Annotated in this window: 407 protein-coding genes, 19 tRNA genes, 1 other RNA gene, 4 pseudogenes and 1 riboswitch (2 of these 432 cut by a window edge); of the genes and pseudogenes, 234 read left to right on the top strand and 197 right to left on the bottom strand. The window is 54.0% G+C overall.

Annotated elements, in window-relative coordinates; genetic code table 11:
* From thrC to JR346_RS04300, 10 genes are all read left to right on the top strand, one after another.
* Window positions 1-975, top strand: partial view of a threonine synthase gene (thrC, locus tag JR346_RS04255; RefSeq protein WP_205483508.1) — the 3' portion only. Its footprint begins 459 nt before the window's first position; only the last 975 of its 1,434 coding nucleotides appear in the window; its start codon lies off the left edge, out of view; its stop codon occupies window positions 973-975.
* Window positions 976-1,112: 137 nt separating this feature from the next.
* Window positions 1,113-2,168 carry a 3-isopropylmalate dehydrogenase gene (locus tag JR346_RS04260; protein ID WP_204876803.1) on the top strand — a complete coding sequence of 352 codons (1,056 nt, stop codon included), beginning with the start codon at window positions 1,113-1,115 and terminating at the stop codon, window positions 2,166-2,168.
* Between the two features lie 78 nt (window positions 2,169-2,246).
* Window positions 2,247-3,350: a branched-chain amino acid aminotransferase gene (locus JR346_RS04265; RefSeq protein WP_205483510.1), complete on the top strand. Its 1,104-nt coding sequence runs from the start codon at window positions 2,247-2,249 to the stop codon at window positions 3,348-3,350.
* A gap of 211 nt (window positions 3,351-3,561) precedes the next feature.
* The gene (locus JR346_RS04270) at window positions 3,562-4,335 is read left to right on the top strand and encodes a fumarylacetoacetate hydrolase family protein (protein ID WP_204876801.1); all 774 of its coding nucleotides are present in this window, start codon (window positions 3,562-3,564) and stop codon (window positions 4,333-4,335) included.
* A gap of 45 nt (window positions 4,336-4,380) precedes the next feature.
* Window positions 4,381-5,898, top strand: coding sequence for a glutamate--tRNA ligase (gltX, locus tag JR346_RS04275; RefSeq protein ID WP_205483512.1), 1,518 nt, complete (start codon window positions 4,381-4,383; stop codon window positions 5,896-5,898).
* Between the two features lie 359 nt (window positions 5,899-6,257).
* A tRNA-Gln gene (locus JR346_RS04280) sits at window positions 6,258-6,329 on the top strand.
* A 24-nt stretch (window positions 6,330-6,353) separates the two neighbouring features.
* Window positions 6,354-6,426 (top strand) — tRNA-Glu (locus JR346_RS04285).
* A 246-nt stretch (window positions 6,427-6,672) separates the two neighbouring features.
* Window positions 6,673-6,745, top strand: a tRNA-Glu gene (locus JR346_RS04290).
* A gap of 122 nt (window positions 6,746-6,867) precedes the next feature.
* On the top strand, window positions 6,868-8,778 hold the full coding sequence (locus JR346_RS04295) for a dynamin family protein (protein ID WP_240334017.1): 1,911 nt from the start codon (window positions 6,868-6,870) through the stop codon (window positions 8,776-8,778).
* The gene (locus tag JR346_RS04300; RefSeq protein WP_240334018.1) at window positions 8,771-10,495 is read left to right on the top strand and encodes a dynamin family protein; all 1,725 of its coding nucleotides are present in this window, start codon (window positions 8,771-8,773) and stop codon (window positions 10,493-10,495) included. The genes JR346_RS04295 and JR346_RS04300 overlap by 8 nt, the downstream gene beginning before the upstream one ends.
* Before the next feature lie 98 nt (window positions 10,496-10,593).
* Here JR346_RS04300 and JR346_RS04305 read toward each other — a convergent pair whose 3' ends face one another.
* The gene (locus JR346_RS04305) at window positions 10,594-11,301 is read right to left on the bottom strand and encodes an IclR family transcriptional regulator (RefSeq protein ID WP_204877202.1); all 708 of its coding nucleotides are present in this window, start codon (window positions 11,299-11,301) and stop codon (window positions 10,594-10,596) included.
* A 217-nt stretch (window positions 11,302-11,518) separates the two neighbouring features.
* On the opposite strand from JR346_RS04305, the gene leuC reads away from it, so the two are divergent.
* The 6 genes from leuC (at window position 11,519) to JR346_RS04335 (ending at window position 18,139) form a co-directional block, all read left to right on the top strand.
* Complete coding sequence (gene leuC, locus JR346_RS04310; RefSeq protein ID WP_204876799.1) at window positions 11,519-12,940, top strand: 3-isopropylmalate dehydratase large subunit; 1,422 nt, start codon at window positions 11,519-11,521, stop codon at window positions 12,938-12,940.
* A gap of 37 nt (window positions 12,941-12,977) precedes the next feature.
* On the top strand, window positions 12,978-13,577 hold the full coding sequence (gene leuD, locus JR346_RS04315) for a 3-isopropylmalate dehydratase small subunit (protein WP_205483513.1): 600 nt from the start codon (window positions 12,978-12,980) through the stop codon (window positions 13,575-13,577).
* A 246-nt stretch (window positions 13,578-13,823) separates the two neighbouring features.
* Window positions 13,824-15,146: a UDP-N-acetylglucosamine 1-carboxyvinyltransferase gene (gene murA, locus JR346_RS04320; protein ID WP_205483522.1), complete on the top strand. Its 1,323-nt coding sequence runs from the start codon at window positions 13,824-13,826 to the stop codon at window positions 15,144-15,146.
* A gap of 5 nt (window positions 15,147-15,151) precedes the next feature.
* The gene (locus JR346_RS04325) at window positions 15,152-15,931 is read left to right on the top strand and encodes a 1-acyl-sn-glycerol-3-phosphate acyltransferase (RefSeq protein WP_205483524.1); all 780 of its coding nucleotides are present in this window, start codon (window positions 15,152-15,154) and stop codon (window positions 15,929-15,931) included.
* Complete coding sequence (locus tag JR346_RS04330) at window positions 15,932-16,984, top strand: NAD(P)H-dependent glycerol-3-phosphate dehydrogenase (RefSeq protein ID WP_255521933.1); 1,053 nt, start codon at window positions 15,932-15,934, stop codon at window positions 16,982-16,984.
* Window positions 16,985-17,020: 36 nt separating this feature from the next.
* Window positions 17,021-18,139, top strand: a complete 1,119-nt coding sequence (locus tag JR346_RS04335; RefSeq protein ID WP_205483526.1) for a D-alanine--D-alanine ligase family protein — start codon at window positions 17,021-17,023, stop codon at window positions 18,137-18,139.
* A gap of 71 nt (window positions 18,140-18,210) precedes the next feature.
* On the opposite strand, the gene JR346_RS04340 is transcribed toward JR346_RS04335, so the two are convergent.
* Window positions 18,211-18,768 carry a DUF3515 family protein gene (locus tag JR346_RS04340; RefSeq protein ID WP_240334019.1) on the bottom strand — a complete coding sequence of 186 codons (558 nt, stop codon included), beginning with the start codon at window positions 18,766-18,768 and terminating at the stop codon, window positions 18,211-18,213.
* 117 nt (window positions 18,769-18,885) lie between these two features.
* Here JR346_RS04340 and JR346_RS04345 point away from each other — a divergent pair, with 117 nt between their 5' ends.
* The 5 genes from JR346_RS04345 (at window position 18,886) to JR346_RS04365 (ending at window position 25,797) form a co-directional block, all read left to right on the top strand.
* Window positions 18,886-20,073: a hypothetical protein gene (locus tag JR346_RS04345; RefSeq protein ID WP_205483528.1), complete on the top strand. Its 1,188-nt coding sequence runs from the start codon at window positions 18,886-18,888 to the stop codon at window positions 20,071-20,073.
* 41 nt (window positions 20,074-20,114) lie between these two features.
* Window positions 20,115-21,158: a thiamine-phosphate kinase gene (gene thiL / locus JR346_RS04350; protein ID WP_205483530.1), complete on the top strand. Its 1,044-nt coding sequence runs from the start codon at window positions 20,115-20,117 to the stop codon at window positions 21,156-21,158.
* Window positions 21,151-22,002 (top strand): DAK2 domain-containing protein, encoded by an 852-nt coding sequence (locus JR346_RS04355; protein ID WP_205483533.1) that lies wholly within the window; start codon window positions 21,151-21,153, stop codon window positions 22,000-22,002. Before thiL ends, JR346_RS04355 begins: the two co-directional genes overlap by 8 nt.
* A 29-nt stretch (window positions 22,003-22,031) precedes the next feature.
* Complete coding sequence (locus tag JR346_RS04360; RefSeq protein ID WP_205483540.1) at window positions 22,032-24,791, top strand: DEAD/DEAH box helicase; 2,760 nt, start codon at window positions 22,032-22,034, stop codon at window positions 24,789-24,791.
* 439 nt (window positions 24,792-25,230) lie between these two features.
* Window positions 25,231-25,797, top strand: coding sequence for an RsmD family RNA methyltransferase (locus JR346_RS04365; RefSeq protein ID WP_205483542.1), 567 nt, complete (start codon window positions 25,231-25,233; stop codon window positions 25,795-25,797).
* A 97-nt stretch (window positions 25,798-25,894) separates the two neighbouring features.
* Here JR346_RS04365 and JR346_RS04370 read toward each other — a convergent pair whose 3' ends face one another.
* Window positions 25,895-26,476, bottom strand: a complete 582-nt coding sequence (locus JR346_RS04370; protein WP_205483545.1) for an LURP-one-related/scramblase family protein — start codon at window positions 26,474-26,476, stop codon at window positions 25,895-25,897.
* A gap of 136 nt (window positions 26,477-26,612) precedes the next feature.
* Between JR346_RS04370 and coaD the strand changes: the two genes are divergently transcribed.
* The 5 genes from coaD to mutM all read left to right on the top strand — a co-directional run bounded on the left by coaD (window position 26,613) and on the right by mutM (window position 29,945).
* A complete protein-coding gene (gene coaD, locus JR346_RS04375; protein WP_370592596.1) occupies window positions 26,613-27,176 on the top strand; it encodes a pantetheine-phosphate adenylyltransferase in 564 nt (187 codons plus the stop codon).
* 233 nt (window positions 27,177-27,409) lie between these two features.
* Complete coding sequence (locus JR346_RS04380; protein WP_205483549.1) at window positions 27,410-27,898, top strand: DUF177 domain-containing protein; 489 nt, start codon at window positions 27,410-27,412, stop codon at window positions 27,896-27,898.
* Between the two features lie 25 nt (window positions 27,899-27,923).
* Window positions 27,924-28,127, top strand: coding sequence for a 50S ribosomal protein L32 (rpmF, locus tag JR346_RS04385; protein WP_204876773.1), 204 nt, complete (start codon window positions 27,924-27,926; stop codon window positions 28,125-28,127).
* Between the two features lie 13 nt (window positions 28,128-28,140).
* The gene (gene rnc, locus JR346_RS04390; protein ID WP_205483551.1) at window positions 28,141-28,851 is read left to right on the top strand and encodes a ribonuclease III; all 711 of its coding nucleotides are present in this window, start codon (window positions 28,141-28,143) and stop codon (window positions 28,849-28,851) included.
* A gap of 134 nt (window positions 28,852-28,985) precedes the next feature.
* Window positions 28,986-29,945 carry a bifunctional DNA-formamidopyrimidine glycosylase/DNA-(apurinic or apyrimidinic site) lyase gene (mutM, locus tag JR346_RS04395; protein ID WP_205483559.1) on the top strand — a complete coding sequence of 320 codons (960 nt, stop codon included), beginning with the start codon at window positions 28,986-28,988 and terminating at the stop codon, window positions 29,943-29,945.
* Between the two features lie 72 nt (window positions 29,946-30,017).
* On the opposite strand, the gene JR346_RS04400 is transcribed toward mutM, so the two are convergent.
* From JR346_RS04400 to JR346_RS04410, 3 genes are all read right to left on the bottom strand, one after another.
* Window positions 30,018-31,082, bottom strand: a complete 1,065-nt coding sequence (locus JR346_RS04400; protein ID WP_205483561.1) for an NAD(P)-dependent oxidoreductase — start codon at window positions 31,080-31,082, stop codon at window positions 30,018-30,020.
* Complete coding sequence (locus JR346_RS04405; RefSeq protein ID WP_205483564.1) at window positions 31,082-33,760, bottom strand: alpha/beta fold hydrolase; 2,679 nt, start codon at window positions 33,758-33,760, stop codon at window positions 31,082-31,084. Before JR346_RS04405 ends, JR346_RS04400 begins: the two co-directional genes overlap by 1 nt.
* A gap of 100 nt (window positions 33,761-33,860) precedes the next feature.
* Window positions 33,861-34,892 carry a 3-oxoacyl-ACP synthase III gene (locus JR346_RS04410; protein ID WP_204876761.1) on the bottom strand — a complete coding sequence of 344 codons (1,032 nt, stop codon included), beginning with the start codon at window positions 34,890-34,892 and terminating at the stop codon, window positions 33,861-33,863.
* Between the two features lie 309 nt (window positions 34,893-35,201).
* Between JR346_RS04410 and smc the strand changes: the two genes are divergently transcribed.
* Window positions 35,202-38,657: a chromosome segregation protein SMC gene (smc, locus tag JR346_RS04415; RefSeq protein ID WP_205483566.1), complete on the top strand. Its 3,456-nt coding sequence runs from the start codon at window positions 35,202-35,204 to the stop codon at window positions 38,655-38,657.
* 109 nt (window positions 38,658-38,766) lie between these two features.
* Here smc and JR346_RS04420 read toward each other — a convergent pair whose 3' ends face one another.
* On the bottom strand, window positions 38,767-40,116 hold the full coding sequence (locus tag JR346_RS04420; RefSeq protein WP_240334020.1) for an MFS transporter: 1,350 nt from the start codon (window positions 40,114-40,116) through the stop codon (window positions 38,767-38,769).
* Window positions 40,117-40,260: 144 nt separating this feature from the next.
* On the opposite strand from JR346_RS04420, the gene ftsY reads away from it, so the two are divergent.
* The 10 genes from ftsY to trmD all read left to right on the top strand — a co-directional run bounded on the left by ftsY (window position 40,261) and on the right by trmD (window position 50,337).
* Complete coding sequence (ftsY, locus tag JR346_RS04425) at window positions 40,261-41,349, top strand: signal recognition particle-docking protein FtsY (RefSeq protein WP_204876756.1); 1,089 nt, start codon at window positions 40,261-40,263, stop codon at window positions 41,347-41,349.
* A gap of 525 nt (window positions 41,350-41,874) precedes the next feature.
* Window positions 41,875-42,105, top strand: coding sequence for a GNAT family N-acetyltransferase (locus tag JR346_RS04430; RefSeq protein ID WP_205483568.1), 231 nt, complete (start codon window positions 41,875-41,877; stop codon window positions 42,103-42,105).
* Window positions 42,106-42,157: 52 nt separating this feature from the next.
* A complete protein-coding gene (locus JR346_RS04435; RefSeq protein ID WP_204876754.1) occupies window positions 42,158-42,985 on the top strand; it encodes an exodeoxyribonuclease III in 828 nt (275 codons plus the stop codon).
* Between the two features lie 458 nt (window positions 42,986-43,443).
* A complete protein-coding gene (gene ffh, locus JR346_RS04440; protein WP_205483570.1) occupies window positions 43,444-45,021 on the top strand; it encodes a signal recognition particle protein in 1,578 nt (525 codons plus the stop codon).
* Between the two features lie 150 nt (window positions 45,022-45,171).
* Window positions 45,172-45,657 (top strand): NUDIX hydrolase, encoded by a 486-nt coding sequence (locus JR346_RS04445; RefSeq protein ID WP_205483572.1) that lies wholly within the window; start codon window positions 45,172-45,174, stop codon window positions 45,655-45,657.
* Window positions 45,658-45,787: 130 nt separating this feature from the next.
* A complete protein-coding gene (locus JR346_RS04450; protein WP_205483575.1) occupies window positions 45,788-47,674 on the top strand; it encodes a hypothetical protein in 1,887 nt (628 codons plus the stop codon).
* Window positions 47,675-48,007: 333 nt separating this feature from the next.
* Entirely contained in the window at window positions 48,008-48,436 is a 429-nt protein-coding gene (rpsP, locus tag JR346_RS04455; protein WP_204876748.1) for a 30S ribosomal protein S16, read from the top strand.
* Between the two features lie 2 nt (window positions 48,437-48,438).
* Entirely contained in the window at window positions 48,439-48,681 is a 243-nt protein-coding gene (locus tag JR346_RS04460) for an RNA-binding protein (protein WP_204876746.1), read from the top strand.
* Window positions 48,682-48,918: 237 nt separating this feature from the next.
* Window positions 48,919-49,509, top strand: coding sequence for a ribosome maturation factor RimM (gene rimM / locus JR346_RS04465; RefSeq protein WP_205483577.1), 591 nt, complete (start codon window positions 48,919-48,921; stop codon window positions 49,507-49,509).
* Complete coding sequence (trmD, locus tag JR346_RS04470) at window positions 49,510-50,337, top strand: tRNA (guanosine(37)-N1)-methyltransferase TrmD (RefSeq protein WP_205483580.1); 828 nt, start codon at window positions 49,510-49,512, stop codon at window positions 50,335-50,337.
* A gap of 85 nt (window positions 50,338-50,422) precedes the next feature.
* Here the strand turns inward: trmD and purU are convergent, their stop codons facing one another.
* On the bottom strand, window positions 50,423-51,304 hold the full coding sequence (purU, locus tag JR346_RS04475; protein WP_240334021.1) for a formyltetrahydrofolate deformylase: 882 nt from the start codon (window positions 51,302-51,304) through the stop codon (window positions 50,423-50,425).
* Window positions 51,305-51,674: 370 nt separating this feature from the next.
* Between purU and rplS the strand changes: the two genes are divergently transcribed.
* The 10 genes from rplS to JR346_RS04525 all read left to right on the top strand — a co-directional run bounded on the left by rplS (window position 51,675) and on the right by JR346_RS04525 (window position 59,725).
* A complete protein-coding gene (gene rplS, locus JR346_RS04480; protein ID WP_204876743.1) occupies window positions 51,675-52,022 on the top strand; it encodes a 50S ribosomal protein L19 in 348 nt (115 codons plus the stop codon).
* Between the two features lie 13 nt (window positions 52,023-52,035).
* Window positions 52,036-52,698: a signal peptidase I gene (gene lepB / locus JR346_RS04485; protein WP_205483581.1), complete on the top strand. Its 663-nt coding sequence runs from the start codon at window positions 52,036-52,038 to the stop codon at window positions 52,696-52,698.
* Between the two features lie 91 nt (window positions 52,699-52,789).
* Entirely contained in the window at window positions 52,790-53,542 is a 753-nt protein-coding gene (lepB, locus tag JR346_RS04490) for a signal peptidase I (protein ID WP_204876741.1), read from the top strand.
* Window positions 53,539-54,297: a ribonuclease HII gene (locus JR346_RS04495; RefSeq protein ID WP_204876740.1), complete on the top strand. Its 759-nt coding sequence runs from the start codon at window positions 53,539-53,541 to the stop codon at window positions 54,295-54,297. The genes lepB (JR346_RS04490) and JR346_RS04495 overlap by 4 nt, the downstream gene beginning before the upstream one ends.
* A gap of 2 nt (window positions 54,298-54,299) precedes the next feature.
* The gene (locus tag JR346_RS04500; RefSeq protein ID WP_204876739.1) at window positions 54,300-54,635 is read left to right on the top strand and encodes a DUF2469 family protein; all 336 of its coding nucleotides are present in this window, start codon (window positions 54,300-54,302) and stop codon (window positions 54,633-54,635) included.
* 295 nt (window positions 54,636-54,930) lie between these two features.
* Window positions 54,931-55,314: a YraN family protein gene (locus JR346_RS04505; RefSeq protein ID WP_205483584.1), complete on the top strand. Its 384-nt coding sequence runs from the start codon at window positions 54,931-54,933 to the stop codon at window positions 55,312-55,314.
* 2 nt (window positions 55,315-55,316) lie between these two features.
* On the top strand, window positions 55,317-56,855 hold the full coding sequence (locus JR346_RS04510) for a YifB family Mg chelatase-like AAA ATPase (protein WP_205483587.1): 1,539 nt from the start codon (window positions 55,317-55,319) through the stop codon (window positions 56,853-56,855).
* A gap of 47 nt (window positions 56,856-56,902) precedes the next feature.
* The gene (gene dprA / locus JR346_RS04515) at window positions 56,903-58,138 is read left to right on the top strand and encodes a DNA-processing protein DprA (protein WP_205483589.1); all 1,236 of its coding nucleotides are present in this window, start codon (window positions 56,903-56,905) and stop codon (window positions 58,136-58,138) included.
* A complete protein-coding gene (locus JR346_RS04520; protein ID WP_205483591.1) occupies window positions 58,135-59,157 on the top strand; it encodes a tyrosine recombinase XerC in 1,023 nt (340 codons plus the stop codon). Before dprA ends, JR346_RS04520 begins: the two co-directional genes overlap by 4 nt.
* Before the next feature lie 61 nt (window positions 59,158-59,218).
* Window positions 59,219-59,725: a DUF3145 family protein gene (locus JR346_RS04525; protein ID WP_205483593.1), complete on the top strand. Its 507-nt coding sequence runs from the start codon at window positions 59,219-59,221 to the stop codon at window positions 59,723-59,725.
* A 55-nt stretch (window positions 59,726-59,780) separates the two neighbouring features.
* Here JR346_RS04525 and fabF read toward each other — a convergent pair whose 3' ends face one another.
* From fabF to aceE, 5 genes are all read right to left on the bottom strand, one after another.
* Entirely contained in the window at window positions 59,781-61,046 is a 1,266-nt protein-coding gene (gene fabF / locus JR346_RS04530; protein ID WP_205483595.1) for a beta-ketoacyl-ACP synthase II, read from the bottom strand.
* 106 nt (window positions 61,047-61,152) lie between these two features.
* Window positions 61,153-61,395, bottom strand: coding sequence for an acyl carrier protein (locus JR346_RS04535; protein ID WP_204876729.1), 243 nt, complete (start codon window positions 61,393-61,395; stop codon window positions 61,153-61,155).
* A 259-nt stretch (window positions 61,396-61,654) separates the two neighbouring features.
* On the bottom strand, window positions 61,655-62,680 hold the full coding sequence (locus tag JR346_RS04540) for a beta-ketoacyl-ACP synthase III (RefSeq protein ID WP_204876728.1): 1,026 nt from the start codon (window positions 62,678-62,680) through the stop codon (window positions 61,655-61,657).
* A gap of 16 nt (window positions 62,681-62,696) precedes the next feature.
* Window positions 62,697-63,614 (bottom strand): ACP S-malonyltransferase, encoded by a 918-nt coding sequence (locus JR346_RS04545; RefSeq protein WP_205483598.1) that lies wholly within the window; start codon window positions 63,612-63,614, stop codon window positions 62,697-62,699.
* A 394-nt stretch (window positions 63,615-64,008) separates the two neighbouring features.
* Window positions 64,009-66,699, bottom strand: a complete 2,691-nt coding sequence (aceE, locus tag JR346_RS04550; protein WP_204877196.1) for a pyruvate dehydrogenase (acetyl-transferring), homodimeric type — start codon at window positions 66,697-66,699, stop codon at window positions 64,009-64,011.
* A gap of 488 nt (window positions 66,700-67,187) precedes the next feature.
* On the opposite strand from aceE, the gene JR346_RS04555 reads away from it, so the two are divergent.
* The 5 genes from JR346_RS04555 (at window position 67,188) to gndA (ending at window position 69,819) form a co-directional block, all read left to right on the top strand.
* The gene (locus JR346_RS04555; protein ID WP_205483599.1) at window positions 67,188-67,595 is read left to right on the top strand and encodes a DUF3052 domain-containing protein; all 408 of its coding nucleotides are present in this window, start codon (window positions 67,188-67,190) and stop codon (window positions 67,593-67,595) included.
* Window positions 67,596-67,698: 103 nt separating this feature from the next.
* Window positions 67,699-67,771, top strand: a tRNA-Val gene (locus tag JR346_RS04560).
* Between the two features lie 48 nt (window positions 67,772-67,819).
* Window positions 67,820-67,892: transfer RNA gene (locus JR346_RS04565), tRNA-Val, on the top strand.
* An 85-nt stretch (window positions 67,893-67,977) separates the two neighbouring features.
* On the top strand, window positions 67,978-68,157 hold the full coding sequence (locus tag JR346_RS04570; protein WP_204876723.1) for a hypothetical protein: 180 nt from the start codon (window positions 67,978-67,980) through the stop codon (window positions 68,155-68,157).
* Window positions 68,158-68,334: 177 nt separating this feature from the next.
* A complete protein-coding gene (gene gndA, locus JR346_RS04575; protein WP_204876722.1) occupies window positions 68,335-69,819 on the top strand; it encodes an NADP-dependent phosphogluconate dehydrogenase in 1,485 nt (494 codons plus the stop codon).
* Between the two features lie 106 nt (window positions 69,820-69,925).
* Here gndA and epsC read toward each other — a convergent pair whose 3' ends face one another.
* The 3 genes from epsC to msrA all read right to left on the bottom strand — a co-directional run bounded on the left by epsC (window position 69,926) and on the right by msrA (window position 72,271).
* A complete protein-coding gene (gene epsC / locus JR346_RS04580) occupies window positions 69,926-70,510 on the bottom strand; it encodes a serine O-acetyltransferase EpsC (protein WP_204876721.1) in 585 nt (194 codons plus the stop codon).
* 168 nt (window positions 70,511-70,678) lie between these two features.
* Complete coding sequence (gene cysK, locus JR346_RS04585) at window positions 70,679-71,614, bottom strand: cysteine synthase A (RefSeq protein ID WP_205483601.1); 936 nt, start codon at window positions 71,612-71,614, stop codon at window positions 70,679-70,681.
* A gap of 129 nt (window positions 71,615-71,743) precedes the next feature.
* Window positions 71,744-72,271 carry a peptide-methionine (S)-S-oxide reductase MsrA gene (gene msrA, locus JR346_RS04590; RefSeq protein ID WP_205483603.1) on the bottom strand — a complete coding sequence of 176 codons (528 nt, stop codon included), beginning with the start codon at window positions 72,269-72,271 and terminating at the stop codon, window positions 71,744-71,746.
* 144 nt (window positions 72,272-72,415) lie between these two features.
* Between msrA and JR346_RS04595 the strand changes: the two genes are divergently transcribed.
* Complete coding sequence (locus tag JR346_RS04595) at window positions 72,416-73,306, top strand: Nif3-like dinuclear metal center hexameric protein (protein ID WP_205483605.1); 891 nt, start codon at window positions 72,416-72,418, stop codon at window positions 73,304-73,306.
* 88 nt (window positions 73,307-73,394) lie between these two features.
* Here JR346_RS04595 and JR346_RS04600 read toward each other — a convergent pair whose 3' ends face one another.
* Window positions 73,395-74,159 carry a YaaA family protein gene (locus JR346_RS04600; RefSeq protein ID WP_205483608.1) on the bottom strand — a complete coding sequence of 255 codons (765 nt, stop codon included), beginning with the start codon at window positions 74,157-74,159 and terminating at the stop codon, window positions 73,395-73,397.
* 42 nt (window positions 74,160-74,201) lie between these two features.
* Here JR346_RS04600 and rnpB point away from each other — a divergent pair.
* An RNA gene (rnpB, locus tag JR346_RS04605) (RNase P RNA component class A) lies at window positions 74,202-74,571 on the top strand.
* A gap of 126 nt (window positions 74,572-74,697) precedes the next feature.
* Here the strand turns inward: rnpB and def (JR346_RS04610) are convergent.
* The 4 genes from def (JR346_RS04610) to orn form a co-directional block, all read right to left on the bottom strand.
* Window positions 74,698-75,270, bottom strand: a complete 573-nt coding sequence (def, locus tag JR346_RS04610; protein WP_205483610.1) for a peptide deformylase — start codon at window positions 75,268-75,270, stop codon at window positions 74,698-74,700.
* Between the two features lie 14 nt (window positions 75,271-75,284).
* Complete coding sequence (locus JR346_RS04615) at window positions 75,285-76,442, bottom strand: acyl-CoA dehydrogenase family protein (protein WP_204876702.1); 1,158 nt, start codon at window positions 76,440-76,442, stop codon at window positions 75,285-75,287.
* Between the two features lie 80 nt (window positions 76,443-76,522).
* A tRNA-His gene (locus JR346_RS04620) sits at window positions 76,523-76,595 on the bottom strand.
* A 239-nt stretch (window positions 76,596-76,834) separates the two neighbouring features.
* Complete coding sequence (gene orn, locus JR346_RS04625; protein ID WP_205483611.1) at window positions 76,835-77,458, bottom strand: oligoribonuclease; 624 nt, start codon at window positions 77,456-77,458, stop codon at window positions 76,835-76,837.
* A gap of 130 nt (window positions 77,459-77,588) precedes the next feature.
* On the opposite strand from orn, the gene mptB reads away from it, so the two are divergent.
* Window positions 77,589-79,154, top strand: coding sequence for a polyprenol phosphomannose-dependent alpha 1,6 mannosyltransferase MptB (gene mptB, locus JR346_RS04630; protein WP_205483613.1), 1,566 nt, complete (start codon window positions 77,589-77,591; stop codon window positions 79,152-79,154).
* Between the two features lie 172 nt (window positions 79,155-79,326).
* On the opposite strand, the gene JR346_RS04635 is transcribed toward mptB, so the two are convergent.
* Together JR346_RS04635 and JR346_RS04640 are read right to left on the bottom strand one after the other, a co-directional pair.
* Window positions 79,327-79,399 (bottom strand) — tRNA-Arg (locus tag JR346_RS04635).
* Window positions 79,400-79,490: 91 nt separating this feature from the next.
* Complete coding sequence (locus JR346_RS04640) at window positions 79,491-80,171, bottom strand: hypothetical protein (RefSeq protein WP_205483615.1); 681 nt, start codon at window positions 80,169-80,171, stop codon at window positions 79,491-79,493.
* A 335-nt stretch (window positions 80,172-80,506) separates the two neighbouring features.
* Here JR346_RS04640 and JR346_RS04645 point away from each other — a divergent pair, with 335 nt between their 5' ends.
* The gene (locus JR346_RS04645) at window positions 80,507-81,820 is read left to right on the top strand and encodes an LGFP repeat-containing protein (RefSeq protein WP_205483617.1); all 1,314 of its coding nucleotides are present in this window, start codon (window positions 80,507-80,509) and stop codon (window positions 81,818-81,820) included.
* Window positions 81,821-81,824: 4 nt separating this feature from the next.
* On the opposite strand, the gene JR346_RS04650 is transcribed toward JR346_RS04645, so the two are convergent.
* Entirely contained in the window at window positions 81,825-82,460 is a 636-nt protein-coding gene (locus JR346_RS04650; protein ID WP_205483619.1) for a DNA-3-methyladenine glycosylase I, read from the bottom strand.
* Window positions 82,461-82,679: 219 nt separating this feature from the next.
* Here JR346_RS04650 and JR346_RS04655 point away from each other — a divergent pair, with 219 nt between their 5' ends.
* From JR346_RS04655 to JR346_RS04670, 4 genes are all read left to right on the top strand, one after another.
* Window positions 82,680-83,330 (top strand): single-stranded DNA-binding protein, encoded by a 651-nt coding sequence (locus JR346_RS04655; protein ID WP_204876689.1) that lies wholly within the window; start codon window positions 82,680-82,682, stop codon window positions 83,328-83,330.
* A gap of 171 nt (window positions 83,331-83,501) precedes the next feature.
* Window positions 83,502-85,181, top strand: a complete 1,680-nt coding sequence (gene ettA, locus JR346_RS04660; RefSeq protein ID WP_205483621.1) for an energy-dependent translational throttle protein EttA — start codon at window positions 83,502-83,504, stop codon at window positions 85,179-85,181.
* Window positions 85,182-85,680: 499 nt separating this feature from the next.
* The gene (locus JR346_RS04665; protein WP_370592597.1) at window positions 85,681-86,736 is read left to right on the top strand and encodes an ABC transporter substrate-binding protein; all 1,056 of its coding nucleotides are present in this window, start codon (window positions 85,681-85,683) and stop codon (window positions 86,734-86,736) included.
* A 3-nt stretch (window positions 86,737-86,739) separates the two neighbouring features.
* Complete coding sequence (locus tag JR346_RS04670) at window positions 86,740-87,798, top strand: FecCD family ABC transporter permease (RefSeq protein ID WP_370592598.1); 1,059 nt, start codon at window positions 86,740-86,742, stop codon at window positions 87,796-87,798.
* Window positions 87,799-87,898: 100 nt separating this feature from the next.
* On the opposite strand, the gene JR346_RS04675 is transcribed toward JR346_RS04670, so the two are convergent.
* Window positions 87,899-88,789 (bottom strand): acyl-CoA thioesterase II, encoded by an 891-nt coding sequence (locus JR346_RS04675; protein ID WP_204876683.1) that lies wholly within the window; start codon window positions 88,787-88,789, stop codon window positions 87,899-87,901.
* 84 nt (window positions 88,790-88,873) lie between these two features.
* Between JR346_RS04675 and JR346_RS04680 the strand changes: the two genes are divergently transcribed.
* Entirely contained in the window at window positions 88,874-89,584 is a 711-nt protein-coding gene (locus JR346_RS04680; protein ID WP_205483625.1) for a hypothetical protein, read from the top strand.
* 37 nt (window positions 89,585-89,621) lie between these two features.
* On the opposite strand, the gene JR346_RS04685 is transcribed toward JR346_RS04680, so the two are convergent.
* Window positions 89,622-90,050: a globin gene (locus tag JR346_RS04685; protein ID WP_204876679.1), complete on the bottom strand. Its 429-nt coding sequence runs from the start codon at window positions 90,048-90,050 to the stop codon at window positions 89,622-89,624.
* A gap of 109 nt (window positions 90,051-90,159) precedes the next feature.
* Window positions 90,160-92,706, bottom strand: a complete 2,547-nt coding sequence (gene pepN / locus JR346_RS04690; protein ID WP_205483627.1) for an aminopeptidase N — start codon at window positions 92,704-92,706, stop codon at window positions 90,160-90,162.
* A gap of 206 nt (window positions 92,707-92,912) precedes the next feature.
* On the opposite strand from pepN (JR346_RS04690), the gene JR346_RS04695 reads away from it, so the two are divergent.
* Both JR346_RS04695 and JR346_RS04700 read left to right on the top strand, forming a co-directional pair.
* Window positions 92,913-93,401 carry a ribose-5-phosphate isomerase gene (locus JR346_RS04695; RefSeq protein ID WP_205483629.1) on the top strand — a complete coding sequence of 163 codons (489 nt, stop codon included), beginning with the start codon at window positions 92,913-92,915 and terminating at the stop codon, window positions 93,399-93,401.
* A 102-nt stretch (window positions 93,402-93,503) separates the two neighbouring features.
* Window positions 93,504-94,406: an Fpg/Nei family DNA glycosylase gene (locus JR346_RS04700; protein WP_205483632.1), complete on the top strand. Its 903-nt coding sequence runs from the start codon at window positions 93,504-93,506 to the stop codon at window positions 94,404-94,406.
* 99 nt (window positions 94,407-94,505) lie between these two features.
* Here JR346_RS04700 and JR346_RS04705 read toward each other — a convergent pair whose 3' ends face one another.
* Entirely contained in the window at window positions 94,506-95,981 is a 1,476-nt protein-coding gene (locus JR346_RS04705; protein WP_204876658.1) for an LssY C-terminal domain-containing protein, read from the bottom strand.
* A gap of 98 nt (window positions 95,982-96,079) precedes the next feature.
* Window positions 96,080-98,707: a valine--tRNA ligase gene (gene valS, locus JR346_RS04710; protein WP_205483634.1), complete on the bottom strand. Its 2,628-nt coding sequence runs from the start codon at window positions 98,705-98,707 to the stop codon at window positions 96,080-96,082.
* 238 nt (window positions 98,708-98,945) lie between these two features.
* Between valS and JR346_RS04715 the strand changes: the two genes are divergently transcribed.
* Both JR346_RS04715 and JR346_RS04720 read left to right on the top strand, forming a co-directional pair.
* Entirely contained in the window at window positions 98,946-99,734 is a 789-nt protein-coding gene (locus JR346_RS04715; RefSeq protein ID WP_205483636.1) for an SDR family oxidoreductase, read from the top strand.
* 1 nt (window position 99,735) lies between these two features.
* Window positions 99,736-100,446 carry a sirohydrochlorin chelatase gene (locus JR346_RS04720; protein ID WP_205483639.1) on the top strand — a complete coding sequence of 237 codons (711 nt, stop codon included), beginning with the start codon at window positions 99,736-99,738 and terminating at the stop codon, window positions 100,444-100,446.
* 100 nt (window positions 100,447-100,546) lie between these two features.
* On the opposite strand, the gene JR346_RS04725 is transcribed toward JR346_RS04720, so the two are convergent.
* Both JR346_RS04725 and pdxY read right to left on the bottom strand, forming a co-directional pair.
* Window positions 100,547-101,446 (bottom strand): type IV toxin-antitoxin system AbiEi family antitoxin domain-containing protein, encoded by a 900-nt coding sequence (locus JR346_RS04725; RefSeq protein ID WP_205483641.1) that lies wholly within the window; start codon window positions 101,444-101,446, stop codon window positions 100,547-100,549.
* Window positions 101,447-101,655: 209 nt separating this feature from the next.
* Window positions 101,656-102,507 carry a pyridoxal kinase PdxY gene (gene pdxY / locus JR346_RS04730; RefSeq protein ID WP_205483643.1) on the bottom strand — a complete coding sequence of 284 codons (852 nt, stop codon included), beginning with the start codon at window positions 102,505-102,507 and terminating at the stop codon, window positions 101,656-101,658.
* A 297-nt stretch (window positions 102,508-102,804) separates the two neighbouring features.
* Between pdxY and JR346_RS04735 the strand changes: the two genes are divergently transcribed.
* The 4 genes from JR346_RS04735 to JR346_RS04750 all read left to right on the top strand — a co-directional run bounded on the left by JR346_RS04735 (window position 102,805) and on the right by JR346_RS04750 (window position 104,270).
* Window positions 102,805-103,302, top strand: a complete 498-nt coding sequence (locus JR346_RS04735) for a hypothetical protein (protein ID WP_205483645.1) — start codon at window positions 102,805-102,807, stop codon at window positions 103,300-103,302.
* Window positions 103,303-103,462: 160 nt separating this feature from the next.
* A complete protein-coding gene (locus JR346_RS10490; protein WP_205483647.1) occupies window positions 103,463-103,657 on the top strand; it encodes a ParA family protein in 195 nt (64 codons plus the stop codon).
* Window positions 103,658-103,761: 104 nt separating this feature from the next.
* Complete coding sequence (locus JR346_RS04745) at window positions 103,762-104,049, top strand: hypothetical protein (RefSeq protein WP_205483649.1); 288 nt, start codon at window positions 103,762-103,764, stop codon at window positions 104,047-104,049.
* A gap of 26 nt (window positions 104,050-104,075) precedes the next feature.
* A complete protein-coding gene (locus JR346_RS04750; RefSeq protein WP_204875650.1) occupies window positions 104,076-104,270 on the top strand; it encodes a plasmid partition protein ParG in 195 nt (64 codons plus the stop codon).
* A 256-nt stretch (window positions 104,271-104,526) separates the two neighbouring features.
* Here JR346_RS04750 and JR346_RS04755 read toward each other — a convergent pair whose 3' ends face one another.
* The 3 genes and pseudogenes from JR346_RS04755 to JR346_RS04770 form a co-directional block, all read right to left on the bottom strand.
* Entirely contained in the window at window positions 104,527-105,027 is a 501-nt protein-coding gene (locus tag JR346_RS04755) for a hypothetical protein (protein ID WP_205483652.1), read from the bottom strand.
* Window positions 105,028-105,237: 210 nt separating this feature from the next.
* Window positions 105,238-106,440, bottom strand: coding sequence for an MFS transporter (locus JR346_RS04760; RefSeq protein ID WP_205483654.1), 1,203 nt, complete (start codon window positions 106,438-106,440; stop codon window positions 105,238-105,240).
* A 54-nt stretch (window positions 106,441-106,494) separates the two neighbouring features.
* Window positions 106,495-107,027, bottom strand: a pseudogene (locus tag JR346_RS04770) (7-cyano-7-deazaguanine synthase).
* A 625-nt stretch (window positions 107,028-107,652) separates the two neighbouring features.
* Between JR346_RS04770 and JR346_RS04775 the strand changes: the two are divergent.
* Together JR346_RS04775 and JR346_RS04780 are read left to right on the top strand one after the other, a co-directional pair.
* Window positions 107,653-107,837: pseudogene (locus tag JR346_RS04775) on the top strand (transposase); the annotation flags it as partial.
* A gap of 355 nt (window positions 107,838-108,192) precedes the next feature.
* Window positions 108,193-108,456: a hypothetical protein gene (locus JR346_RS04780; protein ID WP_204875661.1), complete on the top strand. Its 264-nt coding sequence runs from the start codon at window positions 108,193-108,195 to the stop codon at window positions 108,454-108,456.
* A 2,372-nt stretch (window positions 108,457-110,828) separates the two neighbouring features.
* Here the strand turns inward: JR346_RS04780 and cobA are convergent.
* Window positions 110,829-111,896, bottom strand: a complete 1,068-nt coding sequence (gene cobA, locus JR346_RS04785) for a uroporphyrinogen-III C-methyltransferase (protein ID WP_205483662.1) — start codon at window positions 111,894-111,896, stop codon at window positions 110,829-110,831.
* Between the two features lie 152 nt (window positions 111,897-112,048).
* Window positions 112,049-114,703 carry a nitrite reductase large subunit NirB gene (gene nirB / locus JR346_RS04790; protein ID WP_205483664.1) on the bottom strand — a complete coding sequence of 885 codons (2,655 nt, stop codon included), beginning with the start codon at window positions 114,701-114,703 and terminating at the stop codon, window positions 112,049-112,051.
* A gap of 158 nt (window positions 114,704-114,861) precedes the next feature.
* On the opposite strand from nirB, the gene nirD reads away from it, so the two are divergent.
* Window positions 114,862-115,197: a nitrite reductase small subunit NirD gene (gene nirD, locus JR346_RS04795; protein WP_204875667.1), complete on the top strand. Its 336-nt coding sequence runs from the start codon at window positions 114,862-114,864 to the stop codon at window positions 115,195-115,197.
* A gap of 199 nt (window positions 115,198-115,396) precedes the next feature.
* Here the strand turns inward: nirD and JR346_RS04800 are convergent, their stop codons facing one another.
* Entirely contained in the window at window positions 115,397-116,080 is a 684-nt protein-coding gene (locus JR346_RS04800) for a GNAT family N-acetyltransferase (protein ID WP_255521009.1), read from the bottom strand.
* A 136-nt stretch (window positions 116,081-116,216) separates the two neighbouring features.
* On the opposite strand from JR346_RS04800, the gene JR346_RS04805 reads away from it, so the two are divergent.
* From JR346_RS04805 to ndk, 5 genes are all read left to right on the top strand, one after another.
* Window positions 116,217-116,663 (top strand): bifunctional precorrin-2 dehydrogenase/sirohydrochlorin ferrochelatase, encoded by a 447-nt coding sequence (locus JR346_RS04805; protein WP_204875669.1) that lies wholly within the window; start codon window positions 116,217-116,219, stop codon window positions 116,661-116,663.
* Window positions 116,664-117,213: 550 nt separating this feature from the next.
* On the top strand, window positions 117,214-120,507 hold the full coding sequence (gene ileS, locus JR346_RS04810; RefSeq protein WP_205483666.1) for an isoleucine--tRNA ligase: 3,294 nt from the start codon (window positions 117,214-117,216) through the stop codon (window positions 120,505-120,507).
* Window positions 120,508-120,509: 2 nt separating this feature from the next.
* Window positions 120,510-121,937, top strand: coding sequence for a folylpolyglutamate synthase/dihydrofolate synthase family protein (locus tag JR346_RS04815; RefSeq protein ID WP_370592599.1), 1,428 nt, complete (start codon window positions 120,510-120,512; stop codon window positions 121,935-121,937).
* Between the two features lie 41 nt (window positions 121,938-121,978).
* The gene (locus JR346_RS04820; RefSeq protein WP_370592600.1) at window positions 121,979-122,374 is read left to right on the top strand and encodes a DUF4233 domain-containing protein; all 396 of its coding nucleotides are present in this window, start codon (window positions 121,979-121,981) and stop codon (window positions 122,372-122,374) included.
* Between the two features lie 141 nt (window positions 122,375-122,515).
* A complete protein-coding gene (gene ndk / locus JR346_RS04825) occupies window positions 122,516-122,929 on the top strand; it encodes a nucleoside-diphosphate kinase (RefSeq protein WP_205483670.1) in 414 nt (137 codons plus the stop codon).
* A gap of 116 nt (window positions 122,930-123,045) precedes the next feature.
* Here the strand turns inward: ndk and JR346_RS04830 are convergent, their stop codons facing one another.
* On the bottom strand, window positions 123,046-123,690 hold the full coding sequence (locus JR346_RS04830) for a vitamin K epoxide reductase family protein (RefSeq protein ID WP_205483672.1): 645 nt from the start codon (window positions 123,688-123,690) through the stop codon (window positions 123,046-123,048).
* 583 nt (window positions 123,691-124,273) lie between these two features.
* Between JR346_RS04830 and JR346_RS04835 the strand changes: the two genes are divergently transcribed.
* From JR346_RS04835 to JR346_RS04895, 13 genes are all read left to right on the top strand, one after another.
* A complete protein-coding gene (locus tag JR346_RS04835) occupies window positions 124,274-127,645 on the top strand; it encodes an Rne/Rng family ribonuclease (RefSeq protein WP_205483674.1) in 3,372 nt (1,123 codons plus the stop codon).
* A 346-nt stretch (window positions 127,646-127,991) separates the two neighbouring features.
* Window positions 127,992-128,303 carry a 50S ribosomal protein L21 gene (rplU, locus tag JR346_RS04840; protein WP_204875678.1) on the top strand — a complete coding sequence of 104 codons (312 nt, stop codon included), beginning with the start codon at window positions 127,992-127,994 and terminating at the stop codon, window positions 128,301-128,303.
* A 51-nt stretch (window positions 128,304-128,354) separates the two neighbouring features.
* Complete coding sequence (rpmA, locus tag JR346_RS04845) at window positions 128,355-128,612, top strand: 50S ribosomal protein L27 (RefSeq protein WP_204875680.1); 258 nt, start codon at window positions 128,355-128,357, stop codon at window positions 128,610-128,612.
* Window positions 128,613-128,816: 204 nt separating this feature from the next.
* On the top strand, window positions 128,817-130,376 hold the full coding sequence (obgE, locus tag JR346_RS04850) for a GTPase ObgE (protein ID WP_204875682.1): 1,560 nt from the start codon (window positions 128,817-128,819) through the stop codon (window positions 130,374-130,376).
* 168 nt (window positions 130,377-130,544) lie between these two features.
* Entirely contained in the window at window positions 130,545-131,660 is a 1,116-nt protein-coding gene (gene proB / locus JR346_RS04855; protein ID WP_205483881.1) for a glutamate 5-kinase, read from the top strand.
* A 68-nt stretch (window positions 131,661-131,728) separates the two neighbouring features.
* The gene (locus tag JR346_RS04860) at window positions 131,729-133,018 is read left to right on the top strand and encodes a glutamate-5-semialdehyde dehydrogenase (RefSeq protein ID WP_205483676.1); all 1,290 of its coding nucleotides are present in this window, start codon (window positions 131,729-131,731) and stop codon (window positions 133,016-133,018) included.
* Window positions 133,019-133,221: 203 nt separating this feature from the next.
* Window positions 133,222-133,470, top strand: coding sequence for a hypothetical protein (locus JR346_RS04865; protein ID WP_204875686.1), 249 nt, complete (start codon window positions 133,222-133,224; stop codon window positions 133,468-133,470).
* Window positions 133,471-133,563: 93 nt separating this feature from the next.
* Window positions 133,564-134,265, top strand: coding sequence for a nicotinate-nucleotide adenylyltransferase (gene nadD / locus JR346_RS04870; RefSeq protein ID WP_255521934.1), 702 nt, complete (start codon window positions 133,564-133,566; stop codon window positions 134,263-134,265).
* A 151-nt stretch (window positions 134,266-134,416) separates the two neighbouring features.
* Window positions 134,417-135,481: a hypothetical protein gene (locus JR346_RS04875; protein ID WP_205483678.1), complete on the top strand. Its 1,065-nt coding sequence runs from the start codon at window positions 134,417-134,419 to the stop codon at window positions 135,479-135,481.
* A 60-nt stretch (window positions 135,482-135,541) separates the two neighbouring features.
* On the top strand, window positions 135,542-135,991 hold the full coding sequence (rsfS, locus tag JR346_RS04880; RefSeq protein ID WP_205483680.1) for a ribosome silencing factor: 450 nt from the start codon (window positions 135,542-135,544) through the stop codon (window positions 135,989-135,991).
* A gap of 83 nt (window positions 135,992-136,074) precedes the next feature.
* Window positions 136,075-136,147, top strand: a tRNA-Ala gene (locus JR346_RS04885).
* Between the two features lie 322 nt (window positions 136,148-136,469).
* Window positions 136,470-136,820, top strand: coding sequence for a DUF2200 domain-containing protein (locus tag JR346_RS04890; protein ID WP_205483682.1), 351 nt, complete (start codon window positions 136,470-136,472; stop codon window positions 136,818-136,820).
* A 295-nt stretch (window positions 136,821-137,115) separates the two neighbouring features.
* Window positions 137,116-138,315: a class I SAM-dependent methyltransferase gene (locus JR346_RS04895; protein ID WP_205483684.1), complete on the top strand. Its 1,200-nt coding sequence runs from the start codon at window positions 137,116-137,118 to the stop codon at window positions 138,313-138,315.
* A gap of 100 nt (window positions 138,316-138,415) precedes the next feature.
* On the opposite strand, the gene JR346_RS04900 is transcribed toward JR346_RS04895, so the two are convergent.
* Window positions 138,416-138,793 carry a DoxX family protein gene (locus JR346_RS04900; protein ID WP_205483686.1) on the bottom strand — a complete coding sequence of 126 codons (378 nt, stop codon included), beginning with the start codon at window positions 138,791-138,793 and terminating at the stop codon, window positions 138,416-138,418.
* Window positions 138,794-139,086: 293 nt separating this feature from the next.
* Between JR346_RS04900 and JR346_RS04905 the strand changes: the two genes are divergently transcribed.
* Window positions 139,087-140,838: a hypothetical protein gene (locus JR346_RS04905; RefSeq protein WP_205483689.1), complete on the top strand. Its 1,752-nt coding sequence runs from the start codon at window positions 139,087-139,089 to the stop codon at window positions 140,836-140,838.
* 191 nt (window positions 140,839-141,029) lie between these two features.
* Here JR346_RS04905 and JR346_RS04910 read toward each other — a convergent pair whose 3' ends face one another.
* Window positions 141,030-141,308, bottom strand: coding sequence for a hypothetical protein (locus JR346_RS04910; protein WP_205483691.1), 279 nt, complete (start codon window positions 141,306-141,308; stop codon window positions 141,030-141,032).
* A gap of 68 nt (window positions 141,309-141,376) precedes the next feature.
* Here JR346_RS04910 and JR346_RS04915 point away from each other — a divergent pair, with 68 nt between their 5' ends.
* The 10 genes from JR346_RS04915 (at window position 141,377) to JR346_RS04960 (ending at window position 151,109) form a co-directional block, all read left to right on the top strand.
* Window positions 141,377-141,808: a hypothetical protein gene (locus JR346_RS04915; RefSeq protein ID WP_205483693.1), complete on the top strand. Its 432-nt coding sequence runs from the start codon at window positions 141,377-141,379 to the stop codon at window positions 141,806-141,808.
* Window positions 141,809-141,886: 78 nt separating this feature from the next.
* Window positions 141,887-142,957, top strand: coding sequence for an App1 family protein (locus JR346_RS04920; RefSeq protein ID WP_205483695.1), 1,071 nt, complete (start codon window positions 141,887-141,889; stop codon window positions 142,955-142,957).
* A 664-nt stretch (window positions 142,958-143,621) separates the two neighbouring features.
* Window positions 143,622-143,846 (top strand): glutaredoxin-like protein NrdH, encoded by a 225-nt coding sequence (nrdH, locus tag JR346_RS04925; protein ID WP_204875719.1) that lies wholly within the window; start codon window positions 143,622-143,624, stop codon window positions 143,844-143,846.
* A gap of 101 nt (window positions 143,847-143,947) precedes the next feature.
* Entirely contained in the window at window positions 143,948-144,424 is a 477-nt protein-coding gene (nrdI, locus tag JR346_RS04930) for a class Ib ribonucleoside-diphosphate reductase assembly flavoprotein NrdI (RefSeq protein WP_240334033.1), read from the top strand.
* The gene (nrdE, locus tag JR346_RS04935; protein ID WP_205483697.1) at window positions 144,382-146,562 is read left to right on the top strand and encodes a class 1b ribonucleoside-diphosphate reductase subunit alpha; all 2,181 of its coding nucleotides are present in this window, start codon (window positions 144,382-144,384) and stop codon (window positions 146,560-146,562) included. Before nrdI ends, nrdE begins: the two co-directional genes overlap by 43 nt.
* 191 nt (window positions 146,563-146,753) lie before the next feature.
* A complete protein-coding gene (locus JR346_RS04940; RefSeq protein WP_205483699.1) occupies window positions 146,754-147,242 on the top strand; it encodes a MarR family winged helix-turn-helix transcriptional regulator in 489 nt (162 codons plus the stop codon).
* Between the two features lie 123 nt (window positions 147,243-147,365).
* Window positions 147,366-148,340 (top strand): class 1b ribonucleoside-diphosphate reductase subunit beta, encoded by a 975-nt coding sequence (gene nrdF / locus JR346_RS04945; RefSeq protein ID WP_204876578.1) that lies wholly within the window; start codon window positions 147,366-147,368, stop codon window positions 148,338-148,340.
* A 298-nt stretch (window positions 148,341-148,638) separates the two neighbouring features.
* Window positions 148,639-149,505: a GNAT family N-acetyltransferase gene (locus JR346_RS04950; protein WP_205483701.1), complete on the top strand. Its 867-nt coding sequence runs from the start codon at window positions 148,639-148,641 to the stop codon at window positions 149,503-149,505.
* On the top strand, window positions 149,502-150,191 hold the full coding sequence (locus tag JR346_RS04955; RefSeq protein ID WP_205483703.1) for a lipoate--protein ligase family protein: 690 nt from the start codon (window positions 149,502-149,504) through the stop codon (window positions 150,189-150,191). Before JR346_RS04950 ends, JR346_RS04955 begins: the two co-directional genes overlap by 4 nt.
* Window positions 150,192-151,109, top strand: coding sequence for an SOS response-associated peptidase (locus JR346_RS04960; protein WP_205483705.1), 918 nt, complete (start codon window positions 150,192-150,194; stop codon window positions 151,107-151,109).
* Window positions 151,110-151,212: 103 nt separating this feature from the next.
* Here the strand turns inward: JR346_RS04960 and JR346_RS04965 are convergent, their stop codons facing one another.
* On the bottom strand, window positions 151,213-151,722 hold the full coding sequence (locus JR346_RS04965) for a GNAT family N-acetyltransferase (protein WP_204875729.1): 510 nt from the start codon (window positions 151,720-151,722) through the stop codon (window positions 151,213-151,215).
* Between the two features lie 169 nt (window positions 151,723-151,891).
* Here JR346_RS04965 and JR346_RS04970 point away from each other — a divergent pair, with 169 nt between their 5' ends.
* The gene (locus JR346_RS04970; RefSeq protein ID WP_205483707.1) at window positions 151,892-152,737 is read left to right on the top strand and encodes a fumarylacetoacetate hydrolase family protein; all 846 of its coding nucleotides are present in this window, start codon (window positions 151,892-151,894) and stop codon (window positions 152,735-152,737) included.
* Window positions 152,738-152,879: 142 nt separating this feature from the next.
* Here JR346_RS04970 and JR346_RS10370 read toward each other — a convergent pair whose 3' ends face one another.
* On the bottom strand, window positions 152,880-153,206 hold the full coding sequence (locus JR346_RS10370) for a hypothetical protein (protein WP_304621687.1): 327 nt from the start codon (window positions 153,204-153,206) through the stop codon (window positions 152,880-152,882).
* Window positions 153,203-153,514 carry a helix-turn-helix transcriptional regulator gene (locus JR346_RS04980; protein ID WP_204875733.1) on the bottom strand — a complete coding sequence of 104 codons (312 nt, stop codon included), beginning with the start codon at window positions 153,512-153,514 and terminating at the stop codon, window positions 153,203-153,205. Before JR346_RS04980 ends, JR346_RS10370 begins: the two co-directional genes overlap by 4 nt.
* A 150-nt stretch (window positions 153,515-153,664) precedes the next feature.
* Here JR346_RS04980 and JR346_RS04985 point away from each other — a divergent pair, with 150 nt between their 5' ends.
* From JR346_RS04985 to JR346_RS05005, 4 genes are all read left to right on the top strand, one after another.
* Window positions 153,665-154,249 (top strand): DUF5808 domain-containing protein, encoded by a 585-nt coding sequence (locus JR346_RS04985; RefSeq protein WP_205483709.1) that lies wholly within the window; start codon window positions 153,665-153,667, stop codon window positions 154,247-154,249.
* 198 nt (window positions 154,250-154,447) lie between these two features.
* Complete coding sequence (thrS, locus tag JR346_RS04990) at window positions 154,448-156,475, top strand: threonine--tRNA ligase (protein ID WP_205483711.1); 2,028 nt, start codon at window positions 154,448-154,450, stop codon at window positions 156,473-156,475.
* 148 nt (window positions 156,476-156,623) lie between these two features.
* Window positions 156,624-158,408: an RNA-directed DNA polymerase gene (locus JR346_RS04995; RefSeq protein WP_205483713.1), complete on the top strand. Its 1,785-nt coding sequence runs from the start codon at window positions 156,624-156,626 to the stop codon at window positions 158,406-158,408.
* Window positions 158,409-159,411: 1,003 nt separating this feature from the next.
* Window positions 159,412-160,646 (top strand): IS3 family transposase gene (locus JR346_RS05005; protein WP_370592601.1). Its coding sequence is split into 2 segments (ribosomal slippage): window positions 159,412-159,703 and window positions 159,703-160,646, totalling 1,236 coding nucleotides; the frame shifts between segments, so codons are not numbered across the junction.
* A 185-nt stretch (window positions 160,647-160,831) separates the two neighbouring features.
* Here JR346_RS05005 and JR346_RS10615 read toward each other — a convergent pair.
* The gene (locus tag JR346_RS10615; protein WP_205483885.1) at window positions 160,832-161,239 is read right to left on the bottom strand and encodes a transposase family protein; all 408 of its coding nucleotides are present in this window, start codon (window positions 161,237-161,239) and stop codon (window positions 160,832-160,834) included.
* Between the two features lie 82 nt (window positions 161,240-161,321).
* Here JR346_RS10615 and JR346_RS05015 point away from each other — a divergent pair, with 82 nt between their 5' ends.
* From JR346_RS05015 to JR346_RS05040, 7 genes are all read left to right on the top strand, one after another.
* Entirely contained in the window at window positions 161,322-161,528 is a 207-nt protein-coding gene (locus JR346_RS05015; RefSeq protein WP_205483887.1) for a type II toxin-antitoxin system Phd/YefM family antitoxin, read from the top strand.
* A 9-nt stretch (window positions 161,529-161,537) separates the two neighbouring features.
* Entirely contained in the window at window positions 161,538-161,780 is a 243-nt protein-coding gene (locus tag JR346_RS05020) for a Txe/YoeB family addiction module toxin (RefSeq protein WP_205483717.1), read from the top strand.
* 74 nt (window positions 161,781-161,854) lie between these two features.
* Window positions 161,855-163,153, top strand: coding sequence for a carboxylesterase family protein (locus tag JR346_RS05025; RefSeq protein ID WP_205483719.1), 1,299 nt, complete (start codon window positions 161,855-161,857; stop codon window positions 163,151-163,153).
* A 171-nt stretch (window positions 163,154-163,324) separates the two neighbouring features.
* Window positions 163,325-163,774 (top strand): hypothetical protein, encoded by a 450-nt coding sequence (locus tag JR346_RS10495; RefSeq protein ID WP_255521935.1) that lies wholly within the window; start codon window positions 163,325-163,327, stop codon window positions 163,772-163,774.
* A gap of 20 nt (window positions 163,775-163,794) precedes the next feature.
* On the top strand, window positions 163,795-164,409 hold the full coding sequence (locus tag JR346_RS10500) for a hypothetical protein (RefSeq protein ID WP_255521945.1): 615 nt from the start codon (window positions 163,795-163,797) through the stop codon (window positions 164,407-164,409).
* A 442-nt stretch (window positions 164,410-164,851) separates the two neighbouring features.
* Window positions 164,852-165,307 carry a 23S rRNA (pseudouridine(1915)-N(3))-methyltransferase RlmH gene (locus JR346_RS05035; protein ID WP_205483721.1) on the top strand — a complete coding sequence of 152 codons (456 nt, stop codon included), beginning with the start codon at window positions 164,852-164,854 and terminating at the stop codon, window positions 165,305-165,307.
* 44 nt (window positions 165,308-165,351) lie between these two features.
* Window positions 165,352-165,921 (top strand): HIT domain-containing protein, encoded by a 570-nt coding sequence (locus JR346_RS05040; RefSeq protein WP_204875753.1) that lies wholly within the window; start codon window positions 165,352-165,354, stop codon window positions 165,919-165,921.
* Between the two features lie 3 nt (window positions 165,922-165,924).
* On the opposite strand, the gene JR346_RS05045 is transcribed toward JR346_RS05040, so the two are convergent.
* Window positions 165,925-166,923: a hypothetical protein gene (locus JR346_RS05045; protein ID WP_205483723.1), complete on the bottom strand. Its 999-nt coding sequence runs from the start codon at window positions 166,921-166,923 to the stop codon at window positions 165,925-165,927.
* Between the two features lie 103 nt (window positions 166,924-167,026).
* Between JR346_RS05045 and JR346_RS05050 the strand changes: the two genes are divergently transcribed.
* From JR346_RS05050 to JR346_RS05095, 10 genes are all read left to right on the top strand, one after another.
* Window positions 167,027-168,313: a Mur ligase family protein gene (locus JR346_RS05050; RefSeq protein WP_205483889.1), complete on the top strand. Its 1,287-nt coding sequence runs from the start codon at window positions 167,027-167,029 to the stop codon at window positions 168,311-168,313.
* Window positions 168,314-169,042 carry a type 1 glutamine amidotransferase gene (locus JR346_RS05055; RefSeq protein ID WP_205483725.1) on the top strand — a complete coding sequence of 243 codons (729 nt, stop codon included), beginning with the start codon at window positions 168,314-168,316 and terminating at the stop codon, window positions 169,040-169,042. It abuts the gene before it with no gap.
* A 74-nt stretch (window positions 169,043-169,116) separates the two neighbouring features.
* Window positions 169,117-169,875, top strand: a complete 759-nt coding sequence (locus JR346_RS05060; protein WP_205483727.1) for a YebC/PmpR family DNA-binding transcriptional regulator — start codon at window positions 169,117-169,119, stop codon at window positions 169,873-169,875.
* 50 nt (window positions 169,876-169,925) lie between these two features.
* Window positions 169,926-170,582 (top strand): crossover junction endodeoxyribonuclease RuvC, encoded by a 657-nt coding sequence (gene ruvC, locus JR346_RS05065; RefSeq protein WP_205483891.1) that lies wholly within the window; start codon window positions 169,926-169,928, stop codon window positions 170,580-170,582.
* A gap of 88 nt (window positions 170,583-170,670) precedes the next feature.
* Window positions 170,671-171,297: a Holliday junction branch migration protein RuvA gene (gene ruvA, locus JR346_RS05070; RefSeq protein ID WP_205483729.1), complete on the top strand. Its 627-nt coding sequence runs from the start codon at window positions 170,671-170,673 to the stop codon at window positions 171,295-171,297.
* A 36-nt stretch (window positions 171,298-171,333) separates the two neighbouring features.
* Window positions 171,334-172,365 (top strand): Holliday junction branch migration DNA helicase RuvB, encoded by a 1,032-nt coding sequence (gene ruvB / locus JR346_RS05075; RefSeq protein WP_205483731.1) that lies wholly within the window; start codon window positions 171,334-171,336, stop codon window positions 172,363-172,365.
* 136 nt (window positions 172,366-172,501) lie between these two features.
* Window positions 172,502-172,909 (top strand): preprotein translocase subunit YajC, encoded by a 408-nt coding sequence (gene yajC, locus JR346_RS05080; protein ID WP_205483733.1) that lies wholly within the window; start codon window positions 172,502-172,504, stop codon window positions 172,907-172,909.
* Window positions 172,910-172,993: 84 nt separating this feature from the next.
* The gene (secD, locus tag JR346_RS05085; RefSeq protein ID WP_205483735.1) at window positions 172,994-174,691 is read left to right on the top strand and encodes a protein translocase subunit SecD; all 1,698 of its coding nucleotides are present in this window, start codon (window positions 172,994-172,996) and stop codon (window positions 174,689-174,691) included.
* Complete coding sequence (secF, locus tag JR346_RS05090) at window positions 174,681-175,748, top strand: protein translocase subunit SecF (protein ID WP_205483737.1); 1,068 nt, start codon at window positions 174,681-174,683, stop codon at window positions 175,746-175,748. Before secD ends, secF begins: the two co-directional genes overlap by 11 nt.
* 335 nt (window positions 175,749-176,083) lie before the next feature.
* Window positions 176,084-178,381, top strand: a complete 2,298-nt coding sequence (locus JR346_RS05095; RefSeq protein ID WP_205483893.1) for a bifunctional (p)ppGpp synthetase/guanosine-3',5'-bis(diphosphate) 3'-pyrophosphohydrolase — start codon at window positions 176,084-176,086, stop codon at window positions 178,379-178,381.
* A gap of 134 nt (window positions 178,382-178,515) precedes the next feature.
* Here the strand turns inward: JR346_RS05095 and JR346_RS05100 are convergent, their stop codons facing one another.
* Together JR346_RS05100 and JR346_RS05105 are read right to left on the bottom strand one after the other, a co-directional pair.
* A complete protein-coding gene (locus JR346_RS05100; RefSeq protein ID WP_205483739.1) occupies window positions 178,516-179,262 on the bottom strand; it encodes a hypothetical protein in 747 nt (248 codons plus the stop codon).
* Window positions 179,263-179,371: 109 nt separating this feature from the next.
* Window positions 179,372-180,655: a DUF349 domain-containing protein gene (locus tag JR346_RS05105; RefSeq protein ID WP_204875772.1), complete on the bottom strand. Its 1,284-nt coding sequence runs from the start codon at window positions 180,653-180,655 to the stop codon at window positions 179,372-179,374.
* Window positions 180,656-181,025: 370 nt separating this feature from the next.
* Between JR346_RS05105 and hisS the strand changes: the two genes are divergently transcribed.
* From hisS to JR346_RS05255, 30 genes are all read left to right on the top strand, one after another.
* Window positions 181,026-182,375, top strand: a complete 1,350-nt coding sequence (gene hisS, locus JR346_RS05110) for a histidine--tRNA ligase (protein WP_204875773.1) — start codon at window positions 181,026-181,028, stop codon at window positions 182,373-182,375.
* Window positions 182,376-182,459: 84 nt separating this feature from the next.
* Window positions 182,460-184,235 (top strand): aspartate--tRNA ligase, encoded by a 1,776-nt coding sequence (aspS, locus tag JR346_RS05115; RefSeq protein ID WP_204875774.1) that lies wholly within the window; start codon window positions 182,460-182,462, stop codon window positions 184,233-184,235.
* A 91-nt stretch (window positions 184,236-184,326) separates the two neighbouring features.
* Complete coding sequence (gene dtd / locus JR346_RS05120; protein ID WP_205483741.1) at window positions 184,327-184,764, top strand: D-aminoacyl-tRNA deacylase; 438 nt, start codon at window positions 184,327-184,329, stop codon at window positions 184,762-184,764.
* Complete coding sequence (locus JR346_RS05125; protein WP_205483743.1) at window positions 184,764-186,161, top strand: replication-associated recombination protein A; 1,398 nt, start codon at window positions 184,764-184,766, stop codon at window positions 186,159-186,161. The genes dtd and JR346_RS05125 overlap by 1 nt, the downstream gene beginning before the upstream one ends.
* 291 nt (window positions 186,162-186,452) lie before the next feature.
* Complete coding sequence (locus JR346_RS05130; RefSeq protein ID WP_205483745.1) at window positions 186,453-187,601, top strand: hypothetical protein; 1,149 nt, start codon at window positions 186,453-186,455, stop codon at window positions 187,599-187,601.
* 380 nt (window positions 187,602-187,981) lie between these two features.
* Window positions 187,982-188,614, top strand: coding sequence for a 30S ribosomal protein S4 (gene rpsD / locus JR346_RS05135; RefSeq protein WP_205483747.1), 633 nt, complete (start codon window positions 187,982-187,984; stop codon window positions 188,612-188,614).
* A gap of 191 nt (window positions 188,615-188,805) precedes the next feature.
* Window positions 188,806-189,261: a DUF948 domain-containing protein gene (locus JR346_RS05140; RefSeq protein ID WP_370592602.1), complete on the top strand. Its 456-nt coding sequence runs from the start codon at window positions 188,806-188,808 to the stop codon at window positions 189,259-189,261.
* The gene (locus tag JR346_RS05145) at window positions 189,261-189,731 is read left to right on the top strand and encodes a peptide chain release factor 4 (RefSeq protein WP_205483751.1); all 471 of its coding nucleotides are present in this window, start codon (window positions 189,261-189,263) and stop codon (window positions 189,729-189,731) included. Before JR346_RS05140 ends, JR346_RS05145 begins: the two co-directional genes overlap by 1 nt.
* A gap of 53 nt (window positions 189,732-189,784) precedes the next feature.
* Window positions 189,785-192,469: an alanine--tRNA ligase gene (alaS, locus tag JR346_RS05150; protein ID WP_205483753.1), complete on the top strand. Its 2,685-nt coding sequence runs from the start codon at window positions 189,785-189,787 to the stop codon at window positions 192,467-192,469.
* 3 nt (window positions 192,470-192,472) lie between these two features.
* Window positions 192,473-193,012: a Holliday junction resolvase RuvX gene (gene ruvX / locus JR346_RS05155; RefSeq protein ID WP_240334023.1), complete on the top strand. Its 540-nt coding sequence runs from the start codon at window positions 192,473-192,475 to the stop codon at window positions 193,010-193,012.
* Entirely contained in the window at window positions 193,009-194,214 is a 1,206-nt protein-coding gene (mltG, locus tag JR346_RS05160; RefSeq protein ID WP_204875795.1) for an endolytic transglycosylase MltG, read from the top strand. The genes ruvX and mltG overlap by 4 nt, the downstream gene beginning before the upstream one ends.
* 10 nt (window positions 194,215-194,224) lie before the next feature.
* Window positions 194,225-195,145 (top strand): shikimate dehydrogenase, encoded by a 921-nt coding sequence (locus JR346_RS05165; RefSeq protein WP_205483755.1) that lies wholly within the window; start codon window positions 194,225-194,227, stop codon window positions 195,143-195,145.
* A gap of 133 nt (window positions 195,146-195,278) precedes the next feature.
* On the top strand, window positions 195,279-196,493 hold the full coding sequence (gene aroC / locus JR346_RS05170) for a chorismate synthase (RefSeq protein ID WP_205483757.1): 1,215 nt from the start codon (window positions 195,279-195,281) through the stop codon (window positions 196,491-196,493).
* A gap of 3 nt (window positions 196,494-196,496) precedes the next feature.
* Window positions 196,497-197,108 (top strand): shikimate kinase, encoded by a 612-nt coding sequence (locus tag JR346_RS05175; RefSeq protein ID WP_204875812.1) that lies wholly within the window; start codon window positions 196,497-196,499, stop codon window positions 197,106-197,108.
* Window positions 197,105-198,208, top strand: coding sequence for a 3-dehydroquinate synthase (aroB, locus tag JR346_RS05180; RefSeq protein WP_205483759.1), 1,104 nt, complete (start codon window positions 197,105-197,107; stop codon window positions 198,206-198,208). The genes JR346_RS05175 and aroB overlap by 4 nt, the downstream gene beginning before the upstream one ends.
* A 169-nt stretch (window positions 198,209-198,377) precedes the next feature.
* Window positions 198,378-198,941 (top strand): elongation factor P, encoded by a 564-nt coding sequence (gene efp, locus JR346_RS05185; protein WP_204875816.1) that lies wholly within the window; start codon window positions 198,378-198,380, stop codon window positions 198,939-198,941.
* Window positions 198,942-198,955: 14 nt separating this feature from the next.
* The gene (gene nusB / locus JR346_RS05190) at window positions 198,956-199,366 is read left to right on the top strand and encodes a transcription antitermination factor NusB (protein ID WP_204875818.1); all 411 of its coding nucleotides are present in this window, start codon (window positions 198,956-198,958) and stop codon (window positions 199,364-199,366) included.
* Window positions 199,367-199,677: 311 nt separating this feature from the next.
* Window positions 199,678-200,247 carry a bifunctional pyr operon transcriptional regulator/uracil phosphoribosyltransferase PyrR gene (gene pyrR, locus JR346_RS05195; RefSeq protein ID WP_205483761.1) on the top strand — a complete coding sequence of 190 codons (570 nt, stop codon included), beginning with the start codon at window positions 199,678-199,680 and terminating at the stop codon, window positions 200,245-200,247.
* Between the two features lie 5 nt (window positions 200,248-200,252).
* Window positions 200,253-201,242 (top strand): aspartate carbamoyltransferase catalytic subunit, encoded by a 990-nt coding sequence (locus JR346_RS05200; RefSeq protein ID WP_205483763.1) that lies wholly within the window; start codon window positions 200,253-200,255, stop codon window positions 201,240-201,242.
* A gap of 11 nt (window positions 201,243-201,253) precedes the next feature.
* Window positions 201,254-202,555 (top strand): dihydroorotase, encoded by a 1,302-nt coding sequence (locus tag JR346_RS05205; RefSeq protein ID WP_204875824.1) that lies wholly within the window; start codon window positions 201,254-201,256, stop codon window positions 202,553-202,555.
* 20 nt (window positions 202,556-202,575) lie between these two features.
* Window positions 202,576-203,097 carry a hypothetical protein gene (locus tag JR346_RS05210; protein WP_240334024.1) on the top strand — a complete coding sequence of 174 codons (522 nt, stop codon included), beginning with the start codon at window positions 202,576-202,578 and terminating at the stop codon, window positions 203,095-203,097.
* A 44-nt stretch (window positions 203,098-203,141) separates the two neighbouring features.
* Window positions 203,142-204,302 (top strand): glutamine-hydrolyzing carbamoyl-phosphate synthase small subunit, encoded by a 1,161-nt coding sequence (gene carA / locus JR346_RS05215; RefSeq protein ID WP_205483765.1) that lies wholly within the window; start codon window positions 203,142-203,144, stop codon window positions 204,300-204,302.
* A gap of 16 nt (window positions 204,303-204,318) precedes the next feature.
* Window positions 204,319-207,624 (top strand): carbamoyl-phosphate synthase large subunit, encoded by a 3,306-nt coding sequence (gene carB, locus JR346_RS05220; protein WP_205483767.1) that lies wholly within the window; start codon window positions 204,319-204,321, stop codon window positions 207,622-207,624.
* Window positions 207,621-208,487 (top strand): orotidine-5'-phosphate decarboxylase, encoded by an 867-nt coding sequence (gene pyrF, locus JR346_RS05225; RefSeq protein WP_205483769.1) that lies wholly within the window; start codon window positions 207,621-207,623, stop codon window positions 208,485-208,487. Before carB ends, pyrF begins: the two co-directional genes overlap by 4 nt.
* Before the next feature lie 112 nt (window positions 208,488-208,599).
* Complete coding sequence (mihF, locus tag JR346_RS05230; protein WP_205481872.1) at window positions 208,600-208,914, top strand: integration host factor, actinobacterial type; 315 nt, start codon at window positions 208,600-208,602, stop codon at window positions 208,912-208,914.
* Window positions 208,915-208,932: 18 nt separating this feature from the next.
* Window positions 208,933-209,505 (top strand): guanylate kinase, encoded by a 573-nt coding sequence (gene gmk, locus JR346_RS05235; RefSeq protein ID WP_204875835.1) that lies wholly within the window; start codon window positions 208,933-208,935, stop codon window positions 209,503-209,505.
* A 186-nt stretch (window positions 209,506-209,691) separates the two neighbouring features.
* Window positions 209,692-210,081 (top strand): DNA-directed RNA polymerase subunit omega, encoded by a 390-nt coding sequence (gene rpoZ, locus JR346_RS05240; protein ID WP_240333873.1) that lies wholly within the window; start codon window positions 209,692-209,694, stop codon window positions 210,079-210,081.
* A gap of 24 nt (window positions 210,082-210,105) precedes the next feature.
* Window positions 210,106-211,359 carry a bifunctional phosphopantothenoylcysteine decarboxylase/phosphopantothenate--cysteine ligase CoaBC gene (gene coaBC / locus JR346_RS05245; RefSeq protein WP_205481873.1) on the top strand — a complete coding sequence of 418 codons (1,254 nt, stop codon included), beginning with the start codon at window positions 210,106-210,108 and terminating at the stop codon, window positions 211,357-211,359.
* A 41-nt stretch (window positions 211,360-211,400) separates the two neighbouring features.
* Window positions 211,401-212,606 carry a methionine adenosyltransferase gene (gene metK, locus JR346_RS05250; RefSeq protein WP_204875841.1) on the top strand — a complete coding sequence of 402 codons (1,206 nt, stop codon included), beginning with the start codon at window positions 211,401-211,403 and terminating at the stop codon, window positions 212,604-212,606.
* 10 nt (window positions 212,607-212,616) lie between these two features.
* Complete coding sequence (locus JR346_RS05255) at window positions 212,617-214,776, top strand: primosomal protein N' (protein ID WP_239478535.1); 2,160 nt, start codon at window positions 212,617-212,619, stop codon at window positions 214,774-214,776.
* Between the two features lie 9 nt (window positions 214,777-214,785).
* On the opposite strand, the gene JR346_RS05260 is transcribed toward JR346_RS05255, so the two are convergent.
* Window positions 214,786-215,883, bottom strand: a complete 1,098-nt coding sequence (locus JR346_RS05260) for a glycosyltransferase family 1 protein (protein WP_205481874.1) — start codon at window positions 215,881-215,883, stop codon at window positions 214,786-214,788.
* On the bottom strand, window positions 215,880-216,764 hold the full coding sequence (locus JR346_RS05265; protein ID WP_205481875.1) for an alpha/beta fold hydrolase: 885 nt from the start codon (window positions 216,762-216,764) through the stop codon (window positions 215,880-215,882). The genes JR346_RS05260 and JR346_RS05265 overlap by 4 nt, the downstream gene beginning before the upstream one ends.
* Before the next feature lie 319 nt (window positions 216,765-217,083).
* Here JR346_RS05265 and leuS point away from each other — a divergent pair, with 319 nt between their 5' ends.
* The 6 genes from leuS (at window position 217,084) to holA (ending at window position 225,172) form a co-directional block, all read left to right on the top strand.
* A complete protein-coding gene (leuS, locus tag JR346_RS05270) occupies window positions 217,084-219,576 on the top strand; it encodes a leucine--tRNA ligase (protein WP_370592605.1) in 2,493 nt (830 codons plus the stop codon).
* A gap of 152 nt (window positions 219,577-219,728) precedes the next feature.
* The gene (locus JR346_RS05275) at window positions 219,729-220,598 is read left to right on the top strand and encodes a DegV family protein (protein ID WP_204875847.1); all 870 of its coding nucleotides are present in this window, start codon (window positions 219,729-219,731) and stop codon (window positions 220,596-220,598) included.
* 175 nt (window positions 220,599-220,773) lie between these two features.
* A complete protein-coding gene (locus JR346_RS05280; protein WP_204875849.1) occupies window positions 220,774-221,646 on the top strand; it encodes a helix-hairpin-helix domain-containing protein in 873 nt (290 codons plus the stop codon).
* On the top strand, window positions 221,646-223,199 hold the full coding sequence (locus JR346_RS05285; RefSeq protein ID WP_205481876.1) for a ComEC/Rec2 family competence protein: 1,554 nt from the start codon (window positions 221,646-221,648) through the stop codon (window positions 223,197-223,199). Before JR346_RS05280 ends, JR346_RS05285 begins: the two co-directional genes overlap by 1 nt.
* Window positions 223,196-224,125, top strand: coding sequence for a ComEC/Rec2 family competence protein (locus JR346_RS05290; RefSeq protein ID WP_205481877.1), 930 nt, complete (start codon window positions 223,196-223,198; stop codon window positions 224,123-224,125). The genes JR346_RS05285 and JR346_RS05290 overlap by 4 nt, the downstream gene beginning before the upstream one ends.
* 72 nt (window positions 224,126-224,197) lie before the next feature.
* Complete coding sequence (gene holA, locus JR346_RS05295; protein WP_240333874.1) at window positions 224,198-225,172, top strand: DNA polymerase III subunit delta; 975 nt, start codon at window positions 224,198-224,200, stop codon at window positions 225,170-225,172.
* A gap of 125 nt (window positions 225,173-225,297) precedes the next feature.
* On the opposite strand, the gene rpsT is transcribed toward holA, so the two are convergent.
* Both rpsT and JR346_RS05305 read right to left on the bottom strand, forming a co-directional pair.
* Window positions 225,298-225,564, bottom strand: a complete 267-nt coding sequence (gene rpsT / locus JR346_RS05300; RefSeq protein WP_204875857.1) for a 30S ribosomal protein S20 — start codon at window positions 225,562-225,564, stop codon at window positions 225,298-225,300.
* Between the two features lie 221 nt (window positions 225,565-225,785).
* Window positions 225,786-226,355: a type II toxin-antitoxin system PemK/MazF family toxin gene (locus JR346_RS05305; RefSeq protein WP_205481879.1), complete on the bottom strand. Its 570-nt coding sequence runs from the start codon at window positions 226,353-226,355 to the stop codon at window positions 225,786-225,788.
* A gap of 181 nt (window positions 226,356-226,536) precedes the next feature.
* Here JR346_RS05305 and lepA point away from each other — a divergent pair, with 181 nt between their 5' ends.
* Window positions 226,537-228,393: a translation elongation factor 4 gene (gene lepA, locus JR346_RS05310; RefSeq protein WP_205481880.1), complete on the top strand. Its 1,857-nt coding sequence runs from the start codon at window positions 226,537-226,539 to the stop codon at window positions 228,391-228,393.
* Window positions 228,390-229,634: a radical SAM family heme chaperone HemW gene (gene hemW, locus JR346_RS05315; protein ID WP_370592566.1), complete on the top strand. Its 1,245-nt coding sequence runs from the start codon at window positions 228,390-228,392 to the stop codon at window positions 229,632-229,634. Before lepA ends, hemW begins: the two co-directional genes overlap by 4 nt.
* A gap of 88 nt (window positions 229,635-229,722) precedes the next feature.
* Here hemW and JR346_RS05320 read toward each other — a convergent pair whose 3' ends face one another.
* Together JR346_RS05320 and JR346_RS05325 are read right to left on the bottom strand one after the other, a co-directional pair.
* Window positions 229,723-230,139: a DUF4870 domain-containing protein gene (locus tag JR346_RS05320; protein ID WP_239478536.1), complete on the bottom strand. Its 417-nt coding sequence runs from the start codon at window positions 230,137-230,139 to the stop codon at window positions 229,723-229,725.
* A gap of 159 nt (window positions 230,140-230,298) precedes the next feature.
* The gene (locus tag JR346_RS05325) at window positions 230,299-231,165 is read right to left on the bottom strand and encodes a DUF3097 family protein (protein ID WP_205481882.1); all 867 of its coding nucleotides are present in this window, start codon (window positions 231,163-231,165) and stop codon (window positions 230,299-230,301) included.
* A gap of 179 nt (window positions 231,166-231,344) precedes the next feature.
* Here JR346_RS05325 and hrcA point away from each other — a divergent pair, with 179 nt between their 5' ends.
* From hrcA to JR346_RS05385, 12 genes are all read left to right on the top strand, one after another.
* Window positions 231,345-232,364, top strand: a complete 1,020-nt coding sequence (gene hrcA / locus JR346_RS05330) for a heat-inducible transcriptional repressor HrcA (protein ID WP_205481883.1) — start codon at window positions 231,345-231,347, stop codon at window positions 232,362-232,364.
* A 52-nt stretch (window positions 232,365-232,416) separates the two neighbouring features.
* Window positions 232,417-233,544 carry a molecular chaperone DnaJ gene (gene dnaJ / locus JR346_RS05335; protein ID WP_205481884.1) on the top strand — a complete coding sequence of 376 codons (1,128 nt, stop codon included), beginning with the start codon at window positions 232,417-232,419 and terminating at the stop codon, window positions 233,542-233,544.
* A 12-nt stretch (window positions 233,545-233,556) separates the two neighbouring features.
* On the top strand, window positions 233,557-234,321 hold the full coding sequence (locus JR346_RS05340) for a 16S rRNA (uracil(1498)-N(3))-methyltransferase (protein WP_204875869.1): 765 nt from the start codon (window positions 233,557-233,559) through the stop codon (window positions 234,319-234,321).
* Between the two features lie 132 nt (window positions 234,322-234,453).
* Window positions 234,454-235,560, top strand: a complete 1,107-nt coding sequence (locus JR346_RS05345) for a PhoH family protein (protein WP_370592567.1) — start codon at window positions 234,454-234,456, stop codon at window positions 235,558-235,560.
* Window positions 235,561-235,565: 5 nt separating this feature from the next.
* Entirely contained in the window at window positions 235,566-236,072 is a 507-nt protein-coding gene (ybeY, locus tag JR346_RS05350) for an rRNA maturation RNase YbeY (protein WP_204875870.1), read from the top strand.
* A gap of 3 nt (window positions 236,073-236,075) precedes the next feature.
* Entirely contained in the window at window positions 236,076-237,341 is a 1,266-nt protein-coding gene (locus JR346_RS05355) for a hemolysin family protein (RefSeq protein WP_205481885.1), read from the top strand.
* 211 nt (window positions 237,342-237,552) lie between these two features.
* Window positions 237,553-238,641, top strand: coding sequence for a GTPase Era (locus JR346_RS05360; protein ID WP_205481886.1), 1,089 nt, complete (start codon window positions 237,553-237,555; stop codon window positions 238,639-238,641).
* Between the two features lie 103 nt (window positions 238,642-238,744).
* A complete protein-coding gene (locus JR346_RS05365) occupies window positions 238,745-240,214 on the top strand; it encodes an LCP family protein (RefSeq protein ID WP_205481887.1) in 1,470 nt (489 codons plus the stop codon).
* A gap of 303 nt (window positions 240,215-240,517) precedes the next feature.
* Window positions 240,518-242,236 (top strand): 2-isopropylmalate synthase, encoded by a 1,719-nt coding sequence (leuA, locus tag JR346_RS05370; RefSeq protein ID WP_239478574.1) that lies wholly within the window; start codon window positions 240,518-240,520, stop codon window positions 242,234-242,236.
* 106 nt (window positions 242,237-242,342) lie between these two features.
* Entirely contained in the window at window positions 242,343-243,119 is a 777-nt protein-coding gene (recO, locus tag JR346_RS05375) for a DNA repair protein RecO (RefSeq protein ID WP_205481888.1), read from the top strand.
* Window positions 243,109-243,885: an isoprenyl transferase gene (locus JR346_RS05380; protein ID WP_204875884.1), complete on the top strand. Its 777-nt coding sequence runs from the start codon at window positions 243,109-243,111 to the stop codon at window positions 243,883-243,885. The genes recO and JR346_RS05380 overlap by 11 nt, the downstream gene beginning before the upstream one ends.
* 37 nt (window positions 243,886-243,922) lie before the next feature.
* Window positions 243,923-245,008, top strand: coding sequence for a quinone-dependent dihydroorotate dehydrogenase (locus JR346_RS05385; RefSeq protein WP_205481889.1), 1,086 nt, complete (start codon window positions 243,923-243,925; stop codon window positions 245,006-245,008).
* Between the two features lie 74 nt (window positions 245,009-245,082).
* Here JR346_RS05385 and JR346_RS05390 read toward each other — a convergent pair whose 3' ends face one another.
* Window positions 245,083-245,712 carry a DUF3043 domain-containing protein gene (locus JR346_RS05390; protein WP_205481890.1) on the bottom strand — a complete coding sequence of 210 codons (630 nt, stop codon included), beginning with the start codon at window positions 245,710-245,712 and terminating at the stop codon, window positions 245,083-245,085.
* A 56-nt stretch (window positions 245,713-245,768) separates the two neighbouring features.
* On the opposite strand from JR346_RS05390, the gene JR346_RS05395 reads away from it, so the two are divergent.
* From JR346_RS05395 to JR346_RS05415, 5 genes are all read left to right on the top strand, one after another.
* Window positions 245,769-247,172 carry a dipeptidase gene (locus JR346_RS05395; RefSeq protein WP_205481891.1) on the top strand — a complete coding sequence of 468 codons (1,404 nt, stop codon included), beginning with the start codon at window positions 245,769-245,771 and terminating at the stop codon, window positions 247,170-247,172.
* 130 nt (window positions 247,173-247,302) lie between these two features.
* The gene (locus JR346_RS05400; protein ID WP_205481892.1) at window positions 247,303-247,662 is read left to right on the top strand and encodes an iron-sulfur cluster assembly accessory protein; all 360 of its coding nucleotides are present in this window, start codon (window positions 247,303-247,305) and stop codon (window positions 247,660-247,662) included.
* A gap of 313 nt (window positions 247,663-247,975) precedes the next feature.
* A complete protein-coding gene (gene coxB, locus JR346_RS05405; RefSeq protein WP_204875894.1) occupies window positions 247,976-248,893 on the top strand; it encodes a cytochrome c oxidase subunit II in 918 nt (305 codons plus the stop codon).
* Between the two features lie 11 nt (window positions 248,894-248,904).
* The gene (gene ctaD / locus JR346_RS05410; RefSeq protein ID WP_204875896.1) at window positions 248,905-250,617 is read left to right on the top strand and encodes a cytochrome c oxidase subunit I; all 1,713 of its coding nucleotides are present in this window, start codon (window positions 248,905-248,907) and stop codon (window positions 250,615-250,617) included.
* A gap of 4 nt (window positions 250,618-250,621) precedes the next feature.
* Complete coding sequence (locus JR346_RS05415) at window positions 250,622-251,023, top strand: cytochrome c oxidase subunit 4 (RefSeq protein WP_204875898.1); 402 nt, start codon at window positions 250,622-250,624, stop codon at window positions 251,021-251,023.
* 1,086 nt (window positions 251,024-252,109) lie between these two features.
* Here the strand turns inward: JR346_RS05415 and JR346_RS05420 are convergent.
* The 4 genes from JR346_RS05420 to JR346_RS05435 are packed head-to-tail and all read right to left on the bottom strand — an operon-like array spanning window position 252,110 to window position 256,436.
* A complete protein-coding gene (locus JR346_RS05420) occupies window positions 252,110-253,801 on the bottom strand; it encodes a cytochrome bc complex cytochrome b subunit (protein WP_205481893.1) in 1,692 nt (563 codons plus the stop codon).
* Window positions 253,802-253,803: 2 nt separating this feature from the next.
* Window positions 253,804-254,895 carry a ubiquinol-cytochrome c reductase iron-sulfur subunit gene (locus JR346_RS05425; protein WP_204875902.1) on the bottom strand — a complete coding sequence of 364 codons (1,092 nt, stop codon included), beginning with the start codon at window positions 254,893-254,895 and terminating at the stop codon, window positions 253,804-253,806.
* 51 nt (window positions 254,896-254,946) lie between these two features.
* Window positions 254,947-255,741 carry a c-type cytochrome gene (locus tag JR346_RS05430; RefSeq protein ID WP_204875903.1) on the bottom strand — a complete coding sequence of 265 codons (795 nt, stop codon included), beginning with the start codon at window positions 255,739-255,741 and terminating at the stop codon, window positions 254,947-254,949.
* A 56-nt stretch (window positions 255,742-255,797) separates the two neighbouring features.
* Entirely contained in the window at window positions 255,798-256,436 is a 639-nt protein-coding gene (locus JR346_RS05435) for a heme-copper oxidase subunit III (protein WP_204875904.1), read from the bottom strand.
* Between the two features lie 175 nt (window positions 256,437-256,611).
* Here JR346_RS05435 and trpD point away from each other — a divergent pair, with 175 nt between their 5' ends.
* On the top strand, window positions 256,612-257,679 hold the full coding sequence (gene trpD / locus JR346_RS05440; protein WP_370592568.1) for an anthranilate phosphoribosyltransferase: 1,068 nt from the start codon (window positions 256,612-256,614) through the stop codon (window positions 257,677-257,679).
* 61 nt (window positions 257,680-257,740) lie between these two features.
* Here the strand turns inward: trpD and JR346_RS05445 are convergent, their stop codons facing one another.
* A complete protein-coding gene (locus JR346_RS05445; RefSeq protein WP_205481894.1) occupies window positions 257,741-258,103 on the bottom strand; it encodes a DUF3054 domain-containing protein in 363 nt (120 codons plus the stop codon).
* 277 nt (window positions 258,104-258,380) lie between these two features.
* Here JR346_RS05445 and JR346_RS05450 point away from each other — a divergent pair, with 277 nt between their 5' ends.
* On the top strand, window positions 258,381-258,719 hold the full coding sequence (locus JR346_RS05450) for an RNA polymerase-binding protein RbpA (protein ID WP_204875912.1): 339 nt from the start codon (window positions 258,381-258,383) through the stop codon (window positions 258,717-258,719).
* 86 nt (window positions 258,720-258,805) lie between these two features.
* Here the strand turns inward: JR346_RS05450 and JR346_RS05455 are convergent, their stop codons facing one another.
* The 16 genes from JR346_RS05455 to JR346_RS05530 form a co-directional block, all read right to left on the bottom strand.
* Window positions 258,806-259,543, bottom strand: coding sequence for a polyprenol monophosphomannose synthase (locus JR346_RS05455; RefSeq protein ID WP_204875915.1), 738 nt, complete (start codon window positions 259,541-259,543; stop codon window positions 258,806-258,808).
* 138 nt (window positions 259,544-259,681) lie between these two features.
* Window positions 259,682-260,752 carry an amidohydrolase family protein gene (locus tag JR346_RS05460; protein ID WP_205481895.1) on the bottom strand — a complete coding sequence of 357 codons (1,071 nt, stop codon included), beginning with the start codon at window positions 260,750-260,752 and terminating at the stop codon, window positions 259,682-259,684.
* A gap of 18 nt (window positions 260,753-260,770) precedes the next feature.
* On the bottom strand, window positions 260,771-263,614 hold the full coding sequence (locus tag JR346_RS05465) for an RNA helicase (RefSeq protein ID WP_205481896.1): 2,844 nt from the start codon (window positions 263,612-263,614) through the stop codon (window positions 260,771-260,773).
* 116 nt (window positions 263,615-263,730) lie between these two features.
* Window positions 263,731-264,579 (bottom strand): twin-arginine translocase subunit TatC, encoded by an 849-nt coding sequence (gene tatC, locus JR346_RS05470; protein ID WP_240333876.1) that lies wholly within the window; start codon window positions 264,577-264,579, stop codon window positions 263,731-263,733.
* Between the two features lie 107 nt (window positions 264,580-264,686).
* Entirely contained in the window at window positions 264,687-264,956 is a 270-nt protein-coding gene (gene tatA, locus JR346_RS05475) for a Sec-independent protein translocase subunit TatA (protein WP_204875928.1), read from the bottom strand.
* Window positions 264,956-265,318 carry a hypothetical protein gene (locus JR346_RS05480; protein ID WP_205481897.1) on the bottom strand — a complete coding sequence of 121 codons (363 nt, stop codon included), beginning with the start codon at window positions 265,316-265,318 and terminating at the stop codon, window positions 264,956-264,958. The genes tatA and JR346_RS05480 overlap by 1 nt, the downstream gene beginning before the upstream one ends.
* An 86-nt stretch (window positions 265,319-265,404) precedes the next feature.
* On the bottom strand, window positions 265,405-267,261 hold the full coding sequence (locus JR346_RS05485) for a WYL domain-containing protein (RefSeq protein ID WP_205481898.1): 1,857 nt from the start codon (window positions 267,259-267,261) through the stop codon (window positions 265,405-265,407).
* Window positions 267,262-267,313: 52 nt separating this feature from the next.
* Window positions 267,314-267,712, bottom strand: coding sequence for an FKBP-type peptidyl-prolyl cis-trans isomerase (locus tag JR346_RS05490; RefSeq protein WP_204875933.1), 399 nt, complete (start codon window positions 267,710-267,712; stop codon window positions 267,314-267,316).
* A 37-nt stretch (window positions 267,713-267,749) separates the two neighbouring features.
* Window positions 267,750-268,832, bottom strand: a complete 1,083-nt coding sequence (locus tag JR346_RS05495; protein WP_204875934.1) for an FKBP-type peptidyl-prolyl cis-trans isomerase — start codon at window positions 268,830-268,832, stop codon at window positions 267,750-267,752.
* Between the two features lie 89 nt (window positions 268,833-268,921).
* The gene (gene pafA, locus JR346_RS05500) at window positions 268,922-270,358 is read right to left on the bottom strand and encodes a Pup--protein ligase (RefSeq protein WP_204875936.1); all 1,437 of its coding nucleotides are present in this window, start codon (window positions 270,356-270,358) and stop codon (window positions 268,922-268,924) included.
* 54 nt (window positions 270,359-270,412) lie between these two features.
* The gene (locus JR346_RS05505) at window positions 270,413-270,613 is read right to left on the bottom strand and encodes a ubiquitin-like protein Pup (protein WP_370592458.1); all 201 of its coding nucleotides are present in this window, start codon (window positions 270,611-270,613) and stop codon (window positions 270,413-270,415) included.
* Between the two features lie 40 nt (window positions 270,614-270,653).
* Window positions 270,654-272,243 (bottom strand): depupylase/deamidase Dop, encoded by a 1,590-nt coding sequence (dop, locus tag JR346_RS05510; RefSeq protein WP_204875946.1) that lies wholly within the window; start codon window positions 272,241-272,243, stop codon window positions 270,654-270,656.
* Window positions 272,244-272,247: 4 nt separating this feature from the next.
* Window positions 272,248-273,924 (bottom strand): proteasome ATPase, encoded by a 1,677-nt coding sequence (gene arc, locus JR346_RS05515; RefSeq protein WP_204875947.1) that lies wholly within the window; start codon window positions 273,922-273,924, stop codon window positions 272,248-272,250.
* Between the two features lie 54 nt (window positions 273,925-273,978).
* On the bottom strand, window positions 273,979-274,998 hold the full coding sequence (locus JR346_RS05520; RefSeq protein ID WP_205481899.1) for a tRNA (adenine-N1)-methyltransferase: 1,020 nt from the start codon (window positions 274,996-274,998) through the stop codon (window positions 273,979-273,981).
* A gap of 107 nt (window positions 274,999-275,105) precedes the next feature.
* Window positions 275,106-275,471, bottom strand: a complete 366-nt coding sequence (locus JR346_RS05525; RefSeq protein WP_205481900.1) for a hypothetical protein — start codon at window positions 275,469-275,471, stop codon at window positions 275,106-275,108.
* A gap of 13 nt (window positions 275,472-275,484) precedes the next feature.
* A complete protein-coding gene (locus tag JR346_RS05530) occupies window positions 275,485-276,249 on the bottom strand; it encodes a site-2 protease family protein (protein ID WP_205481901.1) in 765 nt (254 codons plus the stop codon).
* A gap of 161 nt (window positions 276,250-276,410) precedes the next feature.
* On the opposite strand from JR346_RS05530, the gene JR346_RS05535 reads away from it, so the two are divergent.
* On the top strand, window positions 276,411-277,268 hold the full coding sequence (locus JR346_RS05535; protein ID WP_205481902.1) for a PAC2 family protein: 858 nt from the start codon (window positions 276,411-276,413) through the stop codon (window positions 277,266-277,268).
* 56 nt (window positions 277,269-277,324) lie between these two features.
* On the opposite strand, the gene mshC is transcribed toward JR346_RS05535, so the two are convergent.
* The 3 genes from mshC to JR346_RS05550 all read right to left on the bottom strand — a co-directional run bounded on the left by mshC (window position 277,325) and on the right by JR346_RS05550 (window position 279,932).
* A complete protein-coding gene (mshC, locus tag JR346_RS05540; protein ID WP_204875955.1) occupies window positions 277,325-278,614 on the bottom strand; it encodes a cysteine--1-D-myo-inosityl 2-amino-2-deoxy-alpha-D-glucopyranoside ligase in 1,290 nt (429 codons plus the stop codon).
* A gap of 91 nt (window positions 278,615-278,705) precedes the next feature.
* A complete protein-coding gene (locus JR346_RS05545; protein WP_205481903.1) occupies window positions 278,706-279,536 on the bottom strand; it encodes an undecaprenyl-diphosphate phosphatase in 831 nt (276 codons plus the stop codon).
* 87 nt (window positions 279,537-279,623) lie between these two features.
* On the bottom strand, window positions 279,624-279,932 hold the full coding sequence (locus JR346_RS05550) for a hypothetical protein (RefSeq protein ID WP_204875959.1): 309 nt from the start codon (window positions 279,930-279,932) through the stop codon (window positions 279,624-279,626).
* Between the two features lie 53 nt (window positions 279,933-279,985).
* Here JR346_RS05550 and JR346_RS05555 point away from each other — a divergent pair, with 53 nt between their 5' ends.
* Window positions 279,986-280,228: a DUF5703 family protein gene (locus tag JR346_RS05555; protein WP_204875960.1), complete on the top strand. Its 243-nt coding sequence runs from the start codon at window positions 279,986-279,988 to the stop codon at window positions 280,226-280,228.
* A gap of 109 nt (window positions 280,229-280,337) precedes the next feature.
* Here the strand turns inward: JR346_RS05555 and JR346_RS05560 are convergent, their stop codons facing one another.
* Both JR346_RS05560 and JR346_RS05565 read right to left on the bottom strand, forming a co-directional pair.
* Window positions 280,338-281,303, bottom strand: a complete 966-nt coding sequence (locus JR346_RS05560; RefSeq protein ID WP_205481904.1) for an L-lactate dehydrogenase — start codon at window positions 281,301-281,303, stop codon at window positions 280,338-280,340.
* 434 nt (window positions 281,304-281,737) lie between these two features.
* Window positions 281,738-281,823, bottom strand: a tRNA-Leu gene (locus JR346_RS05565).
* A gap of 303 nt (window positions 281,824-282,126) precedes the next feature.
* Between JR346_RS05565 and pepN (JR346_RS05570) the strand changes: the two genes are divergently transcribed.
* The gene (gene pepN / locus JR346_RS05570) at window positions 282,127-284,781 is read left to right on the top strand and encodes an aminopeptidase N (protein ID WP_205481905.1); all 2,655 of its coding nucleotides are present in this window, start codon (window positions 282,127-282,129) and stop codon (window positions 284,779-284,781) included.
* Between the two features lie 141 nt (window positions 284,782-284,922).
* On the top strand, window positions 284,923-286,086 hold the full coding sequence (locus JR346_RS05575; RefSeq protein ID WP_205481906.1) for a hypothetical protein: 1,164 nt from the start codon (window positions 284,923-284,925) through the stop codon (window positions 286,084-286,086).
* Between the two features lie 96 nt (window positions 286,087-286,182).
* Here JR346_RS05575 and JR346_RS05580 read toward each other — a convergent pair whose 3' ends face one another.
* From JR346_RS05580 to JR346_RS05595, 4 genes are all read right to left on the bottom strand, one after another.
* The gene (locus tag JR346_RS05580) at window positions 286,183-287,391 is read right to left on the bottom strand and encodes an LCP family protein (RefSeq protein WP_204875972.1); all 1,209 of its coding nucleotides are present in this window, start codon (window positions 287,389-287,391) and stop codon (window positions 286,183-286,185) included.
* 150 nt (window positions 287,392-287,541) lie between these two features.
* Window positions 287,542-287,799, bottom strand: a complete 258-nt coding sequence (locus JR346_RS05585; protein WP_204875981.1) for a type B 50S ribosomal protein L31 — start codon at window positions 287,797-287,799, stop codon at window positions 287,542-287,544.
* A gap of 204 nt (window positions 287,800-288,003) precedes the next feature.
* Window positions 288,004-288,873 (bottom strand): RNA methyltransferase, encoded by an 870-nt coding sequence (locus JR346_RS05590; RefSeq protein WP_205481907.1) that lies wholly within the window; start codon window positions 288,871-288,873, stop codon window positions 288,004-288,006.
* 82 nt (window positions 288,874-288,955) lie between these two features.
* Window positions 288,956-289,741, bottom strand: coding sequence for an ABC transporter ATP-binding protein (locus JR346_RS05595; protein WP_204875986.1), 786 nt, complete (start codon window positions 289,739-289,741; stop codon window positions 288,956-288,958).
* Window positions 289,742-289,829: 88 nt separating this feature from the next.
* Here JR346_RS05595 and serB point away from each other — a divergent pair, with 88 nt between their 5' ends.
* Window positions 289,830-290,759 (top strand): phosphoserine phosphatase SerB, encoded by a 930-nt coding sequence (gene serB / locus JR346_RS05600; RefSeq protein WP_205481908.1) that lies wholly within the window; start codon window positions 289,830-289,832, stop codon window positions 290,757-290,759.
* A 202-nt stretch (window positions 290,760-290,961) separates the two neighbouring features.
* Here the strand turns inward: serB and JR346_RS05605 are convergent, their stop codons facing one another.
* Both JR346_RS05605 and JR346_RS05610 read right to left on the bottom strand, forming a co-directional pair.
* Complete coding sequence (locus tag JR346_RS05605; RefSeq protein WP_205481909.1) at window positions 290,962-291,702, bottom strand: SDR family oxidoreductase; 741 nt, start codon at window positions 291,700-291,702, stop codon at window positions 290,962-290,964.
* A gap of 49 nt (window positions 291,703-291,751) precedes the next feature.
* Window positions 291,752-292,462, bottom strand: coding sequence for a beta-ketoacyl-ACP reductase (locus JR346_RS05610; protein WP_205481910.1), 711 nt, complete (start codon window positions 292,460-292,462; stop codon window positions 291,752-291,754).
* Between the two features lie 326 nt (window positions 292,463-292,788).
* On the opposite strand from JR346_RS05610, the gene JR346_RS05615 reads away from it, so the two are divergent.
* From JR346_RS05615 to JR346_RS10620, 5 genes are all read left to right on the top strand, one after another.
* Window positions 292,789-293,268: a DUF3099 domain-containing protein gene (locus tag JR346_RS05615; RefSeq protein WP_204875993.1), complete on the top strand. Its 480-nt coding sequence runs from the start codon at window positions 292,789-292,791 to the stop codon at window positions 293,266-293,268.
* Window positions 293,269-293,270: 2 nt separating this feature from the next.
* Window positions 293,271-293,513, top strand: a complete 243-nt coding sequence (locus JR346_RS05620; protein ID WP_204875994.1) for a hypothetical protein — start codon at window positions 293,271-293,273, stop codon at window positions 293,511-293,513.
* Window positions 293,514-293,535: 22 nt separating this feature from the next.
* Window positions 293,536-294,501, top strand: a complete 966-nt coding sequence (locus JR346_RS05625) for an SURF1 family protein (protein WP_205481911.1) — start codon at window positions 293,536-293,538, stop codon at window positions 294,499-294,501.
* Window positions 294,502-294,623: 122 nt separating this feature from the next.
* A complete protein-coding gene (locus JR346_RS05630) occupies window positions 294,624-295,352 on the top strand; it encodes a metal-dependent hydrolase (RefSeq protein ID WP_204875996.1) in 729 nt (242 codons plus the stop codon).
* A 782-nt stretch (window positions 295,353-296,134) separates the two neighbouring features.
* Window positions 296,135-296,332 carry a replication initiation protein gene (locus tag JR346_RS10620; RefSeq protein WP_205481912.1) on the top strand — a complete coding sequence of 66 codons (198 nt, stop codon included), beginning with the start codon at window positions 296,135-296,137 and terminating at the stop codon, window positions 296,330-296,332.
* 457 nt (window positions 296,333-296,789) lie between these two features.
* On the opposite strand, the gene JR346_RS05640 is transcribed toward JR346_RS10620, so the two are convergent.
* From JR346_RS05640 to abc-f, 3 genes are all read right to left on the bottom strand, one after another.
* Entirely contained in the window at window positions 296,790-297,389 is a 600-nt protein-coding gene (locus JR346_RS05640) for a hypothetical protein (protein WP_205481913.1), read from the bottom strand.
* 753 nt (window positions 297,390-298,142) lie between these two features.
* On the bottom strand, window positions 298,143-299,048 hold the full coding sequence (locus JR346_RS05645; protein ID WP_205481914.1) for a replication protein RepA: 906 nt from the start codon (window positions 299,046-299,048) through the stop codon (window positions 298,143-298,145).
* 711 nt (window positions 299,049-299,759) lie between these two features.
* Complete coding sequence (abc-f, locus tag JR346_RS05650) at window positions 299,760-301,358, bottom strand: ribosomal protection-like ABC-F family protein (RefSeq protein WP_204876000.1); 1,599 nt, start codon at window positions 301,356-301,358, stop codon at window positions 299,760-299,762.
* Window positions 301,359-301,545: 187 nt separating this feature from the next.
* On the opposite strand from abc-f, the gene JR346_RS05655 reads away from it, so the two are divergent.
* The 3 genes from JR346_RS05655 to JR346_RS05665 are packed head-to-tail and all read left to right on the top strand — an operon-like array spanning window position 301,546 to window position 303,536.
* On the top strand, window positions 301,546-302,136 hold the full coding sequence (locus JR346_RS05655) for a biotin transporter BioY (protein WP_205481915.1): 591 nt from the start codon (window positions 301,546-301,548) through the stop codon (window positions 302,134-302,136).
* Between the two features lie 15 nt (window positions 302,137-302,151).
* On the top strand, window positions 302,152-302,925 hold the full coding sequence (locus JR346_RS05660; RefSeq protein WP_205481916.1) for an energy-coupling factor ABC transporter ATP-binding protein: 774 nt from the start codon (window positions 302,152-302,154) through the stop codon (window positions 302,923-302,925).
* On the top strand, window positions 302,922-303,536 hold the full coding sequence (locus JR346_RS05665) for an energy-coupling factor transporter transmembrane protein EcfT (RefSeq protein ID WP_205481917.1): 615 nt from the start codon (window positions 302,922-302,924) through the stop codon (window positions 303,534-303,536). Before JR346_RS05660 ends, JR346_RS05665 begins: the two co-directional genes overlap by 4 nt.
* 143 nt (window positions 303,537-303,679) lie before the next feature.
* Here the strand turns inward: JR346_RS05665 and JR346_RS05670 are convergent, their stop codons facing one another.
* Window positions 303,680-304,258: a TetR/AcrR family transcriptional regulator gene (locus JR346_RS05670; RefSeq protein WP_204876007.1), complete on the bottom strand. Its 579-nt coding sequence runs from the start codon at window positions 304,256-304,258 to the stop codon at window positions 303,680-303,682.
* Between the two features lie 88 nt (window positions 304,259-304,346).
* On the opposite strand from JR346_RS05670, the gene JR346_RS05675 reads away from it, so the two are divergent.
* On the top strand, window positions 304,347-304,832 hold the full coding sequence (locus JR346_RS05675; RefSeq protein ID WP_205481918.1) for a flavin reductase family protein: 486 nt from the start codon (window positions 304,347-304,349) through the stop codon (window positions 304,830-304,832).
* 55 nt (window positions 304,833-304,887) lie between these two features.
* The gene (locus JR346_RS05680) at window positions 304,888-306,216 is read left to right on the top strand and encodes an NtaA/DmoA family FMN-dependent monooxygenase (RefSeq protein ID WP_204876018.1); all 1,329 of its coding nucleotides are present in this window, start codon (window positions 304,888-304,890) and stop codon (window positions 306,214-306,216) included.
* A gap of 51 nt (window positions 306,217-306,267) precedes the next feature.
* Here the strand turns inward: JR346_RS05680 and JR346_RS05685 are convergent, their stop codons facing one another.
* Window positions 306,268-306,771 (bottom strand): nitroreductase family protein, encoded by a 504-nt coding sequence (locus JR346_RS05685; protein ID WP_204876020.1) that lies wholly within the window; start codon window positions 306,769-306,771, stop codon window positions 306,268-306,270.
* A 247-nt stretch (window positions 306,772-307,018) separates the two neighbouring features.
* Between JR346_RS05685 and JR346_RS05690 the strand changes: the two genes are divergently transcribed.
* Window positions 307,019-308,146 carry an SGNH/GDSL hydrolase family protein gene (locus JR346_RS05690; protein ID WP_205481919.1) on the top strand — a complete coding sequence of 376 codons (1,128 nt, stop codon included), beginning with the start codon at window positions 307,019-307,021 and terminating at the stop codon, window positions 308,144-308,146.
* A gap of 97 nt (window positions 308,147-308,243) precedes the next feature.
* On the opposite strand, the gene JR346_RS05695 is transcribed toward JR346_RS05690, so the two are convergent.
* The 5 genes from JR346_RS05695 to JR346_RS05715 form a co-directional block, all read right to left on the bottom strand.
* Window positions 308,244-308,585, bottom strand: coding sequence for a metal-sulfur cluster assembly factor (locus tag JR346_RS05695; protein ID WP_204876024.1), 342 nt, complete (start codon window positions 308,583-308,585; stop codon window positions 308,244-308,246).
* 9 nt (window positions 308,586-308,594) lie between these two features.
* Window positions 308,595-309,350: a Fe-S cluster assembly ATPase SufC gene (sufC, locus tag JR346_RS05700; protein ID WP_204876027.1), complete on the bottom strand. Its 756-nt coding sequence runs from the start codon at window positions 309,348-309,350 to the stop codon at window positions 308,595-308,597.
* 108 nt (window positions 309,351-309,458) lie between these two features.
* A complete protein-coding gene (gene sufD / locus JR346_RS05705; RefSeq protein WP_204876028.1) occupies window positions 309,459-310,706 on the bottom strand; it encodes a Fe-S cluster assembly protein SufD in 1,248 nt (415 codons plus the stop codon).
* Window positions 310,707-312,164 carry a Fe-S cluster assembly protein SufB gene (sufB, locus tag JR346_RS05710; protein WP_204876030.1) on the bottom strand — a complete coding sequence of 486 codons (1,458 nt, stop codon included), beginning with the start codon at window positions 312,162-312,164 and terminating at the stop codon, window positions 310,707-310,709. It abuts the gene before it with no gap.
* Window positions 312,165-312,243: 79 nt separating this feature from the next.
* The gene (locus JR346_RS05715) at window positions 312,244-312,987 is read right to left on the bottom strand and encodes a metalloregulator ArsR/SmtB family transcription factor (RefSeq protein ID WP_204876032.1); all 744 of its coding nucleotides are present in this window, start codon (window positions 312,985-312,987) and stop codon (window positions 312,244-312,246) included.
* Window positions 312,988-313,104: 117 nt separating this feature from the next.
* On the opposite strand from JR346_RS05715, the gene JR346_RS05720 reads away from it, so the two are divergent.
* The 3 genes from JR346_RS05720 to JR346_RS05730 all read left to right on the top strand — a co-directional run bounded on the left by JR346_RS05720 (window position 313,105) and on the right by JR346_RS05730 (window position 316,035).
* Window positions 313,105-314,121, top strand: a complete 1,017-nt coding sequence (locus JR346_RS05720; protein WP_240333878.1) for an ABC transporter ATP-binding protein — start codon at window positions 313,105-313,107, stop codon at window positions 314,119-314,121.
* Between the two features lie 4 nt (window positions 314,122-314,125).
* A complete protein-coding gene (locus JR346_RS05725) occupies window positions 314,126-314,890 on the top strand; it encodes an ABC transporter permease (protein WP_240333879.1) in 765 nt (254 codons plus the stop codon).
* Window positions 314,891-314,952: 62 nt separating this feature from the next.
* Window positions 314,953-316,035, top strand: coding sequence for a heme A synthase (locus JR346_RS05730; protein WP_204876035.1), 1,083 nt, complete (start codon window positions 314,953-314,955; stop codon window positions 316,033-316,035).
* Between the two features lie 105 nt (window positions 316,036-316,140).
* On the opposite strand, the gene JR346_RS05735 is transcribed toward JR346_RS05730, so the two are convergent.
* Both JR346_RS05735 and JR346_RS05740 read right to left on the bottom strand, forming a co-directional pair.
* On the bottom strand, window positions 316,141-316,644 hold the full coding sequence (locus tag JR346_RS05735) for an MmpS family transport accessory protein (RefSeq protein ID WP_204876036.1): 504 nt from the start codon (window positions 316,642-316,644) through the stop codon (window positions 316,141-316,143).
* Window positions 316,645-317,011: 367 nt separating this feature from the next.
* Window positions 317,012-317,965: a heme o synthase gene (locus JR346_RS05740; protein WP_205483901.1), complete on the bottom strand. Its 954-nt coding sequence runs from the start codon at window positions 317,963-317,965 to the stop codon at window positions 317,012-317,014.
* A 499-nt stretch (window positions 317,966-318,464) separates the two neighbouring features.
* On the opposite strand from JR346_RS05740, the gene tkt reads away from it, so the two are divergent.
* The 5 genes from tkt (at window position 318,465) to pgl (ending at window position 325,191) form a co-directional block, all read left to right on the top strand.
* Window positions 318,465-320,576 (top strand): transketolase, encoded by a 2,112-nt coding sequence (gene tkt, locus JR346_RS05745; RefSeq protein WP_205481922.1) that lies wholly within the window; start codon window positions 318,465-318,467, stop codon window positions 320,574-320,576.
* Between the two features lie 131 nt (window positions 320,577-320,707).
* The gene (tal, locus tag JR346_RS05750) at window positions 320,708-321,808 is read left to right on the top strand and encodes a transaldolase (protein ID WP_205481923.1); all 1,101 of its coding nucleotides are present in this window, start codon (window positions 320,708-320,710) and stop codon (window positions 321,806-321,808) included.
* A gap of 113 nt (window positions 321,809-321,921) precedes the next feature.
* Entirely contained in the window at window positions 321,922-323,457 is a 1,536-nt protein-coding gene (zwf, locus tag JR346_RS05755) for a glucose-6-phosphate dehydrogenase (protein WP_240333880.1), read from the top strand.
* Window positions 323,454-324,437 (top strand): glucose-6-phosphate dehydrogenase assembly protein OpcA, encoded by a 984-nt coding sequence (locus tag JR346_RS05760; RefSeq protein ID WP_205481924.1) that lies wholly within the window; start codon window positions 323,454-323,456, stop codon window positions 324,435-324,437. The genes zwf and JR346_RS05760 overlap by 4 nt, the downstream gene beginning before the upstream one ends.
* A complete protein-coding gene (gene pgl / locus JR346_RS05765; protein ID WP_205481925.1) occupies window positions 324,430-325,191 on the top strand; it encodes a 6-phosphogluconolactonase in 762 nt (253 codons plus the stop codon). The genes JR346_RS05760 and pgl overlap by 8 nt, the downstream gene beginning before the upstream one ends.
* A gap of 157 nt (window positions 325,192-325,348) precedes the next feature.
* On the opposite strand, the gene secG is transcribed toward pgl, so the two are convergent.
* The 13 genes from secG to uvrA all read right to left on the bottom strand — a co-directional run bounded on the left by secG (window position 325,349) and on the right by uvrA (window position 340,598).
* A complete protein-coding gene (secG, locus tag JR346_RS05770; protein ID WP_205481926.1) occupies window positions 325,349-325,600 on the bottom strand; it encodes a preprotein translocase subunit SecG in 252 nt (83 codons plus the stop codon).
* A gap of 174 nt (window positions 325,601-325,774) precedes the next feature.
* On the bottom strand, window positions 325,775-326,554 hold the full coding sequence (gene tpiA / locus JR346_RS05775) for a triose-phosphate isomerase (protein ID WP_204876061.1): 780 nt from the start codon (window positions 326,552-326,554) through the stop codon (window positions 325,775-325,777).
* Between the two features lie 152 nt (window positions 326,555-326,706).
* Window positions 326,707-327,930, bottom strand: coding sequence for a phosphoglycerate kinase (gene pgk, locus JR346_RS05780; RefSeq protein WP_204876063.1), 1,224 nt, complete (start codon window positions 327,928-327,930; stop codon window positions 326,707-326,709).
* Window positions 327,931-328,028: 98 nt separating this feature from the next.
* Entirely contained in the window at window positions 328,029-329,033 is a 1,005-nt protein-coding gene (gap, locus tag JR346_RS05785; protein WP_204876069.1) for a type I glyceraldehyde-3-phosphate dehydrogenase, read from the bottom strand.
* 488 nt (window positions 329,034-329,521) lie between these two features.
* Entirely contained in the window at window positions 329,522-330,493 is a 972-nt protein-coding gene (whiA, locus tag JR346_RS05790) for a DNA-binding protein WhiA (protein WP_204876081.1), read from the bottom strand.
* Between the two features lie 116 nt (window positions 330,494-330,609).
* On the bottom strand, window positions 330,610-331,623 hold the full coding sequence (gene yvcK, locus JR346_RS05795) for a uridine diphosphate-N-acetylglucosamine-binding protein YvcK (RefSeq protein ID WP_205481927.1): 1,014 nt from the start codon (window positions 331,621-331,623) through the stop codon (window positions 330,610-330,612).
* Entirely contained in the window at window positions 331,623-332,504 is an 882-nt protein-coding gene (gene rapZ, locus JR346_RS05800; RefSeq protein WP_204876086.1) for an RNase adapter RapZ, read from the bottom strand. The genes yvcK and rapZ overlap by 1 nt, the downstream gene beginning before the upstream one ends.
* Window positions 332,505-332,602: 98 nt before the next feature.
* Window positions 332,603-334,666, bottom strand: a complete 2,064-nt coding sequence (uvrC, locus tag JR346_RS05805; RefSeq protein WP_205481928.1) for an excinuclease ABC subunit UvrC — start codon at window positions 334,664-334,666, stop codon at window positions 332,603-332,605.
* 122 nt (window positions 334,667-334,788) lie between these two features.
* A complete protein-coding gene (locus tag JR346_RS05810) occupies window positions 334,789-335,460 on the bottom strand; it encodes a 1-acyl-sn-glycerol-3-phosphate acyltransferase (protein ID WP_205483902.1) in 672 nt (223 codons plus the stop codon).
* A 184-nt stretch (window positions 335,461-335,644) separates the two neighbouring features.
* Entirely contained in the window at window positions 335,645-336,259 is a 615-nt protein-coding gene (locus tag JR346_RS05815) for a hypothetical protein (protein ID WP_205481929.1), read from the bottom strand.
* Window positions 336,252-337,232 carry a hypothetical protein gene (locus JR346_RS05820; protein ID WP_205481930.1) on the bottom strand — a complete coding sequence of 327 codons (981 nt, stop codon included), beginning with the start codon at window positions 337,230-337,232 and terminating at the stop codon, window positions 336,252-336,254. Before JR346_RS05820 ends, JR346_RS05815 begins: the two co-directional genes overlap by 8 nt.
* Window positions 337,222-337,719 (bottom strand): hypothetical protein, encoded by a 498-nt coding sequence (locus tag JR346_RS05825; protein WP_205481931.1) that lies wholly within the window; start codon window positions 337,717-337,719, stop codon window positions 337,222-337,224. The genes JR346_RS05820 and JR346_RS05825 overlap by 11 nt, the downstream gene beginning before the upstream one ends.
* Before the next feature lie 5 nt (window positions 337,720-337,724).
* Window positions 337,725-340,598 carry an excinuclease ABC subunit UvrA gene (gene uvrA, locus JR346_RS05830; protein ID WP_205481932.1) on the bottom strand — a complete coding sequence of 958 codons (2,874 nt, stop codon included), beginning with the start codon at window positions 340,596-340,598 and terminating at the stop codon, window positions 337,725-337,727.
* Between the two features lie 132 nt (window positions 340,599-340,730).
* Here uvrA and JR346_RS05835 point away from each other — a divergent pair, with 132 nt between their 5' ends.
* A complete protein-coding gene (locus JR346_RS05835; RefSeq protein ID WP_239478540.1) occupies window positions 340,731-341,411 on the top strand; it encodes an MBL fold metallo-hydrolase in 681 nt (226 codons plus the stop codon).
* A 114-nt stretch (window positions 341,412-341,525) separates the two neighbouring features.
* Here JR346_RS05835 and JR346_RS05840 read toward each other — a convergent pair whose 3' ends face one another.
* The 4 genes from JR346_RS05840 to JR346_RS05855 form a co-directional block, all read right to left on the bottom strand.
* A complete protein-coding gene (locus JR346_RS05840) occupies window positions 341,526-343,235 on the bottom strand; it encodes a formate--tetrahydrofolate ligase (protein ID WP_240333882.1) in 1,710 nt (569 codons plus the stop codon).
* 165 nt (window positions 343,236-343,400) lie between these two features.
* Window positions 343,401-345,146 carry an ABC transporter ATP-binding protein gene (locus JR346_RS05845; RefSeq protein WP_205481933.1) on the bottom strand — a complete coding sequence of 582 codons (1,746 nt, stop codon included), beginning with the start codon at window positions 345,144-345,146 and terminating at the stop codon, window positions 343,401-343,403.
* 12 nt (window positions 345,147-345,158) lie between these two features.
* Window positions 345,159-346,841, bottom strand: coding sequence for an ABC transporter ATP-binding protein (locus tag JR346_RS05850; RefSeq protein WP_204876102.1), 1,683 nt, complete (start codon window positions 346,839-346,841; stop codon window positions 345,159-345,161).
* Window positions 346,842-346,930: 89 nt separating this feature from the next.
* Complete coding sequence (locus JR346_RS05855; RefSeq protein ID WP_205481934.1) at window positions 346,931-347,467, bottom strand: hypothetical protein; 537 nt, start codon at window positions 347,465-347,467, stop codon at window positions 346,931-346,933.
* 124 nt (window positions 347,468-347,591) lie between these two features.
* On the opposite strand from JR346_RS05855, the gene JR346_RS05860 reads away from it, so the two are divergent.
* Complete coding sequence (locus tag JR346_RS05860) at window positions 347,592-350,189, top strand: RNA helicase (RefSeq protein WP_205483904.1); 2,598 nt, start codon at window positions 347,592-347,594, stop codon at window positions 350,187-350,189.
* 90 nt (window positions 350,190-350,279) lie between these two features.
* Here JR346_RS05860 and JR346_RS05865 read toward each other — a convergent pair whose 3' ends face one another.
* Together JR346_RS05865 and JR346_RS05870 are read right to left on the bottom strand one after the other, a co-directional pair.
* Entirely contained in the window at window positions 350,280-350,624 is a 345-nt protein-coding gene (locus tag JR346_RS05865; RefSeq protein ID WP_205481935.1) for a hypothetical protein, read from the bottom strand.
* Window positions 350,625-350,859: 235 nt separating this feature from the next.
* Window positions 350,860-351,438, bottom strand: coding sequence for a hypothetical protein (locus JR346_RS05870; RefSeq protein WP_205481936.1), 579 nt, complete (start codon window positions 351,436-351,438; stop codon window positions 350,860-350,862).
* Between the two features lie 108 nt (window positions 351,439-351,546).
* Here JR346_RS05870 and JR346_RS05875 point away from each other — a divergent pair, with 108 nt between their 5' ends.
* Both JR346_RS05875 and JR346_RS05880 read left to right on the top strand, forming a co-directional pair.
* Window positions 351,547-352,953, top strand: coding sequence for an alpha/beta fold hydrolase (locus JR346_RS05875; RefSeq protein ID WP_205481937.1), 1,407 nt, complete (start codon window positions 351,547-351,549; stop codon window positions 352,951-352,953).
* Between the two features lie 92 nt (window positions 352,954-353,045).
* Window positions 353,046-354,320: a hypothetical protein gene (locus tag JR346_RS05880; RefSeq protein WP_205481938.1), complete on the top strand. Its 1,275-nt coding sequence runs from the start codon at window positions 353,046-353,048 to the stop codon at window positions 354,318-354,320.
* A 54-nt stretch (window positions 354,321-354,374) separates the two neighbouring features.
* On the opposite strand, the gene JR346_RS05885 is transcribed toward JR346_RS05880, so the two are convergent.
* The 4 genes from JR346_RS05885 to JR346_RS05900 form a co-directional block, all read right to left on the bottom strand.
* A complete protein-coding gene (locus tag JR346_RS05885; RefSeq protein WP_240333883.1) occupies window positions 354,375-356,162 on the bottom strand; it encodes an ABC transporter permease subunit in 1,788 nt (595 codons plus the stop codon).
* 118 nt (window positions 356,163-356,280) lie between these two features.
* Complete coding sequence (locus tag JR346_RS05890) at window positions 356,281-357,807, bottom strand: ABC transporter substrate-binding protein (protein WP_205481939.1); 1,527 nt, start codon at window positions 357,805-357,807, stop codon at window positions 356,281-356,283.
* 39 nt (window positions 357,808-357,846) lie between these two features.
* Window positions 357,847-358,521, bottom strand: a complete 675-nt coding sequence (locus tag JR346_RS05895; RefSeq protein WP_240333884.1) for an ATP-binding cassette domain-containing protein — start codon at window positions 358,519-358,521, stop codon at window positions 357,847-357,849.
* Entirely contained in the window at window positions 358,518-359,195 is a 678-nt protein-coding gene (locus JR346_RS05900; RefSeq protein ID WP_204876118.1) for an ATP-binding cassette domain-containing protein, read from the bottom strand. The genes JR346_RS05895 and JR346_RS05900 overlap by 4 nt, the downstream gene beginning before the upstream one ends.
* 62 nt (window positions 359,196-359,257) lie before the next feature.
* On the opposite strand from JR346_RS05900, the gene JR346_RS05905 reads away from it, so the two are divergent.
* Entirely contained in the window at window positions 359,258-360,619 is a 1,362-nt protein-coding gene (locus JR346_RS05905) for an MFS transporter (protein WP_205481940.1), read from the top strand.
* 82 nt (window positions 360,620-360,701) lie between these two features.
* Here JR346_RS05905 and JR346_RS05910 read toward each other — a convergent pair whose 3' ends face one another.
* The 7 genes from JR346_RS05910 to coaE form a co-directional block, all read right to left on the bottom strand.
* Entirely contained in the window at window positions 360,702-361,904 is a 1,203-nt protein-coding gene (locus JR346_RS05910; protein ID WP_205481941.1) for a TerC family protein, read from the bottom strand.
* 305 nt (window positions 361,905-362,209) lie between these two features.
* Window positions 362,210-362,509 (bottom strand): hypothetical protein, encoded by a 300-nt coding sequence (locus JR346_RS05915; RefSeq protein WP_205481942.1) that lies wholly within the window; start codon window positions 362,507-362,509, stop codon window positions 362,210-362,212.
* Window positions 362,510-362,518: 9 nt separating this feature from the next.
* Window positions 362,519-362,974, bottom strand: a complete 456-nt coding sequence (locus JR346_RS05920) for a hypothetical protein (protein ID WP_205481943.1) — start codon at window positions 362,972-362,974, stop codon at window positions 362,519-362,521.
* A 438-nt stretch (window positions 362,975-363,412) separates the two neighbouring features.
* Window positions 363,413-363,574: an NINE protein gene (locus tag JR346_RS10625; RefSeq protein ID WP_205481944.1), complete on the bottom strand. Its 162-nt coding sequence runs from the start codon at window positions 363,572-363,574 to the stop codon at window positions 363,413-363,415.
* Window positions 363,575-363,732: 158 nt separating this feature from the next.
* Window positions 363,733-365,886 (bottom strand): excinuclease ABC subunit UvrB, encoded by a 2,154-nt coding sequence (uvrB, locus tag JR346_RS05930; RefSeq protein WP_204876128.1) that lies wholly within the window; start codon window positions 365,884-365,886, stop codon window positions 363,733-363,735.
* 634 nt (window positions 365,887-366,520) lie between these two features.
* The gene (locus JR346_RS05935) at window positions 366,521-368,383 is read right to left on the bottom strand and encodes a BCCT family transporter (protein WP_205481945.1); all 1,863 of its coding nucleotides are present in this window, start codon (window positions 368,381-368,383) and stop codon (window positions 366,521-366,523) included.
* A gap of 142 nt (window positions 368,384-368,525) precedes the next feature.
* Window positions 368,526-369,140, bottom strand: coding sequence for a dephospho-CoA kinase (gene coaE / locus JR346_RS05940; RefSeq protein WP_240333885.1), 615 nt, complete (start codon window positions 369,138-369,140; stop codon window positions 368,526-368,528).
* Window positions 369,141-369,230: 90 nt separating this feature from the next.
* Here coaE and JR346_RS05945 point away from each other — a divergent pair, with 90 nt between their 5' ends.
* The gene (locus JR346_RS05945) at window positions 369,231-369,914 is read left to right on the top strand and encodes a YigZ family protein (RefSeq protein ID WP_205481946.1); all 684 of its coding nucleotides are present in this window, start codon (window positions 369,231-369,233) and stop codon (window positions 369,912-369,914) included.
* Window positions 369,915-370,043: 129 nt separating this feature from the next.
* On the opposite strand, the gene rpsA is transcribed toward JR346_RS05945, so the two are convergent.
* From rpsA to polA, 3 genes are all read right to left on the bottom strand, one after another.
* Window positions 370,044-371,519, bottom strand: a complete 1,476-nt coding sequence (rpsA, locus tag JR346_RS05950; RefSeq protein ID WP_204876134.1) for a 30S ribosomal protein S1 — start codon at window positions 371,517-371,519, stop codon at window positions 370,044-370,046.
* A 310-nt stretch (window positions 371,520-371,829) separates the two neighbouring features.
* The gene (locus tag JR346_RS05955; RefSeq protein WP_204876136.1) at window positions 371,830-372,462 is read right to left on the bottom strand and encodes a GNAT family N-acetyltransferase; all 633 of its coding nucleotides are present in this window, start codon (window positions 372,460-372,462) and stop codon (window positions 371,830-371,832) included.
* Complete coding sequence (polA, locus tag JR346_RS05960; RefSeq protein ID WP_205481947.1) at window positions 372,463-375,285, bottom strand: DNA polymerase I; 2,823 nt, start codon at window positions 375,283-375,285, stop codon at window positions 372,463-372,465. It lies immediately after the preceding gene.
* A gap of 132 nt (window positions 375,286-375,417) precedes the next feature.
* Here polA and JR346_RS05965 point away from each other — a divergent pair, with 132 nt between their 5' ends.
* From JR346_RS05965 to JR346_RS05975, 3 genes are all read left to right on the top strand, one after another.
* Complete coding sequence (locus tag JR346_RS05965; protein ID WP_205481948.1) at window positions 375,418-375,906, top strand: PaaI family thioesterase; 489 nt, start codon at window positions 375,418-375,420, stop codon at window positions 375,904-375,906.
* Window positions 375,907-376,054: 148 nt separating this feature from the next.
* A complete protein-coding gene (locus tag JR346_RS05970; protein WP_204876140.1) occupies window positions 376,055-377,320 on the top strand; it encodes a dicarboxylate/amino acid:cation symporter in 1,266 nt (421 codons plus the stop codon).
* Window positions 377,321-377,442: 122 nt separating this feature from the next.
* Entirely contained in the window at window positions 377,443-377,595 is a 153-nt protein-coding gene (locus tag JR346_RS05975) for a hypothetical protein (protein WP_205481949.1), read from the top strand.
* A gap of 138 nt (window positions 377,596-377,733) precedes the next feature.
* Here JR346_RS05975 and JR346_RS05980 read toward each other — a convergent pair whose 3' ends face one another.
* From JR346_RS05980 to pyk, 3 genes are all read right to left on the bottom strand, one after another.
* A complete protein-coding gene (locus tag JR346_RS05980) occupies window positions 377,734-378,339 on the bottom strand; it encodes an ANTAR domain-containing response regulator (protein ID WP_204876142.1) in 606 nt (201 codons plus the stop codon).
* A 930-nt stretch (window positions 378,340-379,269) separates the two neighbouring features.
* A tRNA-Leu gene (locus JR346_RS05985) sits at window positions 379,270-379,351 on the bottom strand.
* A 129-nt stretch (window positions 379,352-379,480) separates the two neighbouring features.
* Window positions 379,481-380,950 (bottom strand): pyruvate kinase, encoded by a 1,470-nt coding sequence (gene pyk / locus JR346_RS05990; protein WP_205481950.1) that lies wholly within the window; start codon window positions 380,948-380,950, stop codon window positions 379,481-379,483.
* A 324-nt stretch (window positions 380,951-381,274) separates the two neighbouring features.
* Here pyk and JR346_RS05995 point away from each other — a divergent pair, with 324 nt between their 5' ends.
* Window positions 381,275-381,859, top strand: a complete 585-nt coding sequence (locus JR346_RS05995; RefSeq protein ID WP_205481951.1) for a flavodoxin domain-containing protein — start codon at window positions 381,275-381,277, stop codon at window positions 381,857-381,859.
* An 11-nt stretch (window positions 381,860-381,870) separates the two neighbouring features.
* Here JR346_RS05995 and JR346_RS06000 read toward each other — a convergent pair.
* Window positions 381,871-382,122, bottom strand: a pseudogene (locus JR346_RS06000) (hypothetical protein); the annotation flags it as partial.
* Between the two features lie 536 nt (window positions 382,123-382,658).
* On the opposite strand from JR346_RS06000, the gene JR346_RS06005 reads away from it, so the two are divergent.
* The gene (locus tag JR346_RS06005; protein WP_205481952.1) at window positions 382,659-383,399 is read left to right on the top strand and encodes a hypothetical protein; all 741 of its coding nucleotides are present in this window, start codon (window positions 382,659-382,661) and stop codon (window positions 383,397-383,399) included.
* 104 nt (window positions 383,400-383,503) lie between these two features.
* Here JR346_RS06005 and JR346_RS06010 read toward each other — a convergent pair whose 3' ends face one another.
* From JR346_RS06010 to hisI, 20 genes are all read right to left on the bottom strand, one after another.
* Entirely contained in the window at window positions 383,504-384,121 is a 618-nt protein-coding gene (locus JR346_RS06010; RefSeq protein WP_205481953.1) for a DsbA family protein, read from the bottom strand.
* Between the two features lie 128 nt (window positions 384,122-384,249).
* Window positions 384,250-385,536 carry an ATP-dependent Clp protease ATP-binding subunit ClpX gene (clpX, locus tag JR346_RS06015; protein WP_205481954.1) on the bottom strand — a complete coding sequence of 429 codons (1,287 nt, stop codon included), beginning with the start codon at window positions 385,534-385,536 and terminating at the stop codon, window positions 384,250-384,252.
* A 213-nt stretch (window positions 385,537-385,749) separates the two neighbouring features.
* Window positions 385,750-386,427 carry an ATP-dependent Clp protease proteolytic subunit gene (locus JR346_RS06020; protein ID WP_239478542.1) on the bottom strand — a complete coding sequence of 226 codons (678 nt, stop codon included), beginning with the start codon at window positions 386,425-386,427 and terminating at the stop codon, window positions 385,750-385,752.
* A gap of 32 nt (window positions 386,428-386,459) precedes the next feature.
* Complete coding sequence (locus JR346_RS06025) at window positions 386,460-387,083, bottom strand: ATP-dependent Clp protease proteolytic subunit (protein WP_204876156.1); 624 nt, start codon at window positions 387,081-387,083, stop codon at window positions 386,460-386,462.
* Window positions 387,084-387,310: 227 nt separating this feature from the next.
* Window positions 387,311-388,066: an ABC transporter ATP-binding protein gene (locus JR346_RS06030; protein WP_205481955.1), complete on the bottom strand. Its 756-nt coding sequence runs from the start codon at window positions 388,064-388,066 to the stop codon at window positions 387,311-387,313.
* Window positions 388,063-389,130 (bottom strand): iron chelate uptake ABC transporter family permease subunit, encoded by a 1,068-nt coding sequence (locus tag JR346_RS06035; RefSeq protein ID WP_204876159.1) that lies wholly within the window; start codon window positions 389,128-389,130, stop codon window positions 388,063-388,065. Before JR346_RS06035 ends, JR346_RS06030 begins: the two co-directional genes overlap by 4 nt.
* Entirely contained in the window at window positions 389,120-390,106 is a 987-nt protein-coding gene (locus JR346_RS06040; RefSeq protein WP_204876167.1) for an ABC transporter permease, read from the bottom strand. The genes JR346_RS06035 and JR346_RS06040 overlap by 11 nt, the downstream gene beginning before the upstream one ends.
* Before the next feature lie 91 nt (window positions 390,107-390,197).
* Window positions 390,198-391,211 carry a siderophore ABC transporter substrate-binding protein gene (locus tag JR346_RS06045; RefSeq protein ID WP_240333886.1) on the bottom strand — a complete coding sequence of 338 codons (1,014 nt, stop codon included), beginning with the start codon at window positions 391,209-391,211 and terminating at the stop codon, window positions 390,198-390,200.
* A 354-nt stretch (window positions 391,212-391,565) separates the two neighbouring features.
* On the bottom strand, window positions 391,566-392,873 hold the full coding sequence (tig, locus tag JR346_RS06050; RefSeq protein WP_205481956.1) for a trigger factor: 1,308 nt from the start codon (window positions 392,871-392,873) through the stop codon (window positions 391,566-391,568).
* A gap of 123 nt (window positions 392,874-392,996) precedes the next feature.
* Window positions 392,997-393,071 (bottom strand) — tRNA-Pro (locus tag JR346_RS06055).
* Window positions 393,072-393,332: 261 nt separating this feature from the next.
* Window positions 393,333-393,418, bottom strand: a tRNA-Leu gene (locus JR346_RS06060).
* A 32-nt stretch (window positions 393,419-393,450) separates the two neighbouring features.
* Window positions 393,451-393,521, bottom strand: a tRNA-Gly gene (locus JR346_RS06065).
* A gap of 775 nt (window positions 393,522-394,296) precedes the next feature.
* The gene (gene lgt / locus JR346_RS06070; protein WP_205481957.1) at window positions 394,297-395,178 is read right to left on the bottom strand and encodes a prolipoprotein diacylglyceryl transferase; all 882 of its coding nucleotides are present in this window, start codon (window positions 395,176-395,178) and stop codon (window positions 394,297-394,299) included.
* Window positions 395,175-396,026: a tryptophan synthase subunit alpha gene (gene trpA / locus JR346_RS06075; protein WP_205481958.1), complete on the bottom strand. Its 852-nt coding sequence runs from the start codon at window positions 396,024-396,026 to the stop codon at window positions 395,175-395,177. The genes lgt and trpA overlap by 4 nt, the downstream gene beginning before the upstream one ends.
* The gene (gene trpB / locus JR346_RS10375) at window positions 396,026-397,351 is read right to left on the bottom strand and encodes a tryptophan synthase subunit beta (protein ID WP_240333887.1); all 1,326 of its coding nucleotides are present in this window, start codon (window positions 397,349-397,351) and stop codon (window positions 396,026-396,028) included. Before trpB ends, trpA begins: the two co-directional genes overlap by 1 nt.
* Before the next feature lie 51 nt (window positions 397,352-397,402).
* Window positions 397,403-398,227, bottom strand: coding sequence for an indole-3-glycerol phosphate synthase TrpC (gene trpC, locus JR346_RS10380; protein WP_240333888.1), 825 nt, complete (start codon window positions 398,225-398,227; stop codon window positions 397,403-397,405).
* A gap of 130 nt (window positions 398,228-398,357) precedes the next feature.
* Window positions 398,358-398,624 carry an HGxxPAAW family protein gene (locus JR346_RS06085; protein WP_205481959.1) on the bottom strand — a complete coding sequence of 89 codons (267 nt, stop codon included), beginning with the start codon at window positions 398,622-398,624 and terminating at the stop codon, window positions 398,358-398,360.
* Window positions 398,625-398,744: 120 nt separating this feature from the next.
* On the bottom strand, window positions 398,745-399,356 hold the full coding sequence (locus JR346_RS06090) for a Trp biosynthesis-associated membrane protein (protein ID WP_205481960.1): 612 nt from the start codon (window positions 399,354-399,356) through the stop codon (window positions 398,745-398,747).
* Window positions 399,357-399,359: 3 nt separating this feature from the next.
* Window positions 399,360-400,922, bottom strand: coding sequence for an anthranilate synthase component I (locus JR346_RS06095; RefSeq protein WP_205481961.1), 1,563 nt, complete (start codon window positions 400,920-400,922; stop codon window positions 399,360-399,362).
* A 111-nt stretch (window positions 400,923-401,033) separates the two neighbouring features.
* Complete coding sequence (gene hisI / locus JR346_RS06100; protein ID WP_205481962.1) at window positions 401,034-401,426, bottom strand: phosphoribosyl-AMP cyclohydrolase; 393 nt, start codon at window positions 401,424-401,426, stop codon at window positions 401,034-401,036.
* 138 nt (window positions 401,427-401,564) lie between these two features.
* On the opposite strand from hisI, the gene JR346_RS06105 reads away from it, so the two are divergent.
* Complete coding sequence (locus JR346_RS06105) at window positions 401,565-402,224, top strand: TIGR03085 family metal-binding protein (RefSeq protein WP_204876178.1); 660 nt, start codon at window positions 401,565-401,567, stop codon at window positions 402,222-402,224.
* A gap of 78 nt (window positions 402,225-402,302) precedes the next feature.
* On the opposite strand, the gene hisF is transcribed toward JR346_RS06105, so the two are convergent.
* From hisF to pnuC, 8 genes are all read right to left on the bottom strand, one after another.
* On the bottom strand, window positions 402,303-403,064 hold the full coding sequence (gene hisF / locus JR346_RS06110; RefSeq protein WP_205481963.1) for an imidazole glycerol phosphate synthase subunit HisF: 762 nt from the start codon (window positions 403,062-403,064) through the stop codon (window positions 402,303-402,305).
* A 105-nt stretch (window positions 403,065-403,169) separates the two neighbouring features.
* The gene (gene hisG, locus JR346_RS06115) at window positions 403,170-404,015 is read right to left on the bottom strand and encodes an ATP phosphoribosyltransferase (RefSeq protein ID WP_204876182.1); all 846 of its coding nucleotides are present in this window, start codon (window positions 404,013-404,015) and stop codon (window positions 403,170-403,172) included.
* An 18-nt stretch (window positions 404,016-404,033) separates the two neighbouring features.
* Complete coding sequence (locus tag JR346_RS06120) at window positions 404,034-404,297, bottom strand: phosphoribosyl-ATP diphosphatase (RefSeq protein WP_204876184.1); 264 nt, start codon at window positions 404,295-404,297, stop codon at window positions 404,034-404,036.
* 156 nt (window positions 404,298-404,453) lie between these two features.
* Window positions 404,454-404,927 (bottom strand): 6,7-dimethyl-8-ribityllumazine synthase, encoded by a 474-nt coding sequence (gene ribH, locus JR346_RS06125; protein ID WP_205481964.1) that lies wholly within the window; start codon window positions 404,925-404,927, stop codon window positions 404,454-404,456.
* Window positions 404,928-404,990: 63 nt separating this feature from the next.
* A complete protein-coding gene (locus JR346_RS06130; protein WP_370592571.1) occupies window positions 404,991-405,659 on the bottom strand; it encodes a GTP cyclohydrolase II in 669 nt (222 codons plus the stop codon).
* Entirely contained in the window at window positions 405,656-406,978 is a 1,323-nt protein-coding gene (gene ribB, locus JR346_RS06135; RefSeq protein ID WP_205481965.1) for a 3,4-dihydroxy-2-butanone-4-phosphate synthase, read from the bottom strand. Before ribB ends, JR346_RS06130 begins: the two co-directional genes overlap by 4 nt.
* 37 nt (window positions 406,979-407,015) lie before the next feature.
* A complete protein-coding gene (ribD, locus tag JR346_RS06140) occupies window positions 407,016-408,089 on the bottom strand; it encodes a bifunctional diaminohydroxyphosphoribosylaminopyrimidine deaminase/5-amino-6-(5-phosphoribosylamino)uracil reductase RibD (protein WP_205481966.1) in 1,074 nt (357 codons plus the stop codon).
* A gap of 9 nt (window positions 408,090-408,098) precedes the next feature.
* Entirely contained in the window at window positions 408,099-408,803 is a 705-nt protein-coding gene (gene pnuC / locus JR346_RS06145; protein ID WP_205481967.1) for a nicotinamide riboside transporter PnuC, read from the bottom strand.
* A 98-nt stretch (window positions 408,804-408,901) separates the two neighbouring features.
* A riboswitch (FMN riboswitch) is annotated at window positions 408,902-409,054 on the bottom strand.
* A 252-nt stretch (window positions 409,055-409,306) separates the two neighbouring features.
* Here pnuC and JR346_RS06150 point away from each other — a divergent pair.
* Window positions 409,307-409,723 carry a hypothetical protein gene (locus tag JR346_RS06150; protein ID WP_204876194.1) on the top strand — a complete coding sequence of 139 codons (417 nt, stop codon included), beginning with the start codon at window positions 409,307-409,309 and terminating at the stop codon, window positions 409,721-409,723.
* A gap of 52 nt (window positions 409,724-409,775) precedes the next feature.
* On the opposite strand, the gene JR346_RS06155 is transcribed toward JR346_RS06150, so the two are convergent.
* The 15 genes from JR346_RS06155 to zapE form a co-directional block, all read right to left on the bottom strand.
* Window positions 409,776-410,564: a hypothetical protein gene (locus tag JR346_RS06155; RefSeq protein ID WP_204876196.1), complete on the bottom strand. Its 789-nt coding sequence runs from the start codon at window positions 410,562-410,564 to the stop codon at window positions 409,776-409,778.
* Between the two features lie 15 nt (window positions 410,565-410,579).
* Window positions 410,580-411,440 carry a hypothetical protein gene (locus JR346_RS06160; protein ID WP_205481968.1) on the bottom strand — a complete coding sequence of 287 codons (861 nt, stop codon included), beginning with the start codon at window positions 411,438-411,440 and terminating at the stop codon, window positions 410,580-410,582.
* A gap of 11 nt (window positions 411,441-411,451) precedes the next feature.
* Window positions 411,452-412,117 carry a ribulose-phosphate 3-epimerase gene (gene rpe / locus JR346_RS06165; RefSeq protein WP_204876198.1) on the bottom strand — a complete coding sequence of 222 codons (666 nt, stop codon included), beginning with the start codon at window positions 412,115-412,117 and terminating at the stop codon, window positions 411,452-411,454.
* Window positions 412,118-412,214: 97 nt separating this feature from the next.
* Entirely contained in the window at window positions 412,215-413,921 is a 1,707-nt protein-coding gene (locus JR346_RS06170) for an RsmB/NOP family class I SAM-dependent RNA methyltransferase (RefSeq protein WP_240333889.1), read from the bottom strand.
* A complete protein-coding gene (fmt, locus tag JR346_RS06175) occupies window positions 413,918-414,853 on the bottom strand; it encodes a methionyl-tRNA formyltransferase (protein WP_205481969.1) in 936 nt (311 codons plus the stop codon). The genes JR346_RS06170 and fmt overlap by 4 nt, the downstream gene beginning before the upstream one ends.
* Window positions 414,853-415,458, bottom strand: coding sequence for a peptide deformylase (def, locus tag JR346_RS06180; protein WP_205481970.1), 606 nt, complete (start codon window positions 415,456-415,458; stop codon window positions 414,853-414,855). The genes fmt and def (JR346_RS06180) overlap by 1 nt, the downstream gene beginning before the upstream one ends.
* Before the next feature lie 54 nt (window positions 415,459-415,512).
* Entirely contained in the window at window positions 415,513-416,484 is a 972-nt protein-coding gene (locus JR346_RS06185) for a PD-(D/E)XK nuclease family protein (protein WP_240333890.1), read from the bottom strand.
* A 123-nt stretch (window positions 416,485-416,607) separates the two neighbouring features.
* The gene (locus JR346_RS06190; protein WP_205481971.1) at window positions 416,608-417,804 is read right to left on the bottom strand and encodes a CapA family protein; all 1,197 of its coding nucleotides are present in this window, start codon (window positions 417,802-417,804) and stop codon (window positions 416,608-416,610) included.
* 256 nt (window positions 417,805-418,060) lie between these two features.
* Window positions 418,061-418,132: transfer RNA gene (locus tag JR346_RS06195), tRNA-Val, on the bottom strand.
* A 1-nt stretch (window position 418,133) separates the two neighbouring features.
* Window positions 418,134-418,207: transfer RNA gene (locus JR346_RS06200), tRNA-Cys, on the bottom strand.
* A gap of 41 nt (window positions 418,208-418,248) precedes the next feature.
* Window positions 418,249-418,321: transfer RNA gene (locus JR346_RS06205), tRNA-Gly, on the bottom strand.
* Between the two features lie 421 nt (window positions 418,322-418,742).
* Window positions 418,743-418,818, bottom strand: a tRNA-Gly gene (locus JR346_RS06210).
* 137 nt (window positions 418,819-418,955) lie between these two features.
* A tRNA-Val gene (locus JR346_RS06215) sits at window positions 418,956-419,027 on the bottom strand.
* Between the two features lie 27 nt (window positions 419,028-419,054).
* Window positions 419,055-419,127: transfer RNA gene (locus JR346_RS06220), tRNA-Gly, on the bottom strand.
* Between the two features lie 205 nt (window positions 419,128-419,332).
* Window positions 419,333-420,391 carry a cell division protein ZapE gene (gene zapE / locus JR346_RS06225; RefSeq protein ID WP_240333891.1) on the bottom strand — a complete coding sequence of 353 codons (1,059 nt, stop codon included), beginning with the start codon at window positions 420,389-420,391 and terminating at the stop codon, window positions 419,333-419,335.
* A 245-nt stretch (window positions 420,392-420,636) separates the two neighbouring features.
* Between zapE and ybaK the strand changes: the two are divergent.
* Window positions 420,637-421,132, top strand: a pseudogene (gene ybaK / locus JR346_RS06230) (Cys-tRNA(Pro) deacylase).
* Between the two features lie 48 nt (window positions 421,133-421,180).
* Here ybaK and JR346_RS06235 read toward each other — a convergent pair.
* Window positions 421,181-422,443, bottom strand: coding sequence for a S9 family peptidase (locus JR346_RS06235; protein WP_205481973.1), 1,263 nt, complete (start codon window positions 422,441-422,443; stop codon window positions 421,181-421,183).
* Between the two features lie 199 nt (window positions 422,444-422,642).
* Between JR346_RS06235 and msrB the strand changes: the two genes are divergently transcribed.
* The 3 genes from msrB (at window position 422,643) to JR346_RS06250 (ending at window position 425,006) form a co-directional block, all read left to right on the top strand.
* Window positions 422,643-423,059, top strand: coding sequence for a peptide-methionine (R)-S-oxide reductase MsrB (msrB, locus tag JR346_RS06240; protein ID WP_205481974.1), 417 nt, complete (start codon window positions 422,643-422,645; stop codon window positions 423,057-423,059).
* 171 nt (window positions 423,060-423,230) lie between these two features.
* Entirely contained in the window at window positions 423,231-424,499 is a 1,269-nt protein-coding gene (locus JR346_RS06245; RefSeq protein WP_205481975.1) for an HRDC domain-containing protein, read from the top strand.
* Window positions 424,500-424,574: 75 nt separating this feature from the next.
* Window positions 424,575-425,006, top strand: a complete 432-nt coding sequence (locus JR346_RS06250; protein WP_205481976.1) for a Rieske (2Fe-2S) protein — start codon at window positions 424,575-424,577, stop codon at window positions 425,004-425,006.
* A gap of 514 nt (window positions 425,007-425,520) precedes the next feature.
* Here the strand turns inward: JR346_RS06250 and dxs are convergent.
* Window positions 425,521-427,521 carry a 1-deoxy-D-xylulose-5-phosphate synthase gene (dxs, locus tag JR346_RS06255; RefSeq protein WP_204876224.1) on the bottom strand — a complete coding sequence of 667 codons (2,001 nt, stop codon included), beginning with the start codon at window positions 427,519-427,521 and terminating at the stop codon, window positions 425,521-425,523.
* Between the two features lie 199 nt (window positions 427,522-427,720).
* Here dxs and JR346_RS06260 point away from each other — a divergent pair, with 199 nt between their 5' ends.
* Window positions 427,721-428,338, top strand: coding sequence for a mismatch-specific DNA-glycosylase (locus tag JR346_RS06260; protein ID WP_205481977.1), 618 nt, complete (start codon window positions 427,721-427,723; stop codon window positions 428,336-428,338).
* 119 nt (window positions 428,339-428,457) lie between these two features.
* Here JR346_RS06260 and acnA read toward each other — a convergent pair whose 3' ends face one another.
* The 3 genes from acnA to JR346_RS06275 form a co-directional block, all read right to left on the bottom strand.
* The gene (gene acnA / locus JR346_RS06265; RefSeq protein ID WP_205481978.1) at window positions 428,458-431,142 is read right to left on the bottom strand and encodes an aconitate hydratase AcnA; all 2,685 of its coding nucleotides are present in this window, start codon (window positions 431,140-431,142) and stop codon (window positions 428,458-428,460) included.
* Window positions 431,143-431,417: 275 nt separating this feature from the next.
* On the bottom strand, window positions 431,418-432,893 hold the full coding sequence (locus tag JR346_RS06270; protein WP_205481979.1) for a class I SAM-dependent RNA methyltransferase: 1,476 nt from the start codon (window positions 432,891-432,893) through the stop codon (window positions 431,418-431,420).
* Window positions 432,894-432,924: 31 nt separating this feature from the next.
* Complete coding sequence (locus tag JR346_RS06275; RefSeq protein WP_205481980.1) at window positions 432,925-434,883, bottom strand: APC family permease; 1,959 nt, start codon at window positions 434,881-434,883, stop codon at window positions 432,925-432,927.
* Window positions 434,884-435,026: 143 nt separating this feature from the next.
* Between JR346_RS06275 and JR346_RS06280 the strand changes: the two genes are divergently transcribed.
* Together JR346_RS06280 and JR346_RS06285 are read left to right on the top strand one after the other, a co-directional pair.
* Entirely contained in the window at window positions 435,027-435,701 is a 675-nt protein-coding gene (locus JR346_RS06280) for a TrkA family potassium uptake protein (protein WP_205481981.1), read from the top strand.
* Window positions 435,702-435,721: 20 nt separating this feature from the next.
* Window positions 435,722-436,378 (top strand): TrkA family potassium uptake protein, encoded by a 657-nt coding sequence (locus JR346_RS06285; RefSeq protein ID WP_204876238.1) that lies wholly within the window; start codon window positions 435,722-435,724, stop codon window positions 436,376-436,378.
* Window positions 436,379-436,387: 9 nt separating this feature from the next.
* Here the strand turns inward: JR346_RS06285 and JR346_RS06290 are convergent, their stop codons facing one another.
* From JR346_RS06290 to dut, 4 genes are read right to left on the bottom strand one after another with little or no spacing between them, the layout of a single operon-like run.
* Complete coding sequence (locus JR346_RS06290; protein WP_205481982.1) at window positions 436,388-437,095, bottom strand: DUF3159 domain-containing protein; 708 nt, start codon at window positions 437,093-437,095, stop codon at window positions 436,388-436,390.
* A 45-nt stretch (window positions 437,096-437,140) separates the two neighbouring features.
* Window positions 437,141-437,635: an asparaginase gene (locus JR346_RS06295; protein ID WP_205481983.1), complete on the bottom strand. Its 495-nt coding sequence runs from the start codon at window positions 437,633-437,635 to the stop codon at window positions 437,141-437,143.
* 10 nt (window positions 437,636-437,645) lie between these two features.
* Window positions 437,646-438,404, bottom strand: a complete 759-nt coding sequence (locus tag JR346_RS06300; protein ID WP_205481984.1) for a DUF3710 domain-containing protein — start codon at window positions 438,402-438,404, stop codon at window positions 437,646-437,648.
* A gap of 50 nt (window positions 438,405-438,454) precedes the next feature.
* Window positions 438,455-438,901 carry a dUTP diphosphatase gene (gene dut, locus JR346_RS06305; protein ID WP_205481985.1) on the bottom strand — a complete coding sequence of 149 codons (447 nt, stop codon included), beginning with the start codon at window positions 438,899-438,901 and terminating at the stop codon, window positions 438,455-438,457.
* 162 nt (window positions 438,902-439,063) lie between these two features.
* Here dut and JR346_RS06310 point away from each other — a divergent pair, with 162 nt between their 5' ends.
* Complete coding sequence (locus JR346_RS06310; RefSeq protein WP_205481986.1) at window positions 439,064-439,624, top strand: DUF3093 domain-containing protein; 561 nt, start codon at window positions 439,064-439,066, stop codon at window positions 439,622-439,624.
* A gap of 94 nt (window positions 439,625-439,718) precedes the next feature.
* Here the strand turns inward: JR346_RS06310 and JR346_RS06315 are convergent, their stop codons facing one another.
* Window positions 439,719-440,018, bottom strand: a complete 300-nt coding sequence (locus JR346_RS06315) for a DUF4193 domain-containing protein (protein ID WP_204876253.1) — start codon at window positions 440,016-440,018, stop codon at window positions 439,719-439,721.
* A gap of 397 nt (window positions 440,019-440,415) precedes the next feature.
* Here JR346_RS06315 and sepH point away from each other — a divergent pair, with 397 nt between their 5' ends.
* Window positions 440,416-441,933 (top strand): septation protein SepH, encoded by a 1,518-nt coding sequence (gene sepH / locus JR346_RS06320; protein WP_205481987.1) that lies wholly within the window; start codon window positions 440,416-440,418, stop codon window positions 441,931-441,933.
* A 51-nt stretch (window positions 441,934-441,984) separates the two neighbouring features.
* The gene (locus JR346_RS06325) at window positions 441,985-442,995 is read left to right on the top strand and encodes a hypothetical protein (protein ID WP_205481988.1); all 1,011 of its coding nucleotides are present in this window, start codon (window positions 441,985-441,987) and stop codon (window positions 442,993-442,995) included.
* 87 nt (window positions 442,996-443,082) lie between these two features.
* Here the strand turns inward: JR346_RS06325 and JR346_RS06330 are convergent, their stop codons facing one another.
* From JR346_RS06330 to JR346_RS06340, 3 genes are all read right to left on the bottom strand, one after another.
* Entirely contained in the window at window positions 443,083-444,312 is a 1,230-nt protein-coding gene (locus JR346_RS06330) for an alkaline phosphatase family protein (RefSeq protein ID WP_205481989.1), read from the bottom strand.
* 1 nt (window position 444,313) lies between these two features.
* Window positions 444,314-444,898 (bottom strand): DUF5998 family protein, encoded by a 585-nt coding sequence (locus JR346_RS06335; protein WP_204876262.1) that lies wholly within the window; start codon window positions 444,896-444,898, stop codon window positions 444,314-444,316.
* A 148-nt stretch (window positions 444,899-445,046) separates the two neighbouring features.
* The gene (locus tag JR346_RS06340; protein ID WP_205481990.1) at window positions 445,047-447,803 is read right to left on the bottom strand and encodes a bifunctional GNAT family N-acetyltransferase/acetate--CoA ligase family protein; all 2,757 of its coding nucleotides are present in this window, start codon (window positions 447,801-447,803) and stop codon (window positions 445,047-445,049) included.
* A gap of 148 nt (window positions 447,804-447,951) precedes the next feature.
* Here JR346_RS06340 and JR346_RS06345 point away from each other — a divergent pair, with 148 nt between their 5' ends.
* The 4 genes from JR346_RS06345 to JR346_RS06360 all read left to right on the top strand — a co-directional run bounded on the left by JR346_RS06345 (window position 447,952) and on the right by JR346_RS06360 (window position 453,077).
* Window positions 447,952-448,269: a PadR family transcriptional regulator gene (locus JR346_RS06345; protein WP_205481991.1), complete on the top strand. Its 318-nt coding sequence runs from the start codon at window positions 447,952-447,954 to the stop codon at window positions 448,267-448,269.
* Entirely contained in the window at window positions 448,266-449,411 is a 1,146-nt protein-coding gene (locus tag JR346_RS06350; protein WP_205481992.1) for a hypothetical protein, read from the top strand. The genes JR346_RS06345 and JR346_RS06350 overlap by 4 nt, the downstream gene beginning before the upstream one ends.
* A gap of 126 nt (window positions 449,412-449,537) precedes the next feature.
* Complete coding sequence (locus tag JR346_RS06355) at window positions 449,538-452,162, top strand: DNA topoisomerase (ATP-hydrolyzing) subunit A (RefSeq protein WP_205481993.1); 2,625 nt, start codon at window positions 449,538-449,540, stop codon at window positions 452,160-452,162.
* A gap of 123 nt (window positions 452,163-452,285) precedes the next feature.
* Window positions 452,286-453,077 carry a mechanosensitive ion channel family protein gene (locus JR346_RS06360; RefSeq protein ID WP_205481994.1) on the top strand — a complete coding sequence of 264 codons (792 nt, stop codon included), beginning with the start codon at window positions 452,286-452,288 and terminating at the stop codon, window positions 453,075-453,077.
* A gap of 70 nt (window positions 453,078-453,147) precedes the next feature.
* Here the strand turns inward: JR346_RS06360 and JR346_RS06365 are convergent, their stop codons facing one another.
* Both JR346_RS06365 and JR346_RS06370 read right to left on the bottom strand, forming a co-directional pair.
* The gene (locus tag JR346_RS06365) at window positions 453,148-453,573 is read right to left on the bottom strand and encodes a GNAT family N-acetyltransferase (protein WP_240333892.1); all 426 of its coding nucleotides are present in this window, start codon (window positions 453,571-453,573) and stop codon (window positions 453,148-453,150) included.
* A 33-nt stretch (window positions 453,574-453,606) separates the two neighbouring features.
* The gene (locus JR346_RS06370; RefSeq protein WP_205481995.1) at window positions 453,607-454,062 is read right to left on the bottom strand and encodes a hypothetical protein; all 456 of its coding nucleotides are present in this window, start codon (window positions 454,060-454,062) and stop codon (window positions 453,607-453,609) included.
* A gap of 173 nt (window positions 454,063-454,235) precedes the next feature.
* On the opposite strand from JR346_RS06370, the gene JR346_RS10385 reads away from it, so the two are divergent.
* A complete protein-coding gene (locus JR346_RS10385; protein ID WP_240333893.1) occupies window positions 454,236-454,439 on the top strand; it encodes a hypothetical protein in 204 nt (67 codons plus the stop codon).
* A complete protein-coding gene (locus JR346_RS10390; protein ID WP_240334039.1) occupies window positions 454,426-454,704 on the top strand; it encodes a type I restriction endonuclease in 279 nt (92 codons plus the stop codon). The genes JR346_RS10385 and JR346_RS10390 overlap by 14 nt, the downstream gene beginning before the upstream one ends.
* A gap of 367 nt (window positions 454,705-455,071) precedes the next feature.
* On the opposite strand, the gene JR346_RS06380 is transcribed toward JR346_RS10390, so the two are convergent.
* Complete coding sequence (locus JR346_RS06380; RefSeq protein ID WP_205481996.1) at window positions 455,072-456,106, bottom strand: malate dehydrogenase; 1,035 nt, start codon at window positions 456,104-456,106, stop codon at window positions 455,072-455,074.
* 52 nt (window positions 456,107-456,158) lie between these two features.
* On the bottom strand, window positions 456,159-458,261 hold the full coding sequence (locus JR346_RS06385; protein ID WP_205481997.1) for a type IIA DNA topoisomerase subunit B: 2,103 nt from the start codon (window positions 458,259-458,261) through the stop codon (window positions 456,159-456,161).
* Between the two features lie 220 nt (window positions 458,262-458,481).
* Between JR346_RS06385 and JR346_RS06390 the strand changes: the two genes are divergently transcribed.
* Window positions 458,482-458,676 (top strand): hypothetical protein, encoded by a 195-nt coding sequence (locus tag JR346_RS06390; protein ID WP_205481998.1) that lies wholly within the window; start codon window positions 458,482-458,484, stop codon window positions 458,674-458,676.
* 180 nt (window positions 458,677-458,856) lie between these two features.
* On the opposite strand, the gene JR346_RS06395 is transcribed toward JR346_RS06390, so the two are convergent.
* Both JR346_RS06395 and JR346_RS06400 read right to left on the bottom strand, forming a co-directional pair.
* Entirely contained in the window at window positions 458,857-460,194 is a 1,338-nt protein-coding gene (locus JR346_RS06395; protein ID WP_204876278.1) for an RNA polymerase sigma factor, read from the bottom strand.
* Window positions 460,195-460,456: 262 nt separating this feature from the next.
* Window positions 460,457-461,373 carry the 3' portion of a DUF4192 family protein gene (locus JR346_RS06400; RefSeq protein WP_204876279.1) on the bottom strand. The gene runs 535 nt beyond the window's last position, so the window shows 917 of its 1,452 coding nt (coding positions 536-1,452); its start codon lies beyond the right edge, outside the window; the stop codon is at window positions 460,457-460,459.

Below are 461,373 nucleotides of genomic sequence, written 5' to 3' on the forward strand. Positions count from 1 at the left end.
GCTGAGTACGCTATGCGCGGTCGCCGTGGTATTCGGGTATTCATGCTGACTCCTAAAGACCGCATGACCCCTTTTCAACAGGCACAGATGTTTGGTCTTGATGACCCCAACATCTTCAACATTGCCCTCGACGGTATGTTCGATGACTGCCAGGACATTGTTAAAGCCATCGCCAGCGATGCGGATTTCAAGCGTGAACACCGCATTGGTGCCGTGAACTCCATCAACTGGGCACGCCTCTTGGCTCAGGTGGTGTACTACGTCTCGAGCTGGATTCGCATCACCGAAAGTAATGACCAGAAAGTCTCATTCTGCGTACCCACGGGCAACTTCGGCGACATCTGTGCCGGTCACATTGCCCGCCAGATGGGTTTGCCTATCGACCGACTGATTGTGGCAACCAACGAAAACGATGTGCTCGATGAGTTCTTCAAAACCGGTGACTACCGAGTACGCTCATCTGCCGAGACTTTTGTGACCTCAAGCCCCTCCATGGACATCTCACGCGCATCCAACTTTGAACGTTTCATCTTTGATGCACTCGATCGCGATGCTGATCGTACCCGTGAACTCTTTGGCGAAAAGGTCAAAGCCGGCGGTTTCGATCTGAGCCAGGACGCAGTCTTCACTGATCTGAAACAGAAATTCGGTTTTGTATCGGGTAAATCAACCCACGCTGACCGAGTGAAAACCATTCGCGACGTACACGAGCGCCTGGGGGTATTGATTGACCCCCACACCGCCGACGGTATCAAGGTTGCCCGCGAACTCAGCAACGAAATTTCAACCCCCATCATCTGCTTGGAAACTGCTCTGCCGGTGAAGTTCGCCGAGACTATTTCTGAGGCAATTGGCAGCGAACCTGAGGTTCCTGAGCGTTTTGCTAACGTCATGAAGGCTGAACGTCACGTGGTTGATCTTCCCAATGACGCTGAAGCAGTGAAAAAGTACGTGGCGGAGAACGCTGCTCGCTAGAAGGCCATAGGCTCGGCTCGTTAACACCGTGAGCGCCAACCAGCGATTGTTGGTTGGCGCTCACGGTGTTTGTTCATCATCTGAACATTTATGTCACAGTGTGGGCAAAAGGGTGTGGTGGGTATTACGGTTGAACCATGACTGAAACTCGCTCTCTCAATCTTGCAGTAATTCCCGGTGACGGCATTGGCCCGGAGGTTGTGGCTCAGGCGCTACGTGTGCTTGAAAAAGTTGCCTCGAAAACCGGGCTTGATCTTGCCCACACCGAATATCCTCTGGGGGCTGAACACTGGCTGGCAACGGGGGAGACCTTGACCGAAGAAACCATGGAGAAGCTAGGCACCCATGATGCGATTCTTTTTGGTGCGGTGGGCGCAGATCCGCGATCATCCACCATCCCTTCTGGTTTGATTGAGCGTGAAATGCTCCTGAAATTGCGTTTCACTTTTGACCACTACATCAACCTGCGCCCCTCCAAGCTCTACCCGGGGGTGACTTCGCCGCTGAGTAACCCCGGCGGTATTGACTTCGTCGTGGTACGCGAGGGCACCGAAGGTCCCTACGCCGGCAACGGTGGGCGTCTGCGTCCTGATACTGACCAAGAAATTGCCACCGAGGTGTCTCTGAATACTGCTCACGGTGTGGAGCGTTTGATTCGTTATGCTTTTGAGTTGGCGAATTCACGTGAGAAGAAGAAACTTACCCTGATTCACAAGACCAACGTGCTCGTGAACGCTGGTAAGCTGTACTCGCGCTATTTCAACGCTGTTGCCGCGGAGTACCCCGATGTTACGGTAGATTATTTGCACATTGATGCCGCTACGATTTTTATGACCACCGACCCGGCACGTTTTGATGTGATTGTTACCGATAACCTTTTTGGTGACATTATTACTGACCAAGCAGGTGCCATCACCGGTGGTATTGGCTACGCGGCGTCAGGCAACATCAACGCCTCAGGCACTTACCCCTCGATGTTTGAACCTGTTCATGGTTCAGCTCCCGATATTGCCGGGCAGAACATCGCTAATCCCACAGCAGCAATTTTGGCAGCCGGTATGCTCCTGAACCACCTGGGGTACACCGAGCAAGCCCGAATGATTGAAGACGCTGTGGAGAAAGATCTTGCTGCGAACGTGGCGAGTAGCCGTTCAACGATCGAGGTTGGCGACGCTATTCTTCAAGCTCTTTAAGGCTTTTTGCAAGAAGTAAAAACGCCCTCTCAGCTTTATCTCACAATTACCTATCCGCCCACCTCACAGAGGACAAAAATGACTGCATCATTCAGCCTTGAACGCAATCCCAACCCTGCCAGTGAAGAAGCTCGCGCGGAAATTTTCGCCAACCCCGGTTTTGGTGATTTTTTCTCAGATCACATGGTTTCGATTGAGTGGAACGGGGACTACCGTACCGGTGGCGAATGGGGCGAAGCCAAGGTCATCCCCTACGGTCCGCTCAGTCTTGACCCCGCGTCCTCAGTACTGCACTACGGACAGGAAATCTTTGAGGGTCTCAAAGCCTACCGTCACGCTGACGGTTCGGTGTGGACCTTCCGCCCCGAAAAGAACGCTGAACGTTTCAATCGCTCGGCTCGCCGTATGGCTTTGCCCGAACTGCCCCCTGAGCTTTTCATCGAATCTATCAAGCAGTTGATTGCGGTAGATGCACAGTGGATTCCTACGGGGGAGGGTGAGGCTTTTTACCTGCGTCCTTTCCAAATTGCTACTGAGAAGTTTTTGGGGGTACGCCCCACCCGCCAGGCACGGTTCATGGTGATTGGGTCACCTGTTGGTAACTACTTCGGTACTCCGTCACCGGTTGATATCTGGCTCTCCACCAACTATTCCCGTGCTGCTGAGGGCGGCACCGGCTTCGCCAAATGCGGCGGTAACTATGCCGGTGGAATGGTCGCTCAGATCGAGGCTGAGAACAATGGTTGCAAGCAGGTTATCTTTACCGATAAGAACCACGGGCACGCCCTTGAAGAGCTCGGCGGTATGAACGTTTTCTTTGTCTTTGGACCGGAGAACAAGATTGTCACTCCTGAGCTGACTGGCACCATCCTTGAAGGCGTTACTCGTGACTCAATTCTGCAGCTGGCACGCGATCGGGGGATGACCGTTGAAGAACGTCGCGTTACTTTAGATGAGTGGAAAGACGGGGTTGCCAGCCGTTCTATCACCGAGGTTTTTGCCTGCGGCACCGCCGCTGTCATCCAGCCTATCGGCAAGCTCAAAGCTAAGGGTTTTGAGATTCCTAATGCTGCCGGTGAAGGCACCAACGGTGAGATCACTATGGCAATCCGCGAGGAACTCGTTGGTATTCAGACCGGTCTGCGCGAAGATAAGCACGGTTGGCTTACCCAGCTCATCTAAGGTTTGAATAGGGCGTAGATCGTTTTTCTCATCAAGGACGAATAGGCGTCAGTGCCAGGGTAGCTCCTCACTAGATGCGAGGAGCTACCCTTTATTTTCGCTCGGTGGACGCACAGCCCAATAACCCTCAGCTGAGGTAAGAGGTAAACCCGGTGGTTTTGGGGAGGAGAGGGTTAGCCCCAGCGTGCCAAAACGCGGTAGCCTAGTGTGTATGCGCATTGCTCGATTTACCGCTGAAAATGAACTGTACTACGGCCTGGTTGACGGTGAACCCGGCGAGGAGACACTGACTGCCTTGGCAGGGGATCCCTTCTACGGTGGTATTCAAACCACCAATAAGACTTTTGAGATTGCAGATGTACGTCTGCTTTCGCCCATTATTCCCCGCTCCAAGGTGGTGGGAACTGCCCGCAACTGGCACGACCACGCTGCTGAGCTGGGTAATGAGGCACCTACCTCACCGCAGTTTTTCATCAAACCTAACACCGCTGTGGTGGGTCCCAATGACCCCGTGACTCTACCCGAGTGGAGCGAGGCTGTCTCTTTTGAGGGTGAACTTGCTGTGGTCATTGGTCGCATTGCCAAATCGGTGCCGGTTGAACGCGTCCCCGAAATTATCTTTGGCTACACCGTGGCAAACGACCTCACCGCACGTGATGCTCAGAAGACTGACTTGCAGTGGACGCGCGCTAAAGGCTTCGACGGTGCTTGCCCGCTGGGCCCCTGGATTCAGACCGAACTCGATACCGACGATCTTTCCATTACCACTTGGGTTGATGGTGATATTAAGCAGGAGGGCACCACCGCAGAGATGATCTTCTCGGTCGCCGAGGTGGTTGCTGCTGCATCAGAAATGTTCACTCTCTTGCCCGGCGACGTCATTCTTACCGGAACCCCGGCAGGCGTTGATCTGATTGATGAAGGCGCCGAAGTGGAAATTGAAGTTGAGGGTATCGGCTCCCTGGTCAATACCTTCCGCCGCTAAAAACTTTTATTCACTGATTGTTACTGAAAGCATTGATATAAAGCTATGACTGATTACGCGTTGAACCTGAAAGATCCCCGCGAAACCCGCGTTCGCTTTTGCCCCTCACCCACTGGCACCCCTCACGTGGGTTTGATTCGTACTGCCCTTTTTAACTGGGCGTACGCGCGTCATACCGGCGGCAAGTTGATTTTCCGTATTGAAGATACCGACGCTGCCCGCGACTCTGAAGAGTCCTTCAACCAGGTGCTCGATAGCTTGCACTGGTTGGGTATTGAGTGGGACGAGGGCGTTGGAGTGGGCGGTCCCCACGAGCCCTACCGTCAGTCCCAGCGCATGGATAAATATGCTGAGGTCGTAGAGAAGCTCAAAGAAGGCGGTTACGTTTACGAGGATTTCTCAACCCCTGAGGAAGTAGAAGCCCGCCACAAAGCCAAGGGCGAAGATCCCAAGCTGGGCTACGATAACTTTGGCCGCGACCTCACCGAAGAGCAGAAGGCAGCTTACCGCGCCGAGGGTCGCGAACCCGTACTGCGTTTGCGTATGCCCGATGAAGACATCACTTTTACTGACCTGGTACGCGGCGAAATTACCTTCCGCGCGGGTTCTGTGCCTGACTTCGTCGTAGTTCGCGCCAACGGCAAGCCTCTCTACACCCTGGTTAACCCGGTGGACGATGCTCTGATGGGCATTACCCATGTTCTGCGCGGTGAAGATTTGCTCTCATCAACTCCCCGCCAAATCGCTTTGTACCGTGCCCTGGTTGAGGTGGGTGTTGCCTCCTATATTCCTGAGTTCGGTCACCTGCCCTACGTGATGGGTCAGGGCAATAAGAAGCTCTCAAAGCGAGACCCCGAATCTAACCTCTTCTTACTGCGCGATGCCGGTTTCATCAAGGAAGGCTTGCTGAACTACCTGTCACTGCTGGGTTGGTCGCTCTCCTCTGACCAAGACGTTTTCAGTATCGATGATCTTGTAGCTAACTTCGATATCAAGGACGTTCTGGGCAACCCGGCACGTTTTGATGTGAAGAAGGCTGAGGCTATTAACGGCTCGCACGTGCGTTTGTTGGATGCTGAAGACTTCCGCAACCGCCTAGTACCCTACCTGCGCACTGCGGGCATCCTCTCAGCGGAGACCTTTGAGGCGTTGACCGCCCGCGAGCAGGAAATCTTGACTGCTGCTGCTCCGCTAACCCAAGAGCGTATGCAACTGCTGGGTGAAGCCCCGCAGCTGCTCGGCTTCCTGTTCAAGAAGGACGAAGAGATTGTTGTTGCTGAGGACGCAGCCAAGCAGCTCAAAGAGTCGGCTCCGCAGGTTCTTGAGGCGGCTATCTCGTCCGTAGAATCCTTGGAGGACTTCACCGCTGAGGGCATTCAGAGCGCCTTGCGCGAATCCATTGTTGATGGTTTGGGTATCAAGCCTCGTTTGGCTTTTGGTCCTGTGCGTACTGCTATTTCAGGCGAGCGCATTTCACCCCCGCTCTTTGAATCTATGGAGATTCTGGGTAAAGAATCTTCACTGATTCGATTGCGGGCACTGCTGATTCAGCTGCAGGCATAGGTTCTAACGGCAGAAAACAACATCAGAAATTAGCGTGGTGGTAGCTCTTGAGAGCTGCCACCACATTTGATATCCGCCACCTTCTGAGTAGAGCGAGGACCCTTGAGATGAGTTCACTGCCCCCCCCCCCCGAGGCACCCCATAAAGTACCAAAAATGGGTGTTTTGGGGCTCTGGGAAAAAAGTTTTGAAAAAGTTTTTGCCAGTTTCACCTTGAAATATCAAGGTTTTTTGACTGTTCGGCGTAAAATGTGACGACTGTCAATGGTTTTCGATTTGCGTGGCTAAAAAACCTCGCGTAGAGTTATTACTCGTTGCGGTGATGACAGTGAGAAATCGAAAAGCATCACAGTAGCGTAATGGGATATGGTGTAATTGGCAACACTACGGTTTCTGGTACCGTCATTCTAGGTTCGAGTCCTGGTATCCCAGCGGACATTTTCTTGAAAATGTTTCGGCCCCATCGTATAGCGGCCTAGTACTCCGCCCTCTCACGGCGGCAACACCGGTTCAAATCCGGTTGGGGTCACAGACTAAAAGCTCTCAGGTATTACACCTGGGAGCTTTTGTGTTTAGAGAGTTTTGCCCCTTGGGGTTCTGTCTGTGGGCAGTTCACCTTTAGGTGCATGATTCACCTCGCGACAAGGGGTGAATCATGCATTAAAGGGTGAATTGCTTGTTTTGTTGACAGAGATGCATGTCACCAACTCTCGATTTGTCTACGGGATGCTTACTGTGTAGACTTTTATCTGTTGCTTCTTCTCAGAAGTTGCACGGCCCCATCGTATAGCGGCCTAGTACTCCGCCCTCTCACGGCGGCAACACCGGTTCAAATCCGGTTGGGGTCACAGACTAAAAGCTCTCAGGTATTACACCTGGGAGCTTTTTTCTTGCCCCAAAATATCACCACCCTTAGTAATGCTTGCTGAAAACGCCCCTCAAACTCTTTGTTTCGTGCGAAAATGGGGGAGTGGAGAACAACAATCAAAAACATAACGCCCATGAGAGCGAACCAACTCGCCTTGATCTGCCGCTCAATGACGAGTCACAGGATCAGCTAACCGAGGTTATTTCGTCTCTCGAGCTAGCCTCCGACCTCTCTCAGTCCTGGGCTGTAGAGCACTCTGCTGCCGCACCGGTCGATGAAAGCGTCGCCGAAGACCTGCGTCAGGTGCGAACTGCAACAGTAGTTGTCAAAGACCTTAGCTTTCCTCTAGAAACGACGGATGCACCCGGTTACCGTACCCAGTTACGTAAAACGGCGACGCAACTCGATGATTATGTTTTGCCCAAACTTGCTTCTGTGGATTCCCCACTGACGGTGGTGATCGGCGGTTCAACGGGCGCGGGTAAATCAACTTTGGTCAACACCCTCATCGGTAAGCCTGTTACCCGCTCGGGGGCTATCCGTCCCACGACGCGTCAGCCAGTTTTATTGCACCGTCCTGAAGATGCGGCGGCTTACGCTCCCGAGCGCATTCTGCCGCATCTGGTGCGCGTCCACGCTGAAAACGGTCGTTTGCCCGGTGCAGACCCGCACACCGGTGTCGATCAGCTCATAATGATGCCCGAAGAAGAGATTCCTGCTGGCATTGCACTCATTGATGCCCCCGATATTGATTCGGTCTCTGAAGATAACCGCCGTTTGGCGAAGCAGCTTCTCTCGGCTGCTGATTTGTGGTTGTTCGTCACCACGGCTAACCGCTATGCGGACGCTGTGCCCTGGGAACTGTTGAATGAGGCGGCAACCCGCGATATTACGGTTGCTGTGGTGCTCAACCGCGTCCCTGAGGGGGGTGAGGACGAAATTGAAGAGGATCTACGGCGCATGCTTGCAGATGCGGGTATTGAGGCTGCTTTCTTGATGACCGTCATTGAGCAAGAGCGCGATGAGCAGGGGCTGATTTCACCCGCCTCTGTTGTTCCTTTGATTTACTGGTTGCGTGAGCTGGGCGCTGATAGCGCTCAACGTTCGCAGATTGCGCGTAAGACCCTTGAAGGTGCCTTGCGCTCGATTGCTGCCCAAACCCGGTCTTTGCAAAAGGGGCAGAGCGCCCAGTATGCAACAGCCCAGCATCTGCGTACTACCGTAGGCCGTGCTTATGAAGATGCGTACGCAAATATTCACGCAGCAACCCAAGATGGTTCTCTGCTGCGGGGTGAGGTGCTCTCACGCTGGCAAGATTTTGTGGGAACGGGCGAGTTTTTCCGGTCATTGGAGACCAGCATTGGTCGTTTGCGCGACCGCATCGCAGGTTTCTTCAACGGTCAGCCTACCCAGGCTGCCCCGGTTGAAGAGGCTCTTGAAGTTGGGCTGCACGCCATTATTCTTGAGGAGGCAGCCAAAGCTGCTGAAACTTCTCAGCGTCGGTGGCTTGATGAACCCGCCGGACGCGCCCTGTTAGCAGGAGATGACCTCGGTCAGTTGCACGAGGGATTCTCCGGTGAGGTTGCCGAGAGTATTCGCGCTTGGCAGCAGGACATCATGGATCTGATTCAGCGTGAAGGCGCTGACAAACGCCAGAAGGCGCGTTTCATGTCTTTGGGTCTGAACGCAACCGCTGTGGTTCTTATGGTAGCGGTGTTCTCGATGACAGGTGGCTTGACCGGTCTTGAAGTGGGCATCGCAGGTGGCTCGGGTGTTGTCGGGCAGAAACTACTGGAAGCTATTTTCGGTGAGGACGCAGTACGCCGTATGACCAAGGCAGCGCGTGAGAGTCTTGAGGCACGCATCCGCGAGGTGCTTTCTACTCACCAACAGCGTTTTGATGCGCGTCTTGATGCCGTAGACTTGGGCCCCGAACCTGCTGTAGTAGAGCAGGCTGCCGGTAGCCTTGAAATTGTCAGTGACTCGATGACCGCAGGAGGCACCCGTGGCTAAGGTTGAAACGGAATCAAAGATGACTGCGCTCTCGCGCTCAGTGGAGCAGGTTCAGGTTGCCTGGGAGCTGGGTCAAGGACGAGTTGACCCTACCGTGCTGGTTGATGTTGAGCGGGTGCTGGAGCGTACTGCTTCGCGCCGTGAGCTGTCAGCTGAACACACTGTGATTGGCTTTTTCGGTGCAACGGGGTCGGGTAAATCTACCCTCTTTAACGCTGTTGTGGGCAAAGAACTCGCCCGCTCTGCCGCTCGCCGGCCCACCACGTCCACCGCCCAAGCCGCTGTCTGGGGCGAGGCAGGCAGCCAGGAGTTACTGGACTGGTTGCAGGTTAAGAACGCAACCGTGATGGACAGTAGTGGGGACGATGCCGCTCAAGCTCTCAACAGTGCGCAGGTACCGGTCACCACTGGCTTCTGGAACAGGGTGAAAACTTCGGTTGGTCGTGGTTCCACTGAAACTGCTCAGGGCGGTCTGATTCTGTTAGATCTGCCCGACTTCGACTCGGTAGAGGCGTCTAATCGCACTCTCGTTGAGCGTATGGTCTCTATGGTTGATGTGTTGGTGTGGGTGGTTGATCCCCAGAAATACGCCGACGCTGTTATTCACGATGACTTCATTGCACCGCTGGCTGAGCACGGCGGCGTCATGTTGGCGGTGCTCAACCAGGCAGATCGACTGGATGAAGCAGAGATTCCTCATGTGCTGGACTCGTTGAAGCTTTTACTCGCACAAGACGGTCTCACCGGTAATTTGCTGGCACCTCCGCTGGCGGTCTCGGCAATGACCGGGTACAACATCGCTAAGTTGCGGGAAACTCTTGGACGCGTGGCGGTTGAAAAATCCGCCGCGGTGGCACGTATCGGTGCTGATGTTGAGACCGCCCGTGCGTCCTTAGCAGCTCACGATGGTGGGGGAATTCCAGGTGGTATTACCGGCACCAGTACCCGAACTCTTGAGAACAAACTCTATGAAGCATCGGGAGCGCCCCAGGTGGTCAAAGCAGCCGGAGACGCCTACAAACTGCATGCGGCGCAAAGTACGGGGTGGATTCCTACCCGCTGGTTACTTAAGATGCGTAAAGATCCGCTCAAACGCTTGCACCTTCACGAAGATCACTCGGGTGAACCCCTCTCGAAATCCTCCCTGCCTCCCCTGAATCCCTCGCAGAAAGCGGCGATGAGCTCGGCGCTACGCAGTTTTGCAACCTCTAGTGCCCAGGGAACGGGAGAGCCGTGGAGTCACAGTATTCGCGATGCTGCCCGCAGCCGCGAAGCTGAGCTACCCAATGCCTTAGAACGTTCGATTGCTCGCACCAACTACCGCGCCACCAAGAAGCAGTGGTGGTGGCAGCTCTTCAACGTTATTCAGTGGTTGGGTATTGCCGCGGCTTTGGTGGGCTTACTCTGGCTCACCGGTATCTTCGCTGCCCAGTACTTCCAGATTCAACTGCCGCCCCCGCCGTATGTGGAAGGATTCCCCTTCCCGTTGCCGACGCTACTGGTGATGACCGGTTTGCTGCTAGGCATTGTTATTGCGGCATTGGGTAGAGTGTGCGCAGCAATTGGGCACAAAATCTATGCTCGTAAGATTGAACGGCAAATTTTTAGCCACGTGAGCGACACTACTCGTGACTACGTGGTAGAGCCGGTTCGCAAGGAACTGGAGCGGCGCGAAGCCTATGTAGATGCCCTCTACAACGCTCGCCTGAGCAACTAAAACCGTTATACAAAGCCGGGGTGAGATCAGCCTAAAAACTGATTTCACCCCGGCTTTTTATCGCAGCGGTGTCTATTAGAGCTACCGATAGAACTGTTTTAGTTGCGCAGTGCCTCGGTCAGCTGAGTAGCTGCCTCGCAGACCACCTCAGCGTGCAAACGTCCGGGCTGGCGGGTGAGACGCTCCATCGGCCCCGAGATAGAAATAGCGGCGACGACCTTACCCGAAGGATTTCGTACGGGCGCTGACACCGAGGCTGTACCGCGTTCGCGCTCGCCAATAGACTGCGCCCATCCACGACGGCGCACAGCAGCCAGCATGGTCGCTGAGAAGCGCGCATTGCGTAGACCCTCTACCAAACGAGAGTGATCTTCCCACGCCACCAAAATCTGAGCCGCTGAACCAGCCTTCATCGACAGCTGAGTACCTACCGGAATGGTATCGCGCAGACCAATCGGACGCTCGGCTGAAGCCACGCACACACGCCAATCACCCTGGCGCCTGAAAACCTGGGAACTCTCACCGGTCACGTTACGCAGGTTATTGAGAATAGGACCGGCTGCAGCAATCAGACGATCTTCACCTGCTGCCGAAGCAAGCTCACTCATACGCGGACCCAAAGTAAAACGTCCTTGAATATCGCGCGCTACAAAACGGTGGTGGGCTAAAGCAACCGCGAGTCGGTGGGCGGTAGGACGCGCTAACCCGGTTGCCTTCACGAGCTGAGAGAGAGTAGCAGGGCCAGCTTCAAGACAATCCAAAATATAAGCAGCTTTGTCTAGAACACCGACGCCCGAAGAGCGCATGCTAGCGGTGTCTTCGAGGTCAGCTGCAGAAGGGGCTACTGGCGTAGCAAGCGGTGGTTGAGCGGCGGCTTGACGCTGGGCGAGGTGCTGGTACGGGCGTGAGTTCATAGAACCATGATGCAGTCTCATATTATGATATGCAAGTTCATTCTCTGGAAACCACTTTATGTTTCAGCGACTATAGAACAGAAGAGAACTCATCACACTGGAGGCAAACATGGCAGGTGGCACCACAACAGCACCTCGCACCCTGGCTGAAAAAGTCTGGGACGCACATACCGTCGTCCGAGGAGAAAACGGAAAACCCGACCTCCTCTACATCGACCTGCACCTCATCCACGAAGTCACCTCGCCCCAGGCATTCGAGGGTCTGCGCCTAGAAAACCGCCCCCTTCGCCGTCTCGATTTAACGATCGCCACCGAAGATCACAACACTCCCACCGAGAATATCTTCTCGACCATCGCAGATATCACCTCGCGCACCCAGATTGAAACCCTGCGCAACAATGCAGAAGAGTTCGGCGTCCGCATCCACTCCCTGGGAGATGCTGAACAGGGCATTGTGCATGTGGTGGGCCCCCAGCTGGGTCTGACGATGCCCGGCATGACCGTAGTATGCGGTGACTCCCACACCTCAACCCACGGTGCCTTTGGTGCGCTCGCTTTCGGCATTGGCACCTCAGAGGTGGAGCACGTCATGGCAACCCAGACCCTTCCTCTTGCTCCTTTCAAGACCATGGCTATCAACGTTGAGGGCACCCTTAAGCCCGGCGTTACCGCTAAAGACATTATTCTTGCGGTTATTGCCAAGATCGGTACCGGTGGCGGTCAAGGCTACGTGCTGGAATACCGCGGTTCAGCTATTGAATCCCTCTCGATGGAGGGACGCATGACCATGTGCAACATGTCGATTGAGGCTGGTGCTCGCGCCGGAATGGTGGCACCCGATGAGACTACCTTCAACTATGTCAAGGGTCGCCCGCATGCACCCACCGGTGAAACCTGGAACCAGGCTGTTGACTACTGGGAGTCCCTGAAAACTGATGAAGGTGCCACCTACGATGCAGAAGTTTTCATCAACGCCGATGAACTAGAGCCTTTCGTCACCTGGGGCACCAACCCCGGTCAGGGTGTGCCTCTCTCACAGGCGGTGCCTTTCCCCGAAGAGTTTGAGGATGAGAACGAGCAGAAAGCTGCCGCCCGTGCCCTTGAATATATGGACCTCAAAGCGGGCACCCCTTTGAAAGAGGTTCCCGTTGATGTGGTCTTCTTAGGGTCCTGTACTAACTCGCGTCTTGAAGACCTCCGCGCCGCAGCTGAGATTGTCAAGGGACAGAAGCTGGCTGAGAATGTTCGTATGATGGTGGTGCCTGGCTCCGCTAAGGTGCGTGCTGCCGCAGAAGCAGAGGGAATCGACCAAATCTTTAGGGACTTCGGTGCAGACTGGCGCTTTGCCGGTTGCTCCATGTGTCTGGGGATGAACCCCGACCAGCTGGCACCGGGGGAGCGTTGCGCGTCCACCTCGAACCGCAATTTTGAAGGCCGCCAGGGCAAGGGCGGACGCACCCACCTGGTCTCCCCGTTGGTAGCAGCAGCAACCGCTATTCGCGGCACGCTCTCATCACCTGCAGATTTATAAGAACGTCACGGAACTGAAAGAGATAAAGGATTCTTTGATGGAACCGATTATTAAGCACACCGGTATTGGCGTTCCGCTACGCCAATCAAATGTTGATACCGACCAGATTATTCCCGCGGTGTATCTCAAGCGCGTTACTAAAACTGGTTTTGACGATGCCCTCTTTGCTGGGTGGCGTAAAGATGAGAATTTTATTCTCAATCAGGAGCCGTACAAACGCGGTTCAGTGCTGGTAGCAGGCCCTGATTTTGGTACAGGTTCATCGCGTGAGCACGCTGTCTGGGCGCTGAAAGATTACGGTTTCAAGGTTGTCATCTCAGCCCGTTTTGCAGATATCTTCCGCGGTAATTCCGGCAAACAGGGTTTGGTTGCAGCTCAGGTAGCTCAGGATGATATTGAGTTGATCTGGAAGCAGATTGAGAACGAACCCGGCACCGAGATTACTGTCGACTTGGAATCAAAGACCGTACAGTGCGGTGCCCTGACCGTACCTTTCCAGATTGATGATTACGTGCGCTGGCGTCTCATGGAAGGTCTCGATGATATTGGATTGACTCTGCACCATGAGGACGCGATTATCGAGTTTGAAGCGAATCGTCCGGCGTGGTTGCCGCGTACTTTGTCTGCACAGTCCTAAGTAAAAACCAACGAGGTCAGAACGCTTTTTTATAGGCACTCTGACCTCATTGTGTGAGTCGGTGTGAGCGATATATACCCATATTAAGTACGGGAATTTAATGTCGGTAGATTATGCTTATAGTGCTAGGCTATTTGATAAGACGTATTAGCTTATTCGCACGGCCATACAAGAGAATTTCTTATTCAACACGCTTCTGCCTTCGTGCGGTGGCGTGTTTACAGGCTTATAAACGATTGGATTTACATGACCAGCGCACTTCGTATCGAAGGTGGTACTCCGCTGACCGGTGAGGTCAATGTTCGAGGAGCCAAAAACCTGGTTCCCAAGGCGATGGTTGCCGCTCTGCTCGGCTCTACCCCCTCAGTATTGCGCAACGTACCTGAGATTAAAGATGTTCAGGTTGTCACCTCACTGGTTGAACTTCACGGTGTCGCTGTGACTCTCGATAAGAGCACCGGGGATCTCACCATGGATCCCTCCAATGTGTCGGTAGCTCAGCACGCTGATATCGATGCTCACGCTGGTGATTCACGCATCCCGATTTTGCTTTGTGGTCCGCTCTTGCACACCATCGGTGAGGCGTTTATTCCTGATCTCGGTGGTTGCCGTATTGGTGATCGACCCATTAACTACCACCTGCGCGTTTTGGAAGAATTTGGTGCGCAGGTTGAGAAACTACCCACCGGTATCTCTATGAAAGCACCTGCTGGTGGTCTTAAGGGCGCTTCTATTACTCTGCCGTTCCCCTCTGTGGGTGCTACCGAGCAGGTTCTGCTGGCAGCCACCATGGCAGAAGGCAAGACTGAGCTGAAGAACGCGGCTATTGAACCTGAGATCATGGATCTCATTGCTGTTCTGCAGAAGATGGGTGCCATCATCACTGTTGAGACTGACCGTCAGATTATTATTGAGGGCGTTGCAGAACTCAAGGGCTACAACCATGTTGCACTGCCTGACCGCAACGAGTCAGCATCATGGGCATCAGCAGCTCTTGCTACCGGTGGCGATATCTTTGTACGCAATGCGTCGCAGAAAGATATGAGCACCTTCATTAACGTTTTCCGCAAGCTCGGTGGCGGTTTGGATATTCGTGAAGACGGTATTCGTTTTTACCACCCCGGCGGCGATTTGAATCCCCTCTTTGTTGAGACCAATGTACACCCCGGTTTCATGACCGATTGGCAACAGCCCCTAGTGGTTGCGATGACCCAAGCGCAGGGTGTCTCTGTGGTTCACGAAACCGTGTACGAGAACCGTTTTGGTTTTACGGACGCGCTGGTTCGCATGGGCGCAACGGTACAGCTGCATAAAGACTGCTTGGGCCCGACTCCCTGCCGTTTTGGCCACAAGAACTTTAAACACTCCGCAATCATTACCGGTAAATCACAGCTGCACGGCGCTGACATTCACGTGCCGGATTTGCGCGGTGGCTTCTCGCACGTCATTGCAGCCTTGGCAGCTGAAGGCACCTCCAATGTCACTGGCATACAGGTTATTTCACGCGGTTACGAGCACTTCGTCGACAAGCTCACTGATCTCGGTGCGAGCTTCGAGGTTGTAGGCTAAAGACCATGGCTTCATCATCAAAAAAGAGGCAGCTACCCGAACTCAAACCCACCAAGTGGGGAGATATCGTTTACAAGGTTGCGGGCAACATCGTTCGACCACTTTACAACCTGGTGATTGATATTGAGTTCCGCGGACAGAACAAACTACCGCGAGGCGGGTTTATTGTTGTTGCTAACCACACCAGCATGGTAGATCCGATTACCGTAGCCTACCCCATGTTCATCAAGGGTGCGTTGCCTCGTTTTTTGGCGAAAGAATCCCTGTTCCATGCCCCTGCTTTGGGCTGGTTGATGCGTACTATCGCGCACGTTCCGGTGTCACGCGGGTCAGTGGACGCACGTAAATCCTTAGAAACAGCACAAAACATTGTTGATGCTGGCGGTTCGATTATTATCTACCCTGAGGGTACTCTGACAACAGATCCTGACGGATGGCCGATGAGCGGACGCACCGGTGCGGCACGCCTCGCCCTGGCAACCGGTGCGCCGGTGGTGCCTATTGCTCACTGGGGTGACCACGAATTCTTGCCCTATAGCGGTAAGCCCGTATTCGGTAAGCGCCACCGCGCAGTGGTCTCTATCGGCGACCCTCTGGATTTTTCTGACCTTGTAGATAAGAACGGATCGTCTAAGCCAACCCGCGCCCAGCTCATGGAGGTCACCGACCGCATGATGGATTCAGTGACCGAGCTGCTGGCTGATATTCGTGGCGAGGAAGCACCGACCGGACGCTGGAACCCCAGCACCGGCGTCCGCGAACCCCGTATAGAAGGCGGTCGCTAAGTGACGGCACTATCTACTGAAAAAGTAGCTGTCATGGGCGCAGGCTCGTGGGGCACTGCCTTTGCCAAAATTGTTGCTGACACGGCAGCCCAAACCCAGCAAAATCTCACCGTGAGCCTGTGGGGACGCAACGTTGAGGCAATGGCGTCCATGAGCGCTAGCGGTATCAACGAGCGGTATTTTCCTGAGGTTCAGTTGCCTGCGGGCATCGAGTACACCTCTGACACGGCAGCTGCCCTGAAAGGTGCAGGTATTGTGGTGTTGGCGGTGCCAGCGCAATCTTTGCGCGAGAACCTGAAGAACTGGGGCACCCAGATTGAACCCGGTGCCGTGCTGGTGTCACTGGCAAAGGGTCTAGAAGGCGGCACCGGCTACCGTATGTCCGAGGTCATCACCGAAGTTCTCACCGAGCTCGGCAACCAGAATGTAGTTCAGCGCGTCACGGTGCTGTCAGGGCCCAATCTTGCCCGCGAAATTGTGCAGGAAGAACCCACCGCGTCCGTAATAGCTGCCCCCGACGAACCCACAGCAGCACGCGTTGCTACAGTGTGCGCTAACGGTTATTTTCGTCCCTATACCAACACTGATATTGTGGGCGTTGAAATTGGCGGCTTGGTTAAAAACGTTATCGCACTGTGCGTTGGCATGTGCGAGGGCAAAAACTACGGGGACAACTCTAAAGCCTCCGTCATGACCCGCGGACTCGCCGAAACCACGCGCCTAGCGTTGGCTCTTGGTGGCAAACTAGAAACTATGAGTGGCCTGGCGGGTATGGGCGATCTCATCGCAACCTGCTCGTCCCCACTCTCACGTAACCACACCGCCGGCAAACTACTGGCACAGGGAATAGACCCCGACCAACTGGGTACCGTCATGACCCAAACCGCTGAGTCCGTGAAAACAGCCCCCGTGGTTGCCCAACTCGCCCATCGACTGGGCATCGAAATGCCCATTACTGAGGCGGTAGTTGCCGTGTTATCGCACAAAATTACTGTGGATGAACTCGCCCCCGCGCTACTGGGGCGCACCCTCAAGTCTGAGGCGAACCACTAAGCGACTTTCGATACCGAAGAAAGAGTAAACATTTTTATGACCAGTGCAACCAAGCCAACCGTAGCCCTGCTGTGCGGTGGTCGTTCATCAGAGCACTCCATCTCACTCATCACCGCCTGCGGTGTACTGGGAGCCATCGACACCGAAAAATACAACGTTCTACCGATCGGTATCACCCGCGACGGTAAGTGGTATCTCACCACCGAAGAGCAGCTACGCGAACTCACTCGTCGGGATGCGCTTGCTAGTTTCCCGGAAGGCGGTCAGCAGGTTTTCTTGCCGCTGGGAGCAGGGGATTCCCGCCTGCGCGTCATTAATGAGGACGGTTCGCTGAATCATTCAGAGTCAGTAGACGTGGTTTTTCCGCTGCTACACGGTCCCTTCGGCGAAGATGGCACCCTGCAGGGTCTGCTTGAAATGGCTGACCTGAAATACGTGGGCTGCGGCGTTACCTCGTCAGCTGTTGCGATGGATAAGCATTTCATGAAGGTCGCTTTTGAAGCTGCCGGTTTGCAGGTTGGCCCCTACGAAGTCATCACCAAACGCCAGTGGCTACAGAACCCGGAAGCTGCGCGTACCCGCATTGAGAGTCTTGGCTTTCCTGTTTTCGTCAAACCTGCCCGCGCGGGTTCTTCCTTCGGTATTACCAAAGTGGATTCCGTAGCAGAACTTGATGCCGCCATTGAAGAAGCCCATAAGTTCGACCCCAAGCTCGTTGTTGAAGCCGGTATCGTGGGCCGCGAAGTCGAATGCGCTGTGCTTGATAGCCTCAACGGTGCCCAGCCACGAGCGTCCTACCCAGGCGAAATTGTGGTGACCGATGAAGAACACGGCTTCTACGACTTTGATGCCAAATACGTTTCAAAAACCTCTGCTACCACCCAATGCCCGGCAGATTTGCCGATTGAGGTCTCAGAGCGTTTGCGTGAGCTTGCTGTTGCAGCTTTTCTATCAGTTGATGGTGAGGGGCTATGCCGCGCTGACTTCTTCTACACTCAAGATGGAAAGCTAATCATCAACGAGGTCAATACGCTGCCCGGTTTCACTCCCATTTCGATGTACAAAACCATGTGGGAGAACTCCGGTATTAACTACTCTGATCTTATTGATGAGCTGATTGAATTAGCACTGGCCCGACCGCTGGGTTTGCGCTAAATCTTTGAACAAGATTAAACATAAAAGCTGCCTCACTGCGAACAACAATGAGGCAGCTTTTATACATTCATCTAAGAACCGGTCACATCATCAGCACTGAGGCACTGTTGGGTTTGTTCAATCTGTGCAACAGCGGAGTTAAGGCTGGTGAGCAGGGTGGACGATGCAACTTCGTCGGCATTAAAAGTAACGGTGATTGCGGGGGCTCTGCCGAAGGTGGTAGCCGTCCAGGTGCCTGTAGCTGTTTGCTCAGAGGAGCGCAATGTTTCGCTCACCCCAGCATCTGCGGGGACGCTCGTGTCCTGAGGTTCAGATTCTTTAAGGGGGTTGAGAATCCAATCGACCCCATTGACTTCAGCACACGGGTCAGTCACCGGCTGCTCAATGTTCACCCCGCACTTGACAATAATTGCAGCCGGATCGCCCCAGGCTGTAGTAGCCTGCGCCGTGGTCTCGCGCTGGGTAAAACCCATCAGTTCTTGGGGCATCGCCACCATTGCTTTGGCGCAATCCGGGTGGGCGGCGTCCGGTGCTGCTGTAAGGTTCACCGGAGACGAACACGCCACCAGACAAAGAGCGGTCACACCGGTGAGTGGGAACAAACGAGAGAGAAAAGATGAAGTTGACACCCTTTCATCTTAGGCGATGACAAACGGTGCCGGTGTCGAGAAAGGGTGATGCGTGCTATTGAGTGTTCAAGAGATCAGCCGGTAAGCTAAACAACATCAATTGATGAAAGAGAGAATATGCAACGACGTTTGATCCAGTACAGCCTTCCGGTCTGGGGCGCAGTAGCAGCCCTATCACTGCCGGCAAGTGCTGCATACGGTGATGATGCCGTGATTCCCTCTCAATTTTCGGTGGGGGAATTGCTCTCTGCACCGCAGACAAATGGTGCCGCGGATTTAAGGTTTAGGGAGCTTGTCGCGCAGCCCACGGTCACCGCCGAACCGTCGCAGGTACCATCCGTTACGCAGGAGCCTATAGCACCGCCTTCATCTTCTGATACCCCTGAAGACCCCGTCGCTCCGGTTGATCCAGGGGAATCGGCAGAACCCTCACCTGACCCCTCAACACCGGCAGACCCCTCACCGAAGTCTCCTGAACCTGAGGTGCCTGATCCTGAAACGCCCGCGCCATCAGAGCCAGAGCAGCCCTCACCAGAACCTGAATCACCGGAGCCTACGCCCACGCCCGAGCAACCTGACCCGTCACCGGAGTCACCCATCATCGGTGGAGCAGCTAGCGTTGATGACTCGGGCGGTGATAATCAGGTGCCACCGGCAGATGACGAATCAGCTGAGGCACAGCCCGACGGGGAATCTGACACCGTGCAGCCCTCCAACCGAGAACCAGGGGTCGTCGATGGGTCAGATAATACGCCCTCCCTAGAGGTTCCTGGGAGAGCGCAGAATTCGACCTCTGATTCTCAAAGATCGCAGGGCGCTACGGGGAAACTCGAAGACACTTTTGCCGGACGGGGTGAAAACAGGCAGAGTTCAAGCTCTGATTTTTCATCAGCCTTGCTGGGCGAAATCGACTCTACTGAGAGGCAGTTGAGCTCCGGAGAAATCTTTGGCGTACACTTTGAGAACCCCGTAGAAGGCATTGAAGGACGCGTGCGTGCTGATGAGCCAACAGATGCAGCGATGAGCAATCTCTTGAGGATTCCTGGGGCTGAGGACTGGGTAGGCGACTACCTTCAGCACAGCACTAAAAACAAAGACAAAGTAGCAGCTGCCGGTAATAATCTTGGTGTTTCGGGTGCAGACGGGGCAAATGCTCAAGCAGGTACCGTTGAAAGCTCCGGCACTATCACCCGCGGGGTCTCCGTCATTCCCGGTGCTGGGCCGCTCTTGCTCTTTACCGGTATTGCGGTGACAATCATCTCCGTCATTGTGCGGCGGTTCGCGCAGACCAATAACGGTAACTAAAATTGTGAGGACGATTGGCTCACACGTGAAAGGGGCGGTACATGGCGCAGGTCAGTGACTTTTCGGAGCAGGAGATCATCGCGGCATTCGCCCCGCAGCTGAGCGCTCACAACCAGCGTGCCCAGGAACGGTCTCAGGTGCTAGTGACGGGACCGGGGGATGATGCTGCTGTACTTGATTTGCGCGGGGCACTGACGGTGGTTACCACCGATACCCAGACTGAGGGGCAAGATTTCAGGCTTGAATGGTCAAGCGGTGCCATCACCGGCGGATACGATGTGGGGTGGAAGGCAGCCACCCAGAACCTTGCCGATGTTGCCTCGATGGGTGCGCAACCTGCGTCCATGGTGGTTTCGCTTTCGTTGCCACCTCACACACCCCTAGAGTTCGTTACTGACTTCGCGAAAGGGCTTACGGACGCCTGCGTGGCGATGGGTGCGACTACCTGCACTATTGCTGGGGGAGATATTGGTGGATCCACTGAAATATCGGTGACGGTTACAGCGTTGGGTACTACCTTGCACCCTGTTTATCGAAGCGGGGCGCGCCTAGGGCATATTCTTGCCGTTGCAGGGGAGCTGGGCACCGCCGCTGCTGGGTTAGAGCTTTTGGATTCCCCCCTCTCGAATCACGTCTTTGAGACAAACGCCCGTGCCTGCGTGAGCGCCCAACAGCGTCCTGTTGCACCGCTGGCAGCCGGAGTAGCTGCGGCGGGTAAAGCCAGCGCAATGATGGATATTTCTGATGGGCCGTTGCGAGATGCCGCGCGCATTGCAGCGGCTTCACAGGTGAGCCTGAATTTTTCTTCCCAGGCGTTAGAGCCTTTTATTGCACCTTTGGTTCCTGTTGCCAAGCTCTTGCAAGATACTGATGAGGCTCTTGAGCACGGAACACCTTACGAGCTAGCCCAAAAATGGGTGCTAACCGGCGGTGAAAACCACGGGTTGCTGGCTACTTTTTCGCGGGTAGATGAGATGCCTGCTGACTTTGTGCAGGTGGGCACCTGTTTTGCGTATGATAAAAATCAGCCCGTCACGGTAGACGGGGCAGTCTACGCGGGTCAGGGATGGGATCATTTTGAGTAACTGGTGGAAGACATGGCTTGAATCAGCTCAGCGCGTCATCAGCGAGCGCGAGCAGCAGCTTAACGCCATGAATGTTTTTCCTGTTCCTGATGCTGATACTGGCACTAATCTGCGCTTGACCTTGCAGGCTGCCGGTAGCGGTCATACTGCGGTGGAATCTGCCCGTGCAGCATTATTGGATGCGCGCGGTAATTCGGGGACGCTGTGGAGTATCTGGTGGTCGGCGGTAGCTGGCGAACTTACCCAGGACCGGGACGAACTACCCACCCAACAAGCCTTGGTGGAGGCCTTTCTTGCCGGTGCTTCTGCTATGCGTGAGGCACTGACAGAACCTGTTGAGGGAACCATGCTCAGCGTCGCTGATCGCCTGGCAGAGGGCACGGTCACGGATATGTCATCCGCTGTAACGGCAGCTCGGCAAGCAGTTGCTCTTACCTCTTCGCAGCTCAAAGAACTAGCCGGTACTCAGCGGGTCGATTCAGGCGCTTTGGGCTTTCTCTACGTTTTTAGTGTGCTCGCTGAACTTTATACGGGCGATTCGGTAACTGAGGAGATCGATAAAGATCATCTTTCTAGCGGCGAGATGCCACAAACAGCCTCGTCAGGGCGCGACTCATCTGCTGCCCTTGAAGTCATGGTGAGCGTGCAGGCAGACGCTACCTCCATGGCGATTGCCCGTAGCCAGCTAGCACAAATGGGCGATTCCCTCAGTGTGGCTCTCGCTGACTCATCAGCAGACCCTCTGCTCTGGGCAGTACACCTTCACACTGATGACCCCGGTGCCGTGCGCCAAGCTCTTGAAGACACAGGCACCCTGAGCAACTGGCGCACCACCGCTCTCTAAACCTGAACCACAGAAAGAACGATGTAGCCATGCTGGATGCACCCGATACCGAGGCGCTCTTCACGATTCCCGACCCCGAAGGTCCAGCCTCCTCACGTTCTGCCCGCGCCAAGCGTCCTGACAAGGGCAAAGCTGCTTCTTCGCAGAAAAAGCGAACAGCAACAGCGCGTACCCCGCGCACAGCGAAAACCACGGACGGCACCCAGCAAACCGCACCGGCTACCTCCGCCTCAACACCTGAGAAAAAAGCGCCGGTCAAGAAAACCCGCTCACAGAAAACCTCACCCCGCACACCTGCCAGCGATAACACCCGACAGCAGGTACAAAAAATCAAAGCGCAGTACAGCAGCGAAAAACGCCTAGAAAATGAGCCACTCACCACCTATTTACATCACGCCACTGCCAAAAGCATCTCTACCCACATAGGCTGCAAGACAGTGGGGGAGCTGCTCGAATACTACCCGCGCAAATACCTACCCCGCGGGGAACTCACCAGTTTCGCGCAACTCATCGAAGGTCAAGACGTCACCTTGCTCGCTAAAGTGCTCAGCGTCAGCACCCGCTCTATGCAATCGCGTCGTGGATCCATCACCGAAATCGTTATCACCGACCAACTCACCGATGATGATACGACCGCATCCACCGGTGGATGCGGCGTGCAGGGCGGACGCTCCACCTTTACCCCTGGTGGCGGTGCAACCAACCCACGGGTGACAGGCAGCGCCTCTGGCTACTCCGACACCTACGGGGTCCCCAATGACGTTTTCTTTGACTTTCCACCGACTCACGCACCACTAGGGCACTGGGGCACAGGCAACTTCACCCGCAACCAATCACAGATGACCCTCAGTTTCTTCAACGCCTGGACGGCAGCACGAGAAATTCACCGCGGCGATCACGTCATGTTCTCAGGCAAGGTCGGCACCTATCGAGGTGAACTCACCCTCACCAACCCTCACTTCGCCGTACTCACCGGCGACGAAGTACCCGAACGTGCGTCCGCAGAAGCCATCGAACGCGCCAAACACCGGGCAACAGCTCCCATACCCGTCTACAAAGCACCGGCAAAACTACCTACCGACCGCATTGCTGCAGCCATCGAGCAAGTACTCGATAAAGCGCCCCTGCGCGAGCTAGAAGACCCCGTGCCCGCCTCTATTCGCCGTGCCCGCAAGATCCCCTCGCTTGCATGGACCTACCGTGCCCTTCACACTCCAGATACTGAAGAGACGTGGAGGGCAGCCCACTACTCTTTGCGGTACCGCGAAGCATTTATTCTGCAAATTGCCCTGGCACGCACCCGTGCTGCCCGCAAAGCCCACCAGACTGTTGCCCGACCCGCTCTCGAACAAGGGTATGCTCAGAAACTGCTGGAGCTATTGCCCTATGAACTGACTGTAGGTCAGCAGAAAGTAGGGTCGCAGATTGCCTCTGATTTAGCGTCTGAAACACCCATGAACAGGTTGCTGCAGGGAGATGTAGGCTCGGGAAAAACAGTGGTTGCCTTGCGTGCCATGTTGCAGGTAGCAGATAACGGCGGTCAAGCTGCCATGCTAGCGCCCACCGAAGTACTGGCTGAACAGCACTACTATTCGATTCTCGATATTTTGGGACAGCTTGCTACCAGTAAGCCGGGCACCGCTGGGGTGCGTGTAGTACTGCTTAAGGCGTCTATGCCCGTCAAAATCAAGAAACAGACCCTGCTGGAAATGGCATCGGGGCAGGCTCACATTGTGATTGGCACCCATGCCCTCTTAGCCGATGCGGTTCAGTTCGCTGATTTGGGCATGGTTGTGGTTGATGAGCAACACCGGTTTGGTGTGGAGCAGCGCGACGCTCTGCGCGGTGCTGACGGGGCACTCCCGCACCGGCTGGTCATGACAGCTACCCCTATCCCACGTACTGTGGCGATGACAGTTTTTGGTGACCTTGATACCTCGGTGCTCGATCAGCTACCTGCCGGACGCCAGAAAATTACTACCCACGTGGTTCCTCTTGCTGAGAAACCTACCTGGCGAGAGCGTCTGTGGCAGCGTGCCCGCGAAGAAGTTGATGCTGGTCACCAAGTTTACATTGTGGTTCCCAAGATCGGTACTGGTACGGCTGATGAGATGGGCAGTGATGGGACGGGGCAGACTCTTTTAGGGGAGGATGCGCAGGAGAAATTACGTGAGCCGCTCACTTCTGTGGCGTCGATGCTTGATGAGCTTTCGACTGTTCCTGCTCTACGCGGTGTACGTATTGAGGGCTTGCACGGTCGTATGGATACGGCGGTGAAGTCTGATGTGATGCGCAGGTTCGGTGCCGGTGAGGTTGATGTGCTTGTTTCAACCACGGTTATTGAGGTGGGTGTGAACGTTCCGAATGCTACATTGATGGTGATTATGGATGCGGACCGCTTTGGTATTTCTGGGTTGCATCAGTTGCGCGGGCGTATTGGGCGTGGCTCTTTGGCGGGTACGTGTTTGTTGGTGACTAAGCAGCCGGCGGATGGGGTTTCGCGTGAGCGTCTTGCTGCGTTGGCTGCGTCGACGGATGGTTTTGAGTTGTCGAAGATTGACCTGGAGCAGCGGCGTGAGGGTGATATTTTGGGTGCGGCGCAGTCGGGGAAGAAGTCGACTTTGAAACTTTTGCGTGCTTTGACTGATGCGCCGTTGATTGAGAAAGCTCGGGAGGATGCTCAGGGGTTGGTGGATGTTGATCCGACGTTGGCGGGGTATCCGGATATTGTGCGGACGTTGGAGCGTGCTTTGGATGATGATGCCGAGGCGTTTTTAGGACGCGGCTGAAAATTCCGAGCGAGCGAGGAAATAAATTTTCAGCCGCGTTAGCCGCCGCTAGTCAAGACTCACGAGAATGGCTAGAACCGGTGCTGGGACGACCTATTAGTGATGAGTGCTCGATTACTATGCGCCAGCGGAAAGAAAAAGTTAGCCGCGTTAGCCGCCGCTGGGCAGCTCTTTTGAGAATGGCTAGAATCAGCGCTGGGTTGACTTATTTAATGCGCGTGTTTGGTGACTACGTTCGAGCGAGGAAATAAATTTTCAGCCGCGTTAGCTGCCACTTGTTGTGTGGTGTGTGTGGGCGTGGGGTTGATGTGTTTGGTGTTTGAGTTTTTGCAGTGTGCTTACTCGCTTATAGAGTGATGACACTTTTGAGGGGCGGGCGGTTTGGGGTCTGGGTGTTGTAGATTATTGCTGTCTTGTTGTTTGGCGTGAGGAGTGTTTGATGAGTCGTATTGTTGCTGGTGTTGCTGGTGGGTTGCGGTTGGCGGGTGTGGCGGGGGATAACACGCGTCCGACGACTGATCGGGTGAAGGAGGCGCTTTTTTCTCGGTTGGAGAGCTACGGTGTTGTTGAGGGCGCTCGCGTGCTTGATGTTTTTGGTGGTTCGGGTGCTTTGGCGTGTGAGGCGCTCTCGCGAGGGGCGGCGTATGCGGATGTTCTTGATGTGTACCCGAAAGCGGTGGCTACCTGTGAAAAGAACCTTGCTGCGGTGTTGAAGGCTGTGCCGGATGCAGGTGGGCGCGTACACAAGATGACTGCGCGTTCCTTTGTGGCTCACTATTTCAGTGAGCCTTTTGATCTGGTTTTCTGTGATCCGCCGTATGCGATGACTAACGAGGAGCTGTCGGAGATTCTTGAGCTACTCACTCCTCATCTAGCAGTGGGTGCTGTTGTGGTGTTGGAACGCTCTACTCGCAGCGATGATCCCCTGCCTCCGTCGGGGTTGGAGGTTTTCGCGTCCAAAAAGTATGGCGAAACGACCCTCTGGTACGTAGAACCTGCTGCGTAATCGGTCGATCATCTCAGTCTGTGGAAAGAACACCATGAGAAAAGCCGGTGGGGTAGCTATATCACGATAGCTACCCCACCGGTCTTTTTTCGCTAAATTACTTTTTGGCTTTAGCTCTGATGAGATCGAGTGCCAGCACGGTGCCGAAGATTGCTAGACGCACATCTGCCGGGGCCTGCGGATCGAGCTTAAGCTGGTATTTACTGCGACCCAGCAGTCCCTTACCCAGCCCTGCCCATGCGCGTGATACTTGCGCGGCACGGTGGTTATTGACCATCACCGCAAAATCAAAGCTAAGGGGGTTGCCCTCTAAGGTGAGGGTGAGGTTCTGCGCCATCTCAACGGTTACTTTGGTTTTGAAGAGGGTGAAGTTTTGCACCACGGACGCTAGGTGCTCACCGTTGCCTTTGTATATCTCAAAGCGGTCGCGCCCCAATGTCACCTCATCATTCACCTTGAGGTAGACCAGACCGTCGGGACCCAAAAGATCAAAATAGCGGCTGCCCATTACCATGCGGGATACTGAGTCACCCTGGGTTTTGAACTCACCGAGTACCTGGTCGTTAGCAGAAAGCAACTGGAAATCGTTGCTCATAAAACCGCTGGTCTGCTGAAAGATGAGAGAATTTTCGGTGAGTAGCGCCGGGAGGTTCTGCTGGGGATGGGGTGCTTCGGTCATGATGACACTCCTCGTTCTTGGGTGCAGGTACTAGCTACCGTCAGCGATATTCATCGCTCACGAAACGTTGTATGTGTGTAGTTTACCTGATGCAGTGTGACCTCTAGCGCAAAAATAGCTAAGAGGGAACTAACCGGTGAATCATATTCTATTGGCAGGTAAAGCCTCTCAGCAGTTGAGTGCTTATCAACCGCACGCGAGACCTAAAACCCTGTACCCTTATTTTATGCAGTTAGTAGTGTGCCCCGGCTCTTTTGACCCCATTCACAACGGTCACGTTGAAATTATTACCCGCGCCGCCAAAACCTATGGTTCTGTGCTGGTGGCGGTTGCTCACAACTCTAAAAAGAACTACCGGTTCTCTTTGGACGAGAGGGTTCAGATGGTGCGCGATACCTTTGAGTACCTTGATGGGGTAACAGTGGAGGCGCTGCCACCAGATGTTCTGCTCGCTGACTTTGTGCGTTCCAAGGGCTCAAGTCTCATGGTCAAGGGGTTACGCAACGTCGCGGATTTTGAGTACGAAGCACCGATGGCATCTATGAACCGCCATATCTCAGGGGTTGAAACCTCCTTTGTGGTGGGTGACCCCAAGTGGACTCACCTTTCATCGACCATTGTTAAAGAGATCGCTTTCTACAAGGGGGATGTAACAGCCTTCGTGCCACGCTCGGTGCAAAAAGCCTTCGGGCAACTCTGAAATCAGCCCCGCCGCGTCCGCTCACATCACAATCACCATACGCTCGCAGTGAGCTTAAACCCACAGTTCACCGCATTGATTGATAAGGTTTAACGTGGAATGCTTGTACTACCTGCAATTTGCATCTAAAATTGTAGGTTGGTTCTAAAATTCGTCAGGAGTTCGTCATTTCACGAAAAAATTCATCGCCCCTGGAGATCTCGGTGCGAGAGCTGAGTCATCGACCGGGAGCTATGGAAGCGCTCGATGAAGTAGTTCCAGCGCCAAAAGATTTTGGCAACGCTCTCATTGGGGCGGAAGAAGGCAGCGACATCAATCTTGATGTTCGCCTTGAATCCGTTGTAGATGGTATTCTGGTAAGCGGTGTTGCCACCGTGGATGTACACGGTGAGTGTAGCCGATGCCTTGATTCAATCGACTATGAAGTATCTGCCGATGTTCAAGAGCTCTTTGTCTTCGAGAAGGCACCCGCTGGTGGCCCCGAAGATGAAATTGATGAACAGTACGCTGTAGAGGACGATTCAATCGACCTTGAGCCTGTACTGCGGGACGCAGTGATTCTTCAGCTGCCGTTCCAGCCCGTTTGTCGGGAAAACTGCTTGGGCTTGTGCTCTGAGTGCGGATTACGCCTCGAAGATGACCCCGAGCATCACCATGAGGTGCTTGATTCTCGTTGGAACGCCCTAGCCGGGTTGTTCGACGAGAAGACTAAGAACTTATAAGTTATTTAAGAGAAAAGAGATAGCTGTGGCTGTTCCCAAGCGGAAAATGTCCCGTGCTAACACCCGCGCACGTCGTTCACAGTGGAAGGCATCAGTGCCTCAGCTGGTAAAGACCATCGAAAACGGTCGCGTAACCTACAGCCTGCCTCACCAGGCTAAGGTTGTTACCGATTCAACCGGTAACGCACTGTTCTACGAGTACAAGGGCCGCAAGGTCGCTGACGCCTAATTCTTAAGCGTCAATGACTGACTCTGTACATAGAGCTTTTTTGCAACGTCTCGGCGTCGATATCGACGCCGAGACGTTTGTGCTTGCGCTGACACACCGCTCATATTCTTTTGAGAACAACGGTGTGCCCCATAATGAGCGCCTGGAGTTTTTGGGCGACTCTGTTCTTTCACTGGCTGTAGCTGAAGAGCTGTACCGTCGTCTGCCCGATGTTCCTGAGCGTGAGTTGGTATCGCGTCACCATGCTGTGGTGTCTACTCGTACTCTGGCGCAGATTGCCCGTTCACTCGGTTTGGGTGAGCACATTCTTTTGGGCAAGGGTGAGAAACAAAGCGGCGGCGCGAATAAAGATTCTATTCTCGCTGATACACTCGAAGCGATTTTTGGTGCTGTGTATATGCACCAAGGACGTGAAGCGGCACGTGATTTAGTCTTGCGTTTGACCGGCGATTTGTTGGAGGACGAGCAGGTTTTGGGTGCCGGTGCCGACTGGAAAACATCTGTTCAGGAGCTGGTGGCTCACCAGGGGCTGGGGGAGCCCAGTTACCGGGTTGATGGTGTTGGCCCCGACCACGAGCGTCGTTATACTGCGGTTTTGGTAGTTGCTGGCGAAGACATCGTTGCTAGCGGCGGTGAAAGCAGCAATAAAAAAGAAGCTGAGCGAGAAGCTGCCCACCGTGGTTTTGAGATTCTCAAACAGCGCTTTGGAATCAACCAATCCTAAAAGTTGCAAGGCAATGACACCAGCCAACAGAAGCGTGGCGGGCTCTGAGAAAGAGAGCTTGCTGCGCTTTTGTTGTATCTTGAAGAAGAACTTATGGTAGCGATCATCAAGAGAAAAGATAGGTGGGGTTTGTCATGCCTGAATTACCCGAAGTTGAGACGGTGCGTGCCGGGGTCGCTCATCATGTGCTGGGTGCCTGCATCGAGTCTGTGACGGTACACGATGCCCGTTCTGTGAGACGTCATACCGGTGGCTCTGTTGATTTTGTTCGCGTGTTGGAGGGAACCTTCATTGTGGATGTTGCCCGCCGTGGCAAGTACCTGTGGCTGCTCTTGGCAGAATCAGCGCAGGGGGACGCGCGTGCCCTGCCCGGGTTGGTGGTGCATCTGGGAATGAGCGGTCAGTTGCTCATTAAAGATTCAACTTTTGCTCCTGATAAGCATCTGAAAATTACTCTGGATGTGCTGTTACCTGATGGGGCAGCGATGCAGCTTCGGTTTGTGGATCAGAGAATCTTCGGTGGGATGTTTCTTGATGAATTAGAACCCACTACCGACGTGGAGGGTACCTTGATTCCTGCTGCGTCGCGGTCTGAGCAGCAGCTACCGGTGATTCCGCGGGCGGTTGCTCATATTGCTCGTGATCCGCTGGATTCTCATTTTTCTTACGCTGAGGTGCGTTCTCGAATGCTGCGTACTTCTTCTGGTGTGAAAAGGTTACTGCTGGATCAATCGGTGATTTCGGGGGTGGGCAATATTTATGCTGATGAGGCGCTGTGGCGGGCGAAGCTACACTATAACAAGCCCTCTAAAACGCTCACCGCCGCGCAGACTCGTGAACTTTTGGACGCAGTGACCGAGGTTATGCAGGCAGCATTGGTCGCCGGTGGCACCTCTTTTGATGCTCTCTATGTGAATGTGAACGGTCAGTCCGGTTATTTTGACCGGTCGCTCAACGCCTATGGTCAGGCGGGTAAGCCCTGTAGCCGCTGCCTTGAATCTGGGCGAACATCGATCATTGTGCGAGAACCTTTTATGAACCGCAGCTCCTACCGCTGCCCCCACTGTCAGCGCACCCCGCGACAACCACGATAGTGCCCTCCAGCTATAGAGAGAACAGGAGCACCACCGCCATGGAGGCGGTGCTCTTGCACTTTAATACTTGATTTATGCGCTGTAGCGCCCTCGATAAAAGCTGCGCAGGCGCTCGTAGCCCTCTTCAATAGAAACAGCGGGATCCCATTGTAAAAGTTCGCGGGTGGTGCGCTGGTCAAACCAGTGGGCGGTCGATAGCTGCTCAGCCAAGAAGGCGGTCATGGGCGGCTCGTCCTCGCCGGGCTTAACCTCCCAGACCTTCTCAATAACCCAACCGGCAGCATAGGCTGCCTTAGCGGGCACCGAGCGCTGAGGTGCAGGCACACCTGCCGCATGAGTAAAACCCGCCAGAATCTCAGCAACAGTGCGCGGCTGACCATTGGTGACAACCAACGGCTGACCGTGAATATGCTCAAGACGCTGGTAGGCGGCAAGAACAGCGTCCACCGCGTTGTCAATATAGAGTGTGTCTATCAGGGCTGTACCACCGCTAAGTAACGGCAAACGACCGGCGGCGGAGCGCTCAATCAACCGCTCCACCAGCTGGGTATCACCGGGGCCCCAGATCAGATGCGGACGCAAAACACCGACCCGGAAGTCATCGGCATCAGCCTCTAGAGCCAGTTTTTCGGCGTACGCCTTAGAACGGGCATAATTACCCCGGGCGTGATCAGGGTCAGCTGGAGTGTTACCCTCACCTACCAGCGAAGAACCTGCGTGCGCCACCGACGGTGAAGAAATGTACACAAACTTCTCAACGCCGTGGTTTTTAGCGGTCTCCAAAAGGGTGCGGGTACCAATAACATTGGCTTCCAGGTACTGATCCCACTGACCAGAAACCGAAACCTTCGCCGCGATGTGAATAACACCATCAACATCTGCCATTGCCTGATCAACAGCATGAAAATCAGAAACCGAACCGCGCACCTGGCTCAAACGCTCGCGCACCGACTTAGGCAGCAAAGCAGCCAAGCCCGCGTCCGAACGCTGGAAAACACGCACTTCAAAACCCTCGCGCAAGAGCTTCAGAGCCACCTCGCGTCCGAGCATACCGGACGCGCCGGTCACGAGTACCCGCTCGCCACGAGCGTCAGCAAAAGAATCTTCGGTGAGTGAATGCAAAGAAATAACAGACATTATGCGAGCTTCGCTTTCTTGCCGCTGAGAATTTTATCTGCCCACTGAGCCAACAGGGGGCGATCAATCTTAGAATTGTGGCGAACATCGGTGGGGTGTTCATCCACGACCAAAACCGCTGCGAGATCAACACCGGTATGCTCAGCTACTGCCGAGCGCACCTGCTGAGTCAGATCAAAAGGTGCCTGACCTGCGGGCATCTTTTCGTGCGTCTCAACCACTGCCACGGGAGTTGCCGTCCCCGAAGGTCCCACTGCCACTACAGCAGCACGCTTGATACCTGCCACCGTTTCAGCAGCAAGCTCAGCAGCTACCGGGGTGAGTACCCCCTGCCCGGTAACCATAACGTGGGCTAGACGACCCTCAACCCACAGACGGCCCTCAGCATCGAAGTGCCCCACATCGCCAGTGCGATGCCAGCCCGGGTTCTGAATGGAAGTTTCCTCCGTCACCCAGAGAGTGTCGTAGCGGTCTTTGACGTGCGGGGCGCTGACCACAATCTCACCGGTTATGCCCGGCTCCTCGGTTAGCTCTGCTGCGGGCACACCGTGCGCATTAAGGGGAGCGAGACGAACCTGGGCACCGTAGACAGCAGTACCTACGCAGACGCCGTTACCGGCACCAACCATGGGAGTAGTGTGCAGCTCGTTCTCGCCGTCATCGTGGGCAGCCAAAATAGTTTCAAAGCTGACATCGGTAATGGGCAGAGCCTCAGTCATGCCGTAGGGGGTGTGAAGTGAAGCCGAGGGCAGTAGCTGCTGTACTTTCTCCAGCAACGGCAGCGGAATAGGCGCACCTGCCGAGAGCAACAGATTCACCGAGGAGAGCCCCTGACGTTGGGCGGCGGTCAGCTCATCGGCTGTTGCCACCACATTTACGAGAGCTGCAGGGGAGGCAAAAATGGCGGTTGCATCAATGGCCGCGGCAGCGGACGCCAGCGCCGAAGCCGAGAGGGTCTTGGGTTTGGTGACATCCATCTTGGGGGTGACCGAGGTGCATCCTAGACCGGGGCCCAGCAGAGCAAAAGGCGCGAACCCGGCAACCAAACCGGTACCAGCTTTTAGACCGTAGGTGTTTTTAATAGCATCGCGCATACCAGCCATTTGACGGTGGGTGTAAACAACGCCCTTGGCCGGGCCTGTCGAACCGGAGGTGTAGAGCACCGCAGCATCAGCATCGGGGTCAGCTTCTTCTACCTCGAAGAGTGAAACGGGCGCGAAATCTGCTATTGAACCCAGGGCACCAAGAGCCTTCAGAGCGGGTGCAGGCAGGGCGTCCGCACTGATGCGAGCACCGGGCCAGCCCAGAGTTTTTGCTGCAAGCAGAGCAGTTTTAATACCGACGATAAAATCGGGTTGGGCGCCCTTGAGGGCACGAGTTAGACCCTTGGCACCCAAACCGGTGTCTGCAACGACCACGACAGCACCAATTTTGAGGCAAGCGTACAGTAGCGCAGTGAGGCGTGAACCCGGAGGCACCATGAGGTTGATGCGGTCTCCGCGCTTGACACCCAGCTGGCTCAGACCGGCAGCTAGGCGGTTTACCTCTGCTGCCAACTGCGCCCAGCTCTTTTGAGCAATCACTTCAGTACCATCGCCTCCCATATCAACCACGGCAAGGCTGGAATCGTTACTGCGAGCGGTAATCTCGCTGAGCATTGATAGGTAGTTGGCAGAACCGTGCAAGGGCGCGCGTGCTTGGGTGTGCGCCTGGCGGTGGGTTTGTTCATCGACAAAGTGCTGGGTTAACCAGCTCATGATGGGGGAGGCGATATCTTCGTCCTCAGCCACCAGGTGAGATGCGTTCTCGTAGCGGTGTACCTGGGCGTGAGGCATACGGCGTATCAGATCCATCATGTACTTGCGCTGGAAGACCGGGTCCTTAGTGCCCCATTGGAAGAAAGCAGGAACGTCCAGAGTTTTAATACCCTCAGCGATCTTCACCATAAAGGGGTGTGACTTGGTGCCGGGATTAAAGGGAATATCACCCACGAAATGCTGGATGGCGGCGCGCCTGGATTCGGTGCGGTAGGGGGCACGGTAGGTGGCGCGTACGTCCTTGGGTAATCCTCCCTGGGTAAGACCCAGCGTGACGTCCAAGAAAGCGGTGGTCTTTGAGGTACCGAAGGGATGGAACTTGGGTGCCAAGGCTAGACGCAGGGCAGCGGGCAGTTTTTCGCGGTAGTCGTGGAAGACGCCGGTGTTGGTGAGCATGACACCGCGCACCAGATGACGGTGAGCCAAAACCCAGCCCAAAGAGATGAGACCGCCCCAGTCGTGGGCGAGGGTAACTACCGGCAATTGAGTATCATCAAGACCAACAGCGGCGGTGAAGTCTCCTAAATCAGCCAGACGATCTTCAAGCGAACGCACCAAGCCTGTGCGTTCTGAAAAGCCCATATCAATCTGGTCAACGGCAATAACGCGCCAGGGACGCTCAGCGTCGGTTGCCGCGGCGATGACGCTACGCCACAGATATGACCAGGTAGGGTTACCGTGAACGCACAGAATCGTGCCTACATACTCTCGACCCTCTAGGGCATCAATGTTATCGAGGTAGTGCCAGGTGCGTGAAGTGCCAGCAGCCTCAACGGGCGCGGTTGATTCAACGGTGAGAGTTTTTGACCAGAGAGGGTTTATTCCGGGCCAGTATGAAGCATCAAAGGGAATCTGTGCCATCAGCAACTACTTTCAAACTATCAATGGAACGTCAAACGTGACCTTCAATGCCTGGGGCGCAGGCAATGGGCAGCGTTCTGAGCTAAAAATGGGGGGGAGCTTACCAAATAATTTCGGTGAGCGCGGTGTTCAGACCGGAGCCTACACCCAGGCAAAGAATGCGGTCACCCTTTGAGTAGGTGGGTGCCTGCTGTGCGAGAGTCATGGGCAGAGCTGCTGATGCCACGTTGCCCCAGGTGGGGAAGGTCAGCGGCAGCTTCTCTCGGTCAAGGTCGACAGCCTCAATAATGGCGTTAGTGTGGGCGTTAGAGACCTGGTGGGTCACAATTGAATCCATGTTTGACCAGTCCCAGCCTTCATTCTGAGCTTCGCGCCATGCTTCGGCAACCAGCTGCAGACCGTGCTTGAGTAGACCTGCTGCATCCGTTTGCATGCCCTGGTCAGCTTCGCCACCGATGCACAGGTTGCGGTGCTCGGTGCCCGCGCGTGAAACGGTGCCCACAATCTTGTGACCTTCAGGATGCGCGTTGCTGGGACCGATAACGGCAGCAGCGGCACCAGAACCCAGGGTGAGGGTGGCGAACTGCGCCAAAACGTCATCGCGGGTGGTATCGGGCTTGCTCAGAATACGCATGGCGGTGCGGTGCCAGGGCGAGGGATCTTCGGCAGCAACAATCAGCGCGTACTTAACAGAACCGGCATCAATCATGGATGAGGCGACGGTCATTGCGTTTACAAAACCAAGACAAGCGTTGGTGATATCGAAATCTAGAGCATGGCGCGGTAGATCGAGGCGGTCGTGAATACCAACAGCTACAGCGGGTTCGAGGTTGTCACGGGTAACAGAAGCGTTGATAATCAGACCAATCTGATCTTTAGTAACACCTGACTCTGCGATAGCTTTTTCAGCAGCCGCCACAGCGCCGTCTTCAAAATGCACACCATCAGCCCACGCACGTCGTTCTTTGATGCCTGCCAAACGCTCTAGAAGACCTTTGGGCAGACCCAAGCGCTTGTAAGTATCTGAGAGCTGGTCTTCAAAGAAAGAAGAGGGAACGACCTCGGTGGGAATCTCGTGAGCAATTGCTAGTAACGAAGCATTCGAGTGGCGGATATCGGAATTCTGAGTCAAGGGGCTACGCTTTCGTACCGTGAGCTGGGGGTTTCTGTAGATAAACCTGCAGAAACGATGGCGGGGTGCATTTATCAAAAAAATGCATAAGTAGCTATTAGTTTAGTTCCCTTTGACCCTCAGCGTACGGATTTCACCCTCGGGGCAATATCACAGGGCGTTTTGTGTACTCGCACTTGCAGAAAGTCTCGGTGGGGTGTCTGTGCGGTAGTATTGCCTGCCACCTGCGGTACGGTTAAGGGGCAGTTTTCTTCTGTAGTTCTCATCAAATATTCTGATTCCTCGTGAAAGTTAGAGGCCTGAGCTAGTATGCATGTGCGTTCTGTGACCATTCGCGGTTTTAAATCTTTTGCTTCGGCTACTACTTTTGAGTTTGACCGTGGGCTGACGGCTGTGGTGGGTCCGAATGGATCGGGCAAGTCGAATGTAGTGGACGCGCTGAGCTGGGTGATGGGCGAGCAGGGCAGTAAATCGTTGCGCGGCGGCACCATGCAGGACGTTATTTTTGCCGGCTCTGGTGAAAGAGCGGCGCTGGGTCGTGCCCAAGTGGTGCTAACCCTCGATAATTCTGATGCTAGCTTGGAGTTGCCCACCGACGAGGTAACAATCAGTCGCACGATGTTTCGATCGGGCGGGTCTGAATACGAGATTAATGGTTCGCCCGTCCGGCTGGCGGATGTTCAGGAACTCTTGGCGCGCGCTGGCATCGGTAAACACATGCATACCGTGGTGGGGCAGGGGCAGCTGGAACGCTTTCTGACTGCCAGCCCCGATGAGCGTCGTACCCTGATTGAAGAGGCAGCGGGCATTACAGTTTATCGTCGCCGACAAGATCAAACCGCTCGCCGGTTGGATTCGATGCGAGAGAACCTCACCCGCGTTGAAGACTTGACCCGTGAGCTTGAAACCCAGTTAGAACCCTTGGGGGAGCAAGCAGAAGCAGCCCGTGCAGCCGGTGAAGTGCAGGCGCAGATTCGCGCCACTCAGCGGCAGTTACTGACTGTTCAAGCCCAGAATCTTCAACAGCAGGTACTCAACGCGCGCACCGCCTTATCGGCATCGGGGCAGGAGCATGAGGCGGCGGCTAAAACAATTGAGTCCTTGCAGAGCCAAGACAGTGAGATTTCCCAGCACATTGTTGATACCCAGCGGCAAATAACCGCTACTGAATCGCGAGTACACACCTACCGGGGGCTTCACCACCAGGTGCAAGCAACCCAAGCACTCGCTCGCGAACGCAGCCAACAGCGTGCTTTTGAAAGTGAGCCTTACGAACACGCCGTCAATCGTGCTACAGCTTTTTACACGCTGACTACTAGCGAGAACCTTGAAGCGTCTTGGGCTAGCCATGACGCCCGCGAACGCTTGGAAACCGCACGCATCATCACCGCTCTTGCCGAGACAGAGCAGGTAACTGCCCAGCAGCGTGTGGACACCGCCCACACCGCGGCTAAAGAAGAGGCAGCCGCCCGTTCGCGTGCTTTAGAGCAGGTTGCGGCTGCACGCGCCCGCACTGTTCGCGCCGCCGATGAACTTCAGGAGCGCCAGCGAGAGTTATCTGATGTGCAAGAACTCATCACGCACGGCGATCACACCCTGTCGCAGCAGCGTGAAGCCCACCGGGCACTGAAGGTAGAACTAGCTGAAGCTCAACAGGCAGCTGAAGACGCGCGGATTGCCAGGACGCGCGCAGCAGAAGAAGTCACTGACTGCGCCGCCCAGCAGGCACGCATCCATCAGCACCATGTTGCTCTCACAGCAGAAATCAATACCCTGCAACGCACCGTTGGTTCCCGTAGCCAAGCAGCCAATGCGCCTGAATCCTACTCACAGCTGTACACCGAATACACGGTGGAACCGGGATGGGAGCCAGCCCTCGCCGCAGCACTTCACGGCGCTGACGAAGCCTGGTTAGCTCCCGATACACGCCTTTATTCTGATGAAGAACACCTCTCGCAGGTGTACCTGCCCATCGACCTATCTACAGCTGATAACTCAACGCCTCCGCCTGCTGAGTTTCAGCCCCTGCTTCAACTGGTGACAGCCAACCAGCGCGTCAGACCGATGCTCGAAGCAGCTTTAGCCCACACCTACGCTGTAGCAACAGTTGAAGAAGGACTCGAACTCGTCACACAGCGCCCACACACGCTCGCCTATACACTAGAAGGAACACGAATTAGCCGCTGGTCAGTGCTCTATACCCACCAAACAACCAGCCTCACCGAACTCTCAGCGGCTCTTTCTTCCGCGCGTGCCCAGCACGAAGAATTGCAGCACAAAATCACTGCCGCAGAAGAAAAGCAAAAACAACTGGTAGCGCGCAAGCAAGAGGCGGTAAAAGCCGAGAAAAAGTCTGCACATACCGTGGGCGTTCTTACCACCCGCGTCCACGAATCAGAACGCGCCATCTCTGGTGCTAAAGCGCGTCTTGAAACACTGGACCAAGAACTCACCCGCCACACCCACCGGGTCAAAACAGCCACCGAGAGGCACAGGGCAGCTGAAGAAAAACTGACCGCCGCCCGTGCCCAGCTCGACGTGCCTAACAGCTCATCACCTGCTGAAATCGAGCACTTAGAACACGCCCTAATGACAGCTCGCACCCGCGCAACCCGCGCGTCAGCAGCCCTCTCTGCCGCCTCCGCCAGATACGATGCCACCAGCACCTCAGCCCAACTCAGCGCTACCCGCCGCGACGATGCCCGCCAGAACCTGCACACAGCCCAGCAACAATTAGCGGACGCGCTCGCCCAGTACCAGGGCAACCAACGGCTAAGGACACAAGCAGCAGAGACCTTGGCGAAAACTGAAGTGATGACCCGCGTCCTCGAAAAAGCCCGCGCCCACGAAACCCATCATCTTGAACAGCTTCGCGCTCGCAGTGAAAAACTTGCTGTGCAGCGTGAAGATATCACCTCACAGCTGACCATTGCCCGTGCCCACCAGCAGGCACATGACACCGAGAAAAACCAACGCTCAATCCGCTTGGCAAAGCTCGAAACCGCTCTGGACGAATTAGCGAGGCGTGTTTATGAGACGCTTGCTCTTGAGATCAGTCAGCTCTTGCAGGATTCGCCGGTAGAAAACGATGAAATGCAGATAGCGACCGATCTTGAAAAGCTCAACTCTCAGCTTGAAAAGATGGGGGTCACTAACCCGCTGGCACTTGAAGAGTACACGGCGCTGAGTGAACGCCACCGTTATCTTACGGACCAGCTGAGCGATTTGAAAGCGTCGCGGTCTGATTTGCGTTCCATTATGAAAGATGTGAACACCCACATTACCGATGCTTTTATGAGCGCCTTTAAGGATGTCAGCGCCGCCTTCACCGATGCCTTTTCAGCTCTTTTCTCAGGCGGCGAAGGAACCCTGGTGCTCACAGACCCCGCGGATGCCCTTAACACCGGGGTAGAGGTACACGCGCGTCCAGCCGGCAAAAAGGTCAAGCGACTTTCCCTCCTTTCGGGTGGTGAGCGATCACTTGCGTCACTGGCATTTGCAGTGGCGCTGTTCAAGGCGCGCCCGGCACCTTTTTATGTGCTGGATGAGGTTGAAGCTACCCTCGATGACCGTAACTTGGGGAGGGTGCTGGAGGTTATAGATGACTTGGCAGAACAATCCCAGGTATTGATGATTACCCATAAAACTCGTTCTATGGAGGCAGCTAACTCCCTCTACGGTGTGAGTATGCGCGAGGGCGTATCACGCGTGGTGAGCCAGAATGTTGATCGTATTCGCCAGTTGCTCAACAGCGCTGGAGCGTAGCCACAAAAAATGGCTGTGCATACGAGAAAAGGGGGTAGGTTCTTCAAAGAACCTACCCCCCTTTTCTTGTGTGTGCTTCACCAGTGGCAGGGGGCGGTAGTAGTAGCGGCTAACGGCCGGTGTAGCCTTCGTCCGCCAGATGAACGGGGAAGGTAGGTTTGCGCAGGGGGCTCCACACGAAAGCGGCAATAATCATGAGAGCGCCGGAGACACCAAATGCCCACCCAAAACCGAGTGAGTCGGCGATAGCGCCGGCAAGAATGGGGCCAATAATCTGACCTACGTCGGCAAACATCTGAGCATTTGCCAGGGCGGCACCACCGGATCGTTTGTTGCCGATAATATCTGCTAGGGACGCCTGCATCGCAGGGGCGAGAATGCCGGTGCCGATGCCGGTGAGCACCGAAAGGGCAATGAACCAGAGAGCGTTGGGTGCCAGACCGAAGAAAACGGTAGCAGCACCGGCAACCAAAAAGCCCGCAAAAATGTAAGGACGGCGGGCACCGCGGTCGCTGTAGCGTCCGGCGATATTCTGCGAGAGGGCGTTACCGGCGGCATAGGTTGCCATCGAGACACCGGCGAGCATTGCTGCCTGGTTATCGAGGTTGCCGTTTTCACCGTACATGAGAGTAACCACTGCCAGCGCCGCCAGGGGCACCAGCGAAACTCGAATACCGAAAGCGGCCCAGCCGATAGCGAAGTTACCAAAGAGAGCCGAACGGTAGTTGCTGAACCCCAGAGCCTGTTTGAAGGTCAGCGGCGGGTTGGACTGCGCCCGCAACATGGTGGTGGTCATACCCGTGTCTTTGAGTTTGAAGTAGATAAAACCTGAGGCGATAAAGAGCATCAGCGAATAAAAGATAAAGGGCAGACGCATACCCAGGGGAGCAGCTAGCGCCCCGGCAACCGGGCCCAAAATATTGCCCATCAAAAAGGACGTCGCGTAGTAGCCACTGACACGTCCGCGAATCGTGGGAGGGGCAAGACGTACCAGCAGAGCCATTGCCGAAACGGTGAACATGACGGAGCCAATACCACCGAAGGCGCGAAAGAAAAGAAGAACCCAAATATTGGGGGAGAAGGCAGTACCTAATGACCCCAACGCCACAATGAGCAACCCAGCTATGTAGATAGGACGCTCGGTGAACTTCTCAATAAGTTTGCCAGAGGTCGGGGCGAACAGCAGACGAGTGGTTGCGAAAATTGAAATCACTACACCAGCAACAGCTGTTCCTACACCGAAGGTCGTGGCGTAGCGTGGCAGAACCGGGGCAATCAACCCAAAGCCCAGCGCAATAAGGAAGGACGCGATGAGCATGACCTTAATCTGCTCAGGAATCTTAACCTTCACCGGCAACGGCGCTTGCCGATCGGCGGGGGGAATAACAGGTATGACACCGGTTTCAGGGGGAACAACAGACATCGAATTAGTGTCGAGCGGTTCCGTATCTTCTTTCATCGTGCGCAGGCACCTTCCCACAGTATGTAGTTGCTCAATAAACTAATAATTATCAACTCTACGCCTTGCTAAAAAAATTCCAATTACCGACCAAAATAAGTCTGAGCCGGTGCAGGGGGAACATTCTGTGGCAAGCTAGAGAGTATGAACGATACCCTGACCTTAGTTTTGTACATTGTGCTGGGCGTTGCGGTACTGGGCGGTTTGCTGGCTGTGCTATTGCGCGGCCCGAAAGCGCCTCCCGGGGGTTACCCCACCACCCGCGACCCCAATGATCCCGCTGAAGAAACGCCCACTACCGAGCGTCCATCGCCCGTTGCTGGTCGTATGGTTCGCCTGCGCGAGCGTCTTTCACGCTCAAACTCGATGCTGGGCAAAGGTCTTCTTGCTCTTCTCTCTCGCGACCGCATTGATCAGGATGTGTGGGATGAGGTTGAAGAAACTCTGCTCATGGCTGATCTGGGCGCTGAGCCTTCCCAGCGTTTGGTAGAGGCTTTACAGGCACGCGTCCGGGTTGAGGGCACTGAGAACCCCGCCCACGTGAAGCAGATGCTGCGTGAAGAATTGCTGAAGGTCGTAGACCCGTCCCTTGACCGCTCGCTGGCACTTGACGGTGCTGACGGTAACCCCGGTGTTGTGCTGGTGGTAGGTGTCAATGGTGTTGGCAAGACAACCACCGTAGGTAAGCTAGCCCGCGTTATGGTGGCAGAAGAGAAGAACCTTCTGCTGGGTGCCGCCGATACCTTCCGTGCAGCGGCAGCCGATCAGTTGCAGACCTGGGGCGACCGCGTGGGCGTTGAGACCGTGCGCAGCGATAAGGAGGGTGCAGATCCCGCATCGGTTGCTTTTGAGACCATCAAGGTCGGTAAAGAACGCGGGGTTGATACCGTGATGATCGATACCGCCGGACGCCTGCAGAATAAAGCAGGGCTGATGGACCAGCTGGGCAAAATCAAGCGTGTGGTTGAGAAAGAAGCTCCTGTTACCGAGGTGTTGCTGGTCATTGATGCAACCACCGGTCAGAACGGCATGGTGCAGGCGAAGGTCTTTGCTGAGGTAGTGAATATTACCGGTATCGTACTGACTAAGCTTGATGGAACTGCTAAGGGCGGCATCGTAGTTGCTATCCAGGAAACCCTGGGTGTACCGGTCAAGCTGGTTGGTCTGGGCGAAGGCCCGGACGATTTGGCACCTTTCAATGCTGAAGAGTTCGTGGACGCGCTGATTGACTAAAGCTACATACACCGCTTTTTGAAGGTGGGTGTCGGCTGTTTCCTCATCATGTTCAAGTGACATAGTGGGCAGACAGACGACACTCACTTTTTCTTAGCTGGGGAAGAAAACTATCCTCAGCAACTACGTGTGAGCAAGAGGGACGGGGCGTATGCCCGTTCTCAGATGTAGACGCGGTGCCGAGCGCATTATTTCTTTTGTTGAGAGTGTCAGCACTGTCTCAACGACAGTTCACCACAAAGTGCAGCTAGAAATGCTTGCAGAGTACGAATTTGAGGACAGGCTTTTTAGCATTTTTACCCGGCCCGTGGAGTAACGTACCCAGCAAGTACCTCCTAAGATTTAAGAAAGAGAGATTACCGTGTTCACACGCGGGGTAAGCCTTATCGAACACCACGAAAAGGTTGTGGGCGTGCTCTTTGGCTCACCGGTGCCCACAGAACTAACAGAGCCTGCAGATGGCGCTGGGTATTGCTACAGCAGTGTAAGAGCACTCTCACCTCGCTGCTGAGAAGCACCTTGTACGTGGCCCCCTCGCTGTGCTTGATGACTACGCCGGGGCAGGGGCTGGGCAAGGCACCCATTGCGTCCATCGCCCGTTTGGGATGGGAACACGGGTTCAGTCATCTGACAGCTTCCGTTGAAGATGCCAACGAAAAATCACTGGCTATGCACCGGCACCTGGAAGCAGAAAAAATCGGCAGTTTTGAACGTGATAACCGCCCTTATTCGGTAGTCGCTTTCGACCTTGCCTAGAATCTAGCTGCTCTACCCGGTACGCTGATGGGCACTGGGTAGAATGGTGAGCATGAAACTTATCTCCTGGAACATTGACTCACTGAACGCCGCCCTCACCAGCGATTCACCGCGCGCCCTGCTGTCCCGCGAAGTCTTGCGCACCGTCACCAACCACGAACCCGACGTCCTTGCTATCCAGGAAACCAAGCTCCCAGCCAAGGGCCCTACCAAAAAGCACCTCGAAGTGCTTGAGGATTACTTTCCCGGCTACCAGATTGCCTGGGTATCTTCAGATGAGCCCGCCCGCAAAGGCTATGCCGGAACCATGTTCCTCTACAAGCCCGAGCACACGCCAACGGTGACCTACCCCAAGATTGAAAGCCCCACCACCATGGACGCCGAGGGACGCATGATTACCCTCGAATTTGAGGATTTCTACGTCACCCAAGTCTACACCCCCAACGCCTCCGACGGGCTGAAGCGCCTAGCCGACCGCCAGGTATGGGATACCCTCTACGCTAACTACCTTGCAACTCTGGACGCACGCAAACCCGTACTGGCTACCGGCGACTTCAACGTAGCCCACACTGAAATCGACCTGGCAAACCCCAAATCCAACACCCGCTCACCAGGCTTCACCATCGAAGAACGCGAGGGCTTTACCAACCTGCTAGCCAAGGGCTTCACCGACACCTTCCGCCACCTGCACGGGGACGTCACCGGCGCCTACACCTGGTGGGCACAGCGCTCGCGCACCTCAAAAATCAATAACACGGGCTGGCGCATCGACTACTGGCTGGTCTCTAATCGTGTGGCAGATAAGGTCACAAAGTCAGAGATGATTGACTCGGGCACCCGCCAGGATCACACCCCGATTCTGCTGGAGATTGAGCTGTAAAGTATTGCCAGGGAAACTCTCTTGATGATCAGGGCTAGGGTGCCTTATCGCATCCTAGCCTTCACACTTTAAGAACCCTCTTCGCGGACTCCTCACGGTACAACACGTCATCAACTTGCCGTGAAGTGAAGCCACCGAAAGGGGGTGGCTATTGTGTCTAAGGGTAAGAGCAAAAATAGCTCGGACCAACCGCGAATGGATTGCGCCCATCGCAGATTTAGTCCGAGCTATCGCTCAACTCGTTGACTCCCTATCACGCCTTTTCAACCAGTAATAAAGAATCCAATAGCAAGGGGTGAATCTCATGCCTGCAAGCATGGGGCGGTTGCCAGCGTAACTGGCACGTTGTTAGCCTGTGTCTTCGCGTCTGCTCACCCGATGCGATATTGTTAGAAGTTGACTTATAGACCAGCGGGCTTTGCTCCGAAATCCCAAGCGATGAAAGTAGATCACGTACCGTGTTCAATTCACTCTCAGACCGGTTGACAGCAACCTTTAAGAACCTCCGCGGCAAGGGCCGCCTGACCGAAGCTGATATTGATGCAACAGTTCGCGAGATTCGCCGTGCGCTGCTCGATGCTGACGTCGCGGTTCCTGTGGTTCGCGAGTTCACCGCTGGTGTTAAAGAACGTGCCCTAGGCACTGAGGTTTCAGAGGCTCTGAACCCCTCCCAGCAGATTGTCAAGATTGTTAACGAAGAGCTCGTTAAAATCTTGGGTGGTCAGACTCGCCGCATCAATATGGCGAAGACCGGCCCGACCATCATTATGCTGGCTGGTTTGCAGGGTGCCGGTAAAACCACTCTGGCAGGTAAACTCTCGCACTGGCTCAAAGCGCAGGGGCACACCCCCATGCTGGTGGCGTCCGATTTGCAGCGCCCCAACGCGGTCAACCAGTTGAAGGTGGTAGGCTCGCGCGCGGGAGTTCCCGTCTACGCTCCTCACCCCGGCGTTACCAGCGAGTTTGATACCGTTACCGGCGACCCGGTTCAGGTAGCCCGCGACGGTGTCGCTGAAGCTCGCGCTAAACTGCACGACGTCGTTATCGTCGATACCGCGGGTCGTTTGGGTGTTGATGCAGAGCTGATGGCTCAGGCACGCAATATCCGCGACGCTATCAACCCTCACGAAGTTCTGTTCGTCATCGATGCGATGATTGGTCAGGACGCGGTGAACACCGCTAACGCCTTCAACGAGGGTGTAGATTTCACCGGCGTGGTGCTCTCAAAGCTCGATGGCGATGCCCGCGGTGGTGCAGCGCTGTCAGTAGCATCAGTAACCGGCAAGCCCATCATGTTCGCCTCCACCGGCGAGAACGTCACTGACTTCGAGCAGTTCCACCCCGACCGTATGGCATCGCGCATTCTTGATATGGGTGATGTGCTCTCACTCATTGAGCAGGCGGAGCAGACCTGGGACAAGGCTGAAGCCGACCGTATGGCGCAGAAGTTCGTCGATCGCGAAGACTTCACTTTTGAGGATTTCTTGGCGCAGATGCAACAGATCCGCAAGATGGGTTCCATGAAGAAGCTGCTCATGATGATGCCCGGCGCTGCGCAGATGCGCCAGCAGCTAGAGGCATTTGATGAGCGTGAAATTGACCGTGTTGAGGCAATCGTCCGCTCGATGACCCCCCACGAACGTGTGGCACCCAAGATTATTAACGGTTCGCGTCGTGCTCGTATTGCTAAGGGTTCAGGCGTTACCGTTTCTGAGGTTAACCAGCTCATGGAACGCTTCGCTCAGGCACAGAAGATGATGAAGAAGTTGGCTAACGGTCAGATGCCCGGTATGCCCGGCGGTATGCAGGTTCCCGGTATGGCAGCAGCCGGTGGTGCTAAGAAGAAGAACGCTAAGGGCAACAACAAAAAGAAGAAGGGCTCGGGCAACCCTGCCAAGCGCGCTCAGCAGGAGCAGGCAGCGCAGCAGAAGGCCCAGGCGGCTAAGGGTTCAGCATTTGGTCAGCAGAACAACCAAGACTTCGATATGAAGGACATGAACCTGCCGAAGGGTTTTGAGAAGTTCCTGGGCAACTAGGTTTTGAACTGGCACTTGTGAAGTTTTGGTAGGTGCTGAGTCAAGCGTGTTTGAGGTGAGGGGCGCGTTGATCGTTGGATCATCGCGCCTTTACTGTTCTCAGGGCGTAATGTAGTTTGTGATAACCGCTATGTGTGTAAGGAGCGCGCCGTGAATTCTTATCTTCCGCAGGATGAATTGGTGAAGTTCATTGAGAGCTTACCGACCCGTCGTTTGGCAGCTGCTGCTTTGATTCGCGATGAGAAGGGGCGGACGCTCGCTGTTAAGCCTAATTACAAGGACGGTTGGACGATGCCTGGCGGCACCGTTGAGGCAGGCGAGTCGCCTAAGGTGGGATGCTTCCGCGAAGTTATTGAAGAGGTCGGTTTAGATTTGGAGCCCGGTAGGCTCTTGCTCCTATTCCACGGGTTGCAGATGGGTATCTGGGGCGACTCCACCTACTACATTTACGATGGTGGCATGATTGACTCGTCGGCGCAGATTACCTTGCAAGAAGAGGAACTCACCGAGTACCGCTGGGTAGCTGAAGAGGATCTTGATGATTACTTTTCAGCTAGTTTTACCTACAATCTTAGGCAGTGTTACCGGGCGCTTGAAACTGGGTGCGTTGTTGAACTTGATAGCAGCATCGCGTAATAAGGGCTATCTGGCTTTATATAATTGATACTGACTGCGCGGGGTGTGTGCGCCGCGTGAGAAGTAACGGTACACGCCCGTCTTAGTAGGTAGTGTCATAAAAAATTTGAGTTAAGGAATACGTATCAATATGTCTGATCATTACTCTGAACCACTTTCAGGGGATGATAGTGCGCCTGTTTACGAAACCTCATGGGCTCGAATTAGCCTTGATTTCGGACCGCGCGGCTATGAGCTGGCAGAAGAGATCGCAGGTGAAGAGGATCAGGGCGATCCTGCAGAACGTATTCGCCGTGAGATTCAGCAGATGATTGAGGCTGTGCGTGGTGCCGATTCAATCTCTGAGTCTGAGTTTATTGAACTCGATAATATGGAGCTCACGGCTGAGGTTTTTGAGCAGCTGTGTGATGGTGTGAGCCCCGAGGAGCTTAAAGAGCTAGCTGGTGAAGTTGAGGGGGCTACGGATGCTGAACCGACGGAACCGGAGGCGGACGCTCGTCCTGGGGAAACCGAACGCGCAGATAACTCTGAGGAGACTTTGGGCGAACCTCTCAGCGAAGAAGAAGCACGTGCTGAAGAAGAGATGGAGCGCCGTATCACCGAGGCTACGGCTGAGGATGTGGTACGTGAGCTTTTGCTTGCTGCTGTAGACCTTCCGCAGTTGATGGTTTATGAAGCAGATGAAACAACCGTTAACGTGTACGTACTGTGCGTTAACGAGAACGATGAATGGGTGACCGCTGAGGTCGATGAGAAAGGCAGGATCGCTCCTGGTTTGGCGTTTGAGAGTTTCGCTGCCGAATTGATGGAGCTACTTCCTGCCCGCGGCGGTATTTGTGCAGAGCAGGATTCCTATTCGTTTTCTGTGCCGGTGACTGAGCTGGGCGAAGAACTGACCGTTGACGCTGATTCAACCTGCGCTGCCCTGGTTGAAATCAGTATGGACGAGCTTACGCAGCAGGTTCCGCAGCTTCTACTGACGTGTGCCTTAGAGGCAGCGCCTTCGAGCAACGGGTGGGTCTTACTGAGCGCTGACTACATGACTTTGGCTCTAGTCATTGATCAGTTGAGCCGACCCGCTGTGGTGGTGGCGAGCACTGATAACTCCCATCAACTCAGTTTTGTTCTACCCGGTGGTTTCAATCCCACTTTTGATGAGGGTAGCGTGGGTGAGTGGATGCAGGGGGTTGTTGGAACCCCTAGCGCCGATATTTCGGGTGTTCTTATTGATTTGCACTGGGGTGCCAATAAGGTACTCACCCGCTACCTGCCGCAGCGTTCGGTAGCCTTGGATACCTTATGGGCTCTGCCCGGTTTGCTCCCTGATCCGCTGAGCTACGTTCGTTTGGATGATGAGATTGAGAACCTGACGTGGATCTATAACCTGGATGACACCGAGTCTAAACGCCTGCGTAACTACATTGAAGATACCGGGTCTGATACCGGTATGGAATCAGTTTTGCAGTTGCTGGGGTACAGTGTTGAGGTTGCCCGTGTGGCGGATGCGCGTGCCGACATGACGCACATGCCTGGGTACAGGGCGTTCGCCCCAGATGCTGACGAAGAGGACGATGTTCCTGGCAGTGAATCTTCGACGCTTGCATTCGTGAGTGGTGAGTCACATAAGAAACCCGGTATGTTGGATGGCGTAGCTCAGCTGGGCGCTTCGGGTATTTTGGCTTTGATCGCTGCTCGTCGCCGCACTCAGGGGGTTTCCTCTCAGAACGCTGCTCTAGCGTCAGCTGCCTTAGCGAGCGCGGGTATCTCCGAAATTGTTATGGCACGTACCCTTGAAAAACTCCAAAAAATTAAAGGTGAACAGAAGGCGGGGGAGTCCTCCGTCCAAACCCCGTCACGCCACGGCAAGGCTGCTGGGAACAGGGGAGCGGCGCGTGTCCGTGACTTTTTAGATTCCAGCGAACTGGGCGAAAAAGCTCACCGTGCTGGTAGTGAAGCCAAAAAACGTACGAGGGAGCAAACCCAGAAGTTCTTGCGTAAGTTCTTTGGGCAAGAGTAAGAGACTGAGCTGCTCTGGGGGTGTAAGCCCGAAAACAGGTAGGGGAGATTCTCCCTTAACTGCATGATTCACCTCATGGGCAGAGGTGAATCATGCAGTTAAAGGTGACTCGCGCTGGGTATGGTTGCTGTCCCGCATACATCACACTATTTTTAAACCGCGTCCGCCTAGATTAAGTGAGTAGGCTCTGGCATACTATATGTTTGTACCCAGTGCGCTCGGCCCCTCTCACCGGGCGTTCATTGTGTCCACAGAGTTTTTGTGATTGGCCCGCCCCACGGGAGCAAGAGCAAATAACTCGACTATTTATATGAAACAGGAGAGTCCACTACAGTGGCTGTTAAAATTCGTCTGAAGCGTTTTGGTAAGATCCGCGATGCCCGCTACCGCGTTGTTGTAGCTGATTCACGCACCAAGCGTGATGGCAAGGCTATCGAAGAAATCGGTATCTACCACCCGACTGAGAACCCCTCACGCATTGAGATCAACTCAGAGCGCGCACAGTACTGGCTGTCAGTAGGTGCTCAGCCTACCGAGCAGGTAGCAGTTCTGCTCAAGCTGACCGGCGACCTGCAGGCTTCAAAGGGTGAAAAGGCAGAGAACACTGTCAAGCCCGTTGAACCCAAGCCCGAATTTGTTGTTCCCGAAAAGGGTTCAGTAATCCTCCCCGAAGCTATCACCCCCAAGGCTGAAGCTAAGGAAGAGGAAGCTCCCGCAGAAGAGGCTGCTGAAGAAGCAGCTTCAGAGGAAGCAGCTGAGTAATCATGTTGGCTGATGCTCTCGAACACTTGGTTCGGGGAATCGTTGACAACCCCGACGACGTTGAGGTTCGCGCCCGCGCAGGGCGACGGGGCGAAACCCTAGAGGTTCGCGTAAACCCCAAAGACCTCGGACGCGTCATCGGCAGGCAGGGACGCACCGCCAACAGCGTGCGCACCGTCGTCAACGCCATCTCCGGCGGCGACCACGTCCGCGTGGATGTCATCGACACAGACCGCCGACGCTAACTGAAATAGCTTAAAGACCCCGGTTACCTCACGGTAGCCGGGGTTTTTGTTGTCTAGGCAACCTAATGGTGCAGGATTAGTCGCTGATCGAAAGTGCCCCTTTGATACAACTCAAGGGGCGCTTTGGGGTGTGAACTCATATTTGCGGTTTGCGCCGGTACGTTCTTTTGAACCGTGCTTTAGCCAGTAGACTGGTTCTAGTTCAGCATTCTGACGTTTGTGAGGAGACTCTTTTACATGCAGGTACTTGTAGCTCGCATCGGTAAGCCCCACGGTATTCGTGGTGAGGTCACCGTTCAGCTGTTCACCGATAACCCCGAGGAACGTTTTGCAGCCGGTGAGACCCTGCAGATTCGCGACTTCGACCCCACCAGCCCCGTAGGTTCCCTGCTGCCGGCGGGGGAGTTGACGGTCGCGTCCGCCCGGTGGAACAAAAAAATTCTTGTGGTGAAGTTCAACGAAGTCACCAGCCGCAATGACGCTGAGGCGCTGCGCGATAGCTACCTTGAGTTCGACTCTTCAACCGATACCAACGAAGACAGCTTCTACGAGCACGACCTCATCGGTCTGCCTGTCTACCGTATCGCAGATGTACCCGAAGGTGAACTGCCTTCCGGCGACGCTCTGGGTAAAGTCACCGGGTTGCAGACCATGCCCACCCAAGATCTTCTGCTCTTTGAACTGGCTGTCAATGGCGAAGAAGTGATGATTCCCTTCGTGGAGGAACTGGTACCTGAACTCGATCTCGACGAGGGATTTGTGCTCATCGACCCGCCCGCCGGGCTCATTGAAATGGCGCTCGATGATGAAGCACCCGAGGATGAATAAGTGCGCTACGACGTTGTAACGATTTTCCCTGAATACCTAGAGCCACTACGCCTCTCACTCTTGGGCAAAGCGCAAGAGACCGGTCTGGTGAAACTCAATCTTCACAACCTGCGCGACTTCGCCTTTGACCGCCACAAAACTGTAGATGACACCCCCTACGGTGGTGGTGCGGGCATGGTTATGAAACCCGAACCCTGGGGGCTGGCTCTCAACAGTATCTTGGAAGACGCTCAAACAGTAACAGGTGAGGGTAACCCCTGCGAAGGGGCGGACGCGCGTCCGTTGCTGGTCGTGCCCTCACCGGCAGGTCAGGTGTTTGATCAGGCGCTTGCCTATGAGTGGGCTGAGCAAGAGAAACATATTGTTTTTGCTCCTGCCCGCTACGAGGGCATTGATGAACGAGTGCTGGATTGGGCGCAGGAATCCTTTAGAGTTCTACCCGTGTCTTTGGGTGACTACGTGCTTTACGGCGGTGAAGTTGCCGTGATGGCAATGATTGAGGCAGTGACGCGGCTGATTCCCGGTGCTATGGGCAACCCCGAGTCTTTAGAAGAAGAATCGCACACCGGCGGCTTGCTAGAGTATCCGGTCTACACCAAACCAGCTACCTGGCGCGAGCGCACGGTACCCGATGTGCTGCTGTCGGGTAACCACGCAGCCATTGCGCGGTGGCGTCGTAACCAGCAGATTGAGCGTACCTTCGCCCGACGGTTCGACATGATCGAGAATTACCCAGAAACTAACTGGGACAAAAAAGACCGCGCCCTGCTTAATGATTTGAGAGCCCAACGCAACCGGGCGGCGAAAGAAGCTCGACGGTCTGCTTAAAACGCGAGATCCTGATTGTTTGCCGAGATCCTGATATAAAACAGGATTTCGGCAAACAATCAGGATCTCGGCGGTTAAAAACCGTTTAGCGTAGGACGACGGTGCGTCCGCCCTTGAGGATGACGCGCCCTTCACAGTGCCAGCGCACAGCGTCCGCCAGAGCTTTAGTTTCAGCGTCGCGTCCGCGGCGTACTAGGTCTTCGGGGGAGTAGGTGTGGTCGATGTTGATGACTTCCTGGGCGATGATCGGGCCCTCGTCAAGTTCTGAGTTGACGTAGTGGGCGGTGGCACCGATGGTTTTTACACCGCGCTCAAATGCCTGGTGGTAGGGCTTTGCCCCCTTGAAGGAAGGCAGGAAGGAGTGGTGGATGTTGATAACGCGCCCCTCCATCTTGTCTGCCAGGTCGTTGGAGAGAATCTGCATGTAGCGTGCTAGCACCACCAGATCAACGTCGAGGCGGTCTACTACATCGAGCAGCTGAGCCTCAGCGTCCGCCTTGGTATCAGGCGTGACGGGAATGTGGTAGAAAGGCACTCCGTTCCATTCGCTGAGGCGTTGGTGATCGCGGTGGTTAGATACCACGCCCACAATTTCAATGGGCAGATCACCGGTGCGGGTGCGGTAAAAGAGGTCATTCAAGCAGTGGTCTGCTTTTGACGACATAATCAGCACGCGGCGCTTTTCGCTCTTGTAACGTAGTTCGTAACGCATGGAGAAGTCAGGGGCAATTGCGTCTATCTCAGCCTTGATCGCATCGTAAGCGGCGGACGCGCCATCGAAAGGTGCTGCTTGAACACGAATGAAAAAATGCCCGGTGCGCAGATCATCGAACTGCTGCAAATCGATGATGGTGTACTTGTGCTTGAGGAAAACGCCGGTTAAGGCGTACACAATACCAATTGTTTCGGGGCAGTCGAGGGTGAGAATGAGCTCTTCGTCTTGGTTAGCTAGTAGTGCTGAAGCCACGGTGGGTGCCTTTCGCGAAATGAATTCTTGTGTGTTAAGGCTACACTGGGCACCTTGGCACCGGCTCCGCACCGCTATAAAGGGTGATGAAGCTATCACGCTTGTTAGTAAATATTATCGGCAGTTATCTCTGGTGAAGACAGGGCACACATGGCATAATTAAACCTTGTGTTCTTTTGTGGGTATGCCCCTGCCGCAGGGGGAAGAGCAGCCACAGCACAAAAGAACCTTGTGCTCGCTGATAGAGCGGGTGCAAGTAGATAAGCCTCTTCGGTGCAATATTCAGTCTTCAGCTTTGGCTGACATAGACACTGTGCCGTCGCATAATGAGATTGTTTGACCTGCGGCAGATGACTCATGGAGAAACTCAATGCAGACTCTTGACTTTATCGACAACAAGTCACTTCGCAACGATGTGCCCGACTTCGGTCCCGGTGACACCCTGAACGTACACGTCAACATTGTTGAAGGTAACCGTTCACGTGTTCAGGTTTTCAAGGGCTACGTTTTGGGTCGTCAGGGCTCTGGCGTTCGTGAAACCTTCACCGTGCGTAAGGTTTCATTCGGTGTTGGTGTAGAGCGTACCTTCCCGGTTCACTCACCCGTTATCGAAAAGATCGAACTGGTAACCCGTGGTGACGTTCGTCGTGCGAAGCTGTACTACATGCGCGATCGCCATGGTAAGGCAGCTCGTATCCGCGAGAAGCGCGAAAACTAATTCTTTAGTTTTTATGGATGATGCCAAGATTTCTTCGGCAGAACCTGTAGGCACCAGGCGCCAGCCCCTTGTAAGGGGTTGGCGCCTGGTTGCTATGGCGGTGGTTCTTGCTTTTGCTGCGCTGGTCGCGCTGCGTACTTTTGTCATCGATGTGTATTTCATTCCGTCGGAGTCTATGCAACCACTGGTTAATCCGGGGGATCGCATTTTGGTGCAGCCTATGGACGCGCAGCAGCTACAGCGTGGGGATGTCATCGTGTTTGATGGTGCGGGTTCTTTTGCCCCTTATGTTTCGGGTAGTCCCTGGTTGAAAAACCCTCTCAAAACTGCCGGTCAGTGGGCTGGTTTGGTGGGCGCGGAGAGCGTGTACGTTAAACGCGTGGTGGGTGTAGGTGGTGACACCGTGGAGTGTTGCGATGCTGAGGGGCGTTTGCTGGTCAATGGTGAGCCGCTCAACGAAGCGTACGTGTACCCCGGCGATCAGCCCTCTACCATCGACTTCTCGGTGCAGGTACCGGCAGGGCGCATGTGGGTGATGGGTGATCATCGTAGCGCATCTGTAGATTCACGCTCATTATTGGGAGTCCCCGGTGGTGGCATGATTAGTACCGATAAAATTATCGGTAAACTCACCCGTATTTTCTGGCCCCTAGAGCGTGCCCAAACTTTAGAATAAAACCCATGAGAAGATTCCAACGCCCGCAGTGTGCATGCGTTGCGAACCGTGATGATTGACCCTAGCGATGAGAAAGATAGTTGGTTTTTCGATGTCTGTAGAACCCGGTGCCGGAAGCATAGCAGCCGAGAAGAAAGCGAGAAAACCGTTTCTTACTCGCAGTAAGAAGAAAGCCCTTGATAACAAACCCCAGTCGTTGGGTGAACAGGTCAAGGAGATTCTGCTGATTATCTTCTATGCTCTGCTGATTGCTTTTGTCTTGAAAAGTTTTGTTGTACGAGGATTCTTTATTCCATCGGGGTCGATGGAGAACACTCTTGAGGTCAACGATCGCGTGTTTGTGAATCGTGCTGGCGCTATGTTTGGTCAGGCTGAACGCGGTGACATTATTGTCTTTGAAGACAAAAAGGAGTGGATACCTGATACCGGTGCTTCGCAGGGCGCTATTCGCAATGCTCTTGCCTTTATTGGTGTGCTTCCTGATGCTTCTGAGAACTACCTGGTAAAACGTGTTATTGGTGTGGGGGGCGACCGGGTGCAGTGTTGCTCTGCTGACGGCAAAGTAACCGTCAATGGTGTTGCTATCGACGAGACCTACGTTAAGGAAGGCGTAAACCCTTCCGATGTGCCTTTTGATGTGATTGTTCCTGAGAACTCTTACTTCGTGATGGGTGATAACCGCTCGAATTCAGCAGATTCTCGCTATCATATTGAAAGTAACACTGCTTTTATCAATGACAGCGATGTGGTGGGTGAGGTTTTTGTGGTGGCGTGGCCCCTCAGTAGCTTCACCTTGATGAATGGGGATTCAGAAGTCTTTGAGCCGGTTTCTGCGGGTTCATGATTAGCGGAGCGACTTTAGAGACAGAAGGCGAGCTATTCGCCCGGGGTTACACCAGCATCGCGGGAATTGATGAGGTAGGACGCGGTGCCCTTGCCGGGCCTGTGTCTGTAGGCGTTGCTGTGGTGACGCCCCAACATACTCTCGATGTTGAGGGACTCATTGATTCTAAGGCTCTTAAAGAATCTGTGCGTCAGCAGATGGTACCTCTCATACAGCAGTGGGCGGTGACGGGGGTAGGCTCTGTGAGTGCTGCCGAGATTGATGTTTTGGGTATGACTGCCTCTTTACGTCTGGCGGCTCACCGGGCGATGCATCGGGTGCTAGCTGCTGGGGCGCGTCCTGATGCGGTCTTATTGGACGGAAAGCACGACTGGTTCACCGAACCCGAAACTGATCTGCTGACCGGGTTGACCCCGTCTGATGAGTTCTATCAGCACAGTGTAGACCAACTCTGGGGTGGGGATAGACTGCCGGTTTTACCGGTGCAGACTATCATCAAGGGGGATTTTACCTGCGCTTCAATTGCCGCCGCGTCAGTGGTTGCTAAAGTCAGTCGAGATACATATATGGAGTCTTTGGCAGATCAGTACCCCCAGTATGGGTGGGCAAAAAATAAGGGCTACGGCAGTCAAACCCACCGGCAGGTACTTCAAGAACACGGAGCCACCGTTGAACATCGCCTCTCGTGGAACTTGGGCATTATGCCCGAGCAAACCCGTCAAGCACACATTCAGCGAGCGAAAGGAATGATTTAATCATGAGCGGTGAAGACCTTGAGAAATATGAAACTGAAGCTCAGCTCGAATTGTACAAAGAGTATAAAGAAGTCTCATCGCTCTTTAGCCATGTGGTTGAGACCGATCGCAGGTTTTACCTGGCAAACTCTGTCACGGTAACTCCGCAGGCGAGCGAGGGCGGACTTTATTTTGATGTGAAGATGACGGACGTGTGGGTGTGGGATATTTTCCGCAAAAATCGCTTTGTGAAGGCTGTACAGGTCTATTCTGTCAAAGACGTCAATGTTGAAGAACGCAGTGACCAGCAGGATTTCACGATGCCAGAGGTACCTGATTACCCACCCTCTGATGCTTAGCTATTACCTGTAATATGCAGAGGGAAAAGCCCGGTTCAGTCTATGACTGAGCCGGGCTTTTTGCTGCCCTGCTTCGTTGGCAGGTGGCGCTTTGATCGCACGGTAAAGGCAGGTTATCCACAATCGTAAGTTGTGGACACAACTCAACTGTGGACACAAAAACCTGTGGATAGCTCAAAGACACCCCAAGATATCCACAGATTATGGGGTTTGCTTGACCGGGCTATGGAGAATACGCCACTAATAGAACAAAGGAATAGCAAGAACTCACGGCGGTAGCCAAGGGAGACAAAAGATGGTCAGAAGGCACATACAGGTAGGACGATGGGGCGAAGATATAGCCGCTGCCGCGCTTGAGATCAATGGTTACACCATCATCGAACGCAACTGGCGACCGGAACCCATCGAGGGCATAGAAACGGTGCGCGGTGAGGTCGATCTGGTTGTTCTTGACCCCGAGCTTAACCTGGTCTTTGTTGAAGTAAAAACCAGGTCAACAGCTGATTATGGGCACCCTCTGGAAGCAATCAACCGCACCAAATCTCAACGGCTCAAATTTCTGGCTTACTCATGGTGCAGTACCCGAGAGACCACTGATTTCACAGGTCTTCGCATCGACGCGGTAGCTATCACAGGCACGCCCAAAGAATTTACCTTTGACCACCGAAAGGCGGTCTAACTATGGCTTTTGCACGGACTTTTTCTGTCGCTTTGATGGGTATCACCGGTCATGTCGTTGAGGTTGAAGCCGATATCTCCACAGCGCTTCCAGGCTTTTTGCTGTTGGGTTTGCCCGACGCCGCCCTCAACGAAGCTAAAGATCGGGTACGGTCTGCCGCTAAAAACTCCGGGATTTCCCTACCCAGCCACAAAGTAACGGTGAATCTGACTCCGGCTACCTTGCAGAAGAAAGGCTCCGGGTTCGATTTAGCGATGGTGGTTGCTGCCCTGCAAGCGGCGGGGGAGCTGCAACCTAGCGGGCAAACAATGTTTCTGGGAGAGCTTGGATTAGACGGCACTTTGCGTGCTGTACCCGGTGTTCTCCCTGCAGTTAAAGCTGCGGTAGACGCCGGTCACCACCGAGTCGTTGTACCCGCCGCTAATGCTAAAGAAGCTGCTCTGATACCGGGAGCCGAGGTTAGCGGATTCTACTGTCTTGCCGAGGTGTTTAGGGCGCTGGGCGCCGATGCTGATACTCTCACCTTTCCACCCCAAACCCAATCGACGCGTCCGGCTGAGACTTCCACCGAGCTGCTAGTACCCGACATGGCAGATGTTGCAGGTCAAACAGAAGGACGCATGGCGCTAGAAATCGCCGCCGCCGGTGGGCACCACCTTCTGCTCAACGGCCCACCCGGCTCGGGTAAAACCATGCTCGCTGAGCGTCTACCCGGTATTTTGCCTGCACTCGATGATGCCTCAGCGATGGAAGTAACCGCCATCCACTCACTGGTATCGGGAGGGTACGGTCTCACCGAACTCATGCGTACCCCACCTTTTGAAGCTCCGCATCATAGCGCATCCGCGCCGGCAATCATTGGCGGCGGTAGCGGAATCCCCAGACCGGGCAGCATCTCTAAAGCCCACCGTGGAGTACTTTTTCTTGACGAAGCACCGGAATTCAAGCGCACCGTGCTCGACACCCTACGCCAACCTTTAGAAAACGGGGAAATCATCATTGACCGCTCTGGAGCGCAAGCCACCTACCCGGCACGGTTTCAGCTGGTACTCGCCTGCAACCCTTGCCCCTGCGGTCTCAACACCGGCAGAGGGCTTGAATGCACCTGCACTGCCCGTGAGCGACGCAGCTACTTCGGCAAACTCTCCGGCCCTTTGCTGGATCGCATCGACTTACACATCACCGTTCCCAAAGTCTCCTCAGCAGAACTCGCCCAGACCGGTTCCAACGAATCCAGCGCGGCAGTAAAAGAGAGGGTAAGCGCAGCACGGGCTGCCCAACACGAACGCCTAGCACCCTTCGGCTTGCTCACCAACGCAGATGCCAACGGCAAAATCCTACGCGGGGCACTCAAACTCGATAACAGGCTCACCCAAGAACTCTCCACCGCTATGGACCAAGGCAAACTCACCGCCCGAGGCTACGACAGGGTGCTGCGCACCGCCTGGACGCTTGCCGACCTCGACGGCGCAACAACACCGGGTAAAGACCACCTCAATCTCGCCCTCTACTTCAGAAACCTCTCAACACTGGCGCGCTAACCACCCTCAGCGCCTAAAGCAACCTCCCACGGAAAAGAACCACCACTATGAAACCAACACCCGAAACCACCACAAACAGCACTCAACGCGCCCGAGCAATCATCATGCGAGCGGTCGAACCCCAAGACCACATCGCCCACGCACTCATCGAATCCCAGGGCGTAGAGAAAACCGCACACATTCTCTCAGGAAGAGAGAAACTGACCTCGCACCTCACCGAAGAACTTATCGGTGATACAACCCTTGAACCTGAGCAGTTCTTCAAACAGCTCACCGACCGCATTGAACGCTGTGGGCGCAAGCTCAGCACCTACAACCCAGATCATGAACTCCACTTCGCCCCCAAAATCGGGGCATGGCTGTGTACACCAGAAGATGATGACTGGCCCCAATCCCTCAACGACTTCGGCTACGCCACTCCCTTCGCCCTCTGGGGCAGAGGCGACCGCAACAGACTCAACGAGCTTAAAGAAGCGCGCTCGCTAGCAGTGGTGGGTTCGCGCGATATTAGCGCCTATGGGCGTTCAGCAACCCAGCACCTTGCTGGTGAACTTGCCCAGGCAGGGCTGACCATAGTCTCCGGCGGCGCCTTCGGTATTGACGCGGTTGCCCACACCAGCGCTCTTGCCACGGGAACCTCTCAACTGCCTACGGTTGCCCTGATGGCAGGCGGGCTAGATTCTCTCTACCCCAAGCACAACGAAAACCTGCTACATCAGGTCATCGAACAGGGGCTGATTCTTTCAGAAGTACCGATGGGTCTTGCCCCTACCCGGTGGCGGTTTCTCCAGCGAAACAGGCTCATCGCAGGTCTATCCCGCGGCACTATTATTGTTGAAGCCCGCTGGCGATCGGGGGCGCTCAACACTGCAAACCACACCCTAGAACTAGGGCGCACCGTATACGCGGTACCTGGCTCAATTTTCTCGCCCAGCTCAGAGGGCTGCCACCGTCTGCTCAAAGACGGTCTTGCTACCGTGCTCACTAATGCCCAAGACCTCATTCAAGAGATGACGCAGAGCCTGCCAGTACAGAGTTCAGCCTTCCCCGAGGCTAACCTAGGCGATGCCACAGACACTCTTGATAGCACTGAACGCTTTGTGTGGGACGCTCTACCGGTTCGCAGAACTATGAGCATCGAGGAACTCAGCTCTACCACCTCTCTTCCTGCACGAACTCTCATGGTTACTCTCAGCAAGCTGCACGCGCACTCACTGGCAAGCCAAGATACCGCCACACTACAATGGAAGAAGAAAATACCGGCAAGGACAGGGACAGCATGAGAGACCAACAACCAACCCCTGACCGCGAAACGCCAGAGATCACTGACTCCGATCTGCCAGATACCCTAGTACTCACCGACGGGCCCCTTGAATATAATCGAGCCTACTCGCAGGTGATTGCTGAGTACACCCGCTATCTCACCTATGAGAAGCACCGTTCACCCGAGACCATCAGATCTTACACCTCTGATCTCACCGCTTTTCTTGCCTACTGTAACCGGTACGGGGTGAGCGAATTACGCGTCATCACCCGTGATCATTTACGCGACTGGTTGGCGAGCCTACACCGCCACCACGCTGCCAGAAGCACCATGGCGCGGCGCGCGTCCTGCCTTCGTTCCTTCTTTGCCTGGGCAGAAGAGGAACAGCTGATTGACGTGAACCCCGCCCGCACTCTCAGCACCCCGGCTAAAGACCGCTACCTTCCTGAGGTACTGAACAACGACCATATGCAGCAGCTGCTGAGAGACGTCGAGAGGTCTCTACAAGAGAACCCCCGCGATGCGCGCACCCTGCGCCTGGCAGCCGTGGTGGAGCTGCTCTACACCACGGGTATGCGCATTTCTGAACTTACGGGCCTTAACCTGGGCAGCATCGACCGCACCGCCTATACGTTGCGCGTCATAGGTAAAGGCAATAAAGAGCGGATCGTTCCTTTCGGTCAACCTGCGATGGACGCGCTAGAACAGTGGGTGAGAGCAGGCAGACCCCAGTGGTTTACGCCCGGTAACGGCAGCGTGCAAGAGGCCCTCTTCATTGGTCCGCGCGGTAAACGGGCAAATCCCCGTCAAATTCGTGAAGATATCAACCGTTTGCTCGCGGGGCTAGAGAACACCACCGCCAGCGGCGCCCACATCTTCAGACACACGGCAGCTACCCACCTGGTAGATGGAGGCGCAGATATCCGCACCGTCCAGGAGCTACTGGGACACACCAATTTAGCCACCACCCAAATCTATACCCACGTTTCTATTGATAAGCTTGCTGGTAGCTATTCAAAAGCCCACCCCAGGGCGTAATGGAGAACACGGGCAAAGCCCCGAAACTGCGGTAGACCACTGCTGAAAGGTGCGAGAAAACATGAAGCATGCAACCGGTGGGTACATCTTTATCCACGCGGCACCGTATGCTCTGTGCCCGCATATTGTCTGGACGCTGCAGCACCTCATGCAAGGCTCCCTCATCGTTCAATGGAGCGAGCAGCCGCTCCAAGCCGGTACTGTAGCGACGACCATCCAGTGGCAGGGCGATCAAGGAGATTCTGCCCGTTTTGCATCCGCCCTTTTTACGATCGGCAATATTTTTTTCGAGGTTACAGAAAACGCTACTGCAACAAGTGACGCTAGCCGGTTCATGCACACCCCTAGTCTCGGAATCTTTCACGCCCACACTGATATTGCCGGTAACTTCGTAGTGACAGAAGAACAAATTAAACACGCCTATGAACAGGCAGGGGACGACCCCCAGCTACTGTTGCACCATTTCGAGGTAGCGCTTGGGCAAGCGTGGGATCTCGAACTTGAACCCCTGCGTTCTGCCGCGAGTACACTCAGCTCAGTGCCTCTCTTACGTTCCCACAGGGCATAAAAATACCCGGCTGCACTAACAACCGGGTATTTTTGCGTTCTTGAGTGTCGCAGACTTAGACACTCTTGAAAGCTACTACAGCGTTGTGACCGCCGAAACCGAAAGAGTTCGAGAGAGCGGCAATATTGCCGTCGGGCAACTGACGCGGGGTGGTGACAACGTCCAGCTCAATCTGCTCATCCTTGGTCTCAAGATTGATAGTTGAAGGAGCGGTACGGTGATGCAACGCCAAAACCGTGAACACTGCTTCAAGAGCTCCTGCAGCGCCCAAGAGATGACCGGTCATCGACTTGGTGGCTGATACAGCAACATTGTCAGTGTGCTCACCAAAAACTTCACGCAGGGCGGTAGCCTCAGGAATATCACCCACAGGGGTAGAGGTCGCGTGGGCATTGACGTGAACAACCTGATCCACCGCAATGCCGCCCTTCTCCAGTGCCTCACGCAGGGCACGGGTAGCACCCATCGCCGCGGGGTCGGGAGCGGTAATGTGGTAAGCGTCCGCTGAAACGCCGGTACCTGCGAATTCAGCATAAATACGTGCACCGCGTGCTTTCGCGTGCTCCTCGGATTCAAGAATCAAAGCAGCGGCACCTTCGCCCATGATAAAGCCGTCGCGGTCAGTATCGTAGGGACGTGATGCGGCGGCGGGATCATCATTGCGGGTGGAGAGAGCCTGCATCTTTGCAAAAGCAGCAATAGTGGTAGGGTGAATTGCCGCTTCAGTACCGCCAGCAATGACCACATCAGCCTTACCCGAACGAATCAAATCAAGTGCTAGATCCAACGCTTCGGTTGAAGAAGCACACGCTGAAACAACGGTCTGAGCGGACGCGCGTGCCTTCAAATTCATCGACACCGCAGCAGCAGCGCTATTGGGCATCAGCATGGGAACAGACATGGGTAGCAGACGGCGGGGCCCCTTATCGCGCAGAGTGTCCCAGGCATCCAGCAGCGTCCAAACGCCGCCCATACCGGTACCAAAAGCTACGGCGGTGCGCAGGGGATCTATACCGTCAGCTGCCTCAGCGTCATCAGCGCCGAACCCTGCGTCCGCCCACGCTTCACGAGCAGCAATAAGAGCAAACTGCCCCGATGGGTCAAGGCGCTTAGCCTCAACCTTGCTCAAGCGTTCTGACTCAAGCGGGTCAATAGCGGTCTTAGCAGCAAAAGTAACGGGAAGTTCGTATTGTTCAACCCACTCTTCAGTGAGTGTACGTACACCGGAGACACCCTCGAGGGCATTCTGCCAGGTAGTAGGTACATCTTCGCCAATGGGGGTGAAGGCACCAAGACCGGTGACCACAACTTTTTGAGACATTGTCAGTTACGCTTTCTGGGGTAGAGGTTCGTTGTCATCTCGCGCGGGCGCATATATTGATGGGCGCGAGATGGTTTGTCTCGCGCCCATGAATCGGTGAGGCTAATTAGCTAGCGTTCTCGATGAAGTTCACTGCATCGCCCACGGTCTTGAGGTTCTTGACTTCCTCATCGGGGATGGTGACGTCGAACTTTTCTTCAGCGTTAACAACGATGGTCATCATGGAGATTGAGTCGATGTCGAGATCTTCAGTGAATGACTTGTCGAGCTGAACGTCAGCAGTCTCAACGCCGGTCTCTTCGTTAACGATTTCTGCCAGACCTGCGAGGATTTCTTCTTTGCTAGCCATTACGGCTCCTTTGCTTTTATGCGGACGCCGCTGGGCGTCGCAGTTTTTCTCGTGATGATTCGGTGTTGCTGTCAGTTTCAGAAAGTTCTGAGCCCGGCAGCTTCATGAATCGGTGGGGTGACTTGGCGGGATAAACCGCACCAAGAACCCTTACGCTTATGAGTTTATCCCGTGTCTTGGTGAAGTTACGGAACATACGCTCACGGTTACTTTGAAAATTATAGTGGTATTTTTCAAAAAACGTGAGTTGAGGAATGCACTAGGGCAGTACAACGACCTGAGCTGCAAAAGCAAGACCTGCACCGAAACCAATCTGCAGGGCGAAGGTGCCTGAGAGCTCGGGGTTTTCTTCTAACAGGCGGTGAGCTGCCAAGGGAACGGATGCTGCCGAGGTGTTGCCAGCATTGACAATATCGCGGGCTACAGCAACAGTGTCGGGTAGCTTGAGGGTCTTTACCATCTGGTCAATGATACGTTCGTTCGCCTGATGGGTAATGAGCGCACCCAGCTGATCTGCGGTAATACCAGCGGTATCCAGAGCCTGCTGAGCAACCTTAGCCATTTCCCACACTGCCCAACGGAAGACCGATGGACCGTCTTGACGCATAGTCGGCCAAATCTTCTCACCCTCCTGGACGGGGTTCGCAATAAAGTCGCGGTTGCGAATCTCAAGCAGAGAATGGGTCATGCCCACAGTCTCAAAACGGCTGCCATCTGAACCCCAAACGGTCGGTGCAATACCGGGGGTATCTGATGCACCCACCACGGCAGCACCCGCGCCATCACCTAGTAAGAACGAAATGGTGCGCTCGGTATCGTCGATGAAATCTGAAAGTTTCTCAACGCCGATGACCAGAACATTGCGGGCAGTACCCGCCTTGACCAGAGCATCCGCCTGGGCGATGCCGTAACAAAAACCGGCGCAAGCTGCTGAAATATCGTAGGCAGGGCTTTTAGAGCCAATAGCATCAGCCACTAGAACTGCCAGTGAAGGGGTAGCGTGCGGGTGGGTGATGGTTGAAACGATAACTGTGTCTATATCATCACCGGTTAGTGAAGCTCTCTCTAATGCGTCCTTGGCTGCGTCCACCGCCAGATCGGTGATTGACTGGTTTTCATCGGCACGGTGGCGGGTAACAATGCCGGTGCGCTGTCTGATCCACTCATCGGAGGAATCAATCTTCTCTACCAAATCATCGTTGGCGACAAGGGTGTTACCGCGTGCGGCACCGTAGCTCAGAATACGTGAGTAGGTGGAGGGTTCTGCCTGTCGTAGGGTTGTCATGGGTACTTTCTTCTTTCTACTTCGCAAAAAATTCGAGAGCTGAGGTGAGATCATCGGCGGTGTTGACCGCAAGACCGGGAGTGCCTTTCATTCCACGCTTGGCAAGACCCACAAGGGTACCGGCAGGAGCAAGCTCAACCACAGCTTTGATAGAACGCTCGCTCAGCGTTGCCATGCACAGATCCCAACGCACCGGGCGGGTCACCTGAGCCACCAGAGAATCTAGCGCTGCCTGACCGCTGGCAACCGGCTGACCATCAAAGTTAGAGAGTAGAGGAGCTACGGGCTCTGACGGGGTAATACCCTGGGCAAAAGCTGCCAGAGGAGCCACCGCGTCCTGCATAAAAGCAGTATGAAAAGCACCAGCAACCTGCAGAGGAATTACACGGGTACGTGCCGGAGGATTCTCAGCGAAGGCTTCGAGGTTCTCCAGTGAACCAGCGGCTACAATCTGGGACGCGCCGTTGGAATTCGCAGGGGTCAATCCGGCATCCTCGATTGCTGCGCGAACCTCATCTTCTTTACCACCCAAAACCGCTGACATACCGCTGGGGGTTGCTGCCGCAGCAGCTGCCATGCCCTCAGCGCGCACCTTGATGAACTTCATGGCTTCTTCTTCAGTCAGGACGCCAGCAAGAGCCGCCGCAGTAATTTCACCGACGGAGTGACCGGCGTAGACAACCTGACTTTCATCGAAACCTTCACGCTGTTTGATTAGCGAACCGGTAACAATACCGGCAGCGACGATGAGCGGCTGCGCGATAGCGGTGTTGCGAATGGTTGCTTCGTCGGCTTCGGTTCCGTAGCGAATAATATCTAAGCCGGAGGCATCCGAGAGGCGCTCGAGGTGTTCTTTCACGCCCTCTTCTTCGAGCCAAGGGGTGAGGAAACCGGGTTTCTGTGAACCCTGTCCGGGGCTGACCAGTGCAATCATTGCTATCACTTTCGTGCAGTGCGAATTTTAAAAAAATGCTTCTGCGTTCGATTCTACAGAGCATTTTTTGTACAAAAGCACGAAAAACTTCAAAAAATGCTGGGAAAGTCCAAAAACTCTTGCACACCCGCCTCTCAAGCCCGCGTCCCCACCCCGTATGACCAGGTTCTGCTCACCTGTGACCACGCTCCGCTCCAATGACTGCTTTGATTGTGGTCTCACCTGGGCACAGCGTGGTCACTTCATCAAGTGGGGAAGGACGCAAGATAGGGCAGGGGGCGCAAGAGTAGAGAGAGTGGACGAGGGCTCCGTAAGGCATGCAAAAGGCGGTGTTTTTATCTTCTGAGGAAGATAAAAACACCGCCTCTTAGCTCAAGGTGAGACTCAGCCTAGCCTATGCGTCGCCGCCTGCGTTACCTGAGGTACCTGCGTTGACGTCATCCAGTTTGTACTGCTCGAATGCCTTGGCAGGAATGTCGGCGGAGATTTCGCCGCGCTTTGCCAGCATCTGCAGCGCACGAACCGCGATGGAGTGCGAATCGATGTGGAAGAAACGACGCGCGCCGGCACGGGTGTCTGAGAAGCCCCAGCCATCTGCACCGAGGGTTGCGAAATCGTTGGGTACGTACTGGCGAACGGGATCCATGAGGTCTGACGCGAAGTCTGATACCGCAACGATCGGACCGGTTGCGCCTTCCATCTGCTGAGCGATGAAAGGAGTGGGGTTCTCCTTGCCTGAGGTGAGGAAGGAGGTTTCCTCAGCTTCCAGGCCGTCGCGGCGCAGCTTGGTCCATGAGGTGACTGACCAAACGTCGGCTGATACACCCCAGTCCTCAGCCAGCAGCTTCTGAGCTTCGAGAGCCCAAGGAACAGCAACACCTGATGCCAGCAGCTGGGTACGAGGACCATCAACCTCTGACTCGCTGACGCGGTAGATACCGCCAATCAGACCTTCAACGTCGAGGTTCTCGGGCTCAGCCGGGTGAACGATCGGTTCGTTGTAAACCGTGATGTAGTACATCACGTTGTGGTCTTCGTCCTTAGTGCCGTACATCTGCTCGATGCCGCGCTCAACGATGTGAGCCAGTTCGTAGCCGTAGGCAGGATCGTAGTGAATCACTGCGGGGTTGGTTGAAGCCAGGATCGGTGAGTGACCGTCCATGTGCTGCAGACCTTCACCGGTCAGGGTGGTGCGACCTGCGGTACCACCGATGATGAAACCGCGTGCCAGCTGGTCACCAGCAGCCCAGAAAGCGTCACCGGTGCGCTGGAAACCGAACATCGAGTAGAAGATGTAGACAGGAACCATGGGTACACCGTGGGTATCGTACGAGGTGCCAGCGGCGGTGAGAGCTGCGGTGCCGCCCGCTTCGTTAATACCAACGTGGAGAATCTTACCCTCGGGTGATTCCTTGTATGCCAGCATCAACTCGCGGTCAACTGCAGTGTAGTTCTGGCCGTTGGGGTTATAGATCTTCGCGGTCGGGAAGTAGGAGTCCATGCCGAAGGTACGAGCCTCATCGGGGATGATAGGCACAATGCGATCGCCGAAGTCCTTCTCGCGCATGAGGTCCTTGAGCAGGCGGACGAAAGCCATGGTGGTGGCTGCCATCTGCTTGCCGGTGCCCTTCTTCGCTCCCTTGTATGCCTTCTCGCTGGGCAGGGGGATTTCCTTCTGCTCGTTGAGGCGACCGGGGATGAAGCCACCGAGCTCCTTGCGGCGCTCCATGAGGTACTTCATCTCGGGTGAATCGGGATCAGGGCGGTAGTAGGGAGGATTGTAGAGATCCTTCTCCAGTTCCTCATCGGTGATGGGAATGTGCAGACGGTCGCGGAAGATCTTGAGATCGTCCATGGTCAGCTTCTTCATCTGGTGGGTAGCGTTACGACCCTCGAAGTGAGTACCCAGACCGTAGCCCTTGACAGACTGAGCCAGGATGACGGTGGGCTTGCCCTTGGTCTCCATCGCGCGCTTGTAGGCTGCGTAGACCTTGTGGTAGTCGTGCGCACCGCGCTTCATTGCCCAGATTTCCTCGTCGGTCATATCTGCAACGAGTTCTTTGGTTTCGGGTGAGCGACCGAAGAAATGCTCACGAATGAAGCCACCGGATTCAGCCTTATAGGTCTGGTAGTCACCGTCGAGTGCTTCGTTCATGATGCGAACGAGCTCGCCACTCTTGTCTTTTTCGAGCAGGGCGTCCCACTCGCGTCCCCACAGTACCTTGATGACGTTCCAGCCAGCGCCGCGGAAGTACGCTTCGAGCTCCTGAACAATCTTGCCGTTACCGCGAACGGGACCGTCAAGACGCTGCAGGTTGCAGTTCACGACGAAGGTCAGGTTATCGAGCTTGTCGTTAGCTGCCAGCTGCAGCGCACCGCGTGACTCGGGCTCATCCATTTCGCCGTCGCCCAAGAAAGCCCAGACATGCTGTTCTGAGGTGTCCTTGATGCCGCGGTTGTGTAGGTACTTGTTGAACTGTGCCTGGTGAATAGCGTTCAGGGGACCAAGACCCATGGACACGGTTGGGAACTGCCAGAATTCAGGCATGTTGCGCGGGTGCGGGTAGGAAGGCAGGGCGTTGCCTTCTTTAGTCTTTTCCTGGCGGAAACCGTCGAGCTGCTCTTCGGTCAGGCGACCTTCGAGGAAAGCGCGAGCGTAGTTACCGGGGGAGGAATGGCCCTGGAAGAAAATCTGGTCGCCACCGCCGGGGTGGTTGCGTCCGCGGAAGAAGTGGTTGTAACCAATTTCGTACATGGTTGACTGACCGGCGTACGAGGAGATGTGACCACCCACGCTAATGGTTGACTTCTGGGCACGCTGAACCATGACGGCTGCGTTCCAGCGCATGATAGCGCGGTAGCGGCGTTCGATGGCTTCATCGCCAGGGTATTCGGGTTCCTGGTCAACAGGAATGGTGTTCACATAGTCTGTGGTGGTGACCAAGGGAACTTCAATGCTCTTATCGCCTGCGCGCTGTAGCAGTGAGCGAACGATGAACTGGGCACGCTCAGTGCCGTGCTCTTCAACCAGTTCGTCAAAAGATTCAATCCACTCGCCGGTTTCTTCGGGATCAATATCTTTCATCCCGTGGGTGAGTGCGCTGAGGACGTGGTCATTCGTTGATGAGGGAGCCACTATCCAACCTCTCTTGTGTTGATCTTGTACCTTGACTTGTTCCCCGCAAAAACAGGGCTAGCCGTGCGTACCTTTGCGTATTGGAGCCTTTAGGTAGAAAGTACCCAATACATTCCCTTCTATGTTGTCATATTCGCGCTTATTTATCGCCCTGAGTGGACAGATTATGCTGACCGCAAGCTGTAATTTTTCACTCATTGAAGGTAAAGACTTTGAGAAAATCCTCAGCTTTTAGCCGTGTTTAGTTGATTAGCGGCAAAAACCTGTGTTGAGTTATCTGTGAAACTGAACCGGATACCTCGGTGGTTTTGATTGATGTTTTACGAGAACGCGCCGCGTGTGCTTTCAGTGGTGGAGCTGCTTTGCTTGCTGCTGGGTGTAGGCGGTGTAGATACAGTTGATTGCTGACCGTGTTGTTTTTATTTTTGGAGGCTTGTGTGAGTGAGACCTTGGTAGCCGCTGAGGCGGTAAACCAACTTGGTTTCAAGGGCGGGGATCTCGTCCAGGAATTTGGGTACGACGAGGATATCGACTTTGAGGTGCGTGATGCTCTTGAGGATTTGATTGACGCTGACTTGCTTGAAGAAGATGAGCACGATGTTGTAGATGGTGTTCTGCTGTGGTGGCGTGAAGACGATGGGGATTTGGCAGACGGGTTGGTTGATACCCTCTCTGATCTCGATGATTCGGGTGTTGTGTGGTTGATGACCCCCAAGTCAGGACGCGCGGGTCACGTTTCACCGGCTGATATTGCCGAGGCTGCCCCTTTGGCGGGGTTGCACGTGACAAAGCCTGCTGCGGTCTCAAAAGACTGGGCTGCTACCCGTTTGGTGATGAAAAAATAACCCTTCACCAACCTGTGGTGCATAACACTACTTTTCGATTTGCGCAGGTTTTAGAACCTGTGTATAGTTTTTCTTCGTAGTCGCGAACAAGTGATTACGGAATGGGTCTTTAGCTCAGCTGGTAGAGCGCCACGTTTACACCGTGGATGTCATCGGTTCGATCCCGGTAGGACCCACTCAGTTACCTTTTGCAGGTAGCTGATGTGAAAATAAAATTTCATATTGGGTCTTTAGCTCAGCTGGTAGAGCGCCACGTTTACACCGTGGATGTCATCGGTTCGATCCCGGTAGGACCCACAAAGTAAGCCTCGATTAATCGGGGCTTTTTTGTGTCTAGAATAAGCGCTGTTACGATTCATGCTGGTTATGAGGGGAAGAAGCGATGAAAAAGTTTAGACCGCGAAACTTCACCGCTGTCGGGCTGTCGATCACCTGGCTTTTGATTTCTCTTTATTTCATCTCACAGGGGCTGATGGTGGGGATGTGGTCGGTCTTTGCCGTGATTGCCCTGTGCATTGGTGCTGCTGCTGTGTGGGTGCTTTTTAACGACACTGTGGAATAAATTCTCTGCCGTAGGGCGAGCGTAGGGTAAACGCAACGCAACTGTGTGCTGATGCGCGTCCGGCAAAGTGGCTCAGTGGCGTTCAGCGTTTGCGCCAGGCGGTGTGTGAGATTCTCGATGCGTGAAATCACCACAACAAATCATGCGATGCATCCTAAACCTGCGTACTCTTGAATCATGGCTGAAAATACTACTGCACGTAAAGCACAGATTGGTGTGACAGGTCTTGCCGTTATGGGCGCGAACCTTGCACGTAACCTGGCACGCAACGGTTACACTGTTGCCCTTCATAACCGTTCTCTTGAAAAGACCGACGCGCTGTTGGCTGACCACGGTGATGAGGGCGATTTCATTCGTACCGAGACCCTCGCAGAACTCGTGGACTCACTCGAATCGCCCCGTCGTATTCTGATTATGGTGAAGGCGGGTGCCCCCGTTGACGCTGTGATTGACCAGCTGGTTCCCCTGCTCGATGAAGATGACATTATTATCGACGGCGGTAACTCACACTTCCCCGACACTATCCGTCGTGAGAAGGCGCTGGCTGAGAAGAACCTGCACTTTGTAGGTGTGGGTGTCTCAGGTGGAGAAGAGGGCGCCTTGTGGGGGCCTGCAATTATGCCCGGTGGTTCAGCGAAGTCTTACGAGTCGCTGGGGCCCATGCTTGAGAAGATTGCCGCGAAGGCTCCTCAGGATGGTGAGTCCTGCTGCGCTTGGCTCTCCACCGACGGTGCTGGTCACTTCGTGAAAATGGTTCACAACGGCATTGAATATGCTGATATGCAGGTTATCGGCGAAGCCTACGACATCCTGCGTTCAGTCGTTGGTCTAGAGCCGGCTGAACAGGCAAAGATCTTCCGCGCTTGGAACGAAACCGATTTGAGCTCCTACCTGATTGAGATTACCTCTCAGGTTCTGGAACAGGTAGATACTGAAACCGGCAAGCCCCTGGTAGACGTTATCGTTGACCAGGCTGGTCAGAAGGGCACCGGCGGTTGGACCGTTCAGGCAGCTATTGATTTGGGTACCCCCATTACCGGCATTGCTGAGTCTGTTTTCGCTCGCGGTCTTTCATCCTCAAACACCGCAGCTCGTGTTGAGGCGCAGAAAGAACTTCCTGGCGGTCTGATTGCTACCACCGGTGTTGCCCACGGTGATCCGGAGTTCGTTGAGGACGTCCGAAAGGCACTCTTCGCCTCTAAACTCGTTGCTTATGCGCAGGGTCTGGACATGCTCGAAGAAGCAGCACACCAGTACGGTTGGGACTACAAGCTCGATGTTGTGGCGTCCCTCTGGCGTGCAGGCTGCATTATTCGTGCAGAACTGCTGGGTGAAATTATGGATGCTTACAAGGGTGAAGACACCCCCGCTAACATGTTGTTGGCACCGGGCTTCAAATCCCTCATGGAAGAGCTCGTACCGGCGTGGCGTCGCGTTGTTGCCAAGGCAACCGCACTCGGTATTCCCGTGCCTGTCTTTGCCTCCTCACTGTCATACTACGACGGTCTGCGCCGCGACCGCCTACCCGCAGCCCTGATTCAGGGGCAGCGCGATTACTTTGGCGCCCACACCTACAAACGTGTGGATAAAAAAGGCGATTACCACGTGATGTGGAGCGGTGACCGCAACGAAGTCAACGCGGCGGACGTTCACGTTCACTAATCACTTCATCCACGCAAAAAGCGGTACCTCTTGCACTAAGAAGTACCGCTTTTTTGCTTTCAAATTCTCAAGAAAATACAGCTTCGAGAAAAAGAGAGGGAAAATATTAGATCCACATTGCCGGGTCGATGTACTCCACAGCATCTACCAGAGGCTGTTTTTTCTCGGGAGTGCGCGGACGTGAGCTGGCGGGAATACCGGTGATGATGGAATCTTCGGGGAAGTCGCTAACCACCACGGCGTTAGCACCAATGGCAGAGCCAGCACCGATGACTACAGGACCTAAGACCTTCGCGCCGGTGCCGATGGTGACCCGATCACCGATGGTGGGGTGGCGCTTGATCTTTTCCAGCGAGCGTCCGCCCAGGGTGACCTGATGATAGAGCATAACGTCATTGCCAATTTCAGCGGTTTCACCGATAACAATGCCCATACCGTGGTCGATGAAAAACCGTCTACCAATAGTTGCGCCGGGGTGAATTTCAACGCCGGTGATAAAGCGGCTGAACTGTGAGAGGGTACGCGCGAAGAACTTGGTGCTCTCCTGCTGCCAGAGACGGTGGGCAAGGCGGTGCATCCAAATAGCGTGCATGCCCGAGTAATTGAGAATAATCTCGATGTTGCCTCGTGCCGCGGGGTCGTTCATACGAACTGTTGCTAAGTCTTCGCGAAGGCGCGCTACGAAGCTCACTGTACTCTCACTTTCATGGGTGGGGCAGGTAACACTCTATCGTTTACCACCACTACAACAGCGTATACCCGTTCAGTATTCCGCCGATGGCTCAAGAAACGATAAAAAGGGGGCGTACCCCACCTGACGGTGATGGAACGACCCCTTTGAGAAAGGTAACCGACGGAATTAACCGCGGATATCCTCATACAGAACGGTGGAGATGTAACGCTCACCAAAGTCGGGAACAATAGCTACAATCAGCTTGTCTTTATTCTCTGACTTTTTCGCTTCTTCCAGCGCCGCCCAGACTGCTGCACCGGCTGAGATACCGCCCAAGATACCCTCTGAAGCACCCAGCACACGGGCAGTGGCAACTGAATCTTCGATAGTTACATCGGTGACTGCATCGTAGATGTCACGGTCAAGGTTATCGGGAACGAAGTTTGCACCCAGACCCTGAATCTTGTGAGGACCAGCCTTGCCCTCGGTGAGCAGCGGTGAATCCTTAGGCTCAACGGCGATAACCTTGATTTCTGAATTCTGCTCCTTGAGGAACTTGCCAGCACCTGAAACGGTACCGCCGGTGCCCACACCCGCAATGAAGATATCAACTTTGCCTTCAGTTGCTTCCCAGATCTCAGGGCCAGTGGTCTTGTAATGAACAGCAGGGTTAGCGCCGTTATCGAACTGCGAGGCAAGAATTGCGTTTTCGGTGGTAGCAACGATTTCTTTCGCCTTCTCTACCGCACCGCGCATACCCTCAGCACCGGGGGTCAGCACAATGTCAGCACCAAAAGCACGCAGCATGACGCGGCGCTCGGTAGACATAGTCTCGGGCATAGTCAAAATGACCTTGTAACCACGAGCCGCACCCACCATAGCAAGAGCAATACCGGTGTTACCTGAGGTACCTTCAACAATGGTGCCACCGGGCTTCAGCGCACCTGACTCCTCAGCAGCATCAACAATTGCCGCACCAATACGGTCTTTGACTGAGTTAGCGGGATTGTAGAACTCCAGCTTGACAGCCACGTTACCGGGCAAATCCTTATCAAGGGTGTTCAGACGAACAACGGGGGTACCGCCAATAATTTCGGTGACATTGTTATACATCTTTGACATAAGTTTTGATCCTTTTATTCACTAGCTAGTAGCGTCAGCGGTTTCTTTCTAGTCTAGGTTAAAGACGCTGCCAGGTCAGGGGGTACGACACATTTCGTAAAACCCTACCCCGTCGCGTCCGCACCGCACCTAGGACGCACGCAAATACTGGGCGTAGCGCTTGCGGGCTGCTGAAATCTTGGGGTTAATAACTGCCATGCAGTAACCGGTATAAGGGTTACGGGCATAGTAATTCTGGTGGTATTCCTCAGCCTCATAGAAAATCTTGAGTGGCTCAACCACCGTGACAATGGGAACATCCCAGATGCTCGCTGCGCGTTCTTTAGCGCGCTCAAAAAGCTCGCGTTGCTCATCGTTTTCATACATCAACGCCGAACGGTACTGCGAACCGGCATCGTGACCTTGACGATCCCGGCTGGTGGGATCATGGGTTGTAAAGAAAATATCGAGCACCGTATCAGCATCAATCACTGACTCATCAAACTCTAACCTGACAACCTCGTAGTGCCCCGTTAAACCGGTGCACACCGAACGGTAATCGGGGTCTGGCGTATCTCCGCCAGCATAGCCACAAATACTGGCAGTAACGCCCTCAACCTGACGGAAAACCGCGTCCACGCACCAAAAACAACCGCCACCCACAACAAGACTTTGCACTGTCTAACCCCGCTTTCATTCTCTGCTTCGTTCACATGGTGTACAGGTGCCCACCGCAACTATTGAACCTAACGATACTCAGCATCAGTTTTATTTCGCTGCGACGAGCAGACACCCGGCACAAGCCCTACTAAAGTAGGGAATATGAAAACACCTACACTCGCTGATGTACTCGATGCTTTTGAAACACTGTACCCCGCCCACCTTCAAGAAGACTGGGACGCCTCAGGGCTAGTTATAGGTCGCCGGGATGCCGAGGTCAAGAAGATTCTCTTTGCAGTGGACGCCATTGGCGCTGTTGCTGAAGAAGCCGTAGAAACCGGCGCTGATTTGATAATCACTCACCATCCTCTACTGCTGCGCGGTGCCTCCTTCTTGCCCGATACCGACTACAAGGGCAACATTGTACACACCCTCATCGAGAACAAGTGCGCGCTGCTTGCCGCCCACACTAACACAGACAGCGCCGTAGACGGGGTTAATGAGGCACTCGCCCAAGCCCTCGGACTCACCGACGTGAAGGTACTCACTGACGAAAAAACACAAACCCTCAACGGCGCAGAACACACTGTAGGCATTGGAAGGGTCGGCACGCTACCTCAGACGACAACCCTCAAAGAACTAGCGGATGCGCTCGCTCAGATTCTGCCCGCCACAGCCGGCGGGCTGCGCGTTGCCGGCTCAGCGGAGGCACCTATTCAGCGTGTTGCCCTGTGCGGGGGAGCAGGCGACTCCCTCTTTGGCGCCGTTGAATCAAGCGACGCCGACGTTTACATCACCGCCGACCTACGCCACCACCCGGCATCAGAACTCCGCGAAAAATCACGACTGGCACACCAGAAAACTATCAACCTCATCGACTGCTCCCACTTCGCCTCAGAATGGGTGTGGCTAGCCACCGGCGCTCGCCGCCTGACAGAAGAACTCACCGCACGAGGCTTTGCCATCGAAACTCAAGTCTCTACCCTCAACTCAGACCCCTGGGACTTCAGAATCTCCACCGGTGAAGTAGAAGGTTCAGCCTCGACCCTTTAAACCGACCAACGCCACTCAACACAAACAGACCCTCGCGCGAAGAAAATAGTTCTTCACGCGAGGGGCTGCCTACAAGTAGCTCTCGCTCCTATTCAGGAATCACCAGGGTCAGCACACCGGGCTTCTTCTCAGCGGGCTCCACCAGCTCAACCTGCCACTGCTCACCCACAGCCTCCGCCAGCTCACGCGCGTCCGCAAGCTCCACCAATCCATTGACCACAAGATACCGAGCCAGCTCACCGCGATAATGCTTCGCCATATGAGAGACCACCTTACGGCTACCGTCATCAAACAACCGCTCCACGCGCACCTGCACAGTCCGCGCTGAGGGAGTCACCCACGCCTTAGAGTACGCCGCTGAACGACAATCAACCATCAGCTCACCAGCAAACCCACCATTCAAAGGAGCCAATTCAGAACGCCAAAACTTCGCCAAATCGCCCACCTGAGGCAACTTCACACCCATCGAGAGACGATACGCCGGAATCACATCATCCAAATGCACCGCACCCCACAGAGCAGACACCACTAACACACTCTCAAAAGCTACCTGACGCTCAGCATCACTCATTGACGCAACATTCAAAGCCTCAAACAACACACCCGTATACACCCGCCACGCCTCATGCGCAGGCTCCTCAAACACCCGGGTATTCCGCTCAACCTCAGCAGACAAAGACGCGCCCACCTTCAACATCGTCAGCGCATCCACCTCACCAGAAACCTGCCTCAACACCTCAGCCACAGACTCACGCGCCGGAATCAAAAACGGAAAACTCAACGCATCAACATCAACCGGCTCACCCGCAAGCGCCGCACACTTACCCTCCGACGGAGGCAACAAAATCTTCATACCCCAACCCTACCAACCTGTAGTACAGTAGAACACTGAACACGGGATGCTCAGGCAATCGCGCGACGCAAACACGTCTCGAGGAAAGTCCGGGCTCCACAGCACAGGATGGTGGATAACATCCACTCAGGGCAACCTGCAGGCCAGTGCCACAGAAAACAAACCGCCCACCGGATCACGGTAGGTAAGGGTGAAAAGGTAGTGTAAGAGACTACCAGTACCCCAAGCGATTGAGGTAGCTCGGTAAACCCCATCCGGAGCAAGGTCAAACAGAGCATGCTCGAAGGTAGTGCGCCTAATATGCTCGGGTAGACCGCTTGAACCCCACAGCAATGTCGGGTCTAGATGGATGATTGCCCCCACCCTTCACAGAAGGTGGCGACAGAACCCGGCTCATCGAGCATCCCGTGTTTCATAAACTTTTCTATATAGACTTTCTTTTAAAAAGTTACTCCGCCCGAAAGTGCCACATCAAGGGTCAAAAACACCCTCCCGTGGCACTTTCAAGCGGAGTAAAAACAAAAAGCGACAAAAACCCTTAGTGACCGAAGGGATCAGGGTCAATACCGGGCGTCCACGAGTTACCATCAACCGTCCAGCCCTCTTTCTTCACGACCTTCTTAGCACGCGCAGTCCACTTTTTATTCAGGCGATTCACGTAGAGCTTGCCGTCCAAATGGTCAGTTTCATGCTGCATAACGCGCGCGAACCAACCAGTCGCATCAAACTTCACAGGCTCACCAAACTCGTTGAAACCCGAAACAGTCACCCACTCGGCACGCTTGAGAGGAAAACCGTAACCGGGGAAAGAAAGGCAGCCCTCTTCTTCATCCTCATCAGGCTCAGCCGCAGAAATCTTACCCAGAGTCAACACAGGGTTCACGATGCAACCGCGCGGAGCAACCCCGTCCTCATTCTCAAAGACATAAGTAAAAAGACGCAGCCCCGCGCCCACCTGGGGCGCCGCCAGACCTACGCCGTGCGAGGCGTCCATCGTTTCGTACATATCAGCAACCAGCTGCTTAAACTCGGGGTCATCAAAGTCAGTAACCGCGCGGGCAGGCTGATGCAACACGGGATTACCGTGAATAATAATAGGCAAAATAGTCATGGTAAGAATCTTTCTTAGACGAGAAGGTCAGCGCCAACGGTATCGCGCAGGATCTCGTTAGTACCACCAAAAATAGTGAGCAGGCGGGCTGCGAGGAAAGCCTGGGCTACAGGGTGCTCCAGAATGTAGGCGTAACCGCCGAAGAGCTGTAGTGCGCGGTCGGTCACGTGGGTAGCCTTCTCGGACGCAAAAATTTTCACTTTGGCGGCATCTTCAGCAGTGAGCTCACCGGCATTGAAAGCATCAATAGCGTGAGCCAGGTACAGCTCGGTAACCTCAACATCGGTCATGAGATCTGAAATCTCAAAGCGAGTGTTCTGAAAATCAGCAACACGAGAGCCGAAGGCCTGACGTTCTTTGACGTACTCGATGGTCGCTTCAACGGTGGCGCGAACGGTGATGGCTGATGCGGCGGCGATGGCAAGGCGTGCCTGGGGCAGTTGTTCCTTGACATAGAGCAGACCCCTGCCCTCTTCACCAATGAGGTTCTTGGCGGGAACCTTCACATTGTCAAAGAAAAGCTCAGCGGTGTCTGATGCGCGAACGCCCATCTTATCGAGCTGGTTGCCGGCGGTGTACCCCTCTGTTTTTTCAACGAAAAACAGCGAGAAAGACTCAGCGCCGCCGCGTCCGCCCGTAGAACCATCGGTGCGTGCTAACACAATGGCAGCGTCACCCGAAATACCGGAGCCGATAAAAGTTTTCTGGCCGTTGAGAACGTAATACTCACCCTCTTTAACGGCGGTGGTACGTGCTGCTCGCAGATCAGAACCTGCACCTGGCTCGGTGAGCGCACAGGAGGTCACGAGAGCGCCCTCAACCATGCGCGGCAGCCACTGTTGCTTCTGCTCGTCAGTGCCGTACGCCAAGAGGTAGGGGAGTACGAGATCCTGCTGCAGGTGAACAGCCAGTGCAAAGCCGAAGCAACCGGCGCTGGCAAGCTCCTCGGTGAGCACCGTCTGAAAACGGTAATCTGGCATCTCAGCACCACCGAACTCTTCAGGAATCGCCAAGCCCAATACACCCGCTTCACCCGCTGCCTTCCATACAGAACGGGGCATCATGTGCTCCTGATCCCACTGCGGATAGTTCGGGGCAACCTCGCGCGCCACGAATTCGCGGGCAACTTCACGGAACAACTCGTGGTCTTCTGTGTAAAAGCGGGTCTTCATGGCTCTCCTAGAGAAAATAGCTGCTGAGGGTAGACAAAAGGGCCGTTATGGAAACTACCATAACGACCCTTTATCTTCGGGGTGATCGACGGGGGTTGAACCCGCGACCTCCTGGACCACAACCAGGCGCTCTGCCGACTGAGCTACGACCACCATATCTGCTAAAACACCGATGAAAATTTCTTTTCTTCTGCGTTTGGCAGCGAGTAATACTCTACCCAAGTTTTACCCCGGTGACAAATCGAGAACGAGGTTTTTTCAGTGACTGTCGCCACTTGTGCTGTGTAGGGCTGTTGAGTCGCCGGTTCGCGGCTGATCCAATAGCCGGGCGGATACATTCCCCGCCCCTGATTTCTGGAGAGGAGCGGATACGTCCGCAACCGTAAGCCGTTCTAATCACCCAAAGGCTGACGGGTCTGCGCCACCTGACGGGCAACCTCCTGCGATGTTTCGCTATCAGGCCCCGGTGCCTCCACAAAAACGGTGCCACGGTAGTAACGCAACTCATCAATAGAATCTCGGATATCACCCAGCGCACGGTGATTACCCGTCTTTGCAGGAGCGTTCCACAGCGCCTTGGGGAACCAGCGGCGGGAGAGCTCTTTAACGGTTGAAACATCAATGACGCGATAGTGCAAGTAATCCACCAGCTCAGGCATATCACGCACCAAGAAGGTCTTGTCAGTGCCCACGGAATTGCCGCCCAGAACAGCCTTGCGGGGTTCAGGCACATACTTCTTGATGTACTCAAGAACCTCACGCTGGGCGTCCTGCATGCTCATTCCGCCCTCAAGTTCATCAATCAGACCTGAAACCGTATGCATATTGCGCACAAAATCGTCCATCTGCTCAACAGCAGCAGGGTCAGGCTTAATGACTAGGTCAACGCCCTCACCCAAGATATTCAGCTCGCCATCAGTTACCAGTGCTGCAACCTCAATCAAGGCGTCCTGCTCAAGAGACAGCCCGGTCATCTCGCAGTCAATCCACACAATACGTTCGTTCAATTCACTCATATATATAAACCTACCGTGTGAAAACCCCAAAGGCACCCCATAAAAGTCACCAAAATTTAACTTTTACAGGAAAGCGAACGTTAGACTTAAGCAATCTAAGACAGCATCGACTTTATAAGGCTAGGAGCCTATGCTTTCCCAGCGCACCACGGCACCACGCGAGCCACGCATCACCCGCTTTAACCGCGTGCAGCTCAACTACGTGACGGGTTCACCGACCCGAACGATTATTTTTGGCACCATCGGTTCACTGCTGATGATGTTCGGCTCATTCGGCGTCGGCTGGCTCGCGGCAGCATCACCGCTGAACACGGTCGGCTGGATTGCAAACATCCGCTATAACGTACCCGGCCTTGTGACCTCGGTAGTGCTCGTTGCCGTCGGCGGCATGATGATGACCCGTGAGTGGCTGCGTCTTTCGCAGAAAATGCCGCTGTGGGACGCCGGGAGTAAAAAATGGACGTGGGCGGCAATTATCGCCTGGTCAACCCCGCAACTCTTTGCCTTTCCGCTTTTTAGCCGCGACATGTTCTCCTATTTTGCCCAGGGGCGCGTCATGCAATCGGGGCTCAACCCATACGAATACGGCGTTAGCTCAGTCAATAACTTCTTTCAATACGGCGCCGACCCCATGTGGGCTGAATCCCCACCACCCTACGGTCCGGTGTTCTTATGGATTGAACAGACCGTGGCAACCATCGTCGGGCAAAACGTTGATGCTGGAATCTACTTCTTTAGATTCATCGCAGTTTTAGGGTGCCTACTCATTGCCTACTACACCCCAAAACTAGCGCAACTTCACGATATCAACCCCACCCGTACCCTGTGGCTCGTTGTCGCCAACCCACTCTTTATCGCCCAGTTCATCACAGCAGGTCACAATGATGCCCTGATGACCGGCCTCATGGTGGCAGGCGCCTACCATGCAGCCCGCTGGCGCAACTGGAAAGGTGGTCTTACCGGCACCGTGCTGGTGACCCTCGCCGTTGCCATCAAGCCCCTCGCCCTCGTCCTGCTGCCCTTCATCGGTCTTTTATGGGCAGGACGCGCCGCCTCCTGGCCACGTAAGTTCAGCTACTGGGCACTCGTAGGCACTATCTTTCTGGCGCTCATGGCATTCATGGGCTGGCTCAATGGTCTTGGATTCGGTTGGATCGGTGCCCTCTCCACTACCGGCGGCCAGCACATCTGGTACGCACCCAGCGGTGGTCTCGGCATCTTCGTAGGGGACCTCGCGCACAACCTCACCGGCATAGACAATGCAACCGTCCGCGACGGCATCGGCAGCATCGGCAAACTCATTGGCATGTTCCTGGCCGTCATGATCATGTTCCGCGGCAAAGACGAAGACCTACTGCGCAGGGCAGGCTTCGCGCTCGCCTGCGTAGTAGCATTCAGCCCCATGGTGCAATCCTGGTACCTGCTGTGGTTCATTCCGTTCCTCGCAGCATCGGGCATCCGCACCGGCCACCAGCTGGACTTCTACTTTCTGACCACCCTGTTCTTCATGATTTACGCAATCGTTGACCAGCTCTCAGTTTCACCCTACCTCGACACTTTTGACATCAACATGGCGCGACTGATTGCAGGCGTCACCACCCTCGCCTACTCCGCTTACTTACTCTTCGTTGACCCCGCAACACGAAGAGTGCTCAGAAGCAAACGCAGGCAATCGGTCTTTGATCTGATCATCTAGCAGTGCCGAGAAGCAACAGAAGCGAAAAACCCGTTGTCTATAGCCATAAAAATGGCTATAGACAACGGGTTTTGATTCTCCCAAAATTTTTTCAAAAAGATGACATGACTACTTTTTAGGCTCTGACTGGGCACAAGAAAAACTATTTACCCTAGTCAGAGCCTGTATTGCGTGCCCCAGGAGGGAGTCGAACCCCCGACCAAGAGATTAGAAGGCTCCTGCTCTATCCACTGAGCTACTGAGGCAGGCGGTGCTTGCAAAAAGCACCACTTGCTTATAATACAGATTTTTTGCTGACTTTTCCTCTTAGGCAATTAGGGAGAGTGAGCGTGCGATTTAACCGCCGATGATTTCAGCATCCGAGGGGTTGCCTTCTTCACCAGCTTCGTACCCGTTGCTGGTATTTTGACCTGTGCGTACGTTGCTTTCCTCTGCGGGGGAGAGCTTCGCATCTGCACCACCGGACGCTGCTCCCGAATCATAGTTCGCGGGGTCGAAGGGGTCGTACCCGTTTGCCCATGCCCCCAAATCTTGTGCGTCGCATTCACTAATGACAGCTACCCACGCCTCTTCGGTGTATTCCATTGAGCTATCCCATACATCGGCGGTGCAGGTGCCACCACCATCACGGTACTGTTGAAAAATTGATGGGGCATGAAGTTCAGAAGCAAGAGGAACAGCGATGCTTTCGCCCTCTGTGCTCTGACCCGTTTCACTAAGAGGTGCGGTGGTTGGCAGTGTGTGGTTGTCATCAATACCACCCAGAGCGGTCTGTTGAGGCAAAGGAATCATTGTTTCGCTCTCACCATGCGTCACCTCTGAGACGGTTGGCTTCTGCGAAGATGTGTCAGAAGCAACCGCGCTAGATGAAGCGGTTGCGCGTGCTGTCTCAGAAGCTGATGACGAGGACGTGGCATGAGGTGCTGCTGATTCACCGGCGGGAGAATCCTCTGAATGAGAAGAACACCCCATCAACAACAATAATGACGTAGCTAATACGCTTAATTGTTTTTTCATGAAATTCCTTAAGAAAAAATTAATATAAATTAATAATAATCGTCGTTAAAAACGTCATTATTCTTTTTGTGGGGAGTATAAGATGGCTATGCCTCCCTGCAGGATTTGTTTATCGTACACATACTACAAGGAAAAGCTTCCCCCTATGTACCGTGCTCCTTTCTTACGCCGCCTGAGTGCGTTTGCTCTAGCTACTGGATGCGCACTAACCAGCGTTATAATCCCCGAAGCACAAGCCTCAGCTGCTGTATCATCCAAGACCCATACCGCCTACGGGCAGTTCTGTTTACGCTGATGGCATTGACTGGAATAAACCGGTAGGTGTTGTCTATTACTTGGACGGTGATTATTGGGAAAGTAACCAGTCAAAGGTTTGGGACTATGGCAACCACGCTTTGACATCAATGGCTAAAATCGCCCAGTCGAAGAACATGGTTTTTGTTCCCGTTGTATCGCCCGATAAGAATAAAGCCGGTGATGGTATTACATGGTGGGAAAGCGCTGATGCGCACGGTGACTGGTTGAGAGGTTTTGCAAATTGGTTCCAGAATACTCACGGTATTGACCGCTCCAACGTCTCGGTTCTGGGCTATTCAGGTGGTGCTGAGTTTATCACCCTAGAGCTCAATGCTGACCGTCAAGAATCCTGGCGTACCGGTGGTGGCAGCATTATCGTCGGTGACGGCACTCCGCGCGGTCAGCAAACCACAACTTCAGCACGGTTCAAAGCTCTACCACTGGATTTCTACGTGGGCAACCGTGACGGTAAAGGTGCAACCTGGCCCGCGACCTGGTCGGCATGGGGAGCTGCCCACGCAGGCGCAACAAGCTACCGCGCAGCAGGGTTCTCCAATGTTGAAGTAAACGTGGTTAATGGTGACCACTACCAGTATGACTTTGCTGGTTATCTTGCTGAGTCTTTCCGCGAAGCTAATGCGTCCCGTCCCACCATGACCGTGCACAAAACCGCTATCAGCGAATGCTACGCAGCTGGTGGGGGAGGTTCACGTTTTGGTCAGCCTACGAGCGGTGAAATTCCTATTCGCGATGGCGGGTACGCTCAGCGATTTGGTGCCCACTACACCATTTACTGGCACGAAAGCGTCGGAGCTGCCCCTGTGAATTTCGCGGGCGGTATCGGTTCTTGCTACGCAGTTGAGGGCTTTGAAAACGGGCTCCGTTTCCCCACAGGCGCTGAGCATGGTTTACTCGGTGGCACCGTGCAGAAATTCACCATGCTGGGTCGCGGTACGAATGCACTCTACTGGAGCGCAGACCACCAGCGCGTACACAAGGTTTGGGAACACGGTGCTATCGGCGCCCGTTTTACAAGCGGTAGGGCAACTGCCCGCTACGGCTTCCCCACAACTGATGAGTTTGCTCTGAGTGCAGGTGGTTACGCTCAGAAGTTCCGGTTGAACAACGGGTACGAATCTCTCTTTGTGTGGTCTGCCCAAGCAGGGGTAAAAATCATCAACGCCAACGGTGGACTTTACTGGTACTGGAAGAACCGGGGATACACCTCAACTTTTGGTCTTCCGATCAGTGATGAAGTCGCCCACGCCGATGGTCGAGTGACCCTAGATTTTAGCAAGGGGTACCGCCTGACATGGTTCCCCAACGGAAAAATCACTCAGAGCCGAATCTAAGGTTCTACCCTAGCCCTAGCCCTCCCGGAATATTTATTTTGTGCGGGGCAGGCATTCCGTGTTTCAGTAGATTCTCACCCTGCGATGTACGGGTGCGGACGTGCTGTTGAGAAATTAACAAACCGCAGGCTTGAGCCAGTGAGCAGGTAAGAACGGGACTCATACGCTGCAAACCGCAGTCTTTAAGAAAGTCTGAGAACTCGTCGGTGAGGATGTGTGTTTTGGGTAGGGACGCATCATCTTCACAGACAACCAAGGGGTCGGGAAAACGCGCTAGAAGTTCACTAGGCAGGTGAACAGAGTGTTCTACCAACATCGCTGCGTTATGAATGCAGGCTTCAATCTTTGCCCGATTCCTGATGATGGAACTATTGCCCAGTACTTTATCGGTATCAGCGTCACCCCACTGCGCTAACTTCTTGGGATCAAAACCAGCGAATACTTTTGTGAATGCCAGTCTGAAACTGAGCACAGTGCTCCACTGTAAACCCTGTTGGAAAATAAAGAGACACATGTGCTCAAAGATCTGGCTCTGCTGGAGGGGAACGCAGGACCACTCCTCGTGATAGTAAGTCTGGGTGGTGTTGTCGCGCACCCACGGTGGGAGTCTTACGGAATCTTGTATTTCTAAAGTCTTCATACCTCAAAACCCTAAAGACAGATAATTTTTAGAGGCAAGAAAAACATGAAACTGTGGATAGAAACCCTGTGGATATACAAAATTGAATAATTAAAAGCTGTGGATATAGAAAAATATGGGGGAGTTATCCACAGATCTGACGGTTAACCTTGAGCTGCGCGAGAGGTGAGGTTAGAAAAGAATTACCCGCTCACTCCACCTATTTTCAAGGAACCTGTCATGAGTGAAACCATCATCGTTCGAGCATTCGCGGCAACAGCCCCCGTTCTCAAACACACTCCCAACGGTGCGCCAGTCACGAACTTTCGCATCGCGTCCACCCCGCGCTGGTATGATCAAGCAGCGGGGATGTGGCGAGAAGCCCCCACCAACTGGTACACAGTGAACGCTTTCAGGGCGCTGGCGCAGAACGTCGCCCGCAGTATCCGTGTGGGGCAGCCAGTGATTGTGTCGGGTCGTCTCAAAATTAAAAAATGGGACCGCGAAGACGGCACTACCGTCACCAACGTTGAAATTGATGCTCAAGCGGTGGGGCATGACCTTAACTTCGGTACAGCAGGTTACGAGCGATCCGTTGAACGCCGCTATGAGGGTCAAGACCAGATACCATCGCAGGGTCAGCCACCAGCGCAGAATGATTCTGCTAGTGCTTCTTTAGAATCATCACAGCCCCAGGGGCACCAGCAGAATACCTATGATGCCTCTAGCCGCGCCTCTGACGACGGGTTCGCTCACAGTGGCGTGACCACCAGTTACCCCCGCAGTGATGAGAACAACGGCGTGCAGGCGCCAGATAGCCTAGCGGGTTTCGGTGAACTGGTTGAAGACACCCACCAGGCGCGAGAAGCTATTACAACAATGACTGCCTAGCTCGTGGTGGGCAATGTGCTATTTGCACAGCCGGTGCGCAGGAAAAACACCTGCGTACCGGTGCCTCGCAGAAACCACCGCTAACTCGCACCGATAAAAAATAACGACATGAGCTAGCCACCGTGCCCCCCCCCAACCCAAAATTTGACCACACACGGTAGCCTTAAAGGTATGGCTGAATTTATTTACACGATGACGAAAGCCCGCAAAACTGTGGGCGACAAAGTCATTCTCAACGATGTATCAATGTCGTTCTACCCCGGCGCCAAGATTGGTATGGTCGGCCCGAACGGTGCGGGTAAGTCAACCATCCTGAAAATTATGGCTGGTATTGACATTCCCTCCAACGGTGAAGCTCGCCTCTCAGAGGGCTACAGCGTTGGAATTCTGTTGCAGGAACCGCCGCTGAATGAAGACAAAACTGTTCTCGGCAACGTCCAAGAAGGCGTCGGCGAAATCTACGAAAAGATTGTTCGCTACAATCAGATCTCAGAAGAGATGGCAAACCCCGATGCCGACTTCGACGCGCTCATGGAAGAAATGGGCAAGCTGCAGGAAGCAATTGATAACGCTAACGCTTGGGACATCGACTCCCAGCTTGAGCAGGCAATGGATGCGCTGCGTTGCCCTCCCGGGGACATGCCCGTTACCCACCTCTCAGGTGGTGAGCGTCGTCGCGTAGCACTCTGTAAGCTGCTGCTACAGAAGCCTGACCTGCTGCTGCTCGATGAGCCTACTAACCACCTTGACGCTGAGTCAGTGCTCTGGTTGGAGCAGCACCTGCAGTCCTATGAGGGCGCAGTTATTGCGATTACCCACGACCGTTACTTCCTGGATCACGTTGCTGAATGGATCGCTGAAATCGACCGCGGTAATCTCTACCCCTACGAAGGTAACTACTCCACCTATCTTGAAAAGAAGCAGGCACGTCTGCAGGTTCAGGGTAAGAAGGACGCGAAGCTTGCTAAGCGCCTGAGTGAAGAACTTGAGTGGGTACGCTCTAACGCTAAGGGTCGTCAGGCTAAGTCAAAGGCACGTTTGGCTCGCTACGAAGAGATGGCTGCTGAGGCTGAGAAGACCCGCAAGCTAGACTTCGAGGAAATCCAGATTCCCCCGGGACCGCGCCTGGGTAACCTGGTTATCGAAGCTGAAAACCTGCAAAAGGGCTTTGATGGTCGCTCACTGATTAACGGCCTTTCTTTCTCGCTGCCCCGTAACGGCATTGTCGGCGTCATTGGTCCTAACGGTGTTGGTAAATCAACCCTGTTCAAGACCATCGTTGGTCTTGAGCCTCTGGACGGTGGAAACCTCAAGATTGGTGAAACCGTCAAGATTTCCTACGTTGACCAGAACCGCGCCAACATCGACCCTGAAAAGACCCTCTGGGAAGTAGTCTCTGACGGACTCGACTACATTCAGGTCGGTCAGGTCGAAATGTCATCACGTGCCTACGTCTCAGCCTTCGGCTTCAAAGGTCCCGACCAGCAGAAGAAGGCAGGTGTGCTCTCCGGTGGCGAGCGCAACCGCCTCAACCTGGCATTAACCCTCAAGCAGGGCGGCAACCTCTTGCTGCTCGATGAGCCCACCAACGACCTCGACGTTGAAACCCTCACCTCGCTTGAAAATGCCCTGCTGGAATTCCCCGGTTGCGCCGTCGTCGTCTCCCACGACCGCTGGTTCCTCGACCGAGTTGCCACCCACATCCTCGCGTGGGAGGGCACCGATGAACAGCCTGATAACTGGTACTGGTACGAAGGTAACTTCGAATCATACGAGAAGAACAAGGTGGAGCGTCTTGGCCCTGACGCGGCGAAACCGCACCGTGTGGTTCACCGTAAGCTCACCCGCTAGCGTTCCCTGGCTTTGCGGTTCACTTTCCGTCTGCAAACAAGACAGAATTGTGATTCCTGGTGCGGGAAAATTACTTCCGCACTCGTTCGGATTTTCCTGCCCCAGACCGCAAGCTCACTCGCTAAAAGCCTCTAGGCTCTTAGCGATCTAGCCACCAGCATAGCCACCTGCACCAACTGGCGCAGGTGGCTGTGCTGTACCCGCCACATGGTGTATGCGTCCGCCCATACTCTGCGTAGCAGGCTCAGCGTCAGCGCTGGCAGCTTGGGGATATGCCCGTTTCTTCGCCCCAGCGGATGACCCCAAATAGAGAATGAAAGTTTGACTTTATTTAAGGTAAGGGTATCCTTAGTGGTTGTGCTCCCTGGGCATCGGCACGGGCAAGAATCTTGCCCGTAACATCAATACTCGGTATGAACAAGTAACCGGGGATCAGCTCAGGGAACCGTCATATTCTAAATAACAATTAACCTTCTGGCGGAGAAACCCCATGAAATTTATGAGCCCCAAGTTTCTGGCTCTTGCAGCAACCTCAGCGCTTCTGGTGACTGGCTGTGGAGCATCTGAAGAAGTGCCCAGCTCTGAAGCGTCTAAGCCCGCAGCTAGCGCAGCAGGCGACGGTAAAACCAGCTACCCGTTGACTATCGAGAACTGTGGCGTTGAGACCGTCATTGAAAAAGCACCTGAGCGTGTGGTTTCTCTTGACCAGAACTCCACTGAAATCTTGCTTTCCTTGGGTTTGGCTGATCGCATGGTAGGTACCGCCTCATGGACAGACCCGGTGCTTGATAGCCTGGCATCTGAGAACGAGAAAGTACCTCGGCTGGCTGATAACGCACCCAGCTTTGAGGTGCTGATGGACGCTGATCCCGATTTCGTTACCGCGTCCTTTGGTCGCCACTTCAACACCGGTGGTGTTGTAACCCGCGACCGTTTGGCTGAAACTGAGGTGTCTTCTTACCTGTCGCCGACCGACTGCGATCAGGGGCAGAGCATCAACGGTGGTGGTAAGCGAACTGTAGCGCTCACGGAGGATGTATTGTTCCAGGAAATCCGCGAGATGGCCGAGATTTTCGATGTGCAAGAACGCGGTGAAGAGCTGATTACCGACCTTGAGCAGCGTGCGGATGCTGCCCTGGAGGGTGCTGATTTTGATGACACTTCAGTAGCTTTCTGGTTTGCTGATACGAAGACCCCTTACATGGCAGGTGGCAAGGGTTCAGCGCAGATGCTGGCACACGAAGCTGGTATGACTAACGTCTTTGAGAGCGAAGTGGATGACTGGCCCGCTGTGACCTGGGAAGCTGTTGTAGAGAAGAATCCTGAGGTTTTGGTTCTTGGTGATTTGAAGCGTGACCGTTTTCCCGGTGACCGTCTGGACGATAAGATTGAATTCTTGAAGAATGACCCCCTGACTCAGCAGATTGACGCGGTTAAGAATGAGAACTTTATTGCGTTGCACGGTGCTGAGATGAACCCCTCGATTCGTTATGTTGACGGTCTTGAGAAGATTGGCGACTGGTACGAGAATAACCAAGAGAATGTAGGCAAGTAAGCTGTGGCAGTAACTACCCTCCTGCCCGTTTCGACTGCACGACGCAAACATTTCGCCGGGCGCTGGTTCTTTTTGGCGCTCGGTGTGGTGGCGCTGGTGGTGTCGGTGTTGATTTCCATTACTTTGGGCAGTGCTGATATTTCGATGGTGAATGTGCGCGATATTGTGACTAACCATGTGGGGCTGACCGAGATTCCGGTGCGTTTGAGCGAGGACGCGATTGTGTGGGAAGACCGCTTGCCGCGTGTTTTAGTGGCTGCGGCGTGTGGTATCGGTTTGTCACTGTGTGGTTTGTTGTTGCAGTCGTTGTTGCGTAACTCTTTGGCTGACCCTTATATTTTGGGTGTTTCATCGGGTGCTTCGACGGGAGCGGTAGTGACCGGCATGTTGGGGCTGGGTGGGGGAGCGATTGGGCTCTCTGGTGGCGCTTTTATCGGTGCGTTGATTGCTTTTGCGGCTGTATTGGTGATTGCGAAGTGCGCCAGTGGTGATAATTCTGCATTTATTCTGGCGGGTGTGTCATCAACTCAGCTTTTTTCGGCTCTGACCTCGTTGATTATCTTCGCGTTTGCTGATTCTGATGAGGCACGCGGTGTGATGTTCTGGTTGTTGGGCTCTCTAGAAGGCGTGCGCTGGAACCAGGTCTATCTTTCGGTGGCTGTTGCTGTAGCGGCGCTGGTGCTGTGCCTGGCTTTTACCAAGACCCTAGACGTTATGACTTTCGGTGAAGACATGGCAGGGGCGCTGGGCGTCAATACGACGGTAGTTCGGATGCTGTTGCTTACCAGCACGGCTCTGGTGACTGCCGTTTTGGTGAGTGTTGCCGGGGCTATCGGTTTCGTGGGTCTTGTTATTCCCCATATTGCCCGTCTTATCTGCGGTTACCAACACCGTCTGCTGGTGCCTTTTAGTGCCGTTTTTGGGGCGATTTTTATGGTGTGGGTTGATACTTTCTCTCGCATTATCTTTGCCCCTTCGGCGTTGCCTATTGGCGTGGGCACAGCGATTGTAGGTGTGCCTGTGTTCATTGTGATTTTGTTGCGTAAAAAAGCGAGGGTCTAAGCATTCACACTAGGCACTAATTACGAATAAAAATCCCCAGAGAGTCTCTAGACTTTCTGGGGATTTTCCTTTTGAGACTTATAGCTGCTGAGGTTTACGGCTACTTGAACTCGGGTAACCGTAGCAGGGCTTCTTGGGCGATGGTCGCTACGTGCCGTCCGTCGCGGGTGAAGACAGAACCAGTGGTGAGACCGCGTCCGCCCCTTGCTGCTGGGCTTTCGTAGGCAAAGAGCAGCCAGTCATCGGCAGCGACATCGTCGTGAAACCAGATGGAATGATCGAGTGAGGCTACCTTCATACCCGGCTGCAACCAGAACTTGCCGTGGGCGCGCATGATGGGTTCCATGATGGTGTAGTCAGAGGCATACGCTAGGGCTGCTCGATGCGCCACCTGACGTGACCCCAGGGGTGCGATAGCTTTGATCCACACCATATTGGTGGTTGAAGGTGAGGTCTCCGAGCCCAGGTAGAGCGGGGTGCTGACATGCCTCAGGTCGAAAGGACGCTCGTGGGCAACTGCCTGTACCATGGGGTGTTCAATACCAGCAAGAATCTGCGCGGCGGTGGGCAACGATTCGGGGTTGGGCACGTCCTTAGGCATAGTGACCGCGTGCTCTAACCCGCGGGCAGGTTCCTGAAAAGACATGATGGTAGAGAAGATGGGGGTATCTTCTTGGTAGGCGTGGACGCGGCGGGTAGAGAAAGACCGCGTATCGCCCAGTTTCTGCACCCCGTAGCTCAGCGGCTTGTCGATGCTACCTGCTTGCAGAAAATAGGCGTGAAGGGAGTGTACCGGGCGGTCTTCTTCAACGGTTGCTGAGGCTGCCATGAGCGATTGCGCCAGTACCTGCCCGCCGTAGACGCGCGGAGTTTCGCGGGCGAGGGTTTGGGCGCTGAATGCGGCGTCGTCGTGGCCAGTGGATTGAGTGGTTTCGAGGGTGAGCATGGTGCTCAATGCGGTATCTACGGTTGGAGCTGTGTGATTGCTCATCTTCTCAAGGCTTTCTGACAGGTAGTAAGGTGGCTAGGGTCAAAGATTTTCACTGATATAAAAATCCCTCCTCAAAGGAACACTATGCAACACCCCGAACATTCCCAGCAGGCTGCATCAGTTTCGGTTTCGAGCGTTTCCGTAACGCCGTACGTGAAATTTACGGGTAAAGCGGATCCGCTTGATCTGGTAACTTTTCTTTCGCGTGCACGGGCGGTGGATCCTCAGGCTGCGGTTCACCTGGTGGGGCGGGGTAAGGTATTGGGTGCTTACGTGGCTGCTCTGTCACCTGCTACCTTGCTTGATATGATGCCCACCGTTCTTGGGTTGCGGGCAATGTCTCTTGCCGAAGAAGCCCAGATCAACGCAGTGGTTGATGCCGGTGCTGTTCTGGATCGACTTGCTCGCATTGAGGACGCCGGTTTGCGCCTGGCAATGCCTCCGGTGACCGTTAGCGCCGCGTGGGCGGGCATTGCCCCACCGGTGAGTGGCTGGGAGCTGGTCTCCGGCGTCCGTGCTGAAGACCTGCGTCGGGCAGCCAAAGCGGGTATGGACGCAGTTGATAAGGCACTGCCTGCTAACCCCGGTCACGCGGTGGTAGACACTGTGCGTTCGCGGATTTGGGCGTCCCCATTGGAGGGGCTGGAAGAACTCACGGTACCCTCAGGCTGCGCGTTTGCTGCCGAGGTGCTGGGCTTTTTGCCCTCAAAGTTTGAGGGGGAGATTCCCGTGTACACCCACCAAGGGTGGGTGCGACTCAACGCCCCCGGTGGGTTTGTACTCGCGCGCGTTTAAGACCTATGCCCCAAAATTTTGCGCCCGGCTAAGAGAATTAGGCGCGGTTCTGCATGGAGTGAGCGGCGCGTTCAAAATAATCCCACATCTGGGCATCGTGCAGGGGTGATAAATCGAGGGTGTCCATTGCGTTGCGCATGAACCTCAACCAGGTATCGCGTTCAGCTGCGCCAATAGCAAAAGGCATGTGACGCATCCGCAAACGAGGGTGCCCCCTGTGTTCCTGGTAGGTTTTTGGCCCGCCCCAGTACTGCTCCAAGAAGGTGCGTAAACGCCATTCTGCGCCGTCGAGATCACTCTCAGGGTACATTGCCCTAAACTCGGGATCATCGGCTACCTGCCGGTAGAACTCGCGCACCAGTTTCTCGAAGACAGGCGCTCCGTCGACCTGCTCGTAAAAGCTGGTGGGCTGCGCCCGCAACTGTTCCTGGGAGAGTGCAGGTGCAAGGTTAGTATTTTCGCTCATGCTTCCACTGTATGCCCTGTGCTGCCGCCCCTTCAAACACTCAACCTGCGACCCTTTGCAAAAAAGTGCCGCAGGTTGAGTCAATGAACTGGCGAGAACCCCTTGTGGTTTAGAGGGTATCTGCCGCCTGAACCTTGAGCGCGCGCACTACGCCGTCGCGATTCTCAGCGATCTGACGCTTGAGACCTGCCGCGTCATCGCCCAAAGAGTTCAAGAACTCTTCAGTTCGGGTCAGCAGCTGCTGCGAGGGCAGCGCACCGGGGTACATACCGGTGATAATCTGCGTTGAGATTTCGTGGCTGCGTTCGCGCCAGAGACTCTCGATGGTCTCAAAATACTTGTCGGTGTACTGCTCAAACAGGGCATCATCGTTGCCCTGGTAGAAACCAGCAATTGCTGAGCGCTGCACAACGTTGGAAAGCTCACCGGTTTCAACAACCTGCTGCCACACCTTAGCTTTAGCCTCAGCGGTGGGAATAGCAGCGGACGCGGTTGCCGCCGCCTGCTGACCGTTCGAGGTGTTATCGGCTTCACGCTCAGCATCAATATCAGCCGGGGTGAGTCTGCCACCGGCAGCCAGGGAAGTCACCAGAACCCAGCGCAAATCGGTATCGATCTCACGCTCAGCAAGGGTCTCTTCACCCTCAAGCAGTGCCTTGACTCGATCAAGCTGCTCTTCGGTGCGGGCAAGACGCGCAAAGGAACGCAAGAACTGCAACTGGTTATCAGAACCCGGCTCTGCTTTGAGGGTAATCTCCCACATCGCCTCAGCGGCGCGCTCGCGGGTTTCATCAGCCGATTCAGGATTGATATATGAGCGCAGTGCCAGCTCGAAGTTACGCAACTGAACCATCACAGCAGTTGAGTTGGTTTCTTTACCCAGGTTGTTCAGCACCAGATCGATGTAACGGCGGGCGGGGAAGTCACCGTCGCGGGTGGCATCCCACAGCGCACCCCAGAGAACACCGCGGGCAACAGAAGAATCCAGATCCTTCAGATGTGAAATAGCGGTCTGTTGGGAGTCTTCGTCAAGGCGCAGCTTAGCGAAGGTCAAATCTTCATCGTTGAGTAGCACGAGATCGGGGCGCGGCTTACCAGCAGCTTCGCTCACCTCGGTGGTTTCGCCATCGACATCAATCTCAAAGCGCTCGGTACGGGTCAGGCTCACACCGTCGTAGTTGTAGAAGCCCACCACCATACGGTGCGGACGCAGAGTCTCGTAGCCTTCTGCGTAGCTCTGGCGAATAGTGAGCGAGGTGATGTAATCGTTCTCATCTTGCTCAAGCTCAGCGGTCAGAGTATTGACACCGGCAGTCTCAAGCCACTTGGCGCTCCACGCGCGCACGTCGCGTCCGCTAGTTGTCTCTAGCTCATCAAGCAAGTCATCGAGTACGGTGTTACCCCAGGCGTGCTTATCGAAGTAGACCTTCAACGCTGCCATAAAGTTCTCCTGACCAACCCATGCCACCAGCTGGCGCAGCACAGAAGCACCCTTGGCGTAGGTGATACCGTCAAAGTTCACCTGAACATCGTGCAAATCGTTGATCTCGGCAACAATGGGGTGGGTGGATGACAGCTGATCCTGACGGTAAGCCCAGGTCTTCTCTGACGCTGAGAAAGTAGCCCACGCCTCGGAGGCGAAACGGGTGTTTTCAGCCGCTGCCAGGGTAGACATGAACTCCGCGAAAGACTCGTTCAGCCACAAATCATTCCACCACTTCATGGTCACCAAATCTCCAAACCACATGTGTGCCAGCTCGTGCAACACTGTAATCGCGCGGCGCTCAATCATCGCCTCGGTGGTCTTTGAACGGAAGATGTAGTTCTCTAAGAAGGTAACCGCACCGGCGTTCTCCATTGCACCTGCATTGAACTCGGGCACAAAGAGCTGATCGTACTTCTCAAAGGGGTAGGGGGTCTTGAACTGCTCCTCGAAGAACTCAAAACCTTGGGCAGTCAGTTCAAAAATGTCATCAGCGTCAAGGTAAGGCATCAGCGACTTGCGCGCAAAAACGCCCAGGGGAACCTCGCGTCCTTCTGAATTGGTCAGTGATGAACGAGTGGACGCGTAGGGGCCAGCGATAATCGCTGTGATGTAGGAAGAGATGCGGGGAGTGGGCTTGAAAAACCAGACCTTCGCCTCGTCCTTTTCTTCAACACTGGTTTCAGGCTGGTTAGATACCACGACCCAGTGAGCAGGAGCGGTCACAATAAACTCGAACTCAGCTTTGAGATCGGGCTGCTCAAACACGGGGTAGACACGGCGAGAATCGGGCACCTCAAACTGCGAGTACAGGTAAACTTCACCGTCTACGGGATCAACGAAACGGTGTAAACCCTCACCGGTATTGGTGTACAGCATATCCGCATCAATAACCAGCACATTCTCATCAGCCAAAGACGGCAACTCAATACACACACCATCAGCCAAAGAAACATCGAGCGCCTTACCATTGAGTTCAATCGAACGCACCGAATCAGTAATGGCATCAATAAAAGTAGAAGCACCAGCCTGAGCCGTAAAACGCACCTCAGTACGCGAACCAAAAACCCGCTCACCGCGCGTTAGATCAAGCTCAACCTTGTAGCTGGCAACATTCTTGATAACCTCAGCGCGCGCAATAGCCTCTTCACGCGTCAAATTCATACCCGGCATACAATCCTTCTTCTGTGAACAAAATGAAACAAAAATCAAACCCACGCGCTACCGGCAGTCACTTACACCCACACCACTATCTAGCATAGAATCATTACAGTGACAGCTCTGCACCCGTGCTCTATCACACACTTTAGCGGGCGCAGCGGTCATATAAAAATTAGGGGCACCCCTAAACACCGCGCAAAAACAAGGAGAGAGACCTAGTGCGAGTTCACATTGCAACAGACCACGCAGGGCTAGACCTCAGCCGCTACCTCGTAGAATCCCTCACCGAAGCGGGCTACGAGATGGTAGACCACGGCCCCACCGAATACGACCCCCTCGATGATTACCCCAGCTTCTGCATCAACGCGGCGCTCGCGGTCAAAGCAGACCGCGATGCAGGTCTCGACTCACTGGGTATCGTGCTCGGTGGCTCAGGCAACGGTGAGCAGATGGCAGCCAACAAGGTAGAGGGAATCCGTGCTGCTCTTGCCTGGAACCAAGACACCGCAGCCCTCGCCCGTGAGCACAATAACGCTCAGATGGTTGCTGTGGGCGGACGTCAGCACGATAAAGAGGAAGCGCTGGAGATTATCAAGACCTTCCTCCGCACCGAGTTCCCCGGCGACGAACGCCACGTACGCCGCATCAACCAGATGGGCGAATACGAACGTACCGGCGCTATCGCAGGTAAAGACATCAACGCCTAACCCCTTGAACATCTGAGACACCGGTGTGTACCTGCCCGTCCTATCGGGTAGGTACACACTCTTTAAACCTCACGCAAACCATCACCAGAAAGCTCTTGTTTTATGCCCGAAGGTCATTCCATCCACCGCCTTGCCCGGCAGTTCAACGACGTTTTTGTCGGCGCGTCAGTGCAGGTGACCAGCCCCCAGGGACGTTTTAGCGCAGGAGCTGCCCTCCTGACAGGGCACCGCATAACCGGTGCCTACGCCCATGGCAAGCACCTCTTTATCGATTTTGAGAACGAGCTGACTCTCAACGTGCATCTGGGGATCTACGGGGCATGGACCTTCGGCGGTGATGAACACTTTGCCGGTGCATCTTCTATTGGCGCACCCCGAAAGATCGGCGAGCGCGAGGTACCCAGGGACGCGAGCGCCCCCGAAACGCCAACCGCGGGTTACGACGGGCCGCCCGAGCCCAAGGCAACGGTTCGTGCTCGTGTGGTGTCAGAGCACGGTTGGGCTGATCTGGTGGGGCCCACGGTATGTCGCACTCTGACCCAGCAGGAAGTGGCGGCGGTGCGCGCAAAGTTAGGGCCAGACCCACTGAATCAGGACGCGAATCCGCATGCCTTTTACGCAGCGGCACGTAAAACTGCTCGCCCCATTGGGGTGGTTCTGATGGACCAGAAAATGATCTCGGGCGTGGGTAATATCTTCCGCGCTGAATCGCTGTGGCGCCAAGAAATTGATCCTCTGCGTCCGGCTAAAGAGCTTACTGATGCCGAACTTGAAAACCTGTGGATTGATAACAAGCATCTGCTTGAAATTGGGGTGCGCGTGGGCAGGATTATCACCACCGAACCGGCTGATCGCCCCGGTATACCCGAAGACGAAGCCTGGCCTGAGCATGCTAACTATGTCTATATGCACCAGGGGCAACCCTGCCTCCGGTGTGCGACAACTATTCGTGTTGAAGAAGTCGCCGGGCGCAAACTCTACTGGTGTCCCGGCTGCCAGCGCTAGTGCGTCCGCTCTCTTTTAAACACTGCTGCCCCTTACAGAGACGTTTCTGCGAGGGGCAGCAGCTTGTATACCCAGCAGCTCCCTTAGCGGACGCGGTTGCTACCGTGGCTTGTGTACGAGCTTGGTGGCGCGCACCTTGAGTCGCTCTAAACGGCGTGAGCGGGTGACATTGTGGGTGTAGTTCACAGCCCCGTCTGAGGTGTACTCAATCATTGCGAAGACCTGGCTAGCTAACAGAACGTACACGGTGAAAATACCGTTGTAGTTGAAAGCCTCACGCAAGAGCAAGATAGAAGTCAGAGCAATGGATACTGCCAGCAACGCCAGAATAACCTTGCGAGAACGCTGCCTACCGCGTAGCACGCCTGCTGCCAACAGAATATGTATTGCTGAGAGGGCAACCAACCCCGCTACCAGCGACCCATTAAAGAGCTCATCAGGGTGAACGGTGTGTGTCAAGACATCCAGTAGGTCCTCGTAGGAGCGAACACCCACCTCAGTAAGTACCTGCAAAAGACGCAAGATGCCGTTAGCAAACTGAAGAGCTGCACCAATGATGACGAACGCTGATGCGAAAACGGTGCTCAGAGGAATCTGCTCCACCAGTTCCCAGGGTTTGCGATGATGTGAATAGCGAGATTCGGGGGAGAGATCGGGAATCTTCATCTCTTCGGTAATCACATCATCGAGTTCCAAAATTGGCAGGTTGCCGTCGGTGATGATGTTATCGCCGCCGCCATTACGTGAATGATAACCGGCAGAGAAATCCACAATAACGTCGTGGTATGCCTCTTCGTTGGCAAAGAGCACGGTTTCCACCAGATAGTCACGTTCTTTATCGGTGTCAGCATCAATCTTGTGCGTGACCTGCAGGGTGAAGAGCGAAAGACCCACCGCGCGGTCAAAGGTAGCAGCTGCCACCCAATCAACTTCAACACCGCCGGGGAGCTTCCAGCCCGGTGGGGTCTTCCAAAAACGCACATGGTGACGTTTTGACGGGTTGCCGTCCACTTCTTGCTGATAGGCAAAATCTTCTTTGCGGTCAAAGAGATACAGCGGAGAAACCGGCGCGGTGGGGTAGGGCTGCCTGCGCAGGGTATTAATAATAATGCGCCAAGAACTAGCCAGGGTTACCGGCTCAGCCCTCAACCAACCGGCACGACGCATGGCACGGTGAACATCCACCGATTCACCGCGTACGCCCAAATTTACGGGGTCTCCCAACAGACCGTCACCGGTTTGGGTTCTGCCAATAAAGTAGGCGGGCACATACAGCGCTGTGAGAATACGGTGTAGGCGCGGCAAAATCATGTACGCCGCAACGCCCCACAAGAGCAAAATCAGCGGAATAGACGACCAGCTACTATTATTCAGCGCTGTGTAAAGAGTGATAACAGCCAGCCACATCGAAGCAAGCCCGGCGAATGCAAAGTATGATTTGTCGATCCACCCATTGAGCGCCCTGCGTCTACCCACACCGGGTAAATGCTTGTGCCCGGGTTTTAACGGTTGATGGGTATTGCCGCGGTAGACGGGGTACCCCTCCACCTGGCGAATATCAAACCGTTCAGCCATAAGTGTTCCTTTACCAAAGATACTTGGTGCCCCCTGCAGTGTGCAGGGGGCACCAAGTCAGTTACTGTACCGCCGGTCAGCGCCGACAAGTATGAGGTTTACGCCTCTTCAGGCTCAACCACCAGTTCAACATCGCTCACCGTGAGTTCGGTGCCATCAGCTTCAACGAGTACCAGCTCGGTCACGTTGCCCGCTGCCTTCAGATCGCTTTCGCCAGCTTTAATGCGGGCAATCGCGTCCGCAGGTGCAGTAATGGTTGCAACCTTGACCTTGGTACGCTGCTTGACCTTAGCCTCAGACTTAGACTTACGCAGACCGCCCAACGCTTCAGCGACAGTGCGCAGAATTTCTGCGTCTGCACCCTCGGTAAGAGCCACGTAGCCCTCAGTGGTTGGCCAGGACGCCCGGTGTACAGAACCCGCACGCCACCAGCTCCAGACCTCATCGGTAGTGAAGGGCATGAAGGGCGCGAACAGGCGCAGCAGGGCGTCCAGCGTGGTTGCCAGGGTAGCCAAAACAGATGCCTGTTCAGCCTCACCGTGAGCACCGTAGGCGCGGTCTTTAATGAGCTCAACGTAGTCGTCAGTGAAGGACCAGAAGAAGGTCTCGGTGATCTGCAGAACCTTGGCGTACTCGTAGTTTTCAAAAGCGGTTGTTGCTTCTTCAACCAGAGCTTCCAGGCGAGCCAGCAGCGAACGGTCAAGCTCATTGGTGACCTTAGCCGCTGAGTCAGCGGTGAGAATCGAATCCTGGGTTGCGCCCAGGTTCAGCACGAACTTCGACGCGTTGAGCAGCTTAATCGCCAGGCGCCGGCCGATCTTCATCTGACCTTCGTCGTAAGCGGTGTCTGCACCCAGACGAGCGGACGCTGCCCAGTAACGCACTGCATCCGAACCGTACTTCTCGAGCACTTCGTTCGGTACTACCACGTTGCCCTTAGACTTTGACATTTTCTTGCGGTCGGGGTCAAGAATCCAGCCAGAAAGGGCGGTGTTGTGCCAGGGCACCGAACCAGCCAGAGTCTCGGCGCGTACCACGGTCGAAAAGAGCCAAGTACGAATAATATCGTGACCCTGCGGGCGAAGATCCATGGGGAAGGTCTTGGTGTGCAAGTCTTCGTTCACGCCCCAACCGGTAGCAATCTGCGGGGTCAGTGAAGAGGTTGCCCAGGTATCAAGAACATCGGGGTCTGCGACGAAACCACCAGGCACACCACGCTGATCTTCGGTGTAACCTGCGGGAACTTCGGACGCGGGGTCTACCGGCAAATTGGCGGCATCGGGCAGAATCGGGTTCTCGTAATCGGGCTCGCCCTCAGCATCAAGCGCGTACCAGACGGGGAAGGGAACACCGAAGAAACGCTGGCGTGAAATCAGCCAGTCACCGTTGAGGCCCTCAACCCAGTTTTCGTAGCGTGAACGCATGAAGGTCGGGTGCCAAACCATCTCGCGACCGCGCTCAATGAGCTTTTCGCGGCGGTCGGCGTCGCGTCCGCCGTTGCGAATGTACCACTGACGTGAAGCAACGATTTCAAGGGGCTTATCGCCCTTTTCGTAGAACTTGACGGGGTGGGTGATCTTCTTGGGTTCGCCCTCCATCTCGTTTTCTTCAACGAGCATCTCAACAACAGCTTTCTGCGCTGAGAAAACGGTTGCACCTGCCATACGTTCGTAGCGGGCGCGTCCAGCCTCATCAGTGATCCACTCGGGGGTTTCAGACGAGAAGCGACCGTCGCGACCAATGAGGGCGCGGGTCTCCAGCTGCAGTTCACGCCACCAGGTCACGTCGGTGGTGTCACCGAAGGTACAGACCATTGCGATACCGGCGCCCTTATCGGGCTGCGCCAGGGGGTGAGCCTTAACCTCAACCTCAACTCCAAAGAGAGGGGAGGTGACGGTGGTGCCAAACAGAGGCTGGTAGCGCTCGTCATCGGGGTGAGCAACCAGGGCAACACAGGCGGGCAGAAGCTCGGGGCGAGTGGTCTCAATCCACACCTTTTCACCGTTAGGGCGGTGGAAGGAAATGCGGTGATAGGCGCCCTCGCGCTCCTTATCTTCAAGCTCAGCCTGAGCTACAGCGGTGCGGAAAGTAATATCCCACATCGTCGGAGCTTCCGCCATGTAAGCATTGCCCGCCTCAAGATCTTTCAAAAAAGCGAGCTGCGAAACCTTGCGAGAATGCGCGTCAATAGTGCGGTAGGTGCGTGACCAATCAACCGAAAGACCGAGGGTAGTAAAGAGCTTCTCAAAAACCTTCTCATCTTCGGTGGCAAGCTCTTCACACAACTCAATGAAATTACCGCGAGAAATACGCGGCCAGTCGCGCTGGTTCTTCGCGGGCTTCTCGGGAGCGGTGAAATCAGGATCGTAAGCAACCGCAGGGTCACACAAAACACCGTAGTAGTTCTGCACACGACGCTCGGTGGGCAAACCGTTATCGTCCCAACCTAGGGGATAAAAGACGTTCTTGCCGCTCATACGCTTATAGCGTGCCAGCACGTCAGTCTGGGTGTAGGAAAACATGTGACCCACATGCAAAGAACCAGATGCGGTCGGCGGGGGAGTATCGATAGAGTACACCTGCTCACGCGTGGTGTTCTCATCAAATGCGTAGGTATTCTCAGCCTCCCAACGCGCAGTGAGTTTCTCTTCAAGACCCTCAAGACCGGGCTTGGTCGGAACATTGATGGTTACGGGCGTGTCTGTGCCCAAAGTATTATCAGCCATGTCTGCCATTCTCTCATGTATTAGCACCAGACGCTAAAGAATTGCCCCCGGCGTCCCTCTCAACCTGAACCAGCAACGGTGTGACCAGGTTCTGCCATTTTCTCCCATGAATAAGAGGAGTTTTGAGCAGAACGTGGTCACCAGTGAACCTCAGACGGTCATACGAGCACGTGCTCAAACAGGGGCAGAAGGCATAGACTGAATACAGACACCAAAAACAGCAACAAGGAGCGCTCACATGATTCCGGAAAATCCCTTCACCCCCGAAAACTCTCGTGGCAAAATAGCGGTCGTGACCGGCGCATCCTCAGGTATCGGCCGCGCAACCGTTGAGCAGATGCGCGCCACCGGCTGGACGGTCTACGCCGCAGCCCGCCGAGCCGACCGCCTCGAAACCCTCGCACAAGAAACCGGCGCTATTGCCCTAACCCTTGACACCACCGACACGGACGCCGTACGTGAGACAGCCCAGCGTGTTTTACAAGAAACGGGCGGACGCCTGGACGCACTGGTGAATATCGCCGGCGGCGCTCGCGGTGCTGATACGGTGGCAACGGGCAGCGCCGAAGACTGGCAGAAGATGTACGAGGTGAACGTTCTGGGCACCCTCAACATGGTGCAGGCTTTCTTACCGGCACTGCGCGATAACAGCGAGGGTACGGTGCTGAACTTGACCTCCACAGCAGCCGAAGCTGGCTATGAGGGCGGTGGCGGATACAACGCCTCGAAGTTCGGTGAACGCGCTCTCACCGAAGCCTTGCGTCTGGAAGAAGCTGAGAACAACGTGCGCGTGATTGAAATCCGCCCCGGTATGGTACACACCCCCGAGTTTTCAAAGCTGCGTTTGGGATCTGATGAGGCAGCCGCTAAAGTCTACGCGGGCGTTGAAAAGCCCCTGCTTGCAGAAGACGTAGCGCAGACTGTCGTTTTCGCCCTCAACGTTCCCCACCACATCAACCTCGATCACATCACCATGCGCCCGGTTGCTCAAGCAGCCCAGTACAAGGTGATTCGAAAGGGCATCTAAGATGATTCACGTTATCGCAACTTCGCACGGCACCGATAATGTTCAGGGGCGTGAGTCTATTGATCTGATTCGCGGTCAGCTGGCTGAAGCCTTAGAATCTGAGTTCCCCGGTAGGTATCAGATACATGAGGCATACGTCGATGTTCAAGCCCCTGCCCTTGACGATGTAGTGACCGAGTTCAGCTCAAATGATGAGGTCATCATCGTACCCTTGCTACTGTCTACCGGTTTTCATACTCAGGTTGATATGCAAAAAGCTGCGGACGCATGCCCGGCAACGGTTCGTATCGCGGCAGCTTTGGGACCTTCAGCTGCCCTGGCTAAATTGCAGCGCACCCGCCTTGAAGAGGTGGGCTACCTCGGGGGAGAGCCCCTTGTCATGGCAGCAGCCGGGTCATCTCGCCCCGATGGACGCGAGGCAGTAGCCCTACAGTCTGAGGTACTGAGCACTCTGCTCTCGAACTTTACCCCGCACGGTTTTGTTGCCAAGATTGACCCAAAAATTGGGGATGTAGTCGCTGAACATGCCCCCGAATTCATCTCCTCCTACCTGATGGCACCGGGCTTTTTTCAGAATCTTCTGCACAAACTCGATGGTGCATCAGAGGACTTCTCGGTGGCTGAGCCGCTGGTGGTTCCAGGTGATACTGACGCTGCCGCTATTGTGGCAGGCGTTGCCGCCCAGCGTTTGCAGGAGGCACTCGCGTCCTAAATCTTACGCTGAGACTATTCACCTTTAAATGCACGATTCACCTCTGCCCTTGGGGTGAATCATGCATTTGAAGGTGAACGGTGCCAGGTTTTTGCCCACTTCACCGCTGACCGAAAGCCTTTTTGAGCTTAACGATGAGGCGGTAGGGATGGTTCATCACCTCGTCCCAATCTGTGCGTACCACCGTAAAACCTTGCGCTCTGAGGCGCTCTTCGCGCTCATTCTGGGCACGGAAAATTTCTTCACGTTCACCAAAGATCTGCCCGTATTTAATGTTCCCATCGAACTCTAAAATGACCATGAAATCCCACCAGAGAAAAACAGGGCGGTAGTTTCGCCCCATGACCGTGAGCGTGACCTGTTCTGAGGGAGTGGGCAATCCTGATTCTTTGAGTAAGAGTCGGGTGATGCTCTCACCTGCGGATTCGCTGTGTTTGCTCATGGCAACAGATACGGCTCGTGCGCGGGCTGCACCTGCTCCTTGAACGCTAGTCAGCGCGTGGGCGAGCGCGTCCTGGTCGGTTCCAGTGTATAAGGCGCTGTCTGCGAGCGTCACTGATTCTCGAAATGGCCATATTCTGGCGCAGTCTACGACCGTTTCAAGAATAGGTGTGAGCTGTAGACCGTTGGCGTCGACGGACGCGATCTTTTGTCGGTAATGGCGAATCACATTCAGCGCTTTTGAGGGGCTTTTGCTGGTGCCGATGATGTTAACCTGCTGGGCAACTCGGATATTCACCAGTCCGTGGAATGCCACCGCGGAGTCATGAGAAAAGACTGGTGTAATTTTCGCTGTTTTGCTGTAGGCGGTAATCTCGGCTAGGTAACCTTCTGAAGGTTTGAGCGAGTCCCACCAGAGACGCGGGGCGTAGGCGCTACGCCTAATTTTTATGACCTGACCGTTTTTGACTCTTATGTCGAGTGCGCTTCTGCCGATACCGCGCTGGTCAAGTTCTGCCGCGGTGAGCACAGCGTTTTGTATGGCCGTGATTCTGTTCATGGTTCAAGTGTGAAACAGATGCAACTTTCATGGGGTAAAACCTTGAAATCTGTGGATAACTCCGGGGTTTTAAAAGTTATCCACAGGATTTTTGTACACATGACGCAGTATTCACAGGAACACGACGGGTTGCCTTTAGATGCATGATTCACCTCTGTAGTAGAGGTGAATCATGCAACTAAAGGTGAATCACGGGCGGATGCCCTCCATTAGCGCACGCGCTCGGCGGTGAACTTTTGAGAGGGGGCTACGTAGGATTCTTGCGATTCGATGAGCTGAAGTTCGCGCTGTCCGGATGCCAGGGTATTTCTGAGCAGTTCGTAGACGGACGCTGTGGTCAGCTCTAGGGCTTCTTGCAGGGACTTACCTGAGGCGAAGTGCGAGGCGAAGAGTGCTTGGGTAACATCACCGGAGCCGTTTGCCTTGAGGGGCAGACGGTCGGTGGTGATGAGCCAGGCTTCGTCACCTGAAACAGCCAGCATCTGAATGAAGTTTTCGGGGGTATCGGGGGTCTGTACTGAGGTGACCAGTACGGTTTTCGGTCCGATTTCCTGTGCCTTAGCTACGGATTCGAAAACATCATCGAGAGTTTCGGGTGAGGTGTTGGTGATGAAGCCCAGCTCGAACTGGTTGGGGGTGATGATGTCTGCGTGCTGAATGACGCGGTCACGAATGAGTTCCTGAACCTCGGGGGAGACGAAGCAGCCGCTGGTAGCATTGCCCAGCACCGGGTCGCAGGAATAGAGAACCTTGGGATTTTTCGCGCGTGCCTTAGCGACGGCGTCCAAGATAGCGTCGCCGATAGATGAGCCGCCTTGGTAGCCGGAGATAACCAGTGCGGTATCGTCCAAACCACCGCGTTCTTCAATGCCTGTGACGATTTCGCGCACGTCATCGCCTGAGACGAGCGGCCCGCGCCAGGTGCCGTAGCCGGTGTGGTTTGAGAAGAGAACGGTGTTGACGGGCATGACTTCGTGACCCATGCGCTGCAGGGGGAACACGGCTGCCGAGTTGCCCACGTGACCGTAGGCAACAGCTGACTGAATAGAAAGAATACGCATAGTGCTATTGTGCCATGCACCACCGCGCCCCCGGTAACAGTGGTTACGGTATGAGATGCATCGCATCTAAGGATCTGCACTAAAACTGTGCAGCGCTATATCCACGAACTCATCAAAAACCGGTTACTGTCTGTGGCGCGGGCAGGGAAGTCCGCGGCGTTCTCTGAGACTGAAGCTAATGAGGCTCCTATCTACACCCTTCTGGTGTCAGGGGGTAAAAATGTCCACCTCTTAAGAACTTTTAAGAAATCTGTTAAATCCTTAAAGGACAACACCAAAAATTTTCCTCTAACAGCGGTGGTTGAGTCTACTGCTGACCGTTGGGCAGCTACCGAGCGTCTCAAGAAAGAGGTTTTGGATCTACGGAAGGTACCTACTGTACTTCTTATGAAGCACCTAGGTAAGATTTTTGCCGCTGGATGGTGTGTACAAGATGTCATTCGAGCTTTAGAACAGGATCCTGAGGGGATTGTTTACCAAACACGGGGTGCCGGTGGTATGCGCTCAATCTTGGCTTGGCTGCATATTAGGGTCAATGCCTGGAAGCACGATGATGGTACTTTGCCTCCTTCTCCTACTCATATTCGGCGCAAGCAGGCTGAGGCTGAGCGTGAGCGTCTGATTGCGCAGCAGAAGCAGATTCTTGAGGAGATGAATAGGCCGAAGGTTGTGCCTGTACGGGGTCTGAGCCAGGTGCGGTTGATGCGTGAGTATTTGAAGGTGAAGAGGTTTAAGGGGGCTGTGGAGGCTGCACGGTTGTACCCTGAGCAAGCTCAACTAGTAGAGGGTAGTTAGGCTACCTGGGTTTGATGCTCTAAGGAGCAGTGGCATGCTGCTCATCGTGTGCAAAGTAGTTCCTATAATGCCTTGGACAAGCGCAAATGCAAAAATATATAAACATAAATCTGTATAGCTGTACTTACAGTAAACTGCAAAAACAGCTATACTGATATACATGACCTACTACATTGGCATACTTAACAGCAAAGGCGGCGTGGGGAAAACAACCACAGCCATACACCTAGCTCAAGCCCTAGCCCCTCAACACTCAGTAGAGCTTTGGGACGCTGATCCTCAAGGATCAGCAACCGACTGGGCCTATACCACCGAAGAAAACGGGGCCCGCTACCGTTTAGTGTCACCTCAGTAAACCACCGCGAAATCACCCGCAAAACAAGCACCGCCGACTTCGTTCTCATCGACACCCCACCGGGAAACAGCCAAGTCCTTGACGCGGCAGCTAACCGCAGCACTATGCTCATCATCCCCACCAAACCAGCAAGTCTTGATATGGCACGAGTTTGGACCACCCTTGATTCCATCCCGCCCACCTTGCCAGCTATCGTACTGCTGACCCACGCCAACCCCAGAACAATTAGCTACCACCAGGCCCTAGAAGCCTTGAATGAGGCTAAGATCGCTGTTTTCGATACCCCTATCAAGACCCTAGAGGCTATTAAGAACAACGCTAATACCTACCCTAAAGACCTGGCAGGTTATGAGCAGGTCGCTGCTGAACTACTGAACCTAGTTGGAGAGTAAAACATATGAGTGAGAAGAAGAATTTAATGACCCGTGCGGCTGTGCCTGCATCGGTGGCTAAGGCTGATTTTAAGAAGTCTTTTGCGGCAGGGGATTCTGGGCCGAAGAAGCAGTTGACTGTTAAGTTGGATGAGGTTCGGCATCGGAAGTTGAAGGTGTATGCGAGTGAGCGTGGGATGACGATTACTGAGGTGGTGAGCGGGTTTATCGATAGCCTGTAGTTCTGTATGTATAGAAAGCTGTTTATCTGCTTATACAGATAAACGGACGTAACCTGAAAAATTTCGATTTGACAAGATTATGAGGCTTATTCATTAGGAGTTCCGCAGGCTCACGTTTGCTGCCGACCCTCTCGCCTGGTGTACGTCGCTCATTAGGAGATTCGCGCTATTGCCAAGCCAGTAGTTTTACTGTGAGTCTACTGCACCTACCCTTATGAATAAGCCCCTCATATATTTTTGCCTTTAATTCCCACCTTTATCTTCTACCCTCTGCTTTTCCGTTGCGCATCTCCTCTATAATCAATTTGTAGTCATCCATCCATGATAGGTCACTATTTTCGTTGATTCCTAATTGAAGAGTAAAATTATCTTTAGTACTAATCTCAAGGCATTTTTTATTTTGTCCAGCATCGAGAAAAAGAGTGTTCCCTCTTCCCTTTTTTCCTCGATTGCCCCACTCCCTGCCGAGCGGAGTAGCATCCTTTATGCTAACAGAGACAACAGAGTCATTTGGTATTCGTACTTTGGGGAAAGGGAAAAGACGAGAATCAATGTATTTGTCATAAACTTTGACATACACACCCGCTTTCCAGTATAGATAAAAGGAAGTAATAGATAGAAAGATAAATAAATTTATCAACAAAGATGGTTCATTGCCTTGCGCCAAATGTATAGTGTAGAATGCTGCGGGAATAAGTATAATTAGCACTCCTGAAATGCGATAAAGAAGTTGAACGGATGAAAGCTTGTATACCATAGTGTATCAACACCTAGTTTCTTTATTTATAAATTTGAAAACGAAGTAATCAGCAATTACCATCGTGAGGGAAAATGTCCATAATCCCATAATAATACCTAATGTTTGTCCATTAGGTTCAGCATACATATTGTAAGGATTAAAAGGCCACCTTGTTTTTTACAAAATGTTAATCGAAAAGATTCGAAAATATAAAGAAGAGAAACTGCGTCATGCAATCGCACCAGTGGACCTCCTGTAGCCGTATGCTGCAATTGGGATTATTAAGAATGATAACACAGATATTAGTACTAAAGAATTTATAACGCCTATCCAAAATGACAAAAACCCATAGAATAAGGTCGTGGTTGGAATGGTCAGAGATCCAAGAAAAGAGCGGGCTACGGTTACACTTTGCATTTTTTCAGGTTTGATGATTTTTGATCGCAAGGTGTAACCTGAAATAGATATTGCGACAAATATTGCGCCTAGTAAAATCTCGTGAATAACAACAAAAAAAAGATGGCCGCTATTTAAAATATTTGGTAATAGGGTCACTAATAATGTGGGCGGCAACAATAAGCATGATATAAAAATAGAAATATTGTATATTTTATTAATTCTATTTTCAACTAAGTAGGTAAAGGCTAGGGTGGATAGAGCACCCAGTGAAATCAATAACCCTATTAGTTCTGCGGGTAGATTATAAATATCTGCAATTAAGATATAGTATCCAGTTCCATATGCTGCCGTTATTGAAGAGAAAGCTAGCGTGGTAAAAGTTAAAAACAGCAAAGGGGTGTTTTTCTTGATTTCTTGGAGTCCGTTTTTAAGAGAGGCTTTGCTGTGGATTTCTGTTTCTATTTTCTCGGTTATAACTGATTTCTGGTACAGGAAAGGGAATGTTCCAAATAAAAATATAATTACTCCAGAAAGTCCTAGCCCAAAGGGTCCTGAAGTCTTTTCAACGATGTATCCGGCCAGCAACGGGACAAATATTTCACAAATAGTGGAAACTCTATACAATAAAGAGTAATGCTTACCGATTCCTTCAGAAGGAATGACCTTTTGGATATATGACTCTCGTGAGAAATTAACAAAAGCTCTACCTGCAACTGCAAAAATTAATAGTAAAATATAGCTATAGAAACTGAGAAAACCGAAAATATATAATATAAAAATTAGTATGTAAGAAGCGCCGGTTAATGCGTATCCTTGAAATAAAGTAGATTCTACGTTTTTTGAGTGCGATAATTTGGTAAAAACCAGTGCAGTTAAGAACATTATGATTTCAGGTATTATTCTCAATATCGAGAATTCTACCGTGGTAACTTCAATAGAATGAATTACTGTAAACAAGGAAGCTACGGTAAATAGCTCTTTACCTGAAGACTCGCCAAACCATGATAATATTGATTTATTTTTATGATTCATTTTTTAAAAAGGGTGGGGCATGATATTAATCTGCCCCACCTGGTATATTAGTATTTACGCAGGAATCTTAATTAATTTTTTGGCTTCGATTCGATCTTTGCAGGGCTCACAAACACAACATTCGCTAGTTGAGCTTACAGCACAGCTCCATGTGGCATCGATGTCCATACCAAGGTTGACACCACGCTGCATAACTTCCGCTTTAGTCATCTCTAGGTAAGGAGCAACAACTTCAAATTTTTTCCACCTTGTTCCATCGTGATTGCTTCAGAAAGCAAATTGAAATATTCAGTATTGTTATCAGGGTATGCATCCCCTTTGTGGACAGCATAATAAAGCTTTTCCGCTCCCTGGCAGATGGCGGCAGAAGCCGCTAGCGCTATAGCGATTCCAGAACCAAATGGCTTCACGGTATTAAAGATTACTTTTCGCATAACTACAGGAGCCGGGTCTCCATACAGTGCTTGTAGAGCGGGCAAAATATTCACAAAATGGTTCTCAACCCCAAGTTTTGCAGCGGTTTCCTGTGCGTAGTGTCGTTCCGCTTCAGCTTCAAATTCACCTGCATTAAAGGTAAAGGTGATCACCTCATGCCCCTAGTCTAGCAAATCGTATAGAAGGCTAGTCGAATCGGGGCCTCCGGAGAATAGCAATGCTACCTTGCTCATGTGTATCTCTTTTCTGTGATAGTTACAAAAATCTTATGTGATTTTCATCTATTTTATGGGCTGTGTCTCAGAAGTTCAAGGGCTCGTCCTGGTTTTTAAGGAGGAAGGAAGATAAAAGCTACGGCCCCGTATCTGGCCCTCTCGAAATACCAACACCCCACCCAACTCGCTGAAGACGCCTCCGCTCCTGAAACCTCTGCTCAGCCTCCACCTCCACACGCTGCTTCCGCTCCGAGGGCATCTCCAACACGCGCGTTGGCTGTTCACCACGATTAACTACCACAGAATCCGTCACAGCAACCCAACCAGCCACCCCAAACCAGGTGAAACTAGAAGCGTAAGTAACCGGTCTGCCCCACACACGGCTTCAATGCCCCCAGCCAACACAACAATGGTCAGGGTGCGTCGCCACCGAGGCGGGAACCGGCTCACAAACCATCGCTAATAGAAGCACGATCCAAAGCCAAAGGAAGACGGACTGCGAGATTCGTGAACCACCGGTTACTACCGCACCATAACCCGCAAAACACAAAGGTGCGAAGTAATGACCGAAATTTACCTCGGACTAGACGTCGGCAAAACCACCCACCACGCTACAGCCCTGACCACCACAGGAAAGAAAAACTGGGACAAACCCCTACCCAATCGGAACCCAAAATCCGAGAATTCCTTGAAAAACTATCAGCCCAAGGAACCGTTCTACTGGTAGTGGACCAACCTAAAACAATCCACTAGCCGAGGTGGAATCCAACCTGATCTCTGAACGCACCCGGGCAGGACTTGCTGCAATGAAAGCTAAGAATGCAGGTAATGGCGCGGGTCCCGGTCGGCCTTTGAAGTTATCGGTTGCTCAACGGGGGCAGTTGGTGCGGATGCGTTCGGAGGTGAATCCCCAGACTGGCAGAGTGTGGAGTCTGCGGGAGCTCGCAGCTTTCTTTGGGGTGGGAGTATCGACAGTGGTGAGGTGCCTGGAAAAAGAAGATGTCTGGGGGCTATGACTTTGAGCTCTGTGTCTGCTCTCTTCGCTCAATAACCTACAGCGGAACCGCTGCTGTCTGTTTTAGTGTCTACGTGCTGGGCAAAAATGCTGGCCAACTCATCTGCTAACCCCCAAACATCGCTAGGAGCACCAGGCGCCCTCATCTCTGATTACATGCACTTCGCCCGCTGGTACTACAACCACAAACCCCATCGCGAATGGGACGAGCACGACTACACCCGACACAAGCGATTCATCAAGTTCCAAAGCCACGCCAAAGCCCAAGCAGAACGCAAACGCCAAGAGCACCTCAAGAAGCTACCCCCAGCTATCAAAGGACTCATGACCCTAGAGCACGAAGAAGACTAAGCAACCAAACAACACCACCACCCAAAAGCAAAGAACAAGCACAACCAAGCAAGCCACATACAGACCACAAGCCACTAAGAAAGAACCAGAGCACTACCCAAGAACACCCACCACCACTAAACTAGAAAACAAGAGAAAAACAACAGACAGACACGGGAGCAAAGAAGATAGAGCTTATTACCGCCTGCAGTAAGTGAAGCGAGAGATGAACCAAGGCGGCTTCTTCCAAAAGTTGGTGAGGTCTAACGTTCCCCTACGGCAAGCAGAACGTGCCTTAGCGCAGATAGAGGCCCAAGCTCCAAGTAAAGCTGAGGTTCAAGAAGCTAGTAACTACGTGCAAAAAGTAGAAGATCAAGTAGCGGTAGCTCAAGAACGAACCCATCAGGCTAGAAGTACCTTAGGGGATGCTCCTGTATTAGCTGGTGTTTCTCCTGCAGTGCTTGATGAGCGCGGCATCATTCATGAACCCAACTATGAGCAAATCACAGCCCAAGCTACTGCTCAGCAACAGGAAGCGGTGCAGACCTTGAGGAAGCTTCAAGTTCCTGGGAAGGTAGCTGCAGTATGGTCTTATCATGCTCGGATGCATAAGATCATAGAGACTGCTAGTAGAAGCCGAGAGCGTATGGGCAGAGAAGAGCAAAGAGCTACCCGGGAGCCAAGTAGAGAAGGTCCCTCTTTAGGACGATAGCGGGCGGGGTCGATCATACTAGTCGTGTATTTTGTCTTTCCACCTGGTAGGCAAGGCAACTTATAGCCTTAGCGCTCTTGTAGGCTGTCAAGGGTGCCGGTGGCGTCGCTGAGGCGATTCGCGTACCGCTCACCCTTGGACAACTTATAAGCGCTAAGGCTAGGGCGCTGCCTGTTCCCGGTGAAAGGTAAAGAATGAACAATAGGTAGCGGTAACAGGGTGGGGCAGAGCCTAGAGCAGTAGAAGGAAATCATAAATGTACTGGGCAATTACTGTTCCTAGAGGTTTCCCACACTATTTAGGGAAGAAACCTATGACTTCTGATTGCCTTGTTTCTTCTCCATCCAACCTAGCCCCTGTGAAAGACCTACTAAGCCTAAAAGTCCGAAAGCAACCACTACACACCACGTCACTACCGAACCAAGAATGCTCCAGCCGCCAAGACTTCCTAGATAGACAGCAAAGACACCCAGAAAATAAGCAACTATCAAGAACACCACTGCAATAACTATTGAGCTTGGGTCCTTCTTCTTTTCTCCTTCGCGCCTTATTTTCTCTGCATCTCGGATAACGATTTCTTCAAAAAATTGCGTGTGCTTTGCTCATAGCGGGAACCTCTTTGAACATCTCTATATTTTTCTCTGCAATCTCCTGTAAGGCCTTCACTTTTTTGTTGTGGAGTAGGACAGCTCCAAAGAGTGGTATGGGAGTAGCAAGAAGTGAGTAACACCACTGGGGATTTCGACTAAAAGATTCTTGAGTTGTTCGATCATTCTTAGTCATCTTCTGTAGGTTCTTTGTTCAAAGGGTTCTTCTAACCCTATTGTGCCGAACCTGTGCAGCACCCTGGATACTGGAATATTTGTTCAGGTGTATGAAAAGAGGGTATTCCTCCCCTGTCCTGTAACAAGCTAAAGTTCTGTGTGCATCTCACTGCGATGGTTACTCGTACAGTGATTTTTATACCTCAGATGGAAGCTGTTATGGGCAAACTGGCTGTATCAAAAACGTCTCTACGGTAGTTTTGCACCAGGTCGCAACAATATCTCTCCAAAATATCCCGCCGTGATGCCCGTCAGTAAAGGGTAAGAAGAAAACAGATGCAGTACAGTAGGTAGCAACAGAATTTTTAAATAACGAAAGTCCCTCCGCCAAGAGGGGCTTTCCGTAAGAACATTGATGACCATCTTCCGCCAAGTTGCTGGTCATCGGTGAGAAAACAACCATGTTGCATATACACAAGAGGTTTCTCTAATGCCTAGTGTACCAGTGCAAAGTAGGAATAGCGCAAGAGCCCGGGCTAACGCCACACTTTTTGATCTCATCACAGTCCCGTCCCATCGGGTACCCATTTCTCCTGATAACGCTCTACCCTGGCGCAGATATACGGCTCAAAAGTACCTAGCTAATCTTTCTGCGACCAAAGCAAAAACAGCTCAAAAAATTATTGACTACATCAGCTACCGCTACCGCTTAGGCGAATATACAGCCCAGTTCACTTATGCAGAGATCGCATCGCATCTAAGGATCTGCACTAAAACTGTGCTGCCTGCTAGCCGCGCCGCGCGTCCTGACCCTGAGCAGGGACGAGTCACCTTTAAATGCATGATTTACCCCTGGGCTAGAGGTGAATCATGCATCTAAAGGTGAATGACGCGCACACCCGGCGGGTAGCGCAGAATTATGCCTTAGCGTCCCGCCCCTCACTCAGCGCCAGCTGCAGTAGGGCGTCGCGGCGGGCGGATTCGTCCGTGCCACTGGCGTAACCGGCGTCCACAACGCGCCCGATGACAGTAATCGCAGGCGGACGCAGATCTGCCAAATCCTCGGCAGCCCGCTCCAGCGTGGAGTAACGTACCCGCTCACCCTCGCGGTAGACGTTCTCAAAAGTACCTACCGGGGTACGAGCTTCAACGCCGCGTTCTAGCAAACCGGCAACGGTGTGGGGGAGCGTGCGAACACCCATCAACAACGAAATGGTACCGCCCGACGTCACAAAGCCAGCCAACAAATCCAACTCAGCATCGGTGAGTTCGGCGTGCCCCGAGACCACCGTAAACATGTGCGAGACCTTGCGCAGGGTCATAGGCACCCCAGCAGATGCTGGCACAGCAATCGATGAGGTTACACCCGAGATCACCTCAACCGGCACCCCTGCGCGCTCGCATGCGTACAGTTCTTCGGTACCACGTCCGAAGACGTAAGGGTCACCGCCCTTAACACGTGCCACGTTCTTACCTGCTAGCGCGTAATTAACCATCATCTGATCAATCTGACGCTGCGGCACCTTATGTTCACCGGGCACCTTGCCCACATCAATGATTTCAGCTCCCGGTGCCCACAGCTCAATGTCAGTCACCGGTGCCAGGTGGTCAATGAGCACCACATCTGAGGACGCCAGCGCCCGGTGGGCTGCGACCGTCATGTACCCGGCGAGACCGGGACCCGCACCTATCAAAAAGACGGTGCCAACGGTGCCAATGGGATCTTCAGTATCAACGGTAATCAGCGTACCGGGCAGGGTCTTTGCTAGGGCTGTGCGCCAGGAGGGGAACGCGTCCTGATCATTCTCAGCTACGCAGATAACGGCGAGTACGGGGCGCAGGGCAGCGGCGGGCACCAGCGCCTGGGGCGTGGGGCACTGAATAATAGAAGCCGCATCTTTATACTTGTGGGCTACGCGGGCGGTTCGCTCAGCATCGCCGGCAAGCAGCACCACAGCTCCTGAGGTTTCAAGATGAAGGTACACGAAAATCTCTCTATCTTCCCTTTGACGGGAATACACATAGGTCTCACAGCAAAAGCGCACGCCCACCCCACCCTCTTAGTTAAAGAGGTGATGAGGTGGGGCATACACTTTATCTAGAACGGGACAGATACATCACAGTATGCGCGTGCCGCTTAGACGGGTGCGCCTACCGGAATTTTTGCGCCGGTAATCAGTACCGGTGCGTTTTCTTCTTCAGCCTCAGCGGCAGCCAGTTCTTCGGCGGTTGCCGGGCGAATCTGATCGCGCTCTAACACATAGAGACGTGAGGCATCGTCAGCGACCTCGGGCTGGTTCACAAAGGAACGGAAGCGGCGCATACGCTCGGGGTCGTTGAGGGTCGCAACCCACTCGTCCTCGTAGTGGTCGATATGGTATTGCATGTCAGCGTCCAAATCAGCGCAGATACCCAGCGAGTCATCAATAATCACAGCACGCAGGTGTTCCATAGCGTCGCCGAACTTTTCATCCAGATCCTCGGCCCAGCGAGCGGTACGCTGCAACTTATCGGCGGTGCGAATGTAGTACATGAGGTAACGGTCGATGTACTTGTAAGCGGTTTCCTGATCCAGGTCTTTGGCAAAGAGACGACCGTGGGCAGGGTTAGCGCCACCGTTACCGGCAAGATAAAGGTTCCAACCGTTGGTGGTTGCAATCAAACCGACGTCCTTGCCCTGAGCCTCAGCACACTCACGGTTACAACCCGAAACACCCATCTTGAACTTGTGCGGGGAGCGCAAGCCCTTGTAACGGTTCTCAGTATCAATAGCCATCTGCACAGAATCCTGAACACCGAAACGGCACCAGGCGCTACCAATGCAGGACTTCACGTTACGCAGGGACTTACCATATGCCTGACCCGACTCGAAACCAGCATCTACCAGACGCTTCCAAATCTCAGGCAGCTGCTCCAGGCGAGCGCCGTACATACCGATGCGCTGGGCACCGTTAATCTTGGTGTACAGACCGAAATCACCGGCAACCTGAGCAATAACAGCCAGCTTAGCGGGGGTAATTTCACCACCGGGTATACGCGGAATCACACCGTAGGTGCCGTCCTTCTGCATGTTCGCCAGGTTGCGGTCATTGGTGTCCTGCAAGGTGCCGCGTCCGCCATCCAGCGCGTAGGACTTACGGGTTGAGGCAAGAATGGACGCGACGGTGGGCTTACAGATCGCGCAGCCGTCCTCACCCTGACCAAAGCGCTCAAGGACGGAATAGAAATCATCCAGATCGCCCACAATACGCACAGCCTCAAACAGCTCAGCGCGGGAGAAACCGAAGTGCTCACACAGAGCATTAGAAACGGTCAGACCCATCTTCTTCATCTGCTGATTGATGGTCTTCTGAATCATCGGAACACATGAACCACACTGGGTACCAGCAGAGGTCGAGGACTTAATGGAACCTACATCCTGGTGACCGTCAATAATTGCCTGACGCACAGTGCCAAAATCGATGTTGTTACAAGAACACAAGATAGCGTCATCGGGCAACTCAGTATCGGGCACACCGTCGCCGCCACCGGCAGCAGTCAAGAAAGCTGCCGGCTCAGCGGGCAACTCGCGTCCCAGCAGGGGCTTGAGCGAATCAAAGGGATCAGTATCGCCCACAAAAACGCCACCGAGCAAAGTCTTAGCGTCAGAGCTGGTCACAATCTTCTGGTACATACCGCGAGCCGGGTCAGCAAACAGAACCTCAAGCGCACCGGGAGTGGTCGCACGGCGGTCACCGAACCCAGCAACCTGCACGCCATCAAACTTCAGCTTGGTCGCAACATCAAACTCAGAAACAGTCTCATTACCGCCCATCAGGTTCTTTGCAACAACCTCAGCCATCTGGTTAGCCGGCGCCACCAGACCCCAGGTGCGACCCAGGATGCAGGCGACTTCACCGATTGCCCAAATGTGCTCGTCCTCTTCAGAACGACAATCGGGGGTGACCAGCAGACCGCCGCGCTCGCCGACGCTCATCTCTGCTTCGCGTACTAGCTCATCGTTGGGGCGAATACCCGCTGCGAACATGACGATGTCAGCGTCGATTACGCGAACATCTGCTTCATCGCCCATACCGTTTGCTACTGACACCGAGGTGACCTCGCCACCGGTGCGGTTGATGGTAGAAATGAACGCGCCGGTCTCAACACCAATGCCGGTTGCCTCAATCTGGGCGTTAACAGCGTGACCACCGCCCTGATCCATCTCTAGAGAAAGCAGCCAGGGGGCGACGTCCAAAATGGTGGGTTCAGCGCCCAGGTGTTTGAGCCCCTCTGCCGCTTCAAGACCGAGCAGACCGCCACCTACAACGATGCCCTTGGGGGCGCGTCCCAACTTTTCAGTCAGGCGAGCAACCTCAGACACTACGGTGCGTACATCGTCAATAGTGCGGAAAACGTGAGCTGCCTCAGAACCGGGAATGGGGATTTTCACTGCGCGTGAACCGGTAGCCATAATCAGTTCGTCGTATTCAAAAATTTCACCGGTAGTGGTGGTGACGGTGCGTGCCTCACGGTCGAGGGTGGACGCGCGGGTGTTGAGCTTTAGCTCAATGCCGGGTGTGTTCCACAGCTCGGTGTCGCCTAAGGTGAGGTTTTTATCAACGTCATTAAAAATCTGTTCAAGTGCTACGCGGTCGTAGGGCACGTAGGGTTCATCCATGAGAACTGTGACGGTATCTTGTCCCAGGCCCTGCTCGTTGATGGTACGTACAAAACGCCAAGCAGCGGGGCCGCCGCCCACTACGAGAATCTTTCGACCGGAGTGAGGTTCTTTCACCTGAGTATTAACCATGTGTGTTTAGCCCTTGCGTGTAAGTGCCCGATAAAAAATGTGGGATTCTGTGGGCACATCATTTATTTAGTATCAATAAGGCGATAATACCAAGTCTGCCTGTAGGTATCAGTCATACTGGTGGGTGAAAGCATCTCACACGTGAAGGAAAAATAACCATGTCCCACAAGGTAACCCACCGCATTTGCTCGCTGAATGATCTTGAAGAGAACTGGGGTGAAGTGGCTTTGATCGGTGATCACCAGTACGCAATTTTTCGCACTCACGATGACCGTGTTTACGTCACTGACCACCAAGACCCCAACAGCGGTTCTTTGGTGATTGCCCGCGGAATTGTAGGGGAGAAGGACGGTAAACGCACCGTTACCTCACCGCTGTACAAAGAGATTTATGATCTTGAAACCGGTGAGTGCCTCTCGGGTGCTGATTATGTTTTGCCGGTGTATGAGGTTGAAAACAAGGACGGCGAAATCTTCGTATTGCTTGATGCGTAAAGCTCTTTGATGCAAAGCCTCGGCGGGTGGTCTTCACCTGTCGGGGCTTTTGTCTGCGTCAAAACGGTTCTAAATTTACTTGAGGTGTGTCTGACCCAGTGCTTAACAATCTGTCATAGGGTTACGGGCACCCAATTCATGCGATGAAGTGTGGTGATGCGTGGGAATCTGTGGTTTTGAGGGGGATCGTGATGGGGTCTTAGAAGGTCAGCGTCATGTCATACCAGCGAGCGCCGCCGTGCGCGGAATCTGATACCCCGTCAAGCTTGAACCCGAAGTTCTTGTAGTAGTCGATGAGTTCTTTCTTGCAGGTCAGAATGACGCCGGTGCGCTTTTCTGCGCGTGCCTGTTCAATCAGGCGTGAAAGCAGAATAGCGGCATAGCCATGCGAGCGCATCGCCGGTATAACGTTGAGACCCAAAATAGTTTGGTAGGCACCGTGGCGGGTGTGGGCGGCGGGGTTGGTAAACAGCTCATCAAAAATTATGGGGGAGTTGGTGACCATGCCGTCAATGAAACCGATGATTTCCCCGTCTGCTTCGAGTACCCAAAAGTGGTTTCCGAAGACGTTGAAGCGCGAGGTGAGGATCTCTAGAGAGGCTGCTTCGGCGGCGGGGAAACATTCCGCTTCAATTTCAGCTAGGCGGTCAATGTCGGTGTCAGCTGCCTGACGCAGTTCCAATGTTGGCTCGTGTTCCTCCGCCGGTGCTGGGAGGTCTGCGTCCGGGATGCGGTTTTCTTGTGTACGCGCTTCATCGAGAGCTGTCAGCGATTGACCGCCCACACCCCAGTTATCGCGGGGTATTTCGTTGAGCATGACCCACACTGAAGATTCCTTGGTGCCGGTTATACGGGCATAAGTGATGGTGAGTTCAGTAATCAGGCGGTTTTGGTGGCTTGGTCTAGGCTAGAGGCGTAATTGACGTTGATTAGTGGCATGAGTTGGCTCCCAGAGTGCGAGTGTTGTTGTGCTTCATGGTAGCAGTGCGAAAGGTAAGGGTGTATTAGTGTTACCCGTCATGCTGAATCTGAGTGGACGCCCAGTGCTGGTGGTTGGCGGCGGTATGGTGGCTACCCGGCGCGTGGGGGTCTTGTTGGCTCAGGACGCGCGGGTAACAGTAATTGCCCCGCAGGTTAGTGAGGAGCTGGCTCAACACGCTGACAGCGGGCAGATCGTGTGGGAGCAAAGAGGTTTTGAACCAGGCGATGTTGCGGGCAACGTTCTAGTGCTTGCCCTGACTGATAACCCAGCGGTGCAAGAGGCGGTGCGCAGAGCCTGCGAGATAGCTTCGACCCTGTGCCTGGTGGGTGGTCACCCTCGTTCCTCGACCCTGTGGTTTATGGCTCACCGGCTGTTAGATGGGCTCACGGTTGCCGTGAGCGCAGGCGGTAACCCGCGCCGCGCTCAAGAAACAGTCGAGAACTTAGCCCGGCATATCAAAGCATCGAAAAGTTCAACACGCTAAAAAATTTATCTGTAATTTAGGTGAATCTCATCATCGCCTACCCGGCGGTTTCACCCCTATATGGGGTGGGGAATAGGGCGCGGGCACAAGATATAGTACTCACACCCCTGTAATTACCTCGGTGAGTTCAAGACCAGTGCAAATACAGGGTACAAAGCGTTAGACACGCCCCTCTTTGCCCCCTAAAATAGAAAGCAGTTGCAAAGACCCGGCTATCACCGGCGAGCAATTCGGAAGAAAAGGCCGTACCTGCTTCTCGCCCACGAATCGTTGCGACGAGGGTGAGTCTTAGCGGAATAGATACAGTCTGAGTAGAACCGAACGGGTAAGCCCGAAACAGCAGTCATGAAGCGACTGATAATGCTTTGTGCGCGCACCCCTCAAGGAAACTCTCACGTGCCTTGAGGGGGTTTGCGCACCTAAGAGCGAATTATCAGTAAGCAAGGTGGTACCGCGCCGTGCGGTCAACCCAACCTACCTGGTTGGTCCGTTGACACCACGCGTCCTTGCACTCCCTTTGATGAAATAGTTACGAGACTAAGGGCGTAAAGTGACCATTCAGCCTATCTATCCCAAGGCAAGCGCTACCGGCGCGGGCGACGTTGTTGCGTCGCCGAAGTTCCCGCAGCTTGAAGAAGCTGTTCTTGAGTACTGGAAGAAGGATTCAACCTTCCAGGCTTCTATTGACAACCGCGATGCCGAAAAAGACGGCGAGTTCGTGTTCTACGACGGCCCTCCCTTTGCTAATGGTTTGCCCCACTACGGTCACCTGCTGACCGGCTACGTTAAAGATTTGGTGGCACGCTACCAGACCCAGCGCGGCAGTCGCGTTGAGCGTCGCTTCGGTTGGGACACCCACGGTCTGCCCGCTGAGCTTGAGGCAATGAAGCAGCTGGGTATGACCGATAAGCAGCAGATTCTTGAGATGGGCATTGATAGTTTCAACGCTGCGGCTCGCGAATCGGTGCTCAAGTACACCAATGAGTGGGAAAAGTACGTGACCCGCCAGGCACGCTGGGTCGATTTTGAGAACGACTACAAAACTCTGAACGTCGAGTACATGGAATCAGTGATTTGGGCGTTCAAGCAGCTGCACGAGAAGGGGCTGACCTACCAGGGGTTCCGTGTGCTGCCTTACTGCTGGAAAGATGAAACCCCGCTGTCAAACCACGAACTGCGTATGGATGATGACGTCTACAAAGACCGTCAGGATCCCTCAGTCACTGTAGCTTTCACCATCACCGCTGATACTTCTTTTGCCAAGAACCCCGAGGTAGTTCAGGCTCTTGAGGGTGCAGAGGCGCTGGCATGGACGACCACCCCCTGGACTTTGCCGACCAATCAGGCACTGGCTGTTGGACCTGAGGTCGAGTACGTTCTGGTAGCTGCTGAGGGCGATTTTGCCGGACGTAAGTTCTTGATTGCCCGTGATTTGCTCGGTAGCTACGCCAAGGATCTCGGTTTTGAGGACGCAGCCGCTGCGGCTGAAGCCATCACCGCAACCTTCACCGGTGCCCAGCTGGAGGGCGTGCGCTACGCGCCCTTGTGGGACTACTTCACCGACACCGAGAAGTTCTGCACCGAGAAGGCATGGCAGATTCTGGTGGCAGACTACGTGACCACCACCGACGGTACTGGTCTGGTTCACCAGGCACCTGCCTACGGTGAAGACGACCAAAAGGTCTGTGAAGGCTACGGCATCCCGGTTATTCTCTCCATCGACGAGGGCGCTAAGTTCCTTGACCTGTTCAAGGACGAATCCCTGGCAGCAGGTGTTCCGCTGGCAGAGATTGCTGGTGCCCAGATTTTCGACGCTAACCGCACTATTATCAACGTGCTCAAGAACGACTCAGCGCTGATCCGCGAGAAGTCCTACGTTCACTCCTACCCCCACTGCTGGCGTTGTCGCACCCCCCTGGTCTACAGGGCGGTTACCTCCTGGTATGTCAAGGTTACCGACTTCAAAGACCGCATGGGTGAGCTGAACGAAGATATCAACTGGATTCCCGAAAACGTTAAGCACGGTCAGTTTGGTAAGTGGGTTGCTAACGCCCGCGACTGGTCGATTTCCCGTAACCGTTTCTGGGGCTCGCCTATTCCGGTGTGGGTCTCCGACGATCCCAACTACCCGCGCATCGATGTCTACGGTTCCTTGGCTGAGCTTGAGGCTGATTTTGGGCGTCTGCCGCTCAATGACGCGGGGGAGCCCGATCTGCACCGTCCCTTCATTGATGAACTGACCCGCCCTAACCCCGATGACCCCACCGGTAAATCCACCATGCGCCGTGTGGAGGATGTGCTGGATGTCTGGTTTGATTCGGGTTCCATGCCGTTTGCCCAGGTTCACTACCCCTTTGAAAACAAGGACTGGTTCGAAACTCACAATCCGGCTGACTTCATCGTGGAGTACATCGGTCAGACTCGCGGATGGTTCTACACCCTGCACATTCTCTCGACCGCCCTCTTTGACCGCCCCGCTTTCAAAAATGTGATTTCTCACGGTATTGTGCTGGGTTCAGATGGTCAGAAGATGTCGAAGTCCCTGCGTAACTACCCTGATGTTTCTGAGGTTCTGGATCGCGATGGTTCGGATGCGATGCGCTGGTTCCTCATGTCATCACCCATTCTGCGCGGCGGCAACTTGATTGTGACCGAGCAGGGCATCCGTGAGGGCGTCCGCCAGGTGATGCTGCCCCTGTGGAACGTCTACCACTTCTTCGCTCTCTACACCAATAGTGCCAACAACGGTGCCGGTTACGAGGCTCAGCTGCGTTTCACTTCAGAGAACGTGATGGATCGCTTTATCTTGGGCAAGACCCGCGAGCTGGTCGCAGATGTTACTGCCGCTATGGATGACTACGACGTGTGGAACGCTTGTGAAGCCCTGCGTACCTACGCCGACACCCTGACCAACTGGTACGTGCGTCGTTCACGCGAGCGTTTCTTTGATGAAGACATCGTAGCGTTCGATGTTCTGTACACCGCACTGACTACCGTCGCCCAGGTAGCAGCGCCCCTGCTGCCGCTGATGAGCGAAGAAATCTACCGAGGTCTTACCGGTGAGCGCTCCGTTCACTTAGTTGACTGGCCTTCCACCGAACAGTTCACCGACGAATCTGAACTCATTGAACTGATGGAAACCACCCGTTCCATCGCCTCGGCGGGTTCTGCTTTGCGTAAGTCAGTGAAAATTCGCGTGCGTCAGCCCCTGAATACCCTGACCGTAGCGGTTGCCGGTGGTAAGAAGCTGGCAGGAATCTTTGAAGGCATTATTGCCTCCGAGCTGAATATCAAGCAGGTTGAATTGTTGGACGCTGCCGACGTGAGCCCCGCCGACTTCGGTATTTCCCAGCAGCTCAAGGTCAATGCCCGCGCTGCTGGTCCGCGTCTGGGCAAGCAGGTGCAGGTTGCCATCAAGGCATCGAAGTCAGGTGACTGGAAGGTCGCTGAGGACGGTGCCGTCGTTGTCGGTATCAACTCCGGTGATAACTTCGCCCTGGTTGAGGGCGAGTACGAACTCGAAACCGTTGTCGCTGAGAGTGAAGGCACTGCCGAACGCGCAGTTTCAGTGCTGCCCGGTGGCGGCTTCTTGGTGCTCGATACCGCTCTGACCGATGAGCTGGTGGCTGAGGGGACCGCCCGCGATATGATTCGCGCTATCCAGCAGGCTCGTAAAGACGCAGATTTCAACGTTTCTGACCGCATTGTTGTCACCGTCAAGGCACCTGCTGCTGAGCTTGATGCCCTCCGCGCCCACGAAGAACTCGTGGCCGGGGAAACCCTGGCGAATGCGCTGGACTACGTTGAAGCATCCGAAACCGCTATCGAGGTAAAGAAGGCATAACTTTGTCAGAATCAAACACCGGTGTGTTTGAGTCTCAGGCTCCCGGCACCGGTCTCAGCGCCGGGAGCTCAGCCGATTCTGGTGTAGAAGCCGTCTACGCTGATCTGCTGGCTCGCGCACCCGAAAACAAAATGGCACCGCGATTAGATGCCATGCAACGCGCCGTTGAAATTTTGGGTTCGCCCGAAAAGGCTGCCCCGGCTATTCACATCACCGGCACCAACGGTAAAACCTCGACCGCTCGCATGATTGAGCGTCTGCTGATGGCGCACGATATTCGTGTGGGGCGCTACACTTCACCGCATATTTCTAAAGTAACCGAGCGCATCAGCATTAACGGTGAGCCGGTTGCTGACGATACGTTCGTGCGTATCTGGGACGAAATTTCCCCCTACCTGGCTATTGTTGATGCTGAATTAGAGTCTGAAGGCGCACCGCGCATCACCTATTTTGAAGCACTCACCCTCTTGGCGTTCGCCATCTTCGCGGACGAGCCGGTGGACGTCATGGTGCTTGAAGTAGGCATTGGCGGGTTCTGGGACGCTACCAACGTGGCAGATGCTCAGGTCTCGGTCATCGCCCCCATCAGCTATGACCACACCGATATGCTCGGGGAAACTCTTGCTGAGATTGCTACCGAAAAATCGGGCATCATCAAACCCGGTGGGTTCCTCATCTCAGCTGCCCAGAAGCCCGAAACCGCAGAGGTTTTGCTGGAACGCGCGCAGGAGGTGGGCGCGTCCTACCGTTTTGAGGGAGTCGAATTCGCCCCCACCGACCGTAAACCCGGCGTGGGCGGTCAGATGATTTCTCTGCGCGGTTTGGCAGGCGAGTATGAAAATATTGCCCTGCCCCTCTTTGGTGACTACCAGGCAGATAACGCCGCACTTGCTCTGGCTGCGGTGGAAGCGTTTTTGGGCGGGGGAGAAAAGCCCCTGAACATTGATGTGGTGCGTGACGGATTTGAAGCGGTGACCTCACCCGGTCGCCTTGAAACCATCGCCACCAAACCCACCGTGGTAGTTGACGCCGCGCATAACCCCCACGGTATTCGCGCCTCGGCTACCGCCTTCAAGGAGTCCTTCAACTTCTCTAACGTCTACCTCGTAGTGGGTGTGTTAGGGGAGAAGGACGCGCTGGGCATCTTTGAGGCACTGCGTGAAGAATACCGCGACTCCACCGACTTTGCGGTCAAAATCTTTGTGACTGCTTCAGCGTCAGCGCGCGCTATTGAAGCGACGCGCCTGGGCGAAATCGCGTTGGATGCGGGTTTTGACGGGAACGATATCACTGTTTTTGAGAAGCTACCCGATGCCGTGGGTGAAGCCATGGAATCAGCCGGCGCTGAAGATAACAGTTCAGCGGTGTTGGTAACCGGTTCCATCACGGTAGTGGGCGACACCATTGTGTTGCTAGGGGAGGGTGCCTAATGGCAAGACTTACCAAAAAACAGCGTGAATGGTACCCAGGAATGAAAAGGGCGCCGCGCTCTGTCAAGGTCATGTTCGCATCCACCGTTCTCACCCTAGAGGCACTGGTTGCGTTCTTTGCTACCCTGGCAGCTTTTGGCACCTTCTACAACAGCGAAACCTGGGTTAAGGTCATCGTGTGGATCGTTGGGTTAGCCCTGGTAGGTGCCTTTATTGCCGCCCCCGCCTTTTTGAGCAAAAAGTGGGGCTACACCGTTGGGTGGGTGCTGCAGGTGCTGCTGATTCTCTCATCGCTAGTGGTATCTATGATGCTCTTCATCTCGGTCTGCTTCGCCCTGTGCTACTGGTACGCCGTTTCTAAAGGTGAACAGATAGACCGCGAAAACGCAGAACGCGCTCGCGCTCAGGCTGAGTGGGAACGCAATAATCCCGCCTAGTTGCTGCTAAAAGCTCAGCAAAACCCGTTTGCCGGTGGTGTCTTTCATTTACAAAGGTTGTTCGCCAGCAAGCGGGTTTTTCTGTGCTCTACCGGTTAGAGTAGTGTGTGACATATTAATGGATCAACGGTAGGTGAAAATATGACTGAACGTACCCTCATTTTAGTAAAGCCCGATGGCACCGAGCGTTCTTTGACCGGTCAGGTGCTTTCTCGTTTTGAAGCTAAGGGCTACACACTGGTGGAGCTGAAGATGCTGACCCCCAGTACGGAGTTGCTAGCTGAGCACTACGCTGAGCACGAGGGTAAGCCCTTTTACCAGCCTCTGATTGACTTCATGAGTTCTGGTCCCGTAGTTGCAGCAGTCTTTGAGGGCGAGCGCGTCATTGAGGGTGCTCGCACGATTATGGGTCCCTCGGATCCCACCGTGGCACCGGCAGGAACCATTCGTGGCGACCTCGGACGCGACTGGGGTGAGGACGTACAGAAGAATCTGGTACACGGTTCTGACTCACCTGAATCTGCGCAGCGAGAAATTGGTATCTGGTTCGGCTAAACTGGGCGGATTTTTTAGAAATAGAAGTGCCCCGCGTCCTTGAGAGGTTCTACTCGATGAGTAAATCGCTCAAGGATGCGGGGTCTTGTGTTCTTCGTGGAGGTCTTGGGTATCTCTTAGAAGAGGTTAACAATCTGCTCGAAGAAGCGAATCACAATGATTCCAAAGAGCAAAAGGTAGATGAGTGCCGTGGTGAACCATGACCATGCACCGGCAATTCTGCGGACGCGCTCGGGCGCGGGAATCAGTCCGTTGGTGAGGTTGCGGGCAGTGACAAAGATGAAGATGGGAACGGTCATCAGCCACACCAGCATGCAGAAGAGGCAGAGGGCGTTGATGATGAAGGTGGTGTTGTACCAGAGCCACAGTATGAAGCCCATGGCGAAGGTGACGCCCAGCTGGGTGCTCCACCAGAACCAGGGGCGAAAGCGTCCACCCGCTAGCAGACCCGCGCCGATGGTTGTAACGATGGCGAAGCCTACGATGCCGATAAAGGGGTTGGGAAAGCCGAACACCGCTGCCTGGTCGGTTCGCATGACGGTGCCGCAGTTGAGCAGGGCGTTCAAATCGCATACTGATTGGTGGTTGGCGTCCATATAGATTTGCAGGCGCTCCCACACTAGGGTAGCTGAACCCGCCCAGGCGATGATGCTTGCGATGAGTAAGAGCGGTCCGAGGGTGCGATCTGCCCGATCGCCCAATTCTTGCAGCGATTCCTCGGCAATGATTGTTTCTGGTTCTGTACTGACGTCTAAGTTCACGGGGGTCTCTTAACCTTGTTAGGGGCTTAATGCGCTCAGCACCGGTTTCTACGTCTGTAGCGCAAGTGGCGGAGGCTTTTTACTCTGTTTTCTTATCCTACTCGCTTCAATGACGCTCATTGGATCCGAAGGGTGTAACCTTCACGGATACTGGGAACTTACCGGTGCGCAACACAAAATGGCGGGGCAAGTAGCTGACCTGGGTTGTATGCGCTATATCGTATGAGATAATGGCTAGCGGTAGCTCTATATACCCACCTGTACATAGTAGTTCCCCAGCGATAGCTCACCCGATGCTGCAACGCGCCGCCACCTTCACTATTTTCTAAGGTGCGCGAAGGCTGCAGAGACAAAGTCCCTCACACGAGGTGAAGGGCTCGGCAGTAGCACGCTGGCTTTGCCTTAATGTAGATCGCCAGCGTGCGGTTGAAGCTATATAAGAGGTAGGCGCGTCACCAGTAGCTGGTGGCTTGAGCTTACCTCTGCGCAAAGCAACATAGGTTTTTAGCGAGTGAAGACGCGAAAGCGTTCTTCAATGCGGCAGTTGCTGTAGGTGGCGGCGAGTGCCGCGGGAGAAACATAGATGAGTGAAAACAACTTTGAGGTTGTTGATAATGCCACTGCTGCGGAAGACTCTGCCGATGAGCAGATTACTGGCGGCATCAACCCCGTATCGAGCGATGAAGCGAATCAGGGTGCTGAGCGCAAAAAGAGCGGCAAGCATGCTCAGAGCACCGAATCTGATGTAGCTGAGTCTGCTGTAGCCTCTGAGGACGCACCGGCTAAGCGCACCCGTCGCCGTACCCGCAAAAATTCAGAGGCGCAGCCGGTAACCGAGGCATCAAATACTGATTCAGCTAACACCGCCACCGAGCAGAAAGAAGCTCCGCTGAACCAGACCGCCGAGAACAAGGTGGACGAGGCTCCCTCTACTTTCCGCGTCCAAGAGGTTGCTGAAGATACAGAAGAATCAAAAGCCGAAGGCTCACAGGCTGATGCTACCCCCGATGTCGCCGAGAAGACCGCTGATCAGGGCGAAGAGAAAGCAACCCAGCAGGAAAAAGCAGAGCAGAAACCTGCCCCCAAACTCGTGGTTGATGCCTCAAACCCTGAGAACGCCCACGCCTCAGAGCTTGCTGAACTCATTAACGAGACCGAAGCCGCTGAGACTCAGGCCGAGAAAACCCAGCGCGAAATTCAGGCTGAAAAACTTGCTGAGCTGACCCGCGCAGCGGCTAGCTCCCTGCTTTTCCACGAACCTGAAATCGACGAGGTACTCGAAAAAGCCCGTGCAGAACGCAAAGCCCGCCAGGAAAAGCTGGAAGCTGAGCGCCGTGCTCGCCGTGCCCAGGAGCTCGCCGGCGAGGCAGAAGTAACCTCACGCCGTCGCCGTCGCCGTCGTCGCGGTGAAGAAGACATGGAAATCGACGGTGGCTCCACCGATGATCCCGAGAACACTGTCACCAAGGTACGCGCACCCCGCGTTGCTGACTCTCACACCGGCGGTAACCGTGTTGCCGGTGTGCGCGGCTCCACCCGCCTTGAAGCCAAGCGTCAGCGCCGCCGCGAATCACGCGCCACCGGTCGCCGCCGTCACATCATCACCGAAGCAGAGTTTTTGGCACGTCGCGAATCAGTCGACCGCCAGATGATTGTTCGCCAGAAAGATGATCGCATTCAGATTGGCGTGCTCGAAGACGGCGTCCTCGCCGAGCACTTCGTGTCTAAAACCCAGCAGGACTCCTTGATCGGTAACGTCTACCTGGGCAAGGTACAGAACGTTCTGCCCTCCATGGAAGCCGCCTTCGTTGATATCGGACGAGGGCGCAACGCCGTACTCTACGCCGGTGAGGTCAACTGGGACGTCTCAGGTCTTGACGGTGCACCGCGCAAAATCGAAAACGCGCTGAAAGCCGGCGACTCCGTTCTCGTGCAGGTCACTAAAGACCCCGTTGGTCACAAGGGCGCTCGCCTGACCAGCCAGGTCTCACTACCCGGCCGCTACCTGGTCTACGTACCCGGTGGCTCTATGACCGGCATCTCCCGTAAGCTGCCCGATGTTGAGCGTGCTCGCCTGAAGAAAATCCTCAAGGACAAGCTGCCCGATGGTGCTGGCGTCATTGTACGTACCGCCGCTGAGGGAGCTTCTGAAGAAGAGCTAACTAACGATATTAACCGTCTGCGCGTGCAGTGGGAAGAAATCCAGAGCAAATCAACCTCTAACAAGGTGCTTGCCCCGGAGATGCTCTACCAGGAGCCTGATTTGACCATCAAGACCGTACGCGATGTGTTCAATGAAGACTTCACCTCGATGGTGGTTCAGGGCGATCACGCTTGGGATTCCATCGAAGCCTACGTTACCTACGTTGCTCCCGATCTTTTGGATCGTTTGCAGCGCTGGGATAACGAAAAAGACCTCTTTGACCACTACCGCGTTGAAGAACAGCTGCACAAGGCACTGGACCGCAAGGTTTACCTGCCCTCAGGCGGTTCCTTAGTAATTGACCGCACCGAGGCGATGACCGTTGTTGACGTGAACACCGGTAAATTCACCGGTAGTGGTGGCAACCTTGAAGAAACCGTCACCAAGAACAACCTTGAAGCAGCCGAAGAAATCGTGCGCCAGCTGCGTCTGCGTGACATCGGTGGCATCATCGTCATCGACTTCATTGACATGGTTCTTGAATCTAACCGCGACTTGGTACTGCGCCGTCTGGTGGAGTGCTTGGGGCGTGACCGCACCAAGCACCAGGTTGCTGAAGTAACTTCACTGGGGCTTGTGCAGATGACCCGTAAGCGCATGGGCACCGGTTTGCTTGAGGTTTTCTCGGAATCCTGTGAGGCATGCGCCGGTCGCGGTCTGCTGGTTCACGACCAGCCCCTGAAAGGACGCGTGGGTGGAGCCTCAGATTTCATGCACCGTTACGATCGCTTCGATCGCGAAGATCGCAAGCGCTTCCGTAACCAGAAAGCACAGCAGCACCGTCAGAATCACGAGACTGAGCAAGAGCACGGTGATCCCCAGGATCAGCAGCGTTCACAGTCCCGTAAGGCTGCTTTGGCTACGATCGCGGCAGCGTCACTGGCTCACGAAGAAGAAAATGCTGAGCAAGAGTCAAAGTCAGTGCGTAAGCGTAAGCGCCGTAAGAACAACCGTCGCACCGATTCAGATGCACCGGCATCTGAGAATGAGATTGTGGTAACCCTTGGGGACGAAGTTATTGAGCTGCCCCAGGGTCACAAGAACGATGATGACGAGGTGGAGGGCGAGCAGGGTGCCTTCACCCTGGAATCCTTGGCTCAGGTTTTTGAGGGCAAGGGTGAAAAGCCTCGTAAGAAGGAGCGCCGCGAGGTTGATGCTGAGAAGCTGAACGAGAATTCAGATGCGTCAGCTGACGTTGATCTTGATGATCGTTTCACGCAGAACTCCGAACGTTTCGAGGCTATTCGCGCAGGTGAGGCACGTGCGCGTGCATCGCAGAAGGCAGGTCGTCTTGCCGATAACGCCCGTGAGGGCGGTCGCCCCGACCGCTCAGAGCGCGAGGGTAATAGCAACCGGGGCGAGGGACGCAAGCGTCGTAACCGTCGCGCGTCCTCAGATGCCGTCAAATACGTGCAGCCGCAGGACGCCCCGGTAGTGACCGGTGTAACCGGTGTAACCGGTGTAGCTACTCCGGGTGCTGCCGGTGAGGTTGCCGAACCCCTTGTTGAAACCTCAACGCAGGCGGCAGTTCAGGCTGAGATTGCACCGACCGCTACCAAGCCTAAGCGTCGCAGTCGTCGTGCTGTGAGCGCTGGCGCAGGTAGCCAGGTTAAGACTGACGTTGTAGCTCAGGCGCAGGGCGTCTCAGTGATTACTGAGAAGGTCGAGTTTGCGCCTGCCACCGAGGCAGATGCGCCGGTTATGCTTGGTGTTGGTGTTGCCGCTGACGAGATCAAACGCGAAGGCAAGTAAGCACTAATAAGATTCCCCCCCCGTGGTTCACGAACCACGGGGGAATCTTTTATCAAAAGATGGGGGAGTGCCCCAGTTCACTGCCGGGTTTGCTTGCTCTGAAGGCTGTCTTAACGTAACCTTGAGTGCTGGTGCTGTTTTCACAAGCAAACGTTAGCGTGAAGGCAGTGGAACCTCGAAAGACTTGTTTTCAAATCACAAAGGTTCAGCCATTTCCGTGAGTTTCGGTTTCTCATCTACCTCACCTACTTCTTGCAAGTGCGTGCGGTAAGTACACGTTTTTGGTACGAGGTATCAGAACTTACGGTCATTGTTAAAAAAGACGTCAAGAGAATTGAGTTCCCAAGTGTCATACGCAATTGTTCGCGCTGGTGGCCGCCAGGAAAAGGTCTCCGTTGGAGACATCATTACCCTTGATCGCATCGCTGGCGAAGCTGGTAGCACCATTGAGCTGCCCGTTCTTCTGCTCGTTGATGGCGGCAAGGTAACCGCAGATGCTAAGACCCTGGCATCAGCCAAGGTAACCGCTGAAAAGATTGAGGACCTCCGTGGTCCGAAGATCGTTATTCAGAAGTACAAGAACAAGACCGGCTACAAGAAGCGTCAGGGCTTCCGTGCAGATCTTACCAACGTCAAGATCACTGCGATCAACGCATAATTTTCTGTACAATCGGTTTTATTCAATCTTTTACTTGTAAGGTAGGCACTAATGGCACATAAGAAGGGCGCAAGCTCCACCCGCAACGGCCGTGACTCAAACCCTCAGTACCTCGGTGTTAAGCGCTACGGCGGTCAGACTGTTAACGCAGGCGAGATTCTCGTTCGTCAGCGTGGCACCCACTTTCACCCCGGCGCTAACGTAGGCCGTGGTGGCGACGATACCCTGTTCGCTTTGGCAGCAGGCACCGTTGAATTTGGTACCCGTAAGGGACGCAAGGTTGTCAACATTCTTGCAGCAGCTGAATAATTTATTCTAGCGGCACGCTAAAGAGGGTGAGCACATGAAAGATGTGCGAGCCCTCTTTCGTTTTAACAGAAACCTCTGATTCGTTCTGGCAGCGATGCAGTGCGGGCAGCGGTGAGGGGCTGAATCTTCCCTGATACCTACTTGTGAGTATCGTAAGGTTTGTAGAGAAAAGTTTTTTTGTTTTATAAGGAGAATGCGCCCAGTATGGCAAACTTTGTAGATCGCGTTGTTTTGCACGTTTCTGGTGGGCACGGTGGTCACGGTTGCGTGTCTGTACGCCGTGAAAAGTTTAAGCCGCTGGGTGGCCCCAACGGTGGTAACGGTGGCAACGGCGGAGATGTAATCTTGCGCGTGGACGGTCAGACTACTACCTTGTTGGAGTACCACCACAGCCCCCACCAGCATGCCCCCAATGGCGATATTGGACGCGGCGACATGCACCACGGTTTTAACGGTGAAACCTTGGTTTTGCCGGTGCCTGAGGGAACCGTTGTTAAAGATAAAGAAGGCAATGTTCTTGCCGATCTGGTCAAGATCGGTGACGAGTACCTAGCTGCCCAGGGTGGCTACGGTGGCTTGGGCAATGCGGCTCTTGCTTCAAATAAGCGTAAGGCACCGGGTTTTGCTCTCTTGGGCACCCCCGGCGATGAGCGTGATGTTGTGCTTGAGGTTAAATCAATTGCTGATGTTGCCCTGGTGGGTTACCCCTCAGCTGGTAAGTCTTCGCTGATTGCGGCAATGAGTGCGGCCCGCCCCAAGATTGCTGATTACCCCTTCACCACCTTGATTCCTAACCTAGGCGTTGTTGAGGCTGGCGATACCCGCTTTACCGTGGCGGACGTCCCCGGTCTGATTGAGGGTGCGTCTGAGGGTAAGGGCTTAGGTCACCGCTTCTTGCGCCATGTGGAGCGCTCATCGGCGCTGGCGCACGTCATTGACTGTGCTACCTTGGAGCCTAACCGCGACCCCATCACCGACTATGAGGTCATTGCTAATGAGCTTGCCAACTACGAGGTTGATCCCACTGCCGGTGTTCCTGTGCCCCTGCACGAGCGTCCGCAGCTGATTGTATTGAACAAGATTGACGTGCCCGAGGCACGCGAGTTAGCTGAGTTTGTTCGCCCCATGTTTGAAGAGCGCGGGCTACGGGTTTTTGAAATCTCGACCGCTTCACACGAGGGTCTGCGTCAGCTGAGCTTTGCGATGGCTCAGTTGGTTGCTGAAGACCGCGCTGAGCAGGCTAAGCGTGAAGCTGCTGCACCCGTTGTTGAGGTTGAGGTTATCAAGCCCAAGAGCATGCGCGGCAAGAAGAAGCAGGAATTCACCATTCGCCGTGAAGAGCGCAACCTTGAGCCTTTGTTCCGCGTCATTGGTGAAAAGCCCGAGCGTTGGATTCAGCAGACCGACTTCAATAACGATGAAGCCGTGGGTTACCTAGCTGACCGCCTGGCACGTTTGGGCATTGAAGATCAGCTCTTCAAGATGGGTGCTCGTGCCGGTGACGCTGTAGTGATTGGTGAGCAGACGGACGCTGTAGTCTTCGACTGGGAGCCCACGATGGTGGGCGGCGCTGAGCTATTGAGTTCACCGCGTGGTACTGACGCTCGTCTGGAAGAGCTCATTCGCCCCACCCGCGCTGAGAAGCGAGTGGAGTACAAGGAGCGTATGGACGCGAAGACTGCGGCTCGTGATGAACTGGAGGCTGAGCGTAAGGCGGGTATCTGGACAGAGTCTGTTGACGCTAAGCGCCAAGAAAAGAACTAATTTAGCGGCGGTATCTGCGATCACTAGACAGTAGAATGACTACCGTCCCCCTCTTCTTGATAAGAGGTGGGGCGGTAGTTTTTTTGTGGGTGGAGGAGAGAAGTTGTGGCAGAGGAAAAGCAGCAAGTAGATAAAAGCGCCCGTAAAACTCACGGGGTTTCACCGGTGATGGAGCGGGAGCACATGCCGCGCGCACAGCGCATTGTGGTCAAGGTCGGGTCATCATCGCTGACATCGGTGGAGAACTCTTTAGATGAGTTAGCGATTGCCACTATTTCTGATGTGTTAGCAAAGCTCAAGCGCTCTAACCCTCATGTTGAGCTGGTTTTTGTGTCCTCCGGCGCTATTGCCGCAGGTCTTGCGCCTTTGGGGCTGAAACGACGCCCTAAGGATTTAGCAACCCAGCAGGCTGCTGCGTCTGTGGGGCAGTCTTTGTTGATGACCCGCTACACCGATATTTTTGCCCGCTACGGAGTGACCGTCTCGCAGGTTCTGCTGACCGTTGAAGATCTCATTGCCCAAGATCGTTACACCAATGTACACCGCCAGTTAGAGCGTCTGCTGGATTTGGGGGTTATGCCCATTGTGAATGAAAATGACGCGGTGGCAACGGCTGAGCTTAAATTTGGCGATAATGACCGCATCGCAGCCCTGGTGGCTCACACTGTCAAGGCTGATGCCTTGGTGCTGCTTTCTGATGTTGATGCGCTCTATGACAAGCATCCGGATGAGGGGGGCGTCCGTGTGCACACAGTATCGTCTCCCGATGCTCTTGAGGGGTTGAGCATCGGGGCTGCGGGTTCTGCTGTGGGTTCAGGGGGAATGGCAACCAAAGTCATGGCGGCTTCTCTGGCTGCTGCCTCCGGCATTCCCGCCTTAGTCACCAGCGCCTCTAAGGCGCGAGAAGCTCTGGCGGGGCAGGACGTTGGCACCTGGTTTTACGCTACCGGTACACGTCGTTCTACCCGTATGCTGTGGCTGGAACACCTCGCTGATGCCCGCGGGGCTATTATGTTGGATGCTGGTGCGGTGGCGGCGGTAAAGCGTCGTAATTCTTTGCTGGCGGCTGGCATCACCGGGGTGGAGGGTGCCTTTGAGGCGACCGAGCCGGTGAACCTGATAGATATGCAGGGTACCGTTATTGCCCGTGGGTTAGCAGCCTACGATGCAGCTTCTATGCGTTCTATGGTGGGGTTGCACAGCCGGGAGATTATCGATCAGCTTGGGGATGAATTTGATGGCACGGTGGTTCATGCCGACAATATTGCCCTGGTCACAAGCTAGAGAAAACCATCCCTTTCTTGTACTGTGAACCACAGAGGATTATTTGAACGTGCAAAGGAGCGCAAGCCATGACCGAACAGCCCAACACCACCCTTCCCCTTGACACGCTCAAGGCAGTGACCGATATGGCGTATGACGCGCGGGTGGCTTCGCGGGTGCTCGCAAAAGCTGACACGGACTGGAAGAATATGGCGCTTGAAGCCATTGCCCGTCAGCTGGAGAAGAAGAGCGATGTTATTGTTCGGTCAAACGCTGAGGATCTAGAGCGCGAAAAGAAGGTGGGCATGAGTGATGCTATGCTCGATCGTCTTAAACTCGATGTGCACCGTGTACAGCAGCTAGCTGATGCGATGCGCGAGTTGAAGACGCTGCCTGATCCCGTAGGCGAGGTAGTGCGCGGTTCAACCCTGCCCAACGGTTTGCGCATGGTGCAGTCCCGCGTACCGATGGGCGTGGTGGGAGCTATTTACGAGGCGCGCCCTAACGTCACGGTGGATATCGCCGGTCTTGCTATCAAATCGGGTAATGCCGTGATGCTGCGTGGTGGTTCTGCTGCTGCTCGCACTAATGAGACTCTGGTGAACCTCATTCGCAATGCCCTTGATAAAACCTCCCTGCCTATGGACTGTGTGCAGAGCGTTGATGAATTTGGTCGCGACGGCGCCCAAGCCCTTATGATGGCTCGCGGTGCCATTGACGTGCTGATTCCTCGCGGTGGACGCGACCTGATTCAGACCGTAGTGCGTAACGCCCAGGTGCCCGTTATTGAAACAGGGGAAGGCAACTGCCACATCTTTGTTGATGTCTCAGCAGATAGCGATGCGGCAGCTAAGATTCTGGTCAATGCCAAGGCTCAGCGCCCCGGCACCTGCAACGCCGTTGAAACTCTGCTTCTTGCCAAAGGCGCTAACGCCGCCACCAGCGTCCTGGATGCTCTGGTGAAAGCCGGTGTGCGCCTGCACGTTGATGATGCAAGCCGTCTGCTGCTGCCCGAAGACGCGGACGCGGTTGCCGCAACTGAGGAGGACTGGGCAACCGAATACGGTTCACTGGATCTCGCCGTCAAAACTGTAGCGAACCTTGACGACGCTATCCACCACATTCGCCAGTACTCCACCGGCCATTCAGAGGCGATTCTCACTGACTCCGTGAGCAACGCCGAAACCTTTATTCGTGAGGTAGACTCAGCGGCAGTTTACGTGAACGCCTCTACCCGTTTCACCGATGGCGGTCAGTTCGGTCTGGGCGCAGAAGTGGGTATCTCCACCCAAAAACTGCACGCCCGCGGTCCCATGGGACTCGAACAGCTCACCACCACCAAATGGGTTGTGCGCGGTGATGGCCATACCCGCCCCTAACTCCGCCACAGCACGAACAGAACAAGACACAGCACGAACAGAACAAGACACAGCACGAACAGAACAAGACACAGCAACAGCAGCAACCGGCACCCAACGGGCAAAGCCCTTACAAAACCGGTAGCATTAGATACAACTGTTAAAAACACCCCACACCGGGGTACACACACTTTATATCAACAACCCCTGACAGGAAAACTGACATGGTTAACACACTCATTCTGGCTGCAGGCGAAGCAGCAACCGAAGGTCACCACGAACGCGTCCTCTACGGCGTGCCCACCTACTGGTTTGGCATTGCTTTCGGCATCGCATTCCTGGCGATGTTCCTCATTACCATCTCATTCTCAGGTCGCGGCGTCGTCCGTTCACACCACGCCCAGAACCACCTCGATGCCGATGAGCGCCACGCCCTGAACGAATACAAGGGCAAGTACTCACACACTCGCTAAGAGCTACCCACCTCAAGCTCACGGCGGCGCACCTGAACCACACACAAGGCGCGCCGCCTTTTTCATACCCCACACAACAAAGGCACCCACACAGTGAACCCCCAACCGCGCTCAACCATTGGCTCACTTACCCTTCTTGAAAAAACTGAGGGACGCATCCGCCTGGGCATCATGGGCGGAACCTTCGACCCCATTCACCACGGTCACCTGGTCGCTGCCAGCGAAGCCGCCGCAGTACTGGAACTTGACGAAGTCGTCTTTGTACCCACCGGCAAACCCTGGCAAAAAGAGGGCTCACGCACCGTAACCGACGCTGAACACCGTTATCTCATGACGGTTGTTGCTACCGCAGCTAACCCCCAGTTCACCGTCTCTCGCGTTGATATTGACCGCGGTGGCTTCACCTACACCATCGACACCCTGCGCGACCTCAAAGCCCAACGCCCCAACGCAGACCTCTTCTTCATCACCGGCGCAGACGCCATGAACCATATCATGACCTGGAAAGATGCCGAGGACATGTGGGACCTCGCCTACTTTGTAGGGGTCACCCGCCCCGGTCATGAACTGCAGCTACCTGCTCTCCAAGACACCAGCAAAGCAGCACTGCTTGAGGTGCCTGCGCTCGCTATCTCCTCCACGGATGTGCGCGATCGCGCGGCAGCCGGCATGCCGGTGTGGTATCTGGTGCCCGACGGCGTGGTGCAGTACATCAACAAGTACGAGCTGTACACCGCTGATAGCGATGATGACCACCGTTATCTTTCGGGCTTGCCTCTGCAAGATGGACGTTAAAGAAAAAGTATGCCCACTGTCAGCATGGGGCGTGTGAGATAAAATTTTCCAAGAGTGTAATCCAGCGATTAGAGGAACACTGTGCCTGAGAATGAACTAGGGGGCTGACGCCTACCTGTACGAACCGTTTATTGCCGAAGACGGTACTGTGGTGCCGCCGCCCACGCGTCCGATGGGACCGCGTCGTTTAGCGCGCTACCGTGATGATGCCGCTGAGTATCTGCGTGCGGTGAAAAACGGTGACCCTTTGCCCGATGAACCCGTAGCTTTTATGGGTAGTCTGGACGATCTGTCGCAGGCACCGGTTGTCGCTGACACCTCAGAAGAGATCAAACAGCGCTTTGCTGAGTTTGCGGCTCAGGGGTCGATGACTGAAAGATCGAGTGAAGCTGCCGCGGATGATTCATCTCCTAAGGCGAAATTGGCGGTAGAAAGCTCCCCAATCGCAATATCGGGGGAGTCTGACTTTATGGTTGAGCAAGCCCCCGCAGAGCTTGCTGTAGAGTACCAGCCGCTGAATGTGACCACCCCGTGGGCTGCACACGTAGCATCAGCTGCAGAAACTACTGATGAAGCTGCTGTCAACAACTTGGCTCACGACAGTGCTGATACCGTCGCCGACAGTAATGATAGCCTCGATACTAATGCGGGTGCTGAGATTCAGAGCTCTCTGCTTGAGACAGACGGAGACCTAGAAGCAGAAACCGATGCAGAGGCGCAAAGCGTTCAAGAACCTGTGGCAGTAGCTAATGCGGTAATGACCCGTGAGCAGGACGCGCCCGCCCCTGACGGTGAAGACTCCGCTGCGTTTGAATCCCCAGCTGGAGAGCCTTCTGCTGATGCGTCTGATAAGGAAATCACCGAGTTCACTGACGATGAGCTAGCCCAGCTTTCAGCGGCTGATGAAGAACCAGAGCCCTCTGCCGAGCCTGAGCTTGAGGAAGATTCTGACGATGAGATTCAGTTAGAGCAAACAACCTCTGCGCAAGATACGGATGAGAAGACTCCCTCTGAATTTTCGGTGAGCGCATTGGCGCAGACCACCAGGGGAGCGAAACCCCGTAATATCGCTTTCGCTGATGATTACAATGCCTCAGAACAGCAACCCTATATTTACCCCGGTGAGCAAAAAGGTTCCATGCTGTGGCTGTGGGTTGTGCTCATTGTCATCGTGCTGTTGATGGTTGGCGCTTACTTTTTCATGAATAATGGCTAAGAGCCTTGTTTTTGGTTTTCGAACCAGCACATGAGCGAATAGGTTTTTTGAAAGGAACACATGGCTGCGGCTAAAGAATCAATTGAAGCCCTGAAGGTAGCTGCCCGCGCGGCAGAAGATGCACAGGCAACTAACCTTTTGGCGGTCGATGCCTCAGAGCAGATGGGTCTCATTGACGGCTTTTTGGTGGCGAGCGCGCACAATGAGCGCTTGGTCAACGCTGTTGCTGACAAGGTTGAGGACGCCTTGCGCGAAGAACTGGGTTTGAAGCCTGTTCACCGTGAAGGTCGTGCGTCCGGACGCTGGATTCTGCTTGATTTCGCTGACATTGTGGTGCATGTGCAGCATGAAGAGGATCGCGCTTTCTATGCTTTGGACCGTTTGTGGGCTGAGGCTGCTCGTATTGAACTCGGTGTGGAGAGCGAAGCTGCTGTGGCTGAGGTAGAGACCGAAGCTGAGGCCACCAAGATTATTACTGATGATGATGTGGTGGGTGAGGAGGGGCGCTAAGTCTCGATTTGCAAAACGCACAATGATGCGTTTATTATAGATGAGTCGGTTACGACCCCCAAAAGGTTTGTAGCCATTCATAGGGGGGTATGGCGCAGTTGGTAGCGCGTCTGCATGGCATGCAGAAGGTCAGGGGTTCGAATCCCCTTACCTCCACTTTCTGATAAGGGCAAACGTTCACGATGTTGATATTTCGTTGATACGTTTGCCCTTTTTAGTCCCCAAAAGAGCGCTCAGTGAAGATCCCCTGAATAGATTGGGTACGCCGGCGGAGTCAGCTAGCATTGTGACACTGTGAGGTGTCGCGGTCGAGGTTAAAGCTGACAAGCCCTGATGACTCTGCTGATTTCAAGGTTGCTTTCAAGCAGGTTGTAGCTGACTTACCCACGATTTGAAGCAGTGAAAAAATACCTGCTTTCTGCGGACAGCGTACCTGGGATACTGGCTGGGACGCGGCGTCCTGTCTTAAAATGGGACTATGAGTCACCGTATTTTTTCTACGGCAGTAGCTGATGTTTACCCTAACTATGTGGCAAAAGCGGAGCGTAAGGGTAGGAGTGAAGCGGAGGTTCGCGAGATTTTTTGCTGGCTGACCGGACTGACCGATGCTCAGCTGCAGACTACACTTGATGAGAAGAAGAGCTTTGAGGACTTCTTCGCCGAGGTAGATCTCAACCCCAACGCAGCCTTGATTACCGGTAGCGTGTGCGGGGTTAAGGTACAGGAGGTTGAAGACCCCCTCATGCAGAAAATCCGCTATTTGGATAAGCTCATTGACGAACTCGCCAAAGGCAAGGCGATGGAGAAAATTCTACGGACGCCGAAATAAATCAGCGCTGAGTGAGCTCCTCACCGATTTCGAAGAGCAGAGATTCGGTTTCCGACTGGTGTGATCCCACTAGTTGAACAGAAAGAGGTCATTCTTTATCATCAAAACCCTCGCTGTGGCAGGGGCACGTGCCGAGGCGGACACGCATGCCCCTGAGTGGGACGTCCAGAGGCCGCGTCCCCGGTTTTTGCTAGTAGCATCTACAACCCCAAGTGCTGTTTTCTAGCTTAGCCTTTCACCCCGTACACCCAGGGGAGAAACTGAGGCGATGTTCAGCGCGTGAGATAATAGGGGAGTGCATACATCAACTGTTGAAAACCTGCGAGCGCGAGCTGAGACTCTCGCCAGTTCCCTGGATCGTCTGATTAATGCGGACGCCGCCTACGCGGCAGATGCCGACGTTCTTATTCTGGAGGACGCGAGTTTCGCCCTGACCCTGTGGGCTGTTGCCCGGGTACTTGACGCTCATCAGGATACCGAGATCAGCGCGTCCACTTCATTCGAGGGTAGAAGCCCAAAAGTGTTCGTTCGCAACCGCTCCTATGCTACGAGCCTCGCCCTGCACGAGCTGCTACAAGAAGTGGGCTGCCGAGATAGCGTTGCCATTTCGGGTATCGACGCGCAGGGGAAGATTTCCGTTGAGACGCTCGCCCCCGTAGATTTTCTGAACTACCACAACTTTCACGGCACCCTTGCGATGGGCAAACTACCCAAGTCGCACGGTGCGCTCGCTGATATGGCGCAGGCTTTTTCGCAGTATCTTCTTGCCAGCGGTGGTGCGGTGCCTTCTGCCCGTCTAGTGCTGGGTGGCAACACCAAGCATATGAGCATTACTTTTAATGAGACCCTGGGCAGGTTCTTTGCTCAGGTGCGGGGCCTACGCGGCAAAGGAAAGAATCGCTGTTTAGAGGCAAGTGAGCCACTGCCGTGTGCTGAAAGCTCACAGGGGGTGAAGCAGCAGAGTATCTCTTTGCGGGGTTTTGGTGGGGTTTTCTCTGGTGCTAAGGCTGATTGCGGTGGGCAGCTGTTGGCGCAGGTAGCCTGCGATGTGCTGGATGCGTGGCGGGGGAGCGCGAGCGTGCTTGATTTCGGGTGCGGCAACGGTTCGGTAACAGTGCAGCTGCTGGAACACTCTTCCCAGCTGCAGAGTGTTACCGCAACAGATATTGATAGTGATGCTGTTCGCAGTGCTATTGCTAATGTGGGCGGGGATTCTCGCGTGAGTGTTACGTGGGATGACGCGGCTGCCCGCTTACCCGATGCGGCTTTTGACCTGGTGTTGTTGAACCCGCCCTTCCATGATGGTACGGCGGTTGATATGACGCTGGTTCGCCCCCTGCTGGCAGCGTCTCATCGGTTGCTGGTGCCCGGTGGAACTTTGTTGGTGGTGTACAACTCTCATGCCCGCTATCGTGGCGTGATTGAAGATTTATTCGGCGCAAGCACGCAGGTGATGCGCGATAAAACCTTTACCGTGGTGAGGGCAACCCGCTAGCTCATCTTTCTTTGCACGGCGGAGGGTTCACTTTAGGAATTGAGGGCATAAAAATGGGGGTTCGGCACTAAGCCACCCCCCCCATTTTTAGTGAGAAGTTTTACTTCTTGGTTGCTAGGTGTAGCAGACCGCCGATGATGGAGAGGTTCTTGATAGCCGAAATGGTGTGGTTGGTCTTTTCAGCGCCGTCTTCCATTGACCAGAAGGGGTGACCGATGACGGTGGTGGGAACCAGCATGCCTGCCAGCACTACGGCTGAGGTGCGAGGGGCAAGGCCGAGGGCGAGGGTGGTACCCAAGGTCGCCATGGTGATGCCTGAAAGTTTTGCAACCTGGGTGCCTTCTACGAGCAGGTTGTACTTTTTGGCTACTGATGAGACTGCTCCGCCAATATACTCGGCGTTTTCTACCTGGCTTTTACCGCCGAGGAGAAAGATGCTGGCAAGAGCAGTGCGGGATGCTAACTGTGACAAAATCATGAGATTTACTTTCTAAAGAAAACAATTTGATATTTCCAACTCTACACAAAAATTTTAGTGTTCATGGGCAGTCCATGGGTAGTCCCCTCTGGTAAACGGGGTGAAATATCTTACGAATGCTCGATGCAAGATGGTGGGGCGGTGCCTTTTTCGAGTTGTCTACGCTCTTGAGAGGAAGTATTACCTAGAAATGAGTGGAATCTTGGTGGCTCGTGATGCAAGCTACAGGTTCATAGTGCTCTTGATACTATGGAAGCCAAGGCACCCACCCCTTCACGTTAAGGAGTAATAGCATGCAAGACCCCCAGAAACCGACCACAGAAACCACACCCGAACCCCGCGCGTCCGCTCAACCCACCGGCAAACCCCGCCCTCAGGGCAGTAAAGAAAAAGAAACTGCCGCCCAAATAAACCCTAAGAACTCAAAACTCTCACCGCAAGGCACGCAGAAAACCACTGACTCTGTAGGAGCTGCCAGCTGGATAGGTACCCTGGCTGTTCTCATCTTTCTCTGCCTTGTACCGGTCATCTGGTTTCGGGGTTTGGGCGTCCTGGCTTTCACCGAAACTATCCTGCGCGAATGGACCCACGTCCTGCTTCTGATAGCCCTGCCCCTTATCATTGGGCTGTACGGATGGAACCGCATCGAAAACCGTAAAAAGAAAGTAGCTACCAAAGACCGCGGAAACGACCGCCTCCTGAAAAAGTTCTCGTCTCTTACTCTGGCATCTGCGGTGATTACCGTTCTCGGCGGCGCCTACACCTACGCCGTACACCCCTATCTCGTCGCTCAAAAATACACATCAGACACCATCACCACCGAAGAGACCACCAGCTACGCCGATCGCGCGCCCTGGATTGTCGCCAACAACTACGCCCAGCGTGACCAGGGCGAAATCATCGGTGATCGCGAAGACGTTCACTACGTACCCGCCGACCAAGACGCCTCAGCAACCGCTGGCAACGGCACCGGCAAAGGAACCTCCCGCTACACCGTCTTGGTCAAAGAACGCGGAATACTAGGCACCGGCGGTTACGAAGCCGTGCAAACCCTGACCATGCCCACCACCGGCACCATCCCCGCCGATGCCTCCACCTTCTGCCCCATTCCCGATAGCATGACCAAACGCCTCAATACTGTATGGCCCTGGCACTCCCTACGCTGGTCAATCCACGCCAAGGCACCTCTCGCCCACTTCGACGAAGACGATGCCTACGGCTACTGCACCGACGACAACCAGCCCCTCATTATCGTGCCCCTCTACTCCTACCAGGGCTTCTGGAACACCACCACCGCCCCCAACGGAGCCGCCCTCTACAGCAAAGACGGCGTAGAAATACTCACCCCCGAACAGCTCACCGAACACGGCATCGAAGGTCCCACCTACCCGCGCTCGCTGGCTGAAACTCAGCGCAAATCAATCAACGCCGGTGGCACCCTAATGCAGTGGCTGGGTTCCAAATACGGTTACGATCTGACCGATACTGATGACGAAGACGCGAACGCCGGCAACCCTGCCGAGTTCACCATGATCTCACCGACCGATAGGGCACTTGAATATGTCTCCCCGCTGACCCCGCGCGGTTCCTCACAATCCATCACCGCGATCTCCAGCGTGCCCGCCCAGCAAGAGAGCACTACCCGCGCACCTTTGACCATCAACACCTCCACAGACCTGCCCGCTACTTCAACGCTGGTGACCGCCATCAAGGAATCCAGTGTTGCTGGCGATAACGCCTGGACTACCCGCTGGTCAGCCGGCATGACCACCTACGAAATTCTGCCCGCTCGTGACGGCCACTGGGCAGCATCCATCGGTCAGGGTCAGGCTGTGTCTTACCGCGCTGATATTGCCCCTGACGGACGCGTAACTGTCGTAAATTCCGAAACCGGGCAGCGTTCACAGGAGGCAGAGGAGCAAAGCACATCTTCAATCACCCTCGACGCTGGTAAACCCCTGAACGAAATGAGCGAGACAGAACTACTCGATCTCATTCAAGATGCCACCGGCGAACTGCAAAGAAGGCAGGCTAATAGCAACTAATCAAATCATCACGTGTGAGAAGTCCCAGTCTTCATCCTGTTCCAAGATTCCCTGTCATCACCACGGTAGGGGTCAAAGAAGACGGAAAACCCTCCCTCTTGATAAAGACATAATTTAGTGAAAGATTCTTCCACTCTCTCACCGAGGGCGTGGAAGAATCTTTTATATAGAACAGCATTACTCACTCACTGCTAGAACAGCTCCAGGCCAAGGCTCGCGCCTCTGCCACCAATATGGCACATCAAGCTGGTAGTCCAGTTACCACCACCCACCGCAAACTTAAAGACCTCAAAAACTCCCGCACCATCGCCTACATCAACAGCCCACCCCGACACCATCAAACTCGTCGAATCAGGCAAAATCGACCTCACCCCCCCAGCACCGACAAAATCCACGTCAACAACCTCATCCTCGTCACCACCAACAAAAACGCCCTCTAACCCACCAACCCCACGCCCCGGAACAACCACCCCACCACCTCACAAAAACCACCCCCACATTTACCCAAAACCAAGCCGAACACGATATATTCATATACATGTCAAACAAAATCACACTCACAACCTCAACCCTAGCCCTCGGCGCACTCCTCACCGGCTGCGCCCACACACTACCCACCGGCATCGCCCTCGAAGAAACCGACTCCTTCGACCACCGCGACGACATCATAGTCTCCGGCGCCATCCACACCGAAAACGGCAAAACAGCACCTGGCAACATCCGCGTCACCGTAGAAGGCGAAACCTTCGAAGGCAACGAAGAAACCTTCAACGGCAAACAAGCCTTCTACAAACTCACCGCCAACAACACCGCCGACCTCCACGGCAAAACCTACTGGGTCACCGTACAAGCCGAAGACCCCGAAGCAGAAGTAGAATGCTTCATCAAAGACACCGGCATCACCCACCCCACCCACGTCTCAGAATCACACGGAACCGGCAGCGCAACCTGCCGCCTCGTCCACAACTAAACAAAACCCACCACCACAGCCGCCGAGCCCACTAGCCCGGCGGCTTTACTACACCACCCACCGCCCACAAGGAAACCCATGAACACCCACCCCATCCAAACCGCTGCCCACAAAGCAGACAACATCGCCTACCGCATCGGCACTCGCATCCACCGGTGGCGCGAAAACCGCGCTCGCGATAAAGGATTGGAAGAGGTCATGGTAGCTAACCCCGGATACGGCTCAACCTCATGGATCCGCATCATCGGCAGGGCACTCTACAAAACAGACGGATTCGAAGAAATTATCGACTCAATGGTGCATAACGACACCGCCCAAGGCGCCATCCGCGGATGGCGCTCCTTCTCATCCATCGCCATCTCCCACGCACCAGTCACCGTCACCATCGACGGCAACACGATCTACTACCTCACCACCAACAAAGGGGGAGTCCTCGACGAAAAAATCGCTGTACAACTCGAACCCGGCATCCACACCATCACCCTACAAACCCAACGCTCCCAACCCGCCGAAACTGAAGTCTTCATCGTCCCTGACAACCAAAAAATCGGAATCCTCTCAGACGTCGACGACACCGTCATGGTCACCGCCCTACCCCGCCCCATGCTCGCCGCCTGGAACTCCTTCGTCGTCGACGAACACGCCCGCATCCCCACCCCCGGCATGGCAGTACTCATGGAACGCCTCACCAAAGCACACCCCACCGCCCCCATCATGTACCTCTCCACCGGCGCCTGGAACGTCTCACCCACCCTCACTCGCTTCCTCTCACGCAACGGCTACCCCAAAGGCACCTTCCTCCTCACCGACTGGGGCCCCACCCCCACCCGCTGGTTCCGCTCAGGCGCAGACCACAAAGTCCGCGAACTCACCCGCCTCGCCCAAGAATTCCCCCAGATGAAATGGATCCTCATCGGCGACGACGGTCAACGCGACCCCGACATCTACAACGGCTTCGCCGTCCGCTACCCCCAAAATGTCGCCGCAATTCTCATCCGCAACCTCACCACCGGCGAAACCATCCTCTCCAAAACCACCCGCGTCTGGGCAGACAACCGCGCCAAAGAAATCACCCACGGCGACCTCTGGGAAGAAGCCAACGACGGCGCGACCTTCTCACAAGCACTCAAAGAAAAAGACCTACTTTAAACCCCACCACACACCCCACAGTGTTCGTAGGCGCTTTCTGATTTCACTCTCACCGTTGTCAAAAACGCTGGTTTTCGGTCGCGGTGTATGTGGCGGACGCGCCTGTGAGCGTTTTGTGTTTGGTGTACTGAGACTCCCACGAATTTCAGACACACCGAGGGGATAAAACGAGAAAATTTAAGGGTCAACGGAGGTTAAATACCTCAACCTCAAGAGATGCTTTAAGGTCAAAAGCCCGAAATTCTGCGGGAAATTCACAGGGTAAATGGGGGTCTTAAAAGCAAGCAAATCTTGTGTGATTAACAGGTCATAGATACCTCGCGTGGGGCGAACCGATACAACAGGCATGTGGATAACTTGCCGATTGCGGGGCTTAACCCGTGCAAACTCGCCCCAGAGACTGGATCTCACCTTGTGGATACTGCCCAGAAAACGACTCAACCACACTATCTAGGGGGTCTGCCAAAGATTAGCCACTAGATGTAGTATTGATACCTGTTGCGTACCCTCCACCCGGTGGTAGCGCACCAGCGCCATGAAACGGCGCAGACTCGGCTCTGCACCGCTGATGGTAGCCACTAAGCCTCGCAGCTTACCCACAAGATTTTGACTACGAATAAGCCGGCACACCTATCACAGTGTGCCAACTCTAAGGGAGATAACAATGTCAGTTACGGTGTACACCAAGCCCGCATGCGTTCAGTGCAACATGACTTACCGTACCCTGGACAAAAACGGCATTGAGTACAAGGTCGTTGACGTGACTGAAGACGCCGCGGCTCTGGCGTACATCAAAGATTTGGGCTACATGCAGGCACCCGTCGTTGTTGCCGGTGAAGACCACTGGTCAGGTTTTCAGCCCGATAAGATCAACGCGTTAGCTGCCTAAAGCAAAGCGCCGCAGTCATCGCCATTGTCTGGCTACGGCGAGCTTTGACTCCTGCTTTTTATCAATTACCTCAAATATCTCGAAAATTCACGGAAAGAGTTGTGTTTGCTGTGATACAGCGTGCAGTTCAGGCCCCACAAGATCCCGCCGAACCCCTGGTGGTGTACTTCTCCTCGGTCTCAGAAAACACGCACAAGTTCGTGCAGAAAACCGGAGTGAGGAACCTGCGCCTACCGCTTACAGCCAAGGACGAAATTCCGCAGGTTAACGAACCTTACGTGCTGTGCATACCCAGCTACGGGCGTCCTAACGGCAGCGGATCAGTGCCACCTCAGGCAGTGAAATTTTTGAATAACGCAGAGAATAGAAAACATCTCACCGGCGTTATGGGAGCAGGAAACACAAACTTTGGCGATCTCTACTGCGTAGCAGCAGATATAGTCGCCGCTAAATGTCAGGTGCCGATACTCTATAAATTCGAGTTGATGGGCACCACCGAAGATGTCACCAAAGTACAAGAAGGATTGAAAGAATTTTGGACGAAAAACTCCTTTCACACGTCGTTAGCACAGAGCTAGGGCACGAAGACCTCTCAACCCCCGAAAAGTTCCAGGGATTGGGATACCACGAGCTGAACGCTATGCTCAACCTCTACGACGAGAACGGTCAGATTCAGTTTGACGCTGACCGTCAGGCAGCTCGCCAGTACTTCTTGCAGCACGTTAACAACAACACCGTTTTCTTTCACGACCTGGAAGAAAAAATCGACTTTCTCATCAAGAACCAGTACTACGAGAAAGAAGTTTTCGAGCAGTACAGCTTTGACTTTGTGAAGTCATTGTCAAAGCAGGCGTACGCCAAGAAGTTTCGTTTTCCGACCTTTTTGGGCGCGTTCAAGTTCTACACCTCCTATGCGCTGAAGACCTTTGACGGTCAGCGTTACTTGGAGCGTTTCGAAGACCGAGTGGTCATGGTTGCTCTGCTGCTCGCTGAAGGCAACGAGACTCTGGCTCAGGAACTGGTTGAAGAAATTATCTCAGGACGCTTTCAGCCGGCTACCCCGACCTTCCTGAATGCGGGCAAAAAGCAGCGCGGTGAACTGGTTTCTTGCTTCTTGCTGCGCTTTGAAGACAACATGGAGTCCATCGGTCGTAACATCAACTCGGCGTTGCAGCTTTCTAAGCGTGGCGGCGGCGTAGCTTTTGCGCTCACCAACCTGCGCGAATCGGGCGCGCCCATCAAGAAGATTGAGAACCAGTCTTCAGGTGTTATTCCCGTGATGAAACTTCTTGAGGATTCCTTCTCCTACGCGAACCAGCTGGGCGCACGTCAGGGCGCAGGTGCTGTTTACCTGCACGCTCACCACCCCGATATTTACTCCTTCTTGGATACCAAGCGTGAGAACGCTGATGAGAAGATTCGCATTAAGACCCTCTCGCTTGGTGTTGTGATCCCCGATATCACTTTCGAACTGGCTAAGCGCAACGAAGATATGTACCTCTTCTCGCCCTACGATGTTGAGCGCGTCTACGGTGTGCCTTTCTCAGATATTAACGTTTCTGAGAAGTACTACGAGATGGTTGATGATGCGCGCATCCGCAAGCAGAAGATTAACGCTCGCGAGTTCTTCCAGACCCTGGCTGAGGTGCAGTTCGAATCGGGCTACCCCTACGTCATGTTCGAAGACACCGTCAATAACGCTAACCCCATCGACGGTAAGATCATTATGTCGAACCTCTGCTCAGAGATTCTGCAGGTTTCAGAGCCCTCAAAGTTCAACGATGACCTTTCATATGAGACCGTGGGTAAGGATATTTCCTGCAACCTGGGTTCACTGAACATTGCGCTGGCGATGGACGGGGGAGACCTTGCGAAGACCGTTGGCACCTCCATCCGTGCGCTGACCGCTGTGTCAGATCAGTCAGATATTCGCACTGTGCCCTCTATTGAGCGCGGCAACAAGATGTCTCACGCTGTGGGCTTGGGGCAGATGAACCTGCACGGTTATCTCGGTCGCGAGCACATTCGCTACGGTTCAGAAGAAGCGTTGGATTTCACCAACATGTACTTCTACACCGTGACCTACCATGCGATTCGTGCATCCATGGAAATCGCTAAGGAACGCGGGGAAACCTTCGTCAACTTTGAGAAGTCTGATTACGCATCAGGCAAGTACTTCGAAAAGTACATTGAAGGTAGCTGGGAATTCACCACCGAGCGTGCCCGTGAACTGTTCGCTGGCCACTTTGTACCCGGTGTTGAGGATTGGAAGCAGCTAGCTGCAGATGTAGCTCAGTACGGCATGTACAACCAGAACCTGCAGGCTGTTCCGCCGACCGGTTCAATCTCGTATATTAACGGCTCAACCTCATCGATTCACCCGATTGCCTCAAAGATTGAGATTCGTAAAGAGGGCAAGCTCGGGCGTGTTTACTACCCCGCACCCTACCTCACCAACGATAACCTTGAGTTCTACGAGGACGCCTACGAAATCGGTTACGAAAAGATTATCGACACCTACGCTGTGGCAACCCAGCACGTTGACCAGGGTCTGTCTTTGACTCTGTTCTTCCGTGACACTGCGACCACTCGCGATGTTAACCGCGCACAGATTTACGCGTGGCGTAAGGGCATCAAGACCATCTACTATTCACGTATTCGCCAGATGGCGCTTGAAGGTACAGAGGTCGAGGGTTGCGTCAGCTGCATGCTCTAAGCGATTAAGTATAGGCTGAGCGGACGCGTCCGCCCCGCTGATGTACAGGCACCTGCTTTCTCCTGCGATGGGGGAGGGTGGGTGCCTTTTTGCTTGCCTGTGGCGGGGTGCGGTTGAGTTCTGCGGATGCCCCGTGCTATTTTTATATAAAAAAACTTATCAGGCAAACTGATTATCTTTGGGTGGGGCTGATGAAAAATTTTTCACAAAAGGACGCGGCAAACCTCCATGTGGCGGTGTTTAAATTACATCGACGGTTGCGGGCTGAAACAGCAACCATCACCCAGCTCAGTGAACACGAAGAAAACGTGCTGATGGCACTGCACTACACGCCGGGGCTAACCAACGCTGAGCTTGCGCGGCACGAGCACATTACTCCGCAGTCGATGAATAAAATTACAGCAGCTATGCTCAAACACGGAGTGCTGGAATCTCAGAAGAACGTTCATGATAAGCGCCGTAAAGAGCTTCTGCTCACGGGGCAGGGGAGGGAACTCGCTGAGTCGGTCGCCCAACAACGAGCGTTGTGGTTGGCTGCAACCGTGGGGCAGGAGTTCGAGCCGGAAGAAGCCCAGCAGCTCGCGCGCGTCCTGCCTTTGCTGCATCGTCTGAGTGATAAAAAGCAGATGCAACAGCACAAATTTATTCCGGTTGCGCCACCTCTTGAGACCGAAATTTAAGTGAGGTTTTACTAGCTCTCTGAGGTGGGAAAAGCAACGGCAAAGTGACACAATAGTAAGATGATGCCAGCGTTCTACATTTGCTAGAACACCCCCAAACGTCAAGGAGTTTTACCGCTGATGATGAGCGAAAAGGTCAAGCTAGTTGACCACGTTGAAGCAATCAACTGGAACCGTATTGAGGATGAAAAAGATCTTGAAGTTTGGGACCGCTTGACTTCGAATTTCTGGCTACCCGAGAAGGTGCCGCTGTCTAACGACGTGCAGTCATGGAAGACTCTGACTGAAGAAGAGAAGCAGCTGACCATGCGCGTCTTCACCGGTCTGACTCTGCTTGACACGATTCAGGGTACCGTTGGTGCGGTTTCTTTGTTGCCGGATGCGGTCACCGCTCACGAAGAGGCTGTGTACACCAACATTGCGTTCATGGAGTCAGTTCACGCTAAGTCGTATTCTTCGATTTTCTCGACCCTGTGCTCGACTAAGGAAATCGATGAGGTTTTCCGCTGGGCTTCTGAGAACCCGCACCTTCAAAAGAAGGCGCAGATTGTGATGAAGTATTACCAGGGTAATGATCCGCTGAAAAAGAAGGTCGCATCAACCCTGCTGGAATCTTTCTTGTTCTACTCAGGTTTCTACCTGCCCATGCACTGGGCATCACGCGCTAAACTTACAAACACTGCCGATTTGATTCGTCTGATTATTCGCGATGAGGCTGTGCATGGTTACTACATTGGCTACAAATTCCAGCGTGGTCTTGAGAAGGAAAGCCCTGAGCGTCAGCAGGAGCTCAAGGACTACACCTTTGACCTGCTCTACGAACTGTATGAAAACGAAGTGCAGTACACTCACTCTCTCTACGATTCCGTGGGATTGAGCGAGGACGTCAAGAAATTCCTGCACTACAACGCTAATAAGGCTCTGATGAACCTAGGCTACGAGGCGATGTTCCCCGCAACAGTCACCAACGTTTCACCCGCGATCCTCTCGGCGCTCTCACCGAATGCGGACGAAAACCACGACTTCTTCTCAGGCTCCGGCTCATCCTATGTGATTGGCAAAGCAGTTAATACTGAGGACGAAGACTGGGACTTCTAAATTCCCTAGTCAGCTTGGGTTTTCCTGGTTGATTCTAGCCGGTGATTCCGGGGTTTTTGGCTCGGTTTCGGTGTTGGGGTTTATCCTGTTTTGTTCTTAACTGTGGTCAAAACTATGGTCAAACTTCATAGCTGACCACAGTTAATCTAGGCGTCTAGAAACACAAAAAGGCCCCTCACCACACCCCAGTCTAGGGGAGTGGTGAGGGGTAATTTTTTTTAGTGCATCTCTTCCATGCTCACCCACTTGCACCGGGTGGCATTTTCACCCGGTCCCGCGGGTAGGTAAAATTGACCTCATGACTTTACCCACCCCGTCCGCTATTACCTCTTATCAGCAGGTTCGCCGCGTCCTTGACGCGCAGCTTGAGGCTGATTTTTGTTTGCCCGCGGGCGCTATTGCCTCAGCATTTGAGAGGGGCAAGGAGTTGCTCACCGCGCCACGCCTCGACCTAGAGAAAATGGCTCGGCATCGTCGTTGGTGGACGCGCAGTCACTTCGAAATGCGCTTGGGCAACTACCGGGGCGTGACTTTGCTGTGCGCCACGCATCCGCGCGTCTTGCAAGAAGTCACCCAGCTGTTGAGCGGGGATGCCGGCAACTGGGTGGGGGACTACTCAAAGCTCCACCGCGTCAACGACTTTCTGAGCCCCTACGCCCTGCAAAGCTCGGGCACGGCGCTCTTTTTCACCGCAGGACGCGCACTTTTTGATGCACCCGCCCGGCAAGAACCAGCGGGGTACACTTTTACTTGGCTGACCGCGCCCCTGATTGAAACATTCCGAGGGGATGCGCGTTTCGCCAACGCGCTAGGTTTCAGCAAAGACCGTCCAGATACCCAAGTGCTCGCAGCTTTTCACGGGGGCACACCGGTTGCTATTGCCGGTGCCAGCGCTGACTCTCAGCTTGCACGGCAAATCGGTATTGATGTGCTCCCTCAACACCGCGGCAAAGGTCTTGCCTCATATCTCGTTGAACGTTTGGCGAGGGAGGTTCTTACCGCCGGTTTTGTGCCTTTCTACGGCACTTCGCCCTCACACATTCTTTCGCAAAAAGTAGCTCTCAACGCGGGTTTTGAGCCTGGCTGGTATGAATACGTGTCAACCAGCCTGTTGGAGGTTCACACCGATGACCCTGCTGACGGTCCGGAGGGTAGGCAGGCATGAGTCTTGATGTTCTCAGAGACTTTATCGCACCCGGTGAGCAGGTAGATGCCTACGCCCGCAGCTTTCAGCTTCTGCGCGAAGTGGGAGCGGGCGAACGCGGTGCGACGGTGCGTCTATATCAGCCGCAACCGGTGGTTGCTTTCGGGCGCCGCGATGAGCTGAATCCAAATTTTGCTCAAGCCGCTGATGCCTGTCGTGATCACAGTTTTGAGCCCATCGTTCGTAAAGTAGGCGGTCACGCCGCCGCCTATCATCAGGGGTGTTTAGTGATCGATCATTTTCACCCCACGCGCGATGCGATTACCGGCAATAATGAGCGGTTTAGTATTTTTGGTCAGATGTACGCGGACGCGCTGGCAAGTGTGGACGTGCCCGCGGCTGTGGGTGAGATTCCGGGGGAGTACTGCCCCGGTGAGTACTCGGTGTACGGTATTCACTTTGATGGGCGCAAGACTAAACTGGTGGGCACCGCGCAACGAGTGGTGGCGGGTGCTTGGTGGTTTAGTGCGGGCATCGTGGTAGAGGGCGCGGCGCAGCTGCGAGCTGTTACCACTGATGTTTATAGCGCTTTGGGTCTTGAGCTGAATCCCGCAACCGTGGGGGCTGTTACCGATATTAACCCGCTGGTTGCCATTGAGGATATTGAGGATGCGGTGCTTGAGGCTTTTGCCGGTGAGGGGTTTTAGATGTGCGGTCGTTATGCTCTGAACTTTGACCACGGCGTTTATCTTGCGGGCGTGCCCTTAGAACACGAGATTCGCAATTTTAACGTTGCACCCACTCATACTGTGCCGGTTATTGTGGAGCGTTTGGCTCCTCCTGAGTTATTTGCTGACGACAGCGCTCAGGTGGGGGAGCGCGTCCGCCTGGACGATTCTGCACAAGAAACAGTGCGTGAAATTCACTTTGCCAGGTGGGGTTTACTACCAAGTTGGGCGAAGGACGCGAGTTTCGCGGCGAGGGCTTTCAACGCTCGCTCAGAGACAGTGCTGAGTAAACCGACTTTTCGTGCGGCGGCTGTGCGTGGGCACTGTGCTATTCCGGTCAGCGGGTACTTTGAGTGGAAAACTGAAACCACAACCGCCGGTAAAACCCAGAAAACGCCCTATTTTATTCACCGCGCAGACCGCGAGCCTATTTACTTCGCCGGTCTCTACGAGTGGTGGAAAATCACCGATGCTGAAGCGCAGAGACCAAATTCTCGTTTTGCTGGCCAGGCGGGGCAGTGGCTCTTGAGCTGTTCAATGATCACCATACCTAGCCCCGATGAGCTGGACGCCACCGAGGCAGCTGATAATGATACTGAGGCCCTTGCTCTTATGGATCTTGGAAATCTGCATGACAGGTTGCCAGTGCCCTTGAGTGAGAAGTCTTTGGGGGTATGGCTACGTTCCGGAAAGGTATTGGGGCTTGAGGGCGAGACTGCTTTGGAGGGGGTCACCGTTCAATCTTCGGCGGTGGACGCCTTGGCGCAGGTTCTTCAAGATGCCTACCGTCAGGCCCGGAACTGGCGTATGCATCCGGTCTCAATGGAAGTGGGCAATGTAGCCAACAACGCGCCCCATCTTATTGAGCCGGTCGAAGATTTATTGAGTGGGCTCTGACTTTTACCTACGCCCCGTCTATGCTTCTCCGAAAACCTGCAGAATGAAAACCGCCCCGCCACTTTTTGATTACAGGGTGGCGGGGTGGTTCTGTTAAAGCGCTTTAGAAAGGATCCTCTTCTGTGGGGAACCAGCGTCTGAAATCTAGGGTGAGGTAGAGGGCGAGCGCTGCGGCGTTGCCTTCGTCGATGTGTACGAAGAATTCTTCGTGACCGCTTTTGTTCAGCACTTCGCTGGTGGCTGCAATGAGCTGTTCCGCGAGGCCTTCGCGGCGGCGTGATGAGGCGGTGAAGAGTTCGTAGATGGTGGGGGTGTTGTCGGGACCCACCATGTCGTTGCGGTTTTTGAGGGTGAGCGCTGCTGCTACGATCTGCCCGTTGTCATCGACGACAACGGGGGAGGCTTCAGCATAGAATTCACCGAATTCACCGGCGATGATTTTTTCGATTTTTTCTTGTGCCTGCTCTTGACTCCACAGGTCGTTTGATTCGTAGGATGCGAAGTAGAGTCGCGCGAGGCTGGGCGCGTCTTCTACTTGTGCCGGGCGCGTGACGATAGTCTGCTCGCGAGGACTGATTTGGGTGTCACCTACTAAGGTGATCCTTCCGGTCATGGTGTTCTCCTTCGCATCAGTGAGATGGCTTTCACCTAAGATTACTGGTTTTGTACAGATGTACAAGCGGTTTCACGCAATCTTTACCAAATATTTATGCAGCGTGTCACATGCTAGTGATCGAAATGTTAGTCTAAAAGAATCTAACGCCATCGTTGAAAGGGTTGTTATGAACTGGGCGCAAATGACCGATGAAGGCAGCGAGCGCGCTGTTTTTTCTACCGAAGGTTCTAGCTTTGTGTTTGAAGATTCCCTAAAAGATTTGCTGCTAGCGGGTGTGGCTCAGGGTATTGTGGACGCGGCTACTGCCTGTGCCGCCGGAGGGCAGCAGCGCAAGCCTCTTGAATCTAGCGAGCTAACCTTGCCGGTGCGTCCTGGTAAAACTCTTTGCATCGGTTTGAACTTCAGTGATCACGCGCAAGAAGTCGGTCAAGAGTTGCCCACTCACCCCACCATTTTCACGAAGTTTGATAACGCGCTGATTGGCGTAAATGATGATATTGAGTTACCTGCTGCTGACCTCTCTACTCGCAGTGACTGGGAGGTAGAGCTTGCCGTGGTGGTGGGTCGGCGCGTCCGCCGAGTCAATGAAGCGCAGGCGCGAGAGGCTATCTTTGGTTACACCGTGGCAAACGATATTTCTGTGCGTGACTGGCAAGGGCGTACGAGCGAGTGGTTTCAGGGTAAGAACTGGGATCGTTCGACTCCGCTGGGTCCTGTTATCGTTCCGGCGCAGCAGCTAGATGTTGAGGGCGGTCTTGCGATGCGGTGTACCGTGGATGGGGTAGCGCGGCAGGACGGCAGCACCAGAAGTATGGTGTTCTCGCCCGCGCAAGTGCTTGCCTATATCAGTCAGTTTATGACCCTTGAACCCGGCGATATCATTCTCACGGGAACTCCTGCCGGCGTGGGGGTGTCATTGCGCCCGCGGGCTTGGTTGGCACCGGGGCAGGTTGTTGAAACCGAAATTGAGGGCATCGGCAAGCTCGTTAATCGTTGCATCGCCGGTCAGTAACGCAACCTAAACTTTCGTCTCAGGCACCTGAATATGTAAAAGGGCGACACCCACCTTGCTTATCAAGGTAAGGGGTGTCGCCCTTATGCTCATGACCTCAATGGTTGTCTGTGTGTTTAACCAAGGAAGGTGTTAGAGGTATTTAGGCTGCGTGTTCGCAGGTTGAGCAAGCGCAGTTGTTGCAGATGCAGTTAGCGCAAGCGTCGTTGCAGTCGCCACATTCGCAGGTTGCGTGGTTGCAGGTAGTGCAGGTGCAGTTCGCGCAGTCGCAGGTTGCACACAGATCGTTGCAGTCGCCACATTCGCAGGTGGCGCACTCATCGTAGTGACCGTCGTGTTCGCGGTGTGCGTGACCGTCGTGCAGGTAATCAACGTGATCCAGATGGATTACAGCTTCGTGGCCGCATGAGGGGCCGTGGGTGTGTGCGTGCTCTTCTGAGTGGATGTGTTCTAGGGTTGCGGTGCTCATTGCATCTCCTTGGTGTGTTCGTGTACATCGGTCACAATGTGGCTGATGTGGTGGTCGGTGAGTTCGTAGAGGGAGGTTCGCCCCTGCACTTCTCTGGTAATCACATGAGCTTCTCTGAGGATTTTCAGGTGATGTGAGACGAGCGGTTGTGAGACCTCTAGGTGTTCGGTGAGCTCACTGACGGTATGCGGTTTATTGACAAGGCAGTGCGCGATTGAAATTCGAATTGGATGCGCCAGTGCTGCAAAGATTGCCACTGATGCTTCGTATTTGGTTTCCCAATCGTTTTTTTCGCCCTGTTGTTCCATAAATAGAACTTTATATAAAGAAATCTTTATACACAAGGCTTTGAGGGGATTTTGTATAAAAAATTCTTTATGAGAATGAGTTGCGTTTTCTCTTGTAGGGCAACTTGTGCATCTGTGATTGTTTTAAGTGATACAGATTTTGGGGTGGCCATGAAAATTACAATCCACAACAACTCGTCTCTGCCCGTTTACCAGCAACTCCACCATCAGGTGGCGGACGCGGTAGCCAGGGGAGAACTACAGCCGGGGCAACCGCTACTGTCGGTACGGGCACTGGCTAAACAGCTGGCGGTCAATCCGGCAACCATCGTGAAGGCATATAACCTCCTGAAAGAGGAAAGCATTATCGAAAGCCGCCCGCGGGGGAAAACAGTGGTTGCCTCCAAGGAAAACAGCCCTGCCCCCAAGATGATGGGAAGCTGGGAAGAAAAACTGCAGCAGGTAATTGCACTTGGACTAGCAGAGGGTCTAAGCCCCGAGCGCATTGAGCGTTCTGTGCAGGAGCTTGCAGACCGCAGAAGAATCGACATTACCCAGCTGGAGCTACCTGACACCACCGAGCACTACAAGTGGGGCTTTATCTACATCAACAAAGAAGACCCATCGATCTTCGTACCCAAAGCAATCGGTTACGGCTGGAGCCTAAACTTCGGCAACAAATGGGCGTGGGCAGTTCTGCTAGCTCTGACTGCGCCAGGAATCATTATTGTGCTAGCGGCAACAGTTCTCACCTAGCTAGCAAAAGGACACGCTCCGCACTACCTGCGCCACCGGCATGTAATCCTGCGGGGGCGCGTCCGCCCGTCCGATACTAAAAACTAGTAGAATAGTCACTGTTCTGTGCCCTCGTATCGCACGGAAAATCTGCACCGAGCAGATCAAACGAAGGTTTGCCCTTTGTACGGGTGAACACCACACACTTGAGGAGACACTGTGTCTATTGAAATTACCGTTGCTGGCGAATCACGTTCGGTTGAAGCTGGCACCACCGCCGCTGAGCTTTTCGCTGAAGACCGCGAAATTGTTGTGGCGCGTGTGAACGACGTGCTAGTTGACCTTTCCCACGAACTGACAGCTGGCGACACCGTTGTTCCGGTAAGCATCAATGAGCCGGAGGGTCTCAACGTGCTGCGCCACTCCGCTGCGCACGTGATGGCGCAGGCTGTACAGGAATACCGCAAGGACGCCAAGCTCGGCATCGGTCCCTACATCACCGACGGTTTCTACTTCGACTTTGACGTTGACGAGCCCTTCACCCCCGAAGATCTGAAAAAGATCGAAAAGAACATGGTGAAGATTATTAAGAGCGGTCAGCGTTTTCAGCGCCGCGTTGTCACCCACGATGAGGCTGTCGCCGAAATGGCAGATGAACCCTACAAGCTTGAACTCTTGGCGCTCACCCAGGGCCCCGGTTCTGGCGCGAACGCTGCTGAGGGCGCGTCCGTTGAGGTAGGCGAAGGCGACATCACTATCTATGACAATGTGAACGCTAAGACCGGTGAGATTATTTGGAAGGATCTCTGCCGCGGCCCGCACCTGCCCAACACCAAACTGATTGCTAACGGCTACGCGTTGATGCGTGCCGGTGGCGCTTACTGGCGCGGTTCAGAGAAGAACCCCATGCTGCAGCGCATCTATGGTACCGCTTGGCCCACCAAGGACGAACTGGTTGCCTACAAGGAGCGCATTGCTGAGGCTGAGCGTCGTGACCACCGCCGTCTGGGCGAAGAGCTTGATCTGTTCTCTTTCCCCAAGACCATTGGCCCCGGTTTGCCGGTCTTCCACCCTAAGGGCGGTATCATTCTGCGCGAGATGGAAAACTACGTGCGCACCCGCCACATTGAAGAGGGCTTCCAGTACGTGAAGACCCCGCACATCTCCAAGGAAGATCTCTTCTACACCTCCGGTCACCTGCCCTACTACGCGGACGGCATGTTCCCCGCCATGGAGGACGAGGGCCAGGCATACCGCCTCAAGGCAATGAACTGCCCCATGCACAACGAAATCTTCCGTTCACGCGGCCGTTCCTACCGCGAGTTGCCCCTGCGTTTGTTTGAGTTCGGCACTGTTTATCGTGACGAGAAGTCCGGGGTGCTGCAGGGTCTGACCCGCGTTCGCATGATTACCCAGGACGATTCACATTCCTATGTTACCAAGGAGCAGGCACCGGACGAAGTCCGTCACCTGCTGAAGTTCATGCTGTCTCTGCTAGAGGACTTCGGCATGACCGACTTCTACCTGGAGCTTTCAACCCGCGACACCGAGGGCGATAAGAAGGACAAGTTCATCGGCACCGACGAGCAGTGGGAAGAAGCAACTGCTGTTCTTGAGAAGGTTGCGGCAGAGACCGGTCTTGAGCTGGTTGCTGACCCGGGTGGTGCTGCTTTCTACGGCCCCAAGATTTCTGTTCAGGCCAAGGACGCGATTGGCCGCACCTGGCAGATGTCTACCGTTCAGTACGACTTCAACCAGCCCAAGCGCTTCGGCTTGGAGTACCAGGCATCTGACGGATCCCGCCAGGAGCCGGTCATGATTCACTCGGCGAAGTTCGGTTCGCTGGAGCGTTTCTTTGGTGTGCTGACTGAGCACTATGCGGGTGCCTTCCCGGCGTGGTTGGCTCCGGTGCAGGTTGTGGGTGTTCCTGTGGCTGAGGCCTTTAACGATTACATGGGTGAGGTCGCGGCGAAGTTGCAGGGTTACGGTGTACGCGTTGAGGTGGACTACGGTACTGACCGCTTCCCGAAGAAGATCCGCACCGCGTCCAAGGAGAAGGTACCCTTCATCCTTATTGCCGGTGGCGAGGACGCAGAAAACGGTGCAGTCTCATTCCGCTTCCGCGACGGCTCACAGGAAAACGGCGTGCCCGTGGACGAAGCGGTGAAGAGGATTATGGAGCACATCGAGTCAAGGAATAATGAGGAGCCGAAGACTTCATTAATTGAAATTTCCGAGAAAGCGTAGGCTTCATCACTTATAATTGGATAGCACAACATGACGGCAGGGCTGCACGGTGAGTGCGGTCCCGTTTATTTGATGCATTTTACCCATACTGAATTATTACTTATAAGAACTGATTTCTAAAAAAATAAAAATAAGGCTGGAAAATCCAATGTACTCATCAATTTTAAATACAAAAAATTTAGTTAAATATGGTTATTATCAAATACCCAGAAACAAACCAAAAAAGGATTCTTATGGTAGCTTAGATGCTATTTACTCTCCACTGTTTAACCTAAATGAATTCTATAAATGGATTGAGCTTGAGCTTGAGGGGATTGAGAATGGTCCAAGAAATCTCAAGGACGTTGAAAGTAGTCTCAAATTGCATACAGAAGCTATTGAATTCACCATAGCCAAATCAGAGTTTACACGCAGGCTTTACAAATATCCTAATTTATATAGTTATGTAAATCTAGCTAAATATATAGAGATTAAAAAGGAATATTTTAGTGAATTATTTATAGAAGATGTAAACTCAACTTCTAAATATTTTAATTCCGGTATTACATTTAATCAAAGTAAAAACATTGAACAAAGCAATCTGCAGATTGGTAAAAAAATACTAAGTTTAGATTTATCAAATTTCTATCATACGCTCTATACGCACAGCATTGAGTGGATGCTGCATGAAAAATCTATTGCAAAAGCTAACCGTTCACATAAGAAATCGGATATTGAGTCTAAGGTAACTGTTGGAAAATATTTGGATATATTAATTCAAAATTGTCAGTATAAAGAAACACATGGTTTGCCTACCGGTACTATGGTATCTCAGGTTATCTCTGAAGCGTATATGGCAAAATTTGATCAGAAGATGAGAAGTTTAGGTAACAACTATTTCTCAAGATATGTGGATGATTTTAAATTTGCTTTTAATAGTGAAGCAGAAAAAGAAAAATTTCTGGTGGATTTCCATAAAATATGTAATGAACATGGAATTTTTGTCAACAGCCAAAAAACTCAAGAGTATAATTTTGATGAAATAGAAATTAATAGTAAAAGCGAAATTTTTAAGCTTATAAATGATCTGGAATGTACTAAATCGAATAAAAAACTAAGAATTGCAATAAATAATATTATAGATATTGCAGTTTATGAACAGGGAAAGGGCAATAAGGGTACATTAAAATACTTATTTTCGTGCTTAAAATTGATTTCTAAAAAATCTGGATGGGAGAAGGCAGAAAAAATATTTTTTTATGCAGCAAATTATAACCCTGAATCAATATTTGAAAGGCTATTAGACCTTTCCGTTAAAAACCCGGAACAAGCAACAAGGATGATGTATTTTACAAACAGTCTTAAGGAGCATGGGGTAAGCAAAAAAACAATAAAAAAAGTTTCAAAAAAATATTTTAAAAAGAATGCTACTGCAATAACACAGCAGCTAAAATTCTTAATATTTAATAAATATAGCCATGAACTATTGCAGTTGCTTACGTTCTTTGTTGAATTCAAGATTAAATTCCCGTTTCCAGAAATAGATTTGGATGTAATTTCTGCATCCGATCTTGACGACTTTAATTTGATAATGTTAATTGCCTTGTATCGAAAATCTAAAGATTATAAAGAGGATCAGCTGGTAAATCTAATATATAATATTTTCGAAAAGGTTGATAAAGTATATTCGGAAAATAATTTAAAGTATATGACAAGAGCACACTGGTTGCTTAGATATTATGTATTTTACTTATTTAAAAATTATGAAGATTTAAAGTCGGCCTGTGATGATTGCTTACGTATCCAGAAAGTTAAAAAGAATAGTTCAGATAATTTTCAATCTGGAATAGATTCAGGGTACGTTTTCTCATGTTCTAGCGATAAAGTTACAGTGTTCTATAAAAATATGTTGGATTTTGATATTAGGTTATTTTCTAAAAAACTTATTAAATAAGACATTAGAATATATTCGTTTGTTTCTGCACTCTAATAAATATTCTTATTTGTGTTGTGGTTCTTATTTATAAAGGCATACAAGGTAGAATTTATGTAGTGGAAATATGAGCTGGCTGAGCGTTGCCTGATTTGCTTTGTTGGTGCTGGTTTATCAGGTAAGTAAACTACTCGCAGGACTTCGTGTCATATGCTGATTTTTGGGCTGTGAGGCTAACCTTCATGGTTGACAAATTATTCCAAGGTTACTTTATGGAAATCTTGGTAGAAGAAGTAAATAATTAACTTTAGTATGAGTTATATCTCTTCTTGATAGAAGGCTACTAGGTTTTTCTGTGGTATAAAAAGTACTCAGCTTTAGCGGGAAATACACTGAAAATGTGTATTTCCCGCTAAAGCTGAGTACTTTTTGGTTTTCTTACCACTGGGTTTGGTCCACACCCACCCATCCAAATTCAAACAACAAGCACCGGCATGACCAACACCAGAACCCGAACTATCAAAAGACACAACCACCACACTCGGCATCTCCACCAACACCCTGCACCACTGGCACAACAACGCAGCCCTTGACACCAGCAAAGAATCCACCAACCAGCCCACTCTGCCATCTGTGCCTCCAACTGCCGAACAGATTCAAAGAACCGGCCACGCACCAACTCAGCCCCCTTTACGCACCATCCACGCTCTCAGCCAGAGCATTGAGGGTTATTCATAATGGGTACTCGCAACCAAAAACACCAACCCCCGCACCAAAAGAAAACACCCACCCATACACCCCAAGCAGCTGCCTGAAACCAGAATCCAAAACACGCCACATCTTCACCTACGCACCCACACGCTCCATCACCGACTGCAGCCGATTCAGCACCCTATTATTACGCCTGCACTCAGCACTAAGCCTGACCCCTAGGTAAACGCTTAGCCGAAGTGACCAGCCCCAGACCCACATAATGAAGTGTCCCAGGTTTTGTTCCGTTTGAGTAGATGGGAAAATCTGGAACATGCCGAAGAAATTTGATCAGGATGCCAAGGATCGGGTGCTCCGCCTTGTTGAGGACCGCATCCTGGCGGAGGGGATCTCCATGCAGGAAGCGTGCAAGATCGTGGCCCCGAAACTGGGTGTCTCGTGGCATACTGCCCGGCAGTGGGCTCAGGCGGCCCGTCGCGAAGGCAGGGCAATTGATCCTTTACCTGAAGATCTCGTTGCAGAGGTGGCCAAGCTGCGTCGTGAGAATCAGGAGCTTCGCGACACTAACGAGTTGTTGAAGGCCGCGTCAGCTTTTTTCGCCTCAGAACTCGACCCCAAACGTCGGAAATGATCCAGTTCATCGATGAACACCGGGATCGTTTCACAGTCGAGTTCATCTGTCAGAGGTTGAAGAGCAATCGGCAAGGTGGCTTCATTTCCTCACGCGGATACCGTCAGTCAAAAGCCCGGGGATTAAGTGCCCGCAGCCTTCGCGAGGCCGCATTGACAAGGCGTATTGCCGAGGTTCATGAAGAAAACTACGCAGTCTATGGTATCCGCAAGATGTGGCATGCTCTACGCCGTGAAGGAATCGACATCGGCCGTGAGCAAACCGCTCGCCTGATGCGCCTTGCTGGAGTCAGTGGGAAAGGTAAAGGCCGGTTGCCTGTGACAACTCGCAGGTCCAAGGACTCGGATAATCGCCCTGACTTGGTAGGCCGTGATTTTCGTGCCCCTGGGCCGAATCGGTTATGGGTGGCTGACATTACCTACGTCCGTACCGGTAATGGGTTCGTCTACACCGCTTTTGTCACCGATGTGTACTCCCGCAAAATTGTCGGATGGGCATTATCAGATACGATGCGCACGGAAGCGTTGCCACTACAAGCACTCAACCAGGCGATTGTATGCGCAAAGGAAACAACGGGACTGATTCACCATTCAGACCACGGCTCGCAGTATGTGAGCATTGTCTATAATGAGCGCCTTGCTGAGCATGGAATCACTGCCTCTACTGGGACAGTCGGTGACTCCTACGACAATGCTTTGGCTGAGAACGTCAACGGTTCTTACAAAAATGAGCTTATTCATAGGCGGTCGTGGACTGACGTGGTTGATGTTGAGATTGCGACGTTTGAGTGGGTCTTGTGGTGGAACGAATCACGGCTTCACCAAAGTCTCGGTTACCGTACGCCGATAGAGGTAGAAGCAGGGTTTTGGACTGGCAATCCAAATCACGAGAGAATAGAAATCAAGGCAAATGCCTAGGAACAAAACCCGGGGCACTTCATAACCCTTATCCGCCAAAGTCGTCTCATCCAGATACTTCCCCAGCTCCGTGAGCTTTGAAAGCATAAGCATCATGCCTAGCCCCAGGCACCGGATCAGTGATAGCAAGAAGCTTTCCATCGAGGGTACAGATGATCCGGTGATTGAAGCCAGCTCGTTTGTGTTTACCTGAGAAGTTTATTTTTTCGCAAGGGATACGCCAATTCCAAGCGGGAACGAGTGTTCCGTGGCTTACCAGTGAACCTGGTGCATCTAGTGCTTGTTTCAGTGACTGGATCAGCAGCCTCATGAATCTTCACCAGTGCTTTTTCTCTTCTGTTGATAGTCCTTGAAACTGTTGGCTGAGAGACGTTGAAGAACTCTGCTAAGAGTTGACGGTGAGGTCGTTGTCGGTGGTAGATCAGTGTCAGGGTGAGAGCTTGGGTTAGGGTGAGTTTTCTGGGTTTTTGTTGGGTTTTCTCTAGGCGAGGTGGGTGTGGAGTGTATCGAATAGGGTGGTGAATTGCTGGTGGGTTAGGTCTGTTGTGGGGCTTGTGGGGCGATGGTCTTTTCTGGTTTGGCTTTGAGAGTATTTGTGATGGTTTATCCTCATGGTTGCCTTCTGGTGGGGTCGTTGTCTAGTTGGTGGGGGTTTGTGTCCTAACCCCCTTATGAATAAGCCTCGATGTTGATGATTTTGAAGAAGTCGTTATTACCCGAGCAGGGCGTGAACCCGCTGTTATTATCTCGCTGGCAGAATACGAGTCCCTCAAAGAGACCGCCTACCTACTCAGAAGCCCGGCGAACGCTCGTCGCCTCCTTGATTCTATCGACGAGCTAGAAAGCGGTAGCGGGTCAGCGCATTCACTGATTGAGAACTAGCTGCAAACCATGGAACTCATCTGGAGCGAAAATGCCTGGGAAGATTACCTATGGTGGCAGGTGCAAGACCGGAAAACCCTCAAACGAATCAACGCCCTACTCAAAGATATCCAGAGAAACGGCAATGAAGGTATCGGCAAGCCAGAGGCTCTACGCAATAACCTTTCGGGATATTGGTCAAGGAGAATCACGGATGAACACAGGCTTGTCTATAAAATTGTGGGTAGCTCAGTGCGGTACCACTATTCATAAAGTCTCGTAACGGATGCCCTATAACCGCATGGAGCGGCTCTAGCTGTCTACTCGGCACGGCTACACTTGTCACTATGTTCTTCACTATTTCCGCTGGAACCACCACTATTCATCCGCACCGACGCGGAAGTGTCCTTGAAGTGCTCGGTATTCCTTACGCCAGGGCACAGCGTTTTGAGTACCCGCAACCTGTTGCTTTCGAGAGTTTAGAGAGCACTTTTGATCCATCTCAGCCTGCACCGGCTGCGCCACAGTATGTGCGTGGCGGAGGGCAACCCGATATCCGTCAGTCGGTGCTCATCAGTGAAGACTGCCAAAACCTCTCTGTCATTATGCCCGATGACCTCAACCCCGGCGAGCAACTGCCGGTCATGGTGTACTTTCACGGCGGTTCCTATGTAGTCGGCAGTGGTGACGGTGCCCGTTATAACCCCGACAAACTCATCAATGAACACCGCGTCATTATGGTGCGCGTGACCTACCGCCTCGGTATTTTGGGTTTCCTCGGCGGCACCCCCGAGCGTCCCGCCAACCTGGGTCTGCTTGACGCGCGCGAAGCCCTACGCTGGATCAAAAAGAACATCTCCCTCTTTGGCGGAGATCCCGACAACATTACAGCCTTCGGTCAGTCAGCAGGTGGTGATTTGGTCTCTCGACTCCTCATCGCTGAAGGAGTTATTGACGAAGAACTGATACACCGGGCAATTATTCAAAGCGCACCCATTGACCTCATCATCGGCAAAGAGAAGATGGCAGGTGCCATGCTCACCGCTGTGAGCCAGAAACTACCGGTGGACGCGCCCCACGAGGAATACGGTGCGCTGGCTTATAAGATGCAGGTTCAAAATCCCTTCCGTTTTGGTCTGGAAAGGTCAATGATGGCGTTCGGCACTCAGCTGGGGCACTACCCGCTACCTGCCGCCCATGATCTTGACGCTGCCTACGAGAAGGTTGCGGCGCGCGTCCGTGTGCTCATCGGTTCGAACGAGCGAGAATCAGCCTACTTTCTTCCCCGGAAAGTACCCCGCTGGGCTTTCGTTGTCACTGAGCCTGTTATTAGAAACTTCTCCTGGCGCATGTACGCGGTCGCTGCCCAGCGTTTTGTGCGCCGTCACCGGGAATCAGGGGGAGAAGCCACCCGCTACTACCTGCGAACGGGTTTTCCCAGCCACCGCATGGCGTCCGTACACTGTGCTGAACTGGGGCTGCTCTTTGATAACCCGTCATGGAAAGGTTCTGATCTCTTTGGTGGCCTCTACCCGTGCGAACGCGAAGATCAAGCCCGCGCACTACGCAACATCTGGGCAACTTTCGCAAAAACAGGGAAGGTGCGCACCGATTTAGCGCAACAGGGAAGACTCGAATTCAGCTAAATACCGCCACCGTCATAGCTGCCGTACATCCAAAATGCGCCCCTACACACAGCAGGGTCTAGGGCAGGCACTTTCGGTGTGCAGCGCAGTAGAGGCGGGTACCTGGGAATAAACTGCCTGCTTAGGTTGCTGTACCTGCGACATACATACCGACCTAACGAGGCTATTTTCGTGGGATCACCCCTTTTTGAACCGTTCACCGTTCGCTCAATGACCACTCGTAACCGCCTGTGGGTGCCGCCGATGTGCCAGTACTCCGTTGATAAAGAAGACGGTATTCCCACCAGCTACCACACCCACCATTACAACGCATTATCGCGCGGTGGCGCAGGTGCAATTATTGTTGAGATGACGGGCATTGAACCTGCAGCACGTATTAGCCCCAACTGCTTGGGTCTGTGGAGCGACGAGCACACTGAGGTGCACAAAAACATTGTGGACGCTATTCACGCCGGTGGCGCTAAGGCGGGCGTTCAGATTGCCCATGCCGGTCGTAAGGCATCAAGCGTTCCAGAGCGTGTTTCGCGTGACGGCGGTTCTTTGAAGGAGGACGAGGGGGTTGGGAAACCTTTGCTCCTTCGGCTCTTGCTTACCCCGGTCTTAAGCAGCCAACCGCACTGACTATCGAGCGTATTGACGAACTGGTTGAAGCCTACGGTGCGGCTGCGGCGCGCGCTGTTGAAGCCGGTTATGACTTCCTCGAAATTCACGGCGCTCACGGTTACTTGCTCACCCAGTTCCTGTCACCGCTGTCAAACAAGCGCGCTGACGAATACGGTGGCTCGCTGGAAAACCGTGCCCGCATGATCCGCCGCGTAGCACGTGCCATGCGTGCGTCCATGCCTGAAGAGATGCCCCTGCTGGTGCGCCTGTCAGCTACCGAATACCTAGAGGGCGGCATTACCGTTGAAGAAACCGCCCAGGTTGCCAGCTGGTTGAAAGAAGACGGTGTTGATATGGCAGATATTTCAACCTCGGGCAACTACCCGGCTGAGATCCGCGTTTTCGCTGGTTACCAGTCGCACTTTGCAGCCCAGGTCAAGCACAATGCTCAGATTCCCGTCGCTGCTGTTGGCATGATTAACTCACCGAGACTAGCTGAGTATCTGGTCGGCTCTGAACAGGCTGATGTTGTATTGGTCGGACGCGAGGCCCTGCGTAACGCGTCCTTCGCCTTGGAATGGGCGCGGGAAATGAAAGAAAACGTTGACTACGCACCCGGTCAGTATGCCCGTGCCTGGAATACTCGGCGCTAGCCTCTAACCCAGCACCGAGAGTGCAAAAAGTGGCATATTTCACCTAAAACATGTCACCTTTTGCATTCTCGGTAATCAAGATAAGATGATGAAAAAAGATTACTGTGACTTTCATTTATTTTTTCATAGTGGATGTGTAAAGTTTTCAGTCTTGCAGGGGATAGAATATTTTTTCACCCGCTGTGATTTTTTATTGAAGAAACCTTGCGGTTGGCATGAAACAACAGAAGAACCGGTGGCACAGAGTAACGCTCAGGTGAGTCGCAAGACATGGGGAATAACGGTTACCGCTGATTCAGCGGTCTTCTGTTGAGGGCATGTTGCTTACAGGCAAAGATGATTGTGAAAAGTGAAAATGGTGGGCACTCCCATTGTGAACACTACTTTTGCCTTTCTTTTAATGGCTCTTCACTTCAATACTTTTCGAGAGGAACCCTTTTTTGTGACTATCAAGATTATTGCTATTGGCAAGAAGCACGAGAAGTGGGTGAGCGAGGGGATTGACCGCTATGAGAGCCGTTTGCGCAAGCCGTGGGATATCACCTGGACCTACCTACCGCATTCTTCACTTGCCGAAGAGCAGGCGCGGGCTGAAGAGTCGAAACGTATTCTCGATAAGGTCAGCAACGGTGACTACCTCATTCTCTTAGACGAGCGGGGTAAAAATTTGAGCTCACCAGAATTATCAGCTCTGCTCAACAGTTACTTGGGTTTCAAACAGATTATCATCGTGATCGGTGGCGCTTACGGTGTTGATGACTCTGTGCGCCAGCGCGCTAACACGGTGTGGAGCCTGTCGAAGCTGGTTTTCCCGCATCAGTTGGTGCGTCTGATTCTGACGGAGCAGATTTACCGGGCAGGCGAGATCGCTCATAACCGCCCTTACCACCACGTATAGACTCTTGAACGGGCAGTTGGCTGCGCTTGCTTTAGACTGTTGGTATGTCTGAAAACCTCGCTGGTGAAAACGCTGCCGTTACTGTTGATGATTTCGAGTTGCCCGGTGTTCCTGACGCCTTTCAGCGTTTGTGGACCCCACACCGTCGTGCCTACGTGAAAACCGGTCAGCAGGATTACACGGTACATTCCTGCCCGTTTTGTGCTGCCCCAGAGCGTACCGATGAAGAATCGCTCATTGTGTACCGCGGCGAGCACGCCTACGTGGTTTTGAATCTTTACCCCTATAACCCAGGGCATTTGTTGGTGTGCCCGTATCGCCACATTCCAAACTATGACAATGCCAGCGCTGAGGAGACTGCCGAGATCGCGGCTCTCACCCAGCGCGCCATGAAGGTCATGCGCGGGGTCTCTAAAGCTGACGGTTTTAATATCGGCATGAATCAGGGCAAGGTTGGCGGCGCTGGAGTCGCAGCCCACCTGCATCAGCATGTTTTGCCTAGGTGGTCTGGTGACACCAACTTCTTGCCCATCATTGCGGGTACCAAAACCATGACCCAGACTCTGGATGAGATCCGTACCCTGCTTGCTGAGGGCTGGGCTGACGAGTCTTAGTTTTTAAAAGAGTGAGGATTGGCTCAGCGGCTGTTCGCTCGGTTGGTGGTGGGGTAGAAGTGCCCGGTTGCTGAGCTCTGTGAGGTTAACTAAAAAGGGCAGAGCCGGGTCACCGTGATGAACGGTCAAGAATTTCCCCGTGGCACCGCTGACGTAGAAACCACACTCACGATCTACCAGCGTAGGTAGCGCATTGAGCCATCCGGCTTTGAGAGCTGAATAGGTGCTTTCCATCGCCGAGGAGGGCTGCCACGGTTGGTCAATAATCTGATCCTCAGTGATGAAGTCTTCAAAGAGAGCGGCTTCTTGCAGGCTCCAACGGGCGAGCGCGACGGCTTGTGAGTGAGCTTTTTCCACTCGGTCGTGGGGTAGCGGTGAGCACCATGCCTTGTATTTGGCTCGCGCTTGTTTTGCCTGTACTAGCCCTGTTTCTTTGCTGATGAAGTCTTCCCAGATGCGTACTTGTGCCCCGTCATTGGCGTGACCGATGAAGGTGGCAAATGCCACGGCTTGTTCGTCGAGTCGGCGGGGGTTGGAGTGGGCGCTGGCAGTGCCGATTTTTGAGGTTCCGTCGGGAAAGGTTGCGATGTAGAGCCAGTGGTCTAAGGATGCGTAGGCTTGGGCTGCCGGGAGCAGGCGTGCCCCGCGGTGGATGCCGTGCATGGCTGAGAACTCGTCGAGAGCTATGCAGCGGGAGCATTGTTTGCCGGTGGTGATGGGTGCTGTGTTGGGGCAGGGGCGATGTTCGAAGCCGACGTATTGGTGGGATGCTTGTGCGTAACCGGCGCAATAGCGGTTGGTGCTCAGACCGGTTGCTTGAAGGTCGGTTTTTATGGTTGAGAAGCCCAGAAAAGCGCCAGGCGTTAGCGGTACCTGGGTAAGGGCGCCGGTGGGGCGCACGTCCTGAGTGGTTTCAAGGACGAGGGTGGGCGCTCGGTCGACCCATTTGAGGTCGCGAAAAATTACCGGGGTAGCGTTGTCAGTAAAAAGTAGGTTATGCACCGATTAAGTCTAATCCACGGTCAGGGATGAGCACCTGCCAGGAACATAGCCGGAGGGTGTAGGGGAGGGAGAACCTCAGCACGATTTTTCTTCACCCTGTAAACTGGTGTGCATGTCTAGACCTCTTATTCGACTTGTGGGTCAGGGTGTTCGTTACGCGAGTAGGTTGCGTGGTGGAGGTTCTGCTTTCCCCGGTCTTGTGATGGAAAAATTTCACCCCGGTTTTGTAGCTGAGGCGTTGGCGACTTTGCCGCGCGGCGTTGTGGTGGTCTCGGGTACTAACGGTAAGACGACCACTACCAAAATGGTGGTGCAGTTGCTGGAGTCTCAAGGGTTGAAGGTTTTTACCAACCGTACGGGTTCTAACTTTGTGCGCGGCGTGGCGGCTGCTTTGTTGGGTGAGATGAGTCTGACCGGCAAGCTGGATGCTGATATCGCTGTTCTTGAGCTTGATGAAGCGCATGCTGTTCATTTTGTGAAGATGGTCAAGCCTGATTATGCGCTGTTGTTGAACGTTTTGCGCGATCAGTTAGATCGTTTTGGTGAGATTGACACAACCCGCCGTATGCTCTCAACCGTTGCTGCGGCAACTACTGGCACGGTGGTGCTCAACCGCGAGGATCCGCGCATTCATCGTATTGCTGATGACGTTGCCACCGGTACCAATATTGAGTATTTCGGTCTGAGCCCCAAGTTACGGGCGATGTTCCCCTCTGATGATGAGATGCGTTCGGGAGTTACTGCCAGCGAGCAGAATCTCCCCGAGGCTAAGGTCGCTCTGGCCGATTTTGCGGGCACCTGTTCAACCTTTGATATTGAGGGTGAAGAGGTCATAGGCGAGGTCAACCTCTATGGTGTGTACAACATCTTTAATGCAGCTGCGGCGATGGCGCTGACCCTCGAAGTGATGGGTGCGGACGCGAACCGTTCGGCTCTGATTGCTGAGTTGGCAAAGATTGCCCCGGCTTTTGGTCGCGGTGAGACCCTCAATGTAGAGGGGCAGACCCTGCAGTTGCTGCTGGTGAAGAATCCTTCGGGTTTCCGCCTCTCCTTGGCTTCAGCAGATGCCAAGGATTACGCCACTATGATTGCCATTAACGATGCTTACGCTGATGGTCGCGATGTTTCGTGGTTGTGGGATGTTGATTTCCACTCCCTCGAAAACGGCGGGGTTGATATGGTGACCGGTGTGCGTGCCTACGATATGGCGCTGCGCTTGGAGCACGATGACGTTACCGTTGCCCACATCGACGAGAACTTAGAATCAGCCTTGGCGACCTTTATCAAGAACTCTGCGGGTAAGCCCATGCGTATTTTCTGCACCTACACCGCCATGCTTGCCCTGCGTAAAGAGCTTGCGAAGATTACCGATGTTGAGGAGATTTCCTAAATGACTCAGGCTCGAAAATCTCTGAAAATTCTTCAGCTGTACCCCCAAGACATGAATATTTATGGGGACTGGGGCAATACTCTTTCGCTCTCTCGTCGCGCGCAGGCGCACGGCTTTGAGACCGAGATTGTTGATTACAACCCCGGTGATACCTTCCCCGAAGACGCTGACATTATTGTGGGCGGCGGCGGTCAAGATTCAGGTCAGACCATTATTCAGGATGACCTGCTTGCCCTGGGCAATACCCTCAAAGCTCAAGCAGAGGCGGGTACACCCATGCTGGTGATTTGTGGTCTCTACCAGCTCTTCGGCAAAGAGTTTCGCACCATTGGCGGCGAAAATCTCAAGGGTATCGGCATCTTCGACCTGCACACCGTCGGCGGTGAAGAGCGCCTGATTGGCAATATCGTTGAGGAATCAGAGGAATTCGGCACCATTGTGGGCTACGAAAACCACTCAGGGCTGACCTACCTGGGCGAAAACGTCAAACCGCTGGCACACGTCACTAAGGGCGAGGGCAACAATACCGAAGACTCAGGAGAGGGCGCGCGCGTCCATAATGTTGTAGGCTCCTACCTGCACGGTTCGTTGCTTCCTAAAAACCCTCGCATTTCTGACTTTTTGATTGAAAAGGCGGTCTTGAACAAGTACGGCGAGTTTACTCCTGCCACACTTGATGATTCTGTGATTGAGAGGGCGCGTGCGTCCGCCATGGAACGCCCCCGCTAGCGGTTCGGTACAATAGATAACTGTGAAAAAGACTCGCTTCTAGCGGGTGAAAGACTGAGATAAAAGGAGATTCCATGTCGGGTCACTCCAAATGGGCTACTACCAAGCACAAGAAAGCAGCCATCGACGCTAAGCGCGCTAAGGCTTTCGCTAAGTACATTAAGGGTATTGAAGTTGCCGCACGCATGGGCGGCGCTGATACCTCAGCTAACCCCGCGCTTGACTTGGCAGTGTCAAAGGCTAAGAAGAACTCTGTTCCTAACGACAACATTGACCGCGCTATCAAGCGTGGTGCTGGTCTGACCGGTGAAACCATTGACTACACCGAAATTATGTACGAGGTACGCGGCCCGCAGGGTACCGCTCTCTACGTTGAGTGTCTGACTGATAACCGCAACCGTGCAGCGGCAGAGGTTCGCACCGCGGTGACCCGCAACGGTGGCACCCTGGCTGACTCAGGTTCTGTTGCTTTCATGTTCGAGCGTAAGGGCGTTGCTGAGGTTACCAAGATTGACGGTCTGACCGAGGATGACGTCTTAATGGCAGTGCTGGACGCCGGTGCTGAAGAAGTTATCGACGATGGCGATGTATTCACTGTGGTTTCTGGTCCCTCAGATTTGCCCGAAATCCGTAAGGCTCTTGAAGAAGCTGAGCTGGAATACAACAATGATGATCCCGTATTCCGCCCCACTATGAACGTTGATTTGGACGCTGAAGGCGCTAAGAAGTTCCTCAAGCTGGCGGACGCTCTCGAAGAGCTTGACGATGTTCAGAACGTCTACTCCAACGCTGATATTTCAGACGAAGTAGCTGCAGAACTCGACGCTGAATAAAATGTAAAGGATGTGAAGGCTTGCCTTCTTCCCATGTTTTCAGGCGCCCGGTGGGTGAGCATGAAGCTCGCGTTCCGGGCGCCGCCCGTATCTTAGGGGTTGACCCCGGTTTGACGCGGTGCGGTTTTGGGGTGGTTGATATGACTGCCAACCGCAAGGCGTATTTTGTGGATGTGGGGGTTGCTGGAACCGCTGCCGCCCAGCCTCTTGATACCCGCGTCCACACTATTTTTGAGGCTGCTGGGCAGTGGCTTGATGCCTATAAGCCCGATGCCTTGGCAATTGAACGTATCTTTGCTCAGGAGCAGGTGAATACTGTGATTGGTACCGCCCACGCTTCGGGTGTGGTGATTGCTGCGGCTGCTTCGCGGGGTATCCCGGTTTTCTTTCACACTCCGTCTGAGGTGAAAGCTGCTGTGACGGGTTCTGGACGCGCCGATAAGCCGTCGGTGCAGCGCATGGTGGCGCGCATTCTGGGTCTGGAGACTCTGCCTAAACCTGCGGACGCGGCGGACGCGCTGGCGCTTGCTATCTGTCATGGCTGGCGTGGTGGTGGCATCGGTTCTGGCATCAACATGGCGGCAACTACTCAGACTCACCAGGGCTCGCGTCCATCTGCTGCGCGGGTGCGTCGCATACAGAACCTTACTCCTGCCCAGCAGGCGTGGGCTGACGCTGAAGCCAAAGCCCGCCGTGCGGGGCAGTAGATGGGCGCGGAACAGGTGAGCAAACGGGTAGCTGCGCTGTGTGTGGCTGAGTGGATTTTCGAACATATTTTCTAATAGTATGGGTTCTATGATTGCTTCTTTGACCGGCCGCGTGGTACACGTTGGTCTTGATTCTGCCGTAATTGATGTCAATGGCTTTGGCATGCTGGTGAATGCCCCTGCCCGAGTGCTTGCTTCTTTGCGTACCGGTGAAACGGCAACGGTTCTCACCACCATGATTGTGCGTGAAGATTCCATGACTCTTTACGGTTTTTCTGAACCTGCTGAGCGGGCAGTTTTTGACCTCTTACTCTCAGTCTCAGGTGTGGGGCCGCGTATCGCTTTAGCTGCGCTAGGCATTCACACTGCTCAAGATATTGAGCGGGCGGTAACAATGGGTGATGATAAAGCTTTTACTAAGGTGCCCGGCATTGGTCCTAAGGGTGCCCGCCGCATTGTTTTGGAACTCGCGGGTAAGCTGATTCTTTCGGGCGAAGACCAGTCTGCCGATCGACTACCGCTGAATACCGGTATCGTCTGGAAGCCTCAGGTTATTGATGCCCTCATGGGGTTGGGGTGGAGCGAGAAGGACGCCACCGCGTCCGTCGATACCTTCATTCAGCATGAACCGCAGGCTGAGACCATGACCGTTGCCCAGGCACTAAAAGCAGTGCTTGCGACTTTAGGCTCTCAGCATTCGCTGGGACGTCACTAATTTTTTTCAGCCTTTTACGAAAGATCACCAGTTTCTATGAGTTTTGATTCCGCAGCTGAGATTCCCGGTCAGCGTCTTGTTGCCATGGAGGAAGAGCCAGAAGAGAAGATGATTGAGGCGGCGCTTCGCCCCAAGTCGCTGGACGATTTTGTGGGGCAGAAGCGGGTGCGTCAGCAGCTTTCTCTGGTGCTTGAGGCGTCAAAAATGCGCGGACGCTCCGCCGACCATGTTTTGCTGTCGGGGCCTCCCGGTCTGGGTAAAACAACTCTGTCGATGATTATCGCCGCTGAGATGGAGGCACCGTTGCGTATTACGTCCGGACCTGCCATTCAACATTCGGGTGATTTGGCGGCTATTCTTTCGTCCTTGACCCCCGGCGAAGTTCTCTTTCTCGATGAAATTCACCGCATGAGCCGCCCAGCCGAAGAAATGCTCTATATGGCGATGGAGGATTTCCGTGTAGATATTGTGGTGGGTAAGGGTGCCGGTGCCACCTCTATTCCTCTAAAGTTGCCTCCTTTTACCCTGGTGGGCGCTACCACCCGTGCAGGTTTGTTACCCGGTCCCTTGCGTGACCGCTTTGGTTTTACCGGTCACCTTGAGTTCTATTCGGTGGACGAGCTACAGCTGGTCTTGCGCCGTTCAGCGGGGCTTATGGATATGCAGATTTCTTCTGAAGGGTTCGCCGAAATTGCCGGACGTTCCCGTGGCACCCCGCGTATTGCCAACCGCCTCTTGCGTCGTGTGCGAGATTGGGCGCTGGTTAACGGCATTGATTACATCAACGCCCACGATGCTGCTGCCGCTCTTGATATGTATGAAGTGGATGCGCGCGGTCTTGATCGCCTTGACCGCGAGGTGCTCGAAGCCCTGATTCACAAATTCGGTGGTGGCCCTGTAGGTCTTTCTACTCTTGCTATTGCGGTGGGCGAAGAAACTGAAACTGTTGAAACGGTGGCTGAGCCCTACTTGGTGCGTGAGGGGTTGATTGGTCGTACACCGCGCGGACGCGTGGCTCTACCTGCTGCCTGGGAGCATTTGGGCTTAGAGGCACCCGATTTACCCTAGCCTAGGGGCACCACTTTCTCAATAGACAGCTTCAAGCCGTGACTTTACTGAGGTTTACCTTAGTGGCGCGTTTGTTCTGGGCTAGACCGGTACGTCTACTAGTATGGGATTAATTGTTTTTTGACGTTAGGTTTCTATGAATTCGGGTTCTTCATCCAGCGCAGTTTTCTATATTCTCATGCTGGTGCTGATGGTGGTCTTTCTCTTTATCCTGCCGGCTCGCCGTGCGAAGGCTCTGCGGGCACAGATTCAGCAGATGCACGACAGTTTGCAGGCGGGTACCCAGATTGTAACCGTGGCGGGCATTTTTGGAGTGATCCAAGAGGTTAATAGGGATTCTCAGTTTGCTTTGGTTGAGATTGCACCCGGCACTGTGGTCAAGATACGTTTGGCGGCTATTGCTGAAATCGTTGAGACCGGCGCTCCCCATGTTCAGTCTGCCGTTCAGATTTCTTCCGAGCAGCCCGCATCAGCTGTGGAGTACCCGGCATCGGGTGCATCTGAGAGCTCGCGCGTAGCCGATAACGAGCGTCCGCAACAGTAAAGATTTTTCTCGCACGCAAGTAGCACATCCGGTGCTGCTTGCGTGCTTTAGTATTGTGAGCACACAAGAAGGAGTAGTGGGGGTATGACCCGTAAACTCTCTCATGCTAGAAACACTCTGGTGGGTATGTTTTTAGTAATCGCCGCTGTGGTGGGCGGAATTTTTGCTACCACAGCATCGGGTGGCTCCTGGTCGCCCAAGTTGGCGCTGGACCTTTCCGGGGGCACCCAGTTGATTCTTGCACCGCAGGTTTCAGGTTCTGATTCTCAAGAGGTGACAGAGGAGCAGCTTGAGCAAGCGGTTGATATTATTCGTCAGCGTGTGGATGGCTCAGGTGTTGCTGAAGCTGAGGTTACTACTCAGTCGGGGCAGAACGTTGTGGTGTCTTTGCCGGGTGCGCTTGATAAGCAGACCCGTGATTTGATTCAGGCATCCGCGCAGATGTCTTTCCGTTCGGTATTGCAGGCGGGGGCACCTACGGCTGTTGCTGAGGAAAGTCGTTTGTCGGAGGATCAGTTGCCTCAGCCTGCGGGGGAGCCTGAGAACGGTTCAGACCCTAACTGGATCAGCGCTGATTTGTACCGTCAGTTTGAGGCTTTGGATTGTGCCGCTGTTGCTAACGAGGACGCCGAAGCACAAAACCCTGAAAACGCGATTGTTGCCTGTGCAACCGATGGCACTGAGAAGTACATTCTGGGCCCGGTGGAGCTTAACGGTACCGATATTAAGAACGCATCCTACGGTCAGGTACAGTCTGCTCAGGGTTTTGCGACCGGTCAGTGGGGTGTGAATATTGAATTCACCGATACTGCTCGTGAAGTGTTCCGCGATATCACCACTCGTATGGTTGGTATTGGTGCTACTACCCCCGGTAGCCCCCGTTCTCGTTTTGCGATTTTGCTTGATGGCAAGGTGCTTTCTTCACCTTCATCTAAGGCTATTATTGCCGACGGTCGCGCGCAGATTACCGGTAACTTTACTGAAGAGAGCGCTAAGGCGCTGAGCGAGCAGCTTAAGTATGGTGCTTTGCCCATTAGCTTTGCTATTCAGTCTGAGCAGCAGATTTCAGCAACCCTGGGTACCGACCAGTTGAAGTGGGGTCTGTTAGCGGGTCTGATTGGTCTGGTGTTGGTCTTCATTTACTCAATTTTCCAGTACCGCCTGGTGGGTCTGGTTAATATCTTCTCCATCATTGTCGCGGCTATTTTTTCGCTGGCTTTGATTGTTTTGCTGGGCAACCTGATGAACTACCGTCTGTCATTGGCGGGTGTTGCCGGTTTGATTGTGTCGATTGGCTTGATGGCTGACTCCTTCATCGTCTACTTTGAACGTATTCGCGATGAGATTCGTAGTGGCAGAACTATTGCCGCAGCGATTGATCACGGTTGGCAACGTGCCCAGCGCACTATTTTGGCGTCGAAGGCAGTGAACCTACTGGCTGCGGTTGTGCTGTACCTGGCGTCGGTGGGTAACGTTCGTGGTTTTGCCTTTACTCTGGGATTGACCGCGATTTCTGACCTGGTAGTGACCTACCTGCTGATTCACCCGCTGATTGTTCTTCTGGGCAACACCAGCTATTTCAAGAACGGTGGGCGTTTCTCAGGTATGGATCCGGTGGCGCTGGGCGCTACTCCGTTGTACCGAGGTGCCGGACGCGTCCGCACGCCCGATGAAGCGCCGCTAGAAAGCGCGGCAGAGCGTCGCCGGGCTGCACGTTTGGCAGCTGAACAAGAAGCTCTAGAAGCTGACAAGATGAAGGCAGGTGGCAACCGTGGCGAATAAACTAGCTCAATTTGGTAATGATCTACATTCGGGGCAAAAGTCTTTTGGGTTTGTTGCCAACCGTAAAAAATGGGCTGTGCTGGCTCTACTGATTGTGGTGGCGGCTGCTTTGGTGCCGGTACTGCGCGGTGGCTTCAACCTTGGTATTGAGTTCCGCGGGGGTTCAGAGTTCACTGTTTCCTCCGTTCAGCAGACTGCCCCTGCCATCGGTGAAAATGCCATCTTTACAGCTGCACCCGAAGCGTCAGATGTACGTGTTACGAACATCGCCCCCGGTACTATGCGTGCCCAGATGAGCGAGCTGACTGACGATCAGACGCTTGCTGTTGCGTCATCCCTACGCGATGCCTATGCGGTGAGTGATGCTGAGGTGACCTCATCCTTTGTTGGCCCAACCTGGGGTGCTGATGTAACCCGTCAGGCGCTGTGGGGTTTGGTCTGGTTCGTTACCCTGGTCATGGCTGGTATGGCGCTTTACTTCCGCACCTGGAAGATGGCAGTCTCAGCCATTGCCGGTCTTATTTTCACTGTGGTTACCACCGTCGGTCTTTACGCACTGATTGGTTTGGAGATTACCCCTAGTGCAATTATTGGGTTCCTGACGATTCTCAGTTACTCGTTGTACGACACGGTGGTGGTCTTCGATAAAATTCGTGAAAACACAGCCCGCGCGTTTGAAGGTAAAGACAAGACCTTTGGTGAGCAGATTAACCTGGCTATCAACCAGACCCTGGTACGTTCCATCAACACCTCGATTGTTGGTTTGCTGCCGGTGGGGTCGATTCTTTTCATTGGTTCGCTGATGCTCGGAGCGGGTACTCTCAAAGACCTCTCGTTGGCTCTTTTCATCGGTATCATCGTGGGTACCTTAGGTACTCTTTTTGTTGCTGCACCGGTTTATGCGTGGCTGCGCCTGGGAGAGAAGGCTATTGTCGAACACGACGCGCTGGTTGAAAAGCACCGCCGCGGCGAGATCACAGAAGAACACAATGAGCAGCCGGTTACTCGACCTGAAGCAACCATGCAACGCATCGAGGTAAACAACATCAATCTGTAAAAGTCAAAGGTGAGGAACGCGGCATTACGTCGCGGTGACTTTAACGTAGCGGTATATCCCGCCGACCCATCAATGAGGGTTCGGCGGGATATACCGTTTAAAAACGCGACTTTGTGGGGAATAGAGGCACAACAGCAGCTATTGATCGAAGACCTTACACAAAAGGTTCAGACTTTCTTGGCTAGAGCGGGGCACTTTGACACATTCGTTCGCGCGATTGCTTAGAATAAATCTACACACCATGCCATCGAAAGGAGTTGACCGTGTCTGTTCAAGAGAACTCGAGTCAAAATTTGGGTAGGGCAAAGAAGCCTACCCGCGGCTCCCATCGAGTGATGTCGGCAGGAGAGCGCGTCCCCACCCGCCTTGTTTTCCCGCGAGTAAACCCACAGAATGCGTCCGCGCGTCACTATTCGCCGGTGTTGGCGCCGGTGATCCGTACGGTGAAGAAATACCACCCGAACGAGGACTTGGATGTTATTCAGCGTGCCTTTGAGGTTGCTGATAAGTACCACCGCGGGCAGAAGCGTAAGAGCGGGGATCCTTATATTACTCACCCGGTTGCGGTAACCACTATTTTGGCGGAGCTTGGTGCTACCGGCCCGCTGCTGGTGGCTGGATTGCTGCACGATACCGTTGAAGATACTGAGTACACTAAAGAGCAACTGACGGCTGACTTTGGTGAGGAAATTGCACTGCTGGTTAACGGTGTGACTAAGCTCGATAAGGTTGATTACGGTGTGAATGCGCCGATTGAGACTATTCGCAAGCTGATTATTGCCATGACCCAGGACGTGCGTGTGCTGCTCATTAAGCTGGCGGATCGTCTGCACAATGCCCGTACCTGGCGTTTCGTCTCGCCCGGTTCTGCGGCAAAGAAGGCAGAGGAAACCCTGAAGTTTTATGCTCCGCTGGCGCATCGGCTGGGACTGAACACTATTAAGTGGGAGCTTGAGGATCTTTCTTTTGCGGCGATGTCACCTGATGTTTATGCCGAGCTGGTAGAGATGGTAGGTGAGCGCACCCCGCAGATGGAAAAGCATTTAGCGGACGCGCGCATCACGATTGCGAACCGTCTGACGGATACGGGTATTGAGGCTCAGGTTACTGGAAGACCCAAGCACTTCTATTCGATTCACCAGAAGATGGTGACCCAGAATAAGAACTTTGATGATATCAATGATATTTTGGCTGTTCGTATTCTGGTGGAGGACGAGGACGCATGCTACAGCGCGCTGGGGCAGGCGATGAGTATTTGGCCGATTGTTCCGGGGCGGTTTAAGGATTATATTCGTACTCCGAAGAATAATCATTATCAGTCTTTGCATATTACCTTGATTGGTCCTGGCGGTTTTCCGCTGGAGGTGCAGATTCGCACCTATAAGATGCATGAAGAGGCTGAGTACGGCCTTGCGGCGCATTGGCGGTATAAGGCTGCTTCGCGCGGTGAGTCGCTTGAGGCGAAGAAGGAGCCGGACACTCATACGCAGTCGATTAACATCGGTATTTTGCAGAGTATTGCTGAGATTTCGAGTTCTAACCCGGATTCTGAGAAGTTCTATGAGATGTTGGCTGACACTCTGGATACCGATGAGATTGTGGTGCTGACACCTCAGGGTAAGCCTATTGCTTTGCCTGCCGGTTCTACACCGGTGGATTTTGCTTACGCTGTGCATACTGAGGTGGGGGAGAAGACGGTGAGTGCCCATGTCAATGGCAAGATGGTGCCCCTGCACGCTCAGTTGGTGTCAGGTAGCACGGTGGAGATTACAACCAGTAAGTCACCAACTGCCGAGCCGAGTGAGGATTGGCTAAAGTTTGTTAAGTCCTCTCGTGCTCGCACGAAGATTCGCCAGTACTTTGCTAAGGGGCGTCGTCTGGAGGCGATTGATAAGGGTAAAGAACAGCTGACGAAGGCTATGCGTCACCATGAGTTGCCTTTACAGAAGATGATGACTCAGAGCCTCATGACGCAGGTTGCTCATAAGCTGAACAAGAACGATATGGCGACTCTCTACCACTCTGTAGGCGAGGGGACTGTCTCTACCCAGGACGTCATCGATCACTTGGTGTCTCTCTACTACGGTCATCAGGGTACACCTGAACCTGAGGTAGACGAGTTCGACGAGGTCATGTTTGGTAGCCCAACCACACTGGAGAACAGTAACAACGGTGTGATGGTAGCGGGCGCGGATTCTGTGATGACCCGTATTGCTCGTTGTTGTAGCCCTATTCCGCCCGATGAAATTGTTGGTGTGGTGACTAAGATGCAGGGTATTTCTGTTCACTGCAAAGATTGCACCAACGTTGCGAGTGAGGAGAGTGCTGCTCGTTCGGTCGAGGTCAAGTGGGCGCCCAACAGCAACACAACCTACCAGGTACGTCTTCAAATTGAGGCGCTTGATCGTCGCGGTTTGATTGCTGATATCACCAAGGTTTTTGCGGAGCAGCGAGTAAACGTGGTTGATATGCGAACTGCTACTACCCGTGACCGTGTTGCTATCTCAACGTATCAGTTGGATATCAGCGATAGGTTCATGGTGGAGCACCTCATTAACGTGTTGTTGAATGTCAAGGGTGTTTACAGCGCCTACCGCCTCACCGGCACGCGTCCTGAGCATGTTCATGCTTAGGTTTGTGGCATCCTAAAAGCTGCGTGTTGTTCACTCTCATTAAAGAGGCCCCCACTATTGGCTACCTCGCCGGTGGCGGGGGCTTTTCTGATTGCTCAGAGACACGTAGGTTGGGCGTTGTCGATGATTGCCACCTATCTCGTGTCTAGGGTAGAGGCAATTTTTTCGGCAATGAGTAGGCGTGCTAGACCTTGCTTCTTATATTTGAGGTAGGGCGTCTGTCGCAGATAAAATCGCACTTTTTCAACCGTACAGCCGAGAACTCCGTGTGCGAGGATATACGGCACAACAGCCTCACTGGCATCGGGGTCGTAGATGAGCATATCTGCCACGGTACGCAGGGGAGTGGCGCATCGTATGCCGTTGAAAGTCAGATCGTCGTAGAGATGAAAGTTGATTTGGTGGGCAATGATTCCTTTGCGTTCGAGCATTCCTATGTTGGCGCGGCGGTGGCGGTTGAAGTCAATGTGTACTACTGGGCAGGCGGTGGTGAACCCCCATACCCAGCTGGCTGTTGAGCGCGAGATGCGCCCATCATAGAGACTAAAAACCTCAGGAAATTGCAGAGAGACCGCAAGGGCCCTGTGGCGGGCAGTAACGGTGGTGTTTTGTTCCACGTAGATGCTTCCGTGCAGATGAACCAGCCCTAGCTCTCGGGCAAAGACGTCATGTTCTTCAACTGCTATTCCGGCACTTGCTAGATTGACTAAATCGTCGAGGCACAGCTGACCAAGAGAACTTTCAAAGGTGCTGTGGTTGGTGGCAATAGTGCTGGGTGTTGAGGGCGGACGCCAGTGGGCAACCTGGGCTTGTGCGCTATGGGTGCCTGCTAGCAGGGGGTAGGGCAGTGCGGTCAGTAGAGAAGTTCGTGTGTGGTTCATGGTGTTCAATCTACAACAGACGGGCATAAAAAATCTCGCACTGCCTCAGAGCCTGTGGATAACTCTGTAACAGTGCGAGATAAAGCCTAGTCAGCTATGTTTTTAGCGTTTAGGCATTGAAGTCAGATGATGATGCCTGCAAGGTTGCCAGCCACTGACGGCGAGCTTCAAGTGCTTCTTCAGCTTTCTTGATTTTGTTGGCGTTGCCGGTGGCGCGCGCCTTTTCAAGGTCAGCTTCAAGACCTGCGATGGCTTCTTCAAGCTGAGTCAGCATGGAGTTAGCGCGTGCTTTCTTCTCGGGGTCGGTCTTTGACCATTTAGCCTGCTCAGCGCCGTTGATTTCGTCCTGAATCTTACGCAGCTCACCCTCAACGCGACGTACTGCGTTGCGGGGTACCTTACCTGCTGCGTCCCAGCGGTCAAGAATGGGTTCAAGCGCTGCTTTTGCTGCCTTGATGTCGGTGACGGGCAGAATAGCGCGTGCTTCTTCGAGCAGACCTTCCTTGACGGCGAGGTTAGCTTCGAACTCTTTGTCGAGTTCAGCGTTAGCTGCGGTGCGCGCGTCGAAGAACTTGTCCTGAGCGGCGCGGAATCGTGCCCACAGTGCGTCGTCCTCTCGACGTGATGCGCGGGGAGCTGCTTTCCAACGATCCATCAGATCGCGGTACTTGGTAGCGGTTTCAGCCCAATCGGTGGAGCTGGAGAGCACTTCAGCTTCTTCAATCAGTGCTTGCTTGGCTTTCTTCGCCTTAGCGTTTTGGGTGTCAAGCTGCGAGAAATGAGCGCGTCGTGCTTTGTCGAAAGAGGTGCGGGCGGCGCGGAATCGTTTCCACAAATCGTCCTCTACTGACTTCGCCAGGTGAAGGGTGCGCTGAACCTGCTTCCACTCTTCAAAGAGCTCGTTCATGCGGTTGGAGGAGTTCTTCCAGTGGATGCTGGCTTCGTCCTGAGCTGCGATGGTTTCAGCTTCGGCAACGATGGTTTCACGGGCTTCAATAGCCTTAGCGCGCTTGGCTTCTGACTCAGCTTTTTCTTCTTCTGCGCGTGCTGCAATCTTAGCGGTCAGGTTGGTCAGGCGCTCAGTGAGCTTGGTGTAGTCACCTACCATGTCACGCTTGGCAACCTGGGTTGCAAGGTGCTCAACCGCTTTCTGGGTGTCAGCTGCGGGAGCTTTATTTTCGACGCGAGCTTCAAGTAGAGCAACCTGCGCCTCTACGTTCTGGAACTTGCGGGCGAAGTAAGTCAGTGCTTCGTCTGCGCTCTGCGCTTCGGGAACCTGACCGACCACGAAGTCTTCGCCTTCAACAATGACGAAAACGTGGTTGTCGTCAGAGACGCGGCCGAACTTGCGGGCTTCTTCGAGGTTTACAGTGTCGTCGGATTTAGTAGTCACCGCTATAACTTTCTTGCTTGAGTGAACTGGAAAATAAGTTGCAGGTTTGTGGTTGTTTATCTGCAAAAACTTAGACTGCCGGTCACCATCGATGGGTTGAGGTTAAACCGGCAATTGATTTTAGTGTACTGAAGCGAGGGGCAGGTGTGCATCTTTGACACTGTTAAACAAGTGTGCGCTTGGAAAGGCGGTGAGAAGGGCTGAGGGTTATTGTGACCAATTCCAAGTGTTGAACTTGCGCGCGTAGGAGGTGTGCAGGTTGGGTGCGGTGCGCTGTTTCCAGTAATGTTAGGTGTAAGTGTGCGTTGGTCTCTGGTGGCTGGCGCGAGATTTTTACTGGTGTACCACCTTTTTTATGAGGAGATGACTCATGGCGCGTAAGGCTTCACTGTCTGGCTTTCCCGAGCACTTACCGGCTGAACGTCTGGTCGAAAACTTTGTGCTAGATACTTTGCGTGAGACCTTTGAGCTTCACGGATTTTCGTCGATTGAGACTCGCAGCGTTGAGACTGTTGAGCAGTTGCTGCGTAAGGGCGAGATTGATAAAGAGGTGTACGCTGTTTCACGTTTGCAAGAGGACGAGAGTGAGCGTGGCAAGAAGGAAAAGCTGGCGTTGCACTTTGATTTGACGGTGCCTTTTGCTCGTTATGTGGTGGAGAACGCCGGGTACTTGAACTTCCCGTTTATGCGTTATCAGATTCAGAAGGTGTGGCGCGGTGAGCGTCCGCAGGAGGGTCGTGCGCGTGAGTTCACTCAGGCTGATGTTGATGTAGTGGGCGATGGCGTCCTGCCTTTCCGCTATGACGTTGAGCTGGCGCTGGTAATGGTTGATGCCCTCTCGAAACTGCCTATTCCTGAGTTCAAGCTGCGTATTAATAACCGTAAGCTCTCTGAGGGGTTTTATAAGGGCATTGGGCTTGAAGATACTGCCGGTGTTCTGCGTTCGATTGACAAGATTGACAAGATTGGGTCGGACGCAGTTGCTCAGCTTCTCAAGGACGAGCTGGGTGCAAGTGATGAGCAGGCACAGGCTGCTATTAAGCTGGCGCAGATCAAAACCGAGGACACCTCTTTTGTTGAGCAGGTGCGCGCTTTGGGTGTGAACCATGAGCTGTTAGAGGAGGGCCTGACCGAGCTGAGCGAGGTTATTTCTGAGACTGCTAAGCGTGCCCCCGGTCGAGTGCGGGCTGATCTGTCAATTGCTCGCGGCCTTGATTACTACACCGGCACTGTCTACGAGACGGTGCTGGTGGGTCACGAGCAGCTGGGTTCCATTTGTTCCGGCGGTCGCTACGAGTCTTTGGCCTCTAACGGCAAGCGCACCTACCCCGGTGTGGGGTTGTCGATTGGTGTTACCCGCGTGGTAGCACGCATCCTTTCGCAAAACCTAGCAGAAGCATCTCGCGGTGTGCCTTCGGCAGTCTTTATTGCTTTGACTAACGATGAGATGTGGTCAGCAGCCCAGGACGTTGCTGATGCCCTGCGTACACGCAAGATTGCCTGTGAGGTTTCTGCAACCGCAGCGAAGTTCGGCAAGCAGATTAAGTACGCTGAAAAGCGTGGTATTCCTTTCGTGTGGTTTATCAACGAGAAGGAAGGTCAGCTGGTTCACGAGGTCAAAGACATTCGTACCGGTGAGCAGGTAGAAGCTGATCCCACTGCTTGGATGCCCCCGGCAGAGGACTTGCAGGTGCGCGTCCGCCCGGTTGTTGCTGAATAACACCAGCTTTCACTAGAAGTTTTATACATTATTGAACGTGCCGCCTCCGACAAAGAATCGGTGGCGCTAACGAAAGGACTATGAGTGCTACGCACACATACCCTCGGTGAACTAACTGCCGAGAACATTGGTGAGACCGTGACCCTAGCTGGTTGGGTAGCTCGCCGCCGCGACCACGGTGGTGTGGCTTTCGTCGATCTGCGCGACCGTGAAGGTGTCACCCAGGTTGTCTTCCACAATGAAGCTGACTTTGAGCACCTGCGTAATGAGTACGTGCTGAAGGTAACCGGTGAGGTTGCTAAGCGCCCCGAGGGCAATGAGAACCCCAACCTGACTACCGGTGAGATTGAGGTTATGGTCAAAGAGGTTGAGGTGCTGAACACCGCAGCGCCCCTGCCCTTTCAGATTGATGAGCACGTTGAGGTGGGTGAAGAGGCTCGCCTGAAGTACCGTTACCTCGATTTACGCCGCCCGGAGCCTGCGCGTCTGATGCGTTTGCGTTCGGATGCTAACCGCGCTGCTCGCGAGGTTCTGGCGGGGGATCAGTTCACTGAAGTTGAGACTCCCACCCTGACCCGTTCAACCCCTGAGGGTGCGCGTGACTTCTTGGTGCCCGCCCGTTTGGCGCCCGGTTCTTGGTACGCATTACCCCAGTCACCCCAGCTCTTCAAGCAGCTGTTGCAGGTGGGCGGTATCGAGAAGTACTACCAGATTGCTCGCTGCTACCGAGATGAGGATTTCCGCGCTGACCGTCAGCCTGAATTCACCCAGCTTGATATCGAGGCGTCTTTCGTTGATCAAGAAGACATCATCGATCTCGGTGAGCGCATTGTTGAGGCTGTATGGAACCTGATTGATGTGAAGGTTCCCCGCCCCATTGAGCGTATTACCTACAAGGACGCGATGGAGAAGTACGGCTCTGACAAGCCTGACCTTCGCTTTGGTCTTGAACTGACCGAGCTGACTGACTACTTCAAAGACACCACCTTCCGTGTATTCAAGGCTCCTTACGTGGGTGCTGTAGTGATGCCCGGTGGCGCATCTCAGGCACGTCGCACCCTCGATGCTTGGCAGGAATGGGCTAAGCAGCGCGGTGCTAAGGGTTTGGCGTATGTTTTGATTCAGGAAGATGGCGAACTGACCGGTCCTGTCGCAAAGAACATTACTGAAACTGAGCGTGAAGGTTTGGCTGCCGCAACCGGTGCAAAGCCCGGCGACTGCATCTTCTTTGCAGCCGGCGATGCCAAGTCCTCCCGTGCTCTGCTGGGTGCGGCTCGTGTTGAAATCGGTCACCGTACCGGTCTTATCAAGGACGGCAACTGGTCATTTGTGTGGGTAGTAGATGCGCCCATGTTCGAACCTGCTGCTGATGCTACTGCCTCCGGCGATGTTGCCTTGGGTAACTCAGCTTGGACTGCTGTTCACCATGCTTTCACTTCGCCCAAGCCCGAGTTCATGGATTCGTTCGACTCTGAGCCCGGTGAAGCACTTGCTTACGCCTACGACATTGTGTGCAACGGCAACGAAATTGGTGGCGGTTCAATCCGTATTCACCGTAAGGACGTTCAGGAGCGTGTCTTCAAGGTTATGGGCATCTCTGAAGAAGAAGCTCAGGAGAAGTTCGGCTTCTTGCTGGACGCTTTCTCCTTCGGCGCGCCTCCCATGGGCGGTATCGCTTTCGGTTGGGACCGCGTCCTGCAGCTGATTGGCGGCACCGACTCTATCCGTGACGTCATCGCCTTCCCCAAGACCGGTGGCGGCTTCGACCCGCTGACCGCAGCGCCCGCGCCGATTACCCCGGCTCAGCGCAAGGAAGCTGGCGTTGACTTCAAGCCGAAGAAGGATGAAGACAAGAAGTAGTCTTCTCATTGCGTAACTCTAGCGTCGCTGATGTGTAGCGGCGCTAGAGTTGTTTAAAGATTGTTTTTATTGTTGCGAGGGTGAGGTAGAGATGAAGGTTGTTCTGCAGCGGGTTTCTAACGCTAGCGTTGAGGTGGATGGTGCGGTAGTGGGCTCTATTGAAGGAGCCGGCTTGCTGGCTTTAGTGGGTATTACCCACGCTGATGGGCAGCGTGAGGTCGCTAAACTTACCGAGAAAACCCTCAATCAACGCATTTTTGCCGGTGAGAAGTCGGCTGCTGATATCGGTGCTCCTCTTTTGGTGGTTAGTCAGTTCACCCTCTATGCAGATATGAAGAAGGGGCGCCGCCCGTCCTGGTCACAGGCGGCTCCGGGGGCTGTGTCTGAGCCGATATATGAGGCCTACGTTCAGGCGCTCCGCGATGCCGGGGCGCAGGTTGAAACTGGAGTCTTTGGTGCCGACATGCAGGTGAGTTTGGTGAATGATGGTCCGGTGACCCTTCTGCTGGATTCTGAGGATTTGCTCTAATGGCTGATCTGTTCGATGCGGTAGACGATGATTCGACTGAATCTGAGGTTCGCAGGGTGCGTGCGCCTTTGGCTGTGCGTATGCGTCCGCGGGTGCTTGATGAGATTGTGGGGCAAAAGCATCTTTTACGCCCCGGTTCTCCCTTGCGAGTATTGGCGGGGGAGAAGGGGCGTGCCACCGCTGCCCAGTCGGTAATTTTGTGGGGCCCGCCCGGTATCGGTAAAACAACTCTCGCCAACGTGATTGCCCGCTCTGGTGGGCGCAAATTTGTGGAGCTTTCTGCTATTACCGCCGGTGTGAAAGATGTGCGCGCGGTGATGGAGCAGGCGCTGCAAGACAGAGATTTTCACGGTATTTCTACCGTGCTGTTTCTTGATGAGATTCACCGTTTTACGAAAGCCCAGCAGGATGCCTTGCTGCCGGGGGTTGAGAACGGGTGGGTGGTGCTGATTGCGGCAACCACGGAGAATCCTTCTTTTTCGGTGATTTCACCTTTGCTCTCGCGCTCTGTGTTGTTAACTCTCACCGCTTTAGAAGATGATGATATTGCTGACCTTTTGCAGCGAGCTGTGACCGATAGACGCGGACTCTACCGGTCGGTATCATTGAGTGATTCTGCTCGGGAACATCTGGTGCGAGCTTCAATGGGGGACGCTAGGCGCGCGCTCACTTCGTTGGAAGCTGCCGCTGCGGTTGCGCTCGAAGAAAGCTCCGACCATCAAAGCTCTGAGGTACAGCAGGAGAGTGTTCCTGAGATTACTCTGGAGCACGCTTTGGAGGCTTTGAACCAGGCGGCGGTGCGCTATGACCGTGCGGGAGACCAGCACTATGACATCACGAGTGCCTTTATTAAATCTATTCGTGGCTCTGATGTGAACGCTGCCTTGCACTATTTGGCGCGCATGATAGTGGCGGGGGAGGATCCACGGTTTATTGCCCGCCGCTTGGTGGTGCATGCGAGTGAAGATATCGGTATGGCTGATCCTACGGCACTGACGGCGGCGGTGAGCGCGGCGCAGGCGGTACAGCTGATCGGTATGCCTGAGGCGCGGTTGAATCTTGCCCAGGCAACTGTGCATCTGGCGACTGCACCCAAATCTAATGCGGTGTATCGGGCTATCGATGCGGCGATTGCCGATGTGAAAGCTGGGGGAGCTGGTTCCGTCCCGCTGCATCTGAGGGACGCTCATTATCAGGGTGCGGACGCGCTGGGGCACGGTCGCGGCTACATCTACCCGCACGATGAACCGGCAGCGGTAGCCGCCCAACAGTACCTACCCGATGAGCTGATGGGTACTGTATATTACGTTCCTTCCCGCTACGGAGCTGAGAAAATATTGGCAGAGCGGCTGGAGAGGCTGGAGGGTTTCTTGCGGTCGGGAGTGCAGCTCATATAGTGGGCAATAATTTATCCCTTGGAAGATGCGTTAGGTGTATGAAATATATCATTCAATAGTTTGAAGGGGCTGATTTGGAGACTATAATGCCTAGTCAAAGTTGGGTTAGGCAGGTTTGTGCTCTTGATGGTGAGTAATATTTTAACTTTTTTCTGCGGATATGCCTATAGATTGCGGGGGATTAGGATAATATGAGTGTTTGGGACTGAATTCAGCATGAAGTGAAATTCATGGATCTTTAGCTGTTGAGTTCCACAAGTTTTTATACCCCACCATACACTTTGAGGAACTATGACTCAGAATATTTCACGCCGTAGCTTGGCGAAGGGTGCCGCATGGGCGGCTCCTGTGGTAGCTGCAACCTCTACCATTCCTGCATATGCGGCTTCAAAATGCCCCCCCAATATAGATGTTGAGGTCGATAAATACTTCCAGGTGTACGCATCAACGTTGCCTGATCTTTCAAATTCAAGATGGCGCTTCTGGTGGACTGACGCAGCTCCTTCAAATGGTTTCCTACATCAGACAACAATCTCAGGTCAGTATGAGGGTGATGCCATCGACTTTGCTGCAAATCCATTTGTTTTCGAGTTTGCGCAGAAGAACGTAGACACCTCACCTGTTGTAAATAATATACTTGGTGGTCGTACTGGTCTTGGCAACTTCTCTGGAATTACTGTCCCAAGTATCTACCCTGCTTCAGGTGAATGGAATATTAACAATGGTGCTCCCGAGGGTGCAGAAGCCCGCATGGTAGGAGACTGCTCTGGCGCCAAAAACGCTCGTCAGCGTGATGTTTCACACTCTTCTTCCTTTGTGAAGTTCTACTCCTCTGATGGCTTTTATAAGCCGGAAGGTGTAGCTGCGGGAGAAGAAACCGGTATATGTGTGGGTGATGCCCTAACGTGGACATTGGCCGTTGAACCGGATACTGCTTACTATAATAATCTGCTAGTTGGTGGAAAACCACAGGATATATTGAATTCTCATTGGCGCGGTGGTGGACAGGATGGTGGACGTGTGTATACCGCTTTAGGTCTGCGCCCCATAGGTTTCCGTCCCCCTACTTATGTAGATATTAAGAACGCTCCCCAATTTTCAAATGTAGATGAAACTTGTCTACAAAATGCTTACCTCAAGCGTGTTGCTCGCTGGAAAGTTACCAAGGAGGGCCTAAGAGGATTGACGGTTCTCTTCACCGGTTGGAACACTCCTAATAACGGCTTGATTCAGAATTTAACTTACTCGGGTGATGCTTTTGTGTGGTCGAACGAGATTGGTAATTTTTACTTCACTCTAAACCCTGAGCGTACTGGTCGTGCATTTGCGATAAACGGTGCTTACAACAACGCTCTTGATTTCTTCGAGAGTACATATCGTGGCGTATCTTGGCGCGATGGTACAGCTTACGAAATTCGTCTACGTGACGGCATTTTCTAAAAATATTTTGGTTAATCGAAAAATGACGAAGATGGTTCCCTGCTTGAAGTGCAGGGAGCCATGTTTGTATATTTTTGATGTGAATGTTAGCAATCCCACCCGATTGGGTGCTGATGTCTTCTTCCTAGAAGCGAGAACTGCCCTGTAAAGTTAATTCTCGTAACTGGCAAGCGCACCAAAACGCGCGCGTCCACTCAAATGTTTCTTTATAAAAGAGGCGTGGGAGGGCTCGTGATCACCGATGCGTTGTAGTTTTTGGCTGCGGCTGCCAAGACTCTCCACCGCACGAACACGTGTGCGGCACAAGAGGAGGCCAGATTACAAGACAAATAATGCCTCACGCACCGATTTGTGAGGCGTTAACCGCTTGAAAGGCAATTATGGCTAAGCAGAATCGCACCCGCCGTACCGTACGTCACTCGCGTGCGCTCGGCATCGCACTGACCCCCAAGGCTGAAAAGTACCTGGAGCGTCGCCCGTATGGCCCCGGTCAGCACGGTCGCGCGCGTAGGAAAGCTGACTCAAACTACGCTACCCAGCTGAAAGAGAAGCAGCGTCTGCGCGCACAGTACAACATCCGCGAAGCACAGATGCGTCGCGCATACCTCGAAGCGAAGCGTATCGAAGGTCAGACCGGTAAGAACATGGTCGAAATCCTCGAAACCCGCCTCGACGCACTTGTACTGCGCTCAGGTTTCGCACGCACCATTGCAGCGGCACGTCAGCTCGTTGTACACCGTCACATCATGGTAGACGGCGTACGCGTTGACTGCCCCTCATTCCGTGTGAAGCCCGGTCAGCTCATTCACGTTCACCCCAAGTCAGAGAAGATGGCTCCCTTCCAGGTTGCAGCAACCGGTGCACACCAGGACGTGCTGCCTGACACTCCCGCTTACCTGAACGTTGAAATTGAGAAGCTGCACGCTAAGCTTGAGCGTTCACCCAAGCGCGAAGAGATTCCCGTGATCTGTGAAGAGCAGCTCGTGGTTGAATACTACTCACGCCTGGCGTAATCGCTAACCTAGTGGCCCGCGCCCCTCTGGCAACAGATGGGTTCGGGTCGCTAGTTATTTAAGAGACGATATTCTTCACGGTCGGCGCTAAATGGTGTGTGCCACCACGAAGGACTCTTAACTACGAAACTCAAAGCCCTTACAGTAGACTGTTATCAGTTCGTTATCTTTTAGTCGTTATGAGGTTCATTGTGAGTGCTCCCGAGGCAGCAGTTATAGTCCTAGCGTTTATCTCAGTGGCGCTAACCGTTGCCCTAGCTATTCCCCTGTGGAAGCTCGGCAAACTCTTTGATGAACTCACCCATACTGTCAAAGACCTCAATGCGAACACCACCCCGCTTATCGACGAGGTGACCCGCACTGTTGCTACCACCAACTCACAGCTTGAGAAGGTTGACGGCATCACCTCTAACGTCTCTGATGCTTCAGCTAATGTTTCAGCGCTTTCTTCGCTGGTTGCTTCAACGGTGGGTCAGCCACTGATTAAAGTCGCTTCTTTCTCTTACGGTCTGCGTAAGGCAGTCAAGGGCGATGATGCAGGCTCCAACCCCACCGCTACAGGCAGTACCGCAGCTGGCGCGTCTGCTCGCCCCACCGGTGAATCAGCTGGCTTTACCCAAGCCCCTGGTCAGGGCGGCAGTATCTAATGGGATTTCTCAGAACAGCGGCGCTGCTAGCCGGGGGCGCTATCGCAGGCTACTTGGCCTCCCAAACTCAAGAGCGCAGAAAACACGAAACATCTACAGAGCTTGAGCGTCAAGAGCACTCCGCTCAAGAACTTCTGACGCAAAGGCAGGCGAACATGGCAAAGTTCTTCGACTCGCCCCTGGGTAAGCCCCTGCAGCCCTATGCACTGAAAGCTGTAAAGTTCGCGGCTACGGTCAAGCAGGGAATGAACGAACGCGAGGAGCAGCTAAAAACCAAGTTTGATGCTCACGTTGAAGACGTGCGCCCCGGCTCTCTCGATGGCTGGGAGGAAGAACCCGGCAACCGTCCGTTAGAGTCAGCCGAACCCGGCGACTACCTCGAATCTGAAGTGGTTGAAGTCGATTCAGCAGAGGGCATCCGCCAAAGAATGGCGCGAGATACGCAATTAGGCAAAGACTTCTTCGCGTAATAGTCTTGAGTACACATAAGTTTTGATGATCGAAGGTAAGGAAAAACTTCTTCATGCTTTCACAGGAAATCTCCAAGCGCTGGACTGAGTTCTTTGAAGCTCGCGGGCACACCTCTGTTCCCTCAGCATCGTTGGTCTCACACGAGCCCGGCGCTATGTTCACTATCGCCGGTATGGTGCCTTTCATTCCCTATTTCTTGGGCCGTGAAACTGCACCCTATTCGCGTGCTGTTTCGGTGCAGAAGTGTATTCGTACCTTAGATATTGAAGAGGTCGGTAAGACTGCCCGCCACGGTACCTTCTTTCAGATGGCGGGTAACTTTTCGTTCGGTGACTACTTCAAAAAAGAAGTTATTCCCTGGGCCTATGAGCTGCTGACCTCATCCGTTGAAGACGGCGGCTTTGGTCTGGACGCTAACCGCCTGTGGGTCACCATTTACGAGGGTGACGATGAGGCCTACGATATCTGGACTAAGAGCGTAGGATTCCCCGCCGAACGTATTCAGCGCATGGGCATGAAAGAGAACTACTGGTCAACCGGCCAGCCCGGTCCTGCCGGCCCCGACTCCGAAATCTTTTACGACCGCGGCCCCGAGTACGGCAAAGAGGGCGGCCCCGCAGCGGACGATGACCGCTACATTGAAATCTGGAACCTCGTGTTCATGCAGTACCAGCGTGGCGAGGGTACCGGCAAAGACAGCTTTGAGATTCTGGGCGAACTGCCCAAGAAGAACATCGATACCGGCTTGGGCGTTGAGCGTCTAGCTATGCTCTTGCAGGGGGTTGAGAACTTCTACGAGACCGACCAAGTGCGCCCCGTCCTCGATGCGGCGTCCAAGCTCTCGGGCAAGAAGTACCACGGCTCAGAGTCATCCGCTGATGAGGGTTATGAGGACGACGTGCGCATGCGCGTGGTAGCTGACCACATTCGTTCCTCACTCATGCTCATTGCCGACGGTGTTTCACCGTCAAATGAAGGACGCGGCTATATTCTGCGCCGTCTGATGCGTCGTGCTATTCGCGCTATGCGTCTGCTGGGCGTTACCGAGCCCTGCCTGCCCGTTCTCTTCCCTGCCTCCCGCGATGCGATGAAGGGCGCTTTCCCTTACGTTGCAGATGACTTCGAGCGTATTTCACGCATTGCCTACGCAGAAGAACTCGCTTTCTTGCGCACCATTGAATCTGGTACTGAGCGCCTTGAAACTGCCGTGAAGGCGGCCAAGAGCGGCAACGCTGTTGTCTCAGGTGAAGAAGCATTCGCCCTGCACGACACCTACGGTTTCCCCATTGACTTGACCCTCGAAATGGCTGAAGAAGCTGGCGTGAAGGTCGATGAGAAGCAGTTCCGTGCTCTTATGCTGGAACAGCGCGAACGTGCTCAGGCAGATGCCAAGGCAAAGAAGGGCTCACACGCTGATCTTTCTGCCCTGCGCCAGTTGGCAGACGAGCGTGGCTCAGTCTTCACCGGCTATGACGAACTACACACCGAGACTGTGCTGCGTGCCCTGCTGGTAGATGGTGCCACCGTACCCGCTGCTAAAGCAGGGGATAAGGTCGAGGTTGTTCTTGACGAGACCCCCTTCTACGCTGAGGCAGGCGGTCAGGCAGCAGACACCGGCAAAATTACCGGCGACGGTTTCACCATTGAGGTTCACGACGTTCAGCAGCCTGTCAAGGGTCTGAGCGTTCACCGCGCAACTGTGCTTGACGGCGAAGTCGCTGCGGGTACTTCTGTGACTGCTCAGGTTGATGTGCAGCGTCGCCGCGATGGCGAAAAAGCCCACTCGGCAACACACATCGTTCACGCAGCCCTGCACCAGATTCTGGGTAACGAAGCAACCCAGCGTGGCTCCTTCAACAAAGAAGGCTACCTGCGTTTCGACTTCGCATGGAACGAAGGTTTGTCAGAGTCAGCGAAGCAGGAAGTCGAAGAACTTTCAAACCTCGCTATTCGCGACAACCTGCAGACTGTTACCCGTGAGATGTCACTTGATGAAGCAAAGGCCATGGGCGCTATGAGTCTCTTCGGCGAGAAGTACGGCGACACCGTGCGTATGGTCGAAATTGGTGGCGAATTCTCCCGTGAACTCTGTGGTGGTACCCACGTTGATTCGTCAGCTCAGATTGGTTCGCTGACCCTGCTCACCGAGCAGTCCGTTGGTTCAGGTAACCGTCGTGTTGAGGCACTCGTTGGTTTGGATTCCTTCAACCACTTGGCTGCTGAGCGCACCCTGGTCAACCAGCTCACCGGTCTGATGAAGGTTCAGAAATCAGCTGACCTGCCCGCTAAGCTCACCGAGACTCTCGACAAACTCAAGCAGGCTGAAAAGGAACTCGAAAAACTGCGTAAGGAGAAACTGCAGGCTGAAGCCGGCAAGCTGACCGAAAAGGCAGAAATGATTGGCTCCGTGCGCACCCTGCTGCATAAGGCGGGTGAACTCTCAGCCAACGAAGTACGAGATTTGGCTATTGACCTGCGTTCACGCTTGGGCGAAGACGCAGCAACTGTTGCTGTCACCGGCGTCAGCAATGGACGCCCCGTCATCATCATTGCTACCAACCAGGCAGCCCGCGATGCAGGTATCAAGGCAGGCGCACTCGTGCGCGTTGCAACCGGCGTCCTCGGTGGCGGCGGTGGTGGCAAGGACGACCTTGCTCAGGGTGGTGGGCAGGACGCCACTAAGATTGACGCAGCATTTGCGGCTTTGCGCGATGCCATCACGGCGGCAGGTGCCTAAAGCGTGAGCTTCACACGCGGGGTACGCATCGGTATCGACGTGGGCAATGCCCGGGTCGGCGTCGCTGCGTGCGACCCAGACGGAATCCTAGCAACCCCCCTCAAGACCCTGCGCAGAGACCTGAAGAAGAACTCAGATCGACGGGTGCTGCGCAAACTGATTGAGGTGCATGAGGCAACCGAAATTTTTGTGGGTCTGCCCAAAACCATGTCAGGTGGTTCTAGCGCATCCACCGAGATGGCAGAAACATACGCTCAGGCTCTGGCGAATGAGCTAGCTGCCGAAGGTAACCCCCTGCCTATCTATCTCGTTGATGAACGCCTGACCACGGTGAGCGCCCACCGATCTCTCCACGAAGCAGGAGTTTCATCACGAAACTTTAAGGCTGTGGTGGATCAGGTTGCAGCCGTCAATATTTTGCAGTTCAGTCTTGATACTCTCAAAGCGGATCGCTCTTTACCTGGATACTTGGTAGAACCACGCGAAGTATCAGCCGAAGATTCCCCCCACCCTACTCGCGAACGAAACGGAGAACCCGAGTGACTAAGAATCCGAGTTCTTACGGTGCTGACAACGAGCCAGACAGCCTCTCTGATCTTCTGGCACCAACCGACGCTGAAGAACAGGAAGGAATCGTCAGCCCGCTCATTGAACACAGTGAGCGCCGCGATGACGAACGTCGCCGCCGCAGGGCACGCAGCCGTAACTTCATGATTACGGCCATGCTGGTTTTCGGTGTTGCTATCGTCTTGGTCATTGCTACCCTGGCACCGCAGTACGGCTGGTTCAAGCGCAAGGACTTCGCCGGTGAGGGTAACGGCACGTCCGTGAGCTTCACCGTCAACGAGGGTGACCCCATTGGTGTTATTGCCGCCAACCTTGAAGAGGCGGGTGTGATTGCGGATGCTGGACGCTTCGTGGAGACCTACTCAAAAGAGGCTGCCAAGAAGTTCATTCAGCCCGGCGAGTATGAGATGCAGCAGGAGATGAGTTCTTCAGCTGCTATTTCTGAACTGGTGGGGGAGCAGAACGCAAATTCCGTCTATATCGCGCTGCAACGCAACCTGCGAGCTGACGAGGCGTATCAGGTGATTGCGGATGCTGCCGGTGTTGATGTTTCTGAGGTTAGCCGCTACGACAAAGAAAGGTCACGCTTCGGTATTCCAGAGAAGTTTCCCTCCTTAGAAGGGTGGATTCACCCGGGCGAGTACCGCTTTGAAGAAGGCACCACCGTTGAGGAAATCCTTCAGAGCCTGGTGGATCGTACTCGCAGTGAGCTAGAAAAAGCGGGCATCACTGGCGATGAGGAAATCTTCCACGTACTTACCGTAGCCTCCATTCTTGAGTTTGAGGCTCTGGAACAGGACTACAAAGCTGTTGCCGGTGCCATTGAAAATCGTTTGGATAACCCAGAGGGTGAAACCAGCGGTTACCTGCAGTCTGATGCTACCGTTGCCTACGGCTTGGGTAAGAAGACTTACCACATCACCACAGCTGAAAAGAACGATGAATCTAACCGCTACAACACCTTCTACCACAAGGGTTTGCCGGTAGGTCCCATTGGCTCTCCCGGTAGCCTTTCAATTGAGGCGGCATCGAACCCCGAAGATAATGACTACTACTTCTGGGTTACCGTTGATTTGAACACCGGTAAGACTCTCTTCGCTGAGACCTATGAAGAGCACCTTAAGAACGTAGAAGTTTACGAGCAATGGTGTTCAGATAACCCCGGTAAGTGCGTCTAAAATATTGAATATGACTATTCACAACTGCCCCAAGGCTTATGTCTTGGGGCATCCTATTTCCCATTCCAAATCACCTGATCTGCACAGGGCAGCCTACCGGGTACTGGGGGAGCAGCTTGAGTACGAGCGCCAAGAGACAGATGCCGTGAGCCTTCCTTCGGTGTGGCAACAGCTCACTGGTGCTTACGATGTACGCGGTTTTTCTGTCACGATGCCCCTTAAATCTGCGATCACCGACCACCTCGATGAACTCACCAACTTTGCGCGTGCTGTGGGCGTTGTCAATACGGTTTTTTGGCGTGATGGCAAAGCATGGGGACACAATACGGATGTATCAGGCATTGTGAATGCTCTCAACTATGCAAAGGCGCTGGTTCACCGAGAGAGCGTTCCCGCTATCTTGGGTGGGGGAGGTACTGCCACTGCCGCTGTAGCGGCCCTACGCTTCATGGGTACTGAGAGCATCGATATTTTCGTCCGTGATGAAACCCGCGCCAGTGCGGTGTCAGAGGTTGCACAACGTCTGGGCGTGAAAACTAGTTTCAAACCCCTAGAGAGTTTTGCGACCGCTTATCTGCGTTATCCCACGGTTGTCTCAACCCTGCCTGCCGGAGCCGCTGACGTTTTCGCTGACGATATTGTGATGCCCCTTGATGATGCTGTGCTGCTTGATGTTAGCTACCACCCCTGGCCTTCACCCATTGCTTCGGCTTTTGAAAGCGCTGGCGGTACCGCTGTCTCTGGGTTAGAGATGCTCATGTATCAGGCGGTGGATCAGGTCAAACTGTTTACCGGGCACACTCTGAATGAGCGCCTGCCGCGCGAGGAAGACGTCATTAATGCCATGTGCCGGGCGGTCGGTTTACCCCAGCGTCAGCTGCCTGCTGTGCAGGTGTACGACGGTTCGGCTCTAGGGCAAGTGGACGCTTAATAACTTTCATATCATGGCGTCAGCTTGAAGTCCCCTAGTTTTTTTGGAACTCTTGAACTATTGAGAACAGCTGAAGACTGATATATTGCCGTGCCCTGCCCGGTAGTACACATAAAGATTGCGAGAAAATAATATGTTGCGTTGGCTAACAGCCGGTGAATCGCACGGTGAAGCCCTCATCGGCGTTATCGAAGGCGTGCCTGCCGGGGTTGAACTTACCTCGTCGATGGTTCAGGACGCGCTGGCTCGCCGCCGTCTGGGCCACGGGCGCGGTGCCCGCATGAAGTTTGAGCAGGACGCCGTTCGCATCTTGGGCGGTGTGCGCCACGGCAAGACCATGGGCGGCCCTGTTGCCATTGAGATTGGAAATACCGAGTGGCCTAAGTGGAAAGACGTGATGAGCTCAGATCCAGTGGACCCGGCGCTTCTTGAAGGTCGTGCGCGCAACGCAGCGCTGACGCGTCCGCGTCCAGGCCACGCGGATTTCACCGGTATGCAGAAGTACGGCTACGATGAAGCCCGCCCGGCGCTAGAACGTGCGTCCGCCCGTGAAACTGCTACCCGTGTAGCGCTCGGTGTTGTAGCAGCTCAGATTCTCAAAGCACTGGGTGTTTCATTGGTGAGCCATACCGTAGGCGTTGGGGGAGTTAACACCCCGATCGATGCGCCCAAGCCTGCTCCCGGCGACGTCCCTGTTTTGGATACTGACCCCTTGCGTTGTTTCGACGAGACCACCAGTAAGGCAATGGTGGTCAGGGTTGAAGAGGCAAAGAAAGACGGCGAAACTCTCGGTGGTCTTGTAGAAGTTCTCGCCTATGGTCTGGCACCGGGGCTGGGTTCTTTCGTTCACTGGGACCGCCGTTTGGACGCTCGGCTTGCAGCTGCCCTCATGGGCATTCAGGCAATCAAGGGCGTTGAAGTTGGCGATGGTTTTCTGACCGCAGATCGCCCCGGAACCCAGGCACACGATGAAATCGAAATTGGCGAAAACGGTATCAAGCGCGTTACTAACCGTGCAGGCGGCATCGAAGGTGGCATGTCCATCGGTGATTTGCTGAGAGTACGCGCCGCGATGAAGCCCATTGCTACTGTGCCTAAAGCGCTTTCTACCATTGACACGACCACCGGTGAACCTGCTAAGGCTCACCATCAGCGTTCCGATGTGTGTGCGGTACCGGCTGCCGGTGTAGTCGCAGAGGCAATGACCGCCCTGGTGCTGGCTGATGCTTACATGGAAAAGTTCGGTGGTGACTCTATCACCGAGACACGTCGCAACCTCGATGCTTACCTGGCGGCAATTCCCGAGTCGTTGGCCTGGGAATCAAACGTTGCCGGTGGGGATGCATAGAAAATGACGTCACCTGCGCGAAGATCTCGCGCGGACTTTATTGATCCGCAACAGGTTCGCGAACTTCAAGAAGAATTTGCTGACAGGCATCGCCCCATCGTTATTATTGGGCCGATGGCTGCCGGTAAGTCGTACATCGGTATGCATTTAGCGCGCTTTTACGGCTACGAGTTTATTGACAGCGACCAGGTACTGGTGGAACGCTACGGGGCTGTTCCCGACATTTTTAAGAAGTACGGCGAAGCTGGTTTCAGGCAACGCGAGGCAGAGATTATTCGTGAAATCTTGGAAAATCCTGCCCACCGTAACACCGTTCTCTCATTGGGTGGGGGAGCTGTCATGACCCCAGCCGTAGCTGAGCTCTTGGCGCATGAGACGGTTATTTATATCTCTATTGACGTAGCGACCGTAGCTCCGCGCATTGTAGGAAACAAAAACCGTCCGCTATTGCAACCCAACCCGGTTGAAAAATGGCAAGAAATCTTTGCCGCCCGCCGCGGACGCTACGAATCGTTAGCGTCGTTTACCCTCAACGCTAGCGGTTCACAGACCATCACAGACATGACTGCGCAGATTCAGCAGTTTGTTCTGAGTACACGAAAGGCAAACTCATGAGTGCCGAACACGAGATAACGACTATTTCGGTCACGGGTAACCAGCCCTCAGAAAACTACGACGTGTTGGTGGGGCATAATCTACTGGCTCGAATCCCCGAGATTTTGGGTCAGCGTACCCAGCGTATTCTGGTGATTCACCCGCGTGCCTTGCGATCAACCGGTGAACTCGTGATGACCGACTTACGTAAGGTCGGGTTTGAGACCTTTAGCGCCGAAATTCCCGATGCTGAAGAGGGCAAACATGTTCAGGTTGCCGCTTTTTGCTGGCAGGTACTGGGGCAGAATGATTTCACCCGCACGGATGCGATTATCTCCGTCGGTGGCGGTGCTGTCAGCGACCTTGCCGGCTTTGTAGCTGCTACCTGGTTGCGCGGCGTGCGTGTTGTACACATACCTACCACTTTGCTGGGTATGGTGGATGCGGCAGTGGGCGGAAAAACCGGTATTAACACTGCTGAGGGTAAGAACCTGGTGGGTGCTTTCCACCCGCCCGCTGCTGTGCTGTGCGAGTTGGGTACCCTGCGTACCCTGCCCGAAAACGAGCTACTCACTGGGATGGCAGAGGTCATCAAGTGCGGTTTTATCGCAGATACTGAGATTCTTGACATCATCGAAGCTAACCCCGAAAAGCTCAAAGACTCACAGTCTGATGTGGTGCGCGATCTGATTGAGCGAGCTATTCGAGTCAAAGCTGCCGTGGTCTCTGAGGACCTCAAAGAATCGGGTAAACGTGAGTTCTTGAACTACGGTCATACTTTTGGGCATGCTATTGAGTTCAATGAGCGCTATCAGTGGCGTCACGGTGCAGCCGTGGCTGTTGGCATGGTCTTTGCTGCCGAACTTGCCCTTGCCGCAGGACGCCTGGATGAAGCTACCGTTGATCGAACTCGCCGCATCTGCGAGCTTCTGGGACTACCCACTAGCTACCGTGGTGACCAGTGGAAGAAACTGCTTGAAGCTATGCGTCGCGATAAAAAATCCCGCGGATCCCTGCTGCGCTTTGTAGTTCTTGACGCACCGGGCAAACCGCGCATTATGGAGGTTCCAGACGACTCGATTCTTTTTGCCACCTACCAAGAAATCGCGTCTGAGATATAAACACGGTACACCAAGAGTGGTGTCTCCTGCCCTGTATATTACAGCTGGTGACATCACTCAATAAGTTGGCGCAGAACACGTCAGCCAAGGGCTTACTTCTAGTGCTCCACCCGTTAGAATTGCTTACGTTCATTTGTTTTTTGAAAACCCCATACTAAAGGAGAGTCGGTTGGCAACTACCAGTGACATCAAGAACGGCGTTGTTCTCAAGATTGACGGCCAGCTGTGGTCAGTCCTCGAATTCCAGCACGTCAAGCCCGGTAAAGGTGGCGCTTTTGTGCGCACCAAGCTGCGTAATGTTACCTCCGGCAAGGTTGTAGACCGTACTTACAACGCTGGCGCAAAGGTCGAGACCGCAACCGTTGACCGCTCAGATTACCAGTACCTCTACCAGGATGGCGATGACTACGTTTTCATGGATCTGAAGACATACGATCAGATTTATGTACCCGGTCTTGTAGTGGGCGATGCAGCTAACTACATGCTCGAAAACCAGAACGCAACTATCGCTATGCACGACGGTTCACCGCTCTACATCGAGCTTCCCGCCTCAGTTGTACTCGAAATCACCTACACCGAGCCTGGTCTTCAAGGCGACCGCTCATCAGCAGGCACCAAGCCCGCGACCGTTGAGACCGGCGCTGAGATTCAGGTTCCCCTCTTCGTTGAACAGGGCACCAAAATCAAGGTTGATACCCGCACCGGTGACTACCTCGGTCGCGTCAACGACTAAGGGTAGTTTTTCATATGAATTCACGAACTAAAGCACGCCTGCGAGCACTCGAAGTGCTCTTCGAAGCGGAGCAACGGGGCGATACTGTACTCGATACCCTCGTGCGACGCCGCGCGCACACCTCTGCGCAAATTTCTACTTACTCAGAACAAATCGTTCGTGGAGTAGTGGAACACGACGAAGAAATTCGTGAGTACATTGAAACCTACTCCAAGGGCTGGAGCGTTGATCGCATGCCCGATGTAGACCGCACTATTTTGCGTATTGGCGCATGGGAACTACTCTTCAACGACGATGTTCCTGATGCCGTAGCAATTTCTGAGGCAGCCGGTTTAGCTCGAGTTCTCTCGACTAACGACTCGCCAAAGTTTGTCAACGGTTTGCTGGATCGACTACGTCAGGTTAAACCCACCCTGCTTGCCTAAACGGCACCTATACCTCACCGCGAACACAGCATTGCTGAGTGTGCGTTCGTCCTTGGGGTTCTAAGAGCGCAAAAACATTGAGGGGTCGGGTTATTCATTGCATTGTGATGAATAATCCGGCTCCTTTGTGCTACCTAGGGTGCTTGATGAAGAAGAACACCGTGTGCCCAAGAATGATAGCGCGAGGTGTAAGCGATTTTTGTAGCTCACAGGTGTCATACGGACGCGAAAAGGTGGCTGACATGGTAAGTTAGGCATCAAGCAAGCAACCTTTAAGTCCGTCCTGAGAGGCGGGGAAGGAGGCCGGCACTATGACTGACACCGGTGTATCAACTGAGCCCCGAGTGATTCTCACAGCAGCCGACATTGATCGAGCATTGACTCGAATCTCATTTGAGATTATTGAAACGAATAAGGGAACCCAAGATGTCGTTCTCTTGGGCATCCCCCGTCGGGGGTTTCCGATTGCCCAGCGCCTGGCAGAAAAAATAGCTGCTAACGATTCTTCTTTTGATATCAGATCTTCTTTAGGACAGTTAGATATCACCATGTACCGTGACGATTTGCGTTCTCACCCCGGCAAATCTCCCGAGCCCACGCGACTTCCTACCGGTGGCGTTGACGGTAAAAAAGTAATTCTTGTAGACGATGTGCTCTACTCGGGTCGTACGATTCGTGCGGCTCTTGACGCTCTCAACGATTTCGGTAGACCGGCACTTGTGCGCTTGGCTGTGCTCGTTGATCGAGGGCACCGTCAGCTACCGATTCGTGCCGACCACGTGGGTAAGAACCTGCCCACCTCGTCCGATGAAAAGGTGCGAGTAGTTCTCACTGATATTGACGGTGACAATGACCGCGTAGAAATCTCACAGGGGGAGTAGGGCATATGCGTCACCTTCTTGATACTAAAGACCTCACCAAAGACGAGGCACTGAATATTCTCGATACAGCTGATTACATGGCTGAGGTCGGAACACGAGAGGTCAAGAAGCTCCCCGCGCTTCGCGGTCGCACTGTGGTCAATCTGTTCTTTGAGGATTCCACCCGCACTCGACTCTCTTTTGAGGCAGCAGAGAAGCGTCTCTCAGCAGACGTTATCAATTTCTCAGCCAAGGGCTCATCGGTGTCTAAGGGCGAATCACTCAAGGACACAGCCCAGACCTTAGCTGCTATTAACGCTGATGCTGTGGTTATTCGCCACTCAGCATCGGGTGCTCCTCAGCGTTTGGCAGAGGCAGGGTGGATTGACGCTCCTGTGCTCAACGCGGGCGATGGCACTCACGCCCATCCTACCCAGGCACTCCTAGATGCCATGACTTTGCGCCAGTTTAAGTCTCAGGTCACCGGTGAGCCAACCCGCGGTATGGATCTAAGCGGTATGCGTGTAGCCATTGTGGGCGATATCTTGCACTCTCGCGTGGCACGTTCAAACCTGTGGTTGCTCAATACCTTGGGCGCTGAGGTTATTTTCGTCGCGCCGCCCACCCTGTTACCGGTGGGTGTAGAGAACTGGCCCTGTGAAGTTTTTTACAACTTTGATGATGCTCTTGAAACCCGTCTGGACGCGGTTATGTTGCTGCGTATTCAGAGCGAGCGTATGCATGCTGCTTTCTTTCCTTCCGCTGAAGAATATTCCCGTCTGTGGGGTTTGACCCCCGAGCGTTTTGCTCAGCTGGACGCGATGGAACATGAAACCGCCGTTCTGCACCCCGGCCCCATGAACCGCGGTCTTGAGATTAGTGCTGTTGCCGCTGACTCTGAGCGTTCGTGGGTGCTGCGCCAGGTATCTAATGGCGTGTCGGTGCGCATGGCGGTGCTATACCTTCTGATGACCGGCGGTAGCGCCGACGACTTTTACCCTCACGCATCACACTAAGGAAGATGACTATGAGCGAGAAATTTTTAATTAAGGGTGCTTCCCTCTTGGGCGAAACCACCGCCGATTTGCTGATTGAAAACGGTGTAATTGCCCGTGTGCGTGAGAATCTTGACGCTGATGGTGCCACTGTTATTGACGCCGAGGGCCTGATTGCTTTGCCCGGTTTAGTGGACATTCACACCCACCTGCGTGAACCCGGTCAGGAAGACGCCGAGACAGTAGAGACCGGTACTCAGGCTGCAGCTTTGGGTGGTTACACCGCTGTATTCGCGATGGCTAACTCTAACCCGGTGGCTGATACCGCAGGCGTGGTGGAGCAGGTTCACGCCTTAGGCAAGGCATCTGGCTGGGTTGATGTTAACCCGGTGGGCGCTGTCACTGTTGGTCTCAAGGGTGAGCGTCTGTCTGAAATCGGGGCTATGGCTAACTCCCGTGCTCAAGTTCGCGTTTTCTCAGATGACGGTATGTGTGTGTGGGATCCTGCCTTGATGCGCCGCGCCCTTGAATATGTCAAGACCTTTGACGGTGTTATTGCCCAGCATGCCCAGGAGCCCCGCCTCACCGAAGGCGCCCAGATGAACGAGGGTACCGTCTCAGCTGAGCTGGGTCTGGCAGGCTGGCCCGCAGTAGCTGAAGAAGCTATCATCGCTCGTGACGTACTTTTGGCTGAGCACGTGGGATCACGCGTCCACATCTGCCACCTCTCCACCAAAGGCAGCGTCGATATTATTCGCTGGGCAAAGCAGCGTGGCATCAATGTCACTGCCGAAGCGACCCCTCACCACCTGATTCTGACCGAAGAAATGGTACGAACCTATGACCCGGTCTACAAGGTCAACCCGCCCCTGCGCACCGAAGAAGACGTCATGGCTCTGCGCGATGCAATTGCCGATGGCACTATCGATGTCATCGGTACTGACCACGCCCCGCACCCCACCGAAGCTAAAGAGGTGGAGTGGGCGTGTGCGGCTAACGGCATGACAGGTCTGGAACAGGCGCTCTCTGTCATTCAGATGACCCTGGTTGATACCGGCAAGATTACCTGGGCTGATGCAGCTCGTATTATGAGCACCAAGCCCGCCGAAATTGGTTTGGCACATGAGCAGGGACGTCCGCTGGCAGAGGGAGAGCCCGCCAACCTTGTGCTGGTAGACCCCGCAGCCAAGCGCGTCATTGACCCACATGCTCAGGCAACCAAGGGCAAGAACAACCCTTATCGCGGCATGGAGGTACCCGGCAAGGTTCAGGCGACTTTCTATAAGGGTCATCCCACCGTGCTCGACGGAAAACTTGCTACACCCAACCGCTAAGACCAGGGGAGACCGTCGTCGTGGAAACTAGGCTTATACTCACCCTCATCTGCATCGGAATTGTGATTGCGGTGTTCTCACTGATGTGGCTGGGATGGAGAAACCGCCAACGCCGCCAAGAAAACCTACCTACTCTTGCGGTGGTGCCCGCCGGCTATGACCAACGTGCTTCAACGATTGGCGTACCTGGCACCTACGTTGCCACCACCGTCATGGGAGACTGGCTTGACCGAGTGGCGGTACACAGCTTAGGTGTTAAAGCTAAAGCTACCGTGTTGGTCTACGAGGACGCGCTGATTATTTCTCGCGAGGGTGCTCATGATCTTTTCATACCCGTCACCGATATCATTGCGGTACGTACTGAGGCTGGCATGAGTGGAAAGTTCGTTGAGAAAGACGGGCTCGTGATGGTCTCTTGGCAGCACGGTCAGGCAAAGCTCGATACCGGGTTCCGAACCCAGTTCGCTGAGCATAAGCCCATGCTGCTGCAAGAGATTTGCACTATCGCACCGCACGCGGCCCAAGAACTGCCCTCCCTATAAACCACACACTTATACTCATTTTTGACACAGAAAGAAAAGGATTCATGGCTACAAATTCAGCACAGAAGCTGGCGCTTCTAATCCTTGAAGACGGAACTGTATTCCGTGGCGCCGCCTACGGTGCAACCGGTTCAACTCTCGGTGAGGCTGTGTTCTCCACCGGCATGACCGGCTACCAGGAAACCCTGACAGACCCCTCCTACGCCGGTCAGATTGTTGTACAAACCGCACCGCACATCGGCAATACCGGTGTTAACGAGGAAGACGCGGAATCTCGCAAGATTTGGGTTGCTGGTTATGTGGTACGCGATGCCGCCCGCCGTGCCTCCAACTGGCGTAGCGAGCGCACCCTCGATGAAGAACTTATTGAGCAGGGCATCGTGGGCATTCAGGGTATTGATACCCGCGCCCTCACCCGTCACCTGCGCTCAGCTGGTTCGATGCGTGCCGGTATTTTTAGCGCAGACGCTGCGCAGCGTCCTGAAGCAGAACTGCTCGACGAGGTCAAAAACTCTGTACCGATGGCTGGTCGCGCCCTCGCTGATTCAGTATCAATCGATGAGGCGTACACCGTTGAACCCAAGAACTTCGGCTGGGATTCAGAGCCCCAGGCAACCCTCGTTGCTGTCGATCTGGGCATCAAGTCAATGACCCCCGAGCGTTTTGCTGAGCGCGGTGTGCGTGTTCACGTGGTGCCTGCTTCTTCAACTCTTGAAGATATCAACGGCTACAACCCTGACGGCGTATTCTTCTCGAACGGTCCTGGCGACCCCGCTACCGCCGATACCCAGGTGCAGCTTCTGCAGAGCGTTCTCAAGCAGGGCACTCCCTTCTTTGGCATCTGCTTTGGTAACCAGCTACTGGGTCGTGCCCTTGGCTTTGGCACCTACAAGTTGCCTTTCGGTCACCGCGGCATCAACCAGCCCGTGCTCGATAAGCTCACCGGCAAGGTAGAAATCACCGCCCAGAACCACGGTTTTGCTGTGGACGCGCCGGTTGAAGGCACCGTACAGGCACCCGAAGCTGAATTCGGCACCGTTGAGGTCTCACACGTTGGTCTGAACGATCAGGTGGTTGAGGGCTTGCGCTGCCTAGACATTCCTGCCTTTAGTGTGCAGTACCACCCCGAAGCGGCGGCAGGTCCTCACGACTCTGCCTACCTCTTTGACCGTTTTATTGACCTGATGCTCGAGAAGAAGAACTAAGAGAGAACCTCACACTATGCCACGCAGAAAAGATTTGAACAGTATTCTTGTTATTGGTTCTGGCCCCATTGTTATTGGTCAGGCAGCTGAGTTCGACTACTCGGGTACCCAGGCACTGCGCGTGCTCAAAGAAGAGGGCGTGCGCGTCATCCTGGTGAACTCCAACCCGGCTACCATTATGACTGACCCTGAGTTTGCTGATGCCACTTATATTGAGCCGATTACCCCTGAGGTGATTGAGAAGATTATCGCTAAGGAAAAGCCGGACGCGATTTTGCCGACCCTGGGCGGTCAGACCGCGCTCAACGCCGCGATTTCATTGGATGAAGCGGGAATTCTCGATAAGTATAAGGTTGAGCTGATTGGTGCGAACATCGAGGCAATCAACCTGGGTGAAGACCGCGAGGCGTTCAAGGGCGTTGTAGAGCGCGCTGGTGGCGAGTCAGCGCGCTCGGTAATTGTTCACACCATGGAAGAAGCGCTGGAAGCAGCCAAAGAACTCGGATACCCCATGGTGGTGCGTCCTTCATTCACCATGGGCGGTTTGGGCTCAGGCCTTGCCTACAACGAAGAAGACCTCTACCGCATCGCAGGTGCAGGTATTCAGTACAGCCCCACCAGCGAGGTTCTGCTCGAAGAATCAATCCTAGGCTGGAAAGAATACGAGCTAGAGATGATGCGCGACACCAACGACAACGTGGTGGTCGTTTGCTCGATCGAAAACTTTGACCCCGTAGGCGTACACACCGGTGATTCCATCACCGTAGCCCCCGCGCTGACCCTCACCGACCGCGAATTCCAGAAGCTGCGCGATATCGCAATCAACGTGATTCGCGAAGTTGGCGTCGACACTGGTGGTTGCAACATTCAGTTCGCGATTGAGCCCAACACCGGTCGCGTGGTCGTTATCGAGATGAACCCCCGCGTCTCACGTTCATCAGCTCTCGCCTCCAAAGCAACCGGCTTCCCGATTGCTAAGATCGCAACCAAACTTTCGCTGGGCTACACCCTGGATGAAATCCCTAACGATATCACCCAGAAGACCCCGGCGTCCTTCGAACCTACCCTCGACTACGTCGTGGTTAAGGTTCCCCGTTTCGCCTTTGAGAAGTTTCCCGCAGCTGACCCGACCCTGACCACCACCATGAAGTCAGTGGGCGAGGCTATGGCACTGGGCCGTAACTTCACCGAAGCACTGCAGAAGGCGATGCGCTCGATGGAGCAGAAGAACTCGTCCTTCTCTTTCGTCAAGCCTAAGCTGACCGAAGCTGAACTTACCGAGCTGATTGAAAAGACGAAGACTCCCACTACCGAGCGTATCTACCAGGTGCAGCAGGCTTTGCTTGCCGGTGCAACCATTGAGCAGATGTACGAAGCAACTGCCATCGACCCCTGGTTCTTGGACCAGCTGGTACTGCTCAATGAGGTTGCCGAAGAGGTTTCTTCTAAGGCTGGGCATCTGGATGCTGACACCCTGCGTCTTGCTAAGCGTCACGGTTTCTCTGACGCTCAGATTGCAGAACTGACCCTCAACTCAGAAGCCGTGGTACGCGGTGTTCGCCACGCTCTGGGTATTCGCCCGGTCTTTAAGACCGTTGATACTTGCGCAGCTGAGTTCGAGGCATTCACCCCCTACCACTATTCCTCCTATGATGCTGAGGACGAGGTAGTACCCCACGAAAAGCCTTCCATTATGATTCTGGGTTCGGGCCCCAACCGCATTGGTCAGGGCATTGAGTTCGATTACTCCTGTGTGCATGCCTCACTGGTTCTGCGCGAGGCGGGCTACGAGACCGTCATGGTTAACTGCAACCCCGAAACTGTCTCAACGGATTACGATGTGTCAACCCGTCTCTACTTTGAACCGCTCACCCTCGAAGATGTACTCGAGGTTGTTGAATCAGAACGCCGCACCGGTGGTTTGATGGGCGTGTTTGTACAGTTGGGTGGTCAAACCCCGCTGAAACTTGCTAAGGCTCTTAAAGAGGCTGGCATTCCAATTCTGGGTACCACCCCCGAAGCAATCGATCTTGCCGAAGACCGCGGGGAATTCGCGCGCGTCCTTGAAGAAGCTCAGCTGATTTCACCGAAGAACGGCACAGCCTTCACCTTCGAATCGTCCAAGAAGATTGCCGATGAAATCGGTTACCCCGTGCTGGTACGCCCCTCCTATGTGCTGGGTGGACGCGGCATGGAAATCGTGTATGACGAAGCTCAGTTGGCACGTTACCTTGAAAACGCTACTGAGGTTTCGCCCTCACAGCCCGCTCTCATTGATAAGTTCCTTGAGGACGCCATCGAAATCGACGTGGATGCTCTCTACGACGGAGAAGACATGTACCTCGGAGGCATCATGGAGCACATCGAAGAGGCAGGTATTCACTCCGGTGACTCAGCGTGTACGCTGCCCCCGATTACCTTGGGCACCGACATCCTTGAACGAGTCAAAGAAGCAACCTTCAAGATTGCTCAGGGCGTGGGTGTCAAGGGTCTGATTAACATGCAGTTCGCGGTTGCTTCAGATATTCTCTATGTCATTGAAGCTAACCCCCGTGCATCGCGTACCGTTCCTTTCGTTTCTAAAGCAACCGGTGTGCAGCTGGCGAAGGCAGCGGCACTGATTGGCGTGGGTAAGACCATTGCTGATCTGAAGGCTGACGGTGTTTTGCCGAGCAAGATGGACGGCGCATCCTTACCCGATGAGACTGCTATTGCGGTCAAAGAGGTTGTACTACCCTTCAACCGTTTCCGCACCCCCGAGGGTATTGTGGTTGATTCACTGCTGGGCCCGGAAATGCGTTCAACCGGTGAGGTCATGGGTCTTGACCGCTACCTCGATACCGCTTTCGCCAAGGCCCAAACAGCAGTGGGGGCCAAGCTACCCACCGAAGGCAAGGTCTTTGTGTCAGTGGCTAACCGCGATAAGCGCAGCACCATCATCTATGTGAAGATGCTAGAGCAGCTGGGCTTTGACATTGTTTCCACCGGCGGCACCGCTGCTGTGCTCCGCCGCAACGGCGTTATTTCGCAGGTTGTACCTAAGATCGGTGAAGAAGCTGAGGGTGAGCCCTCAATTGTCGATATGATTCGCGAGGGCGAGATCAACCTGATTTTCAATACGCCTTCAGGTGGTCAGGCTCGCGGTGATGGCTACCAGATTCGCGCGGCGGCAACCAGTATCGGTTGCCCCATCGTCACCACTATCTCTGAATTTGGTGCGGCGGTTCAGGCAATTAACGCTCTGCGCGAGTACAGCTGGGACGTCATGAGTTTGCAGGAGCATGAAGCTCAGCTTCTTGACTCAGTCGAGGCACGAGCATGAGCAATCCGTCAGTAGAAAAGATGCCTTTCGGCGATCGGCTGGCAACAGCCATCAGCGAGCGCGGTTCTCTGTGCGTGGGTATTGACCCGCACGCCCAGTTGTTGGAGCAGTGGGGACTGCCCGATAACGCTGAGGGTCTGCGAGCTTTTACTGAGGCTGTGGTTGAGGGGTGCGGTGACCACGTTGCAGCCTTCAAGCCGCAGGTAGCTTTCTTTGAGCGCCATGGAGCCGCTGGCTTTCAGGTGCTTGAAGAGTTGTTCACCGAGGCGCGTGTACGAAATATTCTGATTATTGCTGATGCCAAGCGCGGTGATATTGGCTCAACGATGAAGGCCTATGCTGATTCATGGTTGGGTAGTTCACCGTTAGCTACTGACTCTGTGACGTTGAGCCCCTATCTGGGTTTTGAGTCTTTGCGTCCGGCACTAGATGCAGCTGATAAGCATCAGCGTGGCACCTTTGTATTGGCGCTCACCTCAAACCCTGAAGGACGCTCGGTACAGCATGTCGGAGGCACAGCGTCCGTAGCCCGTTCTATCATCGAGCAAGCTCATGCTGAGAACGAGCGTAGCAGCTGGTACCATATGGGCTCATGTGGTCTGGTGGTGGGTGCTACTGTGGGGCAGGCGCTTGTAGATTTGGAGATTGACCTCTCCAGCTTCAACGGGCCCATTTTGGCACCCGGTTACGGTGCGCAAGGTGCAACAGCTGCTGACCTGTATTCTGTATTCTCAGGAATTGAGAAACAGGTACTGGTGAATTCGAGCCGTGGCGTTTTGGCGCACGGTCCAAACACCGATTCTTTGCGCGAAGCTGCCGAAGCGTCGCGCGAAGATCTCTTGACGGTTTTGAACGCCGCCTAAAACTATTGCATAACCTATCTTGTGCGAAAGTGTCCCTGATGAGCCGATATCAATCGGTGAATGGGGAACAGGGACGCTTTCGCGATAGAGATATTTTTTACTTGGGGTAAAGATGATTATTAAGCCACTCACCAATGAGCAGCGAGCCGAAGCAAGAGCGAAGGCTAATATTTCACGTGCAGCACGAGCTGCCGTCAAAGAAGATTTAAAACAGCGCAAAATAACTGTTGAAGAAGTTCTTGAGCGGTCGAAATCTGACGAAGCGCTGAGTAGACTGAAAGTAGTGGATTTGCTTCGCTCTATCCCCAGCATTGGCGAGATAAAGGCTGAGGCTATCATGGCAGAACTCAATATTGCGTCTTCGCGGCGACTGCGTGGATTAGGCATTCACCAGCGTCAGGCGCTCATTGATTACCTTAATCGCTAACACACAAGGTGGTAACAGATGGCAGAGAAAACAGCACCCAAACTAACAGTACTTGCAGGCCCTACGGCTGTGGGCAAGGGTACCGTTTCTGCTTACATTCGTAAGAACTACCCGCAGGTGTGGTTTTCTGTATCTGCTACTACTCGCGACCCTCGCCCGGGTGAGGTTGACGGCGAGCACTACTATTTTACTTCTGAAGAAGCATTCGATGCGATGGTTGATAACCGTCAGATGCTGGAGTGGGCTGTTGTTCACAACTCTTACAAGTACGGCACCATGCGCACCATGGTTGAGGATGCGTTAGAGGCAGGCAAGCACGTTTTCTTGGAAATCGATATTCAGGGTGCTCGTCAGATTCGTAACAACATGCCCGACGCCCAGTTCATTTTCTTGGCTCCTCCGAGTTGGGAAGAGCTGGTGAACCGTTTGGTTGGTCGTAACACCGAAACTAAAGAAGAGCAGGCAGCTCGCTTGGAGACCGCTAAAGACGAGCTAGCTGCTGAGGTCGAGTTCGATGAAACCGTTATCAATGATGAGGTTGAGCGCGCCGCAGAGGAAATCATCGCCCTGATGGGTCTGAACAAAAAATAGGGTTTTCTCATGCCGATATGCCCTGTGAATTGCTCAAGGCACGTGTTCTTGGTGCGGCTCACAGGGCTTTTGCGTGCCAAAATCCTGCGAACAGGCTATAGTTGATATTTAGTTTTGGCTCCGCTTATGGAGTTCTTGAAAGAAGCGGTACTCACCGCATTTTTACCGACAATTTTTGGAGTTTTCGTGGCTACTGCTCACAACGAAGAAGGAATCATCAACCCCAGTGCTGATGCCCTGATTGAGAAGGCTGAATCAAAGTACGGTTTGGTGATTTTTGGTGCGCGTCGTGCTCGCCAGATCAACGCCTACTACTCGCAGCTTCACGACAATCTCTACGATTTTGTAGGTCCCTTGGTGGATAGTGAGCCTAACGAGAAGGCGCTGTCTGTTGCAATGCGCGAAATCAACGAGGGTTTGATTGAAGCTAACCACGTGACTGATTCAAAGTTTGATGAGAACGGTCAGATTATTCACGAAGCTATGAGCGCTGACTTCTTCCCCGGTGATGTATACGGTGAAGAATTTGTTGACGCACCGGTGGTTGAGTTCGTAGACGCACCGGAATCAGAATAATTTTCTGCTAGAGACATTACTTTTATGCGTATTGTCGTTGGTATCGGAGGGGGCATTGCTGCGTATAAGGCAACAATGCTCCTTCGTCTATTTTCTAAGGCGGGGCATGAGGTTATTGCGATGCCTACCGCTGCCGCCCTTGAGTTCGTGGGTAAGCCTACGCTTGAGGCACTCAGCAGCAATGAGGTGTCGGTCTCTGTTTTTGAGCGGGTGCCCCAGGTTAATCACGTTGCTCAGGCTGAGCAGTGCGATGCGGTAGTGATTGCCCCTGCAACCGCTGATCTCATGGCTCGGTTGGCGATCGGACGCGCGGATGACCTGCTCAGTGCCACCGTGCTAACCACTCACGCCCCGGTGATTCTTGCTCCAGCGATGCACACGCAGATGTGGGAGCACCCGGCAACAGTCAAGAACGTTGAGACGCTGAGGTATTTTGGCTATCACGTGATTGACCCCGCCGTGGGGCGTTTGACGGGCCCCGATTCGGGTGTGGGCAGAATGCCCGAACCCGAAGATATTTTCGCTCAGGCGCTGGAGATTATTAGTTCTGACGGAGGAGTGCTCGATGCCGCTGCCCCCGCTCAGCCTCAAGCCGGTGACCTGGCAGGACGGCGCGTCCTAGTCACCGCAGGAGGAACCCGTGAGCCGCTCGATCCCGTGAGGTTCTTGGGTAATCGTTCTTCTGGCAAACAGGGGGTTGCTATTGCACAAGCTGCGGTGGCGGCCGGTGCGCACGTCACCCTGATTGCCGCCCATATGGAGGTTGAGCCTCCAGCTGATGTGCGCGTCATCAAGGTGTCTACCGCCGATGAACTGCATCGCGAGGTGCTGGGAGAACTCAATACCTACGATGTGCTGGTCATGGCAGCGGCGGTTGCTGATTTTAAGCCCGCCCAGTTTGAGGCTTTCAAAATCAAGAAAACTGATGATCCTCACCAGGTACCGACCATAGAGCTGGTGCGTAACCCCGATATCCTCAAAGACGCGGTGGCACAGCGCGGCACAGGTTCTCTGCCTGCCACTATTGTGGGTTTTGCCGCTGAAACAGGGGATGCTACGACGTCAGCCCTCGAATTTGGACGAGCGAAACTTCAACGCAAGGGCTGCGATTTACTCGTGGTTAATGAGGTAGGCGAGACTAAAGGCTTCGGGCAAGATACCAACGAGATTTTCATTTTGAACCGCCGCACAGATGACGTTGTCAATGCCTCTGGCAGTAAGTATGACGTAGCGGTGACTCTCATGCGTAGTATTGCGCAACAACTCAATAATAATTAATCATTGCCCGCTTGACGGGTACGGAATGTACAGTGGTGAACGTGAGTAATAATCAGCATTTGCGCCTCTTTACCAGTGAGTCAGTCACTGAAGGCCACCCCGATAAAATTTGTGATCAGATTTCAGACGCCGTTCTTGACGGTCTGCTGACAGTAGACCCCACATCAAACGTCGCCGTTGAGACGATGGTGACCACTGGCCAGGTTATGGTTGCCGGTGAGGTAACCACTAAAGGTTACGTTGATATTCCCTCGATTGTGCGCAAGACAATCCTAGATATCGGCTATAACTCCTCAACCCACGGTTTTGACGGCCAGTTTTGCGGTGTCTCCGTCTCTATTGGCGAGCAGTCCCTAGATATCAACTCTGGCGTCTACAACTCCCTTGAGGTGCGCCAGAACACGGCGAAGGATGACTACGATACCCAGGGCGCTGGTGACCAGGGCATCATGTTCGGTTACGCATCGAATGAAACTGATGTCTTGATGCCAGCCCCCATTTGGGCAGCTCACCGCCTTTCGGAACAGCTGACCAAGGTGCGTAAAAACGGTACTCTTGAGGGTCTGCGTCCTGATGGTAAAACCCAGGTCACGTTGGCTTACGACTCCAATCACGTACCCGTTGCTATTGACACTGTGGTGGTTTCAACCCAGCACGCTGCCGACTACGACCTCAAAGACCTTGAAAACGACGTGCGTGAGCAGGTCATCTCACCGGTTCTTGCAGGCATTGACCTCGATAGCTCACAGGCAAAGTTCATCATTAACCCTGCCGGTCAGTTTGTGCAGGGCGGTCCCGTAGGCGATGCCGGCTTGACCGGTCGCAAAATCATCGTTGATACCTACGGCGGTATGGCACGTCACGGCGGCGGTGCTTTCTCGGGTAAAGACCCCTCGAAGGTTGACCGTTCAGCTGCCTACGCTATGCGTTGGGTTGCCAAAAACGTAGTTGCAGCAGGTCTCGCTGACCGCGCTGAGGTACAGGTTGCCTACGCTATCGGTCAGGCCGCACCGGTGGGTCTTTACGTTGAAACCTTCGATACCGAAAAAGTTGATCCGGTGAAAATTGAGAAGGCAATCCGCGAGGTCTTTGACCTGCGTCCGCTGGCGATTATCAACGAGCTCGATTTGCGCCGCCCCATCTACGCTAAGACGGCAGCGCACGGTCACTTTGGGCGCACAGAGCCAGAGTTCACCTGGGAGCGCACAAACCGCGTAGATGCTCTCACTCAGGCAGTCGGCGCATAAAATAGAACCCATGGGTTCACAGAAAAATTCAGGATCCCTGCAAACAGATCTGTTGCAGGGATTTCCTGAACTTAAAGCACCAGCACTTGACACCGAGGTTGAGTTGCCGGTGGCGCGCGTCCAGCTGGATTCGCATATACCCCACCTCGACCGGCTTTTCGATTACGAGGTGCCCGAACACCTAGATGCCAGCGCCACGGTGGGCGCGCGCGTCAAAGTTAAGTTCTCTGGGCGTGAGATGCAGGGTTTCATTCGAGAGCGTGTGGCTGAGTCTTCCGTCCCCACCCGCATCCTACCCTTGCGCACGGTTATTTCACCGGTGCCGGTAGTCGGTCCCGAAATTTTTGACTTGGCGGACGCGGTGGCTCAACGTTGCAGCGGTACGGTTGCCGATGTTCTGCGTTTGGCTGTGCCGCCACGGGTAGCGAGGGTCGAAGATTGCTTGATTGCTACCGCGCAGACAACCCCTGAAACTCACGAGAGCCAAGAAGCTGAGAGCGATTCTGAAGCTGAGACAGCGCCGCCCGCTACGGTGTTTGACCTAGATTCGCTCTGGCGCGAGCCAGCAGAAGTAACAGCCCCTGCTACCTCAGCTTTTGATGCTTACACTCACGGCACTGAGTTTATAGAAGATCTCGCTGCGGGTGCTTCAGCCCGGGCGGTGATGACCCTTTTACCTGCCACCGGTGAATATCGTTGGGAATATGCTATGGCACAAGCTCTGCTCACTGTTCGAGCAACAGGACGCGGTGCTATTGGCGTGGTGCCCGACCAAAAAACACTCGCCCGCTTAGAAGATGCGCTCGATAGTTTGGGTGCCTCTGAGCACTTTGTCCGCCTGACCGCAGCAGATAAGCCCTCTCAACGCTACGAGAACTTCTTGAAAGTGCTCACCGGGGAGGTGCGGTTAGTGGTGGGCACTCGCTCTGCCGCCTATGCACCGGTTCATAACCTGGGCTTTGTGGCATGCTGGGATGACGCCGACGCTAACTTTATTGAGCCGCGTGCGCCCTACTGCCATGCCCGCGACGTACTTTTACTGCGTGCTGCAGCCACTGATGCAGCCGCCTTATTTATGAGCTACTCCCTGAGCAGCGAAAGCGCACGGTTGGTACGCACCCGCTGGGCAACCTATGTGGGTGCTGAGCGTCCTGCCGTGCGTGAGGCAACCCCTCGCGTCCTTACTGTGGGCGATGATTACCAACTGGCAAAAGATCCTCTTGCCGCTATTGCCCGCATTCCGCAACTTGCCTATAATTTGGCTCGTTCCGCCCTTGAGACGGGCCCGGTGCTGGTGCAGGTGGCGCGCTCTGGGTACGTTCCCAATCTGGCCTGCCAGCGCTGCAGAATGCCGGTGCGCTGTACCCACTGTTACGGGCCGGTTGCCGTGGGCAAGCGCGGGGGAGCACCCGAGTGCTCGTGGTGCGGTCGTGGAGTTCACACATGGGCTTGTAACGAGTGCGGGTTCACCCAGTGGCGCATGAGCTCAGTGGGGGCATTGCGTACCGCCGAAGAGCTAGGCAGGGCATTTCCTCAAGTACCCGTGATTTCTTCAGCAGGAGAACACATCAAAGCTGAAATCGATGACGAGCCAGCCCTCGTGATCGCCACCCCCGGTGCCGAGCCAGTGGCACCAAAAGGTTATGCGGCCGCCCTCTTGTTGGACGCTGATCGCATGATTCAGCGAGACTCTCTGCGAGCACCCGAAGAAGCCCTGCGACGCTGGTTCAACGCTGCTGCCCTGGTGCGTCCTTTTTCTGAAGGCGGACGCGTGGTGTCTACCGCCAGCGATTCGGTGGCTTTGCAAGCACTGGTGCGGTGGGACCCGGTGGGCTTTGCGCTGGATGAACTTAACCAACGCGGGGAGCTGGGACTGCCACCTGCCATGCGGACGGCGGCGGTCACGGGTGAGCCAGCTGCGGTACACGCTTTCATGCAGTCCTTGAACATTCCTGAAGGTGTGAGAGTTGTGGGACCCACCCCTTTAGACGATCCACGAGGGTTCTACGAGGAAGAACCAGAGACTACGCTGGTACGCGCCATTCTCTTCTTCTCCTACAGCACGGCGACCATGGTGACCCCCATGCTCAGGTCAGCACGCGCGTCCGCCTCAGCTCTGAGGCTACACCCACCGGTGCAAATTCGCTGCGATGGGCTAGATATTCTCTAGTCCTTAGGGTTAGAGATCTTTGATAACTCGCAATAGCGTCAGCGCTGAATTCTGCCAGGAATAAGCCGCTGCGTCCTCTAAACCATTAAGAACCTGCGTGCTTTGAATATCGGTGTCTTCTAGCCAGCGCACATGCTGGGCAAAATCTTCGGGCTGATCGGCGGCAGCGAAGAAAGCGTGCGGAGCTATTTCCCTGAAAATGGGAATATCAGAAATAACGACAGGGCAACCAGCCGCCAGGGCTTCTACCACCGGCAGACCGTAGCCCTCGGCATGGGAGGCGGTGAGCAGGGCTGCCGCAGACGATAGCATATACCGGTAATCGCTCTCATCCACACCGTTATGAAAGGTGACGTTGGTGCCAGCCAGAGCACTCAGATGCATATGGTCTGCGCTATTAATCTTCGAGAGCAAATGCAGCTGATAGTCCGGCAGCAACTTCATTGCTTCCACCAAAGTTTCTACCCCCTTATAGGGCATAAAAGACCCCATGTAGAGCAGGTGCTTAGTGCGTCGTTCAGCCCGTTCGATGGCGGTGTCAGCACCGATGATAGAACCGGGCTGCGGAGCGTTAGGCACAATATGAACCGGTCGCTTTGTCAGCTTGTGCTCAGCGATCTGAGCTGCCGTGGTCTGGCTGACCGTTACCACCGCATCTGCCCGGTTAAGCAGCTTACGCTGCGGTTCAAAAGAAGTGTGGAAAGCACGCCAGCCCCAGCGAACGGTCATCGGTAGAAAACTGGGAGGAGTCGGGTAATCGTAGTAAATCAAATCGTGCAGGGTCAGCAGCAGCTTAAATTTACGCCCCACAGAACCAATAGTTTGCATGGGGGAAAATACGACATCGGGAGAGAACTTGTTAAGCTGACGCGCCGCTAAAAGCTCTAAAGAGCCGGTGGGTGAGCAAATTTTAACGTGCGGTACATCAGGGAGCATCTTCAACTGCGCCGGATCAGAAATCGCCATAACCAGCTCAAAACCGGCAGGGACCTCTGGGTGTTTTGTATCAACCAGATTCTTGAGCGCATCAATGAGGGACGCTGTATAGCGAGAAATCCCGTCATGGTAGTCAGTGCGGGTATAGCGGGCGTCAATAATGAGCTTCACAGCGCGTCCTTCACAAAATCTTTAATCAGAGTTGCCGCCCGTTGGGGGGTCTCATAGTGAATAAGATGACCTACCCGTTCAATGACGTCCATGCGGCCAAGGTTTAAAGAAGTGTACATGGCGAGTGCTGTCGCAAGCGAACCTAAATCATCATCTTCTGCGACAATCATCTGAGTGGGCATCGGAACGGCAGGGGCATAGTAGGCAGCGGTTTCGCTGATGGACGCTCGATACGCCTCTAGGACTGTGGCGCGGCTGCTGAAAGAGCCAAAGTGAGCATCGTGTTGGGCATCAATGAAATCGCGTAGCTCGGGGTTTTTGGTACGCATCATAAATCGGCTGGACGCGCGGGTTACAGGTGCCAGCCGTAGCCAACCGAACCCCAGTTTTTCGGGAAGACGCGCGCCTACGCTGTAGTAGCTTGACGCAAGAACAGAGACAACCTTTTGTTGCCCTTCGAGCGCAGGTTCAGAAATCGGGTTGATGAGACTCAGTTTCTTGGCGATGCCAGGGCGACTTGCTGCGGCATAGGTACACACGATAGAGCCAAAAGAATGCCCCACCAAAACCTGCGGCGGTGAGCTCAAAGTGGCGATGAACTCCACCAACCAGCTAGCGTATGTTGAAATAGAATGCTGAGCGTTGGGAATGGACTCACTCACCCCAAAACCGGGCAGATCAGGTATCACAACGTGAAAACTCTGAGAGAGTTTCTGAGCAATGAGTTCTAGCCCGTGGTGATCGCCGCGAAAGCCGTGTACCAGCACCGCCAGCGGGTTCTTTTCGCTACCATAGACCCAGTAGTGGGTTTCAGACCCCAAGACCTGCACGCTGCGCTGACTACCGCGGTCTATTGACTGCATAACCGGTTCGAAAACCACGGGTGCCTCCTTGGCGAGAAACCTTGTCTCTAAAAAATAGGCGCAAGCGAACTCAACTGCGCACGAGTACAAAGCATCAGTTTACTCGCAAACCACGAGCTACCGGCAGCGGGGCGCAAACGTTTAGTGTACTGATGCACTGAGGTATCTGTGGTCTACCTCGTGAGAAGATATTTAGTTCCTGCTCGCCCGAACACGATAGACTATAACCACTTCATAAAAGCCCCGGTTGGGTAGCACTGTGCTTTCTATCTCGATAGACGGTCAGTCCTACATTTTTCAACACGGGATTTGATGACACACAACGTATATGTAAGGAATTGCCTTGTCTCACGAGACAGAAATGAACGGCCCCTCCTACGACTTCAAGACTATTGAAGCGAAGTGGCAGCCCTACTGGGAAGAAACCGGTGTCTACGCACCCACCAATGACCCCGCCAAAGAGAACCGCTACGTGCTCGATATGTTCCCCTATCCCTCGGGTGACCTGCATATGGGGCACGCTGAGGCATTCGTTATTGGCGACGTCAACGCTCGTTTCTGGCGTCAGCAGGGCATGGATGTTCTGCACCCCATTGGTTGGGACTCCTTCGGTTTGCCCGCAGAAAACGCGGCAATCAAGAACAACACCCACCCCAAAGAGTGGACCTACAAGAACATTGAGACCCAAGCTAACTCCTTCAAACGCTACGGTATCGCCGTTGACTGGGACCGCCGCCTGCACACCTCAGATCCCGAGTACTACAAGTGGACGCAGTGGCTCTTTCAGCAGTTCTACAAAAAGGGCCTAGCTTACCGTAAGTTCTCCAAAGTGAACTGGTGCCCCAAAGACCAGACCGTTCTTGCTAACGAGCAGGTCGTTAACGGCGAGTGCGAGCGCTGCGGCACCGCCGTAACCAAAAAAGATTTGAACCAGTGGTATTTCAAGATCACTGAGTACGCCCAGCAGCTGCTGGACGATATGAAGGAGCTCGAAGGTCACTGGCCTGAGCGCGTCCTTGCTATGCAGAAAAACTGGATTGGTCGCTCAAGCGGTGCCGAGGTGAACTTTGTGGTTGCTGCCGGTGGTGGCAAAGAAGAAACCAGTATTCCGGTGTTTACTACCCGCCCCGATACTCTCTACGGCGCAACCTTCTTTGTGGTGGCAGCGGACTCTCAGCTAGCACTGGACTTGGTGGCTGAAGACCAGCAGGACGCTTTGGAGACTTATCGCGAAGAGATTAAGGCGCTCAGCGATATTGAGCGTCAGTCAACTGAACGCGAGAAAACCGGTGTCTTTACCGGTCGTTACGCCGTTAACCCGCTGACCGGTGCTGAATTGCCGATTTGGGCTTCTGACTACGTGCTGGCTGACTACGGTACCGGCGCTATTATGGCTGTGCCCGCCCACGATCAGCGTGACCTGGATTTCGCGAAGAAGTTTGATATTCCGGTGATGAGTGTTCTCGATACTGGTGAAGACGATCCGGCAGAGACCGGTGTTGCTACTGCCGGTGAAGGTACGCTCATCAACTCTGGTGAGCTTACCGGTCTGTCAAAGGCTGAGGGTATTGCCAAGGCTATTGAAATCATCGAAGCTGCAGGCACTGGCGAGGGTAAAACCATCTACCGTCTGCGCGACTGGTTGCTCTCACGCCAGCGTTTCTGGGGCACACCCATTCCCGTAATCCACTGTGAAAAGTGCGGCGAAGTGCTGGTGCCCGAAGAACAGCTGCCTGTGTTGCTTCCCGATAACCTCAAGGGCGAAGATTTGGCGCCCAAGGGTCAGTCTCCTTTGGCGGCAGCTACCAACTGGAACAATGTGGAATGCCCCGAATGCGGCGGCGAAGCCAAGCGCGACTCGGACACCATGGACACCTTCGTGGATTCCTCCTGGTACTTCTTGCGTTACGTTTCACCCGGTTATGACCAGGCTCCCTTCGATCCCGAGCAGATGAAAAAGTGGGGGCAGGTCGATATGTACGTGGGCGGTGTAGAACACGCTATCTTGCACCTACTCTATGCACGATTCTTCACCAAGGTCATTCGCGATTTGGGTCTAATTGAACACGGTGAACCCTTCAAGGCACTGATGAACCAGGGGCAGGTACTCAACCAGGGCAAGGCAATGTCTAAGTCTTTGGGCAACGGTGTTGACTTGGGTGAACAGCTCGATATCTTCGGCGTGGATGCGGTACGTACCACCATGGTGTTCGCGTCCCCGCCCGAAGATGATGTCGACTGGGCAGATGTTTCCCCCGGCGGTGCGTCCAAGTTTTTGGCGCGTGCCTGGCGCATTGCCAGCGATGTCACTAGCGAGATGGGGGCGGACGCGTCCACCGGTGATGTTGCCCTGCGTCGCATTACCCACCGCACCCTCAATGACGCTGCTCAGCTGGTTGAAAGCGGTAAGTTCAACGTGGTGGTTGCTAAGACCATGGAACTGGTGAACGCTACTCGTAAAACCATCGACTCGGGTGCCGGCGCAGCGGATCCGGCAGTACGTGAAGCTGCTGAGGCTCTAGCGATTCTGCTTTCTCTCTACGCACCGTATGTTGCAGAAGATATGTGGCATACTCTAGGCTATGACGCTCCCGTGCTCACTGCTGGCTGGCCCACCGTTGACCCCGCTTTGCTGGTTGATGATACTGTCACCGCCGTGGTGCAGGTCAAGGGCAAGGTCAAAGACCGCCTAGAGGTTGCTAAAGATATCTCCGCCGCTGACCTTGAGAAGCTGGCGCTGGGATCTGAGACGATTCAGAAGGCGCTGGCTGGAGCAGAGATTCGCAAGGTGATTGTTCGTGAACCCAAGCTCGTGAACATTGTGATTTAGTCACCTGCTATCAAAAACAGTAAGGAGGGGCAGAATCTGTGCTATAAGGCAGGTTCTGCCTCTGCTGTGTACTGGGGCGCTGGTTCTTGCTCATATCGAGGTTACGGGTAGTGAGGGAGGCAGGTAACTGGCAACCATCTTAGAATAGTTCTATGCCTAAGATCGCCGTTGTTACCGATACCGCCTGCGCACTACCGTCTGAGACTGTGCAGGAGTTTACTGCCAGCGGGAGGTTTGCACAGGTTCCCTTGCCGGTGAGTGTTGGCGGTGCAACGGTTGCGGAGGCTGATACTTCTGAGCGCATCACCCTCGCCCACATTCAGGGGGAACCTGTCACCACCTCAGCACCGGGGCTGGGCGCTCTCCTCCGAATCTATGAAGATTTTGAGGCACAGGGATTCGATGCCATCTTTTCGGTGCATCTTTCGGGCGAGCTTTCGAGTACCGTTCAGGTTGCCCACACAGCTGCACGCAACATGAAAATTCCCGTCTACGTCATTGATACTCGTACCGTGGCAATGGCTCAGGGGCTGGTGGTTGAGCAGCTGATGCGCGCCAGCGCCCTGGGGCTAGAGGCACCCGTACTTGCTGAGTACGCTATGGACGTTGCCGATAACACCCGTCTCTTCTTTTACGTACCCACCCTCGAAGCACTGCGACGGGGCGGACGTATACACCCCGCTCTCGCGACCGTGGGGCAGATGTTCCAAATTAGACCGGTGGCAACGGTGGACGACGGCAAGCTGGTCTATCTTGAACGCCCCCGCACCATCGCCCGTGCTAAAGCCTCTTTAGTACACTATATTCAGCGCGAATCGCAGCGTCCCCGAGATTTCTGGATGCCTGAGGAAGGTCTACTAGCACCAAAAGGCAAAGTTGTCGCTGTTCACTACAGCGGAAATACAGCTGAAGCACACCGGTTTGTCGAAGAACTTAACGCGCCCCAGGCAACCGTTACTCCGCTGCCAGATGTTCTGGCGGCACATACCGGGGTGGGCGTGCTTGCTGCGGTCACTTACTAAGCCGCGTATCTTTCAGCTTGAGAGAAAATGGGGGTGAATTTTCCACAGTAAAAAATTGTGGACACACAGCAATTGTGGACACCCACAGGTGTGGATACTACCGTTTAGAGGCGGGGTATCCACAGATTTTCAGCTTTCTCTGGGCACACCGAGAATCTAGATTTATTCTGGGGGCATGAACCAAGAACCCCTAGAACCTCACGACTCCACGGACGCGGTCGCACAGCTGCTTGCTAGACGGCGGCAAGCTGCGGGGCGCGTCCGCCCGGACTTCACCGGGTCTCGCAGCGCCCACCACTATGAACAGCTCGCCGACTCAGAAGAGGGCATTCAACCTCAACCACTGCGACGTAGCGTAGTGCGCTGGCGACCGCCGGCACTTCCAAAAGTGCTCATTGGTTCAGTGGTGGCAATCAGTGCGGTAATTATTGGTTTTACTCTCAGCACCCCGGAAGATTCTCAGTCGGTATCCCTCACGCAGCAGGTATTAGAGACCCAACCACCTTCAACAGGTGATGTGATGAGATCTACTTCGGAACCTGACCCTGCCACCGCCGAGAGGGGAAACTCTGCCCAGCTTGTGCAATCTGGCGAACAACCCCTACTAGTACACGTCACAGGTGCGGTGAACTCTCCGGGGGTTTTTGAGCTACCAGCTGGTGCTCGTGCTATCGAGGCAGTGGAGAAAGCCGGGGGAGTAACCTCTGAGGCTGATACCTCAACGGTTAATTTGGCTGCTCCGCTGACCGATGGAACTCAGCTTTATGTTCCGGTAATCGGTGAGCAGGCGCGTCCTGAGCAGCCCGTTTCTGCCAAGGTGCCCGAAACAAGGAACACCAATTCAGCTGCTGTTGGGCAGAAAATTAATATCAACACAGCTACCAGTGAAGAGCTGCAAACCCTGCCCAGCGTGGGACCATCCACCGCCCAAAAGATTATTGACTGGCGGCAAGCCAACGGCAGTTTTCAGCTGCCCGAAGAACTAGACCAGGTTAGCGGCATAGGGCCCGCGACGCTAGAACGCCTACTGCCGCTGGTGACCGTCTGATGTTCGCCCTCACATCTGCCCCATCTAAAGCTCGGAGCAAGAACGAACATGCCCGCGCTAAACCGCGAATCATTGACGTACGGCTGGTACCCGCTGCCCTGAGCGTATGGCTGGCAACTGCAATGGTGCTTGCACGCCCGCAGCTGGTTGTTTTTCTAGTAGTTGTGACTGCTCTGAGCGCAGCTGCCGGAATGGCGCACGGTGTACCGGTCACCATTACGTTTGCAGGTCTGCTGACGCTGGTGCAGCTTGCCCTTCTGAGCGTCAACGGCACCGTGGCAGATGCACGCCACCTTCAGGCGGCACACGGCGAGCTGGTACGAATCGAGGGTGTCGTAACAGCCAGCGAACACGTCAATCATTCTGCGCGAACTACCGTGCAAGTTCTAGCCTTACACCGCGGGCAGCACCTTCACGCCCCGCACCGCGAAATTTCTTTGACGGTCTTCACCCCACAGATCCTTCCCCAAGCCCAGAAAGTGAAGCTCACCGGAGTCTTAGAGATCCAAGGTTCCTACCTCAGGTTAAGCTCTGCAACGGCTGTGCCCCTCGCTTCATGGAGCGGTGTAGCACTGGGCAAGCAGGTACAGAATCCCATCGACCGTTGGCGTAACACAATGCGAGAAACAACCCGTCATCAGGTATCAAGCATTCTTAACGATGACCAAACGGCTCTCGTCTTGGGCATGACGTACGGCGATGACGCAGGCATGCGCGAGAAAACCAAGACCAGTTTTCAACAGGCTGGGCTCACTCACCTCACCGCTGTCTCTGGAGCAAATATTACCCTCATGTTCTTATTGGGGTACAGACTGCTGCAGTGGCTAAGAGCTGGCAGAAGTTTCTGCATCGTTGCCGGCGTGACGGTGATTATCGCTTACGTCCTGATGGTGGGGCATGAGCCTTCAGCCCTGCGGGCTCTCACGATGGGTCTCTTAGGAGCTAGCGCCATGCTTTTGGGCACAGGACGCTACTCACTGCCTTTATTATCAAGCGCTGTTATCATCAGCTTAGTAGCCCGTGCTGATTATGCCCTCAACTTTGGTTTTGCTCTTTCTGTCAGTGCTACTGCCGCGCTGATTCTGCTGGCACCGGCTCTGGCTCGGCACATGGCAACCGTGCTACCGCTGGTGGTAGCTGAAGTGATAGCAATTCCTGTGGCAGCAGGGCTGTGGTGCCTACCCCTTCTCGTTCTCATGGTAGGAGAAATCCAAACATATACCGTCCTTGCCAATGTACTGGCAACGCCGCTGGTAGCTCCCGTGACAGTTCTGGGCATCGTAATTGTGGTGCTTACTCCCGGTGCTGCATCACCGGCTGTTAGCTTTATCGTTGACGGTTGCTCAACCGCAGCGGGAGCGCTGGTACAACTCCTGATTAACATCGCTACCGCTACTTCAGCGCTACCTTCTAGCAGCATTTCTGTTGAACCAAGCGTCCTGAACATCGCCCTTATCTTTGCAGCAGTGGCTGCTCTGAGTGCCCTCGTGATAGTCAGTGATTGGCGAACTGGTGCTCGCGTTTACCTCAGCAGTAATCGGGGGCAGCTATGAAATCCACCAACGGTGGTGCAAAGAACCACCGCCTCAAAACCACTGTGATTCTGTGGACGATTGCAGCCGTCGTAGGTATCATCGCTGGCTTGCATTTTGGCGGCAAACACCATCTGGTACCTCCTCAATGGGCGGTAATAACGTGCGATGTAGGGCAGGGGAGCGCAGCGCTACTACGCACCGATGACAATAGCGCGGTGCTCATTGATACGGGGGACTCTCCGGACGCGCTCACCGACTGCCTGCGCTATGCCGGGGTAGAACGTATTGATGCTGTGATACTGACCCATAACCACAGTGACCATGTGGGGGCTCTCTCGGCTCTTCCTAGGGAGCTGCCCCTCTATACTTCAAAAGTTTTTGGCACATCATCAAGAGCAGCTATTCACCTGGCAGCGGGAGATACTCTTAGCTGGCAGGGGAGCGCTTGCCAGCTAACGACTCGCATCCTAGCGCCGTTTGGAGGTCAGGAGCCTGCAGCGAACGCTCAATCTGACCGATTGTCTTCTCAGCCCTACCGGGCACGAAGAGAGGGCAGAGGTGATTCTGCCAGCGAAAATAATGCGTCACTCGTGAGCCACACTGAGCTGATGTGCGCTGGCAGTGACCCACTGACCTACCTTGCACCGGGTGATCTCGAAGAAGAAGGCGTCAGACGGCTGCTGGCAACGTCAGGCGATCTTTCGGCTGATGTGGTGGCAGTACCCCACCACGGTTCTAAGGGCTCGGGAACGGCACTCTACCGAAAAGTTCAACCTACAGTAGCCCTTATTTCTGCGGGAACTCATAATGACTACGGGCACCCGCACCGAGAGATTACCGACCACCTTACAGCAGGAGGTGTCGCCCTGTACAACACTGCCCACCATGGGCACATTGCCCTCTACCGTGATACTGACCAAGTGCGTCTACACACCTCTAAGTAGCCCGAAACTGCGTGCGACCTATATGCTTGGATGAGCAGAATCTGGCACGTAGCTCAAGGCGAGGAGTCTTCAATGGCACGTAGCACCGCAGCACCAACCCACGCTTGGCGTACAATAGCACCGGCGCCCGTAGTAATGCTTTATGGCTCTGAAGAGTACTTCACGCAGAAAGCCAAAGAGAAAATCCGAGCTGACTTCCGTGCCGCCCATGACGACGTAGAAATCATTTCTCTCTCTGCCAGTACCTACACTAGCGGTCAGCTCATTGCAGAGACTAGCCCCTCACTTTTCGGTGGGGCGAAGATTGTTGAGGTTGATGGGTTAGCTTCGATGAATGATGATTTTCTGCCCGATGCGTTGAACTACTTGGCATCACCTGATCCTGAGTCGGTGGTAGTTTTCTCTCACGCAGGGGGTAACAAGGGTAAAAAACTGCTCGACACCTTCAAAAAGAGCCCTTTTCCTTTTATCGAGACCAAGCCCCTCAAAAGCGATAAAGATAAACAAGACTTTGTATTTTTTACGGTAAAAAGTGCCGGGCGCCAGATTGCCCCAGAAGCTGTACGCACCCTTGTAGCTGCAGCTGGTAGCGATGTCGCTGAACTCGCCTCAGCCTGCAGGCAGCTCATCGATGATTCTGCCGGTGCTATAACCCTTGAACTTGTTGAAAAATACTACGGTGATCGTGTAGAAGTGACAGCTTTCAAGGTAGCGGATGCAGCCGTTTCGGCTCAACCTGCTCTTGCTCTCAAACTCCTGCGAAATGCTTTAGATTCAGGTGCTGAACCTATTCCGCTAGTCGGGGCTCTCGCCCTAAAAATGCGTAATATCGCCAAAGTACACGGTTCTTCAGGACGCGTGGAGGGCATGGCACCCTGGCAGGCTCAGCAAGCACAGCGTGACTCTCGAAGGTTCTCCGCCGCAGACCTTGCCCATATCTTTAGCGTGCTAGCTGATGCCGATGCAGCTCTCAAAGGAGAAGCTGCGGATTCTCTCTATCCCCTAGAAAAAGCTGTGTTAGCAATAGCTCGCGCCGGACGTTCGTGAATCTTAGATACCAGTGGCTGCGTCCCGCATAATCTTACCTGCAAACATAGGGCCCCACCTCAAGGTGGAGCCCTATGTGTTTACCACAGACCCTTTATCGGGGTACCGGGTTCATAAGCGAGAACTTATGCTGAAAGCTTGCTGACGCGAGCAGCCAAACCTGACTTCTTGTTTGCAGCGTTCTTTTTGTGAAGAACACCCTTTGAAACTGCTTTGTCGAGCTTGCGGCTTGCGTTACGAAGCGCTTCGTTCGCTGCTTCTACGTTCGCTGCCTCAACAGCCTCGTTGACCTTGCGGATGCTGGTCTTGAGGTCTGACTTGATGGTGTTGTTACGCAGGCGAGCCTTCTCGTTGGTGAGAATGCGCTTCTTCTGAGACTTGATGTTAGCCACGTTTATAAACTTTCTGTTTGTCTAATTGGTCGGTGAGGGCGACGCTGATCGATCATCGACTGAGCGGCGTGGGGATGCCTATGGCAATCAACCAGCTGTATCCGATGACCATCGGACACACAAGTATGAACTTTACCAGAAATAAAGGTAAAGGGCTTTACGATGTGTACCACAGTTTTACCGTGTTGATAGGGCAAAGACCGGGGCGCAAGGGTAAGGGGCTAAGCAAGATTATTTAGCGCATTGATAACCGTGTTAAAGGTTGATTCGGGCATGATGGCACCTTCTCGCCGCACGGCGTCCTCGCGTACCCGAATAATTCGGTTGAGCTTAATTTCTGAGGGTCGCCCTTTCTTGTCCCAGGGGCCCGAACCAATATCAAGGTAGTTAGGGTCACGATTATAGACGTTGGTGTTGTCTTTACTGGTGAGCATCAGTGCTAGCAGGTATTCACCGTCTTTGCCGATAAGTAGTACCGGGCGGTCTTTGCCCTGATTGTAATCGTCTTCGTAGGGCACCCACGTCCAGACCACTTCACCGGGGTCAGGGGAGCCATTGGGAGCGGGAGAGTACTGGGGGCGAATACGTCCGCGGAAATCACCGGGGTAGATGGACGAGTCAGAGCGAGGTATCGGGGTTGAGTGCTGCTGCCGAGATGGACGTGATGCGCCGCTGTTGGCAGGGGAAGAGTCGGTGCCGAAACTTGACCCCTGAGATTTACGTTGAATCTTTTGGTATTCCCTGTAGGCACGCTGACCGAGACTAAGCAGGGTGCGAATATTAAATTTCATACCTCTCACTTTAGCGGTGGCTCGCCAACTTGATAGAGGCTGTAATACCATGCACAGCGGGTCAGATATGAATTTTTGCTAGACTGTGGTGTAAATATGCACTTTTGATTTTCTTCGTGCACTCGTTTCATCACTATTTTCGGTTTCGCGCCCACGCGCATGCGGAAAGGACTCAACCTACGTGTCACCTTTGGCGACTAACCCTCCGGTTCCGGCCTCTACAGAGCCCTCTATCATCCGTAACTTCTGCATCATTGCGCACATTGACCACGGCAAGTCCACTCTTGCTGATCGCATGTTGCAGGCAACCGGTGTGGTGACCCCCCGCGAGATGAAGGCTCAGTACCTTGACCGCATGGATATTGAACGCGAGCGCGGCATCACCATTAAGTCTCAGGCTGTTCGTATGCCCTGGGAAAAAGATGGCGTGAACTACGCACTTAATATGATTGATACCCCCGGTCACGTTGACTTCACCTATGAGGTGTCTCGTTCTCTGGCTGCGTGTGAGGGTGCCTTGTTGCTGGTCGATGCTGCCCAAGGCATTGAGGCGCAGACTCTGGCGAACCTTTATCTTGCAATGGAAAATGATTTGACCATTATTCCGGTGCTGAACAAGATTGACCTACCTGCTGCGCAGCCTGATAAGTATGCAGAAGAGTTAGCGAATTTGATTGGTGTTGAGCCTGAGGACGTATTGCGTGTTTCGGGTAAAACTGGTGAGGGCGTCACTGAGCTGCTTGACCGCATCGTTGATTTGCTGCCTGCCCCTCAAGGTAAAGAGGACGCACCTGCCCGAGCGATGATTTTTGACTCTGTTTATGACTCTTACCGCGGCGTAGTGACTTATGTTCGTGTGGTTGATGGCAGTTTGAAGCCTCGCCAGCGCATCAAGATGATGTCTACGGGTGCTGAGCACGATTTGTTGGAAATCGGTGTGATTTCGCCTGAGCCTGTGCCGACTAAGGGTCTTGGCGTGGGCGAGGTTGGTTACTTGATTACCGGTGTGAAGGATGTTCGCCAGTCGCGTGTGGGTGATACTGTCACCTCTGCTCAAAACGGTGCTGAAGAGTCTCTCGGTGGTTATGAGGATCCCAAGCCGATGGTGTTCTCAGGCTTGTTCCCGATTGATGGCTCTGATTACCCCGTGTTGCGTGATGCCCTTGATAAGCTCAAGCTCAATGACGCGGCTCTGGTTTATGAACCTGAGACTTCGGCGGCTTTGGGCTTCGGTTTCCGTGTTGGTTTCTTGGGTCTTTTGCACCTTGAGATTGTGCGTGAGCGCCTGGAGCGCGAGTTCAACCTTGACCTGATCTCCACCGCACCCAACGTTATTTACGATGTGGTTGCTGAAGACGGTACCGCTCAGCGCGTGACCAACCCCAGTGAGTTCCCTGAGGGTAAAATCGCGACCATCAAAGAACCGATGGTTGCTACCACTATTATTGCCCCCAACGAGTTCGTGGGTGCGATTATGGAGCTGTGCCAGCAGCGTCGCGGCACGATGGGTGGTATGGACTACCTTTCGCAGGAACGCGTGGAGCTGCGTTACCGCCTGCCTCTGGCTGAAATCGTTTTTGATTTCTTCGACCAGCTCAAGTCTAAGACCCGCGGCTATGCGTCCTTGGACTGGAAGCTCGATGGCGAAGAAGAATCAGATTTGGTCAAGGTCGATATTCTCTTGCAGGGCGAAAAGGTGGATGCATTTAGCGCCATCACCCACAAGGACAAGGCTTATTCTTACGGCGTGATGATGACTGCCAAGCTGCGCGAGCTGATTCCTCGCCAGCAGTTTGAGGTGCCCATTCAGGCAGCTATTGGCTCACGTATTATTGCCCGTGAGAACATTCGCGCTATCCGCAAGGACGTTCTGTCGAAGTGCTACGGCGGCGATATTTCGCGTAAGCGTAAGCTGCTGGAAAAGCAGAAGGAAGGTAAGAAACGCATGAAGATGGTGGGACGCGTGGAGGTGCCTCAGGAGGCATTCATTGCTGCTTTATCATCTGGCGAAGAGTCAAAGGACAAGTCGAAGAAGTGACCCCTGCTCAGCCTTTGGGCATGCCTGCTCCGCTTGATGGAATGGTTCCACAGGAATCTGCTATCGGTGCGGAGCAGCGCACGTTAAGTCTCTATGTTCACGTTCCTTTTTGTTCGGTGCGCTGTGGGTACTGTGATTTCAATACCTACGCCACTGACGATTTCGGTAATGGTGTGGGGTTAGAAACCTATGCTCAGGACGCGTGTGCCGAGTTGGACTTTGCGCAGCAGGTGATGCGCTCCTCCGCCCTACCTGAGCGGAAGCTGCACACTGTTTTCTTTGGTGGTGGTACGCCAACCAAATTACCGGCTACAGACCTGGTGAAAATCTTGCAGCGCGCTGTTGAGCTTTTTGGTCTTGAAGAGGGCGCTGAGGTTACGACCGAAGCCAACCCTGATTCTGTGACTGCTGAAGACCTACAGATTTTAGCTGCCGGTGGGTTTACCAGAGTTTCATTTGGTATGCAGTCGGCGGTGCCGGAGGTTTTGCAGGTGCTTGATCGCACCCACACCCCAGCGAATGTTCCCAAGGTGGTGCAGTGGGCTAAAGATGCCGGTCTGCAGGTCTCTGTTGATCTTATTTACGGCACGCCGGGGGAGAGTCTGGAACAGTGGGAGAAGTCTGTCAAAGCCGCTATTTCTTACGCGCCCGATCATATTTCTGCCTACTCACTGATTGTTGAAGACGGAACCAAGCTCGCGGCACAGATTCGTCGTGGGGAGTATGAGATGCCCGACGATGATCTGATGGCAGATATGTACTTGCTGGCAGAGAAACATCTCACCGCTGCTGGCTACAGCTGGTACGAGGTATCGAACTATGCTTCATCGCGGGAAACCCGCAGTACCCACAACTTTGCCTACTGGAAGAACCAGGATTGGTGGGGTGTTGGGCCCGGTGCTCATTCACATCTGAATGGCACCCGATGGTGGAATGTTAAGCACCCCGTGGCTTACTCCGGTAAGGTCTGCCTCGGGCAGTCCCCGGCGGCAGCCCGTGAAGTTCTCGGAGAAAAGACCAAGAACTTTGAGGACATCATGCTCATGGTGCGAACCATTGAGGGGTATTCAATTAACAAACTACAGCAGGTACACGGGCAGGCTCTGGACGCTAAACTTCAGTGGTTGCTGAACCAAGACTTAGTTGAGCCTGAAGCCTTGAAAAACGGACGCCTTGTTCTCACCCTCAATGGCAGACTGCTGGGCGATGCTGTTACTCGTGAGTTGCTCCCCGAACTATAAACAGTTCTTTTAATCAAGAAACCGCCTCTCTTCATGAAATGAAGAGAGGCGGTTTATCTATGAAAACTTGTTGGTGAAACAGATAACCCTAGCGACGAACACGAATCACATCGAAGAGGCGGGTGTTCAGTGGGTACTGGTAGGGGTTGCCGCGGTTAACACGAATACCTGCATAGAGCGACATACTCGCCAGTATAACCCACACTAGCGCTGCTACCAAACCGAAAATCCATCCAATGCCGGGAAGGCTTGATAAGAAGAATGATGCCAACGCAATAATGGTAGGCAGCAGAGTGAAGTTCAATGCCTCGCGGGCTTCCTGCTGGGCGAAAGGCGCGCGTCCTTTGTACAGGTAGTAGATAACTGCTGAGGGAATACAACCCAGTACACCACCAAAATGGGCGAGCGTCGCTATATTTCTGTCTTCAGCAACGCTCAGTTTGCCGGCAGCTGCTGCGGTGCCATTAAACTGCGATTCGGCGGGAACCTGTGAGGTTGTTTTCAAGGATGTACTCGTTTTCATAAAAGGGTAAAGATCAAGCAGGGTGAAGCTCTGTTAGTGTCACCACAACAGGCTACGGGGTTCTTGAATATTTTAGATACTGAGCGGTAACGGGCGCAGTTTCAAACCCCACATTTACGGTAAATCTTCGAAAGATTTATATCACACTTTCTTCACATCGTCGGTGAGAAAATCAATGAGGGATTCTACCGGTCCCAAAATACTGGGTTCTAAATCAGCGTACGAATTAACTTTTGAGAGCATGAACTTCCAGGCGTGAGCGATGTCTTCCTGCGAATCGTGGGGGAGCCCTAACCGTTTGAGCATGCCCTTTTTCCATTCTTCGCTGCGGGGCACGGTGGGCCAGCGGCTTAATCCCAGCGCCTGGGGTTTGATAGCCTGCCAGACATCAACAAAGGGGTGACCAACAATTTCCACGTTACCGCGGGCACCGGGAACGGCGAGCGCTTCGGTAGCGATGCGACTTTCTTTGGTTCCGCTGATGAGGTGATCCACCAAAATACCGAGTTTACGCTGCGGCCCCGGTGCGAAACTCCTCATAGCAGCGGCAAGGTCATCAACACCGTGCAGGGGCTCTACGACAATGCCCTCCACACGTAGGTCGTGACCCCAGACTTTCTCAATCAATTCTGCATCGTGGGTACCTTCAACCCACAGACGGGACGCGCGCGCCACCTTCGCAGGCGCATTGGCAACCTCAAAGGAGCCCGAACGGGAAATCTTACGCACTGGGGCTTGTTTTTTACTCCTGGGTGCAACCACCGTGACAGGCTGCCCTTCTAGAAGAAAACCGGCGCCCAACGGGAACTTTTTAACCCGCCCGGCAGCGTCCTCTAGACCGAACACCTGCATGCCTCCGATAGTCTCAAAAGAGACAACGACCCCTACCCAGCCGCTCTCAACATCCTCTAGAAGAAGCCTAGGCGCTAGGTAGAGGGCGCGGGATGCCGTACCACGGTGTTGTTGAGATAAAGCACCCAAATCTCGGGCACCCCAGGGCTGGCTCATAGTGTCTCCTTGGTGGTTAGCGCACGTATCTACATCAGTATTCTACGCGCTACCCTTGAGCCTTGAGCGTACGAACTGGAGCGCACTACCTCTACAGTATTAGAGTTGGTGTTAGCACTGGGCACCTAAGAGTGCTAATTTTTATCGGACTGCTGCGTAGAGAAGGGAGGATGCCCCGCATGAACCGTGAACGACATTTTCAGGTTTTACAAGCAATTATTGAGGACTACGTTCATTCGCGTGAGCCGGTTGGCTCCAAAGCCCTCATTGAGCGTCATAGTCTTGGTGTTTCAAGTGCAACTGTTCGTAACGATATGGCTCATCTTGAAGAGCAGGGGCTGATTAGTGCACCTCACGCTAGCGCCGGCAGAATCCCTACCAACGATGGCTACCGTCTTTTCGTCGACAAAATAGCCGGAGTTAGACCCCTCAACGAACCCCAGCGTCGAGCCATAGCCCAGTTTCTCGACGGGGCGACCGACATTGACCAGCTGATGGATCGAACCGTCAGGTTGCTCTCGCAACTCACCCGGCAGGTAGCTGTGATTCAGCACCCAGTAGAGGAATCGCTCACCATTAGGCATATCGACGTTATTGAGGTGGCTGATAGACAGCTCATGGTCTTGGTGGTGCTCAGCAACGCAGAAGTTCTGCAGAGGGTCTTGACGTTTGACGCAACTGACCACAATGGGCAGAGCCAACGGCAGCACATTAATAGCGCCGCAATCGCAGCTCTCTTACGTAGCACCTACCTCGGGCAACCCCTGGAACAACTAGGACGTGTCTGCCCGGCGAGCACAGGAGAAACTTCATACCCCGTCGCCCTCAACGACGCTCTACAACAGCTTGCAGATGAAGCGAAACCTCACCGTATGACTTTTGCCGGGACTTCTTACCTCGCCCAATCAACCCAAGATTTTCCTCACAGCATCGCCCCGATTCTCGATGCTCTAGAGGAACAAGTAGTAGTCTTAAGGTTGTTAGAGGAACTTTCCCACGATCAACGGGGATTTTCAGTTAAAATCGGTGCAGAAAGTCAGCTTGACCCACTCACCGACGCCGCCGTGGTAGCAACAGGTTACGGCTTTAACAACACCGCGAAAATAGGTATCGTGGGGCCCATTCGCATGGACTACCCCGGCAATATCACTCTGGTACGAGCGGTAGCATCTTACCTTTCCAAAACTTTGAACCACTAACTCCCACATTTTTTCTAAAAATACACAGCGATCTACAGAAAGAGAATATTTAGTGAGCAGCCATTACGACACCCTCGGCGTTTCACGCGATGCCACCGCTGAAGAGATTAAGAAGGCATACCGCACGAAAGCTCGCAAGCTGCACCCCGATATCAACCCTGGCGAAGAGGCAGCTGAAGAGTTCAAGAGGGTATCGCACGCCTATGAGGTTCTTTCTGACCCGCAGAAGCGCGATATCTATGATCGTACGGGCAACGAAAACGGCAACGCCCAGGGCTTTGGCGGCGGTGGCGGTTTCAGTGGCTTCGGTGGATTTGAAGATATTTTCAACACCTTCTTCAGCCAGCAGCCCCAGGGCCCGGCAAGCCGTACCCGCCAGGGTCAGGATGCGCTGATTAACGTCCGTATTGATTTACGTGAAGCTGTTTTCGGCATCAATAAAGAAATCACCGTTGATACAGCTGTGGTGTGTTCTCACTGTGCGGGTGAAGGAGCTGAGCCCGGTACCCACCCCGAAACTTGTGATACCTGTGCCGGTCAGGGGTACATGCAGCGTCAGGTGCAGTCAATCTTGGGTACCGTTGTTCAGCCGGTGCAGTGCCCCAGCTGTAACGGTTACGGCACCGTTATCAAGACCCCCTGTAACGAGTGCTACGGTGAGGGACGCGTGCGCGAGCGCAAGCCGCTCACTATTAAAATTCCTGCGGGTGTAGCAGACGGTACTCGTATTCGCCTAGCTGGTCAGGGTGAAGCGGGTGTGGCAGGTGGTCCTAACGGTGACCTGTACGTTGAGTTGCACGTCAACCAGGATTCAACTTTCACCCGTGAGGGCGATGATTTGCACGCCACTATGGTTATTTCGATGGCGGCAGCAGCTTTGGGTACCACTATCACCCTTGAGACCTATGATGGTCCGCAGGAAATTTTGGTTAAGCCCGGCACTCAGTCAGGTGATGTTGTCACCCTCAAGGAATTGGGCGTGAACCGTTTACGTGCGGGCGGACGCGGTAACCTCCGCGTACACCTTGAAGTTCGGATTCCCACTGACCTCACCGACCACCAGCGCGATTTGTTGCAGCAGTTCGCAGCATCGCGTAATGAAGACTTGGCAGTGAGTGAAACCGTTGAGCAGAAGCACAATAGCGGCTTCTTCTCGCGCTTCAAAGAACGCTTTCAGTAGGAGTACACCAAAATGACCGCACCCATTTTCTACCCCGATGACCTCGATGTGGGCGAGTTAGCGGTGGGCGATACCGTCACGCTGACCGGGGACGAGGGGCACCACGCTAAAAACGTCAAGCGATTGAGCGTGGGTGAAGCTATTGATATAGCTGATGGGTGCGGTACCCGCTTGGTGGGGGAAGTAGCGCAGGTTATTCCAGAAGGGCTAGCTGTTCGCATTAGGGCGATCACGCAGGAGGCTAAGGCAACTGGCATCTATCTGGTGCAAGCACTCGCCAAAAACGATCGCGATTTAATGGCGATTGAGATGGCTACAGAGCTAGGTGCGGTGGGTATCGTGCCCTGGTCAGCTGACCGCTCCATTGTGCGCTGGAAGGGTGAACGCGCGTCCAAGTCCTACGCCAAATGGCAGAAAACTGTTCAAGCGGCAGCTAAGCAGTCTCGGCGGGCACTGATTCCCACTGTCTATGACTTGCACTCGTCCAAGCAGCTTGCCCAGATGGTTGCCGAGGTTACCTCTGAGGGTGCTGCTGTGTTCATCCTTCACGAACAGGGCAATCAGCGTCTTACTGACCACCTGCGCGTTCTAGACGTCGCGCAGGTACCCGAGGTTTATGTGGTGGTCGGCCCTGAAGGTGGTATCAGCGATGCCGAGGTGGACGCGCTAGTGGCGGCAGGGGCCTCTGTCGGATTATTGGGAACAGAGGTTCTGCGTAGCTCAACCGCGGGAGCCGCTGCTCTCTCTGCACTGAATCTGTGGAGCAAAGCCTGGTAACCAAAAGTTCTTTTAAAAAACGTGAGGAGGGTGGGTGCTCACCCCGCCCTAGATATAACCTGAAAAATAACAGTCACTTTCAACCCTCTAAGGAGTTCGACTGCCAGCTGTCTACCGCTGGCGTCTTGACATATGACTACACCAACAACAGATACCTACCGTCCCATCAATGTGGCTCGTACTTTCACCTTCTCATCACGCAGTGAAATGGTGACGGTCTTGGGTGCGCACGATTCATCGCTGAAACTCATTGAGCAGCAGTTCCCGGGTATCACCATCAGACCCAAAGACCTCGATATTGTGGTTACCGGCCCAGCTGCCCTCGTAGCTACTACCGTCCGTTTGCTTTCTGAACTGCGCGTGCTAGCAAGTAGTGGCACCATCATCTCCCCGGACGTTATTCAGCGCATGCTGACTATGCTCGCTGCTGAAATGGCGAACCCTGCCTCAGCGATGAGCCAGAATATTCTGAGTTCGCGTGGTAAAAGCATCCGCCCTAAAACGGTCAATCAGAAAACCTACGTTGATGCTATTGACGCCAACACCGTAGTTTTCGGCATCGGTCCGGCTGGTACCGGTAAAACCTACCTAGCGATGGCAAAGGCTGTTCAGGCATTGCAAGCGAAAGAAGTCAATCGTATTATCCTCACGCGACCGGCTGTTGAAGCTGGCGAGCGCCTGGGCTTTTTGCCCGGTACTTTGAACGACAAGATTGACCCTTACTTGCGTCCGCTCTACGATGCTTTGCACGACATGATGGATCCTGAGTCTATTCCGCGTTTGATGGAGGCAGGCACTATTGAGGTTGCTCCGCTTGCTTACATGCGCGGTCGTACGCTCAATGACGCCTTCATTATTCTCGATGAGGCTCAGAATACTACCGTGGAGCAGATGAAGATGTTCCTAACCCGTTTGGGCTTTGGCTCCAAGATGGTTATTACCGGTGACGTGACGCAGATTGATTTGCCCAATGGGCAGGCATCCGGTCTTAAGCAGGTACGTGAAATCCTGAAGAATGTAGATGATATTCACTTCTCAATTCTCGAATCTGTTGATGTAGTGCGCCACAATTTGGTCTCGGACATTGTGACTGCTTACGACCAGTGGGATGAAGATAAAACCGCAATGGAACGCAAGCGTAACCGCAAGGTCAAGCGGGCAACTATCGAAGCGGCGGCTGAGAAGTTGCTTGAGCGTTCAGGCATTGACGGTAAAGACGAAAAGCCCCGTGGGGAGTAGCGAACGTGGCAGTTGAATTTGATATCGAAGAACCCGGCGATAACGCATCGGTTGAGGTGCGCGCATCTTTTGCTGAGGTTGATACTGCTGAGCTGACTCGCTTGGTGAGCTTCGCCTTTGAGCGTCTTTACCTTTCACCCGATACTGAGCTTTCCGTCAATGTGGTGGGTGAGGACGAGATGGAGCGTATTCACCTGGAGTGGATGGACCTACCCGGCGCTACCGATGTGATGTCTTTTCCCATGGACGAGATGGTCGAGGGAATTCCTGATGAACCTAGTGAGGGAGTGCTTGGCGATATTGTGCTGTGCCCGCCGGTTGCTGCTCGTCAGGGCGCGGATGCCGGTCACAGTACTCTTGATGAGCTGTGCCTTTTGACAGTCCACGGAATTTTGCACTGCCTGGGTTACGATCACGCTACCGCTGAGGCAGAAGCTGAGATGTTCGGTATTCAGCGCAATATTCTCAGAGAGTTTTTGGGACGTGAAGCTCCCGTAGAGACGAGGCACTAAGCGGTGATACCTGTACTTCTGATACTGGGCTGTATTCTTCTGGTCTTTTTGTGCTATGTGATGACAGCTGCGGAGTCAGCTTTTGTCTACCTTTCGCGCGCAGATGCAAAGCGTATCAAAGAATCTCCGCGTCGTACACTGACGTTGCTGCAAGAAACTGGACGGTTCATGTTTGCCGTCAGGTTCTGGCGCGTTATTTTTGAGACTGCAGCAACGGTACTTTTCTTCCTCTTTGTTGCTTATTTTGCCGGGGTTTCCTGGTTAGCGACCATCATTACCGTGCTGGTGATGAGCGCGGTGGGTTTTGTTTTCTTCAGCACTGCACCGCGTCAGTTGGGGCGCGCTAACTCTTACATGGTGTTCAGATTTTTTGGTCTGATTATCACTTTCTTTGGGGTCGTTTTGGGTCCGCTACCCGATTTGATGATTGCTTGGACCAAGCGTAGAAATCCCACCGAAGCTGAAGAAAAAGCCGGTTACTTCACGGAAGAAGAGCTGCGAGAGTTCGTTGATCGCGCTACCATCTCAGACGCTATCGAGGACGAAGAGGCACAGATGGTTCACTCTATCTTTGAGATGGATGAAACCTTTATTCGCTCCCTTATGGTGCCCCGCACCGATATGGTGACAGTTGGACTGGACGAAGATTTGCAGGACGCGCTTCATCTGATGTTGCGTTCGGGCTATTCCCGTGTGCCTGTGTTGGGCGAGACTGTTGACGATGTGCAGGGTTTGTTGTACCTCAAGGACGTTACCCAGAACTATGTGGACGCTGCAGATGGTGAGACTTTGCCTAGCGTTGCTGAGGTCATGCGTGAGCCGCGCTTTGAGCCCGAGTCTAAGCGAGCTTTGGAGCTGCTACAGCAGATGCAGAGCGAATCTACACATGTCGCGATTGTGATTGACGAGTACGGTGGAACCGCAGGTCTGGTGACTTTGGAGGATCTCATCGAGGAACTCGTGGGTGAAATTGCCGATGAGTATGATAACGATAAACCCGAGGTCGTGAGGCAAGAAGATGGTACCTTCAAGATTAGCTCACGTTTGAGTATTGAAGAACTGGGGGAGACCCTCGATGTAGATCTTGAGGATGAAGAGGTCGAAACTGTGGGCGGTCTGCTATCGAAGCACCTGGGACGTGTGCCAATCATTGGTAGTGAAGTGGTGGTCGAGGGTCTTCATATTCGCGCTATTGGCACTCAGGGCAGACGCAACCAGATTGCAACCTTGTTGGTCTGGGCAGAACCTAAACCTGCTGTGACTCCGTAAGGATTTTGGGGCTGTCTATCTTCTTGATAGGTAGCCCCTTTTCTGTGTCTGTTGGTACCTGTTGGGCGGCAGCTACTGGTTGGATGAATTATGAGGTGCTCGGCAAAGAATCACAGTGCGTGATTGCTTGGTGAGGTACCACAGGGTTCCATCACGGGGTAAAGTAAACCCCAAAGGTTTCATTTATTTTGATGTTTTATGAGGAGACGGTATGGATTTTGCTTCTTTCCCCGATGATTACAAGGCAGGTTTCGCGGTTTTCGTCGGACGCCCCAACGCAGGTAAGTCTACGTTGACGAATGCGCTGGTGGGGCAGAAAGTAGCAATCACTTCTAACCGCCCCCAGACCACCCGTCACACTATTCGCGGTATTGTACACCGGGACGCATTTCAGCTGGTTTTGGTAGACACTCCCGGTTTGCACCGTCCCCGCACTCTGCTGGGTGAGCGTCTGAATGATTTGGTGGCGCAGACTCTGGCTGAGGTTGATGTTATCGGTTTTTGCATTCCGGCTAATGAGAAAATTGGTCCCGGTGATCGTTACATCGCTACCCAGCTCGCTGCTGCGGGTAACAAGCCTATCGTGGCGATTGTAACCAAGGCAGATACCGTGAGTCAGGAAGAACTGGCGGCGCAGCTTCTTGAGGTTTCGCGTATGGGTGAGGAAATCATGAGCGCTGAGCGCGCGGTGCGTGCCGAGCGCAAACGCAAGCAGACTTCACGCAAAAAGGGTGATTTGGCTCTGCCTTTCCGTAAGGATTCAGGGCCCGCTGCTCAGCGTCGCAAAACCGGTGCAACCGCGTCCACCCCGGCAAATGATGGCAAGGGTGGCTGGGCAGATATTATTCCTGTCTCGGCAGTCAATGGCTACCAGGTGGAGCAGGTCGCTGAGCTGCTGGCATCACGGATGCCCGATTCGCCCCCGCTGTACCCGGAGGGTGAGCTGACCGATGAGCCTGAGGCAACTCTGGTGGCTGAGCTTGTACGTGAGGCATCTTTGGAGGGTGTGCGCGATGAACTGCCGCACTCTGTAGCTGTCACCGTTGAGGAAATGTCTCTGCGCGAAGGTCGCCCCGAGCACAACCCTCTGCTTGATATTCACGTCAATCTTTACGTGGAGCGTGATTCGCAGAAAGCTATTATTATCGGTAAACGTGGTTCGCGTCTGAAAGAAATTGGGGCAACCTCACGTCAAAATATCGAGGCGCTCCTGGGAACCAAAGTCTACCTCAATATTCATGTCAAGGTCGCTAAAGACTGGCAGCGAGACCCCAAGGCACTGGGCAGACTGGGCTTCTAGCCTCAGGTTCTCCCAGCTTAAGCTGGTATTTAGACTAAAGGTTATGCTCCGGGGCCCTTCAATGCACCGAGCAGTATAGGTATAGAACAGGTTTTCAATTCAGATGGCTTCACACCAGGACAAAGGGTATGCAGCTGCTGGTCGCCACATGCGCCAGCAACCCCAACGTTCCCACCGATTCCGTTGGCTCGCCCTTGCAGTAGTTGCTTCTTTAGTCTTTGTGCTGGGTCTTGGCGGCTTCGTTTTTTTGCGCCTGCAGAACAACGTTCAAACCGCTGCCCTCAACCTTGGCGAGAAAACCGCTGAGCTTGAAAACGGCGCCCTTGATATTTTGGTGATTGGCTCAGATACCCGTGCTGGCGCTAACGCTGATTACGGTGATGAGTCTGACCGTCAGTCAGCGGCACGTTCAGATGTCATGATGCTGGTTCAGGTCAGCAAGGACCGCAAGCGTATTACCTCACTGTCTTTTCCTCGCGATTTGATGGTTGATATTCCGCAGTGTACCGATACTGAAACTGACACCGTCTACCCTGCCACCGAAGATACCCAGATCAATGAGTCGTTATCACGCGGTGGTCCCGGTTGTACTGTAGCCACCATTTCTAAAATTACCGGCGTCAATATTGATCACTTTATGCTGGTTGATTTTAACGCTGTGAAGTCTTTAAGCCAGGTTGTGGGCGGTGTGCAGGTGTGTGTCACCCAAGAAATTGATGACTCATACTCAGGTCTCAAACTGCCTGCGGGCATCTCAACTGTTGAGGGTGAGCAGGCACTGTCTTTCTTGCGCTCACGCCACGGTTTTGGTGATGGTTCTGATACCGGTCGCATTCAGGCACAGCAGGGCTTCATGGCTGCGCTGCTGCGTAAGGTTCAGGCTGAAGGTACACTGACCAACCCCGGTATGCTTTTGAACATCGCTGAAGCTATTACTCAAAACGTGACTGTTGATGAAGGGCTGACCAACGTGCGGACGCTGGCGGGCATGGGCGCGGTTTTTGGTCAGGTTGACCTGGGTAAGGTTGTGTTCGCTACTGTTCCGACTGAACCTTATGAACTGGATGCCAATAAGCTTCAGCTTTCTACTGAAGCCTCCACCGTTTTCAAAAAGCTACGCATTGATGAGAGCCTCATCGAGCCAGCACCGGAACCCGAAGCTGCCAGTGAGGAGGAGTCAGCTGAGACTCCTGCAACCGAGGAAATCGTTTACCAGACCCTCATTGAGGTCAACGTACTCAATGCCTCTGGTGCCGATAATCGCGAAGAGCACATCGTCAAGCTCGTAGAATCCCTTGACTACTCTGCTGTTTCCGGTAGCGAAAGCGACATCGAGTACGCTGCATCCTCTATCTCTTACCCGTATGGCTTTGAGGCTGAGGCACAGCAGATCGCTGAGAAGCTGGGTATCACCGCGGTCGCTCCCTCTGGTGTAGCCACCGCTATCGAAATCATCATTGGCACTGATTTTGCAGAAGGGGATGTACTGGGGCAGAGCGCCACCGAAATCGCAGGTGGTGCCACCGGTCAGACCGCTGACCAGGTGACCTGTCAGCAGTCATTTTCCTACTAAATCTCACCCAAGGCTCCGCCCTGGGCACCTTCTTCACGAACGGTTCCGGGGTTTTATTTACCACCACCAGAGACCAAATATTGAGACAAGGCGAGAGGGGTAGGGGATAGGTAGTTGCCATCTGCTACTTTGAGAGTGTGATGACGGTTATCATGCGACGAGAGCTCCTGAGCCGCAGCGAGTTTACCCACTAGGACTGACTTCCTCGCTGCGGTGTTTGTGTGCTTTAGAGTTAGCCGTTCAACTATTCACCCCCACATCTGGAAGATTAAAACCGTGGTAAATCAGCAAAAGCCCTCACCCATGCCGGTTCATAAGTACCGCTCATTCCAAGATCAGATTGATATCTCGCTGCCTGATCGCACCTGGCCTGAAAAGGTCATTACCAAGGCGCCTCGCTGGTGCGCCGTAGATTTGCGCGATGGCAATCAGGCACTGATTGACCCCATGGATACCGAGCGCAAGCTGGCGATGTTTACTCTGCTCGTGAAGATGGGCTACAAGGAAATCGAGGTTGGCTTCCCCTCAGCCTCACAGACAGACTTCAACTTTGTGCGCACCCTCATTGAAGACGGTCACATTCCTGAAGATGTCACCATTCAGGTATTGACTCAGGCACGGGAACACCTCATTCAACGTACTTTTGAGGCTATTGACGGTGCACCACAGGCTATCGTCCATTTCTACAACTCCACTTCGATTCTCCAGCGCAAGGTTGTTTTTAAGCAGGATCAGGACGGTATTCTTGACATTGCTTTGAACGGTGCCCGCCTGTGCATGAAGTACGAGGAGCAGTTGCAGAGCAATACTAAGGTGCGCTACGAGTACTCACCCGAATCGTTCACCGGTACAGAGCTCGAATTTGCTGTACGTGTATGTAACGCGGTTACCGATGAACTCAAAATCGGTGAGGGCCGGGAGGTTATTGTGAACCTACCCGCCACCGTTGAAATGGCTACCCCCAATGTTTATGCTGACTCGATTGAGTGGATGGGTCGCCACCTCACCAATCGTGAGCACATCATTATTTCTTTGCACCCCCACAATGACCGCGGCACCGGTGTTGCGGCAGCAGAGCTAGGCTACTTGGCGGGCGCTGACCGTATTGAGGGGTGCCTCTTTGGCAATGGCGAGCGCACTGGCAACGTAGATTTGGTGACTCTGGGGCTGAACCTCTACACTCAGGGCATCGACCCAGAGATTGATTTCTCGAATATTGATGAGATTCGCCGTACTGTTGAGTATGCCAACCAGCTGAAAGTCCATGAACGTTCACCCTACGGTGGCGATTTGGTCTTTACCGCTTTCTCTGGCTCGCACCAGGACGCGATTAAGAAGGGCTTTGAGGTCATGGAAGCCGACGCCGCTGAGCAGGGTGTCTCGGTTGGGGATTTGGTCTGGGCAGTACCTTACCTGCCAATTGATCCTAAGGACGTCGGACGCAGCTATGAAGCGGTTATTCGCGTTAATTCCCAGTCGGGTAAAGGTGGCGTTGCTTATCTGCTTAAGCGTGATCGCGGTATCGAGTTGCCCCGCCGCGCACAGGTCGAGTTCTCACAGATTGTGCAGAGCCGTACCGATAGCCAGGGCGGGGAGTTCAGTAGTGAAAGCCTGTGGGAGATTTTCCACGACGAGTACCTGCCTGCGCACACCGCTGAAGGGCGCTGGGGCAAGTACCGTATTGACACCATCAACATCGACTCGCAAGAGAACGGCGATACCGCCTTGCGCATCGGTTTGCTCATTGATGGGCACCGCTTTGAACGCACCGGTCACGGTAATGGTCCTATCGATGCGATGCAGCGGATCCTCTCAGCAGAGGGGGTCGATGTGCGTCTGATGGATTACTCAGAGCACACCATGGGTGCCAGCTCTAATGCTCAGGCAGCAAGCTACATTGAGGCTGCTGTGGGTAGTCGCGTGCTGTGGGGTATCGGCATCGATAATTCGACAACTCGCGCGTCTTTGAAGGCTATGATTAGTGCGGTTAACCGTGCTTTGCGCGATGAGGTTGCTGCCTAAGCTGCAGCTTTGTTAGCGAAGTGAAGGTAATAAGGGGCGAGGGATTTTTTCTTTCGCCCCTTCTGTTCTTGTGTCTCGAGAAATGTAGGCGTGAGATAATGGGGAAGTGAGTCATGCTTCAGCCCTTTCTTCTCGCTCGTACAGAGATATCGCCATTGTGTTGCGCACCCAGCAATTGGGTGAGGCGGATCGTATTATTATTGCCCTGACCCAGCAGCACGGGGTTGTTCACGCTGTGGCTAGGGGAGTTCGTCGTAGCTCCTCTAAAATTGGTGCCCGTCTTGAGCCCTTTATGGTGGTTGACCTTTCGCTGGTGAAGGGCAAAAATCTCGATACTGTTTCTCAGGTAGTAACTCGCAAAGCCTATACGGCAGCGATTATGGGGGACTACGATGCTTTTACCGTGGCATGCGTGCTATCGGAGCTCACCGAAGCCTTGACTACCTACGATATTGAGCAGCAGGTCGCTTTCTTCAATGTGTTAGCTGGTGCTTTATCTTCGCTAGCCCAAGCCAGCCACCACCCCCTTGATGTACTTAATGCTTTTGCTTTGCGTACGATGGCGTTAGCAGGGTGGAGTATTGTTCTTGATGCCTGTTCAGTGTGCGGTGCCGCAGAAAATGCCAACTATTTTTCCCCGGAATATGGGTTTGTTGACGCAGGATGCGCTGCTTCGTTGGCTGATCGATTCTACCCGCTGAGCGATGCCGTAAAATTGTATATACGCGCAGTTTTTCAAGGACGCTGGGAACACGTAGATACCCTCACAGAGCATACCGTTCGGTCGAGGTCACTGTATCTTGTATCGCTTTACGTACGCTGGCACCTTGAAAAACCCGTAAAAACTTTGGACGCTCTAGTGAAGGACACCAATGCACGTTAAGCCCTATGCTCACCCCAGTGGTGCTACAGCTCCTGCCATTCCGCGCCAGTTCATTCCCCAGCACGTTGCGGTGGTAATGGACGGCAACGGTCGCTGGGCGAACGAGCGCGGCTTGCCCCGTAACGAGGGACATAAGGCTGGTGAAGCGGCTTTGCTGGACGTCGTGGCAGGTGCTATTGAAATGGGCATTCCCCACGTGTCTGCTTACGCTTTTTCCACAGAAAACTGGAAGCGCTCATTGGATGAGGTCAGCTTCCTCATGCGCTTTTGTACCGACGTATTAGACCGCCAGCTTGAAACCCTCAAAAGCTGGGGTGTTCGCATTCGCTGGGCAGGTAGGCGTCCTAAACTCTGGAAATCAGTGATTCGCCAGCTTGAGCAGTGCGAAGAAGAGACCAAAAATAATACGGTCTGTACCCTCACCATGTGCGTAAACTATGGCGGACGTGCCGAAATTGCGGACGCTGCTGCTGCCATCGCTCAAGATGTATTAGACGGCAAAATTAAACCTAAGAGTGTTAACGAAAAGATTTTCCAGCGCTACCTCGATGAACCTGACCTACCCGATGTAGACCTTTTTCTGCGTACCAGCGGCGAACAGCGTTTCTCAAACTTTTTGCTCTGGCAAAGTGCCTATGCAGAGATGGTCTTTATGAACGTTCTATGGCCTGACGTTGACCGTCTAACGCTCTGGGAAGCAGTCGAACAGTATGCCCAACGCGACCGCAGATACGGCGGCGCCGTCGACAAGATAGCTAAAAAGTAGCAGTATTCGCATCGAAATCAGAAACCGAGGTCAGCCCATGCGCATTTACCCCATATTTTTCAAAGTATTTTTTACTCCGATGAACCCAGAAAAAGCCCACCAGGTGGGATACTGGGGCGTTAATTTCTTACGGCAGGTGGGCGTGAGCTCAGTAGCACGGCGCTTTCTGGCTCCGCACCCCAGCCTACAGACAACTGTTATGGGTCTGACCTTTCCCTCGCCCTTTGGCGTGGCAGCCGGTTTTGATAAAAAGGGCGGAGCTATCAATGCTCTGGGCAACCTGGGTTTCGGTCATATTGAGATTGGTACCGTGACCGGTCAAGCTCAGCCGGGAAATCCCAAGCCTCGTCTCTTTCGGTTAGTTGACGATAAAGCTGTTATCAACCGCATGGGCTTTAACAATGACGGGGCCGCATCGGTTGGTCCGCGACTAGCAGCCGCACGCGCTGATTTTGACCACGACTACGGTCAGAGCGTTCGCCCCATCATGGGCGTCAATATCGGCAAAACCAAGGTGGTTGAACTTGAGGACGCAATTGAAGACTACCTCATGAGCACCCGCACCCTAGCACCGCAGGCTGACTACCTGGTGGTTAATGTTAGCTCACCCAACACCCCTGGCTTGCGCGATCTCCAGGCGGTGGAAACTCTTAAGCCTCTGCTGGAGGCAGTGCGCGCTGAAGCTGACCGCGTTGTCACCGATCGTAGGGTGCCGCTCACCGTGAAGATCGCCCCGGATCTTGCCGATGAAGACATCATCGATGTGGCGCGCATGGCTCTGGAGCTAAAGCTCGATGGAATCATCGCCACCAACACCACTATCGCCCGGAACGGTATGGGGTTGGTTTCTTCCCGCGAGAAAATTGATGCGATTGGTGCCGGTGGTCTTTCCGGTCAGCCTCTGGCTTCGCGAGCGCTTGAGGTTCTGCGCATTCTCAAGGAAGAAGTGGGGGAGCAGCTAGCTCTCATCGCGGTTGGCGGTGTAACCACCGCTCAAGATATACAAGATCGCCTGGACGCGGGCGCGGACTTGGTGCAGGGCTACACAGCTTTTCTGTATGAGGGGCCGCTGTGGGCATACCGCATCAACCGCGGTCTCAAAGCCTTGCGTCGTAATTCCTAAACGGTAAGAGTACTATAAAAGGGCTACCACTGTGTATCAGTCGTAGCCCTTTTAGGTTATAATCCCTCAGCGAATTACTTGGGGTACTGCCCGCGGGCAACCTGAGGTTTGGGTAGACGCATGCGGCGGATCATGAGAACACGGTTCATCGTGTACATTGCTGAGCCCGGTTCAACGTCACCGAACTTCTCCACAAGACGTGCCTTAATCTTGCGCCATACCAACCAGGTATCAAATGCCCAGAGCAAGATAAGACCCCACATAATTATGGTGGTTTCTAGCTGGTATTGACCCAAGAAAAGTGACACCAAGAAGAAAATGAGCAGAGCGATAATGACGAAGTCGCCAACGTTCCAGCGCGCGTCTACATAATCGCGAATGAAACGGCGCTGGGGACCGCGATCACGTAGCGGCAGGTAACGTTCTTCGCCCGTGCGTAGAGCTTCTTGCTCCCGCAGGCGGTGTTCACGTGCCTGCTGACGTTGCGCTTCTTTTGCTGCTTTGCGGTCATCAGGAACCAGTGGCTGTTTACGGGCAGCCTGTTGCTGCTTACGTGAGGGGGTGGGGCGTCCCTTAGGCGGGGTTGTCTTCTTTGAGTTCTCGGTGACTGCCTGCTGCTCACCGTTGTCAGTAGCTGCAGTAGAGGTTGCTACCGACCCGTGAGTGGCGGGGGATTTCTCGTTCTTTTTATTTCGTCCTAACACCCTATAAGAATATCGAAGATACAAGCACTATGCGTATTCGGGAGTAGGCTTGTTCTATGAATATCTCACCAGAATTTCAGTTTCGTGCCAAAGATACTCTCGAAGCAGAGGTCCGTAGCAATTTTGAACACACTCTACAGCGTTTGACAGAGCTAGTTGCTATTCCGTCAGTTGCGTGGGAAGCCTACGATTTATCGCAGGTGGAACGTAGCGCTGAAAAAGTAAAAGAACTAGCATTCGCGGTGGGTTTCGAGCAGGTTGAAATCCTGACCGCTACCTACGGTCCTGAAAATACAGCCGGTATGCCTGCCGTTGTTGCACGCAAAGAAGCGGCACCGGGGCATCCCACCATTTTGCTCTATGCCCACCACGACGTTCAACCGGTGGGAAATCTCAAAGAGTGGCAAACCGCCCCCTTCGTCGCCACCCGTAAGGGCGATCGCTTGTTCGGACGCGGCGCTGCCGATGACAAGGCGGGCGTCTTAGCCCACCTTGCAGCTTTTGAAGCTACCCGTACGGTACTGGGTGATGACTTCAAGGCTGGCGTAACCCTTTTTATCGAGGGTGAAGAAGAAGCGGGATCACCCAGCTTTACTAATTTTTTGAACACTTACCGCGATAAGTTAGCAGCAGACGTCATTATCGTTGCTGATTCGTCAAACTGGCAGGTGGGCGTACCTGCTCTCACCACTAGCCTGCGAGGAGTTGCTAGCGGCACGATTTCTGTCAGGGTCGCAGACCACAATGTTCATTCCGGGGTCTTTGGAGGCCCCCTCCTTGATGCCCACACTGTGATGGTGCGTACCCTGGCATCACTTCACAACTCTCAAGGTTCAGTTGCAGTTGAAGGTTTAATTCATGCACCTGAACCTGAGGTTGAATACCTTGAAGCTAACTTCAGGGCAGACTCTGGCATTCTAGACTCGGTTGAACTTGCTGGAACCGATAGCATTGCATCTCGCCTATGGGCGCAGCCAGCTATTTCAATCATTGGTATGGATGTACCCAGCGTCGAGACAGCTTCTAACACTATTGCTGCTACCTCGCGCGCAAAAATCAGCGTGCGATTGGCACCCGGATCAGACCCTGCGCAAGCTCATGCCGCTCTCGAAAATCACCTGAAGAATCTTGACGTGATGGGGGCAAAGGTTACTTACACCGCAGACGATTCCGGTCAGCCATTTAGCACCGACACATCCTCTGCCGGGGCACAGCTGGCACTCGCCGCCTTCAAAGAATCATGGCAGGTCGACCCCGTCACCACCGGGTTGGGAGGCTCAATCCCATTCATTGCCGATCTCACCGAGGTTTTCCCCGGCGCAGATATTCTCATCACGGGCATCGAAGATCCTGATACTCGAGCACATAGTGCCAACGAATCGCTGTACCTCCCCGATTTTGAGAAAGCAATACTTGCTGAGGCGCTCATGCTGGCAGAACTCAGCGCATCTGCCCAGTAAAGACGCGCCGCGGAAGAAATTTTATTTCTGGCGGAATAGACCGATAACTTTTAGAGTTATAGGTGACAGAAAAACTATGAGAACTCTGACCAACCGCACCGGCTGGTCTAGCTACGAAAGGGTTTATCCCATGACTACTGAAGCGCTTGCAGCCGAGATGCCCACTCACGGAGTTAATCTCACCGACGTTGCCGCAGGTAAGGTACGCGCATTGCTGGAACAGGAAGGACGCACCGACCTGCGTCTGCGCGTAGCCGTTCAGCCCGGTGGCTGCTCAGGTCTGATTTACCAGCTCTACTTTGATGAGCGCGTACTCGACGGTGATGCCGTCCGCGACTATGACGGCGTTGAAGTTATTGTTGACCGCATGAGCGTTCCCTACCTCGATGGTTCAACTATCGACTTTGAGGACACTATCCAGAAGCAGGGGTTCTCTATTGATAACCCCAATGCTCAGGGTTCATGTGCCTGCGGTGACTCCTTCAACTAAGCCTTGAACGGGTAGTTATCACCTGCACGAGTCATTCCATCAAAAAGCTGGCTACTGTGTACCCCGGTAGCCAGCTTTTTTGTGTCGCAAAGGCCGTCCTCAGTGGTTCTAGACACCAGTGCGAGGGCTTGGAATGCAGATCATCACGACACACAGATGAAATACTTCGCACAACACACTGCAATAAGTGACAGGTTGTCACCACAACACGCCAAGAACGGGTAAGCTCGTGTATGAAAGTTTTTTCTTGGGTAAACACTGTCCACACACGGTATCCAAGGATTTCACGCACACCAAAAAGGAAGGGCCGACTGTGAGTTCGCAGCATCGAACCAGCAGCCGCAAGCACAAGGGGCTGAAGGTTTCAGCATTAACCCTGGCTTCCGCTTTGTTTCTGACAGCATGTTCAGATCAGGCAAAGGTGGGTTGGCTACCCACCAAACGCGGTGTGACCGACAATGCCGACACCATCATGGATCTTTGGATTGGTTCATGGGTGGCAGCACTGGTAGTAGGCCTTATTACTTGGGGTCTGATGCTCTGGTGCTTCATCGCCTACCGTCGTCGCAAGAATGAAGTCGGTTACCCCCGCCAGCTCGCGTATCACGCACCGCTGGAAATTTTCTACACCATTGCGCCGGTCATCATGATCGTCAGCCTCTTCAGCTTCTCCGATAGCGCAGAACGCGCAATCACCGCTCCCAAGGCTGACAACGCAGACGTTACCGTAGAGGTATACGGCAAGCAGTGGGCATGGGACTTCAACTACATCAACGAGGGCGTTTACTTCTCCGGTGTTCAGGCTCGCCTGAGCACACAGGATAACCCCCAAGGTCCGCAGATGGCTGAAGAAGACATGGTTTACGGTAAAGACGGGATTTCAGCAACCCTTCCCACTCTTTACCTCCCTGTTAACTCCACCGTTGATCTGCAGCTTAAGACCCGCGACGTTATTCACTCCTTCTGGGTTCCCGCTTTCTTGGAAAAGCGCGACACCTTGCCCGGTCAGACCAACCACATGTACTTCACCACCGGTGAAGAGCCTGCAACCTATGCAGGTAAGTGTGCAGAGCTCTGCGGCGAGTACCACTCAGAAATGCTCTTTAACGTTAAGGTCGTTTCTCAGGAAGACTACGACGCTTACATCCAGTCGCTTGAGGACATGGAAAACGTAGGTCGACTCGGTGATGAGTACAACCGCAATCCCAACCTCAACGAGATTAAGAAATAAGGGGTGAAAAAATGTCTACTTTTGAATATTCAACCGAAGGTACAGGTTCAGTAGCCCCTCGCGTGGTTCCCAAGTCAAAAGGTCGAATCATCGTTAACTGGTTGACCTCAACCGACCACAAGACCATCGGTTACATGTACCTCATCTCAGCGTTCATCTTCTTCTGCTTTGGCGGTCTGATGGCCTTGCTGATGCGCCTGGAGCTCTTTGCTCCCGGCATGCAGTTCCTTGAGACCAAGGAAATGTTCAACCAGCTCTTCACCATGCACGGCACCTTGATGTTGCTAATGTTCGGTACTCCTTTGTTTACCGCATTCGCTAACATCCTGGTTCCTTTGCAGATTGGTGCGCCTGACGTGGCTTTCCCTCGTCTGAACTCACTGGCTTTCTGGTTCTTCCTCTTCGGCTCATTCGTAGCAATCGCAGGCTTCATTACCCCTCAGGGTGCAGCATCCTTCGGTTGGTTCGCGTATGCACCGCTGAACAGCGCTACCTATAGCCCCTCAGTCGGCGGTGACCTCTGGGTCTTCGGTCTGGCGCTTCAGGGCTTCGGCACCATCATGGGTGGCGTCAACTTCTTGACCACCATCCTCTGCCTGCGTGCCCCCGGTATGACCATGTGGCGTATGCCCGTGTTTACCTGGACCACCCTGATCACCGCAATCCTGATCATCATGATTTTCCCGCCGCTGGCATCTGCTTTGTTTGCTCTGGGTATGGATCGTCGTCTGGGCGGTCACATCTTTGACCCCGAAAACGGTGGCGCAGTTCTCTGGCAGCACCTCTTCTGGTTCTTCGGTCACCCCGAGGTTTACGTTCTGGCACTGCCCTTCTTCGGCATCGTCTCAGAGATTATCCCGGTATTCTCACGTAAGCCCATCTTCGGTTACAAGGGTCTGATCTTCGCGACGATTTCGATTGCAGCGCTATCGGTTACCGTGTGGGCACACCACATGTACGTCACCGGTGCGGTCATGCTTCCCTTCTTCTCCTTCATGACCATGATGATTGGTGTTCCCACCGGTGTGAAGTTCTTCAACTGGATCGGCACCATGTGGCAGGGGTCAATCACCTTTGAAACCCCCTTGCTCTGGGTTATCGGCTTCTTGATTACCTTCCTCTTCGGTGGTTTGACCGGTATTATCTTGGCAACCCCGCCGCTGGACTTTCACCTGTCTGACTCATACTTCGTGGTAGCACACTTCCACTACGTCATCTTCGGCACCATCGTGTTCGGTATGTTCGCGGGTCTCTATTTCTGGTGGCCCAAGTTCACCGGCAAGATGCTGAACGAAAAGATCGGTAAGATTCACTTCTGGTTGCTCTTCATCGGCTTCCACACCACCTTCCTTGTACAGCACTGGTTGGGCGTTGACGGTATGCCCCGTCGTTACGCAGACTACCTGCGCGAAGACGGCTTTACCTGGATGAACCAGATGTCAACCGTGGGTTCAATGATCCTGGCAGTCTCCATGATTCCTTGGTTCTGGAACGTCTACTCAACCAGCCGCCACGGCAAGAAGGTTGAAGTAGATGACCCCTGGGGCTTCGGTGGCTCACTGGAATGGGCAACTTCATGCCCCCCTCCGCGCCACAACTTCACTGCTCTTCCCCGCATCCGCTCCGAGCGTCCTGCGTTGGATCTGCACCACCCCGAGCTGTCCACTAACCACGATGTTGCAGCAGCGGCACGCCGCGCAGCAACTGACAGCGTAAGGAGCTAATCGAATGAAACTTCTTTCGAATATCTTCGGCATCATCGGTGTTTTCTTGATTCCTGTAGGCGTTGTCTACGGCTTTATGACTGACTTCACTGAGTGGGCAGGTTTCCCTGCAATTCTGGCAACCGCAGTGATGTGTCTTTTCCTCTGGTGGTTCCTGAGCTTCACTGATAAGAAGCACCCGGACATGCCTTACGAGGATCTAGACGGAGAAATTGCTGACCAGGCTGGCGCTTACGGTTTCTACTCACCGTGGTCATGGTGGCCCTTGGTGATCGGTATCGTATGCACCATTGCAGTCGTTGGTTTGGCTGTTGCCTGGTGGGTACTTCTCCTGGCACTGCCCGTAGCAATCGCAGCTCTTGTAGGCTGGGTCTACGAATACAACCGCGGAGCGCACTCACACTAAAAGTGAAAGCGCCCTAGCATACTGACAGATGGTCGGTCTCAGAATTTTCTGAGACCGACCATTTTTCTATATCTAGCGGTGAGCGCATGTTGCATGAGTGGGCTCAGCCCCGTACGAAAACTGTCACGAGTGAGGTGCCGTTTATAGAGGACGAGTTTTGTCTTACTCAATGAGTTCTACCAGCCCCAAGTGTGTTTCTCATAGCTCTACGCCACACCTACAAGACTGTAGCCGAGTACAGCCGTTCAGAGTGGGTGGATTTATTTGACCCAACAGATGCTAGCCCTTGTACTGCTGAGAGGAGATATTTGACCTCACAGAGCCATAAGAAATACGTACGGAGTTTTGGTCGTCCCCACTGCGTCGCTGATGCAAAAAGTCTTTAGCGCTGAGGCCATTAATCTAGCAGGCAACAAAAAATCCGCGGCTCTCATTATCATCCGAGTTTTAGAGGTTGTCTCAACATGCTGGTAGTACTTCAGGAATTATCTCTCTAATACCGCAAAGGAACCTCTAAACCATCAGCATGTCGGTGAGCAGCCCTTCTTTAGTAAGAACTAACCCCAATGCCTTAGAAAGGTATATATAGAGGGGCGAGTGTCTGCGGCAGAGCCAAGACGGTAAGAAGGCTTGGTTCTGTGCCTTATCGTAAGCTAACTGCCAAAAACATCCTTAGATCACTTTTCTGCCGATGACAGGAGCTGAGCCTGAGACCGTTAGAAGCAGAACCCAAGATGAGGACTTCGCAGTGATTGCGGTGAATCTCTATAAGAAGCACGTTGGAGAAAATAACCCGCTAAAAAGCCTTAAAAAATGTCTGCTAGCCGGCACTGGAACGTCCTCATACCCCAGATACAGGTAAGGGAAGGGGGGGGGAGAGAGCTACTCACCTTTGTGTGCTCATCTCAAACTCCCATGGCACCGGAAAATTCCTTCGGGCAGGGGAGTCTCTGGCTGTTTAGGAGACTTTCTTTGGAGTTACCCCAGCGCACTTTAGCTCCAGCCAGCATCCGCAAAATAGCGTTTCCGGTTAACAAAAGATGCCCCGCACATATTGTGCGGGGCATCTTTTATAGCCTGTGAACCTTAGTGGTTGGAGTGACCACCGAGGGTGCCGGTGGGCTTGGGACCAGCTTCAACGGCTTCATGGTCGTGATGACCATGACCGTGAGCAGCTTCAAGCTCAGCCGGGGTAACAGGTGCTACGCGATCTTCAAAGAAGAACTTAGAAACGCGTGCTCGGCTCTTCTCAGCGAGAGTAATCTTACCCTTAGCGTTAGGCTGAGCGGCAAGATACTCGGGTGACTCGAAAGCTACGAGCTTGTAACGCTGGTATTCATCGAGGGGCTTGTGAACCTCAATGAACTCACCGTGGGGGAGCTGAACAACGTTACCGGTTTCAATACCGTGCAGTACCAGTTCGCGGTCCTTGCGCTGCAAGGAGAGACAGATACGGCGTACCAGGATGAAGGCGATGATAGGTCCAAAGAACCAGAGGAAACGCAGAACGTATGCAACATCGTTCAACGAAACGTGGAAGTGGGTTGCGATCAAGTCGGAGCTTGCCGCAATCATCATCACTGCGTAGTAGGTAACACCGGCTGCACCGGCAGCGGTACGGAAGGGAGCGTTACGGGGACGATCCAGAATGTTATGGACGCGGTTGTCCTTGGTAACCCAACGCTCGATCCAAGGCCAACCGAACAGGAACATCACGAGGATGCCTGCCAGCATGAAAGGCAAGAGAACTGCCAGTACAAAGGTACCGATGGGGGTGTCGATCAACCATGACCAGGGGAAAACACCGGGCCATAGACGCAGGGCACCGTCACCGAAACCTACGTACCAGTCAGGCTGAGTACCTGCCTGAACGGGTGAGGGGTCGTAGGGACCGTAGTTCCAAATCGCGTTGATGGTAAAGGTCGCAGCAAGAAGCGCGATGATACCAAAGACGATGAAGAAGAAGCCGCCAGCCTTAGCAGCGTATACGGGACCTACAGGGAAGCCAACAACGTTCTCTTCGGTGCGACCGGGACCGGGGTACTGGGTGTGCTTGTGAACAATCACCATAAAGAGGTGGATTGCTACGAGCAGCAACAATAGGGCAGGAATAACCATAATGTGCAGTGAGTACAAACGGCTGATCAGCAGGGTTCCGGGGAACTCACCGCCGAAGAAGAACATTGACAGGTAAGTACCTACCAAAGGAATAGCCTTCATGATACCGTCAACGATGCGCAGACCGTTACCGGAGAGAACATCGTCAGGCAGTGAGTAGCCGGTGAAGCCAGCAAAGATACCGAGCAACCACAGACCGCAGCCTACGAGCCAGTTAAGCTCGCGGGGGCGACGGAAAGCACCGGTGAAGAACACGCGGAGCATGTGGATGGTCAAAGCAGTCATGAAGAGCAGTGCTGCCCAGTGGTGAATCTGACGCAGCAGAAGACCACCGCGGATATCAAAAGAGATATCCAAAGCAGATGCGTAAGCTGCAGACATATGAACACCCTTAAGCGGCAGGTAGGTGCCGTCATAAGTTACAGATGCCATTGAGGGGTTGAACCAGAAGGTCAGGAAAGTACCCGAGATAATCAGGATAACCAGGCTGTAGAGTGCAACTTCACCGAACATGAATGACCAGTGATCGGGGAAGATCTTACGACCGAATTCACGAACGATGCCTGACAGACCCACGCGGGTATCAACAAAGTTAGTGATCTTACCGGTAGCAGTTTTCGCCTGGTAGTTATTCTCAGTTTCAACGATATGCTGAGCCATGATTAAGCTTCACCTGCCATTTCTTTCACGTGCTTGCCACGCTCCCAGTAACCGGGACCAACAGGCTCGTGGAAGTCACTCTGAGCAACCAGGTAACCTTCTTCATCCACAGTGATGGGAAGCTGGGGCAACGGGTGTGCAGCCGGTCCGAAGATAACTTCACACTCGTTAGCGGCGTCAAAGGTTGACTGGTGGCAGGGGCACAGCAGGTGGTGGGTACGCTGCTCGTACAGAGCGATGGGGCAGCCCACGTGGGTGCAAACCTTGGAGAAAGCCAAGATGCCGTCTACGTTCCAGTCTTTACGATCCTCAGAGATATTGAGCTCGTCAGGATCGATACGCATCAGAAGAACTACGGCCTTAGCCTTTTCTTCGATATAACCGGTCTCGTGAGTCAATGACTGAAGGTTCTCAGGTAGCACGTGGTAAGCAGAACCGATGGTGACATCAGCAGCCTTGATCGGGGTACCTGAGGGGTCGCGAACCAAACGAACGCCCTGATCCCACAGGGTGTGCTTGAGCACCGAGGGATCAGCCGGACCGAGGTCACGGAAGAGGGTGACGAAGGTCAGCGGAGCAAGAATGATTGAACCAATCAGGGTGTTACGCAACAAGGGGCGACGTTTGATGCCTGACTCGTCCAAGATGGTTTCCATGATTTCCTGTGCTTCTGCACGGGATTCTTCAGAAGAAACGGGGTGGCGCATTTCGACCATTTCGTGGTCGGGCATAAGAGCGCGTGCCCAGTGAACGATACCAATACCAATGCCGAACATTGATAGAGCGATACCGAGACCCAGGAACAGGTTCTGCAGGCGCAGAGCGTTGTTCGCTGCGGGGTTGGTGACATCGTAGAAGTTTCCTTCTGCGCGAATGCCAAAATAAGCAAACCAGAAAAGGAGTGCACCAAGAATCGAAACTACGAAGAGAAGTGAGACCTGGCGTTCTGCTTTTTTGTTCTGCTTAGGATCGACGTCGGTGAGACGCGGGGAGTGCGGAGGAAGTCCCGGATCATGGAACTTCTCCTTACTTGCCTCGTTAGAGGTAACTACGGCTGAGGTGTTAACCTGTTCGCCGTCACGATGGTTTCCCATGTGATGCCTCAATCTTCCTAGAACTATTTCAAATAATGTGTGTGCGATTCATTAGGCTGCACGCGAGGTGAGCCAAATGGTGAAAGCAATAACGATGCCAAGACCCAAGGTCCAGATCAACAAGCCTTCAGAAACGGGACCGAGTGAACCGAGTTTAAAGCCACCGGGTGAAGCGTTAACTTCCTGGGACTTCAAGTAGGTGATAACGTCACGCTTCTCTTCGGGGGTGATGTTTGCATCGTTGAAGACAGGCATGTTCTGAGGACCGGTCTCCATCGCTTCGTAGATGTGTTTTTCTGAAACGCCCATCAAAGTGGGTGCCCACTTACCTCGGGTCAAAGCACCACCAACGCCAGCAGCGTTGTGGCACATTGCGCAGTTAGCCAAGAATACCTTGGCGCCATTTGCAGCATCGCCCTTTGAAACATCAAGGTACTCTGCTTCGGGAATGGTGGGACCGGCGCCCAATGAAGCTACGTAAGCTGAAAGCTGACGAGTCTGTTCATCGTTGAACTGCGCAGGTTTAAGCTGTGCCTGGGTGCCCTGCATCTGCATGGGCATACGACCAGTACCTACCTGGAAGTCAACTGCAGCTGCACCCACACCTACGAGGGAGGGGCCATCTGCAGAGCCTTCGGCGTTCATACCGTGGCAGGTTGCACAGTTTGAAACGAAGAGTTTTTCACCTTCGGTTACGTCCTGCTCGCTGTATGCGGTGCTAACAGCAGCCTGCGCCTGGTTGGTTGCGGATGCCACTGCGTAGAGGCCGCCGGTAAGGAGCAGAGCGATTGCAAGCAACACAACAGCAGCCAGCGGATGGCGACGCTTTTGAGAAAGTGCCTTCACGTTGATTTCCTTTAGTGTGTGCTAAATATGCTGAGTTTAAAGTTTCACTTCAAGGTTTACTTCAAGAAGTAAACGATGTAGAACAGGACAATCCAGATCACATCAACGAAGTGCCAGTAGTAAGAAACAACAATTGCTGAAGTTGCTTCGTAGTGACCAAAACGCTTAGCGACGTAAGCGCGTCCAATAATGAACAAGAAGGCCACAAGACCACCGGTCACGTGAAGTGCGTGGAAGCCAGTGGTGATATAGAAGGCTGAGCCGTATGCGCTAGAAGCGATGGTCATGCCTTCTGACACGAGGTTTGAGTATTCATAAGCCTGAACTGAAACAAAGAAAGCACCCATGAGGAAGGTCAACAAGAACCACTCAATCATGCCCCACTCTTTGAAGTTAAAGAGTGAGCCGGTGCGGCGAGGTTTCAGCTGCTCAGCTTTAAAGACACCAAACTGGCAGGTAACCGAGCTCAAAACGAGCACGATAGTGTTACCGAGCGCCAGCGGAACCTCGAGGTGATGCACGTTTTCTGCCCAAATGTCTGGGCGTGCAGCACGGAGCGTAAAGTACATTGCGAATAGTCCGGCAAAGAACATGAGCTCAGAAGCCAACCAAACAACGGTGCCTACTGATACAGCGTTGGGTCGGTTCAGAGTCGCATGTGCGGACTTACTGGGTGTATGGGTTGCAGTTGTCACATAGACATTATGTCTGTAAAACTCTCTCAGAACCAACAGGTTAGAGGTTTGGCAGGGGGGTGTGTTGCATCTGACCCCTTATTTTTCGCGGTTTTTGGTGCTTTTGTGACATTTACTTTACTCATCAGAGGATGGAGCGAAGAAACAATCTACGTGAAGGTGAAGACGTGGGGGAGTGAGACATACAATTTGGGATATGACTTATCACGCTGAACACTCCTGGACGATGATCCTTGCTGACCTCGTTGCACGTAAAGATCTCACACCACAACAAATTGACTGGGCAATGAATGAAATCATGACCGGTCAGACATCTGAGGCAATCATCGGTGCTTTCCTGGTCGCCCTCCACGTCAAAGGTGAGACCCCTGATGAACTCAACGCCTTGGCTCAGGGCATGCTTGATAAGGCTGAACCCATTGAGGTCACACAAAACGCCGTTGACATTGTTGGAACCGGTGGCGATCTTCAAAATACGGTGAATATCTCAACGATGGCTTCACTTGTCATCGCTGGCGCGGGTATTCCCGTCATTAAACACGGTAACCGTTCTTCAACCTCGTCCTCAGGTTCAGCTGATGTGCTGGAGGTTCTTGGCGTTAATTTGGCTCTCCCCATCCACCAGGTAGCCGAGGCAGTCAATAAAACCGGCATCACCTTCCTCTTTGCACAGGTATTCCATCCCTCTATGAAATTTGTGGCTCCCGTTCGCCGAAGCCTCGGCGTTCCCACCGCCTTCAACTACCTTGGCCCCATGACCAATCCTGCACGCGTCCGCGCATCCGCCATCGGTGTTGCTGATGCAAAAATGGCAGAAAAAATCGCTCAGGTCTTCGCATCCCGCGGCGACCACGCCCTTGTTTTCCGTGGCTCTGATGGTCTCGATGAAATTACTATCACGGGGGAGTCACAAGTCTGGGAGACCGGGGACGGCTCATACGTTGAGCATATTATTCGTCCGACTGATTTCGGTTTTGAAGAAGGCAGTCTGGATGATTTACGCGGGGGAGATGCAAAGCATAACGCTCAGGTTGTGATTGATACTTTATCTGGAAAGCAAGGTGCTATTCGCACCGCGGTTGTACTCAACGTTGCCTCTGCCATTGTCGCTTTTGAGCCTCAGGGCTCATCAACAGATTTCAAGGACCGCTTCGCACAGGCGATTGCTCGGGCAGAAGAATCAATCGACTCAGGTGCTGCACACAGAGTGCTAGATCAGTGGGTGGCATATACCAACCAGTAAGTACAAGTACCACACAGAAAACCCTCAACTCTTTGATAGAGAGTTGAGGGTTTTTTCATTTTTAGGAGTGCTCGATACTCAACAGCTTATAGGTGATAAAGCGAGAGGTGCCTAAGATGATACCCGTAAAGATCAGGGTGACCGCCCAGAAAGAGGTTGCGAATCCGCCACCTAAAAGTATTCGTAAAGCCATGCCAAGATTCGCGACAATAAGCCACTGCACCAACCATGCAGGTAGCCAGCGGTGGAACAGGAGAGAACTCAGGAAGAATCCCGCCAGAGCTGCCACCATAAAAGGTAATGCTGTTTCAAAAATTCCCAGTAGGTTGAGACCGTGGGAGGCGCGCCCGATAACTGCAAAGATCAATATTGCTAGTAGATCCATCCCAAGGACAATGAGCTTGTGTGGCGTTGAAAGGTTCATACAGGAACTCTAACCTGTCAACAGTTGACTCACCAGTTGATCGACGCACTAGGTAGGGCAACTGAGGAACGATGGTAGGCAAGATAGGGTAGTACTTTTAGAACTACTTTACATAATATAGATTATCGGCTTTCTATACCCGTTGACTTCACGTCCCCAAACAGTGATTTGCACACCCCGTTATAATGGAATGTTAGTAGTACGTTATGTGTTTAGTCAGTGAACTAAACAGTTGAGATCTTTAGAGTCTAGAGAGCCTCTTGAGGAAAGGAACACGATGAGCGATCGCAGCTTGCGCGGTATGCGCCTCGGTGCACAGTCCATGGAAACCGAAGCTGGTGTTGAACCGGCACCCCGCCAGCGCGTTGAGTACCGTACCCCCGATGGTGAACGTGTTTTTGTGACCTTTGCACAAGAAGCCGAAATCCCCGCGACGTGGATGGCTAAATCAGGTAAAGAAGCGTACCTGGTCAATGGTGATTCCACTCAGGAAGAAACCGCTGAAAAGCCCGTCCGTACCCACTGGGATATGCTCATGGAACGTCGTTCTATGGAAGAGCTTGAAGAAACCCTCCAGAAGCGTCTTGAGGTTTACCGCGAGCGTCATTCCCTCTAGAGCTAACTACCCTCTGAGGCACTTTTCTGCTGAAAAAGGGCGATTTCTTAGTGGAAATCGCCCTTTTTCAGTACTTATGCAGTGCTTTATGTGCGCTTGAGCAACTTTTTGAGACCGTGTACTCGTGCAGAAAGACCCCACTGGGTTACTTTCGCCATCGAGTCGAAGATGATACTGCCGTCCATCTTGGAATCGCCGATTTCACGTTCCACAAAGGTGATCGGAACTTCGACAATTCGTAAGCCAGCCTGCTCGGAACGCCATGCGAGATCTACCTGAAAAACATAACCCTTTGAATCAATACCTTCAAGGTTTAGCTTAGCAAGGGCTTCTTTAGTGTAAGCGCGGTAGCCAGCGGTAATGTCTTTGATACCTGTGCCCAGAATCAGGCGGGTGTAAAGGTTAGCTCCGCGTGAAAGAATCTGGCGGTGAACAGGCCAGTTTTTGGTTTTGCCACCCGGTACGTAGCGTGAACCGATAGCCAGCTCAGCCCCGCACTCGATGGCTTCAAGCAATAGCGGAAGCTGCTCGGGCTGGTGGGAGCAGTCTGCATCCATTTCAACTAGGACATCGTAGCCGTGCTCTAAGCCCCACTCAAAACCTGCCAGGTAAGCGCCGCCCAAGCCGTCTTTGACGGTACGATGCAGGACGTTAATCGCCGAGTCGTCTGCTGCCATAGCGTCAGCGAGATCTCCGGTGCCGTCGGGGCTGCTATCATCGACCACAAGGATGTCACTGTGAGGAACGGCTGCGCGCAAACGAGCTACAACAACCGGCAGGTTGTCTTTCTCGTTGTAGGTGGGAATAACCGTGAGAACTCGCATGTGCATTTACTCCTTGTGCGCTGGGCCGATTGCGCGAAGACGTGTAGACCAACTACCAGTATAAGGCACCGAGTTCCCTGCTATAAATTTGGGTGCAGCTCCCCCACCCATTCTGTAGGTGAGAAAGGGGTACATCAACTAGAGGGCAAAAACTTCTTGACCGCGAACTACAGTTACGTGGCATCGAGGAAAAACAATGCCATCGAGTTCAGGAAGCATAGGAGTTCTAGCCCGTGGATCAGTGCTCCACGCAGCTACCCTATCGTCAGCTGTTTGCACCATAAGTGCAGGTGCCTCCCACACTGCAAAGTCAGCGTTACCACCGGGTACTAGTTGCCCCTGGGTGGGTTCGGCAAAGCCGAGAGCACGCCAGTTACCGCGGGTCATCGCGTTGAAGGCAGCGCGGGCTGAAATATTGTGGGAGGCGTCCGCCCGATGGATAGCGTCGCTGACCAGCTGCCAGCCCCAGCGTCTACTCGTGCCCTCAGGATCAGAACCTATAAAGGTTGAAATTCCAGCGGTGATACTGCGAACTAGACTATTCTTGCTATCTTCCAAGGAGGAGTTAAAGCCCAGGCTAAGGTTGAGTTTTTCGCAGACGGCGAGCTGTTCATCAGTAACTACTGATACCCCGTCCAGCCTGAAGCCGGCGCGCAGGCGTCTCAATGGGCTGTGAGCGTCCACCGCCCTGATAATTTCAAGTGCAGCATCCACCTGGCGGGTGTTGCTGGTAGCTAGAGAAACTTTTACCCCTGCATCAATTGCCAGGTTAACCAGTTCACCGGCGTTCTCTTGTAGCGGGTCACAGTACACACCGTAAGCTGCAGTCAAAGACTCCGGGCTTACATCTTCTGAGTGCTCAATGATTGCATAGGGAAAAATCCGCAACGCTAGCTCTGAAGCCGAAAAATCGGGCACAAGGTTCAGGGGAGCAAAAACGGTAGCAGCAACGTACCCCTGGGCAACCAGCTGCTCTCCAAGCTCCTGTAGGTGAGCTGTGGAATCTACCCTTACTCCCCCAGCAACAAAGCCCGGAGTCACCAATAAACCGTCAAGACCAGTCTGCTTCATGCTGTCATCGGCTATTGACGTAGCACCAGCGTCTGACCCCACCCATTCCACTTTCTCGCCGTTAGTCAGCATTGCGCTGGCAAAAGGATCAGCAGGGCTGTAGACACTGCCATCTCGCAAAAGGTACACTGCATTCACGAATAACTCCAAACTTCTTTACATCTGATCGGCGACAACGCCGCGCTTGATGAGACCTATACTTGCTTCGCAGAGGGTTCTCAGATGGGGATCCTGCTGAGAAACATGCGCAATCTGATCCAGCGAATCAATAACCTGTTTGATCCAGCGCACAAAATCACCAGCAGCCAAATCAGTGCCCTCCAAAGCCTTAGAGAGGGAATCCCCGCGTGCCCACTTATATACCGGCCACACCATCCCGAGATCAGGCGCAGGGGTCTGCGGTAGCTTGAACCGCTGCTCAGCATCATTAAGCTTGCTCCACTGCGTAATGAGAGTGGTAATGGATGATTCGATGTCAGGACGCGGGTAACGACTGAGCAAACCACCGTCATCTCGTTTGCCCTGATAGACCACCGCAGAAACAACGGCAGCCGCTGACGCTGAGTCTAGCGCGTCCATAAAGCCTTTTTCGAGGCACAGTGAGGTCAGGAGATCCTTTTCACCGTAGATACGACGCAGGCTTCTGCCTTGAGGAGTGAGCGAAACAGACCCGTCTTCACCCTGCTCTACATAACCATAGGATGCCAGCAGATCCGTAATGCGGTTAAAGACCTGCGAGATGGTATTAGTACGGCGGGAAATCTGCCGACGCAGACCATCCGTCTCGCGGTCCAGCTTCCACCAGCGCTCAGCCCAGCGTGCGTGGTCCTCACGCTCAGAGCAGCCGTGACAGGGATGCTGACGCAGAGCCTGGCGCATCTGCTCAAGTTTCGCGTAATCAGGAGATTCTTTATGATCGAACCAGGTGTTCTGCGCTCGCTCACGCGGAGGAATGTTCTTGTAGAGCGCCTCACGCATACGAGAAGCCATATCGCGACGTTCCTTGGGGGTTTTACCCTGCCATTTTTTGGGTACCTTGATTTTAGAAACAGGCACAATCGGTCCCACCAAATCGCGCACATCAAGGCGACGGATGTGGGCGTCAATCGTCAAGATGGACGGGCGGGGGTCATCATTCGACTCGGCACGGGTTAGTACTACTGCCTCTCCCCTGTTTTTACCGCGGGGAATTTCGATGACATCTCCGGGCACTAGCTGCTGCAAAGAAGCAATGGACTGCGATAATGAGAGCTTTTTGCGGCTTTTTTCCACTGATTTTTCAAGTTCTTTAATATCCCTGCGAAGACGCGCGTAGTCGGTAAAATCGCCCAGATGGCATTCCATGGACGCAGTATACCCTTCAAGAGCACGCTCGTTTTTACGCACACGCTGGGCGATGCCCACCACTGACTTATCAGCTTGAAACTGGGCGAAAGAGGATTCTAGGATTTTACGGGTACGCTCGGCCCCAAACTGTGCGATGAGGTTCGCGCTCATGTTGTAGGTGGGACGGAAGGAAGAGTTCAGCGGGTATGTACGGCGCGAAGCCAAACCTGCAACCTGTTCAGCCTGCATACCGGGGCGCCACATCACCACCGCGTGCCCCTCGACATCAATGCCGCGGCGTCCCGCGCGTCCTGTCAGCTGAGTGTACTCACCGGGGGTAATGTCCACATGGTTTTCGCCATTAAACTTGGTGAGCTTCTCAAGCACCACGGAACGGGCGGGCATGTTAATACCCAGCGCCAGAGTCTCCGTTGCAAAAACCACCTTAATGAGACCCTCAGAGAAAAGAGTCTCAACAATTTCCTTGAAAACAGGGAGCAAACCGGCGTGGTGAGCAGCTACACCGCGAGTGAGCCCCTCACGCCATTCGTAGAATCCCAGCACCTTGAGATCTCGGACGTCCAAGGACGCGGTCGCCTCAGCAATGTAGGCGCGGATGGTTTGCGCTTGGGCTTCAGTAGTCAGCCGAATATCAGCGTCGATGCACTGCGATACTGCGCCATCACACCCAGCACGAGAGAATATAAAGCAAATAGCCGGTAGCAGACCGTTCGCGTCGAGTGTTTCAATCATTGCCGGACGCGAAATACGAGCTGGCATAGACGGCGGCGAAGAAAAACCGCTTACCGACGTATTGAGAGCTGCACCTCGACGGTCTCTGGGACCACGGCGACGACCGCGCTGATGGGGCGCTCGCGGACGAGCGCGTGAGGGCCGCCCTCTATGGGTACGCATCTTAAGTAGCTCGGGGTTAACCGCAGGTGCATCATCAGACTTATTGCTGAGAGCATCAGCCGCTTCTCCTACGGTGGTTTCTTCAGCGAAGAGGTCCACCAGGCGCTTACCAGCCAACACGTGCTGCCACAGGGGCACTGGGCGGTGTTCAGAGACAATAACATCGGTGCTACCACGCACGGTATCAAGCCAGGCACCGAACTCCTCAACGTTCGATACTGTCGCCGAGAGAGAAATGATAGAGATGTGCTCTGGCAGGTGAATAATTACTTCTTCCCACACTGCCCCGCGAAAGCGGTCAGCCAGGTAATGAACCTCATCCATAACCACAAAAGCGAGGTTATTCAGGGTTGAAGAGTCTGCATAAAGCATATTACGCAGAACTTCGGTGGTCATGACCACCACCGGCGCCTCAGAATTAATGGAGGTGTCACCGGTCAGTAGACCCACGGCATCTTCGCCGTACTGCTCTACCAGGTCATTGTATTTCTGATTGCTCAGCGCCTTGATGGGGGTAGTATAAAAAGCCTTTTTTCCCTGGGCAAGGGCGCAGTGAATAGCGAATTCACCCACGATGGTTTTGCCCGCACCGGTGGGGGCAGCTACCAGCACCCCGCGTCCTGCTTCAACGCTGCGGCAGGCCTCTTTCTGAAAAGTATCAAGCTCAAAACCCAACTGGGATTCAAAAATGCCGAGCTGCGTTTTAGAATGGGCAGCTCGTTCTTTAGCGTGACGGTAGCGTTCTGCATAGATAGACATATATCTAATCCTACGGCAGAGAGATCAGTACCCTCCACCGACTTGTGCTCTCAGCGGATAAGCCCAGCACATCGTCATCGGTGGCTGGGCTTATCGAAGAAAAATTGAGGCGATATTTAGTTTTGTTCTACGCGACCAAGCTGATCCAATTCTTCTTTACTGGTAGCGCGGTTCAGTTCTTCGGAGGTCAGCCCCGCAGCGAGCTTAGCGTTCTTACGATCACGACGCTTATCGTTGAGAATACAAATGCCGATAGCAAGGAAGAAGAAGAAAAGCAGGGGCGCCGCGAGGTAGAACATGGTCATGGGATCAGTACCCGGTGCCACCGCTGCCGCTAGGGTAGCCACTACAACAACAACCCAACGCCATGCTTTGAGAATGGTGCGACCGCGAATCAGACCCACCATATTGATACCCACCAGAACAACGGGAAGAACGAAAGCAATACCGAAGATCACCATAAACTTCACGAAGAAGGAAATGTAAACCTCAGCGGTCATCACGTTCCAAGTACCCTCAGGGTTGAACATGGTCAGCGCCTTGATAGCTGCTGGAATACACCACCACGCTACTGCCAGACCCAGGAAGAACATGGGAACAGCCGCGGAAACAAAACCAATGGCGTAAAGTTTTTCGCGCTTGTACAAAGCTGGAGTAATAAACGCCCACAGCTGGTACAGCCAAACCGGAGAGGCAAGTACCAAACCGATGTAAAGCGAAACCACGATCATAAGGTTGAAAGCGGCTGCCGGGGTCGCATAGTTCAATACCGCTTCGCGACCCTCAATCGAGTTAATTTCTTGTAAAGGACCGGAGATAGCGTCAATGAAGGGGTTATAGAGAAAGAAACCGCCGATAGCACCCAAGACAGTAGCGATCGCAGCCTTAATCAAACGGTTTCTGAACTCGCGGAAGTGCTCCCCCAACGCCATTTTCGCTTGGGGGTTATTCTTTCGACTGGTCACTTTACTCGCCATGGGTACTCCGAAAAGTCAGAAATCTTTACACTAAGAAACGCCCGCATCTGCGCACCTCGCGGGGTAACGCAAATACGGGCTATCAAAGATTTTAGTTACTTGTTGTGGTTATCAACGACGGGATCAGTTGAAGAAACCGAACCGTGTGAAGGGTTGTTGATAACTTCACCCTCAACAGGGGTGGTAGCCGACGCGTTCTTGTTCTTGCCGTCCTTCTTCATGTCATCAACTTCTGACTTGAAAATACGCATGGACTGACCCAAGCTGCGAGCCATGCCGGGGAGCTTCGGCGCACCAAAGAGAAGAATGATGATGAGCAGGAGAATAAGAAGCATTACCGGGTTGTCAAAGAGGCCACGAGCCATTAGAGTGCACCTTTCTGTGCGTTAATGCGTATATCGTCTACGCGTTGGGGCTGACCGAGCGTCTGGCGACGCTGGTAGCGCCTGGTTGCACGATCGATTTTACGTTCTTTTTTACCCAACTCATAGTCTGAAACAGCTTCATTGAGTGGGGTGAAGATTGCAGGCTTGGAAGTTTTTTCGACAGTCAGGTAGCTAACCTGCTGCGCTTGCTCCATTTTTTCGGAGTAATCGGTTGCCCATTGTTCAACAGATCCCATGACGTTCAGCCCTTTTTTCACTATTGAGTACAGCAAAAAACCTACGACTGCTAACGAAACTGCTGCAAGTGCTCCTGTGAGAAGCATCCAAAACCACCAAGGCATAAAACCAAGTATAAAACCTCCAGCCCTATAACGTGTGTGGTTTCGCTGTGAGATAGCAGGTAATTTACCGTTTCTTAATCAGCGTTTTATATCTGAGGGTCAAAAAGGCTCTCGGGGTTGCCATTTTCTGTTGCACAGTAAGCACGTAACGAGTGCGGTTCGATGATTTCAAGTTCCCCATACGATGAAAGGATAAGCTCCATGAACCAGCTGGGGTTAAACACATCAAAAGAAAAGTAGTCGCCTGATACTTGATTGCTGTGGCGCTGACATAGTTGGCGGTGGTAGGTGCCGGGTAAGTGGGCTTTGACGATGGCGGTGAAGGACGCGCGTGCATCCGGTGCAGTCTCGATGTGATGGGCTGGGGGTAGCTGTTCTTGCTGAGAAGTGAGGCTTATTCCGCTCAGTCGGAAAGTTCTTTCAGCATCACGCAGTAAGCACTGGGCGCGAACGTAAAGTTCGCCATCAACCATACGAAGTTCCAGGGGTTTGATACGGCGATAAGTGGTTGATGTACCCGTTGAATAGGTGATGTCGACGGTCTCACGCCGCTCCAGAGCGGCAATCAGCCAGGCAGGAGCGCTGTCATCGGCGATAACAGCTATTTGGTGTGAAAGACGCTCCCCCTGTGCAGAAAGCTGCACTAACTTACCTTCAAGCTGACGCAGGATTTTCGTTTCAGGCATGACCGCACCCAATGCGCGCAGTGCCAGCAAAAGATAAATAATTTCCTCCGTAGACAATGGTGCTGCAGTACGCAAATGCTGTACTGCCTCCATACGCTGCACCTGATCGTGGGTGAGATTTAAACTTACGCTCTGTTCATCAGCGGAGATCCACAGTAGGTTGAGGGCGCGCACCACCTCAGCACGGGTGACTGCGAAACGTTCAGCGATATCCTTCACGCTCACGGGGGCGTTTTCAAACGCGAACTCCGCGTAGTTAAGGATGCGCACAAACAGCTCCGCCGCGTCCGCCCGGGTACGCGGTGCCCCGTGCTCTTCCCATCTCATAGATGAGGTATCGCAGGGTTCACTCCCCCGGTGTCTGCCTGCCACCGCGGCTTTCATCGTGCGGCAACGCTCCCTCATGCTCAACTGTATGTGATCGTCGAAAACCTGTTGAGCTGGTATATCAGCGGGGCGATTCGGCTCAACAGTAGCCCCCGACAGTAGGATGCGTGCTGCCGCTTTATCTGCTACCACGGCGGGAATGCTCAAAAGCTCACCATGACGACGTAGCCACACTCGAGGAACAGGGATTGAAGCAATGCCTTGTAGATAGTCGTAAGCAGAAAAAGAGCCATCAGCAGACCGGTAGGTTCCAGCAGTTAAAGCCGCTTTGGTGAAGCGGTCTAGGCGATAGACCCGAGGCTGACGCTCGGTCGCTTCAACCCCCATGCAGTACCAGGTGCCGAAGGTAAAGCCTATGCCCCAGATGGATGTCCTGCGACTGCGCGTCTCACCACGAGCGTTAGTGTAATCGAAGCTCAACACCTTCTGCTCAGCTAGCGCCTCAATCACCTGCTCCAAATAAGGTGCCTGCTTAAACACAACCTCAGAGTGCCCATTGGCACTCTGGGTCTGTTCAACACCTAGTTTGGCAAGTGCCCGCTCCACAGAGCGGTGAGCTACGCCCTCCTGCCAGCTCGCGGCAGCCAGCGATAGCAACGAAAGATCTACAACAGATAAATGGTGAGCGCTCCCTTTGGCATGCTCAATGCGATACAGCGTTTCAACCCCCACCTTAGACGTCACCAGGGTGTACCCCAGCTTGCGCAGAGAATCCTTATCTCGCTCAAACGTCCGTTCGAAGGCGGCCGTTGATGGTGCGTTACGGTACGACGTGATGGTATCACGTATCTGTGCGCGCGATAATCCAACCTCACTGGCGGCAAGCACGTTCAAAACGCCCAGCAACCGCTCAACACTGCTTCTACTCATAGATACAAGAATAGCCCCCGACCTCTTAAAATCGGGGGCTATAAGCTATGCGCTACTTGCGAACATCTACCAAATCAACCACGAAAATCAGGGTTTCGTTGGGACCTATAGCAGCACCGGCGCCGCGCTCGCCGTAGGCGAGATGTGAGGGAATCTCGAGGCGACGGCGTCCGCCCACCTTCATGCCGAGAAGACCCTGATCCCAGCCTTGAATGACCTGACCTACGCCAGCGGTGAATCCTAAGGGCTCGCCACGGTTCCATGAAGAGTCGAACTCCTCACCGGTTGACCACGAAACACCTACATAGTGGCACTGAATGTAGTTGCGGGGTTCAACCTCGGCGCCCTTGCCCTCAATGAGATCAGTAATCACGAGTTCTGTGGGTACATCGCCCTCAGGAAAGTCGATTTCAGGCTTGGTACGATCAAGTTTACGTTCGCCAAATGACATCAGAGAATTTCCTTATCTTTATGAAATGGTCAGTAATTTACTCAGAGGGGCTAGGCTCTGCGGCAGGAGCATCAGCGGGTGCTGATTCGCTCGGAGGTGCATCACCTGCCGGAGCCATGTCGTTTGCTGACTCCGCGGGTGCCGGTGATTCTGAAGCTGCTGCGCTAGAGCTGGGGGCAGAAGTTTCAGCGGGTGCTGTACCTTCAACGCTACCCAAGAGGTCAATCACGAATACCAAGGGACCTTCCGGTGCCTTGTTCTGAGCGGCATTAGCGCCGTACGCCATCTCGGTGGGGATAGTCAGCATCACACGTGAGCCAACCTTCTGACCCTGTAAACCGTCTACCCAACCCTTGATGAGATTCTCGTTGAGGGGGAAGGACGCGGGAGCAGCACCTTCGGCGTAATTGCCGTCAAAGACTTCACCATTGTTCCAGGTCACACCCAAGTAACGAACAAAGAGGGTATCGCCCTTATTCACGGTCTGACCGTTGCCTTCGATGAGCACGTCAGATACCAGCTCGAGGGGTTCATCACCCTTGTTCTCAGGCAGGGCAATAGTAGCGTTATTGCCTTCCAAGCTGAATTTGGGCTTTGACTCACCCAAGTCCTTCTGCTCACCCTCAACGATGCTGGGGATTTTTCGAGCAACGGTGTAAACCTCAACATTGGTTGCGGTACCGGGGCTAGCGGTCACCATGGCGCCGTCTTTACCCACTGATTCGTTTGAAGAGTACGAGAAGGTAGTACCCACCTTGTTAGATGAGAGCAAATCGTAAAGCTCGGGGGCATTTTTTTTCAGCTGCTCGTTGACCTCAACAATTTGCAAAGGAGCACCTGCATAGGTGCTGCCCTGAGAGCTACCGTCAGCACCAGAGAAAATAGTGCCCTGAAGTACAAGAATATCGCCGTCATTGATATCGTCACTGCTACCCTCTTCAACCACGTGAATCTGGGTCGAGGTAGCAGCAAACGGAGTCTTAAAACTAACGGAGGGCTCTGCAGTTGCTGACTTCACATCGTAATCAACCTTTGAGAGGTCGCTAGTACCCGCACCGCAGGCGGTTAGTGCCAAAGCTAAAGCAGCAGAAGTCGCTGCCCAGGTCATCTTTTTCTTCACGAATTTACTTTCGGTTAGAGGGATAAAGACTGTTCGCTCACTCATCTTACAGATGTTTTCTTAGTATTTACTCTAGAAATTCTGGTGATTTAGATAAAGGGCGGTGCCCACGAGCTGGTGGGTTTCACATCGTTGAGAACCTTGATGAGCTCATCAACGCTGGTGGACTCGGTGGCAAAGGGATCTTTGCAAACCGCCGTGAACTGGGGGTAAGCATTAAGTTTCAGGTGTACCCAGTCCACTGTGAACTGTTCCCCCGCCGCTCGTGCCGCATTGATGAACTCACCACGAATACGTGCGCGAGTGTGTGGCGGTTCTAGTGCCGCCTGGGCAATTGCCTCAGCAGACACTACTGAACGTACGCGTCCTTTCTTCGCCAAAATATTGAAAACGCCGCGGGTCTGGTCAATATCGTGGTAGGCAAGATCAAGCTGAGCAATCTTGGGGTCACCGTAACCACGTGCTACACCCTCGATGATATAGGTATCCAGAAGTTTTTTCTTAATTGCCCAGTCAATTTCGGTATCAATAGCGCTAAAATCTTGGGATTCGATGGCGTCAAGCGCGCGTTGCCACAAATCTAGAATATAGGGCACGTCCTCATGGTGGGCGCCGTGTTGCTCGATGTAGGCAGTAGCGCTAGCTAAATAATGACGCTGCATCTCAAGGGCGCTGCGTCGAGAACCATCAGCCAGCATGAAATAAGCCGTACCCGTCAGATCATGGGAGATGGTTCGTAGCGCTGTGGCGGTGTCTTTGATTTCGTAATCGTTGAGGGGGTAACGATCTTCTAGCATGCGCAGCACAATGTCGGTGGCACCCATTTTGAGAAGAGTGGTGGTCTGCGACATGTTTGAATCGCCGTTGATTACGTGCAATCGGCGGTAGAGCTGCGCGTCTGCGTGAGGTTCATCGCGGGTATTAATGAGTGGACGCGAGCGTGTGGTAGCAGTGGATGACCCCTCCCAGATGTAGTCTGCTCGCTGGGAGAAAGAGTAGCTGGAGTCTTGGCTCAGGGCCTCTGCAGTACCCCATGAAGGCGGGCCCTGGCGGTGAGTTTTGCCCGCGCCCACTAGAATTTGGCGGGTCACCAAAAAAGGAATGAGAGAACGCACGAGCTTAGCGAACTCTACTTTGCGTGAGAGCATGTAGTTTTCGTGAGAACCGTAAGAGTTATCGGCTGAATCAACATTGTTCTTGAAAAGATAAAGGTGCCCGGTCAGTCCCTCTTCCTGTAAGTGGTCTTCTGCCTGATTGACCAAATCGTTGAAGAGATACTCGCCTGCCTTATCGTGGGCGATCAGATCTCGCATGCTGGCGCACTCGGCGGTGGCGTATTCGGGATGAGATCCCACATCGAGGTATAGCCGTGAGCCATTGGGCAAAAAAACATTGGTGGAACGCCACGAATCGACTACAGGTTTGAAAAGTTTACGCGCTGCCTCCTCCGGCCCCAAATGACCGACCCCCTGGGGGCTGTAGCGGATTCCAAACTCCGTTTCGATACCAAAAATTCTGCGTTCCACGAATGCTGTGCTCTCTCTAGGTGCGTAATGAGGTCAAGACGGTAACCGAGTCGGTTACTGACCACCCTTTTGAATGAAACCGCGAACGAACTCTTCAGCGTTTTCCTCGAGCACGCCGTCGATTTCAGCTAAAAGATCATCAACCTCAAGCAACAGGTCTTCATCAACAGCCGCGGTGGCTTGCGCCAGCTCAAAGTCTTCAGTTTCCTGAGGGCTCTGCTGGGCTGACAGTGCTTGAACTTTTTTCTGTTCCACAGGTTTTTTCTCTCTTTTCTTGAATATCAGACAGGTAGTTTTAGTGAGTAACAGCGTGAGCGCCTAAGGCTCGCATCAGCCCTTCGGAGCTTTCATCAGCCAAATAGGGTTCGATCTCTGCGCGAGTAAGGCTCAAAGGCTCATCCATCGTTAAACGATAGGTCACGATATCTAGAGGGTTACGAGTGACTATCGTATCCCAGCTTGCCGAGACAACTTCGTGCTGCCAGATCTCCACAATCTTCCCTCGAAGGTATGCGCGCGTATCATGAGGCGGTTGGTGCGCTGCCTGACGAATCTGCTCTTCTGTGAAGAGCGTTTTCATCTTGCCCAGGGCAATCAGTTTGAAATACAGCCCCTTATCGGGGCGCACATCAGAGTACTGAATATCGATAGCTCGCATTTTGGGGTTATCCCAGCTGACACCCTTATTTACGTAGGCTCGCATGAGGTTATACTTCGCTACCCAATCCAGAGTATCTGCAAGGCTCAGTGGGTTCTGCTCTAGAGCGTCCAGTACCTCCTGCCACAGTGTCAGGACGCGGGCAGTCATCTCATCGGGGTGAGGATTGGCCTGACGGGCTACGGCAAGAAAAGTTTTTTGAATCTCCACAGCAGTTGTAGAGCTACCATCGCTGAGCTTCACCGGAGCCTTCATCGACAGATCACGGCTCACCGCGTGCATAGCTGCTACCGGATCAGCCAAGCGAAACACCGGAGCCACCTTCTGCTCAATCGCATCCAACACCAAAGCCACGGTACCAAACTTCAAAAGATTAGAAGTGTGCGAAAGGTTCGCATCCCCCGTAATCACGTGCAAACGGCGGTATTTCTCACGATCCGCGTGCGGCTCATCGCGGGTATTCACCAAAGGTCTGCGAATGGTAGTTTCCAAACCCACTAACCGCTCAAAGAAGTCCGCCCGAGACGATATCTGAAAACCCGCCTGCTCACCGCTGGCACCCAAGCCCACGCGTCCTGCACCCGTATAAATAATGCGGGTTGCGAAAAACGGCGCTAGCACCAAGGTCAGATACTCGAAATCAACACCGCGATCTACCAGGTAATTCTCATGAGAACCATAAGACTGACCTTTGCCATCAGTGTTGTTCTTATAAAGGTGAATAGGCTCAACCCCAGTATTCTGCGCTGAACGCGCCAGAGCATCCACCGTCTCAGCGGCAATAAAGTCACCGGCAGCATCCCACAGTACAGCATCAAACGGGTTCGTCACCTCAGGTGATGAGTACTCGGGGTGAGCATGATCCACATATAGACGGGCACCGTTGGGAAGAATCGAGTTCATGGTGACTTTATCCCAATCCAACCGCTCAGCATACATCCCCGATTCACGCAAAGCCTCAGCAGCAATATCCTCACTCGTGAGCACATATGCCTCATCGGTCAGCTGCGACTCATGCGCCAGCTCACGCTGCATAGCGAAACCGCGCGCGTCCTCCAGGGGCTGCTCAGAATCGTATTCCCACTGCGCTCGCTGGGCAGTTCTAAAAACCATCGCATTATAAGTATTCACGATGGTTGCAGAAAGTACCGTGTGGTTAGCTTCGGGGGTCGTTGGTGCAATCACACCGAACTCGGTCTCTGCCCCCATCACCCGCTGAACGCCCATAGTGTTACTCCCCCCGCCCGGAACGAACCGGTGAGGCGCTCAAAAAGCGCAGGCGCAAGTTCTTCTGAGCCAGAACGTCCTCAATCTCAGCAGCCTGGGGAACATCGACCTGATCCTCAAACTCAGCGCGGATTGCCTCTAGCACATGCTCCGCTCTCAAACCCCGTGAACCGGTTGCCAAGAAGTCTTTAATAGCCTGCTTCTTAGCGTTATCAACAATATTGCGAATGACGGCGCCCGAGAGGAAGTCACCCCGGTAGAGCCAACGGGAAATGCCGTTCTCGAACTCCACGCTGATATAGCGGTTGAACTCATCAAATGAATAGAGAGAATTGACCGCGCGGTCAATAATGGATTCCAGTGCCACCTGCGCCGAACCTGCACGCTCAACCTCAGACTCGTGTACCGGTAGCTCTGAGTTCAGGTAAAGCCCAAAGATTTCGCGCGCACCAGCGGCATCGGGGCGGTTAATGCGGATTTTCACATCAAGACGCCCCGGACGCAGCACGGCGGGGTCAATCATATCCTCGCGGTTGGTAGCGCCAATAACAATGACGTTATCGAGCCTTTCCACACCGTCAATTTCAGCCAGAAGCTGCGGAACAATGGTCGTTTCAACGTCGGATGAACGCCCAGAACCACGGGTACGGAAGAGCGATTCCATCTCGTCGAAGAAGACCACCACCGGATTACCCTCGGCTGCTTTTTCGCGGGCTGCACGGAAGATATCGCGAATCTGACGCTCAGTTTCACCCACAAACTTATCGAGCAGTTCCGGGCCCTTAATGTTCAGGAAGTAACCGGTCGTTGAGCCATCCTTGCTCAGCTCAGCAGCCCGGTGAGCCAGTGAATTAGCCACCGCCTTGGCAATGAGGGTCTTACCGTTACCCGGAGGACCATACAACAAAATACCCTTGGGCGGAGTCAGGTGGTACTCACGGTAAACCTCAGGATGCAAGAAGGGCAACTCCACGGCGTCCTGAATCTGCTCAATCTGTGAACTCAGACCACCAATTTGGCTGTAAGTAATATCGGGAACTTCTTCAAGAATAAGTTCCTGGGCATCAGTCGAAGGCACCACCGCGCGCACCATCGAAACCTTGGAATCGAAGATGACAGCGTCCCCGGTAGACAGTTCAGAGCCGCTGACGCTCCCCGCCAAACGGGCAACAGTCTTAGCCTGGTTTGGAAGCTCAACTACTACGTGAGAAGCATCAAGAACCTCCCGAACCACCACCACGTCCCCATAGTTCTCATAACCTAAGCTCACCACAGCCTGAGAATGCTCATTGAGCAAAACGGTCATGCCCGGTTCAACCTCATCGGGGTTCAGCAGCGGTGATAAGGGAAGACGCACCAGGCGTCCGCCCATCAACACATCAAGATAAGGCTCAACCTCAGCAGGGGTTTTACCTGACGCCAACTGAGAATAAGTCATCATGCCCCGACCCACCTCAAGCACCACAGCTGAATTAAGCGGCGGTGAAACCTGCTGAGCCATCGCCACGCGCATACGCTCAATCTCAGCCTTGGTCATCTCTAAAGCGCGCACCAGCTTCTGATTCTTCTCACCGGCAACACGCAACTGCCGGTCAAGGTTGCGCCGGTTCTCGTTGGTGAGATTGAGCTGACGCAAAGCCCTCTGATAATCAGCGGTTGATACCTGGGAGTTCTCGCTCATACGATGCTTCTTTGTTCGAAGGATGGTGGTGATTGCGGGCTAACTGCTGAAGACCTAGCCCTCGTGGTTGAGGTGCTCGTTAGCTTCGGCAGCATGCGATGCTAAGTTCTGAGCATCGCGAGCGGCGCGGCGCAGCTTACGATCTGTCACGTTACGCTCACCCAAGGCAGCAGGAGTCCATGCGTTCATATCCTCTTCAGAAAAGTCGGTCTTGGACGCGCGACGCTTAGGAGCTAGACGAATCGCGCCGTCTGCCAGTCGGCGGGCGGTAATCAAGAAACCGGTGTGGGCAACCATACGGTGGTCAGGGCGTACTGCCAGACCCTCCACATGCCAGCCACGTACCATCGTCTCGTGAGATTCAGGCTCGGTAAAACGACCATCAGCGCGCAGCGCCTCAGCAGTACGCGAAAGCTGGGTAACAGTTGCAACGTAGCAAATAATAACGCCACCGGGAGCCAGCACGGTCGCTACCGCATCCAAACACTCCCAGGGGGCAAGCATATCCAGCACCGCTCGGTCAACGCTGCCGGGTTCTTCAACATCGCCCAAAGTCTCCGCCAAATCACCCAGGGTAATCTCCCACGCGGGGTGCGGACCGCCGAACATGGTTTCCACGTTGCCGCGAGCAATATCAGCAAACTCCTCACGACGCTCAAAAGAACGCAGGTGCCCCTGATCGCCAATAGCCCGCAACAGACCAATGGACAGCGCACCCGAACCTACGCCAGCCTCAATCACACGCGCACCGGGGTAAATATCAGCCATAGTGACAATCTGACCGGTATCTTTAGGGTACACCACCGCAGCACCGCGAGGCATAGACAGCACAAAATCCTTATATAGCGGACGCAGGCACTGGTACATCAACCCCTCAGAGTTAGTAATCACCGTGCCCTCATCACTGCCAATCAAATCATTGTGATTGAAGTAGCCACGATGCGAGTGGTACTGACCATCAGTCTCAAGGGTAATGGTGGTAATACGCCCGCGCTCATCAGTAATCTGGACGCGCTCGCCGGGGCGGAAGGGACCACGACGGTTGTTAGCGCCGGTGGGAGTTGAAGAGGTCATCTGCTTCCTTACAATCTAAAAGTCTTGAAAAATGTTGAGTTTTAACTATTGTCTCAAATTTGCCGGTAAGGAGCGATTTCGAGCAACCCATCCGTGAGAAGTCAGTCTCACCCATCGCGCAGGTAGCGGGATTCGCGGGTCAGAATGCTACCGGCATCGGCATAGGTAATGACACCCAAAATCCTTTGCGCCTCATTAACTACAGGCCATGCCGCAGGAACCAAACCATTTTTCACTTCAACCGGCTGCTGATCCCAGATATACCCGTTGAAATACTCCATGAGGTCATAGCGCAAAGCCGTGTGGGCAATCGCTGGCTCGCCTAGTTCTAGAGCCAACTCCCCCAGTGGCGTAGACTCAGCGGCACCTTCCAGCAAAGCCTGCGGAACCCACCAGATGCGTCCGCCCGCTACCGGTGAATCAGCAATAACAACAGCTAATCCCCGAGCAGCCTCGTCCCTCACCACTCCCACCGGAGTCTGCCCACTAAAAAAAAGCGGCAGGACGCATGAGATTAGTCGCTAGCAGAGGGTCGTGACCCACCGCCTGCTGTTTCAAAACCTTCAAGTGCGCCTGAGCGTTACGCCACAGATAAGACGCCACATAAATCAAAATCACCACGGAGAACAGACTAGAAAGCCAACCTGTCACCACCGCAAAACCCGCGAGGGCAGGAATCAAAGCCACACCGCACCAGGCAGTTACCCTCACCGCTCTTGATTTAAGACCACCAACCCTATGCACGAACGCTTCTACCGCGTGCCCACCGTCTAGCGGGTAAGACGGTAGGAGGTTAAAAACAAAAATCGCGAGGTTGGCATCCGACGCCAGATGCAACCCCCACCGAAAAGGCGAAGCGGGCAAAATCTCCACAAGAACGTACCCCAGCAGGGCAAAGATCAGGTTCACCACCGGTCCAGCCAAAGAAACCAACAAAGAAGTAGTCGGGCTGCCCTGGGTCAGCTTCGTCAGCCCGCCCCACAGCGTCAGCGAAATAAAAGAAACCCTCTGCCCCCGCGCCACACCCACAGCAGCATGCGCCAACTCATGACAAAAAACAGCAAACGCCACAGTGAAAGCAACAGTCGCAGAAACCGTTAGAGCATCGCCCAAACTCACCAAAGGCGAACGATTGAGATAGTAGGCATACCCCACAACCACAACCGCCATAAAAATAAACCAAGAAGAACGTAAGTAAATCGGCGCACCAAACACCCTACCCACCTGTACGCCCTGCACCGAAGGTGCCATACACTCCCCCACACTGTCTAACAACTAGCCACCATCTTATGCCCACCCCCATCAACGCACCAAGAGGTTCACCACCCGGTGAACGCACTCCTCAACACGAGCAGTAGAATCAATACCAGAGTAAAACGACCTATACACAGAACGGACGCAACACTTCATATATGGAATCGCTCACCACTCTCAACAACCTCCCCCGATCATCCCAGAACCACACCACCGTTCTCCTTGCCGCCTTTGAAGGGTGGAACGACGCCGGTGGCGCAGCCAGCGAAGCCCTCCAGTACCTCACCCGCGTCTGGGACTTCACAGAACAAACCGGCTTCAACGACGACGAATACTTCATCTATACCCAACAACGTCCGCTAATGATGTCCCAACCCGATGGTCCTGCAGAAATCCACTGGCCAGAGCTCTCAGTCTCCGAAACAACCCTGCCCGACCAAAACATCCGCCTCATCGTACTCACCGGCCCAGAACCCGCACAACGCTGGAAAACATTTATTGACGAGTTCTACGCGCTCGCTCAGCGCTTGGACGTCGATACCGTGCTCTTTCTCGGCGCTCTCATGGCAGAAACACCCCACACCCGCCCCTTCCCCGTTGAAGTAACCAGCGAGTCACCCCTGCTACGCCAGTTGCCGCTCGTCGAACGCACCACTTACACAGGCCCAACAGGCATCACGGGAGTAACCGCCCTTGCCGCACCTGACAATCTGCCGGCAGCCAGTCTTTGGGTATCAGTTCCCCACTACGTCGGTCACCCACCGCACCCCAAAGCAACCCTCGCGCTGCTACGCAGCCTAGAAACACTGTTGGGTATAGCGATTCCTCTGCGTCCCTTCGAAGATGAGATGGACGCGTGGGAGCGAGGTGCCGCTGAACTGCTAGAAGAAGAAAGCGAACTCGCCGACTACGTCCGCCAACTCGAATCAATCTACGACGCCGAGAACCCCACCACACCCTCAGGCGAAGACATCGCGGCGGAGTTTGAGCAGTTCCTCAAACGCCGCGAACAATAAATAAAACGGCGGGCACCTTCTCACTGTCAGAGGTGCCCGCCGTTTTAATGATGTTTTTAGAGTTTTACGCCAAGACGAGCGTCCAGGATATCGCGCAGTAGAGCACCGCCGCCGATACCCTCCTTCGCCACCGCGTTCCGTGCCCAAGCCTCAAGAACATCGAGCGCTGCAGGGGCATTGAGGTCATCCGCGAGATACTCACGGACGCTTGCCAATGCCTCATGTGCCGCTGAATCATCACCGGTAAGCTGGCTGGCAGTGGTAAAAAGTTCAAAGCGTTCCTGAGCACGGGTGAGAACATCGTCAGTCCAGAACCAATCAGAACGATAGTGATTGCTCATAATTGCCAGGCGAATAGCTCCGGGATTCACTCCAGCCGCGCGTAGTTTAGACACCAGCACCAAATTGCCCAAAGACTTGCTCATCTTCTCGCCCTCCAGCCCTACCATACCGGTGTGGGCGAAATGGCGTGCCATGGGTTTACGGTCTACTGCATAAGCATGACCGGCACCCATCTCATGGTGCGGGAAAATCAAATCAGAACCGCCGCCCTGAACAGTGAAAGGAGCCGGAAGGAACTTCTGAGAAATCATGGTGCACTCAATATGCCAGCCAGGGCGTCCTGCACCCAAAGCGCCACCGTCCCAGGAAGGCTCACCTTCGCGTGCCACGCGCCACAGCAACGGATCAAGAGCATCTCGCTTGCCCGCGCGCTGCGGGTCACCACCGCGCTCGGCGAAAATAGGCATCATTTCTTCTCTGCTCATACCCGAAACATCACCGAGTGACCACGCGTCCTCAAAATCGGCAGTAGCCCGCTCGGCAGCAGCGTTATCAAAGTAAACATCGCCATCGGGGTGAACAAGACCGTGCTCGTCAGTGAAACCGGGAACGCGGTAGGCAATTCCCTGCTCTACCCAGCGTTCAACGACCGGAACAATCCACTCAATCGACTCAACCGCACCGACGTAGTGATCAGGTGCCAGAACGTTGAGCGCCACCATATCAGTATGAAAAAGCTCCGTCTGCTCCTGCGCCAGATCTCGCCAATCAACACCGGTTGCTGTTGCACGTTCTAACAAAGGATCATCAACATCGGTCACGTTCTGCACGTAGGCAACAGAAGCACCGGCATCACGCCAGGCACGATTGAGCAAATCAAAAGCCACATATGTTGAAGCGTGACCCATATGAGTTGCATCGTAGGGAGTAATACCACAAACATAAAGACTAGCTGCGTCCTCCTTCGGCAACTGCACTACAGCCTGCTGCGTAGTATCGAAAATACTGGGCCAAGGTGCAGTACCCGGTAGAACAGGAACGGACGGCGACTGCCAAGACTTCAAGGGGAAAACCTTTCACATACAACTTTTAATCTGCATAAAACAATACCCGCCCACGCCAAGCGTGAGCGGGTATTACACTGTGAGCGTTTGGTTACGCCACCAGAACACCGAGCCCCAGCAGAACGTAAATCACAGCACCCAGCGCAATGCGGTACCAAACAAACAGACCGTAGCTCTTAGATGAAACGTACTTCAAGAACCAACCAATCATCAGGTAACCCACGACGAAAGCCACAATAGTTGCCACAACCGTTGAGCCCAGACCGTAGTAACCGTTAAAACCTTCTGAGAAGCTATCGACCAGCTTGTACAGACCAGACGCGAAAACAGCAGGAATCGCCAGCAAGAAAGAATAGCGGGCAGCAGCTTCGCGGGTGTAACCCATGAGCAAGCCGGCAGTAATAGTGCCACCAGAACGAGAAACACCGGGAATCAGAGCCAACGCCTGAGCGAAACCAAAGATAATGCCGTGCTTAACGGTCAAGTCATTCAGCTCACGCTGCTCTTTACCAATGCGATCAGCAATACCCAAGAAAATAGCAAACACAATCAGCATGGTGGCTACAATCCACAGGCTTCGGAAGGTGCTATCGATGTACTCCTCCAAGAGCAGACCCAAAATACCAATGGGCAGCGAACCAACAATGATGAACCAGCCCATGCGGGCGTCCGGGTCTTTCTTATCGACCTTGCCCACCAAAGAACCGAACCAATTTTTCAGAATACGCACAATATCGCGCCAGAAAAAGATCAGCACGGCGGTTTCAGTGCCCAACTGGGTAATTGCGGTGAAAGCAGCACCGGGATCCTCAGAATCCGGCAAAAACTGCCCTACAAGACGCAAATGACCGGATGACGAGACCGGCAAAAACTCCGTCAGCCCCTGAACGAGGCCCAATATAATCGCTTGAATCCATTCCACCTGTAAAACTGTACCGGTTAAAAAACAAACACAGCAGTACTTTTGTACTGCTGTGTTAGTTCTAACAAAGTTCAGAAAACGTGTTTCTTAGTGGTTATCGCCCTCACCGGGGAGTTCGTCATCACTGAAATCTTCATCATCGAATTCGTCATCGAACTCATCGATGTCTTCAAAGTCCTCATCGTCTTCATCATCTTCAATGAAGACTTCCAAAGGAGTGACCTCTTCAAAAGCCTCAAAAAGGGCGTCTTCGTAACGCTCGAAAGCGTTAGCAATAGACACGTAGGCATTGTCGATGGCGGTGTCATGTTCGCCGCGACGGTTGACAATAGCGGTAAGGTGTTCTTCGAGTGCTCCGGTCAAAACGGAAAGCGCTGCGCGAGGATCGTTGCTCATATATAAGACGTTATCGCTTAAAGCCGTGTTCTGGAACTACATTGGAGAGAAATTTGCGAGAACAATCCATAGCTAGCCCGGCTTTACGGGGCAAAACCGATCACGACCGTTACGAATATCTCATCATCACGGTAGAACCCGGTGAGTCCCTTAAAGAGGCGCGAGCAAGAATCGGCGAGCACGCCGAGTACGGCAAATGGGAACTATCACGCAGCATTATTCTGTACGGCGGGCGTCGCCGTTACTGGTTGCGTCGCCGCATTATGCGCGTACAACGCACCACACAGTTTCTGTAGAACCCGCACACACTGCTCTTTGTTTTCCTCAACTAAAAGGTGACCCCAGATTGTCTGGGGTCACCTTTTTATTGAATCGATTGGCATGCTTGAGGAACGCGCGAACTTTTTAGTCTCCGTAACCGACTGATTCCAGAGTTTTCTGGATTTCACCTGCAGATTTGCGCAGTTTCTCGATTTCTTCTTCGTTCATGGGAACATCCAGGACGCGCACTACACCGGCACGATTGACGATGGAGGGAAATGATACAGCAGCCTCGCCCTCGATGCCGTATTTGCCCCGAATCTGAGTTGAAAGGTTGAGCACGGCGTCCTCGCCACCCAAAACCGCTTCAACGATGCGAATTGCCGAGATGCCGATTGCGTAGTTGGTAGAGCCCTTACCCTCGATAACCTTGTAGGCTGCACGCATAGCGTCGTTGGCAATTTCTTTCTTGACGTCCTCGGTGAAGAGCTTGTTGCCGTCCTCGCCGGTCCACTCGTCCAGGGGAACCATACCGATATTGGCAGCAGACCACACGGGAAATTCCGAGTCGCCGTGCTCGCCGACGACGTTAGCGTGAACGCTCTTGATAGAAACTTTTGCTTTGTTAGCAATAAGCCAGCGCAGACGTGACGAATCAAGCACGGTACCGGATGCGAAGCAACGCTCGGTCGGCAGACCGGTAATCTTCTGAGCCACAACGGCAAGCACATCACAGGGGTTGGTGACAATCATCAGAATTGCGCTGGGAGCAACTTCCATCACCTTGGGTAGCATTGCCTCAAAGATACGGACGTTAGCATCAACAAGATCAAGCCGTGACTGACCGGACTGTTGGCGAGCACCTGCGGTCACCACTACCATGTCGCAGTTACGCAAAATTTCAATGTCGCCGCCACCGGAAACCTTTGCTTCGGAGGCGAACATTGTACCGTGGGCAATGTCAAGCCCTTCAGCCTCGGCGCGCTCACCTGCAATATCGTAGATGACGATTTCATCTGCAGCGCCACGCAGAGTTGCAGCGTATGCTGTTGCAGAACCTACACCGCCTGCACCAATAACGCCGAGCTTGGTTGCCTTATGAGTAGCCATGGGTTTCATGCCTTTCAGAGGTTTACCTGTTCTGGTAGTTCTATTATGACACAAAAATATGTGTTTATGTTGGGTTCAACTGACTTTAACTACAATTTAAACCAGGAAAGCAACATTTTAACCCCAAAAACCCTCATAAACACACATAATCACAGGGCAACTTCTTGATGCATCTCATACGCACATTTGCACCGACCGGGCGCAACGAGGCACAAATATGCCCCGTCAAAGGTTTCCCGGGATTGGGAGAACGCCGACTGGACGATGATAGACATGGGACGCTAGCCTTGCCGCAGCATTCCCATCGAGATCCTGATTAATCGTCGAGTTCCTGTTTTAAAACAGGATTTCAGCAACAAATCAGGATCTCGGCGGAAGGAAGATTTAAAAACAAGGAACCCCGGTCACTGATTCAGTAACCGGGGTTTGATTTGTGCGCGAGGGGGGACTTGAACCCCCACCCTCTAATACGAGGACTAGCACCTCAAGCTAGCGCGTCTGCCTATTCCGCCACCCGCGCAAGGTGACCAACAAAAGCTGAACTCTTGTAAGCAACAGGTAACAATCTACACGCTCCCCCGCCACAGCGCAAACCAAAGACAGCTTTTCAACTATAAGTTGCATCACTTTACCAATCTGGCAGACAAAACCGGTTTGTCAATGTTAAAAATTTTATGCGAAAGAGTATTCCTGCCCCATTACTAAAAATTTCTAATAGCCACACCCGAAGATAATCAGTTTAGCTGATAAGTTATCATGTCAAAAGTCCTGAATATCTGACAATTATTAGACCGCCATCGACGACAGATATACGATAGGTGATGTGAATAACGAAAACTTAACGAGAGAAGAAGCAGCCCAGCGTGCAGAATTGCTCACCGTAGATACCTACGATGTCCACGTCGATCTCACCCACGCTGCAGATACATCCTTTGCCTCCTACCCCACCGCAACCACCGTAAAGTTCACGGTGGGTCAGGCACAAGAAACCTTCATTGACTACATCCACCAGTCTATCGACTCCGTAAAACTCAACGGGGAGCATCTCAACCTCAGTCACGCAGTTGAGGGGTCTCGTATCATCTTCACTCCCCTACCCGGAGAGAACGTCCTGACCATACACGGCAGGTCCTTTTTCTCCCGCTCTGGAGAGGGTTTGCACCGCTACATTGACCCCAAAGACGGCAAGGTATACCTCTACACCCAGTACGAGCCTGCCGACTGCCGCAGGGTATTCCCCAATTTTGAGCAGCCAGATCTGAAAGCTGTCTTCAACTTTCGCGTGACGGCTCCCAGCCACTGGGTGGTCAGCTCAAATGCGCAGCTAGAGCGCACCCTTGAGGACCCGTCAGACAGCTCGGTCTCCAAGCGCATTTTTGCTCCTACCAAGCGTATTTCTACCTATATCACTACCCTGCTTGCCGGGGAATATCATGTAGAGCGCAGCATCTACACCCCCACGTCCAGCGTCAATTCCGGCAAAATTCCATTGGTAGCCTACTGCCGTCAGTCGCTTGCCGAGCATTTTGATGCACAGAACATTTTCGCAGTAACCCAGCAGGGGCTTGATTTCTTCCAGGATTTGTTCGACTACCCCTACCCCTTTGAAAAGTATGAGCAGGCTTTTGTACCCGAGTACAACCTCGGTGCTATGGAAAACCCCGGTCTCGTGACCTTCACCGAGGGTTATATTTATGTTTCGGGAGCCACCAAGGCAGATCTTGAGGCGCGAGCCAACGTTATTTGTCATGAAATGTCGCATATGTGGTTTGGTGATCTCGTGACCATGAAGTGGTGGGACGATCTGTGGCTTAAAGAATCGTTTGCTGATTTTATGGGTACGCTCGGCTCCATTGAAGCCAACGGTTTCGAGGACGCGTGGGTTACTTTCGCGAATCGCCGCAAGGCGTGGGCTTATTATCAGGATCAATTGCCGACGACCCACCCTATTGTGGCGGATATACCGCATTTGGAAGCTGCAAAGCAGAATTTTGACGGTATTACCTATGCCAAGGGCGCTTCGGCTCTTAAGCAACTCGTGGCATTTGTCGGTTTTGAATCTTTCATCGCGGCGGCGCGTACCTACTTCAAGCGCCACGAATATCAGAACACTACCCTTGATGATTTCTTAGCAGTGCTCGATGAAGCGTGTAACCGTGATGTTTTCACTTGGGCACATGCCTGGTTGCGAACCAGCGGTTTATCTACCCTGCGTACCGAGCGCGTCCGCACACCAGATGGGGGCGTTGAGCTCTATGTTCATCAGGAACTTCCAGCCGGCGTGCCTGCACAGTTGGGACGACCACATCAGCTCAAGTGCGCCACTTTCACGTTGAGAGGTGACGCTCTAACACCCTCCGGCACCATAGCGTTGGAGATTCCTGCGGGCGAAAGTGTACGTGTCAAGCTCGAACTGTGCGATGCTGATCAGCAACTCGTTAGTGATGCGGATGTACTGCTACTCAACGCTGAAGACCTTTCATACGCCAAAGTTATTTTGGACGAGGACGATGGCAGGTCACTGGTGATGCAACGCATTTCGACTCTTGAGGACGCGCTCACCCGCGGGCTCATGTGGGGTAGCTTGTGGAACCAGGTGCGTGATGCTCTATTACCAGCGGCTGATTTTGTTCAGATGGTCGCCTCTCATGTGGCTCACGAAGCCTCTGCGACCCTCTTGGCGTCTATAACGAGTCAGTCTCAAAGTGCCATCAAGTCTTATGCCCCCGCTAATGAACGGGCTGCTCTCTGGAGCACTCTGTACGACGCTTTTGCGCAGGCACTGCAGCTAGCAGCACCGGGAAGCGATAGTCAGCTGATTCTCTTGCGCGCCACCCTCAGTTGCGCGGCTCACACCGATCGGGGTATTGAGTTCGCCCAAGACGTTGCCCGTGGAGCCTTAGAGAACCTTGAAGGCACGGCTATCACTGGCTTGGAGGGAATCAACTACACCCAGTCATTAGGATGGTCAGCACTGATTGCTCTTGCTAGCCATGACCGCGTTGAGGGTTCAGTTCTTGAACAGGGTCGCGCTTTTAACCCTTCTGCCACAGCGGAGAGGGGTTTCGCGTTTGCGACTGCGGCGCGTCCGCTAGCATCGGTTAAGAAAGCTGCATTTGAGGCAGTGATGACTAACGCTGAGCTTTCCAACGAAATTCTCACCGCCACCGCCAACGGTTATCAGGCTGGACCACATGAGTTGCGTGAGGATGATGCGCAGCAATACTTTGACCTGCTAACTCGTGTGTGGAGTGAGCGTTCGATTGTGATGGCTACTCGCGTTATTGATGGTCTCTACCCCGATGCGACATTTCAAGACGAACCTGCTATTAACGATCACCCGGCAGTAGCCTTAGGCGAGCAGTGGCTTGCAGATCATGAAGCCGCTCCGAGCGCATTACGCCGAAAAATCATCGAACATGTTGACGATGCGCGCCGCAGCCTAACAGCACAAGCAGCAAGGAGCACTCAGAGATAAACAGTAGGCTTATCAAGATGCTGCCAAAGTGATTCAAGCAATCTTACAAATGCCGGTTTAAGGAGTCATAAATACCCCTCAAACCGGCATTTCGTGAGAAGCTATACAAGTAGTTTTGCAACCATTTCAAGGAGTTGGACGTTGGCCGAATTTGCACTGGGCGATCGTGGATCAGTAAATATCATCACTCATGATTTTTATGACGCTGAGATTCTGCAGGTCTTTGAAGAACTCCAAATGGATCGTGAACGTATCTGGAGCGGTCAGGCTCGTCTGGTCCCAGAGCCGGATAACCCCCGCTCCTCACGTTCGATTGCTGTCTACATTGACGACCTTAAAGTTGGCAGGCTCTCCCCCGAGGACGCTGCCGAGTATTGGAACCCCATTGCGCGTGTGGTTGCCAGCGGGTATGACGCGATGTCTTACCTTCAGCTAACCGCTGTTTTGCGTAAGAATGGGGGCGAACCCTTCATTGAGAGCCAAGGTATTCTCTCACTCAGCGCTCCGGGTTCTCTATTCCCGCTTAACCAGGCACCAGCTCAGGCTACCCTGCTACCTCAGGGGGCGTCCATGAAGGTTCTTGACGAGAAAGACCATTCGTCATATCTGCACACGATTCTGCCCTCCAACGGTGAAGGTCGAGTCATTTTGGCACTTGAAGCTAACCAAATTAAGCTTAACGACGGCACCGTCGTTGATTCTGTTGATGTTCTCCACGACCGCAAGGTCGTGGGTCGTCTCAGTACACAAATTTCTGAGCAGTTAGCCCCCGTTATCCGCTACGCATTTGAGAACAATAAACTCACCAGCGCATGGGGCACTATTCGCGGCAATTCCTTTGAAATCTCTCTGACAGTTCAAGCGGCACGCCCTTCTGAGCTTCCTCAGGAATGGTTTGATACTCTGCCCAATAATGTTCCGGAGCTTATTGCCGAGAGCGATCACTATGAGGTTCCTGCAGCCTACATTCCTTCCGAGGGTGAAACTCAGCAGGTTTCTACGCCCAAGAAACGTCGTGCCTTTGGCGGTTCAGCTGCATCTCCCGCTCCGGTATCAGCCGCAGATAACCCTGTAGAAACTTCTACAGCTTCAGCACCTGCTTTTTCTTCTCGACTGGCTGCACTGCTGGGCGTTTTTGGCGGTTTGATTCTCGCTGGCGGCATCGTCCTCATCTTTACCCGCCCCCTTCTGCTGGGTATTCTGGGCACTGTGTTGGGGGCTTCTCTTGTGCTCATGGGTCTGCACTTCGGTCGCTACTCAATTACCGACACTGATGCTGCTGAAAGCACTGTGACCGACTCATAGCCGGTTTGAGAGTTACCTGAGACTTAAAAAATAAAGAGTGCGCCCCACCGATAAAAGGTAGGGCGCACTCTTTAGTATTTTCTCGGCAATGAGAGTTTAGTCGGCGCCGTAGGTGGCTACGTAGTTCTCCATGGTGCCTGTGTTCAGGGCGTTGGAAAGAGCTGCGTTAGCGTTGAGGTCAACCACCACGATTGACTGCCCATCGTAAGACCAGCCGGTACCAGCATTCGGCAGAGTCATCATGCGCATACTGAAGTTGGGGTTGGTAAACATCGGGGATGCAATCTGGGTGATGGTCCCTGCATCCAAACCGTTATCGACGCGCATGTAAGGCGCAATGGATTCTATCGTTGATTTGAACTCAGTAGCGTTGCTCAAAATACCGCGAGACTTCAGAGAATTGAAGACTCCGCGCAGGAAAGCACGCTGGTTACGGACACGCTGGTAGTCACCGTCGAGGAACTGGTAACGCTGACGCACGTACACCAGGGCTTTGCCGCCGTCCATCTCGTTGGGACCAGCAGTGTAGGTGTAAGGGCCAGCGCTAAAGGGAATAGCGTTATTGACGGTGACGCCGCCGAGGGTATCTACCAGTTTCTTGAAACCAAAGAACTCGATTTCAGCAACGTGGTCAATGCGAACGTTGAGCAACTGCTCAATAGCACTTACCTGCAGGGCTACTCCACCGTAGTTGAGAGCAGCGTTAATCTTGGCTGCACCAAAACCGGGGATATTAACCCAGGTATCGCGCATAACTGAAATGACGTATGCACCCGATCCGTCCTCAGGAATGTGCAAAACCATAATGGTATCTGCACGAGCACCGGAAACACCTTCGCTGTTATTAGCACCGCGAGTGTCAGAACCCAGCAAAAGCACGTTAGTTGCAGCTGTATCAGCGGGTCGGCTCCAGTTACCATTTTCGATCGAGTCGGGAATACCGTTACCATTTCGATCAAGGTCAGAGGCAAGGGTCTTACCCTCGGAGTTCTCCAGAGTGTACTCAGTACCGGCAGGTGCCGCTACAAGGGAACCCTCAGGACCGTCGGCATCCTTAGGTGCCTTTTCCCCCGCTTCAACTGCCTTTTTGAAAGCCTCAAGGTCTTCTTCTGGCACGGTACCGTCTTCGTTCGGAAATGCCTGTTCTGTATCTTCAAATTTTTCGGTATTGGTGTCCCACGCGCGTCCCACGCTGTAGATATAACCGCCAATACCCATACCTGCCACCAGCAAAAGTGCAAGCAAAATCAGAAGGATTTTCTTACCTTTTTTCTTTTGAGGTGGGGTTTCTGCTTGCACTGACATGCACGCCCCCGTTCATAAATACTAAAAATCTTTCTTCTTAGACAGAAAGTAAAGATGGAATTTATTTAGATTCTACTGATTTATATATAAAAAGCACCCCGAAACTTACTGAAAAGTTCCGGGGTGTTTGAAATAACAGGGCTAGAAAGATTAAGCCTTGCTACCGAAGTTCTTGAAACGAGCGTTGAAACGCTCAACACGACCAGCGGCGTCCATGATGCGCTGCTTACCAGTGTAGAAGGGGTGTGAAGCTGATGAAATTTCAACTTCTACGAGGGGGTACTCGTTGCCGTCTTCCCACTTCTCAGTCTTTGATGAGGTCATGGTTGACCGGGTCAGGAACGCTTCGCCTGATGCCAAGTCGCGGAAAATGACGGGGTGGTAATCCGGGTGGATTTCAGCCTTCATATTGTTTACCTTCTTTACTTGCCTGGATTTTGCCAGACACGGTACATCTGTAATGGGATCCGATCTTCAAGGTAAAGATCTTATCGCTGCGTGAACAGCCAAGAACCCACTCTAGCATTAGACGGCTATCAAAAACTATTCTGAGCGGCAGTTATTTGCTGACAGTGATATAGCCTTAATCACCTCAGGTGCAGCACGATTGCCCTAGCGCGGACGTGTCTCCCAGAAAGCGACGGCGCTGGCGGCTGCGACGTTGAGTGAGTCCACTCCGTGGCTCATGGGAATCATGACGGTATGCTGAGTCTTCGCCAGGGTCTGGGGTGAAAGCCCGTGCCCTTCGGTTCCCAGAATGAGCGCTAGTTTTTCGTCGTGGCGTTCTGCTAGTTCGGTGAGGCTCAAAGAATCCTCTTCAAGTGCTAGAGCGGCGGTAGTGAACCCCAGCTCGTGCAGCTGGTCGAGTGCGTCCGGCCAGCTCTCCAGGCGTGCCCACGGTACCTGAAAGACAGTGCCCATTGAGACCTTGATAGAACGGCGGTAGAGGGGGTCAGCGCAGCGCGGGGTTACAAGAACCGCATCCACATCAAGTGCCGCTGCGGATCGAAAGATAGCGCCCACATTGGTGTGATCCACAATGTCTTCAAGAATTGCGATGCGGCGTGCATCTTTGAGTAACTCCCCCAGAGCCATTGGTTCGGGGCGTTGCATGGCGGCGAGCGCACCTCTGTGCAGGTGGTAGCCGGTGATGGTTTCGAGTTCTTCTTCGCTGCCGATGTAGGCGGGTGTGGTGGGGTATTGGGTGAGTAGGTCGTGCAGGTCGTCTGCCCATTTTTCGCTCATGAGGAAGGAGCGGGGTTGGTGTCCTGCAGCGAGTGCTCGGCGGATGACTTTGGAAGATTCTGCGATGTAGATGCCCCATTGGGTTTCTTGGGTGGAGCGTAGTTTGACGTCGGTGAGTGAGGTGTAGTGGCGGGTGTCAGTTTCTGGTGTCTGAGTGAGGGGGTGGGTGTTGGGTAGGGCGTGGATGCGTTGGGTGCGTTCTTGGAGTTGTGTGGGGGTGCGTTGTTTGGGTTTCATGGTTTCTCTTGCGGGGTGTATATGGGTTCAGGCGCGTTCTGTGGGTGAACGCGCCTGATGCGTGGGTGGTGGTGTGGGTTGGTTAGCGGGCGAAGGCGCTGTAGCGTCCTTTGTCGGTTTGGGTGAGGGTGAGGTCCATACCGTAGGTGGTGGCTAGGTTGGCTTCGGTGATGGTTTCTTCGATGGGGCCTGCTGCTACGATTTGTCCGTCTTTGAGGAGTAGTGCGTGGGTGAAGCCGGCGGGGACTTCTTCGAGGTGGTGGGTGACGAGGATGGTTGCCGGTGCGTAGGTGTCTTGTGCTAGTTCGGTGAGGCGTGCGACGAGGTCTTCGCGTCCGGCGATGTCCATGCCTGCGCCTGGTTCATCGAGAAGGAGTAGTTCGGGGTCGGTCATGAGGGCGCGGGCGATGAGGGTGCGTTTGCGTTCGCCTTCTGAGAGGGTGCCGAAGGGTCGGTCGGTGAGGTCTGTCATGCCCCAGGCTGAGAGGAGTTCTCGGGCTTGGGTTTCATCCATTGAGTCGTATTCTTCGTTCCAGCGTCCTTGCACGCCGTAGGCTGCGGTGACGACGGTGTTGAGGACGGTTTCGTCGCCGGGAATTTGGGTGGCGAGCGCGGCGGATGAGATGCCGATGCGGGGGCGTAGTTCGAAGACGTCGACGGCGCCGAGGATTTCGTCGAGGATGTCTACTTCGCCTCGGGTGGGGTGGAGGCGGGCTGCTGCGATGGAGAGGAGGGTTGATTTGCCTGCGCCGTTGGGGCCGAGGATTACCCAGCGTTCGTCGTCGTTGACGTTCCAGGTGATGTTTTTAAGGAGGTTTTTGGTGCCTCGGGTGACGGTGACGTTTGAGAGTGTGAGTACTGAGGTCATGGTTTTTAGTGTAGTGGTTTTTGGGGGTGGGTGGTGAATTTTTTGGGTGTGTGGTGGTGTGTGGTGGGTGGCACGTATTATGGGGGGTATGACGAATGTAAAGATTGTTGCTTTAAGTGTTGATGGTGCTGTGTGTGTTGCGGGCGAGGGTGATTTGTTTGCGGGTCTGAGCTCTATTGAGGGTTTGGAGATCGAGGCGGGGATCATGATAGATGTTCCTGCGAGTGAGTGTGAGGGTGAGGCCGCGGGGCCTGCTTATGCGGTGTATGTGGCTGAGGGTAAGTTTAGGGGTTCTTTGGCTGATCTTCGCGCGGCTGTTAATGTGCGTGAGGATGTTTTGTTGGAGGGCTTTGAGGTGAGCGTGGTTGATCCTGAGCTGAGTAATGATGAGAAGAAGTTGCTGGTGATGGATGTTGATTCGACGCTGATTTGTCAGGAGGTTATTGATGAGTTGGCGGGTCATGCTGGGCGTGCTGAGGCTGTTGCGTCGGTGACGGAGCAGGCGATGCGTGGTGAGATTGATTTTGAGCATTCGTTGCGGACGCGTGTGGGTGTTTTGGAGGGGTTGTCGGAGCATGTAGTGGATGAGGTTGCTGCGCGTATTGTGTTGACTCCTGGTGCGACTGCTTTGGTGGAGGCTTTCTTGGAGCGGGATTACCCGGTGGCTGTGGTCTCTGGTGGTTTTGTGCAGGTGCTTAAGCCGGTGGCTCAGCGTTTGAATCTTTCCTATGCGCGGGCGAATGTTCTTGAGATTGAGAACGGGGTGCTCACCGGTGGGCTCTTGGGCGATATCATTGATGGTCAGGCGAAGAAGGATGCTTTGCAGGAGTGGGCTAAGGAAGAGGGCGTCTCGAAGGATCAGGTTATTGCTGTGGGTGATGGCGCTAACGATATTTTGATGGTTGAGGCGGCTGCCTTGGGTATTGGGTTCAATTCTAAGAGCGCTTTGGCTGAGGTTGCGGATGCGCGTATTGAGATCCAGCGCTTGGACGCGGTGCGTCATTTTGTAGGCTTGTAGTAGAAATTCGTCCTATTCCCCCTGGGTGAAAAACTCTTTATTGGTTCCTCGCAGGTCAGCCCATACACACTCGATGAAGATATAAGCTCATGAGAGTAAACGTATATAAAAAGAGCTGGGGCTCACCTTTGTGTATCAAGGTGAGCCTCAGCTCTTGTTCTTTGAGTGCCGACAGGCGAGAGCCCATCACAAGTATGGGGTTTTAGTCAATGAAGCCCTTGGCACCGCCGACCAGTTCGATGTGACCGGTTTCGACCTCGGCGGTGACCATCTTTGCTACTTCGTGGGCGAATTCGTTGACGGTGTAGAGTTTGCCTGCTGCTTCGCGACGGGCATCGAGTGCGCCGGGGCGCAGGCGGTTAAGTAGGGTTGCGGTGACGGTGCCTTCGATCATGTCAGCTGAGACGACAACCAGTGAGATGCCTTTTTCGGTAAGGGCGGGGATTTCAGCGAACAGTGCTTCTTCGCCTGCCTTTTTGGATTCTGCCACGGGCTTGTACTCGGGCATGGTCTCCACCTTGTGGATGAAGTGTGCCTGGTGGCTGGTAACGAAGACGATGCGCCCGCCTTCGTTCATTTTTTCGGCCGCGGCGCGGGCGAAGTTCAGCTGCGCGTCGCGGTTCAGGCGCATGGCGTAGTCTTCGCCCATGTTGGTTTCCATGCCGCCGGAGGCGTTGAGGATCAGGTAGTCCAGTGAGCCGTAGGTATCGATAGCGGTGTCGATGAGGGTGGTTACGTCTTCAGTGTTGGTAACGTCCGCGCCGACGGCAATAGCTTTGCCACCTTTTTCTTCGATGGCTGCAACGACTTTGTTAGCGCGCGGTGCCTTGGAACGGTAGTTCACCACGATATTGGCGCCGGCTTCAGCCAGAATCTGGGCGGTCTCTGCGCCCACGCCGCGTGATGAGCCGGTGATGATGATGGTCTTATCAGTAAGTGACATAAAAATCCTTAGAAAGTATTACAGGGAAAGATGCGTTCAGGTGAGGGATTTAGTGACCCATGCCGAGGCCGCCGTCAACGGGAATAACAGCGCCTGAGATGTAGGTGGCTTCATCAGAGGATAGCCAACGAACGACCTGTGCGACTTCTTCGGGAGCTGCAAAGCGTTTGGCGGGAATTGAGTCGATGTACTGTTTCTTGAGATCGTCTGAGAGCACGTCGGTCATTTCAGTCTGAATAAAACCGGGTGCCACAACGTTGGCGGTGATGTTGCGTGAGCCCAGTTCGCGGGTGATAGAGCGAGCCATGCCCACCAGGGCTGCCTTGGACGATGAGTAGTTGACCTGACCTACGCCGCCATATAGACCCACCACTGATGAAATCAAGATGATGCGTCCGCGCTTGAGCTTGAGCATGCCCTTGGTGGCGCGCTTAACGACGCGGAAAGCACCGGTCAGATTGGTATCAAGCACCGAGGTGAAGTCTTCTTCGCTCATGCGCATTAACAGGGTGTCTTTGGTGATACCGGCGTTAGCTACCAGAACCTCAACAGGGCCGAATTCTGCCTCAACCTGCTTGAATGCCTCATCGATTGATGCCGCGTCGGTAACATCAGCTTTTACCGCAAAGAACTCTGCTGGGGGCTCACCCGAACGGTAGGTGATGGCAACGTTGTGGCCAGCCTTTTTAAACTCGGTGGCAATAGCGTAACCAATGCCGCGGTTGCCGCCGGTTACCAGAACAGTCTGAGCTGTAGTCATTGTGGTACACTCGTTTTCTCTCGCGCTGTGTGCGAGGGTGAGATCCAATATCTTTCGCTCAAGTTTACGCGCTTGGTGGGCTGTGTTTACTACACGGGGAGCCCCAAAACAGTAAGTTTTTAGAAATTTTTGCGGAAAAATTTCAAAAAAGCGGTTCCTAGTCGCCGCAAATACCTGTCATCACCGCGAAGAGCCGCCTTGAACCCTGGCTACGCATCGCGCTGTTTTTTCGCTGGAGATTCGATGCAAGGTTACGGTCGCTATCAGTACAGGTAGTAGTCTAGATACCAGCGTAATTTTTTAGTTTTACAGCGGTAAAGGGGCTCATGGCTACTCAAAAAATTTGGACTGAGAAGGAACTTGCCGACCTCGGTTTCATTGCACAAGAGCCGCAGGTGTACTCAATTACTGAGGCGAACACCAAGCACTCCGTAGATGTTGATCGCAGAGCACGCCAGTACGCCTTTCGAATGTTTTTGCGTATTGTCTGTATTGTTCTTGCCTGCATTGTCGATGGCTGGCTGAGGTGGGGTTTCATTGCGCTCGCAGCCATTCTACCGTGGGGTGCAGTCATGCTAGCTAACGGTAATGACAGGGCGCGTGGTGGCGGGGAATTCATGCAGCACCTCTCCCCCGAGCAGCAACTAGCACTTGCCGCTAGCCCCTCACCGCGGGCGGACGCGTCCGCTCAGTCAAGTGCAGAAGCTGATAGGACGCGCGGTGAAAGTTCGCAGAGCAGCGGCGCAGACGATGCTGAGCCGGTGGTAATTGATGGTGAGATTGTTACCGCAACTGATGGGGACTGATCGTGAATATTTTTGATAGTTTGCGTTTAGGTGCTGCCGAGGTGCCTGTGGCTAAGTGCTCGCGTAAGGGGTGCCAGTTATCGGCTCAGTGGCAGGTGGTGTGGAATAATCCGAAGATTCACGAGCCGTCGCGTCGTAAGGTGTGGTTGGCGTGCCAGGAGCATCGCAGGTATCTTGAGGATTTTTTGGCGTCACGCGGGTTTCACCGTGCGACAGAGCCTTTTGAGAGCGAGTTGAGCTCCTGATGGTTTCTATTTCTAAGGTTTGATGACCGTGTATCGTTTTTTGCTCTCGGGTAAGTGGGTGGGGGCTTTTGCCCTGTGTGTTGCGTTCTCGATTCTGTGTTTGTTTTTAGCGAATTGGCAGATGGAGCGTAAAGAAGAGGTCGATTACCGTAATCAGCTGATTGCCGATAATTTCAATGCTTCTCCGGTGAATCTTAGTGAGCATGAGGGTGCTTTTGATACTTTTGATGAGCAGTTGAAGTGGCAGCCTATAACTCTGCGTGGTGAGTATGTCAGCGATGAGCAGGTGTTAGCACGCAACCGTCCGTATCACGGGGTGAACGGGTTTGAGGTGCTGGTTCCGTTTGTGACGGTGCAGGGTGAGGCTGTGTTGATTTCGCGCGGTTGGGTGCCTGCTGGTTTTGGTGATGCGTTGGCTCCTGAGCAGGAGGTTGGCGCTCCCCCTGCCGGTGAGGTCACGATTGTGGCGAGGTACCACAACAGTGAGATGGATACCGGCAGGGGCGCACCCGAAGGGCAGATTGCTTCCATTTACCTGCCTGACCTTGCCAAGATGACAGGGGTGCCGGTGGGTGAAGCTGCCTACGGTCTATTGGTGAGTGAAGACCCTGCGGTGCCCAGTACCCCCATTGTCAAAGAGGCTCCGGAGCAAGATACCGGCCCCAATCTTTCTTACTCCATGCAGTGGTACGCTTTCGCTATTTTGATTTACGTGGTCTATGCCTGGTCTGCACGTCAAAAGGTGCGCAACGATGAGCTGGACGCTCAGTTGGCTGCTGAACTTGAGAAGTACTACGGGCAGTTCTACGACGAAGAGGGCAACTACGTTGGCGAAGAGGACGAGGATATCATCATCCGCAAAATGCAGATGGTTGATGATATGCCCTCACATCTGAAATCCATCATGCGCCCGGCTCCTGCCCGCAGTAAAAAACGTCGTACCGATGAAGATGAAGAGGACGCTTACCTCGATTCCCTGGGCATGTAGAGATTGCGCTGTCTTTAGGTTGCGTACTACCACAGCACAGTTCGAATATATATTCGAACTGTGCTATTTTTATACCCTAGCTTATTCACCACCCGCACCGAAAGCCCTAAGGAGCCACCACCATGATGGGATATTCCCACTCTGTCACTGCCGCCGGGGCATGGCTTCTCTTACACGAGCTAGGAATTACACCCACCCAGGACGCGAGCACCTTGGTTGTCACGACCCTAGCGTGCGCCGGGGCGGGCATGTTCCCCGACGCCGACCACAAAAAAGGAACCATCGCCCACTCCATCCCGCCGCTCACCAACATTGCTGTAGCGCTGATTGCTACAATCAGCGGCGGTCACCGCAAAGGCACTCACTCCATTCTTGGCGTTCTCGTCTTTTGGGCTATCGCCTACTTCGCACAAGAGCTTTCTTATCAGGGCATCCCCTGGATATCACTGATTCTTACCGGGTTCGCCGGAGGTCTTGCTCTGCGGGTCTTTGGTGCCCCCGGTGGATGGATTGGTGCTATCGGGCTGGGGTATCTTGCCTGGACCACGCAAAGCCTGTGGCTGATCCCCTGGGCAATTTTTACCGGGTGCATTGTTCATATTCTTGGCGATATGCTAACCACCCGCGGGGTCAACATCCTCTGGCCATTAGTCATCAAGCCCCCGGTGCCCACCAAAATATGGCGCAAAAGCGGCTACTTCGCCCTACCTGTTTTAGGAGATGCCGGTTCAGCACGAGAGAACATGATCACCTCAGCTGTTACCCTCTACATCCTCTGGTACGCCGGTGCTTTCTTCAGCATTTTTAGCAGCTACCCCCTAGAGTTCTCCTCCGCTCTCTTAGGTACTTAGCCCACCAACCACCCACAAAAGAAGAAGTTTTTTAAAAAGAGAAATCGCCGGTGTAGCAAGAGGAACTGCACCGGCGATTCAATTCTTAAGCAGTCACCCTAGGTAACCGGCTTATTTTTCAGAATCTTCTCTGATATCTTGACGCTCTTAGTTATCGTCGCCTTCTGACCAGAAAACATCAACCTCTACACCCTCAACCTGTGCTTGGCGTTCGCTGCGCTCACACTGTTCTGGGGGATTCTCCCGCCCCCCCAGACCCCCCAGTGTGCCCCGCGAAAGTCGCACGCTCGTCTTCGCACGGACTCCCTCGTACCTCGGTCGCCTTTGCTCTCGACAAGCTGCGCGCTTTGTTTCGCGGGGAAAATGAATCATTGAAACTTGGAAAGTGGTTAGTTGGGCTTAAGTTCTCGAAGTCTTGTTAAGTACACGCGCATGCGCTTGCGCGGTTTGGGTAGGGAGCAATGAAGAATAAGGGTCAGGCTCTCTCTTTAGGTTGAAAATGGGGCTAAAAAGCCATAGAAGGGGTCTTGTGGCGATTTTTACCTAAAAGTGAAGTAAAATTGCCCACCCAAGCTTTTTTAGAGCCTTAGACAGGCTTACAGCAGCTTTTGACGTTGCAGTAACTCGCACACGACCCCCGAAGCCACCGAGCAGCCCCCAGTGCGGGAGAGTAATTACCTGATTAAGTTAAATTCCTATCTGAGACATCCCCACCATGCTCTACTAGAAACCATGAGCTTCGAGAACGTCTTCACAGACCACTGGCTACCAGCCAAACCCCTGTGTGCCTGACCGATGCAGGACACCGCGCACCAGTGAACCTACTAGCACGCGTTAAACAAGGGCTCACAGACATTCTCGGCGGGGTTATCAGCTACGGCGGAAGAATTACCAAAAACCCCACCAACACGGCTCATATGCCCCTCTGGCGCAACACCGAAGCTCTTTACGGGCTCAAAAAGACCTCGCAAGGGCTCTAGGGAGACGTCGGAGCCCTCCCAGCCGCCTCACAGGAACGCTCAGATAAGCGTGAAAGATTGATAAAAGAGATTCTAGGAGAGCTTTAGTGTCTGCCCAAGCACAAAGAAAACGCACTAAAACCGCCCGTGAGATAGCTCAGAAATTAGAGATTTCTAAAAGCACTGCTGGACGATACACCCAAGAATACGAACGCCAACAACAAGTAGCGTATTGATTTGTTAGACCCTGCACGACAATCCATGCTGGGCCTTTCTCTGTTTATTTTCTCGCTGCATTCGAAATTTTTCCAGATGCGTAAACTATGGAAGTTCCGATGCCTGTCATAACGAGTCCAAAAATCACTCTATCTAAGGTTGGCTCTCTTGCAATAAGATAAGCTGAGATGCTGACTAAAAACAATAATGTGAAAATCACGCTTCCCATGAACTTATTACGCATAAAAACTACCTCCCTCATCTATTTTTTCAAGCAGGTTGCTTCACGATTTATATATATCCTTAACTTACCCTCATCAGGACATACTCCATGTGCAGTTGCAACCGCAATAACCATTGCAGCAATTCCAGCAGCAGCAATACACCCAACACCGGCACTTTCAACCGCAAGAGCAGCACAAATCACCCCGCCCAAAGTTCCTGCTAGTCCAGCAGCTGCTGCGCCCTGCTCAGCAGGATCTAGTTCGACATAAGGCATCCTATCGATTCCGACAGAGACAGCTGGGGCTACAAACGAAGAATCCAGTGGGATTATAGGGTTACCATCATTATCGTACGAAAATGTTATATCAATACCCTTTTCAAGGTGATATGTAACAACATCTCCAGTATCTAATTTCTTAATATCTCGCTCAGCTTGCCCAGCCTTAAGGCCTTCTGCAATAATTAGAAGATTTTTTCTAATCGACTCATTATCCTGCCCAACTATGCTAGATGCTGAGGTGGAATTACTAACTTGTAGGCCATTATGCCCATCTGCATATACAGGGGAATTTCCCAGCAAACTTAGAGCCAGCGCGCCAGCAACAAATCCTGCTGAAACTTTCTTTACGAGGAGCATTGTTCTTCCTTTCACCCCAGAGCATCTTCGCTCTAGTGATTGGCGTTACATCGATCCAATCATAATAAAGATAATCAGTCAACCTATTACATTACAAACTGATAACAAAACCCCTAAAATCCCTAATCAAGCACACATTAAAAAATCCGCAACACACCCACCGTCAGGGTGCTAGGCGTCAACACCAAACAACCCCACCGAACCCTGACGGAGCTACACCCAGCCCAACCACCAGCACTAAAGAACACCACAATCGAACAGCCGTTTGCACAGGTTTTCACGAGCCGGCGCCATGTTTTTAGATAGCCCTTCTTATTATGAATGACTCATAATACAGGTTCCTAAGTCATTCAATGCATGAGGTGTGACAGAAAAACGGCAGCGAAAGTCAGCGAGCTTGCGAACAGGAAACGTGAAACGCGCTGACGATTTTTAGTCCGAAAAACTTTTCGCGGTTGCGCACACAAGACCAGTGAGCCTGTGCAAAAAATCAGCGTGAACCTGTCAGGAACGAACGGGAGAGGGAGCAGCTGGATTTTTGCATAGGTGGATGCGTCGCCTGTAGCGCAACCGAAATCTGAGGTAGCTTCCTGAAGCGTCCCTTTAGACAGGGGAGGGCTTGCTCTTCGGGTACACCGACCCCACCGGCAGCAAAAAGCAGGAAGACCTACTGCACCAGTTTGAGGACGGTTAGAGCCTTACTAGGGCATGAGAAAGCCCCCAGCCAGCGCCGGGGCTTTCTGTGGTGTCTTTTTAGAGCAGTTTCCCTTGCGTGCCCTTGTTGGGCTTGATTTCTAGTCCCTTGAAGCCCTTAGCCTTGCCGCGAACATTACCCAGTTCGATTGCTGTGGCTTTGGGGGAGTGTTCGAGAGCAGTCTTTAGGGCTGTCTTGAACTTTTGCTTGAAAACGCGCATTTCCTCAGCCTGTGAGCCGAACTGCTGCCTGAGCTGTTCCCAACTGATCTTGACAGGCTTTTCTAGGCTGTTGTCCCTTAGCTCTAGCCAAAGCCAAAGGTCAAAGGCAAGAGGTGATTTAGTGCTGCTGGTTAGCTCACCCCAGCGTTCTAGGTCTATGGGCATTGTGTGGCGGTTTTCTTCGTCCAGACCCAGCACAAGCGCAGCAAAGTCCCGTGACAGCTCGATGAAGTTTTCACCGCCTCCCTCTCCCAAGTCCCCATCAGCTGAAAAGGTCAGCCGCTGCCTGATACCCACCCGGTAGCCCGCCTGTTCTACAGTGACAGACTCACTCGCTTTACTAACGGCGGTGTAATCCACGGTGAGGGCAGCAATGCGCCTAAGCTGCTCTAAGAGTTGGGCAGCATTCCGGGCGCTGTAGGGCAGCCCTACTTGCTTCATGAAGCCCCGCAGGGAGTCTTTTAGGCTAATGCGTGTCGAGCCAGTGCGCACAGCCTCGGTTGTCAAAAAAACCAAGGCGTGGCGAGCGTATGAGCCATAGGGCAGCACGTGCCCGCACGTGCCATCTGGGTAGATGATAGCCCCTGCCGAGTACCTCATTACGTCACGCCCGTTAGTGCGTTCCCAGATAGTTGCAGAGGTCTCTACGTAGGGCAGTGAGCCACTTATTAGCGGGGTAGGGTAGTAGACCTTGCGCTCTTTGTTCAGTTGGTAAGAGCGTCGTTTTTCGGTAGGGTTTTCCATAGAAAAGCTCATTCCTTTTCTGTTCATGGCCCCTCAGGTGCTCCAACACCTGAGGGGCTTTTTCTATACGTCCACACCAGCTTAACAGCTCGGGGGGGGGTATAACAGGGTGGGACGAACGGGTGCATACTTGTGGGACGAACGGGTGCATACTCAGAAACTCGTACACGAGCGTTTAGCCTAGTCAATCGGCTATTTTTAGCCAATTTTCCACGCCCTACAATAAGGGTTTAACAATAGGGGGTGCTCAATCGCCGTCCCCAAGCCCCCTGGCTATGGCGCTGCGCGCCGTGGGGTACATTGCGTATGAGCCAACCACGGATTTCATCCTTTCATCTCACAGTTCTCTCGCCCTCACCCGCGCGGTTACCCGCACCGACTTAAGAACAATAAGAACTGTTCACTGTGCCAACACCTCTTTGTGATGGCACCTATTCATCAGTGTTTCGTGAGTCTTTGCACTCAACACCGGCATCTTATCCAGGGCAAAACGCAAGCTTCAAGGGTTTGTGGGAAACCACAGAAGCCCAAGATGTGGGTTTTGTATACTTTTCAAGGGTAATACCATATTATTGTGAGGCTTATAACGAGTGAGTCTTTCATATTTCAAGACACACTGTGCGAAACCACATAAACACAAACGCGCGCAGCCCCCTTGGTAGGAAACTGCGCGCGTCCGCCCGATGAAAAACAGGAGGCATCATTCACCGACTAGGCGAGAGAAATAAGATCCTGGTATTCCTTGTTCCACAGATCCTCAACAGCATCAGGCAGCATCAGCACACGCTCGGGATTGAGAGCCTCAACAGCGCCCTCATCATGCGAAACCATCACAATAGCACCTTTATAACTTGCCAACGCATTTAGAATCTCTTCGCGCGATGCCGGGTCAAGGTTGTTGGTCGGCTCATCCAGCAACAAGACATTTGCCGATGAAGCCACCAGGGTCGCCAGCGACAAGCGGGTCTTCTCACCACCGGAAAGAACACCGGCGGGCTTATCAACATCATCACCCGAGAACAAGAAAGAACCGAGAATGGTGCGCACGCGCGTATCATCCAAATCAGGTGCCGCCGACTTCATATTCTCAAAGACAGTGCGGTCGTGATCCAAAATTTCGTGTTCCTGCGCAAAATAACCAACCTTCGCCCCGTGCCCGTAAGTCACCTCACCGGTATCAGGCTGAGTAGTCTTTGCCAGCATGCGCAGCAAGGTAGTTTTACCGGCACCATTAAGACCCAGCACCACCACCCGTGAACCGCGGTCAATTGCCAAATCAACGTTGGTGAAAATCTCCAGCGAACCGTAGGACTTCGAAAGATCCTGAGCAGTCAGCGGAGTCTTACCGCAGGGCGCAGGGTCAGGAAAGCGAATCGCAGCGACCTTATCAACGACCTGCTCTTCTTCAAGCCCTCGCATCAGTTTTTCAGCGCGCTTAATCATCTGCTGGGCAGCAGCAGCCTTCGTTGCCTTGGCTCGCATCTTCTCAGCCTGCTGCATCAAAGCTCCCGCCTTCTTCTCGGCGTTGGCACGCTCGCGCTTGCGACGGGCAGCGTCCTGCTCACGCTGGGTCAGGTAATTCTTCCAACCCATGTTGTAAATATCGATGACCGCGCGGTTGGCGTCCAGGTAGAAGACCTTGTTAACCACTAGCTCCATGAGCTCAACATCGTGACTAATCACCAGCAGCCCGCCCTGAAAATTCTTCAAAAATTCGCGCAGCCAGATGACAGAGTCAGCATCCAAGTGGTTAGTGGGCTCATCGAGCAGCATAATATCGGCATCAGAAAAGAGGATGCGCGCTAGTTCCACACGGCGACGCTGACCACCTGAAAGAGTGCGCAGGGGCTGATGCAAAAGACGCTCCGGCAAATCAAGATTTGAGGTAATAGTTGCTGCTTCAGATTCAGCAGCGTACCCACCACCGGCAATAAACTCAGCTTCCAGACGGTCATACTGACGCATTCCCTTAGCGTGCTCGGCAGGGTCTTCACTTGCCATCATCTCTTGGGCGCGGCGCATCCGACTCGCCACACCGTCCAGACCGCGAGCAGAGAAAATGCGGTCTTTCGCAAGCTGCTCCATATCTTCGACTTTAGGATCCTGCGGCAGGTAACCAATTTTGCCGCTGCGGGTTACATCGCCATCAGCAGGCAGGGTCTGCCCGGCGAGAACCTTGGTCATGGTTGTTTTTCCAGCGCCGTTTCTGCCCACCAAGCCAATCTTGTCGCCTTTGTCGATACGGAAGTTCACTTCATCCATCAGCAGGCGAGCGCCAGCGCGCAGTTCAAGGTTGGTGACTGTAATCAAGAGGGTATCCTTATCGAGACAAAGTGTGCGTGGCGGTGAGTTACGCGTTTTCCCTGTACGGAGCAGGGGCGCGGCTCAGCATTTTTAAGCTTTTTATAGTCTAACGGTTGGCGGGTGGGTTTGAGGCGGTGGAACAGGTCACCCTGCCCGTTTTGAACACTGTTCAAAAAGTGTTTATAGTGAGTGCATGAGTTCAACACATACCTCTGCCCGCCCCACTTCTGCGGGTACCTCTATTGCGCTTGTCGCTGTTTTTGCTGCCCTTATTGCCGCCTGTGCCCTTCTACCCGCGATTCCGATCGGACCGGTTGGTGTTCCCATCACCTTGCAGACCCTCGGCGTCTATATCGCGATGCTCGTTCTGGGTCCCCGGCGAGGTGCAGCAGCCTGCACCCTCTACCTGATAGCTGGCTTCATTGGTTTGCCGGTGTTTGCTCGTGGCGGCTCCGGCGTTGGTGTACTGGCAGGCCCCTCCGCCGGTTACCTGCTGAGCTATCCCGTAGCGGCGGCTGTCGCAGGCTTGGTGGGCTACATACTTATTCGCAAGTACCGCGCACATCTTGCAGGTTTCTTCGGACAGTTCGCGGCAACCTGTATCGCTTTACTCGTCATTACAGGAATGGGAATCGTTGGCATGATGGTCAACGCCCACCTCACCCTTGGGGCAGCATTCTCTGCCGCTATTATCTATATTCCCGGTGACCTTATCAAAGGCGTGTTGGCAGCGCTGGTTGCTGTTGCCGTTCACCGCGCATTCCCACAGCTTGCCGGCAAGTAACCTACAATCAGCACTATGCGTTTTTTTCGCACTCAGAAAACCCCGAAACCCGCCCCCACTTTTTGCCAGGGGGCGGGAATCGCCTTTAACGCCGCGTCCTTCACAGACACCCTGGGGCAGCACACTATTATTGAGGCTCTCTCACTAACCCTCACGGCACCCTCCACCGCTTTGCTGGGGCTCAATGGCAGTGGCAAATCTTCCGTTCTCAAACTCATTAACGGCATCAATACTGCCAGCAGTGGCTCTATCACAGTTGATGGTGTTGAGGTAGCGGGCAATGAAAGCGCAGTGCGCTCGCGGGTGGGCTTGCTGTTTTCTAATCCGCTGGCGCAGCTGCTGATGCCCACACCGGTTGAAGATTTAGAACTTTCCCTGCGCTCGGTCATCACCGATGCCGCCCAGCGCCGGACGCGCGCGCTGGAGCTGCTCGAAACACGCGGGTTGGGCGATCGCGCCCACTCCAGCGTCTACGACCTTTCAGGGGGCGAGCAGCAACTGGTTGCTCTTTCTGCCGTTTTAGCGGTGGAACCTGAGATTTTGTTGCTGGATGAGCCAACGACCCTGCTTGATCTTCGTAATCGGTTGCGCCTGTTTGAAGTTCTTGATTCCTTAAATCAGCAGCTGGTAATGAGTACCCACGATCTCGAACTTGCCGCTAGGTGCGATGAAGCTGTGGTGATTCATGAAGGCAGGCTCTGGTGTAAAGGGCCTACTGATGCTGTCATCGAGCAGTATCGCCTGTGGTGCACTCAGGGCTTCCCGGCAGAGCCGGTAGGTGAGCTGTGACCGGTCAGCAGCTCTTTGGCACTTACTGCCCCGGCACTACCCCGGTTCACAGGGCACCCCTGTGGACTAAAGGTCTTTTCTTGCTGACCTTGAGTCTGACGCTGGCGCTGACTCGCCAGTGGTGGATCAGCGCCGTTGCCCTCGTCATTGTTGTTGCTATCGGGGCAGCGGGAGGGGTTTCCATTAAATCTTGGTGGCATTCATTTGCTCCCCTGGGGTGGATTCTGGCGATTCTGATTATTTTTTACACCCTCACCAGAACGCTACCAACAGGTGCAGATGTCATCTTCACTCTTCTTGCCGTTGTTGCCGCATCACGCATCCTACTCACTACCACCGCCCTGCCGACCCTCATTGACGGTTTTCTGCATCTCATTTCGCCTCTGCGGCTGGTTGGCATTAAGACGGACAGGTTCGCCCTTGCTTTGGCGCTGATGATTCGCTCGATCCCGGTGCTCTTCAACGAGTACGAGCTGCTCAAGCAGGCGGCAGCAGCTCGCGGTGTCTCCCCTGCCCCGCACCGGTTGCTGATTCCCTGGGTGATTTCGGCTGTTGCTTACGCTCACCACACCGGGGACGCGCTCAGCGCCCGCGGGCTACCAGAAGACTAAACCTATCTAGCGATAGCAAAAACCCACCAGAGACGGTAGAGAATTCTACGATGATCGGTGGGTTTTTCGTATGTCGCGGTGCCAGGATTAGATCCTTGGGTGTCAGCTCGGTGCCAGCCCTGCGCTTACGCAGTATAACGCCTTCACATACCGGGTGAACGCCAGCCGGTGGCAAGCAGTTCGTACAGCACTTCAGGGTTCTCACTGTGCTGGGCAGCCCATGCCATACCCAAAGTTGCCAGATAGAGTTCACGCCCGGTTACCTCGGGACGCACCAGCCCAGCCCGCTGCACAGGTTCCAGCAGCGCATCCAACTGAGCAATCACGTCCTGACACTGCATATTGAGCGGTGAATTGTATTCTTCAACCGCCCGGCGCATGGGTTCGGTCAGCCCTTCGTAAGTAGCAAACCAGTCAGCGAGCGCGCGCAACCAAGCGGTCAGCGCCTGAAGTGACGCTGCTGGGTCGCTCGTGATTTCCGGAGTGATATCGGGGGCTTTGACTGTTTTTTCGTCAAGGACCGCGGCGATGAGAGTTTCACGGTTGGGGAAGTTGCGGTAGAGGGTTCCTACTCCTACCCCGGCGGCTTTAGCGATGGCGTCCATGGAGATGTTAACGCCGTCAGTTTCGAAGGATATGCGGGCTACGTCAAGAATTTTTTGGCGGTTTTTAACCGCATCAGCGCGGGGTTTTTTGGTGTTTTCTGTTGTTTTTAAGTTCATGGTCTCATTCTACACTTGAAAAGTGGAGAGCGCTTCCGTATAGTCCTTTTTATAAACGGAAATATTCTCCACTTAGAAAGGTTGAAGCATGACTATCACTTCACACAGCTCTCACAACTTACGCAAGACCTTCGGCATCTACCCCACCGGCATTGCCCTGACCGCAGGTCACCTTGACGGCACCCCGATAGGAATGCTCACTAACTCTTTCGCAACTGTTTCATTGGAACCACCCCTGGTAACCGTCAGCTTCGCCCACGCTTCCACCACCTGGCCGCAGCTACACAAGATACAGCGTTTGGGCATCAGCTTTCTGAGTGCTGATGATTATGACACTGCCCAGCTTTTGCGTCGCCCCACCGCTGAGCGCTTCGAGAATCTAGAGGTGCAGAAAAACAGTGATGGCTCACTCGTGCTCCCGGCAGCGGCAGCCCACCTCATCGTTGAGCTCAATCAGGCATTTGAAGCGGGCGATCACATCATGACCCTGTGGAAAGTTATCTCGCACAAACGCCAAGACGACGCGCGTCCGCTGGTTTTCCATGACGGTACACTGCACCAACTAGCTGCCTAACTCACCCTCACCCCTTAGATCTCTCAGAAGAAAAACACCCCGAAAGGTAAGAACAATGTCAGAGAAAAAAATGCTCATCGGTATGCAGATGGGTAACGGATACGGCTCCCAAGTTACCGCATGGAAGTTCCCCGGTGTTGACCCACTCAACTACGCCAATCTCGATGCACACGTACGTTACGCGCAAAAGGCGGAGCGCGGCAAGTTCCAGTTCATTTTCTTTCCCGATTCACAAAATGACACTCAGGCATCGAATGCTGAAGCGCCTCAGATGACTCTTGATCCACTCATTACCATTGCGTCAATGGCGCGTGAGACCAAGAACATTGGTTTTGCAACCACCGCCTCAACATCGTGGAATGCTCCCTACAACCTGGCGCGCCAACTCAAGACCCTGGATGTCATAAGCGGTGGCCGTATAGGCTGGAACGCCGTAACCGGCTCTGACCCGCGTGCTGCGGCTAACTTCGGTGAACAAATGCAATCCAGCGAAGATCGCTACGGTCGTGCCCACGAGTTCATTCAAATCACCCAGGCGCTCTGGGGTTCCTGGGATAAAGATGCCTGGGTAGCCGATGCCGAAAAGGGCATCTTTGCCGATAAATCCAAGATTCGCCCTATTAACCTCAGTGGCAAGTACTTAGCTTCTGCAGGTCCGCTGCCTATCCCGCCGTCCAAGCAGGGGCAGCCGGTGATTTTCCATGCTGGAGGCTCCCCCAATTCACTGACTATTACCGGTAATTACGCCAATGTGGTAATTGGTGCGACTTTCACTATTGAGGATTCCATCCGTCAGCGCAACGCTGTGCGCGCAGCCGCCGAACGCGCCGGACGCAACCCCGATGAGGTCAAGTTTATTGCCGGTGTTATGCCGACCGTTGCTGCTACCAAGCGTGAGGCGCTGGATCGTCGCGGTAGGTTCGTGGAACCTAATATTGGTCAGCGCGTGAGTTACTTGGGAATGATGCTCGGAACTGCCCTCACCCTTGATGATCTTGACCAGCCGCTCTCCCCCGAATTCCTGGCTAACGCGCGTCCGAACCCCGGTGACCCCCGCTCTGCCAAGGCACTAGAAATCGCCCGCAAAGGGTGGAGCGTGCGCGATATTCTTTACCACGGCGTCATTGATTTTCACCCCTCACCGGTGGGCACCGCCGAGGAGGTCGCCGATCACCTGACCGAGTGGTTTGAGGCAGGAGCCGCCGATGGTTTCTGGTTCTCACCCGATGCGTATGAGGACGGCATCGATGCGTTTGTGGATGGCGTGGTACCGATTTTGCAGGAACGCGGTCTCTTCCATGCCGACTACGAGGGCGAAACTCTGCGCGAGCACGTAGGAGCACCCGAGCAGTACGGTTTGGACGCGCGCATGGTTCAGCAGTAAGACACTGCATAAAGACCCGCACCTGTTGCACAACAGGTGCGGGTCTTTTTCTTACAGGACATCTAGAGGACGCCGGGGGTATCCGTGCAGCACGATGGATTCGGCGAGCTCTACACGGCCGGGGCGAGCGTTGAAGAGGGCATCTTCTTCATTACCGCAACCAAAAGCAATGCCGAAGAGGAGCTTATAGCCAGGCTCCACACCCAGAGCCTTGCGGGTAGTACCTGCAAAGAGGGAGACTGCAGCCTGAGGAATGCCATGGTAGCTGTGAGCCGCCAGTGAGAGCAGAAAGTTCTGCGCATACATACCCAAATCGGCAGCTTCTCGCTCAGTGCCTTCCATTTCGGGCATGAAGAGAAAGGCTACGTGCGGTGCACCGTAGAAACACAGGTTATCTCGCACGATTTCTGTGCGACCTTCATGATCTTCGCGGGTAATCTTGCGTGCCCCGTAGGTGATTTTTGCTAGTTCTTGCGAACGCTTGACATAGCGTTCTGACCCATAACCGGAGGGGAGGTCCTCATCATAGCCCCGTTCAGAGAAAAACCAAGGCACGACGCGTATCAAGCGCGCTCAGACCCAACCCCTCCACCCTCGTCTTTGCCTGCTCGGGCGATACTAGATAAGACTGCATGTGCTGTACCTCTTTTATAGACGGTGCTAAGAATACGGTTTACGGTAGATTGTATGCATTACGCCCCCCTTGAAGTCAGCAGGTTATCCGGCGGGCTGGCACGAAATTTTCGCCACCATGAATCATGTCCTGCCCTAGCCTTACCCTGTTAAGGACTATAAGCACTTCATGTATTACCCTGATTCTTCCGGCAGTACCCTCACTTTTAGCCAGACCGATGAGGATTGTAGTGATGATAACCTCATTATTATTGGTCCCGCAGAAAACCTTGTGAGTACCCTGCTACAGGGCAAAATTGTGAGCGCTGAGCTTATTAAATTGGTGCGCCGGGCACCCTACTCAACTTTGCCCAACCAAACGCATCAGCCAGCCAATCGCGTGTACCCTAAAACTATGATTTACCAGCTCCCCCTCTTTTCTTTCGGAACCCTGCTCGATCCGGCAGTGCAGCAGTACGTCTTCGGTAGCACACTCACTCACAGCCGGGGTTCCCTTGCCAACATGCACTTCACAGAGGTACCTATCAATGACCCTGCCGTTATTGCAGCAAGCGGACTTGCCGTACACCGCGGACTTGCCAGCCACCTGGGAAGTAGCATCGACGGTGGACTTCTTGCACTTAGCTCCGAACAGCTAACCCAAGCAGACGCCTATGAGGTCAGTGCTTATGCCCGCCGCCGCGTCCTCACCACTGACGGCAACCAAGCCTGGGCCTACCTGAACGCTCGACCCCTCGCATCTGCCGAACGCATTGGCATCATTGGTGACGGCATTGCCTACGGTCGTTCCGACGCGCGGGGAGGCTGGGCGCAGCTATTGCATTCAACTCACCTTGCCCGCAACGAAGACCGCCACCGTCTCTGGAACTTTGCTATTCCCGGCCAGAAACTCAGCAATCTCGCCGACTACGCACCGGCTGAACTTGCTCGGCGCTCTATTGATACCGTAATCATCGGCGCAGGAATCAACGACCTCATCGCAGGCACTTCATCTGCTGCTCTGCTCCAAGAAGTTGAAAATCTCTGCACCATTCTTGAAGTCGAAGGACGCCGTCCCGTCGTCCTCACACCCCTATGGTTGAATACGGAACAGGCTGCCCAAGACTTTGGCGTTTCTGTCAGCCTTTCCACGGTGCTTGATTACCGCAACCTGCTATTGACCTGGGGAACACGTACCTACCGTGACGTTATCGACCTCTACCCCGTACTTGAGGAATTGCCCGAGTATTTGATAGACGGCATTCACCCCGATGCAGGCGGTCACGAGCTTATCTATCAGGCCTTATCTACCGGCTAAAGCTAATTTCACAAAAAACGCGAGGGGTCAGTTATCGTTCAATAGTCCCTAAGATGATGAACGATAGCTGACCCCTCGCGGTGTCTCTAGCGATGGACTAGATGTTGAAGCCCAGCGCGCGCATCTGGTCGCGGCCGTCTTCGGTAATGCGCTCGGGGCCCCACGGCGGCATCCAGACCCAGTTCACGTGCCACTCGTCAATCATGGTTTCCAGGTTCTGTGCGACCTGTTCCTCGATGACGTCCTGCAGGGGGCAGGCGGCGGTGGTTAGGGTCATGTCTAGAATCAGAGCGTTGTCATCATTCCAGCGCATGCCGTAGAGAAGACCCAGATCAACGATGTTGACGCCCAGTTCGGGGTCAATCACGTTCATCAGCGCTTCTTCGATTTCTTCCTGCGACGGACGCCCGCCAGCAGGTGCTTCGGTAGTCTCAGTCATGAGCTATCTCTACTTTCCGATGTAAGAGACGTAACCCTCTTCTTCAAGGCGGTCAGCCAGCTCGGGGCCGCCCTGATCTACCATCTTGCCGTCGACGAATACGTGAACGAATTCGGGCTTGATGTAGCGAAGAATGCGAGTGTAGTGGGTAATCAGCAGTACCCCCATGTCGTTGTTGTCGTGCGCGCGGTTAACACCCTCTGACACAACCTTCAGCGCGTCTACGTCAAGACCTGAGTCGGTCTCATCGAGAATACCGAACTTGGGCTTGAGCAGTTCGAGCTGCAGAATTTCGTGGCGCTTCTTCTCGCCACCTGAGAAGCCTTCGTTCACATTACGTGAGACGAAGTCGGGGTCGATCTTCAAATCAGCCATCGCTGCTTTGACGTCCTTGGTCCAGGTACGCAGAGCGGGTGCTTCACCGTCAATAGCGGTCTTTGCTGAACGCAGGAAGTTCGACATGGTAACGCCGGGGATTTCCACGGGGTACTGCATCGCCAGGAACAGGCCAGCGCGAGCGCGCTCGTCCACGCTCATTTCGGTGACGTCTTCACCGTCGAGCAGAATCTCGCCGGAGTCTACAACGTACTTGGGGTGGCCAGCGATGGTTGATGCCAAGGTTGATTTACCTGAGCCGTTAGGGCCCATGATGGCGTGGATTTCGCCGGAGTTGATGGTGAGGTTTACACCTTTGAGAATCGGCTTGGTGTTTTCATCATCGAGGATCACTGAAACGTGAAGGTCCTTGATTTCAAGAGTTGACATATCTGATGCCTTCCTAAAGTCTGTTGCGCTGCCCCTTGCTCTGAAGGGGAGCTAAAAAGTTGGGTGCGGCAGGTAGGTACCCGACGCGAGGGAGTGAGTGCTCAGTACTTAGTTGTTGCTCAGCGCCAGTTCAGCTTCGAGTGCGTCCATGAGTTCGGTTTCGAGGCTTTCGATGCCGATCTGCTGGATGATTTCGTTCAAGAAGCCGCGCACAACCAGTCGGCGAGCTTCCGGCTGGGTGAGGCCACGTGCCTGCAAGTACCAGAGGTGCTCGGGGTCGAGCTGACCGGTAGTGGAGGCGTGACCTGCACCGGCAATGAGACCGGTCTCAATTTCGAGGTTGGGCACGGAGTCAGCGCGGGGACCATCTTCGAGCAACAGGTTGCGGTTAAGCTCGTAGGTGTCGGTGCCTTCTGCTTCTTTACCAATAAGAACATCGCCCACCCACACGGAGTGCGCGTTTTTGCCCTGCAAGGCGCCCTTGTAAGTGACGCGGGACTTGCAGTTGGGTACTGAGTGGTCCACGAAAAGGCGGTTCTCAAGGTGCTGACCAGCATCAACAAAGTAAAGACCGTACATTTCGGTTTCAGCGCCGGGGGCTGAGAACTTGGTGGAGGGGGTCACGCGCACCAGGTCGCCGCCGAGTGAGACGTTCACGTGCTTGAAGCGAGCGTCGCGACCCAAGTGTGCGTACTGGGCGGACGCGTGGATTGCGGTGTCTTCCCACTGCTGCAGGGTGATGACGGTCAGCTCTGAAGAGTCGCCCACGATGAACTCAACGTTTTGTGAGACCACTGCATCACCAGTGTGACGCAGTACAACAACAGCCTTTGAGAAAGGTTTGGTCTCCACTACGATGTGCTGGGCAGCGAGCTTTTCGCCCTTGCCTTCGATAGAGATGTTGATGTGCTCATCCAGCTCGGTTTCCTGGGCGACGGTAACAACGGTTGCTTCGGTAAAGTGCGACCAAGCATTAGCTGCCACGATGTCTTCGGGAATACCGGCTGAGCCGATGCGCGCGTCCTCGCGGTCTACGGTTTCAACGGTGACACCGGTGGGTGCTTGAATGTTGATACCCAGACCTGCCTGAGTCAGAGCCTCAGTGTGCAGTCCGCCCAAGCGCTTGAGCGGGGTGAAACGCCAGTCCTCTTCGCGTCCGGTCAGACGGTCGAAGTCCTCCACCTTGTAAGAGGTGGGGCGACCTGCGCGTGAGCTGTCACTGACAGCGGGCTTAGCGGCGTGGCCGGTGGGCATCAGAGTATCGTCAGTAACGAACTCGCTGGCTAGCTTTTCGCCTTCTTGGTCCATGCCCGGAATAACCGGTGCATCGTGACCCATAATCTTGTTATCAGACATTTAGCCTACTGATCCTTCCATCTGAAGTTCGATGAGGCGGTTAAGTTCAAGGGCGTATTCCATGGGCAGTTCGCGGGCGATAGGCTCCACGAAGCCACGCACAATCATTGCCATTGCGTCTTCTTCGGTCAGACCGCGCTGCATGAGGTAGAAGAGCTGCTCTTCAGACACACGTGAGACGGTTGCCTCGTGACCCATAGTGACGTCGTCTTCACGCACATCCACGTAAGGGTAGGTGTCTGAACGCGAGATGGTATCAACCAGCAAAGCATCACAAACAACCGACGACTTGGAGTTGTAAGCGCCTTCGCGTACCTGAATCAGACCGCGGTACGCCGAGCGCCCACCGTTACGAGCCACTGACTTAGAGACGATGGATGATGAGGTGTTCGGCGCAATGTGAACCATCTTTGAGCCGGTGTCCTGGTGCTGACCTTCACCTGCAAACGCGATGGAGAGAGTCTCGCCCTTAGCGTGCTCGCCCACCATGTAGACAGCAGGGTACTTCTGGGTAACCTTTGAACCGATGTTGCCATCGATCCACTCCATGGTTGCGCCCTCATGCGCGAGCGCACGCTTGGTGACCAGGTTGTAGACGTTGTTCGACCAGTTCTGAATGGTGGTGTAGCGAACGCGCGCGTTCTTCTTCACAACAATCTCAACAACTGCTGAGTGCAGTGAGTCAGACTTGTAGATGGGCGCGGTGCAGCCCTCAATGTAGTGAACGTAGGAGCCCTCATCAGCGATAATCAGGGTGCGTTCAAACTGCCCCATGTTCTCGGTGTTGATGCGGAAGTAGGCCTGCAAAGGGATCTCAACGTGAACGCCCGGCGGAACATAAACAAAGGAGCCGCCTGACCACACGGCGGTGTTCAGAGCAGCGAACTTGTTATCGCCTGCGGGAATGACGGAGCCGAAGTATTCTTCGAAGAACTCGGGGTGCTCTTTGAGAGCGGTGTCGGTATCCAAGAAGATAACGCCCTGAGCTTCTAAATCTTCGCGGATCTGGTGGTAGACAACCTCAGACTCGTACTGTGCGGCAACGCCCGCCACCAGGCGGCTACGCTCAGCCTCGGGAATACCCAGCTTTTCGTAGGTGTTGCGGATGTCTTCGGGTAGATCTTCCCAGGTTTTTGCCTGACCCTCGGTGGAGCGGACGAAGTACTTGATGTTATCGAAATCGATTTCGCTCAAGTCCGGGCCCCAGTTAGGCATGGGTTTGCGGTCGAAGAACTTCAGTGACTTCAAGCGGAGGTTAAGCATCCACTCGGGTTCGTTCTTCTTCGCGGAGATATCGCGTACAACGTCTTCGCTCAAACCGCGCTTAGCGGACTGTCCAGCTTCATCAGAGTCATACCAACCGTATTCGTAGGTGCCGATACCTTCGAGTTCGGGGTTTGCCTCCAGAATTTCTGAAATGACGGTGCCGGACGCTTCGCGTTCAACTTTCTCAGTCATTACGGCCTTTCTTGGTGGGTTGTTCTTCACTGTGCGTGAAAAATCTTTGTCAACGAAATCTTGTGTAAGCAGTTACTGCTTACGTTTCATTCACACTTCTATTGAGCGGAACGTGTGTGGTACAAACGTGGGCGCCGGCTGCCATGGTGGATAGTCGGCGAACGTCCACTCCCAAAAGATCCGCAATTATTTCGGTTTCCTGGTCACAGAAAACCTGAAAATCTTCGGCAAGATCACGAATGGGGCAGTGACCTTGGCATAACTGTATGGACGCGAGCAGGTGGGCTGGCAGGGCGCGTCCGCCCGGTGGGGGGCTCATGGTGCTTGCTGATGCTACGTAGCCGTCGCGCGTCATAGCTTCTGCCAGAGCTTCGGTGCGGGCAGCAACGTCTTGCCCGGCAGCTTCGACGATGGGTCGGTAGCGGGCTTCCATCTCGTCAGCGCGTTCCTGAGCGAAACTGGTCAGCGCCTCCTGCCCTACTTTTTCTTTGAGGAGGGTCAGGGCGCTGTGGGCGATGTGCAAGTAATCGTTGCCTAGCTGGGCGTGCCCCTGAGGAGCAATAACGTAGCGTCGAGCCGGGCGACCGGCACCTGCCCCGTGCTTTTTAAGCAGGGTAACTTCAATCAGGTTATTTTCTTCGAGTGCGTCAAGGTGGCGACGCACTGCTGCCGGCGTCAGGTTCAAAAGTTCGCCCAGCGCCGCAGCAGAAACAGGGCCGTGTTCGAGAACGCCGTGGAGAACGCGGTCTCGCGTCCTCTCTTCTGTTTCTGTATTGCGCTTGCTGGCTGAATCTTTTTTATCTGCTTGCTTCACGGAATACACAACTAAAGTATGCCCTAATTTATTCCCGACTCTCTAGTTAGGTGAACCTACCTCTGACAGGGTCCCCATCACGTCCTCAAAATGGAACAAGTTTGGGCGGTGACATAAGATATGAGGGTGTCTTATCAAACCCAGAAGAAACTACGCGGCACCGGTGCGCCCTGCGCCCTTTCGGTGCAGAACCTCGCCAAAGAATTTCGCCCCTCACGTAAGTTCCGTGAAGCGAACCCTGATGCGCTGAGTACACGCGGAACATACAGGGCTGTTGAAGACATCAGTATTGAAGCCTACCCCGGCGAGATTACCGTCGTTTTAGGTGCCAATGGTGCCGGTAAAACCACCACTCTCTCCTGTGCCCAGGGGCTACAAAAACCCGACGGCGGATCCGTCTCACTTCTGGGTGAAGACCCGGTGCGTGCATCCGCCGAGCTGCGAGCACAGGTTGGCATCATGCTGCAAGATGGAGGGCTACCGCAGGCGGTTCACCCTCTTCCTCTGCTAGAACACATTGCCAAGATGTACGCTCACCCGCTACCCGTCAAAGAGCTGGCTGAGCGGTTGGGTATTCCAGAATTTAACGGCACTACCGTCCGCCGTCTTTCAGGCGGTCAAAAACAGCGCGTTGCCCTCGCTGCGGCGTTGCTGGGACAACCCAAAGTGCTCTTTTTAGACGAACCCTCTGCTGGTCTTGACCCTCAATCGCGTGCGGTGGTTTTCGATATTATCCGCGAGCAGCGCGATGCGGGCACCGCCATTGTGCTTACGACCCATCTACTAGATGACGCCCAGAAACTCGCTGACTATGTATATATCGTCAAGCGCGGACGCAATGTCGCCGAAGGCACGGTTGAGCAGCTACTGGCTAACACCGCAAACGGCAGCACCCAGCTCAGCTTCACCCTTGGCACCAGGCAGACCTTTGACTTCGAAGAAGCGCTCTCCCCTCGCCGTCTTACCGGTCTCACCTCAGGACGCGAGGAAGATACCTACACGCTTTCAGGCGAGATTACTCCCGCGCACCTAGCACAGCTCACCGCCTACTTTGAAGCTCGTAACATCATGCCGCGCTCCTTCACGCTGGCACCGCGAACCTTAGAGGATGTCTTCCTCGATATTTCAGGACGGAATCTGTAACCCCATGGCAACACACGCTACCCCGGCAAGCCGCCGCATTATCGCCCAAGGCACCTACGAGACCGTTTCAATGCTGAAAAACGCTGAACAGCTCATGTTGCTCCTCGCTTTCCCCGTCATGGCTTTATGTACCCTGCGATTTACGGGAATCCTCGATACCTGGGCGAGCGCGCACTCTATTAGCCGTATTGATGCAACCCTTCCCGGCGTCCTAGCGCTCTCGGTTATGTCCACCGCTTTTTCAGGTCAGGGCATCGCCACGGGTTTTGATCGTCGCTACGGGGTACTGCGTTTTCTCTCCACCACCCCCCTAGGGCGCGGAGGGCTGATTGCGGGCAAACTGCTCGCCGTGGTCTTAGTGCTGATGGTTCAGGTAGTGGTGATTTGCAGCGTAGCCTTCATTCTAGGCTGGCAACCTGATGTTGCAGCCGTCTTAGCTTCTCTGCCGACCCTCTTACTGGGCGCTACTGCTTTTACCTCTCTAGGGCTGCTCATTGCAGGCACCGTACGCGCCGAAGCCACCCTCGCTATCGTGAATATGGCGTGGGTAATCCTCGCCGGAGCCGGCGGCATCTTAATCCCCGGCAGCTACCTTCCCGGGCCACTCTCCTGGTTCACACAGCTTCTGCCCTCCGGTGCTTTAGGTGAAGCCCTCCGCGCCCAATTTATCGCAGGAAACTTCTCACCCACCTCCCATCTCATTCTGCTCCTGTGGGCACTGGTCGCCGCAGCACTTGCCAGCAAATACTTCAAATGGTCAGCCTCCTAACACCCCACCCCCAGTTTTCACGACTTCCGCATCTAACCGCACGCAACATCTAAGGTCGCAACATGTCACTACGGACGCTCGGTTCACGTTTTGCCACACGATACATCCCCGAACAATACACCTCCTGGGTACGCGCCACCGCCTGGGGCATGCTCCTTGCCAACATCGGCATCGTAGCAACCGGCGGCATCGTCCGCCTCACCGGCTCAGGTCTCGGCTGTGACAACTGGCCCAAATGCAACGCAGACAGCTGGACAGTCACCCCAGAAATGGGCATCCACGGCGCCGTCGAATTTGGCAACCGCCTACTTACCTTCGTCCTGATGGCATTCACCATCGCCGCTTTCCTCGCGATTTTGCGCCTGGTTTTTGCCCGCATCACCGTGGGTGAATTCTTAGAAATCTTCTTCAAACGCAAGGGCTTCATCACCGGCATTCGTACCGCCGACTACCACTACGCTGACCTCTTCAATCTCGCCCTCATGCTCCTGTGGGGCATCCCCATTCAGGCAGTTGTTGGCGGCATCTCAGTATGGCTCAAGCTCAACCCCTGGATGATTACCGCCCACTACGTTCTTTCAGCCATCATGATTGCGCTCGCCGCTATCTACCTCAACCGTGTCTACCGCTACTTCGGCGACACCACAGCTGAGAAAGAAGAACTGACCAGCCCCGCCCTGCCCAACGGCACGTCTGCCCTACAAACCCTGGGCTGGATTGGCACCCTCATTGCTTCGGCACTGATTTTTATCGGCACCGTCGTCACCGGCACCGGTCCGCACGCTGGCGACCCCATGACCCACCGCCACGCCTTTGACCCTGTTACTGTCACCCGCATTCACAGCATCACCGCATGGGTGTACTGCGCAGGCATCGTGGTGCTCTTTGTACTGGCGAAAAAGTATGATTGGTCCGCCGCTATTCGCTCAGCCCTCACCTACAACATCATCATGCTGCTCTTTCAGGCAGCAGTAGGTTACTACCAATACTTCAACGGTCTGCCCATTCTGGTAGTAGAACTACACCTGATCGGTTCAGCCCTCTTCACCTGGGCGGCAGCCTCACTGATTGAGCGCATGATTACCCTCTCTCGCCCCTCCAACCGCAAGCGCGCTCTGGCTAGACTCAATGTGAGCGGCAAGTAATTCGCGCAGTTTTTTAGAACGCTAGACAAAAAAGTGGGGCACGCTCTGATGAGCATGCCCCACTTTTATGCTGTTATAACACCTTGAGAAAAATCAGAGAAGGTTTTACTTCTTGATTTCTGAAGGCAGAGTGCAGGTAATCTTGTTTTCGTCTGCAGAGAACTGCTCGTCCTGAACAACACCGTCTACAACAATCTTGCAGGCAAGATTAGCGGTAGTTTCACCCTTACCGGTAACGGTCATGGAGTAACCGTTTTCGGGGTGGATGTTCTCAATAGTAGTACTCCACTCGTTCTCGATAGCGTTGTCAGCTGATTTGGCGTCGCTGGGGCCGTGGTTCACAGCAGCTGCGCCGTCAGCAGTGACTGACAGTTCAAGGTCAACAGTCTTTTCAACCTCAGTGGTCTCTGCATTTTCTTCTTCGTTATCGTTGTTGCTGGTCAACAGTGAGCAACCACCGATGAGCAGCAGAAGCGCCAGCAGACCAAGCAACCAAGGCCAGATGCTCTTCTTCTTTTCTTCGGGTGCGTATGAGCCGTTGGTGCGCTCAGTGGCGCTGGTGCCGTGAGCTACGTGCTCGTTGTTGTTTGAGTGAGGAGTATTAGACATGTCACTACTTTCTTTTGGGATGTATGTGTGACACCTTCCTTAAACAATAATAAGGCAGGTGATAATAAGAATGCGTAATAAGTGCCTCAATGCCACAGCAGCACATCCCAGAACCCTAAATAGAACGTATATTCTATACATAGAGAATATATGTTCTACAATAAGGGCATAAAAGCGGTACTCCTAGCCCATCTTAATAAGGGGTTAGGGTTGGCGAGCCTAGCAGATGTACCGGCTTAGTCAATGAAACGAGATGTGCTTTCACGCCGTGGCACTACTCAATGGAACGAGTTAGCACTGGTGAGGGCATAAAAATCCCCTCGCTAAAACTTTCAGGTAGGTGAACGTGCCAGCGAGGGGAAGATTTTTACAGGGAACTCATCACGGCTTCTCCCACGAAGGGGTCAAGTGCCAGGGCTATAAAAAGCACCGTCAGGTAGGTGATAGAACCGTGAAAGACAGTCATCGCGGTGCGGCTGGTTGCCTGTTCGTGCTGCGCCAGGCGGTAGAGCTTGTGGCAACCGTAGAGAAACCATGCACCAGCAATAGCAGCAGTGAGTGTGTACACCCAGCCAGCGCCACCCACCGGCGCCAAAAGAAGCGAGCAAATAACCATCGCCCAGCCGTAAAGCACCACCTGCACTGACACGCTCTTAGCACCGGCGATAGCACCCAACATTGGGATGCCAGCGGCCTTGTAGTCCTCGGCGTACTTCATAGACAGGGGCCAGTAGTGCGGCGGCGTCCACAGAAAAATAACAGTGAAGAGCACAAAGGGTGTCCAGCTGAGGGAGTTAGTGACCGCTGCCCAAGCAATGAGTACGGGCATGCATCCTGCTAGACCGCCCCAGACGATGTTCTGGGCGGTGCGACGCTTGAGAAAAATAGAATAAAACACGACGTACAACAGAATTGCAATAAACCCCAGCAAGGCTGAAAGGGGGTTCACCAGTACGTAGAGATAAACGATAGAGAGCACCGCGAGCAACCAGGCAAAGGTGAGTGCCTCCCGGTCATTGAGCTCTCCTGTGACCAGCGGACGCTTTTCGGTGCGCTTCATCTTGCGGTCAGCTTCGCGGTCAATATAGCAATTGAAGGCGCCGGATGCACCAGCTGCCATTGCACCACCAATCATGGTGTTGAGCATCAACCACAAATTGGGCACCCCGCCGGCAGCGAAAATCATGGTGGGCGCGGTGGTCACCAGCAGCAACTCAATAACTTGAGGCTTGGTCAGGTGAATATACGCGCGAATTTTCCTCGCCAAAGGGACGCGCTGCCCCGACTGAACGGGTGAGGGCGATGCGCTCTGAGCGGCGATGACGCTGGAGGTACCGTGACCTTTCACGAAGAAGGCTCCCTTGGAGGTCGTCGTGCATGTGGCATCATAGGCGAGACCCGCGATGGCGGGTCTTGTATTCTTCTGCGCTCACAGTGTTACGGTCAGATTCACTAGCAAACGGTGCTGAGCCCCGGGAATGTGAATCCACAAAAGAAGGTGAGGCATAGGTAATGCACACGCGAAATTGTTTTACCTTTCAATCTTAGTGCCCGTAAGAGGTAAAACCTAATGTCGTGCGTAAAACCACGGTGCGAAACGATAATCAGCTGGTAGCTGATTTACCCGTAAACACTGGGTGAAATATGACCGGAATGTGGAAATTACAGGTCTGTGCCTCAGCAAAGATCGGTGTGAAAGACTAGACTCGAAGGTGAGAGTCACTAACAGTCTTGTGCGTGTCTGTGACCGCGGTGGGTAGTACCTACGGTGAGGGCGCGCGGACTGATGTGTTCACCCCTTATCTAGAAAGGAGAATTTCGTGCCTGATCTTGATGCGAAGTTCGAATGGACCACCGAAGACCAGCGTGCAGTTGATACCGCGCGTGTATTGGCAGCAGATGCTGTTGAGAAGATCGGTTCTGGTCACCCCGGTACTGCGATGAGCCTCGCTCCCGTTGCCTACACCCTTTTCCAGAAGGTTATGCGCCATGACCCCACCGACGATCGTTGGGCGGGTCGTGACCGTTTCATTCTTTCTCCCGGTCACACATCGTTGACTCTTTACCTGCAACTGTTCCTCAACGGTTATGGTTTGGAACTTGAGGACATTAAGAACCTGCGCGCTAAGGGTTCACTGACTCCCGGCCACCCCGAGTACGGTCATACCAAGGGCGTTGAGATCACTACCGGTCCGCTGGGTCAGGGTCTGGCATCCGCTGTTGGTTTTGCCTACGCGCAGCGTTACATGCGCGGCATGTTTGACCCCGAAGCTGCCGAAGGCACCTCCCCCTTTGACCATACTGTCTACACCATCGCGTCAGAGGGCGACATCATGGAAGGTGTTACCTCAGAGGCTTCTTCTTTGGCTGGTCACCAGCAGCTGGGCAACCTAGTTGTTATTTTTGACCGCAACCACATCTCCATCGAAGACGACACCGACGTTTCCTTCACCGAAGACGTTCTGGCGCGCTACGAGGCATACGGCTGGGACACCACCCGCATTGACTGGACCGCCAGCGGCGAATACACCGAAGATGTAGAGGCTCTCTACAAGGCTATTGTTGCGGCAAAGAAGAACACCGATAAGCCCTCACTGATTGAGCTGCGCACCATCATTGGTTACCCCGCGCCCAATAAGCAGAACACCGGCGGCATTCACGGCTCCAAACTCGGCGCAGACGAGCTGGCAGCAACCAAGGAAATTCTGGGCTTTGACCCCGCAAAATCCTTCGTCATCGAACCCGAGATCCTCGAACACACCCGCAAGGTCATCGACCGCATGAAGGACGAACGCCAGCAATGGCAGGAATCCTTCGAGCAGTGGCAACAGGCAAACCCCGAGGCAGCAAAGCTGTACGAGCGTTTGAGCTCAGGCAAGCTACCCGAAAACTACGCGGACGCTTTCCCCACTTTCGAGGCGGGCACCTCTTTGGCAACTCGCGCAGCATCAGGCAAGGTACTGAACGCTATTGCGGGCACCTTCCCCGAACTGTGGGGCGGTTCAGCTGACCTCGCTGGTTCAAACAACACCACTATTGAGTCGGCAAAGTCCTTCAACTCACCCAATCGCACCACCGAACAGTACACCGCCGACCCCTACGGTCGCGTCCTGCACTTCGGTATTCGCGAACACGCAGCTGCGGCAATCGTCAACGGCATTGTACTCAGCTCCCCCACCCGCGCATTCTCGGGTACCTTCTTGCAGTTCTCTGACTACCAGCGTCCTGCAATCCGCTTGGCTGCGCTCATGGGTATTCCCTCTACTTTCGTGTGGACCCACGACTCCATTGGTCTGGGCGAAGACGGCCCCACCCACCAGCCGGTAGAACACCTCGCTGCCCTGCGCGCAATCCCCAATCTGGACCTTGTACGCCCGGCAGATGGCAACGAAACATCTGTGGCATGGCGCAAGATTCTTGAAACCGCCGACCGCCCCGCCGGTATTATGCTCTCACGCCAGAATCTGCCCGAGTTCACCCGTGAAGACATCCACGCAGACGCCGAGGGCGAGAAGTTCGCTTCAGCTGAGGGCGTTGCCCGCGGTGGTTACGTACTGGCAGAAGCTGAAGGCAACGTGGATGTTGTTCTGATCGCTACCGGCTCAGAGGTTCAGCACGCTGTTGAGGCTCGTAAACTTCTGGCTGAAGAGGGAATCGGCGCTCGCGTTGTGTCAATGCCCTCGCGTGAGTGGTTTGCCGAGCAATCAGCTGATTACCGCGAATCCGTGATTCCTGCGGCGGTCAAAGCACGCGTTTCTGTTGAAGCTGGCCTTGCGATGCCCTGGTACGACCTGCTCGGCTCAACCGGACGCGCTGTCTCACTGGAACAGTACGGCGAATCAGCATCTGCTGATGAGCTCTTCGAGCTCTACGGTTTCACCGGTGAAAACGTAGCGAAGGTCGCTAAGGAGTCTATCGAGGCGTCCAAGTAAAATCCCATCCATGCGGTGGCAGAGGGCAATGATGCTCTGCCACCGCGGATTTCACTGCACAATGCGCTCGACGGCTGACCCGTCTCTCACCGCCGAGTGCCCATGACAACACATTTTGAGGATGTTTTTATATGGCAACCCCCACCCAGAAATTTTCAGATGCCGGAGTTTCCATCTGGCTTGATGATCTCTCACGCGAGCGCTTGAATAACGGTTCGTTGGAGAAACTGATTGAAGAGAAGAATGTGGTTGGTGTCACCACTAACCCCAGTATTTTTGCTGCTGCACTGTCGAAGGGCGAGGCTTACGCGGGTCAGTTCCAGGAGCTGGCGGCGGCTAGCACCGATGTTGAGGCGGCTGTTTTTGCGGCGACCACCGACGATGTTCGTGCGGCGTGCGATGTTTTCACTTCTATTTATGAGTCTTCTCAGGGTGTAGATGGTCGTGTGTCGATTGAGGTTGATCCTCGTTTGGCGCGTAACGCGGCTGAAACCGCTGAGATGGCGAAGAAGCTGGCTGCGGCTGTTGATCGTGAGAATGTCATGATTAAGATCCCGGCAACTGTTGAGGGTCTGGAGCCCATCGCGAAGACTCTAGCTGAGGGCATCTCTGTCAATGTCACCCTGATTTTCTCGCTGGAGCGTTACCGCGAGGTTATTAACGCTTACATGCTGGGTCTTGAAGAGGCTCTCGAAAACGGTAAGGATTTGTCAAAGATTCACTCGGTAGCGTCCTTCTTTGTTTCCCGCGTGGATTCTGAAATTGATGATCATCTGGAGAAGATTGGCACCGAGGAAGCGCTGGCGCTCAAGGGCAAGGCAGCTTTGGCGAATGCTCGCTTGGCTTACAAGGTTTACGAAGAGGAATTCTCTTCTGAGCGCTGGGAGCGTCTGGCAGCAGCTGGTGCCCATAAGCAGCGCCCGCTGTGGGCTTCAACCGGTGTCAAAGACCCCACCTACCCCGATACGCTCTACACCACCGAATTGGTGGCTCCCGGTACCGTCAATACTATGCCTGAGGGCACCCTTGACGCGCTGGCTGATCACGGTGTTGTTACCGGTGATACCATCACCGGTACTTACGCCGAGTCAGAAGAGGTACTGAACAAGATTGAGAACCTGGGTATCTCGTACAATGAGGTAGTAGAAAAGCTTGAGACCGAGGGTCTTGAGAAGTTTGATGCTTCGTGGGAAGAACTGCTGGAGACTGTTCGTCAGGCTCTTGCCGCGTAAGTAGTACAACGACTGAATCACTACACCGGTGAGGCACAATGGAAGCGCACGTTTATCAGGCGATAGATAGTGCCTGCTGTTGTGCCTCACCCATTGCTAGTAAAGGAAAAACTGTGCCTCACAGTGCAGAGAAGAACCCCTTGCGGGATGACCGCGACCGTCGCTTGACCAGGATCGCGGGGCCTTCGGCTCTCGTGTTCTTTGGTGTTACCGGCGACCTCGCGAAGAAAAAGCTACTGCCGGCTGTTTATGACTTGGTGAACCGCGGTTTGTTGCCGCCGAGCTTCGGTCTGGTGGGCTTTGGCCGCCGTGAGTGGAGTGATGACGATTTTCGCAAGCAGGTTCGAGAGTCCGTTGAGGCACATGCGCGCACGACTTTCCGTGAGGATGTGTGGAACCAGTTTCAAGAGGGCATCCGTTTTGTGCAGGGTGCTTTTGATGACGATAAGGCTTTCGAAAATCTGAAGAAGACCCTGGCAGATCTTGATGAGAATCGCGGTACGCGCGGTAACCACGCTTTTTACCTCTCTATTCCGCCGAAGGCTTTTGAGCAGGTTTTGCAGAAGCTAGCTGATCATGACATGGCTGAGTCTGAGGACGCGGCGGGGTGGCGTCGCGTAGTGATTGAGAAGCCCTTTGGCCATGATTTAGAGAGCGCCCGCGAGCTGAACTCCATTGTCGAAAAGGTGTTCCCCGCTGACTCGGTTTTCCGCATTGATCACTATCTCGGTAAAGAAACGGTTCAGAACATTTTGGCGCTGCGTTTTGCAAACCAGATGTTTGAGCCCCTGTGGAACGCTCACTATGTGGATCACGTGCAGATTACGATGGCTGAAGATATTGGTATCGGAACCCGCGCTGGCTACTATGATGGTGTAGGTGCTGCACGCGACGTTATTCAGAACCATCTCTTGCAGTTGTTGGCGCTGACCGCTATGGAAGAGCCCATCAGCTTTGATGCCCACCACCTGCGCACCGAAAAAGAAAAGGTTCTTGAAGCTATCACCCTGCCCGAGAACCTTGAAGAGGCTTATGCTATTGGTCAGTACGAGGCAGGCTACCAAGGTGGTGAAGAAGTCAAAGGTTTCTTTGAGGAAAACGATATTCCCTCTGACTCCCGCACTGAAACTTTCGCTGCGCTCAAGGTCAATATTGAAACTCGCCGTTGGGCTGGTGTTCCTTTCTACCTGCGCGCGGGCAAACGTCTGGGACGCCGCGTCACCGAGATCGCGCTGATTTTCAAGAAAATGCCGAACCTGCTCTTTGATGCTTCAGATGATAGCGCCGGTGCTAATGCCATTGTGATTCGAGTTCAGCCCCATGAAGGTATGACCCTGCGCTTTGCGTCCAAGGTGCCCGGTACCCAGATGGAAATCCGCGATGTCAATATGGATTTTGGCTACGGTCATTCTTTCACCGAAGAGTCCCCCGAGGCTTACGAACGTCTGATTCTTGACGTCCTGCTCGGTGAGCCGCCCCTGTTCCCCCGACATGAAGAGGTTGAGCTTTCTTGGAAGATTCTTGACCCCTTCGAAGAATACTGGGAAAAGAACAAGATTAAGCCACAAGGCTACAAGCCCGGCTCATGGGGCCCGGCGTCAGCCCACGACATGCTTGAGCGCGACAACCGCACCTGGAGGCGTCCGTGATTTATGAGCTTCAGCAGACCACAGCATCTGCTATCAATAAAAAACTGAGTGAAGTACTCGAACAGTCCGGTAACACCACTTCATCTCGTGTGTTGACCCTGGTGATTCTTGCTGATGACGGTCACTCGAAGCAGGCAATTACAGCAGCGCAGCAGGCATCCCATGAGCACCCCTCACGCATCATTGTGCACATCGCCCATGAAGAAGATGCAGAGGATCGCTTGGACGCAAAGATTTCGGTGGGCGGTGAAGCTGGTGCTGCTGAGGTCATTATTTTGGACGGTTGGGGCAAGGCAGCACACGCTACTGAATCTTTAATTTCGGCGCTTTTGCTACCTGACTCCCCCATTGTTGCGTGGTGGCCCCACTCTGTTCCTGAAAACGCTTCTGAGCATTCGATTGGTAAAATCGCTCAGCGTCGCATTACAGATTCGGCACGTGCTCAGGATCCCATGATGGTGCTGGCCCAGCTCGCCAAGAACTACGCAGAGGGCGACACCGACCTGGCATGGATTCGTCTAACCCTGTGGCGCATCCAGCTGGCAGCGATTTTCGATCAACTGCCTAACGCTAACGTCTCGCGGGTGACGGTCTGGGGTTCTTCAAAGTCTCCTTCTGTCGTGCTCTTGGGGGCGTGGCTGGGGTACAAACTCGATGCCGAGGTGCATCTTGTCACCAAGGGCGCAGATCGCGGTCTCTACAAGGTTGTCCTTGAACACGAAGACGGTGAGGTAGCTATCTACCGTCCGGGTACTAAGCTGGCGACTCTGAGCTCACCGGGTGCCCGTGACCAGCAAATTGCCCTGCACGTACGCACCCTTGCCGAGTGCCTGGCAGAGGAACTGCGACGTCTTGACCCCGATCAGGTGTACGGTGAGGTTCTCACCCGTGCCCTGCAGGAGGTCAATATGGTTGTGGATCTCAACGTCGCTGAAATTATTGAAGACACCGCAGAGTACACGGAGGAATACGATGCCTAAGCCCCAGGTTGTCAAACACGAGGATAAAACTCAGCTCACCGAACAGGGTAGCGCAAAGATTCTTGCAGTCATTGAAGAAGCTTTAAAGTCTCGCGATCAGGCTCATCTTTCACTGACCGGTGGTTCGATGGGTATCGCCATCTGGGCAGTGCTCAAAGGTTCTAAGCGTACCCAAGCCATTGACTGGTCTAAAGTTCACTTCTGGTGGTCAGATGAGCGCTTCGTCCCCACTGGTTACGAAGACCGCAACGAACAGCAGGCAAAAGATGCCTTCTTGGACTCCGTAGAGATTCCAGCTGAAAACCTGCACATCATGGGCGCATCAGATGCTTTTGAGAATGTTGATGAAGCTGCTACCGCCTACACCGCAGAACTGGCGCGGTATGCCCAGGACGGCGCGTCCGCACCGGTCTTCGACCTTACTCTGCTGGGTATGGGTCCCGACGGTCACATTGCTTCGCTCTTTCCTGACCGCGAGGAAATTTTGGTGGAGAAAACTGAAGCAATTGCAGTGTGCAACTCCCCCAAATCCCCGCCCACCCGCGTCTCACTGACTCTGCCCCTGATTAACAACTCCCGCAAGATTTGGTTCCTCATCGCAGGTAGTGACAAGGCAGAAGCGGCAGCTCGTCTCATCGATGCAGCTGATGACGCAGACCCTGACGCTCAGATTTTGCGTGAAACCCCCGCAGCCGGGGCCCGTGCCCTTGAAGAAACTCTGATTCTCATCACGCAGGACGCACTCACCGCCTAGTGTTTAGGCGCGCAAATCGCCAAGGCGGGGCAGGTTTTTACTCACCGGTAAAAACCTGCCCCGCCTTTCTTCTCAACCTAGTCACCGCGCTCATACGCAGTGTTTTCTTAAAAACAAAAGCTCCACCGCAGTGAGCAGTGAAGCCTGTAAAAGCCTTTTACATGACGGGCGCAAAACGCAACACCAGACCGTAGGCAATAATCGCAAAGACCCACACCAAAATTGCGGTGACGGTCAAACGGACAAGGTTCTTAGACGCCATACCTGATGAGTTCAAGGAGGTGGTCATGCCGCCACCGAACATATCTGAAAGACCACCGCCTTTACCGCGGTTAAGCAACACCAGCAAAATGGTGAGAATACTTGAAATCGCGATGATAACCATCAAAATGGTCTTAAGAATCTCCACGAAGAACCCCTCATAACACTAAAATGCGGTATTTTACCGCGTACGTCTCTACGTTACACGCTTTTCTTGCAAGCTGACAAACAGACAGCTGTGAGCGTGTTTAAACCCAACGGCAGCTGCCCACCGTGGATGAGCAGCTGCCGTATACGGAATCTAAAAACTACCGCGCAGTTTTTACTTGGAGTCGAAGCGCGCGATGTTAGCGAACTCTTCAGCGTCTAAGGACGCGCCGCCCACGAGAACGCCGTCTACATCGTTTTCAGCAAGAATCTCGGGAGCTGAAGCTGCCTTGACTGAACCGCCGTAGAGAATACGTACCTTCTCAGCAACGTCTGCTGAGTAAAGCTGCTCGATTTCAGCGCGAATCGCTGCGCTCAGTTCCTGGGCGTCACCGCTGGTCGCAACCTTGCCGGTGCCGATAGCCCAGACGGGTTCGTAGGCGATTACGAGGGTTTCAGCCTGTTCAGCAGTCAAACCTTCAATGGAGCCGCGCAGCTGCTCCAGGGTGAAGTCAACATGGGTTCCGGCTTCGCGAATCTCAAGACCTTCACCAACGCAGAGTACGGGTACCAGGTTGTGACGGTATGCTGCCTGAACCTTTGCGGCGCAAGTAGCGTCTGATTCACCGTGAATGGTGCGACGCTCTGAGTGACCCACCAGAACGTAGGTAGCACCGAGCTTGTTCAGGAATGCACCTGAGATATCGCCAGTATAGGCGCCTGAATCCTGGTCGGAAAGATCCTGTGCACCGTAGACAATCTTCAGTTTGTCGCCCTCAATGAGGGTCTGTACTGAGCGAATGTCGGTGAAGGGAGGGAATACTGCAATTTCAGTGTTATCGTAGTTGAAGTTAGCGTCATCGAGAGTCCATGCCAGCTTCTGCAGAAGTGAGACGCCTTCTGCGTGGTCCATGTTCATCTTCCAGTTGCCTGCAATGAGCGGAGTACGGGTCATTGTACTTACCTTTCGTCTAAATCTTGTAAGTGGGGTACGCCAGCTTGACGTTCTGCCCCGCGGAGCAGGTGGAGAAAAGCTGGCATACTAAACAGTGGGAAAGAGCGCAGGTCTCGCTTTTAAGAAACCGTCGTCTGCCCCTAGCGCATACCTTAGGCGCCGAGTACGTCAATACCGGGCAGGGTTTTACCTTCGATGTATTCGAGGGACGCACCGCCACCGGTTGAGATATGACCGAAGTCTGAATCTTCAAAACCGAGCTTACGTACTGCCGCAGCTGAGTCGCCGCCACCGATGATGGAGAAACCGTCAGATTCCTTGATGGACTGAGCAACCGAGCGGGTGCCTTCAGCAAAAGGAGCGATTTCGAAAACACCCATGGGACCGTTCCAGAAAATGGTCTTTGCTTCTTTGAGCTTGGCATCGAAAGTCTTGCGGGTAGCAGGGCCGATGTCAAGGCCTTCAGCCTTTTCGCCCAACTCGCCACCGGTCAAATCTTCAATAGGGCGAATCTCGGTGTTAGCGTCGGCTGAAAAGTCGTCGCCCCAAACAATATCTGAGGCGATAAGGATCTCGGTGCCCTTTTCCTGGGCTTCAGCCATGTAACGGTTAACGGTCTCTACCTGATCCTTTTCAAGCAGTGACTGGCCAACCTCGTAGCCCTTAGCGTAGGCGAAGGTGTAACCCATGCCGCCACCGACCAAGATGGTGTCAGCCTTACCGATAAGGTTGTCGATAACTGCTAGCTTGTCTGAGACCTTAGCGCCACCCATCACAACAACGAAAGGACGCTCGGGGTCATTGATGGTCTTCTTCAGAACATCAACTTCGGTCTTCACCAAATCACCCAGGTATGAGGGCAGACGTTTCGCTACATCGTAAACGGATGCGTGCTTGCGGTGAACAGCGCCGAAAGCGTCGTTGACGTATGCACCGTTTTCACCGGTCAGCGCCACCAGCTCATCAGCGAACTCGCCGCGCTCAGCGTCATCCTTTGAGGTTTCGCGTGCATCGTAACGAACGTTCTCTACAACGAGAACTTCACCGTTCTGCAGTGATTCAGCCTTAGCCTGAGCGTCTTCGCCCACAAGGTCAGTTGCGGTGATAACGGAGAAGTCAGCCAGTTCTGACAGGCGGGCAGCAGCAGGGGCGATTGAGTACTTGGGATCAACCTGACCCTTGGGGCGACCCAGGTGAGCGGTCACGATGACGCGCGCACCAGCCTTAGCCAGCTTGGTCAAAACAGGCAGTGAAGCTTTAACGCGACCGTCGTCGGTGACAGTTTCGCCGTCGAGGGGAACGTTGAGATCTGAGCGTACCAGTACGTAGCGACCTTCAACGCCTTCTGCCAAAAGCTCATCAAGTGAATGTGCCATGGTGTATAACTCCAAAAAATAAAACGAAAAATACAGGGGGGGTATGAAAATGCCCCCACCCAAAGTTTCCGGTGGGCGGGGGCATCAAACAATAAAACTTAGAGGGCTGCTGCTACCTTGTTGGTGAACAGAACCAGACGTGATACGTAACCGAATTCGTTGTCGTACCATGCAACAACCTTAACCTGGTTGCCAATAACCTTGGTCAAAGGTGCATCAAAGATGGTTGAAACAGCTTCACCCTCGATGTCCTTGGACACGATGGGGTCGGTTGAGTACTTAATCAGACCCTTGAAGTCGCCTTCAGCAGCCTTCTGCATTGCTTCGTTGACTTCTTCAACGGTTACTTCGCGTGAAGCCTCGAAGGTGAGGTCGGTCAGTGAACCGGTGGGGGTGGGAACGCGAACAGCGAAGCCGTCCAGCTTGCCCTTGAGTTCGGGCAGAACCAAGCCAACTGCTGCTGCTGCACCGGTTGAGGTGGGAACCATGTTCAGGGCTGCTGCACGTGCGCGGCGCAGGTCTGAGTGAGGTGCATCGAGCAGACGCTGGTCTGAGGTGTATGCGTGGATGGTAGTCATCAGACCCTTTTCGATGCCGAAAGCATCGTTGAGAACCTTAGCCATGGGAGCCAAGCAGTTGGTGGTGCATGATGCGTTTGAAACGATGTGCATTGACTCTGAATCGTAGCTGTCATCGTTTACACCCACAACGAAGGTGCCGTCGATGTTCTTACCGGGTGCTGAGATGATAACCTTCTTCGCACCTGCATCGCGGTGAGCCTGAGCCTTGGTACCGTCGGTGAAGAAACCGGTTGACTCGATAACGATATCGATGTCGAGTTCCTTCCAAGGCAGGTTAGCGGGGTCGCGCTCAGCCAGAACCTTGATGGTCTTGCCATCTACAGTGATTGACTCATCGTCGAATGAAACCTCTGAATCGAGAGTGCCCATTACTGAGTCGTACTTCAAAAGGTGTGCAAGGGTCTTGTTGTCGGTGAGGTCGTTGAGTGCAACAATCTCAAAGCCTTCTGCGTGAGCCTGAGCTGCGCGGAAGAATGAACGACCAATGCGGCCGAAACCGTTAATAGCTACGCGTACAGTCACTGGATCTAACTCCTCGATATATCAGTGAATAATATGGACAGGATACTCCCAAGTGGAAGAACCCGCTGCCGAACTGGTTCGGTGTCTACCGAACCAAGCCCGTAGTGCAGGCTTACCCGTCCGGTTCACCTTTAACTATACCTTAGATAGTGTGAGTTTGGGTGGTTTTTTGAGGTTTTTTTAGGTTTATGCCCGTGTTTACCCGGACAACATGTGCGTTTTTGCGTGGGTTTAGACGGTTTTAAGCCAAAATTCAGCTTAAAAGCACCTCCTTTAGGGAGAATGCCGAGGAAATCCCACCTGTTCGCAACTAAGTAGACATGTGGGCTTGTGTGCTCCTCAACCACAAGACCCATGAGCCAAGCAGGCAGGCGCCCCTACTCATTTTCACCCTAGAGCTACAGCTTTTAAACACCAAAGAGGCTGACACCGATAAAAAGTGTCAGCCTCTTTGAAAGCTATCAGCGGGTAAAGCAAATCCTCTCTGCTTAGAGGTGGTGCCCTACACTCGCCTCAGTACCGGGAATACCCAGTTCCATCGCACGCTTGTCAGCCATCGCCAGCAGACGGCGGATGCGCCCAGCGATCGCGTCCTTCGTCATAGGCGGATCAGCCAAACGCCCCAGTTCATCCAGGGACGCCTGCTTGTGGGCTGCGCGCAACTCGCCCGCATAACGCAGATGTTCTGGCACCTGCTCCCCCAAAATCTCAAGAGCGCGCTCCACGCGGGCACCGGCAGCCACCGCCGCCTGCGCTGAACGACGCAGGTTAGCGTCATCGAAGTTAGCCAAACGGTTGGCGGTTGCCCGCACCTCTTTGCGCTGGCGGCGCTCGCGCCAATTCTCAAGGGCGTGATGAGCACCCATGCGTTCCAACAGCACACTAATTGTTTCACCATCGCGCACCACGACGCGATCAACACCGCGCACCTCGCGTGCCTTAGCCATAACCTCCAAGCGGCGTGCCGCGCCCACCAGAGCCAAAGCAGCTTCAGGACCGGGGCAGGTAAATTCAAGGGCGGACGAACGCCCCGGCTCGGTCAAAGAACCGTGCGCCAAAAATGCCCCACGCATCACAGCAGAAGCGTCCTCAACAGAACCGTTAACAACAGCAGGTGGCAAACCGCGCACCGGGCGACCGCGTCCGTCCAACAAACCAGTCTGACGAGCCAGCGACTCGCCCCCGTGATCCACACGCACAATATAGCGACCACCTCGACGCAAACCGCCACCGGTCACCGCCGTAATCTCAGCCTCATGACCATAAAGATCAACAATGTTCTGTTGCAAACGCACAGCAGTTGACTCAAGATCAACCTCAGCCTCAATGACAATACGCCCAGAAACTAAGTGGAGACCGCTCACAAAACGCAAAATTGTAGAAACCTCAGCTCTGCGTGCCGAAGATTTCGTAGCGTCGTAACGAGCTAACTCTTCCTTTACCGATGCGGTAAGAGCCATACCTGGCGTCCTCCAACTCATGTGTGCGGGTGTTCGTGAGTAACGCAGGCGCATATAGGCGCCAACGCATACCGGTCTATTTTATCTGCTTTTACCGCTATGGTGTGAATTAGGTTTCACCCGGCAAATAAATCGCGGTAAGCGGCACCCAGTTTGAGAGAATCGTGAACGCCGGCGGCATTGACCTGATGAACAGATGACCACTGCACAGTAGCACCCCATCGGGCGGCTGCCTCATCAAATGCCACCTGGTCGTGAACAGCTGCAGGGTCAGCGATGATTGCGTCAAAGCGAATCTCAGGAGCATAACGGTTCAGCACCGCAAGATGATCCTCAGCACTCATCTCACCGGTCTCATCACTATCGAGCTCTAAATTCATGACCAGGCACTTACGAGCGTCAGAATTACTAATAGCTTTACGAATCTCAGGTAGTAAGAGATGCGGTAGTACCGAGGTCATCCACGAGCCGGGACCCAGAATAATCCACTCCGCCTCATCAATAGCAGCCAATGCCTCTTCACATGCTTCAGCGCCCTCAGGGTGCAATCTGACATCGCGTACATAACGGGACTTCGCTAGCTGTGCCTGCCCGCTAATCTCAGTCACATGCCCCTGAGGATTATGGTTGGGAGCAACCACCCCAGAAATCACCAAGGGTTGACGGGACATCGGTAACACGCGTCCACGAGCATTCAACAGCGCCCCTGCCCAATCAAGACCAGCCACGGGGTCGCCCAAAAGCTCCCACAAAGCCACAATCAGAAGATTACCCAGGGCATGATTCTCCAGGCTGAAATTCTCGGGAGTGCTCTGATGGTGAAAACGATGCTGCATGACCTGCGACCATGTGCGACCCCACTCAGAGTCATCGCACAGTGCCGAGAGCGCCATACGCAAATCCCCCGGTGGTAACACATCAAGTTCGTTACGCAGAACTCCTGAAGAACCACCATCATCAGCAACAGTCACAACAGCCGTCAAATCATTGGTGACGTGTTTGAGCGCAGCCAAAGACGCGAACAAACCGTGCCCACCACCCAAGGCAACAACTTTAGTACTGATGAAGCCACCGCTCTCCGCTGACCCCAAAGCCTCACGCGCCTGAGGAATCCGGGACGAGACGGACATTATTCTCTACCCATATCTCGATGCTGAACATTCACGTTAATAGTACCCAGAGTACGCAGACGCTTGGCGAGCTCCTCCGTCACCGCAACACTGCGGTGCTTACCGCCGGTACACCCAATAGCAATAGTGGCGTAATGCTTACCCTCACGACGGTAGCCATCAAGCACCGGGCGCAGAGTCTCCACAAAACGCGATACAAACTCTTCAGTACCAGGATTACTGAACACATAGTCTCGCACAGCAACATCCTGACCGGTCTGCGCACGCAACTCCGGAACCCAGTGCGGGTTAGGAATAAAGCGCATATCAACCATCATGTTTGCATCCACCGGCGCACCATATTTAAATCCGAAACTAGTCAAGGTCAGATTCAGCAACTTAGGTCCCTGATGGTTGAACATCTCACGAATAGTGTGCGCTAGCTGATGCACGTTCTTACCCGACGTGTCGATGACCGTATCAGCCTTCATCTTCAAGTCTTCAAAAAGCGCACGTTCTTTAGTGATACCGTCCATAATGCGCCCTTCACCCTGCAAAGGATGCGGACGACGCTGCGCCTCATAACGAGCAATAATGTCTTTGTCTGAAGCATCCATAAAGAGCAGGGTCAGGTCAATATTCTCAGTGCGCAGACGCTCAATAGCACCGGCGATATCCTCATCCAGCTGCATAGAACGTACGTCAATACCCAAAGCCAACTTCGGCAGAGCCTCCGGGGCGTGAGCCACCACCTCCGCCAGCGGCTTGAGCATCTGCGGGGGCATATTATCAACAACGTACCAACCCTCATCTTCGAGAGTATTAGCCGCAGTGCTGCGCCCGGAACCCGAAATACCGGTGATGACAAGAATTTGAGGTTTGAGATCTTTAACAGCTTCCATACCACTTACCTGTTTCTTTTAGCTCGACCATGAACTATCGCTACCCACATCTGGGCACTTCTTATCTTACCTGGCTACCACACTACCGGCAGCAGGGTTTAGAGAACTTCCCCCGTTGTTAAGTTAACGCCACGAGCCGATACCTTACGGTGAGAACTCGCATCCCCGTTACCGCCTGCCGTTGCCGAAGAATCATCTTCCGCTGTTTCCTGAGCAAAATGAGCCAAAATCTTAGCAGCCATCGAAGGACCAATTCCGCTCACTTCCAACAGCTGCTCCTCACTCGCCTGAGATAACTGCTTGTAAGAACCAAAATGATTGACCAGCTGCTCCCGCTTTGCAGGGCCCAACCCGCTCACTCCATCAAGGCTTGAAGCTAACATCGCCTTGCCACGCTTAGACCGATGAAAAGTAATCGCAAAACGGTGCGCTTCATCTCGAATACGCTGCACCAAATACAACGCCGGTGAAGTACGAGGCAAAATCACCGGAAAATCATCATCAAGTAACCACAGCTCTTCAAGGCGCTTGGCGATACCCACCACATAAATATCGGTAATACCCAGATCACTCAGAGCTGCCTGAGCAGCAGCAACCTGAGGCTGACCACCATCAACCACCACCAGATTCGGCGGGTAAGCAAACTTTACCGGTTCTTTAGCATCGGCATATTCAAGGCTGACCTCGCCACTTGCCCGCGGCGCTTGCTGCCGCTCACGCGCGTCCTGAAGATAACGCTTGAAACGGCGATGAATGACGTCGTACATACTGGCAGTATCATCTCGCGCAGCATCACCGGTAATGGAGAACTTGCGGTAGTCACTCTTCTTCGGCAACCCGTCTTCGAAAACCACCATGGACGCGACCACGTGGGTACCCTGAACGTGCGAAATATCGTAACACTCGATGCGCATCAGTGGATCTGGCAGCTCAAGGCTTTCTTGCAACTCGACTAAGGACGCGCTGCGAGTAGTCAAATCACCAGCGCGGCGGGTCTTGTGCAGGCTTAGCGAATGCTTGGCGTTCTCAGCCACTGTGTGCATAAGTTCAACCTTTTCACCGCGCTGAGGAACAGAAATGCTGACCTTCGCCCCGCGCACACCACCCAGCCACTGCTCCAACTGCTCCTTGTTTTCAGGCAGAGCAGGAACCAAAATCTGCTGCGGAATCTCGTGCTGCTGATGGGCACGCTCCTCATCGGTGTTACCGGCAGCGACCGACGCCGCTACTTCACCGTAGACCTGTTGAAGCAGCTGCTCAATCAGCTCCGCGTCCGTAGAATCCTCAGTCTTCTCAACAATCCAGCCGCGCTGACCGCGAATACGACCACCGCGCACAAAGAAAACCTGAACAGCGGCCTCTAAATCATCTTGGTCATAGGCAAAAACATCAGCGTCCACTGAATCAGCCAGCACCACCGCATTGCGTTCAAAAGCCTTTTCAAGAGCTCCAATATCATCACGAAGACGCGCCGCTTTCTCAAAATCGAACTCAGCGGCAGCACTCTTCATTTCGTCTTTGAGGTGAGCAATGAACTTCTCAGCCCCACCCGCCATAAACTTCGCTAAGTCTTGAGCCAGCTGCTGATGATCTTCACGGGAAATCTTCTCAATGCAGGGCGCTGAACACTTATCGATATACCCCAAAAGGCAAGGACGACCGCTACGTTCAGCCCGGTTAAAGACCCCGTTGGTGCAGGTTCGCACCGGGAAAACCCTCAGCAAAGCATCTAGGGTTTCACGAATCGCCCACGCCTGCGAGTAGGGGCCGAAATAGCGCACGCCTTTCTTCTTCTCACCGCGCATCACCATCGCCCGCGGGTAGCGGTCTTTGAGGGTAATCGCTAGGTAGGGGTAAGACTTATCATCGCGGAAAGCAATGTTAAAGCGGGGCTTATACTCCTTAATCCAGGTGTACTCAAGCTGCAGAGATTCCAGCTCGCTGCCCACAATCGTCCACTCCACTGAGGCAGCAGTGTGTACCATAGCGTACGTTTTAGGGCTGAGGGACTTGACCTGGGCAAAATAAGAGTTCAGGCGGTTGCGCAAGTTTTTGGCTTTACCCACGTAGATAATGCGCCCAAACTCATCGCGAAAACGGTACACACCCGGTTGCGTCGGAATCTCTCCCGTTGCCGGGCGGTAGTCTTCGGGATTCGCCATAAAATCTTCTCTCCTCCACTAACCCCGCAGGGTTTTCTATCAACCGCACCAGAACGCACGACTCAGGCTGTACGGGCGGACGCGCCCCTGCACCGATGCTCTTACTGCCCGAAGGCAAATACTTAGCTTACGCCGCCGTCTCGTTCAGCTGAGGGTGAGACGTTATAAACATCTTTACGAGCTTGACCCGAAAGCGCCGCAATCTCGTCCATGATCGCTGCTGTAGTCTCTTTACGCTGCTTACCGGTCATTCGCTCCCCCGTCTTCTCAAAGTACAAAGGTTTACCCACACGAACGGTAAAACGGTGGGGGTAAATTTTGTTGGAACCGGGCTTCTGCAGCTTGTCGGTACCAATCAAACCGATGGGAACAACCGGGGCTCCGGTCATGTGAGCCAGCCAAGCAACACCGATCTTGCCCTTATACAAGTAGCCATCACGAGAACGAGTACCTTCAGGGTAGATGCCAAATACGCGGTCCTCATTCAAAACCTCAAGAGCCTTTTCGAGGGCTTTGGTAGCTTCTTTACGGTCCGAACGGTTGACGGGAATGATGTCAATTGCCTCGAACATGGCTTTCATCGCTTTGCCCTTGTAACCTGGGCTATTGATATACTCGCTCTTTGCCAAGAAAGCTACGCGTCGGGGCATGAGAGCCGAAATAAAGATAGAATCCAGAAACGCCAAATGGTTAGATGCCACAATGACGGGCCCCTCAGCGGGGAAGTTCTCCAGACCCGTGATGCGGGCACGAAAAACAGTGCGGGAAAGGCCGCTCACGGTTTTCTGAATCATCTTGTAGTACTGCACAAATCTTCCTTTGAGGTGTTCAGGGATCGCTCTGCCGTACCCCTAGCATCGTGCCCAGGTAAGAGCATCTGTCTGCACTAACTTTAACAGGTAAATACTTACCAAGTGATGCTGGTCAGAGCAACTAATTAAAAAATCTTCGATAGCCTATTTTTAAACATTTCGCAAACTATAGAATTTCTAGAGCCCTCTTGAAGCTCCCGTGTTCGCCAGCCTCATAAAATGCTAAACGATCAAATTTAATAATCTGATTTTTTAGGTGGCAATCAAACTCTTCAAAGACAAGACTCGGGATTTCCTCTTCATATGTTCTGCCAACTGTAACGTGCGGCTGAAACTCGTCAAAAAGATATCGATATCCATATTTTAGATAGTATTTTTTTTGGTTGAAACTATAACCAGTAAAATCTTTTTTAGCAATCGATGATTTATCAATAAATCTCTCAAGCAAAACCAACGCTTCCTCTTGGAATTCATAGATATAGTCACCAAAAGTAAAATTCATGAATGCCCAGTAAGAGGGCTGATATTTCAGACCATCAGCACGCCCCAGAATATCATTTTGATTTATTTTCCCCAAAACCTCTTTTAGAGATGACAGCTTCTCAACAGTTAATGGTTCTTCAAAAAATGGGCACTGCAAAATACTCACATGAGGAAGATTACTCTCCTTGCCCAATTTTATTCCGTAGAAAGATTCTGGAACCAATTTATTTTGAAAATCTATTAAAGTATCGCATGAATTTTCATCTGGCACCAAGGCAAGACCAAACAACTTAGACATCAAAAATCACCTTTTTACCAATTCGATATGTTTCAAATAAAATATGCTCAACAATTTTTTCGCAATCAAAACTTTCTTGCTCATAATCGAGAAAGCATTGATTTTTCAATAAATTTGAAACTTCTTTAACAAATTCAGAATTTCGACCATTCCGTCCCATATTGGTGTTGAATTTTTCCACCAAATCATCTTTTCCAATGTTCAGAGAATCCACGAAAGATTCCGAGCAAATTAGATAATTTTTTGCAGACTCAATAAAATGATTCCTTTGATTTGGTATTAGTAAGTCGAAATTTGTTAGTTCCTTGTAACCGTCAAGTCGTGCAGCAACTCTTGCATTCTGACCGAACATAATTAATGCATCAGGGGCAATCTGGAAAATTCGAGAATCTGGATCGGACCAGTCGACAACATTTTTGTCGATTTCTTTTGAAAAATCACTGTCTGCATCGAGCCATCGAAGGAGATTTATATACCTATCGGTAGTTTTTCCGACTACAACCTTATAATCATGTATTAAGTTTTTTATCTCAGATGGCGTTTTACCCAAGAGAGGATGCCCCGGTCGTACAGTAACGGCAAAGTTCTCGCCTCCCATTGACGGTTCAAGTTCAGTCAAGATAGTTAAAGCAGAGTCTGGTTTATTCGATAAATATTTATCTACTGCATTTTTATTATATACAGCTAAATCAATACTTCCATTCTCCACTTTTTGGATGATTGAGTCTCCCCAAACAACATCAATTGATCGTGCCTTTACTTTTTCATTTTCAAGCATCTCATATATGCCGCATGAATACAGATAACCAGCTACGACAACCAACCGAGGACGAGCAATATTAACGGGCTTAATGTCATCTGAAAATATTTTTTCGCTTTCCTCACCTCGGAACGCACTTGTAGGAGGTAAAAATACTCTAGATTCCTCATCCCTGCGACGACGGTTTCCAATTTTAGCGATTTTAATTTGCATGGCTGACCTTTTTTATCTCTAAATCAATATCTTTTACTGCCTCTAAGCCTCCGCTGAGCGTCTTCTTCCAATGTTTCCCAATAGAGTCTACGAAGAAGAGCTCATACCGAACATCAGACTCATTACTAATTAATCCCGAAGGTGACCACGGGAATATATGTTGACCAGGAGGTATGATTCCACCATCAGTTGAATCTACCAATTCAAGTGTGTAAGCACCGTCAGCCGTCGGATATTTTATGAATAAGGCCCACTTCCAAATTGGGTTACTGGCGTTATTAATACTTATGATTTCCCATTCATTCGCACCTTCCGCTGCCTGAACCCAAACAGAAATATTGGTTCTCTCCTCGCTGTTTCTTTCACGACGGTCTTTGTACCAAAAGTACATAGCAGTACCCGCCGCAACCGCAGAAGCCAGCCCAGAAACCCAATCTGCAACAGACCCTATCTCCAATTTGTCCCCTTTGATAGTTGCGTACAGCACATATTTTACTGTATATTTAGCATCTCTTTGAGGAAGGCACCGGTGTGTGAGCTCTCTACCAAGGCAACATCTTCGGGGGTTCCCTCAGCGATGACGGTACCGCCACCAGAGCCACCCTCGGGGCCCATATCGATAATCCAGTCAGCACTCTTAATGACATCGAGGTTATGTTCAATCGTGATAACAGAGTTACCCTTTTCAACCAACCCCTGAATCACCATCAGTAGCTTGCGAATATCTTCAAAGTGCAAACCGGTAGTCGGTTCATCAAGTACGTAGATGGAACGCCCGTTGGAGCGTTTCTGCAGTTCAGAGGCGAGCTTGACGCGCTGAGCCTCGCCGCCCGACAGAGTAGTCGCAGGCTGACCCAAACGAATGTACCCCAAGCCCACATCAACCAAGGTATTGAGATGACGGGCGATAGGAGTGAACGCCGCAAAGAACTCAGCAGCCTCAGCCACGGGCATCTCCAAGACATCAGAGATACTCTTACCCTTGTACTTTACTTCCAGAGTCTCGCGGTTGTAGCGCTTGCCGTGGCAGGTTTCGCAGGGCACATAGACATCGGGCAAGAAGTTCATTTCAATCTTCAAGGTACCGTCACCGGCACACGCCTCGCAGCGTCCGCCCTTAACGTTGAAAGAAAAACGACCAGGCTGGTAACCGCGCACCTTTGCATCGTTGGTCTCAGCAAAGAGCTTGCGGATGTTATCAAACACGCCCGTGTAAGTTGCCGGGTTTGAACGCGGGGTGCGACCGATAGGCGACTGATCAACATGGATGATTTTATCCAGGTGATCCAGACCGTCGATGGACTTATGGCGACCCGGCACCTGCTTAGCACCGTTGAGTTTATTGGCTAGAGCGGTGTAGAGAATGTCATTAACCAAGGTCGACTTTCCCGAACCCGAAACACCGGTCACTGCGGTAAGCACGCCAAGCGGGAAAGTGACGTCCACATTTTTCAGGTTATTTTCGCGCGCCCCGCGCACGGTGAGGCGGCGCTTCTTATCAATGGGACGACGACTAGCAGGGGTCTCGATACTACGACGACCTGCCATGTAGTCACCGGTGATGGAGCGTTCGTTCTTTAGCAACTCCTTGAAGGTTCCTGAGTGAACTACCTCGCCGCCATGCTCACCTGCTCCGGGCCCCACGTCAACAATCCAGTCGGCTTCTTTCATGGTGTCTTCATCGTGCTCTACCACGATGAGGGTGTTGCCCATATCGCGCAGCTTAGTAAGAGTTTCGATCAGGCGGCGGTTATCGCGCTGATGAAGACCGATGGACGGCTCATCAAGGACGTAGAGCACACCCACCAAGCCTGAACCAATTTGGGTTGCCAGACGGATGCGCTGGGCTTCACCACCCGAAAGAGTACCGGCAGCACGCGCTAGGTTGAGATAGTCTAAGCCCACATCTAGCAAGAACTGCAAACGAGCATCAATCTCTCGCAGTACCTGCTCGGCGATCTTCTTCTCGCGGGCACTCAGCTCTACGGTTCGTAAAAACTCCAGAGCTTCGCGCATGGGCATTTCGGTAACATCAGCAATAGATTTACCGTTAATCTTGACCGCCAAAATCACGGGGTTAAGACGCGCACCGTTACAGGCGGGGCAGGCGCTTTCGCGCATGTACTGCTGGTACTTATCTTTAGCCCAGTCAGATTCAGTTTCTTCGTGCTTACGCTTGATGTAGGCAACCACGCCCTCAAAACCTGAGGTGTAGCGGCGCTCACGACCAAAACGATTCTTATAAGCAACGGTGACCTTGTAGTCTTTACCGTTGAGGATAGCTTTTTGAGCTTTCTTAGGCAGGTCTTTCCACGGGGTGGTCAAGTCAAAGCCGAGCTCCTCTCCCAAACCCGCTAGAAGGCGCAGCCAGTACTCTGTGGTTGCTTTGCCCTGTGACCAGGGAGTGATGGCACCCTCTGCCAGCGACAGGTCAGTGTTGGGAATCAGTAGGTCTTGGTCGACCTCTAGGCGCGAGCCGATACCGTCACACTGGTTGCAGGCACCGAACGGTGAGTTGAAGGAGAAAGCACGCGGCTCAATCTCTTCAAGCTGAATGGGGTGATTATTGGGGCAGGCCAGGCTCTCGCTGAAGCTCTGACGGCGGTCTGCGGCGTCCTCATCGCGGTCTACGAAGTCGACCAGGACGCGTCCGTGGGCGAGGCTGAGAGCAGTCTCTACAGAATCGGTGAGGCGCTGGGTGATGCCCTCTTTAATCACCAGACGGTCGATTACTACCTCAATGGTGTGTTTGAACTGTTTTTCAAGTTTGGGCGGATCGTTAAGTTGGATCTGTTCACCGTCAACGATGGCGCGTGAGTAACCGGCGGTGGTCAGCTCTTTGAAGAGATCGACAAACTCACCCTTTCGAGCGGTCACCACGGGTGCCAAAATCTGCAGGCGGGTGCGCTCGGGCAGTTCCATAACTTGGTCAACGATTTGCTGCGGAGTTTGGCTAGAAATCAGCTCGCCACATTCGGGGCAGTGGGGGTGACCCACGCGTGCCCAGAGCAGACGCATGTAGTCGTAAATCTCGGTGATAGTACCTACGGTTGAGCGCGGGTTCTTCGAGGTAGATTTCTGGTCGATAGACACGGCAGGTGACAGACCCTCAATGAAATCAACGTCAGGCTTATCTACCTGCCCCAAGAACATGCGCGCGTATGAAGACAGCGACTCCACATAGCGGCGCTGCCCCTCAGCAAAGATAGTGTCAAAGGCAAGCGAGGATTTGCCCGAGCCCGAAAGGCCCGTAAAAACAACCATCGCATCGCGCGGAATCTCAAGATTGACGTTCTTCAGATTATTCTCGCGAGCGCCCTGCACCACGATGCGGGTGAGGTCATTAGGTTTGTGGGTGCTTGCCATGCGGCGCGTCCTCTCATTGCCTATTGGTTTCGAACATATATTCTATCAGCAGAGCGCAAGTGGTGAGCGGTTTATTTTCACGCTCACAGTGAAAGGGGGCATGGCGGTGGTGATGCGCGGTACGGTGGTTGCATGAGCACTTCACAGATGATTTATAACGGTGAACATTACACTATTCGTTCCATTTCGGTTTCTGAGATGGAGAACAATGTCTATCTGCTGACCGCTAAAGAGGACGGTTTGCAGGTTTTGATTGATGCGGCAGATGATGTGGACGCTATTGAGAAGTTCGCGGCGGACGCGCTGGCGCAGGACGTATCGGATGAGGGCGAGCCGGTGGGTGTTGTGGCTATTTTGACTACCCACGGGCATTGGGACCATATTCGCGCTCTGCCCGCTGCTGCGCGTCTCTTTGATGCCACCACTTACGCGGGCGAAGATGATATGGATGCAATTGCCGAGCAGGAGGGCTTCAACGTGGACATGCCGGTAGATAGTACGGTTGTTCACTTCGGAGACATCGCGCTGGAGGCAACCAACCTGGTGGGTCACACTCCCGGCTCCATCATGTACACGCTGACCGATGCTGAGGGCGAGCACCCGGCGTTCCTCTTCACCGGCGATTCCCTCTTCCCTGGCGGTGTAGGCAAGACCAATTCCCCCGAAGACTTCACCTCGCTCATTAGCGATGTGGAGCGAGAAATTTTCGGCAAGCACGCCGATGATGCCGTTGTTCTGCCCGGTCACGGCAAGTCCACCACGGTAGGTAACGAGCGTCCGCACTTGGACGAATGGAAAGAACGCGGCTGGTAAAGCCTCTAACGGAGAGACTCTGCGCGTGGGCGTTGACATAACGCCCACGCGTTGCTTTAAAGACACACGAGGCTGGAAGGACGCCAACGCCCAGTTTATGGACGCCGAGCCTTGCTAGAAGAGCCCCACCATCGTTCCATTCTCGTCAAAGCCGATGCGCTCTGCCGCCGGGTGCTTGGGTAGTCCGGGCATGGTGCGCATGGTGCCGCAGATAGCGTAGACGTAACCTGCGCCGGCTGCCAGGCGAACCTCACGCACGGGCAGGGTCCAGCCGGTCGGGGCGCCCTTGAGTGAAGCGTCCGCCGAAATGGAGAGATGGGTTTTAGCAATCACCACGGGAAGCTGCCCGTAGCCTAGCTCTTCATACAGCGCCAGCTGTTTGCGGGCGGTGGGCGTTACCTCGATACCGTCAGCGCCGTAAACGCCGATGGCGACCTTCTCTATCTTGGTCTCTAGTGAATCTTCATCGGCGTAAGTGTAGACCAGTTCGCTGGCATCATCGCATGCTTCAGCCACTGCGTCCGCCAACTCGGTAGTGCCTTTACCTCCCTCAGCCACACCGCGATGTACCGCAACGCGGGCACCCGCCTCACGCGCAATCTCAGCAATCGCCTCGTGCTCTGATGCAAAGTCGGTGGGGAAAGCATTGATAGCTACCACCGGTTGAACACCGAAGCTACGGACAATCTCAATGTGTTTGATGAGGTTGGACGCGCCAGCGCGTACGTCCTCAGGGCTTTCAGTCAGCATACCCTCGGGCAGGGGCTTACCGGGAACAATTTTGTACAGACCAGAGTGCGACTTCAGAGCGCGAACGGTGACAACCAGTACCGCAGCATCAGGCTGAAGACCGGAGACCCTGCACTTGACGTTGAAGAAACGCTCAGCACCCATATCTGCACCAAAACCCGCCTCGGTAATCACGTAGTCGGAATGTTCCAGACCCACATAATCAGCTACTACCGAAGAGTTGCCGGTGGCAATATTGCCAAAGGGCCCGGCGTGAATGAGGGCGGGGGTCTTCTCAAGTGTCTGCATGAGGTTGGGGTTGATAGCGTCCTGCAAAATCACCGCCATGGCACCGTCTGCCTTCAAATCTGCGGCGGTCACTGGCTGCCCCTCATAGGTAAAGCCAACGACGACGCGTGCCAGACGCTGCACCAAATCATCGAAGCTGGTGGCAAGGGAGAGAATCACCATGATTTCTGATGCCGAGGTGATATCAAAACCGCTCTCACGTACCACGCCGTCCATGCGCTCGCCCAGCCCAATTACCACGTTACGCAGGGCACGGTCATTCATGTCGATAACCCGTCGCCAGGTAATAGAGCGCGGGTCTAACCCCAGCTCGTTGCCCTGATGCAGGTGATTATCAATCATTGCCGCCAGCAGGTTATGGGCAGCCGTGACAGCGTGAAAGTCGCCGGTCAGGTGCAGATTGAGTTTGTCCATGGGGATAATCTGCGAGTACCCACCGCCAGCTGCACCGCCCTTGATACCAAAAGTGGGGCCCATCGAGGGCTGACGCAGGGTGAGCATGGCACGACGTCCAGTGGCAGCCATACCTTGTGCCAACGAGACGGAGGTTGCTGTCTTGCCTTCGCCCAGAGGGGTGGGGGTTACCGCGGTAACCACTACGTACTTTGCACCGCGGGCACGCGCGTTGGCGGCAGTGGTTGTTTCATCGAGTGCAACCTTGGCAACGTACTTACCATAGGGTTCAAGACGTTCGGAGTCGATGCCTGTTTCTTGAGCGATGTCGGTAATCGGATGCAGGGTTGCAGCCTGGGCGATTTCAAGGTCTGAGGGGAAAGGGGTGCTCACGGGGTAACCCTCCATTGGGTCTTGTTACAAGTTTTTTCTGCAACGCAGGTTTTTGTCGCAGCTCACTTATAGTCTAATCGAAAGTGAGCTACGACCCACCGAGTGGATAAAGTTCCCTCCTGCTAAAAACTGCCCGATTCCACAGCAACTAGAGTGCAGCAGATACTATGCCCTAGCAAAAATCTCAGCGGGGCTACCTTCGGCAATGAGCTCACCGTTTTCAAGGAGAACAGCACGGTCAGCGAGGGAGGCGATGCGCGCGTCATGGGAAATAATGATGACCGCTCGCCCCTGCATGACTGCTGCCAAAGACTCCCGCGCATCTGCCAGATCAAGTTGGGTGGTGGATTCATCGAGAATGACCAGGTGCGGGTTTGCCGCCACAATACGCGCCAGGGCAAGCTGCTGTACCTGGTCGCGGGTGAGTTCAAAACCGTTAGCACCAACCTCAGTTGCAAGCCCCTGTGGCACCTCATCAACCCAGTGGGCACCCACAGCGTGCAAGGCGGCAATCTGTTCCTCGGCGGTAACATCCGGTGCTGCGACGGTCATATTATCTGCAAGGGTGCCAGCAAACAGGTGGGCTTCTTGGGTACAGATGAGTAGACGCGGACGCGCGTCCGCCCCGTGGTCTGTGGGGTAAAGACCATTGCCCACCAGGTGACCGGCAACCGATATGGTGCCTGAATCTGCGGTCAACGAACCAGCGATAAGACGTGCCAGGGTGGTTTTGCCTGATCCTGAACGCCCCACCAGGGCGAGGCTTTCGCCGGGCTGAATCTCAAGATTAATACCTCTGATGACAGGCTTTTCGGGATTGTAGCCGTAAACCACCGACTGGCAGCTCACGATACTATTCTCCCCACGAGCACTGGCTACAGTATCAGCAACTGATTCTTGATGAACCAAAGACCTGCGGCTCTTTTGCTGCTGCGCCAGGTCGATAACGCCAAAGACCCTGCCCATCGTGACCGACATTTCGCGGAGCTTATCGAGCCAGTACGTGAAGATATCGGCGTTCACACGCATACCAAAGAGCATAATCGATGCGGTGGCGGCATCGCCCCAGCTCGCCCAGCCACGTTCAACGCAGTAGGCACCCCACCCCACCGAAAGCAGTAGGGGCATGTAGGCGTTGAAACCATCGATTGCCCAGTAGGTGGCGCGCAGCCCCACCATTCGCCGGGAGATTCTGAAAACGTCCTCGGTTCTGGCGCTTTGAACCTCTTGACGTGCCTGCACCACCCCGAGTTCACGAATGGTGCTCGCCCCGCGCATATTCTCATTTGCCACCACGGTGAATGCCGACATTGCTTCGGTGCGGTTGAGCGTTAACCTACCGATTTTGGGAAGGAAAATCGAGAGCATAATTGCCATGAGTACGAACATCGGCACGGTCACCAGCCCAATGTAGGGGTTTACCGCGAAGATAGTGGCTGCGGTGAGCAACATGTAGACGGTGATGTACATGCACTCGGGCAAACCTTGCGCCAGGGTTTGGCGAATTGAATCAACGTCATCGGTCAGGCGTGAGAGCAAGTCACCAGCACCCGCGTCCTCGACCGTTTGCGCGTCCAGGGTCAGAGCTGAGCCCACCATGTCAATGCCGAGATCGCGGTTAAGGCGAATACCAATTTTCTGCCCTTGGAAACTCCAGGCGCGGGTAAGTAGCGCACCAGCAACGACAGCGAGCGCGATAGCTGCGATAAAGCCCCAGGGAAATCCGGTGAGGTACCCGAGGGATGCCGCGTCAATGAGCCTGCCGATGATGACAGGAGTAGCAAGGGCGGTGAGTGAGCTCAGCACAAAGAGCACCAGCAGGGCAACAAATTGTCCGGGTGTTTTCAAGACGTTGCGCATGAGCATGCGCCAGGTGATTTTGGTGGGGGCAACAGGCAGTAAGTGTGACATGGTGTGACTCCCCTACTTACGAACGTGAACTGAGGCGCGCGGGGTCTGTTCGATTTTTTGAATGGAGCTGGTGATAGCGTCGCTATAGTCGCGGGCGGTTGCGTGGTCAGAAGCACAGCCGGTGATGCGCCGTTCGGTCTCCATGGTGGTGCTGATAATGTACACGGTGCGCAGATGGGTGAGTGGAAAGGCTGTGCCCGTTCGTTTCTCTAATTCGTCAAGAATGAATTTTTGGCTGGGCTCGTCCACGGAGTTGAGCGGTTCGGTGAGCACCAGAATCTGCGTGTTCTGGGCGAGAGCGCGAGCAAGGGCAAGTCGCTGACGCTGACCGCCTGAGAGATTAGCGCCCTCGGCGCTGATACGCGCTTGCAAGTATTCTTGCGGGTTGGTGCCACCCAGTCGGTGGGCGATTTCTTCGGAGTCGGTGAGTTTGAGTAGCTCAATCATGCCTTGGGTCTCTAACCCGGTGGTTCCCAGTTGCAGATGCTCAGCCAGGGTTCCGGCGAAAATCATGGGGTTGGGTTCTGAGAGCAGGATGCGCTCCCCCTGCCTCTGTTCTGATGGGGTACGCAGGGCGCGGGTGAGCGCCTCAGCGTAGTCTTGGGCAGTCATCCCAAAATCGCGGGGGTTGATGTACACAACCGGTGAGGTGGCAGTGGGAACCTCAACGCTGGCAGGCAGGGTGCTTGGCACTACGCGACGGGCGTCCGCAACATCGTGGGTGAGCTGATCGACCCTGCGCAGGGCAACGCGCGACTGACGCCAAGCAAACAGCAGCATCTCAACCGACCAGATAGGGCCTGTCATGATGTTAATCAAGCCTGCTACGGTCACAAGCTGACCTGCAGGAATATCGGTAATCCAGATGCCCGCTGGCGCGCTACCGCGCACGGCAAAAGCAATAGCAAGCAGGGTCACGGTGCCGACCAAAAAGTTACGCGCAGCATACGACCATGTTTGTACCTTTTCTAGCCGAAGCTGAGAGTCGTGCAACTCATGTGCGCTCGCTGAATATCGCCTCATCATACGTTCTTGGGCGCCCAACCCCAAGATAGTGCGAATGGATGAGGCGATATCGCCGGCTTTAGAGGTATTCACGCCCACTTTTTCGCGAAAAACCTCAGAGTGAGCTTCGAGAATCTTCGAAATACGGGTCAGCGCAAAGACGGTGAGAATCAGCCCCACCAGCACGATCACTGCCACCGGCGGGCTAATGATCCACAGCTGATAGGTACACATGATGGCGGTGCCAACTGCTGATGATGCCATTATGACAGGGTGCCACAGTGCCCCTAGAGTGCGTGAATCCTTATTCAAAAGAGCAATGAGGTTTCCTGTATCTTTGACCGGAGCCTGCGCTGCTAATCCAGAAATGTGCAATCGCCAGGCGCGCTCTAAAGCGGCGATCACCTTGAAGGTAGTGCCCCAAGTGAAGATCTCATTGAAGCAGAAGTAAAGCACAATCAGTACCAGCCACTTCATCAGTGACCACGCCTCATCAACCTGCCCAGCGATATGCAGATCAATAATGCGCCCCATGAGCACCGGCATATAAGCCACCGATAGCACCGAAATAAGATCGGTGATGAAGGGAATCAAGTACAGTGGACGCCACCGCCACCCCGGCGGCGCAACGCGAAACTTAACTGACGCGTCCGCGCTTTTAGCCGTCTCAGATGAGCTTGATGATGCCATGTGCTACTTCTAGCCCTTCCTGATGCCGCAAAAACGAACAAAAATTGCGCTGAATACGCACTTAGTATACAAGGTATCGATCGTTCCCTTTATTGCGCGGCATTGCGGTCACGCCTGATGCGTTCTTGTACCTCGGCGTTGGAACTAACGATAAATATTTTCTGTTTGGCAGAAAGCAGGGGGTGCTTTTTGATCCGTTTTTCAAGCAGAGAGTAAATAGCTGCCTCGTCTTCGGGTGATACATGGGTAAGGGGTTCGCTGAGAATCAACACATCGGTATCTTGAGCATAGGCGCGAGCAAGGTTCAGGCGCTGTGCCAGGCTCTCCTGTTCCCGCGCGTCTATCCCCTGCGTTTGAGATTCCTCTGCTTCACGTTCATCTAGGGCAACCAGCTGCCGTAACTCTGTTTTCTCGGCATCGTTCAGGGGCAGGGTGTCAATGAAATCTTCATCAGTGGACGCGGTGGCTTGCGCGTCAATCACCAGGATGCGAGTGCCCGGCTGATCCTGCTGGAGACTGTAAGCTAGCGCCTGCGCGTACTGGTCGGCTGTCAGCGATTCATCGGCAGGGTTCTGATAAACCACCCGGTGGTGGGTCTGAAAAGGGGTGATACGGGGGTATTCCATGGTTGTAGCTCCCTTTGTAACGGCGTGGAAAGTGTCGATTTCTTAGTTTAGAGCGAAATGAGCGGCTGATAGCGTCTCAGCGGTCAAAGGTTGAGGCATTGTGGGCGGTACAGTAGGTAACATCATGAATATTCTTGAGTACCTCTCACCCAAACTGGCAAAAAACGAAAACCACTATTTTCGCGGGGACTTCGCGTCGAACCCACTCAGTGGCGATGAAATCTACGAAAACTTTCTAGAGTGGATTGCCACTCGCGGCATGGAGCTCTACCCTGCCCAGGATGAAGCTGTACTCGAAATCGCCCAAGGTAATAACGTCATCCTGGCGACCCCCACCGGTTCGGGTAAATCCACCGTTGCTGTTGCGGCGCACTTCACCGGGTTAGCTACGGGCCAGCGCTCTTACTACACTGCCCCCATCAAGGCTCTGGTCTCTGAGAAGTTCTTTGATTTAGTGGCGATTTTTGGCGCGGAGAATGTTGGCATGGTTACCGGTGACTCCTCCATTAACGCCGATGCACCGATTATCTGTTGCACCGCCGAAATTCTGGCAAACGTGGTCTTGCGCGAAGGCAAAGACGCCGATGTGTGCCAGGTTGTCATGGACGAGTTCCACTTCTACTCAGACCCCCAGCGCGGTTGGGCGTGGCAAGCGCCACTGCTTGATTTGCCGCAGGCACAGTTTCTGCTGATGAGCGCGACCCTCGGTGATACCAGTCGTTTCGAACGTGAAATGACCGAGCTTACCGGACGCCCCACCGCCCTAGTTACCTCCACCACGCGCCCGATTCCCCTGCACTACTACTACTCCACCGACACCGTGCAAGAAACAGTCGAGGAGCTGGTCTCTACCCGGCAGACTCCTATTTACATTGTGCATTTCAGCCAGTTGCAGGCAATTGACGCCGCCACTGCCCTGCTCAGTATCTCTATTGCGTCCAAAGAAGATAAAGAGCGCATCAATGACTTGCTGGCAGATTTCAGATTCATGCCGGGCTTCGGCAAAACCCTACAACGCCTGGTCAAAAATGGTATTGGCGTCCACCATGCCGGTATGTTGCCCAAGTACCGCCGCTTGGTCGAGCAGCTGGCGCAGGCTGGGCTACTCAAGGTTATCTGCGGTACCGACACCCTGGGTGTAGGTATTAACGTGCCTATTCGCACCGTGCTCATTACCGCTTTATCTAAGTTTGACGGCAACCGTACCCGCCGCCTCAAAGCCCGCGAGTTCCACCAGATTGCAGGACGCGCCGGACGCGCCGGTTTCGATACCGCAGGCACGGTGGTGGTACAGGCACCCGAGCACGATATCGAAAATGCCCGCCTCGAAGAAAAGGCACGCACCAAATTCGCGGGCGATGAGAAGAAAATGGCGCAGTCTTTGCGCGGCAAGAAAAAGAAACCTCCCCAGGGCTTTGTGGCATGGAGCGAAAAAACCTTCGACCAGTTGGTAGAAGCCAGCCCCGAACCACTGACGTCATCTTTCAACGTTACCCACTCCATGTTGCTCAATATCTTGCAGCGCCAGGGCGACCCCTTTGAAGCTGCGCGACTGTTCTTGCAAAACAACCACGAGCCGCCAGCTAAACAGCGTCAGCTCGTGCGCAAAGCCCTCGGCATTTACCGGGAGCTGTTGGCAGCAGGGGTTATCGAACGCTTAGCCGAACCCGATGAGTTTGGGGCGCGCGTCCGCCTCACCGTTGATTTGCAGGAGAACTTCGCCCTCAATCAGCCACTCTCACCCTTTGCGATGGCATCACTCTCGCTGCTTGATCCCGAGTCACCCAGCTATGCACTCGATGCGGTATCTGTGATCGAGGCAACCCTTGAAAAACCACGCCAGGTGCTCATGATGCAAGAGAAGAAAGCTAAGTCTGAAGCTCTTGCAGAAATGAAGGCTGAAGGCATGGAGTACAACGAGCGTATGAACGAGCTCGACAACATCACCTACGCCAAGCCCCTTGAAGACCTGCTGGAACAGGCATTTGAAACGTATTCATCGTCTGCGGCATGGGTGCGCGAGTTCGAGCTCTCCCCCAAGTCGGTGGTGCGCGATATGTACGAACGCGCCATGGGCTTCGGTGAATACGTGCAGTATTATTCACTGGATCGCTCCGAGGGTATCTTGCTGCGTTATCTCTCTGATGCGTACAAGGCACTGCGTCAGACCGTGCCTCTCTCAGCTCTCACCGATGAGCTGACCGATATCATCGAGTGGCTGGGCGAAATTATTCGCCAGACCGACTCCTCACTGGTTGATGAGTGGGAGGCGCTGGCATCGGGCAAGAATTACCAGCCCAAGGAAGAAACCTTGGAGGAGCTGGTTGCTGAAAAGGCACCGTCCGTTCTTGATAATTCCCGCGCTTTCAAGGTGATGGTACGCAACGCCATGTTCCGCCGCGTGGAACTGTTCGCTGATGAGCGCGATAAGGTTCTGGGCGAGATGGACGCCGAATCAGGCTGGGATGCTGACCGCTGGGCAGATGCTATGGACGATTACTTCGACGAGTACGATGACGTATTCTTGGACGCGGACGCGCGCAGCCCGCGCCTACTCACCATCGACGATAAGGTCAGCGAGCACCCCGGCATCTGGAAGGTACGCCAGGTTATCTCAGACCCCGAGGACAACCACGACTGGGCAATCACCGCCGACATCGACCTGGACGCCTCCGAGAAGGCTGGTTCGCCGGTGGTGAAGGTCGTGAGTGTGGGTAGCTAACTTTTTCTAAACCCCGCGAGAGGACGGATGTACATCATTTCCCCGCCGAAATTTGATGCGCATCTGCACTCTCGCGCTTGGTGCAAATTTTTAGCGGACGTTGAGCGCAATCAGCGCACAACATCCAGCCCATATAAGCGATGCGAAAGTTCCGACAATAAATTTTTCGGCTGCTAGGTGTCCAGATTTTATGTCAGGGTACCGAGCTAAACCTTTAATGGCTACGATGACTGCTAATAGGCTTGTTTGGCTGGTGACAAGAGCCATAACAACAGCTAAACGTTCGAAAATTCCAATCAGCCTACCGCCGCCGTCCGCTTCACGATGAGGTTGAGGTTGAGGTTTTATAAAATCAGCTGTGAGCTGTAAAAACCCTACACGTCCCACCACCCGTTCTTCACCACCGGGGCTCTCTGCAGCAGTTGCCTTCAGCACCCCACATAGTGGGCAGCCGGGACTGAACCGCCCAGCGCGCCCACTATAACAGCCAAAGTTCTAGCTGCCCCTAGCTCCACTTCATTCAAAGACGGTACTAAAGCTGAGAAAAACAGGGTTACTAGCAGAAGCACAATCATTATCCAGCTCTTAAACCCGTTGATATTATTCGAACGGTTCCACAGCAGCGAAAGACCAAGAGTAGCGCCAATGAAACCATCAGTACTATATACATCTACTGATCTTCCTCTAAAAGCCCCGCAAGTTCTTTAATGATTCTGCGGCTTTCTTGCCATTTACCCTGCTTGAGTAATCTACTGACAGCAGACTGGTAAGTGCCGAGCTGCTCAGCGATAGCGGTTTGGGTTATACCCTCCTCATAGAGTTCGCCCACCTCTTGCCGGGAGTCGCTACGCTCTTCTTCTAAACCAAGAACAAGTTGCAGGCTTGCTTCAATCAGCCCCGCGTATTTACCGTCACTCTCATAAGCAACATGCCCCGAAGATTTCTTGGCACGCTCAACCGCTTCCCTAGCGTTAATATAAGCCTCGCCCTTGCCTTCGCGGGCGTTCTTGGACGTAGGTTCATCAATTGCGCCTTTGCCGATACCGATGTGCCAAAATCCCTGTCGACTCAACAAAAGAGAGGTTGCTAAGAGCGCTTGAACATCATCGAAGACTGCCTGAGCTTCATCACCCGCAGTGCGCTGAAATGGCAACAGTGGCTTTCCAGTCTCAGATTTTCCTTCCCCCAGCTCTAGCAATAGGGGTATGGCGTTGGGGTTGTTTGATGAGTTTCTTTGGTCCACTGTCATAACAAACAACTGATGCAGAACTGCCCTCTCGCGATTAAATAATCAGCACCCCGCCCAACACACAGGCGGTAGAGTGGTTTCTAACACTTTCATCTGTTAGGAGCCCCCATGACTGCCCCTCACCTTGCTGGCGCTACCCTGCCCGCCCCCGCGCACTTGCCCGGCGCGTCCTACACTCTTGTCGGCTACGAAGTCACCGATCACTGGTTCACCGTGCCGCTGACCCACGGGCTGATTTTTGGTAAAGATAAGGACGCGGCAACCGAGCATCCGCTGGCGCACGAAACTATCACGGTGTTCGCCCGCGAAATCGTCAATACTGACAAAACCCTAGCACTACCGCCAGAAAAACGCCCCTACATGGTCTATCTACAGGGTGGACCGGGTTTTGGAAGCCCGCAACCGCTCAATGACGGCGGCTGGGTAGGTGAGCTGAGCAAAACCCACCGCCTGGTGCTGCTTGACCAGCGTGGCACCGGCAACTCAAGCCCGTTGAGCGTTAAAACCCTTACCGGTCGAGGAGACACTCAGGCACAGGCACTGTATGCCGAGCTTTTCCGCGCCGATTCGATTATTGCCGATGCTGAGGTCGTCCGGGACTTTCTGCTCAAAGATCGCAGCGATCAGCGATGGTCCACGATGGGGCAGTCCTTCGGTGGCTTTTTGACACTCAGCTATCTCAGTTTCGCACCGGAATCCCTCAAAGACTGCCGTATGACCGCGGGTCTTGCACCCATCCGCACTCACGTTGATGACGTGTATCGCCACACATACGCACGCATGGCTGAGCGCAATAAAGAATTTTTTGAGTGGTACCCGCAGGATGCTGAACTTGCCACCCGCATTGCCGATCACCTGCGCAAGCACACGGAAATTCTGCCCACCGGTGAACAACTGACCCCGCATCGTTTTCAGATGTTTGGTCGTTACCTGGGCGGTAACTCCCGTGTACACGGGTTGCACTATGCGCTACAGTCAGCTTTCGCGGAAGGTGATGACCACCTTTCCGAGCAGTTTCTGCGAGCAGCCGGCGACATCACGAGTTTCTACGCCCAGCCGGTCTACGCCCTGTTGCACGAGGCTATCTACGCTGATGGGCAGGATTCCCCTTCCCCAGCACCGACCAACTGGTCAGCGGCACGGGTTGCCAGCGAGTTACTCGAATTTGCCCCTGACGCCCAGCAATTACTCTTCACCGGTGAACATATTTTCCCCTGGTATTTCGATGAAGACCCTGCGCTGACTCCCCTGCACGATCTTGCCCACCTTTTAGCGGGCAAGGACGACTGGGGCAGGTTGTACGATCACGCCCAGCTGGCTGAAAACCAGGTGCCACTGGTAGCTGCCGCCTATGAACCGGATGTCTACGTCGACTATCAGCATTCCCTCAAAACCGCTGATTTTGTAGGCAATACACAGGTGTGGAGTTCTCCCACCCACCACCACGACGGTCTATCAGCTGATGGTGTGATGATTCTCCGCAGGCTAGAGAACCTCTTAGCTAACCTTTCCTAGATTCATCGAGTAACATAGGGACATCTAGTCACCGGCTATCTTCAGAGGGAAGGTTGATAGCCGGTGTTGTTCTTACCATGTCAGGGGAAAATATGGTGACCCGTTCGCAGTTTTTAGGGGGCGGTGCTTTAGCTATGCTGGCAACCGCTTTGAGCGCCTGCAGTGCTGAGGGCTCTGAACCTCATGCCTCTGAGCAGACGGGGCAGGGCGCGTCCGCCCCCTCACCCCTTCAGGAAATTGCCTCGCGCCTACTCATGGCAACCGAGCACGGTGTGGTCGCTGACGCGGTGACGCCCATCAACACCAGGGTCAATGAGCTGATCGGTCAGCTGACAGCAGCCGGTGGCGGCACTCTCATTTTCCCGCCAGGTATTTATGCTGTTGATGCCAGCGGCATTGAACTGGGTAATCAGGTCACCATCATGGGCATGGGCGAGGCAACCCAATTTCTACCCGTGGGTGACTGGCATGAACCGGCGGGTGTCTTCCGCATTGGTTCGCCCACCTCAGCCAACGCTGAGCCTGTCTACCGCACAGGTCTGTTTGACCTCAGTATCAAGGGCGGCGCTGACCCCAACGAACACATCGAACCGCGCGCCAACGTCATTGGCATCTACTACAACACCTACAACGGAGAAAGCCCGCTTGACCCCGATGCAGCCCACCGCATCGCAGGGCTTACGCTCTGGGACCTCGACACGGGCATAGTGCTCAAGGGCAAAGATGACCAGGGCATGACGGTAGAGCGCGTGCGCGGACGCCGTTTTCTCAACGCAGCCCTCATGGTCGGTGAAGAGGGCGTAACCGGTGGAGCTGACAACATGTTCTCCATGATTGACCTCTCCTCAGCCAACCGCGGCATGGGCCAACGAGCGACGGTGGAGGTTTACGCGTCCAACACTTCTTGGTCGCAGGTGAAGGTCTGGTACTCTAAACGCCCCGTTGAGCTTGAGGGTGATTCCCCCAGCGGTGCAGGCTTCTTCGTTAAAGGCACCCGCAACACTTTTAGCCAGTGCGACGCTCAAGATAACGGCGGGCACGGTTTCGTCATTAAGTGGGGCAATAACAGTTTCACGAACTGCGTGGCTGATTCTAATGGCTGGGCTGAGAATCTCTCTGGCAGTGCTAAAGCCGGTGAGGCGCACGGCTTCCACGTTTCTCAGGACGCGCCGGGTACCCAACTTATTGGGTGTATGGCTTTTGATCGTCTGCCCGATTCTCCCGGTCAAGGTACGGGTTTCTGGGTACACGAGAAAAATACCAGTACCGTGCTCATCGGCAATGCCTACAACAACGTGGGTGAAAATGTGGTGGCGCGCGGGTTGCCGCGTGAGCACCTGCTGACTGTCAGCGGTAAGCAGAAATAAAAAATGAAAACAAAAAAGATCCGCCCCTCTCTCGCAGAGAAAGGGGCGGATTTTTTATCGCTGTTTACGCACGCCTGCTAGGGCAACTGCCAACACCGAAATGAGAATCAAAGCCGAAGCGGGGGCTGCGGTAACCCAGGGTGCTCGCTCCACGTAGTCGATACCTTCTGACAGTAGCAAGCCCCATTCAGGTCGGGGCGGACGCGCGCCGAGACCCAGAAAGCCGAGGGCAGCAAGCGAGAGGGCAACGCCGGGCAGTCGCAGCATCCCGTGACGCAGCAGCGGACCAATCATCGCCGGAACAATGTGAAAGAGCCAGATCTCAAAGGGTTTAGCACCAACCAGGGGTAGCCACCGAATATGCGCGGATGCTTTGGCTTCTTCGATCAGAGAGGCAGCGTGGCTGGCTAGGGGTGGCCAGGTCACCCACAGCACAGCCACGGTTGCACCGTAGATGGAAGGACCAGTCAGCGCCGCAATAATAACGCCGGCAAGAATAGGCGGGGTGGCGTTAGCGATTTCAATGGGTCCGCGTACAGCTTCACCCAAGAAGGAAAGCAACGTGCCGATAATAATCGCCAGCAGAACGATAACAAAAGCCGGAATGAGTGTTTCGAGGGCGCCGTTAGCAACACGAGCCAACACATCGCGTCCGCTGGGATCAGCACCAAACGGCAGACCTAATGAGGGCACCTCAATACGCTCGTGACTACTGCTGTAAGCATCGCGGAACAAGCCGAAGAGCAGCATCAACACCAGCAAACCACCCGAGACGCAGGCGGTAATGATAGAGACCTTCGGGTTGTGTTTAGCTTCGGGAGGCGGTTGCAAAGAACCAGCTGGCAAACGTCCGCCCGAGAGCAACAAACGCGCACCCGATGTTGCAGCCCCCAAACCCACCGCAATCAAAGCAATAAGCAAAATACCTGCCTGCAGCGCAGGAATATCCTGGGACTTAGCAGCGCCCAAGAGATAGCGACCAATACCGGGAATAGCGAAAACCTGCTCCACAGCAACAGCGCCCCCCAGCAAACCGATGAAGACCAAGCCTACTTGGTCAATAATCGAGGTCAGTGCCCTGCGATAAACACCGCACAGAATTGTTCCCGGTCGAGCACCGGCAAGACGCCAGACCTGCACCCATCGCTCATCGGCGACACCTGAAATAGCATCTGCCATCAGACGACCCATGAGCCCCCCAGCGGGCAACCCCAAAGCTAAAGCAGGCAAGATGGCAGTATCAAGCCCCGTCCAACCGTAAGGTGGCAACCACTGTAGCTGAACGCCCACAATCACCAGCAGGGCGCTCGCTAGCAGAAACTCAGGCATCGCGGTTAAGGCAACGCCTACCGGGCCCGAACCCTTCTGCGGCTGGCCTTTGAGCACACGCAAGGACGCAGGAGTGATAAGGGCAATCAGGGTGCTAAAAGCAACGACCAGGGCAAAAACTGTCAGGGTCAAAGAAACACCCAGAGCACCAAAAGCACCGGGGCCAACCTCACTGCCACTCACCCACGAATGCCCCAAATTACCTTGGAACACCTCTTTCCACCAGGTCAAGCTAACAGCCAGTGGACCGCGGTCAAGTCCCAACTGTTCACGCACGGCAGCCAGCGCCTCGGGTGATGGCTCAAGCTCTGCATAGCGGGCGCGCAAAATAGCAGCTGCCGGGTCAATGCGGGACATCCAGGGTAGCGCACCAGCAACCAAGAGCAGCACTACACCGCAAACTAACCGTGAAGCTAAAGCGATGAGGGCGCTACGGGGTATCCATCGCTTTTTGCCGGTCGGCGCGAGCTGTGCCGCTAAGGACGTACGGGGTTCGGTGGGTGTGGCTGACAACCTTTTACCTTTTCGATAGGTGGTAGGCACTCATCATGAAATCTAGCCGAAAGCCTGCCCCGAGGTTCTTTCAGGGCAGGCAAAGGCGTGAGTGGTGGGCAAGAAGCGGTCTGTAAGACTACTTGTCAATGCGGGTATCTGCAGTGACCAGCATACGTTCACGGGGGTCACGAGCAGCAGCGCGAACACGTTCTGATTCACCCTGGAAGACGCGCTCGTGCAGAAGTGGAATAGCGGCGTCGGTAGAGAGAATTTTAGCTTCGGCAAGTGCAATTGCTTTCTGGCGCTCTTCACCGGGCTTGGTTTCGGTTGCCTTCTTAATAGCTGCATCTACACCTTCATCGCACAGCTGCGAGATGGAGAAGCCGCCCTCACAGCTGAAATCAGCGGCGAAGTAGGCTACGGGGTCACCGGAGTCAAGAACGGTTGCGCGAGAGAGAATGAAAGCGTCGAATTTACCTTCGAGCGCGTCCGCTTCGATGTACTGGTACTCACGGACGTCCTGCTCAACGACGAAGCCGGCAGCTTCAAGCTGCTGTTCAATCAGCACTGCAACCTCGGGCAGTTCGGTGCGGTCGGTGAAGGTGCCCAAGCTAATCTTGATGCCCTCACCCCGTGCCGGTTCGCTGCGTCCTTCAAGGATCTGCTTGTATTCATTGTTATCACGCTGACCTGCGGCGTAAGGCAATGCTGGGCCGAGCAGACCGGCAGCTTCGTCCGCGTGATCTTCATAGGCTGAAGCAATAATTTGGGCACGATTAATCGCCTCACGGGCAGCCGCACGAACAGCGGGATCAGCGAAAGGACCAGACTCAGTATTAAGGTAGAGAGTATTGGTGCGGGGCATCGGAACCTCAGTGAGACGCTCAGCATCAATTGATGCTGCCTGACCCACCGGAATTGATTCAACAATATCAGCGTCCCCAGTACGTAGAGCTGCCGCACGAGCGGTTCCATCGGGCACGAACTTCACATCGATACCGGTTGCCTGAGCCTTTTCGCCCCAGTAATCGTCAAAGCGATCCAGAGTTGCACCGCTGACGCCATCTACTGACTTAATGACGTAGGGGCCGGTGCCCGTGCCCACAGGATCAACAGTCTGGTCTTTATAGGCTGAGGGGGCAAGAATAGCCAGCTGGGGGCTAGAAAGACGGTTGGGCAACAAGGGGTCAGGTTCACCGGTCTTAATGTGAACGATGTACTCACCCTCAGCGGTCACAGTCATCTCAATACCATTGAGAATACGCGGGGTAGGGGTCGCATCAATAGCGCGCTGCAAAGAGTTCACAACCGCCTCAGCGTTGAGTTTCTCACCGTTGTGGAATTTTACGCCCTCGCGAATGGTGAAGTGCCAGTTCAAATCATCGGTCTGTTCCCATTCAGTTGCCAATGCACCCAACGCATTCGAGTTCTCATCAAGAGTCACCAAGGTTTCAGCCGTTGACCAACGAGAAAGCTTAAAAGCATCATCGCTCAAAGGGGTCAGACCAGAGCGAGGGGGCTGCATATGGGCAACAGAAATGCGCTCGCCGTTAGCGCCGCTTTTACTGCCGGTTTCGGTAGATGAGAAGCAACCGGTGAGACCGAATACACCTGCAAAAGCAAGCGCTGCCAAAGAGGTTGCGCGATTATTTCGCTGTTTCATGGGGTTGTGTCCTTATATCTATCAGAGGTATGAAGATGCCTATGCGTGCTGGTGTGCGCTGGTGAGAGTCAGAAGATGATCACACCGGGAGGCAAAGTAGGGGTCGTGGGTAACGACCAAGAGAGAGGTCTGGGCATCGTGGGTGAGCCGCAGAATCGAATCAATGACGGTGTGAGAGGTTGTCGTATCCAGAGCGCTGGTAGGTTCATCCGCCACTATCAGTACCGGTTCGGGCACCAGCGCACGGGCAATGGCGGCACGTTGCGCTTGCCCACCAGAAATCTGATGCGGACGCCGTTCCAGCAAAGACGCATCAAAGTTCGCCTGCTCCACTGCCTGGCTAATCAAGGCCTGTGCATCGGCATCAGGTCGAAGCCGCTGAGCGGCGTGTTCCAGTGAGCGTCTGATAGTCCAACGAGGCACAAACGACGCTTGGGCGTCCTGAGGCACGCTTTGCACCAGATGCCGCCGCCTACGCTCGGGTGAAGTGGACGTGTCTGCCCACAGGGAACCCTGCACCGAAACCGTGCCGGAATCCGGTTTTACCAGACCTAAAATAACGTTCGCCAAGGTTGATTTGCCAGCACCCGAACGACCGGTGACAGCTAGGCTTTCCCCCGGAGCAACTACCAAACTAGTGGGGGCAAGTGCGGTGAACTCGCTGCGTCCCTGGATCATGGTGACCGAAACGTCGGTCACTTCAAGAGTGTTCACGCTGCTATTCCCCCTGTTTCTGCAGTCATTGAGGTCATGACACCGCGATGAACTTCAATGCGCCGCCCGTCCACACGCTGCGCCACCTCGGGGTCATGGGTGGTCAACACCAGAGTCTGCTGCGAGGAAATAACCGACAGCAGAAGGTCGAGTGTCTGGTCGCGGGTCTCATGGTCAAGGGCGCTGGTGGGTTCATCGGCAACAATAAGTTGAGCATCAGCAAGCACTGCGAGAGCAATCGCCACGCGCTGCGCCTGCCCGCCCGAAATCTCAGCTGGGCGGCGGCGTCCTACATGGTGCGGGTCAAGCCCCACCGCACGCAGAGTTTCTTCAACCCGGTTTTTGGGCTGACCGGTAACCTGCTGTAGCTGTCGAGTGATTTTATTGAGCGGGTGCAGAGCCTCGATACCGCGCTGGGGAATAAAACCGCAGCAATTATAGGTTCGAGTGATAGCACCTGTGACGCCCAGTGCTGGGCTAGTGGTTCCTGCCAAGAGTGAGAGCATGAGAGATTTACCGCTACCGGAATCGCCCGTCAGCACTACTCGCTCCCCCGCATTAATAATTAGCGAGGGAACCTGCAACAGGGTCTTGCGCTCTTTATCGAGGGTCGTGACCGCAATATCAGCAAGTTTAACCAGCGACTGGTGAGAGGAAATATTCTGTTCGACCATGTAGAATCGCCCTCGTCCACCTCAAATAAACCGCTAATGATAATCATTCTAGATAGGGTGTTGTGAGAGCGCAAATTACCGGAGCCAGCACCCGCTTATCCCGCAAACCCCGCATACCCTTACTTCTGGGCGCCCAAACCGCCTTTAACCTCAGCTTTTACGCAGTGGTTCCTTTTATCGCCCTGGTGCTGGCACAAAAATTTGAGCTGAGTGCCACCGCAGTCGGTATGGTTCTCGGCATCCGAACCTTCGCCCAACAGGGCATGTTTCTTGTGGGCGGCGCCCTCGCAGATTACTTCGGTGGACGCCGAATATTTTTGGTCGGCATCACGGTGCGCGTTCTCGGTTTCACCGCGCTAGCTCTCGGCACCGCTGTAACAAGCACAATCCCAGGGGTAGCCCTCGCCATATTCGTAGCGGGCACTGTATTCACCGGCTTAGGTGGGGCGCTCTTCTCCCCCGCCCTTAATCTTTACATTGCCCAGGCAGACCAACAACGCGCCGCTGAGGGAACAACCGCCGTCAACGGGCGTACCACTCTTTTCGCCTGGCTTAACGTCACCGGCGAGATAGGAGCGGTGCTCGGTCCCTTACTCGGCTACTCACTGATTGATCACGGCTTCACCTTAGTCGCTGTGGTAGGCGCAGCAGTCTTTATCCTGCTGTGGGGCATCTTCTGGTTCTTACTCCCCGATACCCAACAGGACGCGTCCGGTGACGTGTCCATATCCACGGCAGGTTCAACACCAGGTGGGGTTCTCACGCAAAGCTCAATGATCTTTTCGCGCATACTCGCCGTGGTCAAAAACCGGGGTTTTACCCGTTTTGCAGCCCTGCATTCGGTCGACCTTTTCTGCTACAACCAGCTCTACTTTGCGCTACCGCTGATAGCCGCAGCTGTGCAAGATTCCCACAAAGTGTTAGCAGCAGCTTTTGCCGCAATATCTGTTGTGGTGCTGGTAGGTCAGGTGCCAATTTCTTATCTTTCGAGTAAGTTTAGTGTTGCCACCACGCTCAGGGTTGGTTACTGTATCAGCGCCTTGGGCCTGCTCATCCTCGGTGCGGCGCAGTGGAATACAGCTGATACTGCTCCGGTGTTCCTTGAGTCAATCGGCAGCCCAACGCTGATTATCACCGGTGCTCTGTTAATTGGAGCCGGGCACTTATTGGTTTCCCCGCAAGCACTGAGCCATGTTTCTATCCACACCCCAACCCACGCCAAAGCTGCCTACCTCGGTTTCATTGCCACCTGCGGCGGTATTGCCGTGCTACTGGGCAACTTCGTGGTGGGTAGTGTTCTGGATATCGTTGCAGATGCTTTTCCCGCAGCTCAGCCTCTGGTATGGGTTGCTGCTGCACTAGTCATCACGCTAGCAGCTAGCCTGCAGCGTCCGCTCAACCACCGAGATTTCGACCTTCAATAACCTGCATACCCCTTGAAAAGGACGCCATAAGAACTGCCCCGGCTCTCCTCAGGAGATGCCCCGGGGCAGTATCTTTTACCGCTTATGCGTTGCGGTGAGCGGCATGAGCGCCGCGAGCACGATCCACAAGATCGTGGTATTCGCTTTCTGATTCAATCAGCTCATCGCGGTACTTCTGAGGAATGCGCTTGGACTTTTCCAACTCATTGTTGAGCTTCATGGAAAGTTCGTGGCGCTGCGCCTCGGGAGCGTTATCGGGTAGGTTCAGGTACTCTTCTGAGTACTTCTGGACGCGCTGGATGGTTGCTAGTGCCTTACCCTTGGGCGAGTAAAGCGATGCGAGAACAGTAATCATGAGAACACCGATAATAACTGCCAGCGACAGTTCGATACCGACCTCTGCAACGTGTACGGGTTCTCCATTGTTAATGAAGGGCAGGGTGTTTTCGTGCAGTGCGTGCAGAATCAGCTTGACACCGATGAAGGCAAGGATGAGCGCCAGACCCCAGGAGAGGTAGATCAGGCGGTCAAGCAGACCGTCAATCAAGAAGTAGAGCTGACGCAGGCCCATGAGGGAGAATGCGGTAGCAGTGAAAACGATGTAGCTTTCCTGGGTCAAACCGAAGATTGCGGGAATTGAATCTAGTGCGAAGAGGACGTCGGTACCGCCGATTGCTACCATGACCAGCAGCATGGGGGTCATGACCTTCTTACCGTTTTCTACGGTGAAGAGCTTATCGCCATCGTAGTAGTCGGTGGTGTGGAACATCTTTTTGGCGAGGCGCACGATGAAGTTGTTGGCTTCATCCTCGCCCTCTTCAGAGTCGGTAACTTCACCCTTGAGCAGGTTTCCTGCGGTCAGTAGCAAGATGATACCGAAGATGTAGAAAACCCAGCTCCAGCGTTCAATGGCAGCAGCACCCAAGAAGATGAAGATGGAGCGGGCAATCATCGCGAAGATAATGCCGAAGAGCAGTACTTTCTGCTGGTCAGCGCGTGGCACCTTGAAGGACGCCATAATGATGAGGAAGACGAAGAGGTTATCAACGCTCAGGGCCTTTTCGGTGATGTAACCACCGTAGTACTCAGCACCGTAGCGTGGACCGTCGAAGAACCAAATCACTAGACCAAAGAGCAGGGCGATGCCGATGTAGATGGCAGACCATACCGCTGCTTCTTCAATGGTGGGTTCATGTGCTTTACGCACATGGAAGAAGAAGTCGTACGCGAGTAGACCAAGAATAAATACCAGGGTAAGAATCCACTGGAGCCCAGAAATTTCCATGGGAGCCTTTCTTGTGGGATTGATAGGACAATGACCACAAGTCTCTCCCACCTGCTTATAGCAGGTACCATTCCGGAGTGACTTCCTTGGCTCTCGTGATGACGAAATGGTGTTGGCGGGGTACTCCCTTGCTCGTGCAACTACTTTACAGCAAAAGAAGTTTCGCCTGTGCAAGAGGTAGGTGTGAGTATCTCCATAGACACGCGCGTCATGACGTGAGATGGCAAAGCGCCGCCCCGTAACTTCTCTCAAGTGCGCGGCGGCGCGTTCTCAATGCCAGTTGCAGGCTCTATTACAGGGGGTCTCTAGAAAGTTTGGAAGGATGCGGTTACTTCATCGGCTACCTGCTGGGCTCGTTCCGGAGTTGCAGCAGTGACCGTGACGATTGAGGTCGCGGTACTGCCTGTTACCGGAACAAAGACGAAGACACCGTGCAGTTCTTTACCGTTTTTGGATGTGGTGTAGGTAGTGTGCTGAACCTTGCCCACCGGTGAGTCTTTCTCCACGAAGCCTGTGAAGTTCGCGCCCGATGCTTGGGTGTGCTGTCGTGCCAGCTCCTCGCTCACTCCACCCGCCACGGTATAGTCAGGCACCTGAATATTCACGTTTACTGCCTAGTCACCAGCTACGGGGGCAACCGCTATAGCATCTAGCTCAGTGAAAAATGTTTGCAGTTTCTGTGCGTCGAGGTTCATCTCAGGTGGCAACTGGGCAACAATCTCTTGCACCTGATCAGGGGTCTGCTGGGCATGAAATTCAGCCCAGTCACCGGGCACAGCAAATGACACGGCATTCGCCTGTGACGCTACAACTTTATGCCCTTCGGGTATCACGGGGGAAGGAAGCGCTGGTTCAGGTGGTGCGGTTTCCTCGGGTGTAGGTTCAGGTGCCGGCCCTTCCGTCATTTCGGGAGTGGGCTCAACTGTAGGTTCAGGGGTGGGGGTTGAGCTGCTGGATGCAGCGGACGACGGCGCAACTACAGGTTCTTGCGGTGTGCTGCACCCTGCAACAAGACCTAAGACTAGGGCTAAACCTGTTAGGCTGATGGAATTTTTCTGTGTTTTGTTCATGGTTGACAAACCCTCACTTAAAACTATTGAGAATCTCAGATTACCGCGCGCCCGTGTCTAATTTGGAATTTTGTGGGGGCGAACAAGACGCCATTAAATAAATAAAGAAGCGAGATCCTGATAATGCTGTCGCTTCTCAATAATAATTAGGCGTTAGGACGATCTTTCTGAACGTTAGTGGATTCGGGGCACAAGTGTTCTCAACAGGCTTGTACTGCTGAATCTGAGGAGCAGCAGTCTCATGAGACTACTCAGGACGCGCTACCGGGTTCTCCTGCTGTGCCACAGGTGCCACGGGCTGAGCGTTCGGAGAGATATGAGCTGCCATAGGCTGCTGGTGCGTGAAAAGCTAATCAATTACACCATAACGAGTAAAGATTTCACGCTGTTTTCTGGCATTAATCTGATGCAAACGACCGTTGATGAAGAAGGCATCAATCAGTAGATACCAGGGGGCATCATCCAGTTGAACAAAGTCATGCAGATTGCATACTTGATATCACCTAGGTAATAACGGTATCCGCCCAAACCACCGGTGAAAAACCACAGACCCCAAGCAACTGTGGTGTTCTTTTTCTCGTTATCGTATGCCTTTTGCACAGCAACTAGCCGCGAAGCGTTATCAGTCGTGTGTTTTATCTTTCATCAAGTAAGACCGATGTGCAGGTTAGTCACCGGCACACAAAGCATTGCCCTAGCAAAGGTCCCCATATTTGATGACAGGGGCTCAGTCAAGGGTGGTGAAAATGCACGCTATATTAAGCGTGCCCTGCCGCCTGCATCTGCCGCAGTTCCTTTTTAAGATCCCCAATTTCGTCGCGCAAACGCCCGGCAAGTTCGAATTTGAGCTCTTCGGCTGCCTGCATCATCTGGGCATGCATGTTCTCAATGAGATCCATCAGCTCTTCGGCACCTTCAGATGCCAGCCCGTCGGCGCGAACTCTCTCGCCCCGCGCCAAGAGGGCATCTGCTTCGGGTGAGGACGCCTGCTGGTCCTTGGCTTTTTTCGCGGCGGTTTGAACGGGTGCGGTTTTCTTACCCGCGCCCTTGCGCATCTTCAGCAGCTCTTGGGTGTCTTCGTCCTCGCGCGCAAGCTGGTCAGTAATATCGGCAATCTTCTTGCGCAGTGGCTGCGGATCAACACCGTGTTTCTTGTTGTATGCCTGCTGAATCTCACGACGGCGGTTGGTCTCGTCAATAGCGGTCTGCATTGAATCGGTGATTTTGTCAGCGTACATGTGTACCTGACCTGAGACGTTTCGGGCAGCTCGACCGATGGTCTGAATCAATGACGTAGTGGAGCGCAAGAACCCCTGTTTGTCCGCGTCCAAAATAGCAACCAGCGAAACCTCAGGAAGATCAAGCCCCTCTCGTAGCAGGTTGATACCCACCAGCACGTCGAAGACGCCCAAACGCAGTTCGCGCAGCAGTTCAACGCGGCGCAGGGTATCAACATCCGAGTGCAGGTACTGAACTTTGATCCCGTGCTCAGTGAGGTAGTCAGTCAGATCCTCAGCCATGCGCTTAGTGAGGGTGGTGACCAGTACACGTTCATCGCGTTCGGTGCGGATGCGTACCTCATCCAGTAGGTCATCAATCTGACCGGTAGTGGGTTTAACGATGATCTCGGGGTCAATCAAACCGGTGGGGCGAATAATCTGCTCCACTACCCCATCAGCCTGCGAAAGCTCATACTTGCCAGGGGTTGCCGAGAGATAAACGGTCTGCCCAATGCGCTCTAAGAACTCGCCCCACTTCAGCGGGCGGTTATCCATCGCAGAAGGCAGGCGGAAGCCGTGTTCTACCAGGGTGCGCTTACGGCTCATATCGCCCTCGTACATGGCACCGATCTGCGGAATCGTTACATGGGATTCATCGACAATGAGCAAGAAATCATCGGGAAAGTAATCCAGCAAACAGTGCGGAGCGCTACCTGCTGCGCGTCCATCAATGTGCTGTGAATAGTTCTCAATGCCGTTGCAGTAGCCCATCTGCTCCATCATCTCCAGGTCATACTGGGTACGCATGCGCAGACGCTGGGCTTCAAGCAGCTTGTTCTGGGACTCTAGTTCTTTAAGTCGTTCCTGGGTTTCGTGTTCGATGGATGCAATGGCACGCTTCATGCGCTCGGCACCGGCAACGTAATGGGAGGCGGGAAAAACGTACATCTCGTTCTCTTCGCGAATGATGTTGCCTGTCAGCGGGTGAAGGGTGTAAATCGCTTCAATCTCATCGCCAAAGAACTCAATGCGGATCGCGTGTTCTTCGTACATGGGAATAATTTCTACGGTGTCCCCACGTACGCGGAAGGTTCCGCGGTGAAAGTCCATGTCGTTGCGTACATACTGCATCTGTACGAACTGACGCAGCAGGGCATCGCGGTCCATTTCCTGGCCGCGTTCGAGGGTTACCATCTGCTCAACGTACTCTTCAGGAGTACCCAAGCCGTAAATACACGAAACGGTAGCTACGACCACCACATCACGGCGGGTGAGCAGGGCGTTGGTTGCCGAGTGGCGCAGCCGTTCGACTTCCTCGTTAATCGAAGAATCCTTCTCGATGAAAGTATCGGTCTGCGGTACGTAAGCCTCGGGTTGGTAGTAGTCGTAGTAGGAGACGAAGTACTCTACCGCGTTATTGGGTAGAAGCTCCCGTAACTCGTTAGCAAGCTGCGCCGCTAGGGTTTTATTTTGCACCATCACCAGGGTGGGACGCTGCAGTTTTTCAATAAGCCATGCAGAGGTTGCTGATTTACCCGTACCTGTAGCACCCATGAGCACTACGTCTTTTTCGCCGTTCTGGATGCGCTCGGTCAGCTCCGCGATTGCCTGCGGCTGGTCACCTGCGGGCTGGTACTCAGAGATAACTTCAAAGGGGGCAACAACGCGTTTGATTTCTTTGGCAAGGCTCATGCTTTTAAGATTAGTCCCCGCGCCCTACCCGTGAAAGCACCTACGCTACTGGAAGAATTAGCGCACACGCATCCACCTGTGCCTATACCCGAATACACAAAAGGTCTCCCCGGTGCATCACCGGAGAGGGCATATATTTTAGGGTTTGGCTATTGACAATCCATACCCAGCATGTTCGGCAGTGCAGAAAGGAACTGTAAGGCGGTGAAGATGAACCATAGTAAGAACGTTAAACAGCACCGAGACCCAGGGCTACGACTGCAGGTAGGCAAGTATTTCGGGGGGGGTACCGGGAGTGAGTCTGGGTGCATCTTGGCAGCCAGGTCAGCGCCCACACCGCTCATGAGGAGGGTAACGACAAGGTACCCCGGCACCAGCAGTAGGGCTCCCCACCACTTGGGGCCTTTGTAAAGGTCAGTAGTCCACGAAGCAGTTGAATCTTTGAAGACGGTGCAGAAGGCCTATCAAAATCTTTTTCGTAAAAATAGGTATGTATCAAGTAGTTTTCACTAGCAAAACGGCAAACCCGCCCTTCGCCCACCTGAAACGGGGCGAGGAGCGGGTCTGCGCTGTATTTAATTTAGTTCCTCAGGAGCAGAGCAGGTCTTGAGTACCCTACTCCCTGCGGGAGGGGTTAGGCTCCTCGGCGTGAACCGGTGGGCTTACCCGTGTTGGGATCAATTTGCACAGCGTCCATTGAATCGGTGCTGATGAACTCGTGGGTGGCGAACTTGCCAGCAGGCGCTCCAGCAATCGTCTTCTCCTGAGCATCCTGAGCAATTTCGTCAGCGGTGACAATGCGAATCTGACCGGTATTAGGTACCAGGGATTCAAATTCTGGTTCAGTACCGACTTCGTACTCCGGACGCATCACAACATCTTCAACGGATGAGATATCTTCTTGAGCACGGCGATGGTATTCCTCAATGGGCAAGACGCGCTTCCACTGGCGGGTGCGCATCGGAGGCAACTCACCGGCGTCCTCACGAACGCCTCGCACAATCATCCACATCTGCAGGTAGCCCAGTGCCAACACGGGCAGACCAATCACGATAATAACGTTCTGCAGTGCTTTGAGCCCATTATCGCCAGCGGAGACCAAGATGATGGCACAGACCATGCCGATGGCAAGTGCCCAGAATACGCGCTGACGGCGGGGGGCTTCGTCCTCATGACCGTTGGACATTGAATCCATCACCAAGGCTGCGGAGTCAATGGAGGTAACGAAGAAAAGGGTAATAACAATCAGGGTAACAACCGCTACGATCTGGTAGGCAGGGAAGTGACCGAGGAACTCAAAGAGCGCGGCAGGAATATCGCCTTCCTCAACAACGCGCTGAATCAAAGTGCCATTCTCGTTGCGTTCAATGTTGAATGCCGAGAAACCGAAGACGCCAAGCCACAACATGGTGAATAATGAAGGACCAGAAATTGCAGCCACGATGAACTGGCGAATGGTGCGACCTTGTGAAATCTTAGCGATGAACAAGCCAACGAAGGGTGCCCAGGTGATAGTCCATGCCCAGTAAAAGACAGTCCATGAACCGATCCAGCCGGTATCATTGAGCGCATCGTTGAAGAACAGCATAACGGGCAGTTTCTGGAAGAAGTAACCCGCAGACTCGATGGTGCCGGTGATGATGTAGCGTGAAGCGCCAGCCATCAAGATGAAGAGCATCAGGGCGATTGCCAGCAGAATATTGACGTAAGAAATCATCTTCACGCCCTTGTCCATACCAGCAACAACGGAGGCAACACCGGTAGCGGTGATGACAGCAATGATGATTGCCTGAACCCAGCCTTCCACCGGCACACCGTACATGATGTTCATGCCCGAGTTGATCTGCAGGGCACCCATACCGACCGAAACGGCGATACCGAAAACGGTTGAGATAATAGCAATGGAGTCAATGGCTTTACCGATTGGGCCGTGAATGCCATCACCCAGAAGGGGCTGGAATACAGAAGAAACGCGCGGGGGTAGCTTGCGCTTGTAGGTAAAGTAACCAAAAGCTAGACCGGGAACCACAAGAATAATCCACACGCCCAAACCAATGTGCAGGTTTGAAATAGCAAGCGAATCAAGAATTGCCTCGTTACTCAGAGGCTCAACGCCCTCATAGGGCGGGTTAGCGTAGTGGCTGATAGGTTCAGCGGCACCCCAGAAGAGCAGCACCGCACCCACACCGGCAGCAAACATCATGCCAAACCAAGCAAGACCTGAATATTCGGGGTCTGCATCATCATCGCCCAACTTGATACGACCAAAACGGCTGACCGCCATGTAGACCAAGAAAATAGCGAAGATGGCAACGCCCAAAACGTAGAACCAACCCAGGTACTCAATGATGAAAGACGACATGATGCCGAAACTATCGCCCACCTCGGTGGGGAACGCCGCCATCGCGAGGGTAAAAATTAGAACGAATCCGGCTGAAAGAAAGAAAATAGCGGGACTGGTTCGCAGCCCCAAACGATCGTGTATCTTGTGAATCACGGTGTTATCCCTGTGGCACGTGTGTGACCCGCACCGGCATGACCACGGTGGCGCAGGCTCACCCCATCTTATTAAAGGTGACGTGCCATCATAGTCAAATTCCCTAGCTGATATCCAGCGCTTCACAAGCCTTAGGGCACTCTTATGACCCAGCTGTCTTCAACTCTTGAATTTTTAGCCAGATTTGTTCAACCTGCCCGCGAGTTTGCTCAACGTTACCGCTGTTATCAAGCACCCAGGTAGCTATCGCCCGACGCTGACTATCGCTTGCCTGGGCGTTCATGCGTACACGCGCATCAGCCTCGCTCATACCGCGTATACCCACTAGGCGCTGCACACGCACCTCGGGGTCTGCCTCAACGACAATAACCGCGTCAAAACGATCAGCCTGACCGGTTTCGGTGAGCAGTGGTATGTCTTCCACGATAATGCCGCTAAAGTCCGGGGTTTGTTGAGCGTAATCTGCGATGCGGGCTGATTCCTCACGCACTGCCGGGTGTACTATGGCGTTGAGCTTTTCACGAGCCGTCGCGTCCTTGAAAATAATCTCAGCCAAGGCTGCCCTGTTCAGGCTACCATCGGGGTGAAGAATGGAGTTACCGAAGGTTTCTGCTGTTTGGGTAAGGACGCGATGCCCCGGCTGCATCAGCTGACGAGAGATAGCATCAGCGTCGATAACCGTGGCCCCCTGTTCCTCTAGTATCTTCGCTACTGTTGATTTACCCGAACCAATTCCACCGGTAAGCCCTAGCCGCACGCTTTTCTCCTTTGAGCCGTGTACTCGTATTCCCCCATTCTGCCACGCTCCTCCGTAGCTAACGCGCTGGGGCGTAGAATGAGAATCAATATGACTGAAGAAACTCGCGCCACTCGCTACACCGTTATTTCCCACCGTGAACCAGTTGAATCTCTACTTGAGATTAAAAGAAGCGAGTTCATTGGGCACGTCAAACGCGTAGAATCCGAGGCAGAAGCCCGCCAATACATTGAATCTCTACGTAAGGTTTACCATAATGCACGGCACGTATGCTCGGCTTTTGTTATCGGAGCCGATCGGGAGATTCAACGTTCATCTGACGACGGCGAGCCAGCTGGTACAGCGGGCATCCCCATGCTTCAAGCCCTGTTGTCGCGCCGCACCCACCACTCAGAGGGCACCGAGGCAACTGATCTCTCTGATATCTGTGCCGTGGTGGTGCGTTACTTTGGGGGCATCAAACTGGGCGCTGGCGGGTTAGTACGTGCCTATACGGACGCGGTAGTTCAGGTTCTCGACGAGGCTCCCCTGGTGACCCGCCAGCGACTGCGTCTGGGTGAGATCATTATCAGCCACGCTGATGCAGGGCGCTTCGAGAACGACTTACGCTCCCACGGTTTTACCGTCATAGGTACCGACTATCTTTCAGCCCACGCCGTTGTTCGCATCGGTGTTGCTGATGAAGATCAGAACAAAGAGAAAGCAAACGAACAGGTAGCTGCGCTCTCTGCCGGTTCAGCAACCGTCACTTGGACAACCACCGAGTGGGTGTAGTTCTCTCCCTGGTAACATCTCGATGTTCCGGGGATCAGGCTGATGCCTGGCCCAGATACAACAAAAGATCCCACCTTCTTAGGTGGGATCTTTTGTGAGCTAGAAGCTAGGCTTTCATCCTATAAGGGATTAGTTGCCGGTCAGCTTCTTACGCAGTTCAGCAAGTGCCTCGTCTGATGCAAGGGTACCTGACTCAGCAGCCTTGTCGTCTGATGAGTATGAGGTGGGTGCTGCTTCTGCGGGTGCTGAAGATGATGAGGATGCGGGCGCTGCAGCAGCTGCTTCTGCGTCTGCTTCAATTGCCTTAGCAACCTGTACCTTGTGAGCTTCCCAGCGAGCCTGAGCGTCAGCGTACTGCTGCTCCCATGCTGCACGCTGGGTTTCGAAACCTTCGAGCCATTCGTTGGTCTCGGGGTCGAAGCCCTCGGGGTACTTGTAGTTGCCCTCTTCGTCGTATTCTGCTGCCATGCCGTACAGAGCGGGATCAAATTCGGTTGACTCGGGGTCAACGCCTTCGTTTGCCTGCTTGAGTGACAGTGAGATGCGGCGGCGATCGAGATCGATGTCGATAACCTTGACGAACAGTTCGTCGTTCACTGAAACAACCTGCTCAGCCAGATCTACGTGGCGAACAGCAAGTTCTGAGATGTGAACGAGGCCTTCGATGCCGTCTTCAACGCGTACGAATGCGCCGAAGGGAACAAGCTTGGTAACCTTACCGGGCACGACCTGACCGAGAGCGTGGGTGCGCGCGAAGGTCTGCCAAGGATCTTCCTGGGTTGCCTTGAGTGACAGTGAAACGCGTTCGCGATCCAGGTCAACTTCAAGAACCTCTACGGTTACTTCCTGACCTACTTCAACAACCTCTGAGGGGTGGTCGATGTGCTTCCATGACAGTTCTGATACGTGTACCAGACCGTCTACGCCGCCAAGGTCCACGAATGCACCGAAGTTGACGATTGAGGAAACAACGCCTGAGCGAACCTGACCCTTTTCGAGCTGGTTGAGGAAGGTTGAGCGAACCTCTGACTGGGTCTGCTCGAGCCATGCACGGCGTGACAGAACAACGTTGTTGCGGTTCTTGTCGAGCTCGATAATCTTCGCTTCGATTTCCTGACCGATGTAGGGTGCCAAGTCACGAACGCGACGCATTTCAACGAGTGAAGCGGGGAGGAAGCCGCGCAGACCGATGTCGAGGATAAGACCACCCTTGACAACTTCGATGACGGTACCGGTAACAACACCGTCGTTTTCCTTGATCTGCTCGATGTCGCCCCAGGCGCGTTCGTACTGTGCGCGCTTCTTGGAGAGAATCAGGCGACCTTCTTTGTCTTCTTTGGTGAGGACAAGAGCTTCAACTTCGTCACCAACGGAAACAACTTCGCCGGGATCTACGTCGTGCTTGATGGAAAGTTCACGTGAGGGAATAACGCCTTCGGTCTTGTAACCGATGTCGAGAAGAACCTCATCGTGGTCTACCTTGACAACTTCACCTGAGACGAGATCGCCGTCGTTGAAGTACTTGATGGTTGCATCGACTGCTGCGAGGAAGTCTTCTTCAGTTCCGATGTCGTTGATTGCAACCTGAGGAGTGTTGGTGCTCAATGTAAAGGGCTCCAATATGGATAGATATGGTTAGTCAGTACAGTCGGCTTATTGCACAGGCGGACGCGGAAATCTTGGGTTTGAAAGCTCAAGACGCGTTCGCGAGGCGATAAAGGGCGAGTGGTTCACTCTGTACCGAGGTTTATTCGGACAATTGCGCGCGTTAATAACACGCACTTTTCAATAGTAGGGGTGCGCGTTAGTTTTAATCAATGTTTTGGGGCGTGTTGCTGTGTGAGTTTGGTGCGAAACACACTGGCAGAGCGAGAATAGACGGCAATCCGCGCGTCCGGGTGTGTCGCACCACCCTCTAGCTAAGATCTGCGGGGGTGATGAACATTGACTGCCAACCAGTGAGCGGTTCTTTGGGAATGATTTCTTCTTCGGTGTGGCTACCGTAGATTTCGAACCCGCGGCGCTGATAGTTGGCGAGCGCATGAGCGCCATCTAAGGTGCAGGTGTGTACCCACACGCGTTTGACCGGTGGCAGGGGGTGGCGAGTGTGCAGGTCCCAGGCTCTGTTCACCATCGCGGTGAGCAGGGCGCGTCCGAGTCCTTGCCCGTGAGTGTTTTCCAGCAGACCGAAGTAGAGAATCTCGGTTTCGGTGTGTGCTTGCCTGTTGGAGGTTTCAACGTGAGCGGCAAGTTGGCAATAGCCGGAGGGTGTTCCGTTGACGGTCAGTAGCCAGATTTCGGCGCCTGCTTCAGCTAGTTCGTCTGCCCATTGTTGAAAGCTCCAAGTGAGGCGTTCGTACCAGCGCCAGGGCCCGCCCACCGCGGAGTAGAGCCAGCGGGCGAGTTCTGGGGTGGGGTGCTCGACCCGTTCCAAGCGCGCATTTTCGGGCAGAACAGCCTCCCCCTTATCGGCAGGTGCTTGAAGCATCTGCAGATAGGTAATGGTTACATCTTGCGCGCGGGTTTCTATCTGAGTTTTATCTGCCATTTAGTGACCAGCCTGGTGCCAGGATGCGCCGGTGCCGGCTTGTACATCAAGGGGTACAAGCAGTTCGATAGCACCGCTCATCTCTTCTTCAAGCAGACGAGCTGCCTGTTCTTCTTCACCGGGGGCGACTTCGAGAATCAGTTCGTCGTGAACCTGTAGCAGCATGCGGGTTTGCAGCTTTTCAAGACGCAGGCGCTCATGCACGTTAAGCATGGCGACCTTCATAATATCTGCCGCTGTTCCCTGAATGGGAGCGTTGAGCGCTGCGCGTTCGGCGGCTTCGCGACGCTGACGGTTAGAAGTGCCAAGATCAGTCAGGACGCGGCGGCGGCCAAACATGGTCTCTGTGTAACCGGACTTGTTGGCGTCTTTCACAGTGTTACGCAAGAAACGCCCTACCTTGCCAAAACGCTGGAAATAGTTGACCGTGAGCTTTGATGCTTCTTCAACACTGACGCCCAGCTGCTTAGAGAGACCAAACTTAGTCAGACCGTAGGCAAGACCGTACGACATTGCCTTGACCTTCGCGCGCATTTCCGAGGTTACCTCTTCGGGTTCTACGCCGAAGACCTGGGAGCCAACAAAGCGGTGGAGGTCTTCACCATCACGGTAGGCCTGCACTAATTTTTCGTCGCCTGAGAGGTGCACCATGATGCGCATTTCAATCTGTGAGTAGTCGGCAGTTAGTAGGGTGCTGTAGTTAATACCGTCCACCGCTGCGGGATCGACTACGAAAACGTCACGAATCTTACGCCCCTCTTCGGTGCGAATCGGGATGTTCTGCAGGTTGGGCTCAATGGATGAAAGACGACCGGTGGTGGTGGCATTTTGCTGGAAGGTGGTGTGTACGCGTCCGTCTGCTGCCACAGCTTTACCCAGTCCCTCAACGGTCTGCTTGAGTTTGGTGTAATCACGGTAGGTGCCCAGTGCCTGCAAGAAATGAGCACCATCTGAATCGGGGCTGATATTCAACAGCAAATCAGCCATCGACTCAGCATCTGTGGAGTAGCCGCTCTTGAGCTTACGAGTCTTGGGTAAATCGAGCTCTTCAAAGAGAACCGCCTGCAGCTGCTTGGGCGATCCCAGGTTCACTTCGTGACCAATGACCGCAAAAGCAGCCTCTTTGGCACGCTGAATATGAGTGTCGTAGTAGCTCTTGAGCTCCCCCAGCACCTCGGTGTTCAGGGCAATGCCGTGGCGTTCCATCTCAGCCAAAACCTTAGCTAGGGGCAGCTCCATAGTTTCCACCAGAGCCAGCTGCTCTTGAGCGACCAAATCGGCGTGAAGAGCGTAGGCAAGCTCAAGCACAAAACGTGCAACTAACCCCTGGTAGGCAGTGTTGACAGCAACATCAGGGGCGAAAAGATCCCCCTGCGATGGCTTAGTCTCAGCTTCTTCTTGCGGGAAAGAGTCGAGCAGGTATTTTTCGCTGAGCTCCTGCATCATCGCGGTGAAGCTGCGCTGCTTAGCGGTGGGAATGAAACCGCACACATAAGAACTGAGCATAGGGTCGTCAACAACGCCTGCAAGCTCAAACCCTCGGGCAGCAAAGTTCTTGTACTGGGATTTAACGTCAAAAACAATCTTGGCAGCGGCGGGGTCAGCCAACCAGTCAGCCAGAGCGGTTTCTAGCTCCAGGGAGATTTCTACAGCATCAATCCAAGCGGGTTCAGCGCCAGCAAGCAGCACCATACCCAGAATCTGCTTCTCGTGGGCGTTGCCCGCCTCAGGTGCATCCGTATCGAGTACGGGGTGCAGAACAATAGCATCCGCTAAACGTTCGGGCACCTCAGTAGCGCGTTCAACCGCAGCGATATAAGCAGATGCACCCTCCAACCAGGTGCGCAATTCAGCGGCAGTGGTGATTACCTGTGTCTCACCCATCGTCATATCAACCTGAGCTGCCGCCTCGGCTTCACGCCCGGCAAAGGTTTCAGCAACGCGCTTGCGAATGGTGTTAAATTCGAGCTCATCAAAAAGTTCGTTCAGCGCTTCGTGGTTAGGGCCGAAGTCATCCATGTCTTCAAGGCTGATCTCTAGCTCAAGATCATCCACCAGGCGGTTGAGCTGGCGGTTACGCAGCACGGCGTCTACGTTCTCGCGCAGAGCCTCACCCTTCTTGCCCTTAATCTTGTCTTTGTTCTCCAGTACGCCCTGCAAATCGCCGTACTCGTTGAGCCACTTGGCCGCAAAGCCGGGACCCACGCCCGGCACGCCGGGCAGATTATCAGCCTGTTCACCGGTGAGCGCCGCAAGATCAGGGTAGATATGCGGGGCAACCTTATACTTCTCTTGAATCTCAGCATGACCCATACGGCGGATACCCTTAGAAACACCAGAAGTCACCGGGTAGAGCAGGGTCACACCGTCGCCGACCAGCTGAAAGGAATCACGGTCGCCAGAAATAATGAGCACCTCAAAACCTGCGTCTTTGCCGCGGGCTGTCATGGTGGCAACGATGTCATCAGCCTCATAGGATTCCTTGGTAATCCACGGAATATTCAAAGCCTCAAGAGCTCGCTGAATCAGCTCAATCTGCCCCGCAAATTCAATGGGGGTCTCATTGCGTCCACCCTTGTATTCGCTGTACTGTTCAGCGCGAAAGGTCGGACCAGAAAGATCAAACGCCACCACAATATGAGTGGGGTTCTCAGCTTTAATCTGCCCTAAAAGGGTGTTCAAAAAACTGTAGACAGCGTTGGTGTATTGCCCCGAAGATGTCTGAAAACTCTCAGGGGGTACACCGTAGAAAGAACGGAAAGCCAGTGAATGACCGTCAATAAGGAGCAGGCGGCCAGCGGGTTCTTGAGTATTTGAAGTCATCACGGGGTCAATCCTACCCGCTTACCCAGCATCGATGCACCCGATATTCTCCAAAGCACATGAGGTTCACCCCGTACACTTAAGGCTAGATTCTTATCTCCTTTAAAACCCTCCATGAAAGCGAGCACCGTTATGTCTACGCCACATCTCTCCCCCGATTTCACCGACCAGCTCAATCGCCACGGAATCCCCCAAGAACTGCACGAACATTTGCGTGCAGTAGGTGTGGGGTCGCTGGTTGAGAAGTTGGGCATTGTCTTTAGCGAATTCACCGCAGAAAAAACAGTTGCCACCATGCCCGTTGCGGGCAACACCCAGCCCTACGGTCTTTTGCATGGGGGCGCATCCGCCGCTTTGGTTGAATCGGTTGGGTCTTTCGCCGCTAATCTACACGCGGAGGCAGGACGCGCCGCTGCCGGGGTAGATTTGAATATCACCCACCTGCGCCCCGCACTATCGGGCACTGTGACTGCCACCTGCACCGCCGTCAAATTGGGCAAAACCCTCTGCGTTCACAGCGTTGATATCGTAAACGATGCTGGCAAACTCATCGCAACCGGTCGCATCACCAACGCCCTCATTGACCTGCCGAAGTCAGCCAGTGTTCCCCACGTGCCCTAAGCAAAGTTTCAGAACCCTAAGGTGCGCTTATTCACACCTCTCTCATATGGTGATGCCTGAAGTCTCGCTCAGAGTTGATACCGATTAGGATTAAGCGGTAAATTCCGCAAGGTTTCAGCACCTTGCCACACATCTCCAAGGAACTTCTATGAAGAGAATCCCTCTGCTCGTTTGGATCATCATCGCCATCGCCTCCGGTGTGCTCATTGGTTCATTCACCCCAGGCATCATCAGCGGCGTCAACGGTGCTACCGGCTGGGCACTACCCACCGACCTCGTTGTTCAGCTTTTTGTTTCATTCTCCACCGTATTCAGCGCTTTCTTGAGCTTCGCTATTCCGCTGATTATTATCGGGTTCATCGTGCCGGGCATCGGTTCGCTCGCCAAGGGCGCAGGTAAGCTGCTGGGCACCACCCTCGGTTTGGCCTACTTCTCCAGCGTGTTTGCAGGTTTTGTGGCAATCACCGTTGCTCTGCTGATCTACCCCACCATTTTGAAGGGGCAGCGCCTCACCTCTTTTGAGAACCCCGAAGAGTCACTATCAGCCGGTTACCTCACCTTCACCCTTGATCCAATTATGTCGGTCATGAGCGCCCTGATTCTCTCCTTCATCCTCGGTCTTGGTCTCACCGCTCTGCCCAACAAGAACCTGTTGGGTATCTTCCAGGACTTCCAGACCATCATCGAAAAGCTGTTGAGCTACGTCATCATTCCCCTGCTGCCCGTACACATCGTGGGTGTCTTTGCGAATATGACCCTTGCCGGTGAAGTTGCCATGATTCTGCAGGTCTTCGGCAAGGTATTCATCATGGTTATTCTACTGCACTGGACTATGCTGCTCATTCAGTACACCGTTTCAGGTGCCATCACTAAGCGCAACCCCATCACCTTCTTGAAGAACATGATGCCTGCCTATTTCACCGCTTTGGGCACCCAGTCATCTGCGGCAACCATTCCTGTAACGGTTCGCAGCGCTAAAAATGCTGGCGTTTCGGGTCGTATCGTTGATTTCGCAGTGCCCCTATGCGCTAACATCCACCTCTCAGGTTCGATGATCACCATCACCTCCTGCGCCGTAGCGGTGCTGTACATGACCAACGGCGACCTTTCTCTCACAAGTATGGTTCCCGTGATTCTGGTGCTCGGTGTCATGATGGTTGCTGCTCCCGGTGTACCCGGTGGCGCTGTGATGACCGCAATCGGTCTGTTGCAGTCCATGCTCGGTTTCGATGAGTCAATGGTGGCTCTGATGATCGCCCTTTACCTGGCTCAGGATTCTTTCGGTACCGCAACCAACGTCACCGGTGATGCCACGATTGCCGCGGTCACCGAAACCATCGCCAAGAAAATCGGTGCTCACAATGATGACGATGAAGCTGCCTACCTCGAAGAAACAGCGGCTGTAAAGGCATAGTTCTTCACTTCAAGACCCTTTTTCAGCAGACCGCCCCGCCACGCACTCCCTCAGTGCGTAGCGGGGCGTTTTATTATTCCCTAGAATTAGTTGAGATAAAAAACGCAGAAGGGCATTAGATCATGAACAAACAACTTTTAGGACGCATCGCCCTGGTTCTCACTATTCTGTGTGTGGTGATCGCTGTGCAACGCGGCGGGCTGTGGTGGCCGGTCACAGCTTTGGGCGCAGCGATAACGCTCTGGGGTACCTCCCCCGGCACGTCCGGCGATTAGCGGACGGATGCGTCCGCCCTGCAAGGGGCTAGTCTCATAGGGTCTTTAGACACTAGAGTCTGCCAAGCAAAGCAAAGCAGACACAATAATGCTCCCCACTACATGTGAGGGAGCATTACTTATATACCGTGGCTGGTCTTATGAAACCTGGTTAACGATGGTCTCAGCAACTTCACGCATTGAGAGACGACGATCCATAGAGGTCTTTTGAATCCAGCGGAAAGCCTCAGGTTCAGTGAGCCCCATCTTGGTGATAAGCAGCGACTTAGCGCGGTCAACGACCTTGCGGGTTTCAAACTGCTCCTTAATAGAGCTAACCTCTTTTTGCAAGGCAAAAATCTGCTCGTAGCGGCTAATGGCTACCTCAATAGCGGGAATCAAATCATTCGGAGTGAAGGGCTTGACAACGTAAGCCATAGCACCGGCTTCGGTGGCACGGTCAACGAGTTCTTTCTGACTGAAAGCTGTCAGCAACACCACAGGGGCGATCTGCTCTTTGGAGATAGCCTCAGCTGCTGAGATGCCGTCCATAATAGGCATTTTGACGTCCATGAGCACCAGATCGGGGCGGTGCTCACGCGCCAGCTCAACAGCAGTCTCACCGTTATCAGCTTGCGCGACAACCTGAAACCCCTGGCTTTCAAGGATTTCAACAATATCGAGGCGAATCAGAGCCTCATCCTCTGCCACAACAACAGTGCGCGGTTCCGCTTCCAGGGCTTCTGGAGTAGTCTTCTCTGACATCACTCTCTCCTGTAAGAATTACGAATTAAACAAACTATATCTATTCTTACATGCCACGTACCAAATATAGGCGTATTGCTTATTATGAAAGCGGTGGGGTGTACCACCGTCAGCAGGACGCAGCGCCCCTCGTCTTGCAAGAGCACATTTGATAATCTCAGGTGCTGTGTATCGCCACGGAACAATGAGCGTTGCAGTAACACAGCACATTGTCTGAACGACGAGTACGGCATGAAGCCCCAGCCAACCTACAAGCAAGCCTCCAGTTGCTGGCACAAGAACAAGAGATAAACTTGATCCACTTGAAAGGGCAGTCACGACCCCGTCTTGTTCACCCTCTGGTATTTTCTTAGCGACTAAAGACATCTGGGCGGAGGTCACAATTATTCTGTATCACAGCGGCAACTGATACGAGAAAAACTAATGCTGACACGTGGTCTGCGGCTATTGCCATCAGCAGCACGAGGGCTAATTGAGACACCATGGCAACGAACCATATATTTCCAACAGGATATAGTCTTTGACATGCGCCGGCACTGGGCGAGTAAAAAAGAGCTGGCATCAAGGTTAAAAAGAATAAATATAGCGTCACGAGAGACGGGCCGACGCGTAGTTGAAAGTTTATAAGAATCGCAGTGAGAGCAACCCAATTACCGACCATCGATACAGTAGACCCTAATATCAAACGGTGACCGTTCTTCATAGATCGACTTCACGCCCGCTACCACGATGTAGCAGTGATTAAGAATGTGCGCCGTGTTTGCTTGCCTGTACCTGAGTCTCACCAGGTGACTGCCCAGGTGGTATTTCCGTCTTTTCGAACACGTTTTCTATTGCTTGCCATTCTTAAATTATGCACTCGTGTCAACAAAAAACCCTCTCTTGTCAACAAGAGAGGGTTCATATGCCGTCTGACTAGGCGTTTTATTGTGCCCAAGGTGGGACTCGAACCCACACATGTTTCCATACTGCATTTTGAGTGCAGCGCGTCTGCCAATTCCGCCACTTGGGCTTTACACAACGTGCATCCACTACTTTACACAAGTTTTCCCGAAAACAAAAATTGGCTGGTCACCAAACCCCGTGACGGGGTGAGTGACCAGCCATTTTATGCTCTTACGGCTCTAGTAGCTGTTGAGTTTTAGTCGTGGAAAGGACCAACAGTTGAGCGCCCCTGCGGAAGAACCGCACCAGCATCATCGAGGTCACCCACACGGTGAACCTTCACGAGGTTGGTTGAACCAGCTGATCCGGGAGGTGAACCGGCAGTGATAACTACGAAGTCGTTTACCTTTGCCTGACCAGTTTCGAGCAGGTGACGATCAACGAATGAGGTGATTTCGTCGGTGTTCTTCGCGCGCGGTGCGTCGGAAGCCTGAACGCCCCAGAGCAGGCTCATGAAAGCGCGCACGTCGCGGTTGGGCGAGAAGGCAATGACGGGGCGTGCAGGACGCAGACGAGCCAAACGACGAGCGGTATCACCTGATTCGGTGAACGCAACAATCTGACTAACCTCAAGCTGGTCAGCAATGTTCACAGCCGCGCGGGTAATAGCACCGCCACGGGTCTTAGGTGATGTGCCCAACTGGGGAACACGCAACATGCCACCCTTTTCGGTGGACGAGATGATACGTGCCATGGTCTGAATGGTGATGATGGGGTACTTACCCACTGAGGTTTCGCCGGAGAGCATCACAGCGTCAGCACCATCAAGAATAGCGTTCGCGCAGTCTGACGCTTCAGCGCGGGTGGGGGTCGGGTTCTGAATCATGGTTTCAAGAACCTGAGTTGCCACAATAACGGGCTTCGCCCAGCGGCGTGCGAGTTCAATCGCGCGCTTCTGCACTAGGGGAACCTCTTCAAGCGGGAATTCCACGCCGAGGTCGCCACGGGCAACCATGATGCCGTCAAACTTATCGACGATGTCCTGCAGATTATCTACAGCTTGGGGCTTTTCAACCTTAGCAATGACCGGAATACGGCGACCTTCTTCGTCCATGATTTCGTGAACACGAATGATGTCTTCACCCGAACGCACGAAGGAAAGTGCGATGATGTCTACGCCCAAGCGCAGAGCGAAACGGAGGTCATCTTCGTCCTTTTCTGACAGAGCGGGAATCGATACTGCAACACCGGGCAGATTCAGGCCCTTATTGTTAGATACAGGACCACCAACAACGACGCGGGTGGTAACGGTGCGCTCGTCAACCTCTACAGCTTCGAGGCGAATCTTACCGTCATCGACCAGCAGAATATCGCCGGGGTTTACGTCACCGGGCAGACCCTTGAAGGTGGTGCCTACGATTTCTTTGGTGCCAGGAACATCATCGATGGTGATTTTAAAGGTATCGCCGGGTTCGAGGATTTCAGCGCCGTTTTCGAACGTTGCAAGACGAATCTTAGGACCCTGCAAGTCTGCGAGAATCGCTACGTCTTTGCCGAGCTTTTCGCTCTGCTCGCGGATGGTCTTGTAAGAAGTCTCATGGACGGTGTGGTCACCGTGGCTCATGTTGAGGCGGGAAACGTTCATGCCCGCTTCAATAGCTTCTGCAATTTTATCGGGAGCAGAGATAGCCGGACCAATGGTTACAACAATTTTTGCACGTCTCATGTATTCAACCTTAGTAAGTTAACGGTGTTATACAACTGAGTCATTGAGTTCTATAAGCAGAGTTCATCGATTGTTTACCGAGTAATAAAACCCAGCAAGTTCGCATACAGCCATGAATGACCCAACATTGTTACTTTCCAGTATATGGGATTTGTGGGCAACAAAGCCAGGAGAGGAAGGATTTTTCGGCAAAAACTCGACAAAAGACAACCAAACCAACTATTTACCACACCAATTCACAACACGCCCCGCCTAGCACCGTCCATGAACTGCCCCCAGCACTAAAATAAGTATTGTTAATACCATATAAAGAAGGTAGCTCCTGTGTCTTTTTCAGCTCCAGTTCTCATTCTCTACGGTTCAACCTACGGTCACACCGAAAACTATGCTCGTTGGCTGCAAGAGAAACTTGCAAACGCAGGTTTCGCCCATACAACGACCCTCGCTATCAGTGATGTCGATGAAGATGCTCTCACCGACGCGAGCATCGTAGTAGTTGGCACCTCAGACTACGGTGGGTTCCTCAACGGTGCGTCTACCCTGCGTAAGTTCCTGCCGCAGCTAGAAAACAAAAAACTCTTTTTCTTCACCGTCTCCTTCAACGGGCTTGTGGGATCAACCCGAGAAAAACTCGATGAGAAGGTTGTCAAGAGCTTCACCCCGGCTCTAGTAGCGACTGCACCTACCTTCCATTTGCGCGGCGGCTTAGACCATACCCGCCTCTCAACCACTCACAAGACAGTTCTGCAGGGTGTACGTGTAGCGCTGAGCACCAAACTGAAAAAGAACCTCGGCAACCAGCAAATGCTTGAGAGTTTCAGTCAGGGCAAAGCCGACTACTCGGATCCAGAGAGCCTTAATCCTCTGGTTCAAACAATCGTTGAAGCTCAAGATGCATCTGCTTCCTAAGGCGCAGAGCACCAATCAACCATAGCGCGGAAGAACTCGTCAGGAATCTGCAACAGAATACCGGCACCATCACCGGTACCTTCATCAGCGCCCACCGCACCACGGTGCTCCAGACGGCGCAGGGCAACCAGAGCGTGATCCACAATATCGTGACCTGCCGTACCGCGAAGGGTAGCAATCATGGCGAGACCGCAGGCGTCCTTCTCAAAATCAGGATTATACAAACCGGTGGCTTCAAGAATCACCGCGAAGATTTTAAACAGTGGGGGGCTGTTGCGCCTACCATCTGGTTATCAGTCAGGCGTAAAGCTCGTTTCTCTCTACAAAACAGGCGTGTGCCCAGATCAATTGCACAGTGTCTCTTGCGAGAATATCTTGCGATGCGTGCCCCAGCATCTTGTGCTGAGGGCAGATACGGGGGGGGTGTAGACGAGTACTTAGCTTCCCAGCTAGAGTGGAGCCGCGCCATTGCAGCGTGCGGGTGAAAATCTGCTATCGCCTTGCACAGGTAAAGGGGGTAGTTTCATCTGTAGGGCTGAGACAAAGACACGAGGTTTTTAGTGTGTGATGCTAAAAACGTGTGCCCACACAGTGAGTTAGGTATAACTCGAGGTGTTTCTATAGTGCCTAACCTAAGTTACGCCCGCGTAAAATCAGTGTTTCCTTTCTCATATTTCGATATTTTTTGCCCGTTGCATCTCTGCGCTGGGTTGTGGTGGGGCTTTGCTGCTAGTAGCTGAGGGGTGTTCCGAGGTGTCTGCGTCAAGCTACATCTTCGGTGCGGGAGTAAAGTAAAACTATGCTTTCGATAACCTCGCACAATCTGCTTCAGCTCACCCGCCCTACCCCGGATTTTGGTGGTCTTGTGCCTTCTCTCTACTGCAGTTGGGCAGTGTGGGCAGAGCAGGACGTGAGCGGCAACTGGTACCTTCCACCCGACTTTGACCGCGCGTCCGCCCTTGAATTCCCCGTACACCAACCCGACGCTGAATTCCCGCGTGAGCTGGTGCAGCAGCTGCACACTCGCGCTATTTTTGTGGGGCTGGCTCCCGGGGAATCGGGGCTCAGGCGAGTAGCTGGAGTCGACGACTGGCTACCTTTTCACGCCCCCGGACGCTCCCGCGACGATCGAGTCGCCGAGGCACTGCGTGGTACCCCGCTCTGGGGCTCATTCATGACCGACTTGTTGCCACTGATTCACCGCGACAAATCGCTATTGCTCTCAGGCTGGTTGAAAGATCCGCGCAACACTGCTGAAATCACCGAGAACTTTGCGGCATGGGAGTGGCTATTGCAACAAATCGGAGCGCTTACGAATGAGAGTAACCGCACTCCGCCCATTCTCTGCTTCGGAGCGCAAACCTACGCCTATGCCCAACTTTTTCTCACCGGCAACAAACGTCTAACCGCACGTGAGTACACTGTTATAAAACTCGATAGCTACTCCCCTGCCAACCGAAAAATTAACACGGTCTCCTACCGCGATCTGGTAATCCAAGCACTTGAGATGGCAGCACCTGAGCTTTTGGAAGAACCGTAGTATGAGCGGCGGTTATTGCTTGGCAAGCGACAAATAAAACTGTTGCTACACCGAATAACAGCGCAACAGCAGCCTTGAAAATTATGGGAGCTACTTCATCAGTTTTAGTTCTTGTTGAAGATCGGTTCGACGGTGCGGGAGCGCTTTAGTTCGAAGAAACCGGGGTATGAGGCAAGAGCCACAGCTGCGTCGAAAATCTTGCCAGCTTCTTCGCCCTGCGGTGCCGGTGATATGACTGGGCCGAAGAAGGAGCTACCGTTCAGCGCGATAATGGGAACACCCACATCGTCACCGACCAGGTCAAGAGCAGCAGCATTTGAATCGACTAGAGCCTGATCGTATTCATCGCTAAAGCCTGCATCTACCAGCTCGGCAGGTAACTCAACGGTCTCAAGTGCCGCTACCAGCGCATCCTTGTAGTCGTTAGTCTTATTCTCGTTGTGGTGAATCTCGGTGCCAAGAGCAGTGTAAAACTCCCCCACCGTGCCGGGGAACTTCTGCGCTACCGCTGCGGCAACGCGGGCAGGTGCCCACGAGCGGTCCATAGCCGCGCGGTAGTCTTCAGGCAGATCGCGACCTTTGTTCAAAGTTGAGAGCGAGAAAGGGTGCCAGTTCACCTCAATATCGCGGATTTTCTCAACGTCGACAATCCAGCGCGAGGTAATCCAGCACCAGGGGCAAATCGGGTCAAACCAAAAATCAACGGTATTTTTCTCGGACATCGTACTCCTTACACCTGTTATAAACATTTCGCGTTCAAACCGGCACGCCACGCTCTCATCGAGTCTCACCTGCCAATTTCAAAGCTATCGGGTGTAACGGTAACCACTCTGCTTTTATTCCGGCGACCCTAAGCACTTTTGAGTTTTTGGCGCTCGGTGATGAGCGTTGCTTCTTTAGCTCCGGTAACGACCTCGCCGTCAATAACCACAGCAATAACATCATCACGGCTGGGCACCTCGAACATGACGGGCTGCAAAACGTCTTCAAGAATAGCGCGCAGCCCGCGAGCGCCGGTATCACGGGTCATCGCAAGTTTGGCTATTTCACTGATGGCGCTGTCTTCAATAATCAGCTGCACATCATCGAGAGCAAACATACGCTTGTACTGCTTCACCAGGGCATTCTTGGGTTCGGTCAGGACGCGCTCAAGATCTGCCTGCCCCAGTTTCTCAAGGGAGGTGAGCACCGGCAGACGACCAATAAATTCAGGAATGAGACCAAATTTAAGGAGGTCTTCAGGTAGCATCTGGCTAAGGATGTCTGACTGCTCTGATGCCTGTTCGATGGAGGCACCGAAGCCTATGCCTTTGCGTCCGACACGCGCACCAATAATTTCTTCGATTCCTGCAAAAGCGCCAGCGGCGATGAAGAGGATCTTAGAGGTATCGATGTGAAGGAACTCAGTTTGAGGCTGTTTGCGGCCGCCCTGAGGAGGTACTGCTGCCTGGGTACCTTCAAGAATTTTGAGCAGTGCCTGCTGGACGCCCTCGCCCGAAACGTCGCGAGTAATCGAGGGGTTCTCAGCTTTACGGGAAATCTTATCAATCTCGTCAATATAGATAATGCCGTTTTCAGCACGTTTCACATCGCCGTCCGCTGCCTGAATGAGTTTGAGCAGAATGTTCTCGACGTCCTCACCCACGTATCCAGCTTCGGTTAACGAGGTGGCATCGGCAACCGCGAAGGGCACATTAAGTTTTTTCGCGAGGGTTTGCGCCAGATAGGTTTTCCCTGAGCCGGTGGGCCCCACGAGCAGAATGTTTGATTTGGCAAGTTCTACGTCTTCACCGTCGGTAGCTCGCAGTAAGGCAGCGTCCATAACAGGGTTAGATGAGGCTTTAACGCGCTTGTAATGGTTGTAAACAGCTACAGCAAGAGCCCGCTTGGCGGCTTCTTGACCGATGACGTAGGTCTGCAGGTGGTCGAAAATTTCACGCGGAGTCGGTGGAGTCTCAAAGGTAGATTCTGGATGCTTCTGCTCACCAAACTCCTCAATGAGAATCTCGTTGCACAGCTCGATGCACTCATCACAGATGTAAATATTGGGCCCTGCAATGAGCTTTCGTACCTGTTTTTGGTTCTTGCCGCAGAAGCTACACTTCAGTAAATCTGCGCTGTCACCTATACGTGCCATCTACAAACCTTTCATACCGCCTCGTACCCTCTACACAGTACCGCTTTCGTTCAGCTTCACCAAAGCCTTGCGGTAAGCTCCACAAATATTGCGAGTTCTTGCCCTTTGTGACGGTGTTTTGCTGCCGAGACTTCGCACTCAGGCATATCAATGGCGCCGGTTCTCTTCACTCGGTGAAGAAAACCGGCGCCACTGCGTGGGTCTTACCAAACTCTAGCTGTAGTTATCAGCCTTGTTGATAGCAGGCTTTTTAGCCTTGCGTGATTCAAGTACCTGATCAACCAGACCGTATTCCAGTGCCTGGTGAGCGGTCATAATCTTGTCACGCTCAATATCGCGGTCAACATCTTCAGCGTTCTTGCCGGAGTGCAGAGCCAAGGTCTGAGCAGTCCACTCACGCATACGCATAACTTCGTTAGCATGGATCTCAATATCAGATGCCTGACCGCCCTGCTGACCGCCCAAAGCGGGCTGGTGAATCAAAACGCGCGCATTCGGCAGAGCCAAACGCTTGCCAGGGGTGCCCGCAGCCAGCAAGGTAGCAGCAGCAGAAGCAGCCTGCCCCAGGCAGACAGTCTGAATTTCAGGGCGAATGTACTGCATGGTGTCGTAAATAGCAGTCATCGCGGTGAAAGAGCCACCGGGTGAGTTGATGTACAGGGTGATATCGCGATCAGGATCCTGCGATTCCAGTACCAAAAGCTGCGCCATGATGTCATCAGCTGAAGCGTCATCCACCTGGGTGCCCAAGAAAATAATACGGTCTTCAAAGAGCTTCGCATAGGGATCTTGACGCTTGTAACCGTAGGGCGTGCGCTCTTCAAAACTGGGCAACACGTAGCGGTCGGTAGGCATACCAGCAGGTGCCTGAGAGTAAGGGTTGTAGATCATCAAAAAATCTCTCTCTAGTGTTCTTCAGGCTCTTAGCGAGCGACCTGAGTGGTGGTTGCAATGTGGTCAAAGAAGCCGTATTCAAGACCCTCTTCAGCAGTGAACCAGTTATCGCGGTCATTATCTTTGAGAATGGTCTCAAGAGTCTGACCGGTGCGCTCAGCGGTAATCTCACTCAGACGCTTCTTCATATCAAGAATCAGTTCGGCCTGAATGCGAATATCAGTTGCGGTACCACCCAAACCACCGGAGGGCTGGTGCATCAGAATGCGAGCGTTCGGGGTAGCGTAACGCTTACCCTTAGCGCCTGCAGTCAGCAGGAACTGACCCATGGACGCTGCCATACCGGTGACCACGGTGACGACGTCGTTGGGGATCAGCTGCATGGTATCGTAAATAGCCATGCCAGCAGTGACCGAGCCACCGGGCGAGTTGATGTAGAGGTAGATATCAGCTTCGGGGTCTTCTGCAGAGAGCAAGAGCATCTGTGAGCAAATACGATTAGCGTTGGAGTCGCGGACTTCTGAACCCAACCAGATAATGCGTTCTTTGAGCAGACGGTTGTAGATATAGTCGTCCTGACCGCCCATGGGAGTTTCCATCACGGGTGTTGGTGAGGAGCTCGATGCCTGAATAAAGGGCAAGAAATTGGTCATTACTGCCGTACCTCTCGTGTAAGTGAATAAGCTAAGTCTGCGCACCGGTAAACCTGCCGGTTACCCACACCGCTCTATATTCTTCATTGCCTAAACCTTAGCCCATCTGGTGGGAGCACGTCAGGTTGTAACCGGTACGTTCGCTGTTGGCTCAGATACCGAACTCCAGCCAGAGGCTCCCTCGCCGTAGGAAGGCTCCGTTGCACGCCTCAATCACGTGTCAGTCACTAGTGGTAACAAGCAAGCGGACCGGCCGGGCCCTCAATCACCGTGATAGGGGTGTTAAAGATATCGGTGAGAAGATCGTCCTTCATAACGTTCTCAACGGTATCGAGCACCACCACTTTGCCGTCCTTAACCGCGCAAATATGATCAGCGTAGCGGGCAGCAAAATTAATATCGTGCAGCACCACCACAATAGTGCGACCGAAAGCAGAGGCAGCCTCTTTAAGGTGCTGCATCATCTGCACCGAATGGGCAATATCAAGATTATTCAGCGGCTCATCCAGCAGCACGTACTCAGTTTCCTGAGTCAGTACCATCGCCACGTAAGCACGCTGACGCTGACCACCCGAGAGCTGGTCAAGGTAGCGATTCTCCAACTCCCCCAGGTTCAGAAAATCAATATAGCGAGAGATGATTTCCTCGTCCTTAGCAGTTAATCTGCCTTTGGTGTAAGGAAAACGCCCAAAGCCCACCAGCTGACGCACAGTCAGCTTGGTGACAAAATGATTTTCCTGGCGCAAAATCGAAATAACCTTTGCAAGATCTTCAGACTTAGTACTGCCCACATCAAACGATGCCACCTGAATGGCACCCTCATCAATATCGAGCAGACGCCCCACCATAGTCAGCAGGGTTGATTTACCCGCGCCGTTAGGGCCCACCAGGGCGGTGATGCCACCGGCAGGAACCTGCACATCAACAGGACCAATAGAAACTTCAGTGCCGTAGCGCTTAGCCACGCCCGCAAGAGTAATCACAGGCGTCCTTTCTTCAAAATAACAATCAAAAAGACAATGCCGCCCACCAGCTCAATCACGATGCTTACCACACCCTGGGCGTAGAAAACGTGCTGCATCAAAAAGTAGGCAACCGTCAGCACCATGTAAGCGATCAAAGCCGCCATCGGAATCACATAGCGGTGGTCAAAAGTATCAGCAAACTGATAAGCAAGAATAGCCACTAAGAACCCCAAGAAAGTCATGGGCCCAACCAAAGCAGTAGAAACAGCCATCAGAATAGACACCAATACCAGCATGAACAGCGAGTGACGACGATGGTTCACCCCGAGATTCTGCGCGACGTCCTTACCCAGCCCCAGCACATTGAGATTGCGGGAGTTCAGATAAATCAGCAGTGTTGAAGCAAGCACTAGGGGCAGAGCAATCGGGTAGTACTCGGGGTCAGCATTATTAACCGAACCGAACAACCTGGCAGTAAGAATATCGAACTCGCTGGGGGTGAGCATGCGCTGCATAAAAGTTGAGACAGACCCCAACCCGCCACCGATGACAATACCCACCAGCAACATAGCGTGCATATTCGCGTTCTTGCCCGTGAGTAACCACGAATACAACAGCAGCGACAGCAGAACCATCAGCACCAGCTGAAAAACGAACATCTCGGTATTACGAGCGGCAATCAACCCCGCCGAACCAAAGAAGTAGATGGTTGCGGTATGAATCGCTGTATAGAGGGACTGAAAGCCCATAATCGAGGGGGTGATAATGCGGTTATTCGTGACGGTCTGAAAAGCTACCGTTGCTACCGCCTGACTCAGCGCCACCACACCCATAGCGGTTACCGCCGAAGCTCGTCGTTCAGCAATCAACCAAAAACGCTCGCTACCAAAGGGCATCGGGTTTTTATAGGCTAGCAATCCGAGGGTGGCGAGGGCGCTCAGCATCAACAGTGCCACCATGATTATGATGTAATTGCGCCGCGCTTTAGGGGTCGAGAAAGCACCAGCACCGCGGTTAGCACGTACGGACGCCGGTTTTTGGGCAAGGGGCTGCGCATCGGGGGTAAAAAGATTAGCGGACATTCTTGCGCTGCCTCACAATCATTGCAATAAAGACGAGGGCACCCACAATACCGAGAACCACCGAAACAGGCATTTCAAACGGAGAAATAATAGTGCGGGCAATCAAATCGCAGACTGTTACAACCGCGATACCAGTCAGGCATACCCAGGGTAAGTTGCTACGCAAATCATCCCCGCGAATCATGCTGACGATGTTGGGCACAATCAACCCCAAAAAAGGCAATGAACCAACGACCACAGTGACAACGCCCGTAGAGATAGCTATAAGGGCAGTGCCGATCAGCAACAGACGTTGGTAGTTCAATCCGACGTTTGTTGCAATTTCTTCGCCCAGACCTGCAACCGTCAGCCGGTCAGCGTAGAAGAAAACAGCGACTACAACGCCCAGCACCAGCCACAGCACTTCATACTGACCCACCATAACCGAGGTGAAACTACCGGCAAACCACACGCCTAGGTTCTGCAAAAGATTGGTCTGCAAAGCAAAGAAAGTAGACACCGAACTCACCACCGCGCCCAGCATGATACCCACAATCGGCACAATCAGTGACGACCGCAAAGAGACCTTACGCAAAAAGGCAAAGAAAATCATTGCTCCCACAAAAGAGAAAACAACAGCCCCCACCATTTTCACCAAAATACTAGAGTTAGGCGCGAAAAAAAGCACCACAAGCAGACCCAAACCCGCCCACTCGGTAGTACCCGTTGTGGAGGGCTCCACAAACTTGTTCTGCGTCAGCAACTGCATGACCAGCCCAGACATCGCCATCGCAGCACCCGAAAGAATAAGAGCCACAGTACGCGGAATACGAGTATTCGCGAACATCTGTGCACCGTCCTCGGCACTAAAGATGCTGTACTCACCGGTAAATATCGAGACACCAAGCAGCGCCACCACCGCCGCTGTTCCCAGCAGCAACTTAACATCAAACAGTTTCCTACTGGTGCGGTCATCTCGCACCGCAGTCTTACTCATGGGTCTCCTCAGGCTCATGCAAACGCCGTTAAGGAGCCACCCCGCAAGCGCTGGGTAGCTCCTTAACGTAAAGCTCTATGGGTTAGGGGAATTACTTAGCGTTCTCAAACGCATCAGCCATCGAGTTCAAAACCTCAGTATAGGTAATGATGTTCTCGTTGGTGTAAGTATCACTGGGCGCATACACGACCTTGCTGTCTTTGAGGGCGGTAACGTTCTTCAACGCAGCATTCTCTTCAAGCACGGTCTTAGCAGGTGCAGCGTCCTTACTTACAGCAGCGTCACGATCAAGCACCAGCAACCAGTCAGGGTTAGCTTCAGCAATAGCTTCAACGCTAATATCATCGCCCTGGTGGTCATCTGATGCATTCTCAATTTCAAGGGCAGGGGTCAGGCGCACCAGATCAAAGATAGGACCAAAGAAACGCCCCTTACCCGGCGCTACATAACCAATTTCGCCGCCCGAAACGTTCACGCCCATGACGGTCTTTTCAGAATCGTAGGCATCCTGAGCGCGCTTAAGCGCTGCATCGAAATTATCCACAAGCTTCTGAGCTTCGTCCTGCTTGCCAAAGATTTCGCCCAGCGCCAAGGTATGACGCTTCAACTCAGCATCCAGCTTTTCACCATCGCGGGGCTCGAACTCAAGAATGGTTGCGTCAGGGTTCAAAGTCTTGATGTCTTGGTAGAAAGAGGTGAAACGCTGACCGTTAATAATCAGATCAGGGTTAGCTGCTGCCAAAGCCTCTAGGTTGGGCTCACGGTGGTTTCCAATGTCAACGATGTTCTCATCGTTCTTGTAGCCCTCGATGGTAACGGGAATCAGCGGCTTAGGCGCTGCAACGAGCTTAATGCCCCAGCTCTCAAGGATTTCGAAGCTGCGGTTATCGGTTGTAACCACTGCCTGAGGTGAAGTGCTGACCTCGTGGGTGCCGTAGTTATCTTCGATAGTGACAGTTTTTGAGGTAGCTTCTGATGCTGCGCTTGAGACGCTATCTGCAGCTGATGACGCGGTATCTGATGCGTTTTCCGCAGCACCTGAGCAGCCAGCCATAGCAAGCATGAGACTTGCTGCAACAACAGAAAGAGTGAGACGTGATTTCACCAATAACTCCTGAAGAATAAGGTTTAGTGTAGTACCTACGAGCCAGTTTAGGCTTACCTAAGTCAGCCTACAGGCTCACCGGTGTTATTAACAAGTCAAAAACCGGCGTGTTCGGTAATTAAGTTATATTTTTTTACCCTATTTTCTGGCAGCAGCCACCGAGCGCACGGACGCGTCCACACCAGAAAAACATCGGCACAGTTCCACGCGCGCCCCCTAACGCCTCAGCCCGAGCATCACAGGGAGCCACTCCAGCGCAGAAAACATCCAAAAAAACTCGGAGCCCCTTCGCATGCGCGAAGGGGCTCCGAGTCTAAGAACTTAGATTAATCTAGCGGCTGTCTTTAGCTGAAATTATTCAGCTGACTCTTCACTGTTTGAGGGGCTCAGGTATGAAGAAAGATCAATGGTGTTGCCCTCTGAATCCTTAACCTCCGCCTTTTCAAGCACGGTTGCCAGCGCCTTTGAGCGACGTACTTCGCCCACCAGCATGCCAGCCTGACCTGAACCGTCCAGCATCTGTGCGAACTGGTTGGGATCCATACCGTACTGTGATGACATGGTGATGATGTAGTCAATCAGCTCTGCCTGCTCAACACCGATTTCTTCCTTCTCAGCAATCGCATCGAGGATGATTTCGTTCTTGAAAGCACGCTCGGTGTTCTCACGAACCTCTGCGCGGTGCTCATCAGTGTCGTGGTCAGCATCAGCCTGGGAGTTGTTGAAGTGCTGGTTCATCTGCTCTTCAATAACCTTTTCGGGAACGGGGATTTCAACCATTTCAACCAAAGCGTCCAGAACCTTGTCGCGTGCCTCAGCGCCCTGTTCAGCTACCTTTGAGTCAGCAGCCTGCTTCTCCAAATCAGCCTTGAGTTCGTCGATAGTGTCGAATTCTGATGCCATCTGAGCGAAATCATCGTCTGCCTCGGGCAGTTCGCGTTCCTTCACAGCAGTAACCTTGACCTTGACGGTTGCGGAGTCACCGGAGTGCTCGCCACCAGCCAAGGTGGTCTCGAAAGTTGCGTCCTCGTCAGCTGACAGACCGGTCAGAGCCTCGTCAAGACCTTCAAGCATGGTGCCAGCGCCCACCTGGTATGACAGGTCGTTTGCTGAGTCAACTTCTTCACCGTCGATTGAAGCGGTCAGGTCGATGGTTACAAAATCGTCCTTAGCCGCGGGGCGGTCAACAACCTTGAGGGTGCCAAAGCGACCACGCAGGTTATCAAGTGCCTGCTGCTTATCGTCTTCGCTCATCTCAGCCGCTGCAACCTCAACCTTGAGACCTGAGTAATCAGGCAGTTCAATCTCGGGGCGAACAGTAACCTCGATGGAGAGCTTCACGTCTGCTTCGCGGTTGTTCTCTTCAGGCTTTGAAATGATGTCAAGCTCGGGCTGAGCCAGGGGGGTCAGGTCATTCTCAGCAAGTGCCTGCGAGTAGTACTCGTTCAAGCCTTCGTTGAGAGCGTTTTCTACGATGAAATCGAAACCCGCGCGCTGCTCAATGAGCTTCTTAGGAGTCTTACCCTTACGGAAGCCGGGAACCTGGATCTGCTGAGCCAGTGATTTGTAGGTGCGATCAAGGTAGGTCTTGAACTCTGAGAACGGTACCTCGACCTCAATCTTTGCGAGGGTCGGGTTGAGCTTCTCGACGGCAGTCTTCACGTCCGTGGATCTCCTGATAGTTGTTGGGAAGCAACACCCAATAGGTGCTGGATGCTGCACTGAAATAATGTGCTGATACAAAGAAACCCGCACCTACTGTGCGGGTCTCATTTGCATCTCACGTCGGGGTGACAGGATTCGAACCTGCGATCTCCTGCTCCCAAAGCAGGCGCGCTAGCCAAGCTACGCCACACCCCGCCATATTTGCACAAGGCGTTTTCCAGTGTACCGTGTTTTTTCATTTTTTCATACTTAGGGGCGGACGCGCCCTCAAGGTTCTCACCCCCAGCCGGTGGCACGCGTCCACCCCGCCTGCCCAAACCCCCACACCGAGATCCTGATTAATCGTCGAGTTCCTGTTTTAAAACAGGATTTCAGCAACAAATCAGGATCTCGGCGGAAGGAAGATTTAAAAACAAGGAACCCCGGTCACTGATTCAGTAACCGGGGTTTGATTTGTGCGCGAGGGGGGACTTGAACCCCCACCCTCTAATACGAGGACTAGCACCTCAAGCTAGCGCGTCTGCCTATTCCGCCACCCGCGCAAGGTGACCAACAAGTTTTACCTTGCCAGCAGAGGGGATGACGGGAATCGAACCCGCGTAATCAGTTTGGAAGACTGAGGCTTTACCATTAAGCTACATCCCCACTATTCAGTTTTCATCCGCTTGGGACTCATCTAGTAAACCAAGCTCAACCCCGCATGTCAAATCAGGGCTACACCACCGACCATAATAAGCGGAACTACCTGCACCGTCTTCATCGCATTACCCCAATAATGCTAGCGAAAATCAGGTAGTCCTGCTCCCCTATGTGTTGCTGATGACTCTTTCACTCAGCTACTTTTTATGCCCGGCGATTTCTTGTTTTCGGCGGTGAAGTCCAAGACCATGCATCCATTAATGGTACCGGCAGTCATTTCCTTGAAGACCTCCGGTGCCTCGTTAACGCCGCGCAATTGCACCACGGGAATCACGAGACCGCGAGTACCAAAATCAAAGGCTTCGGCAAGATCTTGGCGGGTACCTACCAGCGAGCCGACGACGCGGATGCCGTTGAGTACCAGCGACGATGGTGTATTTAGCTATACCAACCCTCGAAGAACCATGCAACATTCACGCGGTCGCCGGGTACGAGGGAGGTGCGGTCAAGACCTGGTCTCTCAGCTTATGTGGCAGATTTGCAAATATCAGTTCATAAAGCCCACCCTGAAAGAGATTTCACGGTGGATCTTGAACATGAATGCCGCACTCAAGACATGATGTTACCCCTTTTCGGTAAGCCCTTTGATTCCCAACAGCCCAGGGAATAAAACGGCTGTTATCAGCATCCTGGTTCAGCTCACCGGCGGCAAAAAGGTGCCCGACTCTTGGTCTAAGAGCCGGGCACCTTTCTATCAAGCTCGGTGGGTGCGCGGTAGATTTTACCGAGCAGAGACCGAGCCAGTTGCCGCCCTATCGGAGGTCAGCGCATCGGAGTCAGCACGGTGCCGGCCACGCTGACCTGCGATGATAAAGCCAATAACGCCCAACAGCAAAAGCACACCTGAGGTCAGTACGTGAATACGCAGACCAAAGAGCTCCTGGGAGGCATCGATACGCAAGAAGATCTCAATCATCAGGCGACCAAAACTATAGTAGGCAACATACGCCCAGAAGGTCTGCCCCAGCTTCCAGCGCAGCTTATAAGCCAGCCACATGATGCCCAAGGCACCAACGATGTTCCAGATTGACTCGTAGAGGAAGGTCGGGTGAAACAGGGTGCCGGGTTCATACTGATCAGGGAAAGTGTAACCGTTCGGGTCGATCTCAAGCCCCCACGGCAGCGAGGTGGGTTTGCCAAAGAGCTCCTGGTTGAACCAGTTACCCCAGCGCCCGATGCCCTGAGCAATCAGGATGCCCGGTGCCACCGCGTCCGCAAATCGAGCGAAAGAAACCCCGTATTTGCGGCAGGCAAGGTAGGCACCCAAAGCACCCACCGAAATAGCACCCATAATACCGATGCCGCCCTCCCAGATTTTGAAGGTATCTAGGGGGTTAGCTCCCTCGCCGAAATAGGTCGTTGGGTCAGTGATTAGCACGTGATACATGCGCGCCCCCACGATACCGAAAGGAATAGCCCACATGGCGATATCCCACACGTTATCGGGGTTGAAGCCCCAGGACTTCCAGCGGCGAGAGGTCAGCAGCAAGCACACGATGATGCCTGTGAGAATACACAGGGCATAAAAGTGAATGGTGAGCGGACCCAGGCGAATCTGCGAAACATCGGGGGATGGTAGAGACGCGATGATTACCTCGTTCATGCACGCCCTGCTAATTCTCGGGTAAGCGTAGCAACGCCGTCTACACCCTGTTCAGCCAACGCTTTGACCAAAGCGGTACCCACAATCACACCGTCTGCGTAAGCACTAATCTCTTCTACATGCTCGCGCTTTGATACGCCCAAGCCAACGCAGACGTTATCGGCACCTGCCTCGCGAATATCAGCAACCAGCTGCTGGGCGGCAGTCGAAACTGACGAGCGAGCGCCGGTCACACCCATGACTGACACAGCGTATACGAAACCGCTAGAAGCCTGCGCCACGGTGTGCAGACGCTCTGTGCTTGATGAAATAGCAGCAAGGAAAATGCGGTCAAGACCGTGTTTCTCTGACACCTCAAGCCAGGTACTTGCCTCATCGGGTACAAGGTCAGGGGTAATGATGCCCGCACCACCGGCTGCTGCTAGTTCAGTTGCGAACTGATCGACGCCACGGCGCAGTACCGGGTTCCAGTAGGTCATCACCACAACAACAGCGTCGGTAGCGGCGGTAATCTCAGCAACAGCGCGGAAGAGATCGTCCAGTCGGAAGCCCGCAGCCAGGGCGTCAGCGGTTGCCTGCTGAATCACGGGACCATCCATGACAGGGTCTGAGTAGGGAACGCCCAACTCGATGATGTCACAACCGTTATTGCCCAAGGCAATGGCAGCGGCAATGGATTCATCGACGGTGGGAAAACCTACCGGCAGGTAGCCAATCAGGGCGGCGCGTCCTTCATTCTTACACTCAGCTAATTTAGCTGCCAGACGAGAATCGGGGTTTGCCGCGGGGAATTTACGTTCGACCGCTGAGTACTTTGCCAGACCAGGGGTGAAATCGTGAAAGCTCATTATTTGCCCTCGCTTTCGGTTGCAGCATCTGCCGCTGCCTCGGTGTTGCCAGTTTGCAGAGTTGAAGAGGGAATAGCTTTACCCAAGCCAAACCATTCAAGTGCAGTGCTCATGTCTTTATCGCCGCGACCCGAAAGGCAGACCACCATCACTTTTTCAGCAGCGTTCTCGGGGTCTTCAGCAACCCACTCGCGTGCCACACGCAGGGCACCTGCAAGCGCGTGTGCTGACTCAATGGCGGGAATAATGCCTTCGGTGCGGCAGAGCAGACGTAGCGCGTCCATCGCCTCAGTATCGGTGACAGGCTGGTAGCTGACACGCTTGATATCAGAGAGGAAAGAGTGTTCCGGGCCGACGCCGGGGTAGTCCAAACCCGCTGAAATCGAGTGCGACTCGATGGTCTGCCCGTCTTCATCCTGCATCAGGTAGGTCATAGCACCGTGCAGTACACCAGGACGTCCGAGGCTGATGGTTGCTGCGTGGCGGTCGGTGTCGATACCGTCGCCGCCCGCTTCAAAGCCGTAGATTTTAACGTCGTGGTCGTCCAAGAAAGCGTGGAACATACCAATAGCGTTGGAGCCACCACCCACACACGCCGCGATGCCATCGGGCAGGCGTCCGGTTGCTTCGAGAATCTGCTCACGCGCCTCTGTTCCGATGGCGTCGTGGAAATAGCGCACCATAGCAGGGAAAGGATGCGCGCCGGCTGCAGTACCCAGCAGGTAGTGGGTATTATCGACATTGGCAACCCAATCGCGCAGGGCTTCGTTAATAGCATCTTTGAGGGTGCGTGAGCCATTCTGAACAGCAATCACTTTAGCGCCCAGCAGCTGCATACGTGCAACGTTGAGTGCCTGACGTTCGGTGTCTTCTTCGCCCATGTAGACAACGCATTCCATGCCGAACAGGGCGGCTGCTGTGGCGGTAGCAACACCGTGCTGACCAGCACCGGTTTCAGCAATCAGGCGGGTTTTACCCATGCGCTTTGCCAGCAGTGCCTGACCAATCACGTTGTTAATTTTGTGGCTACCGGTGTGGTTGAGGTCTTCACGTTTGAGGAAGAAACGCACGCCCGCATGGCTTGCAAAACGGGGCACTTCGGTCAGCAGTGAGGGGCGGTTAGAATACTCGCGCGAAAGTTTGCGGAACTCGTCCAGAAACCTGGGATCCTCTTTCGCCTTATTAAAGGTGTCTTCGAGTTCGTCGATGGCTTTCATGAGTGATTCGGGCATCCAGCGCCCACCGTACTCACCAAAGTAAGGCCCGGGAGCGTTTTTCAGCGAGAATCCCTCGCCTAAGAAAGTGTCAGCTAGGTTTTCACTCATAGCCTGCCTCTTTTCGTTAGTGTTTGCTGTTTGTATAAGTCTGAAAGTTATTTAGCGCCCGGTAAGGTAGGACGCGCGTGCTACCTTGCCTGTGGCTCTGAACTCTTGCAGTGATTGGGTGGGGTCACCTGATTTCACGAGTGCTTCACCGACGAGAACCGCCTGGGCACCGTGGCTGGCGTACTCTGCGACATCATCTGCTGAGGCAACGCCCGATTCCGCAACGGTGATGGCGTCTTCGGGTAGGGCTGCTGCCAGGCGGGCGTAGTTAGCATTATCAACCTCAAGGGTTTTAAGGTTGCGAACGTTCACACCCACAATTTTCGCGCCGAGCTTAATGGCGCGGTCAATTTCTTCGGGGGTGTGGGTTTCGACCAGAGCATTCATACCCAGCTCATGGGTGAGGTCAAAGAACTTTTTGAGGGTTTCATCATCAAGAGCGGCGACGATAAGCAGCACTAGGTCAGCGCCGTGGGCACGTGCCTCCCAGAACTGGTACTCATCGACCATAAAATCTTTGCGCAGCACAGGAATATTCACTGCCGCGCGTACAGCATCAAGGTCAGCCAGAGACCCCTTGAAGCGGCGCTCTTCGGTCAGCACTGAGATAGCCGCTGCTCCCCCAGCTTCATATTTGGCGGCAAGTTCTGCAGGCTCAGGAATATCAGCCAGAGCGCCCTTCGATGGTGACGAGCGCTTCACTTCGGAGATGACCTCCACGGTATCTCTTGCAGCCCCGTGCAAAGCCGCGAGCGCGTCCAAGGCCGGTGGCATCTGGGCGACGCGAGCTTTCAGCTGCTCAAGAGTTACCGTCTGCTGACGCGCGGCGAGGTCCTCGCGAACTCCCATAATAATTTCTTCAAGTACAGTAGCCACTATATTGTGCCCTTATTCCCTAGCTGTCTAACAACCTAAAAAGATAAGCGCCCCGACTGAAAACCAGTACAAGACGCTTACCCTAACACCTCAGTGCTCTAAAAAATTTAGAGTTAACCGGTGCGATATTTTAGTGGTGACCCTTAGCTTTTGCGCGCTCGATGGTCTTGGCACCGCCCTGACCGTGACCGGCTTTCTTGAGCGCAAAACCAGCAACCGCACCGATAACCATCAGCGCAACACCGATAACCAGCAGGGGAAGGTTAGCCAGGCTAAAACCTACAGCGCCGACGATCATGCCAACGGTCATGAGGGCAACCAGAACCCAGGAGGCAACGGTATTGCCGTGGTTATTGGGAACAACACCGGGAACCAGACGTACCTGCTGTTCAGACATAAAATTCTCCTTGAATGTGTGAAGCGTGTGTGCGCTTTACGTACTTAGCCCTCATTCTAGTGGGTGAGAGCGTACACCGTAAAACCTTGAAGGGGTATGTTACCCAAGTTTTTGCAGTAGCTAGCGGCGATCAGTGGGATCAAAATTGTGGGTGAGAGCATCCCAAGTATCAATCTCATCGAAATCTTCTTGAGTTTCAAAACGCTGGGTTTTATCGTATTTGCTCTTATTTTTGACCCATGAGCGGGAGGCTGCGCCCATCGCTGCGGCACTGGCAATGACGCACGCTGACGCTATCAAGGACGCCCAGGGCCAGATGGTGAGTGAGTATTGGGCGTCCATGCCGATGACTCCTGTTTGCGAGCCAATCGTAGCCTGAGCGGCACTTGCCGGATCAGTCAGAACTGAAGCAACCGAGAAGATCATCCCCGCACCGGCAGCTACCATGACCGCAACGATAAAGTAGCGAACCTTCTGCGGGGCGAGGCGCAAAGCAACGGTCGCCGCCAAAACGACCAGTGCCAGAGCGCTAACACCCGGCGCGGCGTCCGACCCCGGTACAGCAACCGAAGCGTTCTGCAAAACGTCACTGACCTCAGCGTACACCCAGGTGGGCAGTGTGGATGCAAAAGCTGCTGCGCCCGATAAAAGGGCAAGCAGCATGAGACGCCCGGCTGACTTCCAGGGGGCAGGCTGGGGCTGACCCACTGCGGTTAAACGGGCTGAGTGCATAGCTTATTTGCCTTCCAGGGCGGTGAGGGTTGAAGCAGAAATGACCGCACGCAGGGGCGCAGCCGATTTGTTAACGGTTTCTAGCGCCTCAGAGGCTGGCACAGAATCCATAACGATGCCTGCACCTGCTTGAACATAGGCTTTCTCATTTTTGAGAACGGCAGTACGAATGGCGATCGCCATATCCATGTTGCCGGCAAAATCAAAGTAGCCGCAAACACCGCCGTATACACCGCGGCGGGTAGGCTCATACTCATCCAAAAGCTGCATAGCGCGCGGTTTGGGCGCACCTGAGAGAGTGCCCGCGGGGAAAGCTACACGCAGCACATCGTAGGCACTGAACTTCTCATCAAGCTGAGCGTTGACCGTCGACGAGATATGCATAATGTGGCTGAACCGCTCAATCTCCATAAACTGAGTCACCTCAACCGTACCGGGCACAGCAATACGCGAAAGGTCATTACGCGCCAGGTCAATGAGCATCAGGTGCTCAGAACGCTCCTTCTCATCAGCCAGCAGCTCCTGCGCCAGAGCGACATCCTCTGCTGGGGTCGCCCCGCGCGGACGCGACCCGGCAATCGGGTGGGTTGATGCCACGCCGTCGCGCAAAGTCACCAGAGCTTCAGGTGATGAACCCACAATCTGGAAAGGCTGCCCCTCGGTATCTTCAAAGTTGAAGAGATACATGTACGGCGAAGGGTTCAGCTGGCGCAGGCGGCGATAAACGTCAAGAGCGCTCGCCTTATTTTCAATTTCAAAACGACGCGAGATAACAATCTGGAAAACATCACCGTCAATAATGTTCTTCTTGGATTTATCGATAGCATCCAAGAAGCCCTGCTCAGCCCAGGTATGCACCACGTCCTGAGCTAAAGCCGCTTCGATGTCACGAGAATCTGTAAGAACAGAGACTCCGGATGCAGCCGCTGGTGTAGCTACCTTAGCTGCCATCGCTTCAAGGCGTACCAGCGCATCAGCATAGGCTTCATCGACATTTTCATCGGTGCCGTTGAAGTTAATGGCGTTAGCGACCAGTAGCACCGAGCCGTCCGTGCTGTCATGAATAGCCATGTCAGTTACCAGGTTCAGGGCAAATTCTGGCAAATTCATATCATCAGCTGGCGGATTGGGCAGCTTCTCCCAGTGGCGCACCACGTCCCACCCCATATAGCCCACCAAACCGCTCGTCAGCGGCGGCAGACTCTCCAGAGGTTCGGTGTGAAGCATCTCAAGAGTTTGAGCAATTGCCTGCACAGGGTCGCCATCGACCGGCACACCATTGGGGGTGATGCCCTGCCAGAAAATCTCTCCGTCTTTAGTGGTCAGCGTTGATTTTGAACGCGCACCCACAAAAGAGTAGCGATCCCATCTGCCACCCTCATGCGCGGATTCCAGCAAGAAGGTGCCAGGCAGCGCACTGCCGCCTTCGGTAGCCAGCACCCGGTACAAACCGATGGGGGTCAGAGCGTCCGCTACAACCTTCATACGCACCGGGATCACACGACGGTCTTTAGCTAGGGCGCGAAACTCCTCTAGTGAAGGAGAAATCAACTCATCAAACTGCATAGAAACCTCACCAGAATCTAAAAATACAACTACTTGGTCAAACTGACATTGCGTCAAAACCCGGCTTACGAAAGCGCCGGTGTCAAAGCGGTAAATTACCACTGCACATGGTTATACAGGCCGTTCACCCACAGCGGTTTCTAGCTGCCCGCCAGCCTCAAAGCATGCGGTGGTTCCGGTGTGGCAGGCGACACCCACCTGATCTACACTGAGCAGTAGCGCGTCCCCATCACAGTCGATACTGACCTGCTTAACGTACTGAAAATGACCGCTGGTATCGCCCTTACGCCAAAACTCTTGGCGCGACCGCGACCAGAACGTCACGCGTCCTTCACGCAAGGTGCGGCGCAGAGCCTCATCGTTCATCCAGCCCAGCATCAGCACATCTTTAGTGTCGTACTGCTGAATGATGGCAGCAAATAGACCGTGTTCATCTCGCTTGAGACGCTGGGTTAGTTCTGGCGCCAAAGAAGTGTCAGTGGCAAAAAGGGTTTCGGTACTCATCACAGGCAATTGTACGCGCTTATAGAAAGTCGTGCTGAAGCAAGCGCTACGTGAGCGGGAGGTATTCTGCTGACATATTTATGGGGCGGACGCGCCACTGAAGCTGGCAGTGGCGGGATAAGAGTGGGAAAATGGAGTATGACTATTCCTACGCCCTCAGTTACCCCAAGCCCTAATGTTCCGATGAATGACGCCGAAATTATTGCGTCGGAGCGGTTGAACCTCATTGAGTATTTGCGTGGGGCGGGTCCGCATGCCTCAACCTTGTGTGAGGGGTGGCAGACTCGTCACCTGATTGCGCATCTGGTACTACGTGAATCTAAGCCTCTTGTTGCTGCGGGTGTCATGGGCGGCCCGTTGGGTCAGCGTACCGAAGAAAAAACGAACGAATACGCCGATAAGCTCACCAGAGCCGGTGCTTACGACACGGCTTTGTTTGAGTTCGCGAAGTTGCACGGACCTTTGCATGTGCGTACCCGCAACCCGAAGGCGGACTGCGCGATGAACCTGTTGGAGTATTTTGTGCATACCGAGGACGTTCGCCGCGCCGAAGAGACCTGGCAGCCGCGAGAGCTAGCCCCTGAGGTGGAGAGCAAGATGTGGCAGATGCTGACCAAGGGCGCGCGTCTGATGGGCGCTAAAAAGTATGCAGGTGGCCTGACCATCAAGGCTCCCGGTCGCTCCCCCGTAACCGTTATTAAACCTAAGAACGGTTCTGCTACAACGATTACTGGAGCACCCGGTGAAATCGCCTTGCACCTTTTCGGACGTGAGCAGGCAGTCGTAGAAATCAGCTAACGCAAAAGCACCGCGTACAGGCGAAAGTTATTGCCCGTACGCAGTATTTTTATGTGGACGCCGAGGCGTTATCTCTAGCTAGCGAACCTCATGCCCCGCCTGATGTAGCGCGTCCTTGACCTCACCGATACTGACTTCACCAAAGTGGAAAATGGACGCGGCGAGTACAGCATCTGCGCCAGCCTCCACAGCCGGTGGGAAATGCTCAGGTGCCCCCGCACCGCCTGAGGCGATGAGCGGAACATTCGTCACAGCCCGCACCGCGCGAATCATCTCAAGATCAAACCCTGCCTTAGTGCCATCAGCGTCAATAGAGTTCAGCAGAATCTCCCCCACCCCGCGTTCCGACGCTTCACGTACCCAATCCAGCGCGTCCAATCCGGTTGATTTTTTACCACCGTGGGTGGTCACCTCAAAACCTGAAGCTGTGGTCTCCGATCGTTTCGCATCAACGGAAAGCACCAAAACCTGAGAGCCAAAGCGCTCCACAATCTCATTAATTACCTCGGGCCGAGCAATAGCAGCTGTATTGATAGACGCCTTATCAGCGCCGGTGCGCAACAAACGATCAACGTCCTCAGGGGTACGGACGCCGCCGCCCACCGTCAGCGGAATAAAAACAGTCTCAGCGGTTTTACCCACCACCTCGAAGGTAGTGGCACGGTCAGCAGTTGAAGCGGTGACATCCAGAAACGTTAGCTCATCAGCGCCCTCAGCGTTGTAGCGTTTGCCCAGCTCCACCGGGTCGCCAGCGTCCCGCAGACCCTCAAAGTTCACGCCCTTCACCACGCGTCCAGCATCAACGTCCAAACACGGAATCACTCGAATAGCAACACCCACCGTTGCCCTCTCTTTCACAAACCCGGTGCACAGCACCCTATAGATGAAAAGCCCGCCCCGCACACAAAAAGCGGGGCGGGCACGTTGAAAAAATTTTTATGTGCCTTACAGGCGAGCAGCCTGAATGGGCGAAACCAAGATAGCGCGAGCGCCCACCTCGTAGAGGTCATCCATGACGCGGTTGACCTGCTTGCGTTTGACCATGGAGCGCACCGCTACCCAGCCTTCACGGTCCAGCGGTGAAACCGTAGGAGCTTCAAGGCCGGGGGTTAGTTCAGTGGCAGCCGGTAGAAGGTCCTCGGAGATGTCGTAGTCCACCAGCACGTACTGGCGGGCGATCAGAACACCTTGCAGGCGGCGACGCAACTTATCGAGCGCATCTGTATCTTCTACGCCTTCACGCTTAATGAGCAGAGCCTCAGAATGCATCACAGCTTCGCCAAAGGGCTCAAGACCAGCGGCGCGCATGGTGTTACCGGTTTCAACAACATCAGCAATGGCGTCAGCAACGCCTAGTCGAATAGAAGATTCAATAGCACCATCAAGGCGGGTCACCGTAGCATTGATGCCCTTTTCTGCCAGGTAGTTTTCGACCAGCTTGGAATAAGAGGTAGCGATGCGCTTGCCCTCCAACTGCTCAACATCGGTGAACGCCCCGGCAGGGCCGGCAAAACGGAAGGTCGAACGGGCAAAATCTAGCCCCAGCTCTTCACCAGCCGGTGCTTCAGAATCAAGCAGAAGATCCCTACCGGTGATACCCACGTCAAGAGTACCCTTACCCACATAAACAGCGATATCGCGCGGACGCAGATAGAAAAATTCAACATTGTTTTCAGCATCGGTCAGTACCAGCTCACGGCTGTCTCGACGCTGAAGGTAACCTGCTTCTTTGAGCATGGTGGTAGCAGCTTCTGAGAGCGCTCCCTTGTTAGGCACAGCAATTCGCAACATAAAAAGTCCTCGGGTGATTTACAGGTATTTGTAGATATCTTCGGGAGTCAGCCCCTTGGCGATCATCATGACCTGCAAATGGTAAATCAGTTGGGAGGCCTCTTCGGCAAATTCCTCATTCGATTGAAATTCCGCTGCCATCCATACCTCGGCAGCTTCTTCAACGATTTTTTTGCCGATACCGTGTACACCAGAATCAAGCTCAGCAACAGTGCCTGAGCCTTCGGGGCGGGTTTCAGCTTTGTGGGCTAGTTCAGCAAAGAGCGCATCGAAAGTTTTCACAAGATAACCCTAGCGTGAGTGATAGTAAAGAATGAAGCTGTGACGCAATGTTTCCACCTTTTGGAGAAACTGCGCCAGCTCAGCAGTGTGCTTCTATGTGATGGGGCGATGCGGTTCTCTCACCGACACCGCCCCTACCGAAAAATTACTGTGGGCTTAGTTGATAGCGCGCAGTGCCACTACCGTTTCAAGAGCCGCTGCCATCGCTTCAAAACCCTTATCTTCGCTGGAGCCTTCCAGCCCAGCCCTGTCTAGTCCCTGCTTTTCGGTGTCGCAGGTGAGCACACCAAAACCAACCGGAGTTTTCGATTCAACGGCTACATTAGTCAGCCCCATAGTTGCCGCTTCACACACATACTCAAAGTGCGGGGTGCCACCACGAATAACCACACCGAGCGCCACCACAGCATCATATTTGGGGGCGGCAGTAGCAGCTGCGACGGGCAGCTCAAAAGTACCCGGAACGCGCACAATAGTGGGCTCAATCCCCGCTTCGCGGGCGGCACGGTGGGCGCCATCAAGCAGACCGTCCATGATCTCGGTGTGCCAGCTGGCAGCAATAACAGCAACACGCAAGTCTTTAGTTTCTTCGGGTTTCAGCTTCGTCTGAGGAGCTCCAGCACCACTCATTGTTATATCTCTTTTCTTCTCTCGTGTGCCCCTTGGGTGGGGCAATAAAACTAAGGGGGAAGGTTAGGACGCAAGACGATGGTTCATGCGCTCGCGTTTAGTTTTTAGGTAAGCACGGTTTTCAAGACGCGGTTCAACCACATCGGGCACCAGTTCAACAACCTCAATACCCAGCCCTTCAAGAGCAGTTGCCTTCGCCGGGTTATTCGTGACAAGACGAATTTTCTCTAGCCCCAAGGCGCATACAATAACCGCCGCTTGCCGGTAGTCACGCGCGTCCTCGGGTAGCCCCAATGCCAGGTTGGCATCAACGGTATCAAGACCCTGATCTTGCAGTGCGTAGGCGCGGAGTTTATTGACCAAACCAATACCGCGCCCCTCATGCTGGCGCATGTAGAGCATGGTACCGCCCAACCGGTGCAACAGTTCAAGCCCCTGTTCAAGTTGCGAGCCGCAATCACAACGGAAAGAACCAAAGATATCGCCGGTAGCGCACTCTGAATGAACACGCACAGCGTGCGGTAGCTCCCCATCGAAAGTCCACCGCCCCTCAGCGTCAACGGCAGTAGCACTCAGGTGTTCAGATCCGTCAGCAAAAGCCCAAGCACGCATCGCAAATACCCCGTACTCCGTAGGAACAAGAACGGGCTGTGTTGACTCTACGAGCTCAGAATCTACGCGAGGCATCAACTGCTCGGGCGAAACACCCGCCGAGGATGCAGATGCACTCACCGCGCGTCCTCACTCACCGCTGCAATCAGCTGCTCTATAGAAATCATGGGTAGCCCGTGTTCTGTGGCAAAAGCACGCAACGCATCAAACCGCATCATCTCACCAGAATCATGCACCAACTCAGCAATAACACCCACGCCAGAAAGCCCCGCCAGGCGGGTGAGTTCAACGGCAGCTTCAGTGTGACCATCGCGCTCTCGCACTCCCCCGTCAACAGCACGCAAGGGAAACATGTGCCCCGGTCGCGTCAGATCAGCAGGTTGAGCATTCGCGTCGGCGAGCAGACGAGCGGTCAGCGCACGATCAGCGGCACTCACACCCGTTGAAATACCGTAGCGCGCATCGCACGAAACGGTGTAGGCAGTGTTCTTGAGATCCTCATTCACTGCGGTCATTGGAGGAAGCTGCAGCGCATCGGCACGTTCACCGGGCATAGGAACACAAATGACGCCTGTGGTGTAGCGAACCGTGAACGCCAGCAGCTCGGGAGTTGCATGCTCGGCGGCAAAAATAATGTCGCCCTCATTTTCGCGGTTTTCGTTATCAACCACGATCACCGCTCCCCCAGCCTTAATCGCCTCAAGGGCTCCGGTCACGCTATCAAGGCTCGCAGTTGCACGTTCTGTGCGCTCGCTAGCTGCCGGCTGTTCTTCCTGGTGCGTCGACAGGATGCGAGTGCCCTGCACCGCAGAAACCTCCAGCATGCGCTGCACATACTTAGCGAGCGCATCCGTCTCAAGGTTCACGGTGTCACCGGTTTTCAGCTGCCCCAAGGTGGTTGCTTCGAGGGTTGCAGGGATCAACCCCACCTCGAACCAGTGCTCAGTCGCATCGGCAGGTGACACTGCGGTGACAGTCAGGGAGGTTCCAGATATGGCAATAGAGCCTTTTTCACTCAGATGGGGTGCGATATGAGCTGGTGCGCTCACGCGCACAGTGCGCCACGAATCGTGGTCTTCAACCAGGGCAACAGTGCCTACACCATCAACGTGCCCCTGCACGATGTGCCCGTCGAAGCGTCCGCCCACAGGCATGCACCGTTCAAGGTTCACCCAATCCGCGACTTTCACCGTGCCCAAGTTAGTGCAACGCAAGGTTTCACCCATAACATCAGCAGCGAAACGTCCCTTACCCAATTCTTGGGTTCGGGTAGCGGTCAAACACACACCATTGACGGCAAGCGAACCGCCGTGTTCAAGGTCGTCAATAATGCTGCCCGCGTTAATGGTCAGTACAGCAGATTCAACATCACCTGCTGCATTGAAAACGGGCTCAAGGCGCTCAACTGTTCCTACAGCACCGATAATTCCGGTAAACATACACTTCTTCTTTTCTGCGGTTCTTTTGAAAAATCTTTTACAAAGGGGTGGGCGCACCGTGAGGTGCCGGTATCAGATGCATTCGCGTGTCATTGCCAAGGGTATTAACCGCCGGGGCCATCCCCAACTCATCCAGCTGCCAGCGGCACGCGTCCGTCAAGGTTGTAATGCCCACATCAGAAACAGCCTTGGCACCTGCACCCAAAAGGATCGGTGCCTGATACCAAAACAGCTCATCGACCAAACTCTCCCGCAGGAATGCTGAGATGATAATAGGCCCACCTTCAATCATCAGGTGACGCACACCCATCGCATAGAGCTCATCAAGAGCAACACGAGGATCGCGGGTGCGCAGGTGGACAAAACCCTCACCGCGGCACACCAGAGCATCTGCAGGTACTTCACGGGTACCCATGACCACTCTCAGGGGCTGCCGCTCTAAAGGATTGCCTATCTCATCGCGGGCAGTAAGCGCCGGATTATCAGCTTCAGCTGTACCAGTGCCCACCATGACGGCATCAGCGCGAGCGCGAATAGTGTGCCCGGCAGCTCGCGCACCAGGGCCCGTAATCCATTTACTCGTGCCATCGCTGGCAGCAATAAAGCCATCTAAAGTAGATGCGATTTTAGCGGTCACGAAAGGACGCTGAGCGGCAGCAGCAGCGAACCAGCGGGCATTGAGCTCATACGATTCACTCTGCCTCAGCCCCTGCTCAACCTCAATACCCTGAGACCGTAAATAATCGGCACCACCAGCTGCCACCGACATATCCGGGTGGGCGTAGACAACCTTAGAAATTCCTGCTTGGGCAATGGCACGAGAACAAGGACCGGTGCGTCCGATATGGTTACACGGTTCAAGGGTGACGTACATCGTGGTGTCAGAAAGATCAGTATCAGCCAAATTTGCCTGGGCAATGGCGTCCGCCTCAGCGTGAGGTGTACCCGCGCCACGGTGATACCCCACATGCAAAACGTAACCGTCAGGGCTGGTAATCACAGCACCCACCAGGGGGTTTGCACCGCGCACGCCCTTGCGGGCTGCAGTCAGTGCGATATCCATAGCTTCTTCAGGAGTATGAGGCTCCCAGGGAATGTTCATGGTGTGCATAGTCTTATTTTACTTCTGCGTCACTGTGACATCGGGAAAAGCGGTCTCAACGCTCACGTTCTGCGCGGATTCCCGATTGTGGGTGCGCCACCACATGAAGAAACCTGCGAGAGTGCAGGCACCGTAGAAAAGATACATGAAAGCTGTTGCATAATAACCGGCAGACCACAGCAAGGGAACGCCCACAATATCAACAGCAACCCAGACCAGCCAGAACTCTACCCACCCCCGTGCCATGCCAAAGGTTGCCAACAAAGATCCGGTGAAAATCCAGGCATCAGACCACACCGGCTCGTACGAACCCAACGCACGGAAAACAGGAGTTAAAACCCCGGTGCCAACCAGCATGAAAGCAACCATAAACAGTCGCTCTTTAGCACTAGCCCACTGCGGTATAACAGCTACGCCCTGACTTTCGGCGCGAGTCTGACGCCAGCGGTGCCATCCCCAGATTGAAACAGCGATAAACATCACCTGACGCCCAGCCTGACCCAGCATATTCGCCGCATGCGCCTGACCGCCAAAGAGCGTACCCATAAAAACAGTAAAAAGCAGCACATTGCCAGCAATGCCCACCGGCCACGCCCACACCCGTCGGCGCATACCGCCTAAAGCAGAGAGCAATCCAAAAATATTACCGAGGACTTCGCGCACCAGAAGCGACTGATCGCCAATGTGAATCTGAGCGTCGAAGAGCCACCGCAAAAAGTCCATGTCTTTCACCTTTGCTAGTGGCTCCGGGAAAGAACAAAGCAGCATCTCAACCGCCCCGCATAAAAAGCAAGCAGGTACACCAAAGAATAACTGTTTTGCTCGTGCTACCTTCCATCCAGACTGTACTGTCGGTATCGGAATTTCACCGATCAGGCCACCTGCTACCAAACCCCTAAAAGATGAAGTTGATACCGAGTAGTTAGCGGACTATCACCGCCGGTTGGGAATCTCACCCCGTCCCGGAGCACGATTATTAGTTATATGCTCACATTATGGCACACCCGCCGTCTGCACCAAGAATTATTATTACGACCACCGCTACCGGCGAAAGCCCCCCGTGCAACGCAGTTCAAATACCCGGTATGGACGGACGCTGGGGGCATGCACCCGGAGTGAGCAGTGCCGGGTGCGCCCAAGGGAAAGTTGGGCTAGCACCACCGACTACAGGTATTCTAAAGACACACTCTTTGCCCCCGCCCACCCCATATTTTGAAAGAAACTCAGTGACTGAACAGCAGAACCTACCGGTGACCGGCACCGCCCCGCGCAGCCTCCAAAACGTTCAAAAGCGAGACACCCTTTTCACCCAAGAACGCGCGTCCGTAGTAAACGCCGTCAAACGCCGCCCTCACCAGGCAGTCGCCCGCGCTGTTAAAGGCGCACAGAAACTAGTAGCCGATGACCAGGCGAAGCAGGCGCTGAACGTCCTAACGCTCGCTAAAGATCTGGTAGAAAAAGCTGCCCCTGCTGATGCCACCGACTACTATTTAGCCCTGGCAAGCATCCACCAGCACATGGGTAGCATAGCACCGGCGCAGCGAGCACTCACCCAGGCGCAGGAACACCTACAAGCTCAGGACGTACCCACCAATTCCCAGAAAAGCGCCCTTGAAAAGCTGGCTGATAGCCTTTCTGTCTAACCGTCCACATCTAAAATCGGCAGGGACTTTCGTGATCCTGTAGTAGCTGAGGTTAGCTGGTACGTTCGTGAATATGACGAGCAAAATCTGCACGCTCTGAATCGCCCGCCAGCTCGAAGGCGTCAATAGCCTGTTGAGCGTGCGCGTGCGCTTGACGGCGTAAGCCCTCCTGCTGCGCTTTGACGATTGCTAGACCCTGATAAGCCTCACCTACCAAGAGATGAGCATCAGTTTTCGTTGCATATTCCAGCACTAACGCGAGGCTGCTTTCGGCATCACTCAGTTTGCCTTCCGCCATGAAAGAGTGAGCAATATCAAGATGAATCTCAGCGACTTTCTCGGTGTTAACGGGCTCTTTGCCCTTCAGCACAGTGATGCCGGTGGCAAGCTGTGCGCGAGCGGTAACTTCGTCTCCGCGCTGGCGGTAAATACCCGCAAGGCAAATCATATTGTGGGCGTAGCCGTCAGCACGCGCGTGGGCGGCGTACTCACGAGCGCCCACAGAATACCACTGCTCTGATTCATCGAGCAGACCCATCTGGGCGTAGATTGAACCGGTTTCGGTGGCGAAATCCCCCACCTGCTCAGCTGTGGGTTTGAGTTCTTTGAGCAAGTAGTAGGCACGTTCCATCTGCTCAACAGCGGTATCGAGACGGTTGAGGTCACGGTTAGTTTCAGAAGCTATTTTCAGTGCCAGCACCACACCGAACTTCTCATGTTGCACGGTGAACCCGTCAAGCGCGGCGTCAAGAGCGGGCAGGGCGTCCTCAAGTTTGCCCTCAGCGATCAGCTGCTGCGCAGCTTCTAGGGCGTCGTCGGGAGAAGAATAAGGGGTGAGCATCGAAAAGCGTCCTTTCTAGGAGGTTGAAGACGTATTGCTCATCAGCCCAGTAACAATAGCCCCTTGGAAAAACCTTTTCCTTTGTACCTCTTGGTCTAGCGCCTGAAGATATTCCTGCCCCTTAAGTCCGTCCCCCTGTCTACGGTTTTGGGGAGGCTCTAATCCTTCGATCAGTACGGCTTCCATCGTTGAGATCACGAGTTCCGCTGGAAAATCTTGCTGCGCAACACCCAACGATCCATCAAGCGTTACAGGTCTTAGCCCAAACCAGCTGAAACGATCCCACCGCCCAGCCACACGGTCAATTGTATGTTCGTACAGTCGAAAGCCTAGACGTTCCGCGCTTACCCTGCCTACATAAATAGTTCTAGAACCATCGTGCAGTAAATAGACTCCGGTTTGCCCCGCCATATCGATGTGCTGTTGTGTTTTATCGGTAGGATGCACGCCCAAAAGCTTCACGTTCTGTTTTAGTTCCCAGTTAACGTCGGCTCGTCGCCAGAACATGCCGAAAGCAGAGATAACACCAGAGCTTTCGACATCTTCGCTCTCTGCTGAACTAGTATCGCCGTCTTCAGAGGAATCGACCGCTAGGGTCTGCGAACCAAAGTTCTTTCTGTATTTTTCGCGAAGGTCGGCGAGGGTCTCACGGCTATTTTCTAGACGCCAGAAAATCCACCCGTTCACCGATTGAAGATTACCGGCGACTTTAGCGGCTGCCGTTGGGGTTTCATAGTGATGACCCTCAAAAGCAAGAGTTCCGTCGGCGTGCACAGCCGCTACCTTTTGTGAGTATTTCGGTGAAAGTTCCTGCCCCACAACAAGAAGATTGGCACGAATCAAATCTTTGACACTGACATCTGATGAAGCGCTCATTCTATTTCCTTCTAGGCATGAAAGTGCTTTTGGGCGGACGCGCGCAAACCGGCGATAGCCGCGGCGGGATCATCGATGTTGTAGACCGATGAGCCTGCCACAAAGCAGGTGGCACCAGCCTCAGCGGCACGAGCAATGGTCTCTTCAGTGATGCCGCCATCGACCTGCAGCATCAAGTCCAGCCCCGAACCCTCAATAGCCTTTGCTGCACGGCGAATCTTCGGCAGGGTAACATCTAAGAACTTCTGCCCACCGAAACCCGGCTCAACGGTCATAATCAACAGCATATCCAGCTCAGAAAGCATATCGAGATAGGACTCAACCGCTGTTGCCGGGCGCAGAGCCATACCCGCCTTCGCGCCGTTTTCGCGCAAGGTACGCGCCAGTTTGATAGGTGCAATAGCAGCCTCGGCATGGAAAGTCACCGACTCGCACCCAACCTCAGCGTAGGCAGGCGCGTGTCTGTCTGCGTCCTCAATCATCAGGTGCACATCAAAGGGAATAGGTGATACCTCTTTGAGTCGCTTCACCACCGGCAAACCCCAGGTCAGATTCGGCACAAAATGATTATCCATCACATCAATATGCGCGGCATCTGCCGAAGAAATCGCCTCAAGTTCAGAGGCAAGGTACGCGAAATCAGCCGAAAGAATCGAGGGATTAATATGGCAACTCATGGGCGCTCCTGAAAGGTTGGAACAAAATCTCTTACACCCAGCTCTACCAGCTGGCTACTGCCGCACACGTGACCTCTCGCGGTTGTTTGGAGTGGCGCTACTTCTTGCGAAACAGCGCGAAGAACATCGCATCCGTACCGTGTACGTGCGGCCACAACTGCGCAGTGGTAGCCTGCGGCTGCTTATTATTCGGTGCGTAACCGGGGTCAAGCTCACCGCCCAGTACCGACTCCCCCTGCTCATTGCTCAGGGCAACTGCGCGTAAAGCGCTGGCTGAATCTAGTAGCTCTACCGCACCATCAGCCACAATGTCATTCACAATGTTTTGCGTCTCAGCCATGTGAGGTGAGCAGGTAACATAAGCAATCAGACCACCGGCGCGAGTCACGGTCACCGCCGCGTCAAACAGCTCCTTCTGCAAGGGCAACAAACCAGCAATATCGCGTGGCGACTTACGCCACCTCGCCTCAGGACGGCGACGCAGGGCACCCAAACCTGAACAGGGAACATCTACCATCACACGGTCAAACTGCGGGTTGGGTTCAGTAGCCGCCGGCAGGTTCTTCTTATCGCTCACGGTTGCCGCGATGTCGCGCCCATCGCCCGTCACCACCTTGTAGACGCTACCGCGCAAAGGACGCAAGGACGCGCTCACCAGCTTGGCGCGGTGAGCAGCTGACTCGTTGGCGACCAGCTGAGCCTGACGCTGCGCGCCGATAGTAGCCAGCAAGGCCGCTTTGCCACCGGGGCCTGCACACAGATCAAGCCACAGGGAGTCTTCACCCTCAAGAGGGGCAAAAGCTAGGGCGCGCGCAACCAGCTGCGAGCCTACGTCCTGCGCACGCACAGTGCCCTCACGCACCGACTCTAGATGGCGCAAATCGCCAGAGGAGTACAGCGCCGAGCCTTCCACCAGCTCACCATCAACCGCACCAGCATCACGAGCCTCGTCCAAAGAGCCGATACCGGGCAGCTCCACCAAGTTCACGATAGGGGCGGCGTTATCAGCATCAAGCAGAGCCTCAATTTCCTGCGGCGAACGACCGTGGGCTGCCAGAGCCTGCCTAAAGGCACGTACCACCCAGACCGGGTGTGAAGCGGTCAGCGCCATCTTCTGAATATCGTCAGTTGCCTCAGACTCAATAAGCTCTCGCCACTCTTCGGCGGTCTTCTCAGAAACCCTGCGCAAAACAGCGTTGATAAAGGTTGCCGGCCCCGCACCAATCACCGCACGCGCCAAACCAACTGTCTGGTTCAGGGCAGCATGCGAAGGCACACGCATCGCCAGCAACTGGTGGGCACCCAAACGCAAAGCGGTCAGAATCTTCTGATCGATCTTCTTCAACGGGCGGTCAACGCAATGAGTCAGCACCGCATCATAGTACCCCTGGTTACGCAGGGTGCCGTAGGTCAGCTCAGTGGCAAAGCCAGCATCACGCTGATCCAGGCGATGGTTGCGCATTGACTTGGGCATCACCAGGTTCGCATACGAATCTTCGGTAGCAACCGCCTGCATCACCTCAAAAGCAACCAAACGAGCCGCGTCCGCCTCACGCGCGCGAGTTCTCGGTGCCGAAGTTGAAAAATCACGCTCATGGGACTTCTTGCGGTTGCGCTCGCGCCCCTTAGCATCACGACGCGAAGAATCGTCAGCGCGGTACCCCTGACGGCGGTCATCACCACGATTCGCGCCGGTTCGCCCCTGCCCCGCCCGATTCATACCCGAACGTTGCCCACCGCGGTTCTGGCCGTTCTGCCCACGGTTTGAGTTACCGCCACCGCGGGATGAGTTAAAGCCGCTCATACAAGCACCATTTTCTGTTCGTTGAGTGCTGAACCGGTTCCACGAGCCCAGTCAGTTGCGTTCATCATTTTCTTACCGGCAGGCTGAACCTGAGTCAGTTCCAAAGCGCCATCACCGCAGGTCACAACACACTTTTTGTTGATGATCTGGACGGTTCCGGGGGCTGTGCCCGAGATATCAGCGTCAGAGGGGACGACCATTCCCAGCTTGAACCGCGCGTCCTTGTAGGTACACCAGGCACCGGGTTCGGGGGTCACTCCGCGAGTTTGCGCGAGAAGTTCAGCGGTAGGACGCGTGAAGTCCAGTTTGCCGTCGGCGATAGTTAGTTTGGCGGCGTGGGTGGGTTCCCCGGTCTGTTCGGTGCCGGTGGCTCCTGCTTCGATTGCCTCAAAAGTGCGAGCAAGCAAAGCCCCACCGGTTGCCGCCAGACGCGCCAGAATATCTCCGGCAGTGTCGGTTCCCTCTACGCGGGTAGATTCTTCTACGAAAACCGGACCGGTGTCGAGACCAGCCTCAATACGGAAGGTATTAGAGAAGATTTCGGTCTCCCCCGCCATCAGCGCGCGCTGCACCGGCGCAGCACCGCGCCACGCTGGCAGAGAAGAAAAGTGCAAGTTAATCCAACCCTGAGGCAAAAGATCCAGCGCTGACTGCGGCAAAATCGCGCCGTAAGCAACCACCGCAGCAATATCAGCGCCCAGCTGCTTTACGTCCTCAGCAACCTCACCAGACCACTTGTTCGCTTTGATGACAGGCAGTCCCAGTTCCTCAGCCCGAGCCGCCACCGGTGAAGGAGTCAGCACACGCTTGCGTCCCACCGGTGCATCCTCACGGGTCAGAACACCCACGATCTCAAAACCAGCTTCATGCAAACCCTCTAGCGGAGCAACCGCAACCTCTGGGGTTCCCACATACAAGACCTTATACGTCATTACTTGGCACCTCCCAAGAAACCGAAAGCAGAACCGGCAGGCTTAGACGTTACGCCAGCACCGAAAGACGAAGAAACCTGCGGTGCACGCTCGCCAATAACTGCCGCAGAAACATCGTTGTACTGAGCGGCACGAATCGCGCGCATAATTCGCTTCTTGTCTTCACCCACCACGCGGTCAATGAACATCTTGCCGTAGAGATGGTCGGTCTCGTGCTGCAACATACGGGCGAACAAACCCTCACCCTCGATCTCAACAGGCTGGTTATACATATCAACGCCGATAACCTTAGCCCAGTTTTTGCGCGGAGTTTCACTGCTCAAACCGGGCACTGACAGGCAGCCTTCGCTGCCCTCTTGGTCTTCTTCGCCCACAGTCAGCACCGGATTGATGACGTGCCCCTCACGCCCAGCGATATTGCCGTAGGTAAAAATTCGCTTAGAAATACCCACCTGAGGCCCCGCCAAACCCACACCGTTGACCTCGTACATGGTCTCCAGCATGTCAGCTACCAGAGTGCGTAGCTGCTCGTCAAAAACCGTGATGTCTTCACACTCAGTGCGCAACACCGGGTCACCCACCGTGCGAATCGTCAAAATCGTCATCTTTTTATTTCTCCCACACAATCTTTTACATCTACTTCAACACTAGCAAGGGCATCATGAGGCCTGCGGTTTTTCAACCGAATCAGGCTCAACATCCTCCACCGGGGAGTTCTGCACAGAAGCCGTTTCAACCGGAGAGTGAACCACCGAGGGCTCATTGCCTTTCAGCTCGCCCAGCAAATGCGCTGGTGGCGGAACCACCGGCATTAAGTGATCCCCCAACTCAACATCCAGCTCACGGTTGAGATCCCACACCCGCTTCAGCGCACAAAACTTGTGCCAGTTACTTTTAAGCACCACCGGATTAGCCTGCTGCGGAACCACCTGCGTCTGCCCCAGCGCAACACCCATCAGAATAGGCGCAGTGCTGTAAGCCCACGGCTCCCACACGCCCTCATCAGCATCGACCAAAGACTCTTCAGCTTTAATACCTGCCACCAGCTGCATGACCACCTTATTATCAAGGGGCTTCACACGTCCGCGCTTATCGGTACCCTTAGTTTTGTAGTCAATCACGCACACTCTGCCAGCAATCTCAGCCACCAAATCAAGGGTACCCGCATACCCCACCGTTTCGTTCCAGACAGTTACCTCAGCAGCCAGCGGACGCGGACGCCACGCATCCCACCACTCATCGAAACGGTCAGCGTAGCCCTGCTCGCCGTGTTGCATGAGTAGCTCACGGGTCGCCTCAACCTCGTGGTTTTTACCCATCGCTCGCAAAGCAACACTTTCAGCATAATTATGAACGCGATCGCCTCTCGCAGCCGCCTCATCACGAAAACGTTCTGAAGCGTTGGCGGCATCACGAATAATGGCGAACTTCATCCCCGCAGAATGAGCCGGACGCGACGCCCGAGAATCCTCTAATACCGCCTTAGCAGCCATGTACCCGTGCCAGCCCGCCAAGTCAGTCGCCTGCTGGCCAATAACCGTGGTGATTGAAGGGACCAGCAGCTCGCCGCCCACCCGACGCGCGTACATACGCCCGTGGTCGGTAGCAGAAGCAAGCATAGGTGAAGTCACTTCAGAGAATCCTGACGTCGAAGAAATGAGAGGGTAATACGCCCCGTCAATTATACGCGGTGCCTTAGACCTGCGCGGTGGGTGGCAAGGGTTAGCTCAGCTACTTCTTGTCGCTCACTGGTGCTAGAGTTTCCACTCCTGCAAGCCGTGCGATGCGGCGTCCATCGACTCAACGGCTGATTTCACCCGATCATAGGATGCCTGTGCCGCGATCTCTGAAGCACACCGAGACTCTGCCGGGGCATCAGAGGTGATGCAATAACGGTAAGCGGGGTCATCAACAATTAGGCTCGAAGCCCACTGCAAACGTTCGACCTGCCACTGCTGGTTGGCGTCGCGTCCCAGAACAGCGTTAACCATCAACCCCTCATTATTACCCGGGAAAACCGGAGAAATTTCTGTGACGTTATTGCCCGTACCGTACACGATCCAAGTCTCACCGTGCTTTTCGATAGGTTGAACAGTGTGTGCGTGCTGACCCACGATCACATCAAAATACCCCGAATCAGCAAGCTCGTGGGCAATCTGCACCTGTTGCTTGTTGGGTTGGGTCTGATACTCGGTACCCGCGTGCATGTTCGCTACAACAATATCGGCACCCATCTCACGAGCTTTTTGCCCCTTCTGCTTCATAGCGCGGGCATCGAGCATATCAACTTGCCACCTATAATCGGGTACTTGCTCGTTCAAACCGTAAGTGCCCGTCACAACAGCGACCTTCACACCGTTGGCGGTAGTAAAGATATCGGGAGTTTCTGATTCCTCTGCACTGAGGTTAGTGCCCGTAACACCCATACCAGCAGCCTCAACCGCCCGGTAGGTACGCTCAAGCCCATCAGTCTTCTGGTCAAAAGAATGGTTACTGGCAGTCATACAGACGTCCCAGCCAATATCAGCGGCAGCATCGAGAATCTGTGGCGGCACGTTGAAAGACGGGTAACCGCTAAAAGGTCCTTGTGGTTCAGCCACAACAGTTTCCATCTGGCACACCGCCATATCGGCACGCTCGACGAATGGACGCTGAGCTTTAATGAGGGGCACAAAGTCGAGGTCGGATGCTCCGGTAGCCCGTGCGTCCGCCGCTGCCTGAGACCATAGCAAATTGTGTACTAAGAAGTCACCGGTAAATACCAGTGAGGTGCAGGAATCGCTGAGACACTCGTCCTGGGAGGCAGATGCGGCGACAGTGTTTACTTGCTTTTGGACTGCCGTTTCAGTGGACGCGCCCTGTGTATCTGTTTCTGGTGCGGAGCCAGCGGAGCAGCCCGTAAGCAAGAGAGAAAGGGCAGCGAAACCCACCCAGCGGTTGTGATGGAACATGCTGATACCCCTTTTGTGTGAAACCTAGTGTGTTTCCATCCTAACCTGATACGCCGAGATCCTGATTTAAATCAGGATCTCGGCGGAGGTTTGGGTAAACAAAAGACCCAACCTTTTGAAAGGTTGAGCCTTTATGTGTGCGCGATACTGGAATCGAACTAGACGGAAGGAAATTTTCCGAGCTAGCGAGGAAATAAAAATTTCCTGGAGCGGTCACTGGTTTTACAACCATAAACCACAATCTCCGTATCTTACGTGCGCGATACTGGGATCGAACCAGTGACCCCTTCCATGTCAAGGAAGTGCGCTACCGCTGCGCCAATCGCGCGTGGAGGTGAGGACGGGATTCGAACCCGCGTACACGGTTTTGCAGACCGTTGCCTAACCACTCGACCACCCCACCATTACCCATTGCTGGGTGGCGAAAACTGGTGTTTTCGTGAGAGCGGTTGACGAGACTTGAACTCGCGACATCCACCTTGGCAAGGTGGTGCTCTACCAACTGAGCTACAACCGCAACTCGCACTACTATACACGCCGGGGGTTTGGCGCGCAAACTGTGGTCAGCTTGAGCTGGCGTGTATAGCTGTACGGACGCGGGTGCTGATGATGTGCGAGGGGTCGGCGGACGCGTCCGTTCCAACTCGCCGGGGTTTACTTCGCCTGAAAGTGCCACGAGGGGCACAAAAGCATCCTGGAATGACGCTTTCAGGCGGAGTAAAGACTTTCAGCTATAGAAAACCCCGCATAGTAAGTACGGAGGTTTGGGGTGTTTGTCTACACCCATCACCATCTGTTGGGCGAAAATTGCTTCCTCGCTCGCTCAGGTTTTCGCTCAACAGCCCTAAGATGCACCGTAGCAAGGTGGCGTTCCATCAACTGAGCTATAACCGCATACAACAAAACCCTCGCACACGAAATGTGCGGGGGTTTGTTTTTGGAGCGGTTGACGAGACTTGAACTCGCGACATCCACCTTGGCAAGGTGGTGCTCTACCAACTGAGCTACAACCGCATATGCAATTATCTTGCCTGCGCGATACTGGAATCGAACTAGACGGAAGGAAATTTTCCAAGCTAGCGAGGAAATAAAAATTTCCTGGAGCGGTCACTGGTTTTACAACCATAAACCACAACATCTCGTATCATGCGTGCGCGATACTGGGATCGAACCAGTGACCCCTTCCATGTCAAGGAAGTGCGCTACCGCTGCGCCAATCGCGCATACACTCTTGTATCAAGAGTGTTGCGAGCGGTTGACGAGACTTGAACTCGCGACATCCACCTTGGCAAGGTGGTGCTCTACCAACTGAGCTACAACCGCATGTCAGGCTCGCAGGTTTTGTCCTTGCGGGCTAACAGGTAAATACTATACACAGATTTCGGGGTTGTGCCAAATCTTCGACCCAGGGGTTGTTTTTCGCTTGTTTCCGGGGTTTTTACCGGTTTTTTGTCCTGGCCTCGCGAGGTAGAGCAAAAATTATTTTCTTGCTCTACCTCACATTGACAGGGTATGTGGCAGAAAGTGTTTAGGCATCTTCGCCTGTGAGCCCCTGACGGGCGAGGGCAGTAAGGCGTGAGACTGCGCGGAAGTATTTCTTTTGGTAGCCGCCTTCCATCATTTCGGCGGTGAATACCTCGTCAAAGGGCACGCCGGAGGAAATGATGGGCAGGTCCTTGTCGTAGAGGCGGTCGGCAAGCACCACAAAGCGCAGAGCGACTGCCTGTTCGGTGATGGTTTCAACGTTGCGCCAAGCAATGCCTTCAAGCCCTTCAATGAATTGCCGGTAACGCGAGGGGTGGACGTGGGAGAGGTGCTCGATCAGATCACTGAAGTTATCGACTGACACAGCACCTAAGCCACCGAAGCGTTCTTGCACGGTTGCGTCGAACTCTATCTCGGTCACTGGTGCGGGGGCTGAGGGAAGTCCACGGTGGCGGAAATCCTCGCCGTCGACTCGCAGTACATCGAATTGGTCGGCAAGCACCTGAATTTCGCGTTTGAAGTCGCTGGCTGCAAAGCGCCCCTCCCCCAGCGACCCCGGCAGGGTGTTAGAAGTTGCCGCGATTTTGACTCCTGCATCAGAAAGTTCGCGCATAAGGCGTGATATCAGAACGGTGTCGCCCGGATCGTCAAGTTCAAACTCGTCGATGCAGACCAGTTTGTAGCCGCTGAGTGCGTCCACGGTTTTGCGGAAGCTCATGGCGCCTACTAGGTTGGTGTACTCCACGAAGGTGCCGAAGGCTTTGGGGCCCTCAGCCATGTGCCAGAGGGAGGCCAGCAAGTGGGTTTTGCCCACTCCGAATCCGCCGTCGAGGTAGATGCCATTTTTGGTTGCCGGTGCTTGCGAACCGCCACCGAAGAGTCGTGAGAAAAACCCTCCGCCACCGGAACCGCCAGCACTGTTGATGCTTGCTCCGAAGGCTTTGAGCGCATCCACTGCCTGCTGCTGAGAGGGCTGGTTGGGATCTGGGCGGTAAGTATCGAAGGAAACCTCACCGAAACGTTCAGAGGGGCGAAAACCTGCCAGAAGATCATCTGCTGAAACGTTGGGGCGACGGTCGGTTAGGTGTTCGTAGGCAACCACAGTTCTCATATCTTTCGGAAGGGTTAGAAGGCGCCACCGTGTTGATGGCTGCCATAGTCTCTAGTAATGATTCTAGCTCTGTTACCCCGGTAACTTAGCAAACGGGGAGTAACAGAAGCGTCATTAGAGTTCACATCACCTTTAGGCTTTTACAAAGTTCACATCCCGGTGACCCTGTGTGTTGCGGGGATTGTGCCTAGCCTAGAAGCCACGGCAGTCTAAGAGAGGAACGAAGAGACACGGCTATGGCGAAGAAGAAAAAGGCAGGAGCAGCAACAGCTGCAATCTCTCTGCTCACCAAACAGGGCATTGATTTTCAGGTGCTGGAGTACGAGCACGAGGACGGCAACACCAACTTCGGTGTAGAAGCAGCACAGAAACTGGGGCGAGACCCCGAGCAGGTCTACAAGACCCTGATGATTAATCACGACAAAGACTATGCAGTGGCGATTGTGCCCGTTGACGGCAAGCTAAATCTTAAGAACGCTGCGGCTGCTCTGGGCTGGAAATCCGCGAAACTCGCCGACCCAGCAGTAGCACAAAAGCGCACCGGCTATGTGGTGGGCGGCATTTCTCCACTGGGTCAAAAGGTCGCCCACCCCCCCTTTAGATGAGGGCGCTCAATTATTCGATACGGTGCTGGTGTCAGGCGGTAAACGCGGATACGACGTGGAACTTGCACCTGCTGACCTACTGACACTGACCAGCGGACAGTACGCTGATATAGCGCTCGCTGGCTAGTACCAGCCGCAGTCGAATGTGTACGCCCCGGCTTTATACTTGCCGGGGCTATTTCATGCGTGGCTCTAGCCACTGCATCACAGCACGGTGCCAGCGTTCGGGGTTCACGTTCCATTCTTTGGTGTGCGACCCCTCGGGGAAGGTCACCAGATCTACGTGTGGACTGCGGCGGGCAAGTTCAATCGCCGGTGCCACCGGCACGAAGTCATCTTTCACGCTGTGCATGATAAGAGTGGGTACGCGCAGGTCTTTAGCCCGACGTGTCCATGACAGTCGCTCAAGTTCGATGGGTGCTTTGAGACCGGTGAATGAGCTCCAACGCGGTTTGGAAATCATCTGCACACCCAGCTCGCCGATGCGCAGGGGCAGTTTGTTGAGGTTGCTGTGGTATTCGATGAGCGAGAGCCAGTCTGCTGCCGGGCCGTTCAGTATCAGCGCTCGAATATGCTGTTTGTTGCGGGCGCGGTCGGCAGTCTGCAAGCTAATTGCCCCGCCCATTGACCACCCAAAAAGCACCACGTCATGAGCGCCGTGCTCTAGAGCGTAGTCGATGGCGGTTTCGACGTCCTCCCATTCGGTGAAGCCCAGACCGTAACGTCCGTCGTCTGAGGGAGGTGCCTCTCGGTCGTTGCGGTAGCTCATGTGTAGGGAGATCATGCCCAGCGCTTGGGTGGTGCGTAACGCCCTGAGGGTTTCGGTGCGCTTGGCACCCATACCGTGCACCATGATTGCCCAGGTCTTCGATGCAGGAGCAGAAGGGGCAGACGCTTCGGTTGAGGCATTAGGGCGCACCAACCAGGCGGGGGCGCTGCCCACGGGCAGTTCCAGGAAGATTTCTTCACTCTTGTAACCGGCAAGTTCGGGGGTCGGTGCGACGACTCCGCTCCAGCGTCCGCGCGTTGCTTGTGCGAGGTCTCCGTTGTGTACGCTCATGACTTCGCGCAGTACCGAGGATTCAAGGGGTGAATGGGCGATGATTTCGCCGATGACAGCGAAGGACGTTCCGGCGTTGAAGTACAGCCCGTAGGTGCCCGGTATCTGGGTTTGGCAGGTGGCAGGTAGGCGCACAGAGTTGGGTTGTTCGCCTTCACTGGGGGTAGCGTGAGAGTAGCCTACCCCGAGGATTTTGAGGTTTTCGACGGGGCGTTTGGGTGGTACAACGATTTGTCGGGCGAAGTAGGTGGCGAGCGCTGTGGAGCCTAGCGCTGCGGTAGTTGCTATGCCTGCGCCGATGACAGCACCGGTGCTGGCGCCTTTGAGCCAAGTGCGGATTTCGGGTTGGGGGTGAAGGTGTTCAGAGATTTTGTTCATAAACGCTCCTTGAAATATCAATAAGTTACTGACCAGTAACAAAAATACCACCTGCTGAATTCACCAACCGTAATCGCGCCCACAGGCTATTTATTATTACCTCAGAATACGCCCCACAGAAGACTGCGGAATATCTTCAGTTTGCCTCAGCGTTATGATGAACAAAACCAAACACAGCAAAGAACATAAGGAGCTTGTCATGGCGCACAATGTACCCGGTGTTGGATCCATCGTTAAAAAGTGGGAGGACGTTTTGACCCCCCAGGAGTACCACGTACTGCGTGAAGGCGGCACCGAGCGTCCGCATACCGGTGAATATACCAACACCACAACCGAGGGTGTTTATTCCTGTCGCGCCTGTGGCACCGAACTCTTTCGCTCCACTGAGAAGTTTGATTCTCACTGCGGCTGGCCGTCCTTTTTTGCTCCCCTGGCACAAGATTCTGTGCGCTACATCCAAGACCACAGCTTAGGAATGGTGCGCACCGAAGTGCGTTGCGCAGCGTGCGATTCACATTTGGGGCACGTTTTTGAGGGTGAGGGGTATCAGACCCCTACCGATCTTCGCTACTGCATCAACTCTATTAGTCTGACGCTTATCCCAGCCCAGGATTAACCACACAAAACTCGTTTCCCATCATTTTCTAGCGTGAGACACCATTCATTTTGTTTCTTTTATCGCCAAACCCCCGTGCGTGCACTGTAAGGTGCGTAAAATGGGGGTTTTGCACACGGCACTGATTCTTTGGTGCCCACTAGAAAGTATGCGAGAGGAAGTTACGCCTTAATGCCAGCGGAAAACTTGTCTGTTGTAGGTAGCAACACTGATTTTGGGCTACCTGCTGGCGTGACGATCCCCGAGCTAGTTCCGCTCGATGAACCTTTTGATGGGGTGCCTGCCCTCATTACGAATGAGCGAGGGCTGGCTAGAGCCGCAGAACGTTTAGTTCAGGCAAGCGGCCCGGTAGCGGTTGATACCGAGCGTGCCTCAGGTGTGCGCTACGGTCAGCGGGCTTTTTTGGTACAAATCAAACGCGGAGAATCCGGTGTTATTCTAATTGACCCCGAATGCTTTTCTGATTTAGGCATTATCAATGTTGCTCTTTCGCATACCGAATGGGTACTGCACGCAGCAGGTCAAGACCTGGTGGCGTTAGCTAAGTTGGGGATGCAGCCCGATCAGCTCTTCGATACTGAGCTAGCAGGACGCCTAGCGGGGTTTGAACGGGTTGGTTTGGGCACCGTTGTTGAAAAACTTCTGGGCTATAAGCTAGCTAAAGAACACTCCGCCGCTGACTGGTCGCGTCGCCCCCTACCCAAGTCTTGGCTGAACTACGCGGCTCTTGACGTTGAGATTCTTACCGATTTGCGGGATGCTTTCGAGGATGTCTTGCGTGAACAGGGTAAATGGGAATACGCTCTGCAGGAATTTGAGTACTTGCGGTTGCACCCGGTCAAAGAAAAACGTAAAGATCCCTGGCGCAAAACCAAAGGTATTCAGCGGCTTAAAAACCGCCGTCAGCTTACAGCACTGCGCAATCTCTGGCTGGAACGCGAACATTTAGCGCAGAAAAAAGATGTTGCGCCCAAAAAACTTCTGCCCGATGCTTCGATCATCGAAGCGGCTTATTCTATGCCCTCAAATGTACCGGCAGTGCTGAGTATTCCTGGGTTCCAAACCCGTGCTCTCAAGCGCGAGGCACCGCGCTGGGTACGTGCTATTGTTTCTGCGCGTAATGACAAAGAGCCGGTACCTTACACTACCCCGGCTGAGGGACCCCCGCCGCTGAAAGCCTGGGAGGTTAAGCGTCCGCTCTCTGCCCAGTTGATCGCACCGGCGAAAGAGGCAATGGCGGCGCTCTCTGAAAAACACTCCATTCCAACGGAGAACTTGTTGACCCCCGAAATTTTGCGCCGAGTTTGTTGGGATCCGCCCGTTAATGCTCACAGTATCGCTGATGCTCTGAGACAGTTGGACGCGCGCCCCTGGCAGGTTGAACTCGTCACCCCCGTGCTCTCCCCCATCTTCAATGCAATTCTGGGAGAACACCGCTAAAGACCACCTGCGACTTTACCAACCGTAAATCTCGCAGCGAATGACCTATAACCTCACAGGAAGAAAGCAACCATCATGGACTCAAACTGCTGTATCTCGCGTAGAACTGCTCTCGGCGCCACCGCTGCCGCAACCACCCTACCACTAGCTGCCTGCGGTGGTTCAGATGATTCAGCCGGTGGCACCTCGTCCATCAAACACCCTGAGGTGACCGCACCCATCGATATGATTGCAGCTGATGAGGTGCCAGTAGGTAGCGCTGTCAAAGCTGTCGCTGAGGGGGTGGTGCTAATGATTGCCCAGCCCACCGAGGGTCAGTTCATTGCCTACTCGTCAAACTGCACCCACCAGGGCTGCGTCCTGAACGTGCAGAACAACCTGCTGGCGTGCCCCTGCCACGCTTCCCAATTCGCCCTTGCAGACGGTTCGGTCACCGGTGGCCCCGCCCTCGATACTCTGCCTTCTTACCCCACTAAGGTGGAGGGCGGACGCGTCATCGTCGGCTAATATGCCAACCACAGATCAAGGCTGGTTGCCTCTTCAACCGTGAAGGGTAACCAGCCTTATTCTTAACTAACGGGCTGAAATTCACTGTTGAAGTGCGAAAAGTTCCTCTACAGCGTACGCACGATCGTCATTCAAGAAAGACCGCCTAAAAGAAAACTCGATAAAATACCAAGGCTCTCCTCATTGACGCTCACCTATAGCACATGGCGATGGGGCGCAAAAAGTGTAAGCATAACTACAGCTGACCAGAAAATAAGGGGGGCTATAAAACGGTGCTTGCAAGAGACGCTGGGACTTTCACCACAAAGAAAACCACGTTGAGAAGGGTGAACAGCATCATTAGCCGCCGCAGGGTTGAGCGTATGACACCCATCTTCTGAGGGGTTAGATATTTAAGCTCATTCTTCAGTTCGTACCCGGTGCTTTTGACGGGTTTCGGGTACAGCAGCGACATTAATATATAGTCTCGGGCACCGCTTATTTTCTCGGTAGCGGTGCCCCACCGCCTAAGTTTTTACTCGATAATATCAATAGCGCTGGTGTTAGTGTGCTTGGGTTTTTCGTCCTTGCCGCGGGCGAAAGGAACTTTCTGACCTGAGAGCTGCGCCAGAAGATCCGAGGTAATCTGCTCGGGGTTGAGCCCCACCTCATCAAGGATTTCCTCACGCGATGCGTGCTTAATAAAGTCAGCGGGCAACCCCAGCTCGTTGAGGGCAGTATCAACACCTGCGGCGCGCATTTCCTGGCGGATACGTGAACCCACACCACCGGCGCGCACACCGTCTTCGAGGGAAACCACAATGCGGTGTTTAGCGGCTTCTTCAATAACGCTGGCGGGCACGGGCATGACCCAGCGGGGGTCAATGACGGTTACGCTCACCTCGTGCTCTTCCAAACGGGAAGCGACATCCAGCGCCAAACGAGCGAAGGCTCCTACTGCAACGAGCAGAACATCTTTCTGATCAGTTTCGGTGTGCGCCGTTCCGCCGCTGTAGAGAACATCCACACCATCAGAATAACGCTTGATTGAGGGAATCTCATCGCCCACTGAGCCTTTGGGGTAACGCACCACGGTGGGCGCGTTATCAATGGCAACAGCCTCTCGCAATTCTTCACGCAGGGTGGCAGCATCACGAGGGGCAGCCAAGTGAAGCCCCGGAATGAACTGCAACAGGGAAAGATCCCACATACCGTGATGGGAGGCACCATCGGGCCCCGTAACACCTGACCGGTCAAGAACAATCGTCACTCCCGCCTTATGCAGGGCAACGTCCATCAGTAGCTGGTCAAAACCACGGTTGAGGAAGGTCGCGTACAGGGCAACCACCGGGTGCTGACCACCGTAGGCAAGACCTGCACTCATGGCGATAGCGTGCTGCTCAGCAATGCCCACATCAATTACCCGTTCGGGGTGAGCAGCAGCCATCTTGTGCAAGCCCACCGGAATCAACATTGCTCCGGTAATGCCCACAATGTCAGCGCGCTCGTCCGCAATGGTCTTAATTTCTTCGGCAAAAACGCTGGTCCAGGACGCAGCGCTGGAACTCTTGATACCCTTACCAGTCGCCGGGTCGATAACGCCTACCGCATGGAACATATCATCTGCGTGAGCAACTGCCGGGGCGTAACCGTGCCCCTTTTCGGTCATAGCATGCACAATAACGGGACCAGCAAAGTTCTTGGCAGCTTGCAAAGCATCAATCACAGCTTCTTGATCGTGACCGTCGATGGGGCCAACATATTTCATGCCCAAATCTTCGAAGAGTCCACCGGGCACCATCACGTCTTTGATGCCAGCTTTCATACCGTGCAAACCGCGGTACAGTGCCTGGCCGGGGCGTCCACCCGACTGCAGACCGCGGCGGATTGCATCCAGTGCCTTGTCATAGCGACGGTCAAGACGCACCTGGTCGACCTTGCTCTGCACCTCAGCTTTGAGGGCAGTCAGGTGGTTGGCGAAACCGCCAATAGTGGGTGCGTAGGAGCGCCCGTTGTCATTAACAATGATGACTACACGGCGGTTCTTATCAGCGGCAATGTTGTTAATTGCCTCCCAGGTCATACCACCGGTGAGGGCACCATCGCCTACCAGTACCACAGTGTAGCGCTCAGATTCACCGTTCATAGCATGGGCGCGAGAAATACCGTCAGCCCATGAAAGAGAAGAGGACGCGTGCGAGGACTCCACGATGTCGTGTTCAGATTCAGCACGCTCGGGATACCCCGACAGACCACCTTTTTGGCGCAACGTCTCAAAGTCTTGACGACCGGTCAGGAGCTTATGCACATAGGACTGGTGACCGGTATCAAAAATAAAAGAGTCGTGAGGGGAGCTAAAAACCCGGTGCATGCCAACAGTCAGCTCAACAACACCCAGATTCGGGCCGAGATGACCGCCGGTTTTAGCAACATTATTGACTAAAAAATCGCGAATTTCGTGGGCAAGCTGCTTCAGCTGATCAGTGCTGAGAGAGTTCAGATCGCTTGGCTGTTTAATGCTGTCTAGAAGCCCCACGGCACATTCCCTTTCAACGGACTCTTGTGCTGAATTCACGAAGCTCTTGCGGGTCTTTCACATCTTTTGATTCAACACGTATTGCAGTCTAACTAACTTTACCGGTTGACCTTAGTATTTGACGATTTTTACGGTAGACAGCACCCTTCTATCGATGCTTGCCCCGCAAACTAGCAGCAGCTGTGTAGGGTGGTGTGACATGAGCATCCGTTACCCCTCCTCTCTCGGCGATAGACGCCCCAGCCGTGAAGAGCTGCAAAATTTTGCTAACGCAACCATTGATGACCGTCTGCCACCGCCCGGTACTCCCCTGCGACTGCTAATCGTCGGTATCAATCCCGGTCTGTGGACGGCCGCAGTCAATGCGCCCTTCGCCTACCCCGGTAACAGGTTTTGGCCCTCACTTGACCGCGCGGGAATCATCAGCCCCAGAGTGGACGCTTCACGCGGGCTCAGCGATGAAGTGGAAACCCAGATGGAACGCTTAGGGATTGGCATTACCAATATGGTGGCTCGCGCTACTGCTCGTGCGGATGAGCTCACCAAAGAGGAGCTGCAAGCGAGCGTCCCGCGACTAATAGAACTGACCCACATCTATCAGCCGCAGGCACTAGCCATAGCCGGTATCACTGCCTACCGTACCGCTTTCAACCGGAGGAAAGCGACGCTCGGTGAGCAGGACGCGTCCTTCATTGAGGGCTGGAACCCCGCGACCTCGCTGTGGGTAGTACCCCAGCCCAGCGGACTCAACGCCCACGAAAACATTGATTCTCTGGCTGATAAATGGCAGCAGGTCTGGCTCAGTACAAGCCCGTAGACTCGCTATCACCCCAAAAACCTTAAAACACAACGAAGGGGGCTCCCACCGATGATGGTGGGAGCCCCCTGTCATCTGCTGTTACCAGCTACCGGCTCAAGTGCTGGTGGACGTTCGGATCAGGAACCGCGAACCAGGTTACGCAGAACGTACTGCAAGATACCACCGTTGCGGTAGTAGTCAGCTTCACCTGGGGTATCGATACGCAGAACAGCATCAAACTCGGTAACCTTGCCGTCTTCTGCGGTTGCAGTAACCTTCAAGGTCTTGGGGGTGGTGCCCTTGTTCAGCTCGGTAACACCCGCGATATCGAAGGTTTCGGTACCGGTTAGACCCAATGACTCGTGTGATTCGCCGTTGGGGAACTGCAGGGGCAGAACACCCATACCAATCAGGTTTGAACGGTGAATACGCTCGAAGGATTCAGCGATAACAGCCTTGACGCCCAGCAAAGTGGTGCCCTTCGCTGCCCAGTCACGTGATGAACCGGTGCCGTATTCCTTACCACCAAGAACAACCAGCGGGGTGCCAGTTGCCTTGTAATTCTGAGCTGCATCGTAGACAGTAGTCTGCTCGCCGCCGTTGGTGAAGTCGCGGGTGAAACCGCCCTCAACACCGTCCAGCAGCTGGTTCTTGATGCGGATGTTCGCGAAGGTACCGCGAATCATAACCTCGTGGTTACCGCGACGTGAACCGTAGGAGTTGAAGTCCTTACGCTCTACGCCGTTTTCGATCAGGTACTTACCAGCAGGGGTATCTGACTTGAAAGAACCAGCGGGTGAGATATGGTCAGTGGTGACCGAATCGCCCAGCTTCAGCAGAACACGTGCTCCGGTGATGTCCTCAACCGGGGTGGTCTCCATGGTCATACCCTCGAAGTACGGGGGCTTGCGCACATAGGTGGAGTTAGCGTCCCACTCAAAGGTTTCGCCGGTGGGAGTCTCCAGTGACTGCCAACGCTCGTCACCATCAAAGATGGTGCCGTATTCCTTGTTGTACATTTCGGTATCAACAGAAGAATCGATGATGCGCTGAACTTCAGCCGGGTCGGGCCAGATGTCCTTGAGGTAGACATCCTTGCCGTCGGCGTCCTGCCCCAGGGCGTCCTTCTCGAAGTCGAAGTCCATGGTGCCAGCCAGTGAGTAGGCAATAACCAAGGGAGGGGATGCCAGGTAGTTCATCTTCACGTCGGGTGAGATGCGCCCCTCGAAGTTACGGTTACCTGAGAGCACCGCGGTGACGGAGAGGTCGTTGTCCTGAATAGCCTCTGAAATTTCGGTTTCCAGCGGACCTGAGTTACCTATGCAGGTCGCGCAACCGTAACCTACAACGTAGAAGCCGAGCTTCTCGAGTTCAGGCAGCAAACCAGCCTTCTCGTAGTAGTCGGTAACAACCTTTGAGCCCGGTGCGATAGAGGTCTTAACCCAGGGCTTAGCGGTCAGACCCTTAGCTGCTGCGTTGCGTGCGAGGACGCCCGCAGCAAGCATGACTGAGGGGTTTGAGGTGTTGGTGCAGGAGGTAATCGATGCGATAGAGACTGCACCGTTTTTAAGCTCGAACTCGCGTCCGTCGCTCATTGAAACGTGAGCTGACTTCTCAGCCTCACCCTTTGCGGCGTAGTTTTCAATATCTGATGCGTACTGCTTCTTCGCCTCGGTCAGCTCAATGCGGTCCTGAGGACGCTTGGGACCAGCGATAGAGGGTACGACGGTGGAGAGGTCAAGCTCAAGGTACTCGGAGTACTCAACTTCGATGGAAGGATCGTGCCACAGACCCTGTTCCTTGGTGTATGCCTCAACGAGAGCTACCTGTTCCTCGCTGCGACCGGTCAGACGCAGGTAGTCAAGGGTGACCTCGTCGATGGGGAACATCGCTGCGGTTGAACCAAACTCGGGGCTCATGTTACCGATGGTTGCGCGGTTAGCCAGAGGAACCTGTGAAACACCTTCGCCGTAGAATTCAACGAACTTGCCCACAACGCCCTGTTTACGCAGCATTTCGGTGATGGTCAAAACCACGTCAGTTGCGGTTGCACCTGAGGGGATTGAGCCGGTGAGCTTGAAGCCTACAACCTTAGGAATCAGCATGGAGACGGGCTGACCCAGCATCGCTGCCTCAGCTTCGATACCGCCAACGCCCCAGCCCAGAACACCCAGACCGTTAACCATGGTGGTGTGTGAGTCGGTGCCCACAACAGTATCGGGGTAAGCGCGCAGAACGCCGTCTACCTCGCGAGCCATGATGGTACGTGCCAGGTACTCAATGTTGACCTGGTGTACGATACCCATGCCCGGGGGTACTACCTTGAAGTCATCAAATGCGGTCTGACCCCAGCGCAGGAACTTGTAGCGTTCGCCGTTGCGCTGGTATTCGATGTCCATGTTGCGGGTAATCGCGTCTGCGGTACCAAAAGCATCAATCTGAACAGAGTGGTCAATCACCAGCTCTGCAGGTGCCAGGGGGTTAATCTTTGAGGGATCGCCACCCAGTTCCTTCACAGCTTCGCGCATGGTTGCAAGGTCAACAACACAGGGAACACCGGTGAAGTCCTGCATGATGACGCGGGCGGGAGTGAACTGGATTTCGGTGCTGGGCTCAGCCTTAGCGTCCCAGTTTGCAAGAGCCTTAATGTGCTCAGCGGTGATGTTCGCGCCATCTTCGGTGCGAAGCAGGTTCTCCAGCAGAACCTTCAAAGCGTAGGGCAGCTTTTCGTAGCCTTCGACTGACTTGAGTCGGTAAATTTCGTATTCGGTACCTTTGACGTCTAGTACGCCTTTTGAACCGAAGCTATCCACAGTGCTCATATTGCGTGGGACTCCTTCTCGACACTGTTACTAGTCAGGCCTTGGCATCGTTGCCTCTAAAAGTGCTCTGCGCAGTACTGCGCGCAGGTGTGATGCCCATCTTAGAGACAGTCTGACACCAAGCTTTCAATACCAGTGTACTCTGAGTCACCCAAAAACACATTTCAGGGTAAAAAATCCGACACATTGTGTCTTAAAAACTAAAAACCAACCCCCGTTTGCCTCGTGCGAGACAGTAACGAGTGTCGGTTTTCAAGCCGCCTAGAGAATCGTGGTTAGGAAGCCCTCGCGAACAGGGCTACCGTTTCAACATGGTGGGTGTTGGGGTACATGTCGAAGGCGCGCAGATCGAGTAGCTCCCAGCCCAACTCACGCAGGTAGCCGGTGTCACGCCCCAAAGCGGCGGGGTCACACGCCACATAGACCAAGCGCTGGGGGTCGAGCTGATCAATCTGCTCTACAACCTTTTTGCCTACACCTTCGCGCGAAGGATCAACAATCACTGCATCAGGCTTTTTAGCCTTGCCCGCAGCAACCTGAGGCAACAAACGCGCCAGGTGGGCGCCCACGTCCGCTTTCACGGTTTCGATGCGGGTGTCTGCTGATTCTTCAATACGAGCGCGACCCGACTCAAAGTTATCGCGGGCGTTCGCTGCGGTCACCGGTGAACCTTCAACCGCCAGTACGTAACCGGTGGGACCAACTTCGAGAGCGGCGATAGCAGCGAAAAGACCGGCACCGGAATAGAGATCATAGACACTCTCGCCGTCGGTGAGCTCAAGCAGCTCTGATACGGTCAGCCCCAGCGCTTCGGGCGCTGCCGGGTGAATCTGCCAGAAACCACCGTTGCCCACGCGCCAGGAGAGGGAGATGTCATCGATGTCAAGTTTCTCAGTCACCTGCGGGTTTTGACGCTGGGCACCGCGCACTACATCGGCAGGACGCTCACCGCGGCGGCGTCCGCCCTGACGCTCGGAGGTAAAGACGAGGGTAATTTTTTCTTCTTTGAGGCTACCCCACAGTTCTTCGGCTTGGACGGTCACTGCATCAGCTACTGCCTTTTGAGAGGTTCCGGCGCGCACGGTAAAGCTCAGCAGGATTTCCCCGGTAGAAGAAACTGTGGCGTCCACTCGGCTGATGTTCTCAAGTTCTAAGCGGTGCAGCTGCAGACGGTTGACCGCCGGGTGCGCCAGAGGGAAATCCTCTACAGCAACTGCCCCAGAAGAAGAATGGGGGTACATGCCGATGCGGTTACCCGAACCGGTAGCAGCCACATCGAAATGGACGCGGGTACGCCAGCCGGTATCGCCACCGGGCAGCTCTTCCACGCGCAAAAGTTTCAGCAGGGCGTTCGAAGCGGGTACTTTGCCCAAACGGGTGAGCTGCTCGATGACCACCATCGTTTTGAGTTCGCGCTGGTAGACGGGGTCAAGGTGAGCAAACTCCATGCCGCCGATGGGCGATTCGCTGCGTAGTGCATCCGCAGGTACCCAAGGGTGGGTACGGCGGTGTTCGCTGGGGTCAAGGACCTCTACAACATCGGCAAAGAAGAAACGGTTTTTGGGACCCGCACCGGTAATGCGTGCTCGCACTGTCTCACCGATAGCGCCGTGGCGTACAAAAATCACGCGCTCGTTGTAGCGAGCAACGAAGGAACCACCGTGCGCTACAGCGTGCGGAGTGAGTTCAACGATGGAGCCAACCTCCACAGTGGTATCGGGGGTCAGGGGGTTTTCTTGGGGTGAAGTCACAGGTATCTACCTTCGAGGTTGGTGAAAAAGTTTAGGGGCGGGTTGATGAAGAAATCTGCCAGGGAACAGAGGCGACCACAATACCGGGTTGTCTACGCAGCCGCGCCTTGAGCCGGTGGACGGTGCGGCGGTGCAAGATTCTCTCCCACCAGTGCGGCACCACGTATTCGGGTAAGTAGACAATGATGACGTCGCGCGGGCTTTCGGTGCCCTTACGCTCAATATACTCCATAAAAGGCGGTACGGAGTCGCGGTAGGGCGCGTCCAAGATGGTGAGCGGCACAGGTAGCTCTAAAGATTCCCAACTGCGCTGAGCCTGTTTAACGCGAGACGAATCTTGATTAACCATCACCGCTTCGATCGTTGCCGGGCGGGTGGCACGGGCGTAGGAGATAGCGCGCATAAGCGGTTTACGAACGCGCTGCACAAAGACCACAGCGTGTACACGAGCGGGCAGAGTTTTTTGCTGGGCAAGCTCAGCTGAATCACTCGGTAGTTCAAGGTTCTGGTTGATGGAATCGTAGTGGTTTCGCACGCTAAGCATCGCTTTCGAGAGCACAAGGATAAGAATGAGAGTTACCCACGCGCCCTGGGTAAACTTGGTCAGAATCACCACACCCAGCGCTAAAGCGGTGGCAGTGAAACCGATGAGGGTAACGATAAAAGGACGTATCAGGCGGACGCGTTTAGTGGCGTTAAGGGTGAACTTTAGTTCGCGAGCGCGTACTTTAATGATTGCTGCCTGCGTCATGGTCATCGAGAAGAACACGCCCACAATGTACATCTGAATGAGGGTGTTGAGATCTGCCCCTATGAGGGTAATGAACATCAGGGTGCAGACGCCCAGCAGTATTACACTTTTGGCGAAGAGGGTAGGGGACGATTGGGCGCGCAGTTGTACCGGTAGGTAGCCCTTTTCTGCGATGGCGGCAGTGAGCAAGGGAAAGCCGGTAAAAGCCGTGGTTGCCGCCATAATCAAAATAGCGACTGTGGTGAGCATCAGTACGGTGGGCATGAGCGCATCATCGTAGATTGTCTCTGCCATTTGCATGAGTACTGGTTGCTGATAGAACCCCTCGGGCACAGGTTTGCCGTCGATGCGCAGCTGTGAAACATCCATGACCGTGCGCACGCCGGTTTCCTTGACGAGGTAGAGCACTCCGGTGAGTAGGATCGCTGAGATGATTCCCATGCTCATCAGGGTTGATGAGGCATTTTTGACGGTGGGACGCTCGAAGAACCGCACTGAGTTCGACATCGTTGATACGCCGGTAAGGGCAACAGCACCCGATGAGAAGGTGCGCGCCAGCAGAAGGAATAAACCGGCTCCTGCCAGGTGTGGGTCAGTACCTTGCTCGGGCACGATCTGCCAGTTGCTTGATACTGACTGACCGAGAGTGCCTGCCAGCGATTTACCGTAACCCACCGTTATCGTAAAACCGATGGCAATGAGGAACAGGAGCAAGGGTAGGTAAGAAATTTTTTTCAGAAAGGTAAGACCGCGCAAGCACAGCAGCATGACCAACACAATCAGTGCTGCTGTCACCCACAATGACTTATCACGAAGGGCAGGAAAGGCCGAGAGAATGTAACTACTGGCAACTGCCAGTGACACCGTCACTGTTAGCATGAAATCCACCATGAGTGAGGCACCCACTGCCACGCCGGTGCGGGCACCCAGTCGTTTGTTCACTAACTCGTAGTCTCCGCCCTCTGCAATGGATGAGAGGTTATAACGGTACGTGCCAATCACAACCAGCAGTACCAGGGCAATGGCTGCGCCCACCCAGGGAGAAATGATGAGCGCACCGCTGCCAGCAAGTGCCAGCATCATCACAATCTCATCAGGGGCGTAAGCCACCGATGAGACGCCGTCTGAACCGAAAAGCCCTAGCGCTCGTCGTTTAGAAAGCGCCAAAGAACGCACTTGCCGACGATCAACAAGTGAACCCAAGAATAAGCGCTGTAAGCGCTCCACAGTACCTGCCACAGCTAATAACCTAGTGCCATTTTCTGCTTTTGCGAAAGTGCGCGCGCCCAAAACGCTGGCGGCGGTGACCAAAGTAGCATTGAGCGGGGATACACTTAAAGGCGCATTGATAACGGCACCGGTTAGAGAAAGGGTGTGCAGCTATGCCGCACTTCGTCATTATGGGGGCAGGACGCGTGGGCGTTATGCTGGCGCACACGCTGGAGGACTCCGGTCACACCGTGGCGATCATTGACCAAGATGACCGGGCTTTCCGCCGTTTACGCAAAGATTTTACGGGTAAGAAAGTAACCGGTGTTGGTTTTGACCGTGACACCCTCAAACGTGCCGGTATTGAAGAGGCTTACGCTTTTGCCGCAGTGTCGTCCGGCGATAACTCCAACATCTTGGCGGCTCGTGTTGCCCGCGAAACCTTCAAGGTTGCCCATATTGTGGCACGTATTTATGATCCCAACCGAGCAGAATTCTTCCAGCGGCTCGGCATTCCCACGGTTGCCGCTGTGCGCTGGAGCACCGATCAAGTGCTACGCCGCCTACTTCCAGAACAAGCAATGATCGGTGACTTTCGAGAGGCATCGGGCAGGCTCATGCTGGCAGAACTGCAACTTGACCCCGGCTGGACGGGGCACGCACTGCCCGATATCGAAGCGGCGTCCGGGGTGCGCATTGCTTACATCACCCGTTTTGGTGAAGGTATCTTGCCGCAGCCTGACACCAGCTACCAGCAGGGCGATATTGTACACGCTATGCTGCGCACCGAAGAGATCAACGAAATCTCCCGAATACTAGCCACTGCCCCGGCAGAAGAATCTAACTAACGTCCAAAGGTTTATTGCTCATGCAGGTCATTATTATTGGTGCCGGTTCAGTTGGCTCATCCATTGCAAAAGAACTGATAGCCCACGGGCACAGTATCACCATCATCGACGAAAAGCCCGAGGTTATTGGACGCAGCGGCTCGCTCAAAAACGTCCACTGGATTATCGGAGACGCCTGTGAGTTCTCGACCCTTAAACAGTCAAGCCCCGATGAATGCGACGTTATTGTTGCCACCACCGGCGATGACAAAACCAACCTCGTCGTTTCGCTTATGGCGCGCAGCGAGTTTGGTGTGCCGCGTACGGTAGCGCGCGTTAATAACCCCAAAAATGAGTGGTTGTTCGATGATTCATGGGGCGTTGATGTTGCCGTATCGACCCCGCGTCTGATGACTGCCCTGGTGGAAGAGGCTGTAGAGGTGGGCGATGTGGTGCGTCTGCTGTCTTTGCAGGCAGGTGGGGCGATGCTGGTGGAGTACACAGTACCCGCAGACCATCCCATCATTGGGCACACAGTAGCCGGTATCCAGTGGCCCGCTCAGACAACTCTTACCGCTATCTTGCGTGATGGTACTCCCCTTGCCCCCACTGCCGATGACATTATCGAAGGCGACGATGAGCTTTTCTTTATCACCACCACCGAGGGCGAAGAGGATATTCGTCTGCTCTTCTCGTAAAAAGTCGGCTTAGCTGGTTGGGGTCTTATCTGCAGTGCGCGGGGCGGTCATCAGCCAGGTCAGCCAGATAACGGCTGCATACAGTGGAGTGCCCATGACTAACCGGGCGGTGCCCAGAGCACCCACCTGATCGGCGAGGTAGAGGGGAACCTGAACCGCTAGGCGCAGCACAAACATGCCAATGAGTACCAAGGTTGCCAAGGTGTACGCACGAACGCGCCGGGGGTCTGAACGCCAGGTTTCTTGTTCCCCGCGAAAGAAACTGTAGATGAAACCGACCACCGGTAGTTTGAAGAATAACAGCAGCCCAGCAATACCCACCGCATAGGCAGCGTTAATCCACAAACCGGGCACATAAAAATCAGCTGCCTCGCCCGAACGCAAGGCAACGGCGGCGCACAGTGCCACACCGATCAGACCCGAGAGGGACTGCATCAAAGAGCCCCTTTGCACCAGTCTTACCGCGCCAAAGACCAGGGTAACCGCCGCCGCGATTGAGGCAGCTAAGAGCAGATTACTCGTGATGAGAAAAGCGGTAAGAAAGAGAAAACCCGGTGCTATCGCCTCAATGATCCCGCGCACTCCACCCACCGCATACAGCACATCAACATCGCCGTTAGCGGTGCGTCGAATGTTTTTGGGCGGCGCAAAATTCAGCCCACTGCCTTTCTCAACGCTGGGAGCTGCTGCGGGTTGATTCTGCGACTCTGGCTGCATAAAAATCTCTTTCTCTATTTTCTAAGCCCCGATGGAGCTAGTCTGCTAGTGACCCGAGCGGACGGGCACAATCTCATAACGCGGGTTGTACATGCGGGCGGGCTGGGTTCTGGTGGAGAGCATACCGTTACAGCGCAACTGAGCACCGGCGACAATGCCCGGTACGCTGTGCTGCCCATGCCACACCAGCAGGACGCGCGTACCCGGCTTCACCGGCGGTTCGTCAGGAAACCGCCGGGCAGGGTGAGCTCTACGGTCGATGTCATTCTCATTAGGCGCGAACTCTTCATCGGGAGTCGAGCCTTTTTCATCAGAACCATCTTCGCTGAAATCCCCAGAACTCTCAATGGCAGGTAAGCCCGTCATTAAAGCTCTCGTACGGTTATAAGTGGCGGGGCGAGACTTCTCAACAATCAGCTCCGCCTCATAGCGCGGAGGCTCCCTCGCAGCTGAAAAGCGCACCTGCCCCACACGTCCGGCAATACGGGCGCGCAGACGTTCAGGGTAGGCAAGGGCATCTGTTGCTTGGGTTGAAGCCACGAGAAAGGCTCTAACCAATCTGGGTAATCTCAGGACCGCGCTGGGGAACCTGCAAGGAAGGTTCCTGCTGCGCGCGGGCAGCCGGGGCCGCTTGAGCCTCTAGAATCTGCGCAGGAACTTTCAAGGGCAGCAAGTCACGGGGTGCCATAGGAGCCTCACCACGGTGAACAACCACCGCACGCAGAATTTTTTCCATTTCAGCACGAGCTTCGGGCTGAGTGCTCGCCTCACCGGTAAACACAGCACGCAAGAACCAGCGAGGACCGTCTATGCCCACGAAGGTTGCTACGCGAAACCCTTGACGACCGTCAGGGGTCGTTGCCGGAATACGAGAATGCAGCTCACGCCCCAGCGCAGTATCGGTGTACTCCACGCGTCCGCCCTGAGCATGTACCGAAGATGAGATTTCAGAGCGAATGTCATCCCACAAACCGCGGCTCTTGGGCGCAGCGAACGCCTGCAACTGCACGACAGCCTGATCCTTTTGCAAGGTAATAGCGATGACGTTCTTTGATTTTTCATCGACCTCTAGACGCAGAGCAACCGTCGGATCAGATTTGATCAGCAACGAACCAAAGTCAAGGTACCCCTCATCAGTATTCTTCTCTTCACTGTCAAAGGGACCTTGGCTACGATCAATCTCGAAAACCTCGGGAGCCCGATCTGAACCCCGGTCTTCAGCCTCGTCAGGCTCTACGTTCTCAGCCGCTTCAGTCACCGAAGTGTTCTCAGCATCTTCTTGCTTTTTCTTACGCTTGAAACCAAACATTTTCTCTACCTTCTTCTACCAATTCTTAGATCAATCAGCGGCGGGTGTGCCTACGCTGTGCCCGTTGAGCCAAAGCCGGAGGCTCCGCGCTCTGTCTCATCGAGGGTTTCTACCGGCACAAAGCGAGCGCTCTCGTACTTCTGAATTACCAGCTGGGCGATACGGTCCCCACGGCTGATATGAAAACTATGCTCGGTATCAGTATTGAGCAAGCACACCATCAGCTCTCCTCGATAACCGCTATCAACGGTACCCGGAGCATTGACGATGGTGATGCCGTGCTTAGCAGCCAGCCCAGAACGCGGATGCACCAGCCCCACAAAACCAGCGGGCAAGGCAATGACAATACCGCACGGAATCAACGCCCGCTGACCGGGAGCGAGATCAACATCAACGCGCGCCCTCAGATCAGCGCCCGCGTCCCCCTGCTGCGCGTAAGCGGGCACCGGTAAATCAGGGTCGAGCATTTTAATTTCAACTGTCAACTGTTCATTCACAGTTAGCAACTTTACTAGGCAAATGCCCCTATCATCTAAATTTTTCAGCCTAAGTTGCCGCAGGTACTTCTCCCGCACAGCACCGGCAGGAATCTCTTGCAGGTGCTCTAGCGGTAGAATGGGGTGAAGAAAATAAAGTTTTTGTGGTGATTGGTGAGGTTAATGGCTGCTTCTTCTTCGCAGGTGCTCTATCAGGAGCGTCTGACGCCGAGCGTTGGTTTGTGGATTGGCGTGGTAGGTGCCGGTATTGCCTGCTTCTTTGTGGGTGCGCCTATTAGCATCACCGCCGGTGTTATCGCCGGTATTGTGGTGGCGCTTTTACTGGCTTTCATTTTGTACTCATCAGCCCCTGTTATCACCATTACCCCGAACTTACTGCGGGTGGGGCGTGCCGCTATTGAGCGCGAGCACGTGGGCGTTGCAGAGGCGTTCAGGGGTGCGCTGGCACAGCAAGCTGCGGGTCCTGATCTTGATGGACGCGCGTTCATGTGCTTTCGAGGGTGGATTGAGCCCAAAGTTCGTATTCAGATTACTGACCCGGCAGACCCCACCCCCTACTGGCTTGCCTCAACTCGCAACCCCGAGCGCATCGTAGAGATCCTCAACAGCGAGATTTCAGCAGAACAGCTTGAAGAATACCGGGTGCAGATGCACCAGATGCACGAAGAGCGTATGCTTCTCAACCACGACGCGCGAGCGCAGATTCAAGTAGATGAGCAGTAATTTCTACCGACAAAGACAAAAAGAGGGGCTGACCTTGCAGGTCAGTCCCTCTTTGTTGATGCGTTTACCTCAGTAGTTTTTGAGTGGCGACTATTTAGCCTTCACACTCTACGCAGTACTTCAGATCGCCTTCTTCACGCGCAACCTGTGAACGGTGGCGAACGAGGAAGCAGGAGGCACAGGTGAACTCATCGTCCTGCGCGGGAAGAACTACGACGTTGAGTTCTTCGTTGGAAAGGTCTGCGCCGGGGAGCTCAAAACTTTCGGCTGCCGCGTTTTCGTCTTCGTCAACAGCACCCGACTGCATTTCGGAGCGGTGAGCGTTCAGCTCTTCAATCGATGATTCTTCGTTGTTTTCGTCTTGCTTGCGGGGTGCATCGTAATCGGTTGCCACGTAGGTTTCACGCTTTCTGGAGTGATGTACTCAGTTATAGTCGCAGGCTGTGGTGCCTGAGATGTAAGTCGCCAATTTCTGTGCGCTGCTCAACGCTGTTTGCGCCCTGATATGGGGGCGAAATTGTTGAACCAACGCGTAGCATTTTTCACTATTAAAATGATTTTGTCTAGCTGACCTCTTATTTGTGTCATTTATCGCTCTTTGACTTCAAGGGCGAACCGTCACTGAACCTTCAAGTTCAAGAGAGAGTTGAAGCAAAGTGAGACTTCAAGGCGTGATTTAAGATTAATGTTTCGTTCCAGACGCTTCTGACCCGTTTTTACGCTGCGAGACGGGGTAATCTGTTAGATGATTGTCTCTAGCGTTAACCACCGCTACTACTTCTGGAGTTTTTATGCTTGACTTGCGTCTTGTTGGTATTCACGACGATGGTGAGAACCTTGTTCTCGAGTCTGCCGATGGCACTACCTATCGCCTGCCCATCGACCAGAACTTGCGCACAAGTATTGCTAAGGCGCGCCGTATTCCGCAGGTACGCTCGCTCGGTGGTAACGGTACCTTTGGTCCGCGTGATATTCAGACCCGGTTCCGTCAGGGCGCTACCGTTGAAGAGATTGTCGCGGAGTCTGGGTGGGATGCTAACCGCGTTCGTCGTTACGAGTGGCCCATTGTTGCTGAGCGCGCCAACATTATTCAGTCAGCTCAGAACGTGGTGATTTCTTCTCAGAGCCTAGGACGCCGCGACGCCGCTGCCCTGTCGTTGCGTGAGCATATTGCAGCTACCGCCCAGCGCTACGGTTTCACCCCTGAGGATGCTGAGTGGACTACCTGGCAGCAGGAGTCTGGTCAGTGGACCGTGAGCGTTGATTTCGCGTTTGGTGCTGAGGTTCGTGATGGGTTGCCGCGAACAGCTGTATTCCCGGCACGTTGGAACTACAACCCCGCTAACCAGAGCATCTACGCGTCCAATGAAGCTGCCTACTTTTTGATGGGGCGCGATCATTCGAGCGATGCTCCCCTGCCGGGCATTGGCAGCCACGATACCCATGAGAACGCCCCCGTTCAGGTTGCAGAACCCAAAATTACTGAGGTGAGGGTGCCTCATAACCCCTCTCACAATGAGCTCCTTGACCAGCTGGCCCAGCGTCGCGGCACCCCTGCTACCCCTCAGCAGGCAGAGCAGTCAGCAGCGCGTTCTTCTGCCTTCTATACCTCTACTGAGCCAGCGGCTAACCGTCGAGGTACCCCCGAAGAACGAAAGCTCGCAGAGCTCTTGGAGCGCGCGCGTCGTTCATCGGCTGCCCGCGCCGAGAGCGCACCGTCCGCCGCGCACGCAGAAACTCCGGCGCAGGACCAGCAGCCTGAACAGGCAGAACCCACCGCTGCGAATGACGACTCTGCACACAGCAACAATGTCGATCGCGCCGAGCAGGTCATCATTGACCAGGACGCTCCGGCAGTCACCGAAGTTATCACTGTAGAAGAACCTGCACAGGAGCATGCGGCGGAAGATCAGCAGGATGTAGAGAACCAGCAGGCAGTTCAGCACGATGACGCTCTTGCTGATTCTGAGCAGTCCTCTAACGCCTCAGCAGAGCCTATCGAGCAAAAGGGGACTGCACCCCAGCTTTCAGCTGTTACCTCTGAGAATGCACGCCCCGAGGTATCTGTCTCCACCGAAGAAGTCTCCGCCGACACTGATCCTGTAGAAACTGATACCGCCGGTGAACCTCAGGCGTCTCAGAGCCAGCCGGTTGTATCCGTTCGCGAAAGCTCAGATGCAAAGTCAGAATCAACAGAGTCGAGCACTCAGGATTCAGCCGATGAAGAACCGGCGCCTGCGCGACGCTCAAAGCGCACTTCGGTGCCCAGTTGGGACGACATTATTTTCGGCAACCAGCGTCGCCACTAGTCGCTGAAAACCACCACGCAGACCTCAAGAACAGCAAAAGATAAACCCTTTATGGCATCTTCGAAGAACCCATCTTCTTCTGATCATCCCTTTGATGATGAGAAGACGGTGCCCCTTGCCCCAGAAACAGCGCCCACTGTAGACGAGGACGCAACGCAGCCGTTGAGTCCCCTCGACGCCGGATACCAGTATGTAGACGGCAATCATATAGTGGCTGAGGGCCATGAGATTGATGGAGATCCGTCACTGGGTTTGTCTCTGCTTTCTCGCGGTGAGGTAGTCGAGAAGAAGTCACTGCGCGAGCGCGCCCAAGAACGCGCAGAGGCACGTGCTGTGGCGGCTGAGAAAGCTAAAGCAGAGAAGATTGAACGTGAGGCTGCCATTGCGCGCGCGGAGGCTCGCGAAGCTGCTGAAAAGAGGGCTAAAGCGGCTTCCGTCCCTCCCGCTTCTGCGAAGACCTCTGAGGTTGTTCAGTTATCACCGGGCAAACTGGTTGGTGTGGGCGCACTGGCACTTTTGGTGCTGGGTCTTGCCACAGCAACAGGCATGATGCTGGGTTCGAACAGTGAACAGCCCGAGGAATCACAGCCTGTTCCCGCTGACAGCCCTGTTCAAGAAGCGCCCGTGGTGGTTGTGAGCGATACACCGGCAGGACAAACCCCTGTGCCCGTGCTTCCGACGCTGGCACCCACTATTACTGAAACGGAGCTTCCCTCTGATGCCAGAGAGGTACCCGTTGCGCCTGAACCGACAGTAGCACCGCCCATGGCACCTGAACCGACCCAACCCAGCGCACCGGCAGAAACCACTCCGGCTACGATCGAACCAACAGATGTACCCACTGCTGAGGTAGAGCCGATGCCTTCTGAGGAAAGCACTCCACCCGACGCTGAGTCTCCTGTGATATCTACAGAACCGGCACCTACTGCCCCGGTGGTTCCACAGCCAACAGCTCCAGAGATAGCACCTACCCTTTCGGCTCCCCCAGCGCCCGGTGCAGGAACCGGTTCCAGGCAGGGTAGTGATGGGCCAGCGGCACCCAACACCGCAATAGCGCCCTAGCATAAACCTCTCCAGGCGTGACGCCACTTTTATACTGACGAATCGGGCAAGATATTCTCTTGCCCGGTTCGTGTGTTTATAGGGGTTTTAGTGGGTGGGAAGCACCAGCAAAGGTACCTGCGTTTCGGCTTCGGTGAGGGAGCCATGCTGACCCACCATTTTGAGTGCGTGCGGCTTATAGTGGCGCATATCATAGAGGGCATAATCCTCGCGGCAGGCAATGAGAATATCGCCAATACGTGCTCGGGCTTCATCACTCAGGTGATCACCAAAATAGCCAGCTTCGAACGCTGTTTCGGTATCAATAATCCAGGCGATATCCCCGTATGCAGCGTCCCAGGCTTCGAGGGTCGCACGTTTAGCGGTAGCACTGGCGTCCTTGAGGTAGAGCTGTACCATGCGCGGCTCCCCACCGGTTAGCTCAACATTTTCTAGCAAGTTGGTTCGCTCAGAGTAGTCAAGACGGTGCTCTTCAGGAATATCCACCATGCCGTGATCAGCGGTGAGCAAGAGCAGGGTGTGGGCAGGCAGTCGCTCAGCGAGACGGCGCATGTGCAGGTTCAATTCTTCGAGCTGTTCGCTCCACTGGGGTGAATCTGCGCCGTAACGGTGCCCCACCTGGTCGATCTCAGCCCAGTAGAGGTAGACCAAGGCTGGCTTACGAGCTGAGAGAATACTGTGCCCCAGGGTGACGCGGGCAGCTGCCCCCTGAGCGTGGATAAATCGACCGCCGCGTAACCCTGCTTCGCTCAACCCTGTGCCCTGGTACTTTGAGAGCGTCACCGTTGCCACCTCACAGTGATTTTCAAAGCGTTCAAACACCGTGGGGTAGGGTTGCCACTGGTGGGGGTCAACGCTTTTATCCCAGCCAGAGAGCTGGTTCATAATTTCATTTTTTTCGGGATTGCGGACGTCGTAGCCCGCGATTCCGTGGGTGCCGGGGGCAAGCGCGGTACCGAAAGAGGTGAGGGAGGCAGCTGTAGTGGAGGGTACAGCGGAGTTCAGCGGACCTAACGAAATAGCTTTTTTCAGATAGGGGGCATAGGAGCCGTATCGGCGTAGCAGCTGCTCCCCCAGACCGTCCACCATAACCACGCACACGCTACGGTAGGCATCGGGGTTGAGGCCCGCGTCCGCCAGTCGCTGGCGCAGGTTCAGCAGATCATGTCTACCGGTGCCCAGAACAGGGTGCTCGTCCGGGGCAATTGAGCCCTGTGCGACAAGGGTACCGGCAGATTCAAAAAGGTCTGCGATATTGTGCGCCCCGTAACCGGGATGGGTGGGCACGGGTGTACCGCGAAAATCAGAGAAGCTCATTTTATCGAGTTGCCTTAATCTGCGCTTTGCGCAGGGCGGATGCAAATTTTTGGGCATTGATAATGGCGGTAGCACCGTCTGCGCTGGCTGATACTCGCACCATGATGTCTTCACGGACGCCGGTGCCGGTAAAGCCGTGATCAGCGGTACACTGGGGGTCGGGGCAGTCGGCAGGTGCCATGTCGAGGCGTTGGGAGCCCGTCCAAGCGATGGAAATCTGAATTTCTGATGCGCGGGTACCGGGAATAAAGGTTTGCGGTTGCAGGTAGGTCAGGTTGGTGGTGACGGTGCCAAGTTTACGCAGGGGCACGACCTCGGAGTTAATGTGAGCAGCTACCACTGAGCCTTCTTCATCAAGCTGCTGGTCATCAAGGTGGGCGGCTAAAAGGTGAGACTCGGTCAAAACCAGCACCGTAATGTGGCGGTGCACTTCTTCATGATCAAAGTGGGTTTCAAGCTGCACCAGATGACCGATAATTTCATCGGGTTCAAAGACCGTCGCCACGGTATCCATCACCAGTTCAGGGTAGAACCCCGCCCGCATCACATCACTGACGAGTTCTCGAATCTGCGGTGTCTGAGACATTCCCTAGCCTTTACCTTCCCACGGTGTATTGTGCATTCGCGGGTGCTTGCGTAGCACCGCATCAGTGCCCTCACTCAACGGTCAGGGCACTGTATAAGTGTACGCGAGAGCACCGTGCATCGCAGTTCGTTACGGGGCGCGGTGGAGGTTAGCTGCTCATGGTGCGACGTGCTGAGTCGGTGCGCTGCTGGGGGTTGCCGACCTTAATGAAACCCGCGACTACTGAGAGGTGGGTGCTGGTGACCATCACGGGGCTTAGCTCAATTTCTGCGACCTCGGGGTGGTTGTTTTTAAGAGTAGCGATGCGCACGATGACATCTTCCAGCAGTTCGATATTTACTGCGGGAATGCCTCGGGTACCCAGCAGTTTTTGGGCAGCTTTGGGGGCGCGCACCATCTCGTGTACATCGCGGGCTGTGAGCGGTGGGATCCTATGCGCCCAGTCATCTAAGAGGGTAGTTGCGTCCCCTGTCATGCCGTAGGAAATTACCGGTCCCAGCAGGGGGTCTTCGATGGCGCGGATGATTGCGGTCTGCCCACCCGGTGCCTGTTTTTGCACTGCCAGTTCGAAAGTGCCAAAGGGAGCGAGGGCGCGATGCATTTGGTCGATGGCATCAATGAGTTGTTCATCGTTTTCGATGCCTAGGCGTACACCTCCTAGGTCAATGCGTTGTGCCATGACTTTATCGGTGGTTTTGAGGACTACCGGATACCCGCCAACGGTTTCGACCGCCGCGAGCGCGTCTGCCTCTGTGCTAAAGGGAGTGGTTGCCATGAGTTCTACCCCGTAGAACCCCAAGATGTCGTGGGTTTGTTCTTGGCTGAGCTCAACGAGTTCTTCGCCTTGCGGGGTCAGCTCGGCGAGGGTGGCGCGGGCATCTTTTACTAAAATGCCCTCGGGTATTTCTTCGATGCCCGATTCGCTGGAGCGCCAGCGGGCGTAATCCATGATTGCCGCCATTGAGGTGACGCTTTGCGCTGGGGATTCGAAGCAGGGCAGTCCGTTTGCCGCGTCCTCGGTGTGTTCGGTTGTTTCGTCTTTGCTGTCGGTAGCAGGCTGAGGGTCGGGACGCCAGATACCGCGTAGCACCTTGTCGCTTGCATCAGCGCCGGTGAAGGACGCGACGACCGGCTTACCAGCCACCTGTGAGCATTCGTAGAGTACGCGGGCAATGTCTTTCACATCGACACCGTCTACCGGTAGGAAAGCGGTAAAGGCCGCGTCGACGTCACTGCTTTCGAGTGTTGAGATGAGCACTTCGCGCAGAATATCCAGTCCGTCACTTTCGAGGTGGAGGGTTGATTCCGTGGTTTTGACCTCAAGCTCAAGGCTTTGGGCTCGATCAACGAGAATTTGACCTAGGGCAAAGGCGTTGGAGAGAACCGCGACGCGCCTCCCTGCGGGTAGTGGCTGGCTGACGATAATTTGGGCTACATCGAGTAGCTGTTCGCTTGATTCAGCGCTGATTACACCGGATTGGCGGAACATTGCATCCAGTGCCTGCGCCGGGGCGATGGAGGTACGTCCGGAGTGCCCCGGCGGCAGGTGGCTACCGGTGGCAACATTTTTGGCGACAATCACGGGTTTGATGCGCGCGAGCCTGCGGGCAATACGGCTGAATTTGCGGGGGTTACCGATGGATTCCAGGAAGAGACCGCAGGCGCGGGTGGCAGGGTCGTCTTCCCAGTACTGCATGAGGTCGTTACCCGAAACGTCGGCGCGGTTACCGGCTGAGACCAGTGAGGAAACACCGATGCCCCGTCGTACTGCTGAGTTGGAAAGCATGAGCCCCAGCCCCGCTGACTGGCTGAAAAGCCCTAAGCTGCCGTGTACCGGGTCTTTCTCGGTGGGGGTAGTGTCAAGGCGAACATCGGGGTGGGTGTTAATCAGGCCGAAGGATGCCGGACCGATGATGCGCATGCCGTAGCTACGTGCTAGGCGCACAATAGATTTTTGGCGGGCACTCCCCCGCGCACCGTCATCAGCGTACCCCTTGGTCTGAATGAGCGCACCGCGCACCCCGGCGCGTCCGCATAGTTCAACGGCTGCGGGTACCTCTTCGATAGCGGTGTTGATGATAGCGAGATCAGGGGCGGGAGTGAGCGATGAAAAATCGGCGGTCACCTCATACTGCGAAATCACCGGGTGGGTAGCATAGGCTGAAACACGACCGGTAAAGCCCACTTCAGTGATATTCGTAAGCAGGGCTTCACCCGTACGTTCCCAGCGGGCTGAATCGCCCATGACCACCACATGTTCTGGGGCAAGAAGCTCAGAGATTGATAGCGCCTCAGCACGGTGTTCGCGGGCTTCCATCACCTGACGAGATTTCTCGGTCGGGTCAATATCAAACTGCACGTAAACGAAACCGTCATCAAATTCGCGTTGCACCTCGTAGCCTGCGTCTTTGAAAACGTTGAGCATCTTGCGGTTTTCGGGCAAGACCTCGGCAGTAAAGCGGTTGATACCGCGCTCGTGGGCGGCGGCGGCAAGGTGTTCCAGCAGAATAGAGCCGATACCGCGCCCCTGGTGAGCGTCAGAAATCATGAAGGCAACTTCGGCTTCATGGGCAATATGGGAGCGGTCGTAGCGACCAATGCCGATCATTTCCTCGCCCAAAAACAGCACAAAAGCTACACGGTCGTTGTGGTTAACCGTGGTGAAGCGGGTGAGTTCCTTATCGCTGAGCTTGGGTTTGAAGCCAAAAAAGCGCAGGTAGATGGTTTTTTCAGACTGCCCAGCGTACATAGTTTCCAGCGCCACTCTGTCGGTGGGGAGCACCGGACGCAGGTGGGCGGTTGCACCGTCGCGCAGCACGACGTCTGCTTCCCAGTGGGCGGGGTAGATGAAGGGGATTTCGTCGGTGGTGGGGTGCGCGGGATCGACGGGAACAAAATCGTTCATGGGGTGCTCTTTCGTGCAGGGCTGGCTTTGAACCCAATCTACACGAAATGTGTTTCAAGTTACAGCATTGTGGAGGGGTGGATGAGAGTCTCCTATCATCAGGGTTTACCCCTTGACTCCTCTATCTCTATATAGATAGATTTAACCCATGAAACAGCTTTCTCGCATCACCCCGGCAACCGCCGACGTTCTTGAATACCTGCTGGGAGCGTCCGCACCTGTCTGGGGTCTGCTCATCATCAAAGAAACCGGCAGACCGGCAGGTAGCATTTACCCCATTCTTGAGCGCCTCGAAAACGCCGGTTGGGCGGTATCACAGTGGGATGCTGAGACAGATCGGGGCCCGCGCCGTCGCCTCTACTCGCTCACTGCTGAGGGCGCAGCGGCTGCCCCGGCTGCCCTTGCCCGCAACCGGGCACGCCAAGAGATCAAGGGCGTACGTCCTGTCACAAGGTTTGCCTCATGAGACTCGCCCGGCTCTTTTTTACCACGCTCACACTGGTACTCCCCCTGCACCTGCGCGAGCGCAAAGCAGAAGAATGGTTCTCTGACTGGGTTTACGCGCCCCAGCTGGGACTTTCGCGCGGTGCTATTATCGCAGGTGCGCTCTGGGCTACGGTACGGGCTGATCGGGCGGCTGAGCTCTCGCCACACCCGCGAGCCTGGTTGGCGGTTCGGTCGGCGCGGTGGGCTTTAGCCTACTGGCTAGGAGCATTTTTGCTCAAGGGGTACGTGTTCGGCAGTGACCCCCGCTCGTATCCGCCCTACCCCATTGATTTACCCCTCCGGCATCAACTCGCTCTGGGCGCAAGCGCACTGACTGTGGTTGTATCAACCGCCTGGTGTGCCAGGGCTGTCGCCCTCTTCTTTCCCGTTTTGGACAGGTTGGTTCCCGCGCTCATAGTGGTTACAACACTGATCAGCGCATTGGCAACGTTTGAAGCCATCACCTTCAATAGCCTTTCGCCCGGCATCTCGTGGCTAAACGTCAGCCGCGTGTTCATGGGTGTACTGTTCGTTCTTACTGTTCTATTGCTGATTCTCGCGATAGCTAAGTCATCAGAACGCACCCACTACCGCGCAGCTTCACACCAGACGCGGACGCTCATCATAGCTCTCACCGTTCTCTCAGCCTTGAGCGTGGCTGTTGCGGGCGCTCTCGATGCAACAATTTTCTCTCCGCTAACGAAGGTGCCCGGTCACGACATAACGAGCATCTACCAAAGTATGCTTCGCGAACACCAGATCACCGAAAGCTGGGGAATATTGATTGCCGTTACATGCTTCCTCTGCCTGGCGGTACTGGTCTTTGGTGCATCCCTTATGGCAAAAACCGTGCTCACGGTTCGCGGGTTGCTCTGCTGCGCCTGCCTTGTACATGTGGGCATCTTTGTACTCGTGCAGTTTCCTCTGGGGTTCCACTTTGATAGGGGTGTAGCTGACACTTTCGGCACCGATGGTGGAATCGCCAGCCCCGCCAGTGCTCTGAGCTCGCTGACCGGAATGGCAGCTTTTTGCGGGGCAATTATTCTTGCGGTAGCACCCAAGGACGCGCGCGGTACGGCGCCTGCCTCGCACCAGTCAGCCGGTGGGTGCATCCGCCCGTGAGGCTGGTGGCTGTACCCTCAGGCAAGACGCCGTGCAGATAGAGCTCAGTGCGGTAAAATGGGGTGTTTGGCGCTTGACGGCGCCTAGATTTTTCAGCACGTTATCTATGGCAGGGTGAGAACCTTTATGGCACGGCGGTCAACCAAGAATATTGTTGATGACTACCCTGAGGGTATTCAAGAGAACATTGTTGATATTGATGTTTCATCCGAGATGGAATCTAGCTTTTTGGAGTATTCCTACTCGGTGATTTACTCGCGTGCCCTGCCTGATGCGCGCGATGGTCTCAAGCCTGTTCAGCGTCGTATTTTGTATATGATGCAGCAGATGGGGTTGCGCCCTGAGAAGGGTCATGTGAAGTCTGCCCGTGTGGTGGGCGAGGTCATGGGTAAGTTGCACCCGCACGGTGATGCTGCGATTTACGATGCGATGGTGCGTTTGGCGCAGCCTTTCGCGATGCGTCTGCCGCTGGTTGATGGTCACGGTAACTTTGGTTCGTTGGATGATGGCCCGGCGGCTTCTCGTTATACTGAGGCTCGTATGGGTCCGGCTGCTTTGGCGCTGACCAATAACTTGGACGAGAACGTCGTAGATTTTGTGCCCAACTACGATAATCAGTTCATGCAGCCCTCCGTCTTGCCGGCGGCTTTCCCGAACCTCTTGGTTAATGGCGCTACGGGTATTGCTGTGGGTATGGCGACCAATATGGCACCGCATAACCTGCGCGAGGTCATTGCCGGTGCCCACCACCTGTTAGAGAACCCTGAGGCGACCCTGCCTGAGATTCAGAAATTCATTCCCGGCCCTGATTTTCCCACCGGCGGTATCATCGTGGGCACCAAGGGCATTAAGGACGGCTACGCCACCGGACGCGGTATTTTCAAGACCCGCGCTAAAGTCAGCATTGAGCAGGTGACTGCCCGCAAGCGTGGCATTGTGGTGACTGAGCTGCCCTACATGGTGGGTCCTGAAAAAGTTATCGACAAGATTAAAGACGGGGTTAATAATAAGAAGCTCGTGGGCATCTCTGATGTTCAAGACCTGACCGACCGTAAGAACGGTCTACGTTTGGTGATTGAGGTCAAGAACGGGTTTGACCCGCACGCGGTGCTGGCATCGCTGTACAAGTACACCCCGCTGGAAGATTCATTCGGCATCAATAACGTTGCCCTGGTCGATGGTCAACCGCAGACCCTAGGTCTGTTGGATCTGTTGCGGGTCTACGTGCAGCACCGTATTAACGTGGTGCGCCGCCGCACCGAGCATCGTCTAGGTAAGCGCCGCGACCGTATACATCTGGTGGAGGGTTTGCTGGTGGCTATCGTCGATATTGACGAGGTCATTCAGATTATTCGTGACTCTGATGAAACGGCCCAGGCACGTACCCGCCTGATGCAGATTTTCGATTTGACGGAGGTGCAGGCTAACCACATTCTGGAGCTGCGCCTGCGCCAGCTGACCAAGTATTCGCGCATTGAGTTGGAAGCTGAACGCGATGAGCTTGCCGCCGATATTGCTGAGCTTGAGTCGATTCTTGCCTCTGATATCAAACTGCGCACCTTGGTTTCTGATGAATTGCAGGAGGTTGCTGATCTTTACGGCACCGACCGCCGCACCAAGCTGACAGATAAGGACGATTTGGAGGCAGTAGCGCTGGCTACCGGCGCTGAGACTTCCAAGAAGAAGGGCCTCGGTCTTGCCCTTGAAATCGCTGACGATCCTTGTTGGGTTCTACTCTCAACCTCGGGGTTGATTGGGCGCACGGTGCCCACCAAGGGCAAGCATGCTCCCCTGGTTGAGCCGGGTAAGCGCCTGAAAAGTGATGCACTGACCTCGTGGGTGGCTACCACCGCCCGCGGTGAGGTGGGTGCCGTAACATCGAGCGGACGCATGGTGCGTCTGGGCGTCATGGATTTGGCGGTACTGGAGGACTCTTCGGGAACTCCCCTGCTCTCTAGCGGTGTGAAGGCTAGCGAAGTGGTCACCCTAGCTAAGGGTGAAACGCTGGTGGGCATCGTTCCGCTGAACACCGTTATTGCGGTGGCGACCGAACGCGGCGTTATTAAGCGCGTCAACCCTGACTACCCGCTGAACCGCGATGAATGGGAAGCTATCAAACTCAAAGCTAAAGACCGGGTAATCAGTGTTGCTGTTGCCGATGCTGGCGATGAGAACTTCACCTTTATCACCCGCCAGGGCAAACTGCTGACCTTTGACGCCTCCAAAGTGCGCCCGCAGGGTCGAGCAGGTGGCGGCATGGCAGGCATGAAGGTCGCTGATGATGATGCCGTGATTGCTTTCGGTGCAACTGCCCCCGGCACTAACGCGCAGGTAGTGACCGTTACGAACGCCGCCAGCAGTATGGAGCCCTCCGTGAAGGTGACTGAGCTGAGCGAGTTCCCCGCTAAGGGACGCGCCACCGCAGGTATGCGCGCCCACCGTCTGCTCACCGGCGAAACCCAACTCGACTTCGCGTGGGTTGGTGTAGGCCCGGCTAAGGCTGTTTCGGCTGCTGGTGTTGCCCGCACCCTGCCCACGGAGTTCGGCGCTCGCGATGGCTCCGGTGTTCCATTGGTTCAAGCGATTGTCGCTGTTGGTCCTTCTTACGAGGTAACTCAGCCGCGTACTGCCCCGGCTGCATCCGCCGCCCTTGCGCCAAACCTTGAGGATGCGCGTCCTGAAGAACCGACGCAACCCAGCCCGCAGAAACCTGTCACTGATGATGAGCCTAGCGAGAACGCTCTCTTCTAACCGTGCCCTGTTAGTGCAGGTAAGCCCCCCCCTGTTCTTGCGATAAGGTGCGGGGCTTAGTTTCTGTTATAGAGTTGAGCTGAACTTTTGTGTACTGTGCGGTACGTTTTTATCTAAGGAGTCATGATGCCAGATTCACTGTCATGGAGCGGTGCTTTTCAGGCGCTTCAGGTGTTCATGGTGGGTTTGGTGCTTGCCTGGATTATCGCCTGGACCGTTAAGAAGATCTTATTGCGGGTGGGGCGCGGGCCGAGTTCGGCGCACGTCTTTTCACGATTGGCGAGCTGGGTAGTGGGCGTGGTTTTCTTCCTCGCATCGCTGACCGTCGTGTTCCCGTCGGTGAAGCCGGTGGACGTGCTCGGTGGCGTTACGGTGATTTCGATTGCTGCCGGTATTGCTTTTCAGACGGTGCTGGGCAATATGTTCTCTGGTCTGGTGATTTTGGCGCGCGACCAGTTTAGGCAGAACGATCAGATTCTGTTGGGAGATATTAGCGGCAACATCATTTCGATTGGTTTTACGTCAACGCAGATTCGCTCTTTTGACGGGCATCTGCTGATTATTCCGAACAGCACTATGCACGATGAAGTGGTGACGGTGCAGACGGGGTTCAAGCGGATTCGTTCTTCGGTAAAAATCGAATTGAGTTTGGATACCGATTTGGCGCGGGCGCGTGAGGTTGCTGAGCGTACGATGGTGGGTTTGCCGCAGGTGAGTTCTGAGCGCGATCCGCAGGCGTTTTTGACTGAAGTGACCGATGGTTCTGTCATTTTGTCCCTGCGTTTTTGGTCTGCTGCCACACAGATGGACGCTTCCGGCGCACGTCATGAGGTGATTCAGGCGGTGGTCTCGGCATTTAGGCGTGAGGGAATCACTATCTCAGAACCGTCGATTATTGTGCATAAGGGTGAGTAAAAGCTCGCATGGACTCGAACAGTATCAGACACCCTATGTTGAGCATACGTCCAGATATAATTAACCTGTCTTAAGCAAGCCTAGCGAGGGTGACGCATTTGTAGTCGCCGATGTTTTTGAAGCCCAGCGTGGTGTAGAAGTCGATAGTGTGCTGGTTGTCGGTGGTGGCGTCCGTGGTGAGGTAAGTTTGGCGAATTTTCGCGGCGTGGATGGTATCAAGGACGCGGCGCATCAGGTGGGTAGCAATTCCTTGCCTCTGGTGGGTGGGTAGCACTAGCAGATCTTGGATGTAGGCGATAGTGAGCCCGTCGCTGACCACTCTCACAAGGCCCACTAACTGATCGGCGTCGAAGGCTGCACATACGTACCAGCTGTTGCACACCATAGGGACGAGGTTTTCTGGCGTCTGGGTGTAGGCACTCCACCCAACCGAGTCATACAAATGCACTAGCGCCTTATGGTCAAGGTCGCGGTTTTGAACGTAGGTAATACTCACAGGTGCTGGGTCTTTGCGGTAGAGGTGGGCGGGCTAGTATCCCAGGGCTTTTTTAGCTTCTTCAGGGCGAGGCGTCGAAACGGCTGTGCGGGTGCCGTCAGCGAGTTCTAGCGCAAGATTGGGGCCGCCGGTGAGGTAGCCAGTAGTGCAGTTACCCATGATGCGCAGCCCCGCACCAGCGCCCAGTCCTGTGGGAGCTCCCACCTGCGCGTCCACGATGTCGCTGCGCTTGATGGTGGTGGAGAAGAAGCCGAAGGTTTTGGCGTGTACTTGTTCTGCATCGATAGTGAGCCGAGTAGTAGCAAACAGCATGGGCACCGACAATAGAAGCACAAAGACCGGAACGCCGATGCTGATAGGCAGTAAGCCCCCACCCTCACTGGGCATAAACGCAAACAGGGCAAGAATTATTATCTGTATCGCAGCAATACCAGCTAGAAGAAAGAGAAAAGGCTTGCTCAATCGGGCGGTGGAGGTAAAAGCGCTCATAAGGCTCCTTGTACTAGGCGAGTGAAATACGCACCCACAGTTCGGCTGGTGATAAAGCCATTATGACATGCCCCAATGACGTCACTTACGATTTAACGAGGTACTCTACCCCGCTGATATTCTCACTTGACTAGAAGCCTCTCTCTCTCTCCCCCCCCAGCTACCGCTCCTTCGTGAATCCCGACGCACCCGCGTCCGCCCAAGAAGCTACCAAAGAACGCCTGCTGGCTCGCATCACTAGCAAACTCGAAACCCCCGAAAACCAAGGCGGCGGCACTATCAACCTGCTCCGCAAAGGCTTCTCAATCCCCAGCGCACGTCGTCCCTTCAAACTCCTGGCCTACCCACCCCAAGACCAACATTCTGCGCGTCGTTGAAGAAGTCCACTTCAACCCCAAAGACAGCACCCTACGCCTCGACCCCGTGCTCTTCACCAACGGCATACCCGTAGCCACTATCGAACTCAAAAGCGAATACACCCAAACCCTCAACCACACCCTGCACCAATACCTCACCGCCCGCGAACACAGCGGCACACTCGCCCACTTCGCCATCGCCCAAGACGAGATCGCCATGACCACCCGCCCAGAGGCAAAGGCACCGTCTTTCCACCCTTCAACCGCGGCAACATCGGCGGAGTAGGCAACCCAAAGGTCAAGGGCACCATCATGAAGTGGTAAACGGTGGTGATACCAGATTGCCACCGCGCGAGTTCGAGAGGGTCCACAGGTTTATTCCTAAGTGCTGGTGGTGAGGTGTCCGTTCTAATCATGCGTCTTTCGAGCGGACGCGCCCTAAAACCCTTTTAGGATACTCAAGAATTTAAAAATAAAGGTAAGGCCTGACCGCAGGGTAAAAATATTACTTGACGTTCCCCTTAAGGTCACTCTAACGCTATTTATTGTAGAGATAAAAACAAGTGAACGGCGATAACAAGGGGCGACACCTGCCAGGTAACGCCCCTCTTCGCCTGCCGGCAAATAAAGGTTAGCACCCATCTTTATTGTTTTTAGAGGGATTCACCCAATAGCCCTAGTGTTTTCACAGCTTCTTTTTCGTCAAGCAGTTCTTGAACGGTCTTATCGATGTATTTTTGTGAAAATTCATCAATTTCATAGCTGTTATCTATTTCATAGCAACCATTATCACAGATAACCGGGAATGAAGAAATAATTCCCTCAGTAACCCCGTATTGGCCGGCGCTCAGCACGCCCATCGAAACGGGTTCTCCCCCGCTACCGAGTATCCAGGAGCGCATATGAGAAATTGCGCCGTGGGCAGCAGAAGCCACCGATGAGCCACCGCGCACCTCAATAATTTCAGCACCACGCTTTGCTACTTTGGGAATAAAGACGCCAGAAATCCACTGCTCATCTTTGCCGTGTTCACGCAGAACACCCCGAGCCGCGCGTCCTGCAATCCTTGCGTTGAAAACATCGGGGTACTGGCTTGCCGAATGGTTACCCCAAATCGCCAACTTCTTGATATCGCTCACGCGCGTATTAGTTGCTGCCGCCAGCTGAGCCAGTGCCCGGTGATGGTCCAGACGGGTCAGCGCAGTGAAACGCTCCGAGGGAACGTCAGGAGCGTGCGAAGCGGCAATCAGCGCATTAGTGTTCGCAGGGTTACCCACCACAACCACCTTGATGTCATCAGCTGCAGACTTGCTAATAGCAGCGCCCTGCTGCGAGAAAATAGCACCGTTAGCTTCGAGCAAGTCAGCACGTTCCATACCAGCAGTGCGAGGATGCGCACCAATCAGCATACCAATATTGGCGCCCTCAAAAGCCTGCTGAGGGTCATCAAAAATATCTACCGATTCGAGAAGCTCAAAAGCGCAATCTTCGAGTTCCATCGCCGCGCCTTCGGCAGCTTTGACACCCCGAGGAGGAATCTCTAGCAGGCGCAGGCGCACCGGAGTGTCAGCGCCCAGCATCTCACCGGCTGCAATGCGGAACATGGTGGCATAACCAATCTGACCACCCGCGCCGGTGAGGGTAATAGTAACTGGCTTTTTCTGTGATTGTGAGTCAGAAGTAAACATAACCCCATCTTAGTGAATCACATCACCAAAATGGGGTTAGCTGCCAGCGTGGCTACATATCGATTTGCGACTGATCCAGCTGGTGCGCACCGTTGATAATAAACTCCTTGCGCGGGGCAACCTCAGAGCCCATCAACAGCGAGAAAGCACGTTCTGCAGCTTCAGCGTCCTCAACACGCACGCGACGCAACATGCGGTGACGCGGGTCCATGGTGGTTTCAGCCAGCTGATCTGCATCCATCTCGCCCAAACCCTTATAGCGCTGAATAGGCTCTTTGTAGTTTCTGCCCGTAGCCTCCAGCTCCTTGAGCAGGTTATTCAGCTCGCGTTCGGAATAGGTGTAGACCATCTCGTTCGCCTTGCCGCGGTTAATGATCTCAACCCGGTGCAGAGGCGGAACAGCCGCGTACACTTTACCAGCGGTAATCAGCGGCTTCATGTAGCGGAAGAAGAGGGTCAGTAGCAGAGTGCGGATGTGGGCGCCGTCCACGTCCGCGTCCGTCATCATAATAATCTTGCCGTAGCGGGCAGCATCTACATCAAAGGTACGCCCGGAGCCAGCACCAATCACCTGAATAATCGCGGCACACTCGGTGTTTGCCAGCATATCGGTCAGTGAGGCTTTTTGAACGTTGAGGATCTTACCGCGAATGGGCAGCAGCGCCTGGTAGGAGGAAGAACGCGCCAACCGGGCAGTGCCCAGCGCTGAGTCGCCCTCCACGATAAAGAGTTCGGTCTTTTCAGCGTCCCCGTTGCGGCAATCAACTAACTTAGCGGGCATAGACGATGATTCCAAGGCAGTCTTACGACGCTGAGTTTCTTTGTGGACGCGCGCAGACACACGCGCCTTCATCTCGGCAACAACCTTCTCACTCAGAGCATGAGCCTGCGCCTTTTCGGCGCGAGCCGTTGACTTGAGTTTTTCAGCCAGTGCACGTGCAACCACCTTAGACACGATGGCACGCACAGCCGGGGTACCCAGGATCTCCTTGGTCTGACCCTCAAACTGAGGCTCAGCCAGACGAACCGTCAGCACGGCGGTCAAACCTGCCATTGCGTCGTCTTTTTCGATCTTATCGTTACCCACCTTGTACTTGCGGGCGTTACCGACAAGGTGCTTGCGGAAGGTCTTCAGCAACCCCTGCTCAAACCCGGCAAGGTGCGTACCACCCTTGGGGGTGGCGATGATATTAACGAAGGTATTGATTTTAGTCTCGTACCCCACGCCCCAGCGCAGAGCAATATCAACTTCGCATTCGCGCTCAACGTCAGTAAGTTTTGAGTGACCGTTAACATCGAGCACCGGCACGGTCTCAGTGAACGTGTCCCGCCCTGTAAAACGCCAAATATCGGTCACCGAGGTATCAGGTGCTAGGTACTCAACGAACTCAGAGATGCCGCCATCGTGCTGAAAAACCTCTTCGTGGGTTTCAAACTCCCCTGGGGTTCCGGCAACACGACGCTCATCGCGAATAGTAATGCGTAAACCGGGAATCAGGAAGGAAGTCTGCCGGGCGCGAGCCGCAAGGTTCTCGTAGCTGAACTTCGCATCCGGGGTGAAAATCTGAGGGTCAGCCCAGTAACGTACACGGGTGCCGGTCACCCCGCGCTTCGCCTTACCGACCACCTGCAAAGAATCATTAGCATCAGCAGTAGGCGTAAATTCGGCGTCAGGTTTGGGGGTACGAGCAGTTTCAAACACGCCGGGAATACCGTGGCGGAAACTCATCTGGTAGGTTTTACCGCCGCGATCTACCTGAACGTCCAGGCGAGCAGACAGCGCATTCACTACAGACGCACCTACACCGTGCAGACCACCGGAGGCATTGTATGAACCGCCGCCGAACTTACCGCCAGCGTGCAACTTGGTAAACACCACTTCAAGGCCGGTTAGACCGGTGCGTGGCTCAATATCGGTGGGAATACCACGGCCGTCGTCCTGCACCTCAACTGAACCATCTTTGTGCAAAATAATGTTGATCGACTGACCGTACCCAGCAAGGGCTTCATCCACCGAGTTGTCGATGATCTCCCACAAACAGTGCATAAGACCGCGCGAATCGGTTGAACCAATGTACATCCCCGGACGCTTGCGGACGGCTTCGAGCCCTTCAAGTACCGAGAGGTTACTGGCTGTGTAGTTGGATGCTGCCACGTCGTGTATTACTCCTGCTGCACAAGATAAAAGTGAACTTCTTTAGTCTAGTCGCTTTTTGCAGTAGCCGCGCTCAATCACCGGTGTTCGTGGTGGGTGAACAGGCACTAGCTACCAGCGAACACCGCTACCTGTACCCGTTCGCAGGTGGTTGTATGAAGTGTACGCAAAAAATGATTCGGCATGTGAAGATGCCGAGCTACTTTAGAAGGGGCACGCTATGACTGCAACAGTAGCTGAAACCCGAGAACTGCTCGTAACCGACCGCTGCGATGCATGCGGCGCTCAGGCTTACGTACGTGCGACTCTCAGCAGCGGTGACCTGCTGTTCTGCGGTCACCATGCCCGCGCTAATGAAGAAGCCGTGCGTTCCATTGCTTTTGAGTGGGACGATCAGACCGACCGCATCAAGTAAACGCTCACGCGGTTCTCTGTTAGTTTTTATCAAGGACGCGCCCTCCCATTCACCGGTGGAAGGGCGCGTTTTTGATGTGTGCTTTTTGTTTCTGGTCGCAGAAATGGAAAACCCACCCGATCCCCTAGGTGTCAAGGGAGCGGGTGGGTTTTCTTTTCTCAGCTTGTACCTGTCTACTGCTTAGTCGAGGTAGTCACGCAGCACCTGGCTACGTGAGGGGTGGCGTAGTTTCGACATGGTCTTCGACTCAATCTGACGGATACGCTCGCGTGTAACCCCGTAGACCTTACCGATTTCGTCCAGGGTTTTTGCCTGACCGTCGGTCATACCGAAGCGCATGGCGACAACGCCGGCTTCGCGTTCTGACAGGGTGTCAAGGACGGAGTGGAGCTGTTCCTGCAATAGGGTGAAGGAGACAGCGTCGGCAGGTACGACTGCTTCTGAGTCTTCAATGAGGTCACCGAATTCTGAGTCACCGTCTTCGCCCAGCGGGGTGTGCAGTGAGATGGGTTCGCGACCGTACTTTTGAACTTCGATAACCTTCTCGGGGCTCATGTCGAGTTCTTTAGCGAGCTCTTCCGGGTTAGGTTCGCGACCGAGGTCCTGAAGCATCTGACGCTGAACACGGGCGAGCTTGTTGATGACTTCTACCATGTGTACGGGAATACGGATGGTACGGGCCTGGTCTGCCATCGCTCGGGTGATTGCCTGACGGATCCACCAGGTTGCGTAGGTTGAGAACTTGAAGCCCTTAGAGTAGTCGAACTTCTCAACAGCGCGAATGAGACCGAGGTTACCTTCCTGAATCAAGTCCAAAAAAAGCATACCGCGACCGGTGTAGCGCTTCGCGAGCGATACCACCAGTCGGAGATTAGCTTCAAGCAGGTGATTTTTAGCGCGCTTGCCGTCGTGGATAACCCAGCGCAGCTCTTTTTTGAGTGCGGGATCCATGTCAGGGTTTTCTTTGAGCTTGTGCTCTGCGTAGAGACCAGCCTCAATACGCATGGCGAGGTCGACCTCCTGCTCAGCGTTCAGCAGGGAGACCTTACCAATTTGCTTGAGGTAGTCCTTGACGGGGTCAGCGGTTGCTCCGGGGGTGACCACGCGAATGGCAGGTGCGTCGTCGTCGTCGTTAGTGGTGAGCACGAAGCCGTTGCCCTTGGCAGCTACTGCCTCAGACTCTTTTTTCTCGGAGTCTTTTTCTGACTCTTCTTCGTCCTCATCAACGGGATTTCCCTCAGCGTCATCGGCATCTACGCCACCGATTTCGATGTCTTCGCCGTCGACTTCTTCTTCGTCCTCAAACTCGTCAGCTTTTTTCTTCGCTTTGCGAGTTGTTGCGCCGGCTTTGGTCTTGCGGGGTGTCTTTTGGGGTGAAGTAGTCTCTGTAGACTCTACTTCTTCGTTCTCGCTTTCAACTTTGGTTGCCTTGGAGCGAGTGCTCACTTTTTTGGTAGCGGTCTTACGCTTGGTAGTAGCGCCGTTTTCCGCGGTCTTCTTGCTAGCAGCAGGTGACACACAAAACCTTTCTATTGGAGGCTGAGTAACATTAGGGCAACGTTGAGCCCAGCCAAAACACCTATGACCCTGTCAAATTCTGCGAACGTTTTTGGTTCGTGAGTGGGCCGGTGTTTCAGGGCTAACCGCTAGTACGTGACAGGCGGTCGAGCGCTTTTATTCCCGCGAGGGGATTCAGCTACTCGTCAGATTGACGGGGTCAAGGCTTTATTATTCCAGAAATATTTTGAAAAATATATCTCTACCTCTTGTGTTGCACACGTTAATTAGGTAAATCGAACTCGCGTCCACGCCAGGCTTGTTCGCCCGAGGTACACCAAAGAGGCAAGAAGTTATGGTTAATTGCCTCTTCAAAAGCAATAAATTCGGGGGTCTCTTGGTGGTCTCTACTGCTCATGAGCAGGGTATGCGCTTGACTTGAGCTGCCGCGTAGCCAGTGAATCCAACCTAATAGAGCAAGGACGCGCCCCATCACATCGGGCGTGCATATGCCGCGCACGAGGTGTAGCAGTATTTCAAGGGCTTCGAGTCTTAGCCAGGGTGGCGCTTGCGGCGTGGTTCCCATGAGGTAGCTGGCGATAGTATCCAGTGCATTTTCTAACGTCGCACCGACCTGCGTGCCGGAATCTACCGAGTTCGTTGAAGGTTCTTGATTCGGTTGTACCGCCCTCATGGTGGATTTAGGCAGTAACAAGGGTACTGGCGCGGTGCTGACAGCGCCGACGGGGGTTGCCAGGTGATCGAGTTCTGCCAGTGACCTTGTGACCGTTGAAAGACCTACGCAAGCCACACCCATAACGAGCTGGGAGCTTCCCATAGTCGTCAGGGTTGATGCCAGATATCCCGCCACCTCGGCAGGTAAAGCCGAGCGTATCTTGTCAGCCCAATGCGTATCAAGTGCAGAGCGGTTATCAGGATGGCAGATATTTTCAATGGTGGTGATGGCATCATCCCAGAGCGTAAATTCTGCTGTCTTTTGAGCAGTGTAATTCAGGCAGTAGCTTTCAGAATTACTTGTCATCGCCCGGTAAGACTGCGCCCAAAAGACAGCATCATCGTGCCAGCTGTTCGCGGTAGGGGCATCTCGCGAAGCATCAACGTTCCAGTACTGGCGTTCGGCGTGTTCTTGAAGGGTTTTTGAGGGAGTTGATCCTGAAAATACTTGCTCTGAGTAGTGGT

Origin of the sequence: Rothia sp. ZJ932, assembly GCF_016924835.1 — a bacterium.
GTDB lineage: Bacteria > Actinomycetota > Actinomycetes > Actinomycetales > Micrococcaceae > Rothia.

Excerpts from the sequence above, each read along its gene's own strand:
- JR346_RS04260 (WP_204876803.1), top strand. The coding sequence starts at position 1,113 with ATGACTGAAACTCGCTCTCTCAATCTTGCAGTAATTCCCGGTGACGGC.
- JR346_RS04265 (WP_205483510.1), top strand. The coding sequence starts at position 2,247 with ATGACTGCATCATTCAGCCTTGAACGCAATCCCAACCCTGCCAGTGAA.
- JR346_RS04270 (WP_204876801.1), top strand. The coding sequence starts at position 3,562 with ATGCGCATTGCTCGATTTACCGCTGAAAATGAACTGTACTACGGCCTG.
- gltX (WP_205483512.1), top strand. The coding sequence starts at position 4,381 with ATGACTGATTACGCGTTGAACCTGAAAGATCCCCGCGAAACCCGCGTT.
- JR346_RS04305 (WP_204877202.1), bottom strand. The coding sequence starts at position 11,301 with ATGCGCTCTTCGGGCGTCGGTGTTCTAGACAAAGCTGCTTATATTTTG.
- leuC (WP_204876799.1), top strand. The coding sequence starts at position 11,519 with ATGGCAGGTGGCACCACAACAGCACCTCGCACCCTGGCTGAAAAAGTC.
- leuD (WP_205483513.1), top strand. The coding sequence starts at position 12,978 with ATGGAACCGATTATTAAGCACACCGGTATTGGCGTTCCGCTACGCCAA.
- murA (WP_205483522.1), top strand. The coding sequence starts at position 13,824 with ATGACCAGCGCACTTCGTATCGAAGGTGGTACTCCGCTGACCGGTGAG.
- JR346_RS04325 (WP_205483524.1), top strand. The coding sequence starts at position 15,152 with ATGGCTTCATCATCAAAAAAGAGGCAGCTACCCGAACTCAAACCCACC.
- JR346_RS04335 (WP_205483526.1), top strand. The coding sequence starts at position 17,021 with ATGACCAGTGCAACCAAGCCAACCGTAGCCCTGCTGTGCGGTGGTCGT.
- JR346_RS04345 (WP_205483528.1), top strand. The coding sequence starts at position 18,886 with ATGCAACGACGTTTGATCCAGTACAGCCTTCCGGTCTGGGGCGCAGTA.
- thiL (WP_205483530.1), top strand. The coding sequence starts at position 20,115 with ATGGCGCAGGTCAGTGACTTTTCGGAGCAGGAGATCATCGCGGCATTC.
- JR346_RS04360 (WP_205483540.1), top strand. The coding sequence starts at position 22,032 with ATGCTGGATGCACCCGATACCGAGGCGCTCTTCACGATTCCCGACCCC.
- JR346_RS04365 (WP_205483542.1), top strand. The coding sequence starts at position 25,231 with ATGAGTCGTATTGTTGCTGGTGTTGCTGGTGGGTTGCGGTTGGCGGGT.
- JR346_RS04370 (WP_205483545.1), bottom strand. The coding sequence starts at position 26,476 with ATGACCGAAGCACCCCATCCCCAGCAGAACCTCCCGGCGCTACTCACC.
- JR346_RS04380 (WP_205483549.1), top strand. The coding sequence starts at position 27,410 with ATGGAAGCGCTCGATGAAGTAGTTCCAGCGCCAAAAGATTTTGGCAAC.
- rnc (WP_205483551.1), top strand. The coding sequence starts at position 28,141 with ATGACTGACTCTGTACATAGAGCTTTTTTGCAACGTCTCGGCGTCGAT.
- mutM (WP_205483559.1), top strand. The coding sequence starts at position 28,986 with ATGCCTGAATTACCCGAAGTTGAGACGGTGCGTGCCGGGGTCGCTCAT.
- JR346_RS04400 (WP_205483561.1), bottom strand. The coding sequence starts at position 31,082 with ATGTCTGTTATTTCTTTGCATTCACTCACCGAAGATTCTTTTGCTGAC.
- JR346_RS04405 (WP_205483564.1), bottom strand. The coding sequence starts at position 33,760 with ATGGCACAGATTCCCTTTGATGCTTCATACTGGCCCGGAATAAACCCT.
- smc (WP_205483566.1), top strand. The coding sequence starts at position 35,202 with ATGCATGTGCGTTCTGTGACCATTCGCGGTTTTAAATCTTTTGCTTCG.
- JR346_RS04420 (WP_240334020.1), bottom strand. The coding sequence starts at position 40,116 with ATGAAAGAAGATACGGAACCGCTCGACACTAATTCGATGTCTGTTGTT.
- ftsY (WP_204876756.1), top strand. The coding sequence starts at position 40,261 with ATGAACGATACCCTGACCTTAGTTTTGTACATTGTGCTGGGCGTTGCG.
- JR346_RS04435 (WP_204876754.1), top strand. The coding sequence starts at position 42,158 with ATGAAACTTATCTCCTGGAACATTGACTCACTGAACGCCGCCCTCACC.
- JR346_RS04450 (WP_205483575.1), top strand. The coding sequence starts at position 45,788 with ATGTCTGATCATTACTCTGAACCACTTTCAGGGGATGATAGTGCGCCT.
- JR346_RS04460 (WP_204876746.1), top strand. The coding sequence starts at position 48,439 with ATGTTGGCTGATGCTCTCGAACACTTGGTTCGGGGAATCGTTGACAAC.
- rimM (WP_205483577.1), top strand. The coding sequence starts at position 48,919 with ATGCAGGTACTTGTAGCTCGCATCGGTAAGCCCCACGGTATTCGTGGT.
- rplS (WP_204876743.1), top strand. The coding sequence starts at position 51,675 with ATGCAGACTCTTGACTTTATCGACAACAAGTCACTTCGCAACGATGTG.
- lepB (WP_205483581.1), top strand. The coding sequence starts at position 52,036 with ATGGATGATGCCAAGATTTCTTCGGCAGAACCTGTAGGCACCAGGCGC.
- lepB (WP_204876741.1), top strand. The coding sequence starts at position 52,790 with ATGTCTGTAGAACCCGGTGCCGGAAGCATAGCAGCCGAGAAGAAAGCG.
- JR346_RS04495 (WP_204876740.1), top strand. The coding sequence starts at position 53,539 with ATGATTAGCGGAGCGACTTTAGAGACAGAAGGCGAGCTATTCGCCCGG.
- JR346_RS04500 (WP_204876739.1), top strand. The coding sequence starts at position 54,300 with ATGAGCGGTGAAGACCTTGAGAAATATGAAACTGAAGCTCAGCTCGAA.
- JR346_RS04505 (WP_205483584.1), top strand. The coding sequence starts at position 54,931 with ATGGTCAGAAGGCACATACAGGTAGGACGATGGGGCGAAGATATAGCC.
- JR346_RS04510 (WP_205483587.1), top strand. The coding sequence starts at position 55,317 with ATGGCTTTTGCACGGACTTTTTCTGTCGCTTTGATGGGTATCACCGGT.
- dprA (WP_205483589.1), top strand. The coding sequence starts at position 56,903 with ATGAAACCAACACCCGAAACCACCACAAACAGCACTCAACGCGCCCGA.
- JR346_RS04520 (WP_205483591.1), top strand. The coding sequence starts at position 58,135 with ATGAGAGACCAACAACCAACCCCTGACCGCGAAACGCCAGAGATCACT.
- JR346_RS04525 (WP_205483593.1), top strand. The coding sequence starts at position 59,219 with ATGAAGCATGCAACCGGTGGGTACATCTTTATCCACGCGGCACCGTAT.
- fabF (WP_205483595.1), bottom strand. The coding sequence starts at position 61,046 with ATGTCTCAAAAAGTTGTGGTCACCGGTCTTGGTGCCTTCACCCCCATT.
- JR346_RS04535 (WP_204876729.1), bottom strand. The coding sequence starts at position 61,395 with ATGGCTAGCAAAGAAGAAATCCTCGCAGGTCTGGCAGAAATCGTTAAC.
- JR346_RS04540 (WP_204876728.1), bottom strand. The coding sequence starts at position 62,680 with ATGACAACCCTACGACAGGCAGAACCCTCCACCTACTCACGTATTCTG.
- JR346_RS04545 (WP_205483598.1), bottom strand. The coding sequence starts at position 63,614 with ATGATTGCACTGGTCAGCCCCGGACAGGGTTCACAGAAACCCGGTTTC.
- aceE (WP_204877196.1), bottom strand. The coding sequence starts at position 66,699 with ATGAAAGATATTGATCCCGAAGAAACCGGCGAGTGGATTGAATCTTTT.
- JR346_RS04570 (WP_204876723.1), top strand. The coding sequence starts at position 67,978 with ATGAAAAAGTTTAGACCGCGAAACTTCACCGCTGTCGGGCTGTCGATC.
- gndA (WP_204876722.1), top strand. The coding sequence starts at position 68,335 with ATGGCTGAAAATACTACTGCACGTAAAGCACAGATTGGTGTGACAGGT.
- cysK (WP_205483601.1), bottom strand. The coding sequence starts at position 71,614 with ATGTCAAAGATGTATAACAATGTCACCGAAATTATTGGCGGTACCCCC.
- JR346_RS04595 (WP_205483605.1), top strand. The coding sequence starts at position 72,416 with ATGAAAACACCTACACTCGCTGATGTACTCGATGCTTTTGAAACACTG.
- JR346_RS04600 (WP_205483608.1), bottom strand. The coding sequence starts at position 74,159 with ATGAAGATTTTGTTGCCTCCGTCGGAGGGTAAGTGTGCGGCGCTTGCG.
- def (WP_205483610.1), bottom strand. The coding sequence starts at position 75,270 with ATGACTATTTTGCCTATTATTATTCACGGTAATCCCGTGTTGCATCAG.
- JR346_RS04615 (WP_204876702.1), bottom strand. The coding sequence starts at position 76,442 with ATGAAGACCCGCTTTTACACAGAAGACCACGAGTTGTTCCGTGAAGTT.
- orn (WP_205483611.1), bottom strand. The coding sequence starts at position 77,458 with ATGAGTGAATTGAACGAACGTATTGTGTGGATTGACTGCGAGATGACC.
- mptB (WP_205483613.1), top strand. The coding sequence starts at position 77,589 with ATGCTTTCCCAGCGCACCACGGCACCACGCGAGCCACGCATCACCCGC.
- JR346_RS04640 (WP_205483615.1), bottom strand. The coding sequence starts at position 80,171 with ATGAAAAAACAATTAAGCGTATTAGCTACGTCATTATTGTTGTTGATG.
- JR346_RS04650 (WP_205483619.1), bottom strand. The coding sequence starts at position 82,460 with ATGAAGACTTTAGAAATACAAGATTCCGTAAGACTCCCACCGTGGGTG.
- JR346_RS04655 (WP_204876689.1), top strand. The coding sequence starts at position 82,680 with ATGAGTGAAACCATCATCGTTCGAGCATTCGCGGCAACAGCCCCCGTT.
- ettA (WP_205483621.1), top strand. The coding sequence starts at position 83,502 with ATGGCTGAATTTATTTACACGATGACGAAAGCCCGCAAAACTGTGGGC.
- JR346_RS04665 (WP_370592597.1), top strand. The coding sequence starts at position 85,681 with ATGAGCCCCAAGTTTCTGGCTCTTGCAGCAACCTCAGCGCTTCTGGTG.
- JR346_RS04675 (WP_204876683.1), bottom strand. The coding sequence starts at position 88,789 with ATGAGCAATCACACAGCTCCAACCGTAGATACCGCATTGAGCACCATG.
- JR346_RS04680 (WP_205483625.1), top strand. The coding sequence starts at position 88,874 with ATGCAACACCCCGAACATTCCCAGCAGGCTGCATCAGTTTCGGTTTCG.
- JR346_RS04685 (WP_204876679.1), bottom strand. The coding sequence starts at position 90,050 with ATGAGCGAAAATACTAACCTTGCACCTGCACTCTCCCAGGAACAGTTG.
- pepN (WP_205483627.1), bottom strand. The coding sequence starts at position 92,706 with ATGCCGGGTATGAATTTGACGCGTGAAGAGGCTATTGCGCGCGCTGAG.
- JR346_RS04700 (WP_205483632.1), top strand. The coding sequence starts at position 93,504 with ATGCCCGAAGGTCATTCCATCCACCGCCTTGCCCGGCAGTTCAACGAC.
- JR346_RS04705 (WP_204876658.1), bottom strand. The coding sequence starts at position 95,981 with ATGGCTGAACGGTTTGATATTCGCCAGGTGGAGGGGTACCCCGTCTAC.
- valS (WP_205483634.1), bottom strand. The coding sequence starts at position 98,707 with ATGGCTGATAATACTTTGGGCACAGACACGCCCGTAACCATCAATGTT.
- JR346_RS04715 (WP_205483636.1), top strand. The coding sequence starts at position 98,946 with ATGATTCCGGAAAATCCCTTCACCCCCGAAAACTCTCGTGGCAAAATA.
- JR346_RS04720 (WP_205483639.1), top strand. The coding sequence starts at position 99,736 with ATGATTCACGTTATCGCAACTTCGCACGGCACCGATAATGTTCAGGGG.
- JR346_RS04725 (WP_205483641.1), bottom strand. The coding sequence starts at position 101,446 with ATGAACAGAATCACGGCCATACAAAACGCTGTGCTCACCGCGGCAGAA.
- pdxY (WP_205483643.1), bottom strand. The coding sequence starts at position 102,507 with ATGCGTATTCTTTCTATTCAGTCAGCTGTTGCCTACGGTCACGTGGGC.
- JR346_RS10490 (WP_205483647.1), top strand. The coding sequence starts at position 103,463 with ATGACCTACTACATTGGCATACTTAACAGCAAAGGCGGCGTGGGGAAA.
- JR346_RS04745 (WP_205483649.1), top strand. The coding sequence starts at position 103,762 with ATGCTCATCATCCCCACCAAACCAGCAAGTCTTGATATGGCACGAGTT.
- JR346_RS04750 (WP_204875650.1), top strand. The coding sequence starts at position 104,076 with ATGACCCGTGCGGCTGTGCCTGCATCGGTGGCTAAGGCTGATTTTAAG.
- JR346_RS04755 (WP_205483652.1), bottom strand. The coding sequence starts at position 105,027 with ATGGTATACAAGCTTTCATCCGTTCAACTTCTTTATCGCATTTCAGGA.
- JR346_RS04760 (WP_205483654.1), bottom strand. The coding sequence starts at position 106,440 with ATGAATCATAAAAATAAATCAATATTATCATGGTTTGGCGAGTCTTCA.
- JR346_RS04780 (WP_204875661.1), top strand. The coding sequence starts at position 108,193 with ATGCTGGCCAACTCATCTGCTAACCCCCAAACATCGCTAGGAGCACCA.
- nirB (WP_205483664.1), bottom strand. The coding sequence starts at position 114,703 with ATGGTTAATACTCAGGTGAAAGAACCTCACTCCGGTCGAAAGATTCTC.
- nirD (WP_204875667.1), top strand. The coding sequence starts at position 114,862 with ATGTCCCACAAGGTAACCCACCGCATTTGCTCGCTGAATGATCTTGAA.
- JR346_RS04805 (WP_204875669.1), top strand. The coding sequence starts at position 116,217 with ATGCTGAATCTGAGTGGACGCCCAGTGCTGGTGGTTGGCGGCGGTATG.
- JR346_RS04820 (WP_370592600.1), top strand. The coding sequence starts at position 121,979 with ATGAAAAGGGCGCCGCGCTCTGTCAAGGTCATGTTCGCATCCACCGTT.
- ndk (WP_205483670.1), top strand. The coding sequence starts at position 122,516 with ATGACTGAACGTACCCTCATTTTAGTAAAGCCCGATGGCACCGAGCGT.
- JR346_RS04835 (WP_205483674.1), top strand. The coding sequence starts at position 124,274 with ATGAGTGAAAACAACTTTGAGGTTGTTGATAATGCCACTGCTGCGGAA.
- rpmA (WP_204875680.1), top strand. The coding sequence starts at position 128,355 with ATGGCACATAAGAAGGGCGCAAGCTCCACCCGCAACGGCCGTGACTCA.
- obgE (WP_204875682.1), top strand. The coding sequence starts at position 128,817 with ATGGCAAACTTTGTAGATCGCGTTGTTTTGCACGTTTCTGGTGGGCAC.
- proB (WP_205483881.1), top strand. The coding sequence starts at position 130,545 with ATGGAGCGGGAGCACATGCCGCGCGCACAGCGCATTGTGGTCAAGGTC.
- JR346_RS04860 (WP_205483676.1), top strand. The coding sequence starts at position 131,729 with ATGACCGAACAGCCCAACACCACCCTTCCCCTTGACACGCTCAAGGCA.
- JR346_RS04865 (WP_204875686.1), top strand. The coding sequence starts at position 133,222 with ATGGTTAACACACTCATTCTGGCTGCAGGCGAAGCAGCAACCGAAGGT.
- rsfS (WP_205483680.1), top strand. The coding sequence starts at position 135,542 with ATGGCTGCGGCTAAAGAATCAATTGAAGCCCTGAAGGTAGCTGCCCGC.
- JR346_RS04890 (WP_205483682.1), top strand. The coding sequence starts at position 136,470 with ATGAGTCACCGTATTTTTTCTACGGCAGTAGCTGATGTTTACCCTAAC.
- JR346_RS04900 (WP_205483686.1), bottom strand. The coding sequence starts at position 138,793 with ATGATTTTGTCACAGTTAGCATCCCGCACTGCTCTTGCCAGCATCTTT.
- JR346_RS04905 (WP_205483689.1), top strand. The coding sequence starts at position 139,087 with ATGCAAGACCCCCAGAAACCGACCACAGAAACCACACCCGAACCCCGC.
- JR346_RS04915 (WP_205483693.1), top strand. The coding sequence starts at position 141,377 with ATGTCAAACAAAATCACACTCACAACCTCAACCCTAGCCCTCGGCGCA.
- JR346_RS04920 (WP_205483695.1), top strand. The coding sequence starts at position 141,887 with ATGAACACCCACCCCATCCAAACCGCTGCCCACAAAGCAGACAACATC.
- nrdH (WP_204875719.1), top strand. The coding sequence starts at position 143,622 with ATGTCAGTTACGGTGTACACCAAGCCCGCATGCGTTCAGTGCAACATG.
- JR346_RS04940 (WP_205483699.1), top strand. The coding sequence starts at position 146,754 with ATGAAAAATTTTTCACAAAAGGACGCGGCAAACCTCCATGTGGCGGTG.
- nrdF (WP_204876578.1), top strand. The coding sequence starts at position 147,366 with ATGAGCGAAAAGGTCAAGCTAGTTGACCACGTTGAAGCAATCAACTGG.
- JR346_RS04950 (WP_205483701.1), top strand. The coding sequence starts at position 148,639 with ATGACTTTACCCACCCCGTCCGCTATTACCTCTTATCAGCAGGTTCGC.
- JR346_RS04955 (WP_205483703.1), top strand. The coding sequence starts at position 149,502 with ATGAGTCTTGATGTTCTCAGAGACTTTATCGCACCCGGTGAGCAGGTA.
- JR346_RS04960 (WP_205483705.1), top strand. The coding sequence starts at position 150,192 with ATGTGCGGTCGTTATGCTCTGAACTTTGACCACGGCGTTTATCTTGCG.
- JR346_RS04965 (WP_204875729.1), bottom strand. The coding sequence starts at position 151,722 with ATGACCGGAAGGATCACCTTAGTAGGTGACACCCAAATCAGTCCTCGC.
- JR346_RS04970 (WP_205483707.1), top strand. The coding sequence starts at position 151,892 with ATGAACTGGGCGCAAATGACCGATGAAGGCAGCGAGCGCGCTGTTTTT.
- JR346_RS10370 (WP_304621687.1), bottom strand. The coding sequence starts at position 153,206 with ATGAGCACCGCAACCCTAGAACACATCCACTCAGAAGAGCACGCACAC.
- JR346_RS04980 (WP_204875733.1), bottom strand. The coding sequence starts at position 153,514 with ATGGAACAACAGGGCGAAAAAAACGATTGGGAAACCAAATACGAAGCA.
- JR346_RS04985 (WP_205483709.1), top strand. The coding sequence starts at position 153,665 with ATGAAAATTACAATCCACAACAACTCGTCTCTGCCCGTTTACCAGCAA.
- JR346_RS04995 (WP_205483713.1), top strand. The coding sequence starts at position 156,624 with ATGTACTCATCAATTTTAAATACAAAAAATTTAGTTAAATATGGTTAT.
- JR346_RS05020 (WP_205483717.1), top strand. The coding sequence starts at position 161,538 with ATGGAACTCATCTGGAGCGAAAATGCCTGGGAAGATTACCTATGGTGG.
- JR346_RS05025 (WP_205483719.1), top strand. The coding sequence starts at position 161,855 with ATGTTCTTCACTATTTCCGCTGGAACCACCACTATTCATCCGCACCGA.
- JR346_RS05040 (WP_204875753.1), top strand. The coding sequence starts at position 165,352 with ATGTCTGAAAACCTCGCTGGTGAAAACGCTGCCGTTACTGTTGATGAT.
- JR346_RS05055 (WP_205483725.1), top strand. The coding sequence starts at position 168,314 with ATGACTCAGGCTCGAAAATCTCTGAAAATTCTTCAGCTGTACCCCCAA.
- JR346_RS05060 (WP_205483727.1), top strand. The coding sequence starts at position 169,117 with ATGTCGGGTCACTCCAAATGGGCTACTACCAAGCACAAGAAAGCAGCC.
- ruvA (WP_205483729.1), top strand. The coding sequence starts at position 170,671 with ATGATTGCTTCTTTGACCGGCCGCGTGGTACACGTTGGTCTTGATTCT.
- ruvB (WP_205483731.1), top strand. The coding sequence starts at position 171,334 with ATGAGTTTTGATTCCGCAGCTGAGATTCCCGGTCAGCGTCTTGTTGCC.
- yajC (WP_205483733.1), top strand. The coding sequence starts at position 172,502 with ATGAATTCGGGTTCTTCATCCAGCGCAGTTTTCTATATTCTCATGCTG.
- secD (WP_205483735.1), top strand. The coding sequence starts at position 172,994 with ATGACCCGTAAACTCTCTCATGCTAGAAACACTCTGGTGGGTATGTTT.
- JR346_RS05095 (WP_205483893.1), top strand. The coding sequence starts at position 176,084 with ATGTCGGCAGGAGAGCGCGTCCCCACCCGCCTTGTTTTCCCGCGAGTA.
- JR346_RS05100 (WP_205483739.1), bottom strand. The coding sequence starts at position 179,262 with ATGAACCACACACGAACTTCTCTACTGACCGCACTGCCCTACCCCCTG.
- hisS (WP_204875773.1), top strand. The coding sequence starts at position 181,026 with ATGGCGCGTAAGGCTTCACTGTCTGGCTTTCCCGAGCACTTACCGGCT.
- dtd (WP_205483741.1), top strand. The coding sequence starts at position 184,327 with ATGAAGGTTGTTCTGCAGCGGGTTTCTAACGCTAGCGTTGAGGTGGAT.
- JR346_RS05125 (WP_205483743.1), top strand. The coding sequence starts at position 184,764 with ATGGCTGATCTGTTCGATGCGGTAGACGATGATTCGACTGAATCTGAG.
- JR346_RS05130 (WP_205483745.1), top strand. The coding sequence starts at position 186,453 with ATGACTCAGAATATTTCACGCCGTAGCTTGGCGAAGGGTGCCGCATGG.
- rpsD (WP_205483747.1), top strand. The coding sequence starts at position 187,982 with ATGGCTAAGCAGAATCGCACCCGCCGTACCGTACGTCACTCGCGTGCG.
- JR346_RS05145 (WP_205483751.1), top strand. The coding sequence starts at position 189,261 with ATGGGATTTCTCAGAACAGCGGCGCTGCTAGCCGGGGGCGCTATCGCA.
- alaS (WP_205483753.1), top strand. The coding sequence starts at position 189,785 with ATGCTTTCACAGGAAATCTCCAAGCGCTGGACTGAGTTCTTTGAAGCT.
- JR346_RS05165 (WP_205483755.1), top strand. The coding sequence starts at position 194,225 with ATGACTATTCACAACTGCCCCAAGGCTTATGTCTTGGGGCATCCTATT.
- aroC (WP_205483757.1), top strand. The coding sequence starts at position 195,279 with ATGTTGCGTTGGCTAACAGCCGGTGAATCGCACGGTGAAGCCCTCATC.
- JR346_RS05175 (WP_204875812.1), top strand. The coding sequence starts at position 196,497 with ATGACGTCACCTGCGCGAAGATCTCGCGCGGACTTTATTGATCCGCAA.
- aroB (WP_205483759.1), top strand. The coding sequence starts at position 197,105 with ATGAGTGCCGAACACGAGATAACGACTATTTCGGTCACGGGTAACCAG.
- nusB (WP_204875818.1), top strand. The coding sequence starts at position 198,956 with ATGAATTCACGAACTAAAGCACGCCTGCGAGCACTCGAAGTGCTCTTC.
- pyrR (WP_205483761.1), top strand. The coding sequence starts at position 199,678 with ATGACTGACACCGGTGTATCAACTGAGCCCCGAGTGATTCTCACAGCA.
- JR346_RS05200 (WP_205483763.1), top strand. The coding sequence starts at position 200,253 with ATGCGTCACCTTCTTGATACTAAAGACCTCACCAAAGACGAGGCACTG.
- JR346_RS05205 (WP_204875824.1), top strand. The coding sequence starts at position 201,254 with ATGAGCGAGAAATTTTTAATTAAGGGTGCTTCCCTCTTGGGCGAAACC.
- carA (WP_205483765.1), top strand. The coding sequence starts at position 203,142 with ATGGCTACAAATTCAGCACAGAAGCTGGCGCTTCTAATCCTTGAAGAC.
- carB (WP_205483767.1), top strand. The coding sequence starts at position 204,319 with ATGCCACGCAGAAAAGATTTGAACAGTATTCTTGTTATTGGTTCTGGC.
- pyrF (WP_205483769.1), top strand. The coding sequence starts at position 207,621 with ATGAGCAATCCGTCAGTAGAAAAGATGCCTTTCGGCGATCGGCTGGCA.
- mihF (WP_205481872.1), top strand. The coding sequence starts at position 208,600 with ATGATTATTAAGCCACTCACCAATGAGCAGCGAGCCGAAGCAAGAGCG.
- gmk (WP_204875835.1), top strand. The coding sequence starts at position 208,933 with ATGGCAGAGAAAACAGCACCCAAACTAACAGTACTTGCAGGCCCTACG.
- coaBC (WP_205481873.1), top strand. The coding sequence starts at position 210,106 with ATGCGTATTGTCGTTGGTATCGGAGGGGGCATTGCTGCGTATAAGGCA.
- JR346_RS05255 (WP_239478535.1), top strand. The coding sequence starts at position 212,617 with ATGGGTTCACAGAAAAATTCAGGATCCCTGCAAACAGATCTGTTGCAG.
- JR346_RS05275 (WP_204875847.1), top strand. The coding sequence starts at position 219,729 with ATGCCTAAGATCGCCGTTGTTACCGATACCGCCTGCGCACTACCGTCT.
- JR346_RS05280 (WP_204875849.1), top strand. The coding sequence starts at position 220,774 with ATGAACCAAGAACCCCTAGAACCTCACGACTCCACGGACGCGGTCGCA.
- JR346_RS05285 (WP_205481876.1), top strand. The coding sequence starts at position 221,646 with ATGTTCGCCCTCACATCTGCCCCATCTAAAGCTCGGAGCAAGAACGAA.
- JR346_RS05290 (WP_205481877.1), top strand. The coding sequence starts at position 223,196 with ATGAAATCCACCAACGGTGGTGCAAAGAACCACCGCCTCAAAACCACT.
- holA (WP_240333874.1), top strand. The coding sequence starts at position 224,198 with ATGGCACGTAGCACCGCAGCACCAACCCACGCTTGGCGTACAATAGCA.
- JR346_RS05305 (WP_205481879.1), bottom strand. The coding sequence starts at position 226,355 with ATGAAATTTAATATTCGCACCCTGCTTAGTCTCGGTCAGCGTGCCTAC.
- JR346_RS05325 (WP_205481882.1), bottom strand. The coding sequence starts at position 231,165 with ATGAGCCAGCCCTGGGGTGCCCGAGATTTGGGTGCTTTATCTCAACAA.
- hrcA (WP_205481883.1), top strand. The coding sequence starts at position 231,345 with ATGAACCGTGAACGACATTTTCAGGTTTTACAAGCAATTATTGAGGAC.
- JR346_RS05340 (WP_204875869.1), top strand. The coding sequence starts at position 233,557 with ATGACCGCACCCATTTTCTACCCCGATGACCTCGATGTGGGCGAGTTA.
- JR346_RS05345 (WP_370592567.1), top strand. The coding sequence starts at position 234,454 with ATGACTACACCAACAACAGATACCTACCGTCCCATCAATGTGGCTCGT.
- JR346_RS05360 (WP_205481886.1), top strand. The coding sequence starts at position 237,553 with ATGGATTTTGCTTCTTTCCCCGATGATTACAAGGCAGGTTTCGCGGTT.
- JR346_RS05365 (WP_205481887.1), top strand. The coding sequence starts at position 238,745 with ATGGCTTCACACCAGGACAAAGGGTATGCAGCTGCTGGTCGCCACATG.
- leuA (WP_239478574.1), top strand. The coding sequence starts at position 240,518 with ATGCCGGTTCATAAGTACCGCTCATTCCAAGATCAGATTGATATCTCG.
- JR346_RS05380 (WP_204875884.1), top strand. The coding sequence starts at position 243,109 with ATGCACGTTAAGCCCTATGCTCACCCCAGTGGTGCTACAGCTCCTGCC.
- JR346_RS05385 (WP_205481889.1), top strand. The coding sequence starts at position 243,923 with ATGCGCATTTACCCCATATTTTTCAAAGTATTTTTTACTCCGATGAAC.
- JR346_RS05395 (WP_205481891.1), top strand. The coding sequence starts at position 245,769 with ATGAATATCTCACCAGAATTTCAGTTTCGTGCCAAAGATACTCTCGAA.
- JR346_RS05400 (WP_205481892.1), top strand. The coding sequence starts at position 247,303 with ATGACTACTGAAGCGCTTGCAGCCGAGATGCCCACTCACGGAGTTAAT.
- ctaD (WP_204875896.1), top strand. The coding sequence starts at position 248,905 with ATGTCTACTTTTGAATATTCAACCGAAGGTACAGGTTCAGTAGCCCCT.
- JR346_RS05415 (WP_204875898.1), top strand. The coding sequence starts at position 250,622 with ATGAAACTTCTTTCGAATATCTTCGGCATCATCGGTGTTTTCTTGATT.
- JR346_RS05420 (WP_205481893.1), bottom strand. The coding sequence starts at position 253,801 with ATGGCTCAGCATATCGTTGAAACTGAGAATAACTACCAGGCGAAAACT.
- JR346_RS05425 (WP_204875902.1), bottom strand. The coding sequence starts at position 254,895 with ATGGGAAACCATCGTGACGGCGAACAGGTTAACACCTCAGCCGTAGTT.
- JR346_RS05445 (WP_205481894.1), bottom strand. The coding sequence starts at position 258,103 with ATGAACCTTTCAACGCCACACAAGCTCATTGTCCTTGGGATGGATCTA.
- JR346_RS05450 (WP_204875912.1), top strand. The coding sequence starts at position 258,381 with ATGAGCGATCGCAGCTTGCGCGGTATGCGCCTCGGTGCACAGTCCATG.
- JR346_RS05455 (WP_204875915.1), bottom strand. The coding sequence starts at position 259,543 with ATGCGAGTTCTCACGGTTATTCCCACCTACAACGAGAAAGACAACCTG.
- JR346_RS05465 (WP_205481896.1), bottom strand. The coding sequence starts at position 263,614 with ATGTCTATCTATGCAGAACGCTACCGTCACGCTAAAGAACGAGCTGCC.
- tatA (WP_204875928.1), bottom strand. The coding sequence starts at position 264,956 with ATGGCTCGTGGCCTCTTTGACAACCCGGTAATGCTTCTTATTCTCCTG.
- JR346_RS05480 (WP_205481897.1), bottom strand. The coding sequence starts at position 265,318 with ATGCCTTGGTGGTTTTGGATGCTTCTCACAGGAGCACTTGCAGCAGTT.
- JR346_RS05485 (WP_205481898.1), bottom strand. The coding sequence starts at position 267,261 with ATGAGTAGAAGCAGTGTTGAGCGGTTGCTGGGCGTTTTGAACGTGCTT.
- JR346_RS05490 (WP_204875933.1), bottom strand. The coding sequence starts at position 267,712 with ATGTCATTTGGCGAACGTAAACTTGATCGTACCAAGCCTGAAATCGAC.
- dop (WP_204875946.1), bottom strand. The coding sequence starts at position 272,243 with ATGGGCGTTCAGCGGGTGATGGGGGCAGAGACCGAGTTCGGTGTGATT.
- arc (WP_204875947.1), bottom strand. The coding sequence starts at position 273,924 with ATGAGCGAGAACTCCCAGGTATCAACCGCTGATTATCAGAGGGCTTTG.
- JR346_RS05520 (WP_205481899.1), bottom strand. The coding sequence starts at position 274,998 with ATGACCTCTTCAACTCCCACCGGCGCTAACAACCGTCGTGGTCCCTTC.
- JR346_RS05530 (WP_205481901.1), bottom strand. The coding sequence starts at position 276,249 with ATGGCACCTTCGGTGCAGGGCGTACAGGTGGGTAGGGTGTTTGGTGCG.
- JR346_RS05535 (WP_205481902.1), top strand. The coding sequence starts at position 276,411 with ATGGAATCGCTCACCACTCTCAACAACCTCCCCCGATCATCCCAGAAC.
- JR346_RS05550 (WP_204875959.1), bottom strand. The coding sequence starts at position 279,932 with ATGAGCAACGATCCTCGCGCAGCGCTTTCCGTTTTGACCGGAGCACTC.
- JR346_RS05560 (WP_205481904.1), bottom strand. The coding sequence starts at position 281,303 with ATGGCTACTCATAAGGCAACCAAGCTCGGCGTTATTGGTGCAGGCGGT.
- JR346_RS05580 (WP_204875972.1), bottom strand. The coding sequence starts at position 287,391 with ATGTCAGTGCAAGCAGAAACCCCACCTCAAAAGAAAAAAGGTAAGAAA.
- JR346_RS05585 (WP_204875981.1), bottom strand. The coding sequence starts at position 287,799 with ATGAAGGCTGAAATCCACCCGGATTACCACCCCGTCATTTTCCGCGAC.
- JR346_RS05590 (WP_205481907.1), bottom strand. The coding sequence starts at position 288,873 with ATGAAACCCAAACAACGCACCCCCACACAACTCCAAGAACGCACCCAA.
- JR346_RS05595 (WP_204875986.1), bottom strand. The coding sequence starts at position 289,741 with ATGACCTCAGTACTCACACTCTCAAACGTCACCGTCACCCGAGGCACC.
- serB (WP_205481908.1), top strand. The coding sequence starts at position 289,830 with ATGACGAATGTAAAGATTGTTGCTTTAAGTGTTGATGGTGCTGTGTGT.
- JR346_RS05605 (WP_205481909.1), bottom strand. The coding sequence starts at position 291,702 with ATGTCACTTACTGATAAGACCATCATCATCACCGGCTCATCACGCGGC.
- JR346_RS05610 (WP_205481910.1), bottom strand. The coding sequence starts at position 292,462 with ATGACTACAGCTCAGACTGTTCTGGTAACCGGCGGCAACCGCGGCATT.
- JR346_RS05615 (WP_204875993.1), top strand. The coding sequence starts at position 292,789 with ATGGCTACTCAAAAAATTTGGACTGAGAAGGAACTTGCCGACCTCGGT.
- JR346_RS05625 (WP_205481911.1), top strand. The coding sequence starts at position 293,536 with ATGACCGTGTATCGTTTTTTGCTCTCGGGTAAGTGGGTGGGGGCTTTT.
- JR346_RS05630 (WP_204875996.1), top strand. The coding sequence starts at position 294,624 with ATGATGGGATATTCCCACTCTGTCACTGCCGCCGGGGCATGGCTTCTC.
- JR346_RS05640 (WP_205481913.1), bottom strand. The coding sequence starts at position 297,389 with ATGCTCCTCGTAAAGAAAGTTTCAGCAGGATTTGTTGCTGGCGCGCTG.
- JR346_RS05645 (WP_205481914.1), bottom strand. The coding sequence starts at position 299,048 with ATGGAAAACCCTACCGAAAAACGACGCTCTTACCAACTGAACAAAGAG.
- JR346_RS05655 (WP_205481915.1), top strand. The coding sequence starts at position 301,546 with ATGAGTTCAACACATACCTCTGCCCGCCCCACTTCTGCGGGTACCTCT.
- JR346_RS05660 (WP_205481916.1), top strand. The coding sequence starts at position 302,152 with ATGCGTTTTTTTCGCACTCAGAAAACCCCGAAACCCGCCCCCACTTTT.
- JR346_RS05670 (WP_204876007.1), bottom strand. The coding sequence starts at position 304,258 with ATGAACTTAAAAACAACAGAAAACACCAAAAAACCCCGCGCTGATGCG.
- JR346_RS05675 (WP_205481918.1), top strand. The coding sequence starts at position 304,347 with ATGACTATCACTTCACACAGCTCTCACAACTTACGCAAGACCTTCGGC.
- JR346_RS05680 (WP_204876018.1), top strand. The coding sequence starts at position 304,888 with ATGTCAGAGAAAAAAATGCTCATCGGTATGCAGATGGGTAACGGATAC.
- JR346_RS05690 (WP_205481919.1), top strand. The coding sequence starts at position 307,019 with ATGTATTACCCTGATTCTTCCGGCAGTACCCTCACTTTTAGCCAGACC.
- JR346_RS05695 (WP_204876024.1), bottom strand. The coding sequence starts at position 308,585 with ATGACTGAGACTACCGAAGCACCTGCTGGCGGGCGTCCGTCGCAGGAA.
- sufC (WP_204876027.1), bottom strand. The coding sequence starts at position 309,350 with ATGTCAACTCTTGAAATCAAGGACCTTCACGTTTCAGTGATCCTCGAT.
- sufD (WP_204876028.1), bottom strand. The coding sequence starts at position 310,706 with ATGTCTGATAACAAGATTATGGGTCACGATGCACCGGTTATTCCGGGC.
- sufB (WP_204876030.1), bottom strand. The coding sequence starts at position 312,164 with ATGACTGAGAAAGTTGAACGCGAAGCGTCCGGCACCGTCATTTCAGAA.
- JR346_RS05725 (WP_240333879.1), top strand. The coding sequence starts at position 314,126 with ATGGCAACACACGCTACCCCGGCAAGCCGCCGCATTATCGCCCAAGGC.
- JR346_RS05730 (WP_204876035.1), top strand. The coding sequence starts at position 314,953 with ATGTCACTACGGACGCTCGGTTCACGTTTTGCCACACGATACATCCCC.
- JR346_RS05735 (WP_204876036.1), bottom strand. The coding sequence starts at position 316,644 with ATGTCTAATACTCCTCACTCAAACAACAACGAGCACGTAGCTCACGGC.
- tal (WP_205481923.1), top strand. The coding sequence starts at position 320,708 with ATGGCAACCCCCACCCAGAAATTTTCAGATGCCGGAGTTTCCATCTGG.
- pgl (WP_205481925.1), top strand. The coding sequence starts at position 324,430 with ATGCCTAAGCCCCAGGTTGTCAAACACGAGGATAAAACTCAGCTCACC.
- tpiA (WP_204876061.1), bottom strand. The coding sequence starts at position 326,554 with ATGACCCGTACTCCGCTCATTGCAGGCAACTGGAAGATGAACATGGAC.
- pgk (WP_204876063.1), bottom strand. The coding sequence starts at position 327,930 with ATGGCACATTCACTTGATGAGCTTTTGGCAGAAGGCGTTGAAGGTCGC.
- whiA (WP_204876081.1), bottom strand. The coding sequence starts at position 330,493 with ATGGCTCTTACCGCATCGGTAAAGGAAGAGTTAGCTCGTTACGACGCT.
- yvcK (WP_205481927.1), bottom strand. The coding sequence starts at position 331,623 with ATGTCCGTCTCGTCCCGGATTCCTCAGGCGCGTGAGGCTTTGGGGTCA.
- rapZ (WP_204876086.1), bottom strand. The coding sequence starts at position 332,504 with ATGGAAGCTGTTAAAGATCTCAAACCTCAAATTCTTGTCATCACCGGT.
- uvrC (WP_205481928.1), bottom strand. The coding sequence starts at position 334,666 with ATGGCGAATCCCGAAGACTACCGCCCGGCAACGGGAGAGATTCCGACG.
- JR346_RS05810 (WP_205483902.1), bottom strand. The coding sequence starts at position 335,460 with ATGATTCAGAAAACCGTGAGCGGCCTTTCCCGCACTGTTTTTCGTGCC.
- JR346_RS05815 (WP_205481929.1), bottom strand. The coding sequence starts at position 336,259 with ATGTCTAAGTTGTTTGGTCTTGCCTTGGTGCCAGATGAAAATTCATGC.
- JR346_RS05820 (WP_205481930.1), bottom strand. The coding sequence starts at position 337,232 with ATGCAAATTAAAATCGCTAAAATTGGAAACCGTCGTCGCAGGGATGAG.
- uvrA (WP_205481932.1), bottom strand. The coding sequence starts at position 340,598 with ATGGCAAGCACCCACAAACCTAATGACCTCACCCGCATCGTGGTGCAG.
- JR346_RS05835 (WP_239478540.1), top strand. The coding sequence starts at position 340,731 with ATGAGCACTTCACAGATGATTTATAACGGTGAACATTACACTATTCGT.
- JR346_RS05845 (WP_205481933.1), bottom strand. The coding sequence starts at position 345,146 with ATGTCACACTTACTGCCTGTTGCCCCCACCAAAATCACCTGGCGCATG.
- JR346_RS05850 (WP_204876102.1), bottom strand. The coding sequence starts at position 346,841 with ATGGCATCATCAAGCTCATCTGAGACGGCTAAAAGCGCGGACGCGTCA.
- JR346_RS05855 (WP_205481934.1), bottom strand. The coding sequence starts at position 347,467 with ATGGAATACCCCCGTATCACCCCTTTTCAGACCCACCACCGGGTGGTT.
- JR346_RS05860 (WP_205483904.1), top strand. The coding sequence starts at position 347,592 with ATGAATATTCTTGAGTACCTCTCACCCAAACTGGCAAAAAACGAAAAC.
- JR346_RS05870 (WP_205481936.1), bottom strand. The coding sequence starts at position 351,438 with ATGACAGTGGACCAAAGAAACTCATCAAACAACCCCAACGCCATACCC.
- JR346_RS05875 (WP_205481937.1), top strand. The coding sequence starts at position 351,547 with ATGACTGCCCCTCACCTTGCTGGCGCTACCCTGCCCGCCCCCGCGCAC.
- JR346_RS05880 (WP_205481938.1), top strand. The coding sequence starts at position 353,046 with ATGGTGACCCGTTCGCAGTTTTTAGGGGGCGGTGCTTTAGCTATGCTG.
- JR346_RS05890 (WP_205481939.1), bottom strand. The coding sequence starts at position 357,807 with ATGAAACAGCGAAATAATCGCGCAACCTCTTTGGCAGCGCTTGCTTTT.
- JR346_RS05900 (WP_204876118.1), bottom strand. The coding sequence starts at position 359,195 with ATGGTCGAACAGAATATTTCCTCTCACCAGTCGCTGGTTAAACTTGCT.
- JR346_RS05910 (WP_205481941.1), bottom strand. The coding sequence starts at position 361,904 with ATGGAAATTTCTGGGCTCCAGTGGATTCTTACCCTGGTATTTATTCTT.
- JR346_RS05920 (WP_205481943.1), bottom strand. The coding sequence starts at position 362,974 with ATGAACAAAACACAGAAAAATTCCATCAGCCTAACAGGTTTAGCCCTA.
- uvrB (WP_204876128.1), bottom strand. The coding sequence starts at position 365,886 with ATGAGCCTTGCCAAAGAAATCAAACGCGTTGTTGCCCCCTTTGAAGTT.
- JR346_RS05945 (WP_205481946.1), top strand. The coding sequence starts at position 369,231 with ATGACTGAAGAAACTCGCGCCACTCGCTACACCGTTATTTCCCACCGT.
- JR346_RS05955 (WP_204876136.1), bottom strand. The coding sequence starts at position 372,462 with ATGGCAGATAAAACTCAGATAGAAACCCGCGCGCAAGATGTAACCATT.
- polA (WP_205481947.1), bottom strand. The coding sequence starts at position 375,285 with ATGACTTCAAATACTCAAGAACCCGCTGGCCGCCTGCTCCTTATTGAC.
- JR346_RS05965 (WP_205481948.1), top strand. The coding sequence starts at position 375,418 with ATGTCTACGCCACATCTCTCCCCCGATTTCACCGACCAGCTCAATCGC.
- JR346_RS05970 (WP_204876140.1), top strand. The coding sequence starts at position 376,055 with ATGAAGAGAATCCCTCTGCTCGTTTGGATCATCATCGCCATCGCCTCC.
- JR346_RS05975 (WP_205481949.1), top strand. The coding sequence starts at position 377,443 with ATGAACAAACAACTTTTAGGACGCATCGCCCTGGTTCTCACTATTCTG.
- JR346_RS05980 (WP_204876142.1), bottom strand. The coding sequence starts at position 378,339 with ATGTCAGAGAAGACTACTCCAGAAGCCCTGGAAGCGGAACCGCGCACT.
- pyk (WP_205481950.1), bottom strand. The coding sequence starts at position 380,950 with ATGAGACGTGCAAAAATTGTTGTAACCATTGGTCCGGCTATCTCTGCT.
- JR346_RS06005 (WP_205481952.1), top strand. The coding sequence starts at position 382,659 with ATGCTTTCGATAACCTCGCACAATCTGCTTCAGCTCACCCGCCCTACC.
- JR346_RS06010 (WP_205481953.1), bottom strand. The coding sequence starts at position 384,121 with ATGTCCGAGAAAAATACCGTTGATTTTTGGTTTGACCCGATTTGCCCC.
- clpX (WP_205481954.1), bottom strand. The coding sequence starts at position 385,536 with ATGGCACGTATAGGTGACAGCGCAGATTTACTGAAGTGTAGCTTCTGC.
- JR346_RS06020 (WP_239478542.1), bottom strand. The coding sequence starts at position 386,427 with ATGATCTACAACCCTTACTCTCAGGCACCTGCTGGTATGCCTACCGAC.
- JR346_RS06025 (WP_204876156.1), bottom strand. The coding sequence starts at position 387,083 with ATGACCAATTTCTTGCCCTTTATTCAGGCATCGAGCTCCTCACCAACA.
- JR346_RS06035 (WP_204876159.1), bottom strand. The coding sequence starts at position 389,130 with ATGTCCGCTAATCTTTTTACCCCCGATGCGCAGCCCCTTGCCCAAAAA.
- JR346_RS06040 (WP_204876167.1), bottom strand. The coding sequence starts at position 390,106 with ATGAGTAAGACTGCGGTGCGAGATGACCGCACCAGTAGGAAACTGTTT.
- lgt (WP_205481957.1), bottom strand. The coding sequence starts at position 395,178 with ATGAACGAGGTAATCATCGCGTCTCTACCATCCCCCGATGTTTCGCAG.
- trpA (WP_205481958.1), bottom strand. The coding sequence starts at position 396,026 with ATGAGCTTTCACGATTTCACCCCTGGTCTGGCAAAGTACTCAGCGGTC.
- trpB (WP_240333887.1), bottom strand. The coding sequence starts at position 397,351 with ATGAGTGAAAACCTAGCTGACACTTTCTTAGGCGAGGGATTCTCGCTG.
- JR346_RS06085 (WP_205481959.1), bottom strand. The coding sequence starts at position 398,624 with ATGTCTGAACAGCAGGTACGTCTGGTTCCCGGTGTTGTTCCCAATAAC.
- JR346_RS06090 (WP_205481960.1), bottom strand. The coding sequence starts at position 399,356 with ATGCACTCAGCCCGTTTAACCGCAGTGGGTCAGCCCCAGCCTGCCCCC.
- JR346_RS06095 (WP_205481961.1), bottom strand. The coding sequence starts at position 400,922 with ATGCAGTTTGATGAGTTGATTTCTCCTTCACTAGAGGAGTTTCGCGCC.
- hisI (WP_205481962.1), bottom strand. The coding sequence starts at position 401,426 with ATGAGTACCGAAACCCTTTTTGCCACTGACACTTCTTTGGCGCCAGAA.
- JR346_RS06105 (WP_204876178.1), top strand. The coding sequence starts at position 401,565 with ATGACTATTCCTACGCCCTCAGTTACCCCAAGCCCTAATGTTCCGATG.
- hisG (WP_204876182.1), bottom strand. The coding sequence starts at position 404,015 with ATGTTGCGAATTGCTGTGCCTAACAAGGGAGCGCTCTCAGAAGCTGCT.
- ribH (WP_205481964.1), bottom strand. The coding sequence starts at position 404,927 with ATGAGTGGTGCTGGAGCTCCTCAGACGAAGCTGAAACCCGAAGAAACT.
- ribB (WP_205481965.1), bottom strand. The coding sequence starts at position 406,978 with ATGTTTACCGGAATTATCGGTGCTGTAGGAACAGTTGAGCGCCTTGAG.
- ribD (WP_205481966.1), bottom strand. The coding sequence starts at position 408,089 with ATGCACACCATGAACATTCCCTGGGAGCCTCATACTCCTGAAGAAGCT.
- pnuC (WP_205481967.1), bottom strand. The coding sequence starts at position 408,803 with ATGGACTTTTTGCGGTGGCTCTTCGACGCTCAGATTCACATTGGCGAT.
- JR346_RS06155 (WP_204876196.1), bottom strand. The coding sequence starts at position 410,564 with ATGCTCACCCCTTATTCTTCTCCCGACGACGCCCTAGAAGCTGCGCAG.
- JR346_RS06160 (WP_205481968.1), bottom strand. The coding sequence starts at position 411,440 with ATGAGCGCTTCATCAGATGTCAGTGTCAAAGATTTGATTCGTGCCAAT.
- rpe (WP_204876198.1), bottom strand. The coding sequence starts at position 412,117 with ATGAGTTGCCATATTAATCCCTCGATTCTTTCGGCTGATTTCGCGTAC.
- JR346_RS06170 (WP_240333889.1), bottom strand. The coding sequence starts at position 413,921 with ATGAGCGGCTTTAACTCATCCCGCGGTGGCGGTAACTCAAACCGTGGG.
- fmt (WP_205481969.1), bottom strand. The coding sequence starts at position 414,853 with ATGACGTATAAGGTCTTGTATGTGGGAACCCCAGAGGTTGCGGTTGCT.
- def (WP_205481970.1), bottom strand. The coding sequence starts at position 415,458 with ATGACGATTTTGACGATTCGCACGGTGGGTGACCCGGTGTTGCGCACT.
- JR346_RS06190 (WP_205481971.1), bottom strand. The coding sequence starts at position 417,804 with ATGTTCCATCACAACCGCTGGGTGGGTTTCGCTGCCCTTTCTCTCTTG.
- JR346_RS06235 (WP_205481973.1), bottom strand. The coding sequence starts at position 422,443 with ATGAACAAAATCTCTGAACACCTTCACCCCCAACCCGAAATCCGCACT.
- msrB (WP_205481974.1), top strand. The coding sequence starts at position 422,643 with ATGGCGCACAATGTACCCGGTGTTGGATCCATCGTTAAAAAGTGGGAG.
- JR346_RS06245 (WP_205481975.1), top strand. The coding sequence starts at position 423,231 with ATGCCAGCGGAAAACTTGTCTGTTGTAGGTAGCAACACTGATTTTGGG.
- JR346_RS06250 (WP_205481976.1), top strand. The coding sequence starts at position 424,575 with ATGGACTCAAACTGCTGTATCTCGCGTAGAACTGCTCTCGGCGCCACC.
- JR346_RS06260 (WP_205481977.1), top strand. The coding sequence starts at position 427,721 with ATGAGCATCCGTTACCCCTCCTCTCTCGGCGATAGACGCCCCAGCCGT.
- acnA (WP_205481978.1), bottom strand. The coding sequence starts at position 431,142 with ATGAGCACTGTGGATAGCTTCGGTTCAAAAGGCGTACTAGACGTCAAA.
- JR346_RS06280 (WP_205481981.1), top strand. The coding sequence starts at position 435,027 with ATGCCGCACTTCGTCATTATGGGGGCAGGACGCGTGGGCGTTATGCTG.
- JR346_RS06285 (WP_204876238.1), top strand. The coding sequence starts at position 435,722 with ATGCAGGTCATTATTATTGGTGCCGGTTCAGTTGGCTCATCCATTGCA.
- JR346_RS06290 (WP_205481982.1), bottom strand. The coding sequence starts at position 437,095 with ATGCAGCCAGAGTCGCAGAATCAACCCGCAGCAGCTCCCAGCGTTGAG.
- JR346_RS06300 (WP_205481984.1), bottom strand. The coding sequence starts at position 438,404 with ATGTTTGGTTTCAAGCGTAAGAAAAAGCAAGAAGATGCTGAGAACACT.
- JR346_RS06310 (WP_205481986.1), top strand. The coding sequence starts at position 439,064 with ATGGCTGCTTCTTCTTCGCAGGTGCTCTATCAGGAGCGTCTGACGCCG.
- sepH (WP_205481987.1), top strand. The coding sequence starts at position 440,416 with ATGCTTGACTTGCGTCTTGTTGGTATTCACGACGATGGTGAGAACCTT.
- JR346_RS06325 (WP_205481988.1), top strand. The coding sequence starts at position 441,985 with ATGGCATCTTCGAAGAACCCATCTTCTTCTGATCATCCCTTTGATGAT.
- JR346_RS06330 (WP_205481989.1), bottom strand. The coding sequence starts at position 444,312 with ATGAGCTTCTCTGATTTTCGCGGTACACCCGTGCCCACCCATCCCGGT.
- JR346_RS06335 (WP_204876262.1), bottom strand. The coding sequence starts at position 444,898 with ATGTCTCAGACACCGCAGATTCGAGAACTCGTCAGTGATGTGATGCGG.
- JR346_RS06340 (WP_205481990.1), bottom strand. The coding sequence starts at position 447,803 with ATGAACGATTTTGTTCCCGTCGATCCCGCGCACCCCACCACCGACGAA.
- JR346_RS06345 (WP_205481991.1), top strand. The coding sequence starts at position 447,952 with ATGAAACAGCTTTCTCGCATCACCCCGGCAACCGCCGACGTTCTTGAA.
- JR346_RS06350 (WP_205481992.1), top strand. The coding sequence starts at position 448,266 with ATGAGACTCGCCCGGCTCTTTTTTACCACGCTCACACTGGTACTCCCC.
- JR346_RS06355 (WP_205481993.1), top strand. The coding sequence starts at position 449,538 with ATGGCACGGCGGTCAACCAAGAATATTGTTGATGACTACCCTGAGGGT.
- JR346_RS06360 (WP_205481994.1), top strand. The coding sequence starts at position 452,286 with ATGATGCCAGATTCACTGTCATGGAGCGGTGCTTTTCAGGCGCTTCAG.
- JR346_RS06370 (WP_205481995.1), bottom strand. The coding sequence starts at position 454,062 with ATGAGCGCTTTTACCTCCACCGCCCGATTGAGCAAGCCTTTTCTCTTT.
- JR346_RS06380 (WP_205481996.1), bottom strand. The coding sequence starts at position 456,106 with ATGTTTACTTCTGACTCACAATCACAGAAAAAGCCAGTTACTATTACC.
- JR346_RS06390 (WP_205481998.1), top strand. The coding sequence starts at position 458,482 with ATGACTGCAACAGTAGCTGAAACCCGAGAACTGCTCGTAACCGACCGC.